The organism is Paraburkholderia diazotrophica (assembly GCF_038900755.1).
GTDB classification, from domain to species: domain Bacteria; phylum Pseudomonadota; class Gammaproteobacteria; order Burkholderiales; family Burkholderiaceae; genus Paraburkholderia; species Paraburkholderia diazotrophica_A.
In genome coordinates, this window is the sequence record NZ_JBBPEN010000003.1 from 1 (window position 1) to 461,373 (window position 461,373).

The 461,373-nt window shown below is 61.0% G+C and carries 411 protein-coding genes, 1 rRNA gene and 10 pseudogenes (1 of these 422 only partly in view); 233 read left to right on the forward strand and 189 right to left on the reverse strand.

Features of this window, described 5'->3' with window-relative positions; genetic code table 11:
* The first annotated feature begins 7 nt into the window (after positions 1-7).
* Positions 8-121 (forward strand): 5S ribosomal RNA (rrf, locus tag AABE10_RS09965).
* Positions 122-502: 381 nt separating this feature from the next.
* Here rrf and AABE10_RS09970 read toward each other — a convergent pair.
* Positions 503-1,501 (reverse strand): LysR family transcriptional regulator, encoded by a 999-nt coding sequence (locus tag AABE10_RS09970; protein WP_342933098.1) that lies wholly within the window; start codon positions 1,499-1,501, stop codon positions 503-505.
* Positions 1,502-1,698: 197 nt separating this feature from the next.
* Between AABE10_RS09970 and AABE10_RS09975 the strand changes: the two genes are divergently transcribed.
* From AABE10_RS09975 to AABE10_RS09985, 3 genes are all read left to right on the forward strand, one after another.
* Positions 1,699-3,879 (forward strand): FUSC family protein, encoded by a 2,181-nt coding sequence (locus AABE10_RS09975; protein WP_342933099.1) that lies wholly within the window; start codon positions 1,699-1,701, stop codon positions 3,877-3,879.
* Between the two features lie 138 nt (positions 3,880-4,017).
* Complete coding sequence (locus tag AABE10_RS09980) at positions 4,018-4,239, forward strand: hypothetical protein (protein WP_342933100.1); 222 nt, start codon at positions 4,018-4,020, stop codon at positions 4,237-4,239.
* A gap of 129 nt (positions 4,240-4,368) precedes the next feature.
* Positions 4,369-5,883: an acetyl-CoA hydrolase/transferase family protein gene (locus AABE10_RS09985; protein WP_342933101.1), complete on the forward strand. Its 1,515-nt coding sequence runs from the start codon at positions 4,369-4,371 to the stop codon at positions 5,881-5,883.
* 41 nt (positions 5,884-5,924) lie between these two features.
* Here AABE10_RS09985 and AABE10_RS09990 read toward each other — a convergent pair whose 3' ends face one another.
* Positions 5,925-7,085 (reverse strand): metallophosphoesterase, encoded by a 1,161-nt coding sequence (locus tag AABE10_RS09990; protein WP_342933102.1) that lies wholly within the window; start codon positions 7,083-7,085, stop codon positions 5,925-5,927.
* A gap of 369 nt (positions 7,086-7,454) precedes the next feature.
* Here AABE10_RS09990 and AABE10_RS09995 point away from each other — a divergent pair, with 369 nt between their 5' ends.
* Positions 7,455-7,769: a hypothetical protein gene (locus tag AABE10_RS09995; RefSeq protein WP_342933103.1), complete on the forward strand. Its 315-nt coding sequence runs from the start codon at positions 7,455-7,457 to the stop codon at positions 7,767-7,769.
* Between the two features lie 69 nt (positions 7,770-7,838).
* On the opposite strand, the gene AABE10_RS10000 is transcribed toward AABE10_RS09995, so the two are convergent.
* On the reverse strand, positions 7,839-8,423 hold the full coding sequence (locus AABE10_RS10000) for a malonic semialdehyde reductase (RefSeq protein WP_342933104.1): 585 nt from the start codon (positions 8,421-8,423) through the stop codon (positions 7,839-7,841).
* A gap of 137 nt (positions 8,424-8,560) precedes the next feature.
* Here AABE10_RS10000 and AABE10_RS10005 point away from each other — a divergent pair, with 137 nt between their 5' ends.
* Positions 8,561-9,154: an alpha-ketoglutarate-dependent dioxygenase AlkB family protein gene (locus AABE10_RS10005; RefSeq protein ID WP_342933105.1), complete on the forward strand. Its 594-nt coding sequence runs from the start codon at positions 8,561-8,563 to the stop codon at positions 9,152-9,154.
* Between the two features lie 65 nt (positions 9,155-9,219).
* Here the strand turns inward: AABE10_RS10005 and mdcH are convergent, their stop codons facing one another.
* Genes mdcH through AABE10_RS10045 form a run of 8 tightly spaced genes read right to left on the reverse strand, consistent with a single transcriptional unit; the run spans position 9,220 to position 16,371 of the window.
* The gene (gene mdcH / locus AABE10_RS10010; protein WP_342933106.1) at positions 9,220-10,155 is read right to left on the reverse strand and encodes a malonate decarboxylase subunit epsilon; all 936 of its coding nucleotides are present in this window, start codon (positions 10,153-10,155) and stop codon (positions 9,220-9,222) included.
* Positions 10,155-10,859 (reverse strand): malonate decarboxylase holo-ACP synthase, encoded by a 705-nt coding sequence (locus AABE10_RS10015; protein WP_342933825.1) that lies wholly within the window; start codon positions 10,857-10,859, stop codon positions 10,155-10,157. The genes mdcH and AABE10_RS10015 overlap by 1 nt, the downstream gene beginning before the upstream one ends.
* Positions 10,859-11,698, reverse strand: coding sequence for a biotin-independent malonate decarboxylase subunit gamma (gene mdcE, locus AABE10_RS10020; RefSeq protein ID WP_342933107.1), 840 nt, complete (start codon positions 11,696-11,698; stop codon positions 10,859-10,861). The genes AABE10_RS10015 and mdcE overlap by 1 nt, the downstream gene beginning before the upstream one ends.
* Positions 11,698-12,582: a biotin-independent malonate decarboxylase subunit beta gene (locus tag AABE10_RS10025; RefSeq protein WP_342933108.1), complete on the reverse strand. Its 885-nt coding sequence runs from the start codon at positions 12,580-12,582 to the stop codon at positions 11,698-11,700. Before AABE10_RS10025 ends, mdcE begins: the two co-directional genes overlap by 1 nt.
* Entirely contained in the window at positions 12,579-12,893 is a 315-nt protein-coding gene (locus tag AABE10_RS10030; protein WP_090872882.1) for a malonate decarboxylase subunit delta, read from the reverse strand. Before AABE10_RS10030 ends, AABE10_RS10025 begins: the two co-directional genes overlap by 4 nt.
* A gap of 5 nt (positions 12,894-12,898) precedes the next feature.
* A complete protein-coding gene (locus tag AABE10_RS10035) occupies positions 12,899-13,885 on the reverse strand; it encodes a triphosphoribosyl-dephospho-CoA synthase (RefSeq protein ID WP_342933109.1) in 987 nt (328 codons plus the stop codon).
* A gap of 4 nt (positions 13,886-13,889) precedes the next feature.
* A complete protein-coding gene (mdcA, locus tag AABE10_RS10040; RefSeq protein WP_342933110.1) occupies positions 13,890-15,581 on the reverse strand; it encodes a malonate decarboxylase subunit alpha in 1,692 nt (563 codons plus the stop codon).
* 7 nt (positions 15,582-15,588) lie between these two features.
* On the reverse strand, positions 15,589-16,371 hold the full coding sequence (locus tag AABE10_RS10045; RefSeq protein WP_342933111.1) for a GntR family transcriptional regulator: 783 nt from the start codon (positions 16,369-16,371) through the stop codon (positions 15,589-15,591).
* Positions 16,372-16,543: 172 nt separating this feature from the next.
* Between AABE10_RS10045 and AABE10_RS10050 the strand changes: the two genes are divergently transcribed.
* Positions 16,544-17,848: an MFS transporter gene (locus AABE10_RS10050; RefSeq protein WP_342933112.1), complete on the forward strand. Its 1,305-nt coding sequence runs from the start codon at positions 16,544-16,546 to the stop codon at positions 17,846-17,848.
* A gap of 711 nt (positions 17,849-18,559) precedes the next feature.
* On the opposite strand, the gene AABE10_RS10055 is transcribed toward AABE10_RS10050, so the two are convergent.
* A complete protein-coding gene (locus AABE10_RS10055) occupies positions 18,560-19,492 on the reverse strand; it encodes a DMT family transporter (protein WP_342933113.1) in 933 nt (310 codons plus the stop codon).
* Between the two features lie 121 nt (positions 19,493-19,613).
* On the opposite strand from AABE10_RS10055, the gene AABE10_RS10060 reads away from it, so the two are divergent.
* From AABE10_RS10060 to AABE10_RS10085, 6 genes are all read left to right on the forward strand, one after another.
* The gene (locus AABE10_RS10060) at positions 19,614-20,510 is read left to right on the forward strand and encodes a LysR family transcriptional regulator (protein ID WP_342933114.1); all 897 of its coding nucleotides are present in this window, start codon (positions 19,614-19,616) and stop codon (positions 20,508-20,510) included.
* Positions 20,511-20,813: 303 nt separating this feature from the next.
* On the forward strand, positions 20,814-21,500 hold the full coding sequence (locus tag AABE10_RS10065; RefSeq protein ID WP_342933115.1) for a hypothetical protein: 687 nt from the start codon (positions 20,814-20,816) through the stop codon (positions 21,498-21,500).
* Between the two features lie 232 nt (positions 21,501-21,732).
* Positions 21,733-22,563: an arylamine N-acetyltransferase gene (locus tag AABE10_RS10070; protein WP_342933116.1), complete on the forward strand. Its 831-nt coding sequence runs from the start codon at positions 21,733-21,735 to the stop codon at positions 22,561-22,563.
* Positions 22,564-22,606: 43 nt separating this feature from the next.
* A complete protein-coding gene (locus tag AABE10_RS10075) occupies positions 22,607-23,284 on the forward strand; it encodes an isoprenylcysteine carboxylmethyltransferase family protein (RefSeq protein WP_342933117.1) in 678 nt (225 codons plus the stop codon).
* 117 nt (positions 23,285-23,401) lie between these two features.
* Positions 23,402-25,123: a ubiquinone-dependent pyruvate dehydrogenase gene (gene poxB / locus AABE10_RS10080; protein ID WP_342933118.1), complete on the forward strand. Its 1,722-nt coding sequence runs from the start codon at positions 23,402-23,404 to the stop codon at positions 25,121-25,123.
* Between the two features lie 366 nt (positions 25,124-25,489).
* Positions 25,490-25,750 carry a hypothetical protein gene (locus AABE10_RS10085; protein WP_342933119.1) on the forward strand — a complete coding sequence of 87 codons (261 nt, stop codon included), beginning with the start codon at positions 25,490-25,492 and terminating at the stop codon, positions 25,748-25,750.
* Between the two features lie 140 nt (positions 25,751-25,890).
* Here AABE10_RS10085 and AABE10_RS10090 read toward each other — a convergent pair.
* Together AABE10_RS10090 and AABE10_RS10095 are read right to left on the reverse strand one after the other, a co-directional pair.
* Positions 25,891-25,974 (reverse strand): annotated as a pseudogene (locus AABE10_RS10090) (alpha/beta hydrolase); the annotation flags it as partial.
* A gap of 2 nt (positions 25,975-25,976) precedes the next feature.
* Positions 25,977-26,324 (reverse strand): DUF4148 domain-containing protein, encoded by a 348-nt coding sequence (locus AABE10_RS10095; protein ID WP_342933120.1) that lies wholly within the window; start codon positions 26,322-26,324, stop codon positions 25,977-25,979.
* Between the two features lie 658 nt (positions 26,325-26,982).
* Between AABE10_RS10095 and AABE10_RS10100 the strand changes: the two genes are divergently transcribed.
* The 6 genes from AABE10_RS10100 (at position 26,983) to hutC (AABE10_RS10125) (ending at position 32,860) form a co-directional block, all read left to right on the forward strand.
* Positions 26,983-27,825, forward strand: a complete 843-nt coding sequence (locus AABE10_RS10100) for a transporter substrate-binding domain-containing protein (protein WP_342933826.1) — start codon at positions 26,983-26,985, stop codon at positions 27,823-27,825.
* 113 nt (positions 27,826-27,938) lie between these two features.
* Complete coding sequence (locus AABE10_RS10105) at positions 27,939-28,661, forward strand: ABC transporter permease (RefSeq protein ID WP_087732357.1); 723 nt, start codon at positions 27,939-27,941, stop codon at positions 28,659-28,661.
* 22 nt (positions 28,662-28,683) lie between these two features.
* Positions 28,684-29,436 (forward strand): ABC transporter permease subunit, encoded by a 753-nt coding sequence (locus tag AABE10_RS10110; RefSeq protein WP_342933121.1) that lies wholly within the window; start codon positions 28,684-28,686, stop codon positions 29,434-29,436.
* A 21-nt stretch (positions 29,437-29,457) separates the two neighbouring features.
* Positions 29,458-30,249, forward strand: a complete 792-nt coding sequence (locus AABE10_RS10115; RefSeq protein WP_342933122.1) for an ABC transporter ATP-binding protein — start codon at positions 29,458-29,460, stop codon at positions 30,247-30,249.
* 82 nt (positions 30,250-30,331) lie between these two features.
* The gene (locus tag AABE10_RS10120; RefSeq protein WP_342933123.1) at positions 30,332-31,957 is read left to right on the forward strand and encodes a histidine ammonia-lyase; all 1,626 of its coding nucleotides are present in this window, start codon (positions 30,332-30,334) and stop codon (positions 31,955-31,957) included.
* A 147-nt stretch (positions 31,958-32,104) separates the two neighbouring features.
* Positions 32,105-32,860 (forward strand): histidine utilization repressor, encoded by a 756-nt coding sequence (hutC, locus tag AABE10_RS10125; protein ID WP_342933124.1) that lies wholly within the window; start codon positions 32,105-32,107, stop codon positions 32,858-32,860.
* Between the two features lie 13 nt (positions 32,861-32,873).
* Here the strand turns inward: hutC (AABE10_RS10125) and hutC (AABE10_RS10130) are convergent, their stop codons facing one another.
* The 5 genes from hutC (AABE10_RS10130) to AABE10_RS10150 all read right to left on the reverse strand — a co-directional run bounded on the left by hutC (AABE10_RS10130) (position 32,874) and on the right by AABE10_RS10150 (position 36,899).
* A complete protein-coding gene (gene hutC / locus AABE10_RS10130) occupies positions 32,874-33,620 on the reverse strand; it encodes a histidine utilization repressor (protein ID WP_342933827.1) in 747 nt (248 codons plus the stop codon).
* A 128-nt stretch (positions 33,621-33,748) separates the two neighbouring features.
* A complete protein-coding gene (locus AABE10_RS10135) occupies positions 33,749-34,615 on the reverse strand; it encodes an amino acid ABC transporter ATP-binding protein (RefSeq protein WP_342933125.1) in 867 nt (288 codons plus the stop codon).
* Between the two features lie 38 nt (positions 34,616-34,653).
* On the reverse strand, positions 34,654-35,316 hold the full coding sequence (locus AABE10_RS10140; protein ID WP_342933126.1) for an amino acid ABC transporter permease: 663 nt from the start codon (positions 35,314-35,316) through the stop codon (positions 34,654-34,656).
* A gap of 10 nt (positions 35,317-35,326) precedes the next feature.
* Positions 35,327-35,977: an amino acid ABC transporter permease gene (locus AABE10_RS10145; RefSeq protein WP_342933127.1), complete on the reverse strand. Its 651-nt coding sequence runs from the start codon at positions 35,975-35,977 to the stop codon at positions 35,327-35,329.
* 82 nt (positions 35,978-36,059) lie between these two features.
* Positions 36,060-36,899, reverse strand: coding sequence for a transporter substrate-binding domain-containing protein (locus tag AABE10_RS10150; protein ID WP_342933128.1), 840 nt, complete (start codon positions 36,897-36,899; stop codon positions 36,060-36,062).
* A 314-nt stretch (positions 36,900-37,213) separates the two neighbouring features.
* Here AABE10_RS10150 and AABE10_RS10155 point away from each other — a divergent pair, with 314 nt between their 5' ends.
* Together AABE10_RS10155 and AABE10_RS10160 are read left to right on the forward strand one after the other, a co-directional pair.
* Positions 37,214-38,212, forward strand: a complete 999-nt coding sequence (locus tag AABE10_RS10155) for an isopenicillin N synthase family dioxygenase (RefSeq protein ID WP_342933129.1) — start codon at positions 37,214-37,216, stop codon at positions 38,210-38,212.
* Positions 38,209-39,621, forward strand: coding sequence for an FAD-binding oxidoreductase (locus tag AABE10_RS10160; protein ID WP_342933130.1), 1,413 nt, complete (start codon positions 38,209-38,211; stop codon positions 39,619-39,621). The genes AABE10_RS10155 and AABE10_RS10160 overlap by 4 nt, the downstream gene beginning before the upstream one ends.
* Before the next feature lie 39 nt (positions 39,622-39,660).
* Here the strand turns inward: AABE10_RS10160 and AABE10_RS10165 are convergent, their stop codons facing one another.
* Both AABE10_RS10165 and AABE10_RS10170 read right to left on the reverse strand, forming a co-directional pair.
* On the reverse strand, positions 39,661-43,077 hold the full coding sequence (locus AABE10_RS10165) for an alpha/beta fold hydrolase (RefSeq protein WP_342933131.1): 3,417 nt from the start codon (positions 43,075-43,077) through the stop codon (positions 39,661-39,663).
* A 461-nt stretch (positions 43,078-43,538) separates the two neighbouring features.
* Entirely contained in the window at positions 43,539-44,348 is an 810-nt protein-coding gene (locus AABE10_RS10170; RefSeq protein WP_342933132.1) for a hypothetical protein, read from the reverse strand.
* 388 nt (positions 44,349-44,736) lie between these two features.
* Between AABE10_RS10170 and AABE10_RS10175 the strand changes: the two genes are divergently transcribed.
* The gene (locus AABE10_RS10175) at positions 44,737-46,572 is read left to right on the forward strand and encodes a hybrid sensor histidine kinase/response regulator (protein WP_342933133.1); all 1,836 of its coding nucleotides are present in this window, start codon (positions 44,737-44,739) and stop codon (positions 46,570-46,572) included.
* Positions 46,573-46,699: 127 nt separating this feature from the next.
* Here the strand turns inward: AABE10_RS10175 and AABE10_RS10180 are convergent, their stop codons facing one another.
* From AABE10_RS10180 to AABE10_RS10200, 5 genes are all read right to left on the reverse strand, one after another.
* Positions 46,700-47,464, reverse strand: a complete 765-nt coding sequence (locus AABE10_RS10180) for a response regulator transcription factor (RefSeq protein ID WP_342933134.1) — start codon at positions 47,462-47,464, stop codon at positions 46,700-46,702.
* A 763-nt stretch (positions 47,465-48,227) separates the two neighbouring features.
* Complete coding sequence (locus AABE10_RS10185) at positions 48,228-48,386, reverse strand: hypothetical protein (protein WP_342933135.1); 159 nt, start codon at positions 48,384-48,386, stop codon at positions 48,228-48,230.
* Positions 48,364-49,365 (reverse strand): cytochrome d ubiquinol oxidase subunit II, encoded by a 1,002-nt coding sequence (gene cydB, locus AABE10_RS10190; RefSeq protein WP_342933136.1) that lies wholly within the window; start codon positions 49,363-49,365, stop codon positions 48,364-48,366. Before cydB ends, AABE10_RS10185 begins: the two co-directional genes overlap by 23 nt.
* Positions 49,366-49,404: 39 nt before the next feature.
* On the reverse strand, positions 49,405-50,826 hold the full coding sequence (locus tag AABE10_RS10195; protein ID WP_342933137.1) for a cytochrome ubiquinol oxidase subunit I: 1,422 nt from the start codon (positions 50,824-50,826) through the stop codon (positions 49,405-49,407).
* Between the two features lie 222 nt (positions 50,827-51,048).
* Positions 51,049-51,279 carry a hypothetical protein gene (locus AABE10_RS10200; protein ID WP_342933138.1) on the reverse strand — a complete coding sequence of 77 codons (231 nt, stop codon included), beginning with the start codon at positions 51,277-51,279 and terminating at the stop codon, positions 51,049-51,051.
* Positions 51,280-51,413: 134 nt separating this feature from the next.
* On the opposite strand from AABE10_RS10200, the gene AABE10_RS10205 reads away from it, so the two are divergent.
* The gene (locus tag AABE10_RS10205; protein ID WP_342933139.1) at positions 51,414-52,499 is read left to right on the forward strand and encodes a hypothetical protein; all 1,086 of its coding nucleotides are present in this window, start codon (positions 51,414-51,416) and stop codon (positions 52,497-52,499) included.
* A gap of 337 nt (positions 52,500-52,836) precedes the next feature.
* Here AABE10_RS10205 and AABE10_RS10210 read toward each other — a convergent pair whose 3' ends face one another.
* Genes AABE10_RS10210 through AABE10_RS10220 form a run of 3 tightly spaced genes read right to left on the reverse strand, consistent with a single transcriptional unit; the run spans position 52,837 to position 54,914 of the window.
* Positions 52,837-53,025 carry a 4-oxalocrotonate tautomerase gene (locus tag AABE10_RS10210; protein WP_342933140.1) on the reverse strand — a complete coding sequence of 63 codons (189 nt, stop codon included), beginning with the start codon at positions 53,023-53,025 and terminating at the stop codon, positions 52,837-52,839.
* 41 nt (positions 53,026-53,066) lie between these two features.
* Positions 53,067-53,843 (reverse strand): class II aldolase/adducin family protein, encoded by a 777-nt coding sequence (locus AABE10_RS10215; RefSeq protein WP_342933141.1) that lies wholly within the window; start codon positions 53,841-53,843, stop codon positions 53,067-53,069.
* Positions 53,844-53,888: 45 nt separating this feature from the next.
* The gene (locus AABE10_RS10220; RefSeq protein WP_342933142.1) at positions 53,889-54,914 is read right to left on the reverse strand and encodes an urea transporter; all 1,026 of its coding nucleotides are present in this window, start codon (positions 54,912-54,914) and stop codon (positions 53,889-53,891) included.
* 272 nt (positions 54,915-55,186) lie between these two features.
* Here AABE10_RS10220 and AABE10_RS10225 point away from each other — a divergent pair, with 272 nt between their 5' ends.
* Positions 55,187-55,741 (forward strand): putative glycolipid-binding domain-containing protein, encoded by a 555-nt coding sequence (locus AABE10_RS10225; protein WP_342933143.1) that lies wholly within the window; start codon positions 55,187-55,189, stop codon positions 55,739-55,741.
* A 52-nt stretch (positions 55,742-55,793) separates the two neighbouring features.
* On the opposite strand, the gene AABE10_RS10230 is transcribed toward AABE10_RS10225, so the two are convergent.
* On the reverse strand, positions 55,794-56,357 hold the full coding sequence (locus AABE10_RS10230; RefSeq protein WP_342933144.1) for an N-acetyltransferase family protein: 564 nt from the start codon (positions 56,355-56,357) through the stop codon (positions 55,794-55,796).
* Positions 56,358-56,621: 264 nt separating this feature from the next.
* On the opposite strand from AABE10_RS10230, the gene AABE10_RS10235 reads away from it, so the two are divergent.
* Positions 56,622-57,233 (forward strand): thioesterase family protein, encoded by a 612-nt coding sequence (locus tag AABE10_RS10235; protein WP_428983293.1) that lies wholly within the window; start codon positions 56,622-56,624, stop codon positions 57,231-57,233.
* A 164-nt stretch (positions 57,234-57,397) separates the two neighbouring features.
* Here the strand turns inward: AABE10_RS10235 and AABE10_RS10240 are convergent, their stop codons facing one another.
* The 3 genes from AABE10_RS10240 to AABE10_RS10250 form a co-directional block, all read right to left on the reverse strand.
* On the reverse strand, positions 57,398-58,522 hold the full coding sequence (locus AABE10_RS10240; RefSeq protein WP_342933145.1) for a TAXI family TRAP transporter solute-binding subunit: 1,125 nt from the start codon (positions 58,520-58,522) through the stop codon (positions 57,398-57,400).
* A gap of 143 nt (positions 58,523-58,665) precedes the next feature.
* Positions 58,666-59,886: a zinc ribbon domain-containing protein gene (locus AABE10_RS10245; RefSeq protein WP_342933146.1), complete on the reverse strand. Its 1,221-nt coding sequence runs from the start codon at positions 59,884-59,886 to the stop codon at positions 58,666-58,668.
* Between the two features lie 455 nt (positions 59,887-60,341).
* Positions 60,342-61,850 carry an MDR family MFS transporter gene (locus tag AABE10_RS10250; RefSeq protein ID WP_342933147.1) on the reverse strand — a complete coding sequence of 503 codons (1,509 nt, stop codon included), beginning with the start codon at positions 61,848-61,850 and terminating at the stop codon, positions 60,342-60,344.
* 90 nt (positions 61,851-61,940) lie between these two features.
* Between AABE10_RS10250 and AABE10_RS10255 the strand changes: the two genes are divergently transcribed.
* Both AABE10_RS10255 and AABE10_RS10260 read left to right on the forward strand, forming a co-directional pair.
* Positions 61,941-62,660, forward strand: coding sequence for a TetR/AcrR family transcriptional regulator (locus AABE10_RS10255; RefSeq protein WP_342933148.1), 720 nt, complete (start codon positions 61,941-61,943; stop codon positions 62,658-62,660).
* A 716-nt stretch (positions 62,661-63,376) separates the two neighbouring features.
* Positions 63,377-63,841, forward strand: coding sequence for a response regulator (locus AABE10_RS10260; protein ID WP_342933149.1), 465 nt, complete (start codon positions 63,377-63,379; stop codon positions 63,839-63,841).
* 46 nt (positions 63,842-63,887) lie between these two features.
* On the opposite strand, the gene AABE10_RS10265 is transcribed toward AABE10_RS10260, so the two are convergent.
* The 3 genes from AABE10_RS10265 to AABE10_RS10275 all read right to left on the reverse strand — a co-directional run bounded on the left by AABE10_RS10265 (position 63,888) and on the right by AABE10_RS10275 (position 65,891).
* Positions 63,888-64,502 (reverse strand): Fur family transcriptional regulator, encoded by a 615-nt coding sequence (locus tag AABE10_RS10265; protein ID WP_342933150.1) that lies wholly within the window; start codon positions 64,500-64,502, stop codon positions 63,888-63,890.
* A 131-nt stretch (positions 64,503-64,633) separates the two neighbouring features.
* Positions 64,634-65,260: a glutathione S-transferase family protein gene (locus AABE10_RS10270; protein WP_342933151.1), complete on the reverse strand. Its 627-nt coding sequence runs from the start codon at positions 65,258-65,260 to the stop codon at positions 64,634-64,636.
* Positions 65,261-65,264: 4 nt separating this feature from the next.
* Positions 65,265-65,891, reverse strand: a complete 627-nt coding sequence (locus AABE10_RS10275; RefSeq protein WP_342933152.1) for a glutathione S-transferase family protein — start codon at positions 65,889-65,891, stop codon at positions 65,265-65,267.
* Between the two features lie 167 nt (positions 65,892-66,058).
* Here AABE10_RS10275 and AABE10_RS10280 point away from each other — a divergent pair, with 167 nt between their 5' ends.
* Entirely contained in the window at positions 66,059-67,735 is a 1,677-nt protein-coding gene (locus AABE10_RS10280; RefSeq protein ID WP_342933153.1) for an ATP-binding domain-containing protein, read from the forward strand.
* 76 nt (positions 67,736-67,811) lie between these two features.
* On the opposite strand, the gene AABE10_RS10285 is transcribed toward AABE10_RS10280, so the two are convergent.
* The gene (locus AABE10_RS10285; protein WP_342933154.1) at positions 67,812-68,759 is read right to left on the reverse strand and encodes a phosphoribosyltransferase; all 948 of its coding nucleotides are present in this window, start codon (positions 68,757-68,759) and stop codon (positions 67,812-67,814) included.
* A 310-nt stretch (positions 68,760-69,069) separates the two neighbouring features.
* Here AABE10_RS10285 and AABE10_RS10290 point away from each other — a divergent pair, with 310 nt between their 5' ends.
* A complete protein-coding gene (locus tag AABE10_RS10290; RefSeq protein WP_342933829.1) occupies positions 69,070-69,501 on the forward strand; it encodes a molybdopterin-dependent oxidoreductase in 432 nt (143 codons plus the stop codon).
* Entirely contained in the window at positions 69,471-71,324 is a 1,854-nt protein-coding gene (locus tag AABE10_RS10295; protein WP_342933155.1) for an ATP-binding response regulator, read from the forward strand. The genes AABE10_RS10290 and AABE10_RS10295 overlap by 31 nt, the downstream gene beginning before the upstream one ends.
* A 46-nt stretch (positions 71,325-71,370) precedes the next feature.
* Here AABE10_RS10295 and AABE10_RS10300 read toward each other — a convergent pair whose 3' ends face one another.
* A complete protein-coding gene (locus tag AABE10_RS10300) occupies positions 71,371-72,225 on the reverse strand; it encodes a helix-turn-helix domain-containing protein (protein ID WP_342933156.1) in 855 nt (284 codons plus the stop codon).
* A 118-nt stretch (positions 72,226-72,343) separates the two neighbouring features.
* Here AABE10_RS10300 and AABE10_RS10305 point away from each other — a divergent pair, with 118 nt between their 5' ends.
* Together AABE10_RS10305 and AABE10_RS10310 are read left to right on the forward strand one after the other, a co-directional pair.
* The gene (locus AABE10_RS10305) at positions 72,344-72,514 is read left to right on the forward strand and encodes a hypothetical protein (RefSeq protein ID WP_342933157.1); all 171 of its coding nucleotides are present in this window, start codon (positions 72,344-72,346) and stop codon (positions 72,512-72,514) included.
* A 168-nt stretch (positions 72,515-72,682) separates the two neighbouring features.
* Positions 72,683-74,023, forward strand: coding sequence for an FAD-binding oxidoreductase (locus AABE10_RS10310; RefSeq protein WP_342933158.1), 1,341 nt, complete (start codon positions 72,683-72,685; stop codon positions 74,021-74,023).
* Positions 74,024-74,953: 930 nt separating this feature from the next.
* Here the strand turns inward: AABE10_RS10310 and AABE10_RS10315 are convergent.
* A complete protein-coding gene (locus AABE10_RS10315) occupies positions 74,954-75,691 on the reverse strand; it encodes a FadR/GntR family transcriptional regulator (protein WP_342933159.1) in 738 nt (245 codons plus the stop codon).
* 191 nt (positions 75,692-75,882) lie between these two features.
* Between AABE10_RS10315 and lhpH the strand changes: the two genes are divergently transcribed.
* The 3 genes from lhpH to zwf all read left to right on the forward strand — a co-directional run bounded on the left by lhpH (position 75,883) and on the right by zwf (position 79,657).
* A complete protein-coding gene (lhpH, locus tag AABE10_RS10320) occupies positions 75,883-76,890 on the forward strand; it encodes a trans-3-hydroxy-L-proline dehydratase (RefSeq protein ID WP_342933160.1) in 1,008 nt (335 codons plus the stop codon).
* 119 nt (positions 76,891-77,009) lie between these two features.
* Positions 77,010-77,927 carry a bifunctional Delta(1)-pyrroline-2-carboxylate/Delta(1)-piperideine-2-carboxylate reductase gene (gene lhpI / locus AABE10_RS10325; RefSeq protein ID WP_342933161.1) on the forward strand — a complete coding sequence of 306 codons (918 nt, stop codon included), beginning with the start codon at positions 77,010-77,012 and terminating at the stop codon, positions 77,925-77,927.
* A 245-nt stretch (positions 77,928-78,172) separates the two neighbouring features.
* A complete protein-coding gene (gene zwf / locus AABE10_RS10330; RefSeq protein ID WP_342933162.1) occupies positions 78,173-79,657 on the forward strand; it encodes a glucose-6-phosphate dehydrogenase in 1,485 nt (494 codons plus the stop codon).
* Between the two features lie 887 nt (positions 79,658-80,544).
* Here zwf and AABE10_RS10335 read toward each other — a convergent pair.
* The 4 genes from AABE10_RS10335 to AABE10_RS10350 form a co-directional block, all read right to left on the reverse strand.
* Positions 80,545-80,802, reverse strand: coding sequence for a hypothetical protein (locus tag AABE10_RS10335; protein ID WP_342933163.1), 258 nt, complete (start codon positions 80,800-80,802; stop codon positions 80,545-80,547).
* Between the two features lie 44 nt (positions 80,803-80,846).
* Positions 80,847-81,329, reverse strand: a complete 483-nt coding sequence (locus tag AABE10_RS10340; RefSeq protein ID WP_342933164.1) for a DUF2778 domain-containing protein — start codon at positions 81,327-81,329, stop codon at positions 80,847-80,849.
* Positions 81,330-81,344: 15 nt separating this feature from the next.
* Complete coding sequence (locus AABE10_RS10345) at positions 81,345-81,818, reverse strand: type VI secretion system tube protein Hcp (RefSeq protein ID WP_342933165.1); 474 nt, start codon at positions 81,816-81,818, stop codon at positions 81,345-81,347.
* Between the two features lie 605 nt (positions 81,819-82,423).
* Complete coding sequence (locus tag AABE10_RS10350; RefSeq protein WP_342933166.1) at positions 82,424-83,509, reverse strand: GlxA family transcriptional regulator; 1,086 nt, start codon at positions 83,507-83,509, stop codon at positions 82,424-82,426.
* Between the two features lie 402 nt (positions 83,510-83,911).
* Between AABE10_RS10350 and AABE10_RS10355 the strand changes: the two genes are divergently transcribed.
* From AABE10_RS10355 to AABE10_RS10385, 7 genes are read left to right on the forward strand one after another with little or no spacing between them, the layout of a single operon-like run.
* Positions 83,912-85,300 carry an L-serine ammonia-lyase gene (locus tag AABE10_RS10355; RefSeq protein ID WP_342933167.1) on the forward strand — a complete coding sequence of 463 codons (1,389 nt, stop codon included), beginning with the start codon at positions 83,912-83,914 and terminating at the stop codon, positions 85,298-85,300.
* 37 nt (positions 85,301-85,337) lie between these two features.
* Complete coding sequence (locus tag AABE10_RS10360) at positions 85,338-86,582, forward strand: sarcosine oxidase subunit beta family protein (RefSeq protein WP_087733733.1); 1,245 nt, start codon at positions 85,338-85,340, stop codon at positions 86,580-86,582.
* A 25-nt stretch (positions 86,583-86,607) separates the two neighbouring features.
* Positions 86,608-86,907: a sarcosine oxidase subunit delta gene (locus tag AABE10_RS10365; RefSeq protein ID WP_342933168.1), complete on the forward strand. Its 300-nt coding sequence runs from the start codon at positions 86,608-86,610 to the stop codon at positions 86,905-86,907.
* Positions 86,904-89,903, forward strand: a complete 3,000-nt coding sequence (locus AABE10_RS10370; protein WP_342933169.1) for a sarcosine oxidase subunit alpha family protein — start codon at positions 86,904-86,906, stop codon at positions 89,901-89,903. The genes AABE10_RS10365 and AABE10_RS10370 overlap by 4 nt, the downstream gene beginning before the upstream one ends.
* Positions 89,893-90,543: a sarcosine oxidase subunit gamma gene (locus tag AABE10_RS10375; RefSeq protein WP_428983295.1), complete on the forward strand. Its 651-nt coding sequence runs from the start codon at positions 89,893-89,895 to the stop codon at positions 90,541-90,543. The genes AABE10_RS10370 and AABE10_RS10375 overlap by 11 nt, the downstream gene beginning before the upstream one ends.
* Positions 90,540-91,001 carry a dihydroneopterin aldolase gene (locus AABE10_RS10380; RefSeq protein ID WP_342933170.1) on the forward strand — a complete coding sequence of 154 codons (462 nt, stop codon included), beginning with the start codon at positions 90,540-90,542 and terminating at the stop codon, positions 90,999-91,001. Before AABE10_RS10375 ends, AABE10_RS10380 begins: the two co-directional genes overlap by 4 nt.
* Positions 91,002-91,013: 12 nt before the next feature.
* A complete protein-coding gene (locus tag AABE10_RS10385) occupies positions 91,014-91,295 on the forward strand; it encodes a hypothetical protein (RefSeq protein WP_342933171.1) in 282 nt (93 codons plus the stop codon).
* Positions 91,296-91,444: 149 nt separating this feature from the next.
* Here AABE10_RS10385 and AABE10_RS10390 read toward each other — a convergent pair whose 3' ends face one another.
* The 4 genes from AABE10_RS10390 to AABE10_RS10405 all read right to left on the reverse strand — a co-directional run bounded on the left by AABE10_RS10390 (position 91,445) and on the right by AABE10_RS10405 (position 95,250).
* Positions 91,445-92,023 (reverse strand): hypothetical protein, encoded by a 579-nt coding sequence (locus AABE10_RS10390; RefSeq protein ID WP_342933172.1) that lies wholly within the window; start codon positions 92,021-92,023, stop codon positions 91,445-91,447.
* Between the two features lie 382 nt (positions 92,024-92,405).
* Positions 92,406-92,879, reverse strand: a complete 474-nt coding sequence (locus AABE10_RS10395; RefSeq protein ID WP_342933831.1) for a type VI secretion system tube protein Hcp — start codon at positions 92,877-92,879, stop codon at positions 92,406-92,408.
* Between the two features lie 158 nt (positions 92,880-93,037).
* Entirely contained in the window at positions 93,038-93,997 is a 960-nt protein-coding gene (locus tag AABE10_RS10400) for a LysR family transcriptional regulator (protein WP_321574642.1), read from the reverse strand.
* A 200-nt stretch (positions 93,998-94,197) separates the two neighbouring features.
* Positions 94,198-95,250, reverse strand: a complete 1,053-nt coding sequence (locus AABE10_RS10405) for an NAD(P)-dependent alcohol dehydrogenase (protein ID WP_342933173.1) — start codon at positions 95,248-95,250, stop codon at positions 94,198-94,200.
* Between the two features lie 360 nt (positions 95,251-95,610).
* Between AABE10_RS10405 and AABE10_RS10410 the strand changes: the two genes are divergently transcribed.
* Positions 95,611-96,606 (forward strand): AraC family transcriptional regulator, encoded by a 996-nt coding sequence (locus tag AABE10_RS10410; RefSeq protein ID WP_342933174.1) that lies wholly within the window; start codon positions 95,611-95,613, stop codon positions 96,604-96,606.
* Positions 96,607-96,635: 29 nt separating this feature from the next.
* Here the strand turns inward: AABE10_RS10410 and AABE10_RS10415 are convergent, their stop codons facing one another.
* Positions 96,636-97,028, reverse strand: coding sequence for a VOC family protein (locus AABE10_RS10415; RefSeq protein ID WP_342933175.1), 393 nt, complete (start codon positions 97,026-97,028; stop codon positions 96,636-96,638).
* Positions 97,029-97,179: 151 nt separating this feature from the next.
* Between AABE10_RS10415 and AABE10_RS10420 the strand changes: the two genes are divergently transcribed.
* Positions 97,180-97,506, forward strand: coding sequence for a hypothetical protein (locus tag AABE10_RS10420; RefSeq protein WP_342933176.1), 327 nt, complete (start codon positions 97,180-97,182; stop codon positions 97,504-97,506).
* A 34-nt stretch (positions 97,507-97,540) separates the two neighbouring features.
* Here AABE10_RS10420 and AABE10_RS10425 read toward each other — a convergent pair whose 3' ends face one another.
* The 3 genes from AABE10_RS10425 to AABE10_RS10435 all read right to left on the reverse strand — a co-directional run bounded on the left by AABE10_RS10425 (position 97,541) and on the right by AABE10_RS10435 (position 100,668).
* Positions 97,541-99,016 (reverse strand): sensor domain-containing diguanylate cyclase, encoded by a 1,476-nt coding sequence (locus tag AABE10_RS10425; protein ID WP_342933177.1) that lies wholly within the window; start codon positions 99,014-99,016, stop codon positions 97,541-97,543.
* A 156-nt stretch (positions 99,017-99,172) separates the two neighbouring features.
* Entirely contained in the window at positions 99,173-100,381 is a 1,209-nt protein-coding gene (locus tag AABE10_RS10430; protein ID WP_342933178.1) for a polysaccharide pyruvyl transferase family protein, read from the reverse strand.
* Positions 100,382-100,506: 125 nt separating this feature from the next.
* Positions 100,507-100,668 carry a hypothetical protein gene (locus AABE10_RS10435; RefSeq protein WP_342933179.1) on the reverse strand — a complete coding sequence of 54 codons (162 nt, stop codon included), beginning with the start codon at positions 100,666-100,668 and terminating at the stop codon, positions 100,507-100,509.
* Here AABE10_RS10435 and AABE10_RS10440 point away from each other — a divergent pair.
* The 7 genes from AABE10_RS10440 (at position 100,661) to AABE10_RS10470 (ending at position 108,020) form a co-directional block, all read left to right on the forward strand.
* On the forward strand, positions 100,661-100,861 hold the full coding sequence (locus tag AABE10_RS10440) for a hypothetical protein (protein WP_342933180.1): 201 nt from the start codon (positions 100,661-100,663) through the stop codon (positions 100,859-100,861). The genes AABE10_RS10435 and AABE10_RS10440 overlap by 8 nt on opposite strands.
* A gap of 362 nt (positions 100,862-101,223) precedes the next feature.
* Positions 101,224-102,045: an alpha/beta hydrolase gene (locus AABE10_RS10445; RefSeq protein ID WP_342933181.1), complete on the forward strand. Its 822-nt coding sequence runs from the start codon at positions 101,224-101,226 to the stop codon at positions 102,043-102,045.
* Between the two features lie 161 nt (positions 102,046-102,206).
* Positions 102,207-102,716, forward strand: coding sequence for a DUF1697 domain-containing protein (locus AABE10_RS10450; RefSeq protein WP_342933182.1), 510 nt, complete (start codon positions 102,207-102,209; stop codon positions 102,714-102,716).
* Positions 102,717-102,861: 145 nt separating this feature from the next.
* Positions 102,862-103,794 (forward strand): 2-hydroxyacid dehydrogenase, encoded by a 933-nt coding sequence (locus AABE10_RS10455; protein ID WP_342933183.1) that lies wholly within the window; start codon positions 102,862-102,864, stop codon positions 103,792-103,794.
* A gap of 58 nt (positions 103,795-103,852) precedes the next feature.
* A complete protein-coding gene (locus AABE10_RS10460) occupies positions 103,853-104,335 on the forward strand; it encodes an OsmC family protein (RefSeq protein ID WP_342933184.1) in 483 nt (160 codons plus the stop codon).
* A gap of 853 nt (positions 104,336-105,188) precedes the next feature.
* A complete protein-coding gene (locus AABE10_RS10465) occupies positions 105,189-106,517 on the forward strand; it encodes a sigma-54 dependent transcriptional regulator (RefSeq protein WP_342933185.1) in 1,329 nt (442 codons plus the stop codon).
* 234 nt (positions 106,518-106,751) lie between these two features.
* Positions 106,752-108,020: a metallophosphoesterase gene (locus AABE10_RS10470; RefSeq protein WP_342933186.1), complete on the forward strand. Its 1,269-nt coding sequence runs from the start codon at positions 106,752-106,754 to the stop codon at positions 108,018-108,020.
* A 66-nt stretch (positions 108,021-108,086) separates the two neighbouring features.
* Here AABE10_RS10470 and AABE10_RS10475 read toward each other — a convergent pair whose 3' ends face one another.
* The 5 genes from AABE10_RS10475 to betI all read right to left on the reverse strand — a co-directional run bounded on the left by AABE10_RS10475 (position 108,087) and on the right by betI (position 113,993).
* Positions 108,087-108,287: a hypothetical protein gene (locus tag AABE10_RS10475; protein ID WP_342933187.1), complete on the reverse strand. Its 201-nt coding sequence runs from the start codon at positions 108,285-108,287 to the stop codon at positions 108,087-108,089.
* Positions 108,288-108,540: 253 nt separating this feature from the next.
* A complete protein-coding gene (locus AABE10_RS10480) occupies positions 108,541-109,995 on the reverse strand; it encodes an MFS transporter (protein ID WP_342933188.1) in 1,455 nt (484 codons plus the stop codon).
* A 155-nt stretch (positions 109,996-110,150) separates the two neighbouring features.
* A complete protein-coding gene (gene betA / locus AABE10_RS10485; protein ID WP_342933189.1) occupies positions 110,151-111,869 on the reverse strand; it encodes a choline dehydrogenase in 1,719 nt (572 codons plus the stop codon).
* A gap of 11 nt (positions 111,870-111,880) precedes the next feature.
* Entirely contained in the window at positions 111,881-113,350 is a 1,470-nt protein-coding gene (gene betB, locus AABE10_RS10490; protein WP_342933190.1) for a betaine-aldehyde dehydrogenase, read from the reverse strand.
* A gap of 52 nt (positions 113,351-113,402) precedes the next feature.
* Entirely contained in the window at positions 113,403-113,993 is a 591-nt protein-coding gene (betI, locus tag AABE10_RS10495) for a transcriptional regulator BetI (protein ID WP_342933191.1), read from the reverse strand.
* A gap of 196 nt (positions 113,994-114,189) precedes the next feature.
* Here betI and fdhA point away from each other — a divergent pair, with 196 nt between their 5' ends.
* Positions 114,190-115,389 carry a formaldehyde dehydrogenase, glutathione-independent gene (fdhA, locus tag AABE10_RS10500; protein ID WP_342933192.1) on the forward strand — a complete coding sequence of 400 codons (1,200 nt, stop codon included), beginning with the start codon at positions 114,190-114,192 and terminating at the stop codon, positions 115,387-115,389.
* Between the two features lie 157 nt (positions 115,390-115,546).
* Here the strand turns inward: fdhA and AABE10_RS10505 are convergent, their stop codons facing one another.
* The 3 genes from AABE10_RS10505 to AABE10_RS10515 all read right to left on the reverse strand — a co-directional run bounded on the left by AABE10_RS10505 (position 115,547) and on the right by AABE10_RS10515 (position 119,907).
* On the reverse strand, positions 115,547-116,068 hold the full coding sequence (locus AABE10_RS10505) for a hypothetical protein (protein WP_342933193.1): 522 nt from the start codon (positions 116,066-116,068) through the stop codon (positions 115,547-115,549).
* Positions 116,069-116,170: 102 nt separating this feature from the next.
* The gene (locus AABE10_RS10510) at positions 116,171-118,714 is read right to left on the reverse strand and encodes an adenosylcobalamin-dependent ribonucleoside-diphosphate reductase (RefSeq protein ID WP_342933194.1); all 2,544 of its coding nucleotides are present in this window, start codon (positions 118,712-118,714) and stop codon (positions 116,171-116,173) included.
* A 176-nt stretch (positions 118,715-118,890) separates the two neighbouring features.
* On the reverse strand, positions 118,891-119,907 hold the full coding sequence (locus tag AABE10_RS10515) for a GlxA family transcriptional regulator (protein WP_342933195.1): 1,017 nt from the start codon (positions 119,905-119,907) through the stop codon (positions 118,891-118,893).
* On the opposite strand from AABE10_RS10515, the gene AABE10_RS10520 reads away from it, so the two are divergent.
* The 13 genes from AABE10_RS10520 to AABE10_RS10580 all read left to right on the forward strand — a co-directional run bounded on the left by AABE10_RS10520 (position 119,831) and on the right by AABE10_RS10580 (position 135,592).
* A complete protein-coding gene (locus AABE10_RS10520; RefSeq protein ID WP_342933874.1) occupies positions 119,831-120,169 on the forward strand; it encodes a hypothetical protein in 339 nt (112 codons plus the stop codon). The genes AABE10_RS10515 and AABE10_RS10520 overlap by 77 nt on opposite strands.
* A gap of 297 nt (positions 120,170-120,466) precedes the next feature.
* Entirely contained in the window at positions 120,467-121,741 is a 1,275-nt protein-coding gene (locus AABE10_RS10525) for a serine hydroxymethyltransferase (protein WP_342933196.1), read from the forward strand.
* A gap of 48 nt (positions 121,742-121,789) precedes the next feature.
* Positions 121,790-122,761: a dipeptidase gene (locus tag AABE10_RS10530; RefSeq protein ID WP_342933197.1), complete on the forward strand. Its 972-nt coding sequence runs from the start codon at positions 121,790-121,792 to the stop codon at positions 122,759-122,761.
* Positions 122,762-122,789: 28 nt separating this feature from the next.
* The gene (locus AABE10_RS10535; RefSeq protein ID WP_342933198.1) at positions 122,790-123,323 is read left to right on the forward strand and encodes a DUF5943 domain-containing protein; all 534 of its coding nucleotides are present in this window, start codon (positions 122,790-122,792) and stop codon (positions 123,321-123,323) included.
* A 52-nt stretch (positions 123,324-123,375) separates the two neighbouring features.
* Entirely contained in the window at positions 123,376-125,439 is a 2,064-nt protein-coding gene (locus AABE10_RS10540) for an NADH:flavin oxidoreductase (protein ID WP_342933199.1), read from the forward strand.
* Positions 125,440-125,441: 2 nt separating this feature from the next.
* Positions 125,442-127,361 (forward strand): (Fe-S)-binding protein, encoded by a 1,920-nt coding sequence (locus AABE10_RS10545; protein ID WP_342933200.1) that lies wholly within the window; start codon positions 125,442-125,444, stop codon positions 127,359-127,361.
* A gap of 3 nt (positions 127,362-127,364) precedes the next feature.
* A complete protein-coding gene (locus tag AABE10_RS10550; RefSeq protein ID WP_342933201.1) occupies positions 127,365-128,543 on the forward strand; it encodes an electron transfer flavoprotein subunit alpha/FixB family protein in 1,179 nt (392 codons plus the stop codon).
* On the forward strand, positions 128,540-129,319 hold the full coding sequence (locus AABE10_RS10555) for an electron transfer flavoprotein subunit beta/FixA family protein (RefSeq protein WP_342933202.1): 780 nt from the start codon (positions 128,540-128,542) through the stop codon (positions 129,317-129,319). The genes AABE10_RS10550 and AABE10_RS10555 overlap by 4 nt, the downstream gene beginning before the upstream one ends.
* 39 nt (positions 129,320-129,358) lie before the next feature.
* Entirely contained in the window at positions 129,359-130,639 is a 1,281-nt protein-coding gene (locus AABE10_RS10560) for an aromatic ring-hydroxylating dioxygenase subunit alpha (RefSeq protein WP_342933203.1), read from the forward strand.
* Between the two features lie 60 nt (positions 130,640-130,699).
* Positions 130,700-131,869, forward strand: coding sequence for a hybrid-cluster NAD(P)-dependent oxidoreductase (locus AABE10_RS10565; protein ID WP_342933204.1), 1,170 nt, complete (start codon positions 130,700-130,702; stop codon positions 131,867-131,869).
* A 6-nt stretch (positions 131,870-131,875) separates the two neighbouring features.
* On the forward strand, positions 131,876-132,211 hold the full coding sequence (locus AABE10_RS10570; RefSeq protein ID WP_342933205.1) for a hypothetical protein: 336 nt from the start codon (positions 131,876-131,878) through the stop codon (positions 132,209-132,211).
* A gap of 726 nt (positions 132,212-132,937) precedes the next feature.
* On the forward strand, positions 132,938-133,801 hold the full coding sequence (locus tag AABE10_RS10575; protein WP_152764097.1) for a glycine betaine ABC transporter substrate-binding protein: 864 nt from the start codon (positions 132,938-132,940) through the stop codon (positions 133,799-133,801).
* A 135-nt stretch (positions 133,802-133,936) separates the two neighbouring features.
* On the forward strand, positions 133,937-135,592 hold the full coding sequence (locus AABE10_RS10580) for an APC family permease (RefSeq protein ID WP_342933206.1): 1,656 nt from the start codon (positions 133,937-133,939) through the stop codon (positions 135,590-135,592).
* Positions 135,593-135,717: 125 nt separating this feature from the next.
* Here the strand turns inward: AABE10_RS10580 and purU are convergent, their stop codons facing one another.
* The 5 genes and pseudogenes from purU to AABE10_RS36405 form a co-directional block, all read right to left on the reverse strand.
* Positions 135,718-136,602, reverse strand: a complete 885-nt coding sequence (gene purU / locus AABE10_RS10585; RefSeq protein WP_342933207.1) for a formyltetrahydrofolate deformylase — start codon at positions 136,600-136,602, stop codon at positions 135,718-135,720.
* Positions 136,603-136,752: 150 nt separating this feature from the next.
* Positions 136,753-137,679 (reverse strand): choline sulfate utilization transcriptional regulator, encoded by a 927-nt coding sequence (locus tag AABE10_RS10590; RefSeq protein WP_342933208.1) that lies wholly within the window; start codon positions 137,677-137,679, stop codon positions 136,753-136,755.
* Between the two features lie 324 nt (positions 137,680-138,003).
* Positions 138,004-138,480, reverse strand: coding sequence for a type VI secretion system tube protein Hcp (locus AABE10_RS10595; RefSeq protein WP_342933209.1), 477 nt, complete (start codon positions 138,478-138,480; stop codon positions 138,004-138,006).
* 344 nt (positions 138,481-138,824) lie between these two features.
* Positions 138,825-139,307: a DUF2778 domain-containing protein gene (locus AABE10_RS10600; protein WP_342933210.1), complete on the reverse strand. Its 483-nt coding sequence runs from the start codon at positions 139,305-139,307 to the stop codon at positions 138,825-138,827.
* A gap of 214 nt (positions 139,308-139,521) precedes the next feature.
* Positions 139,522-139,635, reverse strand: a pseudogene (locus tag AABE10_RS36405) (choline sulfate utilization transcriptional regulator); the annotation flags it as partial.
* Positions 139,636-139,779: 144 nt separating this feature from the next.
* Here AABE10_RS36405 and betC point away from each other — a divergent pair.
* From betC to AABE10_RS10615, 3 genes are all read left to right on the forward strand, one after another.
* Entirely contained in the window at positions 139,780-141,321 is a 1,542-nt protein-coding gene (betC, locus tag AABE10_RS10605; protein ID WP_342933211.1) for a choline-sulfatase, read from the forward strand.
* Between the two features lie 56 nt (positions 141,322-141,377).
* Positions 141,378-142,343 carry a choline ABC transporter substrate-binding protein gene (locus AABE10_RS10610; RefSeq protein ID WP_342933212.1) on the forward strand — a complete coding sequence of 322 codons (966 nt, stop codon included), beginning with the start codon at positions 141,378-141,380 and terminating at the stop codon, positions 142,341-142,343.
* Positions 142,344-142,573: 230 nt separating this feature from the next.
* Positions 142,574-143,716: a porin gene (locus tag AABE10_RS10615; protein WP_342933213.1), complete on the forward strand. Its 1,143-nt coding sequence runs from the start codon at positions 142,574-142,576 to the stop codon at positions 143,714-143,716.
* 73 nt (positions 143,717-143,789) lie between these two features.
* Here AABE10_RS10615 and AABE10_RS10620 read toward each other — a convergent pair whose 3' ends face one another.
* Positions 143,790-144,782: a GlxA family transcriptional regulator gene (locus tag AABE10_RS10620; RefSeq protein ID WP_342933214.1), complete on the reverse strand. Its 993-nt coding sequence runs from the start codon at positions 144,780-144,782 to the stop codon at positions 143,790-143,792.
* Positions 144,783-145,168: 386 nt separating this feature from the next.
* Here AABE10_RS10620 and AABE10_RS10625 point away from each other — a divergent pair, with 386 nt between their 5' ends.
* The 5 genes from AABE10_RS10625 (at position 145,169) to AABE10_RS10645 (ending at position 149,723) form a co-directional block, all read left to right on the forward strand.
* Complete coding sequence (locus AABE10_RS10625) at positions 145,169-146,068, forward strand: choline ABC transporter substrate-binding protein (RefSeq protein WP_342933832.1); 900 nt, start codon at positions 145,169-145,171, stop codon at positions 146,066-146,068.
* A 101-nt stretch (positions 146,069-146,169) separates the two neighbouring features.
* The gene (locus AABE10_RS10630; protein ID WP_342933215.1) at positions 146,170-147,099 is read left to right on the forward strand and encodes a 3-keto-5-aminohexanoate cleavage protein; all 930 of its coding nucleotides are present in this window, start codon (positions 146,170-146,172) and stop codon (positions 147,097-147,099) included.
* A 42-nt stretch (positions 147,100-147,141) separates the two neighbouring features.
* Positions 147,142-148,107: an L-carnitine dehydrogenase gene (locus AABE10_RS10635; protein WP_342933216.1), complete on the forward strand. Its 966-nt coding sequence runs from the start codon at positions 147,142-147,144 to the stop codon at positions 148,105-148,107.
* A gap of 88 nt (positions 148,108-148,195) precedes the next feature.
* Positions 148,196-148,687 (forward strand): thioesterase family protein, encoded by a 492-nt coding sequence (locus AABE10_RS10640; RefSeq protein ID WP_342933217.1) that lies wholly within the window; start codon positions 148,196-148,198, stop codon positions 148,685-148,687.
* A 52-nt stretch (positions 148,688-148,739) separates the two neighbouring features.
* Positions 148,740-149,723 (forward strand): alpha/beta hydrolase, encoded by a 984-nt coding sequence (locus AABE10_RS10645; RefSeq protein WP_342933218.1) that lies wholly within the window; start codon positions 148,740-148,742, stop codon positions 149,721-149,723.
* Between the two features lie 98 nt (positions 149,724-149,821).
* Here the strand turns inward: AABE10_RS10645 and AABE10_RS10650 are convergent, their stop codons facing one another.
* The gene (locus AABE10_RS10650) at positions 149,822-150,109 is read right to left on the reverse strand and encodes a DUF3331 domain-containing protein (RefSeq protein WP_342933219.1); all 288 of its coding nucleotides are present in this window, start codon (positions 150,107-150,109) and stop codon (positions 149,822-149,824) included.
* 429 nt (positions 150,110-150,538) lie between these two features.
* Between AABE10_RS10650 and AABE10_RS10655 the strand changes: the two genes are divergently transcribed.
* Positions 150,539-151,624, forward strand: coding sequence for an AI-2E family transporter (locus AABE10_RS10655; protein WP_342933220.1), 1,086 nt, complete (start codon positions 150,539-150,541; stop codon positions 151,622-151,624).
* A gap of 91 nt (positions 151,625-151,715) precedes the next feature.
* On the opposite strand, the gene AABE10_RS10660 is transcribed toward AABE10_RS10655, so the two are convergent.
* Positions 151,716-152,819, reverse strand: coding sequence for an OpgC domain-containing protein (locus AABE10_RS10660; RefSeq protein WP_342933221.1), 1,104 nt, complete (start codon positions 152,817-152,819; stop codon positions 151,716-151,718).
* Positions 152,820-153,376: 557 nt separating this feature from the next.
* On the opposite strand from AABE10_RS10660, the gene AABE10_RS10665 reads away from it, so the two are divergent.
* The 9 genes from AABE10_RS10665 (at position 153,377) to AABE10_RS10705 (ending at position 164,601) form a co-directional block, all read left to right on the forward strand.
* Entirely contained in the window at positions 153,377-154,537 is a 1,161-nt protein-coding gene (locus tag AABE10_RS10665; protein WP_342933222.1) for a polysaccharide biosynthesis/export family protein, read from the forward strand.
* The gene (locus AABE10_RS10670) at positions 154,534-154,971 is read left to right on the forward strand and encodes a low molecular weight protein-tyrosine-phosphatase (RefSeq protein ID WP_342933223.1); all 438 of its coding nucleotides are present in this window, start codon (positions 154,534-154,536) and stop codon (positions 154,969-154,971) included. Before AABE10_RS10665 ends, AABE10_RS10670 begins: the two co-directional genes overlap by 4 nt.
* Positions 154,972-154,983: 12 nt before the next feature.
* A complete protein-coding gene (locus AABE10_RS10675; protein WP_342933224.1) occupies positions 154,984-157,218 on the forward strand; it encodes a polysaccharide biosynthesis tyrosine autokinase in 2,235 nt (744 codons plus the stop codon).
* Positions 157,215-158,675 carry a hypothetical protein gene (locus tag AABE10_RS10680; RefSeq protein ID WP_342933225.1) on the forward strand — a complete coding sequence of 487 codons (1,461 nt, stop codon included), beginning with the start codon at positions 157,215-157,217 and terminating at the stop codon, positions 158,673-158,675. Before AABE10_RS10675 ends, AABE10_RS10680 begins: the two co-directional genes overlap by 4 nt.
* Positions 158,653-159,750, forward strand: a complete 1,098-nt coding sequence (locus AABE10_RS10685; protein WP_342933226.1) for a glycosyltransferase — start codon at positions 158,653-158,655, stop codon at positions 159,748-159,750. Before AABE10_RS10680 ends, AABE10_RS10685 begins: the two co-directional genes overlap by 23 nt.
* The gene (locus AABE10_RS10690; protein WP_342933227.1) at positions 159,713-160,762 is read left to right on the forward strand and encodes a polysaccharide pyruvyl transferase family protein; all 1,050 of its coding nucleotides are present in this window, start codon (positions 159,713-159,715) and stop codon (positions 160,760-160,762) included. The genes AABE10_RS10685 and AABE10_RS10690 overlap by 38 nt, the downstream gene beginning before the upstream one ends.
* Positions 160,738-161,949, forward strand: a complete 1,212-nt coding sequence (locus AABE10_RS10695; RefSeq protein WP_342933228.1) for a glycosyltransferase — start codon at positions 160,738-160,740, stop codon at positions 161,947-161,949. Before AABE10_RS10690 ends, AABE10_RS10695 begins: the two co-directional genes overlap by 25 nt.
* The gene (locus tag AABE10_RS10700) at positions 161,942-163,240 is read left to right on the forward strand and encodes a hypothetical protein (protein ID WP_342933229.1); all 1,299 of its coding nucleotides are present in this window, start codon (positions 161,942-161,944) and stop codon (positions 163,238-163,240) included. The genes AABE10_RS10695 and AABE10_RS10700 overlap by 8 nt, the downstream gene beginning before the upstream one ends.
* Before the next feature lie 71 nt (positions 163,241-163,311).
* The gene (locus AABE10_RS10705) at positions 163,312-164,601 is read left to right on the forward strand and encodes an endo-1,3-alpha-glucanase family glycosylhydrolase (RefSeq protein WP_342933230.1); all 1,290 of its coding nucleotides are present in this window, start codon (positions 163,312-163,314) and stop codon (positions 164,599-164,601) included.
* A gap of 66 nt (positions 164,602-164,667) precedes the next feature.
* Here AABE10_RS10705 and AABE10_RS10710 read toward each other — a convergent pair whose 3' ends face one another.
* Both AABE10_RS10710 and AABE10_RS10715 read right to left on the reverse strand, forming a co-directional pair.
* A complete protein-coding gene (locus AABE10_RS10710; RefSeq protein ID WP_342933231.1) occupies positions 164,668-166,038 on the reverse strand; it encodes an undecaprenyl-phosphate glucose phosphotransferase in 1,371 nt (456 codons plus the stop codon).
* 55 nt (positions 166,039-166,093) lie between these two features.
* Positions 166,094-167,095 (reverse strand): helix-turn-helix domain-containing protein, encoded by a 1,002-nt coding sequence (locus AABE10_RS10715; RefSeq protein WP_342933232.1) that lies wholly within the window; start codon positions 167,093-167,095, stop codon positions 166,094-166,096.
* 439 nt (positions 167,096-167,534) lie between these two features.
* Here AABE10_RS10715 and AABE10_RS10720 point away from each other — a divergent pair, with 439 nt between their 5' ends.
* Positions 167,535-168,686 (forward strand): porin, encoded by a 1,152-nt coding sequence (locus AABE10_RS10720; protein WP_342933233.1) that lies wholly within the window; start codon positions 167,535-167,537, stop codon positions 168,684-168,686.
* 112 nt (positions 168,687-168,798) lie between these two features.
* Here the strand turns inward: AABE10_RS10720 and AABE10_RS10725 are convergent, their stop codons facing one another.
* A complete protein-coding gene (locus AABE10_RS10725) occupies positions 168,799-169,386 on the reverse strand; it encodes an NUDIX domain-containing protein (protein ID WP_342933234.1) in 588 nt (195 codons plus the stop codon).
* A 164-nt stretch (positions 169,387-169,550) separates the two neighbouring features.
* Here AABE10_RS10725 and AABE10_RS10730 point away from each other — a divergent pair, with 164 nt between their 5' ends.
* The gene (locus AABE10_RS10730) at positions 169,551-170,306 is read left to right on the forward strand and encodes a DeoR/GlpR family DNA-binding transcription regulator (RefSeq protein ID WP_342933235.1); all 756 of its coding nucleotides are present in this window, start codon (positions 169,551-169,553) and stop codon (positions 170,304-170,306) included.
* Between the two features lie 16 nt (positions 170,307-170,322).
* Here the strand turns inward: AABE10_RS10730 and AABE10_RS10735 are convergent, their stop codons facing one another.
* Entirely contained in the window at positions 170,323-170,730 is a 408-nt protein-coding gene (locus AABE10_RS10735; protein WP_342933236.1) for an SRPBCC family protein, read from the reverse strand.
* Between the two features lie 432 nt (positions 170,731-171,162).
* On the opposite strand from AABE10_RS10735, the gene AABE10_RS10740 reads away from it, so the two are divergent.
* A complete protein-coding gene (locus AABE10_RS10740) occupies positions 171,163-172,107 on the forward strand; it encodes a peptidoglycan DD-metalloendopeptidase family protein (protein ID WP_342933237.1) in 945 nt (314 codons plus the stop codon).
* 94 nt (positions 172,108-172,201) lie between these two features.
* Here the strand turns inward: AABE10_RS10740 and AABE10_RS10745 are convergent, their stop codons facing one another.
* Together AABE10_RS10745 and AABE10_RS10750 are read right to left on the reverse strand one after the other, a co-directional pair.
* On the reverse strand, positions 172,202-173,020 hold the full coding sequence (locus tag AABE10_RS10745; RefSeq protein ID WP_342933238.1) for an alpha/beta hydrolase: 819 nt from the start codon (positions 173,018-173,020) through the stop codon (positions 172,202-172,204).
* A 70-nt stretch (positions 173,021-173,090) separates the two neighbouring features.
* Entirely contained in the window at positions 173,091-173,489 is a 399-nt protein-coding gene (locus AABE10_RS10750; RefSeq protein ID WP_342933239.1) for a hypothetical protein, read from the reverse strand.
* 290 nt (positions 173,490-173,779) lie between these two features.
* Here AABE10_RS10750 and AABE10_RS10755 point away from each other — a divergent pair, with 290 nt between their 5' ends.
* The 3 genes from AABE10_RS10755 to AABE10_RS10765 are packed head-to-tail and all read left to right on the forward strand — an operon-like array spanning position 173,780 to position 177,765.
* Positions 173,780-174,235: a (2Fe-2S)-binding protein gene (locus AABE10_RS10755; RefSeq protein WP_342933240.1), complete on the forward strand. Its 456-nt coding sequence runs from the start codon at positions 173,780-173,782 to the stop codon at positions 174,233-174,235.
* A gap of 1 nt (position 174,236) precedes the next feature.
* A complete protein-coding gene (locus AABE10_RS10760) occupies positions 174,237-176,483 on the forward strand; it encodes a xanthine dehydrogenase family protein molybdopterin-binding subunit (RefSeq protein WP_342933241.1) in 2,247 nt (748 codons plus the stop codon).
* Positions 176,484-176,496: 13 nt separating this feature from the next.
* Complete coding sequence (locus AABE10_RS10765; RefSeq protein WP_342933242.1) at positions 176,497-177,765, forward strand: cytochrome c; 1,269 nt, start codon at positions 176,497-176,499, stop codon at positions 177,763-177,765.
* A gap of 59 nt (positions 177,766-177,824) precedes the next feature.
* Here the strand turns inward: AABE10_RS10765 and AABE10_RS10770 are convergent, their stop codons facing one another.
* From AABE10_RS10770 to AABE10_RS10780, 3 genes are all read right to left on the reverse strand, one after another.
* Complete coding sequence (locus AABE10_RS10770; RefSeq protein ID WP_342933243.1) at positions 177,825-178,481, reverse strand: amino acid ABC transporter permease; 657 nt, start codon at positions 178,479-178,481, stop codon at positions 177,825-177,827.
* On the reverse strand, positions 178,478-179,230 hold the full coding sequence (locus AABE10_RS10775; RefSeq protein WP_342933244.1) for an amino acid ABC transporter permease: 753 nt from the start codon (positions 179,228-179,230) through the stop codon (positions 178,478-178,480). Before AABE10_RS10775 ends, AABE10_RS10770 begins: the two co-directional genes overlap by 4 nt.
* Before the next feature lie 67 nt (positions 179,231-179,297).
* A complete protein-coding gene (locus AABE10_RS10780) occupies positions 179,298-180,107 on the reverse strand; it encodes a transporter substrate-binding domain-containing protein (protein ID WP_342933245.1) in 810 nt (269 codons plus the stop codon).
* A gap of 274 nt (positions 180,108-180,381) precedes the next feature.
* Between AABE10_RS10780 and AABE10_RS10785 the strand changes: the two genes are divergently transcribed.
* Entirely contained in the window at positions 180,382-181,257 is an 876-nt protein-coding gene (locus tag AABE10_RS10785) for a LysR substrate-binding domain-containing protein (RefSeq protein WP_342933246.1), read from the forward strand.
* A gap of 120 nt (positions 181,258-181,377) precedes the next feature.
* On the opposite strand, the gene AABE10_RS10790 is transcribed toward AABE10_RS10785, so the two are convergent.
* Positions 181,378-182,463: an ionic transporter y4hA gene (locus AABE10_RS10790; RefSeq protein ID WP_342933247.1), complete on the reverse strand. Its 1,086-nt coding sequence runs from the start codon at positions 182,461-182,463 to the stop codon at positions 181,378-181,380.
* A 226-nt stretch (positions 182,464-182,689) separates the two neighbouring features.
* Positions 182,690-183,046, reverse strand: coding sequence for a BON domain-containing protein (locus AABE10_RS10795; RefSeq protein WP_342933248.1), 357 nt, complete (start codon positions 183,044-183,046; stop codon positions 182,690-182,692).
* A gap of 405 nt (positions 183,047-183,451) precedes the next feature.
* Here AABE10_RS10795 and AABE10_RS10800 point away from each other — a divergent pair, with 405 nt between their 5' ends.
* Both AABE10_RS10800 and AABE10_RS10805 read left to right on the forward strand, forming a co-directional pair.
* Positions 183,452-184,069, forward strand: coding sequence for a DNA-3-methyladenine glycosylase (locus AABE10_RS10800; RefSeq protein WP_342933249.1), 618 nt, complete (start codon positions 183,452-183,454; stop codon positions 184,067-184,069).
* 295 nt (positions 184,070-184,364) lie between these two features.
* Positions 184,365-184,694 carry a DUF4148 domain-containing protein gene (locus tag AABE10_RS10805; protein WP_342933250.1) on the forward strand — a complete coding sequence of 110 codons (330 nt, stop codon included), beginning with the start codon at positions 184,365-184,367 and terminating at the stop codon, positions 184,692-184,694.
* A 228-nt stretch (positions 184,695-184,922) separates the two neighbouring features.
* Here AABE10_RS10805 and AABE10_RS10810 read toward each other — a convergent pair whose 3' ends face one another.
* Entirely contained in the window at positions 184,923-185,357 is a 435-nt protein-coding gene (locus tag AABE10_RS10810) for a CBS domain-containing protein (protein WP_342933251.1), read from the reverse strand.
* Between the two features lie 400 nt (positions 185,358-185,757).
* On the opposite strand from AABE10_RS10810, the gene ribA reads away from it, so the two are divergent.
* On the forward strand, positions 185,758-186,399 hold the full coding sequence (ribA, locus tag AABE10_RS10815; RefSeq protein WP_342933833.1) for a GTP cyclohydrolase II: 642 nt from the start codon (positions 185,758-185,760) through the stop codon (positions 186,397-186,399).
* A gap of 221 nt (positions 186,400-186,620) precedes the next feature.
* The gene (locus tag AABE10_RS10820) at positions 186,621-187,898 is read left to right on the forward strand and encodes a tyrosine-type recombinase/integrase (protein WP_342933252.1); all 1,278 of its coding nucleotides are present in this window, start codon (positions 186,621-186,623) and stop codon (positions 187,896-187,898) included.
* Here AABE10_RS10820 and AABE10_RS10825 read toward each other — a convergent pair.
* The 3 genes and pseudogenes from AABE10_RS10825 to AABE10_RS10835 all read right to left on the reverse strand — a co-directional run bounded on the left by AABE10_RS10825 (position 187,840) and on the right by AABE10_RS10835 (position 189,998).
* Positions 187,840-188,142, reverse strand: coding sequence for a helix-turn-helix transcriptional regulator (locus AABE10_RS10825; RefSeq protein ID WP_342933253.1), 303 nt, complete (start codon positions 188,140-188,142; stop codon positions 187,840-187,842). The two genes, AABE10_RS10820 and AABE10_RS10825, sit on opposite strands and share 59 nt — an antisense overlap.
* Before the next feature lie 831 nt (positions 188,143-188,973).
* Positions 188,974-189,144 (reverse strand): annotated as a pseudogene (locus AABE10_RS10830) (IS66-like element accessory protein TnpA); the annotation flags it as partial.
* Positions 189,145-189,287: 143 nt separating this feature from the next.
* A complete protein-coding gene (locus AABE10_RS10835; RefSeq protein ID WP_342933254.1) occupies positions 189,288-189,998 on the reverse strand; it encodes an IclR family transcriptional regulator in 711 nt (236 codons plus the stop codon).
* Between the two features lie 166 nt (positions 189,999-190,164).
* Between AABE10_RS10835 and AABE10_RS10840 the strand changes: the two genes are divergently transcribed.
* The 10 genes and pseudogenes from AABE10_RS10840 (at position 190,165) to AABE10_RS10885 (ending at position 200,599) form a co-directional block, all read left to right on the forward strand.
* Complete coding sequence (locus AABE10_RS10840; RefSeq protein WP_342933255.1) at positions 190,165-190,863, forward strand: RraA family protein; 699 nt, start codon at positions 190,165-190,167, stop codon at positions 190,861-190,863.
* Positions 190,863-191,810, forward strand: a complete 948-nt coding sequence (locus AABE10_RS10845) for an NAD(P)-dependent oxidoreductase (protein WP_342933256.1) — start codon at positions 190,863-190,865, stop codon at positions 191,808-191,810. The genes AABE10_RS10840 and AABE10_RS10845 overlap by 1 nt, the downstream gene beginning before the upstream one ends.
* A gap of 22 nt (positions 191,811-191,832) precedes the next feature.
* Positions 191,833-192,759 (forward strand): SMP-30/gluconolactonase/LRE family protein, encoded by a 927-nt coding sequence (locus AABE10_RS10850; RefSeq protein ID WP_342933257.1) that lies wholly within the window; start codon positions 191,833-191,835, stop codon positions 192,757-192,759.
* A 55-nt stretch (positions 192,760-192,814) separates the two neighbouring features.
* Positions 192,815-194,194 (forward strand): MFS transporter, encoded by a 1,380-nt coding sequence (locus AABE10_RS10855; protein WP_342933258.1) that lies wholly within the window; start codon positions 192,815-192,817, stop codon positions 194,192-194,194.
* 44 nt (positions 194,195-194,238) lie between these two features.
* The gene (locus AABE10_RS10860; RefSeq protein ID WP_428983297.1) at positions 194,239-195,393 is read left to right on the forward strand and encodes a porin; all 1,155 of its coding nucleotides are present in this window, start codon (positions 194,239-194,241) and stop codon (positions 195,391-195,393) included.
* A gap of 12 nt (positions 195,394-195,405) precedes the next feature.
* Complete coding sequence (locus AABE10_RS10865; RefSeq protein WP_342933259.1) at positions 195,406-196,452, forward strand: amidohydrolase family protein; 1,047 nt, start codon at positions 195,406-195,408, stop codon at positions 196,450-196,452.
* Positions 196,449-197,729 (forward strand): MFS transporter, encoded by a 1,281-nt coding sequence (locus tag AABE10_RS10870; protein ID WP_342933260.1) that lies wholly within the window; start codon positions 196,449-196,451, stop codon positions 197,727-197,729. Before AABE10_RS10865 ends, AABE10_RS10870 begins: the two co-directional genes overlap by 4 nt.
* The gene (locus AABE10_RS10875) at positions 197,726-198,328 is read left to right on the forward strand and encodes a hypothetical protein (protein ID WP_342933261.1); all 603 of its coding nucleotides are present in this window, start codon (positions 197,726-197,728) and stop codon (positions 198,326-198,328) included. Before AABE10_RS10870 ends, AABE10_RS10875 begins: the two co-directional genes overlap by 4 nt.
* Before the next feature lie 12 nt (positions 198,329-198,340).
* Entirely contained in the window at positions 198,341-199,663 is a 1,323-nt protein-coding gene (locus tag AABE10_RS10880) for an MFS transporter (RefSeq protein ID WP_342933262.1), read from the forward strand.
* Positions 199,663-200,599, forward strand: a pseudogene (locus AABE10_RS10885) (amidohydrolase family protein). The gene AABE10_RS10880 and the pseudogene AABE10_RS10885 overlap by 1 nt, the downstream one beginning before the upstream one ends.
* Here the strand turns inward: AABE10_RS10885 and AABE10_RS10890 are convergent.
* On the reverse strand, positions 200,565-201,509 hold the full coding sequence (locus tag AABE10_RS10890) for a LysR family transcriptional regulator (protein ID WP_342933263.1): 945 nt from the start codon (positions 201,507-201,509) through the stop codon (positions 200,565-200,567). The pseudogene AABE10_RS10885 and the gene AABE10_RS10890 overlap by 35 nt on opposite strands.
* A gap of 405 nt (positions 201,510-201,914) precedes the next feature.
* On the opposite strand from AABE10_RS10890, the gene AABE10_RS10895 reads away from it, so the two are divergent.
* The 5 genes from AABE10_RS10895 to AABE10_RS10915 all read left to right on the forward strand — a co-directional run bounded on the left by AABE10_RS10895 (position 201,915) and on the right by AABE10_RS10915 (position 207,581).
* Entirely contained in the window at positions 201,915-203,114 is a 1,200-nt protein-coding gene (locus tag AABE10_RS10895) for a mandelate racemase/muconate lactonizing enzyme family protein (protein ID WP_342933264.1), read from the forward strand.
* A 22-nt stretch (positions 203,115-203,136) separates the two neighbouring features.
* Positions 203,137-204,060, forward strand: a complete 924-nt coding sequence (locus AABE10_RS10900; protein ID WP_342933265.1) for a hydroxyacid dehydrogenase — start codon at positions 203,137-203,139, stop codon at positions 204,058-204,060.
* Positions 204,061-204,136: 76 nt separating this feature from the next.
* Positions 204,137-205,450, forward strand: coding sequence for an MFS transporter (locus AABE10_RS10905; RefSeq protein ID WP_342933266.1), 1,314 nt, complete (start codon positions 204,137-204,139; stop codon positions 205,448-205,450).
* Positions 205,451-205,506: 56 nt separating this feature from the next.
* Positions 205,507-207,072 (forward strand): MFS transporter, encoded by a 1,566-nt coding sequence (locus AABE10_RS10910; RefSeq protein ID WP_342933267.1) that lies wholly within the window; start codon positions 205,507-205,509, stop codon positions 207,070-207,072.
* A gap of 80 nt (positions 207,073-207,152) precedes the next feature.
* Positions 207,153-207,581 (forward strand): nuclear transport factor 2 family protein, encoded by a 429-nt coding sequence (locus tag AABE10_RS10915; protein WP_342933268.1) that lies wholly within the window; start codon positions 207,153-207,155, stop codon positions 207,579-207,581.
* Between the two features lie 15 nt (positions 207,582-207,596).
* Here the strand turns inward: AABE10_RS10915 and AABE10_RS10920 are convergent, their stop codons facing one another.
* From AABE10_RS10920 to AABE10_RS10930, 3 genes are read right to left on the reverse strand one after another with little or no spacing between them, the layout of a single operon-like run.
* Entirely contained in the window at positions 207,597-208,400 is an 804-nt protein-coding gene (locus AABE10_RS10920; protein WP_342933269.1) for a TlpA disulfide reductase family protein, read from the reverse strand.
* A 10-nt stretch (positions 208,401-208,410) separates the two neighbouring features.
* Complete coding sequence (locus AABE10_RS10925) at positions 208,411-209,847, reverse strand: ATP-binding protein (protein WP_342933270.1); 1,437 nt, start codon at positions 209,845-209,847, stop codon at positions 208,411-208,413.
* Complete coding sequence (locus AABE10_RS10930) at positions 209,847-210,512, reverse strand: response regulator transcription factor (protein WP_342933271.1); 666 nt, start codon at positions 210,510-210,512, stop codon at positions 209,847-209,849. The genes AABE10_RS10925 and AABE10_RS10930 overlap by 1 nt, the downstream gene beginning before the upstream one ends.
* A gap of 187 nt (positions 210,513-210,699) precedes the next feature.
* On the opposite strand from AABE10_RS10930, the gene dsbD reads away from it, so the two are divergent.
* The 8 genes and pseudogenes from dsbD to AABE10_RS10970 all read left to right on the forward strand — a co-directional run.
* Positions 210,700-212,577 carry a protein-disulfide reductase DsbD gene (gene dsbD / locus AABE10_RS10935; RefSeq protein WP_342933272.1) on the forward strand — a complete coding sequence of 626 codons (1,878 nt, stop codon included), beginning with the start codon at positions 210,700-210,702 and terminating at the stop codon, positions 212,575-212,577.
* Positions 212,574-213,512: a thiol:disulfide interchange protein DsbG gene (gene dsbG, locus AABE10_RS10940; RefSeq protein WP_342933273.1), complete on the forward strand. Its 939-nt coding sequence runs from the start codon at positions 212,574-212,576 to the stop codon at positions 213,510-213,512. Before dsbD ends, dsbG begins: the two co-directional genes overlap by 4 nt.
* A 218-nt stretch (positions 213,513-213,730) precedes the next feature.
* Positions 213,731-214,474: a gluconate 2-dehydrogenase subunit 3 family protein gene (locus tag AABE10_RS10945; protein ID WP_342933274.1), complete on the forward strand. Its 744-nt coding sequence runs from the start codon at positions 213,731-213,733 to the stop codon at positions 214,472-214,474.
* Between the two features lie 5 nt (positions 214,475-214,479).
* Positions 214,480-216,258 carry a GMC family oxidoreductase gene (locus AABE10_RS10950; RefSeq protein ID WP_342933275.1) on the forward strand — a complete coding sequence of 593 codons (1,779 nt, stop codon included), beginning with the start codon at positions 214,480-214,482 and terminating at the stop codon, positions 216,256-216,258.
* Between the two features lie 32 nt (positions 216,259-216,290).
* The gene (locus tag AABE10_RS10955; protein WP_342933276.1) at positions 216,291-217,595 is read left to right on the forward strand and encodes a cytochrome c; all 1,305 of its coding nucleotides are present in this window, start codon (positions 216,291-216,293) and stop codon (positions 217,593-217,595) included.
* 66 nt (positions 217,596-217,661) lie between these two features.
* Complete coding sequence (locus AABE10_RS10960) at positions 217,662-219,212, forward strand: methyl-accepting chemotaxis protein (protein ID WP_342933277.1); 1,551 nt, start codon at positions 217,662-217,664, stop codon at positions 219,210-219,212.
* A gap of 30 nt (positions 219,213-219,242) precedes the next feature.
* Entirely contained in the window at positions 219,243-221,060 is a 1,818-nt protein-coding gene (locus AABE10_RS10965) for a methyl-accepting chemotaxis protein (RefSeq protein WP_342933278.1), read from the forward strand.
* A 244-nt stretch (positions 221,061-221,304) separates the two neighbouring features.
* Positions 221,305-221,508: pseudogene (locus AABE10_RS10970) on the forward strand (c-type cytochrome); the annotation flags it as partial.
* 161 nt (positions 221,509-221,669) lie between these two features.
* Here the strand turns inward: AABE10_RS10970 and AABE10_RS10975 are convergent.
* Positions 221,670-222,143, reverse strand: a complete 474-nt coding sequence (locus tag AABE10_RS10975) for an Lrp/AsnC family transcriptional regulator (protein WP_342933279.1) — start codon at positions 222,141-222,143, stop codon at positions 221,670-221,672.
* Positions 222,144-222,291: 148 nt separating this feature from the next.
* Between AABE10_RS10975 and AABE10_RS10980 the strand changes: the two genes are divergently transcribed.
* The 10 genes from AABE10_RS10980 to AABE10_RS11025 all read left to right on the forward strand — a co-directional run bounded on the left by AABE10_RS10980 (position 222,292) and on the right by AABE10_RS11025 (position 235,807).
* Positions 222,292-225,822, forward strand: a complete 3,531-nt coding sequence (locus AABE10_RS10980) for an indolepyruvate ferredoxin oxidoreductase family protein (protein ID WP_342933835.1) — start codon at positions 222,292-222,294, stop codon at positions 225,820-225,822.
* Positions 225,823-225,848: 26 nt separating this feature from the next.
* Positions 225,849-226,613, forward strand: a complete 765-nt coding sequence (locus tag AABE10_RS10985; protein WP_342933280.1) for a 3-hydroxyacyl-CoA dehydrogenase — start codon at positions 225,849-225,851, stop codon at positions 226,611-226,613.
* A gap of 27 nt (positions 226,614-226,640) precedes the next feature.
* Positions 226,641-227,828, forward strand: a complete 1,188-nt coding sequence (locus AABE10_RS10990; protein WP_342933281.1) for an acetyl-CoA C-acyltransferase — start codon at positions 226,641-226,643, stop codon at positions 227,826-227,828.
* Between the two features lie 86 nt (positions 227,829-227,914).
* Positions 227,915-229,048: an acyl-CoA dehydrogenase family protein gene (locus AABE10_RS10995; protein ID WP_342933282.1), complete on the forward strand. Its 1,134-nt coding sequence runs from the start codon at positions 227,915-227,917 to the stop codon at positions 229,046-229,048.
* Between the two features lie 63 nt (positions 229,049-229,111).
* A complete protein-coding gene (locus AABE10_RS11000; RefSeq protein WP_342933283.1) occupies positions 229,112-229,903 on the forward strand; it encodes an enoyl-CoA hydratase in 792 nt (263 codons plus the stop codon).
* 1 nt (position 229,904) lies between these two features.
* Positions 229,905-231,071, forward strand: coding sequence for an enoyl-CoA hydratase/isomerase family protein (locus AABE10_RS11005; protein WP_342933284.1), 1,167 nt, complete (start codon positions 229,905-229,907; stop codon positions 231,069-231,071).
* 72 nt (positions 231,072-231,143) lie between these two features.
* Complete coding sequence (locus AABE10_RS11010; RefSeq protein ID WP_342933285.1) at positions 231,144-231,893, forward strand: electron transfer flavoprotein subunit beta/FixA family protein; 750 nt, start codon at positions 231,144-231,146, stop codon at positions 231,891-231,893.
* Positions 231,894-231,907: 14 nt separating this feature from the next.
* Positions 231,908-232,852: an electron transfer flavoprotein subunit alpha/FixB family protein gene (locus tag AABE10_RS11015; protein WP_342933286.1), complete on the forward strand. Its 945-nt coding sequence runs from the start codon at positions 231,908-231,910 to the stop codon at positions 232,850-232,852.
* A 178-nt stretch (positions 232,853-233,030) separates the two neighbouring features.
* Positions 233,031-234,344, forward strand: a complete 1,314-nt coding sequence (locus AABE10_RS11020; RefSeq protein WP_342933287.1) for an MFS transporter — start codon at positions 233,031-233,033, stop codon at positions 234,342-234,344.
* 23 nt (positions 234,345-234,367) lie between these two features.
* Positions 234,368-235,807 (forward strand): FAD-binding oxidoreductase, encoded by a 1,440-nt coding sequence (locus AABE10_RS11025; RefSeq protein WP_342933288.1) that lies wholly within the window; start codon positions 234,368-234,370, stop codon positions 235,805-235,807.
* Between the two features lie 185 nt (positions 235,808-235,992).
* On the opposite strand, the gene AABE10_RS11030 is transcribed toward AABE10_RS11025, so the two are convergent.
* Positions 235,993-237,033, reverse strand: a complete 1,041-nt coding sequence (locus AABE10_RS11030; protein WP_342933289.1) for a LysR family transcriptional regulator — start codon at positions 237,031-237,033, stop codon at positions 235,993-235,995.
* A 356-nt stretch (positions 237,034-237,389) separates the two neighbouring features.
* Between AABE10_RS11030 and AABE10_RS11035 the strand changes: the two genes are divergently transcribed.
* The 4 genes from AABE10_RS11035 to AABE10_RS11050 all read left to right on the forward strand — a co-directional run bounded on the left by AABE10_RS11035 (position 237,390) and on the right by AABE10_RS11050 (position 242,570).
* Complete coding sequence (locus AABE10_RS11035; protein WP_342933290.1) at positions 237,390-238,850, forward strand: hypothetical protein; 1,461 nt, start codon at positions 237,390-237,392, stop codon at positions 238,848-238,850.
* A gap of 10 nt (positions 238,851-238,860) precedes the next feature.
* A complete protein-coding gene (locus AABE10_RS11040; RefSeq protein ID WP_342933291.1) occupies positions 238,861-240,312 on the forward strand; it encodes a hypothetical protein in 1,452 nt (483 codons plus the stop codon).
* Positions 240,313-240,328: 16 nt separating this feature from the next.
* Positions 240,329-240,691: a hypothetical protein gene (locus tag AABE10_RS11045; protein ID WP_342933292.1), complete on the forward strand. Its 363-nt coding sequence runs from the start codon at positions 240,329-240,331 to the stop codon at positions 240,689-240,691.
* Positions 240,692-240,962: 271 nt separating this feature from the next.
* Positions 240,963-242,570 carry a tannase/feruloyl esterase family alpha/beta hydrolase gene (locus tag AABE10_RS11050; RefSeq protein ID WP_342933293.1) on the forward strand — a complete coding sequence of 536 codons (1,608 nt, stop codon included), beginning with the start codon at positions 240,963-240,965 and terminating at the stop codon, positions 242,568-242,570.
* Between the two features lie 102 nt (positions 242,571-242,672).
* Here AABE10_RS11050 and AABE10_RS11055 read toward each other — a convergent pair whose 3' ends face one another.
* Entirely contained in the window at positions 242,673-244,922 is a 2,250-nt protein-coding gene (locus AABE10_RS11055) for a molybdopterin-dependent oxidoreductase (protein ID WP_342933294.1), read from the reverse strand.
* A gap of 90 nt (positions 244,923-245,012) precedes the next feature.
* Complete coding sequence (locus tag AABE10_RS11060) at positions 245,013-245,357, reverse strand: carboxymuconolactone decarboxylase family protein (protein WP_342933295.1); 345 nt, start codon at positions 245,355-245,357, stop codon at positions 245,013-245,015.
* 452 nt (positions 245,358-245,809) lie between these two features.
* Between AABE10_RS11060 and AABE10_RS11065 the strand changes: the two genes are divergently transcribed.
* The 3 genes from AABE10_RS11065 (at position 245,810) to AABE10_RS11075 (ending at position 249,664) form a co-directional block, all read left to right on the forward strand.
* On the forward strand, positions 245,810-247,003 hold the full coding sequence (locus AABE10_RS11065) for a mandelate racemase/muconate lactonizing enzyme family protein (protein WP_342933296.1): 1,194 nt from the start codon (positions 245,810-245,812) through the stop codon (positions 247,001-247,003).
* 18 nt (positions 247,004-247,021) lie between these two features.
* Entirely contained in the window at positions 247,022-248,008 is a 987-nt protein-coding gene (locus AABE10_RS11070; RefSeq protein WP_342933297.1) for a D-2-hydroxyacid dehydrogenase, read from the forward strand.
* A gap of 357 nt (positions 248,009-248,365) precedes the next feature.
* The gene (locus AABE10_RS11075; RefSeq protein WP_342933298.1) at positions 248,366-249,664 is read left to right on the forward strand and encodes a transporter; all 1,299 of its coding nucleotides are present in this window, start codon (positions 248,366-248,368) and stop codon (positions 249,662-249,664) included.
* A gap of 186 nt (positions 249,665-249,850) precedes the next feature.
* On the opposite strand, the gene AABE10_RS11080 is transcribed toward AABE10_RS11075, so the two are convergent.
* From AABE10_RS11080 to antA, 6 genes are all read right to left on the reverse strand, one after another.
* Positions 249,851-251,089, reverse strand: a complete 1,239-nt coding sequence (locus AABE10_RS11080; RefSeq protein WP_342933299.1) for a MalY/PatB family protein — start codon at positions 251,087-251,089, stop codon at positions 249,851-249,853.
* Between the two features lie 631 nt (positions 251,090-251,720).
* A complete protein-coding gene (locus tag AABE10_RS11085; RefSeq protein WP_342933300.1) occupies positions 251,721-252,413 on the reverse strand; it encodes a sensor histidine kinase in 693 nt (230 codons plus the stop codon).
* Positions 252,414-252,494: 81 nt separating this feature from the next.
* Positions 252,495-254,057 (reverse strand): methyl-accepting chemotaxis protein, encoded by a 1,563-nt coding sequence (locus tag AABE10_RS11090; protein WP_342933301.1) that lies wholly within the window; start codon positions 254,055-254,057, stop codon positions 252,495-252,497.
* Positions 254,058-254,214: 157 nt separating this feature from the next.
* Positions 254,215-255,243: an anthranilate 1,2-dioxygenase electron transfer component AntC gene (gene antC, locus AABE10_RS11095; RefSeq protein WP_342933302.1), complete on the reverse strand. Its 1,029-nt coding sequence runs from the start codon at positions 255,241-255,243 to the stop codon at positions 254,215-254,217.
* A 15-nt stretch (positions 255,244-255,258) separates the two neighbouring features.
* Entirely contained in the window at positions 255,259-255,747 is a 489-nt protein-coding gene (gene antB / locus AABE10_RS11100; protein WP_342933303.1) for an anthranilate 1,2-dioxygenase small subunit, read from the reverse strand.
* Positions 255,748-255,750: 3 nt separating this feature from the next.
* Complete coding sequence (gene antA, locus AABE10_RS11105; protein ID WP_342933304.1) at positions 255,751-257,139, reverse strand: anthranilate 1,2-dioxygenase large subunit; 1,389 nt, start codon at positions 257,137-257,139, stop codon at positions 255,751-255,753.
* A gap of 314 nt (positions 257,140-257,453) precedes the next feature.
* On the opposite strand from antA, the gene AABE10_RS11110 reads away from it, so the two are divergent.
* Positions 257,454-258,440: an AraC family transcriptional regulator gene (locus AABE10_RS11110; RefSeq protein ID WP_342933305.1), complete on the forward strand. Its 987-nt coding sequence runs from the start codon at positions 257,454-257,456 to the stop codon at positions 258,438-258,440.
* 100 nt (positions 258,441-258,540) lie between these two features.
* On the opposite strand, the gene catA is transcribed toward AABE10_RS11110, so the two are convergent.
* The 3 genes from catA to AABE10_RS11125 form a co-directional block, all read right to left on the reverse strand.
* Positions 258,541-259,476, reverse strand: a complete 936-nt coding sequence (gene catA, locus AABE10_RS11115; protein WP_342933306.1) for a catechol 1,2-dioxygenase — start codon at positions 259,474-259,476, stop codon at positions 258,541-258,543.
* 78 nt (positions 259,477-259,554) lie between these two features.
* Complete coding sequence (gene catC, locus AABE10_RS11120) at positions 259,555-259,845, reverse strand: muconolactone Delta-isomerase (RefSeq protein ID WP_342933307.1); 291 nt, start codon at positions 259,843-259,845, stop codon at positions 259,555-259,557.
* 29 nt (positions 259,846-259,874) lie between these two features.
* Positions 259,875-261,011 (reverse strand): muconate/chloromuconate family cycloisomerase, encoded by a 1,137-nt coding sequence (locus AABE10_RS11125; protein ID WP_342933308.1) that lies wholly within the window; start codon positions 261,009-261,011, stop codon positions 259,875-259,877.
* 188 nt (positions 261,012-261,199) lie between these two features.
* On the opposite strand from AABE10_RS11125, the gene AABE10_RS11130 reads away from it, so the two are divergent.
* Positions 261,200-262,108 carry a LysR family transcriptional regulator gene (locus AABE10_RS11130; protein ID WP_342933309.1) on the forward strand — a complete coding sequence of 303 codons (909 nt, stop codon included), beginning with the start codon at positions 261,200-261,202 and terminating at the stop codon, positions 262,106-262,108.
* A gap of 112 nt (positions 262,109-262,220) precedes the next feature.
* Here AABE10_RS11130 and AABE10_RS11135 read toward each other — a convergent pair whose 3' ends face one another.
* Complete coding sequence (locus AABE10_RS11135) at positions 262,221-263,303, reverse strand: porin (protein ID WP_342933310.1); 1,083 nt, start codon at positions 263,301-263,303, stop codon at positions 262,221-262,223.
* A 274-nt stretch (positions 263,304-263,577) separates the two neighbouring features.
* Complete coding sequence (locus tag AABE10_RS11140) at positions 263,578-265,047, reverse strand: aldehyde dehydrogenase family protein (RefSeq protein ID WP_342933311.1); 1,470 nt, start codon at positions 265,045-265,047, stop codon at positions 263,578-263,580.
* 491 nt (positions 265,048-265,538) lie between these two features.
* On the opposite strand from AABE10_RS11140, the gene AABE10_RS11145 reads away from it, so the two are divergent.
* The gene (locus AABE10_RS11145) at positions 265,539-266,480 is read left to right on the forward strand and encodes a helix-turn-helix domain-containing protein (RefSeq protein ID WP_342933312.1); all 942 of its coding nucleotides are present in this window, start codon (positions 265,539-265,541) and stop codon (positions 266,478-266,480) included.
* A 169-nt stretch (positions 266,481-266,649) separates the two neighbouring features.
* Here AABE10_RS11145 and AABE10_RS11150 read toward each other — a convergent pair whose 3' ends face one another.
* Complete coding sequence (locus tag AABE10_RS11150) at positions 266,650-267,423, reverse strand: SDR family oxidoreductase (RefSeq protein ID WP_342933313.1); 774 nt, start codon at positions 267,421-267,423, stop codon at positions 266,650-266,652.
* Between the two features lie 117 nt (positions 267,424-267,540).
* On the opposite strand from AABE10_RS11150, the gene AABE10_RS11155 reads away from it, so the two are divergent.
* Complete coding sequence (locus AABE10_RS11155; RefSeq protein WP_342933314.1) at positions 267,541-267,912, forward strand: hypothetical protein; 372 nt, start codon at positions 267,541-267,543, stop codon at positions 267,910-267,912.
* 51 nt (positions 267,913-267,963) lie between these two features.
* Complete coding sequence (gene gcvA, locus AABE10_RS11160) at positions 267,964-268,881, forward strand: transcriptional regulator GcvA (RefSeq protein WP_342933315.1); 918 nt, start codon at positions 267,964-267,966, stop codon at positions 268,879-268,881.
* Positions 268,882-268,909: 28 nt separating this feature from the next.
* Here gcvA and AABE10_RS11165 read toward each other — a convergent pair whose 3' ends face one another.
* The 6 genes from AABE10_RS11165 to AABE10_RS11190 form a co-directional block, all read right to left on the reverse strand.
* Positions 268,910-270,106 carry an MFS transporter gene (locus AABE10_RS11165; protein ID WP_342933836.1) on the reverse strand — a complete coding sequence of 399 codons (1,197 nt, stop codon included), beginning with the start codon at positions 270,104-270,106 and terminating at the stop codon, positions 268,910-268,912.
* Positions 270,107-270,271: 165 nt separating this feature from the next.
* The gene (locus AABE10_RS11170) at positions 270,272-271,297 is read right to left on the reverse strand and encodes an alcohol dehydrogenase (protein WP_342933316.1); all 1,026 of its coding nucleotides are present in this window, start codon (positions 271,295-271,297) and stop codon (positions 270,272-270,274) included.
* A 23-nt stretch (positions 271,298-271,320) separates the two neighbouring features.
* Positions 271,321-272,466, reverse strand: a complete 1,146-nt coding sequence (locus AABE10_RS11175) for a flavin monoamine oxidase family protein (RefSeq protein ID WP_342933317.1) — start codon at positions 272,464-272,466, stop codon at positions 271,321-271,323.
* On the reverse strand, positions 272,463-273,140 hold the full coding sequence (locus tag AABE10_RS11180; RefSeq protein ID WP_342933318.1) for a cupin domain-containing protein: 678 nt from the start codon (positions 273,138-273,140) through the stop codon (positions 272,463-272,465). Before AABE10_RS11180 ends, AABE10_RS11175 begins: the two co-directional genes overlap by 4 nt.
* A gap of 74 nt (positions 273,141-273,214) precedes the next feature.
* On the reverse strand, positions 273,215-273,565 hold the full coding sequence (locus AABE10_RS11185; protein WP_342933319.1) for a carboxymuconolactone decarboxylase family protein: 351 nt from the start codon (positions 273,563-273,565) through the stop codon (positions 273,215-273,217).
* A 63-nt stretch (positions 273,566-273,628) separates the two neighbouring features.
* Positions 273,629-273,910, reverse strand: coding sequence for a hypothetical protein (locus tag AABE10_RS11190; RefSeq protein WP_342933320.1), 282 nt, complete (start codon positions 273,908-273,910; stop codon positions 273,629-273,631).
* Positions 273,911-274,379: 469 nt separating this feature from the next.
* Between AABE10_RS11190 and AABE10_RS11195 the strand changes: the two genes are divergently transcribed.
* From AABE10_RS11195 to AABE10_RS11240, 10 genes and pseudogenes are all read left to right on the forward strand, one after another.
* Entirely contained in the window at positions 274,380-275,339 is a 960-nt protein-coding gene (locus tag AABE10_RS11195) for a LysR family transcriptional regulator (protein ID WP_342933321.1), read from the forward strand.
* 185 nt (positions 275,340-275,524) lie between these two features.
* Positions 275,525-276,013 carry a hypothetical protein gene (locus AABE10_RS11200; RefSeq protein WP_342933322.1) on the forward strand — a complete coding sequence of 163 codons (489 nt, stop codon included), beginning with the start codon at positions 275,525-275,527 and terminating at the stop codon, positions 276,011-276,013.
* 144 nt (positions 276,014-276,157) lie between these two features.
* Entirely contained in the window at positions 276,158-277,651 is a 1,494-nt protein-coding gene (gene istA / locus AABE10_RS11205) for an IS21 family transposase (RefSeq protein WP_342933323.1), read from the forward strand.
* Positions 277,648-278,490 carry an IS21-like element helper ATPase IstB gene (gene istB / locus AABE10_RS11210; RefSeq protein ID WP_342933324.1) on the forward strand — a complete coding sequence of 281 codons (843 nt, stop codon included), beginning with the start codon at positions 277,648-277,650 and terminating at the stop codon, positions 278,488-278,490. The genes istA and istB overlap by 4 nt, the downstream gene beginning before the upstream one ends.
* 116 nt (positions 278,491-278,606) lie before the next feature.
* Positions 278,607-279,476 (forward strand): annotated as a pseudogene (soxC, locus tag AABE10_RS11215) (sulfite dehydrogenase); the annotation flags it as partial.
* Between the two features lie 76 nt (positions 279,477-279,552).
* Complete coding sequence (locus AABE10_RS11220) at positions 279,553-280,065, forward strand: c-type cytochrome (RefSeq protein ID WP_342933325.1); 513 nt, start codon at positions 279,553-279,555, stop codon at positions 280,063-280,065.
* A gap of 398 nt (positions 280,066-280,463) precedes the next feature.
* Positions 280,464-281,258 (forward strand): transporter substrate-binding domain-containing protein, encoded by a 795-nt coding sequence (locus AABE10_RS11225; RefSeq protein ID WP_342933326.1) that lies wholly within the window; start codon positions 280,464-280,466, stop codon positions 281,256-281,258.
* A gap of 43 nt (positions 281,259-281,301) precedes the next feature.
* On the forward strand, positions 281,302-281,961 hold the full coding sequence (locus AABE10_RS11230; RefSeq protein ID WP_342933837.1) for an amino acid ABC transporter permease: 660 nt from the start codon (positions 281,302-281,304) through the stop codon (positions 281,959-281,961).
* A gap of 51 nt (positions 281,962-282,012) precedes the next feature.
* Positions 282,013-282,738 carry an amino acid ABC transporter ATP-binding protein gene (locus AABE10_RS11235; protein WP_342933327.1) on the forward strand — a complete coding sequence of 242 codons (726 nt, stop codon included), beginning with the start codon at positions 282,013-282,015 and terminating at the stop codon, positions 282,736-282,738.
* A 146-nt stretch (positions 282,739-282,884) separates the two neighbouring features.
* Positions 282,885-283,031 carry a hypothetical protein gene (locus AABE10_RS11240; protein WP_342933328.1) on the forward strand — a complete coding sequence of 49 codons (147 nt, stop codon included), beginning with the start codon at positions 282,885-282,887 and terminating at the stop codon, positions 283,029-283,031.
* Positions 283,032-283,084: 53 nt separating this feature from the next.
* Here the strand turns inward: AABE10_RS11240 and AABE10_RS11245 are convergent, their stop codons facing one another.
* Positions 283,085-283,753 carry a hypothetical protein gene (locus tag AABE10_RS11245; protein ID WP_342933329.1) on the reverse strand — a complete coding sequence of 223 codons (669 nt, stop codon included), beginning with the start codon at positions 283,751-283,753 and terminating at the stop codon, positions 283,085-283,087.
* Between the two features lie 339 nt (positions 283,754-284,092).
* Between AABE10_RS11245 and AABE10_RS11250 the strand changes: the two genes are divergently transcribed.
* Together AABE10_RS11250 and AABE10_RS11255 are read left to right on the forward strand one after the other, a co-directional pair.
* Entirely contained in the window at positions 284,093-284,782 is a 690-nt protein-coding gene (locus tag AABE10_RS11250; protein ID WP_342933330.1) for a c-type cytochrome, read from the forward strand.
* Between the two features lie 48 nt (positions 284,783-284,830).
* Positions 284,831-285,712 carry a c-type cytochrome gene (locus tag AABE10_RS11255; protein WP_342933838.1) on the forward strand — a complete coding sequence of 294 codons (882 nt, stop codon included), beginning with the start codon at positions 284,831-284,833 and terminating at the stop codon, positions 285,710-285,712.
* 87 nt (positions 285,713-285,799) lie between these two features.
* Here AABE10_RS11255 and AABE10_RS11260 read toward each other — a convergent pair whose 3' ends face one another.
* Positions 285,800-287,065, reverse strand: a complete 1,266-nt coding sequence (locus AABE10_RS11260) for an MFS transporter (RefSeq protein WP_342933331.1) — start codon at positions 287,063-287,065, stop codon at positions 285,800-285,802.
* A 141-nt stretch (positions 287,066-287,206) separates the two neighbouring features.
* Positions 287,207-288,529, reverse strand: coding sequence for a tetratricopeptide repeat protein (locus tag AABE10_RS11265; protein WP_342933839.1), 1,323 nt, complete (start codon positions 288,527-288,529; stop codon positions 287,207-287,209).
* 162 nt (positions 288,530-288,691) lie between these two features.
* Between AABE10_RS11265 and AABE10_RS11270 the strand changes: the two genes are divergently transcribed.
* Positions 288,692-289,576 (forward strand): helix-turn-helix transcriptional regulator, encoded by an 885-nt coding sequence (locus AABE10_RS11270; RefSeq protein ID WP_342933332.1) that lies wholly within the window; start codon positions 288,692-288,694, stop codon positions 289,574-289,576.
* Here AABE10_RS11270 and tehA read toward each other — a convergent pair.
* The 4 genes from tehA to AABE10_RS11290 form a co-directional block, all read right to left on the reverse strand.
* On the reverse strand, positions 289,553-290,524 hold the full coding sequence (gene tehA / locus AABE10_RS11275) for a dicarboxylate transporter/tellurite-resistance protein TehA (RefSeq protein ID WP_342933840.1): 972 nt from the start codon (positions 290,522-290,524) through the stop codon (positions 289,553-289,555). The two genes, AABE10_RS11270 and tehA, sit on opposite strands and share 24 nt — an antisense overlap.
* A 79-nt stretch (positions 290,525-290,603) precedes the next feature.
* The gene (locus AABE10_RS11280) at positions 290,604-290,864 is read right to left on the reverse strand and encodes a heavy-metal-associated domain-containing protein (protein WP_342933333.1); all 261 of its coding nucleotides are present in this window, start codon (positions 290,862-290,864) and stop codon (positions 290,604-290,606) included.
* An 84-nt stretch (positions 290,865-290,948) separates the two neighbouring features.
* Positions 290,949-291,932, reverse strand: a complete 984-nt coding sequence (locus AABE10_RS11285; protein ID WP_342933334.1) for a copper resistance protein B — start codon at positions 291,930-291,932, stop codon at positions 290,949-290,951.
* Positions 291,929-293,659, reverse strand: coding sequence for a copper resistance system multicopper oxidase (locus AABE10_RS11290; RefSeq protein WP_342933335.1), 1,731 nt, complete (start codon positions 293,657-293,659; stop codon positions 291,929-291,931). Before AABE10_RS11290 ends, AABE10_RS11285 begins: the two co-directional genes overlap by 4 nt.
* Positions 293,660-293,896: 237 nt before the next feature.
* Between AABE10_RS11290 and AABE10_RS11295 the strand changes: the two genes are divergently transcribed.
* From AABE10_RS11295 to AABE10_RS11310, 4 genes are all read left to right on the forward strand, one after another.
* Positions 293,897-296,332: a heavy metal translocating P-type ATPase gene (locus tag AABE10_RS11295; RefSeq protein WP_342933336.1), complete on the forward strand. Its 2,436-nt coding sequence runs from the start codon at positions 293,897-293,899 to the stop codon at positions 296,330-296,332.
* A gap of 162 nt (positions 296,333-296,494) precedes the next feature.
* The gene (locus AABE10_RS11300) at positions 296,495-296,920 is read left to right on the forward strand and encodes a DUF3331 domain-containing protein (RefSeq protein WP_342933337.1); all 426 of its coding nucleotides are present in this window, start codon (positions 296,495-296,497) and stop codon (positions 296,918-296,920) included.
* 2 nt (positions 296,921-296,922) lie between these two features.
* Complete coding sequence (gene cueR / locus AABE10_RS11305; RefSeq protein WP_342933338.1) at positions 296,923-297,387, forward strand: Cu(I)-responsive transcriptional regulator; 465 nt, start codon at positions 296,923-296,925, stop codon at positions 297,385-297,387.
* Between the two features lie 323 nt (positions 297,388-297,710).
* Positions 297,711-298,847, forward strand: coding sequence for a branched-chain amino acid ABC transporter substrate-binding protein (locus tag AABE10_RS11310; protein WP_342933841.1), 1,137 nt, complete (start codon positions 297,711-297,713; stop codon positions 298,845-298,847).
* A 143-nt stretch (positions 298,848-298,990) separates the two neighbouring features.
* Here AABE10_RS11310 and AABE10_RS11315 read toward each other — a convergent pair whose 3' ends face one another.
* Entirely contained in the window at positions 298,991-299,884 is an 894-nt protein-coding gene (locus tag AABE10_RS11315) for an MBL fold metallo-hydrolase (RefSeq protein ID WP_342933339.1), read from the reverse strand.
* 151 nt (positions 299,885-300,035) lie between these two features.
* Positions 300,036-302,696 carry a heavy metal translocating P-type ATPase gene (locus AABE10_RS11320; protein WP_342933340.1) on the reverse strand — a complete coding sequence of 887 codons (2,661 nt, stop codon included), beginning with the start codon at positions 302,694-302,696 and terminating at the stop codon, positions 300,036-300,038.
* Positions 302,697-303,143: 447 nt separating this feature from the next.
* On the opposite strand from AABE10_RS11320, the gene AABE10_RS11325 reads away from it, so the two are divergent.
* Together AABE10_RS11325 and AABE10_RS11330 are read left to right on the forward strand one after the other, a co-directional pair.
* The gene (locus tag AABE10_RS11325; RefSeq protein ID WP_342933341.1) at positions 303,144-303,917 is read left to right on the forward strand and encodes an SDR family oxidoreductase; all 774 of its coding nucleotides are present in this window, start codon (positions 303,144-303,146) and stop codon (positions 303,915-303,917) included.
* 89 nt (positions 303,918-304,006) lie between these two features.
* Positions 304,007-305,281, forward strand: coding sequence for an IS256-like element ISBcen18 family transposase (locus AABE10_RS11330; RefSeq protein ID WP_428983313.1), 1,275 nt, complete (start codon positions 304,007-304,009; stop codon positions 305,279-305,281).
* Positions 305,282-305,356: 75 nt separating this feature from the next.
* On the opposite strand, the gene AABE10_RS11335 is transcribed toward AABE10_RS11330, so the two are convergent.
* The 9 genes from AABE10_RS11335 to AABE10_RS11375 all read right to left on the reverse strand — a co-directional run bounded on the left by AABE10_RS11335 (position 305,357) and on the right by AABE10_RS11375 (position 312,990).
* A complete protein-coding gene (locus tag AABE10_RS11335) occupies positions 305,357-306,121 on the reverse strand; it encodes a substrate-binding domain-containing protein (protein WP_342933842.1) in 765 nt (254 codons plus the stop codon).
* A 132-nt stretch (positions 306,122-306,253) separates the two neighbouring features.
* Positions 306,254-307,819: a methyl-accepting chemotaxis protein gene (locus AABE10_RS11340; protein ID WP_342933343.1), complete on the reverse strand. Its 1,566-nt coding sequence runs from the start codon at positions 307,817-307,819 to the stop codon at positions 306,254-306,256.
* Positions 307,820-308,043: 224 nt separating this feature from the next.
* Positions 308,044-308,331 carry a hypothetical protein gene (locus tag AABE10_RS11345; protein ID WP_342933344.1) on the reverse strand — a complete coding sequence of 96 codons (288 nt, stop codon included), beginning with the start codon at positions 308,329-308,331 and terminating at the stop codon, positions 308,044-308,046.
* Positions 308,332-308,355: 24 nt separating this feature from the next.
* Positions 308,356-308,742, reverse strand: coding sequence for a hypothetical protein (locus AABE10_RS11350; protein ID WP_342933345.1), 387 nt, complete (start codon positions 308,740-308,742; stop codon positions 308,356-308,358).
* Positions 308,743-308,905: 163 nt separating this feature from the next.
* Entirely contained in the window at positions 308,906-309,439 is a 534-nt protein-coding gene (locus tag AABE10_RS11355; RefSeq protein ID WP_342933346.1) for a GlcG/HbpS family heme-binding protein, read from the reverse strand.
* Between the two features lie 313 nt (positions 309,440-309,752).
* Positions 309,753-310,529: an anti-sigma factor gene (locus tag AABE10_RS11360; RefSeq protein ID WP_342933347.1), complete on the reverse strand. Its 777-nt coding sequence runs from the start codon at positions 310,527-310,529 to the stop codon at positions 309,753-309,755.
* On the reverse strand, positions 310,530-311,081 hold the full coding sequence (locus tag AABE10_RS11365) for a sigma-70 family RNA polymerase sigma factor (protein ID WP_342933348.1): 552 nt from the start codon (positions 311,079-311,081) through the stop codon (positions 310,530-310,532). It abuts the gene before it with no gap.
* Positions 311,078-312,532 carry a YncE family protein gene (locus AABE10_RS11370; protein WP_342933349.1) on the reverse strand — a complete coding sequence of 485 codons (1,455 nt, stop codon included), beginning with the start codon at positions 312,530-312,532 and terminating at the stop codon, positions 311,078-311,080. The genes AABE10_RS11365 and AABE10_RS11370 overlap by 4 nt, the downstream gene beginning before the upstream one ends.
* 8 nt (positions 312,533-312,540) lie before the next feature.
* Positions 312,541-312,990 (reverse strand): DUF305 domain-containing protein, encoded by a 450-nt coding sequence (locus tag AABE10_RS11375; protein ID WP_342933350.1) that lies wholly within the window; start codon positions 312,988-312,990, stop codon positions 312,541-312,543.
* Positions 312,991-313,482: 492 nt separating this feature from the next.
* Between AABE10_RS11375 and AABE10_RS11380 the strand changes: the two genes are divergently transcribed.
* Positions 313,483-313,812, forward strand: coding sequence for a carboxymuconolactone decarboxylase family protein (locus AABE10_RS11380; protein WP_342933351.1), 330 nt, complete (start codon positions 313,483-313,485; stop codon positions 313,810-313,812).
* A 292-nt stretch (positions 313,813-314,104) separates the two neighbouring features.
* Positions 314,105-315,643 carry a GMC oxidoreductase gene (locus AABE10_RS11385; RefSeq protein ID WP_342933352.1) on the forward strand — a complete coding sequence of 513 codons (1,539 nt, stop codon included), beginning with the start codon at positions 314,105-314,107 and terminating at the stop codon, positions 315,641-315,643.
* Between the two features lie 53 nt (positions 315,644-315,696).
* Here AABE10_RS11385 and AABE10_RS11390 read toward each other — a convergent pair whose 3' ends face one another.
* A complete protein-coding gene (locus AABE10_RS11390; RefSeq protein ID WP_342933353.1) occupies positions 315,697-316,173 on the reverse strand; it encodes an Lrp/AsnC family transcriptional regulator in 477 nt (158 codons plus the stop codon).
* Positions 316,174-316,355: 182 nt separating this feature from the next.
* Here AABE10_RS11390 and AABE10_RS11395 point away from each other — a divergent pair, with 182 nt between their 5' ends.
* From AABE10_RS11395 to AABE10_RS11405, 3 genes are all read left to right on the forward strand, one after another.
* Complete coding sequence (locus AABE10_RS11395) at positions 316,356-317,585, forward strand: diaminopropionate ammonia-lyase (RefSeq protein ID WP_342933354.1); 1,230 nt, start codon at positions 316,356-316,358, stop codon at positions 317,583-317,585.
* A gap of 32 nt (positions 317,586-317,617) precedes the next feature.
* Positions 317,618-318,778 (forward strand): M20 aminoacylase family protein, encoded by a 1,161-nt coding sequence (locus tag AABE10_RS11400; protein ID WP_342933355.1) that lies wholly within the window; start codon positions 317,618-317,620, stop codon positions 318,776-318,778.
* Positions 318,779-318,959: 181 nt separating this feature from the next.
* A complete protein-coding gene (locus tag AABE10_RS11405; RefSeq protein WP_342933356.1) occupies positions 318,960-319,847 on the forward strand; it encodes an HTH-type transcriptional regulator ArgP in 888 nt (295 codons plus the stop codon).
* A gap of 1,398 nt (positions 319,848-321,245) precedes the next feature.
* Here the strand turns inward: AABE10_RS11405 and AABE10_RS11410 are convergent.
* The gene (locus AABE10_RS11410) at positions 321,246-322,163 is read right to left on the reverse strand and encodes a LysR substrate-binding domain-containing protein (protein ID WP_342933357.1); all 918 of its coding nucleotides are present in this window, start codon (positions 322,161-322,163) and stop codon (positions 321,246-321,248) included.
* A 326-nt stretch (positions 322,164-322,489) separates the two neighbouring features.
* On the opposite strand from AABE10_RS11410, the gene AABE10_RS11415 reads away from it, so the two are divergent.
* The 11 genes and pseudogenes from AABE10_RS11415 (at position 322,490) to AABE10_RS11460 (ending at position 334,310) form a co-directional block, all read left to right on the forward strand.
* The gene (locus AABE10_RS11415) at positions 322,490-323,857 is read left to right on the forward strand and encodes an MmgE/PrpD family protein (RefSeq protein WP_342933358.1); all 1,368 of its coding nucleotides are present in this window, start codon (positions 322,490-322,492) and stop codon (positions 323,855-323,857) included.
* Between the two features lie 262 nt (positions 323,858-324,119).
* The gene (locus tag AABE10_RS11420) at positions 324,120-324,743 is read left to right on the forward strand and encodes a hypothetical protein (RefSeq protein WP_342933359.1); all 624 of its coding nucleotides are present in this window, start codon (positions 324,120-324,122) and stop codon (positions 324,741-324,743) included.
* A 132-nt stretch (positions 324,744-324,875) separates the two neighbouring features.
* On the forward strand, positions 324,876-326,426 hold the full coding sequence (locus tag AABE10_RS11425; RefSeq protein ID WP_342933360.1) for an ABC transporter substrate-binding protein: 1,551 nt from the start codon (positions 324,876-324,878) through the stop codon (positions 326,424-326,426).
* Between the two features lie 59 nt (positions 326,427-326,485).
* Positions 326,486-327,427: an ABC transporter permease gene (locus AABE10_RS11430; protein WP_342933361.1), complete on the forward strand. Its 942-nt coding sequence runs from the start codon at positions 326,486-326,488 to the stop codon at positions 327,425-327,427.
* A 2-nt stretch (positions 327,428-327,429) separates the two neighbouring features.
* Positions 327,430-328,290, forward strand: coding sequence for an ABC transporter permease (locus AABE10_RS11435; protein ID WP_342933362.1), 861 nt, complete (start codon positions 327,430-327,432; stop codon positions 328,288-328,290).
* Between the two features lie 146 nt (positions 328,291-328,436).
* A pseudogene (locus AABE10_RS36410) lies at positions 328,437-328,922 on the forward strand (ATP-binding cassette domain-containing protein); the annotation flags it as partial.
* Between the two features lie 144 nt (positions 328,923-329,066).
* A complete protein-coding gene (locus AABE10_RS36415) occupies positions 329,067-329,372 on the forward strand; it encodes an oligopeptide/dipeptide ABC transporter ATP-binding protein (RefSeq protein ID WP_428983314.1) in 306 nt (101 codons plus the stop codon).
* A complete protein-coding gene (locus tag AABE10_RS11445) occupies positions 329,369-330,427 on the forward strand; it encodes an ABC transporter ATP-binding protein (RefSeq protein ID WP_342933363.1) in 1,059 nt (352 codons plus the stop codon). Before AABE10_RS36415 ends, AABE10_RS11445 begins: the two co-directional genes overlap by 4 nt.
* A gap of 126 nt (positions 330,428-330,553) precedes the next feature.
* Complete coding sequence (locus AABE10_RS11450) at positions 330,554-331,576, forward strand: succinylglutamate desuccinylase/aspartoacylase family protein (protein ID WP_342933364.1); 1,023 nt, start codon at positions 330,554-330,556, stop codon at positions 331,574-331,576.
* On the forward strand, positions 331,573-332,742 hold the full coding sequence (locus AABE10_RS11455; RefSeq protein ID WP_342933365.1) for a threonine synthase: 1,170 nt from the start codon (positions 331,573-331,575) through the stop codon (positions 332,740-332,742). Before AABE10_RS11450 ends, AABE10_RS11455 begins: the two co-directional genes overlap by 4 nt.
* Positions 332,743-333,146: 404 nt before the next feature.
* Positions 333,147-334,310 carry a porin gene (locus AABE10_RS11460; RefSeq protein WP_342933844.1) on the forward strand — a complete coding sequence of 388 codons (1,164 nt, stop codon included), beginning with the start codon at positions 333,147-333,149 and terminating at the stop codon, positions 334,308-334,310.
* Between the two features lie 212 nt (positions 334,311-334,522).
* On the opposite strand, the gene AABE10_RS11465 is transcribed toward AABE10_RS11460, so the two are convergent.
* Complete coding sequence (locus AABE10_RS11465) at positions 334,523-335,062, reverse strand: Lrp/AsnC family transcriptional regulator (protein ID WP_342933366.1); 540 nt, start codon at positions 335,060-335,062, stop codon at positions 334,523-334,525.
* Between the two features lie 186 nt (positions 335,063-335,248).
* Between AABE10_RS11465 and mdeB the strand changes: the two genes are divergently transcribed.
* The 10 genes and pseudogenes from mdeB (at position 335,249) to AABE10_RS11515 (ending at position 351,190) form a co-directional block, all read left to right on the forward strand.
* On the forward strand, positions 335,249-337,963 hold the full coding sequence (mdeB, locus tag AABE10_RS11470; protein WP_342933367.1) for an alpha-ketoglutarate dehydrogenase: 2,715 nt from the start codon (positions 335,249-335,251) through the stop codon (positions 337,961-337,963).
* 26 nt (positions 337,964-337,989) lie between these two features.
* Positions 337,990-339,768 (forward strand): biosynthetic-type acetolactate synthase large subunit, encoded by a 1,779-nt coding sequence (gene ilvB / locus AABE10_RS11475; RefSeq protein WP_342933368.1) that lies wholly within the window; start codon positions 337,990-337,992, stop codon positions 339,766-339,768.
* Between the two features lie 144 nt (positions 339,769-339,912).
* On the forward strand, positions 339,913-341,214 hold the full coding sequence (gene aceF / locus AABE10_RS11480) for a dihydrolipoyllysine-residue acetyltransferase (protein ID WP_428983298.1): 1,302 nt from the start codon (positions 339,913-339,915) through the stop codon (positions 341,212-341,214).
* Between the two features lie 43 nt (positions 341,215-341,257).
* Positions 341,258-343,030, forward strand: a complete 1,773-nt coding sequence (lpdA, locus tag AABE10_RS11485) for a dihydrolipoyl dehydrogenase (protein ID WP_342933369.1) — start codon at positions 341,258-341,260, stop codon at positions 343,028-343,030.
* Between the two features lie 598 nt (positions 343,031-343,628).
* Positions 343,629-344,543, forward strand: a complete 915-nt coding sequence (locus AABE10_RS11490; protein WP_342933845.1) for an HTH-type transcriptional regulator ArgP — start codon at positions 343,629-343,631, stop codon at positions 344,541-344,543.
* A 928-nt stretch (positions 344,544-345,471) separates the two neighbouring features.
* Positions 345,472-347,535: a phosphocholine-specific phospholipase C gene (locus AABE10_RS11495; protein ID WP_342933370.1), complete on the forward strand. Its 2,064-nt coding sequence runs from the start codon at positions 345,472-345,474 to the stop codon at positions 347,533-347,535.
* Between the two features lie 752 nt (positions 347,536-348,287).
* Complete coding sequence (locus AABE10_RS11500) at positions 348,288-348,464, forward strand: hypothetical protein (RefSeq protein WP_342933371.1); 177 nt, start codon at positions 348,288-348,290, stop codon at positions 348,462-348,464.
* Between the two features lie 39 nt (positions 348,465-348,503).
* Entirely contained in the window at positions 348,504-349,529 is a 1,026-nt protein-coding gene (ltaE, locus tag AABE10_RS11505; protein WP_342933372.1) for a low-specificity L-threonine aldolase, read from the forward strand.
* Positions 349,530-349,577: 48 nt separating this feature from the next.
* Positions 349,578-349,772, forward strand: a pseudogene (locus tag AABE10_RS11510) (hypothetical protein); the annotation flags it as partial.
* A 488-nt stretch (positions 349,773-350,260) separates the two neighbouring features.
* Positions 350,261-351,190, forward strand: a complete 930-nt coding sequence (locus tag AABE10_RS11515; protein WP_342933373.1) for an HTH-type transcriptional regulator ArgP — start codon at positions 350,261-350,263, stop codon at positions 351,188-351,190.
* A 102-nt stretch (positions 351,191-351,292) separates the two neighbouring features.
* Here the strand turns inward: AABE10_RS11515 and AABE10_RS11520 are convergent, their stop codons facing one another.
* From AABE10_RS11520 to AABE10_RS11535, 4 genes are all read right to left on the reverse strand, one after another.
* Positions 351,293-352,531, reverse strand: a complete 1,239-nt coding sequence (locus tag AABE10_RS11520; RefSeq protein ID WP_342933374.1) for a sodium:solute symporter — start codon at positions 352,529-352,531, stop codon at positions 351,293-351,295.
* Positions 352,518-353,474 (reverse strand): fatty acid desaturase, encoded by a 957-nt coding sequence (locus AABE10_RS11525; RefSeq protein ID WP_342933375.1) that lies wholly within the window; start codon positions 353,472-353,474, stop codon positions 352,518-352,520. The genes AABE10_RS11520 and AABE10_RS11525 overlap by 14 nt, the downstream gene beginning before the upstream one ends.
* 596 nt (positions 353,475-354,070) lie before the next feature.
* Positions 354,071-354,283, reverse strand: a complete 213-nt coding sequence (locus AABE10_RS11530) for a hypothetical protein (protein ID WP_342933376.1) — start codon at positions 354,281-354,283, stop codon at positions 354,071-354,073.
* Between the two features lie 139 nt (positions 354,284-354,422).
* Positions 354,423-354,860: a helix-turn-helix transcriptional regulator gene (locus tag AABE10_RS11535; RefSeq protein ID WP_342933377.1), complete on the reverse strand. Its 438-nt coding sequence runs from the start codon at positions 354,858-354,860 to the stop codon at positions 354,423-354,425.
* A 130-nt stretch (positions 354,861-354,990) separates the two neighbouring features.
* Here AABE10_RS11535 and AABE10_RS11540 point away from each other — a divergent pair, with 130 nt between their 5' ends.
* The 10 genes from AABE10_RS11540 (at position 354,991) to AABE10_RS11585 (ending at position 364,418) form a co-directional block, all read left to right on the forward strand.
* Positions 354,991-355,239, forward strand: a complete 249-nt coding sequence (locus AABE10_RS11540) for a DNA-binding protein (protein WP_342933378.1) — start codon at positions 354,991-354,993, stop codon at positions 355,237-355,239.
* A 60-nt stretch (positions 355,240-355,299) separates the two neighbouring features.
* Complete coding sequence (locus tag AABE10_RS11545; protein ID WP_342933379.1) at positions 355,300-356,208, forward strand: ParA family protein; 909 nt, start codon at positions 355,300-355,302, stop codon at positions 356,206-356,208.
* A complete protein-coding gene (locus tag AABE10_RS11550; protein WP_342933380.1) occupies positions 356,205-357,935 on the forward strand; it encodes a ParB family protein in 1,731 nt (576 codons plus the stop codon). Before AABE10_RS11545 ends, AABE10_RS11550 begins: the two co-directional genes overlap by 4 nt.
* Entirely contained in the window at positions 357,935-358,609 is a 675-nt protein-coding gene (locus tag AABE10_RS11555; RefSeq protein WP_342933381.1) for a hypothetical protein, read from the forward strand. The genes AABE10_RS11550 and AABE10_RS11555 overlap by 1 nt, the downstream gene beginning before the upstream one ends.
* Positions 358,590-359,099: a hypothetical protein gene (locus AABE10_RS11560; protein ID WP_342933382.1), complete on the forward strand. Its 510-nt coding sequence runs from the start codon at positions 358,590-358,592 to the stop codon at positions 359,097-359,099. The genes AABE10_RS11555 and AABE10_RS11560 overlap by 20 nt, the downstream gene beginning before the upstream one ends.
* Entirely contained in the window at positions 359,096-360,691 is a 1,596-nt protein-coding gene (locus AABE10_RS11565; RefSeq protein WP_342933383.1) for a hypothetical protein, read from the forward strand. The genes AABE10_RS11560 and AABE10_RS11565 overlap by 4 nt, the downstream gene beginning before the upstream one ends.
* A 158-nt stretch (positions 360,692-360,849) precedes the next feature.
* Positions 360,850-361,932 (forward strand): PFL_4669 family integrating conjugative element protein, encoded by a 1,083-nt coding sequence (locus AABE10_RS11570; RefSeq protein WP_342933384.1) that lies wholly within the window; start codon positions 360,850-360,852, stop codon positions 361,930-361,932.
* Between the two features lie 88 nt (positions 361,933-362,020).
* Positions 362,021-362,446 (forward strand): hypothetical protein, encoded by a 426-nt coding sequence (locus tag AABE10_RS11575; protein WP_342933385.1) that lies wholly within the window; start codon positions 362,021-362,023, stop codon positions 362,444-362,446.
* 128 nt (positions 362,447-362,574) lie between these two features.
* Complete coding sequence (locus AABE10_RS11580; protein WP_342933386.1) at positions 362,575-363,150, forward strand: single-stranded DNA-binding protein; 576 nt, start codon at positions 362,575-362,577, stop codon at positions 363,148-363,150.
* 851 nt (positions 363,151-364,001) lie between these two features.
* Positions 364,002-364,418, forward strand: a complete 417-nt coding sequence (locus AABE10_RS11585) for an HU family DNA-binding protein (protein WP_342933387.1) — start codon at positions 364,002-364,004, stop codon at positions 364,416-364,418.
* A 344-nt stretch (positions 364,419-364,762) separates the two neighbouring features.
* Here AABE10_RS11585 and hutG read toward each other — a convergent pair whose 3' ends face one another.
* The 4 genes from hutG to AABE10_RS11605 form a co-directional block, all read right to left on the reverse strand.
* Positions 364,763-365,557: an N-formylglutamate deformylase gene (gene hutG, locus AABE10_RS11590; RefSeq protein WP_342933388.1), complete on the reverse strand. Its 795-nt coding sequence runs from the start codon at positions 365,555-365,557 to the stop codon at positions 364,763-364,765.
* A 9-nt stretch (positions 365,558-365,566) separates the two neighbouring features.
* Positions 365,567-366,553, reverse strand: coding sequence for a LysR family transcriptional regulator (locus AABE10_RS11595; RefSeq protein WP_342933389.1), 987 nt, complete (start codon positions 366,551-366,553; stop codon positions 365,567-365,569).
* A gap of 47 nt (positions 366,554-366,600) precedes the next feature.
* Positions 366,601-367,353, reverse strand: a complete 753-nt coding sequence (locus AABE10_RS11600) for an arylmalonate decarboxylase (RefSeq protein ID WP_342933390.1) — start codon at positions 367,351-367,353, stop codon at positions 366,601-366,603.
* Positions 367,354-367,431: 78 nt separating this feature from the next.
* Complete coding sequence (locus tag AABE10_RS11605) at positions 367,432-368,136, reverse strand: GntR family transcriptional regulator (protein ID WP_015004797.1); 705 nt, start codon at positions 368,134-368,136, stop codon at positions 367,432-367,434.
* Positions 368,137-368,510: 374 nt separating this feature from the next.
* Here AABE10_RS11605 and AABE10_RS11610 point away from each other — a divergent pair, with 374 nt between their 5' ends.
* Genes AABE10_RS11610 through AABE10_RS11645 form a run of 8 tightly spaced genes read left to right on the forward strand, consistent with a single transcriptional unit; the run spans position 368,511 to position 376,467 of the window.
* Positions 368,511-369,653, forward strand: coding sequence for a Xaa-Pro peptidase family protein (locus AABE10_RS11610; protein WP_342933391.1), 1,143 nt, complete (start codon positions 368,511-368,513; stop codon positions 369,651-369,653).
* Between the two features lie 5 nt (positions 369,654-369,658).
* Positions 369,659-369,868: a hypothetical protein gene (locus AABE10_RS11615; RefSeq protein ID WP_342933392.1), complete on the forward strand. Its 210-nt coding sequence runs from the start codon at positions 369,659-369,661 to the stop codon at positions 369,866-369,868.
* Entirely contained in the window at positions 369,865-371,208 is a 1,344-nt protein-coding gene (locus tag AABE10_RS11620) for an amidase (RefSeq protein ID WP_342933393.1), read from the forward strand. The genes AABE10_RS11615 and AABE10_RS11620 overlap by 4 nt, the downstream gene beginning before the upstream one ends.
* 52 nt (positions 371,209-371,260) lie before the next feature.
* Positions 371,261-372,343, forward strand: a complete 1,083-nt coding sequence (locus tag AABE10_RS11625; RefSeq protein WP_342933394.1) for an ABC transporter substrate-binding protein — start codon at positions 371,261-371,263, stop codon at positions 372,341-372,343.
* 10 nt (positions 372,344-372,353) lie between these two features.
* Entirely contained in the window at positions 372,354-373,505 is a 1,152-nt protein-coding gene (locus tag AABE10_RS11630; protein WP_342933395.1) for an ABC transporter ATP-binding protein, read from the forward strand.
* A gap of 2 nt (positions 373,506-373,507) precedes the next feature.
* Positions 373,508-374,782, forward strand: a complete 1,275-nt coding sequence (locus AABE10_RS11635; protein WP_342933396.1) for an ABC transporter permease — start codon at positions 373,508-373,510, stop codon at positions 374,780-374,782.
* 2 nt (positions 374,783-374,784) lie between these two features.
* A complete protein-coding gene (locus AABE10_RS11640) occupies positions 374,785-375,639 on the forward strand; it encodes an ABC transporter permease (RefSeq protein ID WP_342933397.1) in 855 nt (284 codons plus the stop codon).
* 9 nt (positions 375,640-375,648) lie between these two features.
* Positions 375,649-376,467, forward strand: coding sequence for an N-formylglutamate amidohydrolase (locus tag AABE10_RS11645; RefSeq protein WP_342933398.1), 819 nt, complete (start codon positions 375,649-375,651; stop codon positions 376,465-376,467).
* Between the two features lie 593 nt (positions 376,468-377,060).
* Here AABE10_RS11645 and AABE10_RS11650 read toward each other — a convergent pair.
* From AABE10_RS11650 to AABE10_RS11665, 4 genes are read right to left on the reverse strand one after another with little or no spacing between them, the layout of a single operon-like run.
* The gene (locus tag AABE10_RS11650; RefSeq protein WP_342933399.1) at positions 377,061-377,990 is read right to left on the reverse strand and encodes an electron transfer flavoprotein subunit alpha/FixB family protein; all 930 of its coding nucleotides are present in this window, start codon (positions 377,988-377,990) and stop codon (positions 377,061-377,063) included.
* Entirely contained in the window at positions 377,991-378,740 is a 750-nt protein-coding gene (locus AABE10_RS11655) for an electron transfer flavoprotein subunit beta/FixA family protein (protein WP_342933400.1), read from the reverse strand.
* Positions 378,737-379,411, reverse strand: coding sequence for a HutD/Ves family protein (locus AABE10_RS11660; RefSeq protein ID WP_342933401.1), 675 nt, complete (start codon positions 379,409-379,411; stop codon positions 378,737-378,739). Before AABE10_RS11660 ends, AABE10_RS11655 begins: the two co-directional genes overlap by 4 nt.
* Position 379,412: 1 nt before the next feature.
* A complete protein-coding gene (locus AABE10_RS11665; RefSeq protein ID WP_342933402.1) occupies positions 379,413-380,600 on the reverse strand; it encodes an FAD-binding oxidoreductase in 1,188 nt (395 codons plus the stop codon).
* A gap of 185 nt (positions 380,601-380,785) precedes the next feature.
* Here AABE10_RS11665 and AABE10_RS11670 point away from each other — a divergent pair, with 185 nt between their 5' ends.
* Positions 380,786-380,971 (forward strand): hypothetical protein, encoded by a 186-nt coding sequence (locus tag AABE10_RS11670; protein WP_342933403.1) that lies wholly within the window; start codon positions 380,786-380,788, stop codon positions 380,969-380,971.
* A gap of 55 nt (positions 380,972-381,026) precedes the next feature.
* Here AABE10_RS11670 and AABE10_RS11675 read toward each other — a convergent pair.
* From AABE10_RS11675 to AABE10_RS11735, 13 genes and pseudogenes are all read right to left on the reverse strand, one after another.
* A pseudogene (locus AABE10_RS11675) lies at positions 381,027-381,185 on the reverse strand (4Fe-4S dicluster domain-containing protein); the annotation flags it as partial.
* Positions 381,186-381,443: 258 nt separating this feature from the next.
* The gene (locus AABE10_RS11680; RefSeq protein WP_428983299.1) at positions 381,444-382,700 is read right to left on the reverse strand and encodes a conjugal transfer protein TraB; all 1,257 of its coding nucleotides are present in this window, start codon (positions 382,698-382,700) and stop codon (positions 381,444-381,446) included.
* A gap of 188 nt (positions 382,701-382,888) precedes the next feature.
* Entirely contained in the window at positions 382,889-383,239 is a 351-nt protein-coding gene (locus tag AABE10_RS11685; RefSeq protein ID WP_342933846.1) for a DUF3085 domain-containing protein, read from the reverse strand.
* Positions 383,240-383,283: 44 nt separating this feature from the next.
* Positions 383,284-385,581: a DEAD/DEAH box helicase gene (locus AABE10_RS11690; protein WP_342933847.1), complete on the reverse strand. Its 2,298-nt coding sequence runs from the start codon at positions 385,579-385,581 to the stop codon at positions 383,284-383,286.
* Between the two features lie 120 nt (positions 385,582-385,701).
* Positions 385,702-386,313, reverse strand: a complete 612-nt coding sequence (locus AABE10_RS11695) for a hypothetical protein (protein WP_342933405.1) — start codon at positions 386,311-386,313, stop codon at positions 385,702-385,704.
* A gap of 302 nt (positions 386,314-386,615) precedes the next feature.
* Positions 386,616-387,068, reverse strand: coding sequence for a hypothetical protein (locus tag AABE10_RS11700; protein WP_342933406.1), 453 nt, complete (start codon positions 387,066-387,068; stop codon positions 386,616-386,618).
* A gap of 72 nt (positions 387,069-387,140) precedes the next feature.
* A complete protein-coding gene (locus AABE10_RS11705; RefSeq protein WP_342933407.1) occupies positions 387,141-388,259 on the reverse strand; it encodes a DUF6094 domain-containing protein in 1,119 nt (372 codons plus the stop codon).
* A 53-nt stretch (positions 388,260-388,312) separates the two neighbouring features.
* Positions 388,313-388,876, reverse strand: coding sequence for a DUF3275 family protein (locus AABE10_RS11710; protein WP_342933408.1), 564 nt, complete (start codon positions 388,874-388,876; stop codon positions 388,313-388,315).
* Between the two features lie 276 nt (positions 388,877-389,152).
* Positions 389,153-389,569: a hypothetical protein gene (locus tag AABE10_RS11715; protein ID WP_342933409.1), complete on the reverse strand. Its 417-nt coding sequence runs from the start codon at positions 389,567-389,569 to the stop codon at positions 389,153-389,155.
* A 237-nt stretch (positions 389,570-389,806) separates the two neighbouring features.
* Positions 389,807-390,451 (reverse strand): hypothetical protein, encoded by a 645-nt coding sequence (locus AABE10_RS11720; RefSeq protein WP_342933410.1) that lies wholly within the window; start codon positions 390,449-390,451, stop codon positions 389,807-389,809.
* A gap of 33 nt (positions 390,452-390,484) precedes the next feature.
* Complete coding sequence (locus tag AABE10_RS11725; RefSeq protein ID WP_342933411.1) at positions 390,485-390,904, reverse strand: antirestriction protein; 420 nt, start codon at positions 390,902-390,904, stop codon at positions 390,485-390,487.
* 503 nt (positions 390,905-391,407) lie between these two features.
* On the reverse strand, positions 391,408-392,262 hold the full coding sequence (locus AABE10_RS11730) for a DUF3577 domain-containing protein (RefSeq protein ID WP_342933412.1): 855 nt from the start codon (positions 392,260-392,262) through the stop codon (positions 391,408-391,410).
* 385 nt (positions 392,263-392,647) lie between these two features.
* Entirely contained in the window at positions 392,648-393,040 is a 393-nt protein-coding gene (locus AABE10_RS11735; protein WP_342933413.1) for a helix-turn-helix transcriptional regulator, read from the reverse strand.
* Between the two features lie 323 nt (positions 393,041-393,363).
* Here AABE10_RS11735 and AABE10_RS11740 point away from each other — a divergent pair, with 323 nt between their 5' ends.
* A complete protein-coding gene (locus tag AABE10_RS11740; protein ID WP_342933414.1) occupies positions 393,364-393,783 on the forward strand; it encodes an ACT domain-containing protein in 420 nt (139 codons plus the stop codon).
* A gap of 40 nt (positions 393,784-393,823) precedes the next feature.
* Here the strand turns inward: AABE10_RS11740 and AABE10_RS11745 are convergent, their stop codons facing one another.
* From AABE10_RS11745 to AABE10_RS11760, 4 genes are all read right to left on the reverse strand, one after another.
* Positions 393,824-394,672, reverse strand: coding sequence for a nucleotidyl transferase AbiEii/AbiGii toxin family protein (locus AABE10_RS11745; RefSeq protein ID WP_342933848.1), 849 nt, complete (start codon positions 394,670-394,672; stop codon positions 393,824-393,826).
* Positions 394,673-394,703: 31 nt separating this feature from the next.
* Complete coding sequence (locus tag AABE10_RS11750; protein WP_342933849.1) at positions 394,704-395,729, reverse strand: type IV toxin-antitoxin system AbiEi family antitoxin; 1,026 nt, start codon at positions 395,727-395,729, stop codon at positions 394,704-394,706.
* 535 nt (positions 395,730-396,264) lie between these two features.
* The gene (locus AABE10_RS11755; protein WP_342933415.1) at positions 396,265-397,443 is read right to left on the reverse strand and encodes an aminotransferase class V-fold PLP-dependent enzyme; all 1,179 of its coding nucleotides are present in this window, start codon (positions 397,441-397,443) and stop codon (positions 396,265-396,267) included.
* 227 nt (positions 397,444-397,670) lie between these two features.
* Entirely contained in the window at positions 397,671-398,423 is a 753-nt protein-coding gene (locus AABE10_RS11760) for an SDR family NAD(P)-dependent oxidoreductase (RefSeq protein ID WP_342933416.1), read from the reverse strand.
* 118 nt (positions 398,424-398,541) lie between these two features.
* Between AABE10_RS11760 and AABE10_RS11765 the strand changes: the two genes are divergently transcribed.
* Entirely contained in the window at positions 398,542-399,177 is a 636-nt protein-coding gene (locus AABE10_RS11765) for a TetR/AcrR family transcriptional regulator (RefSeq protein ID WP_342933417.1), read from the forward strand.
* Positions 399,178-399,371: 194 nt separating this feature from the next.
* Here the strand turns inward: AABE10_RS11765 and AABE10_RS11770 are convergent, their stop codons facing one another.
* Genes AABE10_RS11770 through AABE10_RS11780 form a run of 3 tightly spaced genes read right to left on the reverse strand, consistent with a single transcriptional unit; the run spans position 399,372 to position 402,501 of the window.
* Positions 399,372-400,715, reverse strand: coding sequence for a TrbI/VirB10 family protein (locus tag AABE10_RS11770; protein ID WP_428983300.1), 1,344 nt, complete (start codon positions 400,713-400,715; stop codon positions 399,372-399,374).
* A gap of 2 nt (positions 400,716-400,717) precedes the next feature.
* Positions 400,718-401,716, reverse strand: coding sequence for a TrbG/VirB9 family P-type conjugative transfer protein (locus AABE10_RS11775; protein WP_342933419.1), 999 nt, complete (start codon positions 401,714-401,716; stop codon positions 400,718-400,720).
* Between the two features lie 29 nt (positions 401,717-401,745).
* Positions 401,746-402,501: a VirB8/TrbF family protein gene (locus AABE10_RS11780; RefSeq protein ID WP_342933420.1), complete on the reverse strand. Its 756-nt coding sequence runs from the start codon at positions 402,499-402,501 to the stop codon at positions 401,746-401,748.
* A 75-nt stretch (positions 402,502-402,576) separates the two neighbouring features.
* On the opposite strand from AABE10_RS11780, the gene AABE10_RS11785 reads away from it, so the two are divergent.
* Positions 402,577-402,846, forward strand: a complete 270-nt coding sequence (locus tag AABE10_RS11785; RefSeq protein ID WP_342933421.1) for a hypothetical protein — start codon at positions 402,577-402,579, stop codon at positions 402,844-402,846.
* A 2-nt stretch (positions 402,847-402,848) separates the two neighbouring features.
* On the opposite strand, the gene AABE10_RS11790 is transcribed toward AABE10_RS11785, so the two are convergent.
* The 8 genes from AABE10_RS11790 to AABE10_RS11825 form a co-directional block, all read right to left on the reverse strand.
* The gene (locus AABE10_RS11790) at positions 402,849-403,877 is read right to left on the reverse strand and encodes a type IV secretion system protein (protein WP_342933422.1); all 1,029 of its coding nucleotides are present in this window, start codon (positions 403,875-403,877) and stop codon (positions 402,849-402,851) included.
* A gap of 20 nt (positions 403,878-403,897) precedes the next feature.
* Positions 403,898-404,200 (reverse strand): hypothetical protein, encoded by a 303-nt coding sequence (locus AABE10_RS11795; RefSeq protein WP_342933423.1) that lies wholly within the window; start codon positions 404,198-404,200, stop codon positions 403,898-403,900.
* Positions 404,201-404,218: 18 nt separating this feature from the next.
* A complete protein-coding gene (locus tag AABE10_RS11800) occupies positions 404,219-405,022 on the reverse strand; it encodes a conjugal transfer protein TrbJ (protein WP_342933424.1) in 804 nt (267 codons plus the stop codon).
* A complete protein-coding gene (locus AABE10_RS11805) occupies positions 405,015-407,717 on the reverse strand; it encodes a conjugal transfer protein TraC (RefSeq protein WP_342933425.1) in 2,703 nt (900 codons plus the stop codon). The genes AABE10_RS11800 and AABE10_RS11805 overlap by 8 nt, the downstream gene beginning before the upstream one ends.
* Positions 407,711-408,067 carry a VirB3 family type IV secretion system protein gene (locus AABE10_RS11810; protein ID WP_342933426.1) on the reverse strand — a complete coding sequence of 119 codons (357 nt, stop codon included), beginning with the start codon at positions 408,065-408,067 and terminating at the stop codon, positions 407,711-407,713. Before AABE10_RS11810 ends, AABE10_RS11805 begins: the two co-directional genes overlap by 7 nt.
* 23 nt (positions 408,068-408,090) lie before the next feature.
* Positions 408,091-408,291, reverse strand: coding sequence for a hypothetical protein (locus AABE10_RS11815; RefSeq protein WP_342933427.1), 201 nt, complete (start codon positions 408,289-408,291; stop codon positions 408,091-408,093).
* A 213-nt stretch (positions 408,292-408,504) separates the two neighbouring features.
* Positions 408,505-409,560 carry a CpaF family protein gene (locus tag AABE10_RS11820; RefSeq protein WP_342933428.1) on the reverse strand — a complete coding sequence of 352 codons (1,056 nt, stop codon included), beginning with the start codon at positions 409,558-409,560 and terminating at the stop codon, positions 408,505-408,507.
* On the reverse strand, positions 409,557-410,075 hold the full coding sequence (locus tag AABE10_RS11825) for a lytic transglycosylase domain-containing protein (RefSeq protein WP_342933429.1): 519 nt from the start codon (positions 410,073-410,075) through the stop codon (positions 409,557-409,559). Before AABE10_RS11825 ends, AABE10_RS11820 begins: the two co-directional genes overlap by 4 nt.
* A 619-nt stretch (positions 410,076-410,694) precedes the next feature.
* Between AABE10_RS11825 and mobH the strand changes: the two genes are divergently transcribed.
* Genes mobH through AABE10_RS11845 form a run of 4 tightly spaced genes read left to right on the forward strand, consistent with a single transcriptional unit; the run spans position 410,695 to position 416,244 of the window.
* Entirely contained in the window at positions 410,695-412,863 is a 2,169-nt protein-coding gene (mobH, locus tag AABE10_RS11830) for a MobH family relaxase (protein WP_342933430.1), read from the forward strand.
* 22 nt (positions 412,864-412,885) lie between these two features.
* Complete coding sequence (traD, locus tag AABE10_RS11835) at positions 412,886-415,033, forward strand: type IV conjugative transfer system coupling protein TraD (protein ID WP_342933431.1); 2,148 nt, start codon at positions 412,886-412,888, stop codon at positions 415,031-415,033.
* A 14-nt stretch (positions 415,034-415,047) separates the two neighbouring features.
* Positions 415,048-415,746: a DUF4400 domain-containing protein gene (locus AABE10_RS11840; protein ID WP_342933432.1), complete on the forward strand. Its 699-nt coding sequence runs from the start codon at positions 415,048-415,050 to the stop codon at positions 415,744-415,746.
* Positions 415,747-415,800: 54 nt separating this feature from the next.
* Entirely contained in the window at positions 415,801-416,244 is a 444-nt protein-coding gene (locus AABE10_RS11845; RefSeq protein ID WP_342933850.1) for an SET domain-containing protein, read from the forward strand.
* Positions 416,245-416,260: 16 nt separating this feature from the next.
* Here AABE10_RS11845 and AABE10_RS11850 read toward each other — a convergent pair whose 3' ends face one another.
* The gene (locus AABE10_RS11850) at positions 416,261-416,473 is read right to left on the reverse strand and encodes a helix-turn-helix transcriptional regulator (RefSeq protein WP_027196483.1); all 213 of its coding nucleotides are present in this window, start codon (positions 416,471-416,473) and stop codon (positions 416,261-416,263) included.
* A 401-nt stretch (positions 416,474-416,874) separates the two neighbouring features.
* Here AABE10_RS11850 and AABE10_RS11855 point away from each other — a divergent pair, with 401 nt between their 5' ends.
* The 11 genes from AABE10_RS11855 (at position 416,875) to AABE10_RS11905 (ending at position 425,136) form a co-directional block, all read left to right on the forward strand.
* Positions 416,875-419,232 (forward strand): AAA family ATPase, encoded by a 2,358-nt coding sequence (locus tag AABE10_RS11855; RefSeq protein ID WP_342933433.1) that lies wholly within the window; start codon positions 416,875-416,877, stop codon positions 419,230-419,232.
* Positions 419,229-421,097: a UvrD-helicase domain-containing protein gene (locus AABE10_RS11860; RefSeq protein ID WP_342933434.1), complete on the forward strand. Its 1,869-nt coding sequence runs from the start codon at positions 419,229-419,231 to the stop codon at positions 421,095-421,097. Before AABE10_RS11855 ends, AABE10_RS11860 begins: the two co-directional genes overlap by 4 nt.
* A 54-nt stretch (positions 421,098-421,151) precedes the next feature.
* Positions 421,152-421,532, forward strand: coding sequence for a hypothetical protein (locus tag AABE10_RS11865; protein ID WP_342933435.1), 381 nt, complete (start codon positions 421,152-421,154; stop codon positions 421,530-421,532).
* 68 nt (positions 421,533-421,600) lie between these two features.
* Positions 421,601-422,005 (forward strand): hypothetical protein, encoded by a 405-nt coding sequence (locus tag AABE10_RS11870; RefSeq protein WP_342933436.1) that lies wholly within the window; start codon positions 421,601-421,603, stop codon positions 422,003-422,005.
* Between the two features lie 27 nt (positions 422,006-422,032).
* Positions 422,033-422,260 (forward strand): hypothetical protein, encoded by a 228-nt coding sequence (locus tag AABE10_RS11875; RefSeq protein WP_342933437.1) that lies wholly within the window; start codon positions 422,033-422,035, stop codon positions 422,258-422,260.
* 8 nt (positions 422,261-422,268) lie between these two features.
* The gene (locus AABE10_RS11880) at positions 422,269-422,490 is read left to right on the forward strand and encodes a hypothetical protein (protein ID WP_342933438.1); all 222 of its coding nucleotides are present in this window, start codon (positions 422,269-422,271) and stop codon (positions 422,488-422,490) included.
* A 16-nt stretch (positions 422,491-422,506) separates the two neighbouring features.
* A complete protein-coding gene (locus AABE10_RS11885; protein ID WP_342933439.1) occupies positions 422,507-422,728 on the forward strand; it encodes a hypothetical protein in 222 nt (73 codons plus the stop codon).
* A gap of 20 nt (positions 422,729-422,748) precedes the next feature.
* Positions 422,749-423,432, forward strand: a complete 684-nt coding sequence (locus tag AABE10_RS11890) for a hypothetical protein (protein ID WP_342933440.1) — start codon at positions 422,749-422,751, stop codon at positions 423,430-423,432.
* On the forward strand, positions 423,426-423,824 hold the full coding sequence (locus tag AABE10_RS11895; RefSeq protein ID WP_342933441.1) for a hypothetical protein: 399 nt from the start codon (positions 423,426-423,428) through the stop codon (positions 423,822-423,824). Before AABE10_RS11890 ends, AABE10_RS11895 begins: the two co-directional genes overlap by 7 nt.
* A 21-nt stretch (positions 423,825-423,845) precedes the next feature.
* The gene (locus tag AABE10_RS11900; protein WP_342933442.1) at positions 423,846-424,151 is read left to right on the forward strand and encodes a hypothetical protein; all 306 of its coding nucleotides are present in this window, start codon (positions 423,846-423,848) and stop codon (positions 424,149-424,151) included.
* A gap of 106 nt (positions 424,152-424,257) precedes the next feature.
* A complete protein-coding gene (locus tag AABE10_RS11905; protein WP_342933443.1) occupies positions 424,258-425,136 on the forward strand; it encodes a hypothetical protein in 879 nt (292 codons plus the stop codon).
* A gap of 177 nt (positions 425,137-425,313) precedes the next feature.
* On the opposite strand, the gene AABE10_RS11910 is transcribed toward AABE10_RS11905, so the two are convergent.
* On the reverse strand, positions 425,314-425,475 hold the full coding sequence (locus AABE10_RS11910; protein WP_342933444.1) for a hypothetical protein: 162 nt from the start codon (positions 425,473-425,475) through the stop codon (positions 425,314-425,316).
* Between the two features lie 425 nt (positions 425,476-425,900).
* Here AABE10_RS11910 and AABE10_RS11915 point away from each other — a divergent pair, with 425 nt between their 5' ends.
* The 5 genes from AABE10_RS11915 to AABE10_RS11935 all read left to right on the forward strand — a co-directional run bounded on the left by AABE10_RS11915 (position 425,901) and on the right by AABE10_RS11935 (position 433,222).
* Positions 425,901-429,185 (forward strand): DEAD/DEAH box helicase, encoded by a 3,285-nt coding sequence (locus tag AABE10_RS11915; protein ID WP_342933445.1) that lies wholly within the window; start codon positions 425,901-425,903, stop codon positions 429,183-429,185.
* 485 nt (positions 429,186-429,670) lie between these two features.
* Positions 429,671-430,783, forward strand: coding sequence for a hypothetical protein (locus AABE10_RS11920; RefSeq protein WP_342933446.1), 1,113 nt, complete (start codon positions 429,671-429,673; stop codon positions 430,781-430,783).
* Between the two features lie 778 nt (positions 430,784-431,561).
* Positions 431,562-432,296: a hypothetical protein gene (locus AABE10_RS11925; protein ID WP_342933447.1), complete on the forward strand. Its 735-nt coding sequence runs from the start codon at positions 431,562-431,564 to the stop codon at positions 432,294-432,296.
* A 101-nt stretch (positions 432,297-432,397) separates the two neighbouring features.
* Entirely contained in the window at positions 432,398-432,802 is a 405-nt protein-coding gene (locus tag AABE10_RS11930; RefSeq protein ID WP_342933448.1) for a hypothetical protein, read from the forward strand.
* A 105-nt stretch (positions 432,803-432,907) separates the two neighbouring features.
* A complete protein-coding gene (locus AABE10_RS11935; RefSeq protein ID WP_342933449.1) occupies positions 432,908-433,222 on the forward strand; it encodes a hypothetical protein in 315 nt (104 codons plus the stop codon).
* 102 nt (positions 433,223-433,324) lie between these two features.
* Here AABE10_RS11935 and AABE10_RS11940 read toward each other — a convergent pair whose 3' ends face one another.
* Complete coding sequence (locus tag AABE10_RS11940; protein WP_342933450.1) at positions 433,325-434,233, reverse strand: peptide ABC transporter permease; 909 nt, start codon at positions 434,231-434,233, stop codon at positions 433,325-433,327.
* A gap of 673 nt (positions 434,234-434,906) precedes the next feature.
* Positions 434,907-435,260 (reverse strand): hypothetical protein, encoded by a 354-nt coding sequence (locus AABE10_RS11945; protein ID WP_342933451.1) that lies wholly within the window; start codon positions 435,258-435,260, stop codon positions 434,907-434,909.
* A gap of 1,739 nt (positions 435,261-436,999) precedes the next feature.
* Between AABE10_RS11945 and AABE10_RS11950 the strand changes: the two genes are divergently transcribed.
* Complete coding sequence (locus AABE10_RS11950) at positions 437,000-438,802, forward strand: alkaline phosphatase D family protein (protein ID WP_342933452.1); 1,803 nt, start codon at positions 437,000-437,002, stop codon at positions 438,800-438,802.
* Between the two features lie 872 nt (positions 438,803-439,674).
* Here AABE10_RS11950 and AABE10_RS11955 read toward each other — a convergent pair.
* Entirely contained in the window at positions 439,675-439,836 is a 162-nt protein-coding gene (locus AABE10_RS11955) for a DUF1328 domain-containing protein (RefSeq protein WP_090873856.1), read from the reverse strand.
* Positions 439,837-440,159: 323 nt separating this feature from the next.
* Here AABE10_RS11955 and AABE10_RS11960 point away from each other — a divergent pair, with 323 nt between their 5' ends.
* A complete protein-coding gene (locus AABE10_RS11960) occupies positions 440,160-441,971 on the forward strand; it encodes an extracellular solute-binding protein (RefSeq protein ID WP_428983302.1) in 1,812 nt (603 codons plus the stop codon).
* 191 nt (positions 441,972-442,162) lie between these two features.
* On the opposite strand, the gene AABE10_RS11965 is transcribed toward AABE10_RS11960, so the two are convergent.
* Together AABE10_RS11965 and AABE10_RS11970 are read right to left on the reverse strand one after the other, a co-directional pair.
* Positions 442,163-443,383, reverse strand: a complete 1,221-nt coding sequence (locus AABE10_RS11965) for an NRAMP family divalent metal transporter (protein WP_342933454.1) — start codon at positions 443,381-443,383, stop codon at positions 442,163-442,165.
* 708 nt (positions 443,384-444,091) lie between these two features.
* Positions 444,092-445,330, reverse strand: a complete 1,239-nt coding sequence (locus AABE10_RS11970) for a DUF445 domain-containing protein (protein ID WP_342933455.1) — start codon at positions 445,328-445,330, stop codon at positions 444,092-444,094.
* A 301-nt stretch (positions 445,331-445,631) separates the two neighbouring features.
* On the opposite strand from AABE10_RS11970, the gene AABE10_RS11975 reads away from it, so the two are divergent.
* Positions 445,632-448,580: a cation-transporting P-type ATPase gene (locus AABE10_RS11975; protein WP_342933456.1), complete on the forward strand. Its 2,949-nt coding sequence runs from the start codon at positions 445,632-445,634 to the stop codon at positions 448,578-448,580.
* Here the strand turns inward: AABE10_RS11975 and AABE10_RS11980 are convergent.
* The 4 genes from AABE10_RS11980 to AABE10_RS11995 all read right to left on the reverse strand — a co-directional run bounded on the left by AABE10_RS11980 (position 448,577) and on the right by AABE10_RS11995 (position 450,466).
* Positions 448,577-448,963: an HMA2 domain-containing protein gene (locus AABE10_RS11980; RefSeq protein WP_342933457.1), complete on the reverse strand. Its 387-nt coding sequence runs from the start codon at positions 448,961-448,963 to the stop codon at positions 448,577-448,579. The two genes, AABE10_RS11975 and AABE10_RS11980, sit on opposite strands and share 4 nt — an antisense overlap.
* A 75-nt stretch (positions 448,964-449,038) precedes the next feature.
* The gene (locus AABE10_RS11985) at positions 449,039-449,542 is read right to left on the reverse strand and encodes a hypothetical protein (RefSeq protein WP_342933458.1); all 504 of its coding nucleotides are present in this window, start codon (positions 449,540-449,542) and stop codon (positions 449,039-449,041) included.
* A complete protein-coding gene (locus tag AABE10_RS11990; protein ID WP_342933459.1) occupies positions 449,539-449,868 on the reverse strand; it encodes a DUF5132 domain-containing protein in 330 nt (109 codons plus the stop codon). Before AABE10_RS11990 ends, AABE10_RS11985 begins: the two co-directional genes overlap by 4 nt.
* Positions 449,869-449,935: 67 nt before the next feature.
* Positions 449,936-450,466 (reverse strand): HMA2 domain-containing protein, encoded by a 531-nt coding sequence (locus AABE10_RS11995; RefSeq protein ID WP_342933460.1) that lies wholly within the window; start codon positions 450,464-450,466, stop codon positions 449,936-449,938.
* Between the two features lie 625 nt (positions 450,467-451,091).
* Here AABE10_RS11995 and AABE10_RS12000 point away from each other — a divergent pair.
* Both AABE10_RS12000 and AABE10_RS12005 read left to right on the forward strand, forming a co-directional pair.
* On the forward strand, positions 451,092-451,988 hold the full coding sequence (locus tag AABE10_RS12000) for a hypothetical protein (protein WP_342933461.1): 897 nt from the start codon (positions 451,092-451,094) through the stop codon (positions 451,986-451,988).
* A gap of 306 nt (positions 451,989-452,294) precedes the next feature.
* Complete coding sequence (locus tag AABE10_RS12005; protein ID WP_342933462.1) at positions 452,295-453,434, forward strand: response regulator receiver protein; 1,140 nt, start codon at positions 452,295-452,297, stop codon at positions 453,432-453,434.
* A gap of 54 nt (positions 453,435-453,488) precedes the next feature.
* Here the strand turns inward: AABE10_RS12005 and AABE10_RS12010 are convergent, their stop codons facing one another.
* From AABE10_RS12010 to tnpB, 7 genes and pseudogenes are all read right to left on the reverse strand, one after another.
* A complete protein-coding gene (locus AABE10_RS12010) occupies positions 453,489-453,746 on the reverse strand; it encodes a hypothetical protein (protein ID WP_342933463.1) in 258 nt (85 codons plus the stop codon).
* On the reverse strand, positions 453,743-454,003 hold the full coding sequence (locus tag AABE10_RS12015; protein WP_342933464.1) for a CsbD family protein: 261 nt from the start codon (positions 454,001-454,003) through the stop codon (positions 453,743-453,745). Before AABE10_RS12015 ends, AABE10_RS12010 begins: the two co-directional genes overlap by 4 nt.
* 604 nt (positions 454,004-454,607) lie before the next feature.
* Positions 454,608-455,002 (reverse strand): annotated as a pseudogene (locus AABE10_RS12020) (PRC-barrel domain-containing protein); the annotation flags it as partial.
* Between the two features lie 116 nt (positions 455,003-455,118).
* A complete protein-coding gene (locus AABE10_RS12025) occupies positions 455,119-455,376 on the reverse strand; it encodes a DUF2934 domain-containing protein (RefSeq protein ID WP_342933465.1) in 258 nt (85 codons plus the stop codon).
* Positions 455,377-455,572: 196 nt separating this feature from the next.
* Positions 455,573-456,082, reverse strand: coding sequence for a TIGR01841 family phasin (gene phaP / locus AABE10_RS12030; protein ID WP_342933466.1), 510 nt, complete (start codon positions 456,080-456,082; stop codon positions 455,573-455,575).
* Between the two features lie 430 nt (positions 456,083-456,512).
* Positions 456,513-456,734, reverse strand: a complete 222-nt coding sequence (locus AABE10_RS12035; RefSeq protein WP_342933467.1) for a hypothetical protein — start codon at positions 456,732-456,734, stop codon at positions 456,513-456,515.
* Positions 456,735-456,830: 96 nt separating this feature from the next.
* A complete protein-coding gene (gene tnpB / locus AABE10_RS12040) occupies positions 456,831-457,091 on the reverse strand; it encodes an IS66 family insertion sequence element accessory protein TnpB (protein ID WP_342933468.1) in 261 nt (86 codons plus the stop codon).
* A gap of 66 nt (positions 457,092-457,157) precedes the next feature.
* Here tnpB and AABE10_RS12045 point away from each other — a divergent pair, with 66 nt between their 5' ends.
* The gene (locus AABE10_RS12045; protein WP_342933469.1) at positions 457,158-458,342 is read left to right on the forward strand and encodes a hypothetical protein; all 1,185 of its coding nucleotides are present in this window, start codon (positions 457,158-457,160) and stop codon (positions 458,340-458,342) included.
* A gap of 863 nt (positions 458,343-459,205) precedes the next feature.
* Here AABE10_RS12045 and AABE10_RS12050 read toward each other — a convergent pair.
* Positions 459,206-459,538 carry a hypothetical protein gene (locus AABE10_RS12050; RefSeq protein ID WP_342933470.1) on the reverse strand — a complete coding sequence of 111 codons (333 nt, stop codon included), beginning with the start codon at positions 459,536-459,538 and terminating at the stop codon, positions 459,206-459,208.
* Between the two features lie 17 nt (positions 459,539-459,555).
* The gene (locus AABE10_RS12055) at positions 459,556-460,527 is read right to left on the reverse strand and encodes an AraC family transcriptional regulator (RefSeq protein ID WP_342933471.1); all 972 of its coding nucleotides are present in this window, start codon (positions 460,525-460,527) and stop codon (positions 459,556-459,558) included.
* Positions 460,528-460,621: 94 nt separating this feature from the next.
* On the opposite strand from AABE10_RS12055, the gene AABE10_RS12060 reads away from it, so the two are divergent.
* Positions 460,622-461,373, forward strand: the 5' portion of a protein-coding gene (locus AABE10_RS12060) for an oxidoreductase (RefSeq protein ID WP_342933472.1). 85 nt of this gene lie beyond the right edge of the window; 752 of the gene's 837 nt are visible here — the first part of the coding sequence; its start codon is at positions 460,622-460,624; its stop codon lies off the right edge, out of view.

The window sequence follows — 461,373 nt, forward strand, 5'->3', positions numbered from 1 at the left end:
CGTCATGCCTGATGACCATAGCGAGTCGGTCCCACCCCTTCCCATCCCGAACAGGACCGTGAAACGACTCCACGCCGATGATAGTGCGGATTGCCCGTGTGAAAGTAGGTAATCGTCAGGCTCCTTATACACGTCCCGGCCCCGCCCATCACAAGGCGGGGCCGTGGCCGTTTACGGCGCCGCGCTTTTTGACCTTCCTCCGGGCGGCGCTGTCCGCCAGCGCAATACCTGCGCAAAACGTGTCGTCGCCGTCATGGCCTGGCGTCTGCGCCCTGCTAAACCTTCCCTCCCGACAGATAGCCTGTATCGCCACCGTCACACGTTGGCGCAGCGTGCGCCAGCATTCATTTCTCCGCGCGGTCGCCTCCGCCATCCGTTCATGCCGCGCATCCGCGCAAAAATGTCCGGCGCGGCAGGCACCCGCTCAGAGGCTTCCGCCGGATACGCGGACCGGACTGGGCATCCAGCGCGCAACCACAGCAGCGATAACCGGCACCTTCCCTCAGTGCTTCATCTGCGGCGCGGCCACGCCGACGTCACCCGCCCGCAGCGCATCGCCGCTCACACCCTGGCTGCCAATCTCACCGAGCAACGCAACGTCGCGAGCAATCACCTGCGGCAGATGCGTCCGCAGAAACTCCACCCACGTCCTCGTCTTCGCGTCGATGAACTTGCGCGACGGATACAGCGCATAAACATTCATCTTCTGCAGCGTATATTCCGGCAGCACGCGGACGAGCGATCCCGTCCGCAGACCGTCGATGGCCGCGTACAGCGGCACCATCCCGATTCCCATGCCTTCGCGAATTGCCACGATCAGCGATTCGGCGATATTCACTTGCACGGGCCCGCTCACTTCCAGCACTTCGCTGCCCTTCGGGCCATCGAGTGTCCACTCGCTGGTCGGAAAGGCCGGCGTTTTGAGCAGCAGACAGTCGTGATGCAGCAGATCCGCGGGCGTTTTCGGCGCCGCGTGCGCGTGAATATAAGCGGGTGACGCACACAAGATGCTGAACGTCGTCCCAAGCAGAAGCGATACGAGATCGGAATTGGGTAACGTCGACGCCCCCACGACAGCGACATCGGCGCTGCCTTCGAACAGATCCGGCATCTGCTGCGAAAGCGTGAGTTCGACGGCAACTTCGGGATTGAGCGCGCGATATCGCGAGATCGCAGGCAGCACATAGTGCTGGCCGATGCTCGCAAAGCTATGCATCCGCAGCACGCCCGACGGCCGCTCATGTGCGCCACTTGCTTCTTCTTCAGCATTATCGACATCGGCAAGAATCTGCTGACATCGTTTCAGATATCTCTCACCAGCGGTCGTCAACGCGAGGCGTCGCGTCGATCTGTTGAGCAGACGCGTCCGAAGATGCGCCTCGAGTTCTGAAACCGCGCGGGACATTGCGCCCGTCGTCGTATTCAGCGATTGCGCCGCTGCCGTGAAACTCCCCGCCTCAACGACGCGCACGAACACCCGCATGTTTTGTAACGTATCCATCAATTCTTCTTGACTGACATCAAGCCGTTATTTTCCGCCTATTGCATGCCGGCATTGTTGAGTGTTCTGCAAGGGATGTTCCCGACGCCTCGCATTAATTCGCACAACGCAGGCTCCTACAATCGGCGCCTTCAGGGCGAGAGTGGGCATGTCCGGTGCCGTGCTCCTCCGACAACAGCCAGGCGCAGTCTCAACGAATGAAACCCCAGCATGCGATGAAGCAAGTGTCGTCCGGTCCGGCTCTCGGATGGCGAGCCGGCGTGTTGCGGACGATCGCCGATGCGAGCAAAGAGTGGGCGACCACCGACGGTCTCGCCTGGCTTCATCTGTTCAAAACAGTGACGGCGGCGCTGCTCGCGCTGGGTATCGCGATGCTGCTCGAATTGCAGCAGCCGCGCACAGCGATGACGACCGTGTTCGTCCTGATGCAGCCGTTCAGCGGGATGGTGCTCGCGAAGAGCTTCTATCGGATCGTCGGGACGTTCGTCGGGATGCTGGCCGCGCTGCTGCTCGGCGCGCTGTTCGCGCAACAGCCCGAGCTTTACATGTTCGGCATCACGGCCTGGGTGGGCGCCTGCGTGGCGGCGGCGGTCCGATATCGGCATTTTCGCTGGTACGGCTTCGTGCTGGCAGGTTATACCGCCGCGCTGATCGGCATTCCGACCGTCATGCAGCCGAACGGCCTGTTCCTCGCCGCGTTGACGCGCGCCGCGGAAGTGGCGATCGGCATCATCTGCTCGGCCGCAGTGAGCGCGCTGATCGTGCCGCGCCGGTCGAGCCTGGCGCTGCAAAACGCGCTGCAACTGAGGCATCTCGATTTTACTGCCTTCGCGGTGAAAGTGCTGGATGGGGCGGTCGAGCGGGGCACGTCGGAGCGCTATTTCGCGGATCTCGTCGACGAAGTGGTGGGCTTCGAAGCGACCCGCGCGTTCGCTGCCTTCGAGGACCCCGGCATGCGCTCGCGCAGTCAGGTGCTTGCAAGGCTGAACCACGAGTTCATGGACGTTTGCGCGCGCCTGCATGCATTGCATCAGTTGAGGAAGCGTCTGCGCGACAACCAGTCGATTCTCGTCGTGCAATCGACCGCGCCGCATTTTCGCGAGCTGTCGCAATTGCTCGGCGCACACACGGAACGACGCTTCGATTCGTCCGATGCAGCCCGCATCGCCATCAGACTCAAAAGCTTCCAGGCGACGCTGCCGGCAAGAATGCGCGCGACGCGACGTCCGCTGGAATCTAGCGAGCCGTCATGTTTGCCGGACTTCGATACAGCGGGAGAGTTGCTGTATCGCTTCGTCGGCGAATTTATTCGATACATCGATACCTACGCGTCGCTCGAGACCAATCACAACCCCGCGCGCGAGCGGCCGGCCGTGCGTTACGCGAGCCGGACCAACGGGTTCGTCGTCGCGTGCACGTTCGCGCGCACGGCGGTTGTTGTCGGCGCTGTCAGCTGGTTCTGGATCGCGACGGACTGGCCGAGCGGCGGCATGGCCGTGATCGGCGCGGCGCTCACTTGCGCGTTGACATCGTCCGCGCCGAACCCCGTCAAGCTCGCGGTGCAGATGTCGGTCGGCGCGACGTGCGCGACGATCGCCGGCTATCTCGTCACGTGCTACGTGTATCCCGCCATCGACGGCTTCCCGCTGCTGTGCGCGATGCTCGCGCCCGTGCTTGCGGCAGGGACTTTCCTTGCGTCGCGGGCGAAGACTTCGGGCTACGGCGTTGGCTTTACGGTGTTCTTCTGCCTGCTCGCCGCGCCGGACAACGTCGTCGCGTACGCGCCCGATCTGCTGATCAACAACGGCATCGCGATCGTCGTATCGATGCTCGTGACGGCAGTCGGTGCTGCGATCGTTTTCCCCGTGCAGATGCCGTGGCTGATCGCGCGCATCGAAGGCGATCTGCGCAGCCAGATCACGCTTGCCTGCGCGGCGCCGCTCGCGGGTCTCGCGCAGCGCTTCCAGTCGAGCACGCACGATCTGATGCACCAGCTGCGCATGCTGTTGCCCAGGCGCTCGCGACGCCACCGCTACGCGCTCAGATGGATGCTGGTGACGCTCGAAGTCGGTCACGCCGTCATCGATCTGCGCGGCGATGCCGAGCGCGCGGCCTATGCAACGCAACTGCACACGCGTTGGAAGCCCTCGCTCGATCGCGTCACGCGCGATCTCGCTCGGCTTTTCGAGCGGCCCGACAACGCGAATGCGCAGCGCGCGCAGATCGCCGTGCGCGCGGCGATGCGCGTCGTGCAGCAGGTGCTCGATGTCGTCCATGCGGATCGTGAGAAGCGCCACGACCAGCAGCGCATTCTCAGTTGCCTGCACTTTATCCGCACGACGCTGCTCGACAAGGACGCGCCATTCGATGCGCGCTAGCCCGTTCGACCCGGCGCGCCGCGATCTTGCCGCAACCTGGAAGAATGCCTTCCGTTTGGCCCTCTTAATCCGCGCTGACCCCGGCCCTATAGTGGAACCACTGCTCCCGCAGTCACTGAATCAAATGGAGAGATTGAAATGAAAGCGCTGAAGTTGGTCCTGATTGCCTGTTCGTTGTCTGCTGCTGCCCTTGCGCATGCGCAGATGGCGCCGGCGGACGAAAGCGCGCAACAGGTTCCCCAGGCGAGCGCAGCACGCGTCGCGCAGCCCGAAGCGCAGCGTCCCGCCACGGCACCGGCAAAGAAGGCCAATGAGTGCGTCGGTCCCGTGAGCTACTGCGTGATGTACTTCGGCAGCTAACGCGAGCGGCACAGCGCAGCACCTGCAACACAGCATCAACTGGCATCGGGCGGCAACCGGACGACGCACACCTACAACAAGACGTGCACTTCGGCTGCCGCGAGTGTGACATCGGAGAGACTTTCATTCATGTACGAAGACCGGATTCGTTGTGCCGCGTTGCGCGGCAAGATCACGTCGGCGGCGCAGGCAGCGCTGCTGATTCACGATGGTATGCGCGTCGGCGCGAGCGGCTTTACGCGCGCGGGCGACGCGAAGGCCGTGCCCGTCGCGCTCGCCGAACGCGCGCGTAACGAAGGCAAGCCGCTGCGCATCACGCTGATGACGGGCGCCTCGCTCGGTCATGGCGTCGACAGCCTGCTGACGGATGCCGGCGTGCTCGCACGCCGTTTGCCGTTTCAGGTCGACAACACGTTGCGCCGCGCGATCAATCGCGGCGACGTGATGTTCGTCGACCAGCATCTGTCCGAGACCGTCGAAATGCTGCGTGCCGGCCAGCTCGGCAAGCTGGACGTCGCGATCATCGAAGCCGCCGCGATCACGGAAACGGGCGGCATCGTGCCGACTACTTCCGTCGGCAACTCGGCGAGCTTCGCGATTCTCGCGGACAAGGTCATCGTCGAAATCAATCTTGCGCAGCCGCTCGCATTCGAGGGCTTGCACGACATCTGGATTCCGGGCCGCCGTCCGCATCGCGAGCCGCTGCCCATCGTGCGTCCGAGCGACCGCGTCGGCACGACCGCGATCGAAATTCCGCCCGGGAAGATCGCCGCGATCGTCATCACCGACAAGCCCGACAGTCCGTCGACCGTGCTGCCCGCCGACGAAGACACTGCGCGTATCGCGGGTCATCTGATCGAATTTCTCCAGCACGAAGTGTCGACTGGACGCATGCCCTCTCCGCTGCCGCCGTTGCAGGCCGGCATCGGCACGATCGCGAATGCGGTGCTGGCCGGCTTCGTCGAGTCGCCGTTCGAGCCGTTCACGATCTACTCGGAGGTCCTGCAGGACTCGACCTTCGATCTGATGGACGCAGGCAAGGTCACGTTCGCATCGGGCGCGTCGATCACGCTGTCCGAGAAGCGCCAGGCGCAGGTGTTCGGCGATCTCGCGCGCTATCGCGACCGCCTCGTGCTGCGTCCGCAGGAAGTCAGCAACCATCCGGAAGTGATTCGCCGGCTTGGCCTGATCGCGCTGAATACGGCGCTCGAGTTCGACATCTACGGCAACGTGAATTCGACGCATGTCGGCGGCACGCACATGATGAACGGCATCGGCGGCTCGGGCGACTTCGCGCGCAACGCGTCGTGCGCGATCTTCGCGACGAAGTCGATTGCGAAGGACGGCGCGATTTCGAGCGTCGTGCCGATGGTTCCTCACGTCGATCACAACGAGCACGACGTCGATATCGTCGTGACGGAAATCGGCCTCGCCGATCTGCGCGGACTCGCGCCGCGCGAGCGCGCGTCGCTGATCATCGACAAGTGCGTGCATCCCCTCTATCGCGATCTGCTGCGCGACTACTATCGCGACGCGCTGCGTTTCGGCGGACAGACCCCGCACATGTTGCGCGAAGCGTTCGCATGGCACGCGCGGTTTCAGGAAACGGGATCGATGCTGCCAGAGCAAAAGCTCACGGCGTGATGCATTTGAAATTGACGCGTCTCGCTTGAAGAGCTGAAGAATCAGGCGCCGCTGCCGACCAGACGCAAACGCGTGATTTCCGACGGCGCGCCCAGACGCTTGGGCGGTCCCCAATATCCGGTGCCGCGGCTCGTATAGACCCACAGGTTACCGAGCCGCGAAAGCCCCGCGACAAACGGCTGTTGCAGCCGCACAGCGAAATTCCACGGAAAGAACTGGCCGCCGTGCGTGTGGCCGGACAGTTGCAGCGTGAAGCCCGCATTGGCAGCGGCTTCCGCCGTGCGCGGCTGATGCGCGAGCAGCACCCGGATCAGCACGTCGCCGGGCGCGCCTTCGAGCGCCGCGGCCGGGTCGCTCCGATGCGTCGGATCGAAGTGGCCCGCCGTATAGTCGGTGACGCCCGCGATCACTGCCTGCGCGCCGTCGTGCTCGACGACGACGTGCTCGTTGAGCAGCACACGCAGGCCCAGACGCTGAAACTCGGCGATCCACGCATCGGCGCCCGAATAATATTCGTGATTCCCCGTCACCAGATAAGCGCCATGACGCGCGCTCAGCCGCGACAACGGACGCGTGTGCTCGGACAACCGCTCGACGCTGCCATCGACGACGTCGCCCGTCACCGCGATCAGGTCAGGCTTCAGGTGATTCACCGCATCGACGATCGCATCGACATAACCGCGCTTGATGGTCGGACCGACGTGAATATCGCTGATCTGCACGATCGTGAAGCCATCGAGCGCGCGCGGCAGATCGTCGATCGGCACGTCGATCGATACCACGCGCGCGCGGCGCCGCGCATTGACGAAGCCGATGGCCGTCGACAGCAGCGCGAGCAGCGGCACCGCAGTCGCGCTATCGATCTCCCACTGCGCGACGTGAATCGCTTGCGGCGCGAGCGCACCGACGATCAGCACGACGAGCAGCATCAGCTCGCGCGCGAACGTCAGCACAAGCAGCGACGAAAAGAAGCCGAGCGGGAGCAGGCCCGCCCACGCAAGCCGGTCGCCGAGCGGTTGCCGTTCGATCGTGCGCGCGATCATGCCGAGCGGAATCAGTAGCACGGACAGCACGAGCCACAGCGCGCACAGCCACTTCACGGCGTTATCGACGGGCAGTTCGGGAATGATCCGAATGCCGACGTACACATGCAGCAGAATGCCGATGGCGATGATCCGGACAAGCAACGATAGGCGGCGCATAGGTGGGAGCAGCGCGCTGGCGCAGCGCGGGACACGAGTCACAGGAAGCACGCCGACAGCCAGAGAGAGGCAGACGGAAGGCGGCCAGTCATTCTACAAGCAGTTTTGCGCGCTTGCCGAAGGCTCGCCGCCGTGCCGGATCGCAGGCGATTCCTACGCGCTGCAATGCAGCATGATGGACGCGACAAGTTCTTCGTCATGCCTATTAAATGGGCATTGAATTGCCCGCGCGAACGGACTATTCTGGAATCAGGCGCACTGCCATCGGCGGCCACCGCGTACCCTTTCCTGCTTAACGAACGCGATAGATGCCCTGCCGGCGGCAGCCGCGCGCTTGATCGCCATATCGGATCGAGGTGGGGGGCAAACATGAAAACGACAAAGATCACGCATCGCGAGCATCACATCGGCCACGAAGGCAGCCACGTGATGCTGCCGATGGTCGTGCTGTCGCTGATGGCGCTCGGCGTCTACTACGGCGTGCGCAGCATCGATTTTTCCGAGCTGGGCCGCACCGCGCTGTTCTATGTCGTGATGGTGTTCGTCGCGATCGGCGTGGCAGGGCTGTTCGGCGTCGTCGCTGCGTGGCTGCGCTCGCGAGGCGACGAGGCCGAAGAGGGCTTCTGCTTTGTCGGCGCATTGGTCGGCGCGATTGTGTTCTATGTCGCGATGCTGACCAGTTGACGCCGCGTTGCGCTCGCGACGCGTTTCAGCGCGCCGCAATCGGCAAACGTCGATTTGCACCGCCAGCGATCAAACGATCCGCGCCGCTTCGTCGAACGAAAGGCGCGGACTGCGCGGAAACAGTTTCGAGTGATCGCCGTAGCCGAGATTGATCAGAAAGTTCGACTTGATGGTCGTGCCGGCGAAAAACTCCGCATCCACCTTCGCCTTGTCGAAGCCTGACATCGCGCCCGTATCGAGGCCGAGCGCACGCGCGGCCATGATCAGATAGCCGCCTTGCAGCGTCGCGTTGCGAAACGCGGTGTCGGCGATCGCGGCGTCGTTGCCCGCGAACCAGCTGCGTGCGTCGGCGTGCGGAAAGAGCTTCGGCAGATGATCGTAGAACGCCATGTCCATGCCGACGATGACGGTGACGGGCGCCGACATCGTCTTTTCGAGATTGCCTTCCGACAACGCGGGACGCAGCCGCGCCTTGCCTTCGGGCGTCTTCACGAACACGAAGCGCGCCGGGCTTGAATTGGCCGACGTGGGGCCGAGCAGCACGAGCTCGACCAATTGCCTGAGCAGAGAATCATCGACGGGCCGCGGCTGCCAGCCGTTGTGCGTGCGGGCAGTGCGGAACAGTTGATCGAGTGCGTCGTCGGAAAGAGTCATGATGATGAGCAGTACGGTTTCTGAATGCGGATGAAAGCGCAAGCTGGACGGCTGACGCGTCGCAGCGGCACGTCCGATAATAACGCTGTTCCCTTGAGAGCGAGGCTTCGCGAGCACTGACTCGCGATCGCAATACGATGTCCGCCGATTTGTTCGACGATTTGCCGACCCCCGATGTCATGTTGTTCCCCGAATGGCTCGCGTCCGACGCGGCCGCGCAGTTGCTCGCGCGCATCGTCGCGGAAGTAGCCTGGCAGCAGGATTCGATGTTCACGCCCGCGGGCCGCGTGCCGCTGCCGCGCCTGACCGCATGGCAAGGCGAGCGGGATGCCGTCTACGTATACTCGGGCATCCGCAACGTGCCTCAGCCGTGGACGCCCGCCGTCGCGGAACTGCGGGCCGCCGTGCAACAGACATGCGATGCGCCGTTCAACAGCGTGCTGCTCAACCGCTATCGCAGCGGCGCGGACAGTATGGGTTGGCACGCGGATCGCGAGCCCGAACTCGGCAAGGAGCCGGTGATCGCGTCGGTGAGTCTCGGCGTGGCGCGCCGGTTCGATCTTCAGCACAACAGGACGGGCGTCGTGCAGTCGTATCAGCTGAAGGGCGGCAGCCTGCTCGTGATGCGCGGAACGATGCAGGCCAAGTGGCGGCATCGCGTGCCGAAAGAGCCGAAGGTGCAGGGGGAGCGCGTGAATCTGACGTTCCGCTTCGTCACGCCCGGAAAATAGCCCGCGTTGGATTGCTACACGCGCATTAAAAGATAGAAAAAATTTATGCGCATAAGAGACCGGTTTCAGCCAGCGGATTCGATACGGCGATGAATCGTCGGCGCGAGCCGGTCGAACGGCAGCGTGCTCGCTGCGATGGCGGCCACCTCCGGATACTGCTCGCGGACGATATCGGTCAGCACTTGTCCTGGCGGCGCTTCGACGAATACGGTCGCGCCCATTTCCACCATCACCGTCAACGCGTCGAACCAGCGGACCGTATAGCGCATGTTGGTTGCCAGATCGTCGCGGATGGCGTCGGCCGTATTCAGTGCGCGGCCGCCGCGATTGCCGACGTAGAGACTCGAAGGCGCGCGAAACGGCACGCTGCGCGCGTAGTCGGCGAGCGCGTCGGCGGCTGCGGCCAGCAACTCGCAGTGCGACGGCACGCTGACGACAAGCCGCGTCGCCTTGCGCGCGCCTGCCGCGAGCGCACGCTCGATGAACGCATCGAGCGCACGATCCGATCCCGCGACGACAATCTGGCGCGGCGCGTTCACGTTGCCGACGTACACGCGTCCATTCGAGTCACGCGCTTGCGCATCGGCGAGCCGTTCGACTTCGTGCTCGGTCATCCCCGCAATCGCCGCGAGCCCATAGCCGCTGGGGTAGGCGGTTTCCATCAGCTGGGCCCGCTTGCGGACCATCAGCAGCGCATCGGCGAACGCGATCGAGCCGCAGTTGACAGCCGCCGCATACGCGCCCACGGACAAGCCCGCGCTGATCTCCGGCGCGAGTCCTTCGGCGTCGAGCGCGCGCTGCATCGCGACGCCTGCGATCAGCAAGCCCGTCTGCACGGCGACCGTCGATTCGAGCGCCGTCGGCGTGTCGAGCGTGAACACATCGACGCCGAGCGCCTGCGACGCCTCATCGAGTGTCGCGCGAATCGCGGCATGATCGCCGAGACGATGCAAAAAGCCTTCGGATTGCGCGCCCTGTCCGGGAAACAGATACGCGAGCATCAGAGACCCGCCTGCGCATGGACGCGCGCCCACGGATCGGCGACGAGCCGTGGACCGCTCGCGTGCCGGGCCATTACGCGCGCCTTGCCGGACGCATATTCGACGAGCGCGACGCCGCCCGCCGGCGTTTCGAGTTGCGCGTCGATGCGGATGCCGGCGCGCATCGCATGCGAGTCGAGCACGGCTTGCAGCCGCTGCGCTTCGTCGCATGGAAAACGATTCGGGGTCCGTATCAATAGATCGAGATCACTGGTCGATGTGACCGTCGGCGTGAACGTCGCGAGTTCGAAGCCGACGCTTCCCGTCGGTCCCCATGCGAATGCGTCGAGCGTCGAAGACGAGTCGCGGCGCAACGCATCCAGCACGACGAGCGCAGGCAATGCGCGACGATCGGCAGAGCGCGTCGAAGCCGACAATAACGCTTCGGGCTTCACGACAGACTCGATATCGTCGCAGCGTGCCCACGTTCCATACCGCTCGTTACGCGCGACGCCGCGCACGCCCGCCGCGACAAAACCCGGCGCAACGTGCGCCCGTCGCACCACGACGAACGGCGCGCGCGAGAATGCATCGCGGACCCACGCCGGCTCGTTGTCGAATGCTTCGAGTCGATGCAAACGCAGAATGTCATGCGCCTGCCAACGCGGATCGGCTGAAGCGGCTGCATCGTCGGGCGCAAACGGAGCAACGGCGCATACACGCATCACGCGGCATCCCACTGCTCGGCAAGGCGCCGCCGCACTTCGATCGACGCGGCGCGCGTCTCTTTCGCCGTATCGGATTGCAGCCGACGCGACAGCCCGCGTTCATCGGACCGCGCGCTTTGCACCGATTCAGCCAGCACGCCGCGCACGCGTTCGATCTGCGCATCGGTCGGCGCATCGGCATCGATGCCTTCGATCAGCGTGTCGAGCAGCCCGAGCTTCGCGAACGATGCCATCGTGTACGACATCGGCGCGATCGTTTCACCGAGCTGGTCGAGTTCTTCGACGGTGCGTCGCGTGACGCGCGCGGCCGCTTCCTTGCCCATCGCGTGCGCCATCGTGCCCGGCGCATCGAGCGCAACGATCCGGTTCGCCTGATAGCCGTGCGCGAGGAACGCCCCCGACATCGCCGGTCCGACGATCAACGCGACGACGGGGTGCCCCGCATCGCGCGCGCTCGAATATGCATCGACGGCCGATGCGCACGCGAGATGAATGCCGAGCGTCTCTTCGCGATAGCCATACGCCTGGCTCTTCACGTCGACGATCGCGACGATGGGGCGCTTGCGTTCCGACGACGCATCGCGTGCGATCGCGTCGCGCACTGCTTGCGCGAGCCGCCAGCCCTGTTCGAGGCCGACGACGTTGTCGGTTGCGCGCGGAAAGCGGTTGTGCGGATCGGGCACGACGGCGATGAAGCGCGCTGTCTCGCTGCCGGGAGCGCTGCCGAGCGTGCCGTCGCCGGACCAGACGAGCGCGGCGACGGCTGTTTCGCCTGCGAGCGCCTTGAACCAGCGCATGCCGCGCGTGAGGTTTTCGTTGTCGTTCGTTGCGCTCATCATTGCTCCTTGCGCGGCGCGGCCGCTGCGTTTGCGTTGAACACGTCACGCATCGTTTCCGGCGATACGTTTGCGGGATCGATCCGCGCAAGCCGCTCCAGATACGCCGACACCTGTTCGCTGCGATGCGCAGCGGGCACGCCGCGCGCGAACGCATCGCGAATCGCGGCGCGGATCGCGTGCGCGTCGTCGTCGACGAGCGCATCGGCGAGTCCCGTCGCCACGCGCTGTTCGCCGCCGATCATCTGCCACACGCGGCGCCGGTCGCTCGCATCGAGTTCCTCGATGCCCGCTTCCTGCTCGATCACTTCGGGGCCGTTCATGCCGAGCCGCCCCTGTTTCGTCGCGATCAGATACGAGCACAGCCCGGCCGCGAGCGACATGCCGCCGAAGCAGCCGACCATCCCCGCGATCACGCCGACGACGGGCACGTGACGCCGCAACGCGACGATCGCCGCCTGGATTTCCGCGATCACGGCGAGCCCGAGATTCGCTTCCTGCAAGCGCACGCCGCCCGTTTCGAACAGCACGACGGGCTGCACGATCTTGCCGCGCTCGCAATCGCGCAGCGCGAGTTCGAGCGCGGCGGCGATCTTGCTGCCCGATACTTCGCCGATGCTGCCGCCCTGGAACGCGGATTCGATTGCCGCGATCACGGCAGGCTTGCCGTCGATCGTGCCGCGCGCGATCACCGCGCCGTCGTCGGCCTGGCAGACGATGCCTTGCAACGGCAGCCACGGCGATTCGATGCGATCGAACGGGCCGAGTAGTTCGCGAAATGTGCCTTCGTCGAGCAGCGCACGCGCGCGCTCGCGCGCGGGCAGTTCGATGAAGCTGTCGCGCAGCGTCAGCGCGGGCGCGGCGGGTGTCGTGATCGTGCTCATGCGCTTGCTCCCTGGCCGTTCGCTTCGGCTGCTTCGACTGCTTCCGCGAGACGCAGCGCGACGACGCCGGGCGTCGCGCCGAAGTCGTTGATCTCGATCTGCGCGGCGCCGTCATAGCGGGTGAAGAAGCGGTCGAGCACGCTCTTCCAGATATGCCCGTAACCGTCGACGCTGGTGCGCACCGTCACCGACGCCTTCATCGCATCGGCGGGCGACAGCAGCACTTCGAGATCCCCCGAGCCGACGACGCCCACATGCGCGCGTGTCGTGATCGCGCGTTGCGCCGGATAGTCGAATGTCATCTGTTCCATCAGTTTCAGCTCCCGCTGGCCGCGCGATGGGCCAGCCTGTCGATGAAGAGGGTGGCGGCGAGCAGATCGGCTGCGCCGCCGGGGGAAGCGTTGAGCGACAGCAGTTCGGCGTCGAGCGCATCGAGCGCCGCGCGTCCCGCTGCCGTCGATGCGCCGCCCGCCGCGAGCACGGCGCGCGCGCCGCGTTGTCCCGCGCGCAGACCGGCGAGACCCGCGCGATGCAGCAGGCACGTATCGTCGAGCGACGCCATGATCGTGAGCAGTGCGTCGAGACGCGCGTCGTCCTCGCGGATGCCCTTCGCGCGCGCCGCGCGCAACGCGGGCAGGCCGACGTCGATCACATGCGGAAAGCCGTCCTGCGCTTCCTGACGCGCGCCGCCGACGCGATACCGCCGACGCGCGCGCTCGCCGTGACTGTCGGCGGGAGCGGCGAAGCGATCGGGAAAGCAGGCGATCTGCGCGGCAAGTTCGCACACGCGCGCGGCATGCGAATGCGCATTCGTGTTCGGATGCGCGTGGACATATGCGTGCAACGGCAGCGCCGGCGAAGCAAGCGGCGCGTCTTCGTCGAACACGATGGCCGCGCCCGCCACCAGCAGGCCGACGATCCATATCGCGCCGCGATGCGCATTGCTGCCGTCCGTCGCGCGCATCATGTTCTGTTCGCCTGCGCGTCCGAGTTGCGCCAGTTCCGCGCGCAGCGTCGCGGACGGCATGCGGCCACGCGATGCGCGAGCGAGCGCGGCGAACGTCGGTTCGAGCGCGCGCGCCGAGCGCAGCATCAGCGGCAAGTCGAGGTCGCGATGCGCGCCGCTGCCGCGCGCATCGACGAGCGCGGGCTTCGGCGTCAGTTGCGCTTCTTCGATCAGCGATGCGACGGCAAGCTCAGCGAGCGTCGTGTCGGACAACGCATCGCACGGGCCGCCGAAGTCTTCGACGCGCGCGCGTCGAACCGCAGCCGCATCCGAACGCAAGGTGGAAAGCAAGACCATCGCGTCACCAGCTACGGAAGCGCGCCGGCGGCGTATAGAGTCCGCCCGACCACGTAACGAGATCGTCGATACTCCTCGCCGCGAGCAGCGAGCGCTTCGCTTCGCCGCGCCGGATGCCGAGATCTTCCGGATACGCGACGATGCCTCTGCGGCGCAGTTCGGCTGTCTTTTCCGGTTTCGCACGCAAGCCGATCGGCGTTACGCCCGCGACGGCGGCGACGGCCGCGCGCCGCTCGTCGATCCCCTCCGCCTTGTGAAGATGCGCGATGCCTTCTTCCGTGACGACATGGCTCACGTCGTCGCCGTAGATCATCACGGGCGCGACGGGCATGCCGCTTTTCGCGCCGACGGCGACGGCATCGAGTTCATCGACGAAGGTCGGCTCGCCGCCTTTCTTGTACGTTTCGGCCAGTTGCACGACGAGCTTTTTGCCACGCGACACGGGACCCTGATCCTTCAGCAGCTTGAGCCACGCTTCGCTCGAATGACGACGGCCGCGCGGATCGTGTCCCATGTTCGGCGCGCCGCCGAAGCCCGCGAGACGCCCGCGCGTGACTGTCGACGAATTGGCGTCGCCGTCGATCTGCAACGTCGAGCCGATGAAGAGATCCACGCCGTATTGCCCCGCGAGCTGGCACAGCACGCGGTTCGAACGCAGCGTGCCGTCGTTGCCCGTGAAGAACACATCGGGGCGCGCTTCGATATAGGCCTCCATGCCGACTTCGCTGCCGAAGCAATGCACGCTCTCGACCCATCCCGACTCGATCGCGGGAATCAAGGTGGGGTGCGGATTGAGCGTCCAGTTGCGGCAGATTTTGCCCTTGAGGCCGAGCGATTCGCCATAAGTGGGCAGCAGCAGTTCGATCGCGGCCGTATCGAAGCCGATGCCGTGATTCAGCGACGAAATCCCATACGGCGCGTAGATACCCTTGATGACCATCATCGCGGTGAGCACCTGCAGGTCGCCGATGTGGCGCGGATCGCGCGTGAAGAGCGGCTCGACGGCGAAAGGGCGGTCCGCCTGCACGACGACGTCGACCCACGACGCGGGAATATCGACGCGCGGCAGTTCATCGACGATCTCGTTGACCTGCACGATCACGATGCCGTGCCGGAACGCGGCGGCCTCGGCGATGGTCGGCGTGTCTTCCGTATTCGGGCCGGTGTAGAGATTGCCGTGACGGTCGGCCTTTTCCGCGCACAGCAGCGCGACGTGCGGCGTGAGGTCGACGAACATGCGCGCGTACAGTTCGACGTACGTATAGATCGCGCCGATTTCGAGCTGGCCGTCTTCGAGCAGTTGCGCGACGCGCAGGCTTTGCGGGCCGGCGAACGAGAAATCGACCTTGTGCGCGATGTTCTTTTCGAAGAGCGTCAGATGCTCGGGCCGGCTGATGCTCGAAATCAGCAGATGCACGTCGTGCACCTTCTGCGGATCGACTTTCGCGAACGAGCGCGACAGGAAGTCGGCCTGCTTCTGGTTGTCGCCTTCGAGCGCGACGCGATCGCCGGGGCGGATCAGCGTTTCGAGCGCATCGACGATGCGCGCGGCGGGAAGCACGCCTTCTTCGAGCCATGGCTCGATCGCGGCGAGCCTGCGTCTTTTCTCGTCGCGCCTGGTGGTCCATGAGCGCGCGGCAGGCGCTCCCGTTGCCTGTGCCAATTCGAGCTTGGCTGACTCGACTCGTTGATTCATCGGCGCTTCAACTCCCGATAGTGGATGGAGTGCGCGCGGGCCGTCCGCGCCGTCGGCGTGGGGCCGCCTCGGCGGCTTCGGCTTGCGCGCGCTCCGTCAAGAAACGATGGACAAACTCGCCCGTGCCCAGCAGGTGCGCGGACACCAGCGCTTGCGCGGCCGCGACGTCCTTGCGCTCGACGGCGGCGAGGATTTCCGCGTGCTCGGCATCGGACGCGCCCTTGTACTCGGGCAGGCCGAACTTGAGCCGCAGATAGCGCTCGCCGCGCCGGTGCAGCGACGAGATCATCTCGGCGAGTTGCGGGCGGTTCGCGGGCGCGTACAGGCAGGTGTGGAACGCTTCGTTGCGCGTGACGTAAAGGGCCGGGTCCGGCTCGCTCTCGGCCGCGTTGCATAGCGCTGCCGCCTCGGCGAGCGTCGCGGCCGTGTGATTAGGAATCGCAAGCGCAATCGCGAGGCTTTCGAGCGCCGAGCGGATCTCGTAGATCTCGCGCGCTTCGTCGGGTGTCAGCCGCGCGACGGTCGCGCCCTTGTTCATCTCCACCTTGACCCAGCCTTCGCTTTCCAGTTGACGCAAGGCCTCGCGCACTGGAATCGCGCTGACGGAGAAGTGGCGCGCGATCGCATCCTGGCGCAGCGGCGCGCCGGGCGCGAGCGTCCCGTCGACGATCGCCGCGCGCAGCGCTTCCGCGATCACACGCGGCGTGCTGGCCCGCGGCGTGTGCGCCGTCGGCAGAAGAGGAGCGCGCGGAACGCTCTCCAGGGGAAAACCATCGGTTGCGTCGTTCATGACATCAAATATTATATATAAAAATGAAAAATTTCCAGCGGGGCAAACCCGGGTTTTTCAGAAGGCACGGCGCTGACGCGCTTCCACTCGCGCATGCGGTTTCCCGCATGCAGGGAGCCGCTGCGTCGTGACGGTCACGCAATCCAACCGTAGCACTCGGAGGAGCAGGAGCATGAATTCATCGATATCGGACCGGGCAGGAACCATCCGGCAGCGTACACCGCTCAACCGGTCGCAGATTGCCGGATTCTGGGGCGCCTGGGCCGGCTGGACGCTGGACGGAATGGACTCGTTCATCTACGCGCTGGTGCTGACGCCCGCGCTCACCGAGTTGCTGCCGCGCTCGGGCTATGCGGCAACGCCTGCGAACGTCGGCTTGGCCGGTTCGATCCTGTTTGCGCTTTTCCTCGTGGGTTGGGGCCTGTCGTTCATCTGGGGGCCGCTCGCGGACCGCTTCGGCCGCACGAAAGTGCTGGCGGGCACCATCTTCACGTTCGCGATCTTCACCGGGCTTTCGGCGACGGCGCACAACGTGTGGGAGTTGGGCATCTTCCGCTTCATTGCCGGTGTCGGCATTGGCGGCGAGTGGGCGCTGGCGGGCACCTACGTCGCGGAATCGTGGCCCGAGGACCGGCGCAAGATGGGCGCGGGCTACCTGCAGACGGGCTATTACGCGGGCTTCTTTCTCGCGGCCGCGCTCAACTACACGGTCGGCGTTCACTTTGGCTGGCGCGCGATGTTCCTGACGGGTGCCGTGCCCGTGTTCGTGGCGATCATGATTCTCACGCGCGTGAAGGAGTCGGACAAATGGCAGAGGGCGGAAGCGCGCGACGTGGTGCATGCGAAGCCGATGCGCGAGATTTTCGGGCGGACCTATCGCCGGCGCACGTGGGTCGCTTGCGCGCTGCTGACCATCGCGATCATCGGCTTGTGGGCGGGGGCCGTGTATGAGCCGTCGGCCGTGATCCAGCTTGCGGCGCGCGCCGGCATGTCGAAGCCGGAAGCGACGAAGATGGCGTCGATGGCGACGGGCCTGCTGTCGATCGGCACGATTCTCGGCTGCCTCGCGTTGCCGCCGCTCGCCGAACGCATCGGCCGCAAGAAGACGCTTGCCGTCTACTTCGCGGGCATGGCCGTGTCGATCGTCGGCAGCTTTGGCTGGGCGTTCTATCTGCCGAACGGACTCGCGCCGTTCATCGCGTGGCTTTTCGTACTCGGCTTCTTCGGCGGCAACTTCGCGCTCTTCAGCCTGTGGCTGCCGGAGCAGTTCGAGACCCGCGTGCGCGCGACGGCATTTGCGTTCTGCACGTCGTTTGGCCGCTTCGTCGGCGCGGGCGTGAACTTCCTGCTCGGCGCGGTCGTGCTGAACATGCACACGCTCGGCGTGCCCGTCGCGCTAACGGCGGTTGCCTTCATCGTCGGCCTGTTCATCATTCCGCTTGCGCCGGAAACGAAGGGCGAAGAGTTGCCGCAGTAAGCGATACGGGTTCGCTTCGCTGTTTCTGGGCCTTGGCGGATGCGCTGGTTTGCTTGGCCTCATCGCTGGCATTTGCGATGCGCCTTCGCGGCGCCGGGCGTCGCACCCGTGCGGGGCGGCACCTGTGGCCCCAACGTGTAGCGAGGGTGTCCTGTGCGGCGCGAATGCCAACACAGAGTTTGCCGCAAAGGGGCGCGTGGACATTCGATGTCGCGGGCCGCAACACAGGTGCATGAAGCGGGTGAGGCGTTTAGCCAGTACGTTGGCAACGTACATCAGCCATGCATATTGCCGCGCGAAGCGCGGGGACGTTGAGAGCCCGTGGGTAAAGGTCAGGTGCGGGCGGTGTGAGCGGCTTTCTTCTGCCTACTCTTCTTTGCCGCGGCAAAGAAGAGTAGGTGCCGCTCCGCACAGCGGCAACACCCGCGCCGCGAGGCGCATCGCGGATGCCAGCGCAGAGGCGAGAACATCCAACAAAAGCCCGTTGCAAACAAAAGCAAGTGCCGCCCCGCACAGGTGCGACGCCCGGCGCCGTGAAGGCGCATCGCGGATGCCAACGCAGAGGCAGGAACACCACGACAAAAGCCCGTTGCAAACAAAAGCAAGTGTCGCCCCGCACAGGGGCAACGTCCGCGCCGCCAGGCGCATCGCGGATGCCAGCGATAAGGGCAAACCAAACTGCAAAACCAGAACAACGCCGCAGACCAGAAACTACTCTATTTGCCTCCGCGCGCGCACTATCACCACGGACAACAATGGCCATCCAAGATTAACCCCCAAACTGGCCAGAACGATCAACCCCATGCCACCCATCTGCGGCAGGCTGAGCGCGCGTCCGTAGACGATCGCATCGACGGCGATCGCCGTCAGCGGATAGACGAACAGCAGCACGGCGATCACGGGCGTCGTGAGCTTCGGCAGCGCGCCGTAGATCAGCACATACGACAGCCCCGTATGCAGCACGCCCATACCGATCAGCCAGAACCATTGCGTCGGCGCGATATGCTCTGCGCCCAGCGGCGCGATGAACGGCAGGCACACGACGCCGACCGCGCATTGCGCGAGCGTCAGCAGATGCGGGCGCAACTCGCCGAGACTCTTCGCGATCAGCGTGACGCTCGCGTACAGCACCGATCCCGCGAGCGCCTCGCCGATGCCGATCAGGTAACTCGCATGCCCTTGCAGCGCGCCCGTCGCCGCGACACCCGACGCGAGCACGAGTCCGACGAACGCCGTCGCGATCCAGCCGAGCCGGTCGATGCCGAGCCGCTCGTTGAACAGCGCCGCGCCGATCAGCACGACCCAGAACGGCTGCACGTGGAACACGACGGTCGCGACGGCGATGCTCGTGCGATGGATCGCATCGAAGAACCAGACCCATTGCGTGACCATCAGCGCGCCGGAAACGATCGCGAGCAGCACGGTGCGCCGCGTGAAATGGCGGCGCGCGAAATAGCCCTGCCACGCGCAATACGCGGCGAGCGAGATGAAGCCGAACAGACAGCGGAAGAACACGAGCGTCAGCGCGCCAAGCCGCGCTTCCTCGACGAACACGCCGATCGTGCCCATCAACAGGCCGCCGCTGGCGAGCGTGAGCGCGCCTTGCTGGCTTCGGCTGAGCGATAGCGGCGACAGGGACGGCATGACGAACGGCTCCTTACTGTGATCTGCTTTGCGTGGTCGAATGCGTTCGAGTATCGGCGCGTTTGCCTTCGCGTGACAAACGAATAAAATTGAGAAATTCCATAAGCAGGATTGATGAATCATGCATCCCGAGTTCGACGTCGATCTGTTGCGCACCTTCGTCGCCGTCGTCGAGGCGGGTAGCTTCACGAAGGCGGCCGTTTCCGTGCATCGCTCGCAGGCGGCCGTCAGCATGCAGATCAAGCGGCTGGAGCGCATGCTCGGCACGACGCTTTTTGCCCGCGATACGCGCAATCTTTCGCTGACGCGTCCGGGCAACACGCTGCTCGAATACGCGCGACGCGTGATCGATCTGCACGAGGAGGCGTGGTCGGCGATCGTGCGGCCCGAAGTGACGGGGCGCGTGGTGCTCGGCGCGCCGGACGATTACGTGTCGTCGTTGCTGTCGCCGGTATTGCGGCGCTTTTCGAATCTGTATCCGCATGTGGAGATCGAGATCGTCTGCGCGCAGAGTACGGCGCTCGCGCCGATGCTCGCGGACAACAAGATCGATCTCGCGTTCGTCACGCGCGATCGCAAGCTGCGCGGCGAATTCGTGCGCAGCGAGCCGATGGTGTGGGTGGGCGCATCCGCCGATACGTCCGTGCTGAACATCTCGCCGTTGCCCGTGGGCCTGTACGAGCCCGGCTGCGTCGCGCGCGCGAACACGCTGGCCGCGCTCGACCGCGCCCGCCTGCGCTATCGCGCCGCGTACAGCAGCGCGAGCCTGAGCGGTCTCGTCGCGACGGTCGATGCGGGCCTCTCGGTGATCGCGCTCGCGCGTTGCAGCGTGCCGTCGCGGCTCGCGATCCTGGGCGCCGAGCAGGGCTTGCCGACAATCGAGCCGCTCGACATCGTCGTCGCGCGCAGCGCAAAGTCGGACCGGCCGACCTGCGACTATCTCGCCGCGCAGATGGTGCAGGACCTGTCGGTGCGCGCGCCCGTCCGCGAGGCGCGAGAGACGCGTGCCAGGGCGTGAGGCGTAGTCATTGCATCCTGCGCTTACGTCATGCGTGTGCGAGGGATGTTGCCGCTCTCATCGGGTGAGGCTTTCCAGGAGCAGGCCCGCGATTTGCCACGCGGCCTTGGGTCTGACGAAAGCGCGAACGCGAACGGGCTGCGCGTGTCGAAGCGACACAATCGACGAACCCGTCGACGAACCCGTCGACGAACCCGTCAGGACCAACCCGTCGACGAACCTTTCGGGACCAACCCGTCGGAACGGACTCGACACGCTTGCGCGACGAACGGCGCGCATCGATCACATGACCGGAGGGCCACCATGAAGACACGCATTCTTTCCGCCGCGCTACTCGCAACGGGTCTGTTCGTGAGCAGCGCCGCTTTTGCGCAACTGAACCTGCAACAATTCGGCATCGGCGGCGGCAACTCGTCGGGCAATGGAGGCGGCAACGCGGGAGCGGCCGCTTCGTCGGGCGGCATTTCACAGCTTTTGCAGAACTATGTCGGCGCGAACCAGCAGGTGCTGAACGGCCAGTCGAGCCTCGCATCGGCGATGGGATTGTCGAGCGCCGCGAGCCAGGCGCAGCAGGCGTCCGGACTGTTGAGCGGCGGCACGCCGTCCGTCAGTCAGCTGTCGCAGGCCGGCAGCACGCAGCAGTCGCTGTCGCAGACGCTTACGCAGGCATTCGCGAGCCAGTCGTCATCGGGATCGTCGGCGCCCGTCGACAAGCAGGCGTTCTCCAACGGCCTCGCGTCGCTCGGGCAGGGCGTGAGCCAGTATTCGAGCCTGCAGTCCAGTCTCGGCAGCGTCGGGCAGATGAGCCCCTCGTCGCTGCTGCAATCGGGCATGAATCCGCAGTCGGCGCAAGCGGCGTCGTATATCGCGCAGTCGGCGCCGGGGCAGTTGCAGTCGCTTGCATCGACGCTGAGCGCGGCCGTGCAGTACGCGACGAGCCACGGGATCAGCGTGCCGTCCATCGCGACTTCGGCGCTCAAGGGTTTTTGAGGTTTGCGACGGGCGGAGTTGTTGCGAGCGGATGCGCCGCGTGGTGATCGGGCGGGAATGGGCGTATGCGTCCAAGGACTTTACGCATCGCATGCAGCAATGAAGGTACGCTTTCGATTCGCCGACGCGCGACGCGTCGCACATGGCGCGTGCGCTTTACGCAACATGATCACGATGGGCAACGCGATAGACCAGCCGACAGCGAACGCGCCAACTCGACAAGGAGAACCCGATGTCCAGCACACTCGATCTCGACCGCTATTTCAGGCGCATCGGCTATACGGGCCCGCAGGCCGCGACGCTCGACGTGTTGCGCGATCTGCAACGTCTGCATCCGCTGTCGATTCCCTTCGAAAACCTCGACCCGCTGACGGGCCGGCGCGTCGAACTCGGGCTGCCCGCGATCGTCGACAAGCTGATCGAACGGCGGCGTGGCGGCTATTGCTTCGAGCAGAACGGCCTGTTCGCGCATGTGCTGATGCAGCTCGGCTTCGACGTGACGCCGATGATCGCGCGCGTGCTGTGGAACCGCGAGCCCGACGCGATTACGCCGCGCACGCATATGGTGTTGCGCGTAAGCGTCGACGATCAGCCGTGGATCGCCGACGTCGGCTTCGGCGCCGTCACGCTGACAGCGCCGTTGCGTCTGCAAACGGGCGTCGCGCAACAGACCACACATGAGCCGTTCCGTCTCGCCGATGCATCGCAAGGTGCGTTCGATCTCGAAGTGCAATCGGGCGAGACGTGGCTCAAGACCTATCGCTTCGAATTGCAGCGCGCGGAGTGGATCGATTACGAAGTGTCGAACTGGTACACGTCGACGCATCCCGCGTCGTTCTTCACGACGAGTCTCGTCGTCTGCCGCGTGACGCCGGAAGGGCGGCTCACACTGTTCAACGACCGGCTCACCGCGCGCTCGAAAGACGGCGAAGCGATCGAACGCCGCATCGAGAGCGCGCACGAACTCGAAACGTGCCTGCGCGACACGTTCCTGATCGAACTCGGCGATATCGACGTCGCGGACATCTACAGGCGCGTGTCGACGGCGGCCCAGCCCGCCTGACATCCCGCTGACACCCGTCTGACATTCGAGCGTGGCATCAACGATGATCGCGCGTCTCGTCGTCCAGAACGTGCTGTGGATCGCCTTCATGGGCGTGCTGCTGTTCGGCGCCGCGAATACGCTCATGTGGCCGGCCGCGTGGTGTTATCTGATCGAGCTCGGCGGCCTCGGTTTGTGGATCGGCGTGTGGCTCGCGGGCTACGACCCCGCGCTGCTCGCCGAGCGGCTCGGCTCGTTCTCGCAGCGCGGCCAGAGCGCGTGGGACAAGATCTTTCTCGTGTGCGTCGCGATCGGATGGTGCGCCTGGCTCGTGCTGATGGGGCTCGACGCGAGGCGCTTTCACTGGTCATCGACGGGCCCTTGGCTGCAGGCAGTCGGTGCGCTTGCTATTCTGGTCAGCATGGTCGCGATGCGAGCCGTGTTTCGCGCGAACAGCTTTGCGGCGCCCGTCGTCAAGATCCAGGCCGAGCGCGGCCACAAGGTCAGCGACAGCGGCCCGTATGCCTACGTGCGTCATCCGATGTATGCGTGGGCCATTCTGTTTCTCGTCGGCACGCCGCTGATGCTCGGCTCGTGGTGGGGCCTCGCATGCGTGCCGCTGCTCGTAGCGGCGCTCGCGTATCGCGCAGTGCTCGAAGAACGGATGCTGTGCGCGCAACTCGAAGGCTATGCGCAATACGCAGCACGCGTGCGCTATCGGTTCTTGCCGCATGTCTGGTGATCGCGCTTGTGATCATGCTCGTCAGGCCGTTGCAAGTTCCGCTCGCGTGCCGACCAAAAACACGACGAACGGAAGTAGAAGCAGCCATCGCAAACTCATCGCAAACGAGGAACGTTCATGGCCAGGAATACGATTGCGGATTACCTTGCAAAGACGCTCGCCGCAGCGGGCGTCAAACGCATCTGGGGCGTGACAGGCGACAGTCTCAACGGTTTGGCGTTCAGTCTCGATCAGGTCGGCTCCATCCGCTGGATGCATACCCGTCACGAAGAAGCGGCCGCATTCGCCGCGGGCGCAGAGGCGGCGTCGAGTGGGCAGCTTGCTGTGTGCGCGGGCAGTTGCGGCCCCGGCAATCTGCACCTGATCAACGGGCTCTACGACTGCCATCGCAACCACCAGCCGGTGCTCGCGATTGCCGCGCACATTCCGTCGACGGAAATCGGCCTCGGGTACTTTCAGGAAACGCATCCGACGGAAGTCTTCAAGGAATGCAGCTACTTCGCCGAACTGGTGGTGAACGCGTCGCAGTTTCCGCGCGTGCTCGAACGCGCGATGCGCACGGCGATCGAGCAGCGCGGCGTCGCCGTGATCGTTCTGCCGGGTGATATCGCGTTGAGCGAAGGGCCGTCGCAGGCGCCTGTGTGGAATCCGACTGCGCCGTCCGCGATCCTTCCGCCTGACAGCGAACTCGCGCGTCTCGCGACGATGCTCAACGACTGCGAAGCGGTGACGATCATGTGCGGCAGCGGCGTCGCGGGCGCGCACGACGAAGTGGTGAGGCTCGCGGACACATTGGGCGCGCCCATCGTCCATGCGATGCGCGGCAAGCAGTTCATCGAATACGACAATCCGTTCGACGTCGGCATGACGGGGCTGCTCGGCTTCAGCTCCGGCTATCACGCGATGATGTCGTGCGACGTGCTGCTGCTGCTCGGTTGCGATTTTCCGTACCGGCCGTTCTATCCGCCCGATGCGAAGGTCGTGCAGATCGACTGGAAGGGCTCGCAGCTCGGGCGGCGCGCGCCGCTCGCGATGGGGCTCGTCGGCACGGTGAAGGAGACGGTCGCCGCGCTGTTGCCGAAACTCAAGCGCAAGGACGACCGCACGTTCGTCGACATGGCGACCGCGCACTACCAGGAAGCACGCCGCGATCTTGACGAACTGGCGACGCCTTCCGACCCGGGCCGCGCGATTCATCCGCAGTATCTGACGCGGATGATCGACGACGCAGCCAGCAACGACGCGATCTTCACGGCCGATGTCGGCACGCCGACGCTATGGGCCGCGCGCTATCTGACGATGAACGGCAAGCGGCAACTGCACGGCTCGTTCAATCACGGATCGATGGCGAATGCGATGCCGCAGGCGCTCGGCGCGCAGGCGGCGCATCCGGGGCGGCAGGTGATATCGCTGTCGGGCGACGGCGGTCTGTCGATGCTGCTCGGCGACCTGCTGACCGCGCGCCAGCTCGATCTGCCCATCAAGGTCGTTGTGTACAACAACAGTCTGCTCGGCTTCGTGTCGATGGAACTGAAAGCGGGCGGCTATCTCGACACGAACGTCGACTTGAGCAAGACCGATTTTGCGCAAATCGCGAAAGGTGCGGGTATTTTCTCGGTTCGCGTCGAGGAATCGGAAGAACTCGAAGGCGCACTGAAGCAGGCGTTCGCGCATCAGGGGCCGGCGCTAGTCGATGTCGTCACCGACAAGCACGAACTCGCGATGCCGCCGACCATCGAGCTTTCGCAAGCCAAGGGCTTCAGCCTCTACATGCTGCGTGCGATTCTCAACGGACGCGGCGATGAAATCGTCGAGCTGGCGAAGACGAACCTGCGATAAAAAGCGCAGACCCGACGCGCATCGCTTGCCGATGCGCGTCGCATTGCAACGAAACGACACACCATTGCAGTCTCGCGTCGAAGGTCTATAACAGAAGCAGCAGCGCGGATCTTCTCTGCGCAGCCGGCATTCGAACCACTCCATCCCGGCCTCTTCGCGCCGTGCTGCGCCGCCCGACAGACTCGGGGGCTGTCCCATCAATCGCGTACACAACACATGGCACGCTGCGGCGCGGATAGCTGCTGCGCGCGGTTTCGCGCTCGCGCGAAACGATCGAAACGATGCCCGTCACGCGAGCGATGCATGAGCGTCCGGCGAATCGCGATGGACGACTGTCGCGTTCCGTCTGCATGGAAGGAGTTCGACATGAAGATCCTGATGGCGTTACCGATGGCGGGCGCGCTGTTGCTGGCCGTGCCTGTCGCGACAATGGCGGATGAAGTGGCGCAGAGCAGCGACGCATCGAAAGCGACGATGCAGAACAACGCGAATGCGTCGGCGCAGGCGACGACGGATATGTCGTATGGCGGCTCGATGGATACGGGCATGACGTCGTCGGGCAAGGCGATGCCGCATTCGCGCAAGTGCTCGACGGGCGCGGAATGCGACATTTACTTTGGCAATTGAGCGGCGAATGAGTCGCGACTGAGCGGCGAACTGAGGCAATAACCCGCTGCCTCGCTGATTTCGCTTTGGCAATGCGCAGGCCGGCGCGATATTGCATCACGTGCATGAAGCGCCGGCTGCGATTGCTTCGATCCCCTCGACTACTGCTGCGCGTGTTTCGCCGCGTCCTCGATGACGGCCGCTATCTGCTGCGGACGCGACTCGTATACCGAATGGCGCGCGCCATTTAGCTGCCGAAGAAGACGTTGCAATAGCTCACCGGGCCGACGCAGTCGTTGCCCATTGTGGCGCGCGCCGCCTTGCCTGAAGAGGTGCCCGTCTGCGCGACGCCGCCGACGGCTTCGTTGCCCGGCTTCTGGCTGTCCTGCGCGGCGATTTTCGCTTCGGCGGCCTGGATGTCCGCGGGGTAGTCGATGTCGTTCGGGCGGCCCGGTTGATAGCCCGCCTGTTCGACGCGAATGAGATCGGCGCGGACCTCCGCGCGTGTGAGGGGGCCATTCGACTGCGCGAAGCTCAGAGCGGGTGCGGCCAGTGCGCCGGCTGCGACTGCGAGACAAACGAAGATCTTCTTCATGATGAGACTCCTTGAATGAATCGACCGAAATATGATTCGGCATCCTTAGATAACAGTGCCCGATATGGACCATTGGATCAGGCCTGGATCCGGCTACACATGCGCTACTTGAACTGATGAATCAACGGCTGGGTACGACTGTCTGGTCTTTGTCCTGCGATGAGTTCTGGTTCGAATCTGCTTGCTACATCGACACAAACACGGCGGCCTCGAATTTCATTCCCGATACGCGGAAATTTTTTGTCTGGCGGACATGCCCGATCGCGCGCGCAGGCAACGTAGTGCGCGGCGGCCGGCGCCGTCATACGAAGATATGAACCGATCGTTCGTGTCGTGCTCGCGGCGCGGCGGATCGCACTCGCCGCGCACTCGCCGCACGCTCGCGGTGCATCCGCGCACCGCGCAATTCGCAACCTGTCTAGTCAGCTGAACCGGTCTGACGCGAACCCTTCATACGCGCGCCGGTGCGCACGTCCGCCTGTGAAGCCCATGTTCATAGGGGCTTACCCGAATAATTCAATTATTTTCGGCGAATCCAGTTGCGATGATTTTTGACCTCATGCAGACTTGTCTATACATGTCCGGCACGCGGAACGCGTCGGGACCCGTTCAAACGAAAAGGAGATTCGACGTGAAGGTGAAGAAGTCAAACCGCACTATGTTGTCGAAAGCAGTGTTGGGCGCGGTTCTGAGCGCCGCGGCATTGGTCGGCGCGCCTGCTCAGGCGAAGGAATGGAAATCCGTCACGATCGCGCTGGAGGGCGGCTACGCGCCGTGGAATCTCACGTTGCCGGGCGGCAAGCTGGGCGGCTTCGAGCCCGAGCTGGTGGCGAACCTGTGCGAGCGCATCAAGCTGCAGTGCAACCTGGTTGCACAAGATTGGGACGGCATGATTCCGGGCCTGCAGGCAGGCAAGTTCGACGTGCTGATGGACGCGATCTCGATCACGCCCGAGCGCGAAAAGATCATCGCCTTCTCGCGTCCGTATGCGGCGACGCCCGCGACGTTCGCCGTCTCCGATACGAAGATCCTGCCGAAGGCGTCGCCGACGACACCTGTCGTCAAGCTGACGGGCGATGCGAAGACCGACCAGCCGACCGTCGACGCATTGCGCAAGCAGTTGAAGGGCAAGACGATCGGCATCCAGTCGGGCACGGTCTATACGAAGTTCATCAACGACGGCTTCAAGGACATCGCGACGATCCGCGTGTACAAGACCTCGCCGGAACGCGATCTCGACCTCGCGAACGGCCGCATCGACGCATCGTTCGATGACGTGACCTACTACGCCGCAAACGCCGACAAGAAGGAATCCGCGCAGATCGCTATGGCGGGCCCGAAGATCGGCGGCCAGATCTGGGGCCCGGGCGAAGGCCTCGCGTTCCGCAAGCAGGACGCCGATCTGCGCGCGAAGTTCGACACGGCCATCGCCGCCGCGCTCGCCGATGGCACCGTGAAGAAGCTCTCGAACAAGTGGTTCAAGACCGACGTCACGCCTTGATCGAGGGCGGCTGCGCGTCGCCGCGCGAGCGGCGCGTGCACTTGCCGGAGCGATCCGCTTCGCCGATATGACGAAACGGATCTGTCAACGAAAGCACGGATGAGGAGTAGAGCATGGCTCTGATCGAGACGCTCGGCTTCGGGCAGGAAGGCTGGGGCGGCGTACTGCTGCTCGCGGCGTTGATGACCGTCGCGCTGACGCTCGCGGCGCTCGCGGTCGGCGCGGTATTCGGCGCGATCGTCGCGGCCGCGAAGCTGTCGCGCTTTCGCACCGCGCGCGTGCTCGGCGATTTGTACACGACGGTGTTTCGCGGCGTGCCTGAGCTGCTCGTCATCTATCTGTTCTACTTCGGCGGCTCGACGCTCGTGACGACGGTCGGCCAATGGTTCGGCGCCGAAGGCTTCGTCGGCGTGCCGCCGTTCGTGATCGGCGCGCTGGCCGTCGGCATGATCTCGGGCGCGTATCAGGCCGAGGTGTATCGCGCGGCCGTGCTCGCCGTATCGAAAGGCGAACTCGAAGCCGCGCGTTCGATCGGCATGCCGACGATGACGATGGCGCGCCGCATCCTCATTCCGCAAGTGCTGCGCTTCGCATTGCCGGGCATCGGCAATGTGTGGCAACTGAGCCTGAAGGACTCCGCGCTGATCTCGGTGACGGGCCTCGCCGAGCTGCTGCGCGCAAGCCAGATCGCAGCGGGCTCGACGCATCAATATTTCCTGTTCTTTGTCGTGGGCGGCGCGCTGTATCTGGTGATGACGGGCATCTCGAACCGCGTCTTCAATCACGCGGAGGCACGCGTGGGCCGATCCTTCCGGCGCAACTTCGCGCGCAACTGACGACGGACGACGGAGCGCCAACATGTCTTTCGATTTCGACTTTCTGTTCGACACGCTGCGCCAGCTGCTCGCCGCCGTGCCGACCACGCTGGGCCTGTTCTTTTCGTCGCTGGTGCTGGGCGGCCTGCTGTCGCTCGTGATCGTCACGATGCGCGTGTCGCCGCATTGGCTGCCGAACCGCTTCGCGCGCGCGTACATTCTCGTGTTTCGCGGCTCGCCTCTGCTGATCCAGATGTTTCTCGTCTACTACGGGCTCGGCCAGTTCGGCGTGATCCGCGAAAGCTTCCTGTGGCCCGTGCTGCGCGAGCCGTACGTGTGCGCAGTGCTGTCGCTTGCGCTTTGCACGGCGGGCTATACGGCGGAGATCATTCGCGGCGGCCTGATGGCCGTGCCCGTCGGACAGATCGAAGCAGGCTATTCGATCGGCCTTTCCGGCTTTTCGCTTCTGCGCCGGATCATCGGTCCGATTGCATTGCGCCAGTGTCTGCCCGCGTATTCGACGGAAGCCGTGCTGCTCGTCAAGTCGACGGCGCTCGCAAGTCTCGTCACCGTGTGGGAAGTGACGGGCGTCGCGCAGCAGATCATCCAGCAGACGTACCGCACGACGGAAGTGTTCATCTGCGCCGCGCTGATCTATCTGTTCCTGAACTTCGTCGTCGTGCGTCTGCTCGGCTTGCTCGAACGGCGTCTGTCGCGCCACCTGCGCGCGATGCCCGTGAACGCAGCGCCGCGCGCGATGCCGCCCGCTACCGAAGCACGTCGTGCCGCACCCTGACGGCCCATTCCGGAGAATCACATGAACGCTACGGCACCCGTTGCATTGTCGGTCAAGAACATCCACAAGTCGTTCGGCGACCATCACGTATTGAAGGGCATTTCGCTCGACGCGCACGAAGGCGATGTCATTTCGATTCTCGGCGCGAGCGGCTCGGGCAAGAGCACGTTTCTGCGCTGCCTGAACCTGCTGGAGACGCCTGACGACGGCAGCGTTGCGCTCGCCGGCGAGACGCTGAAAATGAAGCGCCGCAAGGACGGCAAGATGCATCCCGACGACCGCAAGCAGGTCGATCGCATCCGCTCGCAACTCGGCATGGTGTTTCAGAACTTCAACCTGTGGTCGCACATGACGGTGCTCGAAAACCTGATCGAAGGGCCGATGCGCGTGCAGAAGCGCAGCCGCGCGGAAGCCGTCGAAGAGGCGGAAGCGCTGCTCGCGAAAGTCGGTCTCGCCGAAAAGCGCGCGCATTATCCGGCGCATCTGTCGGGTGGTCAGCAGCAGCGCGTCGCGATTGCGCGCGCGCTCGCGATGCATCCGAAGGTCATGCTGTTCGACGAGCCGACTTCCGCGCTCGATCCCGAACTGGTCGGCGAAGTGTTGCGCGTGATGCGCTCGCTCGCGGAAGAAGGCCGCACGATGCTCGTCGTCACGCACGAAATGGGCTTTGCGCGGCACGTGTCGAATCGCGTGATGTTCCTGCATCAAGGGCAGACGGAATGCGACGGCACGCCCGACGAAGTGTTCGGCGACCTGAAGTCCGAGCGTTTCCGGCAATTCGTGTCGAGCCATCATTCGCGCACGACCAACTAGGACGAGCGCCGCGCCGGAACCTGAGGCACATAAAGACAAGAGCAAACGCATACGCACGTACTCGCACGAGAAAGACAACATCATGGCTATCACCCGTACCGACCGTCCCTTGAACTGGCGCGAACTGGCCGCGGTTGCGGCCGGTGAGCCGCTCGTGCTTTCCGATGCCGCGCGCGAGCGCATCGCGGCGGCGCGCGTACTCGTCGAGCAGATCGTCGAGCGCGGCATTCGAGCGTATGGCGTGAATACGGGCGTGGGCGCGCTGTGCGATGTGATCGTGTCGCCATCGGAACAGCGCACGCTGTCGCGCAACATACTGATGAGCCATGCTGTCGGCGTCGGCGCGCCGCTCGGGGTCGTGGAAACGCGCGCGATCATCGCGGCCGCCGTCAACAACTTCGCGCATGGGCACTCTGGCGTTCGACTCGAAGTCGCCGAGCAACTCGTCGCGCTGCTCGATGCCGGCTATATCCCCGAAGTGCCCGCGTTCGGCTCGGTCGGCTATCTGAGCCATATGGCGCATATCGCGCTGGTGTGCATCGGCGAAGGACATGTGCGTTGCGGCAATGTACGGCTGACGGGAAGCGAGGCGCTCAGGCGTCTGAAGCGCGAGCCACTCGTGCTCGAAGCAAAAGAGGGCTTGAGCCTCGTCAACGGCACGCCATGTGTGACGGGCCTTGCGGCACTCGCGCTGGCGCGCGCCGAGCGCGTGCTCGACTGGACCGACGCAATCGCCGCGATGAGCTTCGAAAATCTGCGCGGACAACTTGCCGCGTTCGACGCCGATTCGCTCGCGCTGCGCGTGTCGCCGGGTTTGAATCTCGTCGGCGAACGCATGCGCAATGCACTCGCCGATAGCGGCATTCTTGCTTCCGTAGTCGGACAGCGCACGCAAGACCCGCTGTCGATGCGCACGATTCCGCACGTGCACGGCGCGGCGCGCGATGTGCTCGACGCAACGACCGATGTCGTGAATCGCGAGCTGGCGTCGATCACCGACAACCCGATCGTCGCGGGCACGCCGGATGCGCCCCGTGTGTATTCGCAGGCGCATGCGGTGGGCGCGTCGATTGCGCTCGCGATGGACAGCCTCGCGACGGCAATCGCGCAAGTCGCGGCGATGGCCGAGCGGCGCCTCGACCGGCTCGTGAATCCGCTCGTGAGCGGCTTGCCCGCGTTTCTCGCGGAGCCGGGCGGCACCTGCTCGGGCTTCATGATCGCGCAGTACACGGCCGCGTCGCTCGTCGCGCAGAACCGGCGGCTGGCCGCGCCCGCGAGCCTGGATGGCGGCATCACGTCGGGCTTGCAGGAAGACCATCTGTGTCACGCGACGCCCGCCGCGCTGAAGGCGTTGGAGATCGTCGACAACACGGGCCGTATCGTCGCGATCGAATTGCTGGCGGCGGCGCAAGCGTACGATCTGCAATCCGTCGATGCGCCGCGCGCGCCGCACACCGACGCATTGTGGCGCCGCGTGCGCGCGATCGTGCCGACGTATCGCGACGACCGGCCGCTTGCCGACGACATGGCGGCCGCGTTCCGGATGATCGGCGAAGCAGCGCCGCCGCTGCCGCCGAATTCGGGCGATCTGCATTCGACGGCGACGCATGGCAATCGCGCTGCGCTCGACGATCACAGCGGCTTTGTCGCGCGTGCCGCGAATGATCCGACGGCGATTGCGCAACAGGCGCCGCCGTCGGCCGCATGAATTTGCGGATGAGCGTGCAACTGCGCACATGGAGGATTTGGCGGCGCGCTTATCGGTGTGCCGCAGCGAGATGCGGTTGCCGCATCGAACTGATGCATTGGACTAATGCACTGAGCTCGCGAGTTCAACCCACGAGGTGATGAGAACATGACGATAAACGGGCACCTGGAGACAGAGGACAGTAGAACGGCCGCTATGCGCACGACGCCAGCCAAAGCATTGCCTGCGTATGAGCAGATCAAGCGCTACGTGATCGCGCAGATCGAAGAGGGCGTATGGAAGCCGGGCGGATTGATCCCTTCGGAAGCTGAGCTGGTGAAGGAGTTCGGCGTCGCGCGGATGACGGTGTCGCGCGCGTTGCGTGAGCTCACGACGGAGCGCGTGCTGACGCGCGTGCAGGGTTCAGGCACCTACGTCGCGCCGCAGCGTTACGAATCGACGGTGCTCGAAATCCGCAATATCGCCGATGAAATCGCCGCGCGCGGGCATCGGCATTCGGCGCGCGTGCTCGCGCTCGAATCGAGCGACGATCCGCTGGCCGTCGATGCGCTCGGGCTCGCGAAAGGCCCGATCTTTCATTCGCGCATCGTGCATTACGAAGAGGCCGAGCCGATTCAATACGAAGACCGCTACGTGAATCCGCGCGTATTTCCCGAGTATCTGGATCAGGACTTCACGGCCGAAACGCCGAATCACTACATGGTGCGTCTTGCGCCGATCCAGCGCGCGGAGTTTCGCATCTATGCGCAGAAGCCGGATGCGCATGTGCGCCGCCATCTGATGATGGAGATCGGCGAGCCTTGTCTGATGCTGTGGCGCAGGACCTGGGTCGGCGAGCATGTCGCGACTTCGGTGCAGCTGTGGCATCCGGCTTCGCGCTTTCATCTGGCTGGGAACGTGTGATTTTTTTCTCGGGCTAGCCCTGCCGCTGCGACGTATCGGGCGCAAAGCGGCAGCCCAGCCGGTATCGCGAGCCCGGATGCACGAACCGCGCGAACGTCACTGCGACGCCGCTCGTCCACGTGCGGCGCATCAGCGTGAGGCACGGCTCTTCGGTCGCGATTTGCAGCAGCTCGGCTTCGGCACGCGTCGGCAGGCCGGCATCGACGATGTGCTCGACATCGTGCGCGGGCACGACGCTAAATAGGTATTCGGAAGGACGCGTGACCGAGAAATCCTGTTCGATGAAATCCGGCGCGATGGCGGGGTTCACGTAACGGTCTTCGAGTTGCACGGGCAAACCGTTCTCGCGATGCACGCAGATCACATGAAACACCGAAGCGCCGGGCGGCAGGCCCAACGCATTCGACACGTTGACGGGCGCCACCTCGCGCCGCATGAGCAGCGTCTGATAGCTGTATTCGTGACCGCGCGAGCGGATCTCGTCGCCGATGTGCGCGATCATCAGCAGCGTCGATTGCGGCTTCGTTTCCGCGACGAACGTGCCGACGCCCGATACGCGCGTCAACAGTCCTTCATCCGTGAGTTCGCGCAGCGCGCGGTTCACCGTCATTCGCGATACGCCGAGCGAGGCGACGAGATCCAGTTCCGATGGAATGCGATCGCCCGCGCGGCGTTCGCCCGATTCGATCGTATGGCGGATGTATTGCTTGACCTGCTCGTATCGCGCGGCGGGTTGTGTGTTCTTCGCATCGGATGCCAACACCGTCGCAATCCCAGGCACCGCACGCGCATTCGGTCCGCGAGGCTTGCGCGTCTTCGCAAGCGCGCGTGCGCGGAGTTTGTCGCGGACGGCAGGGGCGGGCATCGCGGCGCCTCGTCAATACGCGTTCATGCCGGATCGGCGCTATCGCCGCCGCGTGACCAGAATGCATTGCGGTCGAAATAATTTTGCAGGAACTGTCGAAGGCGTGGCTGGTTCGCGTCGTGAAAGACGTCGTGCGGCTTGCCTTGCACGGCGATGCGCCCCTGGTCGATAAAGACGACCTTGTCTGCGACCTGCGCCGCAAAGCCCATTTCGTGCGTGACGACGGCCATTGTCATGCCGTCGCGAGCAAGCTGCTTCATCACTTGCAGCACTTCGCCGACGAGTTCCGGGTCGAGCGCGGACGTCGGCTCGTCGAACAGCATGATGTGCGGCTCCATCGCGAGCGCGCGTGCAATCGCCACACGCTGCTGCTGGCCGCCCGACAGCTTCGCCGGATACGCATCGCCCTTGTGCGCGAGGCCGACGGTTTCGAGCATCGCGTTTGCGCGCTGCTTGGCAGCGTCGTGCGATAGATGGCGCACGCGCAGCAGCGCTTCCATCACGTTGCCGAGCGCCGTCATATGCGGCCACAGATTGAACTGCTGAAACACCATGCCGACGTTGCGCCGCACGCGATTGATCTCGCCCTGCGAAGCGCGCACGCGCTTGCCGTTGCGTTCGGTATAGCCGAGCAGTTCGCCTTCGATGCGCACATCGCCCTGGTCGTAAGGCTCCAGCGCGGCGAGGCAGCGCAACAGCGTGCTCTTGCCCGAGCCCGACGGCCCGATGATGCAGACCACCTCCGAGCGGTTGATGTCGAGATCGACGCCGCGCAGCACTTCGACGTCGCCGAAGCGCTTGCGCAGATCGCGTACTTCGATCAGCGGCGCATGGCCGGATCGCATCGAACCGAGATTGGAAGTGGCAGGCATGTCGACGAGTGCATTCATGATGAACCTTGATTTCCGTTCACGCTTGCGGTTGACGTTCAGGCCATGAAGCGGGCGATGCGGGCCTCGGCCCACATGCCCGCGCGCGACGTGAGCTCGACGAGCGCGAGATAGCACACGCACAACACGAGCAGCGTTTCGACGAACGCGAATGTTGCCGAACCGATGCCCGTCAGCACGAACGTGAGTTCGGGCACGGTGACGATCGACAGCACGGCCGTTTCCTTGCTGAGCACGATGATCAGGTTGGTCAGCGCGGGCACGATCAGCACGAGCATTTGCGGCACCTGGATGCGCACCACCGCTTGCCACCGCGTGAGGCCGAGACACGATGCGGCTTCGAGATGGCCACGCGGTATCGACTGAAAGCCGGAGCGGAATGCTTCCGCAAAATAGGCGCTGCCGTAAAGGCCGAGGCCGAGCACGCCGGCCGTCAACGGTTCGAGCGTCAGCCCGATGGACGGCCCGCCGTAGTAGAGCAAAAAAAGTTGCACGAGAAACGGCGTGCCGCGAAAAAGTTCGATATACACGCGCAGGATGCCGCGCACCCAGCGGCCGCAAAAGAGTTGCAGCACGGCAATCAGAAAGCCGAGCACGATGCCGATGGCGACGCCGACGAGCCACGTGCCGAGCGTCGTCGCAAGACCCGCGGCGATCGGTTGCAGATTGTGCGTGATGACGGTGGGATCGAATTGCTGCATCGTTCGGCCCTCAGGTCTGCGCGAGGCGTTGCTCGGCGGCGTGCGCGACAAGCGCGAGCGCGCCGCAAATCACGAAGTAGATGAGCCCCGCTGCGAGATACGCTTCGAGCGGCCGGTACGTGCTCGCGGCGATGTTCTGCGCGGTGCGAGTGAGCTCGGCCACGCCGACGACGGAGATCAGCGATGATGCCTTGATCAGCAGCACCATTTCGTTGACGAGCGAAGGCAGCGTCATCCTGAACGCTTGCGGCACCTGAATGCGCCGGAGCATGTCGATGGGCGAAAGGCCGAGCATGCGCGCCGCTTCGATCTGTCCAGGCGGAATGCTCATGAAGCCGCCGCGCAATATCTCCGCGATATACGACGCCGAGCACAGCGATACGGCGCTGATTGCCGCGACGATCGGCGACACGTTGATGCCGACGAAGGGCAGCAGGTAATAGACGAGCAGCAGTTGCACGAGCATCGGCACGCCGCGAAAGAAGAACACGTACGCACCGCCGAAGCGTTGCGCGAGCGCATTCGACGACAGCCGCGCCGAGCACACGCCAATCGCGACGAAGAAGCCGATCACGAGACCTGTCAGCGAAATGCCGATGGTCGCGAGCGCGGCCTGCAACAGCAGCGGAAAGCCTTGAGCGAAAACGTGGGCGCTGAACATGGCCTGATACCTGCAACGAAGGACATGTGGGCGGCGCGCTTGCGTGTGTGGTTAACGCCGGCGCGCCGCGCGACTCAGGGCATCAATAGTTGGGCGAGGGCATTGTCGTGGGCGCGTCCATCGTCACGCCGAACCACTTCTTTTGCAGCGACGCGAGGCGGCCGTCGTTGTGCATCTTGACCAGCGCGGCGTTGAATGCGTCGGCGAGCGGCTTGCTGTCCGCGTCCTTGCGCAAGCAATACGCGAAGTACACTTTCGCGCCGAACGGCGGCGTGACGACGGCGAACGTTTCGGGCCGTTGCTTCGCGACGTACGCGATATTCGTCATCGAGTTGGCGACGGCGGCGATGCGGCCCGCTGCGAGATCCGCATAGGCCTGGTTGTTGTCGACGTATTCGCGCACTTCAGGTTGCTTCGGCAATGTCGCGATGTAGGCCTTCAGCTGATCGAGCTGCGCAGAGCCCTTGCCCGCGCCCACCGTCTTGCCGACGATATCCGACGACTGCTTGAGCGACGTATCGTTTGCGCGCTTGAGCAGCGCGTCGGTGGCATCGGCGACGGGCAGCGTGTACGTGTAGCGCTCCATGCGCGCCTTCGTCACGGTGAGCGGTCCGCCGACCATGTCGAACTTGCCCGCTTCGAGTCCGGGCAGCACGCTCGGCCACGGCAGATCGATGAAGCGCACCTTCACGCCGAGTTCTTTGCCGACTTCGGCGAACAGGTCTTTGTTGAAGCCCGCCTGCTGGCCGTTTTGGAGGAAGTCGAACGGCGCGAACTGCATCTCCGTGCCGACGACCAGTTCGCCCGCTTTCTTGACCTTCGCGAGTTGGTCTTCCGCGTGCGCGCTCACGCTGGCCACGGTTGCGGCGGCGCAGAACGCCACCATCGCGAGACGACACTTCCAGCCTGCAAAGATACCCATGAGATTCTCCCGTTGGCAAAGCGGTGCCGCGCTCGAATGCGCTCTAAAGCGATAGAGGCGCGAGTCATGCGGGGCAGTATATACCGCTGCTTTTGCGCGAAAAAAATATTCGCATGCTGTCAAACCCTAATGCAGCGGCTGTTCCTTCTACAGATGAATGACCGCGCGTGCAGCGCGACTTGCGATTGCGCTTTTGGCGGTATATACAACGTGAAATCGCTCGCTGATCCGGGTGCCGGTATGTGTGCCGGTTCGCGTGCTGCGGGCGGGATGTCGAATCGTCCGTTCAATCTACGTGATGAAGGAGCCTCGCGATGCAGCCAGTCACTCGCATTCCGATCGTCGATCTGGCCGGCGTGCGCGCCGGCGACCGCGACTCGCTCGCGCGAGCGGGCCGCGAGATACGCGACGCGTGTACGACGATCGGCTTCTTCTACATCGTCAATCATGGTGTGCCGCAAGCGGTGATCGATCGCGCGGAACAGGCGGCGCGCACGTTCTTTGCGTTCCCCGTCGAGACGAAGCGGCGCGCGGCGGTGAATCATCGGCATCGCGGCTTCAATGCGCTCGGCGACGCGACGATGTATCAGGCAAAGCGCCCCGACTACAAGGAGTTCTTCAGCATCGGTCTCGAACTGCCCGAAGACGATCCCGATGTGCTCGCGGGACAGGCGTTGCGCGGGCCGAATAACTGGCCCGACTTCATGCCCGAATTGCAGCCCTTGCTGTACGGGTATTACGAGGAAGTGGGCGCATGCGGCGCTGATCTGCTGCGCGCAGTGGCCGTGGGCCTGGGCGTCGACGAGCACTTCTTCGCATCGCGCTATACGAAGCGGATGCAGCGCACGCAGATGGTCTACTATCCGCCGCAGCCGCCGCAATCCGATGAAGACCAGTTCGGCGTCGCGCCGCATACCGACTATGGCTGCATCACGTTGTTGTGGCAGGATCGCGTCGGCGGATTGCAGGTGCGCGAAATCGCGAACGATACGTGGATCGACGCGCCGCCCATCGAAGGCAGCTTCGTCGTGAACGTCGGCGATCTGCTGGCGCGCTGGACCAACGACCGCTTCCGGTCGACGCTGCATCGCGTGATCAACGCATCGGGCCGCGAGCGCTATTCGATCGCGACGTTCTACGATCCGACCTATACGTCGAGCGTCGATCCATGCGATCTGGGCACAGCATCGGCGGACAGCAAGTACGAGCCCGTCGCGGCGGGCGATTACATCCTGGGCCGCATCAACAGTTCGATGGGCTACCGGAAGAAGCTCGCGGCGACGCAAGGCACAACAGATCAAGGAACCGCATGACAGTGAAAGAACCGGCAGCGCCTGAATCGACGTTGGCCGCGACATTGGCCGCGTTACGTGACGCATTGGGTGACGACGCCGTGCGCATCGGCGATGCGATCGGCGAGCGCCCGATGACGGACTGGACGCGTCATGAGCCGACACGGCCCGCCGCGCTGCTGTTGCCGCGCACGACCGAGCAGGTCGCGCGCGCATTGATGATCTGCAACGACGCGCGTCAGCCCGTGGTGCCGCAAGGCGGCATGACGGGTCTCGCGGGCGGCTCGATTCCGCGCGCCGGCGACATCGCGTTGTCGCTCGATCGTCTTGCGGGCGTCGAGGAAATCGACAGCGCGGCCGCTACGATCACGTTGCGCGCGGGCACGACGTTGCAGACGGCGCAGGAAGCAGCGGCGCAAGCGGGCTTCGAACTGGCGCTCGATCTCGGCGCGCGCGGTTCGTGTCAGATCGGCGGCAATCTCGCGACCAATGCGGGCGGCAATCGTGTGATTCAATCGGGCACGGCGCGCGACCAGGTGCTCGGGCTCGAGGTCGTGCTGGCAAATGGCGCAGTGCTCAGTTCACTCAACAAGATGGTGAAGAACAATACGGGCTATGACCTGAAGCACTGGTTCATCGGCTCCGAGGGCACGCTCGGCGTGATTACGCGCGCGGTGCTGAAGCTGCAACCGCAGCGCGCGGCGCGGCATACGGCGCTCGTTGCGTTGAACGGCTACGAGCAGGCGGTTGCTCTGCTGCGAAGGCTTTCGACTGGCTTTGGCAACGACATCGGCGCATTCGAAATCATGTGGCCGGACTTCTTCGACTTCGGCGTAAAGCTGACGGGCACGCGTTCGCCATTCGAGCAACCGCATCCGTTATATGCGCTGATCGAGCACGCGAGCTTCGATGCCGATGACGACGGCGCGCGCTTTTCGAATGCGCTGACGGATGCGCTCGACGAATCAGCGATCCGTGACGCCGTGATCGCGCAGTCGGTCGCGGATACGCGCGCGCTATGGGCGATCCGCGAATGCACGGCGGAATTTCCCGTCAAGCTGGACCCGATCAACTTCGACGTGAGCCTGCCGATCGGCGAGATCGGCGCGTTCGTCGATCGTTGCCGCGTGGCGCTCAATCGCGCATGGCCGGCCAACGAATCATATTTCTTCGGCCATATCGGCGATTCGAATCTGCATGTCACCGTCGACGGGCGCTCGGTGCCTGGCGTCGATCATCACGACGTGTATGCGCTCGTGTATGACATGCTCGCGCCGTTGCGCGGTTCGGTGTCGGCGGAGCACGGCATCGGGTTGCTCAAGCGCGAGTTCCTGCCCGTCTCGCGCTCGGCGGAAGAACTGGCCGTGATGAAAGCGATCAAGCATGCGCTCGATCCGAACGGCATCCTGAATCCGGGCAAGCTGTTCTGACTCGCGTTGACGTGCGCGTGACGAATGCCTGCGTACTCGTCACGCAACGATGGCGCGGCCATGCGCATCCAGATGCCTGACGATCGTCGGAAACACATCGAGCGCCGCGCGTTTGCCGAACACGCAGTCGATATGCCCATAGCCGTCGATCACGTGCCGTTCGTAGTGCTCAGCCCCGAACTTTTCGACCAGCATGTCGAACGTCATCTGCGTGCTGGTCGGCAGATAGCAGAGATTCTCCGAGCCGTGAATGAACGCGATCGGCAGCTTCATTCTTTCGACGTTCGGCATGTACACGTCGTCGCCATTCGCATCGACCAGATGCCCCGCGCGTACCATCGCCGCAAGCTGATTGAACAGCTCGACGTCGTGGATGCCGAATAGCTCCTGCAGATTCGCGTGCAGTTGCTCATCGAGTTGCGCGTGTTCGTACAGCAGGCCATACAGGAACGTCGCGCGATGGCACACGGGGCTGTTGCAGGCTTCGTCGTGCTCGATGGGGAAGAACCTGAGCGCTTCGTCGAGCAGGTTGTGCGGCCACTTTTCGTGCTGCGTGTAGGCGGTCATATCCTTGATGCCCAGATGCAGAAGAATCTGCGGCGTATGCAGGCCCGCCTTGATCCGCTGCAAGAGGCCCGGCACGGGATGCGCCGACACCTGCGACAGCACGGCCGATCGCACGCCCTTGAGCCCCGACATCAGCGACATCGTGAAGGCCAGCGCGCCGAGGCAATGTCCGAACACCTGAATGTCCTCGACGCCCGCCAGTTCGCGCACCTTCGCGACGGCGGCGGGTATGTCGTAACGCGCGATTTCGTCGGCCGTTGTGCGCCCGGTCGCGCTCGGCAACTCGATGCTCACGCGCAGATCGACGAGCCACACGTCGTAGCGCGCGGCGCACAGAAACTCGACGAGGTTCGTGCCGATCAGGTCCGTCGAGAAGATCCGGCTCGATACGCCGGAGCCGTGAATCAGCAGCACGGGGCCTTTGTCGCCGGCGTGATAGCGCGCGAGTCGCAGCGTCTTGCCGTCGTCGGTGTCGAAGTACGTGATGTGCGGCGCGGGCGCGCGCAGCGCACGGCGCAGGCGCGGTGCCGCTTCGGGATTGAAGTACTGCAACGGCGCGGCGACGCCGCCATATTCGGTGTAGAGCACATCCGCGAAAAAGCGGCCGAATTTAAGCGTCCACGCGAGCCGTGTTTCGAGATCGGGCGCATTCGTCACTTCGATCGTGCGCTGCTGCTTGAGGAAATTTTCCGGCGTGATGATGAGCGTCGCGTGACCGATGACGGGCGCATCGTCGGCTGCCGATTCGCGCACTTTAGCGTAGGCAGTATTTGTCTGCGTCCACAATTCGAGCAGCGACGTGTGCGTGATGATCTTCTCGGCCGTCAGATAGAAGCGCTTGCCGTCGACGGTATCGAGCGTCATCCGGTATTTCATGTTGCGCCGCTCGACATTCGTTTCGTCGACGACGAACAGGTTGAAGACGCCGTCGCTGACGGTCATCGGCTGCGCCGACAGCGCGTTGCACGTGAGCGTGCCGACCATGTGCGCTTCGTGCTGCGGATTCGCGAGCATGTCTTCGAGGTCGTCCGATGCGACCGTCACCGTGAAGCTGATGTGCGTGCCTTCGGCGGGATCGTCGGCTTGTCCTGCGGGCTTCGTGTCGCCGATGAAGTACGTGCCGATCATCGTCTCGGTGAAGCGCAGGCCGATTTTCGGCGCAGGCGGCGGGGCCGCGTCGCCCGGCGCGTCGTAGTCGATCTGCCATCCGCGCGACGCCGCAAGTTGCGCGCAGTTGCGCTCGGCGAGCGCGGAGATCGTCAGCAGCGGATTCACGCCGAGCGAAAGCGGCATCACCGAGCCGTCCATCACATACAGCCCCTCGTGGACCGCATGACCTTGCGTATCCGAATACACGAGGCCCGCCTGATCGACGACGCCATACGTCGCATCGTCGGCCATCGCGCAGCCGCCCAGCGGATGCACGGTGACGATGCGGTTCCGAAACGCCTCGGTGGAGATCGGGTTGCGCACGTAGGCGCCGCCGAGCGCGCTCGTCGCGTCGATCAGCGCCTTTTCCACCGTCTCGTAGATCGGCTGCTTGCCGGCGTTCGGCCAGCTGACGCGCGGACGGCCATCTTCCACCGTGATTTGCCCGCTTTCTTCGTCGTGGGCCATCACGAGCCAGGTTTGCGTGTTGCGCATCGCGCCGTGATACGGGCCGCGCAGAACGCTTTCGGCGATGCGGGCGTCGTCGGCGAGGGGCGGCTCGCCTTCGGGATCGGGCATTTCGACGCCTTCGACAGGCGCCGCGACGCCGAGGACGCCCATCAGCGCGGCGCCGATGGGCGCGGCGATCGACCCTTCCTCGATCACGAAGCCGTCTTTCACGTTCGGCGTGCCGCGATGGTCGATGATGCCCGCGATGCACGGGCCGACGGGCGGAATGTCGCCGGCGGGATGCGTGCCCCAGCCGACGCCGTTGATCACCTTGTCGGTGTTGAAGGCGAACGCGAGCACGTCGCCGTTGCCGGTGAAATGCTGGCCGAGCTGTTTCGATACGCTCAAGCCCGCCTGCCGCGAGCGCAACAGGATCGCCGTCGAGCCGAGCGTGCCCGCCGACAGGATCACGACATCGGCCGTCACGAACAGCTCGGGCGCGTCGTACAGTTCGCGCTTCAGGTCGGCGGGCTGATAGCGCACGCACCAGACGCCGCGCGCTTCGTCGCGCACGACGGAATGCACCGCCGCGCCGGTGAAGATCTGCGCGCCGTGCGCGACGGCGTCGGGCAGATAGTTCATGTGCGTCGAGTTTTTCGCGCCGTGATTGCAGCCCGAGTTGCAGTCGCCGCAGCCGTTGCAGCGCTGCTGGTCGACGCCCGCCGCGTTCTTGCCGTCCTTGAACGTCACCGTGATGGGCGGCCGGTAGAAGCGCTCGCTCATGCCGAGCTTTTTCGCCGACAGCGCGAGCGCGTCGAGCTTCGGCAGGTCGGGATAGTCGTCGGGAACGGGCGTCGCGCCGAGCATCGTCTTCGCGCGCTCGTAGCAGACGTCGAGGTTCGCCTGGTCAGCGCGCACGGCGGCGGGCCAGCGCGGATCGTCCCACAGGCGCGCGTCGGGCTTGAGCGCGACGTTCGCGTTGATCAGCGACGTGCCGCCCAGCCCGCAGCCGACTACGACGTTCACGTCCGGGTTCACGTGCATTTCGAGCAGCGCGAGGGGCGAGCCGATCTGCGCGACGCTCGTGTTGTACTGGATCTGCTCCGCGCCCTGGAATGGTGTCGCGGGAAAGTCGCCCGCCATGAATTCGCGGCCGCGCTCGAGCAGGCAGACGCTGCGTTTCGCGCGCGCCATGCGGCTCGCGGCGATCGCGCCGCCATAGCCCGAACCCACGACCACCACCTCGTAATGATCCTTCATCGCCGAAAGGGCGCTGGACAAGCGGTTCATTCGACCACCTCTTTTTTGAGTGTGCGGCAGGGCGGCGCAATCCCGCTGAAGACGGCTCGCGCGTAGCTTATTTATCCTGGACGGCGCGCATCGAAATGCAAGGGGAAAACGCGCGGTCGGGTGCGCGATTTAAAAATGGGCGTGTTTTTTGGGTGCTTTCGGGTGGTTTCGGGTGGTTTCGGCGCTTTCAGGCGCGCGATGTGGTCGGCGCGAATGGGTGTCGGCGGGCCGACGGCTGCTGGACTCTGCGCGGGAACGTGCGCTGAATGTGCCTTGGAACGTGCGCGGGCGGAAACGCGGCTGCGAATCCGCCGCGGCATCAAGGCATCAAGGCATCAAGGAATCGAGGCATCGAGGCATCGAGGCATCGAGGCGCCCAGGAATCCAGCCATCGCCATCGCCGTCGACCGAGCCGCCATGCAGGCCGGCCGACCGAACGCCGATTGCGAAACGCCAACCTCTCACGCAGCCGCTTCGATCAGTTCGTCGTCCGGGGCGGTGGCGGCTTCCGTCGCTTCCGTCGCCAGCAGGTTGAACACGACGAGGATCGCGTCGCGATTTTCGGCGTGAATTTCGATGCCGAGCACGTCGCGCAGCCACTGGCCGATCTTCGTGTTGGAAAACTGGCTGGCGTCGTCCGTCTTCTTCATCGTGACGCCGAGCTTCACAGCGCGATAGTGATAGGAGGGCACACGATGCTGCGCGGCCACAGCGGACAGGCCGCCTTTCGCTTCCGAGCACCAGCCGAGACTGCCCGCCAGCACGATGCGCTCGGGCGCATCGAGCGACGCGATGAACTCGCGCGCCGCTTCGCGCACGCGGCGCTCGTTCAGGCCGTATTGCATCAGCACGCTTTCGACAGGGTCTTCGAGCGCCTGCGCGCGCAGATCGATTTCCTGCATCATGCCTTCGTGCTCCATCGACACGTTGCGCTGATGGCTCGCGCTGCGCAGGCAATCGATCAGATAACGGCGGAAGTAAGCGCAGATTGCGTAGCTGTTGGACGGCGCGCTTTCGGGCGCCGCCTTCGATTCGACGTGGCCGGGCGCGAGGCGCAGCACCTTCGTATAGATGAACTGGTGCACGAGCTCTTCCTTGTCTTCGCCGAGCGCATGCAGTTCGAGCGGATGATAGGTGCGCAGCGCGCGCTTCACGAGGTCGTACATCGACATCATTTCGTTATCGGTCAGCTGCGTGCGGCGGCGCCAAAGGTCGGGAAGTACGGCGTCGTCGAGAGTGCGTGCGAAAACCTGGCTCGGAACTGCGCCCATGAAGGCCTCCATCGGAAGTGGCAAGGTGCGCGGTAGGGGCGGGTGGTCCCGCCGATGGAGCCTCGACAAACAGGCGTAAAACAGGTCGTGAAGCTGGACCTTCGGAGGCTGTTGGCCGCGCTTGATTGTTGAATCGTTGAAACCAGTATGCTTTTTGCACGCGACTCCGCCTATATGGATTAAGTCATAGCTGAAGGGTAAACCGCGGGCAAGACGGGTAAACTGTCTTAAGACTGCCGTACCGGTGCCGGTGTAAGACGTGCGTCGCCGCGGTTTTATTCCACACCCGAAGCGAGCGGCGGCGCTGCAATAAAAAGCGGAAAGATCATCGAACAACGGGGCCGGCTAGCCGGACTCGACAGCAACCATGCGTGAGGAGAACCGCACGATGCGGGCCGATCCAATCCAGCGTGCGATCGACGAAGATCTCGTGCGCGTGCTGTACGCGCAGGACCCGATTGCCTTCTTCACGCACTGGTTTTCGATCGCGGTGCTGGTGGCGATCTACTGGAATAACATCCCGCATCCGCATCTTTTTGCCGCGTGCTTCATCTTCTACGGCTTTGCCAACTGCGCGAGCCTCGCGCTGTGGATGTGCAACCGCCGTTGGCCCGACGCCGTCTCGCCGCGCGCGTGGATCAACCTGCACGCGGCGCGCGGCGCGCTGCTCTATAGCGCGCCGGGGCTCGCGATCTGGTTCGCGTTCCAGAGCCCGCACACCGATCTGCCCATCCTGCACACGGTGATGCTCGTCACGCTGGCGGCCGGCGTGTTCATGTCGAACGGCTTCGACGTGATCAACTTCGTGACGGCGATTCCGTTCCTGCTGCTGCCCGCGATCGTGCTGCACTTCGGCACTCACACGTTCGACCGCACGATTCTCGCGATCGTCCTCGCGTTCTTCTTCTGCGCGATCAACGTCTACGCGCTCAGCTATCGCAAGCTGTTCCAGCGGGTCGTGCAGGCGCGCGTCGACCAGCAGGCGCTCGCCGAATCGCTGGCCGCGCAAAAGCTCGTCGCCGAAGAAGCGAGTCTTGCGAAGACCCGCTTCTTCGCGGCCGCGAGCCATGACCTGCGCCAGCCGCTGCACGCGATCGGACTGCTCGCGGCATCGCTGAACGATCCGGCGGCGACGTCCGTGCAGCATGCGAAGACGGCCAGCAACATTGCCAACAACGTCGAAGCGTTGAACCAGCTGTTCAACCAGGTGCTCGATCTCGCGCGGCTGGAGAGCGGCGTCACGCAGGTCATCAAGCTGCATTTCCGGCTTTCGGAACTGTTCGACCGTGTCGGCAGCCAGTATTGGCCGCAGGCGGCCGCGAAGGGGCTCGCGCTGCGCATCGCGCCGACGGACGCCGTCATCCACGACGACCCCGTGCTGCTCGAGCGCATCCTGAGCAACCTGCTGTCGAATGCGGTGCGCTATACGGAGGGCGGCGCGATCTGGATGGGCTACCGGCGCGCGGGACGGCTCGACGGCGGTTACATCGAAGTGCGCGATTCGGGCATCGGCATTCCGAAGGCCGAGCAGGAGCGTATCTTCGAGGAGTTCTATCAGGTCGCCAATCCGCACCGCGACGCGCGGCAAGGGCACGGCCTCGGCCTGCCGACCGTCAGGCGGCTCGTCGATATGCTCGGCGGGAAGCTGCAACTGCGCTCCGCGCCGGGGCGCGGCTCGGTGTTCCGTTTCCCGGTGCGCGCGGGCGATCCGGCGCGGATCGTCGCCGGTCTCAACGACTCGGGCGCGAGCGGCGCGGCGGCGCTCGGCCGCCACGTGCTGTGCATCGACGACGAGCCCGCGATTCTCGAAGGCATCCAGAACCTGCTCGGGCGCTGGGGCTGCGTGGTGCGCGGCGTGCCGGACGAACGCGGGGCGCTTCTTGCCATCGACGAAGGCTTCATGCCCGACGCCGTGCTCTGCGATTACCAGCTCGCGAACCACCGGACGGGCGCGCAGGCGCTCGGCGCCGTGCGCGACGCGCTGCGGCGGCGCGGCCGCGAGCGCGTCGTGACGCTGCTGATTACGGGCGATATGGCGTCTGTGGAACTGGAGGCGCTGGCGCTCCAGGGGATCCCCGTGCTGCACAAGCCCGTGACGCCGGCGCGCCTGCGCCGCACGCTGGAACTGCTGTGGCAGCAGCCGGGCACCGATGCCAACGCCGAGAGCGAAGCTACCAATAGCGCGGAAGGCGCGGCGCCGCAGCCGGCGACATCGCGTAGCTAACGTCGCGGCGTTCGGACTGGCTGGCGGTCCGTCCGAAAGGCGGCATCCGATGTGCACCGATCAGCATCCGATGCCGCCGTCCTCTGCAACTCCTTCCACGCTGAATCCCAACGCCGATGCGGCCCCGCTAAAGCGTCTTTCCCGCTTCGAGCCAGCCGTTGATCACGGCAATCGCGGTCGCGCGATTGTGCACGCCGAGCGCGCGAAAGATCACGGAGAGATGAACCTTGATCGTCCCCTCGGCGACGCCGAGATCGCGCGCGATCATCTTGTTGGTCCAGCCGCGATGCACGAGGCGCATGATTTCCTGCTGACGCGGCGACAGGTTTTCCAGCAGATGCTGCTGATGCGGCTGCAATGCTTCGACGCGCACGATCGGCTCGGCGTCGGGCGGCGCGGACGGCTTTGCTTGCGCGGTGGCGGTGGCGGTGGCGGTTGCGGTGCTCGCCGTCGACGCCGGCTCCATTGTTGCCGTCGCGGCTTCGCGATTGCCCAGCAGGCTCAGCGCTTCCATCGGCACATACGCGCCGCCTGAAAGCACCAGTTCGATCGCCTTGAGCATCACGCTCGCGGGCTGGCGTTTCGGCACGAAGCCGAGCGCGCCCGCCGCGAGCACGGCGCGCATCTCGTCGGGCGACTCCTCGGCGGACAGCACGACGACGGGCAGCGCGGGATTGGCCGTCAGCAGGTTTTGCAGCGAGGTTGCGCCCGTCATGCCGGGCATATGCAGATCGACGATCGCGAGGTCGTGGTCGGCGTCGGGCTTGGCGATGGCGGCGAGCGTTTCCCACGTGTCGGCTTCGTCGAATACGGCGTCGGGATCGAGTCCGCGCAACAGACCTTTGACGCCCTGGCGGATCAGTTCATGATCGTCGGCTACGAGAAACTTCATCATGTCTCCGCTTTCGGCCCTGCCGATGTTGTGCCTGCGTTGTCGGTCGGGACGGGAGCGGAGGGCGCGCTCCCCGAAGTGCGCCATCCGTCCGCAAGGCTGCACCGCGCGCGGGCGCGAAACCGCCCGCTGCGTGCCGCAACCCGCTGCATTCCCTGCGGCCGCGTCAGCGACGGGCCGTCCATGCAGCAACAGCTTTTTTGCTTCCTACGCCGCGATCATATGCCTGATCGTCGGCGTGGTCATGCTCGCCGCGGACTGCCTGCGCGGGCCTTGCGGCTCATGCGCGTGCGTCCGCCTGTCATTGTTTGCGCGGGCCGTCCGGAATGCGACGGCGCCGGCGCGTATCAGTCTGGTCTCGCTCGCGCTGCCGCTGCGGCCGTGCCGGAGAGTCCGGCCTGGTCGACGCGGTTGGCGCGCGTGGTTTTTCCTGGTTTGTACGGCACTGCATCGGTGGCCGGACGTCCGTCCATGTCGCGGCCTGCTACGTAGACGAGCCGGGCGGAAGGATTTTGAAGGCGAAGCGGCGGCCGGGCCGGGTGCGGCCGACGGCAGCGAGCTATCTATCGCGGCAGTGGCGTGCGGGTGTTTCCTGGCGCTGAAGGCGAGGCGTCATACATGAGACGGGCATGACTGCATGACGTGCCGCGCAAGCGTCGGCGCCTTTGCGTCAGTGCCTGGCGCTGAAAGTGAGCCTCCGTACATGACGCGGGCGCCACGTGCGTGACTGCGCGAAGTGCCTCGGGCGTTTGGCGCCGGCCGTTCAGGTGATCGCGAAGAGCGTCGCATTCATCAGCGCCTTGAACGCGTAGCCGACGATCATCGCGCTGCCCACGCCGCCGCACCACAGCGCGATGAACCAGAGCCAGCCCGGCAGGCGCGCGCGGGGGCGGGCGGGCTTAGTGGTAGTGGGCGTCGCCATGGCGCACCTTGCCGCGGAAGACCCAGTAACCCAGCATCGTGTACGCGATGATGATCGGGATGATGACGGACGCGCCGACGAGCGTGAACACCTGGCTCGAACGCGGGGCGGCCGCTTCCCAGAGCGTGACGCTCGACGGAATCGCGTACGGCCACAGGCTCACCAGCAGGCCGGCATAGCCGAGCAGCACGAGGCCGAGCGCCAGCATGAATGGCGTATTGTGATGCCGGCCGCGCACTGCGCGGCGCATGAAGTACGCGCAGATTGCGACGAGCAACGGCACGGGCGCGAGGCGCCAGAAGAGGCCGTCGTCGAACCAGCGCTGCGCGATCGTCGGCTCCTGTAGCGGCGTCCACAGGCTCACGACGACGATGAAGCCGAGCAGCACGATCGTGAGAGGCCACACGACGCGATGCAGCCGGCGTTGCAGATCGCCTTCCGTCTTCGCGACGAGCCAGCAGCAGCCGAGCAGCGCATAGGTGACGACGAGGCCGAGGCCCGTCAGCAGCGAGAACGGCGTGAGCCAGCCGAACGCATTGCCGGCGAAGCTGCCGTCGGCGACGGGAATGCCTTGCAGGAACGCGCCCAGTGCGATGCCCTGGAAGAACGCCGCGCCCGCCGAGCCGCCGATGAACGCCAGATCCCACAGATGCTTCGTGCGGTTCGCCTTCGCGCGGATCTCGAACGACACGCCGCGAAAGATCAGGCACGCGAGCATGCCGACGAGCGGCAGGTAAAGCGCGGAGAGCACCGTCGAATAGACGACGGGAAATACCGCGAAGAGGCCCGCGCCGCCGAGCACGAGCCACGTCTCGTTGCCGTCCCAGACGGGCGCGACGGTGTTCATCATCAGGTCGCGCTCCTTTTCGTCGGGGAAGAACGGAAACACGATGCCGATGCCCAGATCGAAGCCGTCCAGCACGACGTACATGAAGAGGCCGAGTGCGATGATCGCGGCCCAGACTACGGTCACATCCATTTTTTCTCTCGCGGGTATCGAAGGGTGGTCAGGCGTCGATCATCTGGTCGACGGGCTTTGCATGGGACGGGAGAGCGCGCGGCGCGCGGTGCGTTCCGGTCGGTCTGTCAATGCGTCGGGCACGCCGTCCGGCGTATGGCCCGGCAGCGCGGGACCCGTGCGCATCAGCTTGAGCATGTAGTAGATGCCTGTGCCGAACACGAGAAAGTAGATGACGACGAAGGCCATCAGCGAAATGCCGACCTGTTGCGCGGAGAGCGGCGACACGGCTTCGACGGTGCGCTTTACGCCATACACGACCCACGGCTGGCGGCCCACTTCCGTCGTGATCCAGCCCGCGAGCAGCGACATGAAGCCCGTCGGGCCCATCGCGATCGCAATGCGGTGGAACCACTTCGCGTCATACAGCTTGCCGCGCCGGCGCAGCACCCACGCGGCCGCCGCAAAGCCGATCATCGCGATGCCGAGACCCGCCATCACGCGAAAGCTCCAGAACACGATCGTCGAGTCCGGGCGATCTTCTTTCGGGAAGCTCTTCAGTCCGCGGATTTCGCCGTCCCAGCTGTGCGTGAGGATCAGGCTGCCGAGATGCGGAATCGACACGGCGTATTTCGTCGTCTCGGCCTGCATGTCGGGGATGCCGAACAGGTTCAGCGCGGTGCCGCCTTTCTCGGTGTCCCACAGGCCTTCGATCGCCGCGATCTTCGCGGGCTGATATTCGCGCGTGTTGAGTCCGTGCGCGTCGCCGACGAACGCCTGGATGGGCGCGAGAACGAGCAGCATCCACAGCGCCATCGAGAACATCTTCTTCACGGCGTTGTCGCGCCGGCCCTTCAGCAGATGCCACGCGCCGACGGCCGCGACGACGAGCGCCGTCACGATGAACGCGGCCATCGCCATGTGCGCGAGACGGTACGGGAACGACGGATTGAAGATGATCTTGAACCAGTCGACGGGCACGACGCGGTTGTCGACGATATCGAAGCCTTGCGGCGTCTGCATCCAGCTATTGGACGCGAGAATCCAGAACGTCGAGATCAGCGTGCCGACGGCGACCATCAGCGTCGCGCCGAAGTGCGCGCGCGGGCTGACTCGCTGCCAGCCGAACAGCATGATGCCGAGGAAGCCCGCTTCGAGAAAGAACGCGGTCATCACTTCGTACATCAGCAGCGGGCCCGTCACGGGGCCAGCGAACGCGGAGAAGCCCGACCAGTTGGTGCCGAACTCGTAGCTCATCACGACGCCCGACACGACGCCCATGCCGAAGGCCACGGCGAAGATCTTCGACCAGAACAGACAAAGATCCTTGTAGTAGGCCTTGCCGGTTTGCAGCCAGCGCCATTCGAGCACGGCGATGAAGCTCGCGAGACCGATGCTGAGCGCAGGAAAGACGATGTGAAACGAGACCGTGAACGCGAACTGCATGCGCGCGAGGTCGAAGGCGGAGATTGCGGTGTTCATGTGTCCGAATCCGAAAAAAGAGACGCGGCGCGTTTCGGCGGATGCCGGGCGCACCGCGTCGTGCAGATGAGGCAAGCGTAGGGGATTGCGGACGGCTTTGCTGCGGTGCAGGCTGCGTCGATATGGCGCGGAACGAAGCTTTCGCGTGAGCGCTTTGGCGACGTAAATCCTTGATCGCGATCAGGTTTTTATTGTGCCGCTCGGCGCGCCTGTTGCGCGCGCTCAAGGGAAAAGTGCGTCAATCAACCGCGTCGCAGCATCGTTAGCGTGACGGTTGCGCGACGGTTCATGGCGGTTCGTGTTGCGTTTACGTGGCGGCCTGTTGTCGCAGAAGGGGTGTTGGAGTTTCGTGCGAGCCGTTTGGTGGGTTTTAGTCAGGAAGTCGCCGTGATGCGTCGGCGGCGCGATGACGACTGGCTGCTTTTCGTCGCCGGGTTCGTGAAACCGCTTCATCAGCGAATGCTCGTCCGAATTGACCGTCCTTAGTGGCGACGGTGAAAACCGAGATATTTTCTGGCAGGCCGAACGCGCTGTGAATTGTGACAGTGCGTAGAATTAGGGCTTTTCAATTGTTAGCGAAATCCTAAGTGAAAAGACACCTTGTAATAGCTGGTACAGGCCGAGCTGGCACCAGCTTCCTGGTCGAATATCTCACGGCGTGTGGGCTCGAAACACATATCACGAGAAATCCGGGTGTAAAGCTCGAGGAGAACTCCAACGCCGGGCTCGAGGATATTCCGGACGGTCAGAAAGATTTGCCATACGTCATTAAATCGCCGTGGCTATTCGAATTCATTGACCGACTGATTGCGCGGCGTGATATCGGAATCGATGCCGTTATCCTCCCGGTACGCGACATTATTCAGGCCGCCGCAAGCCGCGTTACGAACGAAATGCGGGCTCGCCTAAGTCATGAAGTTGAGGAATACACGCGGTGGGAGAATTGGGGGATCACGGCAGGTGGGATTGTCTATTCGCTCAATCCGCTAGACCAGGCGAGACTGGTAGCGATGGGTTTTCATCATGTTGTACACAGGCTTGTCGAAAATGACATACCGATTGTATTTCTAGACTTTCCGAGATTTGCGACGGACGGCGAATACCTGTATCGGCAGCTTGCGTCGGTGCTCCCCGTCGACAAGGCTGCCGCACTCGATGCTCATCGCCGAACTGCGAAGCCAGATCTCGTCAGGGTCGGCAAGGAAATCTCCGGAGCCCCGCTTGCTCAGGCGCATTCACCTGGTATTGAATTTCCGAGCCATGACTCGCTTGATCGCAATGCACTCTACAGAGAACTTCAAAGTTGCAGATCGTCGGCGCGACGTGCCGACGAATCGCATCGCATGGAGGCTGATAATCTCCGGCGAGAGGTCGACGATCTCAAACGACAGACAGCGTTGTTGGAATCTATCAAGCAGCAGGCCGCATCATTGGAATCCAGTTTGCTCGCACGTGATCGCGAAATAGAACAGCTGAGAAGTTCGAACGTGGCTCTTGGTGATGAGCTAGCGCGGTTGAGGGAGTCTCTGGCCGAAGCGGAGCGTATCAAAAGCGCTCTCCAGATGTCGGAACAAAACTACCGGGAAAGATTGACGGCAGTCTATGAATCTCACACCTGGCGCGCCACCGCGCCAATCCGGGCTTTTCTGACCATGCTGAAGCGCAGCGGTTAAAACTGCGGCAGCAAGGTATCGAGGGGCGCCATCCTCGCACGAGGGTGGCGCATACAGGTTTGACACTGTAAGCCAAATTTACATCAGGAAGCCTCTTAAGCGGCCGATTCGATTCCTGTAGATCGCTTCGTTATATTACGTCTCGGTCGTCGTATGGACGATCGTCAAGCGTGCCATCGAGCCAACTCGACCCTTGACTTCGGCGCGTTGCCAGCGGCCTCATACACGTGGCCGAACATCGTTGCGAATGTATTCTTCGTTGATGAGCTCGTGCCGAGCATTGCGACTGGACACCTGGACCAGCGCGGCAAAGCGGGGCGACTCGTCCCGCAAAGCCTTACGTGGCGTCGCTCCATAGCTTTCCCCCCGTCGCCCAGTTCTCCCGTTTGACATCGATGAGAATAATATCGACGGAACCCGGCTCGACGTTCAACGATTCGCACGTCGCCTTCGTGATCGCATCGACGAACTGGCGCTTTTGCTCGACCGTGCGGCCTTCGAAAAGCTCGATATGAAAAGTAGGCATGTCTCATGTTCCTTGAAGTGAATTGAAATGAAGTGTGGAAGTCAGTTCCTGAACGACGGGTCGAGTCGATCCAGCTTGCGCAGCAGCGCGGGCCATTCGATTGCGCCTTCGATCGCGCCGCCGTCGTAGAGCTGTTCGGCCGTGCGCTCGGCGACGGCTTCCGATGGCAGCACGAGCGGGCCGCCGCCCGCCTGCGCCTGCAACTGTATCTCGCATGCCTTGATCAGCGTCGCCATCAGCACATAGGCCTCCGCGACGGTGCGGCCCAACGTGAGCGTGCCGTGATTGCGCAGAAGCATCGCGGGCTTGTCGCCGAGATCGGCGACGAGCCGCTCGCCTTCGGCGGGCGTGAACGCGAGGCCCTCGTAGTCGTGATACGCGAGATAGCCGTGAAAACGCAGCGCGTGCTGCGAGCCGGGCAAGAGGCCGTCCTTTTGCAGCGACACGGCAACGCCCGCCGTGTTGTGCAGATGCATGACGCAGAACGCGTCGGCGCGCGCCGCGTGCACGGCGGCGTGCAGCGCGAAGCCCGTCGCGTTCACGGGATACCCGCTTTCGCCGACGATATTGCCTTCGATATCGATCTTCACCAGATTCGACGCGCAGACTTCGTCGAACGACAGGCCGAACGGATTGATCAGGAAATGGCCGGGCTCGTCGGGCACGCTCGCGGAGATGTGCGTATAGACGAGATCGTCCCAGCCGTTGAGCGCCGCGAGCCGGTAGGCGGCCGCGAGATCGACACGCGTGCGCCGCTCGGCATCCGACATCGGCGTTGACTGCGCGATGCGGCCTGCGGGCGTGTGTGCAAATGACATGATGTCTCCCGTCCTCATACAACAGGTTGCTGGTGACTCGCCGCGTCAGCGTTCCCGCCAAGCGGCGCGGGTCGTGTTTTCCGGGCGCCCTATGTCCGCGTTGCGTGCGGCTGCGGCGTCGAAGGGGCTTGTGTTGCGCGAAATGTGCGTGTCGCGAGTATCGCGCATGAAGCGGCTTATCGTCCACGTCGCCACGACAAAGGGCGCGGTCAGTGCGGGTACACAAAAAAAGGCAGCCGCCTGTTGCAGCATCACCGACACGCACACGCCAACGAGCGCGGCCAACGCGCCGCAATCGGCCAATGCCAGCGCGGCGAGCGCGCCGTTGAATCCCGACAGGCCTGCGTCGAGCGAGGCTGCATCCACGCCGATGAGCGAGTGCGCCGCCGTCGCGAGCGCTGCGCCCGCCAGCGCGAATGCGGCGCATCGCATCGACGACACCGCGATGCCCGCAAGAATCAGCAGGCCCGCTGATGCGGTCGACGCGAACGAAGTCTGCGCGATGCCCGCAAGCAATGCGCGGGCGAACGGCATCCACGCAACGGCGTCGCTCGCGCTTGCGTTCGCATTCGCGCTTGCACTTGCGCTGGCGCCGACGCAGAACTCGACGCCAGCACTGATGCCGGCATGCGCCAACGCTCCATGCACGAGCGGCAGCCACGCCCACGTGACGAGCAGGCAAGGGCTCGAATAGTATCCGAGGCCGCGCGAGCGCAGCAGCCGCGCCCACGGTCCGAGGAGCCACGCGACGGCAATCGCGGCGAGAATCGCGATGGCCGTCGCCGTGGCGTCATCGGCGATGAACGCGAACGCGGCAAGCGCAGCCAGCGCGCCGTTGAAACCGTGCAGCCCGTCGCGTGTCTCGCCCGGATCGTAGCCGCGCAGCACCGCGCCGACGTTCGCGGCAATCGCGCCTGTCAACGCAGCGCACGCGAGGCGCGGATCGCACACGAGCCACGCGGCGAGCACGCATGCGCCCGTCCGCGCATCGCGTTGCAGGACGATCTGACCGAAGCTGCGCAGCAGCGTTAGCAGCGCAGTGAACGGCTCTTGATGGGACGCGGCGTGCATGGCGATATCGATTAAAGCGGGCGTGACGAAGCCGCGTGAAACGGTACTCACGCGGCCAGCGAGATTCGAAGCAGACGAATCGCGAGCATAACGAGGCGGACGGCGAACGGCATGCGCGCGTATTGATAACGGCTATTTGCGCGCGTGTCTTGCAGCCGCATGACGTCAGCCCATTTCGCGGCCGATAACGCGAGAACGAAAGGCGCGGCGTTCATCTCGGCGCGTTCGCGCTACGATGTCACCGATAACGATCGTTCGAAGGAGACGGATTCATGCGTGAAGTGCGATGGACCCCCGAAGAGGGCGATGGCGTCGAGCATCTCGCGTTCGACGCGCGCGCCGACGGCTTCTATGCCGAAAGCGTGCTGATCGGTGAGCGCAACGGCCACCCGTATGGCCTTTCTTACCGCGTCAAATGCGATTTGCAATGGCGCACCGTGCATGCATGGCTGAAAGTGATCGGCGGCCCGGAACTCGATCTGCACGGCGACGGCGAAGGCAACTGGCATGACGGTCACGGCCTGGTGCTGGCATCGCTGGCGGGCTGCATCGATATCGACATCGCGGCGACGCCCTATACGAACACGCTGCCCATTCGCCGACTGCAACTTGCGAAGGGCGCGCGCGAGACGATTCCCGTCGCGTTCATCTCGACACCGGATCTGCAGATCTCACGCGTCGAGCAGGCGTATACCTGCGTCGAGCCGGGTGTCGAGTATCGCTATCAAGGCATTGACACGGGCTTCGCGGCAGAGCTGAAAGTCGACGAAGACGGACTCGTGATCGACTATCCGACGATGTTCACGCGCACGTTGCCGCTCGCCTGACGCCGCGGTTTGTGCCCGGCGACGAAGCCGTCGATCCGCGTGAGTGCGGGCCTTACTTCGCGGTATTGTCGTCGGCTGGCAGTACGTCGCTGCCATGTCCGAGCGCGCGCTGCATCATCGTCGAATCGAGCCAGCGTCCGTGCTTGAAGCCGACCGCCTTCAACGTGCCGACGAGTTCGAATCCGGCGTCGCGATGCAGCGACAGCGAGCCGCCGCGTCCGCCGTCCGCAATGACGGCGATCATCTGACGCCACGGCCCTTGCTCGCATCGCTCGATCAGCGCGGCGAGCAGCGCGCGTCCGACGCCGCGTCCCCGGCAGCCGTCGTCCACGTAGATCGAGTCTTCGATCGTGTAGCGATAGGCGATACGCGGCCGGTATGGCGTTGCATACGCATAGCCGGCGATCTTGCCTTCCAGCACCGCGACGATATACGGCAGGCCATGAGAGAGCACGGCGGCGCGGCGCTTTTTCATTACGTCGACGGACGGCGGCGTTTCTTCGAAGGACGCGACGCCCGTCAGCACGTGATGTGCGTAGATGGACTGGATGAAGGGAAAGTCGGCGTCCGTCGCGTCGCGGATAACGGGCGCGGCAACCGGAGAGGTCTCGCTCATTGTGTCGGATGGCGGTGTCGTAGCTGGAAACCTCTCACTATGCCTGTGGCGCGCGCGGAAATGAAGCGCTTCAAAAATCGGCGGTGGCGCATGGCAAGGTGAGCCGATCCAGGATGGTGAGGAAAACCAGGAGGCGCGGCTTTCCCGGCATCGACGCGCGCGCAGGACAACGCATATCGCTTACGACGGCACGCATGATGCGAAGAGGTGCTCTATCACCAGACGCCGCTTCTTCGGTTTCCGGCTTCGCACTCGTCGATTAACATGCAGACTCGTTCGTCAGCCTCATCCATCGTCAGCGTCGCCAATACGGGCTTTGCCATGAACCTGCTGTTGCGTCTCTTCCTTACTCTGCTGCAGAGTCCACGGCGTAGCCGTCTGCATGTGCTCGATACATGCGTGACGCCGTTTCGCGTGTGGCCGAACGATCTCGACGTGCTGCGCCATATGACCAACGGCCGGTACTTCACGATTCTCGATCTGGCGCGCGTCGATCTGATGGTGCGCTCGCGCATGTGGCCGCAACTGAGGAAGCAAGGCTGGTATCCCGTCGTCACGCTGGAGACGATGCGCTTTCATCGATCGCTGGAGCGATGGGACCGCTATGATGTGGCGACGCGCGTGATCGGTTGGGACGACAAGCACGTGTTCATCGAGCAGGCTTTTATCCGCGATGGCGCGCAGGTCGCGTTGGGCGTGGTGCGCGCGCGGTTTCTCAAGCGTAGCGGCGGCACTGTGCCGACGAACGATCTGCTGCAACTCGCGGGCGTTACGCAGGCTTCGCCCGTGCTGCCCGAATGGATCGCGCAGTGGAGCGCGGCCGAAGGCGGCATGGCGATTCCGCCCGCTGCGCGCGAGGCGTCGGCGCAGGCGTGAACCAGGCATGAACCAGGCATGAACCAGGCATGAACCAGGCATGAACCAGGCGAATGACGTGCACGCGCTGCATCGCCCATTGTTCTCATATGCAACGAAAACGCCACGGCATCCGTCATGCCGTGGTGCCGCGCGTCGATGAAGACGCACACGCTAATCGAACGTCATTTCCCGCACAACAGCAGCAGGCGCTCCTGATCCGAGCACGGACGCTTGTTGACTTTAGGCGGCGCGGGCGGCTGTTGCGCGGAGGCCGTCGTCGGCGTGCCAGCCGCGCGGTGCGCGATGCACGCGCGCAAGTGCCGTTCGATGGGTGGATAGTATTGCCAGCCTTTCGTAAGCGGCGGCAATTCGAGCTTCACCTGCTTCCACTTCGGATGGCCTTTCTCCTGGAGCACATCGAAGTTGTTGCACAGCGAATCGGCGAAGCGGTTCAGATTGCTGACCGTATCGCGCAAGCCATAGTCGTAGGTGACGAGAAACGCCTTGACGGTCAGCGTCGGCACGTCTTCCTTAAGCCAGTTCGGATAGCTGCTCTGGCGGATCGTCGCGGGGAAATACGTTTCCTTCGCGCGCGCCGTTTCGGGCGCGTTCGCATCGAGTCGCAAGAAGCGGATCTGCGACAGCAGGTCAGGGTTCATGTCGGTGAAGAGCTTCGCCGGTTGTCCCGCGACGATCACGGCCACGTCGATTTTCTTCACGACGAGCGCGGCAATCGCGTCCTCGTTGCTGAGGCTCTGCACGTTTTGCTCGGGAATCGGCTGGTTGAACATCAGCCGGTAGAGCGTCGTTGCCGATTGCGCGGTGCCGCTACCGATCGGGCCGATGCTGATCACCTTGTCCTTGATCTCGTTGATGGACTTCATCGGCGAGTCGTTGCGCACGACAAAATAAATCTCCTCGTTATAGAGCGGCATGATGAGGCGCAGCGGACGGATCGTCGTGCCGGCATCCGCGTTGCCGGAGTTCGCCATGTCGATATAGGCCTGGTACACATCCGATTGCACCAGCGCGAGCTTGACGCCTGGCTCGAAGCGCATGCGCTGCACGTTCTCCGCAGAGCCTTTTGACGGCATCACTTCGAGGTCGATGCCCGCAGGCTGCGCGACGTATTTCGCGAGGTCGGCGCCGATCTGGATATACGTGCCGCGCTCCTGTCCCGTGACGATCTTGTAGTGCGCGCCGGCGCCGGCCGCCGCCGCTGCCCCCGTCGCCCCAGCAGCGATGGCGACGGACGCGACCAATAAGCTCACCAGCGCCGTCAATCCCGTCAGTATTGTTCTGAGCATGGTCTACCTACCTTTTATGTGTGTTGAAACGCGGTGCGTTGAAACGCATGCGCCTGACGGACTGCACGCATGCCCCGTTACTTCAGGATTGCAATACGTGTGTGCTGCGTATTCCCGATCGCGTGACGTGCCCTGCTGTTTGTTCACTTGCTCGCCGATGGCGAATGCTTCCAGCCCGAATCGATGATTGCGCGCATCTCGGCGTCGACGCCGCTGGCCGCGCTCGCCGCGTTGCTGCTTGTCGCGTTCGCTGCTGTGCCCGTCGCCGCGTTCGTCGCCGTCGAGTTCGCGGTGACGCTCGTTGCCGTCGCGGTGCTTTTCGCTGCGATGGCGGGCGGCAGTGGCGGCAATGGCGGCACCGCCGGCGTGCCATTCGTATTCCGATTGGCACTGGCGTCGGCGTTGTTGACATTCGTGGCGGCGGTCGCGGGCGCGCTCGCGAGCGGCTTCCAGCCCGTCGAAAGAATCACGCGTTCGAGCAATGACTGCGCGTCCGCGCTGCTGACGTCGATCGCGAGCGCGTGCGCTGCATGCTCGCGCACGCAGCTCCACAGCTTGTCCTTCGCGCAGTTGCTTGCCACGTTGAGCGCGGCATCGCGCCTCTTCTCGCGGTCGCCGATTTCACTCTGGATCTGCGCTGCGTCCGCGTTGTTCGGCTCGATCGACATCGCATCGGCAAGCGCCGATTTTGCTTCCGCGAGGCTGTTGTGTGCGAGTCCCGCGTGTGCCGCCCGCAGCGCTTCGGAGAGGTCCAGATAGTGCTTGACGACAGGTGGCGTCGACGGCGCGATGCGTGCCGGCGTGATCTCGGCGACGGGCGCGTTCACACTCGTTGCCGTCGGCGCGTTACGCGCCGATTGCGCTGCCGATTGCAGCACGGATTGCGGCGTCGTTCGCGACGGGGGTGGCGGCGCGGCTGGCGGTGTGTAAGGCGAAATCGACCCGCCCGCCGTGCTCGCGCTGTTGGTCGTTTCGTCACCGCTCGTGTCCTGTCGGCGGTTGTCGCCGAGCAGCAGCCAGGCCGCATAGCCGAATGCCGCGACGAACAGCAGCATCACGACGCCTCTAGTGACCATCCACCGGCCGGCCGCCTGCCATGCAGCGTGCGGCACGGCGAGCGGCGGAATCGGTATGTCGGGTGATGCGAGCGCGGGCAGTCCCGAAGGATCGGGGGCAATAGCGGGTAAATGCGGCGGCTGTGTATCGACGGCTCTCAACTGCATTCCGGCGCGCTTGCGCTGCGCTCTGTCGAGAGGGTGATCGGCGCCGCAATATGGGCAGAACTCGGCATGCTGATACAGCACGCCGCCGCAACGTGTGCATGGCGTTGGGAAGCCCTGGGCAGGTGTCGATTCGGCAGACATGCTTGAACCCCAACCAGTTGTAGGCGATGCCATTTCGGCATGCTCAGGATCGAAGTTGAAGCGAACGAGCGGGTTGGCGGAACTCGATCCACATGCGCTGGGTAGCAGCCGGCCCAGTTCTTTCATCAAGGGGCCGCTGTGTGTGAGCAAATATGGTTTCTTTCTCGCGGCGCGTCAATCGACGTTGCTACCTATCGCGCGCATCGGTCCCGGCGGCCCTTGAATTCAAGGAGAAAAACGATCATGCATCAGGGTTTATGCATAGGCAGAATTGCAACGGCGCCTGTTACCTTTTGATCATAGGAAACACATTGATCAAATAAAAGGCCGGCGCACAATGCACGCCGGCCTTTATGCACAAGCACTTCATAGAGACGTTGCACGCCTTTATCCAGGCATTGGACGCCTTTCGCGCGTCTCGTTGTATCTGTGTTTGCTAGCGTCTGATGTGCTTTTCAATGCTTGCGCAGCGGGTGATCTCGAAGCAGCCACGCAAGCGCGAACGCAAGCACGACCACACAGGCGGCGACGAGATACACCGTATGCAGCGCGCCCGCGAATGCCTGCAGGTAGTCGTTGCGCAAGACGGCGGGCAAGTTGTGAATCGCAACGGGGCCGAGCGCGCGCGGCAGTTCGGTATCGGGAGGAATCAGCGTTTGCAGTCGTGCCGCGAGCCCGTTCGAGAAGATCGCGCCGAATGCCGCGACGCCCACCGAGCCGCCGATCGAACGGAACAATGTCGCGCCCGACGTCGCCGTGCCGAGATGTTTGAACGGCACTGCGTTTTGCACGGCAAGAATGAGCACCTGCATCACCATGCCGAGACCGCAGCCGAGCACGCCCATATACGCATACATCACATGAACGGGCGTCGAGAGCTTTAGCGTGGTGAGCAGCACCATCGCGACGCCGACGAGGAACGTGCCGATGATCGGGAATATCCGGTATTTGCCGATCTTGCTGATGATGCGTCCCGTCACGACCGACATCACGAGCACGCCGCCCATCATCGGCAGCATCTGCATGCCGGCTTCGGAAGGCGTCGAGTGCTTCACGACCTGCAGATACATCGGCAGGAACGTCACCGAGCCGAACAGCGACACGCCGACGATAAAGCCGATCGCGCTCGACAGCAGAAACGTGCGGTCGCGAAAGAGCTCGAGCGGCATGATCGGCTCGACGGCGAGGCGCTCTTCATAGATGAACCCGCCGATGCAGATGAACGCGAGCACGAGCGTGAACCAAAGCTGCGGCGATGTCCACGGCAGTACGGTGCCGCCCTGGCTCGTGAACAGGATCAGGCAGGTGAGGGCGCCCGCGAGGAAGGCCGCGCCCATGTAGTCGATCGTGTGCTTCACGTGCGCGACGCGCGGCTTGAACACGGCGCCGATCACGAGCAGCGCGGCGATGCCGAGCGGCACGTTGATGTAGAAAATCCAGCGCCACGACAGATGGTCGACGAGAAAGCCGCCCATCATCGGGCCGATCACGGTCGCAAGACCGAACACGCCGCCGAACACGCCTTGATAGCGGCCGCGCTCGGCAGGCGGAATGACGTCGCCGATCGCGGCCATCGTGATGACGAGCAGTCCGCCGCCGCCGAGTCCCTGAAGCGCGCGCAACAGGATCAACTCGGTCATGTTCTGCGCGAGCCCGCACAGCGCCGAGCCGATCAGGAACAGCACGATCGCCGTCTGCAAGACGATTTTGCGGCCGAACAGATCGCCGAACTTGCCGTACAGCGGCACGACGATCGTCGACGTCAACAGATAGGCGGTGACGACCCACGACAGGCTGTCCAGCCCGCCGAGGTCGCCGACGATGGTCGGCAGTGCCGTCGATACGATCGTCTGGTCGAGCGCCGCGAGCAGCATCACCAGCAGCAGCGCCGGAAACAGCACGCGCAGCGACGGGCGCTCGGTCGTGTCGGGCGCGGCGTCGGGGGCAAGGGTCTGGATTTCCATCTCGGCTTCCAATGCTTTCAAGTTGCCTTGAAATTAATTAACACGCAGATTAATATATGCGACATTGGATCATTCGTCAATCTCACTGTCATGGCAAGAAAATCGGTATCGGGTCTGGATCAGGCGGGGCGTGCGGACCATGAAGGCACCGCGGCGCCCGTCGCTGCGGCGCGCCGTCCCGGCCGTCCGTCGGGCAGCGGACGTGGCCCCGAGCAGCGCGCCCGTCTGTTGGACGCGGCGCTTGCACTGTTCGCGCGGCAGGGCATCGTCGATACGACGCTTGGCCAGGTCGCGCGCGAGGCGGGTTTTACGCCCGCCATGATGCACTACTACTTCAAGACCCGCGATCAACTGCTCGACGTGCTGATCGACGAGCGTTTCCTGCCGCTGCGCACGCGGCTCGCAGGTTCGTTCGAAGCGAATCCCGACGATCCCATCGCGGCGATCACGTTGCTTGCGCAGCGGCTCGTCGAAGTGGCGGGCGATTGCCCGTGGTTTCCGTCGCTGTGGATACGCGAAGTGATCAGCGAGGGCGGCCTGCTCAAGCAGCGCATGCACGAGCGTTTCGGCGATGCGAACCAGCGGCGCGGCATCGCGTATATCGAGCGGTGGCAGAAGGAAGGGCGGCTGAATCCGGATCTGGAGCCGTCGCTTGTGTTTCTGTCGGTGATCGGCCTGACGATCCTGCCGCTCGCCACGTCGGCGATGTGGCGCAACGATCCCGTGCGCCGGAAGCTGACGGCGGACGACATCGCGCGTCATGCCGTCACGTTGCTCACGCATGGCGTGGTGTGGAAGCCGCGCGCATGAGTTGCGTGCAAGTCGTTGCGTGCAAATCGTCGCGTGCGAATCGTCGCGCGAGTCGCGCGCGAGTCCCAGATCCCTTGCCGGCGAAGCGTTTTCTTCGGATGTAAGGCGCTTCGTCATCGTCTGGCGCGATTTGCCGACGGCATGCAATGTGCTTATTTCCCCGTGTGTTTCGCAGGTCGACGTCCGTCATGCTGTCTTGCGCCGGCGCGGCAATGAGCCATCTTCGACGCGCGCATCGACATGTTGACGACGAAGACAACGAGGAACAGGAAGAAGATCGCAATGCATCGCAGCGCCTCGCCTTCGATCGTTTCGGCAGGCTGGCCCGCCTTTCATCCCGCGCGCGCTTCACAGGCTTCCTCCCGTTATCTGCATGCCTTCCGATGGTCACGCGAGCGCCTTGCGCGGCCGTCAAGATGGCGCGGTGCGCCTGAACGCAGGCTCGTTGTCGTGTCTGTACTGGCGCTTTTTGAACGCGGCGGCACATGCTCGCAAGCGCACAGTCGCGTGCAACTCGATGCGGACAATCGAGTCCGAAGAGGGGATGTGCGCGGCGGCGAACACGCCGGGCACGCAGTGACGACTACGCGAGGCGGGAGTGGTTGGCGGACGGACAGCGCGTCCGTCGTCCGTTGGTAAGAACGACCCTACGAGAGTAGAAACGTTGAACTCTTTTCCGCTGCCGGCGCTGGCGCGGTATACAAGTACGTAACATCATGGCCACGTCAGAGTGCATAACCAGCTTTTACAGCAATAACATCAAGATGAACGGAGTATTGAGGCTCGATCAGGCCACGATCGTGCTCGTCGAAGACGACCCGCAAAACAGGGAATCGTTGAAAATTCTGCTCGAATCAGAAGGGGCCAATGTCATCGCCGTGGCGGATGCCGAAGAGGGCGTCGAAGCCGCCATCCGGGTGATGCCCGATGCCGTCGTCTGCGATCTGGACCTGCCGGCGATGGACGGCTTCTATCTGATCCAGCGTCTGCGGGACCACGAGATTCGCGGCGATCACGCAGCTTGCGTCGCGGTGGCCGTGACGGGCCATACGGATGAGGCCTACCGGCTACGCAGCATCGGCGAGGGATTCCAGCATTTCATGACGAAGCCCGTGCCGCCCGACGCGCTGGTGACGCTGCTGCGCGACGCGATCGGTGCGCGTGCCGCCGGCTTGACCTGACGTTCGAACCGCGGCGCCTCGCCCCGTCTGACGTAGGCGGGCGAGTTCAGTTGCCGGCGGCTTGCGCGGCCTGGCATGCGGAGCAAAGTCCCTTCAGCTCGATTCCATCGCCGGCGAGCCGGTAGCCCGCGTTTTCGATTTGCGCGACGAGCGCCTCGCGCAGCGCCGGCTGATGCAGTTCCGTGACGTTGCCACACTGCTGGCAGACGACAAGAATGCCGTGCTGGCATTGCGTGAGGTCGTGACAGACGGCGAACGCGTTGATCGATTCGATCTTGTGCACGAGACCCGCGGACAGCAGGAAATCGAGCGCGCGATACACCGTGGGCGGCGCGGAGCCGGGGTGGATCTGACGCATGTCGTCGAGCAGCGAATAGGCCTTGGTTGCGCGGCCCGACGTCAGCAGCAGTTCGAGCACCTTGCGGCGGATCGGCGTGAGTTTTTCGCCGCGCTCGCGGCAGTATTCCTCTGCCAGCGCGAGCGCGGCCTCCGCTGATGCCGGCGTGCCCTGCGCATGCCCGCCGTGCTCGTGATGCGGCTCGTGCGCGTGCGAATGCGCGTGGTCCGCGCGATGTTCGTCGTGCTGCGGACGCTGTGCGGGATTCGATGTGCCCGCCGTTGCGGAAGCGGCGGCGGCGGCCGTTGACTTGGCGATTTTCATCCGCTGATTATAAGGTTGAACCCAAGTTGAACCCCGAGGTTGAACCGGGCGGTTGAACCCACGCCGCCGATGATCGCCGGCCGCTCCGCATGCGCGGCGCTCAGCGGCCCGCATGATCGAAACAGCCCGAATCAGTCGAGCTTTGCTTCGAACCCGCGCCTGACGCCCGGACGTTCGAACAGCATGTCGTACCAGCGCTTGACGTTCGGATAGTCGGCGAGATCGACCTTGTGACGCTCGTGCCGCCACGCCCACCCGAGGATCGCAAAGTCTGCGACGGACAACTCGCCCGCCACATATTCCGTCTTGCCGAGCCGCTTATCCAGCACCGCATAGAGCCGTCGCGTCTCGGCGGAAAAGCGCTTGAGGCCGTAGCGCTTGTCGTCTTCGGACGCGAGCGCCGCGAAGTGATGCACCTGTCCCGGCATCGGGCCGAAGCCGCCCATCTGCCACATCAGCCATTCGAGCACGGGCACGCGCTCGCGCAGGTTCTTCGGCAGGAACTTGCCCGTCTTCTCGCCCAGGTACAGCAGGATCGCGCCCGATTCGAATACGCTGATCGGCTGGCCATCCGGTCCTTCGGGATCGACGATCGCCGGGATCTTGTTGTTCGGGCTGATCGCGAGAAAGTCGGGATCGAACTGCTCGTCCTGCGTGATGTTGATCGGCTCGACGACGTACGGCAGTCCCATTTCTTCGAGCGCGACGCTGACCTTGCGGCCGTTCGGCGTGCCCCATGCATAGAGCGTGATGGTCATGAGTTCAGGTCAGGTCGAAATCGACGTATTTCTTGAAGCCCGGGCGCGTCGCGAGCCGCTGATACCAGCGTTCGAGATTCGGCGTCGACGGACGCTCGACGCCCGGCAGCCCGAACCAGCGCTTCGCGTATGCGCCCAGCACGATGTCGGCGAGCGTGAAGTGATCGCCTTCGATGTGAAAGCGTCCTTGCAGATGCACGTCGAGCAGCTTCCACAGCTTCGCGACGTTGTCGATGTCGGCGGCGAGCTTCGCGTTGTCGCGCCCCGCTTCGGGCGTGCGCACGATGGTCCAGAACACGGGACGCTCGGCGGGCTGCAGCGTGGACAACGACCAGTCGAGCCAGCGGTCGATGCTCGCGCGCGCTTTGGGCTCCGCCGGATACAGCAGGCTCGACGCGCCGTACTGCATCGCCAGATAGCGCAGGATCGAGTTCGATTCCCACAGCACGTAATCGCCGTCGACGAGCGTCGGAATCTTGCCCGTCGGGTTCATCGCGAGGTAGTCGGGTTCGTCGTTGCGGCCGAATTGCAGGCCGGCGTCGATGCGCTCGTAAGGCAGGACGAGTTCGTCGCACACCCACAAGACTTTCTGGACATTGACCGAATTGGCGCGTCCCCAGATTGTAATCATCCGGTAATCCTCTTTGACTCGTCTACAGTGGCAAGCCGCGCCTCATGCGCGGCGTTCAACCACTAACGATACACGATGCGGGTTTTTCTTTCCGGGCGCCGCCGATCGGCACAATCCGCATGCATGCGTTGCGTACAATGAGCGCACCCAACATGACGAGGCATCGCATGGCCCGCATTGTCCCCGACGACTGGAAGAGCCTCGCCGCGACGGGCGCTGCCGCGCGCGAGCGCGAAACGCTGGCGCTCTTTGAAGAAGCGCTGCCGCGCGACTACACGGTCTATCACGGCGTGCACTGGACTCGCCTGCATGAAGGCTTCTCCGTGTTCGGCGAGGCCGATTTCGTGATCGTCAGCCCGTCGGGGCGCGTGATGATCGTCGAGCAGAAGACGGGCTTTCTGCGCGAGACGCCGAAAGGGCTCGTCAAGGTCTACATGCAGACGGAGCGCAACGTGGCGATCGCGCTCGCGCGCACGATCGAAGGGCTGCACCGGCGCTTCACAGCGGCCTTCGGCGCGGGCACGTATTTCATCGAAGAGCTGCTGTATTGCCCGGATCACGTCGTCAGGGATGCGGCGATTGCGGGCGTGAACCCCGCGCGCATCGTCGATGCGAACCGCAAGGACAAGCTCGTCGGCATCATTCTCGAAGCGCTGCCCGCGGACGAGCCGCGTCTCGCATGCGCATCGAAGATTCACCACTTTCTCGCCGACGAACTCGCGCTCACGCCCGACGCGAGCGCACTCGTCGGCCAGGCGGGCACGCTCGTCACGCGGCTCGCGGGCGGGCTGGCCACATGGGCGCGGCGGCTCGAATTCACGCCGTTCCGGCTGCGCGTGATCGGCACGGCGGGCTCCGGCAAGACGCAGCTTGCCGTGCAGGTGATGAACGACGTCGTCGCGCGCGGCGAGCGGCCGTTGTATGTGTGCTTCAACCGGCCGCTCGCGGACCATATCGCGCGTGTCGCGCCGCCCGAGGCGAAGGTCGCGAACTATCACCAGCTGTGCGACTGGGTCGTGCGGGAAAGCGGCGAGGCCCCCGATTTCCAGAGCAACGACGTATTCGACAAGCTCGAAAGCGCGTTCGCCGCGACGCAGGTCGACGCGCGCTGGCAATACGACGTGCTGATCGTCGACGAGGGCCAGGATTTCCAGCAGCCGTGGGTGCCCGCGCTCGAACGCCTGTTGAAGCCGGGCGGCGCATGGTGGTGGCTCGAAGATCCGCTGCAGAATCTGTACATGCGCGAGAGCGTTGCGCTGCCGGGCTGGACGGTGCTGCGCGAGTCGACCAACTATCGCAGCCCGCGCGACATCCTCGACTATCTGCGCGACGTGGTCGGCGCGACGGTGCCGCTCGCGGGCGCGCTGACGGCAGGCAGTCCGTTCGACGGCTCGGACATCCTGCTGTCGACGTATGACGAAGCGCAGTCGCCCGAAAGCTGCATTGACGCGACCAAGCGCGCGATCACGCAGGCGCTCGCGCTCGGCTTTCGCAAGCAGGACATCGCGGTGCTGTCTTTTCGCGGACGCGAGGGCTCGGTGCTCTGGCCGCTCGATCAGCTCGGCCCGCACCGGCTGCGCAGTTTCACGGGTAAGTACGATCTGTTCGGCAACCCCGCATACCGCGACGGCGACGTGCTGCTCGACTCGATTTACCGCTTCAAGGGACAGTCGGCGCCGTGCGTGATCCTGAGCGAAGTCGATTTCGACGGGTTCGACGAGCGCAATGCACGCAAGCTGTTCGTCGGTGCCACGCGCGCGACGATGAAGCTGATCGTCGTCGCGTCACAGCGCGCCGGGCGGCACTTGCAGCCGGCCGAAGCGAAGGACCAAGCGGCGGCATAGCGCACCACGGAGCGGACGCGGCCGGGCGGCTTTGCCTCTTCTTTGAAGGCTTCGAAGGTTTTGAGGGCGTCGGGGCTCAACGCCACGCAGACGCGCTGATCAGCGTGCCCTTACGCTCGAGCGCATCCCACCAGATCACGCGCAAGAGCGGCGCCTGCTTCGCGATGAAAAGCGCCTGCACCGCATCGCTTTCGATGAAATGCGTGACGCCGCAGCGAAGCGCGGCCTGCGCCTTGTGCGCGGCGGCGCCCGCGGGCGATTCGTCGTGCATGTCCGGCGCGCGCATCACCAGCTCCAGATGGCCGAAGCCGTGCCGCTCCAGCCACGCGCGAGTACGGTCCAGATCGACATGCGGGCGGCCCGTGATCACCGCACGCACCTTCTCCAGATCGACGTCGGGCAGGATATCGAACGGCAGCAGCGCGTCGCGTTCGTTCAGCGCGGCGGACAGGTCCTCGTCATAGCGTGCCAGCGGGACGTCGGGCAACAGGATGCCGTCCAGGTCGATCGCATAGGTCGCGTACTCGTGGTCTTGCGCCATTTTCTCGGCGGAACCCGCCTCGACCTTCAGCCAGTCCTCGCGGTAATCGTCCGTGTAGGCCTGGCGCTCCCACGGGAAGAGCGCGAAGAAACCCGACGCGTCGTTTGCGTAGTCGGGGCGAATGCGGCTGATCTCGTCGAACGCGCCCGTCAGCGTCTTGACGATCAGACCGTGCTGCTCCAGGAACGCAATGCAGTCGACCAGCGTGAAACCGCGTCCCGCGATGTCTTCGCACAGCAACACCTTCGAGCCCGGCGGCGGCAGCGGCTGCGCCGAGTCCCACGTGACATGGCGCGCGCGGCGGTCGTAGCTGAGAAACGCCACGGGCACGCCGATCGCATGCGAAGCCATTAGCGCAAGTGGCGCGCCGCCCCGTAAGATGCCGACAGTGGCCGCGAAGCGCTCTTCGAGCAGGGCGGGCTGCAGCGAATCGATCCAGTGGTCGAGCTGTTCGTAGGTCAACGGTAGAACCGGCTTTTTCATGACGGCTTGCGGTTTGTGTTGAGCCGGATGGACGCGCGTCGGCGAAACGGCTTTTTTGAGATGGAGCCGATATTATGCACGCCGTGTAAAGATTCTGTGTCGTGGCATCCGACGGCACTGTCGTTATCGTCTGACGGCGACGTCAGGCACAATGCGAGCCACGGCTGGGAAAAAGACGCACAAGAAGACATACAAGACCACACGAAAGGGACCAAAAGTGCAGAAGAACAAATACGGATGGTTGCGCGCGTTCGCGCTCGTGCCCGTGCTGGCGTTCGCGTTCGTGGCGCCGGCCGCGAGCGCCGCGCCGATGACGACGACACTCGAACTCGACGTGAAAGGCAAGATCGCGAAGACCAGCGACCCCGACCACACCCTGTTCCACTTTTCGGAGGCGCAGATTCTCGCGCTACCGACGCATACGATTACGACTTCGACGACGTGGACGGCAAAATCGACCTTCACGGGGCCGCTGCTCGCGGATATTCTCAAGACAGTGGGCGCGTACGGCGACGAGATCGAAATCCACACGCTCGATGACTACACGTACACCGTTCCGGTGTCCGATTCGAGCCGCTATGGCGTGATCGTCGCGTACAGCATGAATGGCAAGCGCCTGCAGGTCAGCGACTTCGGCCCGCTGTTTCTCATTTACCCGCGCGACGAATTCCCCGGCGAGCTGGCGGGGGCGTCGGCGGACGCAAAATTCGTATGGCAGATCAAGGCACTCATCGTCAAATAGGACGGCGCCCGCTGCGCCGCGTCGTACTCGTTGTCATCTGGATCGCCGCGCTGGCGGCGCCGACCGCGGCAATCAGCTATCTGCTCTATTCGGCTCTGCTCAATCCCCGCGCGACCCAGCAGGTCACGGGTACCTACGACGGGTTCTACTGGGACGCCGCGCAGCTCCAGATCGCGTACGCGCGGCTTGAAACCCAGCTGTTGCTGTACCAGACGGGTGTCGACAGCGACTATCACCGGCTCACGCTGCATTTCCAGGTGTTGCAGTCGAAGCTGCGCGTGATGGCGGGCTCGACGCGGCGCCTCGCCGCGCAGGCGGAGGCCGTCCAGCTTCAGCAGGGGGAGATCGCGCGGCTGTCCGGGATGCTCGTCGCGATGCAGCCCATGCTCGACGCGCTGCCCAATTCGCCGACGCTCGCCTCGCAGATGGTCGAGCAACTGCGCCAGCACTGGAAGGAAGTGAACGACCTCGCGCTGAGCCGCCGCTTCGTCGACGTGCAGGATCGCGAGGCGATGAACTCCGACTTCATCGCGAAGCGCCGGATGCTGTTCGCGGGCGGGCTCGTGCTGCTGTTGCTGTCGGCGGCGGCGACCGTGCTGCTCGTGATGAACGGACGGCGCCGCACGAACCTGATCGTGCAGCAGCGCGCCGCGCTCGACGCCGAGCATCAGGCGAGCCGCGCCGCGCGCGAAGCGAGCCTCGCGAAGGACGCGTTTCTCGGCATGATCAGCCACGAGTTGCGCACGCCGCTGCACGCGATCGTGTCGTCGATCGAGCTGCTCGGCTTCAACTTTCACACGGAGGCCGACCGCAAGGTGATCCAGCGGCTCGAGACGGCCGCGCGCCATCTCGAAGCGCAGATGAAGGACCTGACCGACTACGCGCGGCTGGGCGCCGGCAAGCTCGAGCTGCGCCATGAGCATTTCGATCCGCGCGAACTGCTGGCGTCCGTTGTCGACGAGCACGAGCCGGCCGCGCGCGCGAAGGGGCTGGCGTTCGAAGGCAGCGCGAGCGGGCGCACGGGTCTCGTCGATTCCGACCCGCATCGCATCCGGCAGATCGTCAACAACCTCGTGACCAACGCGATCCGCTACACGGAGCGCGGCGATGTCACGCTGCATTTCGAGCAGCACGCGGGCGCGCTCGCCATCGTCGTCACCGATACGGGACCAGGCGTGCCCGACACGCAGATTCCGCTGATCTTCAAGGAATTCACGCAGCTGGACGCGTCGCGCACGCGGCGCTTCGAAGGCGCGGGCATGGGGCTCGCGATCGTGCAGGGGCTCGTCGCGCTGTTCAACGGGACAATCGGCGTCGAAAGCGAAGTGGGCAAGGGCACGCGCTTCACCGTGACGATTCCCGTCGCGCCCGTCGCCGCGCCTGCCACGCGGGCGGCCGCGCCGCACGAGGCGCACGGCGACGGCCGCCCGCAGGTGCTGATCGTCGACGACAACCAGTTGATCCGTGAATCGCTGTGCGAAATGCTCGAGCACATGGAATGCGACGCGGCCGCCGTCGCCAACGCCGACGACGCGCACGCGTGGCTGGCCACAAGGCGCTGCGATCTCGTGTTGCTCGATCTGCACATGCCGGACAAGGACGGCTATGCGTTCATGGCCGAGTACGCCGCGAAGACAGGCGCGGCGGGCGGGGCGGCGCGCACGCCTGTGATCGCCGTGAGCGCGTATGCGCCGGATGGAACGGCACGCCAGGACGACGCGCCGTTCTTCGACAGCCTGACCAAGCCGGTTCACTACGAAGTGCTGCGCGACGCCGTGCAGCGCGCGCTGGCGGCGCGGCACGGGGCATCGGTGGAAGGGTGAGTTGACGCTAGGGCGGCCGCCGCGCGGCGTCGCGGCGCCTTCGTGCTTAAGCCCGGCTCAAACGCTTCGACAGATCGGCGACGAGTATCGCCATGCGCGCGGGCTTCTCGTAGCAGGCCACATCGTAGTTGCGCACGATGTCGCTGATTTCCGATTCGCTCGCCTTGCCCGTCAGCAGTTCGCCCGTCAGCACGAAGATGGGCGCGTCCGGGTTTTCCGATGTGCGCACCGCGCGGATCGCTTCCGCCGACGTCTGCGGCCCGAACAGCCAGTCGATCACGACACCGTCGAACACCTGCGTCTGCAACGTTTCGGCGAACGCGGTGAGGCCGTAGATCGCCACGGCCGCATAGCCGCTGCGCTCCAGGTAGTCGCGCAGATTGTCGGCGGACGCCTGGTCGTCGTCGACGACGGCGATCAGCGGCTTGTCCGTTTCGGCGCGGCGCGGATAGATTTCGATCTTGTGGACTTCGTGCGCGTTCTGATAGAGCGCGCCGTCGTAGCGCACGACGCGCCACTGGTCGAGCTTCGACCACGCGATGAATTCCGGCCGGCTGCCCGCTTCGATCGGCGCGCCGATCCATGCGGTGCACGCGAGCTCGATCGAGCCGATCGCGAATACCGCCTCCTGCGCGGTGGCGCCGACCATGCCGGGGTCGAGCGTCTGCGCGCCGAACAGTTGCGCGGCCGGCTCGCCAAAGACCTCGGCGACCTTCTTGATCTGCGAGAGCGTCCAGGGACTGTTGCCGCGCAGCTTGCGGTGGCCCTGCGAAAAACTCAAATCGAGGATGCGGCAAAGCTCGCTGGTCTGCTGACGCTTGCCGATGCCGTGACGGCTCATCAACTCGCGCACGCGTTCGGCGACGGCGAGCGAGTCGGTTGAGGTGGCTTCGTTGGACATGCGCGAAGGTTCTGTCTGTCAGTATGAATCGTTGTTTATGACGAAGCGTCGTTTCGACGGCGCGTAGCGCGGGTCTCCCGGCGCGCCGCCTGGGCGCGCCCCCCGCGCGGGATAGCCAATGTACCGCAAAACGCGCGGCGCGCCTGGTCTCGCGCCGCGCAAGCATGGCCGCGTGCCGCTCCTGACCGTGAAAACGGCCCGTTCTGTTGATTTCGATTGCCTGCGCGGATCAGCACAGCTTCGCTCGTTGCCCGGCCCTTCTATTTTAGCGGCGAAAACGTATGCGTAACGCATTGTTTCGGGTGATGAAGGTCTTTTGCCGGCCCCGGCGACGCGTGTGACGGGCGCGCAAAAGATAGTGCGCGGCGGTTCGCTTTATGACCGGCATTGCGGCGTTCGCGCGAGCCTGAGAAGATGCAGACCCTCGACACCGCCACGTTGCGCAATCCGCTTTCCGATGACGACGACCTATCCGCTGCATGCGAACCTGAGTCCGGCCGACGCGCCGTTTCCTGATCGAGCCGATGTCGTCATCGCGGGCGCGGGCATCATGGGTTGCGCGGCGGCGTACTACCTCGCGCGACGCGGCGTGAAGGCTGTCGTGCTGGACAAGTCGCGCATCGCGGGCCAGCAGTCGACGCGCGCGTGGGGCTTCGTGCGCCAGCAGGGCCGCGAGGCCGCCGAAGTGCCCCTGATGATGGCGGGCATGCGCATCTGGGAACAGCTCGAACGCGAACTGGGCTTCGATCTCGAATGGCGGCAGGGCGGTTGTCTCTACGTCGCGGACAACGAAGAGGACTGGGCGTCGTTCCAGCAATGGATGGATGTCGCGAAGCAGTATGGACTCGATACGCGCGTGCTCGATCGCGCACAAATCGACCAGCACGTGCGCGGCATGCACGGCCCGGCGTTGGGCGGCCTGTACACGGCGAGCGACGGCCAGGCCGAGCCGCGCCGCGCGGCGGCCGCATTTGCCGCGCGCGCGGTCGAAGCGGGCGCGCGCTTCTTCGAGGGTTGCGGCGTGACCGGCATCGAACGGGCGGCGGGCGCGGTGACGGGCGTCGTCACCGAGCGCGGGACGATTCGCACGCGGCATGTGATCTGCGCGGCGGGCGCGAGTAGCTGGCGCCTGCTGGACACGCTGGGCATCGCGTTGCCGCAACAGGCCGTGCGCGGCACCTGCATGCGCACGAACCCATTGCCTGCCGTGACAGCGTCGACGTTCTGGGGGCACGGCCTCGGCATTCGCCAGCGCGCGAACGGCGCGATCAATCTCGCCGATGACATGCAGGTCGACGTCGACATGACGCTCGGCCATTTCCGCGCGCTGAAGTGGTTCCTGCCGGAGCTATGGACGCAGCGCGAGAAGTTCAACTTCCATTTGAACGGCGCGTTCGTGCGCGATGTGCTCGACCGTCTGCCTGGCGTCGTGGCCGCCGACGAGCGCGTGCTGCATCCGCGCGACCCGAATCCGCAGCCGAACCGCGCGCATGCGCCGCGCGCGTTGCAGAAGCTGCGCACGCTTTTTCCGGCGTTGAAGGATGCGCAGGTGGTCGAGTCATGGGCGGGGCTGATCGACGTGCTGCCCGACGGCATTCCCGTGCTCGATGCGCCGTCGCAGACGCCCGGTCTGCTGATCGCCACTGGCTTCTGCGGACATGGCTTCGCGATGGGGCCGATCGTCGGCCGGCTGATGGCGGAATGGATCGACGACGGGAAGCCATCGCTGGATCTCGCCGCGTTCCGGTTGCAGCGGTTTTTCGATGGGACGATGCAGAGGCCGAGGAGCGTTCTTTGATGTCTGCGACGCTGATTGGTTTTGGCGGTTTTAGCGTGCCGCTGGCATCCGGGATGCGCGTCGCGGCGCGGGCGTTGCGTTGCCCCCGTGCGGGGCGGTGCTTGCTCTTGTTTGCAACGGCTTTTTGTTTTTGGTTTTTGTGCCTTTGCGCGGGCATTCGCAATGCGCCTCGCGGCGCGGGCGTTGCCCCTGTGCGGGGCGGCACTCACTTTCTTTGCCGCCGCAAAGAAAGTAAGCAAAGAAAGCGGGCTCACACCGCCAATGCTTGCCCCCTACCCACGGGCTCTCAACGGCCCTATCCTTCGTGCGGCAGTGTACTAACTTATGTTCGTTGCCAACGCTTCGCCAAAGGCCTCACCCACTTCACACGAGAGGACACAGCTAAAGGCATCGAACGTTTCAGCGCCGTATGTCGGTAGTGAATAGGGTTGCTGTGTCGTGCAGGGCAACGCTCTTACTGCGATCGCACCGCGCGGCGCGGGTGTCCTGTGCGGCGCGAATGCCTACACACAGTTTGCCGCAAAGGGGCGCGGGAACGTTCGATGTCGCGGGCCGCAACGCGGGTGTATGAAGCGGGTGAGGCGTTTGATCAGTACGCTGGCAACGAAGGCGGACCAGCAAGTTGCCGCGCGAATTGTAGGGACATTAAGAGCCCGTGGGTAGGCGGCAAGCATTGGCGGTGTGAGCCCGCTTTCTTTGCTTACTTTCTTTGCGGCGGCAAAGAAAGTGAGTGCCGCCCCGCACAGGGGCAACGCCCGCGCCGCGAGGCGCATCGCGGATGCCCGCGCAAAGGCAAAAACACCACAACAAAAGCCGTTGCAAACGAAAGCAAGTGCCGCCTCGCACAGGGGCAACCCCCGCGCCGGTAGGCGCAATCGCGGACGCCAGCGAAAGAAGCAAAAAAACCAACAGCGTCGCAGACAAAAAAACCTACTTCGGCGCGATATCGCGCCTCACCCTCATAATGTGCTGCTCGACATAAAAAGCAGCCGCATCCGCATCCCCATCGACGATCGCCTCATAAATCAGCCGATGCTCCGACACATAAAGCCGGATGCGCCCCGGATCATGAATGCCGTCGTCCTTCAGACGCTTCCATAGCGGCTGGTCCATCGCCTGCGCCACCTCATCGGCGATCTTGACGAGCAACGCGTCTCCTGTCATCACGGCGAGTTGCCGGTGAAACAGACGGTCGCTGTCGTTCCAGAGCGCGCGCTGCACAGCATCCGACACATCGTCGATCGAATCCATCTGCGCGAGGTAATGCTCCGCGAGTTCATCGCGCCGTGCATGCACAGCCGCGCGGCGCGCTATCGCCGGTTCCAGGATCAGGCGCACGTCGAGCGCGGAAGTGGGGCTGATATCGGCGTAGCCCGGCACGCGATCGTCCGCGCGCGCCGCCGACAGGCGCTGCAACGCGTCCGCGCATACATAGGTGCCGGAATTGCGCCGCGTCACCACAAGCCCTTCGTTTTGCAGCGCGCCCAGCGCCTCGCGCACGGCGGGCCGGCCCACGCCGAAGCGCGCGGCGAGATCGCGTTCGGACGGCAGCCGCGCTTCGGGCGCGAACTGTCCGCTGCGAATGTCGGCGCGCATGCGCTCCGCGACCTGCTCGTAAATCTGCTTCGGGCGAAACGCGCATTCCAGTGCGAATGAGGTCGTGGCCATTGTGCGTAGCGAGTAATGGACGTCGAGATGACGTAAGCCGGATTCCAACCAGTTTAGCTCGACAATTTTGAAATTGGTTGAATGTCAACCAAGGCTGGTCTACATTCTGATCCACTATAGCCAATCGTGGAGCGAGACGAGATGTTCGATACGCAGCCGGCCAGGCCCGTGACGCGAAGCGCGAACGCATCATGAAACTGAACCGCGTGATCAGCACGGTCGAAGTGCATACGGGCGGTGAGCCGTTTCGCATCGTCACGAGCGGGCTGCCGAAAATCCCCGGCAAGACCATCGTCGAGCGGCGCGCGTGGCTGAAGGAACATGCCGATCACTTGCGTCGCGCGCTGATGCTGGAGCCGCGCGGCCACGCCGACATGTACGGCGGCTATCTGACGGAGCCCGTCACCGAGGGCGCCGACTTCGGCATCATCTTCGTCCACAACGAGGGCTATAGCGACCATTGCGGCCACGGCGTGATCGCGCTCGCGACGACGGCCGTCGCGCTCGGCTGGGTCGAGCGCACGAAGCCGGAAACGCGCGTCGGCATCGATGCGCCGTGCGGCTTCATCGAGGCGTTCGTCAAATGGGACGGCGATCACGCGGGCAGCGTGCGCTTCGTCAACGTGCCGTCGTTCATCTGGCAGCGCGACGTGAGCGTTCAGACGCCGGGCTTCGGCACCGTGCGCGGCGATATCGCATTCGGCGGCGCGTTCTATTTCTACACGTCCGGCGAGCCGTTCGGGCTCGACGTGCGCGAAGAGCAGGTGGACCGCCTGATCCAGTTCGGCGCCGAAGTGAAGCGCGCGGCCAATGAGGCGTTCAAGGTCCAGCATCCGCACATTCCCGAGATCAATCACATCTACGGCACGATCGTCGACAACGCGCCGCGTCACGCGGGTTCGACGCAGGCCAACTGCTGCGTGTTCGCAGACCGCGAAGTGGACCGCTCGCCGACGCGCTCGGGCACGGCGGGACGCGTCGCGCAACTGTATCTGCGCGGCCAGTTGGGCAAGGGCGAGACGCTCGTCAACGAATCGATCATCGGCACGGTGTTTCGCGGACGCGTGCTGTCGGAGACAAAGCTCGACCGCTTCGACGCCGTGATTCCCGAGATCGAGGGCGACGCGCATATTTGCGGCTTCGCGAACTGGATCGTCGACGAGCGCGATCCGTTGACTTACGGATTTTTGGTCCGCTGAATGCAGGACTGAGTGCACGACCGAGCCTTGGTCCAAACACAGAACTGAATGCACGATCGAGCCTCCGCGCGAACACGAAACCGAACGCACGACTCAACGTTAGAGGAGCACGCCCCGCCATGAGCAGCACGCCGATTTTCGATGCCGCCGAAACGGCCCGCCTGATTCCCTTTCGCGCGCTCGTCGATGCGCTGAAGACGGCCGCCGCCGATTACGCAGCGGGACGCGTCGCGAGTCCCAAGCGGTTGGTGGTGCCGCTGAACGACAACGGCGTCATGCTGTCGATGCCGGCCGCCGCGCCCGATCTCGCGATCCACAAGCTCGTCAACGTGTGCCCGCGCAACGGCGAGCGCGCGCTGCCGACGATCCACGGCCAGGTCATGACGTTCGATCCCGAAACGGGCAAGACGCTCTTCATTCTCGACGGTCCGACCGTCACGGGACGCCGCACGGCCGCAATGACGATGCTCGGCATCGAGACGCTCTCGCGCGCCGCGCCGAAGGACTTTCTGCTGGTCGGCACGGGCACGCAGGCGGCAAGCCATCTGCAGGCGATCGGCGAGCTGTATCCGGACGCGCGCGTGCGCGTGCGGGGCACGTCGGCGGCTCGCGCGCAGGCGTTCTGCGATGCGCAGCGCGGCAGCGCGCGCGATCTTCAGCCGCTCGCCGATACGGCGACGCCCGATTCCGTCGATGTCGTGATCGCGCTGACGACGAGCCGCCAGGCCGTCTACGACGAAGCGCCGCGCGCGGGGCGGCTCGTGATCGGTGTCGGCGCGTTCACGCCGCAGATGTGCGAGATCGGCGCACGCACGCTCGCGGGCAGCGCGCTTTACGTCGACGATCTGGCGGGCGCGAAGCACGAAGCGGGCGATTTCATCCAGGCGGGCATCGACTGGTCGACGGTGACGGGCATGGCGGACGCGCTCGAGCGGAAGCCGGCGCTCGACGGGGCGATCGTGTTCAAGACCGTTGGCTGCGCGGCGTGGGATCTGGCCGCGGGACGCGTCGCGCGATCGACGCTGGGCGCGGGCTGAGCGACCGCGAACGCGCTTGCGTCTGCGCTTGCGTCTTCGCTTCCGGCGGGTGTTTCCGGTTTCGCGAGAGCGAGATCCGGCACGAACGGACGTGCGTGTCGTGTCACGAAAGCATGCGTGCAAACAATCCGAAAACGTTGCACCATAGTCGTCTCGCGCAAACGCGTCCGGCATGAGCGCTGCCTGAAAGGGCGGTCTGGACGGGCTTGCGTTTCTACCAGCAGTTCATCTTTCGCGACCGCGCTATGACGACTTCCAACGCTCCCGCCTCGCCGGACCACCCGCTCGACATGATCATCTTCGGCGGCGCCGGCGACCTGTCAGCCCGCAAGCTGTTGCCCGCGCTCTACATGGCGCACGCGCACGGCAATCTGCCCGCCGAGACGCGCATCCTCGCGATCGGCCGCCGCGACTGGCAGCGCGAAGACTATCTGAAATGGATGGATGAGCAGAGCAGGCCCTTTATCGAGTCGAAGGCGTTCGACTCGGCCGCATGGGACCACTTTCTCGCGCTCTTCGAATACGTGCGCGTCGACGTCGATCAGCCCGCCGATTACGTGCGGCTCGCCGAAGCGTCGCGCAAGGATGCGCTGCGCGTGTTCTATCTGTCGACGTCGCCGGAACTGTTCACGGCGATCTGCGACAACCTCGCTTCGCACGATCTCGTCGACGAGCGCGCGCGCGTCGTGCTCGAAAAGCCGCTCGGCCACGATCTCGAATCGGCGAAGGCGATCAACAACTCGGTCGGCAGGCATTTCGAAGAGCACCAGATTTATCGTATCGATCACTACCTCGGCAAGGAGACGGTGCAGAACCTGATGGTGCTGCGCTTCGGCAATGCGATCTTCGGGCCGCTGTGGCAGGCGCCGTATATCCGCAGCGTGCAGATCACGGTAGCCGAGTCGGTCGGCGTGGGCACGCGCGCGGGCTTCTACGACCATACGGGCGCGATGCGCGACATGGTGCAGAACCATCTGCTTCAGCTGCTGTGCATCGTCGCGATGGAGCCACCCGTTTCGCTCGATGCGGATGCCGTGCGCGACGAGAAGCTGAAGGTGCTGCGCTCGCTGCGCCCGATGACGGCCGAAGACATTGCGCGCGACACGGTGCGCGGCCAGTACACGGCAGGCGCAGTCGGCGGCGAGCCCGTCAAGGGCTATCTGGAAGAAGCGAACGTGCCGCCCGACAGCCGCGCGGAAACCTTCGTCGCGTTGCGCGCGCATATCAACAACTGGCGCTGGGCGAATGTGCCGTTCTATCTGCGCACGGGCAAACGGATGGCGAAGAAGGTGTCGGAGATCGTCATCGAATTCGCGGACATGCCCTTCTCGATCATGCCGAACAGCCCGTGCGGTCCGCGCAATTGCGGCAACCGCCTGGTGATCCAGCTTCAGCCTGCCGAATCGATCCAGTTGCAGATGCTCGCGAAAGAGCCGGGCAGCGGCATGCGCACCTTGCCCGTGAACCTGAATCTCGATCTGGAGCAGGCGTTCACGAGCCGTCGCGCGGAAGCGTATGAGCGTCTGCTGATCGACGTCGTGCGCGGCCGGCTCACGCACTTCATGCGCCGCGACGAACTGGAAGCGGCATGGACGTGGGTCGATCCCATCATCGAGGGCTGGAAGCGCAACGGCGACAAGCCGCGTGGCTATACGGCGGGCACGTTCGGACCGGGCGCTTCGACGGCGATGATGGCAAGGGAGAATATGGTGTGGTCGGAGGAGATGTGATCGGCGCTGACCGAATAGTTGGTCGGGGGAAGGCGGAGAGGATACAGTGGGCGCATGGTCACATTACCGCGCCCCCGGTTTCGGTTGTCGATCATGTGCTGCCGAAGCAGAACGCGAAGAAAGAGCATCAACCCGCGATGCCGTGACTCGATGTGCCTGCCTTTGCCAGGGCGCACATCGCTAACTTCGAGCGCGGCGATCGCACACGCGCCGTATTCACTGGGCGAAAGATGTAACGGCATTCTCGTGTGTGAATCTTCGGATGCTTGGGACAGGTATTTGACGCAAGCGGTTCGCCCCGTCACTGTCCGTAAATTTTTTTTGCATGATGGCGGCGTACCGCGAAGTAGCAGAGAAACAGAAAAGCGCTAACTAGCAGCGTCGCTATTGCCCAATAAAGCAACGCTGGGATCGCTTCCATGTCGTCGGGGTTTGCCAGGTCACTGCGTCCAATGACAGACAGAACCTTATAAATATCTCAACTGAATACGGCATGTCACTGCAAGGGAATATATCGGTAATGTTCCCGCATGGAATCAGATCTGGGAGGTGCGAGAGATATAGCCCACCGATAACCGACGCTGCAATGAAAGCGGCGCAAACTACCAACTTCACGGCGATTTTCTTCACTTCACCTATCGTCGCGCTTATATCACAGATGAGAGTAGAGGACACCTGCTTGTTAAGGACGAAAGTGCATTTGACGGGCATTCGACTTATCTCAAGTCAATTTGTCGTGTTGTTCTTGACGTACAGGGGCCATCTGATTACATGAATTTCGTCGAGGACGATGGCGAGCTCTTCATTGGGCGAATGATGTAGCGGCCTTCTCTTGTGCAGACCTTCGGATGCTTGGGACAGGTATTTGACGCAAGCGGTTCGCCCCCTCACTGCCCGTGAATTTTTTTGGCGCGATGGCGGCGTACCGCGAAGTAGCAGAGAAAGAGAAAAGCGCCAACAAGCAGCGTGGCGATTGCCCAATAAAGCATCAACGCAAGTGTTGCCATATCCTCTGGGTTTCCCAGGTATTCTGCGCCGGTTACGGACAGGCAGAATCGAATAAAGGTCTCCACAAATATCGGCATATTGAAGGGTAATGCTGCAATGACATACGTTAGCTGCCATCCTCCGACAACTGACGCCATGCCCCAAGCTACGTATCGCAGTATCCGTTTCAGGAATGACATTTTCACCTGACCTCGACGGTTCCGTAGGCTCGCAACGTTGTGCCTGGCACCGGCAAGGTCTGTCCTCGCGAACGGATGAATTTTTGAAGGCGGTCAAATTCATAAGGGGCGACGACCGTGATACAACCGTGACTCAATCCCAGAGGGCCTTTGGGGTGCAACCTGAAATTACCTCGTTTGATGCCGTTAACGTTGGTCGTATCGCCGGATAACGGATTCCAGAGCATGAACCACGTATGTCTGTCGGTTGAGCCATAGGCATGCGCATCCCACCAGTCGTACAGGAAGCCTAGGTAACCACCTGACTGGCGGTCCACAAGGTAGTACGTCCCTTTGGGAAGCGGTCCGACATTTTCCATGGCTGTATCGTCAGGATTGTCCCTGCCTTGACCGGTTCCCGAGAATGCGTCTACCGGTGCCGTTCCTTCACAGGTGAGAGTAGAGGACTCCTGCTTGTTAAGAATAAAAATGCATTTGACGGGCATTTCACTTGCACCAGATCAATTGGTCGTATTGTTCTTGACGTACAAGGTAGCAGTGATCGCACCGCCGCTTCCCCCTAGCTGGTTCTGCACGAAGTATTCATGCTTCATTGTCGCAAAAGAAAGGTGCACGTCTTCGTGACAAGCATCCCCGCCGCCGACAGGCTCAACCTCGGTAATGACCACGTCGTACATCGTGATTTTCAAGTACTCGAATGGTGTTCCTCCCGCCTTTCGCGCGGTCAATTTCACCTGGTCAATGTGCTTGCCCGTGAAGCAGTACCTGGCCAGATTCGGGCTGGCACGGTCTAGCTGGTGCGTGAATTGAAGGTCGGAAACCGTGGCCTTACCCGCACCGCCGCCGGAGCCCGACATCATGGTCGACTGCTGAGAAACTTTCCAACGCCATCCGATTACATCAATTTCGTTCACGTGCGAAGCATCCTGCGATTCGCCATCGATACCGTTGATTTTGATGAAAATGTCTGCCATTCCGGTTCCTGTTGTGTTTATGGGTTTTCCAGCGTATTGCGTATTTCAATCGCCTTCTGGACAGGGCCGCTTGCGTTGATGTTATCCGCGTCGAAGGACGGGAGAGCATCGCAACCCGACCTCTACCATCCTCAATAGTGCTGTGGGCGGATACAAGAATTGTCCGAAAAAGTGAGTGATGCAAAGAAGGCATGCATTTTTATTGAGGTGCAGCCGTTTGTTGAGAGTCTCTTGTAAGACGGAAGAATTCGCATGTTGCGCACACTGGTGGCGCATAACGCGAGCCTTCGACGTGGACGATTTTCCGTACCAACCGTCGTCACGCACGTGTAGGCGCGAAGTCCGCATAATGCGAACATCAGCGCAATGCGAACAATGCCGCTAGCCTTGCGCACACAGCTTCTCGGGATTCACTAGCGTAATGCGAACATCCTTCGAGACTGTTCGCTACTGCCGTTTCGCGGTTCACCGCGTCCACATGGCAACGCTCACCGGGAAGGAACACGCGTCCATTGCAGCCGTCATGCCCTTACTGGGTTTTGATCTACATCTTGGCGGAGAGGATGTTCGCCTTTTTCGTGTGAACTGCCAGCATCCGCCCCCCCTCAAAACACATCCACCCTCCCCGGAAACGTCTCCTCATACGCAGCCGCTGCATCGCCTTCAACCGGCGTTCCGCCGCGTTGCTCCCTGAACATCACCGGGGGCATGCCAAACTCCTTGCGGAACTCGCGTCCCAGATGCGACGCGTCGGAGAAGCCGCAACTCGACGCGATATCCGCGACAGTACGATCCGAACTCGTCAGCAGCCACGCAGCCGTTCTCAGCCGAACCTGCTTCGCGAAGGCCTGCGGACTCTTGCCCGTCTCCGCCTTGAACAGCCGCTCCAGCTGACGCGGCGACAGATCCAGCTTGCAAGCCAGTTCCTCGAGCGGCAGCGTGCGCCCGACGTGTTGCTCCATCAGCAGGATCGCGCGCTTGACCTTCGGATGCGTCGCCGGTTCGAGTCCCGGCGGATGCGGCTGCGGCGCGTTCCCTTTCTGCATCTCGCCGACGAGCAGAATCCGCAGCGCCTTCTGCACCGTCGCCGTCTCGAAGTGCCGCAGCAGGATCGCCGCCGCGACGTCGATCGACGCACGCCCGCCCGAGCACGTGATCCGTCGACGGTCGATCACGAACAGCCGGTCCGCGATCAGCGCGTCCGAATTGACGGAAGGAAAGCGCTCGACGAAATCCCAGTAGTGAAACCAGCTGACGCAGATCCGGTGCTCGTCGAGCACGCCCGCGCGCATCAGCGCGAACACGCCGGTGCAGATGCCGACCAGCGTCGCGTTCGAGCGCGCCGCATTGCGGATGAACTGCAAGGTCTCGTCGCTTGCCTGCGGCCCCGAATGCAAGAGCCCGCCGACGACGACCACATAGTCGAACGGCTCGGCATCGGCGAATGTCTCCCACGGCGTGATCTGGATGCCGCAACTTGCGCGCACGGGCGCGAGCGATTCGCCGATCACGCTCCATGAGCAGCGCACCGGCTTGCTGTAGTCGCCTTCGTCGGCCGACAGGCGCAGCATGTCGACGAAGCCGGAAAAAGCCGTCAGCGTGAAGTTGGGCAACAGGATGATGCCGAAACGGATGCGCTCTTTGGGCAGCGCATCGATGGAAGTCAGCGGTAGCGAGTCAACGATGGTCATGGCGCAATGGCGCAGGAAAACGTCATAAGGTCCGGCAGGCTGAACAAGGGCTGACGAAGCAAAGCAGAAACACAGCACAAAAAAGGCAGCACTAAAACGCGCGCGTGGGGATAACCCTAGCGTCGCCGATCCGGCTTCATGCCTCTTGTCCTTTTCCGACACCGACCTTCGCGGATGCGAAGCGCGCCGGCCTTCAACAGGCGTGCGATCCGGCGAGCCACTGCCCGCCAGGACTTGCGTTTTTCCGTCGCCGAGTTGCGCAGAAACGCAGCCGGAGCGGGCGCTGGCGTCGCCATCCCACGTCAATGCCGTTTTTGTTCTATCTGCGGATTTTACGCTTTGGTGTACTGGCGTCACTTCGCAAGTTCCGCGTTTCCGCCCACTCCACTGAGCAAGGTTTCCATGAACGTCAGCGTTTTCGACCTGTTCAAGATCGGCATCGGCCCATCGAGTTCGCACACCGTCGGCCCGATGATCGCCGCATGCCGCTTCGCTTCGCATATCGAGGACGCGAATCTGCTCGCGTTCGTGCGCCGCGTGAAAGTCGAGCTGTACGGCTCGCTCGGCGCGACGGGCAAGGGCCACGGCACCGACAAGGCGGTGCTGCTCGGTCTCGAAGGCCATCTGCCCGACACCATCGACCCCGACCTGATCGAGCCGCGCCTCGCGCAGATCCGCAAGGACAAGCGGCTGTCGCTGCTCGGCAAGCACGCAATCGCCTTCGACGAAAAAGAGCACATCGCGTTCTTCCGCCGTCTGATGAGCGGCACGGGCAGCGTCGTGCATCCGAACGGCATGCGCTTCCAGGCCTTCGACGAGAACGGCCAGTTGCTCGTCGAGAAAGAGTATTACTCGGTCGGCGGCGGCTTTGTCGTGAACCGCGAAGGCGATCGCGTGAATGGCGTGCGCGCGGGCGGCGAAGTGCCGTATCCGTTCCGCACCGGCGACGACCTGATGCGCGTGTGCCGCGAAAGCGGCCTGTCCGTCGCGCAGGTGACGTTCGCGAACGAATGCGCATCGCGCTCGCCGGAAGACGTGCGCGAAGGCCTGCTGACCATCTGGCGCACGATGGCCGCTTGCGTCGAGCGCGGCTGCAAGATGCACGGCGAACTACCCGGCCCGATGAAGGTGAAGCGCCGCGCCGCCGATCTCTCCGTGCAACTGCGCACGCGATCCGAAGAGTCGCTGCGCGATCCGCTGTCGATGCTCGACTGGGTCAATCTCTACGCAATGGCCGTCAACGAAGAGAACGCCGCGGGCGGCCGTGTCGTCACCGCGCCGACCAACGGCGCAGCCGGCGTGATTCCCGCCGTGTTGCACTACTACGTGAAGTTCGTGCCGGGCTCGAACGAGAACGGCATCGTCGATTTCCTTTTGACGGCGGCCGCCATCGGCATCATTTACAAGGAGACGGCGTCGATTTCCGGCGCGGAAGTGGGCTGCCAGGGCGAAGTGGGCGTCGCGTGCTCGATGGCCGCAGCGGCGCTCGCGGCCGTGATGGGCGGCACGCCGACGCAAGTCGAAAACGCCGCCGAGATCGGCATGGAGCACAACCTCGGCATGACTTGCGATCCCGTCGGCGGCCTCGTGCAGATTCCGTGCATCGAGCGCAATGCAATGGGCGCGATCAAGGCGCTGAACGCTTCGCGCATGGCGCTGAAGGGCGACGGCCAGCACTACGTGACGCTCGACAACGTCATCAAGACGATGCGCGAGACGGGCGCCGACATGAAAACGAAATACAAGGAGACGTCGCGCGGTGGTCTCGCCGTGAACGTCATCGAATGCTAATGGAAACCAGCAAGGCAACGACGAAGGGGTCTGCACGATGAGCCGCTATTCGATATTCAGTCTGTTCCGCAACGGGTTGTCGTATCACGAGAACTGGGAGCGGCAGTGGAGGAGCCCGGAGCCGAAGAAGGAATACGACGTCGTGATCGTCGGCGGCGGCGGGCATGGTCTTGCGACCGCGTACTACCTCGCGAAGGAGCACGGCGTGAAGAACGTCGCGATTCTTGAAAAGGGCTGGATCGGCGGCGGCAATACGGCGCGCAACACGACGATCGTGCGTTCGAACTATCTGTGGGACGAATCGGCGGCGTTGTACGAGAAGGCGATGAAGCTGTGGGAAGGGCTCTCGCAGGATCTGAACTACAACGTGATGTTCTCGCAGCGCGGCGTGATGAACCTCGCGCACACGCTGCAGGACGTGCGCGACACCGAGCGCCGCGTCAACGCGAACCGGCTGAACGGCGTCGATGCCGAATTCCTCACGCCCGAGCAGATCAAGGAAATCGAGCCGACGATCAACCTGAACAGCCGCTATCCCGTGCTCGGCGCGTCCATTCAACGGCGCGCAGGCGTCGCGCGTCACGATGCCGTTGCGTGGGGCTTCGCGCGCGGCGCGGACCAGGCGGGCGTAGACATCATCCAGAATTGCCAGGTGACGGGCATTCGCCGCGACGGCGGCCGCGTGACGGGCGTCGATACGGTGAAGGGCTTCATCAAGGCGAAGAAGGTCGCCGTCGTCGCAGCCGGCAACACGACGACGCTCGCCGACATGGCGGGCATCCGTCTGCCGCTCGAAAGTCATCCGTTGCAGGCGCTCGTGTCGGAGCCGATCAAGCCCGTCGTCAACTCGGTGATCATGTCGAACGCGGTGCACGCGTACATCAGCCAGTCCGACAAGGGCGATCTGGTGATCGGCGCGGGCGTCGACCAGTACACGGGCTTCGGACAGCGCGGCAGCTTCCACATCATCGAAGGCACGCTGCAGGCAATCGTCGAAATGTTCCCGGTGTTCTCGCGCGTGCGGATGAACCGCCAGTGGGGTGGCATCGTCGACGTGTCGCCGGACGCGTGCCCGATCATCAGCAAGACCGACGTGAAGGGCCTGTACTTCAACTGCGGCTGGGGCACGGGCGGCTTCAAGGCGACGCCCGGCTCGGGCTGGGTGTTCGCGCACACGATCGCGAACGACGAACCGCATCCGCTGAACGCGCCGTTCTCGCTGGACCGCTTCTACACCGGCCATCTGATCGACGAACACGGCGCTGCCGCCGTGGCCCACTAAACAACGCACTCGTGGAGAAAGAAACATGCTGATGATCGAATGCCCGTGGTGCGGGCCGCGCGCCGAATCCGAATTCTCATGTGGCGGCGAAGCCGACATCGCGCGTCCGCTCGACACCGACAAGCTCAGCGACAAGGAATGGGGCGACTACCTGTTCATGCGCAAGAACCCGCGCGGCGTGCACCGCGAGCAATGGCTGCACACGCAAGGCTGCCGCCGCTGGTTCATGGCGACGCGCGACACCGTCTCGTACAACATCCAGAGCTACGACACGTTCAAATCCGGCAATACGTCCGCTGATGCACAAGGGGGCAACAAGCAATGAGCCAGAAGAACCGCCTCGGCGCCGGTGGGCGCATCAACCGCGCGATTCCGCTGACCTTCACGTTCAACGGCCGCACGTATCAGGGCTTTCAGGGCGACACGCTCGCGTCGGCGCTGCTCGCGAACGGCGTGCATTTCGTCGCGCGCAGCTTCAAGTATCACCGTCCGCGCGGCATCGTCACGGCCGACGTCGCCGAACCGAATGCCGTCGTGCAACTCGAGCGCGGCGCGTACACGGTGCCGAATGCGCGCGCCACGGAGATCGAACTGTATCAGGGACTCGTTGCGACGAGCGTGAACGCCGAGCCCAATCTCGAACACGATCGCATGGCGATCAACCAGAAGTTCTCGCGCTTCATGCCCGCGGGCTTCTACTACAAGACGTTCATGTGGCCGCAAAAATGGTGGCCGAAGTACGAAGAAAAGATTCGTGAAGCGGCGGGTCTCGGCAAGTCGCCGGACGTGCGCGACGCCGACCGCTACGACAAGTGCTACGCGCATTGCGACGTGCTCGTGGTCGGCGGCGGGCCGACGGGTCTCGCGGCCGCGCATGCGGCGGCTGTCAACGGCGCGCGCGTGATTCTCGTCGACGACCAGCGCGAGCTCGGCGGCAGCCTGCTGTCGTGCAAGACGGAGATCGACGGACGCCAGGCAATGAGCTGGGTCGAGAAGATCGAAGCGGAACTGTCGCGCATGCCGGACGTGAAGATCCTCACGCGCAGCACGGCGTTCGGCTATCAGGACCACAATCTCGTCACGGTGACGCAGCGCCTGACCGATCATCTGCCCGTGTCGATGCGCAAGGGCACGCGCGAGCTGCTGTGGAAGATCCGCGCGAAGCGCGTGATTCTCGCGACGGGCGCGCACGAGCGTCCCATCGTGTTCGGCAACAACGATCTGCCGGGCGTGATGCTGGCGTCGGCGGTGTCGACGTATATCCAGCGCTTTGGCGTGATGCCGGGCCGCAACGCCGTCGTGTTCACGAATAACGACGCGGGCTATCAGTGCGCGCTCGACATGAAGGCATGCGGCGCGACGGTGACGGTCGTCGATCCGCGCGCGCAGGGCAGCGGCGCATTGCAGGCGGCGGCGCGCCGTCACGGCGTGAAGATCATGAACAACGCGGCCGTGATGACGGCGCACGGCAAGCAGCGCGTGACGTCAGTCGAAGTGGTCGCGTACGCGAACGGCAAGACGGGCGCGAAGCAGGCGGATCTGCAATGCGATCTCGTCGCGATGTCGGGCGGCTTCAGCCCCGTGCTTCACCTGTTCGCGCAGTCGGGCGGCAAGGCGCACTGGAACGACACGAAGGTCTGCTTCGTGCCGGGCAAGGGCATGCAGCCGGAGACGAGCGTCGGCGCGGCAGCGGGCGAGTTCAGCCTCGCACGCGGCTTGCGACTTGCCGTCGATGCCGGTGTCGAAGCCGTGAAATCGATCGGGTATGCAGTGACGCGCCCGCAAGTGCCGCAGGTCGCGGAAGTCACCGAGTCGCCGATCCAGCCGCTATGGCTCGTCGGCAGCCGCGTGGAAGCGGCGCGCGGCCCCAAGCAGTTCGTCGATTTCCAGAACGACGTGTCGGCAGCGGACATTCTGCTCGCCGCGCGCGAAGGCTTCGAATCCGTCGAGCACGTGAAGCGCTATACGGCGATGGGCTTCGGCACCGATCAGGGCAAGCTCGGCAACATCAACGGCATGGCGATTCTCGCGGATGCGCTCGGCAAGTCGATTCCCGAAACGGGCACGACGACGTTCCGCCCGAACTACACGCCCGTGAGCTTCGGCACGTTCGCGGGCCGTGAGCTCGGCGATCTGCTCGACCCGATCCGCAAGACGGCTGTGCATGAATGGCACGTCGAGAACGGCGCGATGTTCGAGGACGTCGGCAACTGGAAGCGCCCCTGGTACTTCCCGCTGAAGGGCGAAGATCTGCACGCGGCCGTGAAGCGCGAGTGCCTCGCGGTGCGCAACAGCGTCGGCATTCTCGATGCGTCGACGCTCGGCAAGATCGACATTCAGGGCCCCGATGCCGCGAAGCTGCTGAACTGGGTTTACACGAATCCGTGGAGCAAGCTCGAAGTCGGCAAGTGCCGCTATGGCCTGATGCTTGACGAAAACGGCATGGTGTTCGACGACGGCGTAACCGTGCGCCTCGGCGAACAGCACTTCATGATGACCACCACGACGGGTGGCGCGGCGCGCGTGCTCACGTGGATGGAGCGCTGGCTGCAGACCGAGTGGCCCGACATGAAGGTGCGCCTCGCATCCGTCACCGACCACTGGGCGACGTTCGCGGTCGTCGGTCCGAAGAGCCGCAAGGTCGTGCAGAAAGTGTGCAGCGACATCGACTTCGCCAACGAGGCGTTCCCGTTCATGTCGTATCGCAACGGCACCGTTGCGGGCGTGAAGGCGCGCGTGATGCGCATCAGCTTCTCGGGCGAGCTCGCGTATGAAGTGAACGTGCCCGCGAACATGGGCCGCGCGGTATGGGAAGCGCTGATGGCTGCGGGCGCCGAGTTCGATATCACGCCGTACGGCACCGAAACGATGCACGTGCTGCGCGCGGAGAAGGGCTACATCATCGTCGGCCAGGACACCGACGGCTCGATCACGCCGCACGACTTGGGCATGGGCGGGCTGGTTGCGAAGTCGAAGGACTTTCTCGGAAGACGTTCGCTCACGCGTTCGGACACCGCGAAGGACGGACGCAAGCAGTTCGTCGGTCTGCTTTCCGACGATCCGCAATTCGTGATCCCGGAGGGTAGCCAGATCGTCGCCGGTCCGTTCCAGGGCGACACGGCGCCGATGCTCGGACACGTGACGTCGAGCTATTACAGCCCGATCCTGAATCGTTCGATCGCGCTCGCCGTGGTCAAGGGCGGGCTGAACAAGATGGGGCAGAGCGTGACGATCCCGCTGTCGAGCGGCAAGCAGATCGCTGCGAAGATCGCGAGCCCGGTTTTCTACGACACGGAAGGAGTGCGTCAACATGTGGAATGAAGCAAGGAACAATGCACCGGGCGCTACCTCGGCTGTCGCGCAACGCATGGCGGGTCAGCCCTGGCAGGAGTCGCCGCTCGTCGGCGTGGGTGACCTGGTGAAGAAGCATGCGGCCGCGCCGTCGACGAAATTTCACCTGCGCGAGAAGGCGTTTTGCGATCTGGTGACGCTGCGTGGCGATGCGCGCGATGCCGCGTTTCTCGGCGCCGTCGAAAGCGTGACGGGCTGTCGTCCGCCCGCGAAGCCGAATACGGTTGCGCGCGGCAACGGCTATGACGTGCTGTGGCTCGGCCCGGACGAGTGGCTCGTGCGTTCGCTGCAGCCGCAGGCGCCCGTCGCCGAGGACAAGCTGGTCGAAGCGCTGCAAGGGCAATTCGCATCGGCCGTCGATATCGGCAGCGGCTGGACGGTGCTCGAAGTGAGCGGCGAGAAAGTCCGCGATGTGATCGCGCGGGGCTGTCCGCTCGATCTGCATCCGCGTATGTTCGCGCCAGGCCAGTGCGCGCAGAGCCATTACTTCAAGGCGTCGATCGTGCTCGTGCCCGTCGCCGACAATACGTATGAAATCGTCGTGCGCCGCAGCTTCGCCGATTACTTCGTGCGTATCATGCTCGACGCGGCTGAGCCGCTGTTGTCGTGAAGCCGTTCGAAGAACCTCTGGCGGCTTACGTGCAGCCGTTGCGCGGCTCGCATGGGACGCGCGGCAGGGGCTGGCGCGTCTTCATCGACGAACTGGTCGTGTCGACGCGCATCGGCATTCACGCGCACGAGCATCTCGCGCCGCAGCCTGTCGTGATCGACGCGAGCCTTGCGTATCGCTGCGAGCCTTCGGAAGAGGGTTCGCACGCGATGATCGACTACGAGCGTTACTGCAACTGCGTGAGCGAGTTTCTCGCGACGAAGCCGCATACGCGGATGCTCGAAACGCTCGCTGTGGAAATCGCGCGGCTTTCGTTCGACGAGTGGCCCGCCCTCGATGCACTCACGCTTTGTTTGCACAAGCCGAAGATTCGTGAGGGTACGAAGCGGATCGGTGTCGAGCTGGATTGGACGCGTGCCGATTACGACATGCATCGCGCGGCTTGCGTTGCGCGGTGAGCGTTTTTTGCCATGTCGCGCGCCCTCACGTCCGAACTGCTCAAGCGCGCGTATGCGGCCGGCGATGCGCACGCGGCCGTCGCGCTGCTCGATCAGAGCATTGCGCTTGGGCATCGGCGGATTGCGTTGATCCGCTATTTGCAGGCGCAACACCTCGATGCGCCGCTCGATGCGAGGCATCACGAGTATGTGCGGGAAGTTGCCGCGCGGATGAGCCCCGCGACGCTGGCGAGGGTGGTGGGGGAGGCTCGGGCGCGGGCGGGGAGGCATGCTCGTGAGGATCAGGACGATTGAGACGACGTCGGTCAGTTTGTCCCTGGCGATCGAATTGGCCTGATTACCTCGTCGCTGAGAACGCTCAACTTTAGAAGCGCCGGATTCGAGATGCAACGCCATTTGTTAGTTCCAGTACCGCACAGCGCGGCACAACATGGAACTCACCACTAGTTCTCAATGTACAAGCCTTTGTATGTGATTTGCCCGACCAGGAAGCCAACGCCACCACTATTTTGCAGTCCCTCGTTGTCGCCGGCCATTGTCAATACCACGGGTGCGCTGCGAATCGCCATGCCGATCAGGTCCGGCTTCACGATTCCCATGATTAGAAGATCACGATTGATACCCAAGAGCATCAGTGAGCCGGTCACTCCAAACAAATATCCAGCCGCACCTTCGAGATAGACCGTCCCGCCTTCGAGGCTTTTGGGATCTTTCAAGTCGGTGCCTTTAAACGCCTCCGTCAGGAACAACGTGCCAACGCTATCAAAGGCAGTACTCGAACCTGATCCACTCAATTCGTCGTTCTTGATAATGAATTTCGGAAGCGCAAACTTTGGAATATGAAGCAACGAGGTTAATGAACTTGAAAAGTTTGGACCAAACCCGCTGTAGAGATATTGATATAGGTGTCTGGACCGATCATCGAGTACGAACATACCACTCTCAGCACTGAAAATGCCGCAGCCAATGCCTCCGCCAGCACTCGTGTTGAACTGCCAGTGGCTCTTTCTGAGAACCTTCAACGTATCCTCCTGTTTCTGAAAGGCTCTCCTCGCAGTCCACCAGTGACGAATGCGGCTGCGAGAAAGACAACGAATAGAGGCCATCGCCATAGATCGATAGCACTATCAATCATTGCCGAACCGTCTGGATCGTCGGGGCTATATCGAATCGGAACAACCTGACCGGCCTCATAAGACCACGTCGTGCCAGTAGGCCGCTCAAAGTGCCGACCATCCTTCGCATCGAACGCTATCTGCGGGTGGTGCCCCCCGGCATTCAGGCATACGACCTTGCCGGTTACCACGACTGATGACAGCCGAAACTCGATGACCGAGTACAAGTAAAAGGCTGCGCCCACTGACAGGCAAAGTCCTATCAATAGCGCGAAATAGTTCGGATGCTTCACCGTTCAAGATTCTCTTTGACGTCGAATGTAGCGGTGACAGTGCCCGCGCTTGCGCCGCTAGTGCTTTGCTGCACGTATTCCTGCTTGACGCGGGAAAACGACAGGCCTACATGCTCGTAATAGTTGTCGCCAAAAACGATCGGCTCCACGGACGTGATAACCACATCGCCCATGATGATTTTCAGGAAATCGAGAGGTACTCCGCCAGCTTTGCGCATGGACAGTACAACTCTGGGAATATGTCTGCCGGTCAGGCAGTAACGCATCAGGTTCGGACTCGCCCGATCAATTTGATGCACGAACTCGAGATCGGCTATTGAGGCTTTGCCCGCTCCACCACCTGAGCCGGACATCATGCTCGACTGTTGAGAAATCTTCCATCGCCAGTTTGATACTTCTATCTCGCCGCGATGCTCCATGTCCTGCGATTCACCGCCGATACCGTCGATCTTGACAAACATATCCGCCATGTTCACGTCGCCTTGCAAAAGGGATGGAACATGGCTTGTAGCATATCCTGTTCGTGAAAATGTAAAGCGGTGTGAAATCGGGTGTTGTGATTGATCGTGCATCGGGCCTCCCGACTGGACAAACGAGCGGGAGGTTCCCTCAACAGCCTGCGGACCCCTCACGCCGCATGCAACCCCCCACGCATCAGCTGCCGCACGCGCGACATATCCGCCTCGACGTGTCCCTGATGCTCGAACAGCTCAGCTAGCCAATCGACGAACGCCCTCACGCGTGGCGACACGCGGCGCCCTTTGACATAGGCAACAGACACAGGCATCGGCACCGGCTTCCACTGCGGCAGCACTTCGCGCAGCAGTCCCTTCTCGAGCAGCGGCTGCGCTGCGATCCGCGCGGGCTGGATCAATCCGAGCCCTTGCAAGCCGCAAGTCAGATACGCATGCTCGTCGCTGACCTTGATGAAGCCATTCACCTTCACCGTCAACGGGCTGCCGCCGACATCGAAATCGAAATCGACGGCGCGGCCGTTGTGAGGCGACATGCAATTCACCGCGACATGGCCCGACAGATCGTCGAGACTCTCCGGCGCACCATAGCGCTCCAGATACGCGGGACTCGCGCACGTCACATGCTCGAGGGAGCCGAGGCGCCGCGCGGCCAGCCCCGAGTCGGGCAATTCGCCCAACTGGATGCTGCAATCCACCGCCTCTCCGACGAGATCGACATTGCGATGGCTCACGCCGATCGCCAGATCGATGGCCGGATAGCGCTCGTGAAAATCGTCGAGCGCCGGCAACACAATCGATGTCGCCACTGCGCCCGGCATTTCGACGCGCAACCGTCCGCTCGGATTGTCCTGCGTCTGACGCAAGCTTGCTTCCATCTCGTCGATGTCGGCGAGAATCTGCGCGCAGCGTTCGTAATAGGCTGCGCCTTCCGGGGTGAGGCTCAGACGGCGCGTCGTGCGCACGAGCAGCGCGGTGCCGAGCATCGCTTCCAGATTCTGCACAATCGTCGTCGCCGTCGCGCGGGGTATGTCGAGCGATTGCGCGGCGCGGGTAAAGCTATTGGTATCGACGATGCGCATGAAGGTACGCATCGCCTGGATACGATCGATCACGGAACTCTCCAGTTGATTGCTGGCATACGGGACATTCCACAAAGAGCCAAATCAGCAAGAAAAGCCGCGGCATGCCCCGTCCCGTCGGGAAGGCGCGCCGGTAATGCAGATGCAAGAGCGATACAACGCGGGAAGCAGGGACAGGCCGCCGTCCTGCGCGGCCCGGGTGGAGGGGGTAAAGCGGTGGGTCCTGCTGCCCGTTACTTCCGGAGCGAGTCGAGATCGATGACGAAGCGGTACTTCACATCGCTCTTCAACATGCGCTCGTATGCGTCATTGATCTTCTGCATCGGAATCATCTCGATGTCCGAGGTGATGCCGTGCTTGCCGCAGAAGTCCAGCATTTCCTGCGTCTCGGCGATACCGCCGATCAGCGAGCCCGCCAGACGGCGTCGCTTCATGATCAGGTTGAACACTTGCGGCGACGGGTGATCGTGCTCCGGCGCACCGACCAGCGTGAGCGTGCCGTCACGCTTGAGCAGGTTGATGAACGGATTCAGATCGTGCTGCGCCGCGACCGTGTTCACGATCAGATCGAAGCTGTTCGCGTGCGCATCCATCTCCGCCTGGTTCTTCGAAATCACCACTTCGTTCGCGCCGAGGCGTTTCGCGTCGTCGATCTTCGACGGCGACGTCGTGAACAGCACGACGTGCGCGCCCATCGCACGCGCGAGCTTCACGCCCATGTGGCCGAGGCCGCCCAGACCGACGATGCCGACCTTCTTGCCCGGCCCCGCGCCCCACGTGCGCAGCGGTGAATACGTCGTGATGCCCGCACACAGAAGCGGTGCGACGCCCGCGGGATCGAGGTTCTCCGGCACGCGCAGCACGAACGCTTCGTCGACGACGAGTTGCGTCGAATAACCGCCATAAGTGACAGCGCCCGTCTCGCGGTCGTTGCCGTTATACGTGCCGACAAAGCCGTTCTCGCAATACTGTTCGAGGCCTTCCTGGCAGCTCGCGCAGGTGCGGCACGAATCGACGAGACAGCCGACGCCGACGAGATCGCCGGCCTTGTACTTCGACACTTGCGGCCCGACCTTCGTCACGCGGCCGACGATCTCATGGCCGGGGACGACGGGGTACATCGTGTTCTTCCATTCGTTGCGAGCCTGATGCAGGTCCGAATGACAGACGCCGCAAAACAGGACTTCGATATGCACATCGTGTTCGCGCAACTCGCGACGCTGGAATTCGAACGGCGCGAGTTTCGATTGTGCGTCGGTTGCGGCGTAAGCGTGGGTCGTGGTCATGAAAGCTCCAATTCGGGTGATGCAATTCAGCGAGGCGCCACGCGCGTTGAAAACGCGCGGCGGGCGAATCTGTCGTGCGCCGAGGCACGCGGGAGTCCGTTGGGATGTCCGTCCGATGAGCGGGAAGGCGGCGGTGCGCGCTTCGCATGCCTCGCGCGAGGCGATCGACGGTGGTGTTGCGGACAGAAAGCGGGCTTTGCGACAGGGTTCCCATAGTAGGGATCGCGCGTGCCCCAGGGAATACCTGAACGTCTTGAAGACTTGCCTATTTCTCCTGACGCCGTCCGCTGTAGGCCATTTAATGCTAGATTTCAAGCCATATTCTATGGCGCATCATGCTCGCGTCGAACGGATTTAATCATGTCGGACACAAAACTTTCAAATAGCGCACTCGCGCAATACACGCCGCAGCAGCGCATGGTCGAACTGTTGCGCACGCTCGCGCCGAACGAGGGCATGACGGATGCGCCGCTCGAAGGCGTCAAGTTCCTGCGCGCGAATCATCCGATGCCGCGCCGCCCCGTCATGTACGAGCCCAGCATCGTGATCGTCTGCCAGGGCAGAAAGCGCGGGTATCTGGGCGGCCACTCGTACATCTACGATGCGCAGCAATACCTCGTGCTCTCGGTGCCGCTGCCGTTCGAATGCGAGACGGAGGCGAGCATCGAAGAGCCGTTCCTCGGCATTTCGATTCGCGTCGACCTGACGATGGTCGCCGAACTGCTGATGCTGCTGAACGAAACGCATGGCGCCGTCGACAGCGAGCCGCGCGGCATCTACTCGACGCCGCTCGACCAGCCGTTGAGCGATGCCGTGCTGCGTCTGCTCGAAGCGCTGGTGTCGCCGTTCGATGCGCGGATTCTCGCGCCGTCGATCGTGCGCGAAATCTGCTACCGCGTGCTGACGGGCGTGCAGGGCGATGCGATTCGCGCGGCGCTCACGCATCAGCACCACTTCGGGCGCATCGCGAAGGCGCTGCGCCGCATTCACACCGAGTACGACGGCGCGCTCGACGTCGAGACGCTCGCGCGCGAGTCCGGCATGAGCCTCGCCGTGTTTCATGCGCAGTTCAAGACCGTCACGTCGACTTCGCCGATGCAGTATGTGAAGACGACGCGTCTGCATCATGCGCGCCTGCTGATGGTGCAGGACGGGCTCAACGCAAGCGCGGCGGCTGCGCGCGTCGGTTACGAAAGCGCGTCGCAGTTCAGCCGGGAGTTCAAGCGGCTGTTCGGCCTCAGTCCCGTCGATGAAGTGAAGCGCATGCGCGGCACGCTGGACCCGGCCGTTTCGGTCCCGCCGCAGCGGCCCGCCGCGCCCGTGCGCAAATTCGGCAAGTACGTGACGACGAACTGAAGCGTGGCCCTCTGTGCTGCGGCCCGCGCTCAGGCGGGGTCGTGGCAGCAGACGCAGAGCTTGTTGCCGTCGGCGTCGCGAAAGTACGCGCCGTAGTAGTTCGCGTGATACTCGGGGCGCAGTCCGGGCGGCCCTTCGCATATCGCGCCATGCGCGAGCGCCGTCGCGTGCACGCGATCGACGGTGGGCCGGTCAGGCGCCAACAGCGCGATCATATGGCCGTTGCCCGCGACGGCAGACTGCCCATCGAACGGCCGGCCGACCAGAAAGAGCGGCCGCGCGACGCCGGGCGTCATCCATCCTGCCCACGGCCTGTCGTCCTCGCGAAACTTGGGCACGAGACCCAGTTCGCGCAGCACGGCCGAATAGAACGCATACGCGCGCTCGAAATCGTTGACGCCGATAAACACGTGGGAAAGCATCGAAAGCGGCTCCTTTCAGATCAAAGCTCGACAGAACCTGGGAAACAGGTAACGCCGATACCAGCATGACTGCTGATCTGGCTACGCGTGCGCGCGGTGATTACGATAATTGCGTCGTCACCCACATGACCCTCACGCGGAGCCTGACATCATGAAGCGTTTTCATATCGCGCTGGCCGTTGCAAACCTCGACGAATCGATTGCCGATTACAGCCGCAGGCTCGGCCAGCCTCCGTCGGCCGTGGTGCCTGGACAGTACGCGATGTGGCGCACCGATCTGCTGAACTTCTCGATCAACGAAAAGCCCGAAAAAGCAGGGCAATTGCGCCATGTGGGCTTCGAGGACGACTCAGCGGAAGGCTATTCGAGCAGCGTCGATGTGAACGGGCTCGAATGGGAACTGTTTTCTGCGGCGGAGCAGGATCGCCGCATCGTCGGCGCATATGGCGTTCCAGTGCGCGATGGCAGGAGCAACTGAGGAAGCAGGTGAGCGCGCCTCGCGCGCCTCTCACTTACTTGCTGCCCGCTTCCTGCGAAGCCAGCGATGTATAGTGCGCGCGCTTTTCCTCGTACATCAGCAGATCGGCGCGTTGCACGCCTTCTTCGATCCGCTCGCCGCGCTGCACCGTCGCGGCGCCCATCGAAAAGCTGATCGGCGAGCCCGGATAGAACTGATTGTTCAGATCGACGAGCTGACGGATCGTCTCGATCATCGCCGCGCCGCCGCGCTCGTCGGTGCCGGGCAGAAGGATCGCGAACTCGTCGCCGCCGATGCGCGCGGCGTTGAACGGCGTCTCCATTGCCTTCGAGAGCACTTCGCCGGCGCGGCGCAGCAGCGCGTCGCCGGCGGCATGGCCCAGCTGGTCGTTGACGCGCTTGAGGCCATTGAGGTCGGCCATGATGACCGTCACCGGGAACGGACCCTTGCGCTCCAGCCGGTTCAGTTCGTCGACATAGAACGAACGGTTGCGCAATTTCGTCAGCACGTCGTGCTTGCCGAGAAACTCCAGATACGCCTCGGCCTTCTTGCGCGCGGTGATGTCGGTCAGCGCGACGAGCACGAGGTCCCACGTGCGCTCGTGGCCCGGCAGCACTGAGAATTGAAGGTGGACGTGCACCTCGTTCGCTTCGAGCGAATAGTTGAGCACTTCCCGCTGCTGAAAGAGCTTGCCGTCCCACAGGTCGATCAGCTGCTCGCGGAAGTGCGGACGCATCTCGTCGCGGAACACTTCTGGCAGGCGGGACAGCAGCGTTCGCTTGTCGGGCGCGGCAAACATTTCCAGCGTGTGCCGGTTCACGTCGATCACGTGAATCTCGGCCATGCAGCGCTCGACGAACTCGGGGTGGACGTCGGTGAACGTGCGGAAATCGGTGATGCCGGCGGCGCGCGCTTCGTCGAGCAGACGCTTGACCGCGCTAAAATCCTCGACCCACAGCGACACGGGCGAATGCTCGAACAGCCCGCGCACGTGCTGTTCGGCGGCCGTCACGCGATGGCGCGCGTTTTCCAGCTCGGTGATGTCCTCCGTCGACACCAGCACGCGATCCCAGCGTTCCTCGTGTCCCGGCAGGATCTTTCCCTTCAGCAGGATGTCGAGACGCCGGCCGCCGAGCGTGTAGTTGACGGTCTGGCTCGTGAATTGCGGCTGGCCGGACCAAAGCTGACACAGCTCTTCGAGGTGCGTCTTCAGCATGTCGTCGCGGAAGACGGTGGAAAGGCTGTCCGTCAGCGAGCTGAAATCGGCGGCTTCGAACAGCGACAGCGCCTTCTGGTTCACCTTGATCACGCGGATGCGGCTCGCGCATTCGGCGACGCGCCGCACGTCCTCGCCGATATGCGCGCGCAGATCGGTCACGCCCTGTTCGCGCCACGCTTCGAACAGCGCCTTCACGCCGCTGAAGTCTTCTAGCCACAGCGCGACGGGGGCGAGGTCGAACATTTCGGAGTCGTCGTCGGCTGTGCTGCGTGGGCGGGAGGAGTTGGGCATGACGGGTCCAGAATCGAAAGTCTCGCTATTCTACGGTGCCGAATTGCGATGCCCGGTAAAAAGTGCGGGCATGCGGCCCCGGAACGGATGAGTTCGGCCGCAAGCGGGATATCGGCAGATGGCGGCGATTCTGCAGTCGTTTTCTTCGCAGATCGATCAGACGAGAAGCGACGCGAGCGTCCGAAAATCGTCGCGGTAGAGCGTGACAAGCCGCGTGGCGGTCTGTTCGAGCCGCTTCTCTTCAACCGATAAAGCGTCGTTCACACCCGCTGCCAGTCCGCTGACGGTGACGGCCCTGGGCGAATCGGCGTCCTCCCATGTTTCGGCGAAGGCGATCTGCTTGCAGGGCCGCGCGAACTCTTCGTCATGCAGCAGATTGATGCGCGGCCGCGCAAACGCGATCGCGACGATCCGCCCATGCAGACTGCTGCCGAGATACGCGCGGCTGTGCGCGACCAACGCGCAGATGTCCCAGATATTCAGCGAATCGAACAAGTGGACGGATGAAGCGCGCATGCGCGCGGCAGTGCGCTCGAAGCACGACAGGTCGTCGTGCCACGGCGCAGCGCCCGCGCGAAAGAACACGACGGCGAGGCCATGCGCTTGCGCGACGCGGTCCAGTTGCGCGGCGATCTGCGCGAGCGTTGCATCGTCGCCGAAATCGGCGCTGAACTGCACGGCGAGATAGCCTTCCGGCGCCGCCGAGCGTATCCGTTCAATGGCGGGCGACGCACGCTCGCGGATCGTGTCGCCGAACAGGTCCGCCACCATGACGGCGCAATCGGGCACGAGCCGCGCTTCGATGCCGGACTGGCCGAGCCATGCCTGCGCGCGCGCGTCGCGCACGGTGACATCGTCAGCGGTTGCGAGCTTCGCGAGCACTTCGTTACGCAGCGCGTCGTCGCGGCCGCTCGGGCCCACGCCGCCGACGGCGTGAAAGAGCACGCGCGCGGCCGAGGGCAACGCTTCCTTCGACGACACATACGGCGCACGCGCCCGCGTGCCGAGCACGCGATACGCCCACGCATGGCAATCGGGATCGTGCTGATGCGACGCGATGAGCCGTTGCGCGTGGTCGGGCGATTGCAGCATCACGGCGGCTTCCCATGCATCGCACGTGAGGATTTCTCCGCCGACGTGTATCAGATCGATCGCGCGTTCGTGCATCTGCATGAGCGCTTCAACTCGATGGCCGCCGTGCGCACGAAGGTCGCGAGCCGCGAGTCCGGCGAAGCGCACGTCGCGCTCGCCCAGCATGCGCGCGACGACATGGGGAAACAGCATGTCGCCCAGATTGTGCCGGTCGAACGCGCCGAAGAGTACAACGGGCGACGGCTTGTCTGCCGCGTCATTTGACTTTCGCATTGCGATGCCCTACGAATCGATTTAACCGGTCGTCGGTTTACCGGTGCAAATGATCATACGAGTCACCGGAATCTGTACGGAGGGTACACGCAATTCGCGCATTGGCCACGTGAACGCGCATCGCGTCACAGCATGCGAGCAGCACGCGCAATACGAGGAACACGTGTTTTCCGGCGAAGCGATTCGAAGCGCTTCACCGTGAAGCGGGCGACGATCTGTCTGCGGCGCGCCGGCATTCCGGTGTGCCTCCTCATGCCTGAAAAGAACAGGGGCAGCGTCATGTTCACTTACGTCATCGTGATGGCCATTTCGGCGTTCATTCCCTATGTCGCGACACCCGCTGCCGAAGCCGGCGTGAAGGCGATCGTCTCGCATCACGACGATACGGAATCGGGCGGTGTCGACGCCCCCGTGCAGATGCAAACGCTCGTCGCGCAAGACGGCGCGGTTGCCAATGCTGCGCGCAGAAATGAGCATTGACGAAGCACCGCGCTAAAGCAAGCTGCCACGCATTGCGTTTCTCCATTGCGCGAGGCGAAGACAACGCGGCACGTCGAGAAACATGCCGGCCCAGATAGCGGGCCAAAGCGCCGGTTTGCCGTCGCTCCGGCCTATCTGCTCGCGGCGCGCCTCGGTCCCGCATGACTGTGCGGACCTCTGCTGAAGAGAGTTTTGTCGCGCTGTACCATCGGCGTCGATGATCGAAACGACGTTGACGAGTGATTGCGCGCGCATCGGTTCGAAGCGCGTTCGCCCATTGCTTTCCTGTCGATTTACCCGCCGCATCGGCGGCGCAATGTGTCACCCCCTCAATGTGTCACCACCCAAAGGAGCGAAGTTCGATGAGCACGATCACCACGAAGGATGGCACGCAGATTTTCTACAAGGACTGGGGCTCGGGCCGTCCCGTCGTCTTCTCGCATGGCTGGCCGCTCGACGCGGACGCGTGGGATGCCCAGATGCTGTTCCTGCTGCAGAAGGGCTTTCGCGTGATCGCACACGATCGCCGTGGACATGGCCGCTCGGGCCAACCGTCGAACGGCAACGACATGGACACGTACGCGGACGATCTCGCCGCGCTGCTCGACGCACTCGACATTCAGGGCGCGACGCTCGTCGGGCATTCGACGGGCGGCGGCGAAGTTGCGCACTATATCGGCCGTCACGGCACGAAGCGCGTTGCGAAGACGGTGCTGATCGGCGCGGTGCCGCCGTTGATGCTGAAGACGCAGGCGAATCCCGGCGGCTTGCCACTGGACGTGTTCGACGGCATCCGCAAGGGTGTCGCCGACAACCGCTCGCAGTTCTATAAGGACCTCGCGATTCCGTTCTTCGGCTTCAACCGTCCGAACGCAAAAGTGTCGCAAGGCACGATCGACGCGTTCTGGGCACAGGGCATGTCGGGCAGCATTCATGGACAGTACCTGTGCATCCGCGAGTTCTCTGAAGTCGATTACACGGAAGACCTGAAGAAGATCGACGTGCCGACGCTGATCCTGCACGGCGACGACGACCAGATCGTGCCGATCGACGCTGCGGGCAGGAAGTCCGCGGAGATCGTGAAGAACGCGACGTTCAAGGTCTACGAGGGCGGCGCGCACGGCATGTGCGTGACGGAGGCGGACAGGATCAACGCCGATCTGCTCGCGTTCATCAACAGCTAGGCGCGCACGCGTGCATATGCGATGGCGGCGCATCCTTTGCGGGATGCGCCGCTTTGTTATGTCGAAGCGGCACGGCATGTCGAATGATGCGGATACGCCGGCGTTTGCGCTTCGTTGCCGACGCGATAACATCGCAGCCATCGCGACTCCATGAACGGAACATGATCACCTACGTTGCGCTGTTGCGGGCCGTCAATGTCGGCGGCACCGGCAAGCTGCCGATGACCGAGCTTCGCCGGCTATGCGAAGAAGCGGGCTTCATCAACGTGCGCACGTACATTGCGAGCGGCAATGTCGTGTTCGAAAGCAAGCTCGCGCGGCGCGCGGTGCAGGCGGCGCTCGAAACCCGACTCGAAGCGTATGCGGGCAAGCCCGTGGGCGTGCTGATCCGCACGGGCAAGGAAATGGCGGATGTACTGCACGCCAATCCGTTCAGCGACGAAGCGCCGAACCGCACCGTCGCGATCTTTCTCGATGGCCGGCCGCCCGCCGATACGCTCGACCGCATGACAGGCCAGCGAAACGAAAAGGTCGCGCTCGGCAAGCAGGAAATCTACGTGCATTACGGCGAAGGGATGGCGAATTCGAAACTGAAGATTCCCGCTGCGAAAACGGGGACCGCGCGCAACATCAACACGATCGCGACGCTCGCCGAATGGGCCGCGCAATGATGGCGAGCGACGGCCCTGCCCGCTGCGGCCCGCTGCGGCCTATACGGCTTGTTGCTACACTGCGCGTTGCCGGTACTTCGTTGCAGCACCTGTCTTGCAGCGCTTCACGCTTTCTGCTCGCACGCTTCCTGCTCGCGCCAAGCTCATGAAACCGTCCCTGCTCGTACTGACCTCACTCCTCGACGACAACCGCGAGCGCATCGCCGCTTCGTTCGACGTCCTCTATGCGCCCACGCACGAAGCGCGCGCGGAATCGATCGCGAAGCACGGCGCTGCGATTCGCGCAGTGCTGACGAGCGGCACCACAGGCCTGAGCGCCGATGAAATCGACCGGTTGCCTGCGCTCGAACTGGTGAGCGCGTTGGGCGCAGGCTACGAGAACATCGCGACCGAGCATGCGCGCGCACGCGGCATCGTGCTCACGAACGGCGCGGGAGCCAACGACGATTGCGTCGCCGATCACGCGCTTGCATTGCTGCTGGCCGTCGTGCGCGATGTGCCTCAACGCGACCGCGCGACACGCGAAGGCATCTGGCGCGATGCGTTGCCGTTGCGACCCTCGGTGTCGGGCAAGCGGCTCGGCATCGTCGGCTTGGGGCATATCGGAGAGAAGGTGGCGCGCCGCGCGGCCGGTTTCGATATCGACGTCGCGTATCACAACCGCAAGCCACGCGACGGCGTGACGTTACGCTACTTCGACAAGCTGCGCGATCTCGCGCGCTGGAGCGACTATCTCGTCGTGGCGACGCCGGGCGGCACCGTCACGCAGCATCTGATCGATGCGCAGGTGCTCGAAGCTCTGGGGCCGACAGGCTTTCTCGTCAATGTGTCGCGCGGCAGCGTCGTCGATACGGATGCGCTTGCGTATGCATTGAAGAATGGCGTCATCGCGGGAGCGGGGCTCGACGTGTATGAAAGCGAGCCGCATCCGCCGCAGCCGCTGCTGCATCTGAACAATGTCGTGCTCACGCCGCATGTGGCGGGCACGTCGCCGGAAGCGAATGCGGCCTGTGTCGATACGTTCATCGCGAACGCCACGCGTCACTTCGCGGGCGAAGACGTGCTCACGCCCATCTGACCGCATCTGACACACGTTAAGCTCATCGGATTACCCACTACGCGAGGACCTCACGCATATGGCCAAACATACGGCACTGATCGAATGGAGCAGCAACGGCAGCCCGTTCACCGACAACCGCTATAGCCGCGCGCATCGCTGGACCTTCGACGGCGGCGCGGTCGTGCCCGCATCCAGTTCGCCGCACGTGGTGCGCGTGCCGTTCGCCGATCCAGCGGGTGTCGACCCCGAAGAGGCGTACGTCGCGGCATTGTCGAGTTGCCACATGCTGTGGTTTCTGTCGATTGCAGCGGGCGAGGGTTATGTCGTGACCTCGTATCGCGACGAAGCCGAAGGCACGATGGCGAAGAACGAAGCGGGCAAGGAAGTGGTGACGCGAGTCGTGCTGAAACCGGCTGTTGCATTCGCGGGTGCGAAAGCGCCGAGCGATGACGCGCTTCGCCATCTGCATCATCTTGCGCATGATGCGTGTTTTCTGGCGAACTCGGTGAAGACGGTGATCGACGTCGAAGGAACGTGGAGCTTCGACGCGGCGCATTGAGCGGCAGTCCGGCTCATTGCTGCGCCTGGCACTAGCGCTCAGGCAACGAAAAAAAGCCGGCCCGTCATGGTGCCATGAGGGTGTCATCAGGGCCGGCGCGAAGGGATTCTGGCCATTCCGAGGGCCATTGCCAGAACCCGAGAGAGTCGCCATTGTCCCGCACGCGTCCTGAAGACTTGCTTAACTGCGAAGCGATTCGTTCAGCACCTGGCGACGACGTCGCGTTCGGGACGCGCGCTTCATCGACGTGGGAACTGCGCGCACATTAAACGGTCGTTATCTGCTGGTTGCAACTGTGACATTCTTCATCTCTGCGTGAACGGTCGATTTCGCCGCATCAGCGTCTCTTAAGTTTTCTTGGCTAAACTCGCGATGCGAGCTATGCGCTTTACGCGGTAAGCATGTCATTTTTTGACTCGACTCATTCGAATTTACCGACCGTCACTGCACATCACGCGCCATCGGCAGTACTTTTCTCCATGCGCAGCAATCGAATTGGGAAGAACTTCCGCGCCCCATGCGCGGCCTTCCGAGGCTGTGTCCCTCTCGCCACAGTCAATCGTGTCTTATGTAAAGGATCGTTACTCGGAGGTTGGTCGAGGCCGCTGCGCGATCCCTGCCGTCAGACTTTTTTATGCTTTGGAAACGTGCGTTTGCGCGCGGACTGCGTGCGTGGAGCGCTCAAAATCGCCAACGTGTAGTCGCGATTCGACGTTTTCAAACAGTAACAACCGTTGATGCATAACGGGTCGCGATTCCGTTAATTTTTGAGTAACCGATCGCGAACGAATTCCCGGGGACGTAATGCTGTCGGTGCATGTCGACCAATCGAGGCGGGAAAACCGATTACATCATGGACCTCAAGCTAAAGCGGCTCTATCACGTGTGCAACCCTGAACTGGCGTGCCTCGACGGCAATCTGCCGTCGGAGTTATGGCGCATTCGCTGCATCGATGTTCGCGAGAGGCAAGGCGCTGCATTGCTTGCCAATGACCGGGCTGCTGGTCTGATCGAGTTCTCTTCGCTGACCATTCCGGATGATCTGAACGAAGTCGACGTACTGACAAAAGCGAGTGCAGAAATCAGTTGGGTCGCCGTCGTGACGAAGGCGCACCTGAACGATCCGGAAATACGCCGGATCGTGCGCACGCGCTGCGTGAGTTTCATCACGTTGCCCGCTGCCGCCGAGCTGATCGCGCAGACCATCGATCGCGTGTATGAAACGTCGACGGGCGACGAGCGCAGGAGCACGGACGACGACTCGCCCGCGATGATCGGCGCGTGCGCTGCGATGACCGACGTGCGCGCGGCGATCCGGCGCGCGTGCGAGCATGAGCGGCCCGTGATGATCGTCGGCGAATCGGGGAGCGGCAAGACGATGACGGCAACGGCGATCCATTCGGGTTCGACGCGCCGCGACGGACCGTGGGTATCGATCCATTGCGCGGCCTACGCGCCCGAGCGGCTCGCGGCCGAACTGTTTGGCGACGGGGAGAGCAAAGTCGAAGGGGGCAATCAGCGACCTCGCCTGGAAATGGCGGAGGGCGGTTCGCTGTATATCGACGGCATCTGCGAGCTGCCGCTTGCGGCGCAACAACGTCTCGCAGACCTGCTCGACAGTGGGCCGCGCAATGTGCGCATCATCTGCTCGACACATTTCGACTTGCAACGCGCGACGGAAGAACATCGTCTGCATCCGCGCCTTGTTGCGTTGTTCGCGGGGAATACGATCACGCTGCCGGCGCTGCGCGACCGCGGCGCCGATATCCGCCTGCTCGCATCCTGGCTGCTGATGAGCTTTCGCTCCGATTCGCGTCATGGCGTGCAAGGTTTTTCCGTCTGCGCATGGGAAGCGCTCGACACGCACACATGGCCCGGTAATGTGCAGGAACTGATCAACCGCATCCGGCGCGCAATCGTCGTCGGCAGAGGGCAGTTGATCTCCGTCGAGGATCTGGGTTTCGACAAGGTCGCGCAGATGCCGTTGCTGAGGCCAGCCGACGAGACCGACGACGTTCCCGAATGGGCCGCCGTCGAACTCGCCGTCGCGCGCAATCAGGGCCGGCTCGATGCGGCCGCGACGGAGTTGCACATTTCAAAGGTTCTTCTCTCGCGCATGCTTGCGTCGGACTACAAGCGCGTCGCGCCGACGGACGCCGTGTTACAGGCGGATTCCGCGTAAGCCGAAGCAAAGGCGCGTGCGCGCGTTGGAATGCGCTTCACCAACAGTTACACAATCCGTTTTTGTGTAGCACCTGCCGACATTTCCACGCGCTATGCTAGTTCTTGTCGATGCCGCTCGCGCGTAGCGGCGTTCTTTGCTGTCACTTTCAAAAGGAATTCCTTGCTGATTTTAATGCCGCTTTATTGCGGAATTCACCATTGTTTTTCGTCGTTATTTCGTTCACTGTGAGCCATGAAAGAGCCCTATCGCGCCGTTATCCGCTATCCGCGTAATGACTCAGGTCGTGACTTCGTCGTGGGCGACATTCACGGCTGCTTCGGGCAATTACGCGCAGAACTCGAAGCACGCCATTTCGATCCGCAACGGGACCGGCTGTTCGCTGTCGGCGATCTCGTCGACCGGGGGCCGGAATCCGATTGCGTGCTGGAAACCGTCGAGCGTTATCGCATCAAGTCCGTCAAGGGCAATCACGAAGACATCATCGTGCGCTGGCATCATGGCGAAGAGCAGGCACTCTCGCTGCTGGGCAACGGCGCGAACTGGCTGCTCGATCGCGCCGAGGACATGGACTGGGTCGATCGCATCGCCGACTATATGGCGTCGCTGCCGTACGTGATCGAAATCGAAACGGAACACGGCATCGTCGGCATCGTGCACGCGGATTCGCCCACGTCGGACTGGACGACGTTCGTGCGTGAAATCGAACGCGAGTCGCCCAATGGCTCGATGCGCCGCAAGGCGATCTGGGCGCGCACGCGCTGGAAGACGTATCAGCCGCATCCCGAGCCTTCGCGCAATACGCTGCGAGGCCTGCTCGACAAGGCGAAGCGCAGCGTGCGCTCGCAGGTGCATGCGACGGGGCGCGTCGACAACGTGACGGCCGTGATCGTTGGCCATACGCCTGTGTCCGGCGTCACCGCGAAAGACAACGTGATCAATATCGACACGGGCGCCGTGTACGGCGGCAAGCTCACGATCATGGATCTCGCGGATGTGCCGCAATGGGTCGAGGTGTTCGAACGCCCGTCCATCGGCGCTTCAGAGGCTGTTCGACAACAGCCCGTTCATCGGCAGCCGGGTCACGAAGAGCCCGCACATGAAGAACCCGCGCTTCATGAGCCCGAGATGTCGGAGCGTTTGATTCGACGCAATCCCGGTTTCGCATCCGAGCCGGTTGTCGAAAAAGCGGCGGCCGACGCGGCACCCGTGATGGCGGAGCCGCCTGTCGTAGCGGAGCCGCCGGTGATAACAGAGCCGCCTGTGATGACAGAGTGCGTCGCTGCCGCGCAGAGCCCCGCGACGACAGCCGCTGCAAGTCCTGTCATCGAGGAGGAGCCTGTGGACGGCACGCCGCAACTCGCGCCCGAACCTCAGCCGAAACGGGAGCCATTGACGTCGTTTGCATCGCAAGGCATGCACATCACGGTGCGTATGAGCCTGCACACCTTCGTGAACGACGGGCATTCGACTGCCGATGCGCCCGACCCGCATCGGCGATAGCCCGATGCCGTGACACCAGATCGCGTGCCGCCGTGCGAGTGTGACGCCGGCCGCGATGGGCGGCGCTCAGCGCGCCGCATCCATCCCGAGACGCTTGAGCAGATCGCGGCCGCGCGCGCTGATCTGCAATGCTGCCGCGCCGCTGGGATCGCGCACTTCGACGAGTTCGTAATGACGCAAAGCGAGTACATCGGGGTCTAGCGATTCGAGACGGTGCTCGTTGCTGTTCAACAGCATGAGCGTCGCGATTTCGTGAGGGCTCAACATCGGGACACCTCCATGGTCGAGTGAGCGATCAGTCCCGCACATGCTAATCGGACGCCGCTACAGTTTGACTACGGATGTGTTTCATGACGTTACGCCGTTACAGGTTTGACGATCGTGAAAGGACGCGGCTCGCGCATGCACGCGCGGTCATGCGAGGAATGCGGCTCGACGGATGGCGCACGGCTGTAACAGGCTTACGCGCGAGTAAGCCCGGTACAGCCAACAGAAAGCACGTTGACGTTTGACGATGCGATCAGCGGGCATCGTCGACGGCGACGCGGTACTCCGCTGCGTCTTCATCGACTTTCGACACGAGCGTTTCGAGCGACAGGCCCTTTGTCTCGATGCCCATCGCCCACACGGCGAGCGCCGCGACGCCGAACGACAGCGCGCCGAGCGTGAACACGCCGCCTTGTCCGAAGATCGGCAGCACGACGCCGACCGCATAGGGGCCGATCAGCGAGCCGACGCGGCCGATCGCCGACGCGAAGCCCGAACCCGTGGCCCGTGCGCCCGTGCCATACAACTCCGGTGTGTACGTGTAGAGCACGGCCCACATGCCGAACAGAAAGAACTGCATCGCGAGGCCGGTGCAGATCAGCAGCGTCACGCTATCTGCGTGCAGCGCCGTTTGTCCGTACAGATAGGCCATGATGCCGCCGCCCGCCAGCGACGCGATACAGGTCGGCTTGCGGCCCCAACGTTCGACGAGCCACGCGGCGCACAGAAAGCCGGGCACGCCGCCGAGCGAAATCAGCACCGTATAGAGCACCGATTTCGTCACCGCGAAGCCCGCCTGCTGCATCAACGCGCCGAGCCACGACGTGAGGCCATAGAAGCCGAGCAACGCGAAGAACCACAGCGCCCATACCATGATCGTGCGCTGGCGATATGCGGCGCTCCAGATCTCGCGAAACGCGCCGTGTTTCGAACGCGGCGCGGGATCGGCGAGCATCGACGGCGCGGGCAGCGAGCGGATGCCTTTCGACTTCATCACTTTCGCTTCGATCTGCTCGAGCACGGCATCGGCTTGTGCGTCGCGTCCGCGATGTTCGAGCCAGCGCGGCGACTCGGGCACGATGCGGCGCACGATCAACACGAAGACAGCGGGAATCGCGAGCAACGCGAACACCGTGCGCCAGCCGAATTGCGGCAGCACGACGAACGACACGCAGCCGGCCGTGATGAAGCCCAATGGCCAGAAGCCGTCCATCAGCGCGACGAGACGTCCGCGCGAAGCTGTCGGCACGAATTCGGAGAGGAGCGTTTGCGCGATCGGGAACTCCATCCCCATGCCGATGCCGAGCAGCACGCGATACACGATCAGCGCCTCGACGCTGTGCGCCGTCGAGCACAGATACGACGCGAGGCCCCACAGCACCATGCTCCATTGAAAAACGGGCCGGCGCCCGAAGCGATCGGCGAACAGCCCCGCGACGGCCGCGCCCAGCACCATGCCGAAGAAGCTCGCGCTGGCGACGAGGCCGGCTGTTGCGCTCGACAGGCCGAACTCCGTCTTGATGGAGCCGAGCACGAAGGTCATCGTGCCCAGATCGACGGAGTCGAAAAAGAACGCGATCGCGATGATGATGAAGATCGTACGGTGATAGCCCGAGAAAGGCAGGCGTTCGAGACGCGCGGCGGCGCTGGCCCTTTTCGTGCATGGAACAGTGGACGAAACAGCGGATGAAGAAGCGTTGGTCGGCATGGCATCCTCGAATGGATGAAGGAGTAGGCCGGTGTTCTGTTGCTCCGGTCCGTTCCAGTAGACGCCGCCATTAATCCGTCATATAGAACAGATTCGGCATTGCAGTGGAACGTGCGCGTCATCGGCGGATGACACGCACGGTTCGTGAATGCCCGTCAATAGGTATGCGCCGCCGTGCTCCTTGCGTGTGCATGCGCAACGATATTCGCGCCACGCGCCGGTGCGCCGTTCGCCACATAGTAGGGCGCGGTCGAGCGCGCGAGCGGCTTGCGTCCGCGAATGCGATCGGCGATTTTCTCGGCGAGCATGATGGTCGGCGCGTTCAGGTTGCCCGTCGTGATGCGCGGCATGATCGATGCGTCGATCACACGCAATCCTTCCAGACCATGCACGCGTCCTTCGCCATCGACGACAGCCATGTCGTCGTAGCCCATCGCGCACGAACACGACGGATGGTACGCAGTCTCCGCGCGCGCGCGCACGAACGCGTCGATCTGCGCATCGGTTTGCAGCTCCGCGCCGGGGCTCAGCTCGCGGCCGCGAAAACGGTCGAGCGCCGGTTGCGCGATGATCTCTCGCGTAATACGGATCGCGTCGCGGAACTCGCGCCAGTCGAGTGCTTCCGCCATGTAGTTGAAGAGAATCGACGGATGCTCGCGCGGATCGCGCGAGCGCAGCTTCACGCGGCCGCGGCTCGGCGAGCGCATCGAGCCGACGTGCGCCTGAAAACCGTGCATCTTGATCGCGTTCGTGCCGTTGTAGTTGATCGCGACGGGCAGGAAGTGATACTGGATATTCGGCCACGGGTCGTCGTCGCGCGTGCGAATGAAGCCGCCCGCTTCGAAATGGTTGCTCGCGCCGATGCCCGTGCCCTTCAGCATCCACTCGATGCCGATCGCAGGCTGATTGCGCAGCAGTAGCGCGGGGTAGAGCGACACGGGCTCCTTGCACTCGTACTGCATGTACATCTCGAGGTGATCCTGCAAGTTCTGGCCCACGCCTGGCAGATCGAGCACGACGGGAATGTCGAATTCGCGCAGCCACGCACCGGGGCCGACGCCCGAGCGTTGCAGAATCTGCGGCGAAGCAATCGCGCCGCTGCATAGCAGGACTTCACGTCGCGCATGCACGGTGATCTGCGCCTGGCCATCCAGATACACGACGCCTTGCGCGCGCTTGCCGCTGAACAGAATGCGATCGGTAGTCGCGTGCGTGACGATCGTGAGATTCGCGCGCTGCTTCGCCTGATCCAGGTAGCCGCGCGCGGTGCTGGCGCGGCGGCCGTTCGCCGTCACCGTGCGGTCCATCGGGCCGAAGCCTTCCTGCCGATAGCCGTTGAGATCGTCGGTGCGCGGATAGCCCGCCTGCACGCCCGCTTCGACCATCGCTTCGAAGAGGGGATTCACGCCGGGCTTGCTCGTCGTCACATGCACAGGGCCGTCGCCGCCGTGATAGTCGTTCGCGCCGATATCGCGCGTCTCGGCCTTGCGGAAATACGGCAGGCAATCCAGATAGGTCCAGTTTTCAAGGCCTTTTCGTTCGGCCCAGCCGTCGTAGTCGAGCGCATTGCCGCGGATATAGCACATGCCGTTGATCAGCGACGAGCCGCCCAGCCCCTTGCCGCGTCCGCATTCCATGCGTCGATTGTTCATGAACGGCTCGGGGTCCGTTTCATACGCCCAGTTGTAGCGGCGCCCTTGCAACGGATACGCGAGCGCGGCGGGCATCTGCGTGCGAAAGTCGAAGCGATAGTCGGGGCCGCCTGCTTCGAGCAGCAGCACGGTCACGTCGCGGTCTTCCGTCAGGCGTGTAGCGAGCACATTGCCCGCCGATCCCGCGCCGATGATGATGTAGTCGTACTCTTTCGCTGCCATGCTGCGCTCCCTCAAAACACGGGCTGATATGGGCCCAGTTCGACCTGGATGGACTTGATGCGCGTGTAGTGCTCGAGCGTCGTGATGCCGTTTTCGCGGCCCACGCCCGACTGCTTGTAGCCGCCCACGGGCATTTCGGCGGGCGACTCACCCCACGTGTTGATCCAGCAGATACCCGCTTCGAGCCGATGGATCACGCGATGCGCGCGCGACAGGTTCTCGGTGACGACACCCGCTGCGAGACCGTAGATCGTGTCGTTCGCGCGCGCGATCACGTCGTCCTCGTCGGCGAAAGCCAGAATGCTCATCACAGGGCCGAAGATTTCTTCGCGCACGATCTTCATGTCGTCGCGGCAGTCAGCGAACACGGTCGGCTGCACGTACTGGCCGCGCGCGTAATCGCCTTGCGTGATGCGCGCGCCGCCCGTCACAAGACGTGCGCCTTCCTGCTTGCCGCTCTCGATGTAGCCAAGCACCTTGTCCAGTTGCGCCGCGCTCGCGAGCGGCCCGAAATTTGTCGACGGGTCCGACGGTTTGCCGATGCGAATGCGCTTCACGCGCTCGATCACGCGCGCTTCGAATGCCTGTTGCACCGACTGATGCACGAACACGCGCGTGCCGTTCGTGCACACCTGTCCCGCGCTGAAGAAGTTGGCCGTCACGGCGATATCGGCGGCGCGATCCAGGTCGGCATCGTCGAACACGATCAGCGGCGACTTGCCGCCGAGTTCCATCGTCACTTCCTTCAGCGACGAAGCGCCTGCCGTCGACATCACTTTCTTGCCCGTCTCGACGCCGCCCGTAAACGAAATCTTCGCGATGTCTGGATGTGCGGCCAGCATCGCGCCGACGCGTCCGTCGCCCTGCACGACGTTGAACACGCCGGGCGGCACGCCCGCTTCCAGATAGATTTCCGCGAGCTTCGACGCCGAGAGCGGCGTGACCTCGCTCGGCTTGAAGATCATCGCGTTGCCGGCCGCGAGCGCTGGCGCGGACTTCCAGCACGCAATCTGGATCGGGTAGTTCCATGCGCCGATGCCCGCCGTGACGCCGAGCGGCTCGCGCCGCGTATAGACGAACGATTCGGCGCGCAGCGGAATCTGCTGACCTTCGATGGCCGTGGCGAGGCCCGCGTAGTACTCGATCACGTCCGCGCCAGTGACGATGTCGACCGCGCGCGTTTCCGCAATCGGCTTGCCTGTGTCGCGCATTTCGAGTTCGGCGAGTTCGCCGTTGCGCTCGCGCAGCAACTCCACTGCGCGGCGCAGGATGCGCGAGCGCTGCATCGCCGTCATCGCGGCCCACGCGCGCTGGCCTTCACGCGCGGATTGCACGGCGCGCTCGATGTCGGCAACGCTCGCTTGCTGGACGGCCGCGAGCGTTTCGCCCGTGGCGGGATCGAAGGTGTCGAAGGTGACGCCGCTCGTGGCGTCGACATATTCGCCGCCGATGTAGAGACGTTGCAGGCCGTAGACGGGCATCGGGTTTCTCCTTGAAATGCGGGTGTTCGTGGCGCGACGCTGCGTGTGCGTTTTAAGAGCCGTTGCGCGCGAGCAGCAGGTCGATGTAGTCGTTGGCGAGGCGCAGCGCGGCTTTCGTATCGAACGGATCGCCCGACAACGCTCCGCGCAGCCACAGTCCGTCGATCATCGCCGCGAGGCCGCTGGCGGCGCGCCGCGCTGATGCACGCGGCAACGCCTTCGCGAATTCCGCGCACAGGTTCGAATAGAGGCGGCGCGTGTTCACGCGCTGCAAGCGCCGCAGCGCGGGCTCATGCATGCTCTCGGTCCAGAACGCGAGCCACGTCTTCATCACGGGCCCGCTCACCTGCGATACGTCGAAATTCGCCGCGACGATCGCGCGCAAACGCGCGCGCGGCTGCGCCTTCGCGGCGATGCGGCGGCGCGTCGTGGCGGCCCACAGATCGCGCAGGATATGGCGCATCGTGGCTTCGAGCAGGCCGTCCTTGTCGCCGAAATAGTGGCTCACGATGCCCGTCGAAATGTTCGCGCGCTGCGCGACGGACGCGAGCGTCGTGCCCGACAGACCGGCCTGGTCGATCGTGAGCAGCGTGGCGTCGATCAGTTGCGCGCGACGCACTTCGCGCATTCCGACTTTGGGCATGGTGTCTCGCGAGGCTTGCCGAAAGCCGTCACTCTAGTCTTTTTTTATTGAACGTTCAATCAACAAAAACGGTGCAATCCGGCTTTGTCGGTTTGAGGAAAACGCGTGTCGCGTTTTGAACATTGGTGGACGGGGCAAAGGGACTAACCTCGAATCAGCGCCATTTGCGCATTCAGACCAACATGGAGACGAGACGATGAGCAGCAATCGCGGTGTCGTGTATCTGGGGCAGGGCAAGGTGGAAGTACGACCGATCGATTACCCGAAAATGGTCGATCCGCGCGGACGCGCGATCGGCCACGGCGTGATCCTCAAGGTGGTATCGACAAATATTTGCGGCTCGGACCAGCACATGGTGCGCGGCCGCACGACGGCCGAAATAGGCCTTGTTTTAGGGCACGAAATCACGGGCGAAGTGATCGAAGCAGGCCGCGATGTCGAGACGCTGAAGATCGGCGATCTCGTTTCCGTGCCGTTCAACGTCGCGTGCGGCCGCTGTCAGACCTGCAAGGAACAGCATACGGGCGTGTGCCTGAACGTGAATCCGTCGCGTGCCGGCGGCGCGTATGGTTACGTCGATATGGGCGGCTGGATCGGCGGGCAGGCCGAATACGTGATGGTGCCGTATGCGGACTTCAATCTGCTGAAGTTTCCCGATCGCGATCGCGCGATGGAAAAAATCCGCGACCTCACATGTCTGTCGGACATTCTGCCGACGGGCTATCACGGCGCCGTGATGGCGGGTGTGAAGCCGGGCTCGACCGTGTACATCGCGGGCGCGGGACCTGTCGGCATGGCGGCTGCCGCATCGGCGCGCATTTTGGGCGCGGCGTGCACGATCGTCGGCGACATGAACGAAGAGCGGCTTGCGCACGCGCGCGCAGTCGGCTTCGAGACGGTCAATCTGTCGAAGGACGCGACGCTCGGCGAGCAGATCGCACAGATTCTCGGCAAGCCCGAAGTGGATTGCGCCGTGGACTGCGTGGGCTTCGAGGCGCACGGCCACGGCACCAGCGGCTCGCGCGAAGAAGCGCCCGCAACGGTGCTCAACTCGCTGATGGATATCACGAAGCCGGCGGGCGCGATTGGCATTCCGGGTCTGTACGTCACCGACGATCCGGGCGCCGCCGATGCCGCTGCGCGCAAGGGCAGCCTGAGCATCCGCTTCGGCCTCGGCTGGGCGAAGTCGCATTCGTTCCATACGGGGCAGACGCCCGTGATGAAGTACAACCGCAACCTGATGCAGGCAATTCTGTTTGACCGTCTGCCGATCGCGGACATCGTCAACGTGACGGTGGTGTCGCTGGACGAGGCGCCCGATGGCTATCGCAAGTTCGATGGCGGCGCGCCGCGCAAGTTCGTCATCGATCCGCATGGCTTGCTGAAGGCCGCTTAGTGCAGGTGCGTTCGTTGCAGGCGTGTTTGCCTGCAACGGGCGGGTAGAAGGTCGAAGTCTCCTCTGTCCCGTTTTGGACGATGCTGCGTTTTCCTTTGACAGGAAACGCAGTTTTTTTTGCTTCGCGCATCCCGACTTCAATTGACTTCCATTGAATTCAAAAGTCATGTCGAATGGAAAACGTCGCGCCTCTTTCGTGTGAGTGATTGAGGTTCAAAAGCGGATTGGCTCTGAAGCTCCATTCGTCGCTGTCGGTCGATGAACCCGAAGAGCCGTCTTGAGGATCGGGCGTGAGTCCATAGACGGGCGAACCCGGCGCCTCGCCTGCGTGAAGGCCGTCGAGACCGGACAGGCGCTGTCCGAAGCGGACGCGCCCGTTATCCGGCGCGATGCTGTACCGGTTATAGAGCCCGTAAGCCGCGGTTCCCATATGCAATGGGCTCTCGACGACGTATCGATGCAGACGCCGTTGCGGCGCATAAGCCGTCGCCGGAATCTGCGGATACGAATAAAAAAGAATGGCTGTGGATTCCCTTTCGGGCAATAAGCGGGCGTGATCAGCGGCGACGGCTTTTGCAAATAACGCGCCGCTGACCAGAAGAAGCAACGCACCGGCAATCCAGTTGCCCGGATTGCGGCGCGTCGCGGATAGGACCCAATAAACGACGGCAATGATCACACTGCGGATCATCCTGGCTTGGCAGAAGCTTCGCCTGTCAAAACATTGATATTACATTTTAGTTCTTTCGATGCCTTTTCAGTTCAATCCAATTCCTCTCGGCTAGCCGCACGCGCCGATTTCACCGCACGCCGTGCAGAAGTCACAACCGTCCTTGCGGATCACCGCATTCGCGCCGCAATTGCCGCACTTGCGGCCGTGCATCGTATGCAGTGCCTGAACCCCGCGCTGTTCCGCCGATTCCTCTTCAACGGACGAGAGCGCGTTGTCGGCGCTCGACGCATTCGGGTTTGCCTCGCCGTGTGGCAAGCGTGCGAGCAGGCGCGACGGCACCTGATTGCCCTCGGCATCGAGAAAGCCGCGCCGGTGCAGGATCTGCTGGAGCGCATACGCGAGCGCCGCGACTTCCGAATCGTGCCAGCGCGGCGAGTGGTGGCCGTCGAGCCGCTGCACTTCGCCGAGCCGCACCTGGCCGCGATCCCATGAAACCTTGCGCAAGTCCTGCAGATTGCGCGCGACAAAGCCCCCACGCGCCGCGAGCGACAGCGAACGCATCGTCGCCGTGATCCATTGCTGCGATTCATCGCGTTGGCCGGCGGGAATGAAGAACTCGATGGGCCGCTCGATCGTCACTTCCTCGCCGCCCACGCGTCCCGTCACTTCGATGAACGACACGGCAAGATACAGCGACTTCTTGCCCGCTGCCGTCAGGTACTCGACCTTCTCGATGATTGCGGGCAGCTCGCCCTTGGGCCGATGATCGATGGCGATGCGCAGCGGGTCCAGATCGATTTCGGCGAGCGCGTCGGAGGGCGTGGCCGCGGGCTCCGGCGTCACGCTCAGCACCGCGCCCAATGTTTCGTTCGGGCGATACGTCGCGAGGCCCTTGAGCCTGCTTTTCCATGCGTCGAAATAGAGGGTTTCGAATGCATCGAACGGATAATCGGCGGGCACGTTGACCGTTTTCGAAATCGACGTGTCGATGAACGGCTGCACGGCGGCCATCATGTCGAGGTGGTCGCGCGCCGACATCTCCAGCGCGCTCACGAAGTACTCGGGCAGGCTGCCGACGTCGCCGCCCAACTCGCGATAAAGACGGTACGCGTGATCTTCGACGGCGAACTGCTCGCGGCGGCCGTCCGCCATCACTTTCATGCGCGTGTACGTCCACGAAAACGCGGGCTCGATGCCGTTCGATGCGTTGTCCGCGAACGCGAGACTGACGGTGCCCGTCGGCGCAATGGAGAGCAGGTGGCTATTGCGGATGCCGTGCTTGCGGATCGACTCCTTGACGTCGTCGGGTAGACGCGATGCGAAGGTGCCTTCTTCCAGATATTGCTTCGCGTTGAAGAGCGGAAACGCGCCGCGCTCGCGCGCGAGTTCGACGGATGCGCGATACGCTTCGTCGCGCATCAGGCGCGCGATGCGCACCGCGAAGTCGCGGCCTTCCGGCGAGTTGTAGCGCAAGCCCATCATTACGAGCGTATCGCCCAGGCCCGTAAAGCCCACGCCGATACGCCGCTTCGCGCGCGACTCGTCGTATTGCTGCGTGAGCGGCCACAGCGTCACGTCGAGCACGTCGTCGAGAAAACGCACATGGGTGCGGGTGCGCCCGGCGAGCGCGTCCCAGTCGAACGACGGCTTGCCGCCGTGCCGCTGCGCGAACGGATCGATCACGAAGCGCGTGAGATTGAGCGGCCCGAGGTTGCAGCAGCCATAAGGCGGCAGCGGCTGCTCGCCGCAAGGATTGGTTGCGCGGATCGTTTCGACGGCGCGCAGATTGTTGTCCTCGTTCATCCGCGAGATAAAGACGATGCCGGGCTCCGCGATGTCATAGGTCGAGCGCATGATGCGATCGAAGATCTCTTTCGCGCGCCGCTCGCTGTAGACCCACATGCCGTCTTCGCGCTGATGCACGTCGTTGGCCGCGCGCATCGCGGGCGACGGTTCGGCGCGATGCACGAGCTGCCAGATCTCGTCGTTTTCGACCGCGCGCATGAACTCGTCGCTGACGGCGACGGACACGTTGAAGTTGTTCCAGCGGCCCTTCGAATGTTTCGCTTCGATGAATTCGAGCAGATCGGGATGCGTGCAGTCGAGCACGGCCATTTGCGCGCCGCGCCGCGAGCCCGCGCTTTCCACGGTGCGGCACGACGCATCGAACACATCGATATAGCTGCACGGACCGGATGCCGACGAGCTGGTCGTCTTCACGCGCGCGCCGCGCGGCCGGATCGCCGAGAAGTTATAGCCGACGCCGCCGCCGCGCCGCATCGTCTCGGCGGCCTGCAGCAACGCGACGTAGATGCCCGGCAGGCCCTGTTCGTCGACGCCCTGGATGCTGTCGCCCACGGGCTGCACGAAGCAGTTGATCAGCGTCGCCGCGATGCCCGTGCCCGCCGCGCTCATGATGCGGCCCGCGCCGAGTGCGCCGTTCTTCAGGTTCTCGGCGAAGCGGGCCTCGATGACAGGACGCAACGCCTCGGGCTCGGCCATCGCAACGCCGCGCGCGACGCGTTCGTACACATCATCGGCCGTGCGTTCGTCGCCTTTCGCGTATTTTTCGAGCAGCACGTCGAGCGAGAATTGCTGCGGCGCGATGGAGGTGGAGTCGAGCGGAGTGAGATCGTTGTCGGTGTCAGCCATGAGCAGCCTCGAAGGGCGGCGCTCCAGCGATGCGCGCGAACTGCGCGACGCCGCGCCGCGTTGAGCCTCACCATAGCGCAGCGAACGGGATGCTGCAAACGGCACGAAGCGAGAGCAGGCCTTATGCCTGCCCGAGAGCAAAGACCCGCTGGATTGATTGCGGCGAAAGCACGCGCTCAGGCGTGCGCGGGAAGGGTCGCGAGGCCGCTCAACACCGGATGCGCGAGCGGTGCAACCTGCTTGCGGCGCTCCCGCGTGGGCGCCGTGCCGAATGCGTCGCGATAGCTCTTGCTGAAATGGCATGCGGACTGAAAGCCACATGCCATCGTGATGTGCATGATCGACATGTCGGTCTGCAGCAGCAGTTCGCGCGCGCGCCGCAGACGCAACGTCAGATAGTAGTGTGTCGGCGTCATGCCGAGATGCTCGCGGAAAAGCCGCTGCAATTGCCGTTGCGACATGTTCGCGAGCCGCGCGAGTTCTTCGCGCGACAACGGCTCTTCGATGTTGTTCTCCATCAGCGCGATGACTTCGAACAGCGACTTGTTTGCCGAGCCGAGCCGCGCGACGAGCGGCATGCGTTGTTGCGCGCTGTTGTCGCGCACATGCTCGACGATGAACTGCTCGGCGATCTGCGTGACGCGCGGCGTGCCGACACGCGCGGCGATCAGGTTCAGCATCATGTCGAGCGGCGCGACGCCGCCCGTGCACGTGACGCGGTCGCGATCGATCACGAACAGTTCCTTGAGGAAGCGCGTGTCGGGAAACTCTTCCTTCAGCGCCGACATGTTCTCCCAGTGAATCGCGCACGCATAGCCCGCGAGCAGTCCCGACTTCGCGAGCGCATAGGTGCCCGTGCACAAACTGCCCAGCGCAACGCCTGCGCGCGCGAAGCGGCGCAGCGTCGACAGATGTTCGGGCGTGGTTTCGCGCTGCACGTCGATGCCGCCGCAGACGAACACGATGTCGGGCGTGCCGACGCATTCGGCGGGGCCCGTATCGACGGAAAGACCGTTGCTTGCCGTGACCGGGCCGCCGTTCGGGCTGATGATCGACCACCTGTAGAGCGACTGTCCGCTCAGATAGTTGGCCATGCGCAGCACTTCGATCGCATTCGTGAAGGCGATCATCGTGAAGTTGGGCAGCGGCATGAACGCGAAGTGCGATAACGACGCGGTTCTATCTGGCGACATGATTCGGGCGTTCCTTCAGCTCGATGTTTTATTGCGGCCGATGGGGAAAATTCGGCCTTCTTATTCTGAGTTCGAGGGCAACAAGCATGCCATACGGCTAAACCCTGGCTACAAGCGGGTTTTGCTCAATGCATGGGTCAAGCCGCACTGCCGCTGTGCATTCTCCGCACTGCGGGCGGGCCTCTCGCGCCCGCTGGCGGTGCCACTCACACGCCTTGCCGGCGATAAACCGCTGCATTGCACCATTCAATGGGCGCTTTAAGACAACTTCAATGCAACTCGATCGCCGCTTTAAGTCCACCTCGATCCGACGACGATTCGACAAATTGGCTGGACCAATTAGCACGGTCGATCACTTGTCCAAAACGGACCTCCATGGCGGAAAAGGTAAAGAACGCGTCTGAAATCGTAAATTGACGAATCGGGCGAAAGACAAGAATAGAGCCGTCGGTGGAGGTGGTGCAAAGCCAGTCCAGTCAAGGGATAGCGCGGAATTGGACAGTCGGCCCAGCACAACTCTTTTCGCTTTCCAGCTATCAACGGACTTCTAACGGACGCCATGTCGAACGCCAACCCTTTCTTCTCGCAGACCCTCGCCGAACGCGACGCAGCCGTGCGCAAGTCGGTGCTCAAGGAACTCGAACGCCAGCAGTCGCAAGTCGAGCTGATCGCGTCGGAAAACATCGTGTCGCGCGCAGTGCTCGAAGCGCAAGGCTCGGTGTTGACGAACAAGTACGCGGAAGGTTATCCGGGCAAGCGCTACTACGGCGGTTGCGAGTTCGTCGATGAAGTCGAAGCGCTCGCGATCGAGAGAATCAAGAAGCTCTTTAACGCAGGCTTCGCCAATGTGCAACCGCATTCGGGCGCGCAGGCCAACGGCTCGGTGATGCTCGCGCTCGCGAAGCCCGGCGATACGATTCTCGGCATGTCGCTCGATGCGGGCGGCCACCTCACGCACGGCGCGAAGCCGGCGCTGTCGGGCAAGTGGTTCAACGCGGTTCAGTACGGCGTGAATCGCGAGACCATGCGCGTCGATTACGACCAGATCGAAAAGCTTGCGCACGAGAACAAGCCGTCGCTGATCATCGCGGGCTTCTCCGCTTATCCGCGCGTGCTGGACTTCGCGCGCTTCCGTGCGATCGCCGATAGCGTCGGCGCGAAGCTGATGGTCGACATGGCGCACATCGCGGGCGTGATCGCGGCGGGCCGCCATCCGAATCCCGTCGAGCATGCGCACGTCGTCACGTCGACCACGCACAAGACGTTGCGCGGCCCGCGCGGCGGCTTCGTCCTCACCAATGACGAAGAGATCGCGAAGAAGATCAACTCGGCTGTGTTCCCGGGTCTGCAAGGCGGTCCGCTGATGCACGTGATCGCGGGCAAGGCGATCGCATTCGGCGAAGCGCTCGAAGACAGCTTCAAGACGTATATCGACAACGTGCTGGCCAACGCGCGGGCGCTCGGCGAAGTGCTGAAGGAAGGCGGCGTCGATCTCGTGACGGGCGGCACCGACAACCATCTGCTGCTCGTCGATCTGCGGCCGAAGGGCTTGAAGGGCACGCAGGTCGAGCAGGCGCTGGAACGCGCGGGCATCACGTGCAACAAGAACGGCATTCCGTTCGATACGGAAAAGCCGACGGTCACGTCGGGCATTCGCCTGGGCACGCCGGCGGGCACGACGCGCGGCTTTGGCGTCGCCGAGTTCCGCGATGTCGGCCGGCTGATTCTCGAAGTGTTCGACGCGCTGCGCACGCATCCCGATGGCGATGCTGCAACCGAGCAGCGCGTGCGTCGCGAAATCTTCGCGCTGTGCGAACGCTTCCCGATCTACTGAGCGGTCGCAAACGCGCCGTCCCCAAACACCACAGCTACGGAGTCAAGCATGAGCAACCTGCACGAGAGCAGCATCATCATCGACGGCCTGAACATTTCGAAGTTCGAGCGCTCGGTGTTCGAGGACATGAGAAAGGGCGGCGTCACGGCCGTCAACTGCACGGTCTCCGTGTGGGAAGACTTTCAGAAGACCGTCGACAACATCGCGGAAATGAAGCAGCAGATCCGCGAGTACAGCGAGATCCTGACGCTGGTGCGCACGACCGACGACATCCTGCGCGCAAAGAAAGAGAACAAGACGGGCATTATTTTCGGCTTCCAGAACTCGTATGCATTCGAGGACAACCTCGGCTATATCGAAGTGTTCAAGGAACTCGGCGTGAACGTGGTGCAGCTTTGCTACAACACGCAGAACCTCGTCGGCACCGGCTGTTATGAAGCGGACGGCGGCCTCTCGGGCTACGGCCGCGAAGTGATCCAGGAAATGAACCGCGTCGGCATTCTGGTCGATCTCTCGCACGTCGGCGCAAAGACGTCGTCGGATGCGATCGCCTGCTCGAAGAAGCCGGTCACGTACTCGCACTGCTGTCCGTCGGGTCTCAAGGATCACCCGCGCAACAAGACGGATGAGCAGTTGAGAGAGATCGCCGATGCAAACGGCTTCGTCGGCGTGACGATGTTCTCGCCGTTCCTGAAGAAAGGCCCGGATGCGACTGTCGACGACTATCTGGAAGCGATCGAATATGTGATCGATGTGATCGGAGAAGACAAGGTCGGTATCGGCACGGACTTCACGCAGGGCTATAGCACTGAATTCTTCGACTGGATCACGCATGACAAGGGCCGCTATCGTCGTCTGACGAACTTCGGCAAGGTCGTGAATCCCGAAGGCATTCGCACGATCGGCGAATTCCCGAACCTGACGGCCGCGATGGAGCGTGCAGGCTGGGGCGAGTCGCGCATCAAAAAGGTGATGGGCGAGAACTGGATGCGCTTCTTCGGCGAAGTCTGGAACGTCTAGACCCATCTAAGAGAACAAGGAACCCACGATGCAACCGCAACTGCCCATCGACGTCGATCCGAACACGGGCGTCTGGACCACCGACGCGCTGCCAATGCTGTACGTGCCGCGCCATTTCTTCACGAACAATCACACGGCTGTCGAAGAAGCACTCGGTCGCGACGTTTACGCCGAGATTCTCTACAAGGCCGGCTACAAATCCGCTTATCACTGGTGCGACAAGGAAGCGAAGCAGCATGGCCTCACCGGCATGGCCGTGTTCGAGCATTACCTGAACCGCCTGTCGCAACGCGGCTGGGGCCTCTTCAAGATCGTCGAAGCCGATCCGTCGACGGCGCGCGCGAAGATCGAACTGCATCACTCGTCGTTCGTGCTCGCGCAGCCGGGCAAGGAAGGCAAGCTTTGCTACATGTTCGCCGGCTGGTTCGCAGGCGCGATGGACTGGGTGAATGACACAACCGACGGCGGCAAGAACGCGCCGCGCGCGCAGTCGAAAGAAGTGCAGTGCGCAGCCGAGCATCACGATCACTGCGTATTTGAAGTGTCGCCGATTGCACATTAAAACTGCACGGCATATCAGAGCCTGAACCGAACACCGCCCGAGGTCGCTTGCGATGCGTTACCCCAATCTGTTCAAACCTTTGACGCTCAATCAACTGACGCTGCGCAATCGCATCGTCAGTACCGCGCATGCCGAGGTCTATGCCGAACCGGGCGGCCTGCCCGGCGACCGCTATATCCGCTATTACGAGGAAAAGGCCAAGGGCGGTGTCGGCCTCGCCGTGTGCGGCGGGTCGAGCCCGGTGTCGATCGACAGTCCGCAGGGCTGGTGGAAGTCCGTCAATCTGTCGACGGACAAGATCATCGATCCGCTGTCGCGTCTCGCTGAAGCGATGCATCGGCACGGCGCGAAGATCATGATTCAGGCGACGCACATGGGCCGCCGCTCCGCATTTCATGGGGAGCACTGGCCGCATCTGATGACGCCTTCCGGCGTGCGCGAGCCCGTGCATCGCGGCAACGCGAAGATCATCGAAGTGGAAGAGATCCGCCGCATCATCGGCGACTTCGCGGCGGCTGCGAAGCGCGTGAAGGACGCGGGCATGGACGGCATCGAGATTTCGGCCGCGCACCAGCATCTGATCGATCAGTTCTGGAGCCCGCGCACGAACTTCCGCACGGACGAATGGGGTGGCTCGCTCGAAAACCGCCTGCGCTTCGGCGTCGAAGTGCTGAACGCCGTGCGCGAAGCAGTCGGCAAGGACTTCTGCGTAGGCCTGCGCATGTGCGGCGACGAGTTCCATGAAGACGGCCTCGATCACGAGCAGCTGAAGGAAATCGCCCAGGCGATGGCGGAGACGGGCCTGATCGATTACATCGGCGTGATCGGCTCCGGCGCGGACACGCACAACACGCTCGCGAACTGCATGCCGCCGATGGCGCTGCCGCCCGAGCCGTTCGTGCATCTCGCGGCGGGCATCAAGTCGGTCGTGAAGCTGCCCATCATGCACGCGCAAAGCATTCGCGACGCAGGGCAAGCGGAGCGTCTGCTCGCGAACGGCATGGTCGATCTCGTCGGCATGACGCGCGCACAGATCGCAGACCCGCACATGGTCATCAAGATTCGCGACGGCCGCGAAGACGAAATCAAGCAGTGTGTCGGCGCGAACTATTGCATCGACCGCCAGTACAACGGCCTCGACGTGCTGTGCGTGCAGAATGCGGCGACTTCGCGCGAAGCGACGATGCCTCACGTGATCGAAAAGACGCGCGGGCCGCGCCGCAAGGTGGTAGTGGTCGGCGCGGGCCCGGCGGGGCTCGAAGCGGCGCGCGTCGCGCGCTCGCGCGGTCACGATGTCGTGCTGTTCGAGAAAAGCGATGCCGTTGGCGGACAGATCATGCTGGCCGCGAAGGCGCCGCAACGCGAGCAGATGGCGGGCATCGTGCGCTGGTTCGACATGGAAACGAAGCGTCTGGGCGTCGATCGGCGTTTGGGCGTCGAAGCCGACGAGAAGATGATTCTCGCCGAGAAGCCCGACATCATCGTGCTCGCAACAGGCGGCTCCAGCTTCACGCATCAGGTGCCGGCATGGGGCGTCGACGAAGGGCTGGCCGTCAGTTCGTGGGACATCCTGTCGGGCAAGGTCGAGCCGAAGCAGAACGTGCTCGTGTACGACGGCGTGAGCACGCATGCGGGCGCGGGCGTGGCGGACTTTATTTCGAGCCGCGGCTCGAAGGTCGAGATCGTGACACCTGACGTGAAAGTGGCCGATGACGTCGGCGGCACCACGTTCCCGATTTTCTACCGGCGCCTCTACGCGCAGGGCGTGATCCATACGCCGAACTACTGGCTCGACCGCGTGTACGAAGAGGACGGCAAGAAGATCGCGGTGATCCGCAACGAGTACACGGAAGAACAGGAAGAGCGTGCCGTCGATCAGGTCGTGATCGAAAACGGCAGCACGCCGAACGACGCGCTCTACTGGAAGCTCAAGCCCGAGTCGGTGAATCGCGGCCAGGTCGACGTGCAAAAGCTCTTCGCCGCCGAGCCGCAGCCGTCGCTCTCCGAAGAACTCGGCAACGGACGCTTCCTGCTGTTCCGTGTCGGCGATTGCATTTCGATGCACAACATTCACGGCGCGATCTACGACGCGCTGCGCCTTTGCAAGGACTTTTGACGATGAGCCCGGCGTTTCTCATCACCGCGCTGTTGTGGGTATCGGTCGCCGGCCTTGCGTTCGCGGTCGCAAAACGGGCGGCTTACTGGCGTCTCGGACGGGCAACGGCAGCCGGTGCATTTGGCTGGACCAATCTGCTGACCATCCCGAAGCGCTATTTCGTCGATCTGCATCACGTGGTGGCGCGCGATCCGTACATCGCGAAGACGCACATCGCCACGGCAGGCGGCGCGATTGCGGCATTCGCGCTGGTCTTCGTCAACTACGGGCTCGCGCTCTATTCGCCGTGGCTCGACCGGCTGATCTTTCTGGCCGCGCTGATCATGCTGGTGGGCGCCGTGTTCGTATGGCGGCGCCGTCATGCGAAGGACGTGCCCGCGCGTCTGTCGCGTGGTCCGTGGAATACGCTGCCGTGGCTGCTCGGTTCGTTCGCGCTCGGTCTGCTGCTCTACACGCTGCTGCCCGCATCGGCGATGTCGGGCGGGCTCGCGATCGTGTTCGCGCTGCTGATCGCGGCGGGCGCATTCGCGATGACGTTCGGCGCGGCGCGCGGCGGTCCGATGAAGCACGCGCTCGCGGGTCTGCTGCACCTCGCGTTTCATCCGCGTCAGGAACGCTTTGCTGCCGAAGGCGCCGCGCGCAAGGAACAGATCGTTCCGCCGACGGCACTGAAAGCGCCCGTGCTCGAACAAAACGAGTATGGCGTCGGCAAGCCCGTCGAGTTTCGCTGGAACCAGTTGTTGAGCTTCGATGCGTGCGTGCAATGCGGCAAGTGCGAAGCGGCATGTCCGGCATTCGCGGCAGGTCAGCCGCTGAATCCGAAGAAGCTGATCCAGGATCTCGTGACGGGCATGGTCGGCGGCACGGACGCCGCTTATGCGGGCAGCCCGACGCCCGGCATCAAGGTCGGTCAGCATGGCGGCGAGCCGCAACGCCCGATCATCTCGAGCCTGATCGAAGCGGATACCGTGTGGTCTTGCACGACGTGCCGTGCTTGCGTACACGAATGCCCGATGCTGATCGAGCACGTCGATGCGATCGTCGACATGCGCCGCAACCAGACGCTCGTGCACGGCACGGTGCCGGGCAAGGGCCCCGAAGTGCTCGCGAATCTGCGCGAGACGGGCACGGCAGGCGGCTACGACAAGGCGGCGCGCTACGACTGGTCGGTCGATCTGAGCTCGCCTGTCGCGCAGCCGGGCAAGCCTGTCGATGTGCTGCTCGTTGCCGGCGAAGGCGCGTTCGACATGCGTTATCAGCGCACGCTGCGCTCGCTCGTCAAGGTGCTGAACAAGGCGGGCGTCGACTACGCGGTGCTGGGCGCGCAGGAAACGGATACGGGCGACGTCGCGCGGCGTCTCGGCGATGAGGCCACGTTCCAGCGCATGGCGAAGCAGATGATGGGCACGCTGTCCACGCTCAGCTTCAAACGCATCGTCACCGCCGATCCGCACGTGATGCACAGCCTGCGCAACGAATACCGCGCGCTCGGCGGACGCTACGACGTGCTGCATCACACGACGTTCCTCGCGGAACTGGTCGCGAGCGGCAAGCTGTCGACGAAAGCCGTCGACGCGTTCAACGACAAAAAGATCACGTATCACGATCCGTGCTATCTGGGCCGCTACAACGGCGAGACGGAAGCGCCGCGCCAGTTGCTGAAGACGATCGGCATCAAGGTCGTCGAGATGGAGCGGCACGGCAAGCGCGGCCGTTGCTGCGGCGGTGGCGGCGGTGCGCCGTTGACCGACATCCCCGGCAAGCAGCGCATTCCCGATATCCGCATCGCCGATGCGCGTGCGATCGGCGCGGAAGTAGTCGCGGTGGGCTGTCCGAACTGCACGGCGATGCTCGAAGGCGTGGTGGGTCCGCGTCCCGAAGTGCTCGATGTGGCCGAACTCGTTGCGGCAGCGCTGGAGTGAACGATGAATACAACCATCAAACGTATCGATCCGCGCCGGCCGTTCGTCATTACGTCGGCGGGACTGAAGCGCATCACGCTGGGCGCTGAACATGTGGCGGGCGCATCGTATGACGATGCATTGCAGGCGGGCGCGCACGGTCACACGGCCGCCAAAGGGTTGCGCACGACGCAGGCGCCGCAACACACGCTGCTCGTCGTCGCGCACAGCGATCGCGGCGGTCTCGACGATCACGCGCGTCAGGCGCTGGCCGCAGCCGCATTGATCGCGGACCCGGCGACGCAAGTCGCGCTGCTGGTGCTCGGCGAACTGAAGGACGACGCGGCCGCGCTCGGCGCGGACAAGGTGATCGAATTGCCGTCGTTCGACCGCCGCGCGTTTGCGCCGGAGCGCGAAGTGCAGGCCGTAGCTGCCTGCGTCGCGCAACTCACGCCCACTCATATCCTGATGCCCGACAACGCGACGGGCGATGGCGATCTCGGCCGCCGTTACGCGGCGCTGGCGGGTGCGAGCATCGCGACACACGTCGTGCAGATCGACGCGAAGCATGTGTCGGCGTATGCGCAAGCGAAGAAGGCCTACGCGACGCGCGCACTGCCCGACGTGATCCTGCTCGCAGCGGGCGCAGCCGATACGCGCCTGCCGTTCGTCGGTGCGGGCGAACGTCTGGAGGTGCCTGCGTTGACACAATCGAATGATGCGTCGAACAGCGCCTACAGGGACCTTGGCATCGAGGAAATCGACGCCGCGCAGGTCGCGCTCGAAGAAGCGGACTTCATCGTATCGGCGGGCAACGGCGTCAACGACGTCGCCACGTTCGAAAAGCTTGCGAGCACGTTCGGCGCGGCGATCGGCGCGAGCCGTGTCGCTGTCGACAACGGCATGTTCACGCGCGACAAGCAGATCGGCGCGACGGGCAAGACGGTCGAGGCAAGCGTCTATATCGCGTTCGGCATTTCGGGCGCGGTGCAGCACCTGCAGGGCATCAAGGATTGCCGTCACGTGATCGCGGTGAACCTGGACGGCAGCGCGCCCATCGTCAAGCGCGCGAATCTCACGATCATCGGCGATACGCAGGCGACCATCGCGTCGCTGATCGACGAGATCGGTCGCGCACGGGCCACCCGTTCTTCTGCCTCTGCGCCCGCTACGAAGCCCATCGTCGAAGGAGTCGCGGCATGAACGGCAAGCTCGAAAAAATCGCGGTGCTCGTGTCGGTCGGCAAGCATCCTGTAAGCGGCGTCGCGCGCTATAGCCGCAACGATGCGGCCGCACTCGAACTCGGCCGTCAACTGTCGAGCCAGCACGCCGCGCATCTGGACGTGCTGCACGCGGGCGATCCGGGTAATCCCGCACTCGAAGACTATCTGGCGCTGGGCGCCGAGCGCGTCGAAGTGCTGGCGTGCGGCGACAACGACGATGCCGTGAGCGCGCTCGCCGCCCGCCTGAAGGGCTATGACCTCGTGCTGACGGGCACGTGCGCGGAGGGCGCCTTCGATAGCGGCATGCTGCCTTACCGGCTCGCGGATGCGCTTGCGTATCCGCTCGTCGGCACGGCCGTCGACGCGACGGTGGCAGGCGGCCGCGCGACCGTGCGGCAATTCTTGCCGAAGGGCGTGCGCCGCCGTGTGGAAGTCGCGTTGCCCGCGGTCGTCGCCGTGCATCCGCTCGCGACGGTCACGCCGCGCTACGCGTACGCGCGGCTGCGCGGGGGCACGATCCAGCCGCAGCGCGCGCAAGCGAGCGCCGACGCGGAAGCGGCGCAATGGACGCTCGCGCCCGTCACGCGCAAACCGGTGCGTCTCGCGGCCGCCGAGAAGCGCTCGGGCCATGCCCGCATGCTGTCCGCGACGACGACGGAAAGTCGTGGCGGAAGCGTCGTAATTGAAGGGACTTCGGTCGAAAAAGCACAAGTGATACTCGGCTATTTGCGCGAGCATCAACTCATCGATTACTGATTTGCGCCGCACCACACGGCCTCGCACCCCGGAGCACACATGAAAGTATCGGCAGACATTCGCGCGCTGGTCGATCGGCGCAAGAAGGGTTACAGCCTCGAAGCACCGTTCTATCTGAGCGACGAAATCTTCGCGCTCGATATGGACGCGATCTTCCGCCAGCACTGGATTCAGGTCGCCATCGAGCCGGATGTTCCGGAGCCGGGTGATTACGTCACCGTCGAGCTGGGCAACGACTCGATCCTGATCGTGCGCGACGACGACATGCAGGTGCGCGCGTTCCATAACGTGTGCCGCCATCGCGGCGCGCGCCTGTGCAACGAGGACAAGGGTTCCGTCGGCAATATCGTTTGTCCGTACCACAGCTGGACGTACAGCCTGACGGGCGACCTGATGTTCGCGGAACACATGGGCGAGCAGTTCGACCGCTGCAAGCACAGCCTGAAGAGCGTGCACGTCGAGAACCTCGCGGGTCTGATCTTCGTGTGCCTCGCCGAGAAGCCTCCCGTCGATTTCGCCGTGATGCGCGCGGCAATGGAGCCGTATCTGCTGCCGCACGATCTGCCGAACTGCAAGATCGCCGCGCAGATCGACATCATCGAAAAGGGCAACTGGAAGCTCACGATGGAGAACAACCGCGAGTGCTACCACTGCGTCGCAAACCATCCCGAGCTGACCATTTCGCTCTACGAGTACGGCTTCGGCTATCAGCGCTCGCCCGCCAACGCCGAGGGCATGGATGCGTTCGAGCGCACCTGTATCGAGCGCGCTAAGCAGTGGGAAGAATTGAATCTGCCTTCGCTGGAAATCGACCGTCTGCTGGACGTGACGGGTTTTCGCACGCAGCGCTTGCCGCTCGATCGCAGCGGCGAATCGCAGACGCTCGATGCAAAGGTGGCGTCGAAGATGCTGCTCGGCGAATTCGAGCAGGCGGACCTGGGTGGGCTGTCGTTCTGGACGCAGCCGAATTCATGGCATCACTTCATGAGCGATCACATCGTGACGTTCTCGGTGATTCCGCTGTCAGCGGGCGAGACGCTGGTGCGCACGAAGTGGCTCGTGCACAAGGACGCGCAAGAAGGCGTCGATTACGACGTGAAGAACCTCACGGCCGTGTGGAACGCGACCAACGATCAGGACCGTGCGCTCGTCGAGTTCTCGCAGCGCGGCGCGTCGAGCAGCGCATATGAGCCGGGTCCGTATTCGCCGTACACGGAAGGGCTCGTCGAGAAGTTCAGCGACTGGTATGTGCAGCGCCTCGCCGCGCACATCGACGATTCCGCTTCCGAACAGCGCACGATCAACATCAAGGCCGTCTGAGGCATTGAACCGGGCTTTGAAGAAAACCAACGGGATGCCTGGCGGCAAGTGGAGCAAGCAATGATGCGCGATGCAGCAACCTTCGAACCGGTCGACAGCCGCGTGACGAAGCCCGAATTCTGGAGCGCGTTGCCGGCGCGCTGGACGAGCGATGTCGAGGAAACGCTCGTCTGCTGCCAGGTTCGCCAGGAAACGCACGACGTGAAGAGCTTTTTCTTCCGTTCGCCGGAAGGGCGTGCGTTCATGTTCGAGCCGGGGCAGTTCATCACGCTCGAACTCGATATCGAAGGCGAGACGATCAACCGCTGCTACACGATTTCGTCATCGCCGACGCGTCCGCACACCATTTCGATCACGGTGAAGCGCGTGCCGGGCGGCAAGGTGTCGAACTGGCTGCACGACAACCTGCGGGCGGGCGCACGCGTGCGCGTGCTCGGACCGGCGGGCGAGTTCACCTGCGCGCGGCATCCGGCGCGCAAGTATCTGTTTCTGTCGGCGGGCTCGGGCATTACGCCGCTGATGTCGATGAGCCGTGCGCATCACGAGTTGAGCGAAGATCGCGACATCGTGTTCGTGCACAGCGCGCGCACACCCGACGACATCATCTTCTCGCGCGAGCTCGATCTGATTGCGGCGAATCAGGTCAATTTCAGAACGTCGTTCGTCTGCGAGCGGATCGGCAACCGCACGAACTGGCCCGGTATCACCGGCTTTCTGACGTTGCCGCTGCTCAAGCTGATCGCACCGGACTTCATGGAGCGCGAGATTTTCACGTGCGGCCCTGCGCCGTACATGAAGGCCGTGCGCGATCTGCTCGACGAAGCGGGCTTCGATCGCAAGCAGTATCACGAGGAGAGCTTCTCGTTCGAGACGCTGATCGAAAGCGAGCCGGACGTCGCGGCTGAAGTGCTCGAAGCGGAAGAGAAGGCGGGGGCGAATGGACATAACGGCGCGGCTGACGGCACGCAGACTTACTCGGTGAGCTTTTCGCGGAGCAACCGGACGATCGAGTGTGCTTCGTCACAGCATGTTCTCGATGCCGCGCGGCAGTCGGGCGTGCGTTTGCCGGCATCATGTACGCAGGGCATGTGCGGAACATGCAAGGTAAAGCTCGTGTCTGGGCAGGTGGACATGAAGCACAACGGCGGCATCCGTCAGCGCGAAATCGACCAGGGGATGGTGTTGTTGTGTTGCAGTAAGCCGTTGAGTGATCTTGTGGTCGATAAGTGATCTTTTTTGTCTGCGACGGCTTTTTGTTTTGCCCTTATCGCGGGCATCCGCGATTCGGTTTGTGTCTGCGACGGCTTTTTGTTTTGGTTTTTATGGCTTGCTGCCGGCATCCGCAATGCGCCTACCGGCGCGGGCGTTGCCCCTGTGCGGGGCGGCACCTACTTTTCTTTGCAGCGGCAAAGAAAAGTAGGCAAAAGAAAGCCGCTCACACCGCTAATGCTTGACGATTACCCACGGGCTCTCAACGTCCCCGTGTTTCATGTGGCAGCGCTCCCGCTGATGTTCGTTGCCAACGCTCTAGCTAAACGCCTTACCCGCTTCACGCACCCGTGGCACGATTGATGGCGCTAAAGATTTCGGCGCCGCATGTCGGTAGTGAACGAGGCTGCTGTGTCGTGCGGGGCAATGCTCGCGCTGTAGCCGCATCGCGTAGCGGGGTTTCCTGTGTGGTGCGAATGCCTACACGTAGTTTGCCGCAAAGGGGCTGGTGATATTTGACGTCGCGGGCAGTGATGCGGGTGCAGATGCAGGTGAGGCGCTTAGCAGTACGTCGGCAACGAGCATGGGCTGACTTGCTGCCGTGTGAAGGATGGGGACGTTGGGGGCCCGTGGGTAATACGGAGCATTGACGGTGTGAGCGGCTTTCTTTTGCCTACTTTTCTTTGCCGCTGCAAAGAAAAGTAGGTGCCGCCCCGCACAGGGGCAACGCCCGCGCCGCGAGGCGCATCGCGGATGCCCGCGAAGGGCAAAGCAAACCGACGCATTCGCGGATGCCCGCGAAGGGCAAAGCAAACCGACGCATCGCGGATGCTCGCGAAGGGCAAAGAAAACCGACGCATTCGCGGATGCCCGCGAAGGGCAAGGAAAACCGGCGCATTCGCGGATGCCCGCGAAGGGCAAGGCGAACCGCATCGCAGACGCCCGCGATAAGGGCAAAACAGCAGCCGCAGACAAAAAAACAAGAACGTCGCATACAGACAAATAGACGTCGCAAAGCCGACCACCTCATGCATTCTGGTTGGCGATTCTAAAAGCTATACCGCGCGTGCGGGCACAAGGAGATCGACCATGAAGTACCTGAAAAAGCTGATGTTGTGCGGGGCGCTGATCGCAACGATGAGCGCAATCGGAACGGCAGCCGCGGACACGAAGCCGACGATCAAGATCGGTTACGTCGAAGGCTGGGACGACAGCGTTGCAACTTCGAACGTTGCCGCGCAGATCATCGAGAAGCGCCTGGGTTATCCCGTACAGCTCGTGCCCGTCGCAGCCGGCATCATGTGGCAGGGCGTCGCGCGCGGCGACCTCGACGCGACGCTGTCCGCGTGGCTGCCCATCACGCACGGCGCTTACTGGGATCAGTTCAAGGGCAAGGTGCAGGACCTGGGCGCCAACTATACGGATGCGAAGATCGGTCTGATCGTGCCCGCCGACGTGCCGGAGAAGAGCATCTCCGATCTGGAAGCGCATAAGGCGGACTTCGGCGGACGCATCGTCGGCATCGACGCGGGCGCGGGCGTAATGAAGAAAACATCGGATGCGATCAAGGCCTACAACCTCGATTATCAGCTGATGCCGAGCTCGGGCAGTGCAATGACCGCGGAACTCGCGCGATCGATGAATGCCAATAAGCCTGTGATCGTCACGGGGTGGATACCGCACTGGATGTTTGCAAAGTGGAAGCTGAAGTTCCTCGAAGACCCGAAGAAGGTGTATGGCGAAGCTGAGCACGTCGATAGCGTCGTCAATCCGGGCCTCGATACGAAGGCTCCGCAGGTAGTCGCGTTTCTGAAGAAATTTCAATGGAAGCCGGGCGAAATCGACAGCGTGATGCTGGCGACGGAGAACGGCGCCAAGCCTGCCGATGCAGCCGGATCGTGGATCGCCGCACACGGCGACCGCGTGAACAGCTGGCTGGGCGGAGCACAATGACCGTCCTTCTCTAACGCGTTCTGACGAGCGTTTTACGGTGACGCGGATGCGCTGCGCGCGCATTCGCATCGCCGATGTCTCATCCGGTTGTTTGTGTTCCAGCCAGCGCGCAGGCTCTCTAAAGGGAGACCGTGGATGGATCAGACAGGACTGCGCACGCGCAGTATCGAAGGCGCAGCAGACGGCGCCGCGCATGAAGGCCACTCGCTGCAACGCGGCCTCACATGGAAAGACGCGTTCTGGGTAACGAGCGGCGTGCCGGGCGGCGTGCTGTTCACGATCGGCGGCGTATCCGCGACGATAGGTCAGCCGGCATGGGCCATCTGGGTCGCGGCGATCCTGATGGGCCTCATTCAAAGCGCCACTTACGCCGAAATTTCAGGGCTTTTCCCGCACAAGTCGGGCGGCGCATCCGTGTATGGCGCAATGGCCTGGGTGCGCTACAGCAAGACCATCGCGCCCGTTTCCGTGTGGTGCAACTGGCTCGCGTGGTCGCCGATGCTGGCATTGGGCACCGGGCTCGCCGCCAATTACGCGCTGTCGAGTCTCTACGCGCCCGATGCCGCGATCAACACGTGGCGTTTGACGCTGCTCGATCTCGGCTTCATCAAGCAGGGGCTTTCGCTGCGCATCAACGCGACATTCATCGTCGCGGCGATCTTTCTGCTCATCACGTTCAAGCTTCAGCATAGCGGCGCATCGAAGGCGGCGAAGACGCAGCGCATTCTCGGCATCGCTTCGCTGGCGCCGCTGCTGATCGTCGGCATCGTGCCGTTCGTGACGGGCGATGTGCCCGCGGCGCATCTATGGCCGTTGATGCCGCTCGGGCACGACGCGCAGGGCAATCTCACGGCATCGGTGTTCGGCTCGTGGAACGGCTCCGGCATCACGATGGCGTTCGGCGCGATGTTCATGGCGGGCTGGGCCGCGTACGGCTTCGAAACGGCTGTCTGCTATACGCGCGAGTTCCGCAATCCGCGTACCGACACCGTGAAGGCGATCTTCTGGTCCGGCATGGCGTGCCTGCTCGTGATGACGCTCGTACCGCTGGCGTTCCAGGGCGTGTTAGGCACGAAGGGCATGCTCGATCCGAAGATCGCGGACGGCACGGGCGTGGCTGCGGCGATGGCGCATATGGTCGGCGGCGGCGCGATCGTGTTCGATGTGGTCGTGATCATGCTGATGTTGACGATCCTGCTGATCGTGATGACATCGATGATGGGCTCGTCGCGCACGCTGTATCAGGCATCCGTCGATGGCTGGCTGCCGAAGTACCTGTCGCACGTCAACGAGCATGGCTCGCCGACGCGCGCAATGTGGACCGACCTCGGCTTCAATCTGGTTTTGCTGCTGATGTCGGATTACATGACGGTGCTGTCGATCTCGAACGTCTGCTACATGATCTTCGTGTTTCTGAACCTGCAATCGGGCTGGATTCATCGGCTCGATCGCGCGGACGCGGACCGTCCGTTTCGCTGCCCGACGTGGCTGCTCGCAGCGGGCGCGCTGTGCGGCTATCTGGATCTCGCGTTCATCGGCGCAGGCGCGGATCTGCAGGGCGTGGGCACGATGCGCAATGGTCTGATCGCGATGCTGCTGATCGTCCCCGTGTTCATGTTCCGCCATTACTGGCAGGACCGCGGGCGTTTTCCGGCGCGCATGGCGCAGGACATGGAATGGCGCGGTGGCGTGCGGCCCGCCGGTTTGCGCGGCCTGCTGCCGTATGGCGCGTTGTTGCTCGCGGTATTCGTCGTGTGGTTTTCGCACGACCTCGCGAAACCGTTCTTCTGATTCTCTATTAGTGTTAGGCCGCCGCGTTTGCTAATGCAACGCGGCGGCCTTTGCTTTTTTGGTGCGCTCTTTTCGAAAGCATTTAAAGGGCTTTAAACGGCCTTTAAAGCATATTTAAAGCACCTTTAAAGCACGACGGTTCTATCGCCATTGATGAACACGCGCCGCTCGACGAACGCCTTCACAGCGCGCGCGAGCGTGATGCACTCGACGTCGCGCCCCACGGCGAGCATCCGCTCCGGGCCGTAGGAATGATCGACGCGCTGCACTTCCTGTTCGATGATGGGCCCTTCGTCGAGATCGTCGGTGACGAAGTGCGCCGTCGCGCCAATCAGCTTGACGCCGCGCGCATGCGCCTGGTGATACGGCCGCGCGCCCTTGAAGCCGGGCAGGAACGAGTGATGGATATTGATCGCACGGCCCGCGAGCTTGCGGCTCGTTTCATCGGACAGAATCTGCATGTAGCGCGCGAGAATCATCAACTCGGCGCCCGACGATTCGAACAGGTCGAGAATCTGCGCTTCCTGTTGTGCACGCGTGTCGGCCGTAACGGGGAAATGATGGAACGGCAGGCCGTGTTGCGCGGCGAGCGGCTTGAAGTCGGGATGATTCGACGCAATGCCGACGATGTCCATCTTCAGCTCGCCCATGCGCCAGCGGAACAGCAGATCGGCGAGACAGTGCTCCAGTTTCGACACCATGATCAGCACCTTGGGCCGCGCGTCGAGATCGTGCATCGACCACGTCATGTCGAAATCCGCGGCGATGGGGTGAAACTCGCGGCGCAACGTGTCGATCCGCAACGCAGATACCGTCGCGCTTTCGCTCGCCACGCCATGAAACACGCAGCGCACGAAAAAGCGCGAGCTGATGTCGTCGTCGAATACGGTCAGCTCGTCGATATAGCAACGATGCCGATCGAGAAAGCCGACGACGGCGGCGACCTGGCCGGCAGCGCTCGGGCACGAAAGGGTCAGCGCGAACTGTTTGGGGCGATCGGTGGCGGGCATGCGAGTCCTCTGTATTTCGATGTGGGATTCCCGCATCGCCGTGCCGAACGTCGTGCAGCGCATCGCGGCGCGGCAAGCGGGATGACCAAGTAAATCAGCCCAATTTGCGCGCGCATAGAACCGATGCGCCGTGCTCGTAGTATCGGAGCGTCAGGCGTGCGCGTGCTCGATCACGTGGATCAGTTCATCGAACAGCCAGCGCCGGAAAAGCGGCACGGCGGCGGGCGCGGGACGGCTGGGCGGGCACACGAGGTAGTAGCCGCGCTCCGTGGTGACGGGCGTCTCCAGGAGGCGAACGAGCTGGCCCGATGCGACGAGTTCGTCGGTGAGGGGCGTCCAGCCGAGCGCGACGCCCTGGCCCATCAGCGCGGCCTGCACGACGAGCGAATAGCTGTTGAACATCATGCCGTGGCTTTGTTCCGGCGCGGGCAGCCCGTATGCGGCGAACCACGTGTGCCACGCGAGCCAGCGTTCAGGTTCGGTGGGCTGTACGTGCAGCAGCGGCAAATGCGCGAGATCTTCGGCGCACATGACGGGCCGGTGCGTGTCGCGAAATGCGGGCGAGCAGACGGGTGTGACCGCTTCGGGAAAAAGGCGCGTCGACGTGCAGGGCGGCCAATGGCCGTCGCCGAAGGCGATCGCGATGTCGGCGTGATCGCGGTGCGGGTCGTAGCCGAGTTGCGACGTGACGATCTTCACGTTGACGCCGGGCATCGACGCGTTCAGCCGCGCAAGACGCGGCATCAGCCAGTAGGTCGCGAAGCCCGCATCGGTGAGGATCGTCAACGAGCCGGTGGCCCGGCGCGCACGGATGTCGGCCGTCGCTTCCCGGATGGTATCGAGGCCGCTGCGCACGGCCTGATAGAGCAGCGTGCCTTCCGGCGTGAGCGTCACGCCGCGATGGCCGCGCTCGAAAAGCGGCGTGCCGAGTTCTTCTTCGAGCTGCACGATGCGCTGGCTGACGGCGGGCTGCGTCGAGCCGAGTTCGCGCGCGGCGGCCGTGAAGCTCGCGAGGCGCGCGGCCGATTCGAACGCCGTGAGCGTCTGCATCGGTGGAAGGCGGTCTGTTCCCGGCATAACATTCCCTTATGGGCCGATAAGCGTGCGCCGCCTTCACAACTTTTTAATGAGCGGCAATAGTGATGTGCATGCGGCGAGTCATTACGTTGATGCAGCGCCGTACAACAAAGCGCAATCCTCCGATTCTAATCCGCCCCGCCCATGAACCTTAATACAAAGCAGAATATCGTTATATTGATGGCCGATCAGATGACGCGTATGTCAATCGGGCCGCCGTGCAGCAACGGCGTTTACGAAAAAAGTGCGGCTCGCAGGGCAAGCGCAGGGAAGGCGCAAACTGTCGGCGACACCTGCGCGTAAAGCCAGCCGGCAGGAAGTGCGTTACGTAGCACGATTAGCTCTGACGTCGATAAGCGCGGTGACAGTGCCCGCGTTTCCGCCTATTGCATTTTGAAGAATGTACTCCTGCTTCATGCGCGCGAAGGAGAGCGCCACCGTTTCGATCGCATATCCACCGTCGGCTGACGGCCAGGACTTCGCGATGATGACGTCGTACATGACGATCCGAAAGTACTCATGCGGTATCCCCCCGGCCTTGCGCATCGTGAGCTTTGCTTCACGAATGTGTTTGCCCTGAAAGCAATAGCTCGCGATGTTTGGTGAGGCTCGATCCAGCTCATGCTTGAAGATGAGATCGGTTACAGAGGCCTTTGCGGCGCCGCCACCTGATCCCGAGTGCATAGTGGAATTTTGCGCAATAGAGAATTCCCAATGAATCACGTCTATTGCGTCGCGATGAGATACGTCTTGCGATTCCCCCTTGATGCCATCAATTTCGATGAAGATGTCCGAGGCCATATATGTCTCTGTAATTTGACGGAAGTGTTATCGTTGCCTTTCGTTTCAAGCGTGGCAACGTCTATGAATGAGTTTTCGAATGACGATGTACAGTGGGATTACTACGAGCGCCGCAGCTATCCAGCATGTAGCAAGTACCGATAGCAAAGCTATGGTGCTTAAGTCATCGGGCTCGCGAATGTCTGAGTTTCCCGTGTTGTCGAGCGTGAAGCGAATCGCGTCATGCATCCATAACGGCATTTCTTGCAGATACCTGTACACGATGTACTGCGCGAGATAAACCCCTGCATAATGAATAACTATCACTAGCACGATGACGCGGATAATAACCAGTAACTTGCGCTTCATCGCACTTGTACCGTGCCGTAAGCTTTGAGATCGGAGCCCGGCACCGGCAGCACTGGTGGCGATCGGCGGACAAACCGTTGCAAGTATTCGAACTCCCCCGGATTGACAAGCGTGATGCACCCTTCGCTTCGGCCGGCCGGGCCAACTGGATGTAGACGAAAGTTACCGCGTTTCACACCATGCACCATTGTTGTATCGCCCGTTTCTGGATTCCATAACGCGAACCACTTGTGCCGATCTGTAGTAAGACCGAAATATCGCCCTGCTGCATCATAGGCCCATCCCATCAGTCCCCCAGAGCGCCGGTCGACCAGATAATAAATGCCTGGCGGAATGGGGCCGATCTTTGGTGTACTGACCTCAGTAGGGCGATCGCGGCCTTCTTTTTGACCTGAGAAGGCTTCCACAGTGCCGAACCCTTCGCAGACTAGCGTGGACGTTTCCTTACTATTCAGTGTGAACGTGCAGCGAACCGGCATGTTAGAACCTCTCGTTCCTCACAGTGAAAAAAAGCCCGCCAAGATGGGCGGGCTTCAAGGGTATCGTTTGCAAGTTTTTCAGTGTGTGGAAGTTTGTAAAGCCGATAGCTGTTATGCAACTTGTATCAAGTGGTGTGACGCTCGACCCTTATCCCGTATGACCGCATGACATATAGACCACGCACGCGTTGGAGCCAGCACATGTAGTGGGAAAGGCAGATCGAAGGGAAGCGGGGGCGCGCGCGGCGGCCGTGAAGCTCGCGAGGCGCGCGGCCGATTCGAACGCCGTGAGCGTCTGCATCGGTGGAAGGCGGTCTGTTCCCGGCATAACATTCCCTTATGGGCCGATAAGCGTGCGCCGCCTTCACAATTTTTTAATGAGCGGCAATAGTGATGTGCATGCGGCGAGTCATTACGTTGATGCACCGCCGTACAACAAAGCGCAATCCTCCGATTCTAATCCGCCCCGCCCATGAGCCTTAATACAAAGCAGAATATCGTTATATTGATGGCCGATCAGATGACGCCGTTTGCACTGCGCGCGTATGGCAATCAGGTTTCGCTGACTCCGCGCATCGATGCACTCGCGAGAGAAGGTGTCGTATTCGACTCGGCTTATTGCGCGAGCCCACTGTGCGCGCCCGCGCGTTTTTCAATGATGGCGGGCAAGCGGCCCGCTGCAATCGGTGCTTACGATAACGCCGCCGAATTGCCCGCGCAAACGCTGACTTTCGCGCACTATCTGCGTGCAGCGGGCTACCGGACGATTCTCTCCGGGAAAATGCATTTCTGCGGTCCCGATCAGTTGCACGGTTTCGAAGAACGGCTGACGACGGATATCTATCCCGCCGATTTCGGCTGGGTGCCTGATTGGGAACACCCGGATGTGCGGCCGAGCTGGTATCACAACATGAGTTCGGTTCTCGATGCGGGCCCGTGCGTGCGCACGAACCAGCTCGATTTCGACGACGAAGTGACGTACACGGCGCGCCAGAAGCTGTATGACATCGTGCGCGAGCGTGAGGCGGGCGGCGATACACGGCCCTTCTGCATGGTCGCGTCGCTCACGCATCCGCACGATCCCTATGCGATTCCGCAGCAGTACTGGGACCTGTATCGTGACGAACAGATCGACATGCCGCGCGTGACGCTGACGCGCGAAGAGAGCGATTCGCACTCGAAGCGCCTGCGCGATGTTTACGAGGCCGACCTGACGCCGCCGACCGAACAGCAGGTTCGCAATGCACGGCATGCGTATTACGGCGCGCTGTCGTATGTCGATGCGCAGTTCGGCGCGATTCTCGATACGCTCAACGCAACCGGGCTCGCCGACGACACGATCGTCATCGTCACGTCGGATCACGGCGAAATGCTCGGCGAGCGCGGGCTCTGGTACAAGATGACGTGCTTCGAAGGCGGCGTGCGCGTGCCGCTGATCGTGCATGCGCCGAAGCAGTACCGCGCACATCGCGTGGCAGCGTCGGTTTCGCATGTCGATCTGCTGCCGACGCTCGTCGAAATGGCGACGGGCGCGCGCGCGACCGAATGGCCCGATCCCGTCGACGGACGCAGCCTGGTGCCGCATCTGCAAGACGACGGCGGGCACGACGAAGCGATAGTCGAGTACTTCGCGGAAGGCGCGATTGCGCCGCTGCTGATGATCCGTCGCGGCAAGTACAAGTTCATTCATACGCCTGTCGATCCCGATCAGCTCTATGACCTCGCGGACGATCCGCACGAGCGCGTGAATCTTGTGCAAGAGCCTGCGGCGGCCGCATTGGTCGACGCGTTTCGCGAGGAAATCGCGCAGCGCTGGGACGTGCCCGCGCTGCATCGATCGGTGCTCGCGAGCCAGCGGCGCCGGCGCTTTCACTTCGAAGCGACGACGCAAGGCGCGATCCGCTCGTGGGACTGGCAGCCATTCACGGACGCGAGCCAGCGCTATATGCGCAATCACATCGAACTCGACACGCTTGAGGCAATGGCACGTTATCCACGCGTCGTCGCTCGTTGACGAAATCACCGCGAAATGCGCCACGGAATACGACACACTTACTACGGGAGCTCACGATGAACAGACGCTGGAGAAGTTCGCTTGTGAAGGCCACGCTGACGCTGGCAGCGCTCGGCGCGGCCTTGACGGGATCGTCGCATGCCGCAGAGCCGCAAACCTGCACGCAGGTCCGCATGGCCGATCCCGGCTGGACGGATATCGACGCGACGAATGCCGTCGCAGGCGTGCTGCTCAAGGCGCTGGGCTATCAGCAGAACGTGTCGAATCTATCCGTGCCGATCACGTATCAGGGCTTGAAGAAAGGGCAGATCGACGTGTTTCTCGGCAACTGGATGCCCGCGCAAGGTCCGCTCGTGAAGCCGTTCGTCGACGAGCATTCGATCGACGTGCTGCACGCTAATCTGGTCAATGCGAAGTTCACGCTGGCCGTGCCGGATTATGTCGCGGCAGCGGGCGTTCATTCGTTCGCCGATCTCGTCAAGCATGCCGATCAGTTCAACGGCAAGATCTATGGGATCGAGCCCGGCGCGCCCGCCAATCAGAACATCAAGAAGATGATCGCCGACAAGGCATTCGGACTCGGCGACTGGAAGATCGTCGAATCGAGTGAAACGGGGATGCTCACGCAGGTCGAGCGCGCGGTACGCGACAAGCAGTGGATCGTATTCCTCGCGTGGGAGCCGCATTTGATGAACACGAAGTTCCACTTGACCTATCTGTCAGGCGGCGATGCGTATTTCGGCCCGAACTATGGCGGCGCAACGGTGAATACGGTCACGCGCGCGGGCTTTGCGGGGCAGTGCACGAATCTCGCGAAGCTCTTTCAGCAGATGACGTTCAACGTCGACATGGAAAACCAGATCATTGCGAATGTGCTGCAAAACAAGGTCGATGTGAACACGGCGGCGATGAATGCGCTGAAGGGCAATCCCGCATTGCTAAGCGCATGGCTCAAAGGCGTGACGACGACAAGCGGCGCCGATGGATTGCAGGCCGTGCAGGCACAGCTGGGCATTCACTAAAGCGGCATTATCCGCACTCGAATGGAGGCGCGCAGTTCTGCAATGGGACGCGCGCTTTTGTTTTATCGCGCATGTCGCAGCCAGACCAAAGTGTGTCGCGTTTGGTCGAGTTGCTCGAAATATGGATTTGTACTGTGCGTTGATCGTCGTGCAATTGGCACACGACGCGAAGTTCGCTTCGCATTCCTATACCCCTATATCCACATAGCCAGGCAAGAGAGAACGATACAATGAAAAAGCTGAATGCCGCAGCACTGACAGGCGTCGCGTTCGCGCTCGCCGGAGTTTCGAATGCGAGTCACGCACAAAGCAGCGTCACGTTGTATGGGATCATCGACGCGGGCATCACATACGTGAACAACACGGGCGGCTCGCACGTCGTGAAGTTCGACGACGGCATCTCGTATGGCAACCGCTTCGGCATCAAAGGAACGGAGGATCTGGGCGGCGGTTTGCAAGCAGTATTCGTGCTTGAGAATGGCTTTCACCTCGGCAATGGCCAATTGGGCTTCGGCAGCACGATGTTCGGGCGCCAGGCTTATGTGGGGCTCAAGAACCAGTGGGGCACGCTGTCGTTCGGCAATCAGCTGGATATGACGGAAGAGATGGTGTACCTGTACAACGTCTCGGCGTGGGCGAGCGGCTATGCGATTCACCAGGGCGACTTCGACCGTTTCAACGGCGACCGTCTGCCCAATTCGGTGAAGTTCCTCTCGAATGAATTCGCGGGCTTCATGTTCGGCGGCATGTACTCGTTCGGCAATGTCGCGGGCAATTTCCATCAGGACAGCGCGTGGAGCGTCGGCGCGCACTATGCGAACGGCTCGTTCACGGCGGGCGCGGCCTATACGCAGTTGAACAATCCGCATGGCATCTATGCGTTCGACCCGTATGCGATGCTCGGCGTGCATACGTTTCTGGGCCAGCAAGTGGCCACCGTCGATCCAGCGACAGGCGCGCGAACGGACCTCTTTTCAAGCAATCCGTTTCCCGTCGACAAGCAGGGCGCTTTCGGCGTCGGCTCCAGCTATGCGATCGGCAACGTGACGCTGATGGGCAACTTCACGTACACGACGATCAAAGGGCTCGGCGTCACGTCGCATATGAAGGTAGCGGAAGGCGGCGCGGACTGGCAGGTCACGCCGGCATTCAGCGTGATCGGCGGCTATCAGTACACGAATTTCGAAGGCCATCACTGGAATCAGGGTTCGCTCGGCGCGCATTATCTGCTGTCGAAGCGGACGGACGTGTATATCTCGGGCGACTATCTGAAGGCTTCGAATGGCGTGGATGCGGTGATCGGCTATAGCTTCACGCCATCGACGACGACGACGCAAGCCGATGTGCGGATCGGCATGAGGCATTCGTTCTAAATCGATTTGTCCGCGACGGACTTTCAAGTTCTTCCTTTGAGGATCTCTAGACCGTCGCGGACATACGTCTGCTTCAAGGCAAAGCATTCTCCCGCGTCGTGCTCACTACGCCGCCAGCACCGGGGCGTACCGGCCTGCGATCATCGCGCGGGCTCGCTCCAAACCTCGCGCGATAAGTGCGCGAGAAATGCGATGGCGATTCGAAGCCACACGCGACACAGATCGCCGTAATCGACATGTCCGTTTGCCGCAAAAGCTCTCGCGCGCGATCGAGCCGCAATTGCAGATAGAAATGCGTCGGCGTGTCCTTGAGCGACGAGCAAAAGAGCCGCTCCAACTGTCTACGCGTGACGCCGATTTCCTGCGCGAGATCGGCGGGCGTCAGCGGCTCTTCCATATTCTGTTCCATCACGCCGATCACCTGAATCAGCTTGCGATTGTGCACGCCATAACGCGCGGCAATTTCCATTCGCTGATGATCGGAGCGCTGACGTATGCGGCTCACCACGAACTGCTCGGAGATCGACGAAGCGAGCGCCGCGCCGTGGCTGCGCGAAATGAGGTCGAGCATCATGTCGATCGACGCCGTGCCGCCCGCGCACGTAATGCGCCGCTCGCCGATTTCGAATAGCTCTTCGCTCGCCTGGACGGCCGGATAGCGCTCGCGAAACGCGGAGAGCGCTTCCCAATGCAGCGTTACGCTGTCGGTTGGGCGCAGCAGGCCCGCTTCCGCGAGAATGAATGCGCCCGTGTCGATGCCGCCGAGCGTCGCGTGTGCGCGGTCCAGACGCTTGAGCCAGTCGCCGAGCGCGCGGCTGTAGCAGGCAAGCGGTTCGAAACCCGCGACGACGAAGACCGTTTGCGCGTGGTCGACATCGGCGAACGCGCTTTCGGCATTCAGCGAAATGCCATTGCTCGCGGCAACGGGCGCGCCGTCGATGCTTAGTATGTGCCAGCGATACAGGTCCTCGCGGAAGCGGTTCGCGACGCGCAAAGGCTCGATGGCCGACATGAAGCCGATGGCCGAAAAGTTCGGCAATAGCAGGAACGAAATGTCTTCGGGCATCGCTCGATCTTCTCGATGTCAGGTGAAGCGGATTCGTCGAACCCGGCGAGCGTAGCAAGTGTCGTGCTATGCGGCAAGCCGTGCCAAAAATCCGCGTCGCGATTGCGCGGCGCACCAATGAGCGCCTACGGCGCGCACAGCAAGTTGCATGCTGGTTTTCCCTCATGGTCGCGCGCAAGCAAGAACGGGTCGCTGGCGGTCGATTTTGGGGAAATATGGGCCTGTACCTTTGCTTCACATCAGTTGTTTTTGGGTCGTCTCACTAGCCGCCCATGTTCCGGGCGTTACAGGACACGCTGCGAATCGTGTCGAAGGGGATCGTCATGAAGTTGCGCATCAAAGTCGTTACCGCATGTCTCGCCGGCCTTGTCACGGGCCTTCTCGCGATGCTCTCGCAACCCGCGCTCGCGCAAGACCCGCCAAGTTGCCGCGCCGTCCATTTCGCCGACATCGGCTGGACGGATATCACATCGACGACGGCACTCGCGTCGACGGTGTTCGAAGGGCTCGGTTATCAGCCCGTGACGACGGTGGCATCGGTGCCGATTTCCTTTGCCGGACTGAAGAGCAAGCAACTCGACGTTTCGCTCGGGTACTGGTGGCCCGTGCAGGAAAAAGCGATCGCGCCATTCGTCGAGTCGAAATCGATCAACGTCCTGCAGCCGCCGAATCTGACGGGCGCGAAAGCCACGTTCGCCGTGCCGACCTATGAATACGACGCGGGACTGAAGACCTTTGCGGATATCGCGAAGCATCGCGCGGAACTCGACGGCAAGATCTACGGCATCGAGCCGGGCAGCAGCGCGAATGCCGCGATCCAGAAGATGATCGCGACTAATCAGTTCGGACTCGGCGGCTTCAAGCTGATCGAATCGAGCGAAGCGGGCATGCTCGTCACCGTCGAGCGCGCGGTACGCGAGAAGAAATGGATCGTCTTTCTCGGCTGGCAGCCGCATCCGATGAACATTCAGATCGACATGAAGTACCTGAGCGGCAGCGAAGGCGTATTCGGTCCCAACGATGGCGAAGCGCGCGTCTATACGCTGACGTCGCCTGACTTCCTGACGCGTTGTCCGAACGCCGGGAAGCTCGTCAGCAATCTTCGCTTTACGACGCAGATCGAAAACGTCGTGATGCAGTCGGTGATGAAAAAGGAGAAACCTGCCGACGTCGCGAAAGCCTACCTGAAACAGAACCCACAAGTACTCGATCAATGGTTGGCCGGCGTGAAGACGTATGACGGAAAGGACGGCTTGCCCGCCGTCAAGGCTTATCTGGGTCTTTAAGCAAACGTCTTTAATGCCCGATTGCTGAAGCTTTGTCTTTATTTAGAGCACGGCAAGTACTTTTCATTCCGACTCTTTTGTTCTAACAGGAATTTGCACGCATGAACCATGAAGTGATCGTGACCTGCGCCGTCACGGGCGCAGGCGACACCGTCGGCAAGCATCCTGCCATTCCCGTCACGCCGAAACAGATCGCCGATGCGGCGATCGAAGCCGCCAACGCGGGCGCGACGGTCGCGCACTGCCATGTGCGCGATCCGAAAACGGGACGCGGCAGCCGCGATCCGAATCTGTATCGGGAAGTCGTCGATCGCATTCGCTCGGCGAACACGGATGTCATCATCAATCTGACGGCCGGCATGGGCGGCGATCTGGAGATCGGACCCGGTGAAGATCCGATGCGCTTCGGCGCAAATACCGATCTCGTGGGCGGCCTGACGCGTCTTGCGCACGTAGAAGAACTCTTGCCCGAGATCTGCACGCTTGATTGCGGCACGCTCAATTTCGGCGACGGCGACTATATCTATGTATCGACGCCCGCTCAATTGCGCGCGGGCGCAAAGCGCATTCAGGAACTGGGTGTGAAGCCAGAACTGGAGATCTTCGATACAGGGCATTTGTGGTTCGCTAATCAATTGCTCAAGGAAGGACTGCTCGATGCGCCGCCGCTGTTCCAGTTGTGCCTGGGCATTCCGTGGGGCGCGCCCGCCGATACGACGACGATGAAAGCGATGGTCGACAACCTGCCGGACGGCGCGCAATGGGCGGGCTTCGGCATCGGGCGCATGCAGATGCCGATGGTCGCGCAAGCGATGCTGCTGGGCGGCCACGTGCGTGTCGGTCTCGAAGACAACATCTGGCTGGATAAGGGTGTTCCTGCGAGCAACGGTTCGCTTGTCACGCGTGCAATCGAGATCATCGAGCGATTGGGCGGCCGCGCGCTTACGCCCGCCGAAGGCCGCAAGAAGCTCGGCTTGCGCGCGCGCGGCGAACGGCTGCTCGAAAAGCGCGCCGTCGAGCAATTCGCGTGAAGTTCAGATAAGGCTTTGAACAATTACAGAGGATCGTCGGCAATGGCAGTCATCACCAGCATCAAGACATTTGCAGCAATCGGCGCCGGCGTGATCGGCAGCGGTTGGGTTGCGCGCGCGCTCGCGCACGGGCTCGACGTCGTGGCGTGGGACCCGGCTCCGGGCGCGGAGAAACAGTTGCGCGACAACGTCGCGAACGCATGGTCCGCGCTCGAACGCGTCGGGCTCGCGGAGGGCGCTTCGCAAGATCGCTTGCGTTTCGTGAAGACGATCGAGGCGTGCGTCGCGGATGCCGACTTCATTCAGGAAAGCGCGCCCGAGCGCGAAGAACTGAAGCTCGCGCTGCACGAGCAGATCAGTCGCGCGGCGAAGCCCGATGCGATCATCGCGTCATCGACGTCGGGTCTGTTGCCGACCGACTTCTATGCACGTGCATTGCATCCCGAGCGTTGCATCGTCGGGCATCCGTTTAATCCCGTGTATCTGTTGCCGCTCGTTGAAGTGGTGGGCGGCGAGCGCACGTCGCCTTCGACCATCGATGCCGCGTCGACTATCTATCGTTCGCTCGGCATGCGGCCGCTGCATGTGCGCAAGGAAGTGCCCGGCTTTGTCGCCGATCGTTTGCTCGAAGCGCTGTGGCGCGAGGCGCTGCATCTCGTCGACGAAGGCGTTGCGACGACGGGCGAAATCGATGATGCAATCCGCTTTGGCGCGGGTATTCGCTGGTCATTCATGGGCACCTTCCTCACATACACGCTCGCAGGCGGCGACGCAGGCATGCGCCATTTCATGCAGCAATTCGGGCCGGCGCTCGAATTGCCGTGGACCAAGCTCGTTGCGCCGAAGTTGACGGATGAGCTGATCGATCGTGTCGTCGACGGCACGGCGGAGCAAGTCGGTCCGCGCTCGATCAAGCAGCTCGAACGCTATCGCGACGACTGCATCACGAACGTGCTGTCCGCGATTGCCGACGCGAAAGCGCGGCACGGCTTGCATCCCGACGAATAACGTCGCGTAATATGGCTGCACGCGCGGGGCGTCGATGCGAGATGCCCCGCGCAGACGAACAACGTTCAATGCGACGGAGACAACCGCCATGCCGCGACACGCGGAATTGCCTGCGTATCACGACGTCGTGCGCGCCGAATGGGTCGACTACAACGGCCATCTGCGCGACGCGTTCTATATGCTGATCTTCAGCTTCGCCACCGATGCGCTGATCGACCAGATCGGCCTCGACGACACCGTGCGCAAGGCGCGCGGCCGCTCTATCTATACGCTCGAAGCGCACATCAACTATCTGCGCGAGATAAAGGAAGGCGCGCAAGTGCGAGTCGAAATGCGCGTGCTCGCGCACGACGCGAAGCGCATGCACCTGTACCTCGAAATGTTCGCGGACGAGAGCGACGAACCCGTCGCGGCGGGCGAACAGATGCTGCTGCACGTCGATACGAGCGGGCCGCGTTCCGCTGTGTTCGATAGCGATGTCGAGACGCGCGTGCATGCGCTCGTCGATGCGCAGGCCGCGTTGCCCGCCGCGCAATACGCTGGCCGTGTGATCGGCTTGCCCGTGCTGACCCGCAAGTGATGCGTCGGATTTTGCGGGCATAATCGGGCAACGCACAAACGGAGCGCACGTCATGCTCGAACCTGAAATGGTGGCATTCGTCGAACGGACGAAATCGCTTTATCCGAGCGACCGGGCGGTATCGACGGTCGTCGAGCAGCGGGCGATGTACGAGCGCCTCGCCGCTGCATTCACGCCGCCCTTACCCGACGGCGTGCGCACGCACGATGCACCGTTCACGTCGCCCGACGGGCACACTTTCATGCTGCGCCTGTATGCGCCTTTCGAACGCGAGCGCTCCTCGGGCACGGTGCTTTATTTTCACGGCGGGGGATTCGTGGTCGGCTCGCTCGCGAGCCACGATCTGATCACTGCGCGCATCGCGGCGGATACAGGCCTGTGCGTGATTGCCGTCGATTACCGGCTCGCGCCTGAGCATCCCGCGCCCGCCGCTCACGACGATTGCCTTGCTGTCACGCGTGCCGCGCTCGATGGGCGCTTGCCGTTCGGTCCACTGCCGGCGTCGCTGCAACTCGCCGGCGACAGCGCGGGCGCGACGCTCGCGGCGAGTGTCGCGATGCGGTTGCGCGACGAGGGCGTGAAGGGCGTACGCGGCCTCGCGCTGGTTTATCCGATGCTGGGTGTCGAACCGCAATCTCCCGCGCGCGAGACGGAAGCCGATGCGCCGATGCTCACGCTCGCCGATGTGCGGCGCTACAGCGCATTGTATTGGGGCGATCAGGCGGGCAACGAAGCGGACGGAGCAGACAGCGGCATGCGCGCAAGCGTTTCGGCGCGCGTTGCGTGGACGATTCCGCTCGAAGCATCACGTTATGATGGATTGCCGCCGACGCTGGCAATCGGCGTCGAGCACGATCCATTGCGCGACGATGCGCGCTTGTTCGCGGAGCGCATCCGTGCGGCCGGCGGGCAGGCGCATGCGCCCGTCGGCAAGGGCCTTGTGCATGGCTCGTGGCGCGCGCTGGCTACGAGTCCCGGCGTGCAATGGATGCACGGCGAAGTGTGCCGTTTCCTTTCCGACCGCGCGGCAGAGTAACGGATGCGGCAACAGCCTGTCGCATGCGATCCTTTTGCGTGCAATGCCGCGTATTCTGTGCAAGAACCTTTGAGTTCGATTGTTGCCTGAAACGCAGGTTATGCCGCGAGCGCGTGTTCGAGCACTTCGGCAGCGATCATCGCGGATGCATTGGCGGGAGCGGGGCGCTCGGCCGGCTTGAAGACGGCGTCGCCGCGGCGAATCTTGCGGCGCGAGACGGCACAGGTGCCGGACGAGTGCGCCGAGCGGCGGCGCCAGCGCTGCTCGCCATAATGACAGCGGCCCGGTTCGATCCAGCGAATGATTAGCGTTGTGTCAGAGTGCTCGAGTATCTCGATGCGCAACCCGTTGGCGCCCATCAACGGTAAACACTCCAAGGTCGTCATGGTCGGCTCCGTAGTTGTGGTGTGTGCCGAATTTAGTCCCGCGCGCGCGTGAGAGCCATTGTGCCTGCGTAGAAACACTGTTCCCGATTTCGCAATAATCTGATAGCGGGTATGTACGCGGACGGTAACAGGCCGTTTTGCGGGCTGTCATTGCCATTACACGCAAATCTGCAACGAACTGTTGTATCAGCGGAAGAAAAGGGCGGGATCGCTGGGCAGCGTGGATGGGCGCGCGCGGCATCCATTATGATGTGCGCCTCGACACGACGGCTGCGCACCGAAGGCGGGCACGACGCAGGTATTCCGTGTGCTTGCTGCGATGGTCCGTGCCGGGTCCGTGGTCCGGGTCCGCCATCTATTCGCGCTATCTTTGTGCGGGCGGGCAGCTCGTGCGGCAGCCCACGCAGTCCGCTCATTCTACGAGGTCACATGAATCAACGTCCGCCAGATGTCCCATCCGAGGCCGACACGCCGGATCGCCGCAAGATGCAGCGCGTGGCCTCGGCCACGCTCTATGCCGTGATGGTGGTGCTGGCGCTCTGGGTGATACGCGACTTCGTGCCCGCGATCGCGTGGGCCTGCGTGATCGCGATTGCGTTGTGGCCGGCGTTTCATCGGGTCGAACAACACGCGTTCTTCACAGGACGCACGACGCTGATCGCGACCGTGCTGACCATTGCCATCGGATTGCTGTTCCTGATGCCCGTCGGGATCGGCATCGCGCAGGCCGCCAACGAAGCGCACGACGTGATCGAGTGGTTGCGCACCGTGCACGAGAACGGTATTCCCGTGCCGGATTTCGTCCAGCATCTGCCGTTCGGCGCGGCGCAGATCGGTGCGTGGTGGGAGGCGAATCTCGCGCAGCCGCTGCGCGACTCGCCCGCGATGAAGGGCCTGCACGGCGACGCCGTCGTGACATTCGGTCGGCATTTCGGCGCGCGCGCCGCGCATGCGCTGATGCTGTTCGGCTTCATGCTCGTCACGCTGTTCGTGATTTTTCAGGCTGGCCCCAGGCTGTCCGGCTCGCTGATGAAAGGCGTCCAGCACGCGTTCGGCCATGAAGGCCTGCATCTCGTCGAGCGGATGGCGGCGGCCGTGCGCGGGACGGTGTCGGGGCTCGTGGTGGTTGGCATCGGCGAGGGCGCGCTGCTGTTCGTCGCCTACATGTTGGCGGGCGTGCCGCACGCCGCGCTGCTGGGGTTCGTCACGGCGATCGCCGCGATGCTGCCGTTCTGCGCGCCCGTCGTGTTTTGCGGCGCGGCGCTGTGGCTGTTCATCATCCCCGGGGCGATCGTCCCTGCCATTGCGCTTGCCGTGTTCGGTTTTGTCGTCGTGTTCATCGCCGAGCACTTCGTGCGCCCCATGCTGATCGGCAATTCGACGCGGCTGCCGTTTCTGCTGGTGTTGTTCGGGATTCTCGGCGGCGCAGAGACGTTCGGCCTGCTGGGTCTGTTCGTCGGCCCCGCGCTGATGACGGTACTGATGGTGCTGTGGACCGAGTGGATCGAGCGATGATCCTCCGCTGATCCCGCTCTACGCTTCTATGACGCGTGCTTTTGCGATGCCGCTTCGGCCGGCGGCTTGCGTGGCTGCCTGACCGGCCGGATCAGGCGGGCCCCGAGCCGCGTAGACGCAAGGTCAGCACGCGAGCGATCGGCGCGGACGCTCTGGCGACTGCGAACAGCGAACCGATCGCGACGCCATCCGCGATGAGGCCGAGCGGGACGTTCAGATAGCCGTCAGTGGCCGTGTACAAGAGCGAGTCGACGACCAGCGAGATCACCGTGCCCGCGATGAAGCACAGCAGGCCTTTGCGGCCCACGAGCCCGATCCACGGCAGGCGCTGCGCGATCGCCTTTGCCCAGCCGATACGCACCATGTTCGCGGCGAGCCACGCGATCGCCAGAAAGTTTACGGCGCGCAGCCACGACAGATTCTGCTTGAGGCTGCCATCGAGCGGCGCTGCTTCGACGAAGAGCTTGTACCCGGCGGCCGCTCCGACCACGGCGCACGCGAGCGCCGTCACGATCCAGCCATAGCGGTGCGCGCTTGCGCGCTGATAGACGGGCTGCGTCTGCGCGATCACACCGATCACGAACATCAACTGCCATGCGAACGGATTGAAGTCCCATTGCGCGTCTTCGGCGACGGGCAAATGCGGCAGCACCCACGGCGCAATCGACCATACAGCGAGGCTACCCGCGAGCAGCAGCCACGGCTTGCTGCGCGCGAGCGGCAAGACCACGGGCATGGCGAACGCGAAGAACGCGTACATCGGCAGAACGGACGCCAGATAAGGCTGACGGCGGAACAGCAGGATGTCGCGCAGCACCGTTGTCGGCGTGTCCATCATGTCGTCGAGATCGGTCGTGGCCATGTTGGGCGCGTCGATGCTGAACGCGCTCATCACCGCGCTCACGACGAGCATCAGGATAGCCGTGATCAGAAATGCCCTATACAGCTCAAACGAGCGCCAGAAGAAACGGTTGCGCGCGTCGGCTTCCGTGTGGCGCTTCGCAAGCGACGCATAGGCCGTGGCCGTCGCGAACCCGCCGAGGAAGACGAAGACTTCGGCTGCGTCGCACAGCGCATACGCATGCAGCGTGGCGCGCGACAGGATGCTGCCGCCGATATGGTCGACGACGATGAAAAGAAGAACCAGTCCTCGGAAGAAGTCCAGCTCGATCAGACGGTTTCTTGATGTCTGCATGCGTGTATTGGCAAAGCGCCTCCGCGAAACGGTGCGCGGGAGGCGCGCAGCGCGGTTTCGGTGAGGCGGGAAACGGGTGGGGTGTGCTTGCGTGAGCGTGCCTGGCGCGCGATCGCGGCCTGGCCTGATGGCGCGTTTGCGCGGCGGCTCGTGGCGGTCCCGCTGACCTCTTTCTGCATTCGGCTTCGGCCACTGGTCGCCCGCACGCCCCGAAATGGACCGCCATTATCTCTCAGAGTTCCTCCTGGTTGCGTTTTTGTTGGAAAAGTGGTGTTGCGGGGTCGAAGAATCGAGATGGGGTTGGCGAAAACGGTTCGGGTATTGGCCGGAAATTTCCGGGTGAGGTTCGTATGCTTGCGGGTCGCTGGATCGCGGGGGCGTCATGCCGGGCGCGAAGTTCAATGAGCCGATTGCCCACGTCGAATGCCTCCTGGACGACAGGCGCGATTGAGGCTCGATCTGCGGCGACGTGTTCTTTCAAACACGTGGAATGACACGAGGGAATCACGACGCGGCTGCTTCGGGACGAGCGCGAGTCAACAGAAAAGGATAGGCAGATGGGAGCGGTTTCGAACGCGCCGCGTAAGCGCTCTGGCATGAGTTGCTGGTTTGCGGTGTTGCTTGCGGCGTGCGAGGGATTGTCGAGCTGTGCGATCGCACCGGGCATGCGGATGGATATGCACGCGGTATCGTCGGCAAGCGAGGCCGCGGCCCAAAACGGAGCGCAGGGTTCGCGCGCGTCAATTACCGATATAGATGCGGCGCTGATTGCGAGGATGAAAGACGACCTGAGTCGCGCCGGCTCGAGTCAGCTGGAAACCCTTTTGACAAGTCCTGAGCCCTACACGCTCGGCAAGGGCGACGTGCTGCAGATTACCGTTTGGGATCATCCCGAATTGGCGGAATCACAAGGTCCTGTCGGGCAAACCACAACGCGCCCCTCGGACCCAGTACCTGGATTTGTCATAGATCAGGACGGCAATCTGGATTTTCCGTATGCAGGACAGGTTCACGTCGAAGGTCTAAGGCCTGAGCAGGTTCAACGGCAACTGACCGCCGCGCTAACCAGAGTCTTCATCAAGCCGCAAGTGACTGTGCGCATTGCTTCATTTCGCGCCAGGCAGATCTACGTTGATGGCGAAGTGCATACGCCAGGTGCACTGCCGCTAAATGATATTCCGATGACTCTCTATGACGCGGTGAACAGAGCGGGCGGATTTGCGTCAACGGCGGATCAGAGCCGGATGGTGCTGGTGCGCGGTGGACGGTCCTACCGGCTGGATCTCACCGGGATGCTGGACAAGGGTCTTAATCCGGCAAGGATCGTCTTGAAGAACGGCGATCTCCTTCGCATTGTCGCGCGCGACGACAACGGCGTACTCGTGATGGGCGAGGTGAACAAGCCTGCTACTGCGGTGCCGATGAAAAGCGGGCGGTTGACCTTGAGCGATGCGATTGCCCAAGCCGGAAGTTTGAATAACGCAACCGCAGACGCATCGGAAGTCTATGTCATTCGCGACTCGATAAGTCCGGCTCCGCAAATATTTCACCTGGACGCGAAGTCTCCCGTTTCGATGATTCTTGCGAACCAGTTTGAGCTTAATCCTCGCGACATCGTATATGTCGATGGTAATGAACTGGTGCGCTTCTCCCGCGTGCTGAACCTATTGCTGCCTGCTGTCAACGCAGCGTTAACCGGCGCGATCCTGACCAAATGATCAAGACGATACTGGTCGTATGCATCGGCAACATCTGCCGCAGTCCAATGGCGCAATGCCTGTTCGATCGGAAGCTCAGTGGTGTCACGGTGCTGTCGGCCGGGCTAGATGCGCTCGTGGGTGCCGCGCCCGATCCATTGGCGATACGCGTCACGGCTGAATCGAGGCTCGACATTGCCGCGCATCGCGCGCAACAACTGAATATGGGTCTTGCGACAGGCGCCGATCTGATACTAGCGATGGAAGCAGCACACAAGCACGAGATCATGCGCCGGTATCCAGGCGCATCGGGCAAGGTGTTCAGGCTTGGAGAAATAGGGCGCTTTGACGTGCCCGATCCGTACAGAAAGCCGATCGCGGGTTTCCGCGATGCATTCGGGCTGATCCAGCAGGGCGTCGACGCATGGGTGCCCCGCATAGAAGCAATGAGTTGACGAGAGCGCAACATGAACAACCGAGTCGACCAGATGATCGAGGATTGCACTAACGAAGAGAGCGACCTCATTCGTTACCTGGACATCGTGACCGCAAGCCGCTGGGTCATCGCAAGCATCTTCGCCATTGTCGTGTTGCTGGGGACCGCCTATGCATTTCTGGCGAAGCCGACCTATCAGGCGGACATTGTCATTCAGGTGGAAGAAGACAATCCGACAAGCGCGAGCTCTCTGCTCGGCGACGTGTCTTCCCTGTTCGACGTGAAGACGCAAGCCGAAGGCGAGTTGAAGATTTTGCAATCACGGATGGTGGTCGATCAGACAGTGCAGAACCTGCATCTCTATATCGACGCGCGGCCGCGCTATTTTCCGCTGATTGGCTGGCGTATTGCCGATAGCGCGAAATCGCTGTCGAATCCCGGGCTTTTCGGTTGGGGCGGTTTCTGTTGGGGTGTTGAATCGATCGACGTGTATGAATTCGACGTACCGAAAGAACTCGAGGGAGAACGCTTCAGGCTTGAACTCCTTGAGAATCAACGCTTTCGCCTGACCCAGCCGGATCTCGACGCGCCGATTGAAGGCGTGATCGGCAAACCGGTAGACATCGATCAAAGCGTTGGACACGTTCACTTGCTGGTAGCCGGTGTGCGCGCGAAGCCAGGTGCCAGATTCGATCTGACGCGCGAGTCGAAGCTCAAGACGCTGACCGACCTGCAAAAGGATCTCAACATCCAGCAGGATGGCAAGCAGAGCGACATCATCACCGGCACGCTTCGCGGTAAAGATCCGAGGCAGATTGCCACGATCCTGAGTCAGGTCGGCGGAGCGTATGTTGCACAGAACGCAAAGCGCAAGGCAGCTGAAGCGGAGAAGTCGTCGCAATTCCTCGAAGGCTTGCTGCCGAAGCTCAAACACGATCTGGAGGCGGCGGAAAACCGCTACAACGCGATGCGCAACCAGCGCGGCACGTTCGATGTGACGCTTGAAGCTCAAGCCTTGCTCCAGGAAAGCGTCGCGACGCGAAGCAGCCAGATCGGCCTGCAGCAGAAACGCGACGATCTTGCGACGCGCTACGCGTCGGACCATCCCGCAATGGTCGCGCTCGATCAGCAGATCGATGCGATGAAGGCAAGGCTCGGCGACGTGAATAGCAGAATGAGGCGGCTCCCGAACGTCGAGCAAAATGTGGTGTCGCTGATGCGCGACGTGCAAGTGGACCAGGACATCTACGTGAGCGCGCTGAACAACCTTCAGCAGCTGAAGCTGGTCGCGGCGGGCAAGGTGGGCAACGTTCGTCTCGTGGACGACGCGCGTATCGCGGAAGAACCGATATGGCCACAGAAGCCGCTTGTGATCGGTCTTGCTGCCATCGTCGGTCTCACGCTCGGAATCGGTGTCGCATTCGCCAGGGAAATGCTGTATGGCGGCGTGTCGGACGCGCAAGACATCGAACGCTACACTGGCCTCAACGTATACGGCACGATTCCGCTTTCGCAGGCGCAGAAATCGCTGCACGCGTGCATGCGATCGGGGGAACCGGGCAAGTACCTGCTCGCGCAATCGAATCCAACCGACCCGCCGGTCGAGAGCCTGCGCAGCTTGCGTACCGCACTCAGCTTCGCGATGCTGGATGCACCGAACAATCGGCTGCTGTTGACTGGCCCGGCGCCGGGAATCGGAAAGTCGTTCATTTGCGCCAATCTCGCAGCCGTGCTTTGCGGTGGCGACAAGCGAGTGCTGCTCGTCGATGCAGACATGCGACGCGGTCACCTGCATCAGTATTTCGGCTGCGCACGCGGCATGGGGTTGTCGGATGTGCTCGTGGCTGATACGCCCCTTGAGGCCGCAATTCAGCACGACGTGTCAACCGGGCTCGATCTGATGACGACGGGCACCATTCCACCCAATGCGTCGGATCTTTTGTTCAGCCAGAAGATGAGCCGCGTGATGGAATCGCTCGGCGAGCGCTACGACATGGTGGTTATCGATACGCCCCCGGTGCTGGCGGTTTCCGATGCGTCGGCGATGGCTAACGTTGCCGGTACGGTGTTGCTCGTCGCGCGCTTTCAGGAAACGACGATTGGCGAACTCACTGAAACCGCGCGGCAACTGCAACGCGCGAACGCGCCACTCAAAGGGGTGATCTTCAATGGCGTAAGTACGCGGGCATTCGGTTGTCGGTCGAAGTATGGTGCGTACCGTTACGTCGACTACCGTTATGTGAACCAGAATGCGGCGACGAAATGAGCACTGCACAAGCGACATGGCGTCGGCCTCGGCGGTCACGGGAAAAGCGGCCGTTTCTCTTGCTGCTGTTGGGAGGGCTAGCTGCGGCGGGCCTCTTTGCTGCACTCTATCTTGGGGCCGTCAGTACGTTGACGGTCATTTTGCTGCTACTGACGGTCGTAAGCATCTGGTGCATCAAGGCCGATAGCGAGTTGCTGCGGCTTTGGCAACTGTTTGCGCTCGCATATTTCTGTGTTTTGCCCGTCGGTCAACTCATCGTGCGCGATGAGATCTATCTGACGCTTTTGCCCGAACAGGACGCCGCAACGATCGCCTGGTTCACGCTGAACATCGTCGGTATCTGGATCATGAACGTGACCTTCACCGCGATGCGTAGTAAGCGCGCGTCACATGCTGCCGTGCCACACGTGCCGCGAGCCGTCATCGTAAGCCGCTGGGTCTATGTCTTCGCACTGGTGGCGCTCGCGGCGCTAGCGTTCATTTACCTGAGGCTCGGTGGCTATCGACAGATCGTGCAGCTTTATGCGAACCGTCTCGAAACGTCGGTCACGCAAAACGATCCGCTGGAAGGGCTCGGTGTCGTGCAGGCGCTTGCCAATACCGCTCCGCTCTGGGTTTTTGCGTGTGTGGTGCTCAGGCCGTGGCGCAGTCGCGTGATGACATTCGCGGCGTTTTTTCAACTGGTCGTGCTTGGGTGGCTGTCATCTGGCGTATTCGGCAACCGGCAGGGGATTGTGTTCGTCGTGCTGTTCGCCTGCTGCGTCCATCACACGCTCGTCGCACACATCAGCCGGCGCGCAGCGAAGCTCGCCGGCGTTTGCATCGCCCTCGGTGGCATCGCAATGCTCCCTCTGAAGTTCGGCATCGACTATTCAGAGATCGGCAGTCTGTCGAAGAATTTCGCAGATCAGCGAATGCTGCACCTGTCGATGGGACCGCTCAGCTTCTTCCTGTTCCGCGATCTGTCGCGCTTTGACGTACAGGTCCAGGCGATCGACTCCGTGTCAAAGTCAGATTATCCACTCGCCATGGGTCGCAGCTTTGCGGGCGCGGTGGCCGCAATCGTTCCGAAGGCGGTCTGGCGAGACAAGCCGGAAACCTTTGCTCTCGAAAAGAGCCGCATTGTTCGCGAGACCGAGACTAACCGGTCCGATGAGACGACGCTACTGTTTGGAATGCCCGGCGAATTCCTTGTCAATTTTGGTATTCCCGGCTATCTGTTTTCTTTCATTGTTGCGGCGTGGCTGATCGCCCGGATCGACCATGCGGCCCTCGGCGCGAACTGGCGATGGTTGCCGGCAAAGATGGTGTCGTACCCGCTACCTTTCCTGTTTTTCCTGTTCGATTCGAACGTTCTGGCTTACTACGCGATGCGTTGGATCGTGCTCTTCGCTTTGCCTATGGCGCTTTTGCTGAGAAGAAAAAGAAACCGGCATGAGAATAGTCCACGTAGTTGAAGCATGGACCGGCGGCATTGCCAGCTATGTCACCGCGTTGATGATCGAACAACGCAATGACGGACATGACGTGGCGCTCATATGCGATTCGCGCAATATGGACGTCGCGAAGCTGGACGTCGATGGCATTGACGTCGTGTCGTATCGGTCGAGCCGCAATCCGCTCAGATTGATTGTGATCGCACGCGCTGTGCGTAGGCTGATAAAAACGCTGCGCGCGGACGTGATTCATTGCCATAGCTCGTATCCAGGCATCTACGTTCGCCTTAGCCGCTTCGAAGCCGAGAAGGTGCTGTATACGCCGCATGCCTGGTCTTTCATGAAGAAGGACATCTCGCGTATGACTGCGCTCGCATTTGCGCTGGTCGAGAAATGGCTTGCGCGTCGTTGCGCATTAGTTCTCTGTATGTCGTTTGATGAGGTTCGCGCGGCGCGCAGGCATGGTATCGCGCCTGAGAAAATCGAACTGGTCTATACGGGTATTCCGACGGACGCCTCGACCGAGCGGATTGATGACGAAACGGAGATCGCGGCACTGGCGCGACATATCCGCGTCGGCTATTTCGGCCGGCTCGATTATCAGAAGGGCTTCGATATCCTCGTTGAATCGTTGCCGCTGCTCAACGACCATCTGCAGGTACATGTGTTTGGCACCGCAGTGCGCGGCGACGTAGCGATGCCGGGCAGAGCATCGCACATCACGTATCACGGTTGGGTCGGCCCCGAAGAGGCGGGGCGCGCCATGCGCAGGATGGACGCGATTGTGGTTCCGTCGCGCTGGGAGGGATTGGCACTTGTTCCGATCGAAGCGATGCGAGCGGGCAAGGTGCTTGTCGTATCCAGCGAGAGCTCCCTGCCTGAACAGGTTATTCATGGCTACAACGGTCTGATATTGCGGCAGCTCACGGGAGAGTGTCTCGCAGAGCAACTCAACTCGCTGTCCATCGACGAATGCCGCCGCATGGGTGCGAATGCGCGTCACGTATTTGATCAGGCGTTCAATGCGCAGAAATTCTTCAGGTCCTTAATGAACTGTTATGAAAAAGCCCGACGTCTATCTGCTGCACGCCTATAGTGCACGCAACAGCGGCGATGGGCTGCTGGTCAAGCTGAGTTTGCGTGCCATTCGCGACGCGGGCTTCACGCAGCTCATCACCGTCGTGTGTCTGGACCCTGCCTCTTTCGTCGGCTATCTCGACGATCCGTGCGTCAGGTTGATTTCGCTTTGGCAGTTTGTTGTCGGCACTCTCACTCATGCATCGCGCCGTCGGGGGGCAGTGTTTTTTGGCGTCGGCGGTGGATATCTACGCGCGGGCACCTGGAAGGAAGGCTGTAAAACGTTAGTTGCGCACGGCTTGCAGATCGTCTGCTCATCGCTATGGCGGCCCTGCGCGCGAATCTATCTGCCGCAAAGCGTTGGACCGTTTCGTATGACGCCGGGCCGCGTGCTCAAATGGCTTGTGCGTCGTCATGTCGATACGATCTTCCTCCGTGACGACAAGAGCATGGGAGAACTGCGTCATCGGCACGCCGTGCGGATGGGCGACCTGGTTGTGCTGGAAATCAGCAAGCACCCGCACGCGTCGCGCCGCGCGCCTAGCGATTCCTCGATGTCCGACGCGCGGCGCAAAGTGCATTTCGTATTTCGCGACCTGAGCGATAAGTCGTATTCGGATGCCTACATCGCGAAGCTGCGCCGTCTGATCGAGTTGTCGCCGGATGCGAGCTTCGCGCTGCAAAGTGCAGGTCGCGGCAACAGCGACGACGTGTTCTATCAGCGTGTATTTGGTGTGAAATCGGCACCTGCGCTGCGCGATGTGATGCGATCTGACGATGCTGTCGTCGTCTCCGTGCGGCTGCACGGCAGCCTCGAAAGCGTGTTGTGCAGGGTGCCAAGCATACACATCGCCTATGAGCGCAAAGGGCTGGCAGCGTATCGAGATCTCGGGTTGTCTGAATACGCGTTCCATGCGGAGAGTTTCGATCCGGATGTGGTTGCTGCTGCGATCGAAAAGCTCAGGAGTGACACGGCACCTTCTGGCGAGCGCTGGCCACGGCTCCGGTGGATCGCTATACGGAACTGTTGAAGTTGATAAGAGATGTAACCAGTCCGTCGATCGCGCTGCTGATGGACGGCAATTTCCAGAAGGTCGGTGACAAGATATATAGCCCACACATGGGATATCGCAAATTCGCGGCTCGCTTTGCGGAAAGTTTTCCAGTCTTAAGCATCGCAGCCCGGTCGTTTCCCGTGCCAATCGCGCTTGGCGAACTCGTTACCGATGACAACGCGCGATTCATCGACCTTGGCAATCCGCGCGGCGTAAAGGCGTGGATCAGACATCTGCCGCGGCTCATATGGCGTATCTGGCGGGTGGTTCGCGATGCAGATGTTCTGCTGCTGCGTTTCCCCGGCAACCTTTCACTTCTGGCGATGCTGCTATGCCGTGCCACCGGCAAGCCGTTCTCCGCCGAGATCGTTGCGAATCCGGCGAATTATTTCAGCGATGTGGCCTCGCGTCATCCGCTACGGCACGTCGCTCGGCGCATACATTGCTGGGCTACGGGTCACGCGGCGAAGCACGGTCGAACCGTGCGCTATGTGACGGCCCGCGTGTTGCAGGAGGCCTATCCGCCAGGCCCCTCTGCGCGCTCGTTCGGCTTCAGCGACGTCTATCTGCCTGACGTACTGTTCGACTGCAATGACCTGGGCGTCGACGTTAATGATGCTAACGTGCTCCGTATCGTCAACGTCGGAATGATGCACAACGAAAGCAAGGGGCACGGGATATTGCTGCACGCGGTGGCTGCGTTGCGAACACGCGCGCTGAACATCGAACTCACCTTTATCGGCGACGGCCTGCTGCGCCCCGAACTTGAACGACTAGCTGCCCGACTTGGTCTTGGAGATAGCGTGCGATTTCGCGGCACATTAGACGGGGAGGACGTGCTTCGCGAGGTGAGGCGGCATACGCTGTTCGTGTTGCCGTCGCTTCAGGAGGGGATGCCGCGTGCACTGCTTGAAGCGATGGCAGTGGGGGGTCCCGTCATCGCGACCTGCGTGGGCGGCGTCGCGGAGGTGCTCGAACCCGCGAGCCTCGTGCCGCCGGCCGATATCGATGCATTAGTCGAGAAGATCGCGAGCATCGCCGCGGACGAACAATGGCGCGTTCAGCAGAAGCAACGACAGCGCGAAGCGGTGCGCCACTTCCGCTATTCGGAGCTTCAGGCGCAGTACCGCTGCTACTGCGAGGCGTTGAAAGCATATGGCTGACATGAAGCGGGATGTCGCCTACGTGATGCTGGCTTCTGCATTGCCGGCTCTCGGCAATTTCGTTGCAGTCGCGCTTGCGCTGCACAATATGGACATTGAGTGGCTAGGCAAGTCGTATGCACTGGTCGCATTCTTCTTTGTTGCAATTGATCTATTCAATTTCGGTTCCCCTCGCATTTATACCATCGAGAAAGTTCGTTCCCGTGTCTCGACGCTGATCTTTCTCGATTGTCTGAGTGCGCTCGGTTCGACGGTGGTGTTCGCGATAGTTGGCACGCTGCTCGCCAATTGCGGCCTTATTGCGCGCACGCAAATCGGTGCGCAGATGGTGCTCGCGCCGATTTGTTATGGGCTGTCGCATTACTCGCTCGGAGTGTTAAGGTTCTATGGACGAAGCAGTACAATCTGCGCGATTTCGACAGTGTCCGCGCTCAGTCGCGTGTTGGTCGTTGCGGTATTGATCGCAAGGCGCTCACTCGATCCGTACTTGCCCGATCTGCTGCTGTCTGTCGAGGCCATGTATGGCGCCATGCTTCTCATTGCCTATCTATGTTCGCTGCGTCGCGGACCACCACGCGGCTCTGATTTCTTCCGCCCGGAAGCTGAGCAATTCAACTTCCGTACCTTCGACTATAAAGCGTTCATCGTTCAGAACCGAAAGGAGATTCTTGGTAGCTGGTATGCAAATGTCATTTTTTCCGGCGCTAAGCACATTGATATCGTGATCGTCACGTTCATCCTCGGCCCGGCAGCCGGATCGCTGTATCGCGGCGTGAAGAGTATTCACAATCTCGCGTTCAATTGCGGGCAAGGGGTAGCGCTCGTTCTGAGTGGCAATCTCAAACGGATCATGGCTCTTCTCTTGTATTTGCCCAAGCGTCACATAATGGTGGCCGGTGCGGCGGTTCTTATTGTTCTGGTCTCCTTGGAAAGTTGGCTTGCATGCCGCGTTCGCTTGTTCCCAATGGCGTTGCTTGGCTCCGATACAGTGCAGCTTGGCTTTATGTTCGCCGTGTTCGTGGGCTCGATACTGATCTTCGCGTGTCGTGTGCTGTCGCTTGTAATGTTCTCCGCAGACCGCGAATCGTTCATCAGAATTTCGACGCTTGAAGTCGGCGCTTCGCTGCTGTTCGTTTCGGTGTTCTCGTATGGCTTCGGGCTGATCGGCGCGCTTACGGGCATCGTGATCGCAGATGTGCTCGTGCTGACACTATCGTTGATGATTGGCCGACGCGCAGCGCGGCGCTCTTTGACGCCGTTCCAGACAGCCGACACCCCGACGATCGGTTAATGGCCTGAAAGCCCGCGGAAATGAAACGCAGAACACTCCTTCTGGGAAGCTTGAGTGCGCCGCCGGCGTGGATGGCTAAGCGTGTGTTCGCCGCGCATGTAACTGGCAGGCAGGTATTTGCACACTACATGGTCGCGTGGCCGCGCGGCGGCGCGAATGCAGGTATCGACGATTACATTGCAGAGTTTCGCGACGCACAGCATCATGGCATAGACGGGTTCGCGCTGAACTGCGGCGGCTGGTGCCGCAGCGAGCCGTCCTATCGCGCTCGCGTGCTGACGATGTATCGCGCTGCTGCACAATTCGGCAATGGATTCAAACTGTTCGTGTCCGCGGATGGAAAGGCGCAGGACGAACTCGACGACATCGTGCATACCACGGGGCGGCTTCCGGCGCAATTGACGGTCGCCGGAAAACCAGTGGTCTCATCATATTTGTTGGGAGGCAAGGACCTCGCTCGTTGCGAAGCGCTGATCGCGCAAGCGAAATTGCTGGGCGCGTACTTCGTGCCGCATTTCGCACCTTCAACCGGCGAAGAGGAAATTACTGACGCGGTGGCAAAAGAGGTTACGGATCGCTGCCACGCCGCGCAAGGGTATTTTTATTTCGGCGCAGCCGGTGCGCCGGATTCGCTGGCGCGTTCCGTTGAACACCTTGCCCCTGCGTTGAAATCGGCCGGCAAGCTGTTCATGGCGCCTATCACGCCTTACTACCGTGGCCTCGCGAGCGGCACGAACTATCGTGCGTTCGAAACCAACGGTTTCTTAGGCATGGCGACGGAATGGCTCGCCGCAATTCACGCAAATGTCGATTGGGTGCAGATCGTCACGTGGAACGACTGGGCCGAATCGACATACGTTGCGCCGATCGGCAGCAAGACGCGCGCGCAGGTCTATCATCCGCGTTTCGGTGCCTTGTTGACCCACTGTGCGTATCTTGAAGCAAGCCGCTATTTCATCGATTGGTTCAAGCGCGGCGCTGCACCAGCAATTGATCAGGACAAGTTCTACTACTTTTATCGGCTGCATCCGATGGATGCGAAAACAACGACGGGCATCGGCATATTGTCGGGCGTTGCGGCCGCGCCGCGATCAAGTACGCCTCTAACCGCTCAAATACATGTGACGACGTTTCTGACGGAACCCGCGATTCTTACAATCATACAAGGCAGCGCGCAAACGATGCACGCTTTGCCTGCGGGTGTCAGTGAAGTCGCCGTGCCTTCTATTCCCGGCGTGCCGCGCTTCACGTTGATTCGTAACGGAGTAACGATCGCCGACAAAAAGGGCGAGGAACGTATCTGCACAATGGACTTCAGCGGTGCGTTCAACTATTTCAGCGGATCATCGGGTCTGGACTAGGAGCAACGCGACGGGCGTCGACGCCGCGTGCACATCGATGCTCGCGATGTGCCATCGAAACCGATACTAATAGGCGCCATGACCCATGAATCCCTTGGCGATAGTCAACGCGATAATCTTCATATCCCACCAGAACGTCCAATGTTGGATGTAGTAGAGGTCAAATTTGACTCTTGCTTCCATCTTTTTGATCTCCGCTGTCTCGCCACGATATCCGTTGATTTGCGCCCAGCCAGTGACTCCCGGTTTGGTCCGGTAGCGGAACATATAGTGCTGCACAAGTTTCTTGTAGTACTCGTCGTGTTCAACCGCATGAGGGCGTGGTCCAACGACCGACATTTCACCTTTTAGCACATTCAAGAATTGTGGCAGTTCGTCCAGGCTCGTATTTCGCAAGAAGCGTCCGACTTTCGTGACCCGTGCATCCCCCTTGCACGCCTGAACGACAGAACCCGGCTGATCGGCTCCTTGAAACATCGAGCGAAATTTATAGATTGAAAAGGGATGGCCATTCATCCCCATACGGTACTGTCTAAATAAAACCGGCCCCGGTGAAGACAATTTCACCGCAACCGCAACTACGAGAAGAACAGGAGAAAGTCCGATCAGAACGCACAACGCGAACACGCGATCGAATATCTCCTTCTGCAAAACATCCCATGCGCGTTCGGGCGTAGCCATGACATTCAGGACTGGAACGCCACGGTAGTCGCCGATCAACGGACCCGTGGATGCGCTTCCATCCGACATGGGAAACATGCGGATATTGACGAATGAATCATGAAATTCTTCCAGCAGGCGTTCGACAAAAGTTGGGTCGAGTGATGAATTGACGATCCAGATTTCCCTAAGCTTTCGTGTCTGCATGAACTGCTTGAATGCCCGCATTTCACGAAGAACCGGTATGTGATCTATGGTTGTGTCACCCGAAAGGGAAGGCGCGAAAATCACCTCTGGAACGAATACATTTTGTGTGTGCTGGACAATTCGTGCGAGCAGATCTCCGTTTGCACTGGACGGCGCCACGATTGCGACACGAGTCGGTGTGAATTGCCGCGCACGAAGCAGCGAAGGCAATGCGCGGACCATGCATCGCCCGGCAATCAGCGCACATGCTCCAATTACAGTCCACCACAGCAGCCATTGCGTCTGAAATTCGCCACTTGGATAAAACCGTAATAGCGCAGCCAGAATCACTTGGGCGAATAGCCAGGCGAGCGGCGCGCGCATCACGCTGCTGAACGCAGAATCGCAGCGAAATGGTTGATAAACCCTAGTCAGGCGAAACGTGATGAATGGTAGCAATAGACCAAGCGATCTAATCAGGCCGTCGATATTTGAAAACTTAGAACTATCGTGAAAGACGATGCTTTGAGAAATATAAGCGGCCCCAGTGATACAGAGACAGTCGATGGCTTTTGAAATAGGTGTCAGCATCACTTGTATCCGTCGATGACATTCAGAATATGCAGATTTTTCCCGATATAAAGGCTCAGATCCTTGCGCAAGCAGAGCGCAGCCGGATCCGATATTCCGTCGGTGAGATATGCCAAACCTGACGGAACAATCTCGCAAGGCATTCCCCGCTTGTCAGTCCGCATCGCCGCGCAATCTTGTCGACGGGCAAATCACTTGATTCCAGCATCGCGGCTGCCAACTCGACGCGCGAACGACGGAGATGCTCAGAAGGTTTAACGCCCATTTCCGCGCGAAAGTGTCGCAAGTATGAGCGGTCGCTCATGCCAGCCGTTTGTGCGGCAACCGTAACGGAAATCGATTTATTGCAATTGCGCGTGATCCACTGCGCGCTTTCATGAATCTTTTGTTTGATCGATTTGTCGTTATTGCTTGCGATTAACTCAAACTCCGGTCGATCCTTATCGGGCAGCGAATCGAGAACACGACGCAGAATGGCAATGCCGAAGTCCCGGCGGATTATTTCGAGTGCTTGACGGATTCCGAAGCGGAGCATGTGTTCCGGCGGGATAGCCAGTCCGTTGGAAACCACACCGCGCAAGTTGCTAGCTGTCGATTGTTCTGCCGAAAATGAGCGACTTGAGGCTCCCATCGCGGACAGCAACGCGCCGCCGTTACCAATTGCGAAGATCTCGTCTGCTTCAACTGTCGCGTCGTGGAGCCATCCATAGGATTGCGTATCCTGAGCGACGTCGAGGACCGATTCACCGCCCGCGATGAAGAGTGCTCGCGCTTTACCCAAAAGTTTGACCGGTTGTGTCAAAACGTCGATGTGCCCCGTGCTTGATATACAACCGCCGCGGTGGGAAACAAAGGCAGTGCGATAGCTAGGCGCGTCGCGGCGTGCGGCCGCGAGAACTTGATTCGTTTTATCGAAGACGTCAACGACTTCCGCAACAGGCAATATTGAGAACCCGTCGAATACAAGGATTCCAATAGGGTGTACGCGGCGACTAAAACCGGGATCGGTCACAGCATAACGTGAAGTGTATGAATCAGGACAATGAGTCATCTTCATCAATGCATTCCCTGCTTTGTGACGGTGCCGTGGCGCATGGTGGAGAGGGGTGAAGCGAGGTTCGACGAGCGGTTCAACGAGCACCGCATAGAGGCGCAAAGAATACAAAGACGATTCGACACCTCAAATCAGACAATTCCGATTCACCTGGCGACTATCTCTGAGAAGAAATGTTTTAACGAACTGGGTCGCGTCTTTTTAGAAATAGTCTGAAAGACGCACTCAATCGCACGAATTGACGCACCGTTCGTGGGCATTTCACAACGAATCTCACACCTGTGAGTGCTTCAACTGGACTGCACGGATTGGCTCGGGCAGCATCTTGTCCGCTGCATGCGATTTGGGTCATAAACGCATGCATGTAAAGCGTCAGAAAGCTTTCTATATATTTAGTATGGCGAAATGACAAAAACCTCAAACAACAAACGGAGATCATTCAATGAAAAAGCAGGTCATCGCACTGGTTGCCGCCGCTGCATTCACCGCTCCCGTCTTTGCACAAAGCAGCGTCACGTTATATGGCGTGATCGACGAGGGCATCGACTATACGAACAACGTCGGCGGTAACAGCGTAGTCGAGCTGCAAAGCGGCTACGCGCAAGGCAGCCGTTGGGGCATGAAAGGCGCGGAAGACCTGGGTGGCGGCAACAAGGCTATCTTCCAGCTGGAAAACGGTTTTGACCTGAATAGCGGTCGACTCGGCCAAGGCGGCCGCATGTTTGGCCGTCAGGCGTACGTCGGTCTGTCGAACGACAGGTTCGGTACCGTCACGTTCGGCCGTCAATACGATTCCGTCGTCGATTACCTGGCGCAAACGACGTCGAATGGCAACTGGTCCGGCTATCTGTTCTCGCATCCGTTCGACAACGACAACACGGACAACTCGTTCCGCGTCAACAACACGATCAAGTACGCGAGCCCCGACATCGCGGGCTTCCAGTTTGGCGGCACGTACAGCTTCAGCAACGATACGAACTTCGCCAACGACCGTCAGTACAGCGTCGGCGCGCAATACACGACGGGCGGTCTGCTGATCGCCGCCGCGTATCTGCAGGCGAACAACGCGGGCGCGACGACGGGCGGCGCGATCGCGACCAACGACGCGAGCTTCCTCGCGGAACGCATGCGCGTGTTCGGCGCGGGCATCAACTACACGTTCGGCTCGGCGACGGTCGGCTTCGCGTACACGAACTCTAACTACAAGAACCCGACAGGCAACGGCTATCTGGCCGACCCGGCTGCGATCATCGCGCCGGGCGCGACGCTGAACACGCTGAAGTTCCAGAACTTCGAACTGAACGCGAAGTATCAGATCACGCCGGCGTTCTTCGTTGGCGGCGAATACGTATACACGATGGAGAACTATGACGCCTCGACGGGCGGTGTGAAGCCGAAGGTCCACTCGGTCGGCCTGATGGCGGACTACAACGTTTCGAAGCGCACGGACTTCTACGTGCAGGGCATGTACCAGAAGGTCGCGGGCGACAAGACGAACTCCATCATGGACAACGCATTCATCCTGGGCACGCAGGCTCCGTCGTCGACATCGAACCAGTTTGCGGTCCGCGCAGCGATCCGCCACAAGTTCTAAACGTCATGTAGCAAGCGACATTCGTGTCGTGAGATTTCCACGCATTGCCCGCCGCGCTTCATTCGAAGGGCGGCGGGTTTTTTCATGGTGTCGGGATTGCGAGCGCGCAAACTCACTCCCGGAACAGATGCAAGGCCGCATACTGCAGCAGCATGATGGTCTTGCCGTCCATGATTTTGCCTTGCGCAACCATCGCTAGCGCATCGTCGAGGGGCAATTCGAGCACTTCGATGTCTTCGCCCTCGTCGACGACTCCTCCGCCTCGGCCCACGCGCGCAAGCGCATCGTATTCGGCGACAAAGAAAAAGACCCGCTCCGTCACCGAGCCAGGACTCATGAACGCCTCGAAGATCTTGCGCACCAATTGCACGCGATAGCCCGTTTCCTCTTCGACCTCGGCGCGAATCCGTTCTTCCGGCGACGCTTCCTCGAGCAACCCGCCAGGCGTCTCGATCAACATTCCGTCATGGCCGTTGACGAACGCGGGGAAGCGGAACTGGCGCGTGAGCACGACGGTTCTGCGCCGCGGATCGTAGAGAAGAAGCGTCGCGCCGTTGCCGCGGTCGTAGGTCTCCCGGTTCTGCCGCTGCCAGCTGCCGTCGGCGCGCCGATAGTCGAAGGTGGTCTTCTTCAGCACGTACCAGTCGTCGGACAGCACTTGCACGTTGACGATACGCACGCGTTCAGCGGTCTCGTTCATGCGCACTCCTTGTCTCGAAGGCCCGGATCGCGGGTGGCGATTCCCAGGGACGCGGCACGATGCACCGCGCGGTCGAATCATGGTATCGTGCAGATTCGTGCAAAATCAAGAAAAATCGTGCATATCCGCAGACCCCAGGACGAACTGCCCATCAGGCAAACCGGATGCTGACCTCTCAACGCAAGAAATTGATCCTCGATGCGCTTAAGCGCGACGGCCAGGTGCTGGCAAAGCCGCTGAGCGAATCGTTCGGCGTATCGGAAGACACGGTGCGGCGCGATCTGCGCGAGCTTGCGGCCGAAGGCAGGTTGCAGCGCGTCCACGGCGGTGCGTTGCCGTCGTCACCGGCCGTTGCGGACCTCGCGAAGCGCCGGTCGATCGGCTCGGAAGCGAAGGCGGCGATCGGACGGGCCGCCGCGCAGATGATCGCGCCTGGACAGATTGCAATCGTCGACGGCGGCACGACGGCGATCCAGTTGGCTCGCCATCTCCCGATCGATCTGCGCGCGACAATCGTCACGCACAGTCCGAGCATCGCGGTCGAACTGGCGGAACACGAAGCGCTCGAAGTCGTGCTGATTGGCGGGCGGCTCTTCCGTCATTCGATGGTGACGGTGGGCGCGGCTGCCATCGAAGCGCTCAGCCACATTCGCGCCGATCTCTACTTCATGGGCGTGACGGGCGTTCACCCCGAGGCGGGGCTTAGCACGGGCGATCTGGAAGAGGCGTACATCAAGCGCGCGCTTGCTGCGCACGCAGCGGAGACGGTGGTGCTGGCGTCGTCGGAGAAGCTGAATGCGGCGTCCGCCTACAAGATCGCAGACATCGACGCGGCCAGCACGATCGTCGTCGAGAAGGCCACGCCTCGCGAAGCGACCGCGCCCTTCGATGCGCTCGGCGTGACCATCGTACGAGCATGAAGCGATTCGACTTGCGCTAGCGCTTCTCGAGAAACCGCTTCAGCGCGGCGAGATCGCGCTCGACCCATTGCGCGTCGGCGGCGAATCGCGCGTCGCTCATGTCCGCCGTGTGCAGCAGCGTCAAGAGCACTTCGGCGCCGTCGCCGTTTGCGATGACGCGCATCGGCACGTAAATCTCGTCACCGTTTTCGGTCGTCACATAGTGATCGAGCACGCCATACGGATTGCGCGGCGTGAAGCGCACGGCGACCGGGTGGCCGTCCGCGCTTTCGAAGCTCCACTGCGCGCCTTCGCCGCGCAACGGCTTGCTGAGCCCCGATGCCCACTGCGCGAACGACAGCGGGTGCTCCATGAATGCGTAGACTTCGCGCCACTCGCGCGCGATCGACACGCTGATCGTTTTCGATTCGACAGGGCCTGTCATGGGTTCGTCTCCATAGAGGGCAACGGCGGGGGCAACGCCGCGCGTCTCAAGTTTCGCGCGCGTCATGCCGATATGAGATTGAGCGGTTGCCTACATGCCTGGATGCCCGCGCGTCGGGCGTCGCAGCGCGGGGCAAACAAAAAACCCGCCGTTAAACATTTCATTTGTATCAGAGTGTTCGGGCCGCCCGTTTTTCGAGCGCACGCACTCTACAATGCGGATTCATTTTAGACGGTTAATCTGGCCCTTTTGACGGAAGATCGCGTCACATTTGACGCGGCTCCGGCAGGGCATCGGCTGTTCCGGCACAGCGCCGGAAGGTTGCAGCCGCAACAAGGCGGCATGCTGCGCCACCGTTCGCAAGTGTCCGTCGACACGTGTTGGACAGGCAGAAGCGCGCATCCGGTCTTTAACGAACAATGCGGAGAGCAGATGTCGATGAGTGGACTCGACAAGACGTGGGCCAGTTTCGCGAGTCTTGCACTCGCCGTGATGCTGGGTGCCTGCGCGCACGTCGGCGAGCAGAATGCGAACAACAATGACACCGCGAGCAACCGGACAGCCGCAAATTCAACACCCGCGCAACCTGCGACGCAGATGGTCGCGCAGCCCGTGCCGCCCGTCATGTACAAGGTGCGGCGCGGCGATTCGCTTGCCCGCATTGCGCGCGGCCACAACGTGACGGTCGCGCAGATCGTCGCGTGGAATCATCTGAAGCCGCATGCGCGCTTGCGCGCCGGTCAGTCGCTGAAGGTGTCGTCGCCGGATGCCGTCAAGATGGTCGCGGTGCCGGTGACATCTTCTTCGACTTCAAACGGATCGACGCCGAGCGCGAACGCCGGCAATGCATCGGGCGCGACGGTCAGCAGCGCAACCGGCGGCGATTCGAATGGCGGCACTGGCTCGTACAACAACACACCGAGCACGACGGCTCCGGCCGCCGCGCCCGCGCCCAGCGCCGCCGAAGCGCGCGAAGTGAACGCCGAAGTGTCGCGTCATGCGGAGGGCGTTTCGCTGATGTGGCCGGCGCAGGGCAGCGTCGTCGAGGCGTTCCAGCCCGGCGAGACGCGCGGCATCGAAATCGGCGGCAAGCCTGGCGACCCGATCCGCGCCGCAGCGGACGGCAAGGTGATGTACGCGGGCACGGGGCTCAACGAGTACGGCAGCCTCATCATCGTCCAGCACAACAAGGACTTTCTGACGGCCTACGCGCACAATCGCAAATTGCTCGTGAAGACGGGCGACATCGTGCGCAAGGGACAGCAGATCGCCGAGATGGGCAGCGAGAATAATTCGCGCGTCTCCGTGCTGTTCGAGTTGCGCCACGACGGCAAGCCAATCGACCCGATGCCTTTTCTGCCGCATCAACGCAGCTGATCGAGCCGTTTCAACGCATGCACGGAATACCGGCGTGACGAAGGCTCTAACGAACGCGGTTCGCCGCAGCCTTGCCTACGTTTGCGCCCGTTGCTCAGCCGATCCAGCGCATCACGGCGGCGACGATCGCTTCGGGCGCGTCTTCCTGCATCAGATGTCCGGCGTTCGGCACGGCCTGAAAACGCGCGCCGGGCACGAGACTCGCCAGATGCCGCCCGCGCTCGATGGGAATCCATTGATCGTCTTCGCCCCACAGAATCTGCGTGCGGCAGCGCATCTGCGGATAGCGCGATTCGACTTCATCTGTGTAGCGCCGATCCATCTGCGCGATCTGACGATAAAACGCCGGCTGCCCGATGTCCCCGAGCCAAGGCTCGACATAGGGCGCGAGTGTCTCATCGGAAATCGTTTGAGCGACCGCGCCGCGAATATACGCATCGACGATTGCCGCATGAATGTACGCGGGCAGTCCAGCGAACGCCGCCGCGTGATCGCGCACGTGCCTCACGAACGGCGATCCCCAGGGCGCGACGGCAACCGGGTCGATCAGCGTCAGGCTTCGATATTCGCAGCCATCGATCAGATGCGCGCGCAGCGCCGTCGCGCCGCCGAAATCATGCGCGACGACATCGGGCGCATCCAGCTTCCAATGCGCGAGCAGCGCGGCAAGCACGCCGTTCTGCACGCCGAGCGACACGTCCTGGCCTTCGCGCATTTCCGACTGTCCATAGCCGGGCAGATCGTAGACATACACCTTGCGCTCATGCGCGAGATGCGGCGCGATCCGATGCCATACCCACGACGAAAACGGCGTGCCATGAATCAGAACGACCGGCGGGCCGTCGCCGAAAGTCCGATAGCGAACGGCCTGATCTCTGTACGTGAATGTCTGATCGAGCGTCCATTGCTTCATCGGTGTTGAACTCCGTTTCGCGAACCGCGATGGCGATTCATGTCGATGGATGACGATGAATAACGACGGATCAAGGCGCTTCGACCGACTTCAGTATCGGCGCGACCTGTCCGTGCGCATGAAGTATCTCGGGGCTGTTCTGCAAGATCTGCCGATAGCGCGGCAGAAACAGATTGCCCGGCACGTCGTCGGAGAAAAGGCCCACCGTCGACTCCACAGCCGCGATGCGTTCAGCGGAAGTCGCTTCATCGTTGTCGAGAATCTCATCGACATTCGCGATCACCGTCGATAACGGCGTCAGCCAGCGGAAGCCCGATCCGTTGATCAACACCTGCAAAAACGCTGCGGGCGTGACCGGCCCGAACTCCTTTTCATACGACGCGCGCTCGTAATCGAGTATCGCTTTGTGCAGTACGAGCAGCGGCTTGCGAATGTCCGCAAGAAACTGAATGGCGCGTTGGTCGTTCATCGTTCGACTCCAGGGGCGAGAGCTTGCACGGCTATTACACGCGACATCGGACACGCGTGCAATCGGTATCGAGCGATCGCATCGGCGGGCAGGCAGTCTGCACGCACGTTTTTTAACGTGCCACTACAATCGGTTGGCCCCAGTTTTTGATTGCATGCGCAATGGGTCGATGCACGCTGTGTGCATCCGCGCGCATTGCACGATTAGCACGCCATGGCTGACAAAGTGCGAGGATCGATTCCATTTTGTTGGGCGTCGGCGGATAAACAGCACCCACTTACGGAATGCACATGACAACGCTGAACATCAACGGCCAGCCTCATACCATCGACGCGCCGCCCGACATGCCCGTGCTCTGGGTGTTGCGCGACATCATCGGCCTCACGGGAACGAAGTTCGGCTGCGGCATTGCGCAGTGCGGCGCGTGCACCGTGCATCTGGACGGCGTGGCCGTGCGTTCGTGCGTGCTGCCCATCGCGGCTGTCGGCGAGAAGAAGATCACGACGATCGAAGCCGTCGGCGATACGCCTGCGGGCAAGAAAGTCCAGGCGGCATGGCGGCACCTCGACGTCGTGCAATGCGGCTACTGCCAGTCGGGACAGGTGATGCAGGCGGCGTCGCTGCTCGCGCAAAACCCCAGTCCGAGCGACGCCGACATCGACGCCGCCATGGCGGGCAACATCTGCCGCTGCGGCACGTACAACCGCATTCGCGCGGCCGTGAAGCAGGCCGCGAAGGAGGCGTGACATGTCGCAAGGATTGCTCGATGCGCAAAACGGCAAGCCGCGCGACGACGACCATTCGCCCGTCACGCGCCGCGCGTTTCTGAAGTTCAGTGCAAGCGTCGCCGCGATGGCGGGTGGCGGTTTGCTGCTCGGCTTCAGCGTGCCGGCGCAAAGTCAGGGCGGCCAGAAGGATGCGCGCAAGTCGGTGATCGGCGGCGATGGCGTCGAGACGCCGCAAACCGGCGTGCTCGCACCGAACGCCTTCGTGCAGATCGACACGGCGGGCAAGGTCACGCTGATCGTCCCGAAGGTCGAAATGGGACAGGGCGTGTACACGTCGATCCCGATGCTGATTGCGGAAGAGCTCGAAGTGCCGCTCGACAGCGTGACGATCGATCATGCGCCGCCCAATGAAAAGCTCTTCACCGATCCGCTGCTCGGCGGGCAGCTGACGGGCGGCTCGACGTCGATCCGCTATGCGTGGGAACCGATGCGCCGCGCGGGCGCGACGACACGCGTGCTGCTGATCAATGCCGCCGCGCAACAGTGGCAGGTGGACCCGGCGTCGTGTCATGCGGAGAACGGCCAGGTGGTTCACACGGCGAGCAAGCGCAGCATCGGCTATGGGCAACTCGCCGATGCCGCCGCGAAACTGCCCGTGCCGCAGAACGTGACGCTGAAAGACCCGAAGGACTTCAAGCTGATCGGTACGCAGGCAAAGCGTCTCGATTCGCCGGAGAAAGTGGACGGCAGCGCGATGTTCGGTCTCGATGTGCGTCTGCCTGACATGGTGTACGCGGCGATCGTCAATTGCCCGGTGTTCGGCGGGACGGTCGCGAGCGTCGACGAGACGGCCGCGAAGAAGATTCCCGGCGTGCGTCAGATCGTGAAGATCGACAACGGCGTCGCCGTGATCGGCGATCACACGTGGGCCGCGAAACGCGGCGCGGCGGCGTTGAAGATCATATGGAACGAGGGCGCGGGCGCGTCGGTATCGACGCAGACGATCGTCGACGATCTCGCGAAAGCATCGCAGCGCGCTGGCGCCGTCGCGCGTAAAGAGGGCGACGTGAACAACGCGTTCTCGCAGGCGAAGACGCGCGTCGATGCCGTGTATCAGCAGCCGTTTCTCGCGCACGCGACGATGGAGCCGATCAACTGCACGGTCCACGTGAAGCCCGACGGCTGCGACATTTGGGTCGGCACGCAGGTGCCGACGCGAGCGCGCGATGCGGGCGCGAAGGTGACGGGGCTGCCGCCGGAAAAAATCGTCGTGCACAACCATCTGCTTGGCGGCGGCTTCGGACGGCGGCTCGAAGCCGACATGGTCACGCAGGCGGTGAAAGTCGGCAAGCAGCTGAACGTGCCCGTCAAGGTGACGTGGACGCGCGAGGAGGACATCCAGCACGACATGTATCGGCCGTACTACTACGACAGGATTTCGGCCGGGCTCGACGCGAACGGCAAGCCGATTGCGTGGCAGCATCGCATCGTCGGCTCGTCGATTCTCGCGCGCTTTGCGCCGCCCGCCGTGAAGAACGGCGTCGATCCCGATGCCGTCGAAGTGGCCGCCGACCTGCCATACGACCTGCCGAACCAGCTCGTCGATTACGTGCGCCAGGAGCCGCGCGACATTCCTACGGCCTTCTGGCGCGGCGTGGGGCCGACACGCGGCACGTGGGTCGTCGAGAGCTTCATTGACGAACTCGCGGCGCAAGCAAAGGTCGACCCCGTCAAATACCGGCGCGATCTGCTCGGCAAGTCGCCGCGCGCGCTCAACGTGCTGAACGTCGCGACGCAGGCGGCCGGCTATGGCGGCGCGCTGCCGAAGGGCCAGGGGCGCGGCGTATCGGTGATGCATGCGTTCGGCAGCTATCTGTCGATGGTCGCCGATGTGACCGTCGAGCAGGGCGACGTCAGGGTGAATCGCGTCGTGTGTGCCGTCGATTGCGGAATGGTCGTCAATCCGAACACCGTCGAAGCGCAGATCCAGGGCGGCGTGATCTTCGCGATTACGGCGACGCTCTACAGCGAGATCACGATCGATCGCGGCCGCGTGCAGCAGAGCAATTTCACCGACTATCGGATGCTGCGCATCAACGAAACCCCGCCGATCGACGTGCATATCGTGAAGAGCAGCGAAGCGCCGGGCGGCATCGGCGAACCGGGGACGGCCGCGGTCATTCCTGCGATCGCGAATGCGATCTGTGCGGCGACGGGCAAGCGGCTGCGACGGTTGCCCGTCGGCAATCAGTTGATGACTGCATGAACGGAGGCCGGCGATGAAAACGACATGGAAGGCATTCGTCACAGCAGCCGTGCTCGCGCTGCCCGCCATCACCCACGCCGCCGACGACACCCTCGTCAAACGCGGCGAATATCTGGCGAAGGCGGGCGATTGCATCGCGTGCCATTCGGCGCCGCACGGCAAGCCGTTCGCGGGCGGTCTGCAGATGACGACGCCGATGGGCGCGATCTACTCGACCAACATCACGCCCGATCCGGACACGGGCATCGGCCGGTACAGCGAGGACGACTTTAAACGCGCGATGCGCGAAGGCGTTGCGAAGGATGGCCACAATCTGTATCCGGCGATGCCGTATCCGTCGTACGCAAAGGTCAACGACGACGACATGCATGCGCTCTACGCGTACTTCATGAACGGCGTCGCGCCCGTGAAGCAGGCGAATCGCGAGTCCGATATCAAATGGCCGCTCAACATGCGCTGGCCGCTGAAGCTGTGGAACCTGGTTTTTCTCGACGAGGGCGTGTATCAGAACAAGCCGGACAAGGACGTCGCGTGGAATCGCGGCGCGTATCTGATTCAGGGCCTCGGGCATTGCGGCTCGTGTCACACGCCACGCGGCATCGCGTTCGAGGAGAAGGCGCTCGACGAAAGCAGCAACGCGTATCTGACGGGCGGCGTGCTCGAAAACTGGTTCGCGTCGAATCTGACGGGCGAGCACAACACGGGTCTGGGCCGCTGGTCCGACGCGGACGTCGCGCAGTTCCTGAAGACGGGCGCGAATCAGCATGCGTCCGCATTCGGCGCGATGACGAGCGTGATCAACAACAGCACGCAAGCGATGACGGATACCGATGTCGCCGCGATGGCGCGCTATCTGAAGTCGTTGCCCGGGGCGGGCGGCTCGGGCGGTCCCGCGTACGCCTACGATGCGAAGGCGACGAAGGTGTCGCTGACGCGGCCGGCCAACGATGCGGGCGCGCGCGTCTATACCGCGTACTGCATGCATTGTCATGGCGTCGATGGACGCGCGTTCGCGCCGATGCTCGCGCCGCTTGCGGGCAATCCGAACGTGCTGGAAAAAGACGCGACGTCGCTGATCAACGTGACGCTGAACGGCACCGAAGACCTCGTGGTCGGCGGCATTCCCGCGCCGTATCCGATGCCGAAATACGCGAACGTGCTGAACGATCAGCAGATCGCCGATGTGCTGACTTTCGTTCGCGCGGGATGGAACAACGGTGCGCCCGCTGTCGTCGCGGCCGACGTCGCAAAGTTGAGGAAGGCGACGCAGGCTGCACGATAAGCGTTTGTCTGCGAAGGCGCTCGCGTTTTCATAGCAGGCGCCTTCGCTGTGAAAAAGCGTCAGCGATGCTGCCCGACCTTCTGCTTGCGTTCCAGCACCCGCGCATACCACGTCAACGGAAAGCACATCGCGAAGTACAGCAGCGCGACCATTCCATAGATCGGAAACGGCCGGAACGCCGCGTTGGTGATCATCGTGCCCGTCTTCGTGAGTTCGATGAAGCCGATGATCGACGTGAGCGCCGTGCTCTTGACCACTTGCACGAGAAAGCCGACCGTCGGCGCGACGGCAATCTTCAACGCCTGTGGCCACACGATATAGCGCAACTGCTGGCCGAACGTCATGCCCAGGCTTGCGCCCGCGGCCCATTGTCCGCGCGGCACTGCTTCGACGCAGCCGCGCCAGATGTCCGCGAGATAGGCGCTCGTGTAGAGCGTCAGCGTGACGGTCGCGGCGACCCACGGCGATACGTCCACGCCGAGCAAAGGCAAGCCGAAGAACGCGAGAAAGAGCTGCATCAGCAACGGCGTGCCCTGGAACAGCTCGACATACAGCACGACGATGCGCCGCAGCCACGGCAGCGGCGACACGCGCATCGCGAGCAGCAACAGCCCCACGATGCCGCCGCCGACGAACGCGATCAGCGACAGCAGCACCGTCCAGCGCGCGGCGAGCAGCAGATTGCGCGCGATGTCCCATAGCGTGAATTCGATCATGACGAGCGCTCCGTCGACGGCGCCGGGCGCGCGCCGCGCCATGCGAGGAGGTGGCGAAAGAGGCCGCGCGGCGCATCCGTGGAGCGGGCCGCGCGTCCAGCGAAGAGTCCCTTGCCGAGCCGGTTCAGCAGTTGACGCAAGACGATCGACAGCACCAGATACGTCGCGGTGATGATCACGTACGCCTCGAACGAGCGGAAGTTGCGCGACTGGATGTAGTTCGCCGCGTAGGTCAGATCGGGCACCGAGATTTGCGACACCACGGCCGAGCCGAGCATCACGATCAGCACCTGGCTCAGCAACGCGGGAAACACGTTGGCGACCGCCTGCGGCAGCACGACATGGCGAAACACCTGGCGCTTCTCAAGGCCGAGCGCTTGCGCGGCCTGAACCTGTCCGTGCGGAATCGACTCGATGCCGGCGCGCACGATTTCGATTGCGTACGCACCAAGATTGACGGTCATCGCGAGTATCGCGGCTTCGATTTCGTCGATGTGAATGCCGAGGCTCGGCAGCCCGAAGAACACGAAGAAGAGCTGTACGAGAAACGGCGTGTTGCGGATCAGCTCGACATACGTCGCGATCAGCGCGCGCGCCCATTTCGGACCGGACGCCGCCGCCGCGCCCGCAATGCCGACGACGCCGCCCAGCACCGTCGAGACGGCCGTGAGCCCGAGCGTCACGCCGACGCCACGCACGAGCATGCCCGCATACATGTCGAAGCTGCTGAAATCGAACGTGTAACTCATCGTATGCGGCTCATCGTGACATCGGCGATCAAGAGGGATTCAACGCAAGAACTGCAGCGCAAGGGACTCAGAGATTCTCCGGCAGCGGCGCGCGCAGCCACTTCTGCGAGATCGCGTTCATCGTGCCGTCCTTGCGGGCGCGCGCGATGGTTTCGTCGACTTTCTTCAGCAGGCGCGGCTCGTTCTTGTTCAAGCCGACGTGATCGGGCGAACTGAACAGCGAGAACTTCTGCTCGGGATCGTTGGCGGGATGGCGCGCGAGTATTGTCGCGCCCACATCGTTGCCGACGACCATCAACTGTACCTGACCAGAAAGAAATGCAGAAATAGCGCCGTTCGGATCGTCGAAGCGCTTGATGTTCGCCGACGGCGGTGCGATCTTCGTCACGCTCAGGTCCTCCAGCGTGCCGCGCGCGACCGAAATGCTCTTGCCCGCGAGATCGTTCGCGTCCTTCACCTTCAGCGACTTCGGCCCGAACACGGCGAGGTAGTAAGGCGCGTAGGGCTGCGAGAAATCGATCACCTTTTCGCGCTCGGGCGTCTGGCCGACGGACAGCAGCATGTCCGCCTTGTGGTCGGCGAGATAGGCCATGCGGTTGTCGCCCGTCACGGGCACCAGCTCCACCTTCACGCCGAGCGACTTGCCGATCAGGTTTGCGACGTCGATGTCATAGCCTTGCGGCTTCATGTCGGGGCCGATCGAGCCGAACGGCGGATAGTCCTCGAACACGCCGACGCGCACCACGCCCGCCTTCGCGATCGTGTCGAGCGCATCCGCATGCGCGAGCGGGGCGAACGCGGACAGCGCGGCGCCCGTCAAGGCAAAGGCCGCGAACGCGCGGGAGAGGCGGCGGCGGGAGAGGGCGGCGAGGGTCATCGGAGCATCCTTTCGTTGAAGGTTGGCGTTGCAGGGACTACGGGTGAGGATCACTCTAGGTTTGCCAAAATCCGCGAACAATCGAAATCTGCGCATGGGCGCCATGACGTGCGCTCATGCCGTACGGGTTGTCCCGAGGCCGATGCTGCATGAGCGCCGCGCATGACGAACGGTCCGCGGGGAATATTGGATCGCGTATGCTTGGGCATGATCGGAAACGAGCTTCGAGTCGAAGCGCCGCGCCCGATGATTTTTACTGATGCGATCCACGCCCATGCGACGACTTCCGCCCCTGAACGCCTTGCAGATCTTCGAGACAGTGGCGCGCCATCGCAGCTTCACGCGCGCGGCCGAGCACCTGTGTCTCACGCAGGGCGCCGTGAGCCGCCAGATTCTCGCGCTCGAGGACTACTACCGGTTCCCGCTCTTCAAGCGCCACGCGAAAGGCCTGACGCTGACGGCGGAAGGCGAGTTGCTGCTGCCCGCTGTCAAGGAGAGCTTTGCGCGCATCGAAGAAATATCGCTGCGCCTCACGCGCCAGCGCACCGATCTCGCGCTGAAGGTGCCGACCTGCGTGATGCGCTGGATGCTGCCCAAGATCATGCAGTTCCAGGCCGAGTATCCCGATCTGCACGTGCAGATCACGACGACGTGGCAGCACGATGTCGACTTTCAGGTCGAGCCATTCGATGCAGCGATTGTCTACGGCACGTCGGCGGGCGCGGACGTGCAATCGGTGCCGCTCTTCGAAGAGCGGCTGACGCCCGTGTGCGCGCCGCAGCTGTTGCAGGACAAGCCGCTTGCGAGCGCCGCCGATCTCGCGCGCCACACGCTGCTGCATCCGACGCGCGATCATCGCGACTGGAAGATGTGGCTTGAATACGTGGACGCGCGCGATGTCGACGCGGATCACGGCCCGAGCTTCGATACGCTCGATCTCGCCACCAACGCCGCGCTGCAAGGCTTCGGCGTCGCGATCAGCGATCTCGCGCTAATCGAGGAAGACGTGGGCGCGCAGCGTCTGGTGCGTCCGTTCGATGCCGTGCTCACGACGGGCGCGCGCTACTACTTCGTGTATCCGGACAGCGTCGCGCATCAGCAGAAGGTCAACCTGTTTCGCGACTGGATCGACCGGCACTGGGCGGGCTGAGCGACGGCCTGCCTGCTTGCGTGTCGCGAACGCAGTGATTACGCGTTCGCGATGCCAGGATGCATCAGGGCACGAAAATCAGGCCAGGAAAATCAGGCCAGGAAAATCAGGCCAGGAAAATCAAGGCACGAAAGACAGAAACAGATAGGCGGCCAGCAGCGACAGGTGCACGGCGCCCTGAAGGATCGTCGTGCGTCCCGTGCCGAGCGTGAGCGTGCTGATCAGAAGCGTCAGCGCGAGCAGCACGGTGTCCCTGCCGGTAATGCCGAGCGTGAGCGGACGGCTCATCCAGATGAACACGAGCGCGACGGTCGGAATCGTCAGCCCGATGCTCGCGAGCGCCGAGCCGAGCGCGAGATTCAGGCTCGTCTGCAAACGGTTGGCCCGTGCCGCGCGCACGGCGGCAAGCCCTTCGGGCAGCAGCACGAGCGCCGCGATCACGATGCCGACCACGGCGATGGGCGCGCCCGCTTTGAGCACCGCGCGCTCGACGACGGGCGACAGCACTTTCGCGAGCAGTACGACGGCGACGAGGCACACCATCAGCAATACGCTGCTCGTCAACGCTATGCGCGCGCTGGGCGGCGCGGCGTGCGCGTTTTCGTCGCCGGCGTCGTCGGCGAGAAAGTAGTCGCGGTGGCGCACCGTCTGCACGAACACGAATACGCCGTACAGAACCAGCGAGGACGCCCCCGCGAACGCAAGCTGCGAGGCGGTGAGCGCGGGTCCGAGATTGACGCTGATGTAATTGGGCATCACGAGCGACAGACCCGATAACGACGCGAGCACGGCCAGCGCCGCACTCGCGCCGCGAATCTGGAAGCCCTGCTCGCGATGGCGCAATCCGCCGAACAGCAGGCAGACCCCGACGATGCCGTTGCACACGAGCATCACGGCGGCAAACACGGTATCGCGCGCGAGTTCCGCTTTCTCGGGGCCGGCCGACAGCATCACCGACACGATCAGCGCGACCTCGATCACCGTCACGGCGATGGCGAGCACGAGCGTGCCGAACGGCTCGCCGATGCGATGGGCGACCACTTCCGCGTGATGCACGCCCGCGAACACGGAGCCCCCGAGCGCAATGGCCGCGAGCGCCGCCATCGGCCCGTTGCCGGGCAGCGCATAGGCGCCGCCGAGCACGATCCACGCGAGCAGAGGGGCCGCGATCGTCCAGCGGGGCAGTACGGATGATGTCGATGCCATGTGCGTTTCAGTCCGTTTGTTTTGTTCGGACGACCTGGGCGCGGATGCGCAGCGTCACCAGCCGTGAGTACCCGAAATTAAAGCAGTTCGGCTCGCCGCCCGTATGACAGGTCCGGTCGCGATGCGCATCGCGCAAAGAAAAACACCGCTCCTCGCGGTGAAGAGCGGTGTGTCGTGCATGATCCGGGCGCCCGCGTCGCGAGCCCCGGAAGCCTTGCGTTGAACCTTATTGCCCGACAGGGCGGATCGTCAGCGCGTTCTTCACCGATGTCACGCCGGCCACGTTCTGCGCAACCTGTGTCGCCTTGTCGACTTGCGGCTGCTCCGGCACCGAGCCCTGCAGCGTCACCGCGCCGCTCCTCGCGCGAACCGTGATGTTGGAGACGCTGATGTCCTTGCTCTTCGACAGCGCAGCGCGCACCTTCTTCGCCAGCGCGCGGTCAGCCGATTTCGCTGCCTTCGCGGTCTGCTTCGCGCTGGGCTGGTTGGTCATGTCGGCATCGCTTGCCTGAGCATAGGCGTTGATCGACGCCAGAACGACGAGCGCGCCACCTACCAACTTGATTGCCTGAATCGCCTTCATACACTTTCTCCTGTTGTCATGATTTGCGACGGTGTCGCGCGTGAACGCACCCGGCAAGCGGGCCGTCCTACGTGATACCACTGCACTACCACTTCGGTACTTCGCGATGAAAACGGCTGGAAAGATGCTGCTGGTTGGATAGGCATCGGGTGGCTGCCGATCTGGAGGGCAGGCCGGAACACCGATGCGGCTGGCCGGACAGTAACGATACCTCAATTGGTTCCATGGTGAAGAGATGGGTTCTCCGGGATGAGGCATCGGTACAACGGATGGGCGCCGCGTCGACGGCATCCGTGCCGGATTGCGTGCATCGTGCATGGATACGGGCGGCGCGTCATCATGCTGCAAACTGCGTGGCCCAGGCGACCGACCCGCCCGACCCGTGTGCCACCGGCGAATCCCCGCATGGTTACGACAACGCTTCCTATCGTTCCTCTTCGTCGCAACGATCTACCCGTCGATACGGTTGACCTTGCGCGCTTCATGCTGGGTAAATACCTGGTCCACGATCTGCGCGAAGGGCGCGTGGCAGGACGCATCGTCGAGACGGAGGCGTATCCCGTCGGCGATTCGACCAATCACGCGTTTCCCGGGCGGCGCGCGTACAACGGCTCGATGTTCCTCGAGCGCGGGCACGCGTATGTGCGCCTCACGTACGGCATCTACAACGTGATCAACGTGGTCAGCGAGCGCGAGGGGACGGGGGCGGCCGTGCTGATCCGCGCGCTGGAGCCCGTCGAAGGCATCGAATGGATGCAGGCGCGCCGGCCGGATGCGAAGCTGCGCGATCTCGCGCGCGGGCCCGGCAGGCTTGCGCTCGCGCTGGGCATCGATCTGACTCTTGACGGCGCCGACCTCTGCACGGGGCGCGGCTTGTGGCTCGGCGCGCTTGACGAAAAGCCCGTGCCATTCGCGGTGACGACGCGCATCGGCATTGCCCGCGAGACGCATCGTCTGTTGCGCTTTTACGAGCCGGGCAGCGCGTTCGTCAGCGGGCCGCGAAAGCTGCTGTCAGCGGGATGATGCGCGGTGCCGCGTTTCTTTAAGCCCCCGTCGACGTTCCGTATGCCGCGCCATGTGGCACCCGTCACGCTCGCCACATTTCTGGGCATGTGCCGATGTGGCCCGTCATTATTGCGGCACTCCGTCCCTTGAATCGACACGCGGCTCGCAAGATCCCAGAACTTTTGCACTCAGCGCAATTAAGTATCTCCGATATAGGGGTTTTCCCTCGGTTCGCCGGTGGCTACACTGAACTTACTGGCTTCACACACCCCGTGTGAAGCGGCTGATAAAACAACCATCGGAGGTAGTTACCATGAAATCGCTGATCAAGGCTGTCGCCATTGCTGCTGTTCTCGCCGCTCCTGTCGTTTCGTTCGCGCAGTCGAACCAGCCCGTTACCCGCGCGCAGGTTCGCTCAGAACTGATCCAGCTGGAGAAGGCAGGCTATAACCCCGCAACGGCTTCGGATCCGACCTATCCGGCCGACATCCAGGCCGCCGAAGCACGCGTTCAGGCCCAGAACGGCGCTGTTGCGCAAGCGCCCACCGCTGATACGGGTTATGGCCCGGCGACCAGCGGTTCGTCGCAATCGGGCGCCGCGAAGCGACTGAGCCCGACGCAAAACGTCTACTTCGGCAATTAATTGTCGTGTCGTCAGGGGCCGTGAAGTGTGCGGCCCTCGATGCGTGCTTTCGAAGAACAATGAAGCGCGGATGACACACATCGTGACGGCGGCGCGGCGCAGGGTTTAGAGACCTGCGGCCGCGTCGCCGTCGACGAAAGCTTGAACCTCCGCCGCCGCAAGGTGGCTTTGCCCAACCTCGCGGATTGGGCTTTTTTTGTTGGCGCGAGCGAGCGGACGAAAGCGCTTCTACGCGCCGTGAATGTAGTGCTCCAGTTGCTGGATCGTGAACTGCTGCTCGGCGATGATGTTCTTCACGAGGTCGCCGATCGACACCATGCCGATCAGGTTGTCGCCCTCCAATACGGGCAGGTGTCGCATGCGGCGCTCGGTCATCAGCGCCATGCATTGGTCGGTCGTCTGCTCGAGCGTGACGAAGCGCACGGCGCTGCTCATGATGTCGCGCACGGCCGTCGTCTTCGACGAGCGGTCCATCAGTACGATCTTGCGCGCATAGTCTCGTTCCGTGACGATCCCCGCGATCGACCCGTTCTCCTTGACGATCAATGCACCAATCTGTTTTTCCGCCATCAGCTTGATGGCGTTGTAGACGGAATCGGATGCCTCGATCGTGTAGACGTCTTGATTCGGCTTCGATTTGAGTACTTGTGCAACGCTAGTCATGGAGCGGCTCCGTTTGCAGTGCAGCACGCCCGGCCGCGGCGCGCTGGGGTGTGAAGGAGAGGCACGTCAAGCGCAGATCGAGCGCAGATCAAGTATAGGCGTCGACAGCGGCTGCGGCGACGCTCGCTTCGCCTGGTTTCGTGGGGACCTGCACGCATGTCATGCAAACGGCAACGCGATGGACGAGTACGTTGTTCGTTCGGCGTCGTTCGTTCCATTTCGTGCAATGGCGAATGCGTCGCAGCGCCCGCGCGCACGATCGCGAAGCATGCGACAGGTAGAATTCACCGTTTAGCGGTAAACTCCGCTCTGTACTTTGTTCCCCGGTTTCTTTTTTAGCCCGGTCTTCATCCCCGTTCGTTCACGGGTTCATGTCCGCAATACCGCTAACGCCATGCCCATGTCTCACGAGCCGTCGCACGCAGACGGCGCCACCACCGGCGAATGCGTCGCGCTCGACGCGACAGCCACGCTTCCAACCCGCTACGGCATCTTCACGTCCTACGTGTTTCGTGTGAACGACTCGGGCGCGGAACACGTCGCGCTTGTGATGGGCGATGTCGCGAACAAGCAGTCGGTGCTCACGCGCCTGCATTCGGAATGTCTGACGGGCGACGTGCTCGGTTCGTATCGCTGCGACTGCGGCGAACAACTCGATCTCGCGCTGCGCTATATCGCAGCCGAAGGTTGCGGCGTGCTGCTCTATCTGCGCGGACACGAAGGACGCGGCATCGGGCTGTCTAACAAGATTCGCGCATATGCATTGCAGGAGCAGGGCCGCGATACCGTCGAAGCCAACCTCGATCTTGGCCTGCCTGAAGACTCGCGCGAGTACGATTCGGCGGCCGCCATTCTGCGGCTGCTGAAGGTGACGTCCGTGCGCCTGATGAGCAACAATCCGAAGAAGTTCGATACGCTGTCGAAGCACGGCATTCCCGTGTGCGAACGGGTCGCACTGGCGATTCCGATGCGCGAAGAGAACGAGCGCTACATCCGCACGAAACAGGTGAAGTTTGGGCACTACTTCGAAGAGAACGAATAGCCGTAAATCCAGCACCGGCTGGAATCGTCCAAACGCGTCAGATATCGTAGATAAGTCAATGAATTAAAAAGAGAATCTTGCGATCTGCGATGTCGTCATTGCCGCGCCTACGCTCGTCTCCACTCACCTAAACTTGCTGTCCTGGCGTAGGTTTTTTCGCCGTTGCCGAGAAAACCTACGCCGCGTATCCTTCTCTCGAAAAAACCTACGCCGAGGGAACTATGCGCTTTGATGCACGCGTCGCCGCTAGATTGCCGAGCGGCGAGCACATGACCTTTGAGGGGTTTCCGGGACTACGTCTGCAGGCTTCGACGAGCCGGAAGTCGTGGACGTATCGCTACAAGTCACCGGTTGACGGCCGAATGCGTCAAGTGAAACTTGGCGAATGGCCAGCGATGGCATTTGCAGCAGCAATCGCTGCATGGGAAACGAACCGCGTCGAGCGCGACACTGGAGCCGAGCTCTCCGCACTGCGTCGAAAGAAAGAGCGGGCGGCAGCCCGTCCATCGCCGGACGATTACACCGTCAGGCAGCTCTGTCGCGACTATCTCGAAGGGTACGTGGAGGTGAACCGCAAGGCGAAGGGGGCGATAGAGGTCGCTCGTATCTTCAAGGCGATGCTGGATCCGATCGCAGATATGCGCGCTGCGACCCTCACGCGCGCCCAGGCGTTCGATTTCCTCGAATCGTATCGGGCCACGCCCATGCTCGCGTCGCGGCTTCGCATGGAGCTTGGTTGCGCCTGGCATTACGCGCTCGATGCTGGCCGCCTTCCAGAGGACACTGCGAACTGGTGGCGGGAGGTTCTGAGAGGGCGCTTGAAAAGCAAAGGGCGCAAGGTCGAGGGGAAATATACGGGGACACAGAAGCGCGTCCTCTCGGTAGATGAACTTGGCACGCTGATCCGGTGGTTACCGAACTTCAGCTTGACCGTTGCTGACGCATTGACGCTCTACCTCTGGACCGGCACAAGGGGCGGCGAAATCGTCGCCATGGAGGAAACTGAAATTGCCGAGGAGGCTGACGGCCTGTGGTGGACCGTCCCGAAGCACAAAACCAAGGGACTTCATAACGAGCGAGCAACAGACTTACGAGTGCCGCTCATCGGTCGTGCCGAAGTCGTTGTGCGTCGGCGGCTAGATCAGGCCAAGGGAACGTTCCTGTTTCCTTCGTCATCGCGCGGCACAGCGATGAACCAGACTGTGATTCAGCACGGCGTCTACTACCACCAGCCTTATTGCAAGATTGCGCCGAAACACGACCGACCTCGTCTGCCGGTTACGCACTGGTCGGCCCACGATCTTCGGCGAACGACGCGAACGCTTCTGGCAACGCTCGGTTGTCCAAATGAAATCGGGGAGGCGGTACTCGGCCATGTACAGCCGGGCGTCGTTGGAATCTATAACCGGCACACCTACGATAGGGAGCGGCGGGATTGGCTTACGCGATTGTCGCATCGCCTCGAGGAGATCGCTGCGACGTATCCTTCGAGGAAGTAGTGCGGCGGTGCCGATTATTGTGACCGGTGTTTGGAGGAGGGAGCAAATCGGATACGGGCCGCTCCTCGGCCCACGCTTCGACCTCGCGCGTGAGCCAGGCGACGCGACGACCGGATAGCATTCGGGGCTTTGGAAACTGGTTTTCGCGAACGAGCTTTTGCACACTCGTCTCTGAAAGAGAGACAGCGGCAGCAACGGCAGGAAGATCGAGATAAAGCGGTTTCATACTGGTCGGTGCGGGCATGCTGCAATCCTCTCTTGGGGGGCGCTGACCAATGAACAACGTTTTGTAATTGGGTTTTGCTCGAACGGCTCGCGATGCCGAACGCTCTGCACCCGCGAAGCATCGGGCAGCGAACGACAAGCATCCCAGATTCGGCCCACATTGGATGCCACCAGGTCGAGCATGGGCTCAGCGCTCCATGTGGCCGGATTAGGCGGTGGACTGGCGTGTACAGGATCTACGTCCGTCGGACCATTCGGAACTCGACGGGCTGCTCCACGACGATCTCGTGAAAGCAAAAGAATCGGTAGACCTGCGGGGACCGACTTCTTCCCAAGGCGAGGGGCAGAGAGGGCTTCCAGTCAAAAAGACCCGCGGTGGTCCAGACAAAGAGACGAAGCACGACCGCGAATGCAACAAATGAGCACCACTGGTAACTCACGCGCTAGGGTGTTGCGTCGACAAACACCTATCATATTAGGCCGTTCGAGAAAGACAAGGCGTTTAGTCTTCGCTACCTTCACGTTATTCCCAGATAGACGATAACAGACCGAAAAACTCTCCGTGCTCCCGTTAATCAATCACTTCGTTCGGATTCTCTGTAGCTCTCTGCGCAATCGTTCGACCGCCCAAGAAAGGACTCATGCTTTCCGTCCATTGCTTCATCACAAAAGGAATTGCTAGTCGCATAGACATTCGATGCACTCGCCAATGTACTCGATTGAGGCTGGGTCAAAATGGACCAGCGAATCGTTGCGAAAGTGCAATGCTACGGACGGTGACGCCCTGCCGGCAGCGGGAGTCATCGCGTGACGTCCCCGGCGAACTCGTCGCGGAGCTGGCGACGTATGGCAGCTGGTTTGCGTTCATACCCGCCTTCAACGCAAGTCCGGCAATTGACGCACGGGACTGTAGGCAGGCGTCAATCAACTTGCGCTTGCCCTCGGCGTCTAACTTCCTCTTGCCTGCCGCAGTCACGCCGGTCACCCGCAGCGGAATGAAATCAACCTCGTTCTCTGTCATTGGTTGCGTCCGGAACTTGCAGTTGTGGACGCAAGCCTGCGCTCGCTCAGCTTGCAATTCTAAGTGCGTTTTAATTCGCGCGTACGAGCATCGCGTCGCTCTCCAATACGTCGCCTCAAATGATTGTTCTGCAAGCGCAGCGCTCACGCTCCGTAAATCTTCTCGCAGAACGCCGCACTCGCACCCAGCCTTCGAGACAGATCTGCAGCGGCATCCAGTTGCACACGATCGAGTTCGCCCGACGCGTGCGCTGCGCTCAGCCGCGATGCAGGACCGGACAACGTCAGCGCCGCCATGAACTTGTCGCCGGCGCCGAAGATCGGTACCGCGAACGCGGCTGTGTGCACGTCGCGCGCGCCCGCGGTGAAGATCGGCAGTGCGGGCGGCCTGTCGTAGATCGGTTCGCCGAGTCCCCAGAAACGGATCACTTGACTGATGGCCGTGTCGTCGAGCGGCAGCGTCGTTCCCGCGAGCCGCGTTTCACGCAGACCTTCGGACGGCTCGGCCCGAAACAGGCAAAGCCGCTGCCCGTTGTCGGGAACGTAGTACGATGCGCTTTCTTTCGTCAGCGCGGCGAGCGCATGCAGCGCCGGTTCCACCACCGTGGACAGATGGAAGGACTGCTCGTACAGCTTGCCCAAGTACAGCACGCGATGTCCGAGCGAATAGTTGCCCGATTGCGCGCGCACCACATAGCCCATTCGCTCCAGCGAGTTCATCAATCGATAGACCGTCGTCTTGTGCATGCCGGACGCCTGCGCAAGCATCGCAAGCGACTGTGACTCGGCCCCCGGCCTGAAGCAGTCCAACAGCGAAAGCGCTTTCTCGACTGCGACGACTCCGTCGTTTCCCATTCCCGTCTCCCGTCATTCGTTTCCGCTGCATTGTACACAGTAAAACGATGGTTTATACCGTAAACGGGTAAACGCTAGTGGCTCGGCGCGCCGTCGCTAGCTATAGTGATTGCATCTGGTACACCATCGTTGTACAGAGTACAACTCACGAACTGAGATGAAATCCATGAGCACTACGTCCGCAGGTACTTCCGCCATCAATCGCAATATCGAGCGCGTGTCGCCGGAACTCGTCGAGGCAGCTGCGCGCTATCAGGCCGCCATCCTCGCCGACGTCGCTGGCCGTCGCGGCACGCTGCACGGCCGGGTCAAGCCGCTGTCGCCGACGATGAAAGTCGCGGGTCCGGCCGTCACGGTCGAAGTGCGTGCTGGCGACAACCTCGCCATCCACGCCGCACTTTCGATCGCGAAGCCGGGCGACGTGATCGTCGTCGACGGCAAGGGCGATCTGTCGTGCGCGCTGATCGGGGAAATCATGGCGACCCAGGCAAAGGCGAGCGGCATAGCGGGCATCGTCATCGACGGCGCGGTGCGCGACGCGCACGAACTCGCCGGCGGCGACTACCCGATCTTCGCGGCCGGCCTGAATCCCTGCGGCCCGACCAAGAGCGTCGCGGGCCTCGTGAATGCGCCGATCTCGGCCGGCGGCACGGCCATCAACCCGGGCGATCTCATTGTCGGCGACGCGGACGGCGTGGTCGTGATTCCGCGCAACGACGTAGCGCGCATCATCGATCTCGCGCAGAAAAAGCTCGACATGGAAACGGCGCGCATCGCGGCGATTCACAAGGGCGACGTGCGTCCGGGCTGGATCGAGAAAGAACTGCGTGCAGCAGGCATGCTGGCGGAAGGCGAGGCGCTGTGATGCAGACGGCTTCGCATAAACCCGTCGTCCTCGTGACGGCTGCCGATCTCGCGCCGCAAGCGCTCGACATGCTGACCCGGTTCGACGTCGTGTTCGCGGGCAAGCAGCCGACGGAAGACGACATCGTCGCACTGTGCGCGCAGCACAAGCCTGTCGCGATCATCGTTCGATACGGCAAGGTCAACGCCCGCATCATGGACGCCGCCGACAACCTGCAGGTGATTTCGAAGCACGGCAGCGGCATCGACGTGATCGATCAGGCCGCGGCAGCCGCGCGCGGTATCGCGGTGCGCGCGGCCGTGGGCGCCAACGCCGCCGCTGTCGCGGAGCACGCGTGGGCGCTGATTCTCGCGTGCGCCAAGTCCGTGCCGCAACTCGATGCGCGCATGCGCGAAGGCCACTGGGACAAGGCCACGCACAAGTCCGCCGAACTGGATGGACGCACGCTCGGTCTCGTCGGACTGGGCGCGATCGGCCGACGCGTCGCAGCGATCGGCGCGGCCTTCGGCATGAACGTGCTCGCGTTCGATCCGTATGCGAACGAAGCGCCCGCAGGCGTGAAGCTGGTGCCCCTCGACGAGCTGTACGCCGCTTCCGACATCGTCTCGCTGCATTGCCCGCTGACGGCGGAGAACCGCCAGATGCTCAACCGCGACACGCTCGCGCGATTCAAGCGCGGCGCGATTCTTGTCAACACGGCGCGCGGTGGTCTGATCGACGAAGCCGCACTCGCCGAGGCGCTCGCCAGCGGCCAGTTGCGTTCGGCCGGTCTCGACAGCTTCGACGTCGAACCGATGACGAACCCGCACCCGTTCCAGCAGATTCCGAACGCGATCCTGTCGCCGCATATCGGCGGCGTGAGCGATGCCGCGTACGTGAACATGGGCAAGGGCGCCGCCGCCAATGTTCTCGCCGTCGTCGAAGAACACGCCCGCAACGCAGCCTGAAGTACGCACGAGAAGGCCCATCATGTTCTATCTCATCTCGCCCGAAGTACGCACCGCCGAAGTCTTCACGCGTATGCCGGACAAATTCCGCAAAGCCGACGTCCAGACCGATTGGGCGCGTGCCAATCGCGGCGGCCTCGCCACGGACTCGTTTCTCGAAGGCCCCGTGTGGGACCCGGCCGGCTATCTGTTCGTGACCGACATCCCGCACGGCCGCGTCTTCCGGATTTCGCCTTCGGGCGAGTGGGAACTCGTCGTGCAGTACGACGGCGAGCCGAACGGCATGAAGCGCTTTGACGATGCGCATCTGCTGATCACCGACTATCGCAACGGCCTGATGCTGCTCGACGTCGCGCGCGGCGAAGTGCGTCCGTTTCTCGAGCGACGCAACTCCGAGCGCTTCAGGGGCGTGAACGACCTCACGTTCGATTCGAACGGCAACCTGTACTTCACCGATCAGGGGCAAACGGGGCTGCACGATCCGACGGGCCGTGTGTACCGGCTGTCGGCGGACGGCAAGCTCGACATGCTGCTCGGCAATTGCCCGAGCCCCAACGGACTCGTGCTGTCGCCCGACGAAAAGGTTCTCTTTGTCGGCATGACGCGCGGCAACTGCGTGTGGCGCGTGCCGCTTCAGGCGGATGGTTCCGTCAGCAAGGTCGGACAGTTCTTCACGTCCTACGGTCCGAGCGGCCCCGATGGACTGACCATCGACACGCAAGGGCGGCTCTTCGTCGCGAACCCTGGGCTTGGCCGCGCGTGGGTGCTGAACCATCGCGCGGAGCCCGTCGAAATCCTGACGAGCCCGGAAGGCGCTTCGCTCACGAATCTATGTTTCGGCGGCTCGGACATGAAGACGCTGTTCATGACCGAGTCCGTTTCGGGGACGGTTCTCAAAGCTGAAATGACGATTGCCGGGTCGCGTCCGAAGCTGGCCCAGCGACGCTAGGCGCCCGCCACACATCAATACATTGCGCCGACAGAAGCGTAATGGAGGAGAAAACATGACCATGTCGCAAACCCTGCGCGCCGACGGCGCCACGCGGCACGCAGAAGCGCCGCCCGTTCCCGGCATCGCGAGCGAGGACTACGCGGCCAGCGAGCGCACGCTCGCTAAAGCGTTCCGTCGAATCCTGCCGTTCATCTTTATCTGCTACGTCATCAGCTATCTCGACCGGACCAATGTCGGGTTCGCCGCGCTGACGATGAACAAGGATCTCGGTTTGACGTCCGAGCAGTTCGGCTTCGGCGCAGGGCTGTTTTTCGTCGGCTATTTCCTGTTCGAGATTCCGAGCAACCTGATCATGCAGAAGGTCGGGGCGCGCGTATGGATCGCGCGGATCATGATCACGTGGGGTCTCTTTTCGATGGCGACGGCGTTCGTCGTCGGTCCGAAGAGTTTTGCCGCCGCGCGCTTCCTGCTCGGTCTCGCCGAAGCGGGCTTCACGCCCGGCATCTACCTGTATTTCACGCACTGGTTTCCGGGCAAGTGGCGCGCGAAAGTGACGGCCGCGTTCTTGGTCGGCATTCCCGTTGCGAACATGATCGGCTCGCCCGTTTCGGGCGCGCTGCTCGAACTCGGCGGCTTGCACGGGTTGCGCAGCTGGCAGTGGCTCCTGCTGATCGAAGGTGTGCCGGCTGTGATCCTCGGTATCGCCTGTCTGTTCGTGCTGGCCGATCGCCCCGAAAAGGCGAAGTGGCTGAGCGAAGAAGAGAAGTCGTCGCTGGCGAAGCGTCTCGCGCTGGAACAGGGCGACATCGGCGCGCGTCACGGCAGCAACCTGCGCGATGCGATGACCAACTGGCGCGTGTTCGTGCTCGCGTTCATCAACTTCTGCGGCATCGTCGGCTCGCTCGGCGTCGGTCTGTGGATGCCGCAAATCATCAAGCAGTTCGGCGTCGAGCACGAGGTCGTCGGCTGGCTCACGGCGATTCCGTACGCAATCGGCGCGGTCGTGATGCTCTGGTGGGCGCGCGTCGCGAATCGCTCGCACAACCGCATTCCGTATGTCGCTGGCGCGCTGGCCGTGGCAGCCGTCGCGTTGTGTGCAAGCACCTTCATCGACACGCCCGCGCTCAAGCTGATCGCACTGTGCTTCACGGTGAGCGGCATCCTCGCTTTCCAGGCGACGTACTGGGCCATTCCGTCAGGTTTCCTCACGGGGCGGGCGGCTGCCGGCGGTCTTGCGCTGATCGTGTCGGTGGGCAATCTGGGCGGCTTCGTCGGTCCGTCGATGATCGGCGCGCTCAAGCAGTTCTCGGGCGGCTTCACGGTGCCGCTGCTCGCCGTCTCGGGCGTGCTGCTGCTCGGTGCGCTGACCATCGCCTGGCTCGGCGATCCGGGCGCTGACGCGGGCGAAGCGCCGTCCGCGCACAAGGTGTGATCCACGCATTCAAAACCAATCCATAAACTCTGTTTGGAGACTCCATGCTGTTGTTCAAGAAAGCCAGCCACAACGTCAACACGAACACCCGCCTGATGCTCGGCGCACTCGCAGCCGCAGGCGTCAGCCTGTCGTGCGGCGCCGCGCATGCGCAAAGCAGCGTCACGCTGTACGGCATCGCCGACGTTGGCATCGAGCACATCAACAATACGAGTGCTGGCGGCGCACAAACGCGTGAAGTGTCGGGCAACCTGTCCGGCTCGCGCTGGGGACTGAAGGGCGTCGAAGATCTCGGCGGCGGCATGAAGGCCATTTTCCAGTTGGAAAACGGCTTCAACATCAATGACGGCACGACCGCGCAATCGACCAAAGGTCTCGGTCCGAACGCGACGACGACGGCCCGGCTATTCGGCCGGCAGGCGTGGGTCGGTCTTTCGTACAAAGGCCAGCAACTGACGTTCGGCCGGCAGAACTCGCTGCTCTACGAACAGGCCGTTGCGTTCGACCCGATGGGCGCATCTTCGCGATACTCGGTGCTGTCGCTCGACTACGCGATGGCCGGGCGTATCGACAACTCGGCGAAGTACACGGGCGTGTTCGGCCCGCTGACGGCGCAGGCGATGTACAGCACGCGCTATGACACGGGCTACGGCGCCGAAGTGCCGGGCGCGCAAATCACGGGGCGCTTCTTCAGCGGCGCGCTGACCTACGCGCAAGGTCCGTTCGCGGCGAGCGTCTCGTACGAGCAGCGCAACAGCAACACGGTCGCGACCAACACGGGCACCGAGCGTCGCGCGACGGCAGCCGCTTCGTATGTAATCGGACCCGTGAAGGGCTTCGCGGGCTACCGCTATCTGCGTGCATCGAATGCGTTCCTGCCTGTGAACCCGATCGTCGTTGCAAACGGCTCGGAAGCCAGCGCTGCGAATCTCTACTGGGCGGGTGCGCAGTACACCGTGACACCCGCCTTCATCATCACGGCCACCGGTTACTACCAGGACGTGCATTCGACGGGTGCCGACCCGTGGCTGGCGGTTCTTTGCGCGGACTACCTGCTGTCAAAGCGTACCGACGTTTACGCGACGGCGGGCTTTGCTCACAACAAGGACAAATCCACGCTTGGTGTCAATGGATACGGTACGGTCGCGCCCGGCTATAACCAGACGGGCATCACGATTGGCATGCGCCAAAAGTTCTGACGAGAGAGCGTTGTGCAGATAGTCCATGCGCCCCATCTTCCGGTTCGACAGGACTGGCTTGCCTTGCGAAGTGAGCCGGTTCTGGAGCCTGAGCTGCTGATTGTCGATGCGCATCATCATCTGTGGGACCGCCAGACCGGGCGGTATCTCGCGGATGAGTTCGGCAAGGATGTGGCGAGCGGGCATCGGGTCGTGTCGACGGTCTACGTGCAATGCCGCTCGATGTTGCGCCAGGACGGTCCCGATGCGATGAAGCCCGTCGGCGAAGTGGAGTTCGCCAACGGCATCGCCGCGATGTTCGCGAGCGGCGCGTATGGACGGGCGCGCTGCTGCGAGGCGATCGTCGGCGGCGCGGATCTGACGCTTGGAGCGGAACTCGATGCCGTGCTCGAAACCATGCTGCAGGTATCGGGTGGACGTCTGTGCGGCATTCGCAATCCGCTCGCGTGGCATGCGAGTCCCGAAGTGAGTTCGAGCCCCGTGACGCCGCCGCGCGACCTGATGGCGAATCCGGTTTTCCGGCAGGGTGTCAGGGCGCTCGGCCGCTTCGGGTTGTCGCTCGATGCATGGGTCTATCACACGCAACTCGACGATCTGTATGAACTCGCGCATGCGGCGGATCGCGTGACGGTCGTCATCGATCATTTTGGCGGTCCGCTGGGTGTGGGTCCGTACGCCGGTCAACGCGTGGCTGTTCACGCCGAATGGAAGCAGAAACTCGCCCGCCTCGCGAACCTGCCCAACACGCGCATCAAGCTTGGCGGTGCGGGCATGAACGTGTTCGGCTTCGACTTCCCCACGCGCGAGCTGCCGCCTTCGTCCGAGGAACTGGCCTCTGCGTGGCGGCCGTATTTCGACACCTGCGTCGAACTGTTCGGTGTGGATCGCTGCATGTTTGAAAGCAACTTTCCCGTCGACAAAGCGATGTTCAGTTACGGCGTGCTGTGGAACACCTTCAAACGACTCGCGTCCGCGATGTCCGCCGATGAAAAATCCGCGCTCTTCAGCGGGACGGCGGCGACTACTTATCGCCTCGCTATTCCCGGAGACAAGACATGAAGACGAGCGCAACGGTTGCGACAACCGAATTCATTGACGGTGCCGAAGCCAAAGGACTCAGGAATATCACGGGCACCGAGTGGCGTTCGTTGTCGCTCGCGGGACTGGGCTGGACATTCGAAAGCTACGACTCGTTCCTGCTTTCGCTTCTGCTGCCGACCCTCGCCCTTCAGTTCGGCTTGAGCAAGGCGCAGTTGGGCTTGTTCACGAGCATCACGGCGGCGGGGCAGATCGTCGGCGGCATTCTGTTCGGCTATGTGTCGGACCGGCTGGGGCGCGTCGGTACCGCGTTGCTCTGCGTCGGCATTTATTCGCTGTTCTCGGGGCTGATTGCGTTCGCGCCGAACGAGCACTGGTTCGCGACATTGCGCTTCTTCGGCGCGTTGGGCATGGGCGGTACCTGGACGGCCGGCGCCGCGCTGATTGCCGAGACATGGCACGCGAGCCGGCGCGGCAAGGGCGGCGCGCTGATGCAGATGGGATTGCCCATCGGCGCGATTCTCGCCATCACGATTTCAGGCATCGTCAGCGGCGTGAACAACGGTCTTGGCGGCAACAGCTGGCGTCTGCTTTTTCTGATCGGTGCGTTGCCTTTCTTCATCCTCTTCTGGGTCGCCAGAAAAACGCCTGAATCGCCGATCTGGCTGGAGCGCAAGCAGGCGAAGTCGCAGGTTCAGCGCGTTGACGCGGCGGGCAGCGGCAAGCTCAATGTCCGTGGATTGCTGACGGCGTTCGGGTTCATCTTCTTTTTGCAATACCTGTACTGGGGCGTCTTCACGTGGACGCCGACGTTCCTTGTCACGGTGAAGCATCTCGACTTCGTGCATAGCCTGAAGTTCGTGCTTGCTCTGCAGTTCGGCGCGATCAGCGGATTCCTGCTGTTTTCTGCCTTCGTCGACCGGCTCGGCCGACGTCCGATGTTCCTCACCTATCTGTTGATCGGGGCGGGGGCCGTGGGCGTGTACATCCTGTCGTCGGACGCGCTGTTGCTGATGGTCGCGATCTTTCTGACCGGCTTCAGCGTGAACGGCATTTTCGCGGGAGCGGGACCGTTCCTCGCGGAGATCATCGGCAATACGGCGTCGCGCGGATTTCTGATGGGCCTCGCGTACAACGGCGGCCGTCTGGGCGGCTTCATCGCGCCGCTGATCATCGGCGCGCTCGCGTCGACTTCCGCCGGATTCGTGCTGGGACTTGCGACAACCATCGTCGCATTCATCGCCGCCGCCGTCGTCGTATTCTTCGCGCCCGAAACGCGCGGCAGGGCGCTGTCATGACGGTGGCGGCGCAAACCGGCTTCGTCAGCAGACTGTTTCCGGCGCTTGCCGAGGCGTCGCTGAGACGTTATCTGAGCGGACAGGTCGCGTCCGTGCTCGGAAGCTGGACGCAGAATGTCACGCTGAACCTGCTCGTGTATCACCTGTCGGGGTCGGCGGCGATTCGCGCACTGCTCTATTTTTTGCTGTATGGACCGCAGCTGATCGTCGCGCCGATTGCCGGTTCGCAGATCAGTTCGGCCAACGCAAAGCGCGCGACGCTGTGGGTGCTCACGGCGTCGCTGGTCCTGACGGCCAGTCTTTTCACGCTGTCGCTGCTCGGCGCGCTCGGCGTGAAGCTGATGCTCGCGCATGCGCTCGCCATCGGCGTGTCCAGTGCGGTCGAGACACCCGCGCGTCAGGTCCTGCTGCTCACGTTCGGCATGTACGGGATGGCCTACAACGGCACGATGCCGTTCGGCTATCTGCTTGTTGGGACCGCGTCCGAAGCGCTAGGCGTACGACACACGTTCGCAGTCATGGCGGTGGTGCTCGCCAGTGGCGCCATCGCCGTCATTGCATGGCAACGATTCACGAATCAGCGCGCAGGCGCACAATAAACGGAGACGACGATGCAAACCGGATTTATGGACAAGTCCACGATCGAGCGCCGGACGATACGAAAGGTCGTCTGGCGACTCATTCCCTTTCTGATGGTGTGCTATCTGCTTGCCTTTATCGACCGGGGCAACGTGGGCATGGCCTCCCTTCAAATGAATCACGACCTTGGCATGTCGGCGAAGGTGTTCGGCTTCGGCAGCAGCCTGTTCTTCATTTCCTACTTCTTTTGCGAGGTGCCGAGCAATCTCGCACTGCAAAAGTACGGCGCGCGGATCTGGATCGCGCGGATCATGATTACTTGGGGCATCGTGTCGGCGGCGACCGCGCTCGTGCATAACGCGACGTCGTTCTATGTCCTGCGCTTTCTGCTCGGCGCCGCCGAAGCGGGCTTCTTTCCCGGCGTGCTGCTGTATCTCTCGTACTGGATTCCGGCGACGTATCGCGCGCGCATTGTCGCGACGTTCATGGTCGCGATTCCGGCCGCGAGCTTCATCGGCTCGCCGATCTCGGCACTGCTTCTGCAGATGGACGGCTTGTGGGGCCTGCGCGGGTGGCAGTGGCTTTTCATTCTCGAAGGCGTCCCGACCGTGCTGCTAGGCATCGCGTGTCTATTCATGCTGACGGACAAGCCAAAAAATGCGAAGTGGCTCGACGACGAAGAACGTACGTGGCTCGTTGATGAACTTGCCACCGCTCACAAGACGCCGAAAAAGGTGCCGTCGCTGCCGCTCACACAGCTGTTCCGCAACCGCTACGTGCTGTGTCTCGCGCTCGTCGATGCGTGCGCATCCGCGGCGGGCAGCACGCTGTCCGTCTGGCAGCCACAACTGCTCAAGTCGTTTGGGCTGACCGTCATGCAGACGGGGCTGCTGAACTCCGTCCCATACGCGATCGCATCTGTACTGATGGTGTACTGGGGCCGGCGCTCGGACCGTCTCGGCGAACGCCGCTGGCACACGGTCGTGCCCATGCTGCTGATTGGCTTGGGCCTGTTCGCGACGTCACTGAGCGGCTCGCTGCTGCCGACGATCTGCATGCTCTGCGCGGTGCTGGTCGGCGCGTATTCGTTCAAGGGGCCTTTCTGGGCGCTCGCCACCGACATGCTGTCCAACAGCGCCGTGGCAGCGGGTCTCGCGACGGTGAATGCAATCGCGAACCTCCTCGGTGGCGGCCTGATGGTGAATGTCTACGGATGGGTGAAGGATGCAACGGGCAGCTATGCGCTCGCATTGATGCCGCTCGCCATTCTCACGCTTGTGAGCGTCGCGACCCTGCTGTTGCTGACGCGTAACGGACAGGCGAGCCATGTCGCTGGCAAAACGGAGGCCGTTTGATGACGCGGCCCATTGCGAGACGTGAGTTTCTGGCCTTCGCCGGTGCCGCGCTGGCTACCGCTGCGCTCCCGAAGTTGGTTTGCGCAGAAGAAACCTGGTCGAACGGCACGGAACGGCCAGCGTTCAGCCTGCCGGATGGCACCGTCGATTGTCACATGCACATCTACGACGACCGCTTCCCGGTCGCGCCAGGCGCGACGCTGCGTCCGCCGAATGCGACAGTCGCACAATACCGGCGTCCTGCAGACGCGCCTCGGCGTCAAGCACAATGTGGTCGTGACGCCGTCGACGTACGGAACGGATAACCGTTGCACGCTGCAAGCCCTCGAGCAGTTCGGTGACAATGCGCGCGGCGTTGCCGTCGTCGACGCTTCAGTGAGCGATGCGGAACTGCACAAACTCGATGGCGGGGGCATTCGCGCGGTTCGCTTCAACCTGAGCTATCCGGGCGCGACGACGCTCGACATGCTCGCGCCACTCGCCGCGCGCATTGCGGGCCTCGGATGGCATATCGAACTGGTCGTGCAGGGCGCGCGCCTGCCCGAACTGGAGCGTCATCTTCTGGCGCTGCCTTGTCCGCTTGTGATTGATCATATAGCGCACGTGCCACAACCCGGCGGCCTGTCGTCGGATGCCTTACGCACGGCGCGACGCCTTGTTGAGAAGGGCAACACGTGGATCACGCTGTCAGGTCCATACGTCGACAGCAAGACGGGAGGGCCCGCCTACGGAGATGTCGCGCCTGTAGCGAAAGCACTGATCGACATGGCGCCGGAGCGGATGCTGTGGGGAACTGACTGGCCCCATCCGACCCAAAAAACTGACAAGCCGGATGATGCGAGCATGCTGGATGTTATCGCCGGCTGGATCGGGCGCGCGGATTGGCAGCAACTGATATTCGTCACCAATCCGGCGAAGTTGTATCGGTTCGCCTAGCAGAGCGCGGGCACCTTGTCCGTTGCTGCGTCGAAGTGTCGTGCTCTCGCGATACGTCCATGACGGTGCGAATCAGCTCGGCAGTCAAGTGCGCGTAAGGATGAACGCGCTTTTCGATCAGCGTAACGACTCGCTCGATCCCACTTAGACGTACCGCCCTCACCGCGTGGTCTTGCTCGACATCGGTCCCGCGGATCAACGGCAAGATCGAAACGCCGAGGCCAGAGCGTACCGCGGAAAGCACGGCGATTTGCGAGTCCAGCTCCCAGGCGGGTTGAGCCGTCACGCCCTCCCTAATCAGAAATTGGTCTATCGCGCGACCGACCCATGTGTTCCTTTCCAGCGCTAGATAAGGCTCATTCCGCAACGCTTCGGTAAAGGACGCGTACGTCATCGAGGCGGGCTGTATGAGGGCAACCGGGTCCGTATATAACGGGTGGACGGCGAAATCGTCGTCGAGCGCAGTCGGCGGCATATTAACCACGACCGCGTCGAGCAAACCTGCCTCAACTTTGCTCACAAGATTCTGGGATGTTCCAATTTCGACCTTTATTTGAAAACGGGGATGCTCAGATTTCAACCGAAGCAGCACCGCGGGAAAAATGCCGATCAAGACTGAATTGATAACCCCAAGGGTAATCCTGCCCTGCAGTGTCTCGGAACTCGACAGCGAAAGCATTTCCTCATAGTCGGCGAGCAGTCGTTCCGCCAACGGTACCAATCGCACTCCGGAGGACGAGAGCACCATCGAGCGCTTCGTGCGCACGAAGAGGCTCGTCCCTAACCGCTCTTCGAGAAGTCTGAGTTGTGTACTCACGGCTGCCGCCGACAAGTTCACCTCCCGAGCTGCAGAGGCGACCGTGCCGAGTCGATGGAAGGCCAGGAAGGCGCGTAGGGCTCGAAGAATCATGGGTGCTCTCGACAAAATGGGCTTTTCGCTGCTCGAAGAATGACACATCGATATGCGCGGGAGCATCACCTTTTCTTGATCTCACATCAAAAAAGTTCAGCTTTTCACGGCTCATCAACCGATCTACGCTTGTTTCGCGATGTTACTTGAGCGGCAGATGGGCACCCTACGGGCACTGCCGGTCCAAGTCGCGGCATGGCGCGAGCAATTCGATCGGCTGAAAGGTAACGCGCACGTCGAGTAGTGAATCTTTATCAACAATGCGCTTCGATTTGTGAAATTGACTCCTTGCCGGAAACGCGGTTCAGAGAGGCTTCAAATCTGATCTGGGCTTGAAAGTGCGAGAAGAAGGAAGCCAAAGTAGCGAGTCGAGCGATCGTAGTACATAGCAATTTGGAGCTCACAATGAAGGTTACATCGGTCGAGACGCTTGCCTGTGATGCTGGGTGGCGAAACTACTACTTCGTAAAGTTATCGACGGACTCGGGCGTGGTCGGATGGAGCGAGTACGACGAAGGGTTCGGCTCCCCAGGCGTCACGGGTGTCATCGATCAGATCAAGCGCCGACTGATTGGCTTGGACGTCAACGAACACGAGCGATTCGTCCAACTCGCCAACTGCTTGACGCGGCCGGCCCCCGGAAGCGTCATCGGGCAAGCTATCGGGGCGTTGGAGAACGCACTCTTGGATGCGAAGGGCAAGGCGCTGAACGTGCCGTGCTACGAGCTGCTGGGCGGGAAGGTTCGCGATAGTGCGCCGATATATTGGTCCCACTGTCCGACGTGGAGAATCAACCATCCGACCTTCTATCCGCCGGCAGTCAAAGACTTGCAGGGTGTCCAGGGCACCGCCGCGGAGGCGCGCGAACGCGGTTTCAAAGCGATCAAAACGAACTTGTTCATTCATGATGAGGGCGATGCCTACGCTTGGAGGCCCGGCTTTGCAGTGCCGTTCAAACCTGAGCTTACGGTCGACAAAAAACTGATAAGAAATGTCCGCCACCATCTCGAAGCTTTACGCGATGGTGCGGGGCCGGACATGGAGATCCTTATCGACTTCAACTTCAATGCGAAGCCGGATGGTTTGCTCAAGGTGCTGCGCGAACTGAGCGACTTCGACCTTTTCTGGGTTGAAATCGATTTGCACCACCCCGAAGCGCTGGCGTATGTCAGGTCGCACAGCCCGCATCCGATCAGCTCATGCGAGACGCTCCTCGGCATGCGCAACTTCCTGCCGTATTTCAAGCATCAAGCCGTCGACGTCGCAATTGTCGACGCTGTATGGAATGGTGTCTTTCAGGCCACCAAGATCGCCGCCGTCGCCGATGCATACGACGTGAACGTCGCACCGCATAACTTCTATGGCGACCTCTGTTCCTTCATGAATTTGCATTTTGCCGCGGCCGTACCGAATCTGCAGATCATGGAAATCGACGTGGATCGCTTGCCCTGGGAGGAGGAGTTGTTCACGCACGCCCCGGAGTTCAAGCATGGTCAGGTCGTGATTCCGGATCGACCGGGCTGGGGAACCGATCCGATCGAGGAGGCGATCCGCGCGCGGCCGCCGAAGGTGACGGGTGGTCTGCTGCAATACAAGAAGAATTGATTCTGTCATCGAGGGAAGGCTCATGCATATCGTTATCCCAGAAAGCATTCTCCCCAATGCGATAGAGAAGCTCACGCTCGAGCATTCGGTCCATTACGACCCTGATCTGGTAGGCAAGCCTGATGAACTGTTGCGCGCAGTCGAAACGGCAGATGCGTTGATCGTTAGAAGGCTCACCCAAGTGAAGGGAGAGCTGTTGAGCGCGATGCCACGTTGCAAAGTGGTAGGACGGCTCGGCGTCGGACTCGACAACATCGACACGCTTACCTGTTCCGCTCGCGGAATTGCGGTGATTCCAGCCTTGGGTGCGAACGCTCGCAGCGTGGCCGAGTACGTCATAGCGGCGGCGATGATGCTGCTTCGTGGCGCTTACCATTCGACAGAAGAAGTTGTCGATGGCGCATGGCCCAAAGAAAGGCTGAACCTCGGACGCGAAGTTGCCGGCAAGACGTTAGGCGTTGTCGGGTTCGGAAGCATCGGGCGCGTAACGGCCGAGCTTGCTGAAGCAGTCGGCATGCAGGTGGTGGTTCATGACGTGAGCGACAGCAATGATCCAGTCGGGGTTCGCTATCGGCGACTGTCACTCGAATCGTTGCTCGCGTGCAGCGATGTCGTGACATTGCACGTTCCGTTGACAGAGCAAACCCGCGCGCTGATGGACACCGCACGGATCCGCGGCATGAAGCCCGGAGCGGTTCTGATCAATGCCGCACGGGGAGGGATCGTAGATGACGAAGCGCTTGTCGCGGCGCTTAGAACCGGGCACCTCGGAGGCGCCGCGATCGATGCCTTCGAGCGCGAGCCGCTCGTTGCGAGTCCTCAGTATCGCGGGCTGAAAAACCTGATCTTAACGCCGCATATCGCCGGGGTCACCCGCGAGTCCGAGGCTCGCGTGACCGAGCTCGTTGTCGATCGCGTATTGGAGGTTTTGCGCGAGCTAGCGTGATGCAGAGACTCTCCGTGGAGACAAGGTCGAGAAACCTGTCCACGAACATCAGCGAGTGCCTGGAAGGAGACGAAAGATGACGCAAAAGACGATGCTCATGAAGCGCACGCAACGAACGGCAGTCATTATTCTCACAATTGCGGGAGCAATCAACTTTCTGGACCGAAGTACGCTTGCTATTGCGAACCATGCGGTTCGCGATGAACTTGGATTGAGCGCGACCCAGATGGGCGTGCTGCTTTCAGCGTTTCTCTTCGCCTACTCGTTTTCGCAGATCCCGATGGGTGCGCTAATCGATCGGCTAGGATGTCGGATCATGATTGGACTCGGCATGCTGCTTTGGTCGCTTGCGCAGTTTTCCGGCGGCCTGGCCGGTTCGATGGAATTCATGTTGGGCGCACGCATCGTATTGGGAATCACCGAAACACCGCTCTTTCCTTCGGTTCCGAAGATCATCTGTGACTGGTTTCCGCTGAGGGAGCGGGGGCGACCACAGGGCATCTTTCAGACTTGCTCGACGATAGGGCCTGCAATCGCGCCGCCGTTTCTGACAGGCTTGATGCTTGTGTTCGGATGGCGGGGGATGTTCATGATCATGGGGGGAGCGGGCGCAGTCACCGCCGCCGTTTGGTACCTGCTATATCGAAACCGGAATGAGGTTGCGCTTACGCGAGAGGAAGAGCGTTACCTGGAAGAGGGAGAGAATCCAGGGACAGGCCAAAGGGCCATCTCTTTCGCAGCGTGGCGTAGTCTGGCGGGATCGCGAACGACGATCGGCATGACGTTGGGTTTCATCGGCGTCGTGTACATGGTGTGGCTGTACCTGACCTGGCTACCTGCTTACGTCGAGCAGAGGTTCCATCTTTCGATCGCCCAGGCCGGCTGGGTTCTTTCGATTCCATATGTATTTGGAACGATCGCAATGTTTTCTAGCGGTTTCATTGTCGATGCGCTCGCAAGGCGTGGAATGACACCCATCAATAGTCGGAAATGGCCGATTTGCGTCGGGTTGACGCTGGCGTCCATGTTCACCGTATTCGTCGCGTTTGCCGACAGCGTTGTGTCGATCGTAGTCTTGCTGTCGATTGCTTTCCTCTTTCTTTATGTTGCGAGCGGCGCGTGCTGGATGCTGGTGAATGTTGTTGCGCCACGCCATATCGTCGGCTCGCTCGGAAGCATCATGGCATTCGGCGCATTCCTAGGCGGTGCGTTTGCGCCTCTTGTTACTGGTATCGTCGTCGACCAGACGCACTCGTTCGTCGGTGCCTTCCTGAGCGCTGCAGTTGTCTCGACTGTGGCTGCGTTCATTTATCTGATTGTGGTCCGCACACCGATAGCCATCCCCGAAAGAGTCATCGGAGGCACCCCGGACTTGGTCGCCCCACATTGAACTTGCGGTCGCTCGGGATGGGCTGCGCAGCTTTGCAACGTCAACGAAATGGAATCATGGTGGAATCGTTAAAGTTACCCAACGAACGAGAAGTCGTCGACCAAGCGCCCATCACGTTTTCTCACCAAGAGATCGTGCGGGTGATGTTCGGTGTGGTGATATGCATTCTACTCGCCGCCCTCGATCAGACAGCCGTCATCCCCGCTATTCCGGCGATGGCACATGATCTGGGCTCTTACGATCAACTGTCGTGGATCGTGGCGGCCTATTTGATCACCTCGACCGTCAGCACTCCGGTGTATGCGAAACTCTCCGACCTATACGGGCGGCGGTTGCTTCTGCTGACGTGCATCGTTGGATTCGTCACAACTTCCGTTCTCTGCGGCATGGCACAGTCGCTCCCACAACTCATCGGATTTCGCGCGCTTCAAGGCTTGGGAGGCGGGGGGCTAACCGCGCTCACTCAGGCCGCCATCGCCGACGTCGTTGCGCCTCGCGAGCGGGGGCGTTATCAGGGATATATCTCCGCGGTATGGGCAACCGCGTCTCTCAGCGGCCCCGTCCTGGGCGGGTTGGTGGCTCAGAGCATCTCTTGGCGATGGATCTTCTGGATCAATCTTCCCCTCGGACTTTTAGCCGTATTCGTTTGCCAGAGTGGAATGCGTCGGCTAACGGCACCTGCATGGATACGGCGGCCGACGCTCGATATCGTTGGGATGGTTTTGCTTTCCGGGGCCCTTTCCCTCTCACTGCTTGCGCTTGGGTGGGGTGGAAACGTTTACGCCTGGAATTCGATAGAGATTTTCGGGCTGGTCGGAGCAAGCGTCGTCTTGATGTTCTGCCTCATCATCCAGGAACTACGCGCTCGCGATCCATTGCTACCTCCTCAAATATTTAGAAGCTCGAGTTTCGTCAGCAGTATTTCAGTCTCGACGCTCGCGTCTGTGCTGGTATTCCTTTGTCTGTTTTCGATCCCGCTGTACTTTCAATTCGCTCGCGGCGATACGGCTGGTCAGTCTGGAATCTATGTTGCGCCGTTCATGCTCGCGAGTGCGCTCGGGAACATAACGGGAAGTAAATGGGCTCAGCATTTCGGCAGAATGCGAGCCGCACTGCGGATCGCGTCGATGCTGAGTATTTGCGGTTTGCTGCTGCTGTCAGTGCTTCCCTTGGACGCTCCGCTATGGTCGGTCATCGTAGGAATGATGGTTACCGGATTCGGCGTAGGAGTTTGTCTGATCGGATCGATGACCAGCGCACAAAACGCACTGCGCACCGAGGATATCGGTGCAGGGACGGGCGCGCTACTCGTGTTGCGTTCTGTGGGGGGCGCGAGCGGATCGACTTTGGCCGGGGCATTGATAGCGTCTGGCGTCGGAAGTTTGGCAAGTGCGGCCGCGCGGGGCGCAAAGTCCGTTTCCCTGGCGGCCCATGGTACGTCCGACAAGGTCGTCGACATGGGTGGGGCCAGCGTAGCATCGGCCCTCAGCGACGTGGGGCATAGTTTCCACCTCGTATATACGACCGGCGCCATCTTTGCGGCCTTGCTCTTCTCGGTCTCGTTGAAAATGCCCAATAGCCAGCTACGTAGCTCCGCGCAGTCCGTGCCGATCGCGGATTAATTTGGCCCAGGATGGAATAAAGCGAGACGGCGAACGTCTACTACCGCGCAGTCCGCTCAATTTCATATTTTGGATATCTCATGATCAAGAAATTCGCACTCGCTGCCGTAGTCGCAATCGCATCGACCGCCGCGCTGGCCGACATGCCGTCGTCCGACGCGCAGCAACACTTCGAGGCCATCGCGTCCGGCGACGTCGCGCAGTTGATGCGTGGCTACGCCGACAACGCGCAATTCAATTGGGTCGGCGGCCCGCTGGACGGCACCTACACGGGCACCGACGCGATTCGCGGCGTGTGGGAAAAGTTCACAAAGGTCCAGGGGCAGATGAAGGTGTCGATCGACGCAGTCGAAGAGGCCGCGAACCCGAAGGGTGCTAGCGTAACGGCCAATGTCATGTTCGAGGGCAAGCAGCCGATCCGCGTGCGTTACATCCTGACTTACCGTAATGCTCGGATCGTCAGCGAAACGTGGCAGATCGATGCCAAACCGGCGAAAGCAAGCTACTAAGGCGGATCGGCAGCCCTACCTTGCGGCTGCCGACCCGAAGTGATGCTCCAGCGCATCGTGCAACGTCGCGGCTGAAAATGGCCCGAGATGCGTTTCCAGCAATCGGCCATTGCGATCGTAAAACAACGTAGTAGGGAAACCGGCGGTGCGAACGCGCTCTGCGAGCGTCGAACTTTGGTCTAGCCACGTGTTGCCGAGCAGCAGCGAGTGCCGCTCGAAATAGCGCCGAACCGTCTGTGCCGCTTCGCCTTCATCGACGAACACGAAACGTATGCCCGGATGTTCCGCCTGAGCTTGGGCAAATGCGGGCAATTCCTCTTGGCACGGTGGGCACCATGTCGCCCAGAGGTTCACGACCGTGGGCATGCCGTCCGTTCCTAGAGTACCCGGCGCGCCGTCTAGAGATTGCAATGCGACCGGCGGAATGGTCGGCGAAGCATGCCACTCGTCGATCAATGACCGGGCCGACGCGTGGGAGATTAGGCCGGCCGTCAGCGACAGCGCGAGCGGCAATCGCGATGCCTTGCTTCGTAGTAGCCGCCAAGCGGCGATGAGCGTACCCGCGGCCATGCCGACGAGCGGATCGAAGCCGAGGTCGCGGATATCGAACATTGCTCCCCAGTCGTGCCGGTATAGGGGCAACAATCGAAGCACGAATGCGACGCGTGCGGCGACTAGGCCGCCGGCCACGATGGCAAAGATGTCCGCGTCGATCGCGCTGCGATGGCTCGCCGCCATCCAACCAACCAGCAATGCGACCGCGACGCTAAACATGAAGATCAGCGGCGGGATGGGGAGGGCGAGCGAACCGATCGACATGGCGATGCAATCAAATCGTGCGGGGAAGGGCAGCCCGCGATCGCGCGGACATTCCGTTGCGAACGGGTACTTGCGCGCATGGCACGTGAAGGGTCGCGCGCAGGCCGGCGCGGTCGGCGCGGTCAGCCAGTACCAGCCGGCCATGCACACGGTTCGCGATCGCGGCGACGATGGCGAGCCCGAGACCACTGCCTTCCGAATTGCTGTGTCCACGCCAGAACCTCCGGGGCGCTTCCGCAATCTGGGCCTCGGTCATCCCCGGTCCGTTGTCTTCGACGATGAAGGAGACCGTGTCCTCGCCACCTCTCGATAGCGTAAAAGTAACGGGTGCGAGTTCTGGCGAATAACGCAATGCATTGTCCAATAGATTCCGCAGCGCCATAGCGAGCAGCGTTTCGGGCATTGCGGCATCGACAGGTTCGGCGAGGGTGCTGTACAAGACTAGGCGATCTTGCTCGCCGGTCGCGCTACCCAACTCGTCCAACACGCCCATAGCTGTTGTCTGCGCATCGCAACGATCCTCGATCGAATCGGAGCTTGCCGATGTCTCCACTCGAGCGAGCCGAAGCAACTGATCCAAGACATGCTGCATCCGCCTGACATCGGATTGCGCGAGATCGAGCGAGGTACCGACCTCGGCGGGGCTGGAGCGGATATCGATGGCCATTCGCAGCACCTGTAGATGCAGCTTGACGCCGGCAAGCGGTGTACGAAGTTCGTGTGCAGCGGCGTCGGTGAATTGGCGCTCGCGCGCCATGGCGGCCGACATACGCGATACCAACTGCTGAATGGTGTCGGTGAGCGGCACGAGCTCCGACGGCACATTCGGAAACGAAATCGGATTATCGTCGCCGGGGCTGCGCGCCGCCACGATCTTCCGGATCCGTTCGAGTGGTGCCAAACCGCGAGAAACGCCCATCCAGATCATCGCCATCACGCCGAGAAAGGCTATCGAGAACGGCAGGAGCGCCGTAAACGCCAGGTCGCGCTGCAGCATGGAACGCACTGACATGCGATCGGCGGTCGTGACTCGCAAATTGCCGACCAGAAGCGAATAGGTGCGCCAGCGTTCGCCGGAAAACGTTTCTGTTGAGAATCCCGGCCCGAGGTCGCCCCAGCTCGGGCCATTGACGGTGCGCGCGATCGTACGCAGGGCCTTGCCGCCGCTCATCACGCTGATTTCGCAGGCCAAGCTATCGGTGACGGGCGCGGCAGCGGGCGACGCTGCAGCCGCGCTCTTATCGAACTGGCTTTGGGGGCCTTGCAGTTGCGTGGCCAGCATGCCGGCGACCATGCGTGCTGACGCTGTCAGGCGGCTGTCGAGCGTGTGAGTCAGCTCGGTCTGTACCGCGCGGAACATCCATAGGCTCGTCGCGCCGGTCAGTAGCACGGTCGAGATGCCGATGATGGCGAGCAGTCTAAATCGTAGACTTCCGAGATCGGGCATCAGTTCAAGTTCCCTAGGCGGTAGCCGATACCTCGCACTGTCTCGATCACTTGCGTGCCGAGCTTGCGCCGGAGGTGGTGAATGTGAACGCTGAGTGCATTGCTTTCGATGCAGTCGTCCGAACCGTAGAGATAGGCGCGCAACTGGTCAGCACTATATACCGCTTGTGGTTGCCTCAATAGCACACTTAGGAGCACCGTCTCCCGGCGCGACAGCGCGACGGGCTCGTCATCGAGCCAGGCGGCACCGGTCGATAGAGAAAAGCGCAACCGCCCGTGCTGCAGCGTATCCATGCCAACTGCCGTCGCCCGCCGAATGAGCGCATGCACGCGTGCGATGAGTTCGCCAAGGTCGAATGGTTTGATTACGTAGTCATCGGCTCCGGACGTCAAGCCTTCAATGCGATGTTCGATGGAGTCGCGCGCGGTTACGACGAGAACGGGGGTGACGATTTCCCGCGCGCGCCAAGTCTTCAGCACTTCGAGTCCGTCTTGGTCCGGCAGGCCAAGGTCGAGCAGCACGAGGTCGAAGTGCTTCTCCCCCATCGCAATATGCGAGCGCGCGCCGGAGCCTACGCGCTCGACGGAAAAACCAGCCATGCGTAGGCCTGCACTGATGCCGACAGCGAGTGAAGGGTCGTCTTCGACGAGGAGAATACGAAACATCGGATGTGTCTATACCAACGGCCGCACTGGATAGTAGCCGCCAATGGTAACGGATCGCGCGTTAACCCACTGTTAGCTCTGTCGCCGTATCGTCGGCTCGTCTCGAGCTTCGCCGAGGGGCCGTGCTTCCGTGACCGGCCTGCTGGCCTTTCGATCTCTCCACTTGGTTCTCGACTGACGATATTGGATGAAAATCGCTGGAATGCTGCAAAAGCTGGTTACCCGCGGACTCTTTGCCGGTGCGGCCGGCTTTGCTGGTTTCGTGCCTATCGCCGCTCATGCCGTCGATCCGAACACGCTCTTGTCCCCTGACAAGGCGTTTGCGCTGTCAACTTCCATGGATCGCACGCATTCCCCGTCGCTCGTGCTCGACTTCAATATCGCGCCAGGCTATTACTTGTATCGGGACCGTATCGCGGCGGTGGATGCTCGAGATGGAGCCGCGCTCAAGACCGAGTCCGAACCTGGCGAGAAGAAGGCTGATCCGAATTTCGGGGTGGTCGAGATCTACCACGGCGCGAAGGAAGCGCGCGTCGATATCGGTGGGGCGCGCCGTATCCGCGTGACGTGGCAAGGTTGCGCCGAAGCAGGCGTGTGCTTTCCGCCGCAGACCCGCGAAATCGACGTGGCGGGTAGACAAGATGCGGTACATGCGAACGTCGCGAACGAAAACGCGGGCAACGATGCGGTCCCGCACGTCGACTCCGCGGGCGAAACACCATCAGCGCAGAACGTTGGATTCAAGTCGGCGCTTCAATCGACGCTGGGTGCGACGGACGCCTCAATCGATAACGCATTGCACCACCTGAGTCCTGCCGCCGCTATCGCCGTATTTTTCGCGCTCGGGTTAGCGATGGCATTCACGCCCTGCATGCTGCCGATGCTGCCTATCGTCACTTCGCTCGTGGTCGGCGCGCGCGCCACGCGGGGCAGGGGATTCGTGCTCTGTTCGACATTCGTGACAGCAATGGCGCTCGTATATGCGGGACTCGGGCTGATTGCGGCACTGGCGGGGCACAACGTGCAAGTCTTGCAGCAGCAGTGGTGGATCAACACGTTGTTCGCTGTCGTTTTGGCCGCGTTGGCACTGTCGACGTTTGGATTCTATACGTTGCAGTTGCCGGGGCGCATTCGCGACAAGTTAACCAAGGGTGGCGGCAGCGCGAAACCGGGCACAGTAGTCGGCGCCGCGGTCAGCGGCATATTTTCCGCGTTGCTGGTGGGGCCGTGCATGACAGCGCCGCTCGCCGGAACGTTGCTTTACATCGCGCGATCGGGCGATATCGGCTGGGGCGCGCTTTTGCTGCTGACGCTCGGAATCGGGCTGGGCATTCCGCTTCTTGTCGTCGGCACCTTGGGTGCGCGATACATGCCTCGTCCCGGTGCGTGGATGAATCGCGTGAATGTCGCGATGGGTTTTGCCTTGCTTGCTACTTCCCTCACGATCATCGATCGCGTGCTGCCCGAACAAGTCGCTCTCGCGGCATGGGGAGCATGGCTGCTCGCCGTTGCTGCGACGCTCGCGCGTGCATCGATGCGATCGATCGCGGCGGCGGTACTGTGTCGAAGTGGGGCAGCGTTCAGCGGGATTTGGGGGGGTGCCGCGCTCGTCGGCGCATTGGCGGGTGCAACGAGCCTTTTTCAACCTCTCGCCGTTTTCGCGCCATCGGCTCGCGCATCACACGTTGCTGGCACAGCCGATGATCTGCATTTTACAACCGTCCGAAGTTTGCCCGCGATGCAAGCGGCGCTTGCCGATGCTAGAAGGAAAGGGAACGGCGTGATGGTCGATTTCACGGCGGACTGGTGCACCTCATGCAAGACCATCGATCGCACGGTCTTCACCGATCCCAAGGCGATTGACGCGCTCGGGTCGATCGCGCTGATCAAGGCGGATGTGACTCAACCGGATGCCGATGCACAAGCGCTGATGAAGACATTCGATGTTGTGGGACCACCGACCTTGGTGTTCTTCGATCCGGACGGGCAGGAGCGTCGCCGATCCAGGCTAGTGGGCGAAGCCGATACCGCTCAACTGCTTTCCGCACTTTCAGCAGGTTCATGAATCGTCTCGCAGCTAGCTTGCGCGGGACGGCAGATTCGCCTAACGACCAACGTCCACGAACCGAAAAGGAAACTATGACTTCGCGAACCAAATTCATCATGTATGCAGCGAGCGCTCTGACGCTGACTGCGGCGGCCTCGGCCTTGGTGGCAATGGGCGCGGAGCGCGGCCGCAACGGGCCCCCGGGCGGAACGTCGATTCCGGCTGCACTCCAAACGCTAAGCAAGGAAACCGGCATGCAGATCGTCGGACCGACGTTACCGGCGCCGCCCGGAATGAAAGGGTGGGCGGCGTTCAAAGGGCAGCAGCCCCTCGCGTTCTACAGCACCGACGATGGAAAGTATGTGATCGTCGGTACGATGATCGATGCGCAAGCCAACGATTTGACGAAGTCTCCGCTGGAGAAGGCGGTCGGGACACGGTTGAGCGGTGGCGTATGGGGGCAGCTCGAGCACAGTCATTGGATCGTCGACGGCAATCCGGCCGCCCAACGTATCGTCTACGTGTTCACCGATCCGAATTGTCCGTACTGCAGTCGCTTGTGGGCGGATTCGCAGCCGTGGGTGAAAGCGGGCAAGGTCCAGGTGCGCAACATTATCGTTGGCATCCTGACGCCGACGAGCTATGGAAAGGCAGCTGCGCTATTGGCTGCCCAGCACCCGGAGCAAGCGTTCCGCGATCACGAGGCGACGCAATACAACGTCAATGCGAACAACGCTCCGGGGCACATGAAGTCGCTCGATTCGACGGGGATTGCTCCGCTCGCGACCATCGATGCCGCGACGAAGCGGAAACTGGACGAGAACGGGCGACTAATGGCCGCACTGGGCGCGGACGCCACGCCCGCGCTCTATTGGGAAGACGCGCACGGGCTGCTGCAGACGTCTTTGGGCGCGCCGTCTTCTCAGCTTGCTGCCATTTTTGGAGCGCAGTAGTGGATGAGGAAGCTTTTCTATCTGTTGTTTAAAGTTTTTCTGGTTTGTTTGCCAAGGAGAGATCTCGGACAATGCGCACCAGTCGGATAGTCGCGCGCCGCCAGTTTTTCTCGGATTGCTAGGCCGCGAGGTGGAACTCGCGCGCAGTTGGGGCTGGTTGAACTGATACGAGGCTGCGGGGCGTCTTGCGTTCAATTCCAATATCAGGCGTATAGACCATGTCTCACCAGGAGGAGCCGCGCCGTCGCTTCTTGCGACAAGTGTTGGCCATTGTTCCCGCGGCGACAGTTGCGACCGGCGCAACCCTTCAAACCGCATGTAGTGAAAACAACGATCACGCTTCGTCTGCGCCTGTTTCAGGCGCCGGCCAGAACTCGGCAGCCTACCATCCCACCTTTTTTGCCGATGCCGAATGGGCATTCGTCCAATCGGCAGTCGACCGTCTGATTCCCGAAGATGGCCTTGGCCCTGGTGCATTGAAGGCCGGAGTGCCCGAGTACATTGATCGCCAGATGGAGACTGCCTATGGGCACGGAAAACTCTGGTACATGCAAGGCCCGTTTCATCCTGACCAGCCCCCAGAACTGGGTTATCAGATGAATATGACGCCGCGTGACATCTATCGTCACGGCATCAAGGAATGCGACGGCTACTGCGCTAAACGGTACGGCGGCAAGACGTTCTCTCAACTCGAGACCAAGCTGCAGGACGCGGTGCTCCTCGATATCGAGCACAACAAGGTGCATTTCGATACGGTGCCGGCTCGAACTTTCTTCTCGCTGCTACTCGGTAATACGAAGGAAGGTTTTCTGGCAGACCCGATTTACGGCGGGAACAAGGACATGATCGGCTGGAAACTGGTCGGATTTCCGGGGGCGCGTGCCGACTTTGCGGATTGGATCGAGCAGCCGGGGGTCAAGTACCCGTATGGTCCTGTGTCGATCGATGGTAGGCGGGGGTAAATGCGGTGGCAATCAAGAAAGATAAGGTCGATTGCGTCATTGTGGGGTTTGGATGGACGGGTGCGATTCTTGGGCAGGAATTGACGGCCGCAGGACTCAACGTTGTCGCGCTGGAGCGTGGCGCCATGCGCGATACGCCTACCGACGCGAACTATCCCAAGGTCATCGACGAACTCAAGTATGCGGTGCGTGGCGAGCTCTTTCAGGATCTTTCCGCGGAGACGGTGACGGTCCGCCACGGTGTTGACGATCTGGCGGTGCCCTACCGTCAACACGGTTCGTTCCTGCTGGGTACCGGAGTGGGCGGTTCCGGATTCCACTGGAACGGCATGCACTACCGGATATTGCCGGAAGAGCTTCAATTGCGCACGCGCTATGAACAGCGCTACGGCAAGAAGTTCATTCCCGAAGGAATGCAAGTGCAGGACTTCGGTGTGACGTACGAGGAGTTGGAGCCGTTCTTCGATTTCGCCGAAAAGGTATTCGGCACGTCCGGCAAGGCGGGCAATCTGAACGGCAAGCTGCAAGCCGGCGGCAATCCCCTTGAGGGCGTGCGAAGCAGTGAATACGTGACGCCGCCGCTCAAGAATGGACTCGGTGCGTCCCTGTTCGAAAAGGCTGCCCGCGAAGTCGGCTTCCATCCCTATCCGGCGCCGGCTGCCAACGCATCGCAGCCGTATACGAACCCATATGGCGTCCGTCTCGGGCCGTGCAACTTCTGCGGCTTTTGCGAAGACTTCGGTTGTTATATGTACTCGAAGGCGTCGCCGCAGACCACGATTCTTCCGGTCTTGCTGAAAAAGCCGAACTTCGAGTTGCGTACGAAGGCGCAGGTGACGAAGGTGCTGCTCACCGCGGACAAGAAGCGTGCGACAGGCGTGGTCTACATCGACGCGCAAGGCCGGGAAGTGGAGCAGCCGGCGGACATGGTGATCCTTGCTGCGTTCCAGATGCACAACGTGCGTTTGTTGCTGCTTTCCGGTATCGGCAAGCCCTACGACCCGAAGACGGGAGAAGGCGTAGTCGGCCGAAACTATGCGTACCAAATGAACGGCGGCATCAACGTTTTGCTGCCGAAGGGGACGCAATTGAACCCATTCGTCGGCGCCGGCGCGGGTGGCGTCAGCATGGATGATCTAAACGGTGATCAGTTCGATCACGGTCCGCTTGGCTTTCTAGGCGGCGCCAGCATTCGTCATGTCCGGACGGGAGGGCGCCCGATCAAGCAGGCGCCGACGGTTCCGGGCACTTCGACATGGGGTAGCGCCTGGAAGGCAGGGGTCAGCGACGCCTATCAGCGTTATATGACGATCGCCATTGCGGGTTCGGTGATGCCGTACCGCGACGCGTACCTGGATTTGGACCCGACCTATCGCGACAAGTATGGGCAACCGCTTCTGCGCATGACGTTCGACTGGCACGACAATGAATACGCGATGCTGGACCACATCGGTACACGCATGGAGGAAGTAGCCAAGGCGATGAAACCGGAGAAGTATTTCCGTGCAATTCGCAAGAAGGGACAGCGTTACGACACCCGCGTATACCAATCGACGCACACGACGGGCGGCGCAGTCATGGGTTCATCTCCCCAGACCAGTGTAGTGAACAAATATTTGCAAAGCTGGGATGTGCCGAACGTGTTCGTGCTGGGTGCGTCTGCATTTCCGCAGAACATGGGCTACAACCCGACGGGAGTGGTGGTTGCGCTCGCTTATCACTCGGCGAAGGCGATCCGCGAACAATACCTCAAAAATCCCGGCGCTGCGCTGGTTCAAACCTGAAGAGCACCGCGATGACAATGATGAGAGTGACGATGACCGTCGTGTCGTCTGTTGTGTTGGCGGGTGCTGCATGGGTTGCGTTTGCGCAGGAGCCAACGTCCGCGCCGGCTGCAAACACAGAGATTGCGAAGCCGCTGGATACGAGCGCCGACCGTGCGCTGATCGAGCGAGGCCGTTATCTTGCAGCCGCCGGGGACTGTATTGCATGTCACACGTCGAAGGGCGGCAAGCCGTTCTCGGGCGGTCTGGCGATTGATTCACCTATCGGCAAAATCTATTCGACCAATATCACGCCCGATAAACGAACGGGTATCGGCAGTTACACATTCCAAGACTTCGACAATGCGGTGCGTCGTGGCATTGCGAAAGACGGTGGGAGTTTGTATCCGGCCATGCCGTACGTGTCGTACTCGAAGGTCAAGCCATCCGATGTGAAGGCGCTCTATGCATACTTCATGAACGGTGTGCAGCCTGTGTCGCAGGTGAATAAGCCGGCAGACATTCCATGGCCGTTGTCAATGCGCTGGCCGCTGCGCTTTTGGCGCATGGCGTTTGCCCCCGATGCGATCAGCGATGATGCGCCTGTCTCGAACGATCCCATTTTGCGTGGCCGCTATCTGGTCGAGGGACTGGGGCACTGCAGCGCATGCCATACGCCACGGGGTTTCGGTCTGCAAGAAAAGGTGCTGACTGACGACGGTAAGACATTCCTCTCGGGCGGCGTGATCGATGGCTATCTCGCGAAGAGTCTCCGGGGGGATCAGAGGGACGGCCTCGGGAACTGGACGGAAGCGGAGATCGTCGCGTTTCTGAAAAGCGGCCGCACTGCGCACTCGGCGGCCTTTGGCGGCATGGCTCAGGTTGTACAGGATAGCACGCAGCATATGACCGATGCGGACCTACAGGCGATCGCCGCGTATCTGAAGACACTAAAACCCGCCGACGGTTCGAGCACGGCACTGACGGCCGACCGCGCCGCATATCAAGCGCTGCGCTTGGGTACCGATCACAGCAACGGCGCACACACATTCGTCGACAATTGCGCGGCCTGCCACCGCACGAGCGGTAGCGGCTACGACGGTACCTTCCCGACGCTTGCATTGTCCAGCGTTGTCAACTCGCGTGATCCTACGTCGCTGATACATATTGTTCTGGAGGGAGATGAAATGCCTTGGACGAAGGCGGCTCCAGCGCATTTCGCGATGCCGGGATTCGGTTGGCGCCTAAGCGATCGAGATGTCGCCGATGTCTTGACTTTCGTGCGTTCGAGTTGGGGCAATCAAGCGCCCGCGGTGACCGAGGCGCAGGTTACCAAGGTACGTAAGGCGATTAAATGACATCGGGTTATCCGGTGAATCGAAAAACTAGCGCCGCCTAGGCATAGTCAAATTCGGGGAGTCGAAGTGTCTCATTGGCGTCTTAGTATCAACGCTCGCCTCGCGGTGACGATGGCATTTCTCGGCGTCTTGCTGATAGGCGTCGGTGTGATCGGCTTGTCCGGAATGGCGGTCAGCAATGCGGCCAACCGCTATACATACTCCGTCCAGCTTCCGAAATCGATTGCCGTCGGCGAAATGGTAATCAATGTCGGACGTCAGCGGACATCGCTCGATCGCGCAGCCATCAACCCAGGCTCCGTTGATGCCAAGAACATGTACGGAAAAGATCGCGAAGTGGGTGCTGCTGCGAGCGAGGCATGGAGGCAGTACCTCGCTTTGCCGCGCGATGCGGTTGAAGATCGGCTCGCGTCCGACGTGACGTCCAAATACGAGGTGGTAGAGCGGGAGTTGGGCACGTTCCGAGATGCAACAGTTCGGGGTGACCGCGATGATATTCTCAAGCAGATGGTTGTCGTCGGCACAGCCTACACGAAGATGCAAAACGCCGCGACGAGCTTGAAGGATTACCAGTACCAGGAATCGAAGCGAGCCTATGAGGTGACAGAACGTCGCGACGGACTATTCCGGGCCGGAAGTTTGCTCGCGATCATGGCGGGTATGCTTGGCGCGTTCGGTAGCTGGTATTACTTGCGCCGCGCGATTCTTGGACCGGTGAACGAGGCCGTCATCCACTTCGAACACATCGCGGGCGGGGACTTGAGTCGCAATATCAAGATTCGATCCGATGACGAAATGGGGCGGATGCTACGTGCGCTCGTGACCATGCAGGACCGTCTTACCGACACTGTTGTATCGATGCGGGACAGTAGTCGATCGATTGCAACGGCGACCCGCGAAATCGCCTCGGGTAACGCTGACTTGTCGACGCGCACTGAATCTCAGGCAGCGTCGCTTCAAGAGACCGCGGCCAGCACCGAGGAGCTGTCAGCGACCGTCAAACAGAACTCGGAGAATGCACTGCGCGCACGAGAGCTGTCATTATCCGCATCGCAGATCGCTCAACGGGGGCATGAAGTCGTCGCGCGAGTTGTCGGTACCATGAATGAGATCAGCGAAAGTTCCGGCGCGGTCGAAGACATCACATCGATCATCGAAGGCATTGCGTTCCAGACCAACATTCTTGCACTGAATGCTGCCGTGGAGGCGGCTAGGGCCGGTGAGCAGGGGCGCGGATTTTCGGTGGTCGCAGCGGAAGTGCGGACGCTAGCGCAGCGCTCGTCGGCAGCGGCCAAGGAGATCAAAGACCTGATCGCCAATTCGAGCGCACGCGTAGAGACGGGCTCGAAACTAGTCGACGAGGCTGGCCGAACCATGGCCGAACTCATTGAGGCGGCTTCTCGTGCTCATACGATCATGGGCGAGATTTCGGATGCATCCAAGGAGCAAAGCAACGGCTTGAGTCAGGTCAGCATTGCCGTGAACCATATGGACCGGGCGGTGCAGCAAAATGCAGCTTTGGTGGAGGAAGCGGCGGCAGCTGCACTATCGTTGCAAGAACAGGCGCAAATGCTCGCGGATACTGCGGCGAAGTTCCAGGTGTCTGAGCGAGCCTGAGCCTCATTTTCATAGCGCGAGCCCTTCACTATGTTCACGTCCATACGCGTCCGGATCCTTGTCACATGTGTCGCCATCGTCGTCGCGGCCCTCGCGGTGACCGGCCTCATTAATTATCTGGTCGCCCGCTCTTTCAACGAAGGCGCGATCAGCCAGAACCTCGCCGCTATTGCGGAAGGACAGGGCCGCGCGATCGGCGAGTGGATCGCGGAAAAATCCGCGATGGTGGCGGGCATCGCGCCCGAGCAGCTCGACGGCGATGTAGCGCCCATCGTGACTCAGCTCAAGGCCGGCGGCCAATTCTCGTCGGCCTATGTTGGCTATCCTGACAAGCGTTCGGTATCCAGTGAGAGGCATCCCTCCAAGCCGGGCTACGACCCGACGGCACGACCTTGGTATAAGCAGGCTGTGGCTACCGGCAAACTGATCGTAACCAAGCCCTATGTCGATCACACGACGAACAAGCTCGTCGTCACCTTTGCTCGGCCGGTGTATGACATGAGCGGCACCCTCAAGGGCGTGTTGGCGGCCGACATCTTTCTCGACAAGGTCGTCGAAACTGTCAATGCGATTCATCCGACGCCGAACAGCTTCGCCTTCCTGGTCGATCAACGGGGCGCCGTCGTCGCCCACCCGGACGCCCAGCACAACCTGAAGCCGGCGACGGATCTCGCACCATCATTGACCGCCGATGCGCTGTCGAAACTCTCTTCGGTCCCGGCTCCGCTCGATGTCGAGATCGACGGCGCCGCCAAGTTGTTGCACGCGGTGCGTGTGTCCGGCACTGACTGGATGCTGGTAATCGCCCTCGACCGCCACGACGCGACGGCGGGCATGCGCGCGCTGGCCGGCGCCGATGCGCTCGCGCTCGTGATCGTCGCGGCCATCGCCTTGGCCTTGGTCGGCATGCTGACCGCGCCGCCGTTCAAGCGCCTATCGCAAGCGCGCGCGGCCATGGAGGATATCGGGTCGGGCAGTGGCGATTTGACCAAACGCCTGCCGGTCAACGGGCAGGACGAAGTGGCCGCGATTGCGCGCTCGTTCAATCTGTTCGTCGAAAAGATGAACTCGGTGATGCTTGAGATTCGCGAGAGCAGCGTATCGGTCAAGACCGCGGCGGAGGAAATCTCACAGGGCAATCGCGACCTGTCGGCGCGCACCGAGCACGCCGCTTCGTCGCTGCAGGAAACGGCGGCGTCCATGGAGCAGATCCATGGCACCGTCAAGCAGTCGGCTGACTCGGCGCAGCAAGCGGCTCGGCTCGCCAACGACGCTTCGCAGACCGCAACGCGCGGTGGCGATGTGGTGTCCGAGGTTGTGAGCACGATGCTCGCGATTTCCAATTCGTCTCGCAAGATCGCCGATATCATCGGTGTTATCGACGGTATAGCGTTTCAGACGAACATCCTGGCCTTGAATGCTGCCGTCGAAGCGGCGCGCGCCGGCGAACAGGGGCGTGGCTTCGCCGTGGTCGCCAGCGAAGTGCGCACGTTGGCACAGCGCAGCGCGCAAGCAGCGAAGGAAATCAAGCAGCTCATCACCGACTCGGTCGGTAAAGTCGAAGCCGGCACGGAGCAAGTCACCAAAGCCGGTGCGACGATGCGCGAGATCGTCGACAGCGTGCAGCGCGTGAGTCAGATCATCGTCGAGATCTCCGTCGCCGCCAACGAGCAAAGCGACGGCGTCGGTCAAGTCAATCGCGCCGTCGCCCAGCTCGATGAAGTCACGCAGCAGAATGCGGCGCTCGTCGAGCAATCGTCGGCCGCGGCCGATTTCCTCAGGGAACAGTCGTCCAATCTCGCCGGAGTGGTAGGGGAGTTCCGCTTGGCCGAGCGCACGCAATGGTGAACGCGTTGTGGCCGAGCTGGAGGTGCGGCAAGCGTGCCAGATGTAGCATCGCCTCCGCGACTTCGCTCCCGCTTGCGCCACGAAGAGACAGCAACTGCGAATTGCTCGTGTTGTTCCGCGAGCGAGTCGCGCACCGAACAATAAAGGTTCGATTGCGCGACAACGTGCAGTGTCCCGCGGCTAACCGCGATACGGTTCGATGTTCACGAGGCAGGTGTGCGCCGCACATCCCTGTCCGAACCCGGATTGCGCGGCCTGCCACCGCACGAGCGGTAGCGGCTACGACGGTACCTTCCCGACGCTTGCATTGTCCAGCGTTGTCAACTCGCGTGATCCTACGTCGCTGATACATATCGTTCTGGCGGGAGATGAAATGCCTTGGACGAAGGCGGCTCCAGCGCATTTCGCGATGCCGGGATTCGGTTGGATGCAAACGCATCAGGTCGTACTCTGTTTGCAAGACAGCACCGAGCTTGATTTCAATGGTCAGGAGGCGATCGGACTGGGGCCGCTGACGTATGAGGCGCAGCGCGGAAACCGCGTCCAGAGATCCCTATCATTTGACCGGCCGCTCTCGGACGTATAGTAGAGACCGCCTGGCGCAATTGACTAATCGTCGCGAGGCTTAACCGGCAAGGCCGTCTTGTAATAGACGCGCCTCAGTGCCACAGATGTATTGATATCTCTCACGCTATCGATTTTCGAGAGCTTTTCCACGACGAATTTCTCAAGACTAGCGATATCGGGCACGACGACTCGAAGCATATAGTCGAAAGCCCCAGTCATCAAATAACACTCCATCACTTCATCGAAGGTCGCGACCTCTTGCTCGAACCCTTTGAGCAGCGGCGCGCGTTTCTTGTCGACGGCGACAGACACGTAAGCGCTGACCGGGAACCCTGCCTTTTCCTGATCGAGAAGTGTCACGTGGCGGCTGATGATGCCGCCTTCCTCCAGCAAACGTATCCGTCGATAAAACGGCGACAGTGAAAGGCCGAGCGATTCGGCAAGGTCGGCTGCCTTGACGTGCGCATTTTGCTGCAAGGCTTGAAGAATACGAACGTCGATCCGGTCCAGCTTCATTGACCAGGCCCTCGAATACAAAGAGGAGGTGGGGTTGGGAAAGTTTGCTAAGAAGCGTGCGTTTGCGGCCCGAGGTTAGCACATATCGCCCGCATAGCGTACCTAGAATCAACCGCACGACAAAAACATGTGGAGACATCGCGTGAACATGCGAGTACCGGAACTCGGGCGGGAGATTGACCGCGGGTACGAATTGGAAGACCGCTATCTTCGGGAGAATGGAACAGTCTTTCTCACGGGGACTCAGGCGCTCGTCCGCATTTTGATCGAGCAGGCGCGCAGGGACTCCCGTGCGGGCATCCGCTCGGCCGGGCTGGTTTCCGGTTATCGGGGCTCCCCCCTTGGCGGCTTGGACCAAGAGCTTTGGCGGCAGAAGGAGCTGCTGACCCGCATGGACATCCGCTTCGAACCGGGGCTCAACGAGGACCTTGCCGCGACGATGAGCTGGGGTGCTCAACAGCTCGATGCGTTTCCGGGAAAGCGCGTAGATGGCGTCTTCTCAATGTGGTACGGGAAAGGACCAGGCGTCGACAGAACGGGTGACGTGTTCCGTAACGCAAACATTCTCGGTACGTCCCGACAGGGTGGCGTGTTGGCCGTGGCAGGCGACGATCATGCCGCGCAGTCGTCGATGTTCCCGCACCAAACCGACCATGTCTTTGAAGGCGCGATGATGCCCATCATCTTTCCAGCGTCGGTCGATGAATACATTGAATTCGGTTTGGCTGGCTATGCGATGTCGCGGTTTTCGGGGCTGTGGGTCGCGTATAAAGCGATTACCGAGACAGTGGAGAGCGGGCGCTCGATGCGGGTAGGCGAGAGCGCTTCTCCGGTCGGCGGATTCGCCGAACCTTTGGACATCGAGATTCCCTACGGTCGCGGCTTCAACTATGACCCGAAATTGCGGTGGCCCACCGAGCGGGCGGAACTGGAGCGACGGCTTCTAGAGGAGCGACTCCCGGCTGCACTCGCCTTCGCTCGCGCGAATCCCTTCGACAAGGCAATCTCGCGCCCCCGCAATGCCCGGGTGGGGATTGTAACGGTGGGTAAGGCCCACGGTGACCTGCTGGCTGCGCTTTCGAAGCTCGGGCTGGACACTGCGGAGCTCGAGCGCCTTGGCATCGGCATCTACAAGGTGGGGATGACATGGCCGCTCGAGTGCCGCGGTGTGCGAGCGTTTGCGAATGGAATGTCCGCGTTGATGGTCGTGGAGGAAAAGCGCTCGTTCGTCGAACGCCAGCTCAAGGAAGCATTGTTCAACCTTAGCGCAGCCGAGCGGCCGGAAGTCTTCGGGAAGCAATTACGCGATGGGAGCACCCTTGTTCCGGCCACGCTGGAGCTTTCGTCTGCACAGGTGACGCAAGCCGTGACGAAGTTTCTGGCTTACATTGGTATCGAACTCCCACAGGCCGCGCCGGATCGTCAACCTCCTGCCGCTGGAAAATCGATTCCTATTCTGGGCATCAAGGAAGCGACGCTGCTGACCCGCAAGCCGTTCTTCTGCGCAGGCTGCCCGCACAATACGTCGACGAAGCTTCCTGACGGCTCCCACGCGGCGGCCGGCATCGGCTGTCACATCATGGCGCTCGGTGAAGCCGGCGCGACAGCTACGTTCTGTCAGATGGGCGGTGAGGGCACCCAGTGGGTCGGGATGTCGACCTTCACGGAAATGCCGCATATGTTCGTGAACCTCGGTGACGGTACCTATCAGCACTCGGGCAGTCTCGCCATTCGTCAGGCGGTCGCCGCAAATACCAACGTCACCTACAAAATCCTGTTCAATGATGCAGTAGCCATGACGGGCGGCCAGCCTACGGAAGGCGGTCTGACGGTGCGGCGAGTGGTCGACCAAGTACTCGCGGAAGGTGTGTCCAGTGTGACTATCGTCACCGACGATCTTGCCAGATACGCAGCACCTGATTCTGTGCCGGCGAACGTCCCAGTGCTGCACCGAGACGAGATGGATGGGCTGCAGCGCAGATTGCGGGAAAAGAAGGGCGTTTCCGTCATCGTCTATGAACAGACATGTGCTGCCGAAAAGCGACGTCGCCGCAAGCGAGGGACGATGGCGATACCGCCCGCTCGTGTAGTCATCAACACGGACATTTGCGAGGGGTGCGGGGATTGTTCGGTTCAATCCAACTGCATCGCTATCGAGCCGCTCGACACTGACCATGGGCGCAAGCGCGAGGTCAATCAATCGTCTTGCAACAAGGACCTGTCGTGCACGAAAGGGTTCTGTCCAAGCTTTGTCACGGTAGAAGGTCTCCAGCCTCGCAAGCCTGACCGGACGCGGATAGAAGCGATCGAGGCCGAGCTTCGTAAGAGCCTCAAGCAACCAAGTTCCGTTTCTCCGGAGATTGATCGTCACGCACGCATCGTAGTGACCGGTATTGGTGGCACAGGGGTCGTGACGATTGGCGCGGTTTTGGCGATGGCAGCGCATCTCGAAGGGCGGGGAGCATCGACGCTCGACTTCACCGGACTGGCGCAGAAAAACGGCGCGGTCTTGAGTCATGTGCAAATCGCGAGCAGCAGAGACGAGATTTTGACTTCGCGGATCGAATCGCGGAGCGCGAACGTTCTGATCGGCTGCGATGCCGTTGTCGCAGCTTCGAATGACGCCCTTTCGCGTGTCATGCACGAGTCGACGCACGCGGTGATCAACACACACATCACGCCTACTGCCGATTTTGTGAAGAACGGGGATCTGGCTCTAAGCGAAGCAGCTCACAAAAGGGTAATCGAGGCGGCCGTGGGTGAGACTACATCGTCATTCTGGAATTGCACTGCCGCCGCGGAAACTATCTTCGGTGATTCCATTGCATCGAACATGATGATGGTTGGGTTCGCTTATCAGAAAGGCTTGATTCCTTTATCGGAGGAGGCAATCGCAAGGGCGATCGAACTCAATGGTGCTGCTCTGGACATGAACAAGCGTGCGTTCCTCTGGGGGCGGCTCATTGCTCAAGACGCGCGCGCGGTCGACAAGCTCATCTCGATGCGGGATCCACACAAGGAACAGTTCGATATCGATCGATTCGTGCAGGCGCGTATGAATGACCTAGTGGCCTATCAGAATGCTGGCTACGCTAAGCGCTATATGGAGTTTGTGGAAAAGGTAAAAGTGGCGGAGCGTCGGGTCCAGGGGGCGCGCGGCGAACTTACCGAGTCGGTCGCAAGAAGCTACTACAAGGTGCTCGCTTACAAGGACGAGTACGAGGTGGCGCGCCTTCATACAGACGGAAGTTTCCGACGCAGATTGACCGAAAATTTCGAAGGGGATGGCAAGTTCACGTATCACATGGCGCCTCCAGTTCTCTCGCGCCGAGACGAGAAGACAGGACGCAGAGCGAAGTTGGCTCTTGATGGCTGGTGGATGACGCCCATCCTGCATGTCTTGAAGCGCGGCAAAGTGCTGCGCGGAACAGTGATCGACCCGTTCGGCCGCCAGACCGACCGCAAAGTGGAGCGCGCACTGATTCGAGAGTTCGAAGACGACGTGGAACTCGCAATTTCGAACCTGTCATCGCAAAACCATCAGGCAGCCGTCGAGCTGGTTTCGCTGCCCATGTCCGTACGCGGCTTCGGTGCGATCAAAGAAGCGAATTACAAGGCGGTTCAACCGCTTCGCCAAAAATATCGAAAGGAATTGCTGAACAATCTGTGTCGCGCCTGAACGCGAACCCCCATCGAGGAATAGTTATGTTGATCGAGGATCAGGTCTTTGTTGTAACTGGAGGCGGTTCGGGCCTCGGCGCCGAAACTGCTCGCGTTCTGGTCGACCGCGGTGGCCGAGTGGTTTTGGCCGACGTCGACGAGCGTGCAGGCTCGGCGGTCGCGCAAGCCATTGGCCCGCACGCCAAGTTTGTTGCGACCGATGTCACGAATGAACAAAGCGTAGCGAATGCCGTTGCCGCTGCCAAGTCGATGGGGAGCTTGCGAGGACTCGTCAGTTGCGCCGGGGTTGCTCCCGCGGAAAAAGTCGTGGGCAGGGAAGGGCCCCATCGGCTCGATTCATTTTCTCACACCGTGAACATCAATCTCGTCGGCACGTTCAACGTCGTTCGGCTATGCGCCGCCGCCATGTCTTCGAACGAGCCCGATGGCGACGGAGAGCGCGGGGTCATTATCAACACCGCATCCGTGGCTGCGTTCGACGGGCAGATCGGTCAAGCGGCGTATGCCGCGTCGAAAGGAGCGGTCGTGGCAATGACGCTACCGATTGCCAGGGAGTTATCGCGCTTCGGGATTCGCGTCATGACCATCGCACCGGGAATCATGGAAACCCCGATGCTGCTGGGCATGCCCGCCGAGGTCCGGGAGTCCCTCGGCAAGATGGTTCCGTTTCCTTCCCGGCTGGGAAAGCCGGCCGAATTCGCCGCGCTCGTGGAGCACATTCTGAGCAACCGCTACCTGAACGGCGAAGTCATTCGTCTGGATGGTGCGATTCGTATGGCGGCACGCTAGACGTGCGCAAGTATCAGTGAGACCTCTATGAACAACGATCCCATTGTTATCGTTTCGGCGGTTCGTACGCCGCTGGGCGGATTCCAAGGCGATTTCGCGTCGCTGTCCGCGCCGCAACTTGGCGGCGTCGCCATCAAGGCGGCACTCGAGCGTTCTGGAATCGACACAAACGCGGTCGGCGAGGTAACCCTAGGTTGTGTTCTGCCAGCCGGCGTCGGCCAGGCTCCGGCGCGCCAGGCAGCAATACACGCCGGCTTGCCCCTTTCGGTTCAGTGCTCGACGGTCAGCAAAGTCTGCGGTTCGGGCATGAAGGCCGTAATGAACGCGCACGACGCGATTCTTGCTGGCAGTAATGATGTGATCGTCGCGGGCGGCATGGAATCGATGAGCAACGCACCGTATCTTCTGCCCAAGGCGAGAGGCGGTTTTCGGATGGGGCACGGTCAGGTCCTCGACCATATGTTCCTAGACGGCCTTGAGGATGCCTATTTCGATCGCGGTAGGCTCATGGGCACTTTCGCCGAAGATTGTGCCTCGGCATATCAGTTCACTCGTGGCGACCAAGATGCGTACGCGATTGCATCCACCGAGCGGGCGCAGCAAGCCGCTTCTGATGGCTCGTTTGACTGGGAGCTAGCGCCGGTAACGATCGCGACGAAGACTGGCGAGCGCCAAATCGTGCAGGACGAGCACCCGCCGAAGGCCAGAATCGACAAACTCCCGTCGTTAAAGCCAGCGTTCCGTAAGGATGGGACGATCACCGCAGCGAGCTCGAGCTCCATTTCGGACGGAGCGGCCGCGCTCGTCATGATGCGCCGTTCCGCTGCGGCCGGGTTGGGGGCTACGCCGATTGCTGTGGTGGTCGGCCATGCTACGTACGCCGCCGAACCGCGCCTGTTTCCTACGGCTCCAATCGGAGCGGTGAAGAAGTTGCTCGCGCAATCCGGTTGGTCAACGGCTCACGTCGATCTTTGGGAGGTGAATGAAGCGTTCGCCGTGGTGCCGATGGCGTGCGCCAAGGACCTTGCCCTGGACCTTTCGAGGGTCAATATTCACGGCGGCTCATGTGCGCTTGGTCACCCGATCGGCGCGTCCGGCGCGCGAATTCTTGTCACCCTGATTGGCGCGCTTCGAAAGACCGGCGGCAAGCGAGGTATCGCTAGCCTATGCATTGGCGGTGGCGAAGCCACCGCCGTGGCCATCCAGATGTGTTGACCGCGGTAACGCCGGTTTGCCGAGCAAGTCTCAGGCGACATGATCGGCTGTTGCTGTCGAAGAATTGAAAACCCATGGTGAACGGGATGGATGATTTCTACACCGACGAACAACGGATGATACGCGATGCGGCGCGCGATTTCTCGCGAGAACGTCTTGCGCCGCTTGCTGCTCAATGGGACAGGGAATGCCGTCTACCTGACGAAATCGTCATGCAGATGGGTGAGGTCGGGTTGCTCGGCATGATCGTGCCTGCACAATACGGCGGCACGTACACGGATTATGTGGCCTATGCGCTCGCTCTCGAAGAGGTGGCAGCCGGCTGTGCATCATGTGCAACGTTGATGAGCGTGCATAAGTCAGTCGGCTGCGGGCCCATCCTCAACTTCGGCAATGACGCGCAAAAAGATCGTTACTTGGCCGAGCTCGCGACGGGGCGCAAGATCGGGGCGTTTTGCCTGACCGAGCCGCAAGCGGGGTCCGAGGCACACAACCTGCGGACGCGTGCCGTTCTCAGTGACGGATATTGGAGGCTGAGCGGCAGCAAGCAATTTATCACGAACGGTGCATGCGCCGACCTCGCCGTGGTCTTCGCCGTCACCGACCCGGGGGCGGGTAAGCGTGGATTGTCGGCCTTCATCGTCCCAACTGGCACGCGCGGCTTCAACGTTGGGCCGCCGGAGCACAAACTCGGCATCCGGGCATCCGAAACGTGTCCGATCACGCTCGATGACTGCGCGATATCGGAAGCGAACCTACTGGGCCAACCCGGCGACGGTTTGAAAATCGCGTTATCGAATCTCGAGGGCGGCCGTATCGGCATTGCGGCGCAGGCCGTGGGTATTGCGCGCGCGGCATTGGACGCGGCACGCGCTTATGCACGCGAACGCATTCAGTTCGGCCAGCGGCTCAGAGACCATCAAGCGATCGCCAACATGCTGGCAGACATGGCAACGAAGCTCAACGCTGCGCGTTTGCTCGTTCACCATGCCGCTCGGCTCCGTAGTTCGGGCAAACCGTGCCTCTCCGAGGCATCGCAAGCCAAGCTCTTTGCATCAGAGATCGCCGAAGAAGTTTGCTCGAGGGCGATTCAAATACACGGTGGATATGGGTATCTGCAGGACTACGCGGTCGAGCGCCATTACCGCGATGCACGCATTACTCAAATCTACGAAGGAACGAGCGAAGTACAGAGGATGGTGATTGCGCGTCACCTGTAGCTCCGCGATCGTCGGAATAGGAGGAGACATGAACCCAACCGTACTGATAGCGGGGTCGCTGGAATGATCGAGCTTGAATATGTTCAACAAGGCGCCCGGCAGGACGTTGCACTGATTACGCTGCAACGGCCCCCGGTCAATGCGTTTACGCAAGATGGGTTGCTGCGGTTGAAGCAGACGATAGAGCGCCTGAATGGCGAGCGCGATATTCGCGCCATCGTGATTACTGGCGGTGGGCCGAGGTTCTTTAGCGCGGGCGCAGATCTGAACACGTTCTCCGATGGCAGGAAGGATGTGGCGCGCGTCGCTGCTTCCTTGTTCGGCTCGGCGTTCGAGACGCTTCAAGAGGCACGGCCTGTCGTCATTGCAGCGATCAACGGGTATGCAATGGGCGGCGGACTCGAATGCGCGCTCGCCTGCGACATCCGCATTGCCGAGGCGCACGCGCAATTGGCTTTGCCGGAAACGGCGGTCGGGCTGCTCCCTTGCGGTTGCGGAACACAGACGTTGCCTTGGCTCGTGGGTGAGGGATGGGCCAAGAGAATGATGCTGACCGGCGAGCGCATCGACGCCGCGACGGCTTTGCGGATCGGGCTCGTGGAGGAAGTGGTCGAGCAAGGCGCTGCACGCGAGGCGGGCATTGCGATGGGAAAGCGTGTGGCGCGCCTGAGTCCGCTCGCCGTGACTTTAAGCAAGCAGTTGATCCACGAAGCGCGCAACGGTATCCCGCGCCGGGCAGCCTTGACCATCGAGCGTGAACGCTTCGTCGATCTCTTCGATGATCCGGATCAACGAGAGGGCGTGAATGCGTTCCTCGAAAAGCGGTCTCCGCGTTGGCATCGGACGGGAGGTTGAGATGACCGAGGTGCTGCTCAAGGAGCGACCCGCAACAGACAAGACAGTGCGGACGGAAGCCGAAGCGGACGTGCTATTGCGCATCGTCAACCGCGTGGCTGTCATCTCGCTGAATCGCCCGACGGCGCTAAACGCGTTGTCGCATGAGATGGTCATCGAATTGGCGAGGCTCTTTGAGCGGTGCCGCTTCGATGACCAAATCGTCGCAGTTGTCCTGCGCGCCAACGGGGAGAAGGCATTTTGTGCGGGCGGTGACGTTCGCGCGCTATATGGACAGGTAAAAAGCGGCGACTCGGCCTGGCTGCAGTTTTTCGTCGACGAATATCGGCTCGATTACACCATTCACACATTCCCTAAGCCTGTGGTCGCCTTGCTTGACGGCATCATCATGGGCGGCGGAATGGGACTAGGGCAGGGAGCAAAGCTACGAGTGGTGACCCACCGCACGAGGATGGCCATGCCGGAGACGCGTATCGGGCTCTTTCCCGATGTCGGCGCGACGTCTTTTCTATCTGCTATGCCGGCGAGACTCGAACTGTATTTTGGGTTGACGGGCGTCACGCTGTCAGGACCGGACGCCTTGTTTTGCAATCTGGCGGATATCTGCGTGCCTTTCGAATGGCTTGCAACGTTCGAGGAGCGGCTCCAGCGGATGCCCATCTATGTTGGCCAAGAGAAATTGATGCTCGCTTTGCGCACGGTCTTCGAGCCGCCCGCCAACGTCATACCGCACGCTGCGTTGAGTGACGTGCTGCCGCTCGTGACGAGGCACTTCAATGAGCGGTGGACGGTCGACGAAATCGGTACTTCGTTGAGCGATGCATGTGAGCGCGAAACATCGCAGGGAGTATTGCAGTGGTGTCGATCGACGTTTGAGGCGCTTTCCACCCACTCACCCACGATGTTGAAGGTGACCCGGGACGCACTATTGCGTGGACGTGGGAGGTCGCTTGCCGAATGCTTCAGGATGGAACTCGATATGGTGAGCCGTGCCGTGCCCGATGGCGATTTCCTCGAAGGCGTGCGCGCTCACGTGATCGTCAAAGATAGAAAGCCCTGCTGGCTGCCGCCGACGCTGGCCGATGTGAAAGACGATCGCGTTCGCCATTTCAGCACCGCGCTATGGCGATCGGACGCCCATCCGCTCGCGGATCTTGGGCGCCGCTGATCTCGTATCTAATGCGCAGTCTGGATGATGTGTACCCGTAATCTTATGTAAGTCGAATTCAGGAGAGCGGAAGTGAAGATTTTGGTAGCGGTGAAGCGCGTGGTGGACGCGAACGTTAAAGTTGCGGTGAAATCGGACGGCACAGGCGTCGACATTGCCAGTGTCAAGATGTCGATGAATCCGTTCGACGAGATTGCAGTGGAAGAGGCCGTGCGTCTGAAGCAAGCGGGTGTCGCGGTCGAGATCATTGTCGTTTCCTGCGGCCCCGCGCAGTGTCAGGAGACGTTGCGCACGGCGTTGGCAATCGGCGCGGATCGCGCGATCTTGATCGAATCGAACGAGGAGCTGCAGCCGTTGGCGGTGGCCAAGCTTTTGAAGGCGCTCATCGATAAGGAGCAGCCGCAGCTCGTGATTCTGGGCAAGCAGGCGATCGACGACGACTCGAACCAGACGGGCCAGATGCTGGCCGCGCTGGCGGGCCTGCCGCAAGCGACGTTCGCTTCGAAGGTGACGATTGCGGATGGCAAGGCTACCGTTGCACGCGAAGTGGACGGCGGCGCCGAAACGTTGACGTTGACGCTGCCCGCCGTCGTGACGACGGATCTGCGCCTGAACGAGCCGCGCTACGTGACGCTGCCCAACATCATGAAGGCGAAGAAGAAGCCGCTCGAAACGATCAAGCCCGAAGACCTCGGTGTGGACGTCGCTCCCCGTTTGAAGACGCTGAAGGTGGCCGAGCCGCCGAAGCGCAGTGCCGGCGTGATGGTGAGGGACGTTCAGACGCTGGTCGAGAAGCTGAAGACCGAAGCCAAGGTGCTGTGAGGGGAGCGAACGAAATGACGATTCTTGTAATTGCGGAACACGATGGCGCGTCCATCAAGGGCGCCACGCTGAGCGCGGTGAGAGCGGCCGCAGTGTTAGCCTCATTGACTAACGACCCGATCCATATGCTGGTGGCAGGGCATGACGTGCGCGCGGCAGCCGATGCCGCGGCAAACATCTCCGGCGTGTCTAAGGTGCTGGCGGCAGCTGCGCCGCAACTGGCCGAAGGCCTCGTGGAAAATGTCGAGGCGACCGTGCTGCGCATCGCTCGGGAATACTCGCACCTGCTGATCGCGGCGACGGCTCATGGCAAGAATTTGGCCCCGCGCATCGCTGCCATGCTCGATGTGGCGCAGATCAGCGAGATCACAGCGATCGTATCGCAGGATACGTTCGAACGGCCCATCTACGCGGGCAACGCGATTGCGACGGTGCGTTCGGAGGACCCCGTCAAAGTGATCACTGTACGCGCTACGGCCTTCGAACCTGTGCTGGCTGAAGGCGGTGCGGCGTCGATCGAGCAGATCGAAGCGGCGGCCGATCGCGGCATTTCGCGGTTCATAAGCCGCGAGCTCACCAAGCTGGAACGTCCCGAGCTCACGAGCGCGAACATCATCGTCTCGGGCGGACGCGGTCTGGGCAGCGGCGAAAACTATGCAGCGGTGCTGGCGCCGTTGGCGGACAAACTCGGCGCCGCATTAGGCGCCTCGCGTGCGGCGGTGGACGCGGGCTATGTTCCGAACGATTATCAGGTAGGCCAGACCGGTAAGATCGTGGCGCCGCAGCTATACGTGGCTGTGGGCATTTCCGGGGCTATCCAGCACCTAGCGGGTATGAAGGACAGCAAGGTCATCGTCGCCATCAACAAGGACCCTGAAGCGCCAATCTTCAGCGTGGCGGATTATGGCCTCGTCGGCGATCTGTTCACGCTCGTACCCGAGGTGGTGTCGGCACTGTAGTTCTCGACGGCTGCACGCCGTCGGCAAGCTGACGGCGTGTGTCATCTCGTTGGCAGATGGCCGGTTCTGCAATCCATATTTTCCTTTTGTGCAAATTGGGAGGACGATATCCCTACGTCAGCCGTTAGGCACTGCTAACGCGACCTGACGACGCAATAAGAAAGTCACGGAGACAAGCATGACCATTCAAACCACTGCACCGGCGCTCGCCGGACACGGCAAAGCGGAGAGCGATCCCGTCTATCGGAAAGTCGCCTGGCGCCTCCTGCCCTTGTTGTTCCTCTGCTACGTCGTCGCCTACCTCGACCGCGTGAACGTTGGGTTCGCCAAGCTCGAGATGTTGGCGAACTTGAAGTTTAGCGAAACGGTCTATGGGCTGGGCGCGGGCATTTTTTTCCTCGGCTACTTCGTATTCGAAGTGCCAAGCAATCTCATCTTGCATCGTGTCGGCGCGCGTCGCTGGATTGCGCGGATCATGATTACCTGGGGCCTGCTTTCCGCAATGATGTTGCTGGTCAAGTCGCCTGGGTCCTTTTACCTGCTGCGCTTTCTGCTCGGCGCTGCCGAAGCCGGGTTCTTCCCCGGCATTATTTTGTACCTGACTTACTGGTTTCCCGCGCAGAGGCGCGGGCGCGTGACGTCAATGTTCATCGCTGCGATCCCCGTGTCAGGAATCATTGGCGGGCCGCTGTCCGGCTGGATCCTGAGGTACATGAGCGGTGCTGGCGGCATGTCCGGATGGCAGTGGCTGTTCTTGCTGCAAGGGCTTCCGACTGTACTGGTAGGGCTGCTCGTGCTGAAGTACCTGTATGACGGCCCGGCCACGGCACCGTGGTTGGCGCAGCGCGAGCGCAATCGCATCGAGGCAGATCTCGCCACTGAGTTGGCAAGCAAAGGCGAGGCGAACGTCGGCTCCACGCTGATGAGCGGCCGGGTCTGGATGCTGGCACTTGTGTACTTCGCGTTCGTCTCCGGCCTTTACGGTGTCAGCTTCTGGTTGCCCAGCATCATCCGCGGTATGGGCGTGGCCGACCCGCTCCAGATCGGGCTGCTGAGTGCGGTGCCATGGGTCTTCGGCATGTTGGCGATGCATTTGGTTGCCGCGAGCGCCGATCGCCACCTCGAGCAGCGCTGGCATGCCGCGCTCGCTGCATTGGGAGGCGCTGCGGGGCTGGTACTTAGCGTGGTGCTGCATGGCAATCAGTGGATGGCGCTGGCGAGTCTTACGCTGGCGACGATGGGCATCATGGCGACGCTTCCGGTGTTCTGGGGGCTGCCTACGATGCTATTGGGCGGTGCCGGGGCTGCTGCGGGCATCGCGCTCATCAATTCGTTCGGCAATCTGTCGGGCTTCAGCGCACCTTTTCTCGTGGGGCTCATGCGCGACGCCACGCACAGCACCAACGCCGGCCTCTACATGCTCGCCGGATGGTTGGTGCTTGGCGCCGTGCTCGTACTGTTCGTGCGACCTATGCAGTCGCCGCACCGTTGAACTCCTATCCTCTGCCAGACATCATGACAACGCTTCTCGAGTCTCATCCGGCCGCCACGGTCGGCCACACTGCGCCGCGCCGTTCGCCGTCGCCCGCGCTCCTTGCCGCACTGGAAAGAATGTTCGGAGAGCGCTTTTCGCGTAGCGCCGCAGTGTTGCTCCAGCACGGCACGGACGAATCGGCTTACCCCCCGGCACCGCCTGACGCCGTCGTCTTCGTGACCAACACCGATGAAGTGGCTTTTGTCGTACGGGCTTGCGCCGCGGAGCGGGTACCGGTAATCGCCTTCGGGGCCGGTTCCTCCGTCGAAGGCCACCTGCTCGCGGTACAGGGTGGCGTTTGCATCGACTTCTCGCAGATGAACGCCGTGTTGGACATTCGAACTGAGGATATGACTGCGACCGTGCAAGCTGGCGTTACGCGCAACGCGCTTAATGCCGCGCTAGCCGACAGCGGCTTCTTCTTCTCTGTTGACCCGGGCGCGGATGCCACCATCGGCGGCATGGTCGCGACCGCGGCTTCCGGCACGAACACCGTCCGTTATGGCACCATGCGCGACAACGTGCGGAGTTTGACGGTCGTGACGGCTGGCGGCGAGGTCCTGCGTACAGCATCGGATGCCAGCAAGTCGTCGGCGGGCTACAACTTGACGCAGCTCTATTGCGGCTCGGAGGGCACGTTGGGGTTGATCACCGAGGCAACGGTTCGGCTTCATCCGCGCCCGGAGGTCACCGCGGCAGCGGTAGTGAGTTTCCCGACGGTGCGCGCGGCGGTCGATTGCGTCATCCAATCAGTGCAAGGCGGCGTCGCGCTGGCGCGTGCCGAGATGCTCGACGCCCTTACCATCCGCGCCATCAACGCGCACAACCGCCTGGCGTTGAACGAGCAGCCGACACTATTCCTTGAGTTCAATGGTGGCCAGGCTCAGGTCGATGAGCAGGCCGACTGGGTCAGGCAGATCGCGCAAGAATGCGGCGGCGGCGAATTCCAGTGGGCGGCGCGCCCGGAGGATCGTTCTCGCCTTTGGACGCCTCGTCATCACGCCTATTTCGCCGTACTACAACTCAGAGCAGGAAGCCGATGCGTGACCACGGACGCCTGTGTGCCTATCTCGGCACTGGCCGCTTGCATTGAGGAAACAGAGGCGGATATCGCCCAGCATGGATTGTTGGCTCCCGTCTTCGGACACGTCGGCGACGGAAATTTTCACTGTCTCGTGCTAGTGGACCCGGGCAACGCAATCGAAGTCGAGGCGGCGGAAGCCTTCAGCCAGCGACTTGTCCGACGTGCATTGCGCTATGGCGGCACTTCGACCGGAGAGCACGGCGTGGGCCTTCACAAGATCGGCTATTTGGTCGAGGAGCACGGCGAGGCTGCGGTCGCCGTGATGCGTTCGATCAAGCATGCGCTCGATCCGTTGAACATCCTAAATCCCGGCAAAGTGATCTCTGTCGGCGCGTGAGCGCAAATCTCGTTTCGAGCCCCGGTTTGCTTGGGGGCTCGTGGGTATGGGAGGGCCGATCATGAATCGATCGAATCAGCGCGCCGCGTGGGATGACAAGGCCCGGCGAGGGACGAAGGCGAGGCGGTGCAGCTGGCCGAGGCGCAGAGCGAGGGCGAGGGCAATGCGACCTACGGCCGCCGGAGCTACCGGGTTGCGCTCGTGTCTCGACAATGGGGTAGGGGCATGTCGGCATCGCGGGCCATAGATTGCGCGATGCCATCGGAGCAGAGGCCTGCTGGAGCTGTTTCAAGCGTAGACGCACCGCGCCAGCGGCCACTCTCACACAGTGTCTTGACGATGTTGCTCAGGAGGTTGCAAACGGCATGCTTTGCGTTGGTGACCGGTAGCTCGCGCGACCAGCAGATGCCGAGCGTACGGCACATTCCTGCATGTCGGATACGGTGCGCAATGAGTCGACCTTCATCAACCTCCTGTGCAACGAGCGCAAGGGGCAAGATCGTCGGCGCGATACCGGCCTGCACGGCGCTCTTGAGAACATGCACCGAGTTGATTTCGGCCGCGAGCGGTGGCAGAGGTAGACCGCTTTCACCGAAAACCCGCTCGATGATCTCGCGAATGCAGTGCGCATGCTGTGCGGCCGACAGAATGAGCGGCTGAGACGCTATCTCCTCGAGCGTAACGTCGCCGGTCTCGCTACTGGCGGTATGGTGCTTGCCGCGAATCCAAAAAAACGCTTCGGTGGCGAGGGGCTGGAACTCGAAATCAGCAAGCGGCACGTTCGACGTAAAGATGGCGAGATCCACACGGCCTTGCTTGAGTTGGGCCAGCAGATTGCCCGTCAGCTCCTCGTTCAAATGCAGTGAGACTTGCGGCAGTTGTTCACGCGCGGCTTGCAACAGTGGCAAGGCCAGCGCCGCGGACGCGCTTTGCGGTACGCCGAGCACCACGGAGCCGACGATCGATTCCGGTGCGCAGTGGACGGCGGCCCGAGCATCGTTGAGTTGCTTCAAAATCGCTTGTGCGTATTCGTAGAATATTTTGCCGGACTCGGTCACCCGCACGCCGCTGTAGGCTCGAACCAGCAGTTGGGTTCCCAGCTCCTGCTCGAGATCACTGATCTGCTTGCTTAGCGCTGACTGCGCGACGAACAGATGCTGTGCTGCACGTGACACGCTACCGCAATCGACGATCCCCACGTAGTACTTCAGTTGCCGGATTTCCATTTGCTTGCCCTTGATACGGTATGTGCGTATGCATCCGGGCGCACCTCCGATGTGTTGATCGACAGACGATACACCGCCACGGCTCCAAAACGTATTGCGGGCAACCCCAGTCACCGGCCTGGCCGTGCCTTCTCGTTGCACCCATAGGGCGAAGCTGTAAGAAACTGGGGTAATACGGCTGCTTGGTAATACAAAAATGCAGAAAAACAGCTATCGCAGCAAGCGATGGCGGCATCGCAATTTCACATATTCTCGGAGTAGATCGAATCTGAGAGCATTGCCTAGAATTTTTTTAAAGCAGGCTGCGCATGCGGATGTGAAGTCACGAGCATCGTGCGGTCAAAGGAGACGATGGCATGAGCGCTGTTCCTTCCGTGAACCACCCCGCCCGATCGATGGGGCGATTCGTTCTCGCTCTCATTCTTGTCGCAGGATTGGTCGGCTGCAATAACGGCGGCGGCTCGCCGCAGAGCGTAGCCACCACCGCGCACGGTGCGAAATCCGTAGCGCATGACGCCCTGGCCTCTACGTATTCGTCTACGACTTCGGCGGATGCCCTCCCGCTCAGCTGCGCGCCATCGCAAGTTGTGTCTCCGGGCGGGCGGTCGTCATGCAACTTGCTGTGGCTCGGACGTTACCCGATTCCGGGACAGACGATCGGCGGCAAACTCGTCGGCAACCGCTTTTACGTGACAAACTGGACGAGTGGTTTTTACGTGTTCGACGTAACCACGCCGGATAATCCGACGCTGCTGGGAAACGTGCTGTTAGACGGCGGCACGGGCAGTACCGTTCAATCGCAGGTCGAGAACGAAGATCCGGCTGTGAACGGGCAAGTGGCGGTGCTGTCGCGCACGGCTTACAAGGATGCACTCGTACTGAACATTAGCGATCCCGCCAACATGAAGGGCGTGGCGGTGCCCGGCGGTGATGCCCACGTTCAGGTCTGCCTGTATGACTGCCAATGGGTCTACGGCTCGACGACCGGCACCATCATGGACCTGCGTGATCCGGCTCACCCTGTGCTGTTACCGCAGAAGTGGACGGACATGGTCGGCTTTACTCCGGACGCTGCCGGCATCTACAAGGTTCACGCACTCAGTGAGGTTCGCCCTGGAATGGTGATCACGGCGAGCGATCCAGCAAAGGTGATCGACACCACCGACCCGGCCAATCCGAAGGTGCTTTTCTCGCTGCCTCCCTCGCCGCCCAGCAATACGTTGGGGGAACCGGGACCCGCGCAGCCCGGCCGTATCGGCCACAACAGCCTGTGGCCGGAGCAGGGCAAGGATCGATTTTTCCTCGGGTTGTCGGAAGGGGTATATGACGGTGTATGCGAACTCTATCCGAACGAAGGCCGGACGTTGTATCTCTACGATACGACGGGTTGGCAGCAGAACAACACGTTCACGCCGCTATCGCAATACACGCTCGTGACCGGAAACGGCGATACAGGAGCGTCGGGCGGCGTTGCGCAGGTGGACAGTCACGGTAACCCGTCGGCAGTGGAGCCTGGGGTGGAGGGCTGCTCGACGCATTGGTTCGACCCGCACCCGAGTTTCCATAACGGCGGCCTGATCGCAATGGCCACGTTCTCCCATGGCGTGCGCTTGCTTAATGTCGAGAGCAATGGTCGCATCGATCAACTCGGGTACTTCGTGTCCAACGGCGCCGCCGGTTTCGCGTCGACCGTGGATGTGCGCTGGGTCAGCGATCGGATCATGTACGTGCTGGATTTCGCCAGCGGGTCGATGGACATCGTCGAGTACACGGGGCCGCTGCCGACCCAAGGGCCAGTCGATACGAGTGCGCTGTAATCGCGACGCAATGAACACGCTCCCATCTGCCCGGGTTCACCTTTCCGGATACGCGCTCGCACTGATGCTACTCGTTCCTGCTGGCGCACAAGCGCATTCGTTCGGTCGTGTTCTCGCGTTGCCGATGCCATTGTGGCTGTATATCTATGGCTCGACTGCTGCGCTGGTGCTCTCGTTTGCCGTACTGGCAATGTCACCCGAGAGCCGTTGGCGTGCTGCCGCGAATATCGGCGGCATGAATTCCGGCGTGCAGCCGAACGCTGCGCCGCTCGTCGTTCAAGCGGCTATCGGCGCTGCGTTCACATTAGCGGTGGTAGCTGGAATGTTGGGGACGCCGAATCCTTATCGCAACTTCAGCATGACCTTCTTCTGGGTCGCGTTCGTGCTTGGCGGCTACTATCTTTGCGCGGTCTTCGGCGATGTGGCGATGGCGCTGAACCCGTGGCACGCCTTACTGACGCGCTGGCCTAGCTCGCGAAGAGCATTCGATACGACGTCGCTCTTTCACGCTCCGGCGTTGGCGCTGTATATGGGATTCATCGCGTTCGAGCTGTTCGGGCCCGGCACGCCCCACTCGCTGGCGTGGGCGCTGCTCGGCTATACCGGCATCACGATGGCTGGCTCGCTGCTTGTCGGCGCCGAGCGCTGGTTGGAACACGGAGAGTTCTTCAGCCTATTGTTTCGGATCGCGGCCCGTATGTCGCCGCTGGAGTGGCGGAGCAGTTCGACGGGGCGACGTGGCTTTGCATGGCGTTCTTCCATTGCGTCGCTCGTATCTGCCGAAGCACCCGATTTCGGCGTGGCGCTTTTCATCTTGTTTATGATTGCGTCGACCACATTTGACGGACTGAAAGAAACGGTCGCTTGGAACGCCCTGTACTGGCAGAAGCTGGCGCCCTTGATGGCGCCGCTCGTCGGTTCGAATATCGCGCGGGCGTATCCCACGCTTAGTGCGCTGCAGACCGTGCTCAATGCAGTTGCCTTGCTGTTCTCGCCTCTGGTGTATCTAGCGGCGTGCTCGATCGCATTGAAATTGAGCCTACGGTTAGAAGGGTGGCCGCATCGTTACCGCCCCTCGCTTGGTGCGGCGATACTCGCGTTCGTACCCAGTCTCATTCCCATCGCGATCGCCTACAACGCGGCGCATTACTTCACATTGCTGCTGGGTCAAGGTCCGCAACTGGCGCCGTTGCTGGCGGACCCTTTCGGCTGGCGACTGGGTGCAACGGCGATGCGCGTTGCGCTACCTAGCCCTACGGTAGCGTGGCATATCGACGTTGGGCTGATTGTGGGTGGTCACGTCCTTAGCATGATCGCCTGGCACAGACGCGCGAGTCGCGAGGCTAACGATGCGGCGCGCGGCCCGCTGGCGCAGGTCCCCATGTTGCTCCTGATGATGCTGTTGACTGCCTCCGGCTTGTGGGTGCTCGCACAACCCGTCAGCCCTAGCCGGTTACTCTGACCACCTGGGGTAAGCGATGAAACGAAAATCCGCCTGCTTGCTGCTCGTCGTCGCTGTGGTGCTTGGCGGGATGTATGCGGCGCTATTGCCGGCGCGCAATGCAAGCGCAGTGACGCATCGCCTCGAACTCACCGTCGGGGCGTCGACCGCTGCGCGCCTACAACTGCGGCTGGGCGATCGCGCAGTACTCGTCGTCCACTCTGCAACGCCTGGTGAGGTCATGGTGCACGGGCTCACCGAACAGGAAACGCCTGTCGGGCCGGAGCACGCAGCGTCGCTGACGGTAGAGGCGGCAGCCGTTGGCCATTTCCCGATTCATTTCCATGACCCTCGCGGCCAACACGTGAGCCTTGGAGAGTTGGACGTATTAGCACGGTAAGTTCGGTACGCGCGGTCATAGATGCAAGGCCAGCCAACGTAGGGCTTGTGCGCTGTCACGTCTCCGTTTTGCGGCCACACGATATTCATCTCGACACCCTCGATGCGGCCCATCTCGATTGCAGATGACGAGGTCTCCAAACGGTATTTTTCTTTTTATCACGGCGCCCCGATCATGGAAATTCGCTGCGGGCATAAATACGCTTGAAGGTCTCTTCGGAGGTCCGCGCAGCGGCCATATATCGACAAAATAATCGGAGACGGAGCCCGGCATGAAACGTAGATCTTCCGCTCGTGTGACGAGGTCGGAATTGTTCGCCTCGCTGCTATTTGGAACAGTGGCTAGTATGCTGGCCGGTTGTGGCGGCAACCACGATGTAGCCAGTAACGATGTGCAAACCTTGCGCAGCCGTTGCTCGACGCTCGTCAACGCGATGCTCGGCGCCAACGAAGCGCAAGTGAGCACGGCAACAGTCGTCCCTGCATCGGGCACGTCGCCCGAATACTGCGCGGTCAACGCGCAAATTATCGGATCGCAGTTGAAGATGCAGTTGAACCTTCCTACAGACGGATGGAACGGCAAACTTGCGTTTTTGGGCGGAGGCGGGTTCGACGGTACGATGGCCGCGTTCAATGCGAGCTACAACAGCGCATCGATCCAAAGCGAGCACTATGCAACGATGGGGACCAACGGTGGATATGACTACACCGAGGCGGCCAAATACCCGGACTATTTCAAGGCCGAGTTTGCCACAGATCCTCAACAACTGGCCGACTACACGCATCTTGGGGATCATCGTTCGCTGCCTTTCGGAAAGGAGCTGATCCAGCGCTTTTACGGCGCACAACCGTCCAAGAGCTATTTTGAAGGGTGTTCGATGGGCGGGCACGATGCGATGATCGAAGCGCAGCGCTACCCAGACGATTTCGACGGGATCGTGGCGCGAGCTCCGGCAGGAAACGTCATGGGGCTATTCATGCAGTTCAATCGCGTTGCCAAAGCGGTGCGGGTGCCCGCCGGCACGCTGAATACCGCGAAACAAACACTGCTAGCCAACGCGGTGCTGTCACAATGCGACGAACTCGACGGTGTAAAGGACGGCATCATTTCAAACCCGGCCGCATGTAAATTCGACCCGACAGTGCTGCGTTGTCCGGGGGGCGGCGACACTGGCGACAGTTGCTTGTCCGACACGCAAATCGGGACGGTGCAGGCCATTACGACATCTTTCGCAACTACCGACAATGCGATCACGCATCCGGGTTACAACTTTGGTCTTGAGAATTCCGCTAACGGCTGGGGCTCCTATATCTGGCCACAGGGGGCTTACGGTGGGAACTCGTTGCAAGGACTCTTCTCGGATGGCTTCATACGGTCTTTCGTAACGGGCGATCAGAACTACGACACGTCGCAGTTCGATCCAAACCAGTGGAGTGCGCGACTCGCTGTGATTGGCGGGATGTTCGAGGCGTTCGACCCGGATTTGAGCGGCCTGCATTCGCACGGCGCCAAAATGGTGATGATGAACGGCACCAACGATACGTCAGTCAGCCCGCGCGATAGCGCTCGCTACTATGACTCCGTCGTCACTAAAATGGGCAGTGCAAGTACGGACGACACGCTCGAGCTATTTCTCGAACCTGGTGTGGGGCACTGCTTCGGCGGCCCAGGTCCTGACCAGGTCGACTTGCTCAAAGCGGTGTCGACTTGGGCGGAAGGCGGCCCGCCTCCGTCACAGCAACGCTTGACGTTGACGAAGCTGGATGGCACCGGCAAATCAGTATTGACGCGCCCGCTATGCAAATACCCCGCCTATCCCCATTACAACGGCAGCGGCAGTCCCGACGATGCCGCGAGCTATTCCTGTTCAACGCAATAAGACTACAGGGGCGAATTGCTCGCGGAGCTCCGCGAGCAATTCGCGTACGGGACACCTGAATGCCAACCACTCGATTGCGCGACAACGTGCACTGCCCTGCGGCTAACCGCTATACGGCTCGATGTTCACGAGGCAGGTGTGCGCCGCACATCCCTGTCCGAACCCGGAACTCCCCTTATCCAGGGTGAGTACGTTAGGATTACCGGCGCGATCCAGCGCATCGTCGGTATTATCCTGCGGGTCATACCATGCGCCCGTCGGAAGCATGACAACGTGTTGGCGAATTTCATCGACTACCTTCGCGCTGGCGAGACATTGACCGCGGCCATTCCATAAGCGAACGGTATCGCCGTCGGCAATCCCGAAACGGCTCGCATCGGCGGGATGAAGCCACACTTGTTCGTGCCCGTTGTGTTTGGTGGCTTTGCTTGCCGGTGCTTCGTCCAGCTGGCTATGCAGCTTTCCGACCGGCTGCCGAGAGATCAAATGCATCTCGGTCGTCGTGGCGCGTCCCAACCACTCGGCTGGCTCGAGCCAGGCCGGATGAGGGAGGCAATCGTCGAGGCCGCTTCGCTCGAGGGTCTCGCTCCATAGCAAGATACGGCCCGTCTCGGTCGGCAACGGATGCGCTTCGGGATCCTTTCGAAAATCTTCAAGATAGGTGAAGTTCGCCCGCGTGGGAACCTCGACGACGCCCTGTTCCCAGAAATCCTCGAATTCAGGAAGCAGATGATCGAAACGCTCGCGGGCGTCTTTGCGAGCGATCTCGTACAGATGCCGAATCCATCCCATTTCGTCTCGTCCTTCGCTGAACGCCGGTTCCACACCTAGCCGTTCCGCGAGCCCTCGCATGATGTCGTAGTCGCTGCGCGCCTGACCCACCGGGGCGATGGCCTGATGCATGGCGACCAGATGGCCCGAGCGCCTCGCGCCGGCGATATCGTTGCGCTCGATCGATGTGCTGGCGGGAAGAACGATATCGGCACGGCGTGCGGTCGCCGTCCACATGGGGTCTTGAACGATGATGGTCTCCGGCCGCGTCCACGCGCGGCGCAGCCGGTTTAGGTCTTGATGATGGTGATAGGGGTTTCCGCCTGCCCAGTAGACAAGACGAATGTCGGGATACACATGGGTCCCGCCTTCGTAGGTAAACGTCGTTCCGGGATTCAACAGTAGATCGGCGATCCGCGCGCACGGGATGAAATCGCGAATCGGCTTTGATCCTTGCGGAAACGCTGGCGAATTCGACGCAGCCAGAGGAGGACCCATACCACCGAGCGATCCATATCCATAGCCGACGCCCGTTCCGGGCAACCCTATCTGGCCAATGACGGCGGCGAGACCTAACGCTGCCCAATAGGGCTGCTCGCCGTGATGGGCGCGTTGGAGGCTCCAGCCCACCGTCAGCATCGACCGCGTTTCGACGAGGCGTAGAGCGAGTTGCCTTAGACGCGATGCGTCGAGATCTGCGATCGCCGCCGCCCACGCCGCATTCTTCGGAGTGTCATCCGCGTTGCCGGACAAGTAGTCGACGAAGCGATCTGCGCCACTGCAGTACGTGGCGAGGAAATCACGGTCATGTCGCCCGGCAGCGACGATCTCGCCTGCTAGCCCGAGCATCACGGCCGTGTCGGTGTTCGGCCGAATGGGCCACCACTCCGCGGGTACCCAATCGGGAAGATCGTCGCGTAGCGGAGAGATGAGGACGAAATGCACGCCACGCGCGACCATCGCGCGCAGATAGTCTTCCAACTGGTGGCGGGCGATGCCGCCGGCTTCGCTTTGGGCGGTGCGCGGCGAGAGTCCGCCGAACACGACGACGGTCTGCGCATGCTCGGCGACAGCGTCCAGTGTTGTGGCTCCGCCGTTGCACGCTTCGGCATCGCCGAGCGTGTGTCGCAAGATCACGGGACCTGCTGCGGTGCTGTAGGTGTCGACGTGACCGGTATAGCCGCCGACTAAATTGAGAAGCCGTTTGAGCTGTGACGACGCGTGATGAAAACGGCCGCAGCTCGTCCAGCCGTAGGAACCCGCAAAGATCGAAGAATTGCCGAACGTTTGGCGCACGCGCTCGATTTCGTCGGCGACGAGTTGCAGCGCTTCGTCCCATGACACCGGCACGAAACGATCATCCGGTCTGCGCTCGTTGGGCCCCTTGTTCTCGAGCCAACGCTCGCGCACCATCGGTTGGGCAATCCGGTGTTTGGAATCGGCCCAGTGTTTTACCGAGTGGATGATCGGCGATGGCGCTGGATCACCGGCAAAGGGTTCAATTCCGACGACATGGCCGTCATCCACCAGGACCGAATAGGCGCCCCAGTGACTGCAGTGACTAAAGCGTTGCAATGCCACGACTACATCTCCCCGACTTCGGTCATTTTCAAAAAAGATAAGCGGCCGGCTTGCCGAATAGCTCGGCAACCGGCCGCATCGGAGGGCGACTTAGGTGTTAGGCAGCTGCGAGTGTGCTTCCAGAACGCGTGCCGAGTAGACCAGCGCGGGGCCGGCGTTCATTGCGATCGCGACGCTCAGCGCTTCCACGATTTCCTCCCGCGTTGCGCCATGTTCGACGGCTTTCTTGGTATGCGACGCAATGCAGCCGTCGCAGCGCGTGGTTACAGCGACGGCCAGCGAGATCAGTTCGTGAATCTTCGGGCCCAGTGTGCCGTTTTTCACAGGGGCATTTTGAATGGCGGCGAGGCCCTTCATCACCTCCGGGCTCAGTTCGGCATAGTCAGCGACGCGCGCCTGCAAAGAGGCGCGGTAGTTGTTCCAGTCTTGCATCATGTGGATGTCTCCTTGATGAGTGGCTAAAAGCGCAAGCGCCACGTAGGCGTCAGGCTCGGTGGATTGGGTCGCCTAATCACTACGCACGCTGGGCGTGCCTAGGGCAGCCCATTAGCACATTGTGTTCGTGCTCACGCTTCCACTTGAAGCGCGAATTGGGAAAAGCAGTGGTGAAAATTGTTCACGAATGGGCTCGATGCTATTTGGCCGAGCGCGGCGCTAAGCCTGGCGCGGCGGAGCGAGGCGGGGCGTCATGAAAGCAAGAATTTCTTTCTTTCCAGAAAAGTAGAACTCGTTTGTCAGCGCGAGGCGCTTTATGCAGGATGGGGACGTTTCCACGGGTGGGAGCGTTTGCGCGTATCCCGGAGGAAGACACGTTGCATTTGCAATGCCCGCGGGCCAACGCGTTGAGCGCTGTGTAAACACGGCGGTGCTAATGGAGGAGCAAAGACATGAAAATTACGCAAATCGAGGTACTCGAGGCCGACCTGTCGGGTCGTGACGGCATGGCATCTTGGCGCGTCGTACTCGCTCGTGTGCATACGGACGAAGGCATTAGCGGCCTCGGGGAGGCTGGCGTGACGTATGGTGCGGGCAGCCCGGCGGTTGCGCCCATGATTTTGACGCTCGGCGAGCGATTCGTGCTTGGCGCAGACCCCTTCAATACCGATACCGTATGGGAGAGCCTACTTCGACGTTCGGTATGGGCTGATGGCGGCGGACCAATCGTCTTCGCGGCGATCAGTGCTATCGATTGCGCGCTGTGGGACATCAAGGGGAGGGCGCTCGGCCAACCGGTGCACCGACTGCTCGGACGCGCCACGCCGGAACCGTTGCGTTGTTACGCGAGCCAGCTTCACCTCGGTTGGGGCGAACAGGCGCAGTGGATCGGGCAGCCGGCACAGTACCGGGAGGCCGCCGCACACGTGCGGGAACTGGGGTACGACTGCGTCAAAGTAAACCCTATCATGATGGACGAAGAGGGTAAGTACGCGACCGGGCTGCGCGGCGTCCTTACGCCGGCGCAACGCAAGCTGTTCCGCAAACGGATGGAGGCTGTCCGCGAGGGGCTGGGAACGGATGCGGATATCATTCTCGAGCTCAACGCGTTGACCTCGACGGCAGGCGCATTGCAGATCGCCGAACTCGTCCGCGATCTCGACATCCTTTTTATCGAGGAACCGACTCACAACAATAGCAACCATGCGCACTTGAAAATGGCTCGCAAGTCGCCCGTCTCGCTTGCTATCGGCGAGCGTCTCTACACGCGCTGGGGCTTTTTGCCCTACCTCGAGGCAGGCTCGATCGACATGATCCAACCCGACGTCTGCCTAGTCGGGGGTATTAGTGAAGCGTATCGGGTCGCGCATCTGGCCCACGCTTACGACGTGGGAGTGCAGGCGCATGTCTGCGGATCGCCGTTGGCCACCGCGATCGCGCTGCAATTCGAGGCCGGCATTCCGAACTTCAATATCCACGAGAATCACGCCTATACGCTGCGGCGTGCCAATAGAGAGCTATTCGAAGAAGACTTGCAGCCCGAGAGCGGCAAATTTGCCGTGCCGACGACTCCCGGCTTCGGTATGACACTGCAGCGCGAGGCGGAACAGCGCATGGTCAAATCCTGCGTAAAGCTGGCCAAGTGAACAGCGGAAAGGCAAGAGATGAATATTGTTTTCTTGGGTAAGTTCGGACGAGACGCGGTAGGACCGGCCATTGCGGCCGTACCAGGTGCTGTTCTGACCTATGCGGATGACGTGAAGCAGCATGCCGCCGCTTTTCGACAGGCTGAGGGTGTCGTGCTTGCCGGCCCCGCCTATTCGGCTGACGTCGCGGAAGTCTTAGCGGGGGCACGCAAGCTACGATGGATCCAGACCCTGTCGGCCGGCTACGAAAACCTGCAACGATTTGGGGTTCCCCCTGGCGTTACAGTGACCAATGCTGGCGACGCGTGGTCGGTCTCGGTTGCCGAACACGCGATGGCACTTCTGCTCGCACTCGCGAAACGGCTGCCTGAAGCGGTCCGGCAGAAGGAGCGCCGAGCTTGGGAACGGCAGTTGATGAGCTATATGGGTTCACTGCAGGATCGTACGATGGTCGTGGTCGGGTTCGGCTCCATTGGGAAAGAAATCGCACTGAGAGCCCGAGCCTTCGGCATGAAGATCGTCGCCGTAATGCGCACGCCGAAACCGTCAGAACTAGCGGATGACGTGTATGCATCGAGCGAACTGGCCGCCGCCCTCCGGTTGGCGGACGTCGCCGTTATCGCGGTCCCGGCACATCCGGACACCGTGAACCTAATCAATGCGCAGACACTTCGCGAGTGCAGGCGGGGATGTCTCCTGATCAATGTCGCGCGTGGCGAAGTCATCGATCAAGATGCGTTAGTGGACGCGCTTCGTACTGGTCATATCGGGGGCGCGGGCATTGATGTGGCCGTTCCTGAACCACTGCCAGAGGCGAATCCATTGTGGCGAGCTCCCAATCTCATCATCACTCCGCATGTTGCAGGCGGCGGCGAACTCGTCATGACGAAGCTTGCCGAACTCATTGCAGACAACGTGGCTAGACAATCGGGGGGACAGGCATTGCGTTGCATCGTCATCCGACCGCAGCCGCATTTCAAGACCGACCTGTCGACGCTTCAGTAGACCGCGTGTGATATCGCCCGCATGCAAGCGGCGGGCGCCTCACCGTGCTCGGGGCCTGTCGAACTCGCCGGGGGAGAAAGTGTTACGCAGTGCAGAGAGACGGTTTTTGCACGCTTTATCTGTTTTGACTGTATTTCACAAATGACTGTATTAATGGTCATGAATTTGTAGGGTGACTACCGATAGAACCTCGGAGACTCGGAATCTACACTGATCGCATATGAATTTACGCTTATTTTAAATTTATAAAGAATTTGATTTTAGTGGAAATCTGGCGTTTTAATTAGTGTTTTAATCCGACGCGCGAAGAATCGGCGTTTATTCCAGCGTTGTTCAGTTCGAGAGGTGGTGCGCAAGATGGGAATTCTCGGTAGCAGTTCGATTGAACTCGAAGGTGGCTCCGTCGAGCGGATTCCGTTCACGGCGTACGATGCAGGGTGGGTGGTCCTTTGCATCGGAATGGCAATCGGATCCGGCATTGTATTTATGCCACTCCAAATGGGAGTCAAAGGTTTTTGGGTTTCCGCAGCGGCATTGGCAATAGCCTATCCGGCGGTGCAGTTTCTTTCGAATCTTTATATTAGATCACTTTCTGCCAGCGGTCAGTGCAAGGACTACACCGGAATCATCACTGAGTATCTCGGGAAGAATTGGGCGGCAGCGCTCAGCGTCGTGTACTTTATCACGCTGACTAAGGCGATGCTGGCATATTCCACGACGCTTACGCATGATGGTGCGTCCTATTTGCAAGTCTTTGGTGTGACCCATGCGTCTTTGGCGGCCACTCATTGGTTTCCGCTCTGTGTCATCGGAGCGATGGTCGCGATCGCGTCATGCGGCGAGAAGGTACTGTTCCGAGTTTCAGGCCCGCTCATCGTAACCAAGCTCGCGATCGTGGTCTTCCTTGGGCTGTCGATGATGCCCTACTGGAATCTGAAAAACGTGAGCTTCGTTGCACCCGAAAACGTTTTTTCGTTCATCGAAAACGTTCTGGTGTCCCTCCCGTTTGCGGTGTTCTCGATCGTCTACATACAGATCTTGAATCCAATGAACGTTGCGTTCAGAAAGGCAGAGTCTGATCCTGCGATTGCGACGTACCGTGCGTTACGGGCAAGCAGATATGCGTACATCATTCTGGTTGTGAGCGTGCTCTTCTTCGCCTTTTCGTTTTTGTTCTCGGTTAGTTCGGAAGATGCACGATACGCTGTATCGCAGAACATTTCTGCGCTGGCACTCTCTGCACGCGTGATTCCTGGCGATACGGTCAAGATTCTTGCCACGACGCTGAACGTTCTCGCAATGTTGTCGGCTTTCTTTGGCGCCTACCTCGGTTTTCATGACGCGATGAAGGGGATCGTCGTCAATGTTCTCGACCGGTTCATGGCGCGGAGCTCACGTCTTGACCGCGTACTTCCTGTGGGGATCGCTGCGCTGTCGACGCTGCTCCTGACGGTGTGGGTCTGGAGTAACATTTCTACGATGGCACTTCTGCAGTGGACGTCCCCGACGTTCGGCACGGTATCATGCCTCATTCCATGCTACTTGGTGTGGCGTGTTCCCGCGCTTAGGAAGTTCCGCTCCGCGAGCGTGTGGTTCGTCGGATTCACCGGCCTTATGCTGATCAGTACGCCACTCTTCAAGTTGTTGGGACACTGATATCGAAGCTCTGAGTCGGTCCCAAAAACGCCCGCCGGCATGAAACCCGGCGGGCGTTTTTGCTGCATACCTCAAACGTAGCTCATATCGGCGGCATCTACTTCGTATCGGCGGCGTCTACTGACGGTGCGATCCGTTCCGTATCGATGCCGGCCGAGTTCGCTTTAGAGTCCAGCCGAGTTCGCTTTAGAGTCCAGCCACTGCTTCGCTTAGTCGCCGGATCGCCTCGACGATGGTAGCGCGGGGGCACCCGAGATTTGCACGCATATAGCCGTGCCCAGCGCTACCGAACTTCTGGCCCTTGTCGAGCCACAGCCGAGCTTTGGTGAGCATGAATTTGTCGAGCCTTTCAGCATCCATTTCAAGCGCCCGGCAATCCATCCACGCGAGATAGAGAGAGTCGGCCGGCAAGACCTGAATCTTCGAGGTGATGCGGTGGACCGCGTTACGAAAGTAAATGTGATTTTCGCGGAGGTAGTCCAGCAACTGTGCCAGCCACGATTCGCCGTGGGTATAGGCGGCCTCCGCGGCTACCATACCTAGCGTGTTGACCGCCGGATACATATTCCGGTCGTACTGACGGCGTAGTTCCTCACGAAGACGTCGATTCGGCACGAACACGTTCGCGCTCTGCAGGCCCGGCAAATTGAATGTCTTGCTAGGCGCAGTGCAGGTGATGCTACCCTGGGCGAACTTGTTTCCGAGCGAGGCAAATGGCACGTGCCGTTTGACCGGATTGAGGATCAAGTCTTGATGAATCTCGTCCGAAATCACCAGTACGCCGTGCCGATCACAGATCTCACCCATGGCTCGCAGTTCGTCCTCCGACCATACGTTACCCGTCGGATTGTGCGGGTTGCTGAGGATGAACACTTTGGTGTTATCGAGGATCGCTGCCTCGAACATCTTTTCGTTGAAGCGGTATCCGTTCTCTGTCCGCTCGAGTGGCGCCAACGCCAGACGGCGACCGTTCATCAGAACGTCGTCGTGGAAATGAGAGTAAACGGGGGGCTGGATTAGGACTGAGTCCCCGGGTGCCGAAAATGCTTGAATAGCGGTCTTGAGTACGGTGATGATGCCGCTCGTTTGTATCACCCATTCGCGAGCTACTTCCCACCCGAACCGCTTCGCTTGCCAGCCTACGACGGCGTCGACGTAGCTCCTGCTTGCTCCGCGTGGATACCCGAAAACGCCAAACTCGACGGCCTCGCGAAGGGCATCGATGACAGGCTGCGGCGCTCTGAAATCCATATCGGCGACCCACATCGGTAGCGGGTTCGCTTCAAGTTCATCGGTCTTGAGAAATCTGTCCCCCGACTCCCACTTCAACGAGTTCGTATTCTTGCGATTGATCACTTCGTCAAAAATGGAGTCGGGGTTTTCGACCGGTGCTCCGGAATTCTTTGGTTTCGAATAGGGATTCACGGCGTGTCCAGTGGGAAATAATAGATGATAAGACTCGAATTTCGTCTTAATACGAGAATGACAGGGCCTGCGTTTGAGCGGACTATGCCCGTACCGATTTTATCAAAACGACTGGAAGCCACGCTCCCTGGCTTATGAATGTTTGGAAAAGGTATGTTTCTGAAGTGGAACTTATGGGTTGGCCGAGACGACGTGGTCACGCCGTCAATTTTGAACGCCGCACCGGCGTCCCTCAAAGGATGGCGATGCCTACGCGGCACGAAGGCGAGAGCCGGAAACGCTCAGGTGGCGGACCTGAGGCTACCAGCTCGTGGTGCTCCGAGGGGTAAGGTCATCGATAGCGGGGCGCCTTCTGCTCATCGGCTTTGAAAAACCTTCCGTCGGATTCCGCTTCAGGGAGTTCGTGTTCTTGCGATCGCGGCGCATCCAGTGGCTGGAATAGGTGATGACTTAAAATTGCAAATTGATACAAGCGCGCCGAGGTTTAATTCAGTCCAGTCCGTAACAGTACTGATTTTATCAAGCAGATTAGCCACCGCTCTGATACAGCGCTTTAGTCAAGCTCGAATGCTGATCGCATACGCGTGACAATTCGAATTTTCAATTTTTATAAGTCGTAAGCCGTCTATATCTATTCTGTAATGAGAGCATCATCTTCATTAACGCGCAACTGGACCACCGAGCCGTTTCCGGGTTGACTGTGGATCTCGAGGCGGGCGTCCATCATTCTCGCCCGATCGGCCATCCCCAATAGTCCATACGAGCCAGGGCGCCGCTCCAACATATCAAACCCTTTTCCATTGTCGCTGACGACGAGCTCAATCTTAGAACTTGATGTGGTCAATGTGATTTCTACGTGCGAGGCGGAGGCGTGGCGAGCGATATTCGTCAGTGACTCTTGGGCGATACGAAAAATCCCCGTAGCATGGATTTCAGATAAACGCGGTTCACGACCCGTCACATACAGACGGCATGAAATCTGTGAACGCCGTCTGAAGTCGTTCGCCAGCCACTCGAGTGCTGGTACGATCCCGAAATCCAACGCAGCGGGCCGCAGCCGGTTCACTACACTGCGAGCCGCCCCCATGATCGACTCGACGAGCACTTTCATTTCTTCGGCCTTTTGCACCGCAATTGAATCGGGCGACAAGTTCTCCCTCAACAGCGACACTTCAAGTCTCAGAGCAGTGACCAGTTGCCCCAGCTCGTCGTGGATCTCCATTGCGATTCGTTTCCGTTCACCTTCCCGAGCGGCTTCCAAGTGCCTGCACAATCCTTGTGGCTGAGAGAAAGCGGGTGTTCTTCGTTTGGTGTCTTTGCACATTGGACCGACCTCAAGTTGAAGAGACGTTTTCGATGATAGGACTATCGCAATCTCCCAAAAAATGACTTGTGAGATTCCCGGTCACGCAGTCAATTTAAATGTCGCAACGGCGTCCTTCAACTTCCAAGCGTGTTCGTCGAGCGACTGCGCGGCTGCCGCCGCTTGCTCGACCAGTGCAGCGTTCTGCTGCGTCACGCCGTCCATTTGCGACACGGCTTGATTTATCTGTTCGATGCCTCGGCTCTGTTCCATCGACGCAGTAGCGATTTCGCTCACGATGACCGATACACGCTCTATGGCCTGCTCGACATCGCCAATCATTTCGTTCACTTTGCCGGCTTGGTCTACGCCGCCCTGAATTATTGCGAGGGATGAGGCAATAAGTTCCTTTATCTCCTTGGCAGCGGACGCCGACCGTTGGGCGAGCCCACGGACCTCGTTAGCCACGACGGCGAAACCGCGTCCGTGATCGCCCGCACGAGCGGCCTCAACAGCTGCGTTAAGTGCAAGTATGTTCGTCTGGAACGCTATGCCTTCTATCAAGCTAGTGATATCGGCAATTTTCGTGGACCTGCCGCTTATCTCCCCGATCGTGCTTACCAAATCCTGGACCGCTTCGTTCCCGGACTTGGCCATGGCGGAGGCATGCGCGCCAAGAGAGTTTGCCTCTCGTGCGTTGTCTGCGTTCTGCCTGACAGCTTCGGTCAATTCCGTCATGCTGGCTGCAGTCTCTTGGAGCGACGCGGCTTGCTCCTCCGTGCGTGCTGATAGTTCGTCGTTTCCTTGTGCAATCTCTCGACTCCCAAGCGCGACTGTTTCAGCATAGTGGCGTACGCTCTCGACAACCCGCCTGAGACCGATATGCATCTCTCTCATTGCCACAATCAAGCTGCCTGGAGGTGCGCCGAGAACTGCAGGCTCACTCGATAGATCACCCTGCGCGATCGTAGAAGCGATTTCTCGTGCGGTAACCGGTTCCGCGCCCAACTCATGCAGCAGGCTTCGAGATAGAGCGAGCCCAACCCCCAACAGTATGAAAGTCGAACCTGTCAGAACGATCACAAGGGTCAGCTTCGCTCTCTCATACGTCGTGACAGCTCGCAGCTTCTGTTCCGCGTTACGTGCCGTCTGGAATTGCGTGAAGTGCGTGATCGTATCTTGAAGCGCTTGCAACGACGGTGCGGCTCGATCGATCAACCACTGCGCAGCTTCGTCGCGCTGCCCGTTCCGGGCCAACGTCACGAAGTGATCGAAGTCCGGTACCGTCCGCTTATCGTTAGTCTCGAAAATTGCGTCTATCAGCTCAGTGGCCTCAGGAGACCCGAGCGCGATCTTACGCAGTGCTTCTCGGTCAGCCAAGAATTTTCGTTTTGCGTCGTAACCGCGCGCAGTGAAAGATGAGATCGCGTTCGCATCGGTTATAAGCAATATTGTTTTTATGGAGTCCATCCCGATAAAAACCTGACGAGAGAGATCTTCCGCCAATGCCAATTTGACGTTTCCATCGTCGACGATTCGAGAGAGGCGAGTGTTGGCTTCTTGAAGTTTGTCCAACGAAACGGCGCCTTCCATCGAGAATAGGATGAATAGGGTGCCGAACGCGATAAGGAGGCGTGTAGAAACGCTAAGCGTCCTTTTTTTCATTATTTATATCCCCGTTAATCCAGGCAGGGCTCGAATTGAGTTTTTTATCGATGAGGCGCGGATACACAACGCGGGTTCGGTGCTTGCCCGGCACCCGCATTCCTCTCACCAACGGCGAACGAATCGTCGGCGTCGTTACCGCTTCGAGGTGGGGCGGTTAAAGGCTGTTGCTCTCCGCGAATTTCTCGTAGAAGAGCCTATGTTTGTCGCGCTGTTCAGTCGCCAGCCACACTTTGATCGCCTCCACCATCGGAGGCGGCCCACACAAGTACATGTCGACCGACATGGCGTCCAGGAACGCGCGGTCGAAATGCTGTGGAATAAGCCCCGTCTTGCCCAGCCATTCTGCCGAGGGGTTCATTACGACAATCTCGCATTGGAAGTTAACGATACTGTCTTCATAGCGTGCAAGGCGCTCAAGCTCGCACAAATCGCGCGCGTTGGTCACGCCGTAGTAGAGGCGGATCGGCTGCCCGCAGCCGCCCCTCTGTGCAAGGTCGTCAAGCATGCCCAAAAACGCAGACAAGCCGGTGCCGCCGGCAACCAGAACTAGCGGGCGCTCGATCTGTCGCAGATAAAAGGCTCCGAACGGCGCTTCGAACTCGATCGTTTGCCCTGGCTTGCATCGATCGCGTATGTAATTGCTCATTGCGCCGTCAGGAAGAAGCCGGATCAGAAACTGCAACTGGTTGCTGTCATCGGGCCGATTCGCGAACGAGTAGGACCGCCAGACGTCCGCTTCGGGCACCTTGAGGCGTGCATATTGTCCGGGGAGGAAGTCGAGCCGTCGCGTGTGTGAACTCGCATCGAGATGCAAAATTGCGGTTGTTTCGGAAACCTGCTGTACATCGGCGACGCGCCCGGACAGGAGCGAGGTGCCTCCGGCGTTACACAGGCTCGAATCGAAATCGAAATAGAAAGACGCGTCCGACTGCAAGCGCGTCTGGCAAGAAAGAATCTTGCGTTGCGCGAGGTCAGCCGAGGTAAGCGTCTCCTCGTCAACATAGTCCTGCGTGTAGCTGCCTGATTCGCAGCGTCCCTGGCAGGTGCCGCATACGCCTTCTCGGCAATCAAGGGGAATGTTCACCCCGTTGCGCAACGCAGCGTCGAGTAAAAGCTCATCGCCCCGGGCGTCGAAGAACACGGTTTTGCCGTCGGCAAAACTAAAAGCAACTTTGTAGCTCATGGGGAGGCACTCCGCTCAAAGATGGTAAAAGTCGAGCACCGCGTTGATGGTGTCGTTGAGCAGCAGCACATGCTTCTTGGTGATCTTCCAACTTTGACCGTGTTCGCGCAGGTGGTAGGTAGCCCGCCCGAAGAAGCACTCGCCTATGCCTTGACGAGCATAAAACGTTGCCCAGTTCACCTTCACCTCATAGTTACCGCCTTCGCACGGAGTGATGCGCACGTTGGTGATCTGATGCATCGTTCGCGGCAGCGGCGTCGATGCGGCGGATTTGCCGGTTCGCAAGCGAAAGACGCGGTCTTCTAGACCCGTGCGGTTCGAATAGTAGATCAGCGACATACCGCGTTTCGGGTCGCTCGTATATTCGTGCTCGGAGTCCCACTGCGGTACGTGAAATTCGCTGTTCTCGTCGAACAGATCGAGATATTCGTCCCAGAGTTGTGCGTCGCAAAGCTCCGCCATGCGATAAAGAAACTGCTCGACTGAATGTTGCAGCGCTTGCATGGTTTAAGCCTCCTCGGTATCGCTGGATTTTTGCGAGAGTCCTTTCAACAGCGACTCTTCCCACGCTCCATGCTGGTTCACATATAAGCCCTCATGTGTGAGTTCCGTTCCAGTGAGACGTGGCTTGATGCCGAGTAGGCGTGTGTTCTCGGTCTCGCCCGTCACCCAACGATGATGGCCGCGCGAGATATCGCTCCATCGTTCGAGCCGCGCCTGAAAGCCACGTTGCTGTTCCCGGAACTCGACTAGATCGTCTGGCGTGCCCATCCCGGATACGTTGAAGAAGTCCTCGAACTGTCGAATGCGATTCTCGCGGTCCTGATCCGATTCGCCCTTTACACCGATACACTGGCTGATCACTTCTGTTTTGTTCCAGGCCACGGGCCGCACGATGCGAAGCTGAGAACTGATTTGATCCATGAAAAAGAGGCTCGGATAGATGTTCAGATTGCGCAGTCGATGCATCATCCACTCAGCCTTCTGTTGGCCGTGAGCTTCAACGAGGCGCGGTGTCACGCTCGCATAGCCCGGACGTACCTCGGGATTGGGCATGTCGCTGAATAGCACACTGTGGCCGTTTTCGAATGCGAACCAACCATCGTCGGTATCCGCGTCGCCCGAACCGAGCTTGCTGTAGTCGAGGGTTGTGCTCTGCTTCCCATCCTTCTTCGCGTTCGATTCCTGGCGATGCTGAACCGTGGCAACGTAGTTGTAGTGCACAGTACTGACGTGGTAGCCATCGAGCCCGTTCTCGTTCTGCAGCTTCCAGTTCCCTTCATAGGTGTAGGTCGATTTGCCGGGCAGAACTTCGAGTTCCCCCGTAGGCGATTGCTCGACCATCATGTCGAAGAAGATGCGAGCATCGCCGAGGTAATCCTCGAGCGTATCGGTAGCTTCAACGTCCAGGCTCACGAACACGAAGCCCTTGTAGCTTGCTATGCGTGCCTTCTTCAATCCCCGCGTTGCCTTGTCGAAATCGTCGCAGTACTCGCCCGGAGCCTTTACTTTGACGAGCCGGCCATCGCTCTTATAGCACCATGCGTGGAACGGGCAAGTGAAAGTGGACTGATTCCCCTTACTCATGCGCGTGAGGGTTGCGCCGCGGTGTTGGCACGCGTTGATCATGGCGTTCAGTTGGCCGCTGGCGTCCCGCGAGATGATCATCGGTTGCCGGCCCGCGCGCATCGTCATGAAATCGTGCGGTTTCGAAATTTCGCTTTCGTGGCAGGCGTAAATCCAGCGCTTCTCGAAGATGAATTCCATCTCCAGGTCGAACAATTCGGGCTGCGTGAACATCTCGCGCGCGACGCGATAGACGCCATCCGCGGGGCGGAAGTCGAGGCATCCACGAATAAATTCCTGCCACTGCAAAGTGGTTCTCTTTGCGCTCACGATCGTTGCTCCTCCAGCTTTTCTCGGGCTTATGAATGGGTGCTTGGTAGACAGGATTGGACACCGGACGAGGGGCCGGCACTATCCGCTTGGTGGGCGTCCTTTATCCATTTTTTTGCCTCTTGGCGAGCGGACATCCACCCGTCGGCGAAGATCGCCCCGAAGTGCTGCGGGAACTGGCCAGGCTCGCTAGTCGCAGACGTCTATTCGTCCCACCTTTGCCAAGCTGACTTATCGGCCGCAGCGCTTCTTTTCGGTTGTGGAATCGTCTATTCTTCAAGCTTCAGGTACAGGTATTGCGAGCAATGTCTTCTATGGCTGCTAACGATGGCTACGGAATTCAAGCCTCGCGTCACGACTTAGACGGGGCGCGGGATTGGATGGCCTTGATCTGCGGCCCGCACGGGCTCGAAGTACGTCACCCCGGCGATGTGCGATTTCGTCACTCGGGCACTGTGCTGCGCTCCACGGCATGCACGCTTGGCTACGTGGAATACGGCACCGACGTAACGGTCCTGGTGCGGAAAGGCGCTCCGCTGAATTGCTACAGTATTAGCCTTCCACTCACTGGCGAGCAGAAACTCGCGATGCGTGGTCGCTTGTGGTCATCGGATGAGGGAAAAGGTCTGATCGTTTCCCCCGAGGAAACCCAAGAACTGGCGATCGGAGGGAACTGCCGCAAGATTATCGTTTCGATTCCCCGTCCCGCGCTACGCACAGTGCTTGAGACCCTATTGCAGCGGCCGCTCGATGGGGCGTTGGTTTTTCAGCCGGATATGGATGCCGCGAATGGAGATCAGGCGGCATGGTGGCGGTTGGTCAAATTTGTGCTGGGCGAGATGGAGCAGTCGGCTCCGCTACTGAACCACTCGTATCTGACAGCTGACATCGAGCATGCGCTGCTTAAGGGGCTCTTGTTGTCTCAGCCTCACAATTATTTTGAAGAACTCGCTACATTGCGGTCTGCTCCGCCGCACTACCTTCGGCGTGCCCGTCAGTTCATCGTCGACAACGCGCGTAACGACATTGCACTGGAAGACATAGAACGGGCGGCTGGCGTGTCGCGTTACAGGCTTTTCGAAGCCTTCAGGCAGCATTTCGGGCAATCGCCCATGGCATTTGTGCGAAGGTTTAGGCTCGAGGGCGTGCGGCGTGACCTGCTCGAACATCGCTCTGAACACAATGTCTCATCGATCGCGATGAGCTGGGGTTTCTCGCACCTAGGGCGGTTTTCTTCGGAGTATAAGGATCTGTTTGGCGAAACCCCGTCTCAGACGCTGAAGCGCACTCGCGTACGTTAGCCGGGTGCGCGTTTCCTGACGTTGGAAGAGAACTCGACTGCGTTGGTTCTCTCCTGCAGCAGGCAAAGCGGCGGCGTTGGGCCGCCGCCGCCTGTGACAATCACTTCCCGGCTGACGCGCGCTTGCGGTTGACTACCTGATTGTCCTTGCCGTGGACCAGGGTCGTCAGCGCGATATCGAACTTGATATCTTTGTAGCCGTCAGCCTTCAATCCCAGCGCCGCGCCACCTGCCTTTGCGACGACAGGCGGAATGAGTTCTTCGCGGGTCGCGTACGCGAAGTCGTCCCAGATCAGCGGGTCGCCCTCGATATTGAACTGCGTTGTCAGTTTGCGGAAGTTGGGGGCGGTGACGAAGAAATGAACGTGCCCAGGGCGGTTGCCGTGACGATCGACAGCGTTAAGCAATTGCTGAGTCGGGCCCTGCGGCGGGCATCCGTAGCCAACGGGCATCAGCGTGCGGAATTCGTACTTTCCATCGGCCCCGGTTTTCACCGCACCACGCAGGTTGAACTGGCTTTGAGAACATGTAGGATCGAAGTGCGAATAGAAGCCCTTCGAGTTGGCATGCCAGCATTCGACTACGGCATTGGCGACCGGCTTGCCGTCGGGGCCTGTGACGGTGCCGTGGATCACCAGCGGGCCCGCATCCGGATCCGGGTCGATATCGATCTTCGATACGCCATCGCGCACCGGCGCGCCCGCGAGGTAAAGCGGGCCTTCGATCGTACGGGGCGTGCCGCCGTTGATGCCAGCGTCCCTGTCCGCCGCATCCATTCGAATGTCGAGGTACTTCTCCAGCCCGAGGCCGGCAGCGAGCAACGCCGCTTCGCCTTGTTGGCCGAGCACGTTCAGGTAGTTGACGCCGGCCCAAACCTCATCGGGCGTGATGTCGAGATCGTCGATAGCCTTGAACAGATCGCTCAACAACCGGTGCAGAATCGCCTTGAAACGGAGGTTGCCGTTTTCCCCCTCAAGGTTGACCGCAGCCTTCAGCAACTCTTGTACTTCGTTTGTATCGAACACCTTGGTGCTCATGATGATTGTCTCCACTACTTATGGGGGCAAGAACCGTTAGGACGCACTCGCCCTCGAAAGAGCGTCCCTTACTGAAAATCAGGCGTCGTCGCTATGGATGGACGACGGATGGCGACACAAGGCCGTCACTGAGATCTTCATATACGGGAATAGGGGAAGGCCGCTCAAGATGTCATGCAGCTCGGCGTTGCTCTCGACATCGAAGACACTGTAGTTTGCGTATTCGCCTGCCAGCCGCCAGATGTGGCGCCACTTACCGCTCCGCTGTAGCTCCTGTGAGTACGCTTTCTCGCGTGCTTTTATTTCGTTGGCCACATCCGCTGGCATGTTGGCCGGTAGATTGACATCCATTCGTACGTGGAACAGCATCGTTCGTCTCCTTTGGCTGAGTCCCTGGGTCACTTCGTGACTGTTTTCGTTCCGTTGCGAGTGAAACGTCCGATTCGGTCTTCGTCGAGCTCGATGGCGAGCCCCGGCCCGACAGGTACAGTAAGCTCGAAATCGCTGTAATCGAGCGGTTGCGCGAGGATCTCTTCGGTGATCAACAATGGTCCGAACAACTCCGTACCCCAGTGCAGGGTGGCGAAGCTGGCAAAAAGATGAGCAGATGCGATAGTGCTGATCGCTCCTTCCAGCATCGTGCCGCCGTATAGCTCGATACCGGCTGCTTCGGCGATCGCAGCCACGCGTTGTGCCGCGAACAATCCACCGTTCTGTTCGATCTTGATCGCGAATACATCGGCACCATGATTCTTCGCGATTTCGAACGCGCTTTCAGGCCCTTGCAGGATTTCATCGGCCATCAACGCGACCGGAAAACGGCCTCGGAGACGTGCCAGCGCTTCGGCCGATGCAACCGGTTGCTCGACCAGATCGCAGCCCGCGTCGGCCAATGCCGGAATCGCCCACGCCGCCTGCGTTTCACTCCAAGCCATGTTGACGTCGACACGTACGGAGGCGCGCTCGCCCAGTGCCTTTTTGATTTCGGCAACGTGTTGGACGTCAGTCTTCAGCTCCTTTGCCCCGATCTTCAACTTGAACACCTTATGCCGGCGCAGGTCGAGCATCCTCTCGGCCTCGGCAATATCGGTGGTGGTGTCGCCTGAAGCTAACGTCCATGCGATGGGCAGTCGGTCACGCCGACGTCCCCCGATGAGCTCACCCACCGATACGTCCAAACGCTTACCTTGCGCATCGAGCAACGCGGTTTCGAGCGCGCTCTTTGCGAAGTGGTTAACCTTGACCAGTTTACCCAGATGCGCCATCAGCGCCTGGATGCGAGTGGCATCGTTGCCGATCATCGCTGGAGCAAAGTATTCGTCGATGGCAAGCTTCATAGACTCTGGGCTCTCAGGACCATACGCCATGCCGGCGATCGTGCTGCCCTCGCCAATGCCGACGACGCCGTCGCTGCAGTACACTCTCACGAGCATCAAGGTTTGACCGTGCATCGTGGCGACCGACAGCTTGTGTGGCCGAATCGTCGGTACATCGATGAGGCTGGTTTCAATGCGTTCAATCTTTGCGGTGGGCATGACAGTGGCTCTTTGTTCAACGTTCGCGTAGCAGTCTTATATGTCGAGTGCCGCTCCACTGTCCAAGACCTTTTTTGTGGACTTTGATACCTTTAGGATATCGACGGCGGGCGCTGTGTTTTCGATGTCCTCGGCAGGCTGTATCACTATTCGGCAGCGGTAAAACACCATCCCCTCTGAGAAAACGTATGGATCTGCGTCAACTCCGCTACTTCATCGCTGTTGTCCGCGAGCGCAACTTCACGCGTGCGGCCGAGCAGCTGAATATTGCGCAGCCGCCATTGAGCCGCCAGATTCAACTGCTCGAAGATGAAGTGGGCGTACCTCTGCTGATTCGCAACAGCCGTCCTGTCCAGGTCACGGACGCCGGCCGGTTGTTTTACGAGCAGGCGATACAAGTGCTCGGCCGTACGGAGCAGATGAAGGTCGCCGCGAGGCACGTTGGAATACATCAGCGTCGCGTTCTTTCGATCGGCTTCGTGGCGTCGACGCTGTACGGTGGTTTGCCGATACTGATGCGAAAGTTACGTCAGCATGCACCGGACCTCGATATTCAGATAGTCGAACTGATGTCGACTCGTCAAATTCAAGCCCTGAAAGAAGGGCGTATCGATATCGGCTTCGGCCGTCTGCATCAGAGCGATCCGGACATAGTCAGCATTGTGTTGGAGGAAGAGCCTCTCGCTATCGCGGCACCTGTCAGTTCGGACATTGCCCGGGAATCGACGCCGTTGCCAATCGAGGCGTTGGCCGGGCAAAACATGATTGTTTACCCGAAGGAGCCACGCCCCGGCTTTGCCGATCACGTATTGAACATGTTTTACGGCCATGGGATACAACTGGGCGAGGTATTGGAAGTAGGCGAGATTCAAGCGGCGCTAGGACTCGTCGCGGCTGAATTTGGGATGTGCGTGATCCCTTTATCGGCGTGCCAGATGCGGCACGACGTGCATTGCCGCCCGATCGACGGTATCCGAGCGACATCACCGGTGATCCTTAGTCATCGCGTCAACGACCGCTCCGAATATATCGACCTCATCAAGCGATTGGGGCAGGAAATTTACACTTCCGATCGATCGCGGCCGGACGCCTCGTAGGCATGGCCAAAGTCGTCCCTCAATCGCTCGACTGACCTTGGCCGCGGATCGTGCGCCGAAAGCAAGGCGCTTATCCGCCTTTGCTACGGCCGGGGAACTTGCACGTACGTTATCAGAACCGTGTCGTCATCCCGACCCGCACAATGGCTTGCGACGGCGTACTGGATGGTACGAATACGGCGTTGATCTGCGCGGTGCTCCCCTGGGTTGCTCGCTGGTACACTGCGGATGCATAAACGCTGGTGCGTTTCGACAATAGGTATTGCAGCATGGCGCTCAACTGATGCGCGTGGTTGTCGTCGACCACCGAATTGCCCTTCATATATGAATATGCGCTGCTTAGCGACCAACTGCTATTCATTTCCCAGAGTCCCCCGAGTTCCGCTTGCCAGACTGCGGCTCCATTCGCATCGTTATGTACTGTGGTGAACAATGCTGTCGCCGTCACGGCGCCAAGACGGTAATGGCTTCCGACTCCCCAGTTACGAACGCTGACCTGCCCGGACGCCGTCGCGTCTTTCACCAGGGTGTATGCCGCGCTCGCGCCGAACGCACCGTTCACATAGCTCAGTCCGAAGCTGGAGGCGTTGCCCGTCCCGATCGAACCTGCTACATTCCCGAAGCCGTACATTGCACCAACGGATATCCCGTGAAACGAAGTGCTTTGATACTTTACGGAATTCGTGATCCGCTCACCGGCCAGCCGGTCCCAGTCGAACGCTCCGGTGGGATTGCCAGGCAAGCCTAATTTATCGAATGGTCCATTGCGAAATTGATAGAGGCCCGATGTAAAGCTTGCGGCATCAGTCAGCCCGCCGAATAGGGCATCGGTCATGAAGTCGTACTGATTGCCGAACGTGAGGCGACCCAGTCGATTATCGTCCAGGCCAACGTATGCCGTCCTGCCGAAAATTCCCTGCCCGGGCAGCGTAGATCCACTTCCCAAAACGAACTGATTTGTGAGATTGAAGACAGCCTGTGTGCCGCCTCCGAGGTCCTCTCTACCACTAAGTGTCAACAAGTTTGGCACAAAAATGCCATCGTCAAATTTGAGATTTCCGCTTCCGCCCTCGTTGCTAACGTACGAGACGCCGGCGTCGATCAGTCCACTTAGTGTTACGCTGGATTGCGCATGACAGTTTTGGGCCGCATATAGGCAAAGTGCAAGTGCTTGCCAATTAAACTTCTTCGTCATAGAGTCTCCTTCTTGATTTTAATCGAGTTATTCTGTCCGCCGATACAGCAGATATGCCAATGGCGGGTTGCTTTCGTCTCTTAAAACACCGGTCGATCAGCGATGGCGGGTTCGAGCGCAATTTGGGGTTGCTGGGGTCTTGGGAAGGCGTGATCGAATGGCGTAACTGCCATGACGAGCTGCAGGCAGCGACGTCATGGCGAGACCTAAAGTTGTGAAACGTCTTGGTCTTCAGTGGTGACTAAGACGCTATGAGAATTCGATCAGCCCACTCTCAAATCGAGAACCAAGGCTTGACGACGGTATCTTGCACGGTGATCGCCTTGACATGCGAATACATATTGAGCGTTTCGCGGCAATGTTCGGTGCCGATGCCGCTCTCCTTGAAGCCGCCGAATGGCGAGCCGCTAGTTAGGTTGAAGTAGTGGTTGATCCAGACGTTGCCAGCTTCGAGGCGATCAGCAGTCCGCATCGCGTTTGCCAAGTTCGACGTATAGATGCCCGACGCCAGACCATATCTCACGTCATTAGCTTGGCCAATCATCGTTTCGTAGTCGCTCCAGCGAATCAGGCTCAGCACAGGGCCAAAAATTTCTTCCTGCGCGACGCGCATACGGTTCGTTGCTTCGAAGACAGTGGGCTGAATGAAATATCCGTGTTCGCAGCCTTGAACCTTGACTCGAGCACCACCGGCGATCAGCTTCGCACCCTCTGCCTTGCCGATGTCGATGTAGTCCAGGACGCGTTGACCTTGAGTCGACGACACGAGATTGCTGACTCGCGTACGGCCATCCATCGGGTCGCCCACCTTGATGCGGCTCGCGGCGTTGGCTAGCTTGTCGGAAAACGCTCCGTAAATATCGTCGTGCACAAAGACTCGTGTACCGGCGAGGCAAGATTGACCGTTACAATACGTGCCGCCGAACAGCACATTGTCGACGACCGCATCGATGTCCTCGATGTCGGGAAAGACGATATTGGGGCTCTTGCCGCCAAGTTCGAGCGAGACCGGTACGAGCCGATCAGCGCCCGCGCGTGCGACGATGCGTCCGACTTCGGAGCTGCCGGTGAAGGCGATTTTTTTCACCATGGGGTGTGCTGTTAGCGCCGCACCAACTTCTTCGCCGAAGCCGGGCACGACATTCACGACTCCCGGGGGAAAGATCTTACTGGCGATCTCGGCGAATTCGAGCGTCGAAAGCGATGCGTTCTCGTCCGGCTTCAGGACGACCGTATTGCCCGCCGCCAACGCCGGCGCAACCTTCAGCGCGACCATGATTGCCGGTACGTTCCACGGAATGATTTGCCCAACGACGCCGATCGGCTCGCGCTTTGCCAGCAAGTAGCCATCCGGGATCGGCCGTCCATAGCCTTCATGCGTGAGGATAGCTCCAGCGAAGTAGCGATACTGCTCGATCGCGATCCGGTAATCGTGCATAACTTCGCTGTAAACACGGCCGATATCCGCTGTGTCGATCGCAGTCAACCGTTCGACATCGGCTTCCAGGGCGTCGGCCAGCTTCAGCAGCAGCGATGAACGTTCCTCGAAGGTGGTCGCGCGCCACGCAGGGAACACTGCCTCTGCCGCTTGTACTGCCAATCTGACATCGCCGGCGTCGCAGCGTGCGATATCGGCCAGGTGTGCGCCCGTTGAAGCATTGATCGCGGGAAACGTCTCGCCCTTGATAGGGGTGAATGCGCCGGCGATAAATGCACCGTAGGATTGCTTCAGTCCCAGTTCCATAAATTTCTTCTCGGTGATCGTTGATGATTTAAAGGTCTCGTCAGTCCCGCACGATGCTCGGCGGGAATTCTTAAATGCGCTGGTCGAGCGACAGTGATCGCTTTCTTCAACGGTTGCATTTTTTTGCGCCGATAGGCTGCGGACACAATGTGAAACCAAGGCGCTCAGGCAGTGGGGGACTGGTGCATGGTCCCGAACACTCTCCTGCGTCATACTGCACCGGCGCAGAGGCTGGCCGAAAGGACGAAAGGCGCAGCGATATCCGAATTGCGCATTCAGGATCTCGGGGATTTCCCTAGCGCAAAGGTGCCAACGCTAGCTTGCATCTCAGGGCCCGGCAGGCTCTTTATCCAATGCTTTCCGCAAGGCAGGCAAATGACGCACAATGACGCTGTTTCTGCTACGGAGTGTCCGAGATGCCAACACCTCACCCGGAAGACTCTACCGGTCAAGTGGGTCGCCTCGTTTCGGCTCGGAATGACGGTAGCTCCGTGACGATCCGTGATCTGGATGAGGCCATTGATTTGGTGGGACGGGTCTATTGTCCTCACAGGATCGAACCAAGTGCGCCAGATCGGAGGGTCAATACTGTATTTCGTGTCGCGGGGGCGACGGAACAAGCAGTCGTGCACCTGCGTTATTCGGCGCCGGTAGTCGTCAATGCCGGGCGTTTTCCGAATCTACTGCTTTTGATGTCTGCATCGTCCGGCGCGGCTCGCGCCGAGCAAAACGGCAATAGCATCTCTTGGCGTGCAGGCCAGACTGTTCCACTGTCGCCTGGGCGGGAGACCATCTTCCGTTTCGATCACGCGTTCGCCCAAAATTCGCTGCGCGTCAACGTTGAACAGCTCGAACGCACGTGTGCGTCATTGCTCGGGTACCCGCTTGAAAAGCCCATCGCATTCGAACTTTGTCCGCTGCCGAACGCATTCGAAGCAGTCTGGCAAGATGCGTTGAGAGTGCTATGCACGATCACATCGTCAGGCATAGCCTTGACGCCGACTGCCGCCGAATCGCTAGACAATTTCTTGTTGTCGACGATTCTGCACGGCCATCGACACAATTTTTCGGAGCAACTCGAGCGCCCAGTTCCCGCCGCGACGCCGAGAGTCGTCGCTTCGGCCAAGCAACTGTTCAGCGAACGAGCGGAATCTGGGACCACGGTTGCGGCTGTGGCTCGCGAGCTCGGGGTCAGCATTCGAACGCTGCAGAATGGGTTTCAGAAGGTCGATCAGACAACACCTTCTGCTTTTCTGCGAAGGGCGCGTCTAGATGCCGCACATCGGATTCTCACGTCCGCAACCGAGGATACGTCGGTCACTGACGTGGCCTTGCGGCTGGGGTTCGCGCACGTCGGCCGGTTCAGTGCGGACTATCGGCTGGCTTTTGGGGAACCGCCAGCAGCGACGTTGCGTCGCTATCGCCCGCGGTGAGATGATGCCCCCGTTGGCGTTCGACAACGGGAGCAGTGCGGAGAGGCGCTACTGATTCAAGCAAATTTCGTACAGCGGCGGGTGCCGCTCGCTGAACTTCCGCCGCCGAACGTTCTCGTCGGCGGCATCGGAGCCCGCCAAAAACGGGGCAGTACCATGCAGCTGGATATTAGTTCCGGCCAGCCATCACACCACCGTCGACATCCCACATCGCACCGGTAACCCAGCTCGCCTTGTCCGAGAGGAGGAACGTGACGACTTCAGCGACATCCCGCGGCGTGCCTACGCGGCCGATCGGGTGGAAGCTATTGAAGCCCTGCAGTGCGTTGTGCACTTCCGCCTTCGGGATGAACCCTTCGTAGATCGGGGTTTGGACTACTGCTGGGGATACCCCGTTGACACGGATGTGCTTCGGAGCCAATTCCATCGCGAGGTGCTGAGTCAGCGAATGCAGACCCGCCTTCGCCATGGAGTATGCCGACGACGGCGTTGCCGCGATGGCTTGCTTCGCCCACATCGAGCCGATATTGACGATCGCGCCGGGGCGGCCCTTGGCGACTAGATTAGCGGCGACTTTCTGTGTGATAAAGAAAAACGCTTTGTTCAGCTTCATGTACTGATCGTAGTCCGCATCCTGGTGCTCGAGGAAGGCCTTGGGAAAGAAGATGCCTGCAGCATTGACGAGCAGGTCGATGTCGGCATGCTGCTCGTCGATCGTCTTGAGCAGCGCAGCCAGGCCGTCTTTGCTGGATAAGTCCGCCGTCAACGCTGTTACTGCGCCGAGCGCAGCGAGCTCCTTACGTGCCTCTTCGGCTTTATCTGCACGGTGCCCGACGATGACCACGCTACCGCCCTCGGCGAGCACCATACGGGCCGTCTCGAGGCCCATTCCACTCGTGCCCCCGACGACAAGCAGCTTTTTACCCTTGAATTGATCGCTCATTTAAAATCCCTCCGCCCGCCGCTCGGCAGGCATTTGTTTCCGTTGAATGAACAGGGTCCAGCTCACAGATGCAAGAAGGCGGAGGACAACTGCGTCGATATCGCAGCTCGACGCCACATGGGGACGATCGCAACCGATTTTCTTGCTGTGGCAGGGACGCCATCGAAGCCAGTAACGACTAAAAGGAAAACTACATCCTGGGCACACCAATGGCCGCCCGAGGAGCAAGTCTTACTATCTTCGGCCCAGGGGCAATTCTTCGCCAATTTGCTTTTGTGGGCAAATGAGATAAAGTGTTTCGAGTTGACAGAAAAACTTTCTGTGGGGGGAGAACAAGGAACCCTCGCTGATCCCGTTGACTTCGAGATCGGCACCGGAACCGGCGGCGTAAGGCAGGTGTTGGGTAGTGCCTTTACGCACGTCGTGCCTCAATATGTGACAGCACCGGCATCGGCCCTATGCCAAAACGTCGAGAGATTCCGTTTTTGACATTGTCCCCTGGCCGCGTAGCCCTGAACTACTGACGAAGTTTATCTTTGCATGAAAGGTCCTGTACATCTTAATGCGCTTCGTGCGTTTGAAGCGAGCGCGCGCCACCAAAGTTTCTCGTCTGCGGCAGCGGAGCTGAATGTGACGCCTGCCGCAGTGGGCCAACTGGTTCGCTCGCTGGAGGAGTGGCTCGGCACTCCGTTGTTTCATCGAGGAACGAGTGGGCGTTCCCGCCTCATTCCAACCGACTCGGCCGAGCGCGCGCTGCCAGATCTGCGTGCGGGGTTCGACCGGATTGCTCTCGGATTGAGTCGCCTACGGGAGGGCTCTAGAAGCGGCGTTCTTACGGTCGCGGTTAGCCCAGCGTTCGCAGCAAAGTGGCTGCTGCCGAGGATCGAGCGGTTTCAGGAGATGTGGCCCGAGACCGATGTACGGTTGGATACCAATCTGAAGCTCGTCGACTTCACCGCTCAAGGCGTCGATATCGGTGTGCGGTACGGTCGGGGGTCATGGCCTGGCCTCGTGGCGGAAAAGTTGATGGACGAAGAAATCTCAGCAGTTTGCTCGCCCACATGGCTTGCCAAGAACGGAAAGCTCAGAACCCCCAACGATTTGTCCGGTAAAGCCCTGATACACGATTTGTCCGTCGACGCACACTTGGGTTTTGCATCATGGGACGATTGGCTCCAGCGGGCTGGTGCAGAGAATGTCGATGCCAGGCGCGGCATGCGGATCAACAATTCAGCTGCTGTGTTACAAGCTGCAGTGGACGGCCACGGCGTAGCGCTGGCGCGCAGCGTCATGGCCCGCGATGATCTGGCTGCCGGCCGGCTCGTCCAATTGTTTCCCAAAGTGAAATGGACATCTGAGCTGGCTTACTACATCGTTTACCGCGGAGAATGCGCGTCGCTGCCGAAGCTTGTTGCATTTCGCGAATGGTTGATCCAGGAGGCGGAAGCGGCTCATTGACCCGTTACCGCCTTTCTCGCAAACCGGATCAATTCGCGATGCCACGCCGGCTTGCGGTTGCCGATACGATCAAAGCCAGGACCGCCAAGGCAAGGGGAATGAAGGACAACGACAGCACCGTATTCCAGCCATACGAGGTTAGAAGTCCACCGGACAGCAGCGAGCCAAAGGTCATCGTACCGAAGACGATGAAGTCGTTAAGTGACTGCACCCGGGCCTTTTCCTCTGGTTTGTGGCATTCGAGTACGAGGGCCGACGCGCCCACGAAGCCGAAGTTCCAACCCACTCCGAGCAGAATCAGCGTCAGCCAGAAATGCGCTACGTCCACACCGGTCAATCCGACGGCGGCTGAAAGTGCGATGAGCGTGAGACCCGTCATAACGACTCTTTGCGCTCCGAAACGCGTGATCAAACGTCCGGTAAAGAAGCTGGGACCATACATTGCAATGATGTGCCATTGAATCCCAAGGTTGGACGACGTTTGCGGTAAGCCGCACATCTGCATCGCCAGCGGCGCTGCCGTCATCAGGAAGTTCATCAGCAGGTATGAGACAGTTGCGCAGACAACTGCGGTTATGAATTTGGGCTGGCGGGCGATGATGCCGATCGGGCGACCTCCCGCCGCCGCGGCCGCTGAGGGCTTGGGGAGACGTACACCGACCAGGATGAGTGCTGATATGGCGGCCACTGCGGCCTGCGCCAAGAAAGTCACCGCAAACATATGGAACGCCCATATGTTCATTGTGTAGGTGACGAGTTGCGGCCCTATTACTCCGGCAAAGATGCCACCCGCCATGACAAAGGATAGCGCACGCGGACGTCGCTCCGCCTCGACGCAATCCGCGGCTGCGAAGCGGAAGGACAGCACTACCGCGGCATAGGCACCAGCGAGAAACGTTGCTGCGTTAAACAGCCAGAAGGAAGTCAGGACAACGGCTAGGGCAGCAAGCAGTCCAGCAAGGACACCGCATCCCGTGCCGACAAGAAAGGCTGTTCGGCGGCCGTAGCGTTGCGCGATGGCACCGCAGGGTAGTGAGCAAGCCGCCATCCCCACCACGAAGATAGAGATAGGCAGCGTCGCTAGCGCGTGGCTTGGGGCAAGCTCGTTCCCGACGATCGCTCCAGTCGAATAGATGATCGCCGAGTTCGCGCCGGCGAACGCCTGGGCGACGGTGAGCCTTGCGATATTGCTTTTCGCGTGAATGTAAGGAGACGACGATGCCATGGCGGTCGGGGCAGGGGAATGGAGGTGTGACATGGATTTGTTTAATTTGCCCGGGCTGATGCGCGTTGCGAAGCCAAGTCGCATCGGCGTCCTTCGGCGACCACAGGGCCATACGTTGGCCCAGCGGCCGATACGGTGAATCGTGGGCGATGCCGCTAACATGCGTTAGTTCTTTCGCATGACTAATACCATCCGGAACTTGACATCACCGCTCTTTACTTGCTCATAGGCGGCGAGCGCGTTTTCCAGGGGCATTGTTTCGATCATCGGCCGGATGTCGGTCAGCGCGCTGAAATTCATAGCCTTTTCGTTCTCGTAAGGCGTACCGGTCATCGATCCGACGACGCTCTTTTCTCCGGAGACGAGCTGTCCGCTTGGGATAGGCAATGGATCTTTGCCCACACCCAGCACGATCAATCGGCCCTGAGGTGCGAGGCCCCCAATGCAAGCGGAAACGGTGGCCGCGTGACTGATCGTGGTTACGATGGCTTGCGCGCCGCCCATCTCCTTCAGTTTGGCCACGACGTCTTCCTCATGCGTGTCGATGTAGAGGTGAGCCCCCAGTGCCAAGGCATCGTCGACAATGTCGCGGCCGCGGCCGATGGCCACCACCTTGAAGCCCATTTTCCGCGCAAATTGCAACGCCATGTGTCCAAGCCCACCGATGCCAAGTATGGCCACTAGATCGCCGCCAGGCTCAGCCCCTGATTTTTTGAGTGCATTGAAGGTTGCGAGGCCGGCGCACAGGATGGGTGCCGCTTCCTCTGAGTCGAGTTCGTCGGGAATCGAAACCAACGCGGTGCTGCGAGCGGTCATCGCCTCGGCGTAGCCGCCGTCACACGTGACGCCTACAACCGGCTGATTGCGGCATAGCTGAAATTCTCCGCGGCGACACTGATCGCATTCGTTGCAGTGGCCGCCGAGGCGGCCAACGCCGACGCGCTGTCCCACCTTCCAAATCGCGGGCACTGCGGTCCCGATCGCCGCAATGCGCCCGATCACTTCGTGTCCGGGCACGCGTGGCTGCGATGTGGGGTCAGCTCTATCGATTTGCCCAATGTCGGCGCCGCAAATGCCGCATGCCTCCACTTCGATTAACACTTCATCTACTCCCGGCGTGGGTGTCGGCCGCTCGACCAGCTCAAGGAATCCGGGCCGGCTCAACTGCATTGCTCGATATGTGCTTTTCATGTCCGTATCGCAAAGAGTAAGGGTTAGACAATTCTTGGTTGCGGCGCCGCGCGGATTGCCTCGCGTACACCGGTGGTTGCTGCATCGATGGCGCCTGCAACATAGCCCGGAAAACGCGCAGACCACTCGCTGGCGATCCCGGCCAGTCGCCCATGCCATGGACCTGAGGCCACCGTCGCCTTCGGTACTGCGCAGTGTCCGCCCGCAGCGTCGAAATCGGCTGCTGTCGCGGTTAATGGATCGGTGGCCCAGTCCTTGAGTAACTCTGCTTTGGGCTGCCCAGCTTCCACGCCGAACATTCGCTTGAGCTGTGCTCGGCAGTGCAGCAGTAATTTTTGTTCCGGCACAAGCTTGCGTGTGCGGGCGGGAATGCCAAAAAATCCGAATAGGGCGGCACTGCCGCCTGGCATTGAGGCGTCGTGGATTTCGGCGAGCGGCCCCACGGCACTCCGGGCTTCGCCGGAAAGTCCCCGATCCCGCCAAAATGCCTTTTCATAGACAGCGACGTATTTGGCGTGCGAGGCCATCCAAGTGCCTGTATCACGCCAAGCGCGCGAAATTGAGTCCGGCAATGCAGGCGTAAAGTCGATCGTCGCAGTCGCTAACCGTGGCGGGACCGCGAGCAACGCGAATTGCACGCGGTAAGGGATAAGCCGTTTGTCTGGATCTTCGACGTCGAGTTCGATGTGCTCACCGGCATGACGTACGCACTTGACTCTGTGTCCTACGGCGAGGCGGTCCTGTGACAGCTTTTCTCGTAGCGTCGCGACCAGCGAGTTCATGCCACCCACGAGTCGCATCGATGGCGGCGATGCAGCGTAGCTCGAATCGATGCGCAACGGCGCCTCGTGCGGCGATCGCTCGATTATCATGCCGCCGGCGTCATGCTGCTCGAACCGCTCGAGAGCTAGACCGTCGACGAGACGATCGAGCTGAGGCTGCATCTCCGGCCAGAACCACGTTGGCCCCAGGTCAAACCGATCGAACGCATCGGATGTATCTCGGGCTGTTTGATCCATTCCAACGGGGAACACGGAAAGGATGCGTCCGCCAAACGTGGGGCGGGCTTCGAACAATACGTAGTCGCGGATGCCTTGTTGTTCGAGAAGCAGGGCGGCGTACAGTCCGCTTAGGCCCCCACCGATGATGGCAATACGCGCGGTTTTCATGCCGATGTCTCCGCTTGCGGATCGAGCAAGTGACCCGTCTTTAGGTAGCAGGTCGCACCCCGTGGGCCGGCAACGATCTTGAGGGATTCACCCTGAGGTAGACGAATCCAACTGCCCCGCTCGCAGGACCGCCGCTCCTCGATCACAACATTGCCGGCGAGTACCAGCAATTCAGCGCCGCCTATGCGGCCTTCGAGCAAGGCTTCGCCTGGCGAGATACGTTGTAGGCAAACTCGTTCGGTGTCGGACAAGAATAGTGGGCAGACTTCGCGGTGACCTTGACGCCGCCAAACCGCGGGATCGCGGGTATCGATGCGCACACGTTGGCTGTCGGTGGGGTGCATTTGCCGAAGCTTGACGAAAATGATCGCACCTTCGGCGCTGGACGGCTGGTGGGCGGACCCCGGCGGGTTGCGTATATACCAGCCGGCCTGATAATGATCATCGCTCTCTGAGAACGTGCCCGACAGTACGAAGATTTCCTCCCCTCGAGGGTGGGCGTGGTCAGGAAAGTGCGAGCCGGCGGCATACCGAACAATGCTGGTGGCACGGGCCTGCTCCTCGCCAACTCGATCAAGCATCACGCGTTCAACGCCGTTCTGCGGGGAGGTAACCCAGTCGTACCGGTCTGGTGTAACGACGACTGGGCGCGAAAAATCTGCATTTACGAGCATGGATGTCTAATCGCACACCGATCGTAAGCGGCCGGCTTGACCGCCATCGGCAGCCGACCGCGTCCAACGGTGATTTAGGTATTCGAATTGGGCAGTTGCGCGTGCGCCTCGAGTACTCGCGCCGTATAGACGAGAGCGGGCCCGGCATTCATCGCGATGGCCACGCTCAGTGCCTCTGCGATTTCCTCGCGCGTCGCGCCCTGTTCGACTGCCTTCTTCGTATGCACCGAGATGCAGCCGTCGCAGCGCGTGGTGACGGCCACGGCCAGCGAGATCAGTTCGTGAATCTTGGGGCCCAGCGTGCCGTTCTTTGCGGGCGAACTTTCGATCATATGCAGGCCCTTCATCACTTCCGGGCTGAGTTCGGCGTAGTCACCGACGCGTGCCAGTAAAGAGGCACGGTATTCGTTCCAGTCATGCATCATGTTGATATCCTCTCAAAAAATGTTGAATGGCGAGGCGCCGGCGTGGCACCTAGCCATGTGAGATCAGGCCACTCGGTAGATGCGCACGTCCGGTGCCGCGTCCAGCAGGGGCTTAAGTCCGCCGACGACGTCCGCAGTGAACAACTCGCTTTGCAGGTAGGCGTTCGCGTTCGCTTCGCTATCAAAACCGTGCAGCACCTGCACATCCTCGTCGCGAACCAGTAGCTCCTTCGACTTTGCACCGGCGATGGTATTGAGGAACGGCGCCTTGTATTTCTCGTACACCCCCGCGGCGGCAGCTCGGTTGGCGCTAGCGATCTTGAGAGTAATCTGCAGATAGACCATTTCGTTGCTCCTGTCTTGGTTACGCAATGTGTGACCTGGGTGTTCCGCCATCGCAGTGCGATGAATCGGTCACTCGATACCGGCAGCGTCGGTGCACGGAAAAAACGTCCCGATACGAGGCCGGCTGTCGGTCTCGTCCGTGCCGCTGCATTGCGGCGGAATGTGAATTCTTCGCCGATTTACGCGCCCCGGCAAACGAGATTTAGTATGGCGGATGAAAAGAAAAACTCTGCGGGGAGGCTTCACATTTCTTCGGGTGTCGGAATGAGCTGCCGCCACTTGAAGTTTTTCTTGTCGTGATCGATAGAAAATGTGCCGTGTGCCGCGCTGGAGCCGCGACTACAATCGAACGCACGCTTGCTAGTTCGTCTCACGACAGAGCGAGACAGTGTGATGCCCCGCTCGGCGTGGCGCAATCAAAACTCTACCAATGGGCTGTCATTTTGTTGAACACCGGTTTGGTTGCGTTATGAAGAATTTTGCGTCACTGACACAGATCACCATCTTTGTTCGGATTGCGGAGCTGGGAAGCCTGTCCGCCGCAGCTCGGGAATTGAATCTGTCGCCTTCGGCAGTCAGCAAGAGCTTGGCACAGCTTGAAGATAGGTTGGGCGTGCTTCTCGTGAAGCGCACGACTCGCAGCTTGACGCTGACGGACAGCGGCCGAATCATATTCGAACGGGCGAACGATATCCTCGCCGATCTCGAAAGCACGCTCGACGCAGCCCGTCAATTCAAGACGCTGCAAGGAAACCTGCGATTGACCTGTTCTATCGCGTTTGGGTCCAAGCAGCTCACGCCGATCTTGGGGCGATATTTGAGCGGGCAGGCGGCGGTAAGCGCATCGATCACGCTGGACGACCGACTGACCAATTTGGTCGAGGAAAACTTTGACTTGGCCATCCGTATCACCAGCAGGACGGACTCGAACTACGCGGCCAGGAAGCTAGCGACAATACAGTGGATGTACTGTGCGGCACCGGACTATCTTGATTCGAACGAGCCGATTCGCACACCCGCCGATCTCGCGAGACACCGATGCTTGGCCTATCCGGGCATCACTACCAACGGTGCATGGTCTTTCCTCGGAAAGCACGAATCGCAGCATGTTGCTGTGAAGACTGTGCTCGATTCCAACTCTAGCCTGGCGTTGTATGAAGCTGCGCTACAGGGGCATGGCGTAGCCTGTCTGCCGACCTATCTCGTGGCATCCGATATTGCTCGGGGCGCATTGCGTATCGTCGTGCCGGAGTACCGGTCGGCGACTATGCACACGCTATACGCCATGTACTACCGCTCGAAATACTCGAACGCGTTGGTGCGTAGCTTCATCGACTTCCTTGTTGAAAACATCGGCGAGGTCCCCCCTTGGGAGAGGGGGCTTCAAGAAGCGATCGACGTTCCGCCGTTCGAAGTCGAAACGAGATGAGCGGGGCAGGTGGCCCGCTGCCGTCTTTTCGAAGTCCTGCCGGCTCGTCGGCATGGCCGTTGGTATGTACACAATGTCGAATAGTCGACAGACAGTCGCACGGAGACACGCTAACTTGATGCGCATCGCTCGCCGGATTGCGCTGTGCAAGTCGAGCCGGCCGGCCAATCCATGAGGAAATGGCAATGACGGATTCGTCGAGGAAGGTGAGTAGGCGGCAGGCATTGAAAAATATGGCATCGGCTACGTTAGGTGCCGGTGCGGTGTTGACTGGTGGCGTGGCACGCGCGGAGCCCCGAGCCGAGCCGATCAGGCATGCTGCGGGTTGGAAGAAGAATCCGCCGAACGCAGCGGATCTTCCGCCGAACCGCCCCGCATGGATGATGGCGCCGGGGCGAGCGTTGACCGGGTACGGCACGCCCTCCGTGTATGAAAAGGACGTCGTGCGTATCCCGACCACGAGGACGGCAATCGATTTCGCGTCGTGGAACTTCACACCTCTACAGTACCTGCACGGGATCGTTACACCCAGCGGATTGCATTTTGAGCGCAATCACGGGGGCGTGCCCGATATCGACCCATCGCAGCATCGGTTGCTGATCGAAGGCATGGTCAAAAGGCCGTTGCTGCTGACGATGGACGATCTCTTGCGCTATCTGGGCGGCGACAATTAGCTTGGCCGGTCGTTGACGTTTGTTTTGGCCGGTGGTGAGGAGTCGGAGGCGGCGTAGCCGCCGGAGACGACGAACCACCGGCGGCGCCGCGTCGGCGGGGCAATAGGATGGCTGATCGATTCTTAAAGAAGAAGCGGTCAGTACATGTCTGGAACCCGCATCACCGACCAACAGGTTCGCCTCTACATGAACAAGCGCAAACACCATTCGCAGGAAGTTGCGGCCGCCAAGGCAGGAATAAGCGTGCGCAGCGCACGCCGCATAGAGCGAGACGCGACGTTGCCGTCCCAGAAGCCCCGGCGCTCCTGGCGCACCCGTCCCGATCCGTTCGCCGATGTCTGGGACAGCGAAGTTGTGCCCTTACTGCGCAACGCTCCCCATCTGATGGGCATCACGATCCTACGCAAGCTGCAGGATGATCACCCGGGCTGCTATTCCGACAGCATGCGTCGCACGCTGGAACGACGCATTTCTCAATGGCGGGCGCTCGAAGGTCCCAGCCAGGAGATCTTCTTCCCTCAGGAGCATCAACCCGGCGTGCGCGGGCTGTCTGACTTCACCGATATGAGCAAGCTGTGCGTGACGATTGGCGGCGCTCCGTTCGAGCACCGGCTGTATCACTTCGTGCTGGCATTCTCGCGCTGGGAATATGCCTGCGTGGTTGAGGGTGGCGAGAGCTTTGAAGCTCTCGCCAACGGGTTACAGAACGCTCTATGGCAGGCGGGAGGTTGCCCGCGTGAGCATCGCACCGATAGCCTGTCAGCCGCCTTCAAGAACCTGAGCGAGAAGGAAGACTTCACGACCCGTTACAAGGCGCTGCTCGAGCATTACGACATGCAGGGCACGCGCAACAATCGCGGTCTGGGTCACGAGAACGGGAGTGTCGAATCCTCGCACCGGTATCTGAAGGACGCGGTCGGTCAGGCCTTGATGCTGCGTGGCCATCGCGATTTCGCTGATCGTGCTGCCTACGATGAATTCATCCGCGAGCAGGTGATGCGTCGAAACCGGCGCAACGCCGCCGCGTTCCGTATCGAGCGCCAGCAGCTTCAGGATCTGCCGGAGTACCGTACCACCGACTTCGTCGAGGAAGAAGCGCCTGTGACCCGCTGCAGCACGTTCACGGTGCGCGGCATCCTCTACAGTGCGCCGTCGCGCCTGATTGGTCACCGGCTGAAGGTGCGAGTCTACGGCGACCGGCTCGACTGTTACCTGTCCGGCGTGCTGGTGCACAGCACCGCACGGGGTTCCCGTGCAAACGACAACCGTCACGCGCTTGATTACCGCCACTTCATTGGCTCCCTGAAGCGCAAACCGCAGGCATTCAAGGGGCTCGCGTTTCGTGACGCACTGTTCCCGCGTGAGGCGTACCGCCGGACGTGGGAACAACTCGATGCCCGCCTGTCGCAACGCGAAGCATGCAAGACGATGGTTGGCCTGCTTGAACTCGCAGGCCTTCACGGCGTGGAGGCCGTACTGGCCGGAGAGCTTGAGGTGTTGCTGGAAGCCGGCAAGCTGCCCGATCTCAAGGCGCTGCGTGAGCGGTACGCACCCCGTGAGGCCTCGTGCCCTGAAGTGGAGGTTCAGATGCCGCCCGTCGCCGTCTATGACGAACTGCTCGAGGAGGTGGCAGCATGAACGCGCCCGCCCATGATGGTGGCCGCCTGGCCCTGATGCTCAACGAGCTGCGCTTGCCAACGATCGGCAGGTTGTGGCCCGAGTTCGCCGAGCGCTCGGACAAGGAAGGCTGGCAGGCCACGCGACTGCTTGGCGCGCTGCTTGAGCACGAGCTGGCTGAGCGCGCCAAACGACGCATCGAGCGGCATCGTACCGAATCGCATCTGGACCCGACCAAGACGCTCGCCACCTTCGACTTCAGCGCCGTGCCAATGGTCTCGAAGGCCCATGTCACGGCGCTGGCCACCGGCGAGTCATGGCTGGAAAAAGGCGCCACGGTCCTTCTGTTCGGGCCACCGGGGGTCGGAAAAAGCCATCTAGGTTCGGCCATCGGGCACGCCCTGATCGATGCCGGATACCGCGTGCTGTTCACGCGCACCAGCGAACTCGTCCAGAAGCTGCAGGCAGCACGCCAGAGCTTGCAGTTGCCTTCAGCACTGGCCAAGCTCGACCGCTTCGACCTCATCGCCCTCGATGACCTGTCGTACGCTCGCAAGGACCAAGCCGAGACCAGCGTGCTGTTCGAACTGATTGCCGAGAGGTACGAGCGTAAAAGTCTTCTAATAACGGCCAATCAGCCGTTCTCGGGCTGGAATGACGTGTTCCCTGACCCCGGCATGACGGTCGCCGCTATCGACCGTCTTGTGCATCACTCGACGATCTTCGAGCTCAACGTTCCAAGCTACCGCCGCCGCCAGGCCGGCGATAAACAGAACGCGCGGCGGCGTCAATTACACGACGACAACCCAGCCAACCCGTTTAGTGGCCAGTCGCCTGACGACGGCGACGTTACGCAGTAGCGGTGAGCGTCAACTACACCATCACGCAACGACAACTACGAAGGAGGAGCACGCTAAATATGACCTGATCCCAACGACAACTACCCCGTTGACCGGCCAAAATAGTTGTCGCTGACCGGCCGCGCTGCTTGACGCTCTCTAGCTATCCGTCGGTTTCGCGGATGCACTTCGTGGAGTGTTCGGGAAACACGTCCACGGAGTGGCGCAAGCCGATGGGAAAGACCGTGCAGCAAACGCACGGACTACTCGGTTGTTCCGAATGGACGGGCGTGCTCCTGTCGACGGTGCTGGACGACGTCGGGGTGGATTCGAAAGCGACTTGGGCGCTCGCAGAGGGGGCTGACGCAGCCGCTATGGATCGCAGCATCCCCGTACGCAAGCTGTTTGACGATGCCATGCTCGCCTATGCGCAAAACGGCGAGATGCTCCGGCCATCCCAAGGCTATCCGTTGCGCCTGTTGGTGCCGGGGTACGAGGGGAATATGAACATCAAGTGGCTCAGACGCTTGAAATTCAGTACGGCACCGTTCGAAACCTACGAGGAAACCGCGTACTACACAGAGTTGATGAAAAGCGGGAAGGCAAAGCAGTTCAATTTCGTGATGCAGGCAAAATCGGTGATTACGTTCCCGTCCGGCGATATGCAACTCGAGGGGCCCGGATACTACGAGATTTCCGGTCTGGCGTGGTCGGGAGAGGGGCGGGTTCGACGCGTCGACGTATCGACAGACGGCGGGCGAACATGGCGTGCCGCGCAACTGCAAGAACCGGTGCTGGCCAAGTGCCTGACGAGATTCAGGCTCGACTGGGCATGGGATGGGACACCTGCCATCCTGCAGAGCCGATGTGTCGATGAGACCGGATACGTTCAGCCGACAATCGAGAGCCTCGTTCAAGCCCGGGGCGTCAATTCGGTTTATCACCTCAACGGAATTCAGAGTTGGGGCGTCGATCGACAAGGGGGAGTGACCAATGTCCGCGTATAGTCGATCGGCGCCTGCGTCGTTGCTTGCCGCCGCGCTAGCCTTAAGCGCCTCATGGTCTGCATACGCGCAATCCGATATGACACCGGCCCACGGATTCGGCCGGAGCCCAACGGTCGAGGAGGTCGCCGGATGGAATATCGATGTCGTTCCGGACGGCACCGGACTGCCGATAGGACACGGAACAGCCGCGGAAGGCGCGACAGTTTTTGCAGCGCGGTGCGCTGCATGCCATGGCGCGAAGGGCGAGGGTGTGCCAGTGTCGGGGAGAGGTGCCTTTCCACGCCTCGTAGGGGGCATTGGCACGCTGGTCGATGATGTACCGATCAAGACGGTGGGCAGCTATTGGCCCTACGCAACCGGCGTGTTCGATTACATTCGCCGCGCGATGCCGTTGACCGCCCCGGGCTCTCTAACAAGCAACGAAGCCTATTCGCTCACAGCGTTCATTCTTGCCCGCAACGGGATCATTTCCGAGAACGCTGTCATGGACGAGAAGTCGCTTCCCGGCGTATCGATGCCGAACCGAAACGGCTTCTTTCGTAGCGCCCAAAGTCAGAGCCTGGCTCGCCCCAGGTCGGACCGAAACTGAGATCGAAGTCCGGACCGCGTGCGCCTACGAGTGGCACCGGAGGTGGATAAGAAGCCCGGCGAGACGAGAACCGGTCAGGACTCGACGCACGGCGCCGACAGCGGCCGGATTCGTGAAAATGCGTCATGACTGACGCGCAAAAAATTCAATTGTCTCGAAAAATATGGCTGTCGATACTCGAGTCGAACCACACGGTTTACTTCGATTCTCTCCGACATTACGCAGTTAATTGGTGCGTTTGGTTGTGATGCCTTGCCGATACGCGCGACGCCGGAGAGATTGAGGTGGGATTGTCATCCGTTGAGGAGGGTGGCTGGCAAGCCAGACTCGATGGTTGTTCAGAACATCACATTGCAAACGTGGTGATGCGTCGATCGTAAGCCACAGGGGACCACGTCATGAAAGTGAAGAAGGGTGTTTTGCTCGCGACGCTTATCGCTACCACGGCGGTCTCGTCGCTCGGCGCGCGTGCGGCCGACCTGCTGGATGCCGTGAAGGCTCAAGGCGTGCTCAGGGTAGGGACGGAGGGAACCTATCCCCCGTTCACCTACCATGATTCGGATGGAAAGTTGGTGGGTTTCGATGTCGACGTCGCTACCGCGTTGGCCGCGAAGTTGGGCGTCAAGCCGGTGTTCTACACGTCGGAATGGTCCAGTTTGCTTGCCGGCGTTCAAGCCGGCCGATTCGACATTGTGGCCAACGAGGTGGACACCACGCCTCAGCGCAAGCAGACGCTCGATTTCAGTCCTGCCTACGCCTATTCCGCCGCGGAGGTTTTGGTAAGAAAGGACGAGAAAGGCGACTATCAGAGCATCGACCAACTGATAGGTAAAACGGTTGCAGTTGGTATCGGATCCAACTTCGAAACGCTGGCGCACTCGGTTCCCGGCATCAACGTGAAGACTTATCCGGGGTTGGCGGAAGCGTTGGCCGATCTTGCCACGGGACGCGTCGACGCTTACTTGAACGATCGATTGTTCGTTCCGTATCTTCTCAAGACGCGAAACGTTCCCGTGCGCGGCGCTGGCGTTTTGAAGAACTCTGGGGAAGAGGTCGCTTTTCCGTACGTGAAAGGAAACCCGAAGTTTTCCGCTTCGGTAAGCGAAGCGATGCAGTCGATGCAGAAGGACGGCACACTCTCGGCGATCTCGAAAAAGTGGTTCGGTTCGGATGTCACTCGACCCGTGAACTGATAGTCGATTGAACTGGCAAGCCGTGCCGCGCGTAGGGGGAGATATGGAGCAATTGGATCTGGTGATTCAATCGGGCCCGACGTTGTTGAAGGGTACATTACTGACCATAAAGTTCGCGATTGCCGCGATGGTCTTCGGTCTCATTGTCGGCGCCTTAGCGGCGGTCATGCGGATCAGCGGCAATCGGCTGCTGGATCGAATTGCACAAGCCTATGTGAGCGTGATGCGCGGCACGCCTCTACTCGTGCAAATGTTCGTGATGTACTACGGACTTCCCAGTATCGGCCTAGCACTGTCGCCGACCACGGCGGGCGTTCTGACATTGACGCTTAATGCGGGGGCATATCTTTCCGAGACTATGCGCGGGGCGATCCTTGGCATACCTCGCGGCCAGTGGAGCGCGTCGCACAGCCTGGGGCTCACTTACTTTCAGACCCTTCGTTATGTCGTCGGCCCGCAGGCGCTGCGTCTTGCGGTGCCGTCAATGGGTAACACGCTGATCAGCCTGATCAAAGACACGTCCCTCGTGTCGGTGATCACCGTGACGGAGTTGCTTCGGTCCGCGCAGGAAGTCATCGCGGCGACGTTTCAGCCGCTGCCTCTTTATCTCGCTGTCGCTGCGCTGTACTGGATCTTGAGTTCCGCATTGGGCGCATTTCAGGTCCGCCTCGAAGGACGCCTTGCTTTACGGTCGAGGCATTGAAATCGGAGTGTGCGGCTAGGGTATGGGTGCATTAACAGTTGGATGCTGAAGATGATCGACATCAACGAAGTCTCGAAGTGGTATGGGCAGTTCCGCGTACTGGACAACTGTACGACGGCTGTGAAAAAGGGCGAGGTGGTCGTTGTCTGCGGGCCGTCCGGCTCCGGCAAGTCCACGCTCATCAAGACCATCAACGGGTTGGAGAGCTTTCAGAAAGGGTCGATCACGGTCGACGGTGTCAGCGTGGGCCATTCGAAGACGAACCTGTCATCGCTTCGGACGCGTGTGGGAATGGTCTTCCAGCACTTCGAGCTGTTCCCGCACATGAACATACTTCAAAATTTGACGCTAGCGCAGACCAAGGTTCTACGCCGGTCCCGCGATGAGGCGGAAGTAAAAGCGCTTTCGCTTCTCGACCGGGTGGGATTGAAGTCCCATGCGCTCAAATATCCTGGCCAGATGTCCGGGGGGCAGCAACAGCGCGTTGCCATCGCGCGGGCCTTATCGATGGATCCGGCGGCCATCCTTTTCGACGAGCCCACGTCCGCGCTCGATCCGGAGATGATCAACGAAGTTTTGGATGTCATGATCGAACTCGCTCAGGAAGGGATGACGATGGTGTGCGTGACGCACGAAATGGGCTTCGCTCGGAAGGTCGCGGATCGTATTCTGTTTATGGACGCGGGCCTCATCGTGGAGGACTGCGCCAAGGATTGTTTCTTTGACGCACCGCGGTCGGAGCGCGCACGCGATTTCTTGGGGAAAGTGTTGCACTGACGTCGGTGGGGCGCAATTCATGTCGCCGCCGAGCTGCTTGCAATGCGGTTCGCAAGCAGCGCCGTTGGCGTCGGATCCTTAAGATTTACAGCGCAGCCTTTCGTAAAGGCGACATCAATCATTTCAACAATCAGGAGTCTGAGAATATGGATGCACAAATCGATCACGCAGCCGGGATGCCGATTGGCTTGCTCGACGAACTGCTGCAGCCGGTCGATGCTACCGAGTCGCTCTTTTCCGCACCGCAAGAACCGCTGGCACAGGGACATCCTTATAGGAGTCTTACTGACTAACTTTCCCCTCAGGGGTTTTTGAACTGAGCTCTTAAGTAAACCGAGGTCTGCGCTCAACCGCAATAGGAGAAGGTGTAGCCGTGTTCCTGAGCACGGTTCACAGCCACGATGCCGGCAGGCGCCATGACGGATTGGGGAATCAGGTTGGCTTTTAGTTCATTGAGAACGGAATCGGCCTTTCCTTGGGTATCTTCCGCAATCGATTTGGCCAAATTGGCGGCTGCCATGGCGCATACCGCAAACCGAGCGCCCAGCTGAGCAAGCTCGACGAGCGTGGCCTTGCCGTTGGGGAGGGGCGCTCCATTGGATTGGACGCGGTACAGATTGATTCGGGGGCGGGCCTGCGTGTGCGGGTCGAACACTTCCGTGTGGCTGACGAAATAGTCTCCGTATTTGTCCCACATTGCATCGTTGAAGGCGAATGCGGTGGAGGCATGTCGCATCACGATTACCACCGATAATTCACCGGCTGCGATTCCATAGCCCTGTTGATTCGCTAGGAAGAAGTTCGTGGCGAAATTCATTCCGATGCCCAGACCCTTTGCGCTGATCGTGTCGAAGACAATCCTATGGCGATGCCCGCCCTCGTCGAGCCAGCCGTCTTGCGGTTCCGACGTCGGGCCGGCGGAATCTTCCGGGGTTGCCGCGGCGATTTTTGCTGACATGAGCGTAAGACCCGCTACGGCACCGACTCCGAGGACATGTCGACGAGCGATTTTCATGGTTTTCCCGTAAGTTTCCGATGGTAATGAGTGACTTCAATGCGCACCAAATCGTATTGCTTCGACAGACTCTATGATTTTGGACCGACACCCGGTGGCCCATGATTTCGTCGGGTTGCGCGTTGCCTTGCTGGAGCCGACCGCAAGCGGTCATTGTGACAATTAAAAATTATCGGATCGGTGAAAATCCAGACATGATCTTTGGAGTGATTGTCACGAATTGGCGACTTATCTATCGGGCGTAGAATCATTGACATGATGTCGTCCTGGTGCGCTCCGGGGGGCTGCACTGAGCAGCTTCGCAGCAAGAAGGGGCAAGAAGGGGAAGCGAGGAGCCATATGAAAAATAAGGAGCGCCGGCCGATAGGGCGAGCCGCGACCGCGTGCATTGCCGCGTGGCTCGCGGCGACGCTAACGAGTGCATTTGCGGAGACGACGCTGGGGCAACAGATGGCGACCGGAGGCAATGCGAAAGGCGTTCCTGCCTGTATCGGTTGCCACGGCGCTGCGGGACAAGGCAATGCGGATGCAGGTTTTCCTCGGCTCGCGGGCTTGAGCTCGAGTTATCTCGATGCACAGCTGGCGGCGTTTGCTGATGGCAGTCGTAAGAGCGCCGTGATGCAGCCGATCGCAAGCCACTTGACGGCCTCGGAACGCACCGCGGTCGCAAATTACTTCAGCACTCTTTCACTTCCTCAGGGCATTCGCAGTAGCGACCCCTCCGATCCTCTACCGTCGGATACCGGTGCTTGGCTCGCAACGCGGGGAAGATGGAAAGACAATCTGCCCGCCTGCGCGCAATGCCACGGTCCTGCCGGCGCCGGCGTAGGTAGTGTATTTCCCTCATTGGCAGGGCAACCGGCAGGCTATATCGAGACGCAGTTGCACGAATGGAAAGCGGGAGCGCGTCCAGCTGGGCCACTTGCGCTGATGCCCGCTGTCGCGAGCAAGCTTTCCGATGTCGACATGTATGCGGTAGCGGAGTACTACGCGCAGCCGGCGCAAATCAGCGAAACGAGAGCGAAATAAGGGGGAAGCGTGAGCCTCGAACGAAAACGGAATGGCACGACGTTCCTCATCGCTTTGTCGATTGCATTGCGTCTAGCCCAGGTCGCTGCAGCGGAGCCTGCGAACGCCACGGCGGCCTCCCAACCAGATACCGCCCCAGCCCATCCGTTCGAACCGCCAGCCGAGAGCGCAATGCCGAGCGGTGAATTCGGAAAATCGGTGAAGCTCGGCGAGCAGATCTTTTTGCACACCGGCGAGTACGCCGGCAAGTTTGTCGGCAATTCACTCACATGCGCCAACTGTCATCTCGACGCGGGCCGCCGAGTCAATTCGAGCCCACTATGGGCCGCCTACGTTTCCTATCCGGCGTATCGCAGCAAGAACGGGCACGTGAATACGCTCGCCGAACGGATGCAGGGCTGCTTTAGCTACAGCATCAACGGTAAGGCGCCCCCGCTCGGCGATCCGGTGTTGGTCGCGTTGGAGAGCTACGCGTTTTGGCTTGCCACGGGTGCACCCGTAGGCGGGAAGATCGCGGGCAGGGGTTATCCGAAGTTGCCTCCCCCGTCGCTGAAGGTAGATTACACGCGCGGCGCCCGGGTTTATGCGCAGCATTGCTCCGTATGTCATGGCCCCGATGGGCAGGGGCAGAGCAGCGCCGGTCGAACCGTGTTTCCGCCGCTTTGGGGCGATCGCTCGTTCAACTGGGGGGCCGGCATGCACGAGATCCAAAATGCTGCAGGGTTCATCAAGGCGAACATGCCGTTAGGATTGGGCAACACATTGACTGACCAGCAAGCTTGGGACGTAGCCTTCTTCATGGATAGCCACGAACGTCCACAGGATCCGCGCTTCACGGGTTCAGTCGATCAGACCCGTACGAGGTTCCACGATACGCCGACATCGATGTACGGTCGGACTGTGAATGGCCATAAGCTCGGCGAGCGGTAAGCATGTCGATCCGGCCGACGAGAGCATGTGAATCCGTCGGCTGAGCATCTTCAACATAAGGGACCATGCTCTGCGCACACGATCTACTTAGTTGATTGGAGCGCTCGGGGAAGCAGCTCCCCGAGAAGCCGTCGCGAAGCCGAGTAGTCCGAGCACGGGCCCGGGGATCAGCAGCCAAGTTGCGTCGAGCCCCACATGTTCGAAGAGCGCTACGGTCGCTGCGATCGAAACGACTGTGATGGCGAAGCCGATCGAGTTCTGGATGGCTAACGCGCTTCCCACGAGGTCAGGCGGACAAGCCTTGGCGGCGAGGGCGGAAAACTGAGGCGAGTCGGCAACGACCGAAGCGCCCCAGAGAACAAGCAGCGCAGCAATGGCCCCGATGGGAAGGTAGCGCCAGCCGATCGCGAACGTTAGCGCACAAAGGCCGGACATTGCCAACGCTCCGATCGCGACCTTCGCGCTGCCGATATGACGAGACAATACACCACCGACCAATGAGCCAAGCGCCCCGATGCCGATTATGCAGAACGAGACACCGGATACGCCCAACGCCGAAAAGCGTGTTGCCAGAGCGGTATGGGCCACCAACAGCGGCACAGTGGTCCAGAACGAATAGAGTTCCCACATATGGCCGAAGTATCCGAGCGTTGCAGCGCGAAACGGACGCATCCGGAATGCCGAGAGGACGGACGGTGGCCGTGCCTCCGTAGTCGGCGATGAGAGCGGCAAAGGGCTCCTCGTGCGTGCGTGCGGCCCGTCCCCCAACGCGCCGATTAACATGGCGCCGATCAGCGCCAGGACGGACGAAGCGGTGATGATCATCTGCCAAGGGAAGCCCGCGCCCATGACTCGCATGGCATGAGGGAGTGCGGTACCGAGAGTCAGCATTGCAACAAGCTGCGCAAGGGCCTGTCCAGTTCGCTCAGGCGCCCAGCCGACGATGAGCTTCATTCCCATCGGATAAATGCCTGCGAGGCATACACCGACACCGAAACGAAAGATTGCACCGCTGACGAGGCCGGTGGAGAGCCAGGCGAAACACACATTGAACGTCGCTCCCGCGATCGCGGCATAGACGAAGATCGTACTGGCTCTGAAGCGATCGGCCGCACCGCTCAAAGAGATCACGAGGGTGCCGAGAATGAATCCAAGCTGCACGGCATCGGTCAGCCAGCCGATGTCCGCGGCGCTGGCGTGCCAGATACGCATGAGGTCGCCCGCTGTGCTGTTGGCGCTAAACCATAGCGCGGTGCCAAAAAGCTGTGCGATCGAGATCGTTGCGACCGGCCCCAGGTTGTTGACGAGCAGCTTCTGTAATCCGGTTCGCTTCACTGTTATGCTTGAATCCATTGCAGCGCTTTCTAGATCGGGTCGGGATATCGATGCATGAGCCGGCCCAGGAAGCGTGATCTTGGTGGCCGGCTCTGCGAATCGTCATTGAGATCGGGCGCGAGTCCCGGGTAAGGCAGCGGTCGACGATTAAATGCGAATTCAAGCGATCGTGACTTGACTCATCCAGCGCGAATCGCGCGGGGACGGGCGTCGATGCAGCCTTGCATTGAGAAGCGAGCGCGCTTTTGCCGCTTGCCCGCTTCGCATCAGCGAAACCAGCAGGGTTTCTTCTACGATGTCTCGTTGCGCGCCGCTTCCTCCGATGCGCACTGCTTCATGAGCGACCGGCTCGAGGATTTCCGTGCAGCGTGCGTAGTCTTCTTCCGCAAAGGCAAGGGCTGCTCGACAAATTGCCGGCACGACAGGGCCGGCGGGAAGCTTGCCGGTCTCGACCAAGTCGACGAGCGCATCGACGCGTTGGTCAAGAGCGGCCCTATCGCCGGTCGCAGCGGCAATCAGGGCCATGTGACAGTCGGCGAACGGGAAGCCAGCTTGTTTGAAGTACGCCGACGCGTACTTCGCCGTCTCTTCCCACAAGCCTTCGGGCACGGCGTGCCCATAGGCTTGCAATCGCCAGAGAAACGACGAAGTATCGCTTACGACGTTGATAGGCACGCCGGTAGCAACGGGAGGCGCCACGTTTTGATTGTAGATGGTCAGCGCCCGCTCCGTATCGCCGCGCTCCAATGCGATAAGGGCTGCATGCCAAGCGATGTGGTTATGGAGCACTGCGCTGCGATCGTACTCCGGTAGCCAACCGTTGATCGTCTTTTCAGCTTCGTCGCCGGCACCTGCCTCGTACAACACGTGTGCGACCGCATGGGCCGCGTTGGCGTTCTGTCGCCGCAGTTCGAGCGCGCGTTGGGTCAAAGAACGGCCAAGTCCGAGGTTGCCGTTTTCGCCATGAGACCAACCTCGATAGGTGACAAACCACCAGTCGTCGGCTCCGAAGTGTGGGGCGTGACGCTCGCAAAGATCGACGCGTGCCTGATTGTGATCGGACATTCCAGAGAACGCGAAGAGGCCGAATGCCCCCAGCAGGAGCGACAGAATCAGGATGTCGTGCGGCCATCTGTCCGTGTGCTGCAGGGCACCTTCGAGCGCCTTTGCTGACTGGCCGTTGATCGCCAACAACAGAACGGCCACGTGGCTTCGCTCCCTCTCGGTTCCATTGCGTCCGACAAGTTCCACCGCTGTGGCGATCTTCTGACGAGCTTCGGTGATTTCCGCCCGGATCGCGTGAAAGCGTGCGCGTGCTGCATAGGGGAGCGCAAAGTCAGGATCCGCCACGATCGCCTGGTCGAGCGTTTCGGCGGTACCGGGCCACAGCGAGAGCAGAAGATCGACGCCGGTACGATAGCGCTCTGCCGCGGCGTCCGAGGTGGTCGAGAGTGGCTGGCTGTAGCGATCAAAGCGGGCCATGTTGACGGTCTCTCCTGTGGAATGATGAGCCATGGTGGGATGCAATCAGAGGTCGCATCCGACGGGGCGGGCGAGGCCTCCCGGCATTAGACCAATTTTCGGGGTGGCGGTGTTTCAACCAATCGACAAGATGTATAGAATATCTGCCAAACGGAGAATGCAATGACCTGGAAGCCGATCCACGCGCCGCCGGGGCTGGCGCCGCCAAAACCGCTTGCAGTGCGTGCGCAGTCCATTCCCGCACGTCACTACTTTCCGGAGCATGCCCATGGCTGGAATCAGATGGTGTATGCCAGCTCGGGCGTCTTGACCGTCATCGCCGGCGGCCGATCCTTCGTTATTTCGCCTGAGCAGGCGGTGTGGTTGCCAACCGGTGTTCATCACCGTGTCGGATCGTTACTGGGCGCCGAGTTTCGCAGCCTCTGGATCGCGGACGACGTCAGCGCGGGCGGGGTCGGCGTGGAGCCGACCGTATTCGGCGTCACGCCGTTGCTGAAGGAGCTAGTGGTCGAGGCCGCCTCGATTAGTGAAATGGCAGACGACGACGGGTATGCCGGCCGAGTCACGCATTTGATTCTCGACCAATTGCGCCGGGCTCATACTATTTCCGCTGCGTTGCCGTGGCCGCGAGACGGGGTGCTCTCAGCGCTTTGTGAAACGCTCTACACGGATCCTGCGGACCCTCGAGGACCAGAGGCGTGGAGCGCCATGTTCGGCATGTCGACGCGGACCTTGGCTCGGCACTTCGTAACCGAGACGGGAATGAGCTTGCGTTCTTGGCGCCGGCGTATGCGCTTGTTCAGGGCGATCGAGTTGCTTGGCGGAGGGTTGGGCGTGACGCGGACTGCAATGGAACTCGGGTATGGCTCGACGTCAGCCTTCGTGTACGCGTTTCGCCTGGAAATGGGGACGAGCCCACAGGCATACATGCGGCAGCATGCGGAGCGCGCGAGTGTTCGCTTCCGAGCGAATGCTTCGGCAAAACCATCGGCCCCGGCGAAGACGAACCGAGCCGCTGCTGAGTCAGTCCAGCGCAGCAGGGGATAATCGCCGAGTGGATGCCCACGTTTTGACGAGCAGACGGATGGTCCGTATCAACAGGTATCCAATGAAAAGGTTGGCGCCGACGAATACCGGTATGGCCAGCAGTTGCGCCGATCGAACGCCCGACTGTGCGAGCTTGAGGTTGCAAACCGTGGCGGCCGCGACACCGAACGTATAGGCCCAGTAGGCAGGGATGAAGGACTGAACGCCGAGCCATGATCCGAGGCGTAAGCCAAGCAGCAACTGGAACAGCCCGTAACCCCAAAGCATGAGAAGCCAGTGGTCGGTGCTACCTGGAGACAATGCCAGCCAAGCCATGGCACACACGGCCGGCGGGGCGAACTGAATGCCGATGAGAGGGCGCTGACGCGCGGGTATGGCTGTCGAATGCCATAGCCGATGGATTACCAACGACTCGAGGGCCAGCCATGAGAACAGCCCGGCACCTAAAAATAGCCACCCCCAGTCCGGGCATCCCAACGAACCCAGCGCCGCTGCGCTAGTAAAGTTACCTGCAACGGTCGGCAGGTACAGGGTCGGCACCATGTCCTCCGCGTTTCTACCGCCCTGCCATAGCGTTCCTGTGTGCCAGAGAGAGAAGCCCACGTGCCACGCGATGCCGCTCATGGCCAGAATCCACGCCAAGAGAACCGAGTACGGGAGCACTGCCATGGCGACGAGCAGCGTGGACACCGCCAACAACGCGGGCGTGCCGCCCTGCACAGGGTGCAGGAACTCGGCTTTGACGCTATCGAAGCTTCGGATGGCCTGCCATACGTAGCCGATGGCGAGGACGGCCCAGACCAACCCGGCGACAGCGAGAAGCGTTTCTCCGACAGCGGGTGGCAAGGCCCATAGCCGAGCCGCCATTCGCCATGCCTGCCCTAGCCCGGAGACGCCTAGCACTATTCCGAAGTGCGACGCCGGAATATGTGCCCTGCAAAGGTGCATGAAGCGCGTCGTCGCGGGTGCCGCCTCATCGCAGTGAGCATGCTCATCGCGAGCGGTGGGCGCGGCGAGCGCGCAACGGTTAGTGCTGCTGTCCACAACAGCTCTTCTTCTGAGTGGTACATGCGTTGGCGCTTTCGCCCTCGACTTGAACGGGCGTGTAACCGGCATCGGCAATGGCATCACGCAGCTTGTTCGGATCGACTTGGGTCGACTCGATTGTCACCCGATGCTTGGCCGGGTCGACAGTAAACTTCGCGAGATTGTCGACGGCCTTCAGTGCGTCGGTAATCGCAGCGGCGCAGTGGCCACACGTCATGTCATTGACTTCGAAGGCGATCATGAGAGTTCTCCTAATGGGTTGTGTCGATGGGACGATGAAACTATCGAGCTTCCCATCGTCGTAATGTCAACAGGCTTTTAGCAACTAATACCAAATGCGAATGCCGGCCACCCACTGTTGATCGAAGACGGCTTGACGATCGTCGCGGGCAAGATTCGCGGTGGCGCCGAAGCGACGTTTCCATTCGACGCCGATGTAGGGCGCGACGCGCCGATTGATTTCATAACGCAAGCGCACGCCGAACTGAGCGTCGGAGATCCCGCCGCCGATGCGCCTGGCAGGATCCGAGCGCCCATACGCGTTGACCTCGAGGTCCGGTTGCAAGATCAGCCGCTGAGTGAAGCGCATGTCGTACTCCGCGCGCACGCGGGCAGCGGTTCGGCCTGTTGGATCCACGTAGCCGGTGGCTTCGATATCGAAGTTATACGGCACGATGCCCTGTACACCGAACGCGGCCCAATGGCGAGACGGACCATCACCGAAGTCCTGGCGTATGCCGAGTTCCGTGTCCCAATATGCCGCGACCGCATGACTCCAGAGTGCCTCGACATCGGCATCTTCGAAGTGGCCGCCGCTACGTTCCCCTTCGCTGCGGATCCATAGCTTGTTGCTGTCGTTGCCGTACCATCCGTGCATTTCCCAAGCCAGTCCATTGGTGTCCTTGTCGTGGAATGCTTCCAACTGGTCGAATTGCAGCATGCCTACTGGCGCGGCGTCGTCCATGTCCATGCCTGGCTCGGAACTGGCGCTGACACCTTCGGAGTAGTCGGGGCGGCGCGCGTCCGGCGGTGCGCTGCCGCCCTGCATGGATCCCATTCGCATGCCGGCCATCGGATTCTTGCCCTGTGGCGCAGCGCTGCCGTTTTGCATGGAGCCCATCGTGGAGGGCATCTGCATGCCGGACATCGAATGCGCCTCGTGCGGCGCAGCGTTCATCGAAGGCATCGAACTGCCGGCGGGGGGCTGAGCCACTTGGGCGATGGATAAGGCCGGCGCGGCCAGTAGTCCCGCTGTGATCCAGAGAAAGCGTCGCGAGACAATGGCGGCAGTTTGTCGAGTTTTAATCATGACACGACCACCTCTCGGAACATGCCCGCAAACATGTGATAGAGCATATGGCAGTGATAGGCCCAGTGTCCTGGTGCATCGGCCGTCACGCCATAGGCGATACGTTGCGCAGGCTGCACGTTGACGGTGTGCTTGCGCACCTGGAAACCACCGGACGGGTTCTCCAACTCGCTCCACATGCCGTGTAGGTGGATCGGATGATTCATCATGGTGTCGTTGACCAGCACGACGCGCACGCGCTCCCCGGTTCTCAAGTGAACCGGCTTTGCATCGGAGTACTTCTCGCCGTCGAACGACCACATGAACCGCTCCATATTGCCGGTAAGGTGCAGTTCGATTTCGCGGTTCGGTTCGCGCGGGTCCAGAGAGCCGCCGAGTGTGTGTAGATCGGCGTAGGTGAGGACGCGGCGACCGTTGCCGCGCAGGCCCGCGCCCGGATCGTCGAGATTGATCCGTGGCATGTCGACACGCATATCGACACCGGGGCCGTATTCGGTACGAGCATGATGCGCGGGCGGCGTCGCGGCCATCATCCCCATCCCGGGCTGCCCAGACATTCCCCCATGCCCATGCATTCCGCCCATCATCATTGCGCCCATCATGTCGGCCTTGTCCAACCAGCCGATCGCGTCCATTGTCGGGACATCCGCCTGCATACCAAAGCGCGGGGCGAGCGTGCCGCGCGCGTAGCCGCTGCGGTCGATCGATTGGGCGAATATGGTGTACGCGCGGTCGTCATCGGGCTCGACGATGACGTCGTAGGTTTCGGCGATGGAAATCCGGAACTCGTCTACGCTCACCGGCTCGACATCCTGTCCGTCGGCGCTGACCACGGTCATTTTCAGGCCCGGAATGCGCACGTCGAAGATCGACATCGACGAGCCGTTGATGAAGCGCAATCGCACCTTTTCACCGGGCTTAAAAATTCCGGTCCAATTGTCGGCCGGTGTGTGTCCGTTCGTCAGATAGGTATAGATCTGTCCCGACACATCGCTGTAGTCGGTTGGGTTCATGCGCATCTCCTCCCACATCTTGCGCCGGGCTAATGCCTTGCTCAGCCCGTGGTCGCGTACGTCGCGGAAGAAATCCGGCGCTGTGGGCATGGCGTAGTTGTAGTAATCGCCCGACTTCTTCAGTGTGGCGTAGATGTGCTCGGGGTCGTCGTCGGACCAGTCGTTGAGCATGACGACATAGTCGCGGTCGACCACGATGCGGTCCGGCTCGGCCGGTTCGATAATCAGTGGGCCGAACACGCCCGTTTGTTCCTGAAAGCGCGAATGGGAGTGGTACCAATAGGTTCCGGCCTGCCGCACGGGGAAGCGATAGACGAAGGTTTCGCCCGGTGCGATTCCTGGAAAGCTGAGGCCGGGCACCCCATCCATCTGAGTTGGAACAAGAATCCCGTGCCAATGAATGGAGGTCGGCACACGTAGCCGATTGGTCACGCGCAGTGTCACCGTTGTGCCTTCCCTCCAGCGGAGCGTCGGCCCGGGAAGGCTGCCGTTCACGGTGGTGGCCACGCGTGAATGGCCGGTGTAGTTGACAGCGGTCTCGGCGATGTCCAGCACGAAATCGGTGCCGCTCAGCACGGTCGGCTGGTCGGGACTGGTCAGCGCCCACGTGCGCGAGGACTGGAGTAGGCCAAGCGTGGCGGCGGCACCGCCCACGGCCAAGCCTTGAACGAAGCGCCGCCGCGACGGACTGGTTGGTGAATGGCGATTTTGCATGGAGGGCTCCGTGATCTGCGGCAGTCGGTGAGCCATGAGATGCCTAGGCTGGTTTTTGGATGAAACGGCAGCACTGTCGAGCTTCCTATCGTCGGAATGTCAATAGATCTGTTGCGAGCAGATGGCAAACGCTGTGACGCAATCGAAAAAGTTGTTTCGTTCCGCGCTTGACCTTCTGATGATGGGAAGGATGAAGCTGCTCTCCATCGAAAGACCAACGAAACGGAGATCACCCTCATGAGTACGACCGCTCCAGCATCCGAATTCCAAGAATTCAAGCTGCCCATCGAAGGCATGACGTGCGCCAGCTGCGTCTCGCGCATAGAGAAGGCGCTCCAGGCCCTGCCGGGCGTCGAAAGCACGGCAGTCAACCTTGCGACCGAGGAAGCCACCGTGCGGGCGTCTGCCGATGTGGACGCCGGAACGCTTGCCGATGCCGTCCGTAAGGCCGGATATGACGTCCGCTCTCGCCCGATCGAGCTCGGGGTCGAAGGCATGACCTGCGCATCGTGCGTGGGCCGGGTGGAAAAGGCGCTGCTGAAAATCCCCGGTGTTTCGGCCGCATCGGTGAACCTCGCGACCGAAAAGGCAACGGTTACGACTCATGGCGGCGTCTCGTTCGCGACGTTGGCCGCTGCGGTCGAGAAGGCTGGTTACGTCGCCAAGCCGGTCGAGGCCGCATCGGTCGCACCGGCTGCGGCAGGCCTTCCGCAATGGTGGCCGGTCCTCGCCGGCGCGCTGTTGACGCTTCCACTGCTGTTGCCGATGCTGCTGCAGCTGCTCGGCATCGAGTGGGAGTTGGGGGGCTGGGCGCAATTGGCGCTCGCAACGCCGGTGCAGTTCTGGCTTGGCGCTCGTTTCTACCGCGCAGGCTGGAAGGCCGCGAAGGCGGGTAGCGGCAATATGGACTTGCTGGTCGCACTAGGCACCAGCGCGGCATACGGGCTTTCGGTTTTTCTGTTGTGGCAGCACCGCAACGGCGCCACGCCGGATCTGTATTTTGAGGCATCCGCAGCGGTCATTACGCTTGTCTTGCTCGGCAAATGGCTCGAATCGCGCGCCAAGCGGCAGACGGCCGATGCAATCCGCTCGCTGAATGCGCTACGGCCTACCGTTGCGCGCGTCCTCGTGGACGGTGTCGAAGTGTCCACGCCGGTCGAGCAGGTCGCCGTAGGCGACATTGTGGTTATCCGTCCCGGAGAACGCGTATCGGTGGATGGGCAGATCATCGACGGCAGCAGCTACATCAACGAGTCGCTCATTACAGGTGAGAGCCTGCCGGTCGCAAAATCCGTCGGCGACAAGGTGACAGGCGGCTCGGTCAACGAGGAAGGCGTATTGCAGGTCCGCACACTCGCCATCGGCACGGAGACCACGCTTGCCAGAATTATCCGCATGGTGGAGTCGGCCCAGGCGGCAAAGGCGCCGATTCAGCGCATCGTTGATCGAGTGAGTGCGGTCTTCGTCCCCGTCGTGCTGGGGCTGGCGCTGTTGACGTTCGTCGGTTGGCTCGTGTACAGCGGTGACGTGCAGCATGCTTTGATCAGCGCGGTCGCGGTGCTTGTGATCGCCTGCCCTTGTGCGCTCGGATTGGCTACGCCGACGGCCATCATGGCTGGCACTGGAGTGGCCGCGCGGCAAGGCATTTTGATCAAGGATGCGGAGGCGCTCGAAGTGGCCCACTCGGTGACGGTCGTTGCCTTCGACAAGACGGGAACGCTCACCGAAGGAAAACCGTCGCTGGTTGCCATCGAGGCAGCGGATGCCAGCGATCCTAACGAGGTGCTGCAACTGGCGGCCGCTCTGCAGCGGACCAGCGATCACCCGCTCGCGCATGCAGTGCTGGATAAGGCCAAGGATCATCGCATTGCGGTACCGCCGGCATACGACGCCCGGGCCTTGCCGGGCCGCGGGGTGCAAGGTGTGGTGCGCGGCCAGCAGATTCTGTTGGGTAGCACGCGATTGATGAACGAGATGGGAGCGGCTCCAGGAGCGCTTTTTTCCGTGGCAGACCGTCTCGAGGGTGAGGGGCGGACTATTTCCTGGTTGCTCGCTCGAGAGGAAAGCCGGACTCGCGTGTTGGGGCTGCTGGCCTTCGGCGACACCATCAAGAGCGCGTCGTACGAGGCCGTCCAGCGGCTGCGCGAGCTGGGTATCAGGACGGTCATGCTGACGGGTGACAACCAAGGCAGTGCCAATGCGGTGGCGCGGGACTTGGGCATCGATGAAGCCCGTGCCGAATTGTTGCCTGGTGACAAGGCGTCGATCGTGGATGGCCTGCGTAGGCAAGGCCACATCGTGGCGATGGTCGGAGACGGATTGAACGATGCGCCGTCTCTGGTCGCGGCGGACGTTGGTTTGTCGATGTCGACGGGCACCGACGTGGCCATGGAAGCGGCAGGCATCACATTGATGCGCGGCGACCCCCGCTTGGTGGCGGATTCGTTCGATGTATCGCGGCGTACTTACTCAAAGATCAAACAGGGCTTGTTCTGGGCGTTCGCCTATAACGTGCTGGGTATTCCGCTGGCGGCTCTCGGCTTGCTGAACCCGGTGATTGCCGGGGCTGCCATGGCCTTTAGCAGTGTCAGCGTCGTCAGCAATGCACTGATGCTGCGTCGTTGGCGTGGCGCGGCGTCCGGCGTCTCGACCAAGACGTATCGCACCTTGTAATGCGCAAGCGATTGTCCATGGGATAACACGATTCGAATTCAATCCATGGGCGCCTTGAGCTCCCTCGCTAAAAGCTTCTTGACATTACAACGATGGGAAGCTTGATAGTTTGGGCGTCCCAATGGATAAAGCGTGTCCGAGGAAGCTACTGGAGATGGATCGATGGCCGAACTATCTGAAGACAATCGTGTGCTTCGCACGTTGTTGAATGTCCTTAGTCCGCCTGCCGAGCAGCTCGATGCGTGTTCGGAAATGCATTTGGCGACGCTCGAGAATCGTCGCAACGGCGTTTGTCCGCCTGTCACCGATGATCATCGGCATCTAGCGAAACGACCTTCCAACATCATGGTCGTGGACCGGTTGTCGCCATGCACGATCAGCGTTTCGTGGAGCGATCCGTGCGCCGGTCGATCCATAGAACAGATCTGGCGCAGCGGGCGCGCTCCCTTTGCCGCGATCTGCGTTCTGACGGGGTGCACCATCAATCGTGGCGACCGAGTGTTTCGCCCCCAAACACGCGAGATGCGGGTGCCGCCCAATTGTTATCAGATGATTCTGGCGGAAACGATCGGAAATCAAGGAGCTTGACTATGAACATCGGCGAAGTGGCGTCCGCATCCGGCGTCTCGACCAAGATGATTCGGCACTATGAAGGTCTGGGGCTACTGCCTCAAGCGAGTCGCTCGATCAGCGGTTACCGACAATACGGCGATAAGGATGTGAGCCGGCTGCGGTTTATTCGCCACTGCCGCGACCTTGGTTTTTCGCTGGAGCGAATCGGAGAACTGCTCGATCTATGGCAGAACCGCGAGCGATCAAGCCGGCAGGTGAAGACACTGGCGCAGGCGCACATCGCGGAGCTTGACGAAAAAATGAGGGAGCTTCACGAGATGAAGGCGGCGCTCGAACAGTTGCTGCACTGCTGTCACGGAGATGACAGGCCGGACTGTCCGATCATCGACTCGCTCGCATCCGGAGCGGCGGTGCGCGGCATTGCTGCCAACGGTCTCACCAAGAAGCCCCTGCCTGACAGACGCCGACAGTCCGGTCATTGATCACTAACCGCGCAAAGAAAAGTCGCGGTTGACGCGCCTTGGAATGACCGTCTTCATCGCGGGTAAACGATACGTGCTTGAGGCATCATCGCTCTAGGTCGATCGGACTTCCGTTTGGCGGGCCCTTGCGGTCCGGCCCTTTAAAAAGAACAATGCTAAGGGCTCGGGATGAAAAAAAAGCTCATTTCGCGGAGCAATTCAGATTCCTTTCTCCAAATCGCAATGCATACCATGAGCGCCATACCCTGAGGTCACATTGACGTGCACGAGAGTGGCGGTGATCGAGGGGCGTGCTCAACGCGGAGACTGGAGACCGACCGCCCATGAAGATCCACCGAATTACTTCTGCTCTGATTGCTGCGCTGGCCGTAGTGCAACCATTTGCTGCGTTCGCGGATACAACCGTGAAAATCGGACAGGTCTCACCACTTACTGGTGAGCTCGCGCATATCGGCAAGGACGACGAAAACGGCGTGCGGCTCGCGATCGAGGATCTGAACAGCGAAAAGCTAAAAATCGGCGGACAGCCTGTGACGTTTGTTCTGGATTCGCAGGACGACGCGGCAGACCCGAAGACTGCCGTGACGGTTGCGCAGAAGCTGATCGACGATCGCGTGGCGGGTGTGGTAGGGCACGCCAATTCCGGTACGTCGATTCCGGCGTCGCGAATCTACGCGGCCGCTGGGATTCCCATGATCACGGAGTCGGCGACCAATCCTCTCTTGACTGAACAGGGATTCAAGAGTGTGTTTCGCATGGTCGCCAACGATGTGCGACAGGGCTCGGTGATCGGCACGTATCTCGTTCATGACTTGAAGGCGCACAAGATCGCCATCGTCGACGATCGTACGGCATACGGGCAAGGTCTTGCGGACCAGGTCGAGAAGGCCGTCAAGGCAGCAGGCGGAACAGTCGTGGATCGGGAATTTGGCACGGATAAGACAACCGACTGGAAGGCGGTCTTGACGACAATCAAGAGCCATCAACCGGACGCGATCGCGTTTACAGGGGGAGACACGCAGGCCGCGGCCTTCGTCCAGCAAATGCAGAAGCTAGCGTTGAAGGCGACGTTCATTGCAGGCGATGAGTCCTGCACGCCGCAGTTCATCGCGCTCGCTGGGTCGTCGATGACCGCAAGCACGTTCTGCACGCTCGCGGGCGTACCGCCGTCGCGCATGCCTCAAGGGCCGGCCTTTTTCAAGCGGTTCCAGCAGCGCTTCGGCGTGCCGGTGCAACTCTACGCTCCGTATGCGTACGATGCTGTGATGGCGATGGCGACAGCTATGCGGACAGCGAACTCAACCGATCCGAAGGTGTACATGCAAAAGCTTCAGGCGGTGAAATTCGACGGCGTAACGGGGCCGATCCAGTTTGACGAAAGCGGGGACATTCGCAATGGGGCGATCACCGTGCGTCAGTTCGGGCAGGGAGTATGGAACGACAGGTCGGTGGTTCGGTAGGGAGCCCGCGATAGGTGGGCGCTTCGAATGATGCGCCTCGCCTACGTTACACCACCCCCGACAGTTCGGTGACGATCCAACTGCCGGGGCTTTCCTAAGAATGGGCGACGACGAGTAGCTATGCCATCCCTGACTCGCCTCCCTTAGAATTCATAGGCTTGCCCGTCGGCTGGAATGAGCACACGCTTGGCGTCGAGTTTTTTCGCGGAAATGAATTCCGCCAATTCCTTTCTCGTTTGCATGGCATGGCCCAACGCCTCCATGTGGCTGGCGATGATATAGGCGTCTGGAGCCGCTTGGCTCGCGTGGTACAGATCCTCTTTGCCCATGATGATCGCGCCTTCGATGTCCTTGAAGCGCACATAGCCAGTATTCAATACGATGACATCGGGTTTGTAGGTGGTAATGGCGGCCTCGACATCCTGATTCCATACCGTGTCTCCAGCCACGTACACGGTTTTGAAGTGAGGACGCTGGAACACGACGCCATGGACCATCCCCAACATTTTTCCGCGGACCTCCATCGCTTCGTCGCTGCCGTGTTGGCCGTTCGTTCTGGTCAATAGGACCCCTTTGAACTCAGTAGGCGTATCGAGGGCATGCACGTCGCGAAAACCTGCGCCTCGGATCTTTTCCGCATCCTGGTCGTTTTGCGCGAAGATCGGGATGTCCTTGGGCAAACGTTCCTTTGCTGTCTGGTCCCAATGATCGAGATGCAAATGCGTAACGATGACCGCATCGGCTTTCATCACGTCATCGACCGGTATCGGCAAATCGACAGTCGGGTTTCGAATTTGTTCGTTGAATGCGCCGGGTGCAGCCGCATAAGATCCCTTGGGTCCAAGCATCGGATCGACCAAGAACGTGGTCTCTCCGTATCGGACCTTGATCGTTGCATTGCGAATCTGTTGGAACGATACGATGTGTGCGTTGCTGCCGGACTCGTCGACTGAGTTCGTAGGCGAGGCCGACGCACTCGCCGAAATCACGGCGGCGCAAATCAAGCATGCCGTCTTTGCCAGGGCTTGTATGGACATGGATGCGATTCTCCTGGTGAGATTGTCTCGGGTGCGGTAAAGGTGATCCCGAGAGCCATTGAAATGTTGTTCGAGTCGAGAAGACAGATGCGGCGCGACCGAACTTGTCGCGGCGCATCTGTGTCTTCTAGCGATTTCCCAGTCGGCTGGTTTAGCTCACGGTTGCAGCGGGGTGTGGCGTCATGCCGTTATCACGTCCGCCGCTCGCGTTTTGCGTCTTGCCGAATCTCAGCAGACGCAACGCGTTGAGCGTGACAAGTGCTGTTGCGCCCGTATCGGCCATGACCGCAACCCAGAGGCCAGTCATACCCAGCACGGTGGTGATCAGGAACAATGCTTTTAGGCCAAGTGCGAAGGTGACGTTCTGTCGAATATTCGCCATAGTCGCGCGCGAAACCGAGACGAGGTGAGCGACATCGGTGACTCTGCTTTTGAGCAACGCCGCATCCGCCGTCTCGATGGCGACGTCAGTGCCGCCTCCCATGGCGATGCCGACGTCTGCAGTTGCAAGTGCCGGTGCATCGTTGATGCCGTCGCCGACCATGGCCACCTTGGCCTCGCGTTTCATCTGGCTGACATGACGCAACTTGTCCTCGGGCAGCAATTGCGCTTGCCATTCGATACCGAGTTGGGACGCGATAGCGCGCGCAGTCCTGTTGTTGTCACCGGTCAGCATGATGGACCGTATGCCCATTTGCTGCAACAGCGCCACGCCTTCGCGTGCGTCGCGTCGAGGTTCGTCACGCAGGGAAAGCAGCCCGATAATTTCGCTGTCTTGTTCGTCGAGTAATACGACAACCGTATTTCCGCCATCTTCCAATGCTTCGATGCGCTGGCGCGATTCCGCTGAGAGGTTCCATGCTTGGGCTGCGTACGAAGGAGACCCGACCGCCAACTTTCGCCCATTCACGGTTGCGTGGACAGCCTTGCCCGGCGTTACCGAGGCGTTCAAGGCAGCGGGGATGGCGACGTCAGCCTCTTCGGCGTGCGCGACGATTGCCTTGGCGAGCGGATGGCTGGAGCCGGCCTCGACCGCTGCCGCGAGAGCAAGAACCTCGCTTTCGCCACCTGGGCGGACAGACACCACGCTGGTCACACGAGGCTTACCCTCGGTCAGCGTGCCGGTTTTGTCGAACGCCACGGCGCGTACGCGTCCGATCGTTTCCAGCGCATTGCCGCCCTTGATTAAAAGGCCGCGACGCGTTGCGACGGCAAGCCCGGAGGCGATGGCGGCTGGTGTCGAGAGCGCGAGTGCGCACGGACAGGCGATCAGTAGCAGCGACAAGCCGCGATAGACCCATGTATTCCAGTCGCCACCGCTGACCAGAGGAGGGAGAGCGGCAACCGCGGCAGCGATAACCATGACCGCAGGCGTGTAATATCGGCTGAATTTCTCGATGAATCGGGCCGTGGGCGCCTTGGAGGATTGGGCCTGTTCCACCAGCTGAATGATTCTCGAGATGGTATTGTCGGCAGTCGTTTTTTCGACTCGCACCTGGAGTGCACCTTCAACGTTGATCGATCCGGCAAAGACATTTTCGCCGAGAGTCCTGGAGCGCGGGACCGATTCTCCCGTCACAGGAGACTCGTCGATGCTCGATGCTCCGTGGAGAACGACGCCATCGGCCGGAACACGATCGCCTGGGCGCACCAGGACAACGTCGCCAACCTGCAAATCCGCGGCCGCCACGGTGCGCTGCTTTCCCTGCTGATCAAGCAGGATCGCGGTCTTGGGCACCAGCGCCGCGAGCGCCTTGATCCCTGCACGTGCCCGGCCCGCGGCCACGCTTTCGAGCAACTCGCCGATTGCGAACAGGAACACGACGGCAGCGGCTTCCGCCGATTGTCCAAGCGCGAGTGCGCCCAGCGAAGCCACCGTCATCAGCATCTCAATGGAGAAAGGCGAGCCGGAGGTCGAAAGCGCCAAAGCCTTGCGTGCGAAGGGGAAAACGCCGGCGACCACGGCGGCTGTGAAGATCCAGTTCGCATATTCCGGGAGCCAGTGGGCTACAGCGTAGGCTGTTCCCATCAACGCTCCCATGCCGACAACCAATTTCCCTTTCTTTGTTTGCCACCAGCGCTGAGCTCGGGAGGGAGCCTCTGCTTTGCGTGATGTATCGGCCGGGGTGCTGTCGTGCCGGGCGCCCGAGACGCCAAAGCCTAGGCTCTTGATCGTCTTTTCGATGTCTGCGACTTGCGTGAAAGCGCCCGAGGCGAGGGAGAGCGCCAAACTTTCTGCATTGAAATTGATTTGGACATCGGAGACGCCTGGCATGCGTGAAAGGGCCGTCTCGATCTTCCCTATGCAACTTGCGCAATCCATGCCTTCAACACGCATCGTGACATTCGGCATGCCGGTTGCGCACTCGAATAGTGTTTTGCCGGACGATGGTTGGACTTCACACGACTCGTGCTGATGTCCCTCTTCGTGATGATGCGTACCGTGATCGTGTGCATCGCTGCACGTGCGGCGATGGGGTGTGCTGGCGTCGCGATGGTGTACAGGATCATCGTTCGGTTGCGATGCATCGACCGCACCCGAATGCGAAACCACACTCAACGGCAACTGCGTTGCATCGAAACCGAGCGTTCGGATTTTTTTTACGATGTCCAGCGCCGTCGCCTTGCCGGACCGCGTGCGACTAACCGACAAGGTCTCGCTGGCGAATTGAACACTGATGTCGGATACCCCGTCCATACGACCCAGCGCGGTCTCGATCTTGCCTACGCAACTTGCGCAATCCATTCCCTCGACTCGAAAGGCGAGCTGTTCCTCATCCGAAGAGGTGTTGCGAACAGGTTTTGACGACATATAAATCTCCTGAATTGATCGGCTGCCAACGCGGACGAGCACGTTCCAAGTGGATGGGGCGTTCGTTCAATAGCCGACTGATGGCCCTTCGTTCACCGTGTCGAGTAGGCTAGACATTGCTATCGTGGCAAAGTCAAGCACGGGTCGGCTCGGACGCGATATAAAGATTTCGTTTCAGTGGAAGACACTTTCTCTCGTTTGCATATGGAATGGAATGAGAGAACAATGTCAAAAAGCAGGGCTGATAGAGCGCCAAAACATGAGCGAAAGGCGTGGTGCGGATAGACCTTTAGATCACGAGCATCAATAGTTTTGCTTTCTATGTTTGCTGGCTTCGCGAATGCTCCTTCTCGTCGTTAATGAGATGCGACCGCCCGCCGAGCAGCGGTGGCGTCAGCCTGCTTACCTTCAACCGAATCCTGACAGTTAGCAGGTGGAGAGACTAAGATGAGCAATCAATTCAAGGGTAGGAAACTGCTGGTCGTCGGCGGCACGAGCGGAATTGGCCTGCAAACGGCCCGCATGGTTCTTGCCGAAGGCGGCAGTGCGGTCATTGTCGGACACCGTGCGGACAAGGCCGAGGAGGCGCGCAAGGAACTGGCCGCAACGGGCCCGGTTGCGGCATTGGCCGCGGATCTGTCCAACGATGAAGGACTGGCGGCGCTGCTCGAGGCCATCGATGAGCAGCATTCCGATATCGACCTGTTGGTCAACGCGGCTGGCGTGTTTTTCCCGAAGCCGTTCCTCGAGCATCAGGCCGCGGATTACGACCAGTATCTGACGCTGAACAAATCATTCTTCTTTATCACGCAGAAGGTAGCCGCGAACCTCGTTGAAAAAGGTCGTTCCGGCGCGATCGTCAACATTGGTTCGGTCGGTGCGCAGCAGGCCATCGCTGCGATGCCGGCATCGGCATACGCGATGGCGAAGGCCGGCCTGCATTCGCTCACACAGCACTTGGCGATGGAGTTGGCACCGAAACACATCCGTGTCAATACCGTGTCGCCAGCAGTAGTCCAGACCCCGATCTACGAGAAGTTCATGCCGAAGGATGAAGTGAATAGCGCTCTGCAGGGCTTCGATAACTTTCACCCGATCGGCCGTATCGGCACCCCTCAGGACGTTGCGGAAGTGGTTACCTTCTTGCTTTCGGATAAGGCGAGTTGGGTTACCGGGGCGACTTGGGACGTGGACGGTGGTGTGATGGCCGGCCGCAATTGATCCGGACGGGCAGGCGTCATCACGCGCTTGCCCGGACCTATCCGTGATTTCGTGGGCGGGGCATATCATGAGGTTTAAAAGTCATGGATATGCCAATGAAGAAGAAAAGGCAAACTGTAGCGCGTCAGGCAGCGGCCCGCGGGCCGCTGCCTGAACTGCCCAAGGAACTGCTGGACCAACTGGTCAAGGGGCCGATGACGCCGACTGAGGTCCAGGATCTGATGCTGGCGTTCAACAAAGCGATCATCGAACGCGCAATGGGCGCCGAGATGAACCTGCATCTGGGCTACCCGTCGGGCCAGTCCAAGCCGGCCGGGCAAGCCAACGAGCGCAACGGCGCCAGCGGCAAGACGGTCATCACCGATCGTGGTCCGGTGCGGGTCGAGGTGCCCCGCGACCGTGACGGCAGCTTCGAGCCGATCCTGATTCCCAAGCACGAGCGCCGTTTCACCGGCTTCGACGAACGCATCATCGCAATGTACGCCCGCGGCATGAGCGTGCGCGAGATTCAGGCGTTTCTGGCCGAGAGCTACGGCACCGAGGTGTCTCCCGACTTCATCAGCTCGGTCACCGACGAGGTGATGGCCGAGGCGCTGAGCTGGCAGAGCCGCCCGCTAGAGACGATGTATCCGGTCGTCTTCTTCGACGCGCTGCGGGTCAAGATCCGCGACGACGGCGTGGTCAGCAACAAGGCCGTCTATCTCGCCTTGGGTATCCAGGCCGACGGCCAGCGCGACGTGCTGGGCCTCTGGATCGAGCAGACCGAGGGGGCCAAGTTCTGGCTCAAGGTGTTCAACGAACTGAAGACGCGCGGCTGCCACGACATCCTGATCGCCGTGGTCGACGGCCTGAAGGGGCTCACCGAGGCCATCAGCGCGGCCTATCCGCGGACCACCGTTCAGACCTGCATCGTGCATCTGATCCGCAACAGCCTCGAATACGCCAGCTACAAGGACCGTAAGGTACTCGCCGCAGCGCTGCGCCCGATCTACGCGGCTGCCAGCGAAGAGGCGGCACGGCAGGCGCTGCAAGACTTCGCCGACGGACCTTGGGGCGCGAAGTACCCGACGATCGTGCAGTCGTGGCAACGCGCGTGGGAGCACGTCGTGCCGTTCTACGTGTTTCCGCCTGAGATTCGACGGGTCGTGTACACCACGAACGCCATAGAAAGTTTGAATATGCAGTTGCGCAAGATCATCAAGACCCGTGGTCACTTCCCCAATGACGAGGCGGCCATCAAGCTGCTCTGGCTGGCGCTGCGCAACGTACTGGCCAAGACCGTGCGGACTGCGTTCGACTGGAAATCAGCGATGAACCAGTTTGCTATCCTGTTCGGAGAGCGATTTATGCAAGCGCGCGGATAATGCGTTGTTCAACCGCCTCACCCACAAAAATGCGGACAGGTTCGCTTGCCCTTATCCACCGCTCGTTTCCCCGACTTACCTTCCGGTGACCCAGCCCCAATGGGCAAAAATCGCCGCACCCGCATCGGAACGGAGGAAATCCACGAACTGCTGGGCAGCGGGATTTTCCGCCCCGTGTTTGGTCACCGCCACGCCGGTGTCACGGTAGATTGCGTAGCGCGGCTCGATCGGGACTGTCTCCGCGAGCGAGGGGTTCGATACTTGCCAGATGTTCCAGATTAGCCAAGCATCGATGTCGGGCTGCGCGATCCAGGTCTGTCGCGCGACCGCGCTATTGCCTGCGAAGCTCACGATGTTGCTGCGCATCGCCGCGACCGTGCGAATATCTCCCAGCCGGCCCGCAACGTCCTCCCATACGCCGTTCTGCCCGGCGCCATTGACCACCAGAATCTTTATGCCCGGCTTCAGCAAGTCCCCCAGGCCATGAATATGACGAGGATTGCCGGGACGAACGAGTATTGACATTGGACGAAGATACAGCGGTATCGGTGCTTGAGGCGTTAGTTGATCGCCCATCGCGACGACAAAGTCCGACATCATTGTTTCCGAGCCGCTGTAGATCAGGTCAGCGTCGGCGCGTGCGTGATCGATCCATGAGGGCGTCGGTCCAGCCGTGACATCGACATGCTTGCCTGTCTGTTTCTCGAACGCTGCGGCCGCTTCCTTCATTGCCGGTGCCGGGCCGCCGGGTCCGTAGACATGCAGCGCGGATTGAGCCGATGCGTGGACTGACGAGATGGACAACGCCACCACGGTAGCGAGAGTTGCGCAAGCTCGCATGGCGAACTGCGAATAGCGACGATTCACGAATACTCCTTAAATTTCCCAGTCGTTGGGGGCAGGTCACGGATAGATGCGCGGAACATGTTCGCAGGTCACGGCCTATAAACGGGCGCTAGGCGTACGTATATTTCACGCAGCACTAAGCGCGGGCAGGCGTGTATCCACCTTGAAGATGGAGATGGCGGTGCGCAGTTCGATCGCCTGCTCCTCGAGCGACCGCGCCGCTGCTGCCGATTCCTCCACAAGGGTGGCGTTCTGCTGGGTCACATGATCAAGCTGATTGACAGCAGTGTGGACCTGCTCGATGCCATCAGTTTGCTGTTCGGATGCGGTCGAAATCTCTGCGACGATGTCCAATACCTTGCGCACCGCCAGCTTGATCTTTTCCACGCTAGCGCCAACCTCGCCAGCCTGGCGCGCGCTATCTTGGATCATATCGACCGATGTCTCGATGATTCCCTTGATCTCCTTCGCCGCCGCGGACGAGCGTTGCGCGAGCGAGCGCACCTCGCTCGCCACTACGGCGAAGCCGCGCCCCTGCTCGCCGGCGCGTGCCGCCTCAACCGCGGCATTGAGCGCGAGGATGTTGGTCTGGAATGCGATGCCTTCGATGAGGCTCGTAATCTCCGAGATCTCCGTAGCGCTTTCATTGACCCGCCCGATTGTCCCGAGCATCTCCTGCACCGCGGAGTGGCCCGTATCCGCAATGTCGCTCGCATCCGCTGCGAGCGCTTTCGCTTCATGCGCGTTGTCCGCGTTCTGTTTCACTGTTTCGGTCAATTGCGTCATGCTTGCAGCGGTTTGCTCGAGTGAGGCGGCTTGCTGTTCGGTGCGGTTGGCCAGCGAGGCGTTCTCCGTGGCAATTTGGCTCGCGGCGGAATTGATGGTCTCGACGCTTGTCCGGACGCCACCGATGATCTGTGCAAGCCTTCCATTCATTTTCTGCAAGGCTTGCATAAGCTGGCCCATCTCGTCGTGCGTCCGCGCTTCGACGTGGACCGTCAAATCTCCCTCAGCAACGCGATTGGCCGATTCGACAGCCGCGCGTGCTGGCGCGACGACCGAGCGAGTGATCGCCAAACTGCAGATGATGCCGAGTACGATTGCGGCAAGGGCGGTTCCGGCAATGGTCAGTGTGGCGCTGCGCGAGGCGGCCGCCGCGTCGTTGCCGCTTTGCACCATCAGGTCGGTCTGGAATTTCACCAGATTGTCGAGCGCGTCGAAGTACGTTTGTTGATCTTTGCGTAGATCATCAAAACTGAGATCGATGGCCTCGTCTTTGTGCCCCTGCCGGGTGAGATCAGCGACCCTGTTACGCGTATCCCGGTAGTGCAGCTGTACAGCTCTCATCTCGTCGAAGAGCTTGCGTTCTTCAGTAGAGCGAATGAGCGCGTCGAGTTGCTTGATCGCTGGATCGTACTTTATGCGCGTTTGCTGGACTTGCTCCAGGTACTTGGTGACCTCATCTGCGTCGCGGGCCAGCAGCGCGGCGCGCATCTGACGCGCCGCGAAGTTCGCATAATCTTTGAGTTGATGAGCGAGATCAACCTTGACATAGGTTTCGGTGACCAGCTCTTGTGTGCGTTGGCTCGCCGCGCGGAGTTGAGTTGCCGCGAGGATCGAGATTCCGATCAGCAGCGCGATCAAGAGACCAAAGGCTGCGGAAAGACGAACGCCGATTTTGAGGTTATTCATTTTTCTCATGAGAAATCGAACAAGAAATCCCCGTGCTCGAGACAGTGATGACGAATGCTTTATAAGCGCTGGAACGAAGAGGGTGCCCGTCTACGCGCATTCCGCTGGTTTTCCTCGAGATGGAAAAAAAGGTGCCGTGCTGGCACGGCACCCCAAATGATCCCGGGACAGGGTGGAGAGGAGGCCCGGGATCCAAACGAGGCGGTGCGGGTTGCGCGAAGAACCTAGTTGGGCATGGCGCCTTCTGCCTGCAGCGCGATCAAGAGCACGTTGGTCTGATTCAGCAGCGCTTCCTGATACTCGGCGGGCAGTGGCAAATCGTCTCCGAACGACAGAGCGTCTTCTATGCCCTGACGGAAGCGGTGCGTGACCTCTTTGCGCTGCGAAGTGGCCAACAGAGGCAACACCGCATCAACAAACTTGTACAGTACCGCGAGCCGTCCGCCAAAGACGGATATCGCATTAGCATTCGTCTCAAGTGTCCGCTTGAGTACTCGCAGATGGTCTTCCAAGGTATTGCACGTCGGGGCAGACATTCAGAACGTCTCCCATCCGTTTGCTCCAATGCGCCTCGCCGGCTTGATGGTGCCAATAACGGTAGCGGTAACGGTGGATCGGCCTTCTTTCGTGAGTGCGGGCTCGGCAGACGCTTTCCGCACGGAAAGCTGGGGTCTTTGTTCTTGGGCGATCTTTTGCATCGAAGAACTGTCACTCGAGAATTTGAACGAGGCAACGAAGTCTTTTGATTTAGTCGGCTGCTCTTCCAGCGATTTCGCCGCGGTGGCCGTTTCTGCAACCAACGCCGCATTCCGCTGTGTTAGCTCGTCCATCTGCACGGCTGCCTGATTGAGCTGCTCGATGCCGCGACTTTGCTCTTCGGAGGCGGAGGCGATTTCGCCTACCATATCGGACACCTGCTTCATCGCCTGGTTGCCTTTCGCGATCTCACTCGCTGCGATCGCGACTCGCTCGGTCGTTGTGCGGAGGTCAGTTTCTTCAGCATACGGAGTCCTAATAGCAGAATGAGAAGGGCGGTATGGAATTCGACAAGCCGAGCGCGGCACCGGGCGCGGATCGCTGTGGGGGTTAGCGCGGTAGCTGGTCTTTGATCTTAGCTACCGCGGCTAGCGCGCACGCTTCGTCCTTGTCCCCTCCAGGCGAACCGCCCACGCCGATGCCCGCGACGATCTCATCGCCGACCTTGATGGCCACCCCACCGGGCAACGTTGTTACATTTGGCGTGGATGCCAAGGACTCTGCAGCAAGGGGCGGAAATTTCGAGGTGAGTAGATCCAGGAACTGACTAGTACGCTCGAAATGAAAAACCGGACCCATCGAAGCTGCTGTGTACGCCTTCCGATAAGAGGAATCTTTCGTATGGATTGCCGCATGGTCGCCCCGCAAGACAGCTTGGGGCGTTCCTGCGACGTCGACTACGGTCGCCGTGACAGCGTAGCCCTTTGCAGTGCACGTTTGCACCGCTTCGAGCGCCGCCTCCAATGCGAGCTTCATTGGCAGGACGTAGCCGCTGGTTGAAACTTGTGCGTGTGCTGTCGGTAGCGAGGTGAGGCTTGCGACTGCGATCGTGCTCAGCGCAATCATGCTTTTTGTTTTTGCCATCTGATTTCTCATGAAAAAGAGGGGGCCGTCCAACGCTCTCGCTGCGTCGAGCTCGCGCAAGTAGGAGATCTCTCGTCGAACACAAATACTAAGGTTGACTAAACGCCTCGCGGGACCCAGCCCGCCGACCTGAGCCGAGGCTATTGTTCACCGTAAAGTGCTTCCCGGCAAACTAGATATTCTGTTTCTAGAGAAAGAAAATGTTTAGACGACGCGGGAGAAGGCACTGGGTCACCGGATGCCATTGCTCATCAAAGAGCGAACTCGGGCCGGCGACGACCAGCTGCAAAGCAACGGTTTCCTGCCGCTTTCGCTACGCCGAAGGCCCGACACGCACCTGCCTACGGACCTCGTCTGCAATGGGGTGAAGTAGGTGAGGCGATTCAGTGCCAACCACGCTGTAGCCAAGTCCACGCGCTGCCCAAGTGATACCGCCGACGTTTCCCGCGGCTTGCTCTATCATCGGTGCCTCCTTCTCGCGAACCATCGGCCTGATCATGATGGCCATGCGCGTTCCATCGGCTCGGTCATAGAAGAACAATCCAGCTGAGCCATGAACCGTTGACACCAATCTACCGCCGACATATTGGTAACCGGATCGGCTTAGGTCCGGAATTTCCACCGGCCGCTGAAGCTTCTCTGACACCAGCTTGATCAAATCCGCCTTGTCCATTTCCGCAGCCGGATCGGCTGCATAGGCCATATAGCTGCTGCGTGCCTCGCCAGCGAGTACCGAGATGCCGCCGCTCGGCGCCAGTGCGCCTCGCATATGCCAGCCGCCTACGGTGCCGGTCGTAAGTGCAAGCACGACTGCTGCGGCCGTTCGCCAAATCGTAGGGCGCGACTTGTGCTGATGCGCGAGCAGCGAACTCACCCGCAGCCGCTCGGGAACAGCTTCGTCGGCAATCGGTGCAAGTGCGGATCGCAGGCGTTGCCGCTGCGCGGCGAACTTTGTTACGGTGGCTGCGGCCGCAGGATCACGATCCAGATAATCTTGAACTTCCTTGCGGCGATCGGCGTCAAGCGCATGGTCGATGTAGGCATGAAAATCCTCTTCGACAATGGGAGCTGGCTGCTGATGTTTGTCCACTTACTTCATCCTCCGCAAGAACGGGCCGCCTTGAGTACGTGCCTCCCGCTTTCCGGTGCCGTCGAGAGCGCTTTGCAGGCGCTCTCGTCCTCGAGCTAAACGGGACATCACGGTTCCAACCGGGATGTTCAGCGTCTTGGCGGCTTCCGCATAGGTAAGGTCCTCCACGGATACCAGCAAGATTACGCTGCGCTGATCTTCGGGTAGCGCGGCCAATGCCTTCATCAGTTCCCCATGGCGGATCCGGTGCTCCTGGGGCGCGGGGACGGCGAAGGCGCCCTCGTCGACGTCTGCAATATCGAGGTGCAACCCACGCCGCGCGTGTTGCCGCAACCTGCTGACGATGAGATTGTGGGCGATGGAGAATACCCACTGGCGGGTATTCTCCGCGCGCCGCCGGGTTTCCCAATGGCTGATGGCTCGCTCGAGGCAATCTTGAACGAGGTCGTCAGCTAGGTCGCGGTCACGGACCATCGCGCTGGCATAGCGACGCAGCGCCGGAATCATTGGCTCGAGTTCCGTGATGAGGGCGATGCCCGCGCTGCCGATCATTGCGTGGCAACCTGCAATTGAACCGGCTCTGCAGGTTTGCCCTGAACGATTGGCGCGACTACCAGATATCGTCGGGCATTGGTCGCCTCAGCTTGAACAACTTGGCGTATCGGACCGACTGCGTTGACGATGGCCGAACCGGCGGGATTGGTCATGAAGTTAGCCAGGGGCTCCAGTGTTCCGGAGCCGTCAGCGTTCTTGGCGAGCGCAATGACGTAGGGCTGCTTCGGTTTCAATCCGGTGACGGATGCTTGCAGGACTTGCGACAAGCCTTGGTCGAACAACGCAACGCTCGTTCGACCCATGCCGGTACCCGCCTCGACCAGCGACAACGAGGCTACCTGGCCTGCTACGCCCAGGGCCTGCAGATTCTGCATCCCTGTCCCGCCGCTGGGCACGGCATTAGGAACATACACGACGGCTTGCGGAGCTTGGCCGATCGGTACGTTGCCGACAACGGTGTTCGATGCCGTATCGATGACGGCGAGGGCGTCCGCATTTTCTAGGCCGACATAGACGCGGCTACCGTCGCCGGAGGGCCACACACCGTGCGGGAGGTTACCGACAGGGATGGTGGCAACCTGCGAAAAGTCACTTGTTCTGAAGACTTTCACCTGGTTGAGACCGCCCACGGTCAGGTAGGCGAACGTCCCGTTGCTCGTCTTGGCGAAGTTGACGTGGTTCGTGATCGGTCCCGTTTCGAACGACCTGATCACGCTGAAGGGGGGGCGTGCGTCGAATACAGTCGTCCTGCCCGTGTCTTTGAGTGTGAACCAGACCTGGTTGCCGTCGGGTGAGGCCGCGATGTTCGGGCAAAACGGGCTGTCCTGCTTCACCTTCGCGATGATCTTGTGCGACGCGACCTCTATGATGGCTGTCTCGGGATTGAACGATGAACAAACATATGCGTACTTCCCGTCGGTCGAGAAGATTTGCATTCCGGGGCCGGCAGCCGTCGTGATGCGCGTCTTTTCTTCGAAAGTGGCCGAATCGATCACCGAGACATAGTTTTCGCCTCGGACAGTGACCCAAACCTCCTTGCCGTCAGGCGTGAAGAAGGCCTCGTGGGGGGAGCGGCCGAGATATGTGGTGTGTTTGACCGCGTTGGTCTCGGTATCGATGAATGTCACCGAATTCGACCCGATCGATACGACGGCAAGCGTTCGATGGTCCGGCGAGAAACCGAGACCGTGGACGAGAACTTGGCCGTGGTAGAGCGGACTAAAGCTGCTGGGAGATGGATCGCCCAGACGAATGACGCCGAGCAGCTTGTTATCGGCCGGGTCTGTTACCGATACGGTGTTCGAAAATTGCTCGGCTGCGTAGATGCGGTCCCGATGACTGACAGGAATATCCGCGTCGGTCTCTCGGCCAGGTACTTGGCCGGCGACGGCCATGGCCGACAAAAACGCGGATGAAACGAGCGATGAGAGCAAGAGTTTCTTAAGCATGCGGGTTCCTAGTGCGAGTGTTCGTTGTGTTCCGGCGCGTCGATAGCCTGATGCGCTGGTGCACTGACTTGTGTCGGTGACGGTACAGACGGGGGGAGTTGTTCGCCCAGGGCGAATTGCATCGCGGCGATCTCCTGCTGCTGTTCAACGATGATTTCCTGGGCGATGCGCCGCAACTGCTCATTGCTTCCGTAGCGCAGTTCCGCAAGAGCCATGTCGATCGCGCCTTGGTGGTGGGGAATCATCATGGCGGCAAAGTCTCGATCGATATCGCCCGAGGGCTTGATCTCCATAGCAGCCATCATTTTGTCCATCGCGGCGCCGTTTTCCGCGTGGAACGCCTCTTGAGGCGTCGACGCATGTGCAGCGGTTGCGATTGCAGAGGCAACCAGCAGCAATGGCCAACGCTGAGCGCGCCATCGATTTGTTGCGATGGATTTTGCTTTTTCGCAGTTCATCCTGATTTCCTGTCTCGGGTGTATCCCTACCCCCCGGTGGACGCTGCACGATCAGGTTTATTCCATTCGGCAGGGTCCATGCTCGAACGGAAGCAAGTCTTGAGTACAAGAGTGCCGGGGGCAAGCGAGATAAGGTTTTTCGGTGTGAAAGAATTTCTTCCGAGAGAGCATTTCCGAGTCGCACGGTGGCCTCTGAGGAATAGCTGGAACTGGCTTCCTCGAAGACCTAAATCGTAAGGCGCCTGATGCGCGTCAGTTGAGTTTTTCCGTCCTCCTTCAATCGGCTTACCATTCGCCGCATCCATGCGGTTTCATCGGATGCGAACTGGGATTGAAGGATTGAAGGGCGGACGAGGCAGGGGCGATAAACATTTTATTGTGATCCGACAAAGCACGTCTGCCTTGTGAGTAGGTTCTTGCCTGTCTATCGTTGTTAACGCGCTCTCGTCTGCGCGAACTTCGAAGCTGATATCCAAAAAGAGGAATCGTCAAATGAGCTATCAGGAAAGGTCCGACCTCAACTTGTCAGAAGAGCTGTTCCGACTCGCTGGTCCCGATGGAGAGACGTTTAAGGCTTTTCATCATGACGCGATCGCGCGCACGGATGGCCAGATTCCCAATAAGTATCGGGAACTCGTCGCACTGGGCGTGGCCTTCACGACTCAGTGTCCTCTCTGCGTTGACCTTCATACTGCGGGCGCCAAACGGCACGGCGCCACTCGCGAAGAAATTGCTGAGGTCTGCATGATCGCAGCCGCCATGCGTGCTGGTGCCGCGTACGGGCAGGGACTCCTTGCGTTGAAGCTGTATGACCAGCGCTAACAGCATCCGCTAGGACGTTGGTGGGTTGCTAAGCGAGGCTGCCTGCGGAGCCCCATGCTAGTTCTGCAGGCTACCTCATGCCCGTGGGACGCTTACCCGCCGCAAGCCTGATCGGTCCCGTTGCTCACAGGCTCCAAGGGCGATTGTCGACGCGAACCGATATACGGCTCGGTGCCAAGTTCGTCAGTCTGTCCAGATATGTTTTTTGCCCGGTGGCGTTGGTCGGTATCTCGCTTCGTACGATCGGGCCGGCGCGGCCGAGCTTTGAAATTCATTGGAAATGCATAGAGCCATGGATGATCGAGTCGAGATATTGGTGATAGGCAGTGGGTTTGGCGGAGCTATTGCCGCAAAAAGACTCGCCGAGGCGGGGAGGGACGTATTGATGCTCGAGCGCGGTCCGTGGCGAAATACGGTTCCTATGCAGTCGAGTGGCATGGATGAATTGGCGCCTCTCCCCCAAGGCCGGCATGCGTTTACCTACGGCCTCAGATCGGTCAGATCACGGTTCTTTAAAGGTGAGATGCTCCTAAATAAAAGGGGCTTTGTTGAGGCATACCTGGGTAAAGGCATCAATGTGATTTGCTCTTCGAACGTCGGAGGAGGGAGTCATATCTATGCGGCGGTGCTGGGTAGACCATTCGATCCCCGGTATTGGGATCATTGGGATCCGCGAATTTCTCAAGAGCACATGGAGAGCTACTATGACGAGATACTTGCGCTTCTCGACGCAAGACCTGTGTGTCCAGATGATGAGGTTCCGAACCGAATAGATGGAACGAATTACAACGGCGAGCTATCGAACGCTGGGCTGAGAAACGCACCCGTAGGCATTCTTCTGCCCAAGTACCCCGGGCATGCGAGCAAGGTGTCGGCCGGTTATGGGCTGGAGCGCTGGGAGTGCGACATGCGGAACAACAGCTTCCTCGGTTCTCCGTCCGGAGCCAAAACAACGTTGGATTTCTCGGTCATTTGGCCGGCAATGCAAGATGGCTTGATTGTGCGGGATCTCTGCGAGGTCAAGTCGCTTCGAAAACTAGGAGCAGGAGGCCGAGGCAAACTGCGATACGAAATTCGCTATCGAAACCATAGAAACGGACTTGACGCAAGCGTGCTTGCAGAAAACGTCATCCTGGCCGCCGGCGGAGTGAATACTGTTCGTTTGCTAATGAAGAGTCGCGATGTTGATCGTGGTTTGGATGGCATGCCGAGGTTGGGTTATAGATTCGGCACGAATGGTGGTTTTTTCGGTTTTTGGCGTGAAAACAGCGAGAGAGATCTTACGCAGGGGACACCACTCAGTGAACCTTTCCGTGTAAAAAATTCGCGGAGCAAATCTGCGCAGATGCTGCGAGCGGGAATTCAGGGTTTGGATGATATTCCTCTTCCGATGTTTATGAAAAAATGGTTGCGCAAGAATTCGTTTATCGTTGCTATCGGAGGGGATGAGGGGAATGGTTTGATGGTGATGCGGAATGGTACGTTTACCATTAAATATAGTAAGCGTGACAACGATGTTTATAAGGAAATCTCGGAAGAAATACGGAATATAGAAGCGTCGACAAAAACCAAAGTGTACGCAACCGGTGCGCCTGTAACGGTTCAGCCAATTGGGGGGGCGTGTTTGGGAGCGTCGAATTCCGAGGGGGTCGTCGACGCCAACGGGGAAATTTTCGATAACCCCGGGATCTATGTAACGGATGCCGCGGCGCTCCCTATGCCTCCCGGAGCGCCACCGAGTCTGTCGATCGCCGCATGGTCGGCCCACGTAGCGGATAGGTTGTTGGAGTCGCTGCAGCGTGATGCCCTCCGTCCGCTACGAGGTGTTTGACGGTATAGGGATCCGAAAAGGCGGTGTAATCGGCAATCTCCCGCGCAGCACCACTAGTCTTGTAGGTCGACCGGGACGTTCTGTCCTGTCTTGACCCGGCTCATGGTGACTAGCGTCTTGAAGCGCTTCACATTGTTGTTCGCGAAGAACAGTTGGCGCGTGAGCTCATTGTACTGGTCCATATCCTTCACGGTCAGTACCAGCGCAAAGTCCCATTCGCCGGCGAGGTAGTAGCACTGCTGAACCAATGGGCATTGCTGGAACGAGCGTTTCATCGCATCGAGTTGATCGATCTGCTCGCTCTCAATCTCGACCAACGTGATGATCGTCAGGCTGTAGCCGACTTTTTCCTGCGCAATCACCGCGACGTAGCGGTCGATGACGCCCAGTTCCAACAAACGGCGCAGTCTTCGATTCACGGCCGCCGTAGAGAGATTGACTCGGGTGCCCAGCTCATTTTGCGGAATGTGAGCGTTGCGCTGCACTTCCGCCAGGAGCCTTCGGTCGAAGCTATCAAGGTCATCGTGCATGTTTTTTCAAAAGCTCCCGGTAAATAGAGATTTTTTTGCGCATCCGATGCAAAAGAAGAGATCTGTTCGAGGTCGCAGCGGAATACTATTTTGCTCGAAAGGGGATCGAAGATACAAGTGATCCCGCTCGAATCAAACGAATCCGCGGCCCCGACTCGGCTGCCTCACCGGAGCAACCCGACATGCTGATTGCCAACCCTCGGTCGTCCCATACCTCGTACCCCGGGGCCTTGAGGGACATTCTCAACATACGTGCCGCGCATGAGAGCGGCGCGTGGCTTTCGAAATGGGAGCAGATCAGCGGGGCCGCAACGCCATTGTGGGACCTGCCGGATGCAGCCGCGGCTCTCGGTGTGTCCGAGCTACGACTCAAGGACGAATCGTTTCGGTCACCCCTTGGGAGCTTCAAGGCCTTGGGTGCTCCCGTCGCGCTGATGCGACTTGTCATGCGTCAATGGCGTGCCCACGACATCGAGCCGAAAGCACTGATCACGGGGCATTACGCGCAGATGCTGTCGAACCTGACGGTGATTAGCGCGACAGACGGAAATCATGGGAAGTCCCTTGCGGCGGCGGCCAGTTCGATCGGCTGTCAGTGCGTGATCGTGCTGCATGCCAACGTGAGCTTCGAGCGGGAACAAGCGATCGCTGCCTATGGGGCAAAAATCGTTCGCATCGACGGAAACTATGATGAATCCGTTGAGCACGCCGCGCGACTTGCGGCAAACAATGGCTGGCATGTCGTGTCCGACACATCGTACGAGGGCTACGAGGTAATCCCTCGAGATGTCATGCAGGGTTACGGCGTCATTTCGGCGGAAATTGTGGCGCGACTGAATGAGGAACCTTCCCGGCCTCCCTTTACGCATGTATTTCTGCAGGGGGGCGTCGGTGGTCTAGCCGCCGGAATTGCGAGCTATTTGTGGGAGCACTACGGCGCCGAACGGCCAAATTTCATCGTGGTCGAGCCGCAACAGGCGGACTGCCTGTACCAAAGTGCAATCTCGGGGCTCGCATCCCGGGCGACGGGGTCCGTCGACTCCGTGATGGCGGGGTTGGCCTGCGGTGAAGCTTCCCCACTCGCGTGGAAGATACTTGACCGATGCATCGATCATTTCATGACGATCGCCGATGACGACGCAATTGCGGCAATGCGTTCGCTCGCGCGTGGCTCTGAGCGGGACGCACCGCTGGTGGCGGGGGAGTCGGGTGCTGCGGGGTATGCCGGATTGGCGGTGCTGATGAAGAGCCGCGACCTTGCGCAAGCCGCAGGGCTCGGACCAACGTCGCGCGTGCTGGTCATCAACACTGAAGGGGCGACTGCGCCCTCCGTCTACCGGGAACTGGTTGGCGAAACCGCGAACGCGGTCGAAGCGCGCCAAGCTGCATGGAAACTTCGTGTCGTTCAGTAGACGACACAATGGCAAACGGAGAAGAATGCATCATGGAACGCTCGCTGCAGGAACAGTTGAAGAACTGGCGCCACCAAATTCATCAGCATCCGGAAACAGGATTCGAGGAGAAGAGGACGTCGGACTACGTTGCGAACGTATTGACGACGCTCGGCTTGGAGGTCCACCGCAACATCGGTGGCACGGGGCTTGTCGCAAACCTGAAGGTCGGCAACGGAAGCGGCGCCATCGGGCTGCGCGCCGATATGGACGCCCTGAACATTACGGAGAACGTCCCCGGTCGGCCTCACGCCTCGTGCATCCCAGGAAAAATGCACGCCTGTGGCCATGACGGTCATATGGCGATGATCTTGGGTGCGGCCCGCCTGCTTGCCGAGCAGCGCAACTTCAACGGCACCGTCCGATTCATTTTTCAACCGGCGGAGGAACACGGTCGCGGCGCGAAGGCCATGATGAAGGATGGTTTGTTTGAACGCTTTCCGGTCGACGCGATCTTCGGTGCGCATAACATGCCTGGCATGCCGGCGGGTAGCTTCTCGACGCGGCCGGGCGGCATCATGGCCAGCGAAGACAATTTCGTCATTCACATTAAGGCGCGAGGCACGCACGCCGCACGTCCGCATATGGGCGTCGATCCGATCGTGATCGCGTCGCAGATCGTACTTGCGCTGCAAACGATCATTTCTCGCAACCTCGATCCAAGTCTGCCGGCTGTGATTTCTTGCACGGAGTTCATCACCGATGGGTTGCGCAATGTGATTCCGTCGAATGTCACGACCAAAGGCGACACACGTAGCTACGCGCCGGAAGTTCAGCAACTGCTGGAGACGCGTATGCGTGAGGTCTGCGAGGGGCTCTGTCGAATGCACGGAGTGGATTGCGAATTCGAGTACACCCATGAATTCGCGCCGACGGTGAATACTCCGCGGTACGTCGAAGTCGCCGTTGCAGCGGCCACGCGTGTGGCGGGCGAACAAAATGTCGACGCGAACGTACAACCAATGATGATTTCGGAAGACTTCGGCGCATTTCTACAGGTCGTACCGGGCAACTTCGTATTCATCGGGAACGGTGTCGCCAACGAGGCAGGGGGAGTACCGCTCCATAACGCCACGTACGACTTCAACGACGACATTCTGCTCACTGGAGCGAGATACTTCGCGGAAATTGCGCATCTTACGCTGCCGGTGTAGAGGCGCAGTCGGGCGTTCCGCGGCCGTTACACACGCGCCGCCATCCATTGAGGCGCCGCGGTTCGGGCTCACCGCAATGGACGATATTCGCCGCAAGGCGGTGCCGCCAAGGAATCTTCGGGATCCGGGCGGGCAGTAACGTCGCGATCAATAACTAAGAACGGTCCTGGAAGAGGGCGCAATGTTGAACATGCTGCAATTAGAGACGTTTGCCGCAGTGGTGGAACATCGCCATTTCACTCGCGCTGCGGCTGCCTTGAACATTTCTCGTGGCGCGGCTTCGCGCCGGGTGAAAGTCCTTGAGGAATCTCTAGGAGCGTTGTTATTGAGTCGCGAACCGCCGCTCACTCCTACGAAGGCCGGAGAAGACGTCCTGCGCTATTTCATGTCGGTACGGCTGTTGCATGACGAGCTGCTTCGGCGTGTCACGCCAGGAGGTACGACTACCACGGCCCTTGCTCTTGCGGTCAACGCGGATTCGTTGGCAACCTGGTTCGGACCGGTAGCCCGGGAACTGGCAGGTCGCCATGTGGCGCTGGAAGTCGTCGTTGACGACCAAGACCATACACTCGACGCCCTCGCGCGCGGCGACGTCAAAGGATGCTTGTCCACGCACCGCAGGTCTGTCGACGGCTTCTTGGCCGAACCGGTTGGCAAAATGCGCTACCAGTGCGTGGCGACGCCCAAATTCGTGGCTGAGAACTTTGCCAACGGCATGGCGCTAGCTGATGCGCTGAAGACTACGGCTGTTCTGTTTAACAGAAAAGACGCGCTGCATGACGCTTTTCTGGAGTCGCGGTTCGGCGTGTCGGTTGGCAAGTACCTCAAGCACTATTTTCCATCACCGACTGCCTTGCTCGACGCAATATTGGACGGCCTCGGGTACGGGCTCGTGCCGGCGCTGCAAGCTGAGTCATTGATTGACTCCGGCAGATTGGTGGCGCTTGCCCCTGGTCATGATGTGCTGGTTGACCTGTACTGGCATCATTGGGAATCGGAGCCTGAGCCGCTCGCGAAGATTAGTGCGCTGGTCATCGACGCAGCTCGCCGAAGCCTGGATCAGACTTGAAGTCGCAATTGCGAGCCACCGCAGACCTTTTGGGCACCAGAACTCCTGATTCAAATTTCGGACAATGCCCGCCGACGACGTTGTGCTTTCGGGAATCGAAGTGGCTTATTTCACGACTGCGCACGGCGGCGCAAGCGCTCGACGTACCGCGCAACCAGCACGCAGGCTGACGCAGCAAGTCCCGCGGGGAGTGGAAGCCATGCCGGTATGCTGTCGACGCTTGCGCAACGCACTGTGGTGACCATCAGCGATGTCGCCGCACCTGACAGGATCATCATACGACGAGTACATTTCTAGACATAGAACTTTCGATATACTAAGAAATGTGCTCGCCTGCATCTGGATCGCTTTGTTCGAAGTTGGACGGTAACGGATCAAAATTTCGCGAAAGTTTTGTTGGCCAATAATTCGTTTCGATTCCTCTGTACCTCTCTGCGCAATCGTTCGATGCCCAGGAGAGGACCAGGATTTCACGGCTACGCGATTGATTTTACGAGCGTTTTGTCTGCTTCGCTCGCGACTATGTACTCACTGACGTACTCATTTGCGGCCGTCTAAAAAACGCCCGCTTTGTCGCGCGAGCGCGACGATCCTGTGGCGGATATGCCCGACGGCTTGACGGCGAGTATCAGCATATCGTCACCCCAGATTCGCTCGCGAACATTTCACCGGTGGTCTGACCGTCTGACCTTGCCCAGCGCGCTCAAGGCCACCGTCATCCTGTTCGACCTGAAGGACGTGCTTAACGATGCGTTTTTCGCGGTGTATGTCGGTGTGACGGTCGGTCGTGCCTCAAACACTATTTTCCTTCGCCGGTGGCGTTGCTCAATGCGATCCTGGCCGATCTCGACTACGCGCTGGAGCCCGCGATGCAGGCGGGGCCGTCGATCGGCAGCGGCAGACTGGTTGGGTTCGCACATGGGCACGATCTGATGATCGATCTGACAGGCATCACTGGGAGGAGGCGTCCGAGCCCCAGGCGACGATCAGCGCACTCGTCACGGAGGCGGCGTGGCCGCGCCTAGTCGAGCCCCGTTCCGAGGGGCGGGGGCGCCCGTTGACGGCCTCGCGAAGGCGTGCAGCGACGCTTGCCGTCGACCTTTCCTATCACCTAATCACGCGGCTCATCGTTGAGTAGCTGGTGCCACGCATACTTTTTTGGGGCAGTAGACAAAAAAATGATGGTCGCTTCGCCGCCTGCCATCGCGGGGATTCGGTACATACTCTCCGGCGGCGCTGGCTATGCAGACCTGGGCGCCGACTACTTCAGCCGACTCGACACCAGTAAAACCATCCAACGCCTTCTCAAACGGCTTGAGGATTTCGGCTACCACCGTCCGGATGCCATATTATTAGTACTCCTTGCCGGCCACTTGATTCATTAGAGGCTAAAGATTCCTACGCCACCAGCCCCTTTTCTCGCAGCGATTCAAGAGTCACTGTTCTCTCGTCCTCCATCGCTTGGATGAAACCTAGCGCAAGGCGGCTGGGTTGCCGATAGCTCGGCGTGAGAAGGTCGATGGTTATTTTGATCGAGAAGTCAAGTGGCTTGAAGACGATGTCTTTATGATGTCTTTCTAGAAACATCAACGGGTTTGTGATTGCGATGCCGATGCCGTTCGCGACCATCGAGCAGAGCACGGAACTCAATTGAGATTCCGCAATCAGGTTCCTTTTGACATCGCGGGCTGCGAAGGCGAGATCAATCACGTGGCGGGTAGGGTCCTCCAGCGCAAGTGATATGAAGCGCTCGTTCTCGAAATCAAGTTCGACAAGCGATTGCCGGCGAGTCAACCGATGTCCTTTCGGCAGAACCGCCACGGCGTCGAGTGTCAGAAATGCGGTCGAAGCGACCCCTGAAAAGCCCTCTTTGGGCCCCGCATATCCGATTTCACATAGACCTCCAGATGTGTACTCCCAAACTTGGCTGCTGGGTCTCGCTTGAAAGGAAATTGTCGCTTCTGGGAAGTCAGCAATGAACCGGCGCATTGCGCGCGGCGCAAAGTCAAACGAGAGTGCCATAAGGCTCGCTACGCGCAGCCTACCGGTCCCAAACTCTTTTATGTCTCTCGCAGCCTGTCGGAGGCGATCAAGTCCTACGAAGCTGTGCTGGACTTCCCGAAAGAATGCCATACCTTCGTCTGTCGGCGTAACCCGTTGCTTTTCGCGATCGAAAAGGGCGAAGCCAACGTCTTTCTGAAGCGCTGCCATCGCCCGACTGAGATTCGGCGGAGCCATACCCAGTGCGGCCGCAGCACGGTTTATGCCGTTATGCAACATGACTGCACGAAACAGTTCTATCTGACGTACGTCCATCTTCTTTCCTCAAATGATTCGGTCACAACCTCTGTCTCATCCTCTCTCGCCGTAAGAGCGCGAGCGCTAACGATGTCGCGGAAGGCGTTCGGCCCCCGACGTAACTAGGCCGACGCTAGATCCAACGAACACCTCTCCAGAACTGATGTTATCAGAAATGGAACAAATGGACCGCATTTGATATTTGACAGGCATTATTGCAAAGCCGAAACTTTTCATAACGGTGCAACAAGCGCGCTTTTTGTGACACGGACGAAAGTCGCTTGCTAGCACCGACGCGGTTGTGAAGATCTGTCACCGTTTGTGCTCACGATGGAACCAATTTAATGAAATCTCCTACGGCCTCAACAGTTAGTCTGCTGGCGCGCTACGTATGCGGTCTCAAAGCAGCCGATATTTCGGATGCGACCAAGCTCCGTGCAGCAATGTGTGTCTTGGACACCTTAGGAGCGATCGCCGCTGGCCTGCGTGTACCCAGTGTGGTCGCCGCAAGGGACGCCAGCATGGATCTGTTCGGAAAAGGTAACGTCCCCCTCTGGTTCGACGGAAGACGTACGACGCCCACCGGCGCGATGTTTGCGAACAGCTCGGCGGCGGCTGTGCTGGACATGGATGATGGGCATATCGAGGCCCGCGGGCATCCCGCCGCAGCAGTAATTCCGGCAGTGCTAAGTCTTGCCGCTGAGATCGGAGCCTCGGCCGATGAGGTCTTGAGTGCAATCGCGATCGCTTATGAGGTCGGCGTCCGGATAAAGTCCGGACGTGGTGATCACGGGCAAAAGGGATGGAACGGCCAAACCGGGGTGTGGACGGGTTTCTGTGTCGCGGCTGCGGCCGGGTGGTTACTAAAGGCCTCTGAAGATCAAGTTGCTAACGGCCTTTCCCTGGCGGGGGTTTACAGTCCCGGCCTGGTGGCCACGTCATACACTAACCAACTCGGGGCTGACGTCAAGGAGGGCATTCCATGGAGTACTGTCGCAGGCTATAGCTCGATGGTCTTGGCTAAGTCGGGGCACGTCGGTTTCGCAGATTTGCTCGATCATCCGCCCTTCTACGATCCGCAGCGCATTCTCGCTGGGCTGGGCGTGGCCGATTTGAAGATCAACAGCAACTATTTCAAACCTTATGCGACCTGTCGGCACTTTCACGCCGGGATCAAGGCTCTCGAAACAGTGATCATGGAGCAAGGCATCAAGCCAGGAGATATCACTGCGATCAAGGTCCATATCTTTGACTATGCCCTTAGGCTATCCAATAAAACCCGCCCAGCGAATTTGACGGACATTCAATACAGCATTCCGTACTGCATGGCTGTTGTCGCTACGCTGGGGACCGATGCCTTAATGCCCATCGACGAGACGTTGCTGGAGCGGCCGGAAATCTCAGCTCTTGCCGAGAAGGTTGAAATCATTCCAGACGCCGAGTACAGCGCCAAATACCCAGGAGTCGCCCTAAATCGGGTTGAGGTCGTGACCCGAAGCGGAGGATATTCGTCGTCCGCAACGCCTCCTCCATCCGTCGCTGACGCGCCGTCGCCAATCGAGGCACTGGTCCAGAAGTTTAGAAGGGCAACCCGAATAAATCTGGATCAACAGCAGCAAGAAGACGTGCTTCGGGCTTTCAGCATTTTTTTGAATGGAGAGATTGCGCCGCTGCTCGAAGTAATCGCGACACCAGTTTCGAAAGCGCATTAGACGAGTTTTGACGAAGAAGCGAGGGCGTCGGCGCCACGGAATAGTCCGTTATAAAAGTTCCAACGGCTGCTTTCATCACGAGAGCGTTATTGAATCTGAATCAGCGAGTTTTTTCAAAATGCAAGTGACAGAAAACGAGCAAGGGAAGAGTGGGGCCGATTCGGCGAATGTCATCACCAAGAGGCCAGTTTTGGGTGTCATAAAACTTGACCGCGACGACGTATCTCAGAGATCGCCAAAGACCGCGGGAAAGGATGTTGTGATGCCTTTCATGGTGGATGACCCGGCCTGCTGGTCCGTACCGTTATGCAAGACCGTTGCCAAGGGTGCAGACGCAGCGGCGAACAAGGTGCCCACGCCGGAGGCCGCACAGGGCATTCTCGAAGCAGCACGACGGCTCGACGGTCAGACTGACATGATCATCGGAGGGTGCGGCTATATGTGGGCCTCGCGTGCCCACCTTTACGGACAGACGTCCACCCCTCTGCTGACCAGCGCACTCGAGTTTCTCGATATCGCACTACGCATGACTAGCCGGCCGGTCGGAATTATCACGTGGGACGCCGTACCGCTCGTGCGTCTGCTGAAGGAACAGCCAGGGTTCGAGCGCCTCCGTTTCGTCAGCATCCGCGATTTGCCCGAGTGCGCAAAGTGGGTCTTGGACCCCTATGCACAGGAACAGCCATGCGGATGGAGCAAGGAGCGGATGGCCGAGCAACTGATCGACCGATTGACCATGGCGTTCGCCAATAATCAGGTCTTCGAGGACGTAGGTATTTTGGTGCTTGAGTGCACGTTGGTGCCTGACTTCCGGCGCGCTATTCGATCGGTAACGCGTGTTCCCGTGCTTGATCTCCTGCATTTCGTCAAAGCTGCGCTCGAGTAGCTTCATGCGGGTGACTCGATGTTGTTGGCCGTAACCAGGCTCAAACTCGTACCTACGAGTAGCTGGGTTGCTCGTTAACGCAGCCAATATTGGTTAAGTCGACAAATACTACAAAGATGGAGACACAGCAAGATGAGAAAGAAGAGACGCGCGCTCGCCAGCATCGCATCGGGTGCGCTCGCCATCGCGGCGGCTTTTGCGTCGCCGATATGCCTCGCGCAAACCCTTAAGGGCGACGTCATCACTGACGCGATCATCGGTGAACCACCGACGCTCGATCCGTCGATCACCACAGCTGACGTAGTTGTCAGCCCGAGTGAGCACATTTTCGAGACGCTCTTTACCTTCGACTCTCGATGGGAGGTCCGTCCGCTTCTTGCCGAAAGCATGCCAACGATCAGCGCTGACGGCCTGACCTACACGATACCGATACGACAGGATGTCAGCTTTCAGGACGGTTCGAAGATGACAGCGGACGATGTCGTTGCGTCGCTTGTGCGGTGGGAAAGGGTAGCGACTTCCGGCAAGGACGCTGCGGTTCATATCCAAGAAATACACGCTACTAATGATCATACGGTCTCGATCAAGCTTAAAGAACCATACACTCCGCTTTTGTCACTTCTTGCCAAACAGGTGTCAGCCGCGGTCATCGTGCCCAAGGTCAATATCAAAGGTGACCAGTTGACCAAGCTGGTTGGCACGGGCCCCTATAGGATCGCGGAACACAAGCCCGATCAATATATTAAGCTCACCCGCTTCAAGGGCTACGTTTCGCGCAAGGAAGCCGCCGACAGCACTTTCGGCGAACGTAAGCAGATCCCCAGCGAAATCGACTTCGTTCCGGTTCCAGACAACAACACCCGCGTCGAGGGTGCCGTCGCAGGCCAGTATGACTATGCTGACGGCCTGCCGATCGAAGCCTATGGTCGACTTGAACGAAGCGATAAATCGAAGCCCGTACTTCTTCAGGATCAGGGTTGGCCATTTTTCGCTTTCAACATGAGGGCCGGGCTGATGAGCCAGCTGAAGTTACGCCAGGCAGTTGCGGCCGCTCTGTGCCCGGAGGATATGCTGCTTGCGGCTTTCGGCGACAAGAAGTTCTACAGCATAGACGCAGCGCTGTACCCGAAGAGTTACTCCTGGCATAACGAGGAAGGAGCCCAGACCTATAACCAGCACGATCCGCAGAAAGCGGCCAAGCTGCTCAAGGAGGTTAAATATACAGGCGTCCCGCTACGCATCCTTACGTCGCATCAGTATGAGTTCCATTATCAAATGGCGGAAGTGGCGAAGGCATGTCTGGAGGAAGCCGGGTTCAGAGTCCAACTCGACGTCGTTGACTGGGCGACGCTGACGCAACGCCGCGGAAACCCGAAACTGTGGGACATCTATATCAGCCACTCTTCCTTCAATCCAGAGCCTGCAACGCTCAGCGCTTATTCTTCGTCGGCCCCTATGGGATGGGATACGCCAGAAAGGGAGAAAGTTTGGAATGAATTCATAACGAGCACTGATAAGAATAAGCGGGAGCGTGCGTTTGCTCAGGTACAGAAGCTCGTTTGGGAGCAGTTGCCTTTCTATAAGGTCGGCTCATTCGCGTGGCTCGCTGCCGAGAACCGCAAGATGACAGGCGTTCCCGAAATCAGCTGGCCCGTGTTCTGGAACGCTAAAGTCAGCAAGTAGTAAAAAGCGGGTCTGGACTTGCGCCGGCCCCCCTGTAGCTTTCTGTGGAGGGACATCCCTTGGCCACTTATATTGCCAAACGTTTGTTCGGCATGATCGTGGTGATGTTCATCGTGCTCACCACGGTCTTCATCATCGTTCGTCTCGCCCCTGGTGACCCGGCAGCCCTGATGCTCGGCCCCGATGCCACGATGGCGGATATCGCGGCTCTTCGCCAGACCATTGGCCTCGATCAGCCGATCGCCGTCCAATATGTTTCGTTCCTTGGGCATATGGCCGAGGGCGATCTCGGCCGTTCGATCTTTTTCAATGCGCCGGTGAGAGAGATCATCGCTGCGCGTGCCGAGCCGACGGCGCTGCTGACGCTGTTTTCGATCCTCATTTCGGTGGTCATCGCGCTTCCGGTCGGCGTACTTTCAGCCTACACGCGCGGCACGCTGTTTGATCAGGGCGCGCTCTCGTCGGCAATGCTCGCCGCCTCAGTGCCAAGCTTCTGGCTGGGACTCATGTTCCAGCAATATTTGGCGACGGGCGCGGGCTGGTTTCCTGTCTCTGGCTTTGGTGCGCCCGACGCGAGCTTCCTTGAGCGGCTACGCTACCTCGCGCTGCCATCGATCGTGCTTGGTATCGTCAATTCAGCGCTCATCATTCGTTTTTCGCGAGCCGCCATGCTCGATGTGCTCAACGATGACTACGTGCGTACCGCACGCGCCAAGGGTATGAGCGAGTGGCGCGTGATGGTCAGGCATGCCTTGAAGAATGCGCTGATCCCGATCGTCACCGTCGTCGGGCTGACCTTCGCGCTGCTTATTTCGGGCGCCATCGTGACCGAACGCGTCTTCAACCTGCCGGGCCTCGGCTCGCTGGTGGTCGGCGCCGTGCTCAGACGCGACTATCCGGTAATACAGGGTGTGCTCGTCGTCATCGCCGGGCTCTACGTGCTCATTAACCTCTTGGTCGATTTGCTCTATCTGGCTATCGACCCGCGAGTGAAATACTGACCATGGCAACCGTATCCATCCCATCGGCCGAGGTCGGCCTCCTGAAATCGCTGGCGCAGCGGCACTCGGCGATCGTCGCTCTGGCGATTCTCATCATCATTGCGCTTGTGGCGATATCGGCACCGTGGATCGCTCCGTTCGCGCCCAACAAGCTCGCGGTCCTGAACCGGCTGCAGCCGCCGGGCGGCGTACATCTGCTCGGCACCGACGAATATGGACGCGATATCTTTTCGCGGGTGATCTTCGCCGGCCGCGTTTCGCTGACGGTCGGCATATCAGTCTCGTTGTTTTCGTCGATCTTCGGTGTCGCGTTCGGGCTGCTGGCAGGCTTCTTTCGACGTCTCGACACCCCGATCTCGCGCGTCGTCGACGCGATGATGGCCTTCCCCGACATCTTACTTGCTATCGCGCTGGTCGCGGCACTCGGCGGCTCGGTACTCAACGTAATCATTGCGCTGTCGGTCGTCTACACGCCGCGCGTCGCGCGTGTCGCGCGCGCTTCGACGCTGGTCATCCGCGAACTCACCTACGTGGAAGCCGCGCGCGCGCTCGGCACCTCGACATGGCGCATCCTCGTCATTCACGTGCTGCGCAACATCGTCTCGCCGCTGGTCGTGCAAGCGACCTTCACATTCGCCTATGCGATGCTCGCGGAAGCCGGGCTGTCATTCCTGGGTGTCGGCGTTGATCCTTCAACGCCCACCTGGGGGACGATGATCAATGACGGTAGCAGGTACGTTTCAACTGCGAGTTGGATGATCCTCTTTCCGGGGCTTGCGATCACGCTATGCGTGCTCGCCCTCCAGATCGTCGGCGACGGCCTCAGAGACGCGCTCGACCCGAACCTCTCGAAGGAGCTTTAGAAGTGTCTGAACTCGTTCTTCACAATTTGCCTGCCGTCGACTGCAAGGACAAGTCCAGAGCGGACGATATGGCGATGGCGAGCGACGACGTGCTGCATGTCGACGCACTAAGCACGCACTTCGTCTATAAGCATCGGGTCGCCAAGGTGATCCGCGACGTCAGCTTCACGCTCAAGAAAGGCAAGACGCTAGCGCTCGTCGGCGAGTCGGGATCCGGCAAATCGGTCACCTCGCTCTCGATCATGGGCCTGCTCAAGCCTCCCGGTCGCGTGGTCGACGGTCGCATCCTCTACCGCATGTCGGATGGGTCAACCATCGATCTTGCCAGGGCTAACAACCGCGTGATGAGAAAGATCCGAGGCAAGGAGATCTCGATGATCTTTCAGGAGCCCATGAGTTCGCTGAACCCGCTACTGACTGTCGGCGAGCAGATCGCCGAGATGGTCCGGCTACACTTACCGGTCAACAAAGCCGACGCGCGCAAGCGGGCGATCGAGCTGCTGCGCCTGGTCGAGATTCCCGGCGCCGAGCGGCGGGTAGACGACTATCCGCACCATATGTCGGGGGGGATGCGTCAGCGCGTCATGATTGCGATGGCGCTGGCTTGCGAGCCGTCGTTGCTGATCGCTGACGAACCGACAACCGCGCTCGATGTGACGATCCAGGCGCAGATCCTCGACCTTATGCGCAGGCTCCAGCGCGAGATGGGCATGTCGATTCTGTTCATCACGCATGACATGGGTGTCGTTGCTGAGATCGCCGATGAAGTGGCAGTGATGTATGCCGGTGTAGCCGTGGAGCAGGCACCGGTTCGCAGCCTGTTCGATCGACCGAACCATCCCTACACGCTGGGACTGCTCGCGTCGATCCCCGAGGTCAATCGCGAACGCGATGAACAGGGGCGCCGAAGACGCCTGACCGCCATACCGGGATCGGTGCCGTCGCTCTACAACCTGTCGCCAGGCTGCCCGTTCGAAACGCGTTGCAGTTTCGCTGAGGCGAAATGTCGTGAGCCGGTGACGCTCGGATCGTGTGGCCCGGGCCATTTGTCGCGATGCTGGAAAATGAGGGGCCAGGCATGAGCTCAACTCGATTGGAATCCTGCGAGGCGCTGCTTCGCGTTGAAGGGCTGACGAAGTTGTTTCACACGTCTGCCGGCGACGTGCATGCGCTCACCGATGTATCGTTCGATGTACGCCGTGGCTCACTGATGGGGCTCGTTGGGGAATCGGGGTCCGGCAAGTCGACTCTCGGCCGCTGCCTTTTGCGTCTAATCGAACCGACGGCGGGCAAGGTGGTCTTCGACGGTACGGATGTCACACGTCTCGATGAACGCAAGCTCAAGGCTCTGCGCAAACGGATGCAGATCATTTTTCAGGATCCGTTCTCCAGCTTCAATCCACGTATGCGCGTCCGCCAGATCATCGGCGAAGCGCTTATCGCTCACGGCATCGGCCGAAATCGCCGCGAACGTGATGAACTTGCCGCGGGACTGTTGGAGGAGGTTGGGCTTTCGGCTGATCACCTGTCACGCTACCCACACGAATTCTCGGGCGGCCAGCGGCAGCGTATCGGCCTTGCGCGAGCGCTTGCGGTTGAGCCAGAGTTCCTCATCGCTGACGAATCCGTTTCTGCGCTCGACGTCTCCGTGCAAGCGCAGATCCTCAACCTGCTGCAGGACCTGCGTGACCGACGTGGGCTGACGATCCTGTTCATCGCTCATGATCTTAGCGTCGTTGAATATCTCTGCGACGAGATGGTGGTGCTCTATCTCGGGCGAGTTGCAGAAGCGGGGCCAAGCGAGACGGTCTACAGAACGCCCTCACATCCCTATACGCGGGCGCTGCTCTCGGCTATTCCGACGATCGATCCGGGCCAGCGATGCAGCCGCCAGATACTGGCCGGAGACATTCCGAGTCCGCTATCGCCGCCATCCGGTTGCGTGTTCCGCACGCGCTGTCCGTACGTCATCGAACGCTGTGGCGAGATCGTACCTCCGCTGACGTCGCTCAGTACCGGACATCAAGCTGCATGTATCCGCCTTGATGACATTTTGGCTTCGGGAGCTACGGCGCTCCAAACTCCACATGTAATGGAGCTACCGGAGACCGGAATTGAACGGGCACCGAATCCTTAGAACGTGGCGTCCTTGCTCAGCAATTTATTGATTTGTTCCGACTTCAAACGAATGTGACTTGACTCTATTCGGCGGCCCTAGCCGAAATAGAAATCCGTTTCTTGTAATTTGTTAATCCCTAAAATTATGTCAACACCGACACGAATTTGGACTCCGATTGATTTCAATCGCGATGGCAAACAGGCCGGTTCACTCCGGCTCCCGATCTCAACAGATCTCTCAGCGTATGGCTGGATTCCGATTCCAGTTGTTTGTATCAAGAACGGTAGCGGACCGACGGCGGTGCTCATCGCGGGGACGCACGGCGATGAATACGAGGGTCAGGTCGCGCTGCTGGAGCTCGCTCGTACAATTGAAGCGTCTGCTATAACCGGTCGCATCATCATTCTTCCGGCGCTTAACTTTCCTGCTGTTGAGGCTGGTCGCCGAGTCTCACCGATCGACGAGGGTAACCTCAATCGCGTGTATCCGGGCGAGGCACATGGAAGCGCGACGCAGATGATTGCGCATTACGTTACGAGCGTCTTACTGCCGATGGCCGATCTCGTCGTCGATCTGCACTCGGGAGGCCGTTCTTTGGACTATACCCCCTGTGCACTCATTCGACCGTCCGTTGACAAGCAGCTTAACGATCGCTTAATGGAACTGATGCGCGTGTTCGGCGCGCCGATTAGCTACATCACCGACGGTAAAGGTGGTGGCGGTAACACGACGCTGCCAGCGGCGGCAGAGCAATTCGGTGTTTCCGTGATCACTGCGGAGTTGGGCGGCGGCGCGACGCTCCGGGCATACGGGAAAGAGCTTGCTCGTTCAGCCGTGTTGCGCTTGCTGCACCACATCGGGGTTCGCTCCGACGGAACACTTCCGCAGCCTCTTGAGACGCGCGTTATGGAGGTGCCTGGGCGCGATTTCTTCCTCTACGCAGAATCGGACGGGCTGTTTGAACCTTCTGTAATGCCCGGTGATGAGGTAACGGCGGGGCAACACGCGGGATATCTCCATTCCATCGAGCGTCCGATGGAACCACCTCTTAGTCTCATTTTTAGCGCTTCCGGACTGGTCGCTTGTCGGCGCTTCCCGACTCTTACGAAACGGGGAGATTGCCTTTTTTCGCTGATGCGAGACGTTGAGAAGGGAGCTCGTACATGACCAAGCTTGGGGCGCGTCGAAATCCATACATGACGGGCATGCGGTGCATTCGATGCAACCGGATGTTTCCAATCGCGGATTACTTTGAAGGGTGCCAACGTTGCCTGACGACTGGCTGGCCAGCCAGTGTCGTACCGGAATATGACGACGAATTGTTTCGTTGCCAGCGTCCTGAAACATGGCTTGCCTACTCCGGCGGAGCATTGCTTGGAGAAGGAAATACGCCGCTTGTTCGGTTGCCAGTGATCGAGGGGCTCATTGGCCTCGGCAGCGTATCCGCCAAATATGAAGGTGCGAATCCGACGGGCTCGCATAAGGACAGGATGAGTGCGTTCGTCGTGCAACGCGCGAAAGAGGTGGGTGCGACTACCGTGGCGGTTGCATCAAGCGGCAATGCGGGTGTGTCGTTGGCGGCTTACGCCGCGAGCGCCGGCCTGAACTGTGTAATCGTCACGACTCCCGAGATGAATGCGAATTGGCGCCATGCAGCTGAAACGCACGGCGCTGAGATCGTCGCTACAGCCACTAGCAAGGAGCGGTGGCAGCTCGTGGCTGAAAAGGTGCGGTCCGGAGTATGGTATCCGGCGACCAACTACTTGACTCCTCCCGTAGGCAGCAACCCGTACGGGGTCGATGGCTATCGTGCTATCGCATACGAGCTTTTTGAGCAGGCGGGGGCGAACCAACCGACGGATATTGTAGTGCCGACGTCCCGGGGAGACATAGTTTGGGGCGTCGCACAGGGCTACGTGGATCTGCGGAAGGCCGGGTTGCTCACGGAACTACCGAAGGTGCATGCGGTCGAGCCGTTCCCGCGCATAACGCGGGTGCTTGCTGGCGCAGATATGCGTGAGACGTTCCCTGGTAGCTCGGCGCTCGTTTCCATCGGGGGCGGTACTGTCACGTTCCAGGCGATGGAAGCGCTGAGGGCAACCGGGGGAACAGCTGTCGCTATCGACGCCGATCAGGCTAAGACGGATCAGATCGAGCTGGCTCGCGCAGGCCTGTATTTGGAGCTCTCGAGTGCATCGGCGCTTAGCGGTCTGAAGAAACTGGTGAACGACGGCGTGGTGTCTCGCGACGCAAAGGCAGTGATCCTGGCAACGTCACATGGTTACAAAGAGAAAGTGGATTACGAGCATCCGCTCCCCACACTTTCACTTTAAATGATGCGAAGTTGGGGAGGAATAGCAGAAGGTGGCAAGACCTTTTCGCTCCAATTTTGGGATTTCCATTGTCGGTCCTGCTCGTCTTCCTTGTCTCAGTCTCACCCGACCTCAAACGTTTTTACGCGGGAACGGTAATGGCGCAGGGTCCGCAGTACGGGCAATGACGCTCAACCTGATCGAACAGCGACGAATTAGCGAAAAGTTGTCGGAAACAAATCGAGGCTTGTATAGAAGGGTATTGCTGGAGCGAAACCTGTTTTGTTTTGCCCGTTTCGAAAAAATCTTTGCAGGCGTAAAACAGATCAGGTCATTGAAGTTATTAAATTTTTACTAACAACTGATCAAATAGATCAGTAATCCAAAGTAAGGAGACTGTGGTGAAAAATATAATTAACACTCGTATGGGGTGTGCTTTCTCTCTCGCACTCGGACTGACGTCGGTGGTGCACGCACAAAGTAGTGTGACGCTCTATGGCATCGTCGATGAAGGTTTGACTATGATCACCAATAGCGGTGGAAAGCATCAATACCTTCTCAATAGCGGAGTATTGCAGAGTAGTCGCTGGGGATTGCGTGGTTCGGAAGATCTCGGTGCAGGAATGAAGACGATTTTCCGAATCGAAAGTGGTTTTGACGCGAGTACCGGTAAGCTTGGTCAAGGTGGACTCGGTTTCGGTCGCCAAGCCTATGTTGGCGTGGAAAGCAACTATGGCACTGTCACCCTTGGCCGGCAGTATGACTCTGTCGTAGATTTCGTGGGACCTCTTGAGGCCGGCGATCAGTGGGCCTCTTCGATGGGCGCGCATCCTGGCGATATCGATAACTTCAACAACTCTTACCGCACTAACAACGCGATCAAATACACCAGCCCGAGCTATGGAGGTTTCACCTTCGGCGGAGTGTACAGTCTTGGCGGCATTGCCGGAGACTACTCGCGGAACCAGGTCTGGTCAGTAGGCGGTCAATTCTCTAACGGTCCGCTTGTGCTTAGCGCTGCCTACCTCAACGTGCGCAATCCAAATGTCGCCTTTTTCGGTAACTCCACCTCCGGAACGGTCAATACCACGACATCGAACGTTTCCTCGCCGATCTACAGCGGCTTCGGTTCGGCGCATACATATCAAGTACTCGGCGCAGGAGGTGCATACACGGTTGGTGCGGCTACTTTCGGGGCAACGTATTCCAATGTGAAGTTCTACGGGCTTGGGTCGTCATATGCATCGGCATTCGCCGGTCAAACCGCCACCTTTAACAATGCGGAAGTGAACTTCAAATATCAGATCACACCGGCGCTTTTGGCCGGAATCGCGTACGACTACTTGCACGGTAGCAGTGTCAATGGTAATTCGGCGCCCAAGTATAACCAAGGCATGGCCGGCCTCGATTACTTCCTGTCAAAACGCACTGATATTTATGTTGTTGCTGATTACCAACACGCTAGCGGTTATACCGCAAACTCTGCGGGAACGGGCGTGACCAGAGCTGTCGCAGCTCTGCCCACGCTTTCGGCATCGTCCAATTCGAACCAGTTTGCGGCACGCATTGGCATTCGCCACAAGTTCTGACCAGCGCGCTGCCGGTGGTGTTGTATTGGCCGAGACTAAATCGGCTTCATCGACAGGTTACCTTGCCGCGCAGCGATGGTGTTCAGGAATCCCACGTTAGCCTTGACCCCGCGTCAACGTGGGCGTCAAGGCACCCTTAGTTAATTCTTAAAGAATTGGAAACCTTGTCATGCGGTGCGCGTTGCTACCGAGACGTTCTGGCTGCCGTTCTTTCATGTCCACTCGTGAGGTACTTCGGCGCCGTTCGGGAGTGTGAGGCCTGGAGTCGGCAGCGGCAGCGCGGTCTTGTATCGCACCTGCTTGAGCGCGAAGCTGGAGCGGATGTTCGATACGCCCGGAATTTTTGTCAGCCATTGCACAATGAAGTGCTCAAGGCTTTGCATGTCGGGCACGACAACCCGCAGCAGATAATCGGCGTCGCCTGTCATCAGATAGCACTCCATTACCTCAGGCCGATCCGAGATTTCCTTCTCAAAAACGCGTAGCGCGTCTTCCACCTGTTGCTCCAGACTGACTTGAATGAACACATTGATACGCAACCCGAGTGCTCCGGCGTCGAGAAGGGTGACGTGCTGCCGGAACAGGCCAAGCTTCTCGAGTGCGCGCACGCGATTGAAGCAGGGAGTCGGTGACAGGTTAACCGCGCGGGCGAGCTCAGCGTTCGTAATGCGTGCGTTGTCCTGCAACTGACGCAGGATCGCGATGTCAGTGCGGTCCAGGCGGCGGGTCGGGAGCTTTGTTTCGGATGTCATAGTATTGGAATCTCATGTGAGGCCGCGTTACCAGAATTTATACCCTATCTGCAGCGAAAACTACCCGCAAAAGAGACGCACATTTTGTGAACGGATGGATAAGCTCTTCCCATGTCGTCGAACTCGACATTCCGACCTGGACGAGTCTCGAAGCTCACGAATCTCACTGTTTAGCCTGGAGTTGCCATGACCGATTTATCGAGCGGTGTTCAGCCCGTTCTTGCCCTCAATCAAACCCGCATGGACAACGATCCGCAGGAGACGGCCGAGTGGATCGCCGCACTGGATGGCGTGGTCGAGCATGTCGGGCTCGAGCGCGCCCAGTATCTTTTCGACCGGCTGGCCGCGCACGCGCTGTCGAGCGGCATTGCAACGGCACGTGCAAATCTCACTCCCTATACCAACACCATCGCGGTCGACCAGCAGCCGCCGTTTCCAGGTGACGTCGATACGGAAGAGCGGCTCGCCGCTGCATTACGCTGGAATGCGCTCGCGATGGTGGTGCGGGCAAACCGGGCTTACGGCGAACTCGGGGGACATATTGCGAGCTACGCTTCGGCAGCAGATCTTTTCGAGGTTGGGTTCAACCACTTCTTTCGCGGTGCGAACGATGCGCATGGTGGTGACCTCGTCTATTTCCAGCCCCATTCGTCGCCGGGCGTGTATGCGCGCGCATACCTTGAAGGTTTCCTGAGCGAGCAGCATCTCGAGCACTACCGCCGCGAGATCGCGGGCCCGGGTCTGTGTTCCTATCCGCATCCGTGGCTGATGCCTGAATTCTGGCAGTTTCCAACGGGATCGATGGGCATCGGCCCTATCAACTCGATCTACCAGGCGCGCTTCATGCGTTACCTGCAGAACCGTGGGCTGCTCAAAACGGAAGGCCGCAAGGTCTGGGGCTTCTTTGGCGACGGCGAGATGGACGAGCCCGAATCGATTGGTGCGCTGTCGCTTGCGGCCCGCGAAGGGCTCGACAATCTCGTCTTCGTCATCAACTGCAATCTGCAGCGGCTCGATGGCCCGGTGCGAAGCAACGGCCGGATCATTGACGAGCTTGAGGCGCAATTCACGGGCGCTGGCTGGAATGTCATCAAGGTGGTTTGGGGTTCCGACTGGGATGCCCTTTTTGCGCGCGATCGCACTGGCTCGTTGTTGCGGGCGTTTGCTCATACCGTCGATGGACAGTTTCAGACCTTCTCGGCCAATGACGGCGCCTACAACCGCGAACGCTTCTTCGGACAGAACGAGGAACTGGCTGCGCTCGCCGCGCATCTGAGCAACGATGACATCGACCGCCTGCGCCGGGGTGGCCATGACGTACGCAAGCTGTATGCGGCGTACGACCAGGCGCTCAAACATGGCGGTCAGCCCACGGTTATTCTCGCGAAGACAATGAAGGGCTTCGGCATGGGGTCGATCGGGCAGGGCCGGATGACCACGCATCAGCAGAAGAAGCTCGACGTCGAACAACTGAAAGCGTTTCGCGACCGTTTCCGCTTGCCCCTCTCCGACGAGGACGTCGAACAACTGCGGTTCTACAGGCCGGCGGACAACAGTCCGGAAATGCGGTACCTGCATGCCCGGCGCGAAGCGCTTGGTGGATATCTGCCCCGCAGAAGGACAGCCGCGTCGCAAACGCTGCCCGTCCCGGCGTTGCCGGCGTGGGGGCAATTCGCGCTGGACGCGAACGGCAAGGAGATGTCGACCACGATGGCGTTCGTGCGAATGCTCGGGAGCCTTCTGAAAGACGCGTCGCTCGGGCCTCGCATTGTTCCCGTGGTCGCCGATGAGGCACGCACGTTCGGTATGGCGAACCTGTTCCGGCAGGTCGGGATCTATTCGCCGCTCGGGCAACTGTACGAGCCCGAAGACATGGGCTCAATGCTGTACTACCGGGAGGATACGGGTGGACAGATACTGGAAGAGGGCATTTCGGAGGCGGGCGCCGTGTCCTCGTGGGTCGCCGCGGCCACTTCATACAGCGTGCACGACCTGCCTATGCTGCCGTTCTACATCTACTACTCGATGTTCGGTTTCCAGCGCATCGGCGATCTGATCTGGGCCGCGGCAGACCAGCGTGCGCGCGGCTTCCTGATCGGTGCGACGGCGGGCAAGACGACGCTTGGTGGCGAGGGGCTTCAGCATCAGGACGGCACGAGCCATCTGGCGGCTTCGACGGTACCTAACTGCCGCGCCTATGATCCGGCGTTCGCATACGAGGTGGCCATGATCGTCGACGAAGGCATGCGCGAGATGATCGAACGTCAGCGCGATGTGTTTTATTACCTGACGGTGACGAACGAGAACTACGCACAGCCTTCACTTCCGGATGCACCCATCGAAAGCGTTCGTGATGGTGTGCTCAAGGGCATGTATCCGCTTGACAGAACATCGTTCGATCGGGCTGAGGTCCAGCTGCTCGGTTCCGGGGCGATTCTGGGCGAAGTGCAGGCGGCCGCGCGCCTGCTGAAGGAAGACTGGAACATCGAGGCATCGGTGTGGAGCGTCACCAGCTTTACCGAGCTGCACCGGGACGGTGTCGCGTCCGAACGCACCGTTCGTTTGTTCGACGAGGATCGCGCTCCCGCTCCGTATGTGACGTCTGCGTTGTCTCCCACGCACGGGCCCGTGGTCGCAGCGACAGACTATGTGCGAGCAGTTCCCGAGCTCATTCGTGCATACGTGCCGCGGCGCTATGTGACGCTTGGCACCGATGGCTTTGGGCGCAGTGACACCCGTGCGGCGTTGCGGGCCTTCTTCGAAGTTGACCGGCATTCGATCGCGGTTGCTGCGCTGAAAGCGCTCGCGGACGACGGTGTAGTTCCGGTCGAGGTCGTCAGGCAGGCCGTTGATCGTTATGGCAAGCATGACGGTCAACGGGCCGCGCCGTGGCAACGGTGACGGGCAGGCACTACCGGGAGCTAATAATGAAGATTGCGGGTGCTGAGATCCAACAGGTTGCGAAAACTGGCGCTTCGGGGGCTTCGGGCAGGGACGGCCATGCATCGGGTGCCCAGATTGTCCTGTCAGTTCTGCGCGGGGAGGGCGTTGATACGGTCTGGGGGTATCCAGGCGGCGCCGTCCTGCCGCTTTACGATGCGCTCCAGGAGTCCGACCATATCACCCATTTGCTGGTTCGCCATGAGCAGGCCGCCGTGCACGCGGCGGATGGCTTCGCGCGTGCAACGGGAAAGGTCGGCGTAGCGCTGGTGACATCGGGGCCGGGTGTGACGAACGCGGTGACGGGCATTGCGACCGCCTATTTCGATTCGATCCCGATGGTGGTGATCTCCGGTAACGTGCCGACGCACTCCATCGGAACCGATGCGTTTCAGGAGTGTGACGCTGTCGGGATTACCCGGTCGATCGTCAAGCATAACTTTCTGGTGCTGGATGTCTCACAACTGGCGATGACGCTCAAAAGCGCGTTTCATATCGCCCGCACCGGGCGCCCCGGGCCCGTCCTGGTGGATATTCCCAAAGACGTGCTTCAGGCGAAGACGCCCTTGCGCATACCTGACTCCGTTACGCTGCGATCCTATCGTCCGCGCACGGATCCTCATACGGGACAGGTGCGGCGGGCCGCCGAGGCGCTTGCGCGCTCGGAACGGCCGTGCATTCTCGTTGGTGGCGGAGCGGTCGCATCGGCTGCAAGCGAAGAGATTGCGGAGCTCGCGCGGCGACTCGATGCCCCGGTGACGAACACGTTGATGGCGCTCGGCGCCTTTCCCGCTTCGGACCGACGGTGCCTGGGAATGCCAGGATTGCATGGAACGTACGAAGCCAACATGGCGATGCAGCATTGCGACGTACTGATTGCGCTGGGTGCGAGATTCGATGACCGGGTCATTGGGAATACAGGAGACTTCCGGTCAGATGGCAGGACGATTATTCATATTGATATCGACCCCGCGACAATCGACAAGCGGGTGCAGGTTGACATTCCGATCGTGGGAGACGTCAAGACCGCGGCGCGCGCGATACTGGACCAGCTCCGGGCGCAGCGTATCAACGATGGGAATCGCAACGGCTGGTGGAAAGAGATCGGGAGCTGGCGTGAGAAGCGCTGCCTCGCCTATGAACCGGACGCTGATGTGATCAAGCCACAGTTCGTCATTCAACGGCTTTGGGAAGTCACCGGTGGCGATGCCTATATCTGTTCTGACGTCGGACAGCATCAGATGTGGGCCGCGCAGCTGTACGGATTCGACAAACCTCGTCGATGGATCAACTCGGGAGGCCTCGGAACCATGGGTGTCGGACTGCCTTATGCGATGGGCGTCAAACGCGCGCTGCCGGATGCGGATGTGGTCACAGTAACCGGGGACGGCTCGATCCAGATGTGCATCCAGGAGCTGTCGACCTGCAGGCAGTACGACCTCGGCGTGAAAATCGTTTCCCTGAACAACGGCTACCTCGGCATGGTAAGGCAACTGCAGCATGTGAATTATCGGGACCGTTACTCCCACTCGTACATGGACGCGTTGCCTGACTTTGTCGCGCTCGCCCGCGCTTACGGGCATGTCGGCTTTCGCATCGAGCGACCGTGTGATGTAGAGCCGGTGCTGCGCGAGGCACTCGCCATGAAGCAGCGTACGGTATTCATGGACTTTGCCATCGATCCGTCCGAGAACGTCTGGCCCATGGTTCGGGCGGGCGCGGGACTGACGGACATGCTGATGAATTCGCGCGACGTCGACCGCTAGTTCGAGATGGCCAGGACTTCGGGCATCACGGCGCCCGCTGCCTGTCCCGGCGTTGATGCACCAGCTAAGTACTACACAGCGATCGTTACGCTCGCTTTGGACCGCGATTGGGAGAATACTGAAGTGCATGTAAGAGAGATTAGGGTGCCTGACATCGGCGACTACAAGGGCATCCCTGTCATCGAGGTACTGGTTGGCCCCGGTGATGTGGTCCGGGAGGAGCAATCGCTGGTTACGCTGGAGTCGGACAAAGCCACCATGGACGTGCCCAGTCCTTTTGGTGGCGTCGTTCGGGAAATAAAGCTCAGGGCCGGCGATGCGGTGTCGGAAGGTTCCGTCATCCTGCTCATGGAGCCGCAAGGTGCGTCGGCCGACGCGGTTACCAGTGAGGTTGACGCGAGCGGGAAGACCGGGCGTCGAGATGGCTCACCTATTGTTGATGAGGAGCGCAGTCTGGCAGGTCATCCATCCGAGCCTGCGCCAGCGGCCGCGATCCAGGAGAAGGAGGGTGGGCTGAGCGGATCAAGCCATGCTTCGCCGTCGGTGCGTAAACTGGCGCGCGATGTCGGCGTGGACATCACGCGAGTTCAGGGCACCGGGCCGAAGGGCCGCATCACCCAGGACAACGTTACCGCGTTCGTGAAGGGCGTGATGACAGGCCAGCTCGCAGCACCGGCCGGCGCGACAGCCGCCCCGGCTGCGGGCGGCGCGGGCCTGAACCTGCTGCCCTGGCCGAAGGTCGATTTCACGAAGTTCGGCCCGATCGATACGCAGCCGCTCTCGCGCATCAAGAAGATTTCCGGCGCGAACCTGCACCGCAACTGGGTCATGATCCCGCACGTCACGAACAACGACGAAGCGGACATCACCGACCTCGAAGCGCTGCGCGTGCAGCTCAACAAGGAAAACGAGAAGGCGGGCGTGAAGTTTACGATGCTCGCGTTCGTCATCAAAGCCTGCGTCGCGGCGCTGAAGAAGTTCCCGGCGTTCAACGCGAGCCTCGACGGCGACAACCTTGTCTTCAAGCAGTACTACCACATCGGTTTTGCCGCCGACACGCCGAACGGCCTCGTCGTCCCGGTGATCCGCGACGCGGACAAGAAAGGCCTCGTCGACATCGCGAAGGAAATGGCCGAGCTCTCGAAGCTCGCGCGCGAAGGCAAGCTCAAGCCGGACCAGATGCAAGGTGGCTGCTTCTCGATCTCGTCGCTCGGCGGCATCGGCGGCACGCACTTCACACCGATCATCAACGCACCGGAAGTGGCGATCCTCGGCCTGTCGAAGAGCGCGATGAAGCCGGTGTGGGACGGCAGGCAGTTCATGCCGCGCCTCATTCTTCCCCTGTCGCTTTCATGGGATCACCGTGTCATTGACGGCGCAGAAGCTGGCCGGTTCAACGCTTATCTCGCCACGATTCTGGCCGACTATCGAAGGGTATCGCTTTGACCTACGACAGTCCCCGGTACAACCGCAGGGAAGAAACGAATAAATGACGCTTATCGAAGTAAAAGTGCCCGACATCGGCGACTTCAGGGACATCGACGTCATCGAAGTCAATATCAAGGTGGGTGACGTCATCGAGAAGGAGCAGACGCTGCTCTCGCTCGAGTCGGACAAGGCCACGATGGAAGTGCCCAGCGACGTCGCGGGCACCGTCAAGGAAGTGAAGATCAAGGCCGGCGACAAGGCTTCGCAGGGCACGGTGATCGCACTGGTCGAAGCGTCCGAGGGGGCAACTGCGGGCGCAGCGGCGCCGGCTCCGAAGGCTGAAGCGCCCAAGGCGGAAGCGCCGAAGGCAGCAGCGCCGGCGCCGCAAGCCGGCAGCTGCAGCGGCAGCGCCGACGTCGAATGCGACATTCTCGTGCTCGGCGCGGGCCCCGGCGGCTACTCGGCGGCGTTCCGCTCCGCCGATCTCGGCATGAAGACCGTGCTGGTCGAGCGTTATTCGACGCTCGGCGGCGTGTGCCTGAATGTTGGCTGCATTCCGTCAAAGGCGCTGCTGCACACGGCGCTCGTGATCGACGAAGCCGAAGCGCTCGGCTCGCACGGCATCACGTTCGGCAAGCCGCAGATCGATCTCGACAAGTTGCGCGACTTCAAGTCGGGCGTCGTCAAGAAGCTCACGGGCGGCCTGGCCGGCATGGCGAAGGCGCGCAAGGTCGAAGTCGTGACGGGCGTGGGCACGTTCCTCGATCCGAACCATATGGAAGTGGCGGGCGAGAACGGCAAGAAGATCGTCAGGTTCAAGCAGGCGATCATCGCTTCGGGCTCGCAAGCCGTGAAGCTGCCGTTCATGCCGGAAGATCCGCGCGTGGTCGATTCGACCGGCGCGCTGGAACTGCGCCAGATTCCGCAGAAGATGCTCGTGATCGGCGGCGGCATCATCGGTCTGGAAATGGCCACCGTCTACGCGACGCTCGGCGCGCAGATCGACGTCGTGGAAATGCTCGACGGCCTGATGGCCGGCGCGGACCGCGACCTCGTGAAGGTCTGGGGGCAGTACAACGCGAAGCGCTTCGCGAACGTCATGCTCAAGACCAAAACGACGAAGGCCGAGGCGAAGGACGATGGCATCTACGTGTCGTTCGAAGGCGAGAAGGCGCCGGCCGAGCCGCAACGCTACGACCTCGTGCTGGTTGCCGTGGGCCGCTCGCCCAACGGCAAGACGATCGGCGCGGACAAGGCTGGCGTGGCGGTGACGGATCGCGGCTTCATCGAAGTCGACAAGCAGATGCGCACCAATGTGCCGCACATCTTCGCGATCGGCGACGTGGTTGGCCAGCCGATGCTCGCGCACAAGGCCGTGCATGAAGGCCACGTGGCGGCGGAAGCGGCGCACGGCGAGAAGGCCTACTTCGACGCGCTGCAGATTCCTTCGGTGGCCTACACCGATCCGGAAGTAGCGTGGGCCGGCAAGACCGAAGACCAGTGCAAGGCCGAAGGCATCAAGTACGGCAAGGCGGTCTTCCCGTGGGCCGCGTCGGGCCGCGCGATCGCCAACGGCCGCGACGAGGGCTTCACGAAGCTGATCTTCGACGAAGAGACGCATCGCGTGATCGGCGGCGGCATCGTCGGCCTGAACGCGGGCGACCTCATCAGCGAAGTCTGCCTCGCGGTGGAAATGGGCGCGGATGCGACCGACATCGGCAAGACGATCCACCCGCACCCGACGCTGGGCGAGTCGATCGGCATGGCCGCCGAACTGTACGAAGGCGTCTGCACGGATCTGCCGCCGAAGCGCGGAAACGCAAGTCCGGGGTAGGCCTGTGTCTTGACGGGGTTATCGACTGCGTTGCAGGAGCTAGTCCCAACCATTGATCTCCGGGACCGCAGTAACGTCACTAAATGATGGAGGAGGGCTATGGCGATTTCAGGGATGTCGTTGAGAGACATGGTCCAGGACTGGCTGGCACCCGACCCGAAGCGAGGATTCCGGGTCAGTCATTACGGGCGATCCGGGGCGGGACGTTATGTTTGCGTCGTCGCAGACAACGGAGGCGGGTCGAAGGCGATGTTCTTTTTTCGTCACCGGGACGGCAAATGGTGCATTTATCCACCCGGTCCAGAGCGACCCGCCATGCAGGGTGAAGTCCCGTGCATGGAGGCGAGTGGTGCAAGCGTCTAGGTTGGGAAAATTACCGGCAGGCCTGTGAAACGGCAATTGGCCTGTGACTGTCGCCGTCTGAAGATACCGGTTACGGTTTTCTGTCACGGTTAGGTCTGCAGCGGATGACACGCTGGTCTTGACCACCGGGCGCCTGGACAGGAGGACCATCGACATCGCGCCAATACCGCACGCTGCGTGGCGTTGATGTTCCCGTGTCAGATGCACTCGAAGAGCGAGGGTGAAAGTGGACGCGATGCTGAACATGATCGAGCTGGAGACGTTCGCCGCGGTGGTCGAACATCGCAGCTTCACGCAGGCGGCGGCTGCACTGAACATCTCCTCTGCGGCAGCGACTCGCCGGGTCAAGCGGCTCGAACAGTCGATCGGGGCGCTGCTGCTCATCCGCGAACCGCCCGTGATGCCGACAAAGGCGGGCGAAGAAGTCTTTCGTCATTTCATGACGGTCCGGCTGCAGGAGGACGATCTGCTTCGGCGTGTCATGCCGGGCAGAACCGCGACGACAGCGCTGGCACTGGCCGTCAACGCCGATTCCCTTGCCACCTGGTTCGAGCCGGTGACGCGTGAGCTGGCGCAACATCATGTGGCGCTTGAGATTCTCGTGGACGATCAGGACCATACGCTCGAGGCATTGGCACGCGGCGACGTCAAGGGCTTTCTGTCCACGCAACCGGAGCCGGTTGTCGACCGTTTCGTGGCGGCGCCGGTCGGGCAGATGCGCTACCAGTGTGTCGCGACTCCCGGATTTGCGCGCGAATATTTCGCCAGTGGCCTGACCTTGCCCGACGCGCTTCAGGCCACCGCCATCCTGTTCGACCGGAAGGACGCGCTGCACGATGCGTTTTTCGCGTCGCATTTCGGGGTGGTCGTCGGCCGGTATCCGCGGCACTATTTTCCTTCGCCGGTGGCGTTGCTCAATGCGATCCTGGACGATCTCGGTTACGGGCTGGTGCCTGCGATGCAGGCGGAGCCGCTGATCGGCAGCGGCAGACTGGTCGCGCTCGCGCCCGCGCACGATCTTTTGATCGATCTGTACTGGCATCACTGGGAGGAGGAGCCCGAGCCGCTCGCGACGATCAGCGCACTGGTCATGGCGGCGGCGCGGCGCAGCCTGGTTCAGCCGGCCCGGAGGAATGAGGGCGCCAGTTGAGAGACCCTTGCGACTTAGTGGTAGTGACGCTTTCCGTTGACCCTATCAGCCGCCCCGTCACGCTGCTCATCGGTGCACACGTCTCTTCATAGAAGCAGTCGACGCGAACATAGTGGACGCGTCGCTACTTGCGAACTTGCTCGATTATCGGCTTGACGCCCATCAGCCACTCGCTTGACAACCAGATGTCCGCGCTCGCGCAATACCGTGGTGCGGTAGGGGGTAGTGGATGCGAGCGTCGTGCAGACATCGACGCAACAGGCCAGGCTTCCTCCTCACAACGGATCGGGCCGTTCTGAACTCGAGCGAGGCACGTGGGTGCGACATCGGCCGCCGCCTGCTGGCTGCCGCGAGCTCGCAGTTCCGCATCAGATTGGAGCTGTCGGACGCTTTCCGCACAATTTGCCATGCAGATGTCATTGTGGACTGCTAAAAAATCATGACGACAAGAAAGATGGAAGTTTGTCAACTTTGGCCGGACCAGCGAATGGTACCGTCAGAAATACGGACGCGATGCCAGTCGGATGCCGTGGCGCAAGGTCCATCTGTCGATCCGGAGATGAACGTCCACGCGATCGTGTTCACGGAAGACACCGTGTCCGATGAGGCCGGTCAGAAAGCATACTGGCGGTCGGTGTGAATGTGGACTGTGTGATCGCCAACGGTGCGTACTTCAGCATCGCACAGGCTGAAGTGTGGTCAGTCAGCGGCGTGCTGCGGATGATTCCGCTACCGTCGAACGCGATCGATAATTTATTTTAACCAACCGACCTCGTAGGGAAATAATGACTGGAAAATCTTTGATGATAACGATGGCGGCAGCCATCCTTATCGCCTTATCTTTCGCGGCATGCTCGGGGAAAGGCCTTGACAGCGGCGCCCAAGCTACCAGCACGCCCCGCGCGCAAACCTACAGGTGCTCGAACTAATGGAACACATGCAAATTAGTCGCCGCCAGTTCATGCGTCTTGCGGCAGCCGCAGCGGGTACGACAGTCGCGTCGACTATTTTCCCTGGGGCTATCCAACGCGCACTGGCTATTCCGGCAAACAACGGTACCGGCACGATCAATGACGTTGAGCACATCGTTATTCTGATGCTCGAGAACCGTTCGTGCGACCACTACCTGGGCTCGCTGTCCGGCGTTCGTGGTTTCAACGACCCGTCGGTAACCTCGGATATCTGGTCTCAGCCGGACGGCAATGGTGGGATCGTTACGCCGTTCCACATTGATACCAACAACACTAACTTCCCGATCTGGAAGGGTCTGCCGCACTCGTGGCCGGATAGTCAAGCTGCCAACAATGGCGGCCGCATGAATAATTGGGTCCCGGCGAAAGGCGGGGCAGCGATGGGTTACATCAACCGCCAGGACATTCCGTTTCACTACGCCTTGGCCGATGCATTTACTGTGTGCGACGCGTATTACGCATCGATGCCCGGCCCGACCTGCCCGAACCGTCTGTACATGCTGACCGGCAGTAACGATCCGCATGGTCTCGGCGGCTTTGGGCCGATTATCGATAACAACAACATTACCCAGTTCACCAATGGTCAGGGCAATATGTACGGTCCGGGCTGGGTGACCTACGCTGAATCGCTGCAAAATGCAGGCATCAGTTGGGGCGCGTACCGTCAAGGCACCGACAAGACGAGCAACGACAACAGCGATGGCGGTATGAACGTGCTTCTCGCCTTCCAGAATTTCGTCAATGCTCTGCCGGGCAATCCGCTGTACGACCGTGGCGTCAACCCGCGAACGCTGGCGCAATTCAAGCAAGACGTGCTGGCCAATACGCTGCCGCAGGTTTCGTGGCTGTTCGCTCCGCGAATTTTCTGTGAGCACCCACTGTGGCCGCCAGCATACGGCGTCGAGTGGATCGCACGTATTCTGGATGCACTGACGTCGAATCCGGATGTTTGGAGCAAGACCGCCTTCATCGTAACCTATGACGAGAACGACGGCTTCTTCGACCACGTGGCTCCACCGCGCCCTGCGGCTACGTCGGCCAACGGTTTGAGCACCGTGGAAACGAGCGACGAGATCAACCCTGGCGACGGCAACCCCTTTGGTCTGGGCAATCGTGTGCCGACGTTTGTCGTTTCGCCGTGGAGTCGCGGAGGTTATGTTTGCTCGCAGATGTTCGACCATACTTCGCTGATCCGCTTCATTGAACAGCGATTTGGCGTGCACTGCGGCAACATCACCCCGTGGCGTCGCGCAGTTTGCGGTGACTTGACTTCGGCATTTAACTTCAAGACGCCTAACGATATTTTCCCGACTTCGGTTCCGACTATCAGTATGTCAGTGCCGCTGCCTACTAACGCCGTGGATTTTGCTGCTGTGACGGCAGCAAACATCAACAAACCTGTTCCGACGCCACCGGCAACGCCGGCCGGCAAGCCGGTGGTTGAGTCCGGCACTCGTCCGGCACGTGCAATTCCGTATGAGCTGTTCGCGAAGTGCGCGGTCACCGGTGGCGGCCCTGCAGTGCACTTCGGTAACACCGGTGGTGTCGGAGTGTGCTACCGCGTTGTTGACCGTCTGAACCTGTCGAATGCACCAAAGTACTACACGGTTGAAGGCGGCAAGACCCTGGATGATTTCTGGACATTAACCAGCGGTGCATACGATCTGCGCGTCACCGGTCCCAACGGCTTCGTTCGCGAGTATGTTGATACTCCGAGCACCAGCGCCGCCCTGCAAGTTGAAACGTGCTACGGTAGCGATGGCGCGATCCGCCTCTCGCTGATTAACGTTGGTTCGGGCGATGTGAATGCCACGGTCAGCGACAACGCTTACAAGATGGCGCCGCAGACGACCAGGGTTCCGGCGGGTCAAACCGTTGAACTGCCGATCGATCTCACCGCGAGCATGAGTTGGTACAACTTTAGCATCACCCTTAAGGAAAACAGCAATTTCATGTGCAAGGTTGCTGGTCACGTCGAAACCGGTGCAGATAGCATTACCGATCCGGCCATGGCCTCGTAAGGTGTTGCAATGCAGTTGTAGTTCTGCTGATTTGCGGGATAGCTCTGCTAAGAGTTTATCGAAAACTGGTTTGAATTTTGTTGCCGTAGCCAGCCAGCAGATCGGCTAGATTCTCATGATTTTCGTATTAAACTCACCAGTTTAGGCGGAGATGTGGCGTGGTTTTCGCTTATCCCGGCCACTCAGCATGGGTAGCCGAAATCTGACCGATACGGCTATTCCTCTTGGGCGGGGTGGAAGCGACGCACGATGACAAGGACATGCCAAGCAACGGCATCGAACGCTGCCTTCTCGGCGCATAAGGAAGGTTGCGTTCGCTCGTCCGCAGGTGGTCCTGGGCGCCTGCGATTTGCTGCTCGACCGTCGGCGAAAGTGACGAAGACGTCAAGACCAGCCTCGTCTATCGTGATGCGACGCTTCCCTTGTTCGCGTGGGGACGCTAAGCATCGCGGAGCTGAGAATCCAGTCGAACTCCGAGAACTCGTTCAAGATTCGGCAGTTCTCACGCTGGTTTCGGCGCCGGACGCGGTGCAGAAATTCTGCAATATCGAGCTTTTTGGTTCTGCACATGTTGCATTTAGCTATCCGGCGGTGTTCAGCCTTTTAATATCCAATGTTCCGCCTGGCCCCATTTGGAGTTCTATCGACCCGAAGCCAGAACTGTTACGGTATAGAGACCTGTTTCATTATCACAATTCGAACGAGCGGGCGATCTTTATACGCACTCGAGAGGGGTGCACTTAGATATTCGCGTGGACGAGCACGATGGGTTCGATCTTTCGCTTGCAGGGCTGGACGAGCAAGGCGTTCTCCATAAGCACGCAAGGCTGACGGACGCCACCTTGCGAACCGAAGCGCAACTGGCCTTGAAAGACAGAAATGATGTGCCGCGCGGATTTTACGAGGCACTGGGTAATCTGCTTGCATGATCACTGCTACCCTTCGGCCGCGTGCAATCGGAACGAGAGATGATTGACTTAAGGAGCGATACCGTCACGCTGCCTAGCCCCGGAATGCGCGCTTGCATGTCAGATGCGGCGGTAGGCGATGACGTGTACGGCGAAGACCCGACGGTGCGACGACTTGAACACCGGATGGCTTGTGACCTTGGTTTTGAAGCCGCTGTGTTTTCGTCGAGCGGTACGCAGAGCAACTTGCTGGCACTGCTGGCACACTGTGAGCGCGGTGACGAATATATTGCGGGACAAGAAGCACACACTTACAAGTTCGAGGGTGGAGGCGCTGCTGTGCTCGGGAGCATTCAGCCGCAGCCCATAGAAGTGGAGGCGGACGGCACCCTCGACTTGTTGTGCGTTCAACGGGCAATCAAGCCATCCGGCGACCCACATTTCGCTCGTTCACGTCTTTTATGCCTGGAGAATACCATCGGAGGGCGAGTTCTTCCGCTGGAATATTTGTCGCAGGCGAGGACGCTTGTTGACTCATACGGACTTAAACTCCATCTTGATGGCGCGCGTCTATACAACGCAGCCATTGCTTTAGGCGTTGAACCAGAAGCGATAGCTAAGCCGTTCGACAGCGTGTCAGTATGTCTCTCAAAGGGACTCGGGGCGCCAGTTGGTGCAGTGCTTTGTGGGAGCGCTCAGTTCATCAACACCGCCAGACGCTGGCGCAAAGTGCTTGGTGGAGGAATGCGCCAGGCGGGTATTTTGGCGTCGGCCGGTTTGTACGCGCTTGTTGAACGCTTAAAAACTGACCATCAGAATGCTGAGCGCTTAGCTGATGAGCTATCGAAGCTAGATGGGCTGTCAGTACGTGCCACGCCGACCAATATGGTGTTCGTCACGGGCGACAAGGCACTGATGGATGGACTGACGGCGACGTTGAAGCGGAACGGCATTCTCGTAAGCGGGCGCTATGGCTTAAGGCTCGTCACACATATGGGAGTATCTGCATCAGATATCGACGCCGTGATAGCCACTGCAGCAAAGTACATCCATCGCGGCGACACGCCGCGACACTCGGTTGAGTAGCGTGGGTTTGCTCACGTTGAGCTACATTTGCGAGCAAGGGGCCTTAGTCTCTCGATCAAAGTGGGCGCGGATGCAACGGATGTCGGCGGGACGGTCCACCCGCATCCGACGCTGGGCGAATTGTTCGGCATGGCCGCCGAACTGTACGAAGGCGTCTGCACGGATCTGCCACCGAAGCGCGGAAATGCCGTCGATCTTCAGGATCGCAGTACCGGTCACCGTCGAAATGATGGAGGAACTTGATGGCGATTTCGGGAGTGTCGTTGAGACAATGGTCCAGGACTGGTTGGCAGCCGATCCGGGGACAGGGTTTTGGGTCAGCCATTACGGACGGTACGGCACGGGAACGGGACGTTATGTTTGCGTCGTCGCAGACAACGGGAGCGGCTCGAAGGCGATGTTATTTTTTCGTCACCGAAACGGTAAATGGTGCATTTATCCACCCGGTCCAGAGCGGCCTGCCATGCACGGTGAAATCTCGTGCACGGAGACGAGTGGTGCAAGCGTCTAGGTCGGGAAAATTACCGGCAGGACTGTGAAACGGCAATTGGCCTGTGACTGTCGCCGTCTGAAGATACCGATTACGGTTTTCTGTCACGGTTAGGTCTGCAGCGGATGACACGCTGGTCTTGACCACCGGGCGCCTGGACAGGAGGACCATCGACATCGCGCCAATACCGCACGCTGCGTGGCGTTGATGTTCCCGTGTCAGATGCACTCGAAGAGCGAGGATGAAAGTGGACGCGATGCTGAATATGACCGAGCTGGAGACGTTCGCCGCGGTGGTCGAACATCGCAGCTTCACGCAGGCGGCGGCCGCACTGAACATCTCCTCCGCGGCAGCGACTCGCCGGGTCAAGCGGCTCGAACAGTCGATCGGGGCGCTGCTGCTCATCCGCGAACCGCCCGTGATGCCGACCAAAGCGGGCGAAGACGTGTTTCGTCATTTCATGACGGTCCGGCTTCAGGAGGATGACCTGCTTCGGCGTGTCACACCGGGTAAAGCGGCGACGACAGCGCTGGCACTGGCCGTCAACGCCGATTCCCTTGCCACCTGGTTCGAGCCGGTGACGCGTGAGCTGGCGCAACATCATGTGGCGCTTGAGATTCTCGTGGACGATCAGGACCATACGCTCGAGGCATTGGCACGCGGCGACGTCAAGGGCTTTCTGTCCACGCAACCGGAGCCGGTTGTCGACCGTTTCGTGGCGGCGCCGGTCGGGCAGATGCGCTACCAGTGTGTCGCCACGCCTGGATTCGCCCGCGAACATTTCGCTGGTGGCCTGACCCTACCGGGCGCACTCAAGGCCACCGCCATCCTGTTTGACCGGAAGGACGCCCTGCATGACGTGTTTTTACGGTCGCATTTCGGGGTGACGGTCGGCCGGTATCCGCGGCACTATTTTCCTTCGCCGGTGGCGTTGCTCGATGCGATCCTGGATGATCTCGGCTACGGGCTGGTGCCCGCGATGCAGGCGGAGCCGCTGATCGGCAGCGGCAGACTGGTCGCGCTCGCGCCTGGGCACGATCTGCTGATCGATCTGTACTGGCATCACTGGGAGCAGGAGCCCGAGCCGCTCGCGACAATCAGCGCACTGGTCATGGCCGCGGCGCGGCGCAGCCTGGTTCAGCCGGCCTCGACCGAAGAGAGTACCGGCTGACGGCTCGGTGCGATGCGGGGCAGTGCGGTCTGGGCGCCGGTCAGATCGAGATGGTCAACACGCAGGCGCCCGGGCCAGGCGCGTTCGGGTGGCCAGTCGACTCTATGACCGGACCCGGTCGAGAAGCGGCGCGAACTGCCATGCGACCGGCACGCAGGCGGAAGCGAACAGCCCCGCCGGAAGCGGGAACCAGGCGGGCAGATGGCCGATGCCTGTCCAGTTCATTGCCGACACGAGCAGTGAGACGATGGCCCCGGACAGCAGCATCGCTGACGCGCAGCGCGGTGCGACCTGTCGACCGCTCTCGTGGAAGAGGAACAGCAGACCGACGGCGGCAACGTAGACGACGTTCAGCGAAACGATGGTCGACACAATCGCCTGGCCATCAGTGGCGATTGCGCAACCGATGACGATGATCAGCAGGCGCGACGCGTAGCCGTAGCGACCATCTCTGGCATGCAGGCCCTCAAGTGCCGATGACATTGCGCGCGCGATCGCGGTCCCTGAGCCAAGCGCAGCAAGCAGGATGACGCCGATGCAAACGGGCCCAACTGACCGACCGGTTTGCAGCATGATCCACGGGATCGCGCCCGCGGTGTCCGTCAGGCCGGACAGCTTGCCGGCATGAAGCGCTGCGACGACCGTTGCTGCCGGGAGAAACCCGGTCACCATGAGGAAAAGGCTCGCAAATACGCAGCCGAGCCACGCATCGCGTGGCCGGCGCGCCGCGATGACGAACTGCTGATAGTCCGATCCTGTGATCACCAGAAACCCGACTGCAGCGATGGTTACCAGCGTCTCGGCACGTGGCGCGGCGTGTGTCTCCTGGAGGAAGGACGGCCACGCATGGAGGTACACGGTCAGTCCGTGCGAAGCCACCAGCGCATGTACGAGCGCGAGGTTCGTTGCCAGCAGGCAGCACGCGAAGAGCATGGCGGCCATACCGAGCTCAATGGAAGACATCACCAGCAATGCCGCCGCAATCACCGCCAGCGCATGCGTTGCCGGGAGTCCGACGGCGACCAGCACTGCGATACCGCCATGGATCTGGGCGGCCAGCACGCCGGCCATCCAGACGAGTGACAGCAGCGCCACGAGCTTGCGTACCACCGGACCGTAGTGCTCGCCCAACATCTCCCAGATGAGTTCGCGTCCCCGCCAGAGCGTCGGCGCGACAACCTCGAGCGCGAGCATACCCAGTGCGGTGATGATCGCGTACAGGCTGCCCGCCATTCCGGAATGGACCGCCATCTCACCGGAACCGAGCAGGAATGCGACGCCATAGCTTGCCGAGACGAGCAGGGCGGCGACGTGCACCGCGCCAAGGTTACGCTGCAACATTGTTGGCTCCTCCTTCGACTTCCCATTCACGGACGACTGCGTCGGGTCCGCGAAAGTACGCACGACACACCCGCGCTGTTCGGGCGAAGGCAGGCAGTTCCAGCAGGCGCTGATGTACGGAAGAAAGTCGGTGGTAGGGAGTCGCGGGCATCAGGTGATGCGTCAGGTGATAGCCGTTGTTATGCGGATGGATGAGCCCACGCCACAGGCTCCGGGAAGACACGTCGCGTGTGTATCTGAAGATACCGCCGGGCTGCCGGCCGAAGTGGTCGCACAGCTCCCGAAACGTGGTGATCGCGTGGAAGACGGTGGCTCTTGCCAGCAGCCAGATACCGAAGAAAAGTGCCGCCGCACGCACGCCCCATAGAAGCGCCATGGCACCCAGTACGGCGCACCACCATCCTACGATGGCGAAGCGCTGCATCCATGTAAGCGTCGCCAGATGCAGGTGTCCGAACGTCGAGCCCACCCATGCCGCTGGCGCGAACAAAACCTTGGAAAACGGCTGCCACCAGCGGTCGCCAGGCTTCGAACGAACGGCGATATAGTCGGGATCGCGCATAGGGTCACCCAGCCACGCGTGATGACGGGCGTGCAGCTCCCGATAAACTGCAAGGCTGTTGAACAGCGCCGGTGCGATAAAGAGGCATGCCAGCGCGTCATTGATGCGATCTGATCGGGCAAGGTTGCGGTGGGCGGCGTCGTGAAGCAGGTTGCCCAGTGCACGTTGCCGGTTTCCAATCCATGCAATCGCAGCGGGTGCGGACATCCATCCCAAACGATGCAGGGTCAGCATGGCGAGCGCAATGCTCAGCCAGTCGAACGCGATGTCAAGGACGACGGGGAGCACGTCAGGCGAAGTCATGGCCCGATGAAGACTGTCCCATTCCGGAAACGTGGAGCGGATCAGTTCCTGATCGTGTATCACGACGCGATGATTCATGGATTACCTCGCGTGAATGGCCTCGCATTGAAGACGATCACGTCGCCCGCAGCGAATGCGAAGGAGGAATGGAAGCGCAGGGGCGCCGACCACCGAGATTTGATCTTACGAAACATATGCAGCGGTCGAACGTGCGTTGCGCAAATGTTCAGCCGGTTGCATTCTCGACAGCGGCATGCGCGATGGATCGCCTTGCTCGCGAAGCATCAGGGAGTTGAGTCGTGTGTGCGCAATCCGGCGGACCGTACGTCAACGTCCCCGGTGATCGACGCTCCGCTCGATGCTTGGTTGAACTGAGCAACGTCGTGCAGTATGACGAAGAAGGCGTTGCGGACAAGCTATCGTCGCGGTTGCCGTGCCAGTTGTCGCGTTGCCCGTCGTGCCCGACCTTGGCCCGGACTGACGCATTGCTTTCCGCAGCGATGGTCGCTGGATATCGCACCCACAACCGCGAGGATGGCAGTTAGCGGAAAACTGTCATTGATTCGGCAATTAGCGGCACGATCGGCTGCCGATGGCACGCATCGCGCCCGAACAACCGATCAAGAGCATTATTCCCACGACCAGTGTGCCGACGGGGCGATGGCCGCGCGCCGCTATGATGGTTCGCCGTTGCCGCGCCGTTCCATCGAGATATGGATCTGAAATCCGGAAGGCGGTGGCTGCGCAATGAAAAGTTCAAGACGGATATGCGTTTCGGGAATCGACGGCAGATTCGCGGCGCGCTCGCCGCGCCGACGCAAAATATCCTTCTCGATTTCACCCGCCAGTTGATCGAGTTCCTCGCTGATCTCTTCCCGACGTCCCATTGCATTTCTCCACTACCGATTGCGATATCGCAGACATGATCATCCATGCGTTGAAAAACGCTACGTCCGAAGATTAATGGCCGGCCGATGGTCGACAGACACCATTGCGGAATTATTGGGGTTGCTGACTTTAGCGAAACTAACGCGTCAGCCGACTGATGCGCGAGTCCTTCAGGATATCGTCGGCACTATCGCCCAGCAGCTGACACTGCTCGTAGAGCAGGCCAATGAGTCGCGCCTTCCTTTTCGCGCCGAGGGGGATATCAAGGCGCGCCTCGATCCGTGTGACGGCGACCAGCACGCTATCAAGCGCTTTCTGGTCGAGCCGATACCGCACATCACGATCGAGAATCATGTTGCCGTCGCCCGTCAGCAGCCAGGCGGGATCGATCGAGAACTGCTCGTACAACGCACGCAGTAGTTCGACCGGGACCGCACGTTCACCACGCTCGTAATTCGCATACGCGCGCAGGGAGAGTCCGAGTTGCCGGGCTATTTTTTCCTGAGACAGTTCGAGATGCTCACGAACCTGCACGATGCGCCGGTGGTAGTCCCCGTGATCCGCGGTGCTTGACATGTGGGCCTCACATTCCTACGATGATTTCGTACCTTGATTATAGGAACGTTCGAGTAATGGACAAGACTGGACGTACCTGGACGAACGCAGCAGGCCGCGGACCGACGAGCATCATGTTCGCGAGGTCCGCGTGACGGGCGGGCGGTTCTATACGCTGGAAGAGATTGCACGCGAGCTGCATATCGCGCCCGCGACCGCGCGCAACCGCCTGACGCTGGGGCTGCCGATGCCGCCGTCACTGCGCGTAGGTCGTCGGCGTCTGTTTCCCGTAGACGAGTATGAAAAGTGGATTGCCTCGCAGTTGACCCGCACTGACGCGCGTGACGCTGACGATTTTGCTGCCCCGGACCAGCGCGGGCCGTCTCACGACAAAACCTGATCGGTTTCTTTCTGATTCTGTTATCCGCTCAAGCAATGACGCTGTACTGGATATCCCACCGTGCCGGCTGTTATTTCGTTCGTCTCCACCAAAGGCGGCGTCGGTAAGACGACCGTCGCCGCCAATCTGGGCGGCCTGCTCGCAGCCTTCGGCCTGAAGGTCCTCGCGATCGATGCAGATGTCCAGCCGAGTCTAAGCAAGTTCTTTCCCGTCCATTACCGTTCACCGCGTGGTCTGAGCGCTGTTGTGACCTCCGGCGGCAACCCGTCCGCGGACTGCATCAGCCGCACGATCTTCTCGAATCTCGATCTCGTCTATTCCGACACACCGGACGCGGGGCTGCAGGCCTGGCTCAACCGCCGTGAGGACCGGCTGATGATCCTGCGTCGTGCGATGCAAAGTCCGCTGATGGAAGCCTATGACGTCGTGCTGATCGATACGCAGGGCGCGGTGGGCGAGTTGCAGAAGTCCGCGGCGATGGCCGCCAACATCATGGTGTCCCCTGTCAAGCCGGATGCGCTGAGTGCCGGGGAGTTCGCTACGGGCACGATCGCGATGCTCGATGAATTGAACCGGCTGGCCGACTTTGGCGAGTCGTTTCGCTCGGGTGATCTGCTCGCGCTGATCAATGCGCACGAGCGCACCACCAACGCCCGCGCACTCTCGGCTGTGCTGCGGCAACGGTTCGCAGACCATGCGAAAGTGAGAATACTGGACACGGTCATCCCGTCGGCCGCCGCCTATTGTGCGGCTGCGACGGCACGCATTCCCGTTCACGACTTCGATCGTCGCAGGCAGTTCGACAATTCCGCGTGGAACGTCATGCACCGTCTTGCATGGGAACTGTTCCCGTCGCTGGCGAATGTCTATGCCGGGGCACCGCGACGCACGCTGGTTGACGTCGGGACGGACGATGACGGGACGGGCGATAAGGGGACTGGCCTTGGCGGACAGGGGGCGGTCGCATGAGCTCGTCAGGAAAGTCGCTCATCAGGACGCGCGAAGACCTTGCTGCGCAACGCCTTGATGTGGCGCCGCCGGGTGCACAGGCGCCCGATCCGCAGTTGACGTCGGTGATCCGGCTCAGGATCACCGACGTGATGGTCTACGAGCGCAATCCCCGGCGCGCGTCGCACGAGCGTATCGCGGAACTCAAGGAGTCGATCCGAGCAAACGGCATCGAGCAGATCGTGACGGTGACCCGACGTCCCGGTGAGACGCGCTACGTGGTCGCGAAGGGCGGGAATTCGCGCGTGACCGCGGCGACGGCCCTGTACGATGAAACCGGCGATGAACGCTTCCTTCATTACGACTTCGTCTACGTGCCGTATCCCGGCGAGGCGAGGCTGCTGGCGGCGCATCTGCGCGAAAACGATCAACGTGCGGATTTGTGCTTCTGGGACAAGGCGAACGGCTATCTGGCGCTCAAGGCCGATCTCGAAACGGAACGGGGAGCTACGCTGTCGCTGCGCGAGTTCTCAAGACTGCTCGAGCAGGATGGTGCAGCGGTGAGCCATGTACTGCTTTCGCTCTTTCAGTTTGCGATCGAACGACTGTCCGCGCTTGGACCTGCTACAGCATTTCTCAGCCGACGTGCACTCGTCGATGTCATCCAGCCCGGCATCGGTATGCTCCTGCGTCTGGCGAGGCGTCTGGGCCTGGATGATCAATGGGTGCAGGCGCGGGTGATCGATCCACACCTGACAGGCATGGCCGCTGGCTGCGAGCCGGGCGATGCCGGCATGCTGCCACAGCGTGCTGCTTTCGACGCGGCACGCCTGGTCGATGGATTGCGACAACGCATGGTGGACGAGCTCGGTGTGTCGCGCGATGCGCTGGGCCGGATGTGCCATCTGCTTGAGCGCACGCCGGATGCCACAAGCGACGATCTGCGCGAAGTGGGCGGGATGCAGGTTGAGCGGGCCGAACCTTCACCGGCTGCGCCGGCTGGAGACGTGACCGGCGGGGCCGACACACCGATGGCACCGATGCAGGGCGTGGGAGATCTGTCCGTCCGCGCGCGGGCCATGGAAGCCACAGTGCCGGACGCGACTCCTGGTGCGAAACGGCCAGGCGAATCGGCCACGACACCGGATAGCCCGCAGCGTACGCCCGCTGACGGATCAACACGGGTGGTTGCTGACGTCCACGATCCTGGCGAAGACGCCGCGGCATGTGCTTCAGATGAAGGTGAGCTTTTCCGGGAGGCGGTGGTGGCATTCGCGCGCACCTGCGGTCTTGACGGCTGTGTGCGCGATGCACCGGCGCTGCCGTACGGTTTCATGATCGAGCCACCACCGCCGGGTCAACCGCGACTGTCGCCCGAAACTGATGCGGGGCACGACGAAGGCGCACTGAACCGGTACCTCGGCTGGTGGTGGCTCGTTAGCCTGTCCCGGCAAAATACCGCAACGGGCATCGCACGCATCCCCCGCGATACCCTCTTTGCACGGATGGCCGGCGACGACGAAGCGTGGAACCGCGCGTGCGACGCGAGTATCGGCGAACCGTTGCTTGGCGACCGCATGGATGTGATGTTCGACGTGATGCTGAACCCCGATCACCCGATCGGACAATGGTGGGCAGAGCTTGTTCTTCAGGCGCGCGCCTTCCGCGTCGCGAATTCAGAACGCTTTGCGTCCGCACGCTGGCCCGAGCCGGGTGCCGACGAGCGGCTTCAGCGAGGAGGGCTGTGATGGGCCAGGCCTTCCTGCGGGTCAGGAGCGCGTCGCTCGAACATTTCACGCTGCTCGAGCTGATGGCCTCGTCGGCCTCAGCTGTCCTGGATAGCAAACCTGTCAATGAGGATTGCAAAGTTTCATGTGAAACAGGGGCGACCGGCGGGATGTCGCCGACAAACGCGTTGACGGATGCACTCCCGGCGGCAGTTCGACGCGTGCTGGGCGATGCTCGTGTATCAGCCTTCACCCGCGAGCTGCTCGCGGCTGGCGCCTTGCGCCTCTATGTGGACCCCGGCACGTTGCAGCGTCGATGCGAGCTGATCGAACGGCAATGGCGCGACCAGGAGCTGTTGTGCGCATTTGTCGAAAGACAGGCCAGTATTCCGATGATCCGCACGTTCTTTCGTACGGTCACGCGCACAACGATCTCGCAGCTACGCGACGAGCTCGGTGTTGCCGCACCGACGAAACCGCGCGCGCTGGCGCCGTGCGCGATGGACACGCTGTTCGATGCCTGGGCCAGGCTGAACGACATTGGCGACCCGCGCGAACGGTATCTGGCACTGCATGAGCGATATCAGGGCCAATGGTCGCTCGCGACGCTGTTCGCGGCACTGGAGCCCGACACCAGAGATAGCCATCCGACTTCCTCCCTAAAGGAGCCTCACCATGTACGACATGCGCCTTGATCCCCAGGGCAACCTGCTGCCCGGCAAGACCTGGGACGATTCGCCCGGACTGCCGCCTGCCGAGGCCGACATGCTCCTCTCGATGCTCGACGTGCCGATCACGATCGACCGGTGTTTCGTCGAGATATGCGGCGACCTCGCTGCCGCAGCCATGCTCACCGAGCTCTCGACGCTGGAGAGCGAGACAGGGCGCCAGCATGTCTGGCTGCAGGTCGCGTCCAAAGAGCTCGAACGAAAACTGGCGCTCACGGAAGCCCAGCAGCGGGCCGCCCGGCGACTCCTCCGGTCGAAAGGCCTGATCGCTTACCGCAGGAGAAGGACGCCGCCGCTGGAGGAATGGCGCATCCTTTGGCCGGCCGTGCTCGCATTGCTTCAGCAGAAAGCGGAGGAACGCACCGCCCATGTCGTGTGGCCGCCCGTGCGTGCCGTCCGCCCGGACCAAGCAGACCATCTGGACCATCCGCAGCAGCCGGTGGAGGTCGAATCATGATGCCCGGATGCCATCCCTATATCACCGGGTTCGAAGCGCTGTGGACCGTGCTGAGGCCTCATCGGCCCATTGCCTTCGGAACACGCCTTGCCCGGATCACGGGCCATCCGAAGGACGCGCTGCTGCTCTCACAACTGGTGTACTGGACACGGCGCGGGCGCGATGTGGAAGCGAACGGCGGGTGGATTCACAAGACCCGTGAGCACTGGCTGCTCGAGACGGGCCTGTCGCGCGAAGAGCAGGAGAACGCGCGGCGGCGCCTGCGAAACATGAATCTGCTGATCGAATGGCGGGGCGGTCAGCCGGCACGCATGCATTACCGGCTGGAAGTGGAGGCCATCTCGCATGCGGTACGTGAGAATTGCCGGATGGTGAGTGAACTTCCCTGGTCGATCGAAGCGATGCGCACCGACGAATTCGCGAGTGAGGCGCTGCTCGGGCCGACCATCGCGTACCGGCGCATATTCGCCGACCTGGTCGGCAACGTGAACGCCGCGTTGCTGCTATCGCGCATGGTGCAGCTGCAGCGTCGTGAGGCCGACCGGCAATGTACCTGGTTTACGCTGACGGCCGGCGAATGGCAACGCACGCTGGGCCTTAACCGGCGTCAGCTCGACAACGCGAGAGCGCGGCTCGTGCGTCAGGGCCTGATTCGCGAGCTCATGCGCCAGTGCACCGGCCGGCGCGTGTTCACCCAGGTCAATGCGGACGAGCTGAAGCGCCAGTTTGAGCGCCTTGTGTCGCGCGGCGATATGCGTGAGCGACTTGCAACGCGCAAGCGCCTGCTCGCACGGAGCCTGAGCGAAGAACACAACGGTGTGGCCGGAGCACGGCCGGGGGCTGTTACCCCGGGTAACAGCGGGGCCAGCCTCGCGCCGCCTGACGAGACCATCCACGTGCCGTTCGCGTGTGCGGGCAAAGGGGCACTGCAAAAGTCGCCAACCGGAAGTCCCCCGCTGCCGGCGAAACACGGCGTAGCGCCTGCCGCGCCGAGGATCCGGTTGGCGGGTTTGGTTCATTACCGCTGGCGACAAACGTGCGTTCCAGACGCGCGCGTATACGGAACGACTACATATCGGACTACGACAACCACCGGCCTGGCGCTCATGCCGTTTATGCCGCGCGAGATGCCGAAGTCGGTGTCGGGAATCAGTCTTTCGCCGATGCACTCGGGCGCCACGGCTGACGTCGGTCCGATCGTCTGGCCAGTCATGGTGGCCGCGGATGATCGTGCACTGGTCGCCGCACATCTCGCGCGGATTCCGGTTGCGGACCGGCAAGTGCTGCTCGACGAGATGGCGGCAGGTCACCGGCATCAGCCGGTGCAGTTGCCGGTGGCCTACATCGCGGGCCTCGTGCGTCGCTATCTCGCCGGCGAGTTCATCGCGACACGCGCGCATCTCGAACGCACCGCACGCGAGCGGGCAACCCGGGGCGAGGAGATGAGCGTGCGATCGCGGCACCGTCGTGAGGACGGCGATTTGCCTGCGTCAACGCGCGAGACGGCCTGCCAGCATCTCGCGGAGATCCGGCATGCGTTGCGCGCCCGGATGGCGCATCGGCCAGCCTGTCAGGCCGACAGGCATGCGTGACCGGGTTTTCCGTTCCCGGGACGCATACGTCAATGCGCTGCTGTTACCCGGGGTAACAGCAATCCCGCGGTCACCGCGACCTGCGCTGGTGTTACCCCGGGTAACACGCTTGCGCCGGCCATTCCTCTGTACCGAATGCCTGTTTCAAGGAGCCTGTCATGGAGCCATCGTCTGCCGCGCTGTCCATCACCATCGATCCATCTGTCGACGCCTTCGCGCGCTCCACGGCGTCGCCCTTCGCCGACGGTTACGACATCGACGCGGAACGCGCGGCCCTCGCGCATCTGATTGCCGAGGACGACCCCGATCCGGCCGATCCCCTGTTTGGCCGCTATCAGCTGTTGCTCGAACGTGAGGACGCGCTGAGTCACATGCACGAGACGCATGCGCTGCGACAGGGCGGTGATCCGCTGGTGCGCCCGCATGAGGCGCAGCAGATCAGCCGCATCGGGCAACTGGGCAGCGACGGTGCCGATCGCATGCATCTGCATACGCGCGATGCGATGCGGCTGTTCCTTGGGCGCTCGATTGCGCCAGGCGAGGAGGGACCCGGACGACACCCCATGGCGGGTGGCCGTCGCGTCGCCGCCGCGCTGCGCGCATTGTGGTCGCTCTCGGGCAACGACAATCCGTATGCGGACTGGAAACTCATCGAGATCGCGGAGCGCATTGCCGGCGTCCGGCGCGCGAACGATCTGGAGCAGCAGCACGCCCGTCAGTTGCTCGACGCCGCACGTGAAAAAGGCCTCGACTATTCGGTGCTGCAATCGCGTGAACCCGCGCGGGTGTCACTCGGTTTTGGCTCACCGTACGGCTACATGATCGTGATGCTGCTGGTCGAACTTGACTACCTGGTGCGACTCGTGCGCTCCGCCGCGTTGCGCGACCTGATGTCGTCGATTGAAGGGTTCCGGCGCATCGGCTCGGCGAAGCACCGGTGCCTGTCCGTGTTTCACTTCGCGGTCCACTGCCAGCGGGTACTCACGCGAGCCGAGCTGCTGCCGCTGTCGCGCGTCGACTTCCTGCCGAACGCGGATGCTGCCGCAGGTAAACGCGTCGAGGCTGCGCGTGCATTGCTCGGCGTACTGCCGCGTGACGTGTTTACTGGTGAGCGTGAACCCCGCCATAGCCGGCGACGCGTGAGTCGCCTGTCGGAGGCGGAACTGCGCCTGCTCGATACGGTGCCGCTGTCCGGGGACGACGCACACGCGCAGGCTGCGGGAGCGGCGTTGGTGCAATGAAGGAAGGGACGGGAGGACTGCGGCAATGACGGATCGCACTTCAGATCTGGATCGACGTCCAAAGGCCTTTAAGGGTAAGGGGGCGGGTGTGGGTCAACCCGCGACGGCACTTCCCGTATCGCGGGTCGCGGGTCAGCCCGGATTTCGCGTGCTGCTGCGCTCGTACGAACACTGGCTCGACGAGACGGTGACCGAAATGCAGACGCTGGCGCTGGAGACCGCCACCGCAGGGCTCGATGTATCGCTGCGCTGCGTGCGCATTGCACTGGCGAGCGGCGCGACGCGCCACCGGCTCGACTGGTTCGTTCGTGGCGAGCCGCATGCACTCGCCTGGCCGCGCGTGAAGGGCTGTTTCAATCGCGTTCCCGCGCCGCTGCACCCGTACCTGCTGCAATGTAATGCGCGCGCGAAAGAGCTCAACGCACTCGAGTCGGTTTTCCGGTATGCGGCCAGCCAGCTCGCAATGTATCTGGAACATGGCACGGTGAAGGTTCGACGGACCGACGATCCCTGAGACAGGTGCGCGGTTTCGACCGGGTTTGATCGATGGACATCAGGCTGACGCAGAGCGGTCGATAACAAGGAAGACTATGGACAGCGCGCTTCATTCGCTGGGGCAATCCTTGATGAACGGAGTGCACAATGGGCATCTACGCAGAACTGGTTGGCAACGTGCTCACGTCGCCGACGATGAAACAGGTCAACACCGCCAGTGGCGCGCGCCGCATTGTCGAGCTGCGCGTCATGTCCGCCAGCTACCGCCGGCTCGACGATGGCACGCTCGAGCAGCGCGAAGGGCGGACCTTTCCCGTCGATGTCACCGTCTGGAACGAGCGTCTGACCGAGCGGGTGATGCAACACATCCGCACGGGAGCCAGCGTCGTTGTGCGCGGCGACTTCTACGTCACTCCCTGGGTTAACCGCGACAATGAGGCGGACGCCGGTGCGCATATCGACGCCGAATCTATCTCCCTGAATCTCGTGCGCGTCGAACAGGTGGTGTACCGCCAACGCCAGCCGCGCGAAGACGAGGGATCGAGCGATTTGTCGCACGACGAAGGTGCAGGCGAGCCCGCTGGTCCGGAGGACAGCGACACGCTACAGGCCGACCCAACTATGGACGGTGCGCCAGCATCGGACGATCCGGGACCAGGCGCGACGTCTTCACAGCCTGCCCGTCGGCGTTCACGCCAGGCGGCGCGGACGCAAGCGCAATGATGCGCCTTGATTCCTGCCGCTGCCGTGCCTGTTCATGCGGCGTGCGGCGGCGCGATTTCCGGTGTTCGCGGAATGACGAGGCCACGAACGGCAGCGCATGTTCGGTCATGCCGGATATCGAAGAAGAACGGATGCTGCGCGCGCTTGTATTCGAAGGCTGGTCCGTCGCGCGACGAGCGCCTTTTCGCGCATGCTTTCGTGGATGGCTCGTACGAGTCGCACTGAATGGCCGTTTCGCGGCAGCAGGCTCCACGGTCACTGTCGAGATTCGTTACCGGCAACGTACGGCGTCCGGTCCTCCCTGCTGCTTTCTGCTGTGTTGCCCGGCCGTGTTCGCGCGATGACGCGATTAACGGCCGCGTCGCCTGCTTCACTACCCGGGATGCGCAGGTACTACGGAAGGCGACGGTTTGGTCCGTTGCGCGCGTGTCATTGGCTGACTGACTCGCACCGTCGGGCACACGGACGCCATCATCGGTCCGTGCGCCCGTCGTTTCAACCAAGCGTAACGCGCGAGGGACGGCATCGCGAAGCAGGCTGGATTCTGCAAGCCAGCGTCGGTGTACAGCAAGCCGCTCCACGGTCGCTTACCTTCGTGTTTCAGTTCCGCCTGGACGCCGCGGAAACGGTAGTGCTCGTAGAGATCGAGCACATGCACCATATAGGCCTGTGCCAACTGCGGGTTTCGACGCACGATGACCAGGTTGTCGTCGTCGGCGTAGGAAGCCTTTAGCCCAGGTTGTGGCTATCCGACGTTGCCCGGAACCGCTACCGTTGTTGTCGCGGATCCACACCCGGGATTTCAAGTTTGCGCTTCGTGATGAGCACCGCGGCGTCGCGTCAATTTTGTCATGGTGCTCGGACGGACTTGTGCGTGTGCTGCCTTCGCGATACGGTACGCAGTGCGTCTTTCGAACGCTACGGGCAAGGTACGCGTATGTGAACCTGCCGAGGATGTCATTCAACGAATGAGGAAGAAGTCGATGAACAAGCAGGAACTGATTGATGCCGTTGCGTCGGCGACGGGCTCGAGTAAGTCCATTACGGGCGAGGCAATCGACGCCGTCATCGGCGCGATCACTAAAGCGGTGGTTAAGGGCGACACGGTGCAACTCGTCGGATTCGGCTCTTTCAGTCAGGGCAAGCGGGCCGCGCGTACGGGCCGCAATCCGGCGACGGGCGAAGAAATCAGCATCGCCGCAGCCAATACGGTGAAGTTTACCGCCGGCAAGGCGTTCAAGGATTCCGTCAACGGTGATCTGCGGTAGGTGCAATCCCATAAAAATCCCATAACGGGTTACCTGAGCGGGTGGGCAGGATCGCCTCTCAATCGAGGGTGATCGCACGTCTCGTCGCATGGGCTTCACGCGATCGCTCAGGTGCGGCAGCGCGCTGCTGGCCAGGTCGAGCCTTAAGCCCGAGAAGGTGTGTGTGTAGCGGCTCCAGGTAATACGAATGTAGTCTGCCAAAAGCCCCTCGCAGGGGCGAGACGAGCATGGCGATCAGTCGCATCAGCCGGTGCTAAGGGGGATCGGGCGGGCGGCACGCGATGAATGGATGGCAGGGCTTCAATAGCTGCGGCAGTGGCTCGATAGATCTTGAGCCCCGCGTGTCACAATGCGCCGACCGCGTCCAACGCACCCAAGACCATCCTCTGTAGCGTTGGCCCTATCGCTTGCGCCCGTTCCGGCTGGAATGGAAATGGCGGGTTTTCGTCCATGTACGTGTTCTGACACATTTCCAGCTGCACCGCATGAATCCCTTCATGTGGGGCACCAAAGTGCCGCGTGATGAAGCCGCCCTTGAAGCGTCCATTGGCAACCCACGTGTAGTTGCTACCTTGAGCGGCGTTGATCGTTGCCTGCAGCACGGTTCCAGCTGCCGTGCGGCCGTCCTGCGTGCCAATGTTCAGATCCGGCAACTTGCCATCGAACAGATGGGGCAGGACGCTTGCGATGGAGTGTGCTTCCCATAAAAGTACGTTAGCGTAATCCTTCCGAAGTCGCGAAAGTTCTGTCTGAATTGCTTGATGGTAGGGGCGCCAGTACGTCTGAATCCGCCGTTCTTTTTCGGCAGCATCGGGAAGGTAGCCGTCACGGTATACCGGCTCGCCACGAAAGGTCACGTCGGGACACAGTCCCGTCGTGGTCCGTCCTGGATAAAGGCTCTCGTCCGAAGACGGACGATTCAGATCGACCACATAACGTGAAACGCGCGCGCCGAGGACCGTCGCACCTAAATCGAGTGCAAAAGCATAAAGACGGTCCAGATGCCAATCGGTATCGGCGACCGTCAACGCGGCGTCCGTGTACTGGTTTCGGAGAGCGTCGGGGATGTAAGTGCCGAGATGCGGAATAGAGATGAGAAGTGGGGCGTGTCCGCGCGTCAGCGTGTAGAGGTCGCTCATGAACGTCTTCTAGTTCGTCAGTTTCGGGAGCAACGCGTCTGCCGGTAACTGGGGCAAACTGCGGGTGAGTGCAGGACAGATCAACTGATCCAACACCCGACCGGTGAGCGTAGAGATATTCTCCACGAACTCAACCCACTCTCCCTGCCTGTGCAGGATGAAAAAATCGCGTCTACTGAGCCGTCCTGTCGGAAATGGAAAAACAGCGAGGTCGCTGAGATAGTGCCGTGCTTGCCAGAGACAAAGCGGCGTCGAAATTGCAAATCCAAGATTTGCGCTGACCAGACTGAGCATCGGATCGGTGGCGTCGAATTCGTATCGACGCGGACTGTTGATCCCCAGATGTCGTGCCAGGCGTTCGATCTGCTGCCCAATCACCGATCGCGCCGTATACCGTATCAACGGCAATTCAGCAGCTAATTGTCGCCAATGCGAATCTTTTGGAGCGCGCCCGTCAAGCCAGCGGCGAGACGCCACAGCCAGAAACGACTCCGAGAGAAGAGGGAGCTCGACAATACGGTGGTCGCTGATTACCGTCTGCGTGCACACCACAACATCGACCTCGCCATTGTGTAACTGTCCGGAAAGTGCAGGCGTGAGCCCGGACCACATCTCGATCTGGCGAGTTGAGCTGGACATCGCGCGGATGATTTCCGGCCCGACGGTCGCGGCGAACGAATCGACGCATCCGAGGCGCACAGGCAGGGTGCCGGCCAGCGAAGCATCCCTGATCCGGCCGCTGACCGTATGCGCATGCTGGAGCAGTGGACCAGCAAGTTCGAGCAGGGCACGCCCGGCGAGATTGGGACGCGGTGGACGGCTGTCCCGGTCGAACAGATCCGTACCTTGCTCTCGCTCCAGAGCGGCGACGGATTGACTTACCGCGCTTTGGCTGACCTGAAGGCGCTTCGCGGCTGCCGTCATCGAGCCAGTCTCACATACCGCAACGAACGCCTCCAAAGCACGAAGGTCGATAGGTGACCGAGTACGTTTCATCGCTGCTCCCAACACTTCGGGCTTCGGCGCCGCGTCTCGGCAAGTACTCAGTACAATGAAAGAAGCCGACCATACCCGTTGATACGGTCCGGCAACCCAGCAAGCCTCATGACGTCCCAGGCGACTGCCTGATTGCTGGTAATGACTGGCTTTCCGGTTCGCTGTTCAATCTCCTCGATGACTTCGATCGACCTGAGTGCTCCGCAGCTGATGAAGATCGCGTCGGCGTCTGGCCGGTCCAGAAAGAGCGCCATTTGCACGATACTATCAGGCGTGACGCGCACCATATCGCTGTCTTTCTCCAACTGGAGGCCATGGATTGCCAATACTTCAAAGCCCTCGTTTTCCAGATAGGACTTTTCCATTACGTTGATCTCGTCTAGGTAAGGCGTACCGATAACGATCCGTTTGGCACCGACGGCTCGAAGCCCGCGGATCACCGCTGTGATCATGCTTGTGGTCTTCGCATTCGGGGCGCCACGGGTCAGTTCGGCGAAAACTTTCTTTTCGCCGACGACCAGGCTGCCGGAGGTGCAACCGTAGCAGATGACGTCGAGACTGCCGTCAGGAAGGATTCGAGCCGCCGCATCAGCAAGGCTGGACGCGATGTTGTCGAGGGACTCCCTCGTGATGCTATCCGGATTGGGGACCCTTGTGAAATGGATGCCTACCCCCTTCGGAAGCAAGGTGAACATGTCGTCTTCAATCGTCTGCTCGGTCGCGAGCAGCACAAATCCGGTCTTTGCGCGGTCATGGCGACCACCATCAAGCCTGGCTTCAAATCCAGTCGTCTCAGTCATGATATGGAGTCCTATCTGTGAAAAAACGCGTGAGTATGGAAATGGTCAACCTGCTGGTGCAGTCGGGGCCGTGAGCGACTAGCCAGTTATGAATCGTGCGATGCGAGCCAATCCGAAGGAGATGTAGTTGCGTTGCACCAGGCCCAAGGCGCGCATATCTGCCGCCCGGAGCGCCCGGCAGCACTCTTCCAGCTCATGGTTTAAATACTCGACTTCTTCTTCCCAAAGATCGCTAACAAAGTTGTACCAGACACGTGATGCCTGAAAATAGCACCGGTCATGCGTCTGTCGCAGTTCCCTGTTTCTGATCAGTTCATTGATCGCGAAATGTAGCTCGTGAAGGATTGCCCAGAACTCGTCGAAGTTGCGAGAGGTGTTCGATAGCGCGGCAGCGCGCGGAACCAGTCGCTCGATGCGCTCAAGCGCCTGCGGGGCATCGGTGGGCGAACAAAAGTCACCCAGCATCTCGCTCAGCCTCAACCGGAAATTGTAGGTGTCACGGTACTCCCGAAAATCAACACCGCTCACGATCGTGCCGACGCCGTTTTTTGTTTCAACCAGACCTTCATACTCGAGCCGCTGCAGGACCTGACGAATAGGAGTACGGCTAACCTCGAATTCTTCTGCAAGCACGGTCTCTCCCAGCAATGTGCCAGGCGGATAGTGGAGGCTACAGATGCGATCGCGCAACGTCCGATAGATGTCCGGCGTCTGGCCGCGAACTGCCGGCGCTTTCGAGGTGGGCCGCAGCGCTTGTCCCTTAAGTTTGACCACGCGTGCCATTGAAAAATCCTTCACAAGTGTGGATGCGATAGTCGGCGCCACCCAGTTTATGACTGCGCTGGTGCTGAAATCTGCCCAATGATAGCCAGGATCAGTAGCTGTCCGCAACCTGTACACAGGTTAGCACGATTTACTGAAAAAGGAGAAACTCTGCGTGATGACATCAGCCGGTCGTTATAGGTGTGCACAGAGAGTTAGGAGACTATGGTGTGGTTGTAAGTAACTGAATAAGCGCAATAAACAGCGCTATCATCCGATTTTTCCAGTCCGTGAAACCTCGATTTGCCTAAGCAAACATACCACTTGACATGCCAAATTGGTGCTCCTAGAGTCGAGCTGTGTACTTGCTGCATACAGCTAACAACGGAGGACATGTGGACCAATATGCAGGCCGGGTGGGCAAACTGCGTGACGCGCTGCGTCGCGCCAATATCGATGTGGCGTTGATTAGCGACCCAGACTCAGTGGCCTACTTCGGGGGCTTCTGGAACTATCTGGGCGTTGAGTTCGGCCGCCCTACGCTGATGGTGATTTCTCAGGATCATGAGCCGGTCCTGATCACGCCGTTGATGGAATCCGAGATGTGCGGGCTGATGACCTGGGTCAAAGATATCCGTCCCTGGGCCGATGGTATTGATGATGAATGGCGAAAGCCGCTGCGAGAGGTGCTGCAGGCTTCGAAGGCAAAGCGTGTGGGGATTGAGCGCGCGAAAATGCCGCCGCTCGTTTCGGGTGCACTTCCCGTTGAGGCAGGCAGCCTGACCGATGTGGGGCAGATCATCTTTGATCTGAGGACGATCAAGTCTGAAAGCGAAATCGCGGTCATGCGGCAAGCCGGGCAGGTGGCTGTCGCGATGGTCGAGGCGGCAAAGGAAGTCATCCGGGAGGGCGTACCGGAGTACGAGATTGCACTGGCAGTGATTGCCGGAGGCACCCGAAAAGCTGCTTCGTTCCTCGATGAACACAAGGATAGATTCGTTTCGCCGACGATCTACAACCTTCAAATCCTCCAGTCCGGACGCGATGTCTGTCTTGTGCACCGTCGATCCTCGGTTCGCACACTGAAGCGCGGCGACCCGGTCTATCTGTGCTTCTGTGGCATCGCCAACTTCAAGAACTACAAGCTCGGCTTCGACCGCGAGTTTTTCGTCGGATCGGTGACTGACGAGCAAGCTCGGGTTTATGAGGCCGCCGTTGCAGCGCAGCAAGCCGCTCTCGCGCAGATCAAGCCAGGTGTGCGCTGTGAAGATGTCAATGCTGCCGCTGAAGAGGTCTATCGGGACGCGGGATTTGCCCCGGGATATCGGACCGGGCGCTCGATCGGCTACTCGTTCCTTGAGACACCGGAGCTCAAGCGCGGCGAGCAGCGGACCCTGGAAGCGGGTATGACTTTCGCGGTCGACGGTGGCATCACGATCGAAGGAGAGTTTGGGGGGCGAGTAGGAGACTCGATCATCGTGACGTCAGATGGATTTGAATATCTGACCGATTATCCGCGCAAACTGACAGTGGTGTGAGCGCCATGGACGATCCGGTTACCCTCGGAACGCTGATCGCGGTGAATCGCGAGTTCTTCGACAGTCGTTGGAGCGAGAAAGATCTCGAAGAGCTGGTCAACCCACGTTTTGGCGTCGTCTCGGATCTGTCCAGCCTGGTAGAGCGGCTGTCAGCAATCCGGGCGAAAGATCTAGCTGACCAGGCCCCGTTCTGGATCGTGGAGTGTCAGCCATGAAGCCAGTGAACGGCAACACCCTGAGAGGCATTTCAAAGGCGCTTTCGCGTGGGGATGTCGCAGCCCTTGAGGTTGTTGATCACAGCCTCGCGCTCGCGGAAGCGACCAATGGGCTGCTCAAGAGCCTGATCACGGTGACCAGTGACTGCGCTCGCGCTCAGGCAAGGTCGGCCGATGAGCGCCGGCAAGTTGGTAGACGGCGGGGAATACTCGACGGTATCCCGTACGTGGCGAAAGACGTATTCAAAACGGAAGGGATCCGGACTACGGCGGGAAGCAAGGTATTGGCTGAACACTATCCGCAAGAAGATGCCGTTGTCGTTCGGAAGCTGGCGGAAGCGGGAGCCGTCCTCGTTGGCAAGGCGAACATGCACGAGTTCGCATATGGCGCGACAGGGGAGAATCAGTTCACCGGCACGACAGTGAACCCGTGGGACCAACGGCGCCTGGCAGGGGGCTCCAGTGGCGGCTCGGCTGCTGCTGTTGCAGCCGGGATTGTTCCCTTTGCGTTGGGCACTGATACAGGGGGATCAGTGCGTGTACCGGCAGCGCTGTGCGGAGTAACCGGCTTCAAACCGACGTTCGGACTGTTGGACTCCACTGGCGTCATTCCGTTCTGCTGGACGCTTGACCATGTGGGCATCATCGCCGGGAATGCGGATGACGTTTCCGTGGTGATCGACTCGCTGACGGATCTGCAGGTCTTCCGTACTAATGGCTCGCTGCATTCCCTTCGTATCGGGATTCCAAGAGGCTGGACCTCTCTTCTGGAACCTGGCGTTCGAGCCGGATATGAACTGGTCGTTGCCATTCTAAGGGCGTCCGGCGCTACTTTCCACGAGATTGACCTGCCGGAACATGCTGAATCCCGGACCGTATCTCTCACCATTCAACTGGCCGAAGCTTTGGCGTATCACTCGCCATTGATCGCGTCGTCAGGTGAGCAATATGGGCCCGATGTCCGCAGCGGCTTTGTCCTCGGTCAGCAGTTATCCGCCGAAAGCTATGTGCAATGCCAACGGCTGCTGAGCGCGTACCGGGCGTCGTTCACGCGACATTTCGAGACCATTGATGTCATTCTGACTCCCACATGTCCGGTCGTCGCCCCCGAGACAGGCAGTACCCGAATACCGGTCGGCGATCAACTTCTCCCGATCGGTAACGCGCTGACGCTTTTTACGTCCTTCTTCAATCTGGTCGGCGCACCGGCCGTCGCACTGCCTGCCGGCACCGATGACAAGGGATTGCCAGTCAGTGTGCAACTCATCGGCGCACCAGGCAAGGACGTCGCGATTCTTGAACTTGCACGGCATCTTGAACAGGAACTGGCGCGAAGGTAAACGTGGCAGCTCTGTAGCGAATTTCACTTCAACGCAATGTAAAGGGGTTAGTATGCAAATCCGCAAAACATCGAAGCACGCTCGGACCTGTCTCTTCGTGTTGCTGAGCGCGATTCTTCCTGTTACGTCTGCCAGTGCCCAACAACTGGTCGTCGCCTCGTTCGGTGGGGCATATACCGCAAGCCAGTCGAAGGCCTTCTTTGAGCCGTACGCCGCAAAAACCGGGACCAAAGTCCTTCCCGCTGACTACAACGGCGGGCTGGCAGAGCTTCGTTCGCAGGTGCAGGCGGGCTCCGGTGCGTGGGACGTGATCGATCTTGAATTCCAGGATGCAGCTCGCGCCTGCGATGAAGGCTTGATCGAGCCGATCAAGCCGGGTTCGCTTCCAAACGGTCAGGATGGCAAGCCCGCATCTTCCGACTTCGTGCAGGGTTCTTTGATGGATTGCGGCGTCGGCACGATCCTCTGGTCGAACGTGATTGCGTATGACAAGCGCAAATTCACCGGGGCGCAGCCTACAACAATTGCCGACTTCTTTGATCTGAAGCGGTTCCCGGGCAAGCGCGGGCTAAGCAACAAACCGAACGGAAACCTCGAGTGGGCGCTCATGGCTGATGGCGTACCGCGAGACAAGGTTTATGCAACCCTGCGCACGCCGGCCGGCCTCGAGCGTGCGTTCAAGAAACTCGACACGATCAAGGCGAACGCGATCTTCTGGGGGGCGCAGGCACAGTCCGTCCAGCTTCTCGCCGATGGAGAGGTCGTGATGACAGAAGGCGGCAATGGCAGATTCACAGACGCCATCACCAAGGACAAGAAGCCTTTCGGTATTCTCTGGCAAGGCCAGATTATCAACGGTGACGTGTTTGCTGTATCGAAGGCCAGCAAGAATAAAGCGCCTGCGCTCGATTTTATTCGCTTTGCCACTTCGGCGCCTCAGCTTGCTGCGCAGACAAAATACATCAGCTATGCCCCCGCGCGTCGTTCCGCATTGCCATTGGTGGACGCATCGCTGCGAGAGAATCTGCCGACATCGCCTGCGAATCTGAAGGTTGGTCTCGCCAGTGACACGGCGTTCTGGAACGACGAGCAGGACGAAATCAATCGCCGTTGGGCTGCGTGGATAGCCCACTAAGAGGAACGTTATGAACATGCTAAACGTCTTCCACCAGCGAGAACAGGGTGCTGAACGAGCCGATAGTGACCACGTTGTTTTCTCCCAGGTCGAGAAGAGCTACGACGGCAATACGCACGTCGTCAAATCACTCTCGCTCTCAGTCAAACGTGGCGAGTTTCTCACGTTGCTGGGTCCGTCAGGCTCTGGAAAAACGACGACGCTGATGATGCTTGCAGGCTTCGAGGCACCCACTGCGGGGACGATTAGCATCGGTGGCGTGAATCTGACAAACACGCCACCACATAAGCGGGGCATCGGCATGGTGTTCCAGAACTATGCCCTTTTTCCTCACATGTCGATTGCGGACAACGTGGCGTTTCCGTTGGCCGCAAGGAAGATGCGAAGGAGCGAGATCGCCGAGCGCGTGGCACGGGCGTTGGAGATGGTCAAAATGCAGGATTATGCGTCGCGCCGGCCCGCGCAGCTTTCAGGGGGACAGCAGCAGCGCATTGCGCTGGCTCGAGCGCTTGTATTCGAGCCAACTCTTGTCCTGATGGACGAGCCGCTTGGCGCGTTGGACAAACAGCTTCGCGAGCACATGCAGACTGAAATCAAGCACCTGCACAAGATGCTGGGCGTTACCGTCGTGTATGTGACCCACGATCAGGACGAAGCTTTGGCGATGTCCGATCGGGTCGCCATTTTCAACAATGGAGTGATCGAACAGATCGGGCCGCCCACTGAGATTTACGAATCGCCGAACACCGAGTTTGTGTCGCGGTTCGTCGGCGACAACAACCTTCTGGAAGGGGTTGTGGACGACTGTTATATATCAGAAAGCGGGGGTTATCGCGCAAAGATCACGCACGGCGCTTGCCGATTTGAAGCGGTGGCCACCAAGCCACTTGCGTCGGGTACGCATATCACCCTGGTGTTAAGGCCGGAAAGGGTGTCACTTGCTGGACAGGACGGATCTTTTGAGAACCAGGTGAGTTCCCAGATTGTTGAGTCGACGTATTTCGGCGATCACGTTCGCCTGACATGCCGTATCCCCAGCGGCAACGAAATCATCGTGAAACTGGCGAATACGTCGAGTCTGGGTTCCCTTCAGGCCGGGCAGACGTTGCCTATCGGCTGGCGCTCGGCTGATAGCCGTGCACTACTGGCAATAGGAGGATAGCGATGAGCCCGATGACTATGGCCGAGACGCACAGCCAGGACGCTTCATTTCAGGAACAGTGGGGCGCCGCATTGAAAACGCGCGTTCAAAAAGCACGGCGGCGCGAGACGCGCAAGTCGTTGTTGCTGGTCGCGCCCGTGATTCTGTTCCTCATGCTGACCTTCCTCGTGCCAATCGCCAAGATGTTTCAGGTCAGTATCTATGATCCGACATTGCGTGATCTTCTGCCAAATACAGCTCGTACGCTCGATGGTGGTTCGAAGGTGACAACGGGGAACCAGGTCTGGCAGAGCCTGGCCCGCGATCTCGTTTCGGCCAGAGATCAGGGCAAGCTGGGCATTGTCGCGAGCCGACTGAACGCTGAGCACCCAGGGCTGCGATCCGTCGTAGAACGTACTGCTCGGCGCGCAGCGGCTACTGACGATGCGCCTACCGCCCAGTGGTTCGCAAATGTCGACCCGACCTGGGGTGAACCCGAAATAATGCCCATGCTGGCGCGTGCCACCCGCGCATTCACATTCGACAACTATCTATCGGCGTTGGACTTCCGCCGCGATGAAAAAGGAAGTATTGCCTCCCAACCGCAGGATGAGCGGATTTACCGGTCGTTATATTTAAAGACTTTTGGGGTGGCTGTCGCCGTAACGGTTTTTTGCGGTGTAATGGGCTATCCGATCGCTTACCTGATGGCAACGAGCTCGAAGGCAACCGCGAACAGACTGATGATCCTGGTGCTGGTTCCATTCTGGACATCCATGCTGGTTCGGGTTACCGCATGGATGGTGCTGCTGCAGTCCCAAGGCGTTGTGAACGATCTTCTCGTGCTCGCTGGCGTGGTAAATGAGAACAATCGCGTAATGCTGATCTACAACCTTACCGGCACCTTGATTGCGATGACACACATCTTGTTGCCGTTCTTCATACTTCCGCTTTACAGCGTGATGGTCGCGGTACCTCCCAGTTATATGCGGGCCGCGCAATCGCTCGGTGCCGGACGGTTTAGTGCCTTCTGGAAGGTCTATTTCCCTATCACGCTCCCAGGCGTCGGGGCCGGCGCGCTGCTGGTGTTGATTTTGGCCCTTGGGTACTACATAACACCGGCTCTTGTCGGTGGACAGTCGGGACAGATGATCTCCAATATGATCGCCTTCAATATTCAGACCTCGCTCAACTGGGGTCTCGCGGCTGCACTGAGCATCGTGCTACTGGTTGTCGTGCTGGCCCTTTATTTCGTCTACAACCGTCTGGTTGGTGCTGAAAACCTGAGGATGGGGTAAGCATGAACATTCATACCCAGCCGTTTCGCTCGCCCGTCGAGAAAGGATGGAATGTTCTTTTTGTATTGATCTGCACGACAATCTTCCTTTTTCTTGTCGCGCCGATCCTGGTAATCATTCCTTTGTCCTTCAACGCCGAGCCCTATTTCACATTCACACGGGCAATGTTGCACTTGCATACCGATGCGTGGTCCCTTCGTTGGTATGACTCATTCTTTAGCAACCCTCGCTGGTTGCTTTCGGTGAGGAATAGCCTCATCGTCGGCGTCGCGACCACCATTCTCGCGGCGTCAATCGGGACCGCGGCAGCGTTAGGTTTAAGGCAGCGCCTTCTGCCTGGCAGATCGCTCATGATGAGCTTTATTCTTGCACCGATGGTGGTGCCGACAATCGTTACAGGCGCCGGAACCTATTTCGTTTTCGCAAAAGTTGGCCTGGTCGATAATCTCTGGGGGCTGATTGCCGCGCATACTGCGCTCGGGATTCCATTCGTCGTAGTCACCGTCCTTGCTTCTGTCAGCGGCCTGGATCGATCGTTTGAAAGAGCGGGCGCGATCATGGGGGCGCCACCGTGGATGGTTTTTCGCAAGGTCACACTACCACTCATCATGCCGGGCGTAACGGCGGGCGCAGTCCTGGCCTTCATCACCTCTTTCGATGAGGTTGTTTTCGCGCTGTTTCTGTTGCCAAGTCCGCAGTACTTCACATTGCCCAGGCAGATGTGGTCCGGCCTTCGCGAGCAAATCAGTCCCGCGATTCTGGCCGCGGCGACGCTCTGGATATTGCTCTCATTGGTCATGATGTGGCTCGTCGGCGCACTTCGCAAAAGAGCGGCGCTTGCGCGACGATCGTCGTAGGGGCGCCCCGTGTCTCATCCCGGTCGCGTAATCGTCGAACGCGGTATTTCACCGCTGCTCGTCCTGACGCCCCATGCCGGTAGGCAGATCCCGCAAGATTTCATCCGTCCGCGAGGTCGGGAGGCGATGCAGGGGGACATTGCAGACCCGGCTGGCGAAATCGTCCGGACAGTGGCACGAACCCTCAACGCGTCCTTGATTGGCGGACCGTATCATCCATGCGTAATCGATCTGAATGTTGATGCGGACGATCCGGATCTTACGCCGCATTTCAATCGGCTGAGAGTCTGCCCGTCCCACACAGCCGATGGTGAAGCGCTCTATGATGACGACGTCGGATACGAACGGGCGGTGCACGCAAGGGTCGCACAATACTGGCGACCTTTCCACGACGCCGTCACTCAGGAGCTTTGCCGTCTGCATTCCATGCATACCCGCGTGCTCGTATTTGTCACTCATGCGAGACAATGGTTGCATTATCCTGCCAAGCGAGATTACCTCGCAGATTTCGCATTTTCGACGCACTTAGGCCGATCCGCCGACATCCGCCTGGTCGAGGCACTAACGGCCAACGTCGAGCGAGGTGGGTACTCGTGGGTACTGAATCCTGGCGACGCCGGTGGCGTCGCTGCGCAGAGATACGGCAGTCCGGGGAAGGGAGTGCACGTTATCGAGGTTGAGATCGGCGCACGATGGCGAAGAGGCTGTACGTTCGATTCAAGTCTGCGACCAGCAGTCGTCACCGAGGACGGCCCGGAGGGTTTGGCTTCGATTCTCGCAAACATGCTCAACACCCTTGGCTCCAGGCTGGTGGAGATTGATCGCTGAGACGTTGATAAACGACTGTTCATCGAGGTAGAGCGAGTTCGCGGTGCGAAGACTCGCGACTTGCGCTCTGCACTTGCGCTGTTTGCGGGAGCGACGCATGTTGTGCTTGTGGCGGTGGGATTTCATGTGGACATCGTTGCGCGTAAGTATCGTCAAACGGGTAACGCTTTTTTTTCTGCTTCGCGTGATGACGTCAGTCGGGCGCTTATAGTAACACTCACGGCTCAAGCGCATGCAGTGGCTCGAGTTAGGCGGCGTGGTCTCGGTCGGGGCGCGGACCATCTGGTCGCGAGGGGCATTTCCGAGCGTGCTTGTCGCGTTCGGCTATCCGGTCATACGTCGTACCGGGCGGGAACGGGCGTACCGGATGCCGTGAAGCGCGTTATAGAGGGCGTGCTGCTGGTCATTACCGCACGCGACGACGATCGCATCGCACTTTTACGGTTCATGTGAATGCGGTGCGCCGAGCTGGCGTGGCACGGGAACGGTGGTCCTGAAAGCCCACGCTTCGGGAACCATAGATATATGATTATCGGGGAACAGGGACGCCTCCTGAGATTGCGCCAGGAGGGTCGTCCTGCAAACACTCTCCGTCAAATCCGGCTCGTTAGTTCTGGCAAGACGGTAAAAAGGTCATCCACTAGGCCGTAGTCGGCAACACTAAAAATCGGCGCTTCCGTATCTTTATTGATGGCGACGATCACCTTTGAGTCCTTCATCCCGGCGAGATGTTGGATCGCGCCGGAAATGCCGACCGCGATGTAGAGTTGCGGTGCGACAATCTTGCCGGTCTGTCCGACCTGCCAGTCGTTTGGCGCGAAGCCTGAATCCACCGCGGCGCGCGATGCACCTACTGCCGCGCCGAGCTTCTGCGCCAGCGGATCGAGTAGCGCGAAGTTGTCTGCGCTGCCCATGCCGCGACCGCCCGACACGACGATGGTTGCCGACGTCAGTTCTGGCCGCTCGCTTTTTGCGAGCTCGCGACGAACGAAGCGTGCGCGGCGCGTGCCTTCGCTGGCGTCGTGCGTTTCGATCGGCGCGCCGCCCCCATCCGAGGGCGCAGCATCGAATGCAGTCGTGCGAATCGTCGCGACCTTGATCGGGTCGTCGCATTGCACCGTGGCGATCGCGTTGCCCGCGTAGATCGGGCGATCGAAGGTATCGGCCGAATGAATCGCGGTAACATCGGAAATTTGCGAGGCGTCGAGTTTCGCGGCGACACGCGGTGCGACGTTCTTGCCGGAGGCGGTCGCGCAGAACAGCACGTGCGTGTACGACGGCGCGAGCATCAGCACCTGCGTGGCGACGTCCTCGGCGAGACCGTCGGCGAGCTGCGGCGCGTCAATCAGGATCACCTTGTCGACGCCTTGTATCGCGGCGGCTACTTTCGCGACGGCGCCTACATCGTGCCCGACGACGAGCACGTGCACACAGTCATTCAACTGGCGCGCAGCGTTCACCGTGTGCAGCGTGGCGAGCTTGAGCACAGAGGCTTCATGGTCGGCAATGACGAGAGTGGTCATTCAGATTACCTTCGCTTCGTTTCTGAGTTTGTCAATCAGCGTGGCGACGTCAGGCACGCGCACGCCGGCCTTGCGCGCTGCCGGCTCGACGACTTTCAGCGTCTTCAGGCGCGGCGCCGGATCGACCCCGAGTTCGGCCGGTGTGAGGATATCTAGCGGCTTTTTCTTCGCCTTCATGATGCTGGGCAGCGTCACGTAACGCGGTTCGTTCAGACGAAGATCGGTTGTCACGATAGCCGGCAGGTCGAGCTCAATCACTTCGAAGCCGCCGTCCACTTCACGCGTGACGGTTGCCGTGTTGCCCTGAATCTCAATGGCGCTCGCAAACGTGGCCTGCGGCCAGTCGAGCAGCGCGGCGAGCAATTGGCCTGTCTGTCCGGCGTCGTCGTCGATGGCCTGCTTGCCAAGAATGACCAGTTGCGGCTGCTCGCGTTCGACCGCCGCCTTCAGCAGCTTCGCGACTGCAAGCGGTTGCAGCTCAACGTCTGTCTGAATGTGCAGCGCGCGGTCCGCGCCGATGGCGAGCGCCGTGCGCAGCGTTTCCGCGCTCTGCGTCGGGCCGCACGTTACTGCGATGACGTCGCTAGCGTGGCCGGCTTCCTTCAGGCGCGTCGCCGCTTCGATGGCGATCTCGTCGAACGGATTCATCGACATCTTCACGTTGCCGATATCGACGCCCGTCTGGTCCGCCATCACGCGAACCTTCACGTTGTAGTCGACAACACGTTTCACTGCTGCCATGACCTTCATGCATGCTTTCCTTTGCTGGGGAGAGAGTCGGCGTGCGCGGCGTGCCAGCCGCGTGACACGGGTTCAATGATGACAAGCGCGCCGTATGGCGCGGGGGCATGTGTTGGTGCTTCGGTTGAGACTTCGCCGTCGTCTTCGTCGCGCGACGGCGCAATATCGAGCGCAGGGCCGTCGGCGAGTCGCGTCGCGATGTGCGCAGCGTCGAGCACAATGGCGGCTCCGCTGTCTGTCGCGCTAACGATGCAACTGCCGCACAGCGTTACAATAAGCACAAAGCAGCCGGCCTGCACATACGCCGCTTCGTACAGCGGCGTGATGTGCGCGCGGTAGCGCCCGCGCGCGGCCATCGCGTTGAGCTTGATGACAGGGCCGTCGCGCAACGTGGCCTGCCAGGTGGTGCCCCCGTCGTATTCGGATGGGCGACCGGGTTGCAGTTCGACGCGCGTCGTGCCTTCGTCTAGCGTGACGCCTGCACCTTGCATCACGAGCGACACGCGCGTCATGCCGGCGAACCGCGAGTATGGACCGTCGCGTTCGACGTCCGCGAGGCTGATGCGCCAGCCGCCGTCGACGTCTTCCGCGAGCATCCGCATGATGCCGCCGCCGTTGCGCCAAGGTTGCAATGCGAACGACGTGAGCGCCCGGATCGCAAGGCCGGCGGCTGTCTTCACGTCAGGAGACGGCGCCGAGCCCATACTTGCCGGTCAGGAGCTTGCCGGTTGTGAAGCGTTCGATCGAATACGGTTTGAGCGATACATCCGTCTGCAAACCGAGCGCGCATTGCGCGAGGATCTTGCCGACCGTCGGCGAGAGCTTGAAGCCGTGGCCCGAGAAGCCGTAGCCGACCACCAGACCTTCGATGCCCGGCAGCGGACCGAGCACCGGATTCCAGTCCGGCGTCACGTCGTACACACCCGTCCACGACGACGCAATGCCCGCAGTCTCGTAGGCGGGGAACCGCTCCGCGACCTGCGCGCCGACGTCGACGATGTAGTCCATCGGAATGTCGCCCTGTTCGGTGTCGGCAGTGTTCAGTTTTTCTCCGACCACGCCTTCGCTGACCAGCATCTGATTGCCGCCGTAGCTGCGGTAATAGAGCATGCCTTCCGACGCGAGATCCTTAAACACGGGCATCGTGAATGTGTAGGGCGCTTCCGCACATTCGAGCGCAAGTACCGCGTGACGCTCGGGGGCAATCGGCAGCGTCTTGCCGGTCCAGCCGGCGAGTTCCGGCGTCCAGATGTTTTGCGTGCTGATGACGGTGCCGGCCGCGAAATCTCCGGCGCTGGTCGATACGCCGACCACCTTTCCATTTTCGATGAGCAACTCGTTGACGGCGACGTTTTCGCGGATTGTTACGCCGCCGCGACGCGCGGCGCGCGCAAAGCCGGTCGCCGTGAGATAGGCGTCGGCGAAACCGGCTTCTGGCTCGTAGCCGATGAGCGCAGCATCGTCGAAGGTGGCGATCGGCATCAGTTCTTGTGCCTGGCGCGCGTCGAGCAGTTCGAGCGGAATGCCCTGCTGCTTCTGTTGATCGAGCGATGCACGCAGTGGTTCGAGCTTGTCATCGTCGGCTGCGACGATCATGTAGCCGCATTTGACGAGGCCGCACGACGCTTCGTCATCTCCGAGATAATTGGTGAAGTCGTTGAACACCGACCAGGACTTGCGCGCCAGTTCGACGTTTTCTTTTACCGAATAGTGCGTACGCAGGATCCCGGACGACTGAGCCGTTGTGCCGGCGCCGACCGTCGCCCGATCAAGCACCAGCACACGCTTTGCACCGAGCTTTGACAGGTGAAAGGCAACAGACGTCCCGATCACACCCGCGCCTATCACAACCACATCGTACTTGTTCACGGACGCATGCCCCTTGTGAGATTGATGTGCCCAGTCTGCGCTTCACCGCGGAGGCCTACGTTTGCATAAGCAAATCTGTTAATCGCCCATAAGATGAAGCTCAGGCGCGAGAGATGTGACAGAAACACTCGGATGGGTGGCACTATGGAGTCTTACCATGTACTCGGGCGGGTGAAAAAATCCAGATGCAAGAGATTGCAAGAGGTGCTTTCGTGGCGATGGCTGCAATCGCGATCGCATTGTCAAGTTGCCTGGCTGCGCGCTGTTCGTTGCGGCTTTTCCTGTCACCGCCGCGCGCGGCGGTGGTTTCCGAGGTGATCGGCCTGGCCATGCTGATTGCCTCGTGTGCTTATTATTTTAGCGGCGGTTGAGCATAGTCGAGCCAACCATCCACCGCATGGTCGGGAATGCAACGGAGGTCACCGGTTATAGGACACACACGCTGCTACATATCCGTGTAGTTACGCCGCCGCCTCCCTCCGGCTGCACCCAGACAATGTCCTGAGTCGGAACCTTGAAGTCGCATGTCTTGCAATGCACACAGTTCTGCGCATTGATAACCAGCCGCTCGTGACCATCTTCGGTGGCGCCTTGCATAAGACAGACTTGCGCTTCGTTGCCAATACAAGGGAGACTTTTTTTCCGGATCGCGATTGTGACCCCGGACGATTTTCTTGTTAGCAACGATGCCGTGTGCGCATGATTGCAAGGGCAAACCAAACGAAGCCAAATCGACACAGCAGCCGTGTCGACTTGCACAGAGGGGTACGTCCGCGTTCGGCATCAGGTCAACGCGGTGCGGGAACATGATGGATTCCCAACGCCTGCGCGCGAGGACCGCAGTTACCGGTTCACCGCGCGCAGCAATGGCACGCCGGACAGGCGGGCGATTGCTGCGATACCCTGGTGCTGGATGTGTGCGAGCGCGAGGTCGGAATCGAACCAGCTGTTGGACAGGCTGACGATCACATCGGGCGATTGCAGCAGGATGCGCCAGTGCGGCCACCACAGCAGGTCTTCATAGCAGACCGAGAAGGCCACGCTTTTACCTGCGACCGCGACGTATGGCTGGGTGGGATTGCCGCGGATCGCGCTGACGGCCGCACCTGGGCGCCACAGCGCCGCCGGCACCGGCTGGCGACTGTCCAGGCGGCCGTGGTCCGGGCCGACGATGACCGCGCTGTCGGTGTACCGGAACGGCGCGCGGGACGCGGTTAGGTCCATGCCGACGATCAAAGTTCGCTTCGCTGCGGCGAATGCCTGGATGTCGTCACGCCACCAGTAGCCCATCGCCGGGCGCCACAGCCCCACGATTTCCTCCGGAAGGACCACAACAGTGGCGCCTTCGCTGAACGCACGCTGTGCGATGGCCTGGACCTGTTGGGTCCGGGCATAGAGCGACGCATAGCTGGACTGATCGAGCCGGCCGAGGCGTGTGTCGAGTGCTGTCCACCGGGACGGTACGACTGGCGCGCTCGCCACGCTGCGCGCGAGGAGGGATAGGATCACAAGCAGCGTTGCCACCCGTCGGGCGAAGCGGGCGCGTGAGACGGCGGCCGCGCACGCGGTGGCGGTCATGCCGAGCACCAGACCTGGCGCCTTCCAGCCGGGAAACAGGGCGCTGGCGACATATGCCGGCGATAACCACCCAATGATCCCGAGTGGCGGTACGGTCACGAGCACCGTCGCGATGGTGGCGCACATGGCGTGGCGCGCGGCGCTTGAATTCGATTCGGGCTTGAGTATGGCCCACGGTGTCGCCAGTACGCATGCCTGCGCAATCCAGAACGCGATGCCGAGCGCGAGTGCTTCAGGTCGCGTCAGCTCTCCATGGCCGGAAAAGAAGCGCATGCACACGACGGGAATGTCGCGTGCGCCGGCGAGGTAATAGCCGACCCAAATTGCGAATGCCGAGGTGTGTCCACGCACGCGCGACCACACGGCCGGCAGGAGCAGCAGGAGTATCTGCCAGTGCCCCGGGTACCATGTGGCCAGCGCTACGAGCGCACCGCTGGCGACCGATGCCACGCATGCGAGCGTATATGGAAGTGGCTTGACAGTTGCGCGCGCGGGCGGAAGAAGTGGCGGCAGCGAAAACATGGGGTTCACAGGGAGGCAGTGGTCAATGGAACGGTCGATGCCGGCCGGTCTTTCCCCTGTGATGCGCGCGCTGCACCGCCGAGGATAGGACAGGTTTCGCTCGCGCGCTACCGTCGATACAAAAGGCGCCCGGTCCCGGAAGGGATCAGGCGCATCGTGTTGAATGGTAGGGAAAAGCAGGGAGACTTTCAGGACTGCGGCGCGACCGCGTCGATGTAGAGGTAACCGGCGTCGGCCCCGATCCGGAGATCGAAGCCTTCGTCGATTACGCGGTCAAAGACCGCATCGTTGGGATCAAGCCGTTCGGCGAAATCATCGCCACCGAACTCTGTCCGGGCGCGCTCCCACCAGTCGTCGAATGGCGCCGTATCGGGATTGCATTCAACGGCCCACGCGATGATGCTGCGTCGGCCGTTTTTCATTTCGCCTTTCTCCGGGAGCATGTAGACGCCGTGATCCTTGACCAGCACGATTCGACATTGCCGTGTGCGGGCTTCGCAGATCACGGGGCACAGATCCGCTGCGACGAAGTGGATCATGATGAGTTCCTCCATGAGGGGATGGTTGGGAGATGCGGTTCCGGCTATTCCTGGCTCACGAGTTGCCGCGCGAGCGCAACTTCGATGCTCTCTCCGCCCTGATTGAGGATGTCGAGACCCGACTCGGGCATGTCGCCGGAGGTGGACTGCGAGACGGCGATCTTCTGTGCCATGAGCTTCAGACACCGCATCTGCGCGGTCCCCTCATAACCAAGAAAACGTACCCTGACGTCGAGCGTTTGCCCGATACGCCAGCTGCGGCGTGCGGCCTGCTGCAGCGTATAGACGTTGTAGCCGGACTGGAGAAAGGCGATGGTCGGGAACTCGAGCAGATCGAGGCCGGTTTTGACCAGCTCGGGGTTCGTGATGATGACGTCGGCGCCACGCTCCAGTTGATCGGCGACCCAGTCCTCACGTTTCTCGGCAGGGACACTTGCGCGAAGTACCGATGCCCTGACGCCGACCGCATCGAAAAGGTTCTTCAGTCGTACCGACGTATCGCGCGTTCCCGTGTAGGTCGTATAGACCAGCGTACGCCGGCGGTTCAGCAGTTCGCCGCAAACGAGTCGCAGCAGCTCCTCTTCCTTGGGACCGGGTTGATCGTCGCGCAGCAATGCAGGCACGCTAGCGAGGATCCGCTTCGTGCGAGGGTGACGCACGACTTCAGGACGGAAGCAGCATTCCGGCCACGCGAGCAGCGCATTGAGCACCACGCCGAGCAGACTCTTGTCGCCGCAGCGTAACGCCGCGCGCAATTCCGATGTCAATGTCGATTCGAGCATGCGATAGGCTGCGGCCATTTCTTCAGTCAGTGCGACCGGCAGCAGGGATTCGTCGTAGGGAGGCAGGACGTTCTGGCCGATCTGCGAGAGCTTGAGGAAGGCCGTATACGGCACGACGTACCGCATGATGCCCTTCGGGCCGAAGCCTGGACCCTTCACCGTGGAAACGCTCTTGCGATCACCTTTCGCAGTCCGGTGCGAGCCTTCGTCGACCTGCTTGTGGATATCGATGAGCACGCCGTGCTCGCGCATGAACGCCATTGTTGCGGCCGCCATCGAGCCGTTGCTGTTGTAGTTGAACCCGTCCTCGATCAGCATGGCCGGATTAAGGCGATAAAGCAGGTGATACAGGTCGTCGGCGTAGCCGCCCATCAACGTGCCCGTGAGCAGCAACGTTTTCGATGCCTTCCGGGCGAGTACGCCCATTGCCTGGCCCTGGGCGGAGTTTTCGTTCTTGTATTCGTGGCCTTCGTCGGCGATCAGCAGACCAAAGTAGCCTTGTGGCAGATACCGCTTAACGAACTCTGAGGCCTGGTAACCGCCTTGTCCGAACGAGATTTCCGTGTGGGCGAGCGCGCGTTCCATGCGCTTCGCCTGCCGATCCGAGAACACGAGTTCGCCGCTGTCGTCCATCAGGTTAATGAACTCGTACAGGTTATCCTGCAGCATGTCCGCGAGCATCGATTCGCCAAACCGGGAAAGCAGGCGTTCGGCGGTTTTTTCGCCGACGGTAGGCATCTGTAGCAGCGCTCCCTTCACGAGCTCGCGCATCGACCGCGTGCCCTGGCCTTTCGGTGCCAGCGTCCACAGTCGTTCGCCGCAACTGCACGCGCGACGCTTCTCGTTGAGCGCGGGCCGAGCCTGGGTCGGTGTCAGCGGGTTGCCATCTTCGTCGCACACGAATTCGCCACAGGCAGGGCAGCATGCAAACACGCGCGTGATGGCGTCCGTCTCCATATCGAGCGTTGCGACGCGGCGCGCGAAGGCAGGTTTCCAGTCGAAGCCCATGCGCATACGCACGCGGCCGAGTATAAAAAACTCAGGTACCGTTGGCCGCGAACGCATGACACGGAGCTGGAGAAGCTTGCGCAGAGTGTCCGGGCCATTGAGGATCCAGACGCGGGCATCGGACACCGTGCGTTTGATCTCACGTCGCCACTTATACACGAGGTGCGGCGGCGCGATGACCAGGGTGCGCGGGAAGCCGCAATGATGGAGCAGGACAGCCACACCGATGCCCATCAGCGTCTTGCCAGTACCCATTTCGGCATTGATGACACCGCCCGGTGCGTGTTGCGTCAACAGTGTCGTGATCGCATGAATCACTTCCCGTTGCGCCGGGAACGGTTGTCGCATCAGTTCGTCGAGCAGTGCGTCCCATCGTGAAGAACGCTGTCCATCATAGATCGACGGGTTTTGTTGGCGGACGGCGTCGAGCAGGCCGGCGCCAAAGTTCGAGATGAAGTCCGGCAGGGCGATCACGTCGCCGGCATTGTCGTCAGCTGCGATGTCGCCGCGTGCGGCATCGCCGTCGACGACGGCGGATTGCAGATCTTCCATGATGCGTCTCCAGAAGATGCGGGCCACGTGCCCCCGGGACGGGATGCGGGTCCCGCTGGATGAGAGAAATTGAAGGAAGGCCGCTCATGACTTCAGAGGCGGCCAGCTCAGTTAGCCGCGTTAGTCGATTGCAAGCGCACCGCTGCGGACGAAGCCGGAAATCGCTTCAGTGAACGAGTCAGGAAGCACGATCCGGAATGCGTCGAGGCGTCCGACGGGTGCAGAGGGCGTCTCGTCGAGCCTGCTGACCAGTCGGTTACCGAGTTCGGCGAGGACCAGCGAGTGCCAGTGCGGCAGCAGCGGTATCGGACTGAGCTGTTCAATCAGCGACCACACGCGGGCTTCCAGCGACGCCTCGTCATACGCCTGTGTCTCACGGTCAACCAGCAGCCATGCCGAGCCGGTGGTTTTGGACGGTGTCAGCAGCGACTCGTCGTAGATCCAGGTATGCACGAGGTTGCCGAAGAGGTTGTCCTTCGGCAGACGACCGCTGTATTTGTCCAGCCGCCGCGGATCGCCGATCGCTACGGCGGCGATCGTCTGGGCGCTGTCAGGGTCAATCAGGGTGATCTGACGGATGCCGCCTTCCTGGACGCCCAGATGCAGCGAGGCGTACAGCTGCTGAACGGCGCCATCGCGACCGAAGACCGATACGAGGGCGAGCTCACCGTCGGGTGCACGCACGCAGGCGTCGATGAAGATGTCCTGCAGTTCCTTGATGGGATACAGCATGGGGTGCTCCAGCGTGAATGCCCGGCGCACCCACCGGGCGCTGACCCGGGCGGGTTAAAGGACCATTCCGTGGCTCCTGCAAGGGAGCTGCCGCTGCGCAGACGAAGGCGCCGGAAAGAAGCGGTTCGGGTACGGCTGAAGGTGTCGCGTCACGGGCGACAACGGGTCTGCTACCGGCAGACCAGCGGGAAAACGTGCAGCGTGCAGCGCGAAGCGCGAAGCGCTTTTCCGGAACGTTCGCGCGAACGGTCAGGGAAAGCGCCCTGACGGCAGGGCGCGCGGATGTGCAGAACAGCGGCGGGTCAGCATTCGGACAGTGTTTCCAGCAGCGCACGAAGCTCGCGTACCTGTCCAACAGCAAGGGTTATTGGCACCAGGGCTTCGGGATGCCAGGTCTCGATCGCTTCTGGTCGAGGCAACCGTTCGTCGACGAGTCGCGCGAACGCCAGGAGCGGGTGTGCGGCTGCGTGCAGTCGCACAGCACGGACCGAGACGTCGGCGGCCGGCCATGCGGTGACGCCCGTTGCATCGAAACTGAGGATCTGTCCATCGAGTTCCTCATAGTCGTCGTAGAGCAGCGGCATGTGCGGCCCGTCATCCCACAACGTACCGGCGTCGAATGCCGCACGCGCGATGGCGCAGGCAGCGTCGGCACTAGTCGCGCGGATGCCCACGACGACCCGGTGCGTATGGTCGAGGCTATAGCCGACCAGGTAAGCAGGCAGTGGCTGGTTGGCGGAGTTTGTACCAGTCATGATTCGGGTTTCCTTATTGGGCGGAACCCGCCCTCCGGGTCAAGCCCCGCGGGGTTGAAGACGTGACCCGCACTAGCGGATCGAAACAATCCGACCGAGATTCGGGCCAGGCGTGAAGTCAATTCCAGCGATGGTCGGAACAAACCGGTCGCGCATCAGGATCGTGGTGCGGATGTCACCCTTGTCCGTTTCCTCGATCTGGACTTCCTGTTCTTTCTGCTTGATGGTGTCGCCGCGGATGAGCAGACGCGTGCCGTCAATGCCGGTGACCACGCCGGTGATCTGCCCGGCCGCAAGCGCCAGCGCAAGATGCCAGTCAGAAAGGTCGCGCAGCGGTCGGCGCGGCTTGACCGCCCTTGACGAGAACATCGCGGCGAACTGCGTCCAGAGCGTGGCGTGCTGCAGGCGCCGCAGTTCGTGCTCGAGCTGCGGCGCATCGACCCGTGTGGACACGAAGGCAAATTCGCCCACCGTCGAAGGGATGCGATACGGCTCTGCTGCCCGGTCCTCGGGCAACTCCGGGGGCAGTTCGCCGTCGCTGATTCGTGCGAGGCGTGCGGCCAGTGCCGTGTCGACGCCATCGGCCCGACGCTTGACGCCGAAGAGGACAAGCTGTTTGAACGTCTGATCGGGCGCGAGAAACACTTCGACCTGTGCGAAGTTGCGGGCAATCATCGTGGCGAATTCGCGGTCCATCACGTAGTACGGCACGATCAGCACGAGCACGCCACCAAACGCGAGCCACGGGACCGTCTTCAGATAGAAGAGCTTTTCCAGGCGATCGGGCTGACGCTCGCCAGTCTGGGCCTTGTCCGATACGACATCGCCATACGGCGGGTTCAGGAACAACAGTCCCATGCTGCGTGCCGTGACGAACATGTCCTGGACGTCGGTGTGTGCCGCGGTGTCCAGCACGTCCTTCGCGTGCCACGCACGCTCACGGTCATACTCGACGCCGAACGTGCGGATTGTGTCGGGCGTCCCGCACTGTTGCGCGAGTGCCTGTTTCAAGTCGTGCAGCGCGGCGCCTTCACCGCAGCAGGGATCGAGCAGCCGCACGGGGCCGTCGGAATCGGTCAGCGCGAGCGCGGGAATGATCCGCTCAAGCGTGACCGCATCGGTGGGGAAGTACCCATTGCGAATGAAATTTCGGGCGAGACGAGGAAAGATGAGGGCCATGTCGAACTCCATCGAGGCGTGCTGTGTCGCCGGCCCGAGGGCCGGGCACACGAGAGTGGAAGGAATCAGGTCTTGAGCCAGGTCTGGGTGGAAGCCTGGAAGGCGTAGCCGAACGCGCGAAGCTGGTCGCGCTGCTGACGGAACACGCCGCGATCGACGGTCGGATCGAGCTTGACCGGCTCGCCCGCTACCATCGCGTCGGCCAGTTCGGTGCCGAACAGATCGGGCAGATACAGCTCGCCAGATTCGCCTGCGGGTTGCGGGGAAGTCAGTGGCGTTTCATGGGTACGCGCAAGCGCTGTGGTACCGGCTGTCCGTTCTTCATCGGCCGGATCCGGCTCCGCCGACGAGGCCGGTTGGTTCGTCTCGCTGAACGGCTCGTCGTTGTCGAGCTGCGCATCGGCGAGCCTCGCGCGGATTTCGACGGTGACCTTGCCGTACCACACGTAGCTGTGCGGATAGATCTTGTCGATGAGGAACGTCCCGGTGTAGGCGCCCGGCTCGAACTGCTCGAGCACCTTGTCCTTGACCTTGAATTCGCCGACGGATGTGGTCAGTTCACCGACCTGGAACGGGCCGTTGCTGCCCTTGATGGTGCGCACGTCGAGCGTGCCGGAAAGAGAGATCACGATGCCTCCAGAAAGTGAGGCGGGACGCACCCTCGCGGGCATGGCGTCCCACGGTTGGGTTGAAGAGATACGGATCGATCCCGTCTGACAACGTGACGGGCAGGTAACCGGCGAGTGCGCCGGAACCGGCTATAGCTTTCGCGTGAAGCGGCGACGCACGGATCCGCATCGAACAGATCGAGAGGAACGGGTCTCGATTGAATTGCCACGAATGCGGCGCCTCAGAAATGACCCCGGCGACTGGGCCACGCGCCTATGCGGCGTTGACGAGCCTGGCTAAGCGGATTGCCGGACAGGTTCGTCGGCGCCTCGTTGCTCGACGATGTGATGAAAGAGCCGGGGCGGAAAGCCAAACAGCCGGCCGCCACTTTCGATGATCCACGTGCGATGACGCCGGCTGATGACGACAGCCTCGGTGATCGACAGCCCTTTGAGCGTCAACATGTCGCCGGGCCTCAACACACGCGAGCGCGCCGCATGCCACGCTCGGACCTTTTCGCGCCATGCCGGTGAAGCGGTCGGGACCATCTCGAGATACGCGAGCGGGCACGAGTAATAGAAGGGCTCCATTTCCTCGCACAGGTCCTTGTAACCCCAGCCGCCGCAGCCCTTGTCCCACGCGAGCAGGTCGCAGCCGATGTAACGCGACGGCATCTCGCCGGGGCGTTCAATTTCCCAAACCGTCCAGAGCACATTGCCGCTGCAACAGTGTCGCAGGCAGCGGCGTGAGCAGTCATCGTGCTCCGCGTTGCGCGTGAGGCGTGCAATCAGTTGCGCACGCGTTTGTCCATGACCAAAAAGCCAACCCATGGTGTACCTCGCACGGTGAGTCGAGGCATTTTTCCCAAAGCGAGTTTAATGCCCCGCGGGGAACGCACCGCTGATCTGGTGCAGGTGGAAGAATGAGGTGATGCGGTGACAAGTCTCTGGTCACACGCGCCGTTGCGAGCGAAGGTCGCGACCGATGACGGGGCGCACCGAGCTGATGACGAACACTGTCCAGTCGGCGAAGTACCGACCGTCGAAAACGATTGCGCCCGCGTTCAGTACGAGCTGGATTGGCATCGTGATCCTGCCGGTGGGCATCTCGCCGTCGGGTCCGGCGATGCGCTCCATGTCGGGGAAGAATCGAAGACCTTCGAACGGATCGAGGAATTCGAGTTTGAGGTCGCGGGCCTCGACAGTGTGGCAATAACGCAGCCGGCCGATCAGCGGGCCATCAAATCCTGTAACGAGCGGGGACGCAAGCGGATCGTCGCGTCCGTTGAAGAGCCCGAGGTAGAGGCCGTCGGGAAGATCGACGCTCTGCGCCGTATAGCGCGGCAATGTGCGCCCGTCGCGGCATTCAAAAGCCTGATGCGATGGGTTGTCGTCATCATCGGGCTGCTCGGCAGCATGAAGCTGTGACGCTGGAACGTGCTGGAAGCAGTACGCGCGTGCCAGTGACCCGTGACGCATGCTCGAATCAAAGCCGCTGATGGCACGGCGACAAGGGGCGATGGAAGTGCAGGTTGACATCGTTGTCTCCCGGAGTGTTGCGGAGACGCGCCCTGCGGGCAGCGTTCCGCAAGGCATGAGGGGTGGAGTGGGCGTCAGTCCGTCAGCCCATCAATCGATTGCCGCAAAGATCTCGCGCGCCTCTGGGTGAGACGGGACGAAGGCGAGCAGCCTGTGATAGAGCTCTGTGAACCTGGCGTCTTCTGTCGTCCACGCCATGGCGTTCAGGGCGAAGAGCGTGGCCACGATGCCGGCGGCGTCGCAGCTCATTTCGCCATCGTATCCATTGCCATCGCAGGTGATGGGCAGTGGGCCATCCAGACGGGGCGCCATGTAGAAGGCGTCGTTGGAGAGTTCGACGTAGTCCCAGAATCCACCGTGGTACGTCGCGCACAACGACGACATTGCGGTGTAGACAGCGACTTCCGCACGGATCATGTGCTTGCCGAAATAACGCGGCAGGATTTCCAACCGACGGTCCTCGGGTACAAGGGTGGCCACGATGCCGTGCGTTTCAGTGGTCTCGTTCATGACATCCTCTGGAAAAGGCGCGGAGGATGGCTGCCCTCGCGGGGAAGCGTATTCCCCGCGAGGGTTGAACAAAGGAACGACTTAAGAGCGGGGAAGCGAGCTATTCCGGACCCGGCATCATGGCGACGCCGGTACAGCCGTGCAGACAGTGGCACCGGAAGAGGGCTGTGAAGGTGTCGCCTGACGCGGCGACAGACGGACCTGCAACTGGCAGGTCGGCAGTGAACACGTTATGCCTCATTGTCCTCATCGGCGCCGACGGCAGTGAGGGCGAATGACGCATAACGCCTGGCAGTTTGCCCCTGCCAGGCGCGTGTCTGGGCCGGGACGATCGGTCCGGCGCAAACGGCACGGCGTAGTGGGGCCACCGTGTGCCCGGTTGACGATCTGCGGGACGGTGCCGGGTCTCCGGAGCGGGCTCGAGGAGCGTCGCTCTGGAAAGCCGGCAGTCCGATGGTGAGGGAGAGAAGCCCCCGCACGAGGCGGGGACCGAGGGGCGCCGGTTAATCTGCGCTGGCGGACGGGCGACGGGTGCTTCCATTCGCATGACGGCGCAGCGGCGGATAGCGGTTGCTTCGCGCGTTGGTGCGTTCGGCGGTGCGGTCGGCCGTGCGGTCAGCCGGTGCGGCATCGTTACTGGGGGCTCCGATATCGCGGCCGTTGGCCGGTTCCTCCGCAGAAGGCGTATTGCGTTGGTCGCGATCGCCCGTTGACAGTTCATGCCCGTTGACGGTCTCCGCGGAAGCGTCGGGGCCTGCTTCAGCATCGTCATCGCCTTCGTCACGGTAGATTTCCTGGCCGTCGACCTTGATCCAGAAGAGCTTGAGCAGACGCCCCTTGAGGACAGCGCCGGTTTCGCCCGCGCGATTGCCGGTACGCTCGAAGGTTCGGATGTAGTGGTCACCGGCGCGGAAGGAGACGAGGACCTTTACATCCGGATCGTTCGCGTCGTCCATCACTGCATGGACAGCTTCCTTCGCCTTCTCGCCTGAGACGATCAGGTCGAGCGGAAGATAGACGACGCCGTTCTCGACGTTCGGATCGCCATGAAACGCGGAGATGGCGCATGCGAGAAACGGTTTGGCCTTGCTGCGGCCATTTCCCCGGGCGGTCACGTCGCGCACGCGCGACAGATATCCGAGGCCTCGCAGATGAAGATCAAAGTACTTGCGAGGTTCGACTGACTGATTCATGGCGATTCTCCAGAACGAAAAAAGGGGAATCGCCAGCGCCCGTATCGGGGAATGGCAATTCCCCAGACGGGCACAAAGGAAGCTTCCGGTCAGATGACCTGCGGCGGTCCAGACAGTGGGACGAAGCACGACCGCAAAAGGTGTCGCGAGGGCGACGTGTTGCAAAGGATGCTGGATGGCTCCAGCGGGCGACTTCAATTGCGAATGATAGCCGGCGAGACGGGGAATTCAAGCCCACATTCTTGATATTTCTTTCGTAGTTCTTATTGATATCACTGGATTCGATTCGATCTCACGGTCAATCACGACGCTTGAGTGCTGGGCTGAAATCCGGCAGGGGACTCCTCGTCCCTGCGGCCTGGCGGGTGGGAGATGGTGAAAACGAATGGGCGGCCGCTCAGCCCAGTGGTCGGGTGCGGCTGGCCTGTATTGGAGTGCGGGATGACACCCGCCGACCCGCGAAGGGGCACGCTGACGCGCTGGCTAGAAAGAACCCCCAGTGGCGGTCAGTCGCCATTCGGGGACAATGTGGTGCGGACCGATCATGCGGTCAGGTGTGCTGTTTGCGCAAGCGGCGTTTGGCGGCGGGGCGTGCGTTGGTTGCCAGAGCGATGGCCTCATCCATCAGGCGTTCCAGCGCATCCTGCTGTATCGCGCTGAGCCCCGAGAGCTTCTGATGGATACGGGTGGCCCGGTCGGCCGGACCCGTGCCGGTTTCACCGAGAAATTCCGAAAGGCGACATTCGAGAATGCCTGCGAGCTGTGCCAGGCGCTCGATGCTGGGCGAGGTGACGCCGCGTTCGATATGGGAGAGCGACGCCTGGGCGAGACCTGCAGTCTCAGATAGCTGTTCCTGGGTCAGGCCGAGCGCCTTGCGCCGACGCGCAATGGCCTTGCCGATTGCGCGGACCAGATGTTCGTGCTCGCCTTGCTGCCGTGTCACCGCTGCTCCCGCCCTCAAATGCGGCAAGTGTGAGGTGATGGCCGGAAGCAAAGAAGGACTTGAAAACTAAAAATATGTGTAATACGTTATGTCCTGACGAATTTATGTCGATCTCGGCGCGGATGAACCAGGTTGCCCCTGTCGGGACGACTAATGGCGGGCAGGGCCGCGGAACACGGTCAGCGTATCGACGTTTGCCACGCGCATTCTGTCCGGGCTAGTTCGCTGGACTCGGCCACAATAGATCTGGGCAACGCGGGTACGCGTGCGATGGCGCGGCCAGAGTACTGTTCAATTTATCCTCTACCTGTACAGGGAGCACAGTGAGCCAACCGGTTTCGGATCTTGCAGAGCTGCTGGCGTCGATGCGGCCAGAGCTGAATGAAGGCGCCTATGTCTTTTCGTCGGTGCGGCCAGACAGGGATGTTTCTCGGCTCGCGCCTCTGGCGACGTTTCGCGAGAGTGAAGGGCTGACCGTCATCGTCGATGAGGCGACCGCGCTACGCGAGGATTTGCCGGTGCTTTTCCGGGCAGCGTGGATCACGTTGACCGTTCATTCCGATCTGCAGGCGGTTGGGCTCACTGCCGCGGTGTCAGAGGCGCTGACGAAGGCCCGCATCAGCTGCAACGTCGTGGCTGCGGCCTTTCACGATCATATTTTTGTGCCCGTCGAGCGTGCCACGGAGGCACTTGCCCAATTGACGGATCTCCAGGTGAGGGCAACACAGGGCGTGGCCGGCTAGCTGACCACGGGCAGGGAGGTCTTCCGTGGTCCCCAGGGCGTCATGCGCTGCCGCGACGCTGAACCGCCGCGAGAAATTCCCGACGGAACGAGTCAAACAGCTGACCCGTACGTTCGGTCGAATCGCTTCCGGGAATCCGCATGCGACTTGCCATCATGTGCGTGAGTATCAGCGGTGATGGTTCATCCGGTGCGAGCACGGCGAGGATCTGCGCGCTGACTTCCGGCGTAACGATATCGGCCATGTCCCGTCCAAGGAGAGCAGCCCCGGCGATGTCGGGGTCATGGTCGTGCTGTTCGATCAGGTCGAAATCATCATTGCCGTACAGCCTTTCGAGGTTTCCCGCCTCGCCATACCACGCGAGCAAGAAAAGCAGATCGCTCGCGTCCTTGCGATCTATACCGTGGCGATCCTGCCAGGCAATGACCTTGAGCATCGCCTGGGCCGGGAGCAAAGCGACGGGCACGACAAGGTCGGCATCCATGCGTACCGGCACCGCCGCGCGTAACGCTTCTTCGAAGCCAGCCACGTTCATGCGGATCGCATGGTCCGGTGGCCAGGCGATCTCGCCGCTGTCGTCCGCGATGCGCCCGAATGGCACGACGTCGAGCCATGTCCTGACGCCAGTTGCCGGCACCTGGTAGTGGAGCCGGTGCGTCGCGTTACCCCGTTGCTCGAAGTGACCGGAGGCAAGCAGTTGCGCTCTGAGCGCCTCATGCCCGGCCCAGCTTTCGATGGAAACGCCGATATCGACGTCTGCCGTGGCCCGTGTCGGTTCAATGTCGTGAACATGTGTGAGCAGCATGTCACGGGCGCTTGCCCCACCGACAAACCACTGGATGCCCTTTTCGGAAGCAGCGGCAGCCACTTCACGCAGAAGCGCCACCATTTCGGGGGGGAAAGGGCGATGCGGGCGAGGCTCAAGCGGGGAGATATTGTTCACGCACTAACCGGGCCGTTTCGAGATTGCGCGAGTCGCCACTCGCCACGAGATCAGCGTAGACGAGCATGGGCGGCGCGATGTTTTGCGGAAGTCCAGCCGTAGGCTGAAGCTGGATTGGGGACCTCAGGAATTCAATGTTGCCGTCGCGGTCAGGCCGCAGGCGAGCCTTCGCAATCCACTCCCTCGGTACCTCGCTCGCACAGTATACGGTGAACGTGGCTGGTTTCAGGTATTGGGTAAGGATGGCGGCTGCCGGCTCTCCACCAAACTGGCACCGGTCTGGAAGCTCGGGAACGCTTTTCCACCAGTCAGGGATGTCGGTGCGGAAGCGGCCGAGTTGAAGCGATCCACGCAACAGTGCCGGGTACAGCGTAGTCCAATCATCAATGAGCCGCGCTGGGTCGGCGAACTGCATGCCGTGCCCGCTGGGCTGCTCAATGAGGTCGCGCCGATCGAGCATGCCGTGAATGGCGTTCTGGACCGTTCCGTGGCTGACGCCAGCAACCTGTGCGATATCCCGGTAGGTCTTTTCCACCAGTGAAGGGACTGCGAGCAGGGCGAGCGCGACGCGCAGCGTCGATTTGGTCCACGTCCGGCTACGTGCTTGCAGGTCGCTGTCCGGGCGTGGGCGCCCAGACACGAGAATGACGCTATCGCCTAGAAGAAGGCTGGCGTTGCCGGCCAGGTCGAGCGCATCAACCTGCATGTCGCGGCACGCATTGACCATATTAGGGGACAGATATGATGTCACGAGCAGGATCCGGTCACCGTCGCCCGGCGAGGCCTGCGCGCGGACAGCGGCCAAGGTGCCGTAGCGGTCAATCGTTCGCTTGACATGCGCGAGGCGTTTATAGCGGCGGGCGCCGAGATGGAACTCCATTACGGCATCTGCGCCGGAGCGGGGTGGGGCCTTGCGCAGGTGGACAGGAACGCCGGTCGCATCGCCGAACGCGGTGGCGGCAGCTTCCAGCAGGGGAGGCAGATCGTGGGCGGCCGGATGCATGGCGAGGTCGCGGTTGTCCAAGTTTATTCATTGTACACGTCACGTGGATCGTATGAAAATTTGGACTCAACCGCGTCCGTCCGAAAATGAGGCTTGTCCACGCAACGTGGACAAGCGAAATTTTTGGACAAATGACTCTTCAGCCGGAATGGCTCGTCACGAGTATTGACGCTGCCGCAGGAGCGCCTTTTGCCGCCTGAATCGGAGCGACCGGTATCTGTGCCGACGGTCAAGCTGGCTGGAAGTGTGGGGTCGACCCGTTCCGGACGCTTCAAACGGTGCATGACAATGACCGCCTTGCATGTCGAATTGCCGCTTGTCGGCCGGCTTCAGCTCAGCTTTGCATACTTCGTCAAAGACTCAAAGACCGCGGTGACGGCCGCAGCAAAAAGCCAAACCCATGTCGATCTAACCCGGAAGACTGCTGCAGTCCCGTTCCGGAGACGTGAGCTTTGAGCCCTGAGCCTCAAAGGTCGCCAGCCTTTCTCGGCGCGCGTCTAAATCGGCGTTATCTGGGGGAAAACGACGGGTTCAGTCAAGCGTCTTTGACGGCGGCGCGCAGTGCATCGACAAATACGTCCAGATCCGCTTCGTTCATGTAGATATGCGGTGAGACTCGCAGACCTTCCAACTGTCCGACGCGTCGATATTTGACATGAACCGAGAAGGATTGTCGCAATGTCGCCTCGAGGGCTACCGCATCTACGCCGTCGATGGAAAACAGGCTCACCGCGCCCAGTGCATCCGTGTCGAGCGGCGTATGAATGCGCAAACCGTCGATGTCGGCTGCGCGCGCAATCCAGTAGCGAGTGAGCGCACTCAGTCTGGCGTGAATGTTCGTGACGCCGATCGACTGATGGAAGCGAATCGCAGGCTCAATGCCCGCCTGCAATGCCGAGTTGTAGGTACCGAGATTCCAGTGATCAAATTTGTCGATCGTATCGAGCGTCGCATCGAATGGCGCCAGCAATGGCCAGGTCCCGTTGATGCATTCCCGATTGACGACCAGCATGCCGTTGCCGACGGGCGCGCCAAGCCATTTATGCAGGCTTGTCACGAAGAAATCGCAGCCGAGCAGTCGAACGCTGATGGGTAACTGCGCGAATGATTGCGCCGCGTCAACGATGGTCGCGATGCCGTGTTGCCGCGCGAGCGCGATCAGGCGAGCGACAGGCAGTACTCTGCCCGTCCAGTGAATCATGTGCGTCAGGTGCATGACGCGCGTGACGGGACGAATCGCGGACGAGTACGCGGCGACGATCTCGTCGTCGCTTGCCAAAAGATCGAACGTCACGGTATCGACGACGATCCCCTCGCGCGTTTCGCGTTGCTGCCAACCTTGCAATGCGCTCGGATAGTCCCAGGGCGAAACAAGCACGCGGTCGCCGGCCGACAATGGGATACCGAAGATCGCAACGCTGAGTCCTTCGCTCGCGTTGCGATTCAGCGCGATTTCGTCGGCGGAGCAATCGGCAAGCGTCGCCAACTGCCGCTTGAGGTCCGGAAGCCGTGCATCGAGGCCGCTCCACATGTTGACGTCCGGATTTTTGCCGATGAAACGGAATGCGTCGATAACCGCCTGCTCGACGACGAGCGGCGGCGGACTGACGGCTGCGTTGTTCAGATTGAGTAGCGGATGCTGCGCGGGATATGACTCGCGAACGCGTGTCCAATCAACCTCGACGCTTGTTTCGCAGGGCGTACTGCCGAGCATGTCCCGCTCCGGTTCTAAGTTCGATGCGGCTCGGTATTGCAAGCCGAAGACAAATTTACCCGGCAACAGGCGGCCCGTGTAGCCAAATTGGCTCGGGAAACCGCACGAACATCAGGTTTTTGGCAGCGCGCGCAGAATATTGTGCCGCGCAGCCGCTAGCGACGCCCCTGCTCCCTGTCGCGCTCCCTTATCGAGTGCGACAGCGAGCGGCGCATACGCCAGTCATCTCACCAGGGAAGGCGACCGGCGGCGTTTGTGAAAGTGCCTGTCGGGCCGCTTGCGGCAAGCAGGGCGAGGCGAACGGGTTCTAGTGCGGCATCCTCGACCGATCCGGCTCCAGGCGCATAGTTGCTCAAATCCGTTGCGGTGAACCCCGGACAGACCGCATTGACCTTGATGCCGGTGTCCTCGAGGTCAATGGCAAACGCCTGCGTCACCGCATTGAGCGCGGTTTTCGACGCTTGATAAACCCCGACATACTGCCGGGAGTAATCCGACGGATTGTCCTTCAGCGTCAGGGAACCCCCTGCGCTCGAAACGTTGACGATGCGGGCGGCCGGTGCTTTTCGCAGAAGCGGCAGCATCGCCTGCGTCACGGCGACAACCCCAAACACGTTTGTCTCGAACACCACGCGCATATCGTCGACAGTTGCGCGGCTCATCTTGTCCCCGGCTCTCATTTCTTCAACGGACGTCCCCGGCTTGATCGGACGTGAGATCCCCGCGTTGTTGACCAACACATCGAGACGTCCCAGCGTGTCCTCGATCTGCCTCGCTGCGGCGACGATCGACGCCTGATCCGTCACATCGAGCTGGATGGCCTGGGCGTCTGCTCCAACGCTGTTCGCTGCCGCGACGCCCAGGTCCAGCCTGCGCGCCCCGACGAGTACCGTGAAGCCTTCCGACGCCAGATCTTTTGCAATCTGAAGGCCGATTCCCTTGTTTGCCCCGGTAACGAGTGCCACGGGTTTGCTGTGCATGTTTGCTCCGTTCAAAGTGATGGGCGAGAACGAGTCCCTTACGGTAGAATGAAAGCGGAACTTCGATCCGGTTATGGACTATACGGAACCATGTTCCGCTTGGCAAGGGAAAAACGAATTGACCATCAAGATGAACAAGTCCACCAGCAAGGCCGCACCGCGTTCCGTGCGCGCTGACGCGCAGCGGAACATTGACACGCTCCTGCGAACGGCACTGGCTGTTTTCGAATCTTCGGGGATCGATGCACCGGTGCGCGAAATCGCGCAAAAGGCTGGCGTAGGCATCGGCACGATTTATCGCCACTTTCCGCAGCGCTCAGACCTGGTCGTGGCTGCGCTGTGCAGTGAAGTCGATGCCTGCGCCGATGCCGGCGTTGAACTTGGCGCCACGCGGGGAGCCGGCGAGGCGCTACTCGCATGGGTGGCGCACTACGTGGATTTCGTGACGAAGAGACGCGGTCTGGCTTCCGCGCTGAATTCCGGCGATGCTGCGTTCAAGGCATTGCCGACCTATTTCCTGGAGCGACTTCGCCCGGTCGTCAAGAGCCTCCTTGATGCCGCGGCAGCCGCAGGCGAAATCCGTCAAGGCATCCAGCCAGACGAACTCTTGTGCGCGGTGGCAGCGCTTTGCGCTCCGATGGAATGTCCCGAGCCGCCCGATGCCTGGAGGCTGGTGACCCTGTTCCTCGACGGATTGCGCTATGGAGTAGGCCCTGAGCTTTCAAAACCGGTGCTGAAGCGAGGCCGCTCGTAAAGAACGGAGCGCGTCAGAGGGAGACATGCGGCTGCTTGCGGAGGCGGTCCGATGTCCGAATGGTCCGACCTCGCACCATGGCAAACGAGCCCTCACGACCGTGTGCCGCCTGCGGCGCCTTCAAGGTAAGCAAATCCCGACATGAGCATCAGCGAGGATCAGCAAAGCTGCAGAAAGCACAGTGATTGAATCTTTCATCGATGGCAACTCCCGTCGGTAACGCCAGGTGGCAGCATCATGTCCCGCTGCGTGATGAACGTGATGCGTTGACCCGGCTCCAGCCTGAGCGTCGGCTGGATATTCATGTTGCGCTGGAGAATGGTTTGCGTCGTCTGCGACAGGGATTGCGCCGCGGCTGACGTCAGGTCCGACGCCACGCCGCCATTGACGTTAATCGTCGTGCCGTTCGACTGGCTCTGGTTGTGGCCGATCCAGGCGGCAACGCCCGCGATCAGGAACGTCGAACCGAAGATCCTGAAAAAGTGGTTGTTGACGTCGGCGCTGACACCGGCTTCGCCGTCGGGGTCGTTGCCGCTCAGGCCGTCGAGCCGCATCGTCGCGTGACGGAAGATCATGCGTGTGGCGGCCATCAGCATCAGGTCCTGACCGATTGCCACGTCATTGTTGGTCCGGCCGAGCAAGCGCGTGCCCTTCGGGATGAGCTTGCAGCTGCCGTCGATGCTGTCATAGATGTCGCGGTCGACCATCGCGCGGAAGGTGCCGGGCATATCGCTTTTCGCGCCCTGCAGGATGACCGTGGGAATCGGCGTGCCGCCTACTACCATATACGGCGACCTGAGCGGTACAGGAACCAGCGGCTTCTCTTCATCGGCTGGATCTCCCTGCTGTTTCAGCCAGTCGGCGTTGCGCCGGTCAATGCTGCTCGCAACTCCGGCCTGCTGCATTGGTGCCCGCTCTGTTTCAACGGCGCTAGCGGTTGATGCACTACTGGAGGGGGCTGGCTGTGTATAGAGGTTCGCCATGCTCCCTGCGATACGATCTGGGTCCTGCGCATTGGGGTTCTGTCCCGATGCGTCCTGTGTGTCGCGCGTGGTGTCTTCGTACGCAACGAGCGATTGGCTTTGCATCGCTTCGATCTGCCGTTGAAGGGCAAGGCGATCGGCGTCGCGGTTCGCAGCCGGCTGACTGGAAGTGTGATCGTGTGGAGGAAGTGGACCCGCGTCATCGCCGGGTACACCTTTGGGAATACCGTCAAGCGGCGTGCCGCCGAGCGGAGCGCTAGCCGTTTCGCTTGCTGCTCGCGCCATCGCGAGATTGCGCTGATCCTCGAGCCGCTTGCGTAGCGCATCCGGTGATGCCTTTGGCTGCCGGGCCTCAGCGTCGAGCTGCTCCCTCGCACGTCGTTCGGCAGCGCTCTCGTGAGGATGAGACAGCGCGTGGACGAGCACAATGGCGACCAGTGCACAGCCGAGCGCGATGAGCAGCACTTTTGCGAGATCGCGCCTCACCCGCGTCAGACGTATAGGCTCAGGCGTGAGCGGCGCGCTGCCGTGACCGCTGTTTTCAGGCGCCGCCATGATCAGGGCTTCCCGTAGACGTTCTTCATGCGCGCCGGATCGCAGCCGAACAGCCCGCAGCCTTCGCCCCGGCCATTGAAGATCCGCACCTCTTCCTTGTCACGCTTGAGCAGCAGCCCGTACGGAACGGTCTGCTGCACCTCGTAGAAGTCGTTGCCGAGCGGAATGAAGCTCGCAATCTCCGCTTCGCCCTTGTCATCCATCAGCAGGATGGCCGGCAGTTCAGCCTGATGTGGAAGCTGGAGGTAGGTGAATCGTCCGTCGTCGAACACGATCACCGGGGCGAACGGCGCATGCCCCTCGACGCGGTAGTCGAAGTTCGCATGGTCGAGCGCAACGCGCGGGCCAGCTGGCCTCGCCATACCCGATAGCGGTTGTCCATCGGGCGTCGCGCTGTCGGAGCCTCCAGCAGCGTTGCTAGCGGGCACGTTTGCCGCGTATTCGATGCCGAACGGTGAAACCTGTCCTGCCTTTGTCTGCGCATCGACATCGAGGTAGTGCCACGAGACCCGGTGATAGACCTTGCCATCATCGGACGAGCGCAGGTCGAGCTCGTATCGCCGCCGCGTCGTGATGACGGTGGCAGCGTTCTCGAGTCCGGGCAGGCGCGCTTCAATGAACACGTCGCGTTTTGTGAGGGCTGTATGTTCGAGCCAGCGCTTGCCGGTATCTGACAGATAGACGCCGGTGACTTCCTCGTCAGGCGCGAATACGAGGTGGGTTTCCTGACTGGTTCGAACGGCCACCGGATACGAGTAGTCCGGATCGTAGTCGTACACGACGAGCGACGCGTCGTCGGGCGCAGGGTAGGGACCATTGATGGCGGCATGTTGCGATGAGCGTCGCCGGTGCGGTGTTGACGACGAACCAGCATGTGGCGTTGCCACGTCCGGTTGCTTCTCTGCCATGGACAGCAGGCCCGGTGGCAGCGGGGACGACGCGATCGGGACCTGCGATGCGGCTTGCGCATTGGCGGTCGCGATGCCGGCGCCGAGCAGCATCGCGACGCATGTGGCGGAGGCAATGACCTTCATTGCGTGGCTCCCGGATTGACGCCGAGGTAGGGCGTGAGACTGAAATGGGTGATGCGCAGGCCGATCGGGTTGTCCTTCTCCTCGCCGGGTTTCAGGGTTTCGGGCGCGAGCAGGAAGCTGATCGTGAGCAGCATCTGTTTCGGTCGCGACGGCTTGCCGTTCACGCTCTCGATCAGCGTGAAGATCAGGTAGGCAATTTGTCCGTCGGGCGAAAACGATGTGGAGTTCTCGACGAATTCACGGGTAAGCCCAGGCGTTTGTACGACGCGTTGTGCGACGGGATCCGTTACCGTGATCCAGGTCTCCAGTTCTCGGGTCGCGGCACCCGAGGTCCAGCCGGCCGCTGCGGGGATCTGGCGTGTGAGCGTGTCCTGGCTGTCGGCCTCGATCGTGAACACGCGCGAGGCCCATTTGACGAGGAAATAGCGCCTGTTCGCCGCAGTCGCCGAATACGTTTCGGCGTAACGGTCCGAGACCCACACGGCGCCGCTCTTCTCGTCATGCTCGACGAAATAGGGACGGGGCCCGCTATGCCTGCCCTGCACGATCAGTGCTGCGCATTCACCGGCTGCGATGAGCGCAAAGGCAGCGGCGATCTTGATCGCGAGACGCTTTTCCCAGAGAGGGCGCTGGAACGCGGCGAACCATGCGGTCACCGCTTCTCCTGTGTTCGGCGGGGCGCAGAGATCAGCGGTGCCTCCGCCGGTCTGGGCAGCACGAGGTGGACACGATGATGGTGTCTGTTTGTCCATCGTTCATGCCTCCGCGCAGGCCCGCGCCTTGGGTGCTACACTGAAACCCAGTTCACCCGCTGCAAAGGTGCAGCCATGGCCAGACTCAGGATCATCCTGCTGTATTTCGTGTTGCCGATTTTTCTGTTTGCGGCATTCGTCCTGTATCAGGTCGGCGCGCAGCATTTCGGTGTCGCGATGATGCTGACGGGCGCGGTTGTCTTCATCGCTTGGGCGTGGCTGAGCACCAGCCCGCACGAAAGGGAAGAATCGCTGCGCGCCGACACGGAGCGTCAACACCGGCTCGACGAAGAGCGGAATATCAATTTCGTGATTCAGCAAAGCGCGAAGCATCGCCACCATTGAATTCACCTCAATGACTTGGGAGTGATGTTTCGGCCGATCATCCCCTTGCCGAATCCACTAGAGCTGCCACCGCCGCTGCCGGACACGACAGCACGTGCGATATCCGGTACCTGCCACATCATGAAAGCCCCTACGCCACAGACGAGCGCGAGCGCCAGCATCGCGAGGTAGTTCGTCGCGTAATACGCATCGCTATTCGTGCCGACTTGCGTCGCCGTCTGCTGCACGAGCCCATGGATGCCTGGCAGCACGCCGCTGTAGACGATTGCCATCATCAGCCACGCGACGACCTTGAAGAGGCCCGCCGAAATCGTGAAGCGCATCCACCCGTCGAAGAGGAATTCGCCGGCGGGCAGCACATACCAGGGGATCAGGACCGGCCCGAGGCAGAAGGCGATATCGAGCAGGAACGAGCCGAACTGCACGACCACCACGAAGATCAATGTCATCAGCGTGATCGCAATGATCGCGAGCGCTTTCGCGAGGAAGGCAAGCAGCACCAGCGGCAGGTTCCTGATGAGCGTCCAGATCGAGCTCAAGTCAGCCGAGTTCGCGCCCGCGTCGCTCGCGCCACCACATTCCTGATGCGCGGTGTTCGGAATCACCACGCCGTCGGGCGTGACGTCGGGCACTTCCTCGCAGATCTGCGCGGCTTCGGTGCGCACCCCCTGCATGATGGTCGATGCCGCATTGACAAGCGCGCGCAGCAGGTCGCCGGGATTGCCGTCGCCGCCGGATACGCGCGAGGCCATCGTCTGCATGTTGTCGACAAAATAGCTGTGAACCGTGGTGCTCCACGCGGTGAGCAGCACCAGGATGACCGCGCATTTGATCAGATGGCGGAAGAGGTTCGCGAAGAAGCTGGGGAAGTCGCCTTCGAGCAGCCATAGGAACACGTGCCAGGTGGCCATAACGAGACCCAGCGCCGCAAGCAGGTCCAGGCCATCGGAGAGAAACAGCGTCTGCAGGCTCATGCCTTTCGCCTGCATCGTCGCGAACAGCGTGTTGAGCACCGAGATGACGTCATTCATGGCGCGGTTTTTCCTGATATTCAGCGCAGGGCGCCTGCAAGGCGCGCCATTGCCAGCATCGCAGCGAGCGGCAGGGCGAGCCAGCCGGTGGCGAACACCTGGGGACTGTCGGCCTGCACGACCAGCAGTCCGGTGAGCAGCGACAGCCGGACGCTTCGGCTGATCCGCCGGTCAAAACGCCACGTTTCGTTGTGCCCGGCATCGATGCCTGGCCGGTACTCGAGGTAAGCGCGGTAATTGCGATAAGCGCGTACGGCTGCGAGTACGGCACGCAGTTCGGCTGGCGTCTTGCAGAGGGAGCGGATCAGCCAGCGCAGCAACATGGTTGGTTGGCCTCCGGATTACTGGTCCTGCAGCAGGTTGAAGTCGGGCGCACCCTGGGTCGTCTGCTGTTCCTGCTGGTTGGCCTGGCCCATTGTCGCGGCCCGCGCGGCGGCGAGTTGGGCCGCGTTGCCCTGGGCCTGCGCCTGGCCAGCGCGGTCCTGCATCTGCTGCGCGACCTGGCGCTGCATGAGCGCGTGCAGGTCCACCATTTCGCCGGCCAGGACATTTGACTGCTGGTTCAGCATCTGCAGTCCCTGCACGCTGCCGGTGACATTGGGAATCTGCGACTGGATCTGCTGCAGGTTTTGCGCGCGAGCGGCGAGGGCGTCCAGGTTCTGCATGTCCTGCGTCAGTTGCTGCTGGTAAATGCCGCCGCGCGTCGAGGCAAGCGACGTGTAGGCCGACAGCCACTGCGCGGGCGACATGCCGGTTGTGTTCATCTCCGACAGGCTGCGCCCGAAGAGGCCACCTGTGGCGTTGGCCGCCTGCTGCAGCTGGGTGATCGCCGAGGACAGGGACTGGAAGTTCGAAATCTGCGTGCGGTAGGGGGCGATGGTCTGGTCGATGAGCGACGCCGGTACCTGTTTCAGGTTCTGGACCATCGTCACGTACTGCTGCAGGCGCGTGATCTGCGCCTGGACATTCTGCTCGACCATCTGCGCCTGCTGGGCCACCGATGAGGCGAGTTCCGCGTGGTTCAGGAGCTGCGTGATCTCGGTGGCGCCGCCGGTCATGCCACCACCCGCGCGGGCGGTGCTGATGAACAGAAGCAGGCCGACGGCGACTGAAACGCGAACGCGCGAGAGCAAGGTGTCACGCATGATCGACCTCGGGATCGACATCAAGATCAACCTCAGGAGCGGCCGCAGGAGCGAGATCGCCGCACGCCGTCGCTGCGTCGACGTATCTTTCCCTCCAGTCCGGACGACCCGAATGCAGATGCCTGTCGAACAGGATCTGCGCGCGCATTTCCGAGCGCAGGATCGCGACCGTGCGGGCTTCGAGCGGCACCGAGATGCGGCGCGACGCGCCACCCTGTTCGGCGATAAAGTAGTCGCGTTTTGCGACCAGCTTCTGGATGGTGCGGATCTGACCGTCCGACAGGCCGAAATCCCGTTGATAAGCGGCCTTCGCGGACGGCGTGAAGTTCTCCACGGGCACAAACACACGCACGAGCACGTTGTCGCGGATCTGCGGCCAGATCGCCGAGGACGACACCTGCTCAGGCGACTGGGCATCCATCCACACGCAGCCGAGCTTCTTGCGCATCGTGACGATCCAGTTGCCGATCTGCTTCGCGAACGCTTCATCGTCGAGCAGGTTCCAGATCTCGGGCAGCATGACGAGCGTCGGGCCGATCACCCCGTTCGCGCGCCGCTGCTCGAGCGAATCCTGAATGCGGTAGGTGACGTACGACAGGAACGGGCGCGCGACTACGGGATTCGCGAGAATCCGGTCGGTTGCCATCGAAACCCAGTGCACGTCACCGAAGCTGTCGTCGATGTTGTCAAAGTAATGCGCGTGCACGGCCTGACCCACCCACAGGCCGAGCTCATCGGCAAGTGGCCCGGCGGGCAGTGACGCGTGGACCGCGCGCAGCCGCCACAGTCGCCGGTCGCCGCGGCTACGAACAGCGGCAAGCGCCGTCTCCAGTTCGCGCCGGTCACTGGCGGTGACGCAATAGGTGCCGCGCTGCTGCACCAGCAGCACGATCCATTCGACGAGAAATTCGAGATGCCGCTGGTCGGCGAGGAGCACCATTGGATTCATCTGCGTACGCTCGTCGGCATGAACGTTGTCCGCTTCGCTGTCGAACTGCATGTAGCGGCCGCCCTGCAGGATCGTCGGGATGCGCATCGACAGGTCCTTGTCGAAGCCGTACAGCCACGCGTTCGGATACTTGCGAAAGAGCGTCGCGCATAGCAACATGAAGATCGTCTTGCCAAAACCTGTGCGCCCGCACACGAGGATGTGCCCAACATCACCCAGGAATCCGGTGAACCAGTAGGGCGTGCCGAACTCGGTCGGAAACGGCGCGAGCGCGGGGCAGACCACCCCGGTTTCCTTCGTCAGATGCGCGTTGATGCGGTGGCCATCGGAGACGCCACGCAGCGGCAGCAGACGCGCCAGGGCGTCGGTGTCGATGAACGACCACCGCGCGCATTCGCGCCACATGCCGGGAATGGTGGTCGCGAACGCCGACAAAGCATGCAGCGTTTCGCGTACCGGCGTGAAGTGCGCCGCGCGCAGCGCTTCCTCGACCGCCTGGTGGGTAGCGACGGCGTGGGTCCACGCCGCGGCAGCGGTCTGGCCGTCATTGAACGGACCGGTTTCAAACACGGGCGAGTACGACAGCACCGACAGGTTGTAGTACCCGTACAGCTCTTCGGCCATCTCGACCTTGCCGGCCCGGCGGTTCGCTTCGTCCGCGGCTGCCGAGCGCGCCTGGTTCTGTCGCGCGCCCGACAGGTCGCCACCGCGCAGCGTGGCGGCAAGTAGCGATCGCGTATCGAGCCGGCGTCCCTCGTGATAGCGGCGCACGCCGTCGATGAAGCGCATCGCCGCCGAGGGTGACGTGAGCCGGAAGCAATGGCTGATGGTCACTTCGCCCGGCACCTTGAGCAGGCCGTCGAGACTGGTCGGCAGGACGCTATCAGGCCAGAAGTCGCGGCGTGCCGGAATGCCTGCGGCGATGCCGTAGCGCTGGCGGCCACCGGCGTAGAAGTGGAGATGGTCGTGACCGGGGCGCACTTCCGTATCGCACATCGCGACGTCGAGCGCAGGGGTGTCCGGGACCGGTACTGCCTGCAGATGATCACTGGCGGGCGACGCACATGCATGCATGAAGGCGCCCAGCTGCTCACCGGACAGCCGTTGACAGGTGAGGCGCGGATTGCCGGCCACGAAGCCGAACAGAGTGTGTTCGAAGGCTTCGACGACGGCGGCGAGTTCCGACGCCGTGTACGCGAACAGGTACTGGTCCGAAAATGTGCCGCGCACGGCCTGGATCAGCGAGCGGGCGACGGACAGCCCGTCGTGCGTCATGCCGTGCGTGACCTTGCCGGCGAAGCGGTCGAGGCCGACCTCGGGCGCCAGCGTGAACGTCACGTAATGACGGTTCACGTAGTTCGCGGCGTGCTCGAACGTTGCCCGCCGTGCGTCGTCCACCTGCTGCGAAACCGGATCTGGCATCGGTGCGCTGAGATACTGCGCACGCCGGCGGCGATGCACCGTCCACCACATCGTGACCGGTCGGCGCGCCATGTCGCGAAGGGACGTGATGAGGTTATCCATCAGTTCGAGGATATGACCCGTGGACAGCGCATCGGCGTCCGGTCCCGAAAACACGTACGTCGCCATCAACGCCGAATCCTTGTTGATGACGAGCGAATCGCTGAACCGGAAAAGCCACGGCACCAGTTCAGCGGTCGAGCGGCGATCGCCGTCGGTGCGCTGCGCGACGCGGGCAAGCGATTCGACGTCGAACGGCGAGCGGGCATAGGTCGGTGTCAGCATGGCAATCCCCGCGCAAATCCGTTTGGACGCGCATTGACCTTCTGGCGCAGCAGCTGGCGCGGCTCGTAATAGTCGCCCTGGCGACTGTATCGGGTGTAGCAACGGATCTGGTCCGGATCGCGCCGCACGGCAAGCCACAGGAACGGGTGCGTCACCAGCACCGCGAGCAGTACCCACGCGTTGCGCATGCCGGCGGCGAACGTGACGACGATGGCCACCTCGGCGATACACCAGCGGCGATCGATGCCGAGCAGCAGGAACTGTTCGAGCATGGTCTTCCGGATACGGGCGGCGAGCGGATCGCCCGGGTCGCCGGTGGCATCGCGGTGGTCGGCGTGCTGGTTGTCCATTGCCTGTTCCCCGGGTTTGCCCGTCAGAGCGTGCCCGTGCAGGCCGCCCCGTGGTTGAAGACCTGTGCCCACAGCAGCGGCATGTTCAGGATCGCAAGCGTGCCGAGCACGCCGCGCAGCACGTGTGTCTTGATGTTGCTGCGACCATCGTCGAGCAGCCACAGCACAATCGAGCCGACCAGTGCGGAAAGCGATACGACTTCCAGCAGCTCGTTGTCGAGCACGTCCTGATAGACGGTGCACAGCCCCCGTTCCAGATGCCCGCGTGCGCGATGATGGGCACCGATCCGAGCCAGAGCGCCATGAGCAGCGCCCGTACGGGACGTTCATGCCGCAGCAGGACGCCTTGCCAGGCCGTGCGGACTGTGTGGTCCCCGTCGAGAGCCATGGAGATCGCGCGACGCATGGGATTGACGCCCCGGGCATTGCGTGTTGTTTCAGGCATGAACTGCCTCCTCAACGTTGGCGTAGTCTGCGTAGCGGGAAAAAAGACGGCGCGTGCGGTAACGGTCGTGTTCGACGCCGAGCACTTCGCGGATTTCAACGGGGCCGCGCACCGCGCCCTGCCGCTCGGCATGCACGAAGAAGCGGAACGTCGAGGCGATCTTGTGGCGCAGGTCGGTGAGGGTCATGAGGCGCCCTTCGTCGCTCATGCGGATGAGCGATTCGAGCCGCGCAGGTGCCGTATCGGCCGAGTCGGCATGAAACGAGACGATGGAGCCGGGGTGACCCGTGTTGAGCGCTTCCATCAGGTCGAACGCTTCAGCGCCGCGCACTTCACCGACGATGATCCGGTCAGGGCGGATGCGCAGCGAAAAGCGCACGAGGTCGCGGATCGTGATGCCGAGGTTGGTCTCCAGTGCCACATGGTTCGGCGCATGGACCTGCAACTCGGCCGTATCCTCAATGGTCACGATGCGCTCGCTTGGCGCCAACGCATCGATCATTGCATTGAGCAGGGTCGTCTTGCCGGAAGACGTTCCGCCGGAGAACGCGACGTTGATGTGCTCGCGCATGACCCATTCGAAGAACGCGCGCAGCGCGGCGCCGCCCGAAGCCAGACGCTCAAGCACCGCGGCACTGCGTTGACGGGTGGTCGACGGCGCACCAGGGATGACGTCGAAGGTGCCGCTGCGTTCGTAGTCAGCGAGCCCAATGCGGCGGCGCGAATGTTTTCTGATTGACATCATGTCGCCGTGAACGGCAACCGGATGGCGGGCGGCAGCGAGGCGCAGACCGGGCAGCCGCGCGTCCAGCAACGGGGTCTGCGCCTTCGCGTTGACATTGGCGAGGATCGTGATGGCGCGATCGAGCGCGTCGGGATTTACGTCACACCCGGCGACGAACGAGATGATGCCGTTGCGCTCGACGAAAATCGAGTCGGCGCGGTTGACCATGATTTCCTGTACGTCGGGATCGGCGAGCATCCGTTGCAGGGGACCGAGGTAATCGTTCAGTACCGCGATCGCGTATTCGTACGTGAGCCGGCTCATTGCCCGTTTCCCCATCCGATGGGCTCAAAAAGCCGGGCGACGAAGCTCGAACTGGAAGGACGGGCAGTCACGGTTTGCTGATCCCGGGCGATGGATGGCGAAACGACGCGTAGTTCGCGGTAAACGCGACGCGCATAGGCGATGCGCTTCGCGTGCGAACCCGCGTTGTAGGCACCGACGGCATCCCAGGTGAGTCCCAGGAGCCGGATGTTCTGCGACAGGATCCATGCACCGACATAGGCATTGGTGCAGACGTCGTGCAGGCCCGCACGCGAGACGCCAAAGCGCGAGAGCGTCGTGAGCCAGCGGCTGTTGATCTGCATGAGCCCGATGTCGGTGGTGCCGTCATCATTCAGATGGACGACGCTGGCGCGCTGTCCCGATTCGACGGTGGCGATCGCGCGCACGAGGCGGACATTGACGTGATGAAACCGCGCAGCATCGTCGAGGCAGTCGGCGCGGCTCGTCACAGCAACGAGCAATGCACACAGGGGCATCATGCGGACACGCTTCACGTCAACCTCATCCGGTGGGGACCGCCTTGAAGAAAAAGGACCTGCCAGGAGCGGGGTGCGCCCCGGCAGGTCAACAGCGCGCGTCAGTCCAGGGGGAAGGACTGACGGCTTCACTGTAGTCAGCGCAGAGGGTCTGGCGGCAGGAATGCCTGCACGGAAACGATGCGGGGCGCGCGGTTATTCGCACCAGTGCCATTGGTCGGGACCTGAGGCATGTGTGCTGTCCAGTGCGGGACAAAGGCATCCAGCGAAAGCCGCAAAGGCAAGGGGAACAAAGGTCGTTGTAAAGGGAAGGGCCCAATCCAAAGGCCGCGGGTGATGCTGGGAGGAATCGCATCACCCGCTCAAAGGCGCAAACGGTTAAGGGCAAAACAGGGTTGCGCAGCAACGGAGAAAAACGCCGCGGGCCTTGCCGCACGAGGCCGGGAAAGGACTGGTGGGCGGCCCCGGAAACAGGCTCACCGCCCGGCAGCATGACTGCGCGACGCGGCACGTTTTCGTGCAGCCATTTGCGGCAGGCGGTGCGGGACAGTGGCGTACGGTTGAACCATGCGACGCATTGAGTCGCGCGCCCCATGACCGAGGTCACTCCCGTCTCCCGTTCTGCCGGAAACCCTACATGGCTTTTGCCAATGCGCTTAACTGGTTGAAAATGCCGCGAGCGCCGATGGAGCTGGCGACACCGCTGGCACCGCTGCCGGTGTCGTCATCGGTTCCCCCCGCGCCGCCTCTCAGGCATAGCGTGCCGCCTTCGCCGCAGTATCTGCCGGTACTGGGATATCGCGAGCTGATCCAGCGAACGGGCGTCGAGGGGACGGTCCGGCGTATCGCCAGCAGTCTCGGCTTGTCATCTGCGAGCGAGCAACGTGACCTCGAACCCTTCCTGCAGCGGCTCGCGGAGTTCGTGCAGCTTCTGCCGGCGTCGGAGTCGCATCATCACGCGCAACCGGGCGGGTTGCTCGTCCACCTGCTCGAGGTGGCGCGCTATGCACTGCATTTCCGTGAGGGTTACCGGCTGCCGCTCGGTGCAAGTCCCGAAGACCAGATGCAGCATGGCGCGCGGTGCAGTTACGCGGTGCTGGTCGGCGCGCTGCTGCACGACATCGGCAAGCCGCTCGCGGACCTGAAGGTCGAACTGGCCGCCGGGCATGACGTGCGTGCCTGGGTGCCGATGGCGGGCAGCATGAACGAGCAGGGTGGCGCGTGGTATCGCGTCGATTTTCCGGCGCCTGGCGAGCGCGATTACGGTGCCCATTCGCGTCTTGCGATTGTGCTGCTGCAGCGCCTCGTGCCACCAGCGTCATTGAGCTGGATGGCGCAGTATCCGCCTGTGCTGCAGGAACTGGCGGCCTACCTGTCCGGGGAGGCCAGCTCGAAAGACAGTGCGCTCGCGAAGATCGTGGGCGACGCCGATCGCCGGTCGGTCGCGGAAAACCTGCTTGCCGGTCCACGTACGCGGTTTGCGACGGCGCGTGCGGTGCCGCTGATCGAGCGGCTAATGGAAGGGTTGCGGCGGTTACTGACCGAGGGCGGCGTGCCGCTTAACCGTGCGGGAGCCACCGGCTATTGCGACGGCGAATCCCTGTGGTGCGTGGCGAAAACGCTGGCCGAGGCGGTTCGGGCTTACCTCACTTCACATGAAGAGCAACGCAGCGGCGCGGCCGGGATTCCGGCGGACAACAACCGGCTCTTTGACACGTGGCAGGAATACGGTGCGCTTGTGCCCACGCCCGAGGGCGGCGCCATCTGGACGATCACGGTGACGATCGGTGGCTGGAGGCAGACCTTCACCGTGCTGCGTTTTCCGCTCGACCGGCTCTACGCCGAATCTGCTCGCTATCCGCGTGCGCTGCCTGCGGGTTCTGTTCAGGTCATCGCAGTGAGCGCCGAGCCGAGCTCCACATCTGAATCAGCCGACATTGCTGATGGCGGTACAACGACCTCGCCAGCAGAGCCTGCCGGGCAAGCGTCATCCCCGGTCGCGGAGCCAGTGACGACGAAAGTCGATCGAGGCGTCTGCGCGTCGGACGCCGCGGCATCAATCGCGCGCGAGGATCGGGATCGGCGCGATCACCGTAAATCGGCCAATGACTCGCCAGGGCCGCAGGTGCGCGCCGCTTTCGATGCCGTTGGGCCGTCCATGAACAAGGGTGAGCCGGCGTACCTGCCCGACGCCGAGAGCGCCGCCGTGCCCGATGACGAATCGGTCATTGCACACGGCAGAGGCAGCGACGAAGTACCCATACCGGATCAGGTCAGTGCGCCGGTTCGCCCGCGCGAGAAGGCGCGGGTTCCCCCGCGGTCCATTGCCTCCCGCGCGGGGGCGCGGCAGCCGCGGCCCAATGCCGAACGGTTCATGGCCTGGGTGCAGGAGGGTATCGCGACCGGTGCGTTGCCCTACAACGAATCGATGGCCCGTGTGCATTTTGTGCCGGAGGGCATGCTGCTTGTGACACCGGCCATCTTCCGGGATTTCGCGCAGGCGCATCCTGACGCGATCGGGCAGGCCCCGACCGACGATTGCCGGACCACGGAGCCGTGGAAGCAGGTTCAGCGCGATTTCCAGAAGTCCGGCTACCCGGTGACAGCGGATGCTGGCGGCGCCGGCCGGTCCTATCTGCTCCACTACACCATCAAGGGCGCGGGCGGCCGGCAGCTATCCGTCATGCTGGTTCCCGAGCCGGAGCGGTTCTTCAATCCCGTGCCGCCGGCGAACGCGATGATCCAGTCGAAGCAGAAAGCGGCCGCAGCGGAAGACTCGGATTCACCTGAGTCATCGGAAGTGTGATCTGCGCACCGGGACCGCGGCGATGGCATATCCGGTCGAGAACCTCTTTCGCAGGCCCGTTGAACTGCTGTCCTCCGTGGCTGCGCTCGCTGCAACCGGCATCCTCTGGTCCCACCCGGCGCTCTTCCTCATCACGCCCGCGACGGGCGGCGTCACGACGCTTGCGCTCCTGTCACTGGCCTGCGTTCGCGGGCGACAGGCAGGGCGATTGATCCGGTTCCAGCGCAACCTGCGGCGCCTGCCGCAATATGTCATTCCCGCGGCCGGGATTCCGAACTCGGCGAGCGAGGTGTTTCTCGGGCGAGGCTTTCGGTGGAGCGTCATTCACACGCAGCGGCTTTACCAGGCGCGCTTTCCCGAAAACCGCCGGCTGCTTGCCCGCAATGACCTGTACGACCGGGCGCGCGATCATGAGCGTCGGTATCCCGAAAGCCGGATCGCACAAGTGACGCGGCGCCAGGTGTGGTGGAATCCGGTGGCGCCGTTGCCGCCTGTTGGAGGAGAACCCGCCCTGCATGGCGTCGAACCGGACGAGCGGGACGTCTGGTTTGACATTGGCGAGCGCGTCGGGCACATGGCGGTGCTGGGCACGACGCGCGTGGGCAAGACGCGGCTGTGTGAAGTGCTCGTCGCCCAGGACATCCGGCGCGGTGACATCGTGATCGTGTTCGATCCGAAGGGCGACGTCGATCTGTTGCTGCGCATGTACGCCGAGGCGAAACGCTCCGGGCGGGAAAGCGAGTTCACGTTCTTCCATCTGGGCTATCCTGACAAATCAGCGCGCTACAGCCCGATTGGCACGTACTCGCGGATCACGGAGGTGGCGACACGCATCGCCGGCAACCTGCCCAAGGATGGCCAGTCGGCTGCTTTCCGTGACTTCGTCTGGCGTTTCGTGAACGTGATGGCCCGCGCCATGAGTGCGCTCGGCATCCGTCCGACCTACGAGATGATCTACCAGAACGCGGTGAACATCGATGGCCTCGCGTTACGGTACTTCCGCTTCTGGCTCGATCGCAACCATCCGGGTTGGGAGGAGGGGCTGGAGGCGCTGGACAAGGAAGAGGCGAAGCAGGCGATGCGTCTGCAACGCAACCAGGAAGTCTTGCAGGTCGCGAACCTGATCCGGCAGCAGGGCTGGACCGATCCGATCGCCAATGGGCTGCTGTCGGTGATCAGCAACGAGCGCTCGTATTTCGACAAGCTCGTGTCGTCGCTCTATCCGCTCCTGGAAAAGCTCACCACGGGCCGGACATCGGAGCTGCTGTCGCCTGACTATGACGACCCCCACGATCCGCGCCCCGTGTTCGACTGGAACCGCGTGATGGATCGCGGCGGCATTGTCTATGTCGGGCTCGACGCGCTGTCCGACTTCGAGGTCGCGGGCGTGGTCGGCAACGCGATGTTCGCGGATCTCACGTCGACCGCGGGCCGCATCTACAAATATGGGCACAGCTACGGACAGAGCACGGCCAGCGGTCGGCGGCGCGTGTCGATCCACGCCGACGAATTCAACGAACTGGTCGGCGATGAGTTCGTGCCTATGGTCAACAAGGCGGGTGGTGCCGGTTATCAGGTCACGGCCTACACGCAGACAAGCGCCGATCTTGAAGCCAGGATCGGCTCGCGGGCGAAGGCCGAACAGATCTTCGGGAATTTCAACACGCTTGTGATGCTGCGCGTGAAGTACGTCACCACCGCGAAGATCCTGACCGACCAGCTTCCGATGGTTGACGTGAAATCGTTGACGCTGGCGTCGTCGGCGACGGACGCGGTGAAGCGCGGCGAGGGCGTGCATTTTACGGCCCAGACGCACGACCAGATCTCGGTGCGAGAGGTACCGATGCTGCAGGCGTCGGACCTGACGCAGCTGCCGAAGGGCCAGGCGTTCGCGCTCGTCGAGGGCGGCCAGCTTGTGAAAGTGCGGCTGCCATTGCTCGACGCGCAGGACCCGGTCAGGCTGCCGGGGCTCGATGATGTAGTGGCTGACATGCGCTCCCGCTATGCGTCGTATGTCCGGGCCGTCTCGCCATTCGATGACTCGGGAGGCGTATCGCCTGATGCCATTGGTGGCACGGTGTGCAGCTTCATGCCGGTCGATGAGGATGCTCGGCCGCGAACCTCGAACTCAGGTCCCTGGGCCGTGGAAGGCAAGGGTGCCGGGTTCTGACGATTGGGGCGAGCATGGTCACGAAAACACGGGACGGCAATGCCGAGGGTGTGAAGTCGTTTTTCTGGATTGTGGATCTGGCGATTCACGTCTCGCTCTGGCTGCTGCTCGCCAGCGTCCTTGCGGTATTGGCCGATCTGGCTGCTGCGCGTGCGTTGTGGCCAGACGATCCAGTGGGCGGGATGCAGGAGCTCCTGCACTTTTACCTGAACGAGACGACCGATCCCGGGTTGGCGGCGCGGGCGGCCGACGCCGCGTACTGGAGCTGGTTCGGCTGGACCGGCATCGATGCGTCGGCGCGGGCATGGGAGGCGGGCGTTCTGCCGTCACATGGCTTGGGATCGTACCTGCGACCGGCGTTTACGGGGGCGACACGCGAGGCGCTCGTGGTGGCGATGGTCGGTGTCAAGCTCTTCGGCGTTCGCATCGCCATGCTCGCGATGACCGTTCCGCAGTTCGTGCTCGCGATTGTTGTTGCTGTGGCCGACGGTCTGGTGGCGCGACACGTGAGGCGCGCGCAGGGCGGCCACGAGTCGGCGACCCGTTACCATCACGCGAAGCGCTTCCTGACGTTCGGCGTGATCCCGTTGACCGCAGTCATCTGGCTCGTCGCGCCGGTGCGGCTGCCGATCCACCTGCTGTTCTGGCCGGTGTCGCTCATGAGCGTGATCGCGGCCTGGAACATGGCGAAGTACTTCAAGAAGTACACGTAGGTCGCAATTTGTCTCCCCTATACTCCCGCCATGAAAAAACAGAACAGACAGGTTATGCAGCGACGCGTGGCCGTTCGACGCTCGTCCGTGCACGGGCGCGGCGTGTTCGCATTACGGGCACTCGAAGCTGGGGAGCGGATTTTCGAATACAAGGGTGAGACGATCGAGTGGACGACGGCCATCGGAAGGCATGAAGACACTGGCACGGCAGGCCACACGTATTTCTTCGGCCTCTCGGACGGACGCGTGATCGACGGCGGGCGTCGGGGAAACAGCGCACGCTGGCTCAATCACTCATGCAACGCCAATTGCGAAGCGCTGGAGATCGAAGACCGTGTGTTTATTCACGCGTCGACCGCGATCGCACCCGGCGAGGAACTCTTTCTGGATTATCAGTTAGCCGTTGACGATACAACGGAGGAAGAGGTGAGGTTCAGCTATGTCTGCCGGTGCGGCGCCTCGGGATGCCGCGGCACGATGCTCGCTGTGGGCTCGTGATGTCGCACACCGCGATTCAGCGGCCCGATGGTAGCGCTGAGGCCGACCGCTCTCGCGCGGCGGTGCGGTTCGCGAGCCACGCCTCCAATTCTGACTCGCGCCAGCCGGTCGCACGTTCTCCGATGCGTATGGGGCGCGGAAACTCCCCGCGGCTGATCATTGCATAAATGGTGGCGCGGCAGAGCCCAATTTTCTTTACAACATCCTTCATGCGCATTACCTGATCCATGGCGCATATCCTCCTGCTTCTTGTTCAGCTTTGATTATCCCCCTGTCGTTTCAGCCTTCCATGGACACGCGTCAGAACGATAATGAGGTGTCGTGAGACGGTGTGAAGATTCGCCATCCAGGCTAAAACTAAAGTGACTCTCGCCGTTACTCTTGGTTACAATAATCCGCCTTGGACGCGCTTGCGGCTACGTCGGTTGACCGGATGTTGAGGTCGTGGTTTCTGGCGACTTCGTCACAGAGTCAATACTCCACCCCAGTATCGTGGAAGTGCAGCAAACCGTGAGCACACTGACGACGGATTCGTGGGAACCCATCTGGCTGCCGTATATCAATGCAGCTCGGCGATATCGAATCTTAAGACTCAGGTCGCGGCGGGTTAGAGACCTACGGGGAAACAGCATGAACATCAAGCTCGTCGAGATTGGGAACTTCCGCAAGCTGCAGAAGGTGAGGGTCGATCTTGCGGAGAAGACGACTGTCTTCGTCGGCGCCAACAACAGTGGAAAGACGTCCGCGATGGTCGCGCTTCGCCATTTCCTCGTAGGACGCATTGATTTTTCGATCAATGATTTCACGTTGTCAAATTGGGCCAAGCTCGACGCGCTCGGGCAACAGTGGGAGGCGTCGGAAGCTGAAGAGGCGGACCAATCATTCGACTGGAACGCGGTACTTCCGCACCTCGACGTTTGGCTCGATGTGCCGGAGAGGGAACTTCACTACGTTCAAAAGATCCTTCCGACGCTCGACTGGGCCGGCGCGCCCATCGGCGTGCGTCTGCGCTACGAACCCAAGGACGAGCAGGCCTTCAGGGCCGCATATCTGGCAGCGAAACTCGCAGCGGCGGCTGTCATGAGCGCTAATGCGGCGGAGGCGGCACCGTCAGCAGCAGCTTCTAATGGAGCGGATGGATTCGCTCTCTGGCCCCGGTCCTTGATGGACTTCCTGTCCGTCAAACTTCGTTCGATGTTTGAAGTACGCGCGTATCTCCTTGATCCGGCCAAGCTGGTCCTCCCGAAGGATGGTATCGCTGCGCCGCAGGCTCTTCCCGCCGATAGCGAGCCTGTGGACGGGGACCCACTCAAGAAGATTATCCGAATCGATGAGATCAGCGCGCAGCGCGGGTTTGGGTTTGCGCCGGCAACGGCAAGGGGTGAGGATAATCTAGATGAAGGTGGCGTGCGCGGTGGGAAAAAACTATCCAGTCAGCTTCGTCACTACTACGCCCAGCACCTCGACCCTTTCGATCAACCCGAGCCGAAGGATCTGGAGGCCTTGCAGGCTCTTCACGGAGCGCAGACCGCCTTCGGCAAGCGCCTGGCAGTGTGCTTTGCCGATGCACTCCGGGAACTGGAGGACATCGGCTATCCAGGTGTGACAGACCCGAAGCTCACGATTACCACGAACATCAAGCCCATCGACGGCTTGAATCACGCATCAGCTGTTCAGTACGTCGTGCCCACGCATCAAAGCGCTGCAACGGGCCAGATTCATCAGCTTCCGGAAGATTCGAACGGACTCGGTTACCAGAACCTCGTTTCGATGATTTTTGCGCTGATGAGCTTTCGCGACAAATGGATGCGCGTCGGCAAGGCCGGGAAAGTGGCCGGGGATGGTGATGATCTGATCCCGCCGCTTCATCTCGTCCTGATCGAAGAACCGGAGGCGCATCTTCACGCGCAGGTTCAACAGGTCTTCATCAGGCAGGCGTATGAGGTCCTGCGCAAACACGACAGGCTCAAAGCCTCGAAGGACCTGTGTACTCAACTGGTAGTCAGTACGCATTCCAGCCATCTTGCACACGAGGCCGAGTTCACGTCGCTGCGGTACTTCAGACGACTCCCGGTAAACACGGTGGACGGCTCCGTGCCAGTCTCGTGCGTTGTGAACCTGTCCGGGACGTTTGGCACCGAGGACGATACTGCCCGATTCGTCAAGCGATACCTGAAGGCGACGCACTATGACCTCTTTTTCGCCGACGGCGTGATCCTTGTCGAGGGGCCGGCCGAACGTATTCTTGTCCCGCACTTCGTTCGTTCCCGGAGCGAGTATGAGTTCCTCGGCCGTTGTTACGTGACGTGGCTGGAGATTGGCGGGAGCCACGCTCATCGGTTGAAGTCGCTGATTGAACATCTCGGCCTGAACGCGCTGATCATCACTGACATCGATGCCAAGAACCCCGGGGGCAGTTCGGTTCCGCCGGCCCGTGGCGCCGGTCTCAAGGCGCGTAACGAGACGCTGAAAGCCTGGGTCCCGAAGAACGAGTCGCTGGATACCTTGCTCGACACCAAGGAAGTGGATCTTGCTCTTTCGGACAGCAGTGGGTACGGCGTCCGCGTGGCCTATCAGCAACCGATAAGGGCCAAGTTCAAGACAGCCGAACCGGTGGAGTTGCTCGCAAACACCTTTGAGGACGCGCTGGTCTACGAAAACCTTGAGACATTCAAGACGATGAGCGGCACCGGCCTGATGGGTCGCCTTCGGAAGTCGATCGATGATGCAGTTGATGCAGCCGACCTCGCCAGCAAATTCGCGGTTGACCTCGGAAAAGGCGGCAAGGCTGAATTCGCAATGGAGCTTCTCTACAGTAAAGAGATCGACACCATGACCGTCCCCGCATATATCAGCAAAGGGCTGCTATGGCTCGCCGCCCAGCTCAAGAGAAAGGAGGACGAGGTCCTCGGCAAGGGGCCGTCTGCCGTCCTGATGCCGGTAGAGTCCACGCCTGAAGGGCCCATAGCCGCCGAGGTGGCCGCATGACGGCCGCCCTCCAACCGGCAGAGCCAGACGATGCACACGTCGACATTGAAATTGCGGCCTGCCTCAATCTCGATACACCGAAAAGCTTTTTCCTCTTCGCTGGCGCCGGGTCCGGCAAGACGCGATCGCTCGTCACGGCGCTTCAGCACGTTCAAAGGACGATGGCGGACCGACTCCGCGTCAAGGGCCAGCGGGTCGCTGTCATCACCTTTACCAATGCCGCGAGCGACGAGATCAAGAGACGACTCCAGTTCGATCCCTTGATTGACGTCCGAACCATACATAGCTTCGCGTGGTCGCTCATCGAGGGGTTGAACCACGATATCAGGGAATGGTTGCGGTCGGATCTCGCAGAAGACATTACGAAGCTTAGAGCTGAAGAAGCCAAGGGGCGCAAAGGGACGAAGGCTTCCGCAAGCCGCCTGAGCAGGATCGAATCGAAGACGAGGCGGTTGCAGAACCTGCCCAACATCAAATCGTTCACATATAGCCCAACAGGAGACAACCGCGGGCGCGACGCACTCAATCATGGGGAGGTGCTGAAGCTAACGGCCCATTTCCTGAGCACGAAACCCGCCATGCAAAGCATTCTCGCCGGGCGGTATCCAATCCTGCTTATCGACGAAAGCCAGGATACCAATCGGTATCTGGTCGACGCACTCTTTGCCGTTCAGTCCAAACTGAAAGGGCGATTCCTGCTCGGCCTGATCGGCGACATGATGCAGCGGATCTATTCAGACGGGAAGGAGGGGCTCGGGCAGGGCCTGCCGGACGACTGGTCAGAGCCGGCGAAAGCCTTGAACTACCGGTGCCCCAAGCGTGTTGTTACGTTGATCAACAAGATACGCAGCGACGGGCAGCGGCAGATCACACCATCATCCACAGCCGACGGGCATGTCAGGCTTTTCATTTTTCCCAGTAGCACAGAAGACAAGCCTGCAGCAGAACGCGCCATCGCCAGGCACATGGCCGCCATCACCCGCGATGAACAATGGAACGAGGCAAAGGCTGTGAAGACGCTCACCCTTGAGCATCGCATGGCCGCGTCGCGCCTGGGGTTCCTTGACGCGTTTTCCGCGCTCTACGACTACGAAGGCTGGCGCACCAGCTTTCTTCAGGGCACGCTGCCAGTATTCCGGTTTTTCTCGGAGCAAGTCCTTCCCCTGATCCGTGCCAAGCGCGCAGATGACCAGTTCGCCATTGCCCGCATGGTCAAAGCCAGCTCGCCGCTCATGAGCCCCGCGTCCCTGCGGCAGTCGAAAGACAACAAGGCCCTGCTCCAGGGTGTCAGCAAGGCAGTCAGCGGTCTCCTGGAGCTCTGGAGCGGCACCGTGGAGCCTTCATTGCTCTCCGTCTTGAGGTACGTCGCGACGACCAGTCTCCTTGAGATCCCCGATGCGCTTCAGGCACATGCGTCTGGAGCGATTGAACGGGCCGCGGCCGACTCATCCGACGAAGATGAACGGGAAGATCACCAAACGGAACGGGACATCGCCATCCAGACTTTTTTGCGGACGCCGTTTTCTCAAATCGAACCGATGACCGAATATCTTTCAGGTAGGGCTCATTTTGACACCCATCAAGGCGTGAAGGGTTTGGAATTTGATCGGGTAATGGTCGTCATGGACGACTCGGAAGCACGCGGCTTCATGTTCAAGTACGACGATCTGTTCGGGGGGAAGCCTGCAGGGGATAGAACGGTGGAAGCAACCAAACGCCTGTTCTATGTGACGGCAAGCCGCGCGAAGGAAAGCCTTGCGCTGGTCGCCTATTCCGCGGCGACCGAACGTGTTACGTCCTTCGTTTTGAACGAAGGCTGGTTCACTCCCGCAGAAATCGTCTCGGAACTCCAATTGGCTACATAGACACCACGGCGCCGTCTGAGCGCAACACAACGGAAAACGACGGGGAAATTAACCATGGACCAGGTCCCGGACATCAAGATCGACGAAGTTTTGCCACCTAAAGCGACGGGCACTCCCACGAGCAAAGAAAGAGACGACCCTTTTGGCCTTGCTCGCGCCGCCGAGAGCATTCGACATGGTTTCGTCGATACAACGCGCATTCGCGAGGAAGAGAAGACCCAGCGCGACGCGAACCTGCATCAGCAAAAGATGCTCGAGTTGGAGCACGCCGAAGCTGAGCGAAGGCGTACATTTCGTTCGAACTGGATCATTGCTGCCACCTTCTGTGTCTTCCAGGCACTGATTGCTGCATACGGTTTCAAGACAAACAGCGTTAGCTACGTCCTTGCGGCGGCAAACGGCTTTGGTGCTTTTTTTGTCAGTCGCAAGTTTTGATAGACAGGAAAGCAACCCTTGGGCGGCCCGTGAGGCGGCCCACTACACGGACAGGAAGAGGTAAACCAATGACTAAGCCGCCTCAATCGGCGACCGACTACGTTCAGACTTCCGCCGCATTGACCGATATCGAGGAGTGGGGGATCGCGCTAACATCGTCCCGGGTGGTCGGGGAGGGCGCAAACCAGTGCATGCAGTTTCGGACAGCCTGGGTCAACACACCGGTGTTCGACTATCCGATCGCCGGCTCCATGCCGCTCGGCCTCTACCAAGGTCATGAACTCTATGTTCGCCTACCAGAGGGGCATCTGCCGGCGATGCTCGTCGCGCGTTATGGTCGCGAGCTTGGGCAGGAGCAGACCTGGTTTCCGGCACCCGCCGGAAACCAGGCGATCGCGGCCGTGGCTGACGTGCTGCAGGAGGCGTATCGTCGCGCGCAGGCGCTCGGCTACGGCGCCCTGCTCGCGCTTTGAGCAACCGAAAACGAGAGTAACCAAACGATGGAAGAAACCTTGAGAAAAGCGCAGGAAGCGGCCAACAAGGCGGGAGCGCCAATGTATGTGTTCAGGGCGGTGAACTTGAACGGGCATGAGCTGAGCTGGTTCAATACGACCGGGACGAAGAATTCTCCAAAAGATGAGCTCTACCAAGTTGTCGAACCAGAGAGCGACGGCAAGCGGAAAACACACGGCGCGACTGCGCCCCGCACGGCCGGTAGCCGATGGTAAAGAGCACGATGAACAAATCAGTAACCGACTTGAAGGCCATTGCAGCGGCAGGCGGTGGCATGGTCTTGGACGCCAGAAAATTCAGCACGACAGACCTTAAATCGATCGCGGCGAACGCAAAGGGTAAAGGCTCGACGGTCTTCTTGAACAACGTCAAGTCGAAATCGACAACAGACTTGAAGGCCATTGCGGCAGCTGGTGGCGGCACCGTCGTGTTCGATCTCTCCTGATCGGAAGAAACGCGAAATGACCATCGTCCAAGAGGGAAGGTTGAAAGGGGTGTTCACCGGGTTCAAGGACCAGAATACGGTTTTCGAGTTTGCAAACGGTCGCAAGTGGCGCCAGAAGTCCTACCGGTACATGTACCGCTATGCCTACAGACCCGAAGCCAAGGTGATCGAGGAAAGCGGACGTTACATGCTCCACGTCGAGGGCATGAATGAAGCAATCGAAGTGCGTCGCGCGTAGCCATCGGAAAAGGGACGGGTATGCACTGGATGCTCACTCCATACGACAAACACGCTGACGATGGTTTCGGCGCGATGGCGTCGGCCTTTAAGGCTAGCGCCGAAACCCTAATGGCAGCGGAAAAAGACTCAATCGCGCAGCGCGAGTTACCGACCTGTTTTCTCTTGCGACATGCTGCAGAATTGTTTCTCAAATCTGTACTCATCGTGTCACACCGAGCTCTTGCCGCGAGCAATGAACCCTTTCCAGCGATTCAAATTGCCGGCAAGAATAAGCCACTGACAAGCATACATAATCTCGGTGTGCTTTATCGCTCCTTCATCGATCTGCTCACGTTTCATCGGGAAGCGCTGGAGGTGCGGGCGAGAACAGCTTGGCTTCCGCCGCCGCCTGAGCTGGATGAGGCGATAGCCCGGATTGACCAGATGGACAGCCGAGGCGTGTTTTTCCGATATCCAACCGAAAATAACTCAACGAAGTCGAATAACAAGCCAATGACGATCACGGAGGTCGAACATTGGCAGGCCGAGCAGCAGGGAGTACTCAAAGCGCTATTTGTTGTGGGCCAGAACGATGAGTTGGTCGAAGCCTTTCGCTACGCACCTAACCTGCTGGAGCAGGAGCTTGCGGCGCTCACGACCGCATGTTACTGGCTGAACTGCTTCCACGTCGGATTGCGTCACGAACTGGCAGGGGGATGGTGACCGACATTCGCGGCCTTGGCTTACTCTCTAACAGCGGAAAGCAAGGAAATGCTGGTATTGGCCCGGCAACCAAAAAGGGGATTTCGATGTCGAGCGAACATGGAAGTGTGCCTCAGTCTGTCCGTGTCTATGACGGCCGTACGAACGCACGCTTGGACGAATTGGGATCTGCTCTAAACGACTGCGTACGCGCGATCGCGAACGCGGCGCGAACTGGGGTCGATACGGAGAACCTTTCTGCTTTGGTGATCAACGAGCATGCAGATGCACTCGCGTCACTCAACGTCATCGGCACAATGGGGCATACCATTGGGACCTCATTCAACGGAATGGCCACGGAGTCGAATGCGCTCGACTTGCTGCTAGCCGTGGCAAAGTCTCGCCGGTCCTAGATAGGAAAAGCGGCTGACGATATGAGCGATCTACTCTATCAAGTCACACAGGCCTCTGCCCGTGTCTGTGCGCCGCTGTATGCTGCGTCGAGCGTTGCGACGTCGACGACGTCGGGACTGGTGAGTTGGCTTGATCGCTGGCAGACGCTCGTCGGATCGTTCGTTGGCGGCCTCATGGGCGTATCGTTGAAGCATAGCGAAGCTCGGTGTTCGCTGCATGCAAGTTTCCGCACCTGTGAAATTTCTTTCAGAGCCGCGATCTCTACCCTGCGAAGAGTTCACCAATTTTTTAGTCTGATGGAAAAAGAGGGCGAGGTTCAGCCATGATTGCGTAGTCCTATGGTGGGACGGCCGTGCATAGAGATGACAGCGCCGGTCTGCATAGGCACGTCCGATCCACACTGCGACAACGTTGAGACTAGGAATTAACAACATGCAGATTGATATCAAAGCCGAATTTAGCATTCAGGTGGCGAAGGAAACACGACTTTCGGGTGAAGCGAAGATTAGCGTTCCGTTTTCCGACGCTGTACACGCGGAGGTCGATCTTGATCTCACAAACCGTCGATGTATTTTCCAGTTAGCTGGCCTTTCCGTTGAGCCGGAAGTCGTGTCCACCCTCGGCGAGACGCAAGCGTTGGTCAATCAGAGCGACTATCCGGCTGTGTTAAGCGGACTGGAAGAGAAAATAAACTCTACAGCCGATATAGCATTGCACGCTTGGAAGTATCTTTTGGCGCGGGACGAGAGGATTCCGCACGGGGCACTCGCCGGACTGAACCGGCAATGGAAAGAATCGTCGAGCAACGAATGGCGGAAATTCCCTTCATGGATATCCGGACGCATCACCCTGTCGCAGATTCCAGTTCTCGTGGGAGCGAATGCTCAGCGCTTGCAGCAGATTGTTGCAGATGGTGTCACGCCACTTGTGGGAATGCGATATCTGCACCGCGCCAAGGCCGAAGGAGACCCTAAGTATCGATGGGTTGATGCGACCATTGCCGCCGAGCTAGCCATTAAGGAAATCCTCCAGATGGCACGCCCGGAGACCGCGGTTCTGTTTGACAACCTCCCGTCTCCGCCGCTCTCAAAACTCTATGGCGAGGTGCTCGAGGCATATCTTGGTGAGCGTTCGCCTCATCTCAAGGTAATAGTTAAAGGAGTCGAGAAACGCAATGCGCTTGTGCATCGGACTTTGGGCGCAGATATAGATGTGACGGAGGCAGAGAAATATGTCGGCACCATCGAAGAGGCGATCTTTCACGCGCTTAGCCTTTACTACAAGAACAAAGGGTATTTCGAATTCCCCTAAAGAATTCGCCGATCGGGACAGTTGGTCATATCGTGGCATTATCCAGTCCTACCCGTAACCTGCGCGTACAATGCACTCACGCGCGTTCAGGTGTCAATTCCCTGCGCATCAAAGGATCGGCGTGGCGCCCGCGCGGTACCAACGACACACGGTCCGGCTGCTCGTGAGTGTTGATTTTCACGCAGTCTTAACCGGAAAAGCCGAGACTTCCGGCCAGTCCCGCAACCCCGGCAATGCTGCCGCAATGTCGAGCGATTCGTTGTGGCCGATGCGGATGTTTGCCTGCTGCAGGAAGGCGCGAATACTGCCGGCCAGCAGTTTCAATTGCTGAAGGTCCATTGCTTTCTCCACGGGGGGTAAAATCCGGTGCACGCTTTGCGGGCCGCCCATAGAAAACAATGTCCAGAATGGGGGGGATGATACATCGTCTTCGTCATGCCCAAGTGGGCGCGTGCGGCAGGTGACGACAGCCTGCGAATATGATATCAGCAAGAGACGCACTGTGTGGAATCCGGGATTCCATGGTTGGTTTCTGCTTTTGCGGCGCGGCGGTTGCGGTGCAGTGCCATCGTTGTTCCCGAGAGCACAGAATTGGCAAAAAAGGTCGTTCGACACAATGTTTCAAATCGCCGACAATCTCTGTTGAAAGAGGATAACGATTTGAACTAAGACTGTCCCGCTGCCACGCGCTGCCAAGTATCTCGAAAGGTGGCGTGATTACCTACGTTCCGATATCAAAATAGAAGATTCTTCGGGGATAGTGAATGAAGCTTACGTTGCCGCCACTACTCGGCTTGGATGCTAAGTTTGCAAAAGGAACGATCAAGCAGTTGAAGGGAACATCCAGGACATTGGAAGCTGAAATGACGCGGTTTACGCTTCCATCCGCGCGCGGATGGATGTTCAAAACTAATGCAGGTGAGATCATTTATGTGTTTCAGCGCTTACCGGAGACGGCGCAGATACCCTCGGACGGCGTTTCGCTAGTTGGCAATATTCCGGATGCTGCGGACGAAATTGATCTCCAAACAGCCAAATGGATATCTTGGAACGCGTCGGCAGCAAGCATTTCGGTCGCTGAGGCACTAGGTAGCTGGCGAAACGCATTCAGGTATATCAGCGAAGAAGAGGCCGGTCCCGGGAAGCTTGGCCTTCGCAAGCCGCAGATTGGAGCGCTCCATGCGATACATGCACATTGGTCGACAGCTTCCAGCGTCGCGACTGTGGTCATGCCAACAGGGACGGGGAAGACCGAGACCATGTTGGCAACGTTGGTTACGGCGCGGTGTCCGCGTCTACTGGTTCTGGTTCCAACGGACGCGCTTCGGCGACAGATTGCCGAAAAATTCTACAGTCTAGGAATTCTTAAGCATCCGGATTGCGTGGTCTTGGATCAAACAGCGATTAGGCCCGTGGTGGGGACGCTAATGAAGCTTCCGTCTACCCCAGGCGAAGTCGACGAATTCTTCAGCCAATGCAACGTCATCGTAACCACCAGTGCATTGGCCGGACTTTGCTCCCCTGATGTTCAGGACCGAATGGCGGAACAATGTTCGCACTTGTTCATCGACGAGGCACATCACGCAGAGGCGCCGACGTGGAAACAGTTCAAGTCCCATTTCAAATCACGCGAACGGCCTATTTTGCAGTTCACGGCGACTCCGTTCCGCGAGGATGGTCTGCCACTCGACGGGAAGATTGTCTATGTCTACCCTCTCAGAATGGCTCAGCGCGAGGGATACTTTCGTCCAATCCGCTTCAGAAACGTTTTCGAGTTCGGCACGTCGCGAGCCGATATGGAAATCGCGAAAGCGGTTGTGGAAGAATTGCGGTCAGACGCAACAGGACTTCACGTCGCCATGGCGCGTGTTGCCACGAAAGCTCGTGCTGCTCAGGTGCTTGAGATCTACCGCGGTATCGGAGAGTACAACCCTGTCATGCTCCACAGCAGCATATCTACGAAAGAAGCGAATGCCTCTCGGAGCTTGCTGGAATGCGGGCAATCACGGATCGTAGTCTGTGTGGACATGCTCGGAGAAGGCTTTGACATGCCCGAACTGAAGATTGCGGCATTCCACGACCTCAAGAAGAGCTTGGCGATTACCCTACAGTTGGCTGGCCGTTTTACGCGAGCGAGGGAAGATCTAGGCGACCCTGTATTCATCGCAAACACTGCGGATGTGAATCTTCGCGAGGAGCTGCGAACACTATATTCCCAGGATCCTGACTGGAATCTTCTCCTTCCGGGCCTGAGTGAAGGAGCGATCGATCAAGAAGTGGAGGCGCAAGAATTCCTCGCCGGGTTTGTCGGGCAGCTCGACGATATCCCGTTACATGAAATTCACCCATCCGCAAGCATGGTCGTGTATCGCACCCGATGTGCGACATGGAAGCCTGAGAACTACCGGAAAGCCTTTCGAGGGGGATCGAAGGATGAGCGGATTTATCCCATTCTTAACGCCTCCGAGCACACCCTGGTAGTTCTGGCGCCGCGACGCCAAGGTGTGCCGTGGACCGATATCGCCTCAGTTGAAAGCATTGTCTGGGAGCTCTGTATCGCTGTATGGGATCAACAGCTCGCACTCCTCTATGTTCACGGATCAACTAACACTGGTACTTACGCCGATTTCGCCAAAGCGCTTTGCGGAGACGACGTTTCCTTGGTTGTCGCACCTGAAGTGTTTCGGGTAATGGCTGGAATCAATCGGCTAATGCTCACGAATGTCGGACTCAACGAACAAATTGGCCGTCAGATTCGATACACGGGCCGCATGGGGCCGGACGTAGGCGCACGTCTATCTGAAACAACCCTGGGCATTTCAACGAAAGCTGTTCTCGCCGGGGTCGGATTTTCACGTGGGGAACAAACATCCATCGGCGCAGGAAAGCGCGGGCGCGTTTGGTCGAATTTGCGTTTGCGAGTAAGCAATTTTTCTGAGTGGTGCAAGCAGGCTGGCGAGAAGATCGCGAACGACGATATCGATCCAGAAGAGGTTCTGAAAGGCACCTTGATTCCGCGCATGGTTATGGCGCGCCCATCCGCCGTTGCTATTGGTGTCGACTGGCCAGTCGAACTCATCGACTTCAACGAGTCCGTCACGGCATTTTCGTTTGAGTACATCTCAGAAGTTTTTATGACTCATGTCGGCATCGAGCTTGTCGAGTACTCGGCGACCGCGCCGCTGGTCATTCGTGTATTTACCGACAAGCGGGAAGTCAAGGTTCGTTTGAAGTTTGTAGGATCCGGGGCCACGGCTGACTTCGCTTTTGTCTATGAAGGCGCGGATCGCGCTGCGATCCGGCGTGGGAAAACGGTCGATCTTTGCGACTTCCTCACGGAATTCCCCCCGACTATCTGGTTCGCGGATGGATCGAGGTTGGACGGGAACATGCACACTGAGTTGCGTACGGGCTCAACGCTATTTCCCCGGGAGAAGCTGGAGATACTCGACTGGACGGACATTGATATCAAGAAGGAATCGCAACGTGAAGAACGCAGGAAGGACTCTGTGCAGTACAGAACCATCGAGGTTTTGAAGGAACGATACGCATATGACGTGATGGTCGATGACGACGGAGCGGGTGAAGCGGCGGACATTGTAGGAATAGCTCTCGATGATCCCATCGCACCGAAGCTTATTACGGTCGATTTGGTGCATTGCAAGTATTCAGGCGGGAATACTCCGGGAGCGAGAATCGATGATATGTATGTCGTATGCGGGCAGGCACAGCGCAGCGTTACGTGGCTGCATAACAAGGACAGACGGACAGATCTTTTCGTTCACCTTCTAAAGCGTGAATCTATCCGCCTCGATGAGGGCAGACCCTCGCGTATCGAAGTTGGCAGCCGTGATCGACTAGCATTGATCAGAGACATCAGCCGCACGTGTGCAGTAACGCTCAGAGTTTTCATCGTTCAACCGGGGCTTTCCAAGACGGAGGCTGCTGAGCATCAACTTGCGTTGCTTGGCGTCACGGAGAAATTCTTGAGCGAGACTTACCAGCTTCCATTACATGTATTTTGTGGCGACGTTGTGAAGGTTGAATAGGTGCAACTGCTCGGAATGCCGGGCGTTAGCATTACCGCCGAGGGAGCGGGCGGCCGCGAACCGAAGGTCAGCTGTCTGTCCGTTTGGCGACAACGCCGTATGACGCGCAGCAGTGTAACGCGCCCAATCGCCGTGTCGAGGTTCGCGTCACATATGCGCCGGGTTCGGCACTGCCCGCCGCCCAGGCGCATCGGGTCTCGCCGTAACCTGCGACCGCGGTGGCATGCCGCTCGTCGGGGCAGGCCGCCCGAAGCGGTTCGATGCGAAGCACGAGCGCCCGACTTTGCCCTATGTCATGAGGCATGGGGACTCCATGATGTCGGTGATCACGCTTGATGGTGCAGTTGGTGAGAGTGAGTGCGCGTCTCAAGGCTGGACAGGTGGCTGATCGGTGCAATAACGTGTCGATGAAAGGAGTAGGCGATTATGGGATTATTTAGTAACAGGTGCAATCGAAACGGATTGGTCTATCAGGGATCGGGGTATTGAAGATGGATAAAGAGAAACTTAAAAAAATAAACGAGGAGACGCAGCTAATACATAAAGAGTACGTTGTACAGATCGCGGACAGGGTAATCGGGCGTGTCGTTGATTTTATCAATCAGACCATGTACAAGGAGATCGGAAAGACGATGAGTTTCAGTTGGGCAGATAGACCTTATTTCAGGGCGTATGCTCATTGTGAGACGCCGGAGCGTCATCACGTGGTGATTAGCTATGGTCTTGCGATTGAATTGTATCGTGATGCATTCGTACTTAGTAAATTGGCGCACGTCCATTTCTGCGAGCCAAAATATGCAGGAATTTTTGGAAAATTAAGTGCCGACCGGGAAGGTGTGTTACCCCCTGGGGCCAACGAGCACCAGTGCAAGATGCTTATGTTTGAGACGACTCTCGAGTGGGTGTTTTTTCATGAACTGGCACATCTTGCCCAAGGACATCTTGAGATAAGGGAGCAGCGGGCACCCACTGGCTCTGTGGGCAGAGTCGAAGAAATGCTGGCCGATGGCAGCGAGCCATTACAGGGCGTGGCCGCGCTTATTTCCCATGTGACAGAGATAGCTGCGGATGTCGAAGGATTTACGACGTACATTCAATATCGTTATCTGGCAACTCGAGGAAAAATTCCATATGCCGTCGTTTACATGATGGTCTGTGGGTTGACATGCTTGTTTAACCGATTCTTCGGTCAGTCAGGGGATCATTTCGATCCTGTGCCACGCGGTTCGCATCCCAATCCAGCCGCGAGATGGGAGCTTCTGTTTCAGACTATCTATGGATATTTCTTGGATGCGCGGGTGAGAGGGCGGATTCCTGACTGGGAGTATAGTCAGGAGGAATTGATCGCTCAACTGACCGAGGCCAGTACCCTCGCGAACATGTACTGGCGTATTCGCTATCTGGAAGAGCGTGGTGACCTTCCGAGTTTCATGCGGGTGGCAAAAGTGGATAGTCCGGAGGTTCGGTCGTATTTGCGGGAAATTGTGGCTACCTTGGATGAGGTCACCCCAGATATCAAGCGACTTTATATTTTCCCGATACGACCATCACTTCCCGTCTTTACGTCGGCGTGGCGAGAGCGGCTGAGGGAGGCATGATCCCGATGGAATTCGCGAAAAGGCGCGTGAGGATGGAAGCCGGAACGGCGAGGTGCTGAAGGCGACGCGGGGCACGAGAGCCTGACGTTCGCTCGTGTGTGAGGCGACGAAATTTCGGGGACAGTTGGTCCGACTGGGGTGGACACGAGATATGGACATTGTCGAGATTCGCAACATCGTTACGGGGCCGGCTGCGTCTGAGCTGTTCGTACGAAAGGTCTGGTTGTTTGGTCGTCGTGTCCGTGGCACGGAGCGCCCGGATAGCTATATGGACGTTGCCGTTGAGGTTCGGCGGCGGTCGGGGGATTCGTGCGAAATGACTACCTTTTTCGGTGAACGGGAACGCTTAACGATTGCCCTCCAGGCGCTTCTGCCGATGTCGGTTCAACTGGATGGTACGACGGCCCTGATGGCACGCTGGTCATACACGGCGGGCTGTAGGAAAGTTCGATGATGATCTTCGAAGCCAGTGAATGACGACGCAGTTTGGGCGATTGTTCTGGGGTGAGAAAAATCGGGGAAAATACGTCGCTCCGATCAATGGGCGATTTGCTGCAATTTTGTGGAGTATCGATTGAAATTGTTGGGATGGCTGACAAAGCTGTGTCGTGCGCCGACTCCTGATTCGACGGACACACGCATCAGGAAAATCGGGCAGTCACATGCCGCTCAGGTGCGCCGGGGTAGAGAGAAGGCTGTCTACGCTCGACTGAACTGGGTCGTTGATCTGTATCCCCGGTTGCATCGGGTCACGAGCCCGTTACTCCAGCGAGATGGCGTGTCGTCCCATTATTTTTTTGTGTCGAGCGAAGAGGCGCGCGAACGTCATTTCCAGTTGACTGCGGTGAGCGGCAATATGGTTTTGACCAACAGGCCTTTGGACGGAAAAGCTCCGAAATTCGAACGGGAAGAGCATGCGGCGCTCGTGTATGCACAGCATGAGCATGGCGGTGTCTTTGTCACGGTTCATCCGCATTCGTCGGCAAGCGGAAAACTCGACAAGAGATATTTCATTATCGATTACGTCCCATCGCCGGACCACTTTGCAGGCAGTCGGGGAGACGCGCGGATAGGCCGTCACCTGGCGACCTTCCTCAAGGTGGCGCGACGTTCGATGGTGACGCATGGTTTCAGTAAGGACGACTATCTGGACAGGCTGTCGCGCTACAGCGAACGGTATGAAAGCCTGTACGAGTCCAGGGATGACGCACGCAGGGCATGGAGCGATTCGCGCGTCGCGCTCGGAACAGGCCTGATTGGCGGACTGATTGCCAGCTCACTCATCCCTATGCTTCCAGTAATCGGGGCTGAGGCGCGGGCGAGACTGGATGCGCATCAGGGTGTCTGCACGGCGCAGCACTACAGTGCAACGGTCTGCGCCCAGCATTTTCCCCAAGACTCGATGGACAGGCTGGCGGGAGATGGACTGACCACCGTTAACGTGCTGATCGGCACAGCCGTGATCAGTCTGCTGGTGATTCGGGGCTTGCAGAGGTTGTTTCGCCGGCGCTAGTGCGCTGTCGTCACTCGGCGGGCAACGTTGGCGCCACTCTGTCCAGCCATGCGATGATTTCCAGGGGGGGGCCGCCTGAGCAGATATCGAACAGGACGTCGGTGACCGCGTCGGCGGACGAGTCGTTTGACAATGCAGCTTTTGCCGCGCGAATGGCTGAACTGGCGGATGACCGTACGGCTGAGTCCGTGAGCGCCATCCTCGATGGCGTTCGTATCAGTGTGACGATCAGCAAGCTTCCCCCGGCGCGGCAACGTTCGGAGCGATTCCTGGATGTCGCGTACGACGTGTCCGTCAAGGTTTCGGGCGTTTCGCCGGCGGTGCTTGAATCGTCGCCGGAGTTCCTGATCCCCGAGTTCTTCAAGCCGGACGGCCCCGAACTGTATCGTCTCGATTGCGACGCGGCGTTGCGCGTTGACAGTGAGTATGCGGTCGCCCGTAAGCAGCCGGGTCGGGGTCTGCTGAACACGAAGATCGTTGACGGACGGTGGTCGGGCGGTTTGTAAGTATATTCACTCGACCATCAGCAGGACGATTCGGATTGCCTGCGTTCAGTCAAGGCCGCCCTGGCGAGGGCAATCCTGCCGGCGCTGACCCCGCGTGTTCGCTGCGTGGTCTTCCAGCCCGGTCGTTACCAGTATGGTGCGTGGCGCGCAAGTATTACGCTTGGCCCGGCGGTCCGGGAATTTATCGGTAACTCGCGCCTGGCATTCACGCTACCGAAGTGGCCGAAACGCAACGTGGTCATGCAGCCGGGTTTCATGCGCGATCTCGACGTTGCTATGTTCCAGAATGGCGAGTGGTCTGCGGATATCTACAGCAACGGAATCGGCGAGGACGAGAATCCGACAGCCATTGCCGAGGTCAAGGCAGGGCTGTTGTCGAGCGTCAATGAAGCACTCAGAAATGCCGGTTTCCGGACTTGAGTTTCGCTTTCCGCTCATCGACGAGCGGAGACGTGACGGACGGACTTGATGGAAAAACCCGGTGCGCTAAAGCGTCCCGGGTTTTATTTTTATGTGGACCGGTTAGTCTGCGTGTGCCACACGATCAAAGAACCAGGGCGGCACCTCGATTTCCAGCGTTCCATATTTCGAGACCAGTTTTTCCGCGACTTCTGCGGAAGCGACGGGGCTGAAATCGAAGACGTGCGAGTACACGACACCGTCGTCGCTCTCGTTGGTTAGCACCTCAGCATCGACCAGGTCATCCGTTTCGGAAACGTCGAGGCCGAGCTCGTCAGCGAGCGCTTGGGCAAGCGAAACCGTGGGTGGCCCATCTTCGTGATCATCGTCACCCCAGCCGAAGTCCAGGCTGGCGTTCATGATCTCGCAGACCGGGGCCGCGATGGAAACCCTGCCCGTGCGGGCGAGCAGCCGGCGAACGGTGACGTCGATCCTGTGACCCACATAGGGGTGCTCGATATCGATTGTCATTGACACGTGGCCGGAAACCGTCTCGTCCTGTACTTCGCCGGGCACAGGTAACGCCCACAGGATCACGTCATCGAACGGCAGATAGACCTCGCCGATCCCATCGTTGTTGGTCATCGCCATGCTGCCGGCCGTATCGCTGTGGTTAAGAACCTTGTCCTGAACGAAGTCGCGGATGAAATCGTCCAGTGCGCCGTCTGATGCGTGTAGGCGCGAAGCAGGGTGGCGGTCCTTGAAGGCGGCCTTCAGGATGGACATTAGTTCGTGTTTTTCAAGCGTGATGCCGAGCTCGTGAGCCCGGGTAAGCAGGAGGTCTTCGTCAGGAACGAAATGCACAGCTTCGTCGAGCCCGGCGGCTTCTTCGCCGGATGCCTGGAAGGCGGCGACTGACTTATATCCCAGCGCTGCGGCGACGAGTTGTTGTGCCTGGCCGAGCTTGACGGGATTGTTCGCTTGCTGGCTTGCGGTGCGGACCGCAAATGCAATAGAAAACAGAGTAACCATCATGGTTCCCAATGAGTATGCACGGACACTCAAGCGATTACCTGACCGCGCGAATTGAGAATCGCATGGTTGGGTACTACGAGGACTACGGTGGAAGGTTACGTGTCGGATTTGAGTCGCTTGAAACTCGGCCGGACAAGGCGCGTAAGAAAGTATCGCACCCGGCCTAATTTCGAGTCAAGCGGGCTTGGTTAGCGCCAGTCGGCGCGTTCCGGCAGCATGAAAACGCAGAGCTCACTGATTGAACTCTGGGTCGGGTCGATGTTGGATGGACGGAGGAGGGGTAGGAGTATAGGCGGGCTCGTTATCCGGAAATGCCTACACGGTGGCCTACTGCTCGAAGGCGGGGCTGGTCGTGCCTGCATTCCCGGCCCTGGCTGTCCGGCGCGGTGGATTCAGCATTCATTGTTGGCGTTGGCCGTGAGGATGACGCGAAGTTCGGCGACGTTCCACCGGGCCGCGGCCCCGATTTTTTGGGCGCAGGCAGCTTCTCTGACCGGGTGCGCCGCCACACGGTCAGAACAGAGATGCCGATCAGGCCGGCGACGGTTCGCACGTCCACAGGGGCTGCATCGAGCAACTGGTTGGCGCGTGCAGAGTCGACCGGGACCGAGGCTCAATCAGCGGGTGCAGAAGGTGTTCCGGGGGGCGGTGTCGAAGTGCATGGACGCCGTCACTTCAACAGATATAGTTCGAGGTCGTTGTCGATCTGGACGTACGCGACCGATACCTCCCGCGGGCGACCTTGGGCCGTCAGGAAGAATTCGCGGAAGTGGTCGTCGTTCATGGCCTGGTCCCGCTTCATTTCGTGCTGAAGTTCTCGCTGGCCATTTTGCCCGGACATGCGGCGGATAGGGGCAGTGGAATCCCAAAATTCCTGTTGCAGACTCGCGACATTCAAGATGAAACCCTGCGCCATTGTATCTGGGCAATCGAACTGGTGAGAAGCCTTGGCCTGCAAGGCAGACACGGGGTTTTTGGAACCCCTCGCCAGCATCGGAATTTCGTCCTGTTGTCCCAGTTGCACTGGTCTCTGCTTTCCGTCGCTGTGGTTCACTATTATCTTGATGCCGGCCGCGCCGATGTTCCTCGCAAGACCGTCTTACGATCCAGCTTAGTGGCTGCGCTCAATTGTCTCCCCTCTTTTGTTGCTAAAATGCGACGCTAATGTGCCAAATAATCGCGAGGGAATACAGCGTAAGTTTTGGCGTAGGTTTGTAGTCGAAGGCCCGCCAGAAAAGCCTGCGTCACTACTTCGACGAGAACGAGTAGTTTAGGATTGCGCAGCGATAATCTGCCTTTACCGAGTTGATTTTCATGTAGCTGATTGTTTGCAGGATATTTTTTGCAAATGGTCGATGTGATTGTTCAGATTTTCTCGAATCACCGAAAATAATGAACGAATGGGCAAAACGTAAGATCCGTCTTCGCCAGACGCGATCATTATTAAAATGCCATCTGTAACCTATTGATTGTTCATCTGTTTTATGGTCTGGCTCGAATATTTGATAAATGGGTCTCCGCACGCGTCTCTATCTGGACCTGCCGCGTTGGCGTAGGTTTCTTTCCCGTTGAGAGAAAACCTACGCCGCGTCGTTTTTCCGCAAAAACCTACGCTGGGGATCGATAAACTTTCACGTAGCGTGGAAGAGTGATCTGATCGCCACGCGTCGGCATGAACCAGTTCAATGAATTTGCGTCGCGCTTAACGTGGCCGTGACCGATGGTCCTATCGCGTAGGGTAGTCCCCGGTGCCATGGGTGCGTCTGATTCCACATCACGTCAGCGCCCGGACGGAGTTCATTGATTGCGCGCAGGCGTACGCGTGAACGCACGCAGCGGTTCTCTATCTGGATTCCGAGAAATTTCGACATCGCGCGAACTGCGTGCGAGGTCGAGTTCAGCCGCCCGGATGCCTTCACCAGATCGTCGCGCATAGCTTCGTCGCCGTTCTCGAAACAGCGGCTCGGCCCTGTGAGAATGATCCCGCCCAACGCTCGCCTGATGGCGCCGACAGTCGCGTGCCCACCGCGCAGATGCCGATAATGAGAGTGCCGCGCGATCCGGGACCATGAATTCCGTACGTGAATTTTTCTTCCGAAATATGGACAGGTTGACGTGCTTTCCGGAATGGTCCGGCTCACGAGTCGACGCAAATACCGCAGAGGGAGCCGACCGCCGAAATTGCAAGTGAAGACTGAAGGAAGTTGACCTTCGCGGACGCCCGATCGTCCATTTGTCTGCGACGGCCGTGTTGGCGAGTTGTACCGGGTGCAGGAACGACTGTCCTCGCGGCAATGTGTCTGAACGCGTCTTCTGTGTGAAATATTGAGGATACCTATATTGGTCAACAACAGTTATTGCATGCAATCCTTTCATCGATCCGTTGCAGCAGATCGCACAGAAGCAGGTGCCATCGGCGAATCTGCTCGAACTGCATTTCTATCTGCGGTCGCTCACCGTTGTGGTCATCCGGCCATCCAGACGACCGTTCCGCTCTATCAACGGACGGACGTTGACGACGACCGGCTCCGAGGTTGGTGCCAGCGTTACCATGCGGCGCTTTAACCCTGCGGGCGGGGAGTGTGGTCGGCATCGAAACGGGTCGTCACGCCTTTTCAGGAGCAGATCTTCGAGGTAGTCTCATAAACGACTATTCCGCCACTCGTGCTCGGTGGCGGGCCAAGGCTGCGTAGGGAGAGCAGCGACCACGTGCTGTCGCGCCGCGATGCTCTCAGGGACACGGTATGTCGGTCAGGAGGATCGATGGATCGCCGCCACTTCCTCAAGTCATCGGCCTTTTTCACTATTGCGGCCGCCACCGGCACGCTTGGCGCTCCGCAGTCGGTACCGCCGTCCAGTGCTTCACCCAAAGGTCGCTATCGGTTTCCACAGGGCGTCGCCAGCGGTGATCCGCGCGATCGCTCCATCGTGTTCTGGACGCGGTGTGTGCCAGTACATGGGGACGCAAAGCAACGCGCAAAACACGTTACGCGCGCAGTTCCGTTACGACTCGAGGTGTCGACGCGGCCTGATTTCTCGGCTCTCGTCGCCAGCGTCCCGCTGAGGGCACTGTCCACCTATGACTTCACCGTCCGTACGAAGGTGACGGGGTTCTCGCCGAAAACCACGTACCACTATCGGTTCGTCGCCGGCGACGACACGAGCGTCATGGGTGTCGCGCGCACGGCTCCCGATCCAAACGAGGCCAACAACCAGGCTCGCTTCGCGTGGCTCACCTGTCAGGACTGGAGCGTCAATCACTGGCAAGCAATGAGCCTGCTGGCAGCCGAAAGCGATCTGGATTTCGTCGTGCATATGGGCGATTACATCTATGAGACGGTCGGGGCCGCGAGGCCCGGCGCTGTCGAGGCAGCGCATCCTTCGTTGCGGCTGCCTGACGGAAAGCCGCTCGCCGACGGCAGCGTTTATGCCAATACGCTAGAAGACTATCGGATGCTCTACCGCACCTATCGTACCGATCCGCGCTTGCAGACGCTGCACCAGCGCCTGCCGATGATCGCGATATGGGACGATCACGAGTTTTCCGACGACTGTTGGCAGGATCATCAAGTCTACACAAATGCGGAAACGCAGGAGACACAGCGCCGCCGCAACGCCAGCCGTGCGTGGGCCGAGTACATGCCGGTGGACTGGGGCGACGTGCGCTTCGAGCCGAACAATCCGTCATACACCAACATCCGTATCTACCGCGAATTTCGCTTCGGTATGCTGATGCATCTCGTGATGACGGACGAGCGGCTTTATCGCGACGACCATGTCGTGAGCGAGGCGGCTGTCGCACGCGCGCACGGGCACGACCCGGTCCATGGCGACGACGCAGCCGGCTCGCGCTACTTTGTGAAGCAGGACGTGCTGCAGCGCTTCGAGGCGCGGGATACCGCGCAACTCGGCCGCGCGCCGTCGATACTCGGCCCGGAGCAGACGCAATGGTGGAAGACTACGATGCGGGGCTCGGCTGCGACCTGGAAGGTGTGGGGCAACGAGGTGATGTTAAACCGTCTGTGGGCGGTGATGCCGGGTGCGCCTGAGACACCGGCGGCACGTCTCGTGATTGATTGTGATGCATGGGACGGCTACCCGGCGCACAAGCACGAACTGCTCTCATACCTGAAGGAACAGGGCATCCATAACGTCATCGCGATCAGCGGGGACCTGCATGCGTTTCAGTGCGGCGTCGTGCGGGACGACCCGGACCCGGCATCGGGTACACCCGTGATCGTCGATTTCGTTTGCGCCGGCATCAGCAGCACGTCTTTCTATACCTACATGAAGGCCGCATGGGGCGGCACACCGCTCGCGTCGCTTGTCGCTACCCCGGCCAAATTCGACACCTTCCTGATGACGAATAACCCGGATCTGCGCCACGCCGACCACGACGCGCAGGGCTATGCGTCAGCCACCGTTACGCCGGAAAGCTTTTCCGTGGTGTTCAACAAAGTAAGACCGTTGAATCCGGACGGGACTGCGCCCGCAGACGCCTTGCTCGAACGCACGCGGCTGACCGTGCCCAGGGACGCGACCGAGGTACGCGTCGAGCGCTTCTAGCTTCCACTCAGGCAGGCATGATGTCGGAGCTAGCATCGCCTCGTCGCGATAGTTTCCCCTCGTGCAGGATGTGACCTGTGATTTCCCTGCTGAGGATTTGATAGCCGCGCTTCGCGTAAGCAACGGTCGTTTGTTACACGCAAAAGGCCGCCGTGTTCACATCAGCGGCACGAGCGGCCACAACGGGCCGGTTACGGAGGTTCGCAGTTGAAACTGCGGATTGGGGGCCACCGTCTAGCATTGAGTTCCTGTTCGTAACATCGTCTGAGCACGATACGTAATCGGCATGTTAATTCCGACGTAGGCGTCGGCGCATCCCTGGTTCATAACCAGTTGAGATGAACGTGCCGGACATGACACTTGCCGCACTGGCTCGACGATGCAAGAGGTCGCCGCATTCCGGGCTTCTGCCACGTTTGTTACGGGCAGTGTTCACACTGCCGGGTGGCGCATCAACTTACCTCATGCGAGTCGTTGTCGCGTCCCCGATATCACTGACGTCCTTGCAGGTTTGGGGAACCTTCTGCTACACGCCGACCTTCAGATTCTGTGCAGCGTCATCCGTTGCTGTGTCGACTGCGTCGTTACCATTGTCCTTGACTTTGTCAGTGGCTCCTTTGACACGGTCTCTCTTCATACTGCACATTCGGGCGCAAACTACCGAGGACCGGCGTCAACCATGCAGGGCACGTGCGTAAAAAATAGTGCCTTCACCGCAAGCGGTCTTAGACATGATATGACCGCACCGCTCGGGCGTTCCTCTCCCGGCGGCGCGATGAATGTGCTCAGGACGTCGTGTGGCCGCTTACAAGCGAGCATTGACGATCCGCATGGACGGTACTGCCACGCGTAGGCCGAATACGGTTGTCGGTCTAACGGCGCATGACGCCCATGACCAGCGTGACCAGGAAGATGACGAGGAATACGATGAACAGTATTTTCGCGATGCTGGCTGCGCCCGCAGCGATACCACCGAACCCAAAGACGGCGGCAATAATCGCGATAATAAAAAAGACCAGCGCATAGTAAAGCATGCCATGACCTCCTTTTTTCGAGCCGGCGCACAATCGGCGCCCGGTGCCTACGAGGTGAGCAACGACCATTCCTCCGTCGCGGGGAGCTTCGTCTGACAAGAGGGTGCAATGCTGGCGGTGAACCTGATTTCTGCCACATCAGACGAGGAAGCTACGTGTACGCAAGCGTCAGGAACCCGGTCGCGTGCTTCGGTCATCGCGCGCACGGAGCATCATCGTACGGATCTAAACCGATACACGGTGAACGCAAACGGTTCGCGGATGGCTTTATGACTCACGGGACGATCCGGTCATCCAACGCCCACTGCTTCCTCGCGGTACTCATGCTGGGCGGATCAGTCATGTGCACGGCGAACTCCTCACTGGCCGTATGCGCGATCGCGCAATACGGCGAGCCGAAATATTCCGCTGGTTTCAAACATTTCGATTACGTCAACCCGGACGCGCCGCGCAATGGCACGCTGGTCCTCGCGAATCCTGACCGCCTGACGAGCTTCGACAAATTCAATCCCTTCACGCTGCGTGGCAATCCCGCGCCCGGACTCGGATTGATGTTCGAAAGCCTGACGACGGGCAGTTCCGACGAGGCGTCAAGCGCATACTGCCTGCTCGCGGACGATATCAACGTCGCACCGGATGGTCTGTCGACGACCTTCCATATCAATCCGAAAGCGCGCTTCTCGAACGGCGATCCGGTTACGGCCGAAGATGTCAGGTACTCGTTTGAGACGCTGAAGAGTCCGCAAGCCTTACCGCAGTTCTCGGTGTACTTCGGACAGATCGCGCGCGCGGTGGTCGTCGACCGGCTGACAATCCGCTTCGAATACAAGGTGGCCACGCGTGAAATGCCGCTGCTCGCCGGCGGCATCCCGGTGTTTTCACGCAAGTGGGGCATGATGCCAGATGGCACGCGCATTCCTTTCGATCAGCTGGCGTTCGAGAAGCCCATTGCAAGCGGGGACTATCTGATCGACAAGTACGACAACGGCCGTACCGTTACCTACAGGCGCAACCCGAACTACTGGGGCGCGTCGCTGCCCGTGCGCGCCGGCACGCACAATTTTGCGCGCATCGACTACAGGCTGTATTCGGACGCGATCGCGCGGCTCGAAGCGTTCAAGGCCGGCGAGTATGACGTACTCGTCGAACACATCGTGCAAAACTGGGTCCGGCGCGATATCGGCAAGCGCTTCGACAGCGGCGAGCTCATCAAACGCGAATTCCCGCACCACAACGGTATGGGCATGCAGGGCTTCTTCATCAATCTGCGGCGGCCGATCTTTCAGGACGTGCGGGTACGGCAGGCGCTCGACCTCGCGTTCGACTTCGAGTGGCTCAACGGCCGGCTTTTCTACGAGCAGTACAAGCGCATAAACAGTTTCTTCGTCAATACGGACTTGCAGGCGCAGGGCAAGCCTGACAAAGGCGAACTTGCGATTCTCGCGCCGCTGCGCGACGAACTGGACGCTGCCGTGTTCGGGGAAATGCCGCAACAGCCAGACACCGACCCGCCCAACTCGCTGCGCGCAAACCTCGTCAGGGCGCGCGAACTGCTCGCGCAGGCCGGCTGGACGTATCGCGATGGCGCGCTGCGCAACGCGAAAGGTCAGCCGTTTGTCTTTGAGCTTCTCGACGACTCCGGTCGTGGCACATCGATGGAGCCAATCGCCGCTGCGTACGGCCGCAATCTGCAGAAGCTCGGCATCAGGATGAACTTTCGCACGCTCGACTACGCGCTGATTCAAAAGCGCATCGATGCTTTTGACTTTGACATGACGACGGTGCGACTGCCCGACGTACAGGTGCCGGGCACAGAGCAGGTTTCGCGCTTCGCCAGCGCATACGCGGATCAGCAGGGCTCCGACAATATCGCGGGCGTGAGGTCGCCAGCCATCGACGCAATCCTGAGGAAAGTTATATCCGCGCAAACACGCGAGCAGCTTGTTGACGCAACGCATGCGCTCGACCGCGTGTTGATGAGCGGCTATTACGTGATTCCCCACTGGTATTCACCGGTGCACCGCATCGCGTATCGCAATACGCTCGGCTATCCAGCGACGCTGCCGCTGTACTACGATGCGGAAGAATGGATACTGTCGACATGGTGGCAGGAGCGTTCGGCCGCTTCCAGATAGCGCACCCGTATACCCATGCAATCTCAGCCACGAGCGATAGGTTGCCGTAAAGACATCATGGACGCCTCGGTGTTCCCAAGGTTAGGACCCGAGGGCGAGGAGTGGGCAGACGCCAAATTCGAAGGGCCGGGCACGAAGTCAGCGTCGGCGCGAGCGGTGGGGCGCAACTGCCGACGATTCGCAACCACGGACTACAGCAGCATACCCAAAGTACCGACCAGACCCATCGCCCCCAAACCGAAAGCTCCCGCAACGATAGCCAGGCGATACCATCCTTGCGGACGATATTCTGCTGGCAGTGCCACGTCAGCAAGCGCGATCAACAGACCTGTCACAAGCGGCGACAGTAACGCATTCAGGACCTGCGCAATGAGATTGAGGGCAATCAGGTCCGGGACATACCCTACAAGCAGCGCACAGCCCATCACCGCCGCGACATAGAGCGCATAGAACCAGGGTGCTTTCATCGGGCGGCATTCGAGCGAGCGGCGAAAGCCCGCGACTTCTCCAACGCCCCAGGCAAGTGCAAGCGACGAAACGATCGCCGCCACCATCGCCCCGCCGAGCGCGCCAACACTAAAAATGACGCGTCCCAATGCTCCACCAAGCAAATGGCTCATCGCGTCCGCGATCTGACTTACGCTGCGTAGCGACGCGGTTCTACTGCCGTCGGTGGCCAGCGCGGCCATCGTTACGAGTACGGCCGCAGTGATCGACTGGGTCAATACGGCACCGACTGCTGTCTCCAATCTTTCGGCACCGTAATCGATGCGCGACATGCCCTTCTCAACGACCGCTGATTGCTGATAGAAAACCATCCACGGACTGAATACTGCGCCTGCCAATGCGGCAGCCAGATACATAAATGATCCGTTGCGCCACGGGATATCAAGCGCATGTCGCCAGATCGCCACAGGATCAGGATGCGCTGCCCATGCGAGTGCGAAGAAAACCAGTTCGAACGCACCAATGAACAGCGCGGCGTTTTGCATGCGCCGGTAAGAGCCCGTCCCCGCGATTGCAATCAATGCGGTCGTCGCGAGAAAGAGAGAACGCGTACGCGATATTCCATACAGTTCTCCAATTCCGGCAATGCCTGTGAACTGTGTAATGAGAGAGCCGATGGTTGCAATGACGAGCGCGATCGCCGACACATAGCTCCACGAGATCCCGAATCGCTCGCGTACGAGTTCGCCATAGCCGCGGCCGGAAAATATTCCAAGCCGTACCGTCAGTTCCTGCACGAAATAGAGCAGGGGAACGAGCACGAAAAGAAGCGGTAGCAACCGGTATCCCCATGAAGTTCCCGCTTGTGCGGCAGCGACCACATTCCCGACGTCTGTATCCGCGAGCATGACCAGCGTACCCGTTCCCCACACGCCGAGCGTTCTCAAGGAGGCTACCGATTTCATGGCGATGCGTTCTCCCGCGAATGGCCGTCGAGCGCAACGTTGCACGCATACTCCAGTCCATGCACAAACGGCAGCGAGGAATGGTTGTTGCGCCCTTGTTGATGAGCTATCTTTTGATGATGGCGTGACGCCACGATGATGCCGTCGCGCACAACATGGCGTCGTGCACACGCATCGTCATATCACGAGACGCGTACTTCAGTGATGGAGGTCGAAATGGCACGTCGAGACACGGAAGAGGAAAGACAGGCCGAGGCGAACGCAACACAAGCAACGACTGACGATACCGGACAGGCAACAGCTGATACCACCACGCAGGCCAACGCTGCCACACGCATCCGCCGCGGATTGCGTGAGCCAGCACGTGTCGCAGCGGAAGAATACAGCGGCCCTGTGATCGGATTCGTTCGCGACACAGTGAGTGGCACACTCGTCGCGACGGGCACCGTCGCCACAGACGCAGTTGAGACTGTGCGCGACGTGCTCACAGGCACAGTACACGCGACAGAAGAGGTCGGCACTGAAGCGCTGGGTCTTGTGGGAACGCTTGGAACAGGTATTGTCACGACCGTGCGGGACATACTGGTTGGAGGTGTCGGCGGGGTCAGACAGGTGCTCGGATCAGCGGCACCAAGGCGCGCGCCCCAGGCGGCAGAACGGGAGCCGCTTCACGCACGCGACGTGAGCAGTTCCTGAGACGCAGGCGCTTCACCGCAGTGCACCGATCGCGTGCAGCAGAAGCCCCACCAGCCCGCCGATCAGTGTTCCGTTGATGCGAACGAACTGGAGGTCACGCCCGACCTCCAGTTCGATTTTCCAGGTGACCGTCGCAGTGTCCCAGCGCGATACCGTATCCGCGATGAGCAGGCCGAGCTCGTGGCGCAGTGCCGGAATAACATCGAGAATCGCGTCGCGCGCGCACGCAGTCAGGCGCTCGCGCAAGCGCTCATCCTTCGATGCGTCCTGCACGGACTGTTCCACTGCGGCATGGAGTCTCGCTCCGACAAATGAATCAGGCGACTGCATGTCTGCGCGCAGACGCCCGAGGAGATCGCATCGCACGCAGCCAATGCGCTGGCAGAACGCCTCCGACTGAAGGGCCTCGTCGCGCAACGCATTCCATTTTGCAAGGTACATGGGCGATTCGCCCAGAGCAAGGAGTTGCTCGTGTGCCAACATACTGAGGCGGCGGCGCCAAGGATGATCCCGAGTGTTCCGCACTTCATCGAGCGCGTCGTCGAGCACCTTGATGACAGCGTCGGTTACCTTCGCATCCACCGACATCCGCTGCAGTATCCACCCCGTTTCATTGCGCACCCGGCCCCGGATCACGTCCCTGTTGTCGTCGACAAGCAGGCCCAGTTCGTCGAGCGCGGCGACGATGATGGTGTCGTAATCAATGCCTTGCGTCAGTCTGGCGAGCACGCCTGTGGCGATCGGGGACAAGTCGAGTTCCCGCACGCGTTCAGAAATGGCGTTGAGAGCCATGCGATCAAGCCTGTGGACATCGAGTGCATCGATCTCATTCGGCACAACGGCTGTGAGGTAGTCGGCAATCTGGTCGACTTGCTGCGGTTGGGCTATCCATTGCAAGAAGGGACGCGCCAGATCCACATCGGCAAGCTTTACCGCGACCACCTCTGGCGAGAGGAAATTTCGTTCGAAGAACTGTCCGAGATTTTGCGCGATTCGACGCTTCTTTCGCGGAATGATCGCAGTGTGCGGCAGAGGCAATCCGAGCGGACGACGGAACAGTGCTGTTATCGCGAACCAGTCTGCCAGGCCGCCCGCAATGCCTGCTTCAGCAAAGGCCCTGACGTAGCCGAGCAAGGGATGCAGATGTTCGAGCAGGCGCGCGCCAGCGAAGAGCGCGACCATTGCGACGAGGAGTCCCGTCGCGGCCAGTTTCATGTGCCGCAATTGGCGCATCCTTCCGTCGATTTCCATTGTTGACATCCGTGAGGCCATGCAAGACCTGATTCATTGTAGTGGTAGAGGCGCCCGTCCGATTTCGGCATGCCGACCTTTACTGTCTATCGACGCTGCTTCCTGGTGGAGCAAATACATGAACGGACGCTTCTCCACAGCCCTCGCGCTGGATCTGCCAGCCGCAAACAGGGCGGCCACGCAATCGGTCAACGTCTTGCATACGCGTGTTCCGGGCCGCGTGCGCGCACACGTACCCTGGCTTTATCGCGACCGGGAAGCTTGCGCCGCCTTTGTGAAACGACTGGGCGCGATTCGCGGCATGCTGGACGTCGATGCGAATGCATGGACGGGCAACGTCCTCCTGATCTTCGATAAGGGCTTGCCGCTCGCGCACATCATCTCGTGCATCGACGCCAGCGGCAGTTCAGACGACACATTGAACACAGTCGCCACGCCTCGCAGCGATGCGTCCGTACTTCGCGCCGATTTTTCGAGGCACGGACACAGCGAACAGGGACATACACCCGTCGTGCTTCCCGCGAGCACGCGCCCATTCCTGACCAGCGCTCGAGCATGGCACGCTCTCAGCGCGAAGCAGGTGCTGTTCGCCGTCGGCTCATCGAGGCTACGCGGTTTGTCCGAGTGTGCCGCGCGGCGTCGACGGCTCATTCACGGGCCTAACCGGTTGGAGCCGCCGCCGCGTCGCTCCGCACTTGCCATGTTCATGAGCCAGTTCAAGAGTCTGCCCGTGCTGCTGTTGGCCGGCTCAGCCGTCGCATCGGTCGCAACCGGCGGGCTGGCCGATGCAGTCGTGATTCTCGGCGTCGTCCTCATCAACGGTACGATCGGTTACGTCACGGAATCGCGAACCGAGCGCGCGATCGAGGCACTCAACGACTCGACGCCCCGCTACGCGCTTGTCGTGCGAAGCGGCGTCGTGCAGCGGATCGCTGCGACAGAGCTGGTCGTTGGCGACATCCTCGTATTGTCGAATGGCGCGTACGTCACTGCCGATGCCCGCGTGATCCATGCCCGTGATCTACGCACCGACGAATCCGCGTTGACCGGGGAGAGCATGCCCGTACTCAAATCGGACAAGAGCATGGAGCGTACCGACATCGCACTTGCCGATCGCGCGTGCATGGTTCACATGGGCAGCGCTGTAGTCGGTGGGAGTGGTCTCGCCGTAGTCGTCTCCGTTGGCGCAGCAACTGAGTACGGTCTCATCCAGTCGCTTGTCGGCTCCACGAAGCCGCCCGCCACGCCGATGCAGCAGCAACTGGAGCGGCTGGGCAATCTGACGGTGCGCCTGGGCGGCGCCGTGTGCGCGTTGGTGTTCGTATTGGGTCTGCTGCGCGGACTCGGCCTGATGGCGATGTTCCGGGCGTCTGTATCGCTTGCGGTTGCTGCCGTTCCCGAGGGACTTCCGACGGTCGCCATGACCACGCTGGCGCTCGGCATCCGGCGCATGCGCATTCACAAGGTCCTCGTGCGGCGCCTCGACGCGGTAGAGACGCTGGGGGCCGTTCATACAGTCTGTTTCGACAAGACGGGCACGCTCACCTTCAACCGCATGCGCGTTCTCGCGGCTCAGATGGACGGCGAACGCTGGTCCGTTGTCGATGGACTGGTGTATTCGAACAAGCAGCGCATCAACCCGTTCGAGGACGACGGACTGCTGCGCATGCTGTACGTTGCGGCGCTTTGCAACGAAGTCGAAATAAGCGGCGAAGGGGGCCAGCATCGACTGAATGGATCGTCGACGGAAAACGCGCTAATGGAGTTCGTGCTGTCGTCTGGCGTCGACGCTGAAGCGCTGCGTGCGCGTCATCCGTTAGTCAGCGTCGCGCATCGCGCAGACGATCGCAACTATATGTGTACATTGCACGGCGACGAGCATGGTGATGGCCGCCTGATTGCCGTGAAGGGTAATCCCGTCGAAGTCATGACGCTGTGTACTCGACGTCTTTCGAACGGCGAACACGTGCCGATGACGGACGCTGATCGGCAGGCGATACTCGAGCGCAACGTCGAGATGGGCGGCGACGCGCTACGCGTACTCGGATTCGCTTACGCAACGGGGAGTGAATCGCCCGGCCTCGAGACGCGCAATCTCTGCTGGCTCGGTATGCTGGGACTTGCAGACCCGCTGCGCGATGGCGCAAGAGAATTGATCGCGCTGTTGCGTGAGGCCGGCATAAAGACGGTGATGATCACCGGTGACCAGAGCGAAACGGCGCGCGCGATCGGCAGATCGCTCGACATCGGCGCCGACGCGTTGCCGCGCGTCGTCGAGCTGACTGCCGATGACAGAACGGAGTCGCCGGCATTCACTCAACTTGCGGGAAGCGCCGATATATTCGCGCGTGTCAGTGCCTCCGACAAGCTCAGGATCATACGCGGCCTGCAAAACGATGGCGAAGTCGTGGCCATGGTGGGCGACGGTATCAACGACGGCCCAGCCCTGAAAGCGGCCAATATCAGCGTCGCCATGGGCCGGCACACGACCGATCTGGCACGTGAAATTGCCGACGTCGTACTCGAGGACGACAACATTCAAACGCTCACGGTCGCTATCGGCCAGGGGCGCACGATCTACAACAACATTCGCAAGTCGGTGCACTTCCTCGTATCGACAAACGTCAGCGAAATTGTTGTCACGCTTGCTGCCGTCGGCGCGGGGCTCGGCCAACCTCTGACGCCGATGCAGCTTCTGTGGATCAATCTGCTGAGCGATGTGTTTCCAGCGCTTGCGCTCGCCGTCGAACCGCAGGAACCCGACGTGCTGCGCACGCCACCTCGGCCTATTGGGGAGCCCATTATTGGCCGCACAGACATGATGCGATATGGTCGCGAAGCGCTGGCCATCAGCGCGGGCGCACTGGCAAGCCATGCGTTCGCTGCGGCGCGCCACGGGCCGGGTCCAGGCGCAGCAACCGTTTCTTTCATGACGTTGACGCTTGGCCAGTTGCTGCACGCTTACGGTTGTCGTTCGGACTCGCGCGGGCCGCTCAATATTTTCAGGCGGCCGCGCAACCGCTATCTCGATCTTGCAATCGGAGGGTCAATGGCCTTACAGGTGATAGCGGGAGCTGTGCCAGGTCTTGGCGAGCTGCTGAGCATTTCTCGCATCGATATGCTCGATGCGCTCGCCGTCGCCATTGGCGCGAGCGCGCCGCACATTGTCAACGAGGCGATGAAGCCGCCCGCGCTCGCAGGGGGCGCGAGCGCACCCGGTCACATCCCGCACTTACGGGGACCGCGCTAGACTACTGCGGCAATCAACGCGAGCGCACAACGCTCAAGAAGCGTCTCAACGGCCTTGTTGAACAGTGCGTCGGCAACCGGTGCGCCGGACGCCACCAGTTGCGCGGACGCAGGCGCGACAGGGAATGTGGGTACTGCGCCAGCATCGACCAGGCCATTGGTCGCTAGCGCATTGAAAATTTGCGCTACGCTCACGATAACCGGATCGAACCGAACGATCAGGCTACCCGTGAGTTTGTTCGCGCAAACGTCGCGCACGCCGTTGACCTCACGCAATCGCGCCTCGGCAAGTCGTGCGCGCGCCTCGTTACCCTTCACAGACGCGATCTTCAGGCGAAGCCGACCAGGCACCAGGTGGTACTGCTGCGGAACATATTCAGCCATTTCACGGGCGCTTTCAGCGCATCAATGCCGGCGTACCGGCTCCGTGCGATATTAGAACGCCGCGATGTGTCGGCCTTATGAATTTGCGCCCTCGGACGGAGATTCGGAGCCGGGTCGTATCGATGAAAGCCCGCGTCGTGCATCGTATGCGTACCAGAACAGCGTGACGGCTGGCGCCAGAATCTGGCCCCTTACCGTCTGGAGCGCACCGAGGCCCGCCAGAGATGTGCTGAGCAAACGGGCGCGGCGTACCGCCTGCTCGCCTGAAACAGACGCGACGGGACGAGCGCTGCGCTGAATCGCACGACTGCGCTGCCCTGGCAAGGATTCGGCGGCGCCGGCGTGCAATGAGAACAGGCGCTGTTGCGAAGCCCACGCTGCAATCGAATTGAGCTCCGTTGCATGCATGATCAGCAGACCCGCAGTCAGCGGCGATGCACGCGCCTCGATGACACCATCGCATTGCGCCAGACGGCGCACGACTTCGGCAAAAAAAGCGGCATCGTGCCGCCGGGCGGGGATTTTCAGCCGTACGCGGCCCGCCAGCATGTGCGATATGTGCGCTTCCGGGATGCTCATTGAGGCGCCCCTTCGCGCTCCGCATCGGCCATATGTGGCGATGTCTCGGAGGAACCCGGGCTCGCGCTGAATGATGCGCCGGGGCGGGACTCATCAAGCTCGGCTCGCGCCTCGGCGACAAGGTCTTCGAATACCTCTCGCATCTCGGCGGCCGCCTCGCGTCCTTTCTCAAACAGAATCACGCCCGTCTTCATCGCAGACTTCGCGATGGGGCGGGAAACGGCAGCCACCACGGGTAATACGACGGGCGCCAGCACGATGGCGCCGACACCGACAGCGAGACCCGCAAGCACGCTGCCCTTGAAGATATCCTCGGGACCGGCCATGGTCGTCCTCCATAAAAGAAGACCACTTGCAGATGCGAATGTACGAAAGATCGACTGCCGTCGCTGATCAGCCTCGCGCGTCGGCGCCGACGGTCGACGATGTTGCTAGATGCTCGGGGTGCAGCTTCACGTATGTATCCAGTCCGAGCCAAAGCAGAAACCAGCCCGGTACGCTTTCGATCATCAATCCGTGCCGCGAAATGGACCATACGCCAGCACCGGCGAGGCCCAAAGGCAGTAATGCCTTGAAGTCGATGGGAACTCCGATTGCGCTGCGAACCCGACCGTTCAGATCGTCGACGGCCGACACCAGGCTGCGAGTACCACCAGGCTGGCCCGGTTCCGCAGTCGCCGACGACGTTGGATGAACCGTCTCGGACACGATGACATCGAGGTCGCTCAGCAGACCGAGTATCTTTTCCCGGTTTAGCTGGGCATGGTCATAAGGAATTGTCACACTGCCTGTGGCGGGATTTACATTGACGGCGCCCACACCTTCATGTTCCTCGAGCCGCTGTTTGACCTTGTCGAGTAGTGTGGTATTCCGGAACGGGCGATCGACCTTGATGCGGACGCGCCCACGGATCGAACTCGCCACCCTCGCACGAGGGCGGTGAGTGTTAGCTGACTGTTCCATCGCGACCGCTCTGCTGGTTGAGTACCAACCAAGTTTAGGTCGAAGATCGTCGATATTCGACTTCGTATTCACCGCCCTGATGTCGAACCGCTTGCATTGTTTTTGCGGGCAACTTGCATTGACACGAAAGGACGATGCTCATGTTCATTTCCTGCGGCGTGGAAAGATGCGTACGTTTTCGGACAGCCTGTTTGCCGAGGCCTCGGGCGAAACCGTATATCCCCTTTCTGGCGCCATGGTGAAACGATACAGTTGATCAACCTATGCGACGTTGCCGCGCTCCCCGTTTCGTGAGAATCGAATTCGTAGAAGGCGACGCCTGCTCCGTTGCGACTGATCGCGCGAGGGCGAGTTTTTCCAGGTTCTTCGTGCGCCGCCAGGTCATCCGTGCGCGCGCTGGCTCAAAAGCCGTCCAGAATTCGGTCCAAACCAGTCGTCAAACGCTAGCTCTTCGTGGTTCCTCTCAACCGGAGAACCTGTCAAAAGCCGCCACCTTTTGTCCGACGATGTTCGAGACAGAAGTCTATAAACATTCACACAACGCGATCGGCTGGAGCAAAGCAACTAGAACCGGTAGGAGAGCGTGATGACGGACATATATCAGGACCTCGCAGCACTCGTCCCGGGATTCACCAGGGCATGGCGATCAGCGGCCATCGTCGCAACGATTGCAGTCGCCGTTACCGGGTGCGGAGGCGGCGGCACCGATGGCGCAGCCGGCACGGCAGTCGTCGACAGAGCCGTCGTCGACTCCGCCGATTCCACCGTCAACAAATCCGCCATACAAGCGGAGTCTGCGAGTCATGTAGTCGTGCCGCGCCATGCACGCTTCGAGGGAAAAACCTACCGTCAGTGGGTGGTCTCGTTCTGGCAGTGGGTGAACCTGATCGACAACGGCCCCTTTTTTCCAAACCCGCTGATCAGCTGTACCCGTCCTGTCTCAGCGGGCCAAAGCGGTAACGTCTGGTACTGGGCCACACCGAGCTCCTACTTTCACGCGCTCAGCGCGCCCAATACACCACAGGTTTGCGATCAGTCCGCGAACGTTATTCCTGCGGGGACGTCCATCCTGCTGGCGACGCTCGACACTTTTTCTTCGACACTGCTGCCGCCCGGCACATACACCCCATCGACGGCGGCGGGCGAACGGGCCATTGCCGGCCGCTTCGCCGACCGGATTGAGGACCTGTTCGTCACTATCGACAACGTCCCGATAACCAACATTACGGCGTATCGCGTCGCTACCGACCGGTTCACATTTACGACAGCGTTGCGCTGGGTCTTTGGATTGCCGGAACATATTTACGGAGCCGGCACGGCCGCAGCTGACGGGTACTACCTGCTTCTGAAGCCGCTGCCAACAGGCTCACACACAATTCACTATGGCGGCAGATTCCACTATCTGCCGGGGGACTTCGGGCCTGGCGCGCTGCCGCCGGATTACGTCGTAGACATCACGCTCCTGATTACGGTCGGGCCTTAGAGAGGTGCAGCAACGCATTTGCGCAGGCTGCCCCGGCACGGGCATGACCATCCGGACGAAACCGAACGGGTCCTCGCAGGCGGTGATCGTTTGTGGGCGCCTCGAAGTGATGGGATGGTTCGCCGGCGCCGCGCCCGCTTGCTCCACTGCCTGATTGTCGCCGTGGCGACGCCGCACGTATTTGCTTTGGCAGACACATGACTGTCTCGTCGGCGAGCACGCTATCGTCCGTGCGCGGCACGTCGACGGAACGTCTTCGTATTGTGCGACAGCATCGCAGTTCTTCAGAGCTGGCGGAGGTATTGCGTGAATAATCCTATCCCTTGCGCCTCGTCGCGGCCCTCACAGTCAAGCGTGTCGCAATCCCGGAAATCAGAGATCGACATTGTGCCGTGTGCGCTCGTCTTCCTGAGCGGGGGCGGCATGGGAAGCCCGAACCTGCATAACTGCGGCCGGTTCAGTTATCTTTCACAGGCTGTGACGCTCAATCGCAGCCTGTTGGCAGCGGGCCTGCCGCGACTGACCATCGCGACCAACGACGTGGAGGAAGTGCTGGGCTTTCTGTCCAGTCTTAAGGCTGAGCTGCGACCGGCCGTTTTCCCCATCACGCCGTCACTGGAGGTGCCTGAAGGGATCGCGTTCTATGGTGCGCACTTCAAACTTGACCTGCTGGAGCAGGTCGCGTTGACGCTGGCCGATAACAAGCTTCTGCTTCTGCTCGATACGGATGTCATCGCCCAGCACGGACTCGACCTTAATCTGCTTCGGCGGTGCCATGTGGCCGGCGCCGGGGCTTTTGATATTTCCGATCAGGAGTTTTTTGCGTATGGGGCTGCACGGGTTGTTGCAGACCTCGAACTGGTTGCTGGGACAACGCTACGCAATCCGCGGTGGTATGGCGGGGAGTTCCTGATTGCCTCCAGGGCCTTTATCAATCAGCTGATCCCTGTCGCGCGCGAGTGTTTCGAACACTATCGCGCGGTCACTGATGAACTGAATCACCACGGCGACGAGGCGTTCATCTCGGCAGCATTGAATATGCTGTCGGACCGGGGGCAAACGGTTATCGACGTCGGTGCCTATCGCGCAGTCGGGCGACACTGGTCAGGAAACACGCATCGCGATCTACGATGGTTCAGGCACTGCGCCTTTTTGCACCTGCCTGACTGCAAGCCTCTGCTTGGCCGGGACGCGTCTTCCCGAACGTTCAGCGGCGCACGGCTCTGGCGATGGCTTCTCGTCAAACACGAGGTGCACCGGCTCGTATGGATGTTCAGGCTCTACGCGAAAGGGCGCAGAAGAGGCCATCGTATCTTCTCAGCAAAGTCGCCAGTTTCACATTCCGGGCGCTTGACGGGACAAGCGATTTCACACGCCAAGGAAAAGCGTCGAGATCCACGCGTCCCACGGGAAGCTGATTCGCGCTCTAAAGCGTCGCCACAATGAAGTTCGGGGGCGACGGGGTTCTGCTTGCGTCGCACGATTCACAAGTCGGTGATCTCAGTCGCCCGTACCTGTTTCTGTCGTCAGCGGACGCGGCTTGACGATCCCCATCCTCATGGCGATGAAACGTTCGTTTTCGCATTCCTGAACATCTTTGCTTCGACGTCGGTGCGGACCGTCTGATCGGAAAATCGCCGCGAGCGCATCACGGGTATCACGATTGTCATCGCCCACTCGTTCACTTTGGACCGGATCGACATCGTAGCGGCCCGATGCACAGCCTGCGGCGTCGAGCGTCACCCACGTGCGGGTCATCCGTCGCGGTTCGACGCCCACAACGCGCCAAGTACGAAGCCGACGGCAGCCGCCCCGGCCAGCACCGCGAGCGGGCTGGACGACATTGCATCGCGCGCGAGGTGGGTCGTATCCGCGCAGATCTGCTGCGCCTTGCCGCGCAACTCGCCCGCCTTGCCTTTAAGCTGCATTCCAGCGTCGCCTGCGAGTGAGCCAATCGTTTCCTTCACGTTTCCTGCGGTTTCTCCCAGCAAGCCTTCCGTTCTGGTCGTTTCCATTTGCCACTCCCTGGTTGTTCCGGCTGGCGGTACGCCGTCAACAATGGCGACGCACGCAGCACGCGCGTGCAAGGCCAGCAAGCTCGACAGAGTGAGCCCGCATCGACGCGCCGGACTGTGACGGCTGCTCAGCAAGCGTCGGACCCGACGACTTCCATTGCGTCATTGGCGCATTCTTTCGTGTGTATCGGGCGGATGGACGGCCAGCCGTGTCAAAAGCCGGGAAGGCGCCGAGGTATTGCCAGCAGGTAGGTCATTGCTTTCTTAGGCGCTGCACCCGGCAGGCCGATCTGCAACCTCGCACCGAGCGGGCGGACGTCGTCCAACGTTTCATTAGCAGGTGTCCCATCAGCTCTTTTTTGCGTTGATGACTCAATCCGTTGCGGGAGCGTATTGAACCATCGACCAGAAGCACAGTAGACATGGGCGGTGTGCAGAACGCGGTGATCAGTGCTGTTAGCAGCCACACCCGCAGGCGAACGCCAGCGTTTGGACAGGTCATCGTCTTGTCTTGAACGGCAAGGCGATGGACGAAACGTCGTGACTTCGGCCAAGGCGACCTTACGCGAGCTGTCAATCGGACGTCGGCGGCGCTGTCGCGCCCTTCGACGACGTCTCGCGCCGCAATCCAGCATCGATGCCGGCGGTAGTACTGATGCAGTTGTGTGCCCCAAGCCGAGTCGGCCGTCGACGGCCAGTGGTCAGGATCGAAGCCGGGTCATCCTTGAGCTGCTGCGCGGTGATGTCGACGCGGAAGCATTTCTCGTCCGTATCGAGCGTCGATGCGCTCGACGGAATCGCGTGCAACGTCTTACCCATCCCGAGGAAGCCACGCTCGGAGAGGACGGCGTACGCGATGCGTCCGCTGCGCACGTCGAGCATGATGTCCGAAATCTTGCCGACGTCTTCGCCGTCTGACGTGACGACCTTGTCACCGTCGAGCGTCGTGGCCGCCATCACATACGGTCCCGGTCCTTCCCCACGTCCGCCACCGACGATCTCGGCGCCGGCGCCGGTCGTATTACCTGTCGGATCAAGTGGGGTGCTGGTGGCACGTCGATGATCGCGCGTCCGTGCTTCGTCGGAACATTACGACATCAACCTTCAGGCGAGAACTATTTCATGGTGTCCGCATCTGATGTTGCCGGCGATGCATCCGCCAGCAACTGCTGGCGTGCCTTTTCCCAGTACTCCTCAGAACGACCTTCGGGACCGCCATCTTTCTCCCACAGATAGAAGGCGAGCGTTCGAATCTGTTCCTCGGTGACAGTGACGTCCATTTTTTCCTCCCGGTAATCGGGCTGACTGTAGGTGGTCAAATGACACAGCAAGGCGCGTGCTCGATTCGGCGTGCGCGGGCGCTCGAAGAACACCGAGGGTATGCGTACGAGCCGGGGCCCCGGTGGCTGAGTAATCTACGCCGGCGCAAGGTTTTTTATGAGCTGGCGCGGGCCTTTTTGGCGCGAAGCTTCCGGTACGAACGATGACCAGCCCGTCATCCGGGGCATCTGCCTGCTGGACGCAAAGGCGAGCATCGTCGACGTTGCGCAAACGCCCGCCCTTTCAGCATTATTTCAATCCCGCGGAGGATTTTCCCTTGGCCTCGCGTTCAGTCATCTCCGCAGGTTCTTTCATGCTGGCGGTAGCGAGCGCCGGGCCGCCCGTCAGCATCGGGGACCCGACGCCAGTCGTTACGTCGTCCAGCGCACCCGTCATTGTCAAGAAACCTCGATTCAGACGATTCTCTGCTTCGCTGACCGCGTCCGCATATCCATCCAGGATGATCTCGCTGGCGTGACGCCAGTAGGCGACGACTTTCGCCGTCCCTGCCAGGACATAGCTCGCATGGAGCCGCCACGCAGCCAGAGGCGAGACTTCTTCCGCAGCCTTGAGGGAAACGGCACGCTGTTCTTCGATTGATGTCTGGATCGCCTTGCGGTTGAGCTCGAAGAGCCGCTCCGCGGTGCCAACACACACGTTGACCACTGCGTCTGCGTCTTCCCGTCGAGCCGACGCAGCACGCTCAGCCGCTGCTTTGAATCCGGTATCCGGAATAGCGATAAGTCGTTCGGTTGCCATGATCGATTCCTCAATGGATTAATGGGACGTACCACGCGACAAACACCTCGCAACATGAGCAGGCTGCCGCGCAATCACCATTCCCGAGCGCTCGAATCATTCGCACGCCGGCAAATGCCCTGGATGTGCCGACGAACCGCGTTTCGCTTCGGGACAGGGCGCCCGGCATGAGCGGTATGGAAAGACGTCCGACGAACGCGGTTTCGCCCGTCGTCGCATTGTGGCGACGTATGGATTGCCGCGCGATGTCGCAGTTCAGCGACGAAATCGCGCTGTCCTCGCGTGCGACGAACCGCACAGACTCGAAACACCGGGTGAACGCAACGGTCGCATGACCGTCGCCGCAACGATATTCATCCTCGTTCCTTGAGTGACGACGACCGTTGAACAGCGCATCTTGCCGACCCGTCGTGCTCCACCGTGTATCGGCTCACGCGTTGTCGTCTATCCACGCACGCAGCCACTCAGCAGCCCAGCGGATCGCGCCCTCGGGTGTGTCCGAGACGCCGAGATTCCTGAACGTGTAGCTGAAGTATCCGTCGTCCGCATCCGTGCTCGTTCGTGAGATCGTGGCCTTGGCCGTGTACACCCCCGCAGCGGCAACCGGCTCGATGTCCAGCTTCCAATCCCGGTAGTCCTGGACCGCGTTCATGGCAGTAACCCTCCTGTCTCCCGACTCAAAATTGTACTGCTCATAGGTGACTGCTACCCGCCGCGCCGGCATTCCCCACTGGCGTGATACAGCGCCTCAAGGCGGAGACAGGCGTACTCGAAGAAGCGCGACAGTGATGCGGTCGTGCCGCTGATTGCTAAACACGTACACCGTCCGCACAAACGGATGGAGCTTCATCGACTGCTTGACGATGGCTGCAAGACCGTTGATGCGCTTGCGGAAATCGGCAGCGTCGCGATGCGCGTAGACCTTCAGCGCATCATCCAGTTGACGCATCGCGCCGTGAGACGGCCGCAGCGCGCCGTCTCGCAATTGTGCCTCGGCCGGAGCGGGCATATGTGTTGCGCGTGTCGTCTGTATGGTCGCGAAGTTGCTGCACGGCGATTGAGAAGGGAGACCGTCATGAGAAAGATCATTTTGGGCGCGTACGACAGCTATGCGGACGCGTGTTCGGCGCAACGGGCGCTAGGCGAAGCGGGCGTGCCGCAGGCTGATATCGCTATGTACTCGATGTCGGCCGATGCCCCAGTCGAAAAAGGGCCGCGCGTCTACGCGCCCGGCTGTGGCGAAGTGCGGTATCACAAGCCGGTCTTTGATCAACTCGAGCAACTGTTCGCAAGGCTCTTCAGGCGGGGCGAGTATCCGCCGGAAACGGAGGATTACAGGGAATTCATCCGCCGCGGCGGAACGGTTGTCAGCGCCGATGTTGACGAAATGCAGGTCGATCTGGCGCGCGAGACGATGCGCCGCGCGGGCGCAACCGACATCGGGGAGCGCGCCGATGCGTGGCGAAATGCTTCCGCGGATACGAGCATGTCGGAACACGCGCCACCTCCCGATAGCCCGGCGGCCCGCGATTCATCGAGCCAGTACGAGTCGGCAACGAGGCGACAGGACGACGCGATGTCAAGCAGCGGACGCGGCGCGGGCGCGGCGCCTTCGTTTGACGAAATGGAAAAGCCCGTCACCTCGCGCGACACATCGCCGGCTTCGGCATTGCCGACGGAATCTGCCAGCGATGCGGCCGCCGCCGGGACCGAAACGCTGCGCACTGCGTCGCCATCGGCCGAACCGGATATGGTCGGCGGGATGCAACAGATAACAACGCACACCGAGGAGCAAAGATCCGGGCCGTCTATGGAGCAAAGGCAGCAGTTATCGGGTGTACCCGACGTCGGGTTCGCACGTACATCGGCAGGTGTGGATGCGGATCTCAAATCCCGCGCGGCAGCGGCTTCATCCGATTCCAGCGCGGGCTCGGCTGGTGCAAAAGCGCAGCAGACGTCGGGGACAGGCCTCGTGGGCGATCCTGTGATGGGCACTCCGTTGGACGATGAGCCCGACGAAGACGAATTTCGCAAGGACTACGACGCTCACTACGCGAACACCGGTGGCTCATATGACGAATATCGGCGCGCCTACACGCATGGCGCCACGCTCGGGCAGGACGAGCGATATCGGATGCAGGACTGGCAACAGGTCGAGCCCAGCGCTCGCGAGCATTGGGAGTCGCGTTATCCGGAAAGTGGCTGGGAACGATTCAAGGCTGCCGTGCGGCACGGTTGGGAACGCGTTACGGGTCACTGAAGCTGCTTGCCGTCATGCTGAGATGATCGCTGATCGCACGCAGGCTGATGGCGTGTTGGGGTTGGCAGAGAGATGCGCAGACAAGCGTTCTCGCATGGAATTTTCCGTATGGCCTTAAACAGGTCCGTTGGTAACGCGTCCCAAAAGCGCGGCGCTTTAACCGACGGGGCACACCCAACGAGTCAGCCGTCGGTTTGCCGTGCGTTCGGCCGTGGTGCAGTTCTCGACCAGTGCGAAATCGAGAGGGCGATGGGCCGGGCGAGAATGTCAGCACAAGCGCATGCGGCCCGCGACAAAGCCACCAGGAGAGCGACATCCCGGAGGTCATCACCGCGCGCGGGACGAGGGCGTGCCAGGCATCGCGACGTGAGTGCCAAAGAGATGTCCGTACTGGCGGCTTGGGGAAATGGTGAAGCGACGCATGGGCTGTATCCAGCTCAGACGCTTGAACAGGGCGATCGAACTTTTGGCAGGAGACGAACGTGAGGATTCTCGCGGTCAGTTTGCTGATTTTTATCCTGGCGGTGTCGTCTTCCGATGCGCGTGCCGAGGTTGACCAACGCTGTGTGTCCGTTCAGGTCAGCGTCTGTAATTCCGCATTAGCGCGATGCCAATGCACATCTTCCGGTCGGACGAACGATGCCAATAGCGTGGCCGAACAGCAGAGAAGATGCACCCAGGATTGCCATGAGGCATATCAAAAGTGTGTCGCCGATGCGACCCGATCATGTTACCGATAGACGGCAGTCCGGCGCGTTCGGCGGTACGTGGGCTGGCAGCAACCGACTCGGCTGTAAATGGGCACTTGTCGAACGGTTTGAGCGTTGCGCCGTTCGCGGCCGGGACAACGCTTTTCGCTGGAATCAGCGGCCGACGCTCTGTCGACGAACAAGCGAACCCTGCAGCGTCGTATCGAGTCGGTGCTTGGCAAATCGCCACTGTCGTACTTCCAGGATTTGCGCGTCGAGCGTGCGCTTCACTGATTCGGACAACCCACCTTGGATATCGAGGCGATCGTTGCGAAGGTTGATTACGCCGATGGCGTGACGCTGCGTACACTGCTTCGTGGACGCCTCGGAAGAGGTGTGCCTGAATTGCGCGGCGATGCGCGCTGAACGCAAGTACAACGAGCAACCGTGAGACAAATCACCGCTCAGCAAACATTCGTGGATGTCCGATCGCTGATCTACGATCAAACCGAACCGCGCCAGATTCAGTGCGACGAGACATACGTCGTATCAGCGAATGCTGCCGGGATCGCGAAGCTCTCGCGCATGCGCCTGGCCTCTGCGGCCGGCGTCAAGCCAAACAGGCGCCTGAATTCCCTGCTGAACTGGGACGGGCTCGCATAACCCACAGCATGTCCCGCCGCCTCCGCAGTCAGCTCGTCGCGAACCATTAACAGGCGAGCCTGATGGAGACGCGTCGACTTCACGTATTGCATTGGCGACACCTGCGTAATGGCCTTGAAGTGGCTGTGGAAACTCGGAATGCTCATACCCGCTTCGTCGGCCAGTTGCCTGACGTCGAGGGGTTGCGCATAGCTTGCATGAATCAGGCGCAGCGAGCGGCCTATCTGGCCGAACTGTCCTCGCATCGCCAAAGTCTCGCGCAACGAGCTTCCTTGGGCTCCCGTGAGCACCCGGAAATACAGTTCACGTAGCAGCCCCGCACCCAACACGGCAGCTTCGAGTGGCCGATGCATCGCCTCCAGGAAGCGCAGCACGGACCCTTGCATCGCGTGATCCATCGGCGTCGACATCATGCTCTGGGGGGCGGGTATGCGCGCGTCCACGCCTTCGCGGTCGATCCGCTCCGCAAGTTCGGCGGCCAATGCAAAATCGAGGTGCAGATACAGCGCGAGCAGCGGGCGCTCCGCCGTTGCGTCAGTCTCCATGCTGAACGGCACAGGCACGGACACGGCCAGGTAGTGATGCTCGTCGTATAGGTAGAGCTTGTCGCCGAAATAACCGCGTTTGCGGCCCTGGCAGACAATCACGATGCCTGGGTCGTACAGAACGGGCGTGCGCGATAGCGCCCGGTTCGACCGCAAGATGCGGACGCCCGGCAGTGCCGTGAGGTTGTAGCCCTCGTCGGGCGCCAACGCGTGTAGCAGGGCAACCATGCGTTTCTGGCTTCGAGAGGATAAAACTGGATGCTCGGTCGAGGCGCTTATCGCGTTCATAGTTTTATGCAAGAAAGTCAGCGGAACTCGGCTTAATTTAGCTCGGCCGTCAGATTAGCATGCACTCTCCAATCGACATTCGGGAGAAGCTTCAATGGCATCCGGCAAAACTCTGCTCATCACGGGCGTTAGCAGCGGCTTTGGCCGCGCGCTCGCGCTGGAAGCGCTGGCGGCGGGTCACAAGGTCGTCGGCACGGTAAGGAGTGCCCAGGCAAAGCGTGACTTCGAGTCCTTATCCGCAAATGCCGCTTGGGGACGTGTGCTGGACGTGACCGACTTCGACGCGATCGACGGCGTCGTGGCGGAAATCGAGGCTGACGTGGCGCCAATCGATGTGCTGGTCAACAATGCCGGTTACGGCCACGAGGGCATCATGGAGGAATCGCCGCTGTCGGAAATGCGCCGGCAGTTCGATGTGAATGTATTTGGCGCGGTCGCGATGATGAAGGCACTGCTGCCGTTCATGCGTGAGCGCCGCCGCGGCCACATTCTGAATATCACGTCGATGGGCGGCTACATCACGATGCCGGGAATTGCTTATTACTGCGGGAGCAAGTTTGCATTGGAGGGCATCTCCGAGGCGCTCGGCAAAGAGGTCAAGCCCTTCGGCATTGCCGTGACGGCCGTGGCGCCCGGCTCATTTCGCACCGATTGGGCAGGTCGCTCGATGACGCGGACCCCCCGCTCGATTTCGGATTACGACGACGTTTTCAATCCCGTCCGCCAGGCCCGCGAGGAAAAAAGCGGCAAGCAATTGGGCGATCCCAGCAAAGCGGCGCGCGCAATGCTGGCCGCCATTGCAGCGGATCATCCACCCGCGCATCTCTTGCTCGGTAGCGATGCGCT

Bases quoted from the DNA above. Each gene is read 5' to 3' on its own strand.
- AABE10_RS09970 (WP_342933098.1), bottom strand. From the start codon at position 1,501: ATGGATACGTTACAAAACATGCGGGTGTTCGTGCGCGTCGTTGAGGCG.
- AABE10_RS09975 (WP_342933099.1), top strand. From the start codon at position 1,699: ATGAAACCCCAGCATGCGATGAAGCAAGTGTCGTCCGGTCCGGCTCTC.
- AABE10_RS09980 (WP_342933100.1), top strand. From the start codon at position 4,018: ATGAAAGCGCTGAAGTTGGTCCTGATTGCCTGTTCGTTGTCTGCTGCT.
- AABE10_RS09985 (WP_342933101.1), top strand. From the start codon at position 4,369: ATGTACGAAGACCGGATTCGTTGTGCCGCGTTGCGCGGCAAGATCACG.
- AABE10_RS09990 (WP_342933102.1), bottom strand. From the start codon at position 7,085: ATGCGCCGCCTATCGTTGCTTGTCCGGATCATCGCCATCGGCATTCTG.
- AABE10_RS09995 (WP_342933103.1), top strand. From the start codon at position 7,455: ATGAAAACGACAAAGATCACGCATCGCGAGCATCACATCGGCCACGAA.
- AABE10_RS10000 (WP_342933104.1), bottom strand. From the start codon at position 8,423: ATGACTCTTTCCGACGACGCACTCGATCAACTGTTCCGCACTGCCCGC.
- AABE10_RS10005 (WP_342933105.1), top strand. From the start codon at position 8,561: ATGTCCGCCGATTTGTTCGACGATTTGCCGACCCCCGATGTCATGTTG.
- mdcH (WP_342933106.1), bottom strand. From the start codon at position 10,155: ATGCTCGCGTATCTGTTTCCCGGACAGGGCGCGCAATCCGAAGGCTTT.
- AABE10_RS10015 (WP_342933825.1), bottom strand. From the start codon at position 10,859: ATGCGTGTATGCGCCGTTGCTCCGTTTGCGCCCGACGATGCAGCCGCT.
- mdcE (WP_342933107.1), bottom strand. From the start codon at position 11,698: ATGAGCGCAACGAACGACAACGAAAACCTCACGCGCGGCATGCGCTGG.
- AABE10_RS10025 (WP_342933108.1), bottom strand. From the start codon at position 12,582: ATGAGCACGATCACGACACCCGCCGCGCCCGCGCTGACGCTGCGCGAC.
- AABE10_RS10030 (WP_090872882.1), bottom strand. From the start codon at position 12,893: ATGGAACAGATGACATTCGACTATCCGGCGCAACGCGCGATCACGACA.
- AABE10_RS10035 (WP_342933109.1), bottom strand. From the start codon at position 13,885: ATGGTCTTGCTTTCCACCTTGCGTTCGGATGCGGCTGCGGTTCGACGC.
- mdcA (WP_342933110.1), bottom strand. From the start codon at position 15,581: ATGAATCAACGAGTCGAGTCAGCCAAGCTCGAATTGGCACAGGCAACG.
- AABE10_RS10045 (WP_342933111.1), bottom strand. From the start codon at position 16,371: ATGAACGACGCAACCGATGGTTTTCCCCTGGAGAGCGTTCCGCGCGCT.
- AABE10_RS10050 (WP_342933112.1), top strand. From the start codon at position 16,544: ATGAATTCATCGATATCGGACCGGGCAGGAACCATCCGGCAGCGTACA.
- AABE10_RS10055 (WP_342933113.1), bottom strand. From the start codon at position 19,492: ATGCCGTCCCTGTCGCCGCTATCGCTCAGCCGAAGCCAGCAAGGCGCG.
- AABE10_RS10060 (WP_342933114.1), top strand. From the start codon at position 19,614: ATGCATCCCGAGTTCGACGTCGATCTGTTGCGCACCTTCGTCGCCGTC.
- AABE10_RS10065 (WP_342933115.1), top strand. From the start codon at position 20,814: ATGAAGACACGCATTCTTTCCGCCGCGCTACTCGCAACGGGTCTGTTC.
- AABE10_RS10070 (WP_342933116.1), top strand. From the start codon at position 21,733: ATGTCCAGCACACTCGATCTCGACCGCTATTTCAGGCGCATCGGCTAT.
- AABE10_RS10075 (WP_342933117.1), top strand. From the start codon at position 22,607: ATGATCGCGCGTCTCGTCGTCCAGAACGTGCTGTGGATCGCCTTCATG.
- poxB (WP_342933118.1), top strand. From the start codon at position 23,402: ATGGCCAGGAATACGATTGCGGATTACCTTGCAAAGACGCTCGCCGCA.
- AABE10_RS10085 (WP_342933119.1), top strand. From the start codon at position 25,490: ATGAAGATCCTGATGGCGTTACCGATGGCGGGCGCGCTGTTGCTGGCC.
- AABE10_RS10095 (WP_342933120.1), bottom strand. From the start codon at position 26,324: ATGAAGAAGATCTTCGTTTGTCTCGCAGTCGCAGCCGGCGCACTGGCC.
- AABE10_RS10100 (WP_342933826.1), top strand. From the start codon at position 26,983: ATGTTGTCGAAAGCAGTGTTGGGCGCGGTTCTGAGCGCCGCGGCATTG.
- AABE10_RS10105 (WP_087732357.1), top strand. From the start codon at position 27,939: ATGGCTCTGATCGAGACGCTCGGCTTCGGGCAGGAAGGCTGGGGCGGC.
- AABE10_RS10110 (WP_342933121.1), top strand. From the start codon at position 28,684: ATGTCTTTCGATTTCGACTTTCTGTTCGACACGCTGCGCCAGCTGCTC.
- AABE10_RS10115 (WP_342933122.1), top strand. From the start codon at position 29,458: ATGAACGCTACGGCACCCGTTGCATTGTCGGTCAAGAACATCCACAAG.
- AABE10_RS10120 (WP_342933123.1), top strand. From the start codon at position 30,332: ATGGCTATCACCCGTACCGACCGTCCCTTGAACTGGCGCGAACTGGCC.
- hutC (WP_342933124.1), top strand. From the start codon at position 32,105: ATGACGATAAACGGGCACCTGGAGACAGAGGACAGTAGAACGGCCGCT.
- AABE10_RS10135 (WP_342933125.1), bottom strand. From the start codon at position 34,615: ATGAATGCACTCGTCGACATGCCTGCCACTTCCAATCTCGGTTCGATG.
- AABE10_RS10140 (WP_342933126.1), bottom strand. From the start codon at position 35,316: ATGCAGCAATTCGATCCCACCGTCATCACGCACAATCTGCAACCGATC.
- AABE10_RS10145 (WP_342933127.1), bottom strand. From the start codon at position 35,977: ATGTTCAGCGCCCACGTTTTCGCTCAAGGCTTTCCGCTGCTGTTGCAG.
- AABE10_RS10150 (WP_342933128.1), bottom strand. From the start codon at position 36,899: ATGGGTATCTTTGCAGGCTGGAAGTGTCGTCTCGCGATGGTGGCGTTC.
- AABE10_RS10155 (WP_342933129.1), top strand. From the start codon at position 37,214: ATGCAGCCAGTCACTCGCATTCCGATCGTCGATCTGGCCGGCGTGCGC.
- AABE10_RS10160 (WP_342933130.1), top strand. From the start codon at position 38,209: ATGACAGTGAAAGAACCGGCAGCGCCTGAATCGACGTTGGCCGCGACA.
- AABE10_RS10165 (WP_342933131.1), bottom strand. From the start codon at position 43,077: ATGAACCGCTTGTCCAGCGCCCTTTCGGCGATGAAGGATCATTACGAG.
- AABE10_RS10170 (WP_342933132.1), bottom strand. From the start codon at position 44,348: ATGGGCGCAGTTCCGAGCCAGGTTTTCGCACGCACTCTCGACGACGCC.
- AABE10_RS10175 (WP_342933133.1), top strand. From the start codon at position 44,737: ATGCGGGCCGATCCAATCCAGCGTGCGATCGACGAAGATCTCGTGCGC.
- AABE10_RS10180 (WP_342933134.1), bottom strand. From the start codon at position 47,464: ATGAAGTTTCTCGTAGCCGACGATCATGAACTGATCCGCCAGGGCGTC.
- AABE10_RS10185 (WP_342933135.1), bottom strand. From the start codon at position 48,386: ATGGCGACGCCCACTACCACTAAGCCCGCCCGCCCCCGCGCGCGCCTG.
- cydB (WP_342933136.1), bottom strand. From the start codon at position 49,365: ATGGATGTGACCGTAGTCTGGGCCGCGATCATCGCACTCGGCCTCTTC.
- AABE10_RS10195 (WP_342933137.1), bottom strand. From the start codon at position 50,826: ATGAACACCGCAATCTCCGCCTTCGACCTCGCGCGCATGCAGTTCGCG.
- AABE10_RS10200 (WP_342933138.1), bottom strand. From the start codon at position 51,279: ATGAAGCGGTTTCACGAACCCGGCGACGAAAAGCAGCCAGTCGTCATC.
- AABE10_RS10210 (WP_342933140.1), bottom strand. From the start codon at position 53,025: ATGCCTACTTTTCATATCGAGCTTTTCGAAGGCCGCACGGTCGAGCAA.
- AABE10_RS10215 (WP_342933141.1), bottom strand. From the start codon at position 53,843: ATGTCATTTGCACACACGCCCGCAGGCCGCATCGCGCAGTCAACGCCG.
- AABE10_RS10220 (WP_342933142.1), bottom strand. From the start codon at position 54,914: ATGCACGCCGCGTCCCATCAAGAGCCGTTCACTGCGCTGCTAACGCTG.
- AABE10_RS10225 (WP_342933143.1), top strand. From the start codon at position 55,187: ATGCGTGAAGTGCGATGGACCCCCGAAGAGGGCGATGGCGTCGAGCAT.
- AABE10_RS10230 (WP_342933144.1), bottom strand. From the start codon at position 56,357: ATGAGCGAGACCTCTCCGGTTGCCGCGCCCGTTATCCGCGACGCGACG.
- AABE10_RS10235 (WP_428983293.1), top strand. From the start codon at position 56,622: ATGCAGACTCGTTCGTCAGCCTCATCCATCGTCAGCGTCGCCAATACG.
- AABE10_RS10240 (WP_342933145.1), bottom strand. From the start codon at position 58,522: ATGCTCAGAACAATACTGACGGGATTGACGGCGCTGGTGAGCTTATTG.
- AABE10_RS10245 (WP_342933146.1), bottom strand. From the start codon at position 59,886: ATGTCTGCCGAATCGACACCTGCCCAGGGCTTCCCAACGCCATGCACA.
- AABE10_RS10250 (WP_342933147.1), bottom strand. From the start codon at position 61,850: ATGGAAATCCAGACCCTTGCCCCCGACGCCGCGCCCGACACGACCGAG.
- AABE10_RS10255 (WP_342933148.1), top strand. From the start codon at position 61,941: ATGGCAAGAAAATCGGTATCGGGTCTGGATCAGGCGGGGCGTGCGGAC.
- AABE10_RS10260 (WP_342933149.1), top strand. From the start codon at position 63,377: ATGGCCACGTCAGAGTGCATAACCAGCTTTTACAGCAATAACATCAAG.
- AABE10_RS10265 (WP_342933150.1), bottom strand. From the start codon at position 64,502: ATGAAAATCGCCAAGTCAACGGCCGCCGCCGCCGCTTCCGCAACGGCG.
- AABE10_RS10270 (WP_342933151.1), bottom strand. From the start codon at position 65,260: ATGACCATCACGCTCTATGCATGGGGCACGCCGAACGGCCGCAAGGTC.
- AABE10_RS10275 (WP_342933152.1), bottom strand. From the start codon at position 65,891: ATGATTACAATCTGGGGACGCGCCAATTCGGTCAATGTCCAGAAAGTC.
- AABE10_RS10280 (WP_342933153.1), top strand. From the start codon at position 66,059: ATGGCCCGCATTGTCCCCGACGACTGGAAGAGCCTCGCCGCGACGGGC.
- AABE10_RS10285 (WP_342933154.1), bottom strand. From the start codon at position 68,759: ATGAAAAAGCCGGTTCTACCGTTGACCTACGAACAGCTCGACCACTGG.
- AABE10_RS10290 (WP_342933829.1), top strand. From the start codon at position 69,070: ATGACGACGACACTCGAACTCGACGTGAAAGGCAAGATCGCGAAGACC.
- AABE10_RS10295 (WP_342933155.1), top strand. From the start codon at position 69,471: ATGGCAGATCAAGGCACTCATCGTCAAATAGGACGGCGCCCGCTGCGC.
- AABE10_RS10300 (WP_342933156.1), bottom strand. From the start codon at position 72,225: ATGTCCAACGAAGCCACCTCAACCGACTCGCTCGCCGTCGCCGAACGC.
- AABE10_RS10305 (WP_342933157.1), top strand. From the start codon at position 72,344: ATGTACCGCAAAACGCGCGGCGCGCCTGGTCTCGCGCCGCGCAAGCAT.
- AABE10_RS10310 (WP_342933158.1), top strand. From the start codon at position 72,683: ATGACGACGACCTATCCGCTGCATGCGAACCTGAGTCCGGCCGACGCG.
- AABE10_RS10315 (WP_342933159.1), bottom strand. From the start codon at position 75,691: ATGGCCACGACCTCATTCGCACTGGAATGCGCGTTTCGCCCGAAGCAG.
- lhpH (WP_342933160.1), top strand. From the start codon at position 75,883: ATGAAACTGAACCGCGTGATCAGCACGGTCGAAGTGCATACGGGCGGT.
- lhpI (WP_342933161.1), top strand. From the start codon at position 77,010: ATGAGCAGCACGCCGATTTTCGATGCCGCCGAAACGGCCCGCCTGATT.
- zwf (WP_342933162.1), top strand. From the start codon at position 78,173: ATGACGACTTCCAACGCTCCCGCCTCGCCGGACCACCCGCTCGACATG.
- AABE10_RS10335 (WP_342933163.1), bottom strand. From the start codon at position 80,802: ATGGCGTCAGTTGTCGGAGGATGGCAGCTAACGTATGTCATTGCAGCA.
- AABE10_RS10340 (WP_342933164.1), bottom strand. From the start codon at position 81,329: ATGCCCGTCAAATGCATTTTTATTCTTAACAAGCAGGAGTCCTCTACT.
- AABE10_RS10345 (WP_342933165.1), bottom strand. From the start codon at position 81,818: ATGGCAGACATTTTCATCAAAATCAACGGTATCGATGGCGAATCGCAG.
- AABE10_RS10350 (WP_342933166.1), bottom strand. From the start codon at position 83,509: ATGACCATCGTTGACTCGCTACCGCTGACTTCCATCGATGCGCTGCCC.
- AABE10_RS10355 (WP_342933167.1), top strand. From the start codon at position 83,912: ATGAACGTCAGCGTTTTCGACCTGTTCAAGATCGGCATCGGCCCATCG.
- AABE10_RS10360 (WP_087733733.1), top strand. From the start codon at position 85,338: ATGAGCCGCTATTCGATATTCAGTCTGTTCCGCAACGGGTTGTCGTAT.
- AABE10_RS10365 (WP_342933168.1), top strand. From the start codon at position 86,608: ATGCTGATGATCGAATGCCCGTGGTGCGGGCCGCGCGCCGAATCCGAA.
- AABE10_RS10370 (WP_342933169.1), top strand. From the start codon at position 86,904: ATGAGCCAGAAGAACCGCCTCGGCGCCGGTGGGCGCATCAACCGCGCG.
- AABE10_RS10375 (WP_428983295.1), top strand. From the start codon at position 89,893: ATGTGGAATGAAGCAAGGAACAATGCACCGGGCGCTACCTCGGCTGTC.
- AABE10_RS10385 (WP_342933171.1), top strand. From the start codon at position 91,014: ATGTCGCGCGCCCTCACGTCCGAACTGCTCAAGCGCGCGTATGCGGCC.
- AABE10_RS10395 (WP_342933831.1), bottom strand. From the start codon at position 92,879: ATGGCGGATATGTTTGTCAAGATCGACGGTATCGGCGGTGAATCGCAG.
- AABE10_RS10405 (WP_342933173.1), bottom strand. From the start codon at position 95,250: ATGACCACGACCCACGCTTACGCCGCAACCGACGCACAATCGAAACTC.
- AABE10_RS10410 (WP_342933174.1), top strand. From the start codon at position 95,611: ATGTCGGACACAAAACTTTCAAATAGCGCACTCGCGCAATACACGCCG.
- AABE10_RS10415 (WP_342933175.1), bottom strand. From the start codon at position 97,028: ATGCTTTCCCACGTGTTTATCGGCGTCAACGATTTCGAGCGCGCGTAT.
- AABE10_RS10420 (WP_342933176.1), top strand. From the start codon at position 97,180: ATGAAGCGTTTTCATATCGCGCTGGCCGTTGCAAACCTCGACGAATCG.
- AABE10_RS10425 (WP_342933177.1), bottom strand. From the start codon at position 99,016: ATGCCCAACTCCTCCCGCCCACGCAGCACAGCCGACGACGACTCCGAA.
- AABE10_RS10430 (WP_342933178.1), bottom strand. From the start codon at position 100,381: ATGCGAAAGTCAAATGACGCGGCAGACAAGCCGTCGCCCGTTGTACTC.
- AABE10_RS10440 (WP_342933180.1), top strand. From the start codon at position 100,661: ATGTTCACTTACGTCATCGTGATGGCCATTTCGGCGTTCATTCCCTAT.
- AABE10_RS10445 (WP_342933181.1), top strand. From the start codon at position 101,224: ATGAGCACGATCACCACGAAGGATGGCACGCAGATTTTCTACAAGGAC.
- AABE10_RS10450 (WP_342933182.1), top strand. From the start codon at position 102,207: ATGATCACCTACGTTGCGCTGTTGCGGGCCGTCAATGTCGGCGGCACC.
- AABE10_RS10455 (WP_342933183.1), top strand. From the start codon at position 102,862: ATGAAACCGTCCCTGCTCGTACTGACCTCACTCCTCGACGACAACCGC.
- AABE10_RS10460 (WP_342933184.1), top strand. From the start codon at position 103,853: ATGGCCAAACATACGGCACTGATCGAATGGAGCAGCAACGGCAGCCCG.
- AABE10_RS10465 (WP_342933185.1), top strand. From the start codon at position 105,189: ATGGACCTCAAGCTAAAGCGGCTCTATCACGTGTGCAACCCTGAACTG.
- AABE10_RS10470 (WP_342933186.1), top strand. From the start codon at position 106,752: ATGAAAGAGCCCTATCGCGCCGTTATCCGCTATCCGCGTAATGACTCA.
- AABE10_RS10475 (WP_342933187.1), bottom strand. From the start codon at position 108,287: ATGTTGAGCCCTCACGAAATCGCGACGCTCATGCTGTTGAACAGCAAC.
- AABE10_RS10480 (WP_342933188.1), bottom strand. From the start codon at position 109,995: ATGCCGACCAACGCTTCTTCATCCGCTGTTTCGTCCACTGTTCCATGC.
- betA (WP_342933189.1), bottom strand. From the start codon at position 111,869: ATGGCAGCGAAAGAGTACGACTACATCATCATCGGCGCGGGATCGGCG.
- betB (WP_342933190.1), bottom strand. From the start codon at position 113,350: ATGCCCGTCTACGGCCTGCAACGTCTCTACATCGGCGGCGAATATGTC.
- betI (WP_342933191.1), bottom strand. From the start codon at position 113,993: ATGCCCAAAGTCGGAATGCGCGAAGTGCGTCGCGCGCAACTGATCGAC.
- fdhA (WP_342933192.1), top strand. From the start codon at position 114,190: ATGAGCAGCAATCGCGGTGTCGTGTATCTGGGGCAGGGCAAGGTGGAA.
- AABE10_RS10510 (WP_342933194.1), bottom strand. From the start codon at position 118,714: ATGGCTGACACCGACAACGATCTCACTCCGCTCGACTCCACCTCCATC.
- AABE10_RS10515 (WP_342933195.1), bottom strand. From the start codon at position 119,907: ATGTCGCCAGATAGAACCGCGTCGTTATCGCACTTCGCGTTCATGCCG.
- AABE10_RS10525 (WP_342933196.1), top strand. From the start codon at position 120,467: ATGTCGAACGCCAACCCTTTCTTCTCGCAGACCCTCGCCGAACGCGAC.
- AABE10_RS10530 (WP_342933197.1), top strand. From the start codon at position 121,790: ATGAGCAACCTGCACGAGAGCAGCATCATCATCGACGGCCTGAACATT.
- AABE10_RS10535 (WP_342933198.1), top strand. From the start codon at position 122,790: ATGCAACCGCAACTGCCCATCGACGTCGATCCGAACACGGGCGTCTGG.
- AABE10_RS10540 (WP_342933199.1), top strand. From the start codon at position 123,376: ATGCGTTACCCCAATCTGTTCAAACCTTTGACGCTCAATCAACTGACG.
- AABE10_RS10545 (WP_342933200.1), top strand. From the start codon at position 125,442: ATGAGCCCGGCGTTTCTCATCACCGCGCTGTTGTGGGTATCGGTCGCC.
- AABE10_RS10550 (WP_342933201.1), top strand. From the start codon at position 127,365: ATGAATACAACCATCAAACGTATCGATCCGCGCCGGCCGTTCGTCATT.
- AABE10_RS10555 (WP_342933202.1), top strand. From the start codon at position 128,540: ATGAACGGCAAGCTCGAAAAAATCGCGGTGCTCGTGTCGGTCGGCAAG.
- AABE10_RS10560 (WP_342933203.1), top strand. From the start codon at position 129,359: ATGAAAGTATCGGCAGACATTCGCGCGCTGGTCGATCGGCGCAAGAAG.
- AABE10_RS10565 (WP_342933204.1), top strand. From the start codon at position 130,700: ATGATGCGCGATGCAGCAACCTTCGAACCGGTCGACAGCCGCGTGACG.
- AABE10_RS10575 (WP_152764097.1), top strand. From the start codon at position 132,938: ATGAAGTACCTGAAAAAGCTGATGTTGTGCGGGGCGCTGATCGCAACG.
- AABE10_RS10580 (WP_342933206.1), top strand. From the start codon at position 133,937: ATGGATCAGACAGGACTGCGCACGCGCAGTATCGAAGGCGCAGCAGAC.
- purU (WP_342933207.1), bottom strand. From the start codon at position 136,602: ATGCCCGCCACCGATCGCCCCAAACAGTTCGCGCTGACCCTTTCGTGC.
- AABE10_RS10590 (WP_342933208.1), bottom strand. From the start codon at position 137,679: ATGCCGGGAACAGACCGCCTTCCACCGATGCAGACGCTCACGGCGTTC.
- AABE10_RS10595 (WP_342933209.1), bottom strand. From the start codon at position 138,480: ATGGCCTCGGACATCTTCATCGAAATTGATGGCATCAAGGGGGAATCG.
- AABE10_RS10600 (WP_342933210.1), bottom strand. From the start codon at position 139,307: ATGCCGGTTCGCTGCACGTTCACACTGAATAGTAAGGAAACGTCCACG.
- betC (WP_342933211.1), top strand. From the start codon at position 139,780: ATGAGCCTTAATACAAAGCAGAATATCGTTATATTGATGGCCGATCAG.
- AABE10_RS10610 (WP_342933212.1), top strand. From the start codon at position 141,378: ATGAACAGACGCTGGAGAAGTTCGCTTGTGAAGGCCACGCTGACGCTG.
- AABE10_RS10615 (WP_342933213.1), top strand. From the start codon at position 142,574: ATGAAAAAGCTGAATGCCGCAGCACTGACAGGCGTCGCGTTCGCGCTC.
- AABE10_RS10620 (WP_342933214.1), bottom strand. From the start codon at position 144,782: ATGCCCGAAGACATTTCGTTCCTGCTATTGCCGAACTTTTCGGCCATC.
- AABE10_RS10625 (WP_342933832.1), top strand. From the start codon at position 145,169: ATGCTCTCGCAACCCGCGCTCGCGCAAGACCCGCCAAGTTGCCGCGCC.
- AABE10_RS10630 (WP_342933215.1), top strand. From the start codon at position 146,170: ATGAACCATGAAGTGATCGTGACCTGCGCCGTCACGGGCGCAGGCGAC.
- AABE10_RS10635 (WP_342933216.1), top strand. From the start codon at position 147,142: ATGGCAGTCATCACCAGCATCAAGACATTTGCAGCAATCGGCGCCGGC.
- AABE10_RS10640 (WP_342933217.1), top strand. From the start codon at position 148,196: ATGCCGCGACACGCGGAATTGCCTGCGTATCACGACGTCGTGCGCGCC.
- AABE10_RS10645 (WP_342933218.1), top strand. From the start codon at position 148,740: ATGCTCGAACCTGAAATGGTGGCATTCGTCGAACGGACGAAATCGCTT.
- AABE10_RS10650 (WP_342933219.1), bottom strand. From the start codon at position 150,109: ATGACGACCTTGGAGTGTTTACCGTTGATGGGCGCCAACGGGTTGCGC.
- AABE10_RS10655 (WP_342933220.1), top strand. From the start codon at position 150,539: ATGAATCAACGTCCGCCAGATGTCCCATCCGAGGCCGACACGCCGGAT.
- AABE10_RS10660 (WP_342933221.1), bottom strand. From the start codon at position 152,819: ATGCAGACATCAAGAAACCGTCTGATCGAGCTGGACTTCTTCCGAGGA.
- AABE10_RS10665 (WP_342933222.1), top strand. From the start codon at position 153,377: ATGGGAGCGGTTTCGAACGCGCCGCGTAAGCGCTCTGGCATGAGTTGC.
- AABE10_RS10670 (WP_342933223.1), top strand. From the start codon at position 154,534: ATGATCAAGACGATACTGGTCGTATGCATCGGCAACATCTGCCGCAGT.
- AABE10_RS10675 (WP_342933224.1), top strand. From the start codon at position 154,984: ATGAACAACCGAGTCGACCAGATGATCGAGGATTGCACTAACGAAGAG.
- AABE10_RS10680 (WP_342933225.1), top strand. From the start codon at position 157,215: ATGAGCACTGCACAAGCGACATGGCGTCGGCCTCGGCGGTCACGGGAA.
- AABE10_RS10685 (WP_342933226.1), top strand. From the start codon at position 158,653: ATGAGAATAGTCCACGTAGTTGAAGCATGGACCGGCGGCATTGCCAGC.
- AABE10_RS10690 (WP_342933227.1), top strand. From the start codon at position 159,713: ATGAAAAAGCCCGACGTCTATCTGCTGCACGCCTATAGTGCACGCAAC.
- AABE10_RS10700 (WP_342933229.1), top strand. From the start codon at position 161,942: ATGGCTGACATGAAGCGGGATGTCGCCTACGTGATGCTGGCTTCTGCA.
- AABE10_RS10705 (WP_342933230.1), top strand. From the start codon at position 163,312: ATGGCTAAGCGTGTGTTCGCCGCGCATGTAACTGGCAGGCAGGTATTT.
- AABE10_RS10710 (WP_342933231.1), bottom strand. From the start codon at position 166,038: ATGCTGACACCTATTTCAAAAGCCATCGACTGTCTCTGTATCACTGGG.
- AABE10_RS10715 (WP_342933232.1), bottom strand. From the start codon at position 167,095: ATGAAGATGACTCATTGTCCTGATTCATACACTTCACGTTATGCTGTG.
- AABE10_RS10720 (WP_342933233.1), top strand. From the start codon at position 167,535: ATGAAAAAGCAGGTCATCGCACTGGTTGCCGCCGCTGCATTCACCGCT.
- AABE10_RS10725 (WP_342933234.1), bottom strand. From the start codon at position 169,386: ATGAACGAGACCGCTGAACGCGTGCGTATCGTCAACGTGCAAGTGCTG.
- AABE10_RS10730 (WP_342933235.1), top strand. From the start codon at position 169,551: ATGCTGACCTCTCAACGCAAGAAATTGATCCTCGATGCGCTTAAGCGC.
- AABE10_RS10735 (WP_342933236.1), bottom strand. From the start codon at position 170,730: ATGACAGGCCCTGTCGAATCGAAAACGATCAGCGTGTCGATCGCGCGC.
- AABE10_RS10740 (WP_342933237.1), top strand. From the start codon at position 171,163: ATGTCGATGAGTGGACTCGACAAGACGTGGGCCAGTTTCGCGAGTCTT.
- AABE10_RS10745 (WP_342933238.1), bottom strand. From the start codon at position 173,020: ATGAAGCAATGGACGCTCGATCAGACATTCACGTACAGAGATCAGGCC.
- AABE10_RS10750 (WP_342933239.1), bottom strand. From the start codon at position 173,489: ATGAACGACCAACGCGCCATTCAGTTTCTTGCGGACATTCGCAAGCCG.
- AABE10_RS10755 (WP_342933240.1), top strand. From the start codon at position 173,780: ATGACAACGCTGAACATCAACGGCCAGCCTCATACCATCGACGCGCCG.
- AABE10_RS10760 (WP_342933241.1), top strand. From the start codon at position 174,237: ATGTCGCAAGGATTGCTCGATGCGCAAAACGGCAAGCCGCGCGACGAC.
- AABE10_RS10765 (WP_342933242.1), top strand. From the start codon at position 176,497: ATGAAAACGACATGGAAGGCATTCGTCACAGCAGCCGTGCTCGCGCTG.
- AABE10_RS10770 (WP_342933243.1), bottom strand. From the start codon at position 178,481: ATGATCGAATTCACGCTATGGGACATCGCGCGCAATCTGCTGCTCGCC.
- AABE10_RS10775 (WP_342933244.1), bottom strand. From the start codon at position 179,230: ATGAGTTACACGTTCGATTTCAGCAGCTTCGACATGTATGCGGGCATG.
- AABE10_RS10780 (WP_342933245.1), bottom strand. From the start codon at position 180,107: ATGACCCTCGCCGCCCTCTCCCGCCGCCGCCTCTCCCGCGCGTTCGCG.
- AABE10_RS10785 (WP_342933246.1), top strand. From the start codon at position 180,382: ATGCGACGACTTCCGCCCCTGAACGCCTTGCAGATCTTCGAGACAGTG.
- AABE10_RS10790 (WP_342933247.1), bottom strand. From the start codon at position 182,463: ATGGCATCGACATCATCCGTACTGCCCCGCTGGACGATCGCGGCCCCT.
- AABE10_RS10795 (WP_342933248.1), bottom strand. From the start codon at position 183,046: ATGAAGGCGATTCAGGCAATCAAGTTGGTAGGTGGCGCGCTCGTCGTT.
- AABE10_RS10800 (WP_342933249.1), top strand. From the start codon at position 183,452: ATGGTTACGACAACGCTTCCTATCGTTCCTCTTCGTCGCAACGATCTA.
- AABE10_RS10805 (WP_342933250.1), top strand. From the start codon at position 184,365: ATGAAATCGCTGATCAAGGCTGTCGCCATTGCTGCTGTTCTCGCCGCT.
- AABE10_RS10810 (WP_342933251.1), bottom strand. From the start codon at position 185,357: ATGACTAGCGTTGCACAAGTACTCAAATCGAAGCCGAATCAAGACGTC.
- ribA (WP_342933833.1), top strand. From the start codon at position 185,758: ATGTCTCACGAGCCGTCGCACGCAGACGGCGCCACCACCGGCGAATGC.
- AABE10_RS10820 (WP_342933252.1), top strand. From the start codon at position 186,621: ATGCGCTTTGATGCACGCGTCGCCGCTAGATTGCCGAGCGGCGAGCAC.
- AABE10_RS10825 (WP_342933253.1), bottom strand. From the start codon at position 188,142: ATGCCCGCACCGACCAGTATGAAACCGCTTTATCTCGATCTTCCTGCC.
- AABE10_RS10835 (WP_342933254.1), bottom strand. From the start codon at position 189,998: ATGGGAAACGACGGAGTCGTCGCAGTCGAGAAAGCGCTTTCGCTGTTG.
- AABE10_RS10840 (WP_342933255.1), top strand. From the start codon at position 190,165: ATGAGCACTACGTCCGCAGGTACTTCCGCCATCAATCGCAATATCGAG.
- AABE10_RS10845 (WP_342933256.1), top strand. From the start codon at position 190,863: ATGCAGACGGCTTCGCATAAACCCGTCGTCCTCGTGACGGCTGCCGAT.
- AABE10_RS10850 (WP_342933257.1), top strand. From the start codon at position 191,833: ATGTTCTATCTCATCTCGCCCGAAGTACGCACCGCCGAAGTCTTCACG.
- AABE10_RS10855 (WP_342933258.1), top strand. From the start codon at position 192,815: ATGACCATGTCGCAAACCCTGCGCGCCGACGGCGCCACGCGGCACGCA.
- AABE10_RS10860 (WP_428983297.1), top strand. From the start codon at position 194,239: ATGCTGTTGTTCAAGAAAGCCAGCCACAACGTCAACACGAACACCCGC.
- AABE10_RS10870 (WP_342933260.1), top strand. From the start codon at position 196,449: ATGAAGACGAGCGCAACGGTTGCGACAACCGAATTCATTGACGGTGCC.
- AABE10_RS10875 (WP_342933261.1), top strand. From the start codon at position 197,726: ATGACGGTGGCGGCGCAAACCGGCTTCGTCAGCAGACTGTTTCCGGCG.
- AABE10_RS10880 (WP_342933262.1), top strand. From the start codon at position 198,341: ATGCAAACCGGATTTATGGACAAGTCCACGATCGAGCGCCGGACGATA.
- AABE10_RS10890 (WP_342933263.1), bottom strand. From the start codon at position 201,509: ATGATTCTTCGAGCCCTACGCGCCTTCCTGGCCTTCCATCGACTCGGC.
- AABE10_RS10895 (WP_342933264.1), top strand. From the start codon at position 201,915: ATGAAGGTTACATCGGTCGAGACGCTTGCCTGTGATGCTGGGTGGCGA.
- AABE10_RS10900 (WP_342933265.1), top strand. From the start codon at position 203,137: ATGCATATCGTTATCCCAGAAAGCATTCTCCCCAATGCGATAGAGAAG.
- AABE10_RS10905 (WP_342933266.1), top strand. From the start codon at position 204,137: ATGACGCAAAAGACGATGCTCATGAAGCGCACGCAACGAACGGCAGTC.
- AABE10_RS10910 (WP_342933267.1), top strand. From the start codon at position 205,507: ATGGTGGAATCGTTAAAGTTACCCAACGAACGAGAAGTCGTCGACCAA.
- AABE10_RS10915 (WP_342933268.1), top strand. From the start codon at position 207,153: ATGATCAAGAAATTCGCACTCGCTGCCGTAGTCGCAATCGCATCGACC.
- AABE10_RS10920 (WP_342933269.1), bottom strand. From the start codon at position 208,400: ATGTCGATCGGTTCGCTCGCCCTCCCCATCCCGCCGCTGATCTTCATG.
- AABE10_RS10925 (WP_342933270.1), bottom strand. From the start codon at position 209,847: ATGCCCGATCTCGGAAGTCTACGATTTAGACTGCTCGCCATCATCGGC.
- AABE10_RS10930 (WP_342933271.1), bottom strand. From the start codon at position 210,512: ATGTTTCGTATTCTCCTCGTCGAAGACGACCCTTCACTCGCTGTCGGC.
- dsbD (WP_342933272.1), top strand. From the start codon at position 210,700: ATGAAAATCGCTGGAATGCTGCAAAAGCTGGTTACCCGCGGACTCTTT.
- dsbG (WP_342933273.1), top strand. From the start codon at position 212,574: ATGAATCGTCTCGCAGCTAGCTTGCGCGGGACGGCAGATTCGCCTAAC.
- AABE10_RS10945 (WP_342933274.1), top strand. From the start codon at position 213,731: ATGTCTCACCAGGAGGAGCCGCGCCGTCGCTTCTTGCGACAAGTGTTG.
- AABE10_RS10955 (WP_342933276.1), top strand. From the start codon at position 216,291: ATGACCGTCGTGTCGTCTGTTGTGTTGGCGGGTGCTGCATGGGTTGCG.
- AABE10_RS10965 (WP_342933278.1), top strand. From the start codon at position 219,243: ATGTTCACGTCCATACGCGTCCGGATCCTTGTCACATGTGTCGCCATC.
- AABE10_RS10975 (WP_342933279.1), bottom strand. From the start codon at position 222,143: ATGAAGCTGGACCGGATCGACGTTCGTATTCTTCAAGCCTTGCAGCAA.
- AABE10_RS10980 (WP_342933835.1), top strand. From the start codon at position 222,292: ATGCGAGTACCGGAACTCGGGCGGGAGATTGACCGCGGGTACGAATTG.
- AABE10_RS10985 (WP_342933280.1), top strand. From the start codon at position 225,849: ATGTTGATCGAGGATCAGGTCTTTGTTGTAACTGGAGGCGGTTCGGGC.
- AABE10_RS10990 (WP_342933281.1), top strand. From the start codon at position 226,641: ATGAACAACGATCCCATTGTTATCGTTTCGGCGGTTCGTACGCCGCTG.
- AABE10_RS10995 (WP_342933282.1), top strand. From the start codon at position 227,915: ATGGATGATTTCTACACCGACGAACAACGGATGATACGCGATGCGGCG.
- AABE10_RS11000 (WP_342933283.1), top strand. From the start codon at position 229,112: ATGATCGAGCTTGAATATGTTCAACAAGGCGCCCGGCAGGACGTTGCA.
- AABE10_RS11005 (WP_342933284.1), top strand. From the start codon at position 229,905: ATGACCGAGGTGCTGCTCAAGGAGCGACCCGCAACAGACAAGACAGTG.
- AABE10_RS11015 (WP_342933286.1), top strand. From the start codon at position 231,908: ATGACGATTCTTGTAATTGCGGAACACGATGGCGCGTCCATCAAGGGC.
- AABE10_RS11020 (WP_342933287.1), top strand. From the start codon at position 233,031: ATGACCATTCAAACCACTGCACCGGCGCTCGCCGGACACGGCAAAGCG.
- AABE10_RS11025 (WP_342933288.1), top strand. From the start codon at position 234,368: ATGACAACGCTTCTCGAGTCTCATCCGGCCGCCACGGTCGGCCACACT.
- AABE10_RS11030 (WP_342933289.1), bottom strand. From the start codon at position 237,033: ATGGAAATCCGGCAACTGAAGTACTACGTGGGGATCGTCGATTGCGGT.
- AABE10_RS11035 (WP_342933290.1), top strand. From the start codon at position 237,390: ATGAGCGCTGTTCCTTCCGTGAACCACCCCGCCCGATCGATGGGGCGA.
- AABE10_RS11040 (WP_342933291.1), top strand. From the start codon at position 238,861: ATGAACACGCTCCCATCTGCCCGGGTTCACCTTTCCGGATACGCGCTC.
- AABE10_RS11045 (WP_342933292.1), top strand. From the start codon at position 240,329: ATGAAACGAAAATCCGCCTGCTTGCTGCTCGTCGTCGCTGTGGTGCTT.
- AABE10_RS11050 (WP_342933293.1), top strand. From the start codon at position 240,963: ATGAAACGTAGATCTTCCGCTCGTGTGACGAGGTCGGAATTGTTCGCC.
- AABE10_RS11060 (WP_342933295.1), bottom strand. From the start codon at position 245,357: ATGATGCAAGACTGGAACAACTACCGCGCCTCTTTGCAGGCGCGCGTC.
- AABE10_RS11065 (WP_342933296.1), top strand. From the start codon at position 245,810: ATGAAAATTACGCAAATCGAGGTACTCGAGGCCGACCTGTCGGGTCGT.
- AABE10_RS11070 (WP_342933297.1), top strand. From the start codon at position 247,022: ATGAATATTGTTTTCTTGGGTAAGTTCGGACGAGACGCGGTAGGACCG.
- AABE10_RS11075 (WP_342933298.1), top strand. From the start codon at position 248,366: ATGGGAATTCTCGGTAGCAGTTCGATTGAACTCGAAGGTGGCTCCGTC.
- AABE10_RS11085 (WP_342933300.1), bottom strand. From the start codon at position 252,413: ATGTGCAAAGACACCAAACGAAGAACACCCGCTTTCTCTCAGCCACAA.
- AABE10_RS11090 (WP_342933301.1), bottom strand. From the start codon at position 254,057: ATGAAAAAAAGGACGCTTAGCGTTTCTACACGCCTCCTTATCGCGTTC.
- antC (WP_342933302.1), bottom strand. From the start codon at position 255,243: ATGAGCTACAAAGTTGCTTTTAGTTTTGCCGACGGCAAAACCGTGTTC.
- antB (WP_342933303.1), bottom strand. From the start codon at position 255,747: ATGCAAGCGCTGCAACATTCAGTCGAGCAGTTTCTTTATCGCATGGCG.
- AABE10_RS11110 (WP_342933305.1), top strand. From the start codon at position 257,454: ATGGCTGCTAACGATGGCTACGGAATTCAAGCCTCGCGTCACGACTTA.
- catA (WP_342933306.1), bottom strand. From the start codon at position 259,476: ATGAGCACCAAGGTGTTCGATACAAACGAAGTACAAGAGTTGCTGAAG.
- catC (WP_342933307.1), bottom strand. From the start codon at position 259,845: ATGCTGTTCCACGTACGAATGGATGTCAATCTACCGGCCAACATGCCA.
- AABE10_RS11125 (WP_342933308.1), bottom strand. From the start codon at position 261,011: ATGCCCACCGCAAAGATTGAACGCATTGAAACCAGCCTCATCGATGTA.
- AABE10_RS11130 (WP_342933309.1), top strand. From the start codon at position 261,200: ATGGATCTGCGTCAACTCCGCTACTTCATCGCTGTTGTCCGCGAGCGC.
- AABE10_RS11135 (WP_342933310.1), bottom strand. From the start codon at position 263,303: ATGACGAAGAAGTTTAATTGGCAAGCACTTGCACTTTGCCTATATGCG.
- AABE10_RS11140 (WP_342933311.1), bottom strand. From the start codon at position 265,047: ATGGAACTGGGACTGAAGCAATCCTACGGTGCATTTATCGCCGGCGCA.
- AABE10_RS11150 (WP_342933313.1), bottom strand. From the start codon at position 267,423: ATGAGCGATCAATTCAAGGGTAAAAAGCTGCTTGTCGTCGGGGGCACG.
- AABE10_RS11155 (WP_342933314.1), top strand. From the start codon at position 267,541: ATGGGGACGATCGCAACCGATTTTCTTGCTGTGGCAGGGACGCCATCG.
- gcvA (WP_342933315.1), top strand. From the start codon at position 267,964: ATGAAAGGTCCTGTACATCTTAATGCGCTTCGTGCGTTTGAAGCGAGC.
- AABE10_RS11165 (WP_342933836.1), bottom strand. From the start codon at position 270,106: ATGGCATCGTCGTCTCCTTACATTCACGCGAAAAGCAATATCGCAAGG.
- AABE10_RS11170 (WP_342933316.1), bottom strand. From the start codon at position 271,297: ATGAAAAGCACATATCGAGCAATGCAGTTGAGCCGGCCCGGATTCCTT.
- AABE10_RS11175 (WP_342933317.1), bottom strand. From the start codon at position 272,466: ATGAAAACCGCGCGTATTGCCATCATCGGTGGGGGCCTAAGCGGACTG.
- AABE10_RS11180 (WP_342933318.1), bottom strand. From the start codon at position 273,140: ATGCTCGTAAATGCAGATTTTTCGCGCCCAGTCGTCGTTACACCAGAC.
- AABE10_RS11185 (WP_342933319.1), bottom strand. From the start codon at position 273,565: ATGATGCATGACTGGAACGAATACCGTGCCTCTTTACTGGCACGCGTC.
- AABE10_RS11190 (WP_342933320.1), bottom strand. From the start codon at position 273,910: ATGGTCTATCTGCAGATTACTCTCAAGATCGCTAGCGCCAACCGAGCT.
- AABE10_RS11195 (WP_342933321.1), top strand. From the start codon at position 274,380: ATGAAGAATTTTGCGTCACTGACACAGATCACCATCTTTGTTCGGATT.
- AABE10_RS11200 (WP_342933322.1), top strand. From the start codon at position 275,525: ATGACGGATTCGTCGAGGAAGGTGAGTAGGCGGCAGGCATTGAAAAAT.
- istA (WP_342933323.1), top strand. From the start codon at position 276,158: ATGTCTGGAACCCGCATCACCGACCAACAGGTTCGCCTCTACATGAAC.
- istB (WP_342933324.1), top strand. From the start codon at position 277,648: ATGAACGCGCCCGCCCATGATGGTGGCCGCCTGGCCCTGATGCTCAAC.
- AABE10_RS11220 (WP_342933325.1), top strand. From the start codon at position 279,553: ATGACACCGGCCCACGGATTCGGCCGGAGCCCAACGGTCGAGGAGGTC.
- AABE10_RS11225 (WP_342933326.1), top strand. From the start codon at position 280,464: ATGAAAGTGAAGAAGGGTGTTTTGCTCGCGACGCTTATCGCTACCACG.
- AABE10_RS11230 (WP_342933837.1), top strand. From the start codon at position 281,302: ATGGAGCAATTGGATCTGGTGATTCAATCGGGCCCGACGTTGTTGAAG.
- AABE10_RS11235 (WP_342933327.1), top strand. From the start codon at position 282,013: ATGATCGACATCAACGAAGTCTCGAAGTGGTATGGGCAGTTCCGCGTA.
- AABE10_RS11240 (WP_342933328.1), top strand. From the start codon at position 282,885: ATGGATGCACAAATCGATCACGCAGCCGGGATGCCGATTGGCTTGCTC.
- AABE10_RS11245 (WP_342933329.1), bottom strand. From the start codon at position 283,753: ATGAAAATCGCTCGTCGACATGTCCTCGGAGTCGGTGCCGTAGCGGGT.
- AABE10_RS11250 (WP_342933330.1), top strand. From the start codon at position 284,093: ATGAAAAATAAGGAGCGCCGGCCGATAGGGCGAGCCGCGACCGCGTGC.
- AABE10_RS11260 (WP_342933331.1), bottom strand. From the start codon at position 287,065: ATGGATTCAAGCATAACAGTGAAGCGAACCGGATTACAGAAGCTGCTC.
- AABE10_RS11265 (WP_342933839.1), bottom strand. From the start codon at position 288,529: ATGGCCCGCTTTGATCGCTACAGCCAGCCACTCTCGACCACCTCGGAC.
- AABE10_RS11270 (WP_342933332.1), top strand. From the start codon at position 288,692: ATGACCTGGAAGCCGATCCACGCGCCGCCGGGGCTGGCGCCGCCAAAA.
- tehA (WP_342933840.1), bottom strand. From the start codon at position 290,524: ATGCACCTTTGCAGGGCACATATTCCGGCGTCGCACTTCGGAATAGTG.
- AABE10_RS11280 (WP_342933333.1), bottom strand. From the start codon at position 290,864: ATGATCGCCTTCGAAGTCAATGACATGACGTGTGGCCACTGCGCCGCT.
- AABE10_RS11285 (WP_342933334.1), bottom strand. From the start codon at position 291,932: ATGATTAAAACTCGACAAACTGCCGCCATTGTCTCGCGACGCTTTCTC.
- AABE10_RS11290 (WP_342933335.1), bottom strand. From the start codon at position 293,659: ATGCAAAATCGCCATTCACCAACCAGTCCGTCGCGGCGGCGCTTCGTT.
- AABE10_RS11295 (WP_342933336.1), top strand. From the start codon at position 293,897: ATGAGTACGACCGCTCCAGCATCCGAATTCCAAGAATTCAAGCTGCCC.
- AABE10_RS11300 (WP_342933337.1), top strand. From the start codon at position 296,495: ATGGCCGAACTATCTGAAGACAATCGTGTGCTTCGCACGTTGTTGAAT.
- cueR (WP_342933338.1), top strand. From the start codon at position 296,923: ATGAACATCGGCGAAGTGGCGTCCGCATCCGGCGTCTCGACCAAGATG.
- AABE10_RS11310 (WP_342933841.1), top strand. From the start codon at position 297,711: ATGAAGATCCACCGAATTACTTCTGCTCTGATTGCTGCGCTGGCCGTA.
- AABE10_RS11315 (WP_342933339.1), bottom strand. From the start codon at position 299,884: ATGTCCATACAAGCCCTGGCAAAGACGGCATGCTTGATTTGCGCCGCC.
- AABE10_RS11320 (WP_342933340.1), bottom strand. From the start codon at position 302,696: ATGTCGTCAAAACCTGTTCGCAACACCTCTTCGGATGAGGAACAGCTC.
- AABE10_RS11325 (WP_342933341.1), top strand. From the start codon at position 303,144: ATGAGCAATCAATTCAAGGGTAGGAAACTGCTGGTCGTCGGCGGCACG.
- AABE10_RS11330 (WP_428983313.1), top strand. From the start codon at position 304,007: ATGCCAATGAAGAAGAAAAGGCAAACTGTAGCGCGTCAGGCAGCGGCC.
- AABE10_RS11335 (WP_342933842.1), bottom strand. From the start codon at position 306,121: ATGCGAGCTTGCGCAACTCTCGCTACCGTGGTGGCGTTGTCCATCTCG.
- AABE10_RS11340 (WP_342933343.1), bottom strand. From the start codon at position 307,819: ATGAATAACCTCAAAATCGGCGTTCGTCTTTCCGCAGCCTTTGGTCTC.
- AABE10_RS11350 (WP_342933345.1), bottom strand. From the start codon at position 308,742: ATGAAGCAGGTGTCCGATATGGTAGGCGAAATCGCCTCCGCCTCCGAA.
- AABE10_RS11355 (WP_342933346.1), bottom strand. From the start codon at position 309,439: ATGGCAAAAACAAAAAGCATGATTGCGCTGAGCACGATCGCAGTCGCA.
- AABE10_RS11365 (WP_342933348.1), bottom strand. From the start codon at position 311,081: ATGATCGGCAGCGCGGGCATCGCCCTCATCACGGAACTCGAGCCAATG.
- AABE10_RS11370 (WP_342933349.1), bottom strand. From the start codon at position 312,532: ATGCTTAAGAAACTCTTGCTCTCATCGCTCGTTTCATCCGCGTTTTTG.
- AABE10_RS11375 (WP_342933350.1), bottom strand. From the start codon at position 312,990: ATGAACTGCGAAAAAGCAAAATCCATCGCAACAAATCGATGGCGCGCT.
- AABE10_RS11380 (WP_342933351.1), top strand. From the start codon at position 313,483: ATGAGCTATCAGGAAAGGTCCGACCTCAACTTGTCAGAAGAGCTGTTC.
- AABE10_RS11385 (WP_342933352.1), top strand. From the start codon at position 314,105: ATGGATGATCGAGTCGAGATATTGGTGATAGGCAGTGGGTTTGGCGGA.
- AABE10_RS11390 (WP_342933353.1), bottom strand. From the start codon at position 316,173: ATGCACGATGACCTTGATAGCTTCGACCGAAGGCTCCTGGCGGAAGTG.
- AABE10_RS11395 (WP_342933354.1), top strand. From the start codon at position 316,356: ATGCTGATTGCCAACCCTCGGTCGTCCCATACCTCGTACCCCGGGGCC.
- AABE10_RS11400 (WP_342933355.1), top strand. From the start codon at position 317,618: ATGGAACGCTCGCTGCAGGAACAGTTGAAGAACTGGCGCCACCAAATT.
- AABE10_RS11405 (WP_342933356.1), top strand. From the start codon at position 318,960: ATGTTGAACATGCTGCAATTAGAGACGTTTGCCGCAGTGGTGGAACAT.
- AABE10_RS11410 (WP_342933357.1), bottom strand. From the start codon at position 322,163: ATGGACGTACGTCAGATAGAACTGTTTCGTGCAGTCATGTTGCATAAC.
- AABE10_RS11415 (WP_342933358.1), top strand. From the start codon at position 322,490: ATGAAATCTCCTACGGCCTCAACAGTTAGTCTGCTGGCGCGCTACGTA.
- AABE10_RS11420 (WP_342933359.1), top strand. From the start codon at position 324,120: ATGCCTTTCATGGTGGATGACCCGGCCTGCTGGTCCGTACCGTTATGC.
- AABE10_RS11425 (WP_342933360.1), top strand. From the start codon at position 324,876: ATGAGAAAGAAGAGACGCGCGCTCGCCAGCATCGCATCGGGTGCGCTC.
- AABE10_RS11435 (WP_342933362.1), top strand. From the start codon at position 327,430: ATGGCAACCGTATCCATCCCATCGGCCGAGGTCGGCCTCCTGAAATCG.
- AABE10_RS36415 (WP_428983314.1), top strand. From the start codon at position 329,067: ATGTATGCCGGTGTAGCCGTGGAGCAGGCACCGGTTCGCAGCCTGTTC.
- AABE10_RS11445 (WP_342933363.1), top strand. From the start codon at position 329,369: ATGAGCTCAACTCGATTGGAATCCTGCGAGGCGCTGCTTCGCGTTGAA.
- AABE10_RS11450 (WP_342933364.1), top strand. From the start codon at position 330,554: ATGTCAACACCGACACGAATTTGGACTCCGATTGATTTCAATCGCGAT.
- AABE10_RS11455 (WP_342933365.1), top strand. From the start codon at position 331,573: ATGACCAAGCTTGGGGCGCGTCGAAATCCATACATGACGGGCATGCGG.
- AABE10_RS11460 (WP_342933844.1), top strand. From the start codon at position 333,147: ATGGGGTGTGCTTTCTCTCTCGCACTCGGACTGACGTCGGTGGTGCAC.
- AABE10_RS11465 (WP_342933366.1), bottom strand. From the start codon at position 335,062: ATGACATCCGAAACAAAGCTCCCGACCCGCCGCCTGGACCGCACTGAC.
- mdeB (WP_342933367.1), top strand. From the start codon at position 335,249: ATGACCGATTTATCGAGCGGTGTTCAGCCCGTTCTTGCCCTCAATCAA.
- ilvB (WP_342933368.1), top strand. From the start codon at position 337,990: ATGAAGATTGCGGGTGCTGAGATCCAACAGGTTGCGAAAACTGGCGCT.
- lpdA (WP_342933369.1), top strand. From the start codon at position 341,258: ATGACGCTTATCGAAGTAAAAGTGCCCGACATCGGCGACTTCAGGGAC.
- AABE10_RS11490 (WP_342933845.1), top strand. From the start codon at position 343,629: ATGCTGAACATGATCGAGCTGGAGACGTTCGCCGCGGTGGTCGAACAT.
- AABE10_RS11495 (WP_342933370.1), top strand. From the start codon at position 345,472: ATGGAACACATGCAAATTAGTCGCCGCCAGTTCATGCGTCTTGCGGCA.
- ltaE (WP_342933372.1), top strand. From the start codon at position 348,504: ATGATTGACTTAAGGAGCGATACCGTCACGCTGCCTAGCCCCGGAATG.
- AABE10_RS11515 (WP_342933373.1), top strand. From the start codon at position 350,261: ATGAAAGTGGACGCGATGCTGAATATGACCGAGCTGGAGACGTTCGCC.
- AABE10_RS11520 (WP_342933374.1), bottom strand. From the start codon at position 352,531: ATGTTGCAGCGTAACCTTGGCGCGGTGCACGTCGCCGCCCTGCTCGTC.
- AABE10_RS11525 (WP_342933375.1), bottom strand. From the start codon at position 353,474: ATGAATCATCGCGTCGTGATACACGATCAGGAACTGATCCGCTCCACG.
- AABE10_RS11530 (WP_342933376.1), bottom strand. From the start codon at position 354,283: ATGGGACGTCGGGAAGAGATCAGCGAGGAACTCGATCAACTGGCGGGT.
- AABE10_RS11535 (WP_342933377.1), bottom strand. From the start codon at position 354,860: ATGTCAAGCACCGCGGATCACGGGGACTACCACCGGCGCATCGTGCAG.
- AABE10_RS11550 (WP_342933380.1), top strand. From the start codon at position 356,205: ATGAGCTCGTCAGGAAAGTCGCTCATCAGGACGCGCGAAGACCTTGCT.
- AABE10_RS11555 (WP_342933381.1), top strand. From the start codon at position 357,935: ATGGGCCAGGCCTTCCTGCGGGTCAGGAGCGCGTCGCTCGAACATTTC.
- AABE10_RS11560 (WP_342933382.1), top strand. From the start codon at position 358,590: ATGTACGACATGCGCCTTGATCCCCAGGGCAACCTGCTGCCCGGCAAG.
- AABE10_RS11565 (WP_342933383.1), top strand. From the start codon at position 359,096: ATGATGCCCGGATGCCATCCCTATATCACCGGGTTCGAAGCGCTGTGG.
- AABE10_RS11570 (WP_342933384.1), top strand. From the start codon at position 360,850: ATGGAGCCATCGTCTGCCGCGCTGTCCATCACCATCGATCCATCTGTC.
- AABE10_RS11580 (WP_342933386.1), top strand. From the start codon at position 362,575: ATGGGCATCTACGCAGAACTGGTTGGCAACGTGCTCACGTCGCCGACG.
- AABE10_RS11585 (WP_342933387.1), top strand. From the start codon at position 364,002: ATGGTGCTCGGACGGACTTGTGCGTGTGCTGCCTTCGCGATACGGTAC.
- hutG (WP_342933388.1), bottom strand. From the start codon at position 365,557: ATGAGCGACCTCTACACGCTGACGCGCGGACACGCCCCACTTCTCATC.
- AABE10_RS11595 (WP_342933389.1), bottom strand. From the start codon at position 366,553: ATGAAACGTACTCGGTCACCTATCGACCTTCGTGCTTTGGAGGCGTTC.
- AABE10_RS11600 (WP_342933390.1), bottom strand. From the start codon at position 367,353: ATGACTGAGACGACTGGATTTGAAGCCAGGCTTGATGGTGGTCGCCAT.
- AABE10_RS11605 (WP_015004797.1), bottom strand. From the start codon at position 368,136: ATGGCACGCGTGGTCAAACTTAAGGGACAAGCGCTGCGGCCCACCTCG.
- AABE10_RS11615 (WP_342933392.1), top strand. From the start codon at position 369,659: ATGGACGATCCGGTTACCCTCGGAACGCTGATCGCGGTGAATCGCGAG.
- AABE10_RS11620 (WP_342933393.1), top strand. From the start codon at position 369,865: ATGAAGCCAGTGAACGGCAACACCCTGAGAGGCATTTCAAAGGCGCTT.
- AABE10_RS11625 (WP_342933394.1), top strand. From the start codon at position 371,261: ATGCAAATCCGCAAAACATCGAAGCACGCTCGGACCTGTCTCTTCGTG.
- AABE10_RS11630 (WP_342933395.1), top strand. From the start codon at position 372,354: ATGAACATGCTAAACGTCTTCCACCAGCGAGAACAGGGTGCTGAACGA.
- AABE10_RS11635 (WP_342933396.1), top strand. From the start codon at position 373,508: ATGAGCCCGATGACTATGGCCGAGACGCACAGCCAGGACGCTTCATTT.
- AABE10_RS11640 (WP_342933397.1), top strand. From the start codon at position 374,785: ATGAACATTCATACCCAGCCGTTTCGCTCGCCCGTCGAGAAAGGATGG.
- AABE10_RS11650 (WP_342933399.1), bottom strand. From the start codon at position 377,990: ATGACCACTCTCGTCATTGCCGACCATGAAGCCTCTGTGCTCAAGCTC.
- AABE10_RS11655 (WP_342933400.1), bottom strand. From the start codon at position 378,740: ATGAAGGTCATGGCAGCAGTGAAACGTGTTGTCGACTACAACGTGAAG.
- AABE10_RS11670 (WP_342933403.1), top strand. From the start codon at position 380,786: ATGCAAGAGATTGCAAGAGGTGCTTTCGTGGCGATGGCTGCAATCGCG.
- AABE10_RS11680 (WP_428983299.1), bottom strand. From the start codon at position 382,700: ATGTTTTCGCTGCCGCCACTTCTTCCGCCCGCGCGCGCAACTGTCAAG.
- AABE10_RS11685 (WP_342933846.1), bottom strand. From the start codon at position 383,239: ATGATCCACTTCGTCGCAGCGGATCTGTGCCCCGTGATCTGCGAAGCC.
- AABE10_RS11690 (WP_342933847.1), bottom strand. From the start codon at position 385,581: ATGGAAGATCTGCAATCCGCCGTCGTCGACGGCGATGCCGCACGCGGC.
- AABE10_RS11695 (WP_342933405.1), bottom strand. From the start codon at position 386,313: ATGCTGTATCCCATCAAGGAACTGCAGGACATCTTCATCGACGCCTGC.
- AABE10_RS11700 (WP_342933406.1), bottom strand. From the start codon at position 387,068: ATGACTGGTACAAACTCCGCCAACCAGCCACTGCCTGCTTACCTGGTC.
- AABE10_RS11705 (WP_342933407.1), bottom strand. From the start codon at position 388,259: ATGGAGTTCGACATGGCCCTCATCTTTCCTCGTCTCGCCCGAAATTTC.
- AABE10_RS11720 (WP_342933410.1), bottom strand. From the start codon at position 390,451: ATGCCTTGCGGAACGCTGCCCGCAGGGCGCGTCTCCGCAACACTCCGG.
- AABE10_RS11725 (WP_342933411.1), bottom strand. From the start codon at position 390,904: ATGAACGAGACCACTGAAACGCACGGCATCGTGGCCACCCTTGTACCC.
- AABE10_RS11745 (WP_342933848.1), bottom strand. From the start codon at position 394,672: ATGGTGGCGCTTCTGCGTGAAGTGGCTGCCGCTGCTTCCGAAAAGGGC.
- AABE10_RS11750 (WP_342933849.1), bottom strand. From the start codon at position 395,729: ATGCATCCGGCCGCCCACGATCTGCCTCCCCTGCTGGAAGCTGCCGCC.
- AABE10_RS11755 (WP_342933415.1), bottom strand. From the start codon at position 397,443: ATGCTCGGCAGTACGCCCTGCGAAACAAGCGTCGAGGTTGATTGGACA.
- AABE10_RS11760 (WP_342933416.1), bottom strand. From the start codon at position 398,423: ATGCACAGCAAACCCGTGGCACTCGTTACCGGGGCAAACAAGGGAATC.
- AABE10_RS11770 (WP_428983300.1), bottom strand. From the start codon at position 400,715: ATGGCGGCGCCTGAAAACAGCGGTCACGGCAGCGCGCCGCTCACGCCT.
- AABE10_RS11775 (WP_342933419.1), bottom strand. From the start codon at position 401,716: ATGCTGCTCGGCGCCGGCATCGCGACCGCCAATGCGCAAGCCGCATCG.
- AABE10_RS11780 (WP_342933420.1), bottom strand. From the start codon at position 402,501: ATGGACAAACAGACACCATCATCGTGTCCACCTCGTGCTGCCCAGACC.
- AABE10_RS11785 (WP_342933421.1), top strand. From the start codon at position 402,577: ATGGCCAGACTCAGGATCATCCTGCTGTATTTCGTGTTGCCGATTTTT.
- AABE10_RS11790 (WP_342933422.1), bottom strand. From the start codon at position 403,877: ATGAATGACGTCATCTCGGTGCTCAACACGCTGTTCGCGACGATGCAG.
- AABE10_RS11795 (WP_342933423.1), bottom strand. From the start codon at position 404,200: ATGTTGCTGCGCTGGCTGATCCGCTCCCTCTGCAAGACGCCAGCCGAA.
- AABE10_RS11800 (WP_342933424.1), bottom strand. From the start codon at position 405,022: ATGCGTGACACCTTGCTCTCGCGCGTTCGCGTTTCAGTCGCCGTCGGC.
- AABE10_RS11805 (WP_342933425.1), bottom strand. From the start codon at position 407,717: ATGCTGACACCGACCTATGCCCGCTCGCCGTTCGACGTCGAATCGCTT.
- AABE10_RS11810 (WP_342933426.1), bottom strand. From the start codon at position 408,067: ATGGACAACCAGCACGCCGACCACCGCGATGCCACCGGCGACCCGGGC.
- AABE10_RS11820 (WP_342933428.1), bottom strand. From the start codon at position 409,560: ATGAGCCGGCTCACGTACGAATACGCGATCGCGGTACTGAACGATTAC.
- mobH (WP_342933430.1), top strand. From the start codon at position 410,695: ATGGCTTTTGCCAATGCGCTTAACTGGTTGAAAATGCCGCGAGCGCCG.
- traD (WP_342933431.1), top strand. From the start codon at position 412,886: ATGGCATATCCGGTCGAGAACCTCTTTCGCAGGCCCGTTGAACTGCTG.
- AABE10_RS11840 (WP_342933432.1), top strand. From the start codon at position 415,048: ATGGTCACGAAAACACGGGACGGCAATGCCGAGGGTGTGAAGTCGTTT.
- AABE10_RS11845 (WP_342933850.1), top strand. From the start codon at position 415,801: ATGCAGCGACGCGTGGCCGTTCGACGCTCGTCCGTGCACGGGCGCGGC.
- AABE10_RS11850 (WP_027196483.1), bottom strand. From the start codon at position 416,473: ATGGATCAGGTAATGCGCATGAAGGATGTTGTAAAGAAAATTGGGCTC.
- AABE10_RS11855 (WP_342933433.1), top strand. From the start codon at position 416,875: ATGAACATCAAGCTCGTCGAGATTGGGAACTTCCGCAAGCTGCAGAAG.
- AABE10_RS11860 (WP_342933434.1), top strand. From the start codon at position 419,229: ATGACGGCCGCCCTCCAACCGGCAGAGCCAGACGATGCACACGTCGAC.
- AABE10_RS11865 (WP_342933435.1), top strand. From the start codon at position 421,152: ATGGACCAGGTCCCGGACATCAAGATCGACGAAGTTTTGCCACCTAAA.
- AABE10_RS11870 (WP_342933436.1), top strand. From the start codon at position 421,601: ATGACTAAGCCGCCTCAATCGGCGACCGACTACGTTCAGACTTCCGCC.
- AABE10_RS11875 (WP_342933437.1), top strand. From the start codon at position 422,033: ATGGAAGAAACCTTGAGAAAAGCGCAGGAAGCGGCCAACAAGGCGGGA.
- AABE10_RS11880 (WP_342933438.1), top strand. From the start codon at position 422,269: ATGAACAAATCAGTAACCGACTTGAAGGCCATTGCAGCGGCAGGCGGT.
- AABE10_RS11885 (WP_342933439.1), top strand. From the start codon at position 422,507: ATGACCATCGTCCAAGAGGGAAGGTTGAAAGGGGTGTTCACCGGGTTC.
- AABE10_RS11890 (WP_342933440.1), top strand. From the start codon at position 422,749: ATGCACTGGATGCTCACTCCATACGACAAACACGCTGACGATGGTTTC.
- AABE10_RS11895 (WP_342933441.1), top strand. From the start codon at position 423,426: ATGGTGACCGACATTCGCGGCCTTGGCTTACTCTCTAACAGCGGAAAG.
- AABE10_RS11900 (WP_342933442.1), top strand. From the start codon at position 423,846: ATGAGCGATCTACTCTATCAAGTCACACAGGCCTCTGCCCGTGTCTGT.
- AABE10_RS11905 (WP_342933443.1), top strand. From the start codon at position 424,258: ATGCAGATTGATATCAAAGCCGAATTTAGCATTCAGGTGGCGAAGGAA.
- AABE10_RS11910 (WP_342933444.1), bottom strand. From the start codon at position 425,475: ATGGACCTTCAGCAATTGAAACTGCTGGCCGGCAGTATTCGCGCCTTC.
- AABE10_RS11915 (WP_342933445.1), top strand. From the start codon at position 425,901: ATGAAGCTTACGTTGCCGCCACTACTCGGCTTGGATGCTAAGTTTGCA.
- AABE10_RS11940 (WP_342933450.1), bottom strand. From the start codon at position 434,233: ATGGTTACTCTGTTTTCTATTGCATTTGCGGTCCGCACCGCAAGCCAG.
- AABE10_RS11950 (WP_342933452.1), top strand. From the start codon at position 437,000: ATGGATCGCCGCCACTTCCTCAAGTCATCGGCCTTTTTCACTATTGCG.
- AABE10_RS11955 (WP_090873856.1), bottom strand. From the start codon at position 439,836: ATGCTTTACTATGCGCTGGTCTTTTTTATTATCGCGATTATTGCCGCC.
- AABE10_RS11960 (WP_428983302.1), top strand. From the start codon at position 440,160: ATGCTGGGCGGATCAGTCATGTGCACGGCGAACTCCTCACTGGCCGTA.
- AABE10_RS11965 (WP_342933454.1), bottom strand. From the start codon at position 443,383: ATGAAATCGGTAGCCTCCTTGAGAACGCTCGGCGTGTGGGGAACGGGT.
- AABE10_RS11970 (WP_342933455.1), bottom strand. From the start codon at position 445,330: ATGGAAATCGACGGAAGGATGCGCCAATTGCGGCACATGAAACTGGCC.
- AABE10_RS11975 (WP_342933456.1), top strand. From the start codon at position 445,632: ATGCTGGACGTCGATGCGAATGCATGGACGGGCAACGTCCTCCTGATC.
- AABE10_RS11980 (WP_342933457.1), bottom strand. From the start codon at position 448,963: ATGGCTGAATATGTTCCGCAGCAGTACCACCTGGTGCCTGGTCGGCTT.
- AABE10_RS11985 (WP_342933458.1), bottom strand. From the start codon at position 449,542: ATGAGCATCCCGGAAGCGCACATATCGCACATGCTGGCGGGCCGCGTA.
- AABE10_RS11990 (WP_342933459.1), bottom strand. From the start codon at position 449,868: ATGGCCGGTCCCGAGGATATCTTCAAGGGCAGCGTGCTTGCGGGTCTC.
- AABE10_RS12000 (WP_342933461.1), top strand. From the start codon at position 451,092: ATGACGGACATATATCAGGACCTCGCAGCACTCGTCCCGGGATTCACC.
- AABE10_RS12010 (WP_342933463.1), bottom strand. From the start codon at position 453,746: ATGACCCGCACGTGGGTGACGCTCGACGCCGCAGGCTGTGCATCGGGC.
- AABE10_RS12015 (WP_342933464.1), bottom strand. From the start codon at position 454,003: ATGGAAACGACCAGAACGGAAGGCTTGCTGGGAGAAACCGCAGGAAAC.
- phaP (WP_342933466.1), bottom strand. From the start codon at position 456,082: ATGGCAACCGAACGACTTATCGCTATTCCGGATACCGGATTCAAAGCA.
- AABE10_RS12035 (WP_342933467.1), bottom strand. From the start codon at position 456,734: ATGAACGCGGTCCAGGACTACCGGGATTGGAAGCTGGACATCGAGCCG.
- tnpB (WP_342933468.1), bottom strand. From the start codon at position 457,091: ATGCCCGCTCCGGCCGAGGCACAATTGCGAGACGGCGCGCTGCGGCCG.
- AABE10_RS12045 (WP_342933469.1), top strand. From the start codon at position 457,158: ATGAGAAAGATCATTTTGGGCGCGTACGACAGCTATGCGGACGCGTGT.
- AABE10_RS12055 (WP_342933471.1), bottom strand. From the start codon at position 460,527: ATGAACGCGATAAGCGCCTCGACCGAGCATCCAGTTTTATCCTCTCGA.